Origin of the sequence: Clostridium saccharobutylicum DSM 13864, assembly GCF_000473995.1 — a bacterium.
In the GTDB taxonomy this organism is placed as follows: domain Bacteria; phylum Bacillota; class Clostridia; order Clostridiales; family Clostridiaceae; genus Clostridium; species Clostridium saccharobutylicum.
Genome location: NC_022571.1, coordinates 2,207,844 through 2,669,216, shown reverse-complemented (window position 1 = coordinate 2,669,216; position 461,373 = coordinate 2,207,844). Strand labels below are relative to the sequence as shown.

General features: G+C 28.6%; 396 protein-coding genes, 19 pseudogenes, 1 CRISPR repeat array, 2 riboswitches and 1 other annotated feature (1 of these 419 cut by a window edge). Of the genes and pseudogenes, 154 read left to right on the top strand and 261 right to left on the bottom strand.

Features of this window, described 5'->3' with window-relative positions; all coding sequences use genetic code 11:
• The 9 genes from trpE to CLSA_RS11385 all read left to right on the top strand — a co-directional run.
• A protein-coding gene (trpE, locus tag CLSA_RS11420; RefSeq protein WP_041716250.1) for an anthranilate synthase component I crosses the window boundary here: on the top strand, positions 1-1,321 show its 3' portion. 71 nt of this gene lie to the left of the window's left edge; the window shows 1,321 of its 1,392 coding nt (coding positions 72-1,392); the start codon falls outside the window, past its left edge; the stop codon is at positions 1,319-1,321.
• The gene (locus CLSA_RS11415; protein ID WP_022746486.1) at positions 1,318-1,905 is read left to right on the top strand and encodes an anthranilate synthase component II; all 588 of its coding nucleotides are present in this window, start codon (positions 1,318-1,320) and stop codon (positions 1,903-1,905) included. Before trpE ends, CLSA_RS11415 begins: the two co-directional genes overlap by 4 nt.
• 43 nt (positions 1,906-1,948) lie before the next feature.
• Positions 1,949-2,962 carry an anthranilate phosphoribosyltransferase gene (trpD, locus tag CLSA_RS11410; RefSeq protein ID WP_022746485.1) on the top strand — a complete coding sequence of 338 codons (1,014 nt, stop codon included), beginning with the start codon at positions 1,949-1,951 and terminating at the stop codon, positions 2,960-2,962.
• Positions 2,963-3,064: 102 nt separating this feature from the next.
• Entirely contained in the window at positions 3,065-3,880 is an 816-nt protein-coding gene (trpC, locus tag CLSA_RS11405) for an indole-3-glycerol phosphate synthase TrpC (protein ID WP_022746484.1), read from the top strand.
• Between the two features lie 39 nt (positions 3,881-3,919).
• Entirely contained in the window at positions 3,920-4,609 is a 690-nt protein-coding gene (locus CLSA_RS11400; protein ID WP_041716249.1) for a phosphoribosylanthranilate isomerase, read from the top strand.
• An 89-nt stretch (positions 4,610-4,698) separates the two neighbouring features.
• The gene (trpB, locus tag CLSA_RS11395; protein ID WP_022746482.1) at positions 4,699-5,874 is read left to right on the top strand and encodes a tryptophan synthase subunit beta; all 1,176 of its coding nucleotides are present in this window, start codon (positions 4,699-4,701) and stop codon (positions 5,872-5,874) included.
• Positions 5,874-6,650: a tryptophan synthase subunit alpha gene (gene trpA / locus CLSA_RS11390; protein WP_022746481.1), complete on the top strand. Its 777-nt coding sequence runs from the start codon at positions 5,874-5,876 to the stop codon at positions 6,648-6,650. The genes trpB and trpA overlap by 1 nt, the downstream gene beginning before the upstream one ends.
• A 495-nt stretch (positions 6,651-7,145) precedes the next feature.
• Positions 7,146-7,271 (top strand): hypothetical protein, encoded by a 126-nt coding sequence (locus tag CLSA_RS24315; RefSeq protein ID WP_022746480.1) that lies wholly within the window; start codon positions 7,146-7,148, stop codon positions 7,269-7,271.
• Positions 7,271-7,954, top strand: coding sequence for a hypothetical protein (locus tag CLSA_RS11385; protein ID WP_022746479.1), 684 nt, complete (start codon positions 7,271-7,273; stop codon positions 7,952-7,954). Before CLSA_RS24315 ends, CLSA_RS11385 begins: the two co-directional genes overlap by 1 nt.
• Before the next feature lie 359 nt (positions 7,955-8,313).
• On the opposite strand, the gene CLSA_RS11380 is transcribed toward CLSA_RS11385, so the two are convergent.
• Both CLSA_RS11380 and CLSA_RS11375 read right to left on the bottom strand, forming a co-directional pair.
• The gene (locus CLSA_RS11380) at positions 8,314-8,727 is read right to left on the bottom strand and encodes a DUF1284 domain-containing protein (RefSeq protein WP_022746478.1); all 414 of its coding nucleotides are present in this window, start codon (positions 8,725-8,727) and stop codon (positions 8,314-8,316) included.
• Complete coding sequence (locus CLSA_RS11375; protein WP_022746477.1) at positions 8,714-9,268, bottom strand: biotin transporter BioY; 555 nt, start codon at positions 9,266-9,268, stop codon at positions 8,714-8,716. The genes CLSA_RS11380 and CLSA_RS11375 overlap by 14 nt, the downstream gene beginning before the upstream one ends.
• A gap of 209 nt (positions 9,269-9,477) precedes the next feature.
• On the opposite strand from CLSA_RS11375, the gene CLSA_RS11370 reads away from it, so the two are divergent.
• Positions 9,478-9,780 carry a hypothetical protein gene (locus CLSA_RS11370; RefSeq protein WP_022746476.1) on the top strand — a complete coding sequence of 101 codons (303 nt, stop codon included), beginning with the start codon at positions 9,478-9,480 and terminating at the stop codon, positions 9,778-9,780.
• 114 nt (positions 9,781-9,894) lie between these two features.
• Here the strand turns inward: CLSA_RS11370 and fba are convergent, their stop codons facing one another.
• The gene (gene fba, locus CLSA_RS11365) at positions 9,895-10,761 is read right to left on the bottom strand and encodes a class II fructose-1,6-bisphosphate aldolase (RefSeq protein ID WP_022746475.1); all 867 of its coding nucleotides are present in this window, start codon (positions 10,759-10,761) and stop codon (positions 9,895-9,897) included.
• A gap of 345 nt (positions 10,762-11,106) precedes the next feature.
• Between fba and CLSA_RS11360 the strand changes: the two genes are divergently transcribed.
• From CLSA_RS11360 to CLSA_RS11335, 6 genes are all read left to right on the top strand, one after another.
• Complete coding sequence (locus CLSA_RS11360) at positions 11,107-11,691, top strand: GNAT family N-acetyltransferase (RefSeq protein WP_022746474.1); 585 nt, start codon at positions 11,107-11,109, stop codon at positions 11,689-11,691.
• A 68-nt stretch (positions 11,692-11,759) separates the two neighbouring features.
• A complete protein-coding gene (locus CLSA_RS11355; protein ID WP_022746473.1) occupies positions 11,760-12,560 on the top strand; it encodes a tetratricopeptide repeat protein in 801 nt (266 codons plus the stop codon).
• A gap of 384 nt (positions 12,561-12,944) precedes the next feature.
• Complete coding sequence (locus CLSA_RS11350) at positions 12,945-14,882, top strand: ABC-F family ATP-binding cassette domain-containing protein (protein ID WP_022746472.1); 1,938 nt, start codon at positions 12,945-12,947, stop codon at positions 14,880-14,882.
• 95 nt (positions 14,883-14,977) lie between these two features.
• Positions 14,978-15,166, top strand: a complete 189-nt coding sequence (locus CLSA_RS11345; RefSeq protein WP_022746471.1) for a hypothetical protein — start codon at positions 14,978-14,980, stop codon at positions 15,164-15,166.
• Positions 15,167-15,231: 65 nt separating this feature from the next.
• The gene (locus CLSA_RS11340; protein WP_022746470.1) at positions 15,232-18,486 is read left to right on the top strand and encodes a DEAD/DEAH box helicase; all 3,255 of its coding nucleotides are present in this window, start codon (positions 15,232-15,234) and stop codon (positions 18,484-18,486) included.
• A gap of 494 nt (positions 18,487-18,980) precedes the next feature.
• A complete protein-coding gene (locus tag CLSA_RS11335; protein WP_022746469.1) occupies positions 18,981-19,688 on the top strand; it encodes an MgtC/SapB family protein in 708 nt (235 codons plus the stop codon).
• A 435-nt stretch (positions 19,689-20,123) separates the two neighbouring features.
• Here the strand turns inward: CLSA_RS11335 and CLSA_RS11325 are convergent, their stop codons facing one another.
• On the bottom strand, positions 20,124-21,713 hold the full coding sequence (locus CLSA_RS11325; RefSeq protein WP_022746468.1) for a nitrite/sulfite reductase: 1,590 nt from the start codon (positions 21,711-21,713) through the stop codon (positions 20,124-20,126).
• 17 nt (positions 21,714-21,730) lie between these two features.
• Positions 21,731-22,276 carry a flavin reductase family protein gene (locus CLSA_RS11320; RefSeq protein ID WP_022746467.1) on the bottom strand — a complete coding sequence of 182 codons (546 nt, stop codon included), beginning with the start codon at positions 22,274-22,276 and terminating at the stop codon, positions 21,731-21,733.
• Positions 22,277-22,909: 633 nt separating this feature from the next.
• Here CLSA_RS11320 and CLSA_RS11315 point away from each other — a divergent pair.
• From CLSA_RS11315 to CLSA_RS11205, 24 genes and pseudogenes are all read left to right on the top strand, one after another.
• A complete protein-coding gene (locus tag CLSA_RS11315; RefSeq protein ID WP_022746465.1) occupies positions 22,910-23,605 on the top strand; it encodes a response regulator transcription factor in 696 nt (231 codons plus the stop codon).
• Positions 23,589-24,962 (top strand): sensor histidine kinase, encoded by a 1,374-nt coding sequence (locus CLSA_RS11310; RefSeq protein WP_022746464.1) that lies wholly within the window; start codon positions 23,589-23,591, stop codon positions 24,960-24,962. The genes CLSA_RS11315 and CLSA_RS11310 overlap by 17 nt, the downstream gene beginning before the upstream one ends.
• A gap of 196 nt (positions 24,963-25,158) precedes the next feature.
• Positions 25,159-26,985, top strand: a complete 1,827-nt coding sequence (locus CLSA_RS11305; protein ID WP_022746463.1) for an urease accessory protein UreH domain-containing protein — start codon at positions 25,159-25,161, stop codon at positions 26,983-26,985.
• A 133-nt stretch (positions 26,986-27,118) separates the two neighbouring features.
• Entirely contained in the window at positions 27,119-27,259 is a 141-nt protein-coding gene (locus CLSA_RS24000) for a hypothetical protein (protein WP_236903237.1), read from the top strand.
• A 125-nt stretch (positions 27,260-27,384) separates the two neighbouring features.
• Positions 27,385-27,669, top strand: a complete 285-nt coding sequence (locus CLSA_RS11295; RefSeq protein ID WP_022746462.1) for a hypothetical protein — start codon at positions 27,385-27,387, stop codon at positions 27,667-27,669.
• Between the two features lie 46 nt (positions 27,670-27,715).
• Positions 27,716-27,925, top strand: a complete 210-nt coding sequence (locus CLSA_RS11290; protein ID WP_041716580.1) for a heavy-metal-associated domain-containing protein — start codon at positions 27,716-27,718, stop codon at positions 27,923-27,925.
• A 1,126-nt stretch (positions 27,926-29,051) separates the two neighbouring features.
• Complete coding sequence (locus CLSA_RS11285; RefSeq protein WP_022746459.1) at positions 29,052-30,140, top strand: YncE family protein; 1,089 nt, start codon at positions 29,052-29,054, stop codon at positions 30,138-30,140.
• A 352-nt stretch (positions 30,141-30,492) separates the two neighbouring features.
• A complete protein-coding gene (locus CLSA_RS11280) occupies positions 30,493-30,741 on the top strand; it encodes an SHOCT domain-containing protein (protein ID WP_022746458.1) in 249 nt (82 codons plus the stop codon).
• A gap of 105 nt (positions 30,742-30,846) precedes the next feature.
• A complete protein-coding gene (locus CLSA_RS11275; RefSeq protein ID WP_041716579.1) occupies positions 30,847-31,563 on the top strand; it encodes a response regulator transcription factor in 717 nt (238 codons plus the stop codon).
• Positions 31,560-32,957 (top strand): sensor histidine kinase, encoded by a 1,398-nt coding sequence (locus CLSA_RS11270; protein ID WP_022746456.1) that lies wholly within the window; start codon positions 31,560-31,562, stop codon positions 32,955-32,957. The genes CLSA_RS11275 and CLSA_RS11270 overlap by 4 nt, the downstream gene beginning before the upstream one ends.
• A gap of 573 nt (positions 32,958-33,530) precedes the next feature.
• On the top strand, positions 33,531-33,917 hold the full coding sequence (locus tag CLSA_RS11265) for a response regulator (RefSeq protein ID WP_041716247.1): 387 nt from the start codon (positions 33,531-33,533) through the stop codon (positions 33,915-33,917).
• A 23-nt stretch (positions 33,918-33,940) separates the two neighbouring features.
• Positions 33,941-34,366, top strand: coding sequence for a chemotaxis protein CheW (locus CLSA_RS11260; RefSeq protein ID WP_022746454.1), 426 nt, complete (start codon positions 33,941-33,943; stop codon positions 34,364-34,366).
• A 12-nt stretch (positions 34,367-34,378) separates the two neighbouring features.
• Positions 34,379-36,478 (top strand): chemotaxis protein CheA, encoded by a 2,100-nt coding sequence (locus CLSA_RS11255; protein ID WP_022746453.1) that lies wholly within the window; start codon positions 34,379-34,381, stop codon positions 36,476-36,478.
• A 38-nt stretch (positions 36,479-36,516) separates the two neighbouring features.
• Positions 36,517-40,938 carry a methyl-accepting chemotaxis protein gene (locus tag CLSA_RS11250; RefSeq protein ID WP_022746452.1) on the top strand — a complete coding sequence of 1,474 codons (4,422 nt, stop codon included), beginning with the start codon at positions 36,517-36,519 and terminating at the stop codon, positions 40,936-40,938.
• A gap of 35 nt (positions 40,939-40,973) precedes the next feature.
• Positions 40,974-41,786, top strand: coding sequence for a CheR family methyltransferase (locus CLSA_RS11245; protein ID WP_022746451.1), 813 nt, complete (start codon positions 40,974-40,976; stop codon positions 41,784-41,786).
• On the top strand, positions 41,786-42,835 hold the full coding sequence (locus CLSA_RS11240; RefSeq protein WP_022746450.1) for a protein-glutamate methylesterase/protein-glutamine glutaminase: 1,050 nt from the start codon (positions 41,786-41,788) through the stop codon (positions 42,833-42,835). The genes CLSA_RS11245 and CLSA_RS11240 overlap by 1 nt, the downstream gene beginning before the upstream one ends.
• Before the next feature lie 591 nt (positions 42,836-43,426).
• Complete coding sequence (locus tag CLSA_RS11235; RefSeq protein ID WP_022746448.1) at positions 43,427-44,026, top strand: TetR/AcrR family transcriptional regulator; 600 nt, start codon at positions 43,427-43,429, stop codon at positions 44,024-44,026.
• A 346-nt stretch (positions 44,027-44,372) separates the two neighbouring features.
• Positions 44,373-47,840, top strand: coding sequence for a PAS domain-containing hybrid sensor histidine kinase/response regulator (locus tag CLSA_RS22090; protein WP_022746447.1), 3,468 nt, complete (start codon positions 44,373-44,375; stop codon positions 47,838-47,840).
• The gene (locus CLSA_RS11225) at positions 47,837-48,244 is read left to right on the top strand and encodes a response regulator (protein WP_022746446.1); all 408 of its coding nucleotides are present in this window, start codon (positions 47,837-47,839) and stop codon (positions 48,242-48,244) included. Before CLSA_RS22090 ends, CLSA_RS11225 begins: the two co-directional genes overlap by 4 nt.
• Positions 48,241-48,411: a hydrogenase maturation factor gene (locus tag CLSA_RS22855; protein ID WP_022746445.1), complete on the top strand. Its 171-nt coding sequence runs from the start codon at positions 48,241-48,243 to the stop codon at positions 48,409-48,411. The genes CLSA_RS11225 and CLSA_RS22855 overlap by 4 nt, the downstream gene beginning before the upstream one ends.
• Before the next feature lie 153 nt (positions 48,412-48,564).
• Complete coding sequence (locus CLSA_RS11220; RefSeq protein WP_022746444.1) at positions 48,565-48,759, top strand: hypothetical protein; 195 nt, start codon at positions 48,565-48,567, stop codon at positions 48,757-48,759.
• 325 nt (positions 48,760-49,084) lie between these two features.
• Positions 49,085-49,491 (top strand): annotated as a pseudogene (locus CLSA_RS11215) (4Fe-4S binding protein).
• 272 nt (positions 49,492-49,763) lie between these two features.
• On the top strand, positions 49,764-50,108 hold the full coding sequence (locus CLSA_RS11210; RefSeq protein WP_022746443.1) for a rhodanese-like domain-containing protein: 345 nt from the start codon (positions 49,764-49,766) through the stop codon (positions 50,106-50,108).
• A 359-nt stretch (positions 50,109-50,467) separates the two neighbouring features.
• Positions 50,468-51,055, top strand: a pseudogene (locus CLSA_RS11205) (NAD(P)/FAD-dependent oxidoreductase); the annotation flags it as partial.
• 69 nt (positions 51,056-51,124) lie between these two features.
• Here CLSA_RS11205 and CLSA_RS11200 read toward each other — a convergent pair.
• Positions 51,125-52,198, bottom strand: coding sequence for a site-specific integrase (locus CLSA_RS11200; RefSeq protein ID WP_022746441.1), 1,074 nt, complete (start codon positions 52,196-52,198; stop codon positions 51,125-51,127).
• Positions 52,199-52,216: 18 nt separating this feature from the next.
• Positions 52,217-52,486 carry a helix-turn-helix domain-containing protein gene (locus CLSA_RS22525; protein ID WP_257788130.1) on the bottom strand — a complete coding sequence of 90 codons (270 nt, stop codon included), beginning with the start codon at positions 52,484-52,486 and terminating at the stop codon, positions 52,217-52,219.
• A gap of 30 nt (positions 52,487-52,516) precedes the next feature.
• Between CLSA_RS22525 and CLSA_RS11190 the strand changes: the two genes are divergently transcribed.
• The 30 genes from CLSA_RS11190 (at position 52,517) to CLSA_RS11055 (ending at position 73,768) form a co-directional block, all read left to right on the top strand.
• Positions 52,517-52,891: a hypothetical protein gene (locus CLSA_RS11190; RefSeq protein ID WP_022746439.1), complete on the top strand. Its 375-nt coding sequence runs from the start codon at positions 52,517-52,519 to the stop codon at positions 52,889-52,891.
• Positions 52,892-52,907: 16 nt separating this feature from the next.
• A complete protein-coding gene (locus tag CLSA_RS11185) occupies positions 52,908-53,939 on the top strand; it encodes a major capsid protein (protein ID WP_022746438.1) in 1,032 nt (343 codons plus the stop codon).
• A 39-nt stretch (positions 53,940-53,978) separates the two neighbouring features.
• Positions 53,979-54,251: a hypothetical protein gene (locus tag CLSA_RS11180; protein ID WP_022746437.1), complete on the top strand. Its 273-nt coding sequence runs from the start codon at positions 53,979-53,981 to the stop codon at positions 54,249-54,251.
• A 1-nt stretch (position 54,252) separates the two neighbouring features.
• A complete protein-coding gene (locus CLSA_RS11175; RefSeq protein ID WP_022746436.1) occupies positions 54,253-54,579 on the top strand; it encodes a hypothetical protein in 327 nt (108 codons plus the stop codon).
• Positions 54,572-54,967: an HK97 gp10 family phage protein gene (locus CLSA_RS11170; protein WP_022746435.1), complete on the top strand. Its 396-nt coding sequence runs from the start codon at positions 54,572-54,574 to the stop codon at positions 54,965-54,967. The genes CLSA_RS11175 and CLSA_RS11170 overlap by 8 nt, the downstream gene beginning before the upstream one ends.
• A gap of 21 nt (positions 54,968-54,988) precedes the next feature.
• Positions 54,989-55,420 carry a phage tail terminator family protein gene (locus tag CLSA_RS11165; protein WP_022746434.1) on the top strand — a complete coding sequence of 144 codons (432 nt, stop codon included), beginning with the start codon at positions 54,989-54,991 and terminating at the stop codon, positions 55,418-55,420.
• 1 nt (position 55,421) lies between these two features.
• A complete protein-coding gene (locus CLSA_RS11160) occupies positions 55,422-56,495 on the top strand; it encodes a phage tail sheath C-terminal domain-containing protein (protein WP_022746433.1) in 1,074 nt (357 codons plus the stop codon).
• Positions 56,496-56,514: 19 nt separating this feature from the next.
• Positions 56,515-56,892, top strand: a complete 378-nt coding sequence (locus tag CLSA_RS11155) for a phage tail tube protein (protein ID WP_022746432.1) — start codon at positions 56,515-56,517, stop codon at positions 56,890-56,892.
• Between the two features lie 101 nt (positions 56,893-56,993).
• Positions 56,994-57,422: a phage XkdN-like protein gene (locus tag CLSA_RS11150; RefSeq protein ID WP_022746431.1), complete on the top strand. Its 429-nt coding sequence runs from the start codon at positions 56,994-56,996 to the stop codon at positions 57,420-57,422.
• A complete protein-coding gene (locus tag CLSA_RS23120; RefSeq protein WP_022746430.1) occupies positions 57,419-57,574 on the top strand; it encodes a hypothetical protein in 156 nt (51 codons plus the stop codon). Before CLSA_RS11150 ends, CLSA_RS23120 begins: the two co-directional genes overlap by 4 nt.
• Before the next feature lie 4 nt (positions 57,575-57,578).
• Positions 57,579-59,288 (top strand): hypothetical protein, encoded by a 1,710-nt coding sequence (locus CLSA_RS11145; RefSeq protein ID WP_022746429.1) that lies wholly within the window; start codon positions 57,579-57,581, stop codon positions 59,286-59,288.
• 11 nt (positions 59,289-59,299) lie between these two features.
• Positions 59,300-60,007, top strand: coding sequence for a LysM peptidoglycan-binding domain-containing protein (locus tag CLSA_RS11140; RefSeq protein ID WP_022746428.1), 708 nt, complete (start codon positions 59,300-59,302; stop codon positions 60,005-60,007).
• Between the two features lie 11 nt (positions 60,008-60,018).
• Positions 60,019-62,058, top strand: a complete 2,040-nt coding sequence (locus tag CLSA_RS22085; protein WP_022746427.1) for an XkdQ/YqbQ family protein — start codon at positions 60,019-60,021, stop codon at positions 62,056-62,058.
• 14 nt (positions 62,059-62,072) lie between these two features.
• Positions 62,073-62,426: a DUF2577 family protein gene (locus tag CLSA_RS11130; protein ID WP_022746426.1), complete on the top strand. Its 354-nt coding sequence runs from the start codon at positions 62,073-62,075 to the stop codon at positions 62,424-62,426.
• The gene (locus tag CLSA_RS11125) at positions 62,419-62,868 is read left to right on the top strand and encodes a DUF2634 domain-containing protein (RefSeq protein ID WP_052334805.1); all 450 of its coding nucleotides are present in this window, start codon (positions 62,419-62,421) and stop codon (positions 62,866-62,868) included. Before CLSA_RS11130 ends, CLSA_RS11125 begins: the two co-directional genes overlap by 8 nt.
• Positions 62,869-62,872: 4 nt before the next feature.
• Positions 62,873-63,319, top strand: a complete 447-nt coding sequence (locus tag CLSA_RS11120; RefSeq protein ID WP_022746424.1) for a baseplate J/gp47 family protein — start codon at positions 62,873-62,875, stop codon at positions 63,317-63,319.
• A 199-nt stretch (positions 63,320-63,518) separates the two neighbouring features.
• On the top strand, positions 63,519-64,118 hold the full coding sequence (locus CLSA_RS24585) for a baseplate J/gp47 family protein (protein WP_077393844.1): 600 nt from the start codon (positions 63,519-63,521) through the stop codon (positions 64,116-64,118).
• A 1-nt stretch (position 64,119) separates the two neighbouring features.
• Entirely contained in the window at positions 64,120-66,234 is a 2,115-nt protein-coding gene (locus tag CLSA_RS22080; protein ID WP_022746422.1) for a hypothetical protein, read from the top strand.
• A gap of 3 nt (positions 66,235-66,237) precedes the next feature.
• Positions 66,238-66,849 (top strand): YmfQ family protein, encoded by a 612-nt coding sequence (locus tag CLSA_RS11105; RefSeq protein ID WP_022746421.1) that lies wholly within the window; start codon positions 66,238-66,240, stop codon positions 66,847-66,849.
• A 15-nt stretch (positions 66,850-66,864) separates the two neighbouring features.
• Positions 66,865-67,788 (top strand): hypothetical protein, encoded by a 924-nt coding sequence (locus tag CLSA_RS11100; protein ID WP_022746420.1) that lies wholly within the window; start codon positions 66,865-66,867, stop codon positions 67,786-67,788.
• A gap of 18 nt (positions 67,789-67,806) precedes the next feature.
• Positions 67,807-68,244, top strand: coding sequence for a hypothetical protein (locus CLSA_RS22075; RefSeq protein ID WP_022746419.1), 438 nt, complete (start codon positions 67,807-67,809; stop codon positions 68,242-68,244).
• Positions 68,245-68,247: 3 nt separating this feature from the next.
• On the top strand, positions 68,248-68,505 hold the full coding sequence (locus tag CLSA_RS11090; RefSeq protein WP_022746418.1) for a hypothetical protein: 258 nt from the start codon (positions 68,248-68,250) through the stop codon (positions 68,503-68,505).
• Between the two features lie 226 nt (positions 68,506-68,731).
• On the top strand, positions 68,732-69,997 hold the full coding sequence (locus CLSA_RS11085; RefSeq protein WP_022746417.1) for an Ig-like domain-containing protein: 1,266 nt from the start codon (positions 68,732-68,734) through the stop codon (positions 69,995-69,997).
• A 115-nt stretch (positions 69,998-70,112) separates the two neighbouring features.
• Positions 70,113-70,349, top strand: a complete 237-nt coding sequence (locus CLSA_RS11080) for a hemolysin XhlA family protein (RefSeq protein WP_022746416.1) — start codon at positions 70,113-70,115, stop codon at positions 70,347-70,349.
• Between the two features lie 20 nt (positions 70,350-70,369).
• Entirely contained in the window at positions 70,370-70,777 is a 408-nt protein-coding gene (locus tag CLSA_RS11075; protein WP_022746415.1) for a hypothetical protein, read from the top strand.
• A 57-nt stretch (positions 70,778-70,834) separates the two neighbouring features.
• Entirely contained in the window at positions 70,835-71,638 is an 804-nt protein-coding gene (locus CLSA_RS11070) for a lysozyme (RefSeq protein WP_022746414.1), read from the top strand.
• Between the two features lie 99 nt (positions 71,639-71,737).
• Positions 71,738-71,947 carry a hypothetical protein gene (locus tag CLSA_RS11065; RefSeq protein ID WP_022746413.1) on the top strand — a complete coding sequence of 70 codons (210 nt, stop codon included), beginning with the start codon at positions 71,738-71,740 and terminating at the stop codon, positions 71,945-71,947.
• Between the two features lie 163 nt (positions 71,948-72,110).
• Positions 72,111-72,515 (top strand): YmaF family protein, encoded by a 405-nt coding sequence (locus CLSA_RS11060; protein ID WP_022746412.1) that lies wholly within the window; start codon positions 72,111-72,113, stop codon positions 72,513-72,515.
• Positions 72,516-72,661: 146 nt separating this feature from the next.
• Entirely contained in the window at positions 72,662-72,835 is a 174-nt protein-coding gene (locus CLSA_RS23440) for a hypothetical protein (protein ID WP_169729028.1), read from the top strand.
• A gap of 327 nt (positions 72,836-73,162) precedes the next feature.
• The gene (locus CLSA_RS11055) at positions 73,163-73,768 is read left to right on the top strand and encodes an Ltp family lipoprotein (protein ID WP_022746410.1); all 606 of its coding nucleotides are present in this window, start codon (positions 73,163-73,165) and stop codon (positions 73,766-73,768) included.
• A gap of 67 nt (positions 73,769-73,835) precedes the next feature.
• On the opposite strand, the gene CLSA_RS11050 is transcribed toward CLSA_RS11055, so the two are convergent.
• Positions 73,836-75,157 (bottom strand): IS3 family transposase gene (locus CLSA_RS11050; protein ID WP_418235954.1). Its coding sequence is split into 2 segments (ribosomal slippage): positions 73,836-74,776 and positions 74,776-75,157, totalling 1,323 coding nucleotides; the frame shifts between segments, so codons are not numbered across the junction.
• Between the two features lie 299 nt (positions 75,158-75,456).
• Between CLSA_RS11050 and CLSA_RS11040 the strand changes: the two genes are divergently transcribed.
• A complete protein-coding gene (locus CLSA_RS11040; RefSeq protein WP_052334804.1) occupies positions 75,457-76,086 on the top strand; it encodes a DUF4352 domain-containing protein in 630 nt (209 codons plus the stop codon).
• 35 nt (positions 76,087-76,121) lie between these two features.
• Here CLSA_RS11040 and CLSA_RS11035 read toward each other — a convergent pair whose 3' ends face one another.
• Positions 76,122-76,376 carry a helix-turn-helix domain-containing protein gene (locus tag CLSA_RS11035; RefSeq protein WP_022746408.1) on the bottom strand — a complete coding sequence of 85 codons (255 nt, stop codon included), beginning with the start codon at positions 76,374-76,376 and terminating at the stop codon, positions 76,122-76,124.
• A gap of 566 nt (positions 76,377-76,942) precedes the next feature.
• Positions 76,943-77,164: a helix-turn-helix domain-containing protein gene (locus CLSA_RS11030; RefSeq protein WP_041716245.1), complete on the bottom strand. Its 222-nt coding sequence runs from the start codon at positions 77,162-77,164 to the stop codon at positions 76,943-76,945.
• Between the two features lie 187 nt (positions 77,165-77,351).
• On the opposite strand from CLSA_RS11030, the gene CLSA_RS11025 reads away from it, so the two are divergent.
• From CLSA_RS11025 to panD, 10 genes and pseudogenes are all read left to right on the top strand, one after another.
• Positions 77,352-77,552 carry a hypothetical protein gene (locus tag CLSA_RS11025; protein WP_022746407.1) on the top strand — a complete coding sequence of 67 codons (201 nt, stop codon included), beginning with the start codon at positions 77,352-77,354 and terminating at the stop codon, positions 77,550-77,552.
• A 158-nt stretch (positions 77,553-77,710) separates the two neighbouring features.
• A pseudogene (locus CLSA_RS11020) lies at positions 77,711-78,169 on the top strand (rhodanese-like domain-containing protein); the annotation flags it as partial.
• A gap of 365 nt (positions 78,170-78,534) precedes the next feature.
• Positions 78,535-79,353 carry a sulfite exporter TauE/SafE family protein gene (locus CLSA_RS11015; RefSeq protein ID WP_022746405.1) on the top strand — a complete coding sequence of 273 codons (819 nt, stop codon included), beginning with the start codon at positions 78,535-78,537 and terminating at the stop codon, positions 79,351-79,353.
• Between the two features lie 129 nt (positions 79,354-79,482).
• Positions 79,483-79,953 (top strand): spore coat protein, encoded by a 471-nt coding sequence (locus CLSA_RS11010; protein WP_022746404.1) that lies wholly within the window; start codon positions 79,483-79,485, stop codon positions 79,951-79,953.
• A 654-nt stretch (positions 79,954-80,607) separates the two neighbouring features.
• The gene (locus tag CLSA_RS11005; RefSeq protein WP_022746403.1) at positions 80,608-82,281 is read left to right on the top strand and encodes a ribonuclease J; all 1,674 of its coding nucleotides are present in this window, start codon (positions 80,608-80,610) and stop codon (positions 82,279-82,281) included.
• A gap of 563 nt (positions 82,282-82,844) precedes the next feature.
• On the top strand, positions 82,845-84,206 hold the full coding sequence (locus CLSA_RS11000; protein WP_022746402.1) for an aldehyde dehydrogenase family protein: 1,362 nt from the start codon (positions 82,845-82,847) through the stop codon (positions 84,204-84,206).
• A gap of 416 nt (positions 84,207-84,622) precedes the next feature.
• Entirely contained in the window at positions 84,623-85,693 is a 1,071-nt protein-coding gene (locus tag CLSA_RS10995) for a Rossmann-like and DUF2520 domain-containing protein (protein ID WP_022746401.1), read from the top strand.
• Positions 85,693-86,520, top strand: coding sequence for a 3-methyl-2-oxobutanoate hydroxymethyltransferase (panB, locus tag CLSA_RS10990; RefSeq protein ID WP_022746400.1), 828 nt, complete (start codon positions 85,693-85,695; stop codon positions 86,518-86,520). The genes CLSA_RS10995 and panB overlap by 1 nt, the downstream gene beginning before the upstream one ends.
• A gap of 80 nt (positions 86,521-86,600) precedes the next feature.
• Positions 86,601-87,446 carry a pantoate--beta-alanine ligase gene (gene panC / locus CLSA_RS10985; protein WP_022746399.1) on the top strand — a complete coding sequence of 282 codons (846 nt, stop codon included), beginning with the start codon at positions 86,601-86,603 and terminating at the stop codon, positions 87,444-87,446.
• Between the two features lie 270 nt (positions 87,447-87,716).
• The gene (panD, locus tag CLSA_RS10980) at positions 87,717-88,091 is read left to right on the top strand and encodes an aspartate 1-decarboxylase (protein ID WP_022746398.1); all 375 of its coding nucleotides are present in this window, start codon (positions 87,717-87,719) and stop codon (positions 88,089-88,091) included.
• A 233-nt stretch (positions 88,092-88,324) separates the two neighbouring features.
• Here panD and CLSA_RS24580 read toward each other — a convergent pair.
• The 3 genes and pseudogenes from CLSA_RS24580 to CLSA_RS10970 form a co-directional block, all read right to left on the bottom strand.
• Positions 88,325-88,879, bottom strand: a pseudogene (locus CLSA_RS24580) (transposase); the annotation flags it as partial.
• 326 nt (positions 88,880-89,205) lie between these two features.
• Positions 89,206-90,210, bottom strand: coding sequence for a hypothetical protein (locus CLSA_RS10975; RefSeq protein WP_022746396.1), 1,005 nt, complete (start codon positions 90,208-90,210; stop codon positions 89,206-89,208).
• Between the two features lie 270 nt (positions 90,211-90,480).
• Entirely contained in the window at positions 90,481-91,152 is a 672-nt protein-coding gene (locus CLSA_RS10970) for a protein CryBP1 (protein WP_022746395.1), read from the bottom strand.
• A gap of 112 nt (positions 91,153-91,264) precedes the next feature.
• Between CLSA_RS10970 and CLSA_RS22515 the strand changes: the two are divergent.
• Positions 91,265-91,405 (top strand): annotated as a pseudogene (locus CLSA_RS22515) (dTDP-4-dehydrorhamnose 3,5-epimerase family protein); the annotation flags it as partial.
• Between the two features lie 368 nt (positions 91,406-91,773).
• A complete protein-coding gene (locus CLSA_RS23990) occupies positions 91,774-91,899 on the top strand; it encodes a hypothetical protein (protein ID WP_207714510.1) in 126 nt (41 codons plus the stop codon).
• Positions 91,900-92,768: 869 nt separating this feature from the next.
• On the opposite strand, the gene CLSA_RS10965 is transcribed toward CLSA_RS23990, so the two are convergent.
• Complete coding sequence (locus CLSA_RS10965) at positions 92,769-93,368, bottom strand: 5' nucleotidase, NT5C type (protein WP_022746393.1); 600 nt, start codon at positions 93,366-93,368, stop codon at positions 92,769-92,771.
• Between the two features lie 303 nt (positions 93,369-93,671).
• Here CLSA_RS10965 and mutS point away from each other — a divergent pair.
• From mutS to CLSA_RS10910, 12 genes and pseudogenes are all read left to right on the top strand, one after another.
• Positions 93,672-96,188, top strand: a pseudogene (gene mutS / locus CLSA_RS10960) (DNA mismatch repair protein MutS); the annotation flags it as partial.
• 396 nt (positions 96,189-96,584) lie between these two features.
• Positions 96,585-96,843, top strand: a binding site (T-box leader).
• Between the two features lie 64 nt (positions 96,844-96,907).
• A complete protein-coding gene (locus CLSA_RS10955; protein ID WP_022746391.1) occupies positions 96,908-97,981 on the top strand; it encodes an iron-containing alcohol dehydrogenase family protein in 1,074 nt (357 codons plus the stop codon).
• A gap of 806 nt (positions 97,982-98,787) precedes the next feature.
• A riboswitch (purine riboswitch) is annotated at positions 98,788-98,889 on the top strand.
• A 219-nt stretch (positions 98,890-99,108) separates the two neighbouring features.
• Positions 99,109-100,398: an NCS2 family permease gene (locus CLSA_RS10950; protein ID WP_022746390.1), complete on the top strand. Its 1,290-nt coding sequence runs from the start codon at positions 99,109-99,111 to the stop codon at positions 100,396-100,398.
• Positions 100,399-100,689: 291 nt separating this feature from the next.
• Positions 100,690-100,789, top strand: a riboswitch (purine riboswitch).
• Between the two features lie 78 nt (positions 100,790-100,867).
• Positions 100,868-101,860, top strand: a complete 993-nt coding sequence (add, locus tag CLSA_RS10945; RefSeq protein WP_022746389.1) for an adenosine deaminase — start codon at positions 100,868-100,870, stop codon at positions 101,858-101,860.
• A gap of 401 nt (positions 101,861-102,261) precedes the next feature.
• Complete coding sequence (locus CLSA_RS10940) at positions 102,262-103,428, top strand: acyl-CoA dehydrogenase family protein (RefSeq protein WP_022746388.1); 1,167 nt, start codon at positions 102,262-102,264, stop codon at positions 103,426-103,428.
• Between the two features lie 91 nt (positions 103,429-103,519).
• Entirely contained in the window at positions 103,520-104,740 is a 1,221-nt protein-coding gene (locus CLSA_RS10935; RefSeq protein ID WP_022746387.1) for a CaiB/BaiF CoA transferase family protein, read from the top strand.
• Positions 104,741-104,807: 67 nt separating this feature from the next.
• A complete protein-coding gene (locus tag CLSA_RS10930; protein WP_022746386.1) occupies positions 104,808-105,950 on the top strand; it encodes an acyl-CoA dehydrogenase family protein in 1,143 nt (380 codons plus the stop codon).
• Positions 105,951-105,962: 12 nt separating this feature from the next.
• Complete coding sequence (locus CLSA_RS10925; RefSeq protein ID WP_022746385.1) at positions 105,963-106,751, top strand: electron transfer flavoprotein subunit beta/FixA family protein; 789 nt, start codon at positions 105,963-105,965, stop codon at positions 106,749-106,751.
• 15 nt (positions 106,752-106,766) lie between these two features.
• Positions 106,767-107,783: an electron transfer flavoprotein subunit alpha/FixB family protein gene (locus tag CLSA_RS10920; protein WP_022746384.1), complete on the top strand. Its 1,017-nt coding sequence runs from the start codon at positions 106,767-106,769 to the stop codon at positions 107,781-107,783.
• Between the two features lie 38 nt (positions 107,784-107,821).
• Complete coding sequence (locus CLSA_RS23985; protein ID WP_022746383.1) at positions 107,822-108,331, top strand: AMP-binding protein; 510 nt, start codon at positions 107,822-107,824, stop codon at positions 108,329-108,331.
• Between the two features lie 44 nt (positions 108,332-108,375).
• On the top strand, positions 108,376-109,464 hold the full coding sequence (locus CLSA_RS10915; protein ID WP_022746382.1) for an AMP-binding protein: 1,089 nt from the start codon (positions 108,376-108,378) through the stop codon (positions 109,462-109,464).
• Positions 109,461-109,988: a hypothetical protein gene (locus CLSA_RS10910; RefSeq protein WP_022746381.1), complete on the top strand. Its 528-nt coding sequence runs from the start codon at positions 109,461-109,463 to the stop codon at positions 109,986-109,988. Before CLSA_RS10915 ends, CLSA_RS10910 begins: the two co-directional genes overlap by 4 nt.
• Here the strand turns inward: CLSA_RS10910 and CLSA_RS23980 are convergent.
• Both CLSA_RS23980 and CLSA_RS23975 read right to left on the bottom strand, forming a co-directional pair.
• Positions 109,972-110,541, bottom strand: a complete 570-nt coding sequence (locus CLSA_RS23980) for a LysR substrate-binding domain-containing protein (protein WP_236907516.1) — start codon at positions 110,539-110,541, stop codon at positions 109,972-109,974. The genes CLSA_RS10910 and CLSA_RS23980 overlap by 17 nt on opposite strands.
• The gene (locus tag CLSA_RS23975) at positions 110,492-110,863 is read right to left on the bottom strand and encodes a LysR family transcriptional regulator (protein ID WP_236903232.1); all 372 of its coding nucleotides are present in this window, start codon (positions 110,861-110,863) and stop codon (positions 110,492-110,494) included. The genes CLSA_RS23980 and CLSA_RS23975 overlap by 50 nt, the downstream gene beginning before the upstream one ends.
• 98 nt (positions 110,864-110,961) lie before the next feature.
• On the opposite strand from CLSA_RS23975, the gene CLSA_RS10900 reads away from it, so the two are divergent.
• The 6 genes from CLSA_RS10900 (at position 110,962) to CLSA_RS10875 (ending at position 117,483) form a co-directional block, all read left to right on the top strand.
• A complete protein-coding gene (locus tag CLSA_RS10900; RefSeq protein WP_041716242.1) occupies positions 110,962-111,822 on the top strand; it encodes an MFS transporter in 861 nt (286 codons plus the stop codon).
• Positions 111,758-112,243, top strand: a complete 486-nt coding sequence (locus tag CLSA_RS10895; RefSeq protein WP_041716241.1) for an MFS transporter — start codon at positions 111,758-111,760, stop codon at positions 112,241-112,243. Before CLSA_RS10900 ends, CLSA_RS10895 begins: the two co-directional genes overlap by 65 nt.
• Positions 112,244-112,542: 299 nt before the next feature.
• A complete protein-coding gene (mutL, locus tag CLSA_RS10890; protein ID WP_041716240.1) occupies positions 112,543-114,723 on the top strand; it encodes a DNA mismatch repair endonuclease MutL in 2,181 nt (726 codons plus the stop codon).
• 18 nt (positions 114,724-114,741) lie between these two features.
• Positions 114,742-115,671 carry a tRNA (adenosine(37)-N6)-dimethylallyltransferase MiaA gene (miaA, locus tag CLSA_RS10885; RefSeq protein ID WP_022746379.1) on the top strand — a complete coding sequence of 310 codons (930 nt, stop codon included), beginning with the start codon at positions 114,742-114,744 and terminating at the stop codon, positions 115,669-115,671.
• A 205-nt stretch (positions 115,672-115,876) separates the two neighbouring features.
• Positions 115,877-116,122 (top strand): RNA chaperone Hfq, encoded by a 246-nt coding sequence (gene hfq, locus CLSA_RS10880; protein ID WP_022746378.1) that lies wholly within the window; start codon positions 115,877-115,879, stop codon positions 116,120-116,122.
• 74 nt (positions 116,123-116,196) lie between these two features.
• Positions 116,197-117,483 (top strand): methionine gamma-lyase family protein, encoded by a 1,287-nt coding sequence (locus CLSA_RS10875; RefSeq protein ID WP_022746377.1) that lies wholly within the window; start codon positions 116,197-116,199, stop codon positions 117,481-117,483.
• 114 nt (positions 117,484-117,597) lie between these two features.
• Here CLSA_RS10875 and lexA read toward each other — a convergent pair whose 3' ends face one another.
• Positions 117,598-118,203: a transcriptional repressor LexA gene (gene lexA, locus CLSA_RS10870; RefSeq protein WP_022746376.1), complete on the bottom strand. Its 606-nt coding sequence runs from the start codon at positions 118,201-118,203 to the stop codon at positions 117,598-117,600.
• A 170-nt stretch (positions 118,204-118,373) separates the two neighbouring features.
• On the opposite strand from lexA, the gene CLSA_RS10865 reads away from it, so the two are divergent.
• Positions 118,374-118,808, top strand: a complete 435-nt coding sequence (locus CLSA_RS10865; protein ID WP_022746375.1) for a hypothetical protein — start codon at positions 118,374-118,376, stop codon at positions 118,806-118,808.
• Positions 118,809-118,922: 114 nt separating this feature from the next.
• Positions 118,923-119,444 carry a hypothetical protein gene (locus CLSA_RS10860; protein WP_022746374.1) on the top strand — a complete coding sequence of 174 codons (522 nt, stop codon included), beginning with the start codon at positions 118,923-118,925 and terminating at the stop codon, positions 119,442-119,444.
• 212 nt (positions 119,445-119,656) lie between these two features.
• On the opposite strand, the gene CLSA_RS10855 is transcribed toward CLSA_RS10860, so the two are convergent.
• Complete coding sequence (locus CLSA_RS10855) at positions 119,657-120,649, bottom strand: tyrosine recombinase XerC (RefSeq protein WP_022746373.1); 993 nt, start codon at positions 120,647-120,649, stop codon at positions 119,657-119,659.
• Positions 120,650-121,346: 697 nt separating this feature from the next.
• On the opposite strand from CLSA_RS10855, the gene ybaK reads away from it, so the two are divergent.
• Complete coding sequence (ybaK, locus tag CLSA_RS10850; protein ID WP_022746372.1) at positions 121,347-121,826, top strand: Cys-tRNA(Pro) deacylase; 480 nt, start codon at positions 121,347-121,349, stop codon at positions 121,824-121,826.
• A gap of 200 nt (positions 121,827-122,026) precedes the next feature.
• Here ybaK and CLSA_RS22070 read toward each other — a convergent pair whose 3' ends face one another.
• The gene (locus CLSA_RS22070; RefSeq protein ID WP_140395232.1) at positions 122,027-122,308 is read right to left on the bottom strand and encodes a hypothetical protein; all 282 of its coding nucleotides are present in this window, start codon (positions 122,306-122,308) and stop codon (positions 122,027-122,029) included.
• Positions 122,309-122,671: 363 nt separating this feature from the next.
• Between CLSA_RS22070 and CLSA_RS22065 the strand changes: the two genes are divergently transcribed.
• Positions 122,672-123,028: a right-handed parallel beta-helix repeat-containing protein gene (locus CLSA_RS22065; RefSeq protein WP_052334803.1), complete on the top strand. Its 357-nt coding sequence runs from the start codon at positions 122,672-122,674 to the stop codon at positions 123,026-123,028.
• 35 nt (positions 123,029-123,063) lie between these two features.
• A complete protein-coding gene (locus CLSA_RS10840) occupies positions 123,064-125,715 on the top strand; it encodes a hypothetical protein (protein ID WP_022746369.1) in 2,652 nt (883 codons plus the stop codon).
• Here the strand turns inward: CLSA_RS10840 and CLSA_RS22060 are convergent.
• The 13 genes from CLSA_RS22060 to CLSA_RS10780 form a co-directional block, all read right to left on the bottom strand.
• On the bottom strand, positions 125,712-125,951 hold the full coding sequence (locus CLSA_RS22060) for a hypothetical protein (RefSeq protein WP_022746368.1): 240 nt from the start codon (positions 125,949-125,951) through the stop codon (positions 125,712-125,714). The two genes, CLSA_RS10840 and CLSA_RS22060, sit on opposite strands and share 4 nt — an antisense overlap.
• A gap of 206 nt (positions 125,952-126,157) precedes the next feature.
• The gene (gene miaB, locus CLSA_RS10835; RefSeq protein ID WP_022746367.1) at positions 126,158-127,516 is read right to left on the bottom strand and encodes a tRNA (N6-isopentenyl adenosine(37)-C2)-methylthiotransferase MiaB; all 1,359 of its coding nucleotides are present in this window, start codon (positions 127,514-127,516) and stop codon (positions 126,158-126,160) included.
• Between the two features lie 247 nt (positions 127,517-127,763).
• Positions 127,764-128,135 (bottom strand): phage holin family protein, encoded by a 372-nt coding sequence (locus tag CLSA_RS10830; RefSeq protein WP_022746366.1) that lies wholly within the window; start codon positions 128,133-128,135, stop codon positions 127,764-127,766.
• Between the two features lie 120 nt (positions 128,136-128,255).
• Positions 128,256-128,462 (bottom strand): hypothetical protein, encoded by a 207-nt coding sequence (locus CLSA_RS10825; protein WP_022746365.1) that lies wholly within the window; start codon positions 128,460-128,462, stop codon positions 128,256-128,258.
• 30 nt (positions 128,463-128,492) lie between these two features.
• Complete coding sequence (locus CLSA_RS10820; protein WP_022746364.1) at positions 128,493-129,362, bottom strand: GNAT family N-acetyltransferase; 870 nt, start codon at positions 129,360-129,362, stop codon at positions 128,493-128,495.
• A 160-nt stretch (positions 129,363-129,522) separates the two neighbouring features.
• Entirely contained in the window at positions 129,523-131,424 is a 1,902-nt protein-coding gene (locus CLSA_RS10815) for a bifunctional 4-hydroxy-3-methylbut-2-enyl diphosphate reductase/30S ribosomal protein S1 (protein WP_022746363.1), read from the bottom strand.
• Between the two features lie 15 nt (positions 131,425-131,439).
• Positions 131,440-132,096, bottom strand: a complete 657-nt coding sequence (cmk, locus tag CLSA_RS10810) for a (d)CMP kinase (RefSeq protein ID WP_041716239.1) — start codon at positions 132,094-132,096, stop codon at positions 131,440-131,442.
• Positions 132,097-132,174: 78 nt separating this feature from the next.
• Complete coding sequence (locus tag CLSA_RS10805; protein WP_022746361.1) at positions 132,175-133,392, bottom strand: BaiN/RdsA family NAD(P)/FAD-dependent oxidoreductase; 1,218 nt, start codon at positions 133,390-133,392, stop codon at positions 132,175-132,177.
• A 317-nt stretch (positions 133,393-133,709) separates the two neighbouring features.
• Positions 133,710-134,168, bottom strand: a complete 459-nt coding sequence (locus CLSA_RS10800; RefSeq protein ID WP_022746360.1) for a PadR family transcriptional regulator — start codon at positions 134,166-134,168, stop codon at positions 133,710-133,712.
• Between the two features lie 2 nt (positions 134,169-134,170).
• Positions 134,171-135,019: a DegV family protein gene (locus tag CLSA_RS10795; protein WP_022746359.1), complete on the bottom strand. Its 849-nt coding sequence runs from the start codon at positions 135,017-135,019 to the stop codon at positions 134,171-134,173.
• Between the two features lie 240 nt (positions 135,020-135,259).
• Positions 135,260-135,904 (bottom strand): pentapeptide repeat-containing protein, encoded by a 645-nt coding sequence (locus CLSA_RS10790; RefSeq protein WP_041716238.1) that lies wholly within the window; start codon positions 135,902-135,904, stop codon positions 135,260-135,262.
• A gap of 212 nt (positions 135,905-136,116) precedes the next feature.
• Positions 136,117-137,751, bottom strand: a complete 1,635-nt coding sequence (locus CLSA_RS10785) for a putative ABC transporter permease subunit (RefSeq protein WP_022746357.1) — start codon at positions 137,749-137,751, stop codon at positions 136,117-136,119.
• A complete protein-coding gene (locus CLSA_RS10780; RefSeq protein WP_022746356.1) occupies positions 137,738-138,469 on the bottom strand; it encodes an ABC transporter ATP-binding protein in 732 nt (243 codons plus the stop codon). Before CLSA_RS10780 ends, CLSA_RS10785 begins: the two co-directional genes overlap by 14 nt.
• Before the next feature lie 597 nt (positions 138,470-139,066).
• Between CLSA_RS10780 and CLSA_RS10775 the strand changes: the two genes are divergently transcribed.
• Together CLSA_RS10775 and CLSA_RS10770 are read left to right on the top strand one after the other, a co-directional pair.
• Positions 139,067-139,777: a DUF434 domain-containing protein gene (locus CLSA_RS10775; protein WP_022746355.1), complete on the top strand. Its 711-nt coding sequence runs from the start codon at positions 139,067-139,069 to the stop codon at positions 139,775-139,777.
• Positions 139,778-139,940: 163 nt separating this feature from the next.
• Positions 139,941-140,936 (top strand): hypothetical protein, encoded by a 996-nt coding sequence (locus tag CLSA_RS10770; protein WP_022746354.1) that lies wholly within the window; start codon positions 139,941-139,943, stop codon positions 140,934-140,936.
• A 103-nt stretch (positions 140,937-141,039) separates the two neighbouring features.
• Here CLSA_RS10770 and CLSA_RS10765 read toward each other — a convergent pair whose 3' ends face one another.
• The 3 genes from CLSA_RS10765 to nifJ all read right to left on the bottom strand — a co-directional run bounded on the left by CLSA_RS10765 (position 141,040) and on the right by nifJ (position 147,426).
• A complete protein-coding gene (locus tag CLSA_RS10765) occupies positions 141,040-141,645 on the bottom strand; it encodes a superoxide dismutase (protein ID WP_022746353.1) in 606 nt (201 codons plus the stop codon).
• 117 nt (positions 141,646-141,762) lie between these two features.
• The gene (locus CLSA_RS10760; RefSeq protein ID WP_022746352.1) at positions 141,763-143,613 is read right to left on the bottom strand and encodes a DUF342 domain-containing protein; all 1,851 of its coding nucleotides are present in this window, start codon (positions 143,611-143,613) and stop codon (positions 141,763-141,765) included.
• 303 nt (positions 143,614-143,916) lie between these two features.
• The gene (nifJ, locus tag CLSA_RS10755; RefSeq protein ID WP_022746351.1) at positions 143,917-147,426 is read right to left on the bottom strand and encodes a pyruvate:ferredoxin (flavodoxin) oxidoreductase; all 3,510 of its coding nucleotides are present in this window, start codon (positions 147,424-147,426) and stop codon (positions 143,917-143,919) included.
• Between the two features lie 240 nt (positions 147,427-147,666).
• Between nifJ and CLSA_RS10745 the strand changes: the two genes are divergently transcribed.
• Positions 147,667-148,988 (top strand): IS3 family transposase gene (locus tag CLSA_RS10745; RefSeq protein ID WP_418235954.1). Its coding sequence is split into 2 segments (ribosomal slippage): positions 147,667-148,048 and positions 148,048-148,988, totalling 1,323 coding nucleotides; the frame shifts between segments, so codons are not numbered across the junction.
• An 89-nt stretch (positions 148,989-149,077) separates the two neighbouring features.
• Here CLSA_RS10745 and CLSA_RS10740 read toward each other — a convergent pair.
• The 24 genes and pseudogenes from CLSA_RS10740 to CLSA_RS10630 form a co-directional block, all read right to left on the bottom strand.
• Positions 149,078-149,626 (bottom strand): hemerythrin domain-containing protein, encoded by a 549-nt coding sequence (locus CLSA_RS10740; protein ID WP_022746350.1) that lies wholly within the window; start codon positions 149,624-149,626, stop codon positions 149,078-149,080.
• A gap of 108 nt (positions 149,627-149,734) precedes the next feature.
• Positions 149,735-150,373 carry a hypothetical protein gene (locus CLSA_RS10735; RefSeq protein ID WP_022746349.1) on the bottom strand — a complete coding sequence of 213 codons (639 nt, stop codon included), beginning with the start codon at positions 150,371-150,373 and terminating at the stop codon, positions 149,735-149,737.
• A 495-nt stretch (positions 150,374-150,868) separates the two neighbouring features.
• Positions 150,869-152,812, bottom strand: a complete 1,944-nt coding sequence (locus CLSA_RS10730; protein ID WP_022746348.1) for a PTS fructose transporter subunit IIABC — start codon at positions 152,810-152,812, stop codon at positions 150,869-150,871.
• Positions 152,813-152,883: 71 nt separating this feature from the next.
• Positions 152,884-153,789, bottom strand: a complete 906-nt coding sequence (gene pfkB, locus CLSA_RS10725; RefSeq protein WP_022746347.1) for a 1-phosphofructokinase — start codon at positions 153,787-153,789, stop codon at positions 152,884-152,886.
• Positions 153,782-154,537: a DeoR/GlpR family DNA-binding transcription regulator gene (locus tag CLSA_RS10720; RefSeq protein ID WP_022746346.1), complete on the bottom strand. Its 756-nt coding sequence runs from the start codon at positions 154,535-154,537 to the stop codon at positions 153,782-153,784. The genes pfkB and CLSA_RS10720 overlap by 8 nt, the downstream gene beginning before the upstream one ends.
• 558 nt (positions 154,538-155,095) lie before the next feature.
• Positions 155,096-155,917: a PTS mannose transporter subunit IID gene (gene manZ, locus CLSA_RS10715; protein ID WP_022746345.1), complete on the bottom strand. Its 822-nt coding sequence runs from the start codon at positions 155,915-155,917 to the stop codon at positions 155,096-155,098.
• A 23-nt stretch (positions 155,918-155,940) separates the two neighbouring features.
• On the bottom strand, positions 155,941-156,735 hold the full coding sequence (locus tag CLSA_RS10710; RefSeq protein WP_022746344.1) for a PTS mannose/fructose/sorbose transporter subunit IIC: 795 nt from the start codon (positions 156,733-156,735) through the stop codon (positions 155,941-155,943).
• A gap of 154 nt (positions 156,736-156,889) precedes the next feature.
• Positions 156,890-157,381, bottom strand: a complete 492-nt coding sequence (locus CLSA_RS10705; RefSeq protein ID WP_022746343.1) for a PTS sugar transporter subunit IIB — start codon at positions 157,379-157,381, stop codon at positions 156,890-156,892.
• A gap of 859 nt (positions 157,382-158,240) precedes the next feature.
• Positions 158,241-158,963: pseudogene (locus CLSA_RS10700) on the bottom strand (nucleoside/nucleotide kinase family protein); the annotation flags it as partial.
• 221 nt (positions 158,964-159,184) lie between these two features.
• On the bottom strand, positions 159,185-159,781 hold the full coding sequence (locus CLSA_RS10695; RefSeq protein WP_022746341.1) for a DUF2238 domain-containing protein: 597 nt from the start codon (positions 159,779-159,781) through the stop codon (positions 159,185-159,187).
• A gap of 341 nt (positions 159,782-160,122) precedes the next feature.
• Complete coding sequence (locus CLSA_RS10690) at positions 160,123-160,980, bottom strand: 4Fe-4S binding protein (RefSeq protein ID WP_022746340.1); 858 nt, start codon at positions 160,978-160,980, stop codon at positions 160,123-160,125.
• Positions 160,981-161,623: 643 nt separating this feature from the next.
• Positions 161,624-162,415 (bottom strand): pseudouridine synthase, encoded by a 792-nt coding sequence (locus CLSA_RS10685; RefSeq protein WP_022746339.1) that lies wholly within the window; start codon positions 162,413-162,415, stop codon positions 161,624-161,626.
• A gap of 230 nt (positions 162,416-162,645) precedes the next feature.
• Positions 162,646-164,115, bottom strand: a complete 1,470-nt coding sequence (locus CLSA_RS10680; protein ID WP_022746338.1) for a GH25 family lysozyme — start codon at positions 164,113-164,115, stop codon at positions 162,646-162,648.
• Positions 164,116-164,678: 563 nt separating this feature from the next.
• Positions 164,679-165,041 (bottom strand): response regulator, encoded by a 363-nt coding sequence (locus tag CLSA_RS10675; RefSeq protein ID WP_022746337.1) that lies wholly within the window; start codon positions 165,039-165,041, stop codon positions 164,679-164,681.
• 35 nt (positions 165,042-165,076) lie between these two features.
• Positions 165,077-167,926, bottom strand: coding sequence for a response regulator (locus CLSA_RS10670; RefSeq protein ID WP_022746336.1), 2,850 nt, complete (start codon positions 167,924-167,926; stop codon positions 165,077-165,079).
• Between the two features lie 17 nt (positions 167,927-167,943).
• Entirely contained in the window at positions 167,944-169,014 is a 1,071-nt protein-coding gene (locus CLSA_RS10665) for an HD-GYP domain-containing protein (RefSeq protein WP_022746335.1), read from the bottom strand.
• Positions 169,015-169,356: 342 nt separating this feature from the next.
• The gene (locus CLSA_RS10660; RefSeq protein WP_022746334.1) at positions 169,357-170,229 is read right to left on the bottom strand and encodes a cysteine ABC transporter substrate-binding protein; all 873 of its coding nucleotides are present in this window, start codon (positions 170,227-170,229) and stop codon (positions 169,357-169,359) included.
• Positions 170,230-170,279: 50 nt separating this feature from the next.
• Positions 170,280-171,029, bottom strand: coding sequence for an amino acid ABC transporter ATP-binding protein (locus CLSA_RS10655; RefSeq protein ID WP_022746333.1), 750 nt, complete (start codon positions 171,027-171,029; stop codon positions 170,280-170,282).
• Positions 171,030-171,039: 10 nt separating this feature from the next.
• Positions 171,040-171,717 carry an amino acid ABC transporter permease gene (locus CLSA_RS10650; RefSeq protein ID WP_022746332.1) on the bottom strand — a complete coding sequence of 226 codons (678 nt, stop codon included), beginning with the start codon at positions 171,715-171,717 and terminating at the stop codon, positions 171,040-171,042.
• A complete protein-coding gene (locus tag CLSA_RS10645) occupies positions 171,698-172,363 on the bottom strand; it encodes an amino acid ABC transporter permease (RefSeq protein WP_022746331.1) in 666 nt (221 codons plus the stop codon). Before CLSA_RS10645 ends, CLSA_RS10650 begins: the two co-directional genes overlap by 20 nt.
• 618 nt (positions 172,364-172,981) lie before the next feature.
• Positions 172,982-173,404 (bottom strand): 3D domain-containing protein, encoded by a 423-nt coding sequence (locus CLSA_RS10640; protein ID WP_022746330.1) that lies wholly within the window; start codon positions 173,402-173,404, stop codon positions 172,982-172,984.
• A 369-nt stretch (positions 173,405-173,773) separates the two neighbouring features.
• Positions 173,774-173,953: pseudogene (locus CLSA_RS22505) on the bottom strand (hypothetical protein); the annotation flags it as partial.
• Positions 173,954-173,992: 39 nt separating this feature from the next.
• Positions 173,993-174,918: pseudogene (locus CLSA_RS10635) on the bottom strand (exonuclease domain-containing protein).
• 273 nt (positions 174,919-175,191) lie between these two features.
• Entirely contained in the window at positions 175,192-176,652 is a 1,461-nt protein-coding gene (locus tag CLSA_RS10630) for a protein adenylyltransferase SelO (RefSeq protein ID WP_022746326.1), read from the bottom strand.
• Between the two features lie 382 nt (positions 176,653-177,034).
• Between CLSA_RS10630 and CLSA_RS10625 the strand changes: the two genes are divergently transcribed.
• On the top strand, positions 177,035-177,280 hold the full coding sequence (locus CLSA_RS10625) for a hypothetical protein (RefSeq protein WP_041716236.1): 246 nt from the start codon (positions 177,035-177,037) through the stop codon (positions 177,278-177,280).
• A gap of 106 nt (positions 177,281-177,386) precedes the next feature.
• Here the strand turns inward: CLSA_RS10625 and CLSA_RS10620 are convergent, their stop codons facing one another.
• The 11 genes and pseudogenes from CLSA_RS10620 to CLSA_RS10570 all read right to left on the bottom strand — a co-directional run bounded on the left by CLSA_RS10620 (position 177,387) and on the right by CLSA_RS10570 (position 195,307).
• Positions 177,387-178,529 (bottom strand): CheR family methyltransferase, encoded by a 1,143-nt coding sequence (locus CLSA_RS10620; RefSeq protein ID WP_022746324.1) that lies wholly within the window; start codon positions 178,527-178,529, stop codon positions 177,387-177,389.
• 18 nt (positions 178,530-178,547) lie between these two features.
• Entirely contained in the window at positions 178,548-181,766 is a 3,219-nt protein-coding gene (locus tag CLSA_RS10615; protein WP_022746323.1) for a response regulator, read from the bottom strand.
• A 21-nt stretch (positions 181,767-181,787) separates the two neighbouring features.
• Positions 181,788-182,750 carry a sugar ABC transporter substrate-binding protein gene (locus CLSA_RS10610; protein WP_022746322.1) on the bottom strand — a complete coding sequence of 321 codons (963 nt, stop codon included), beginning with the start codon at positions 182,748-182,750 and terminating at the stop codon, positions 181,788-181,790.
• A gap of 16 nt (positions 182,751-182,766) precedes the next feature.
• Positions 182,767-184,029, bottom strand: a complete 1,263-nt coding sequence (locus CLSA_RS10605) for a hybrid sensor histidine kinase/response regulator (protein WP_022746321.1) — start codon at positions 184,027-184,029, stop codon at positions 182,767-182,769.
• 254 nt (positions 184,030-184,283) lie between these two features.
• Entirely contained in the window at positions 184,284-185,339 is a 1,056-nt protein-coding gene (locus tag CLSA_RS10600) for a galactose ABC transporter substrate-binding protein (RefSeq protein WP_022746320.1), read from the bottom strand.
• A gap of 321 nt (positions 185,340-185,660) precedes the next feature.
• On the bottom strand, positions 185,661-187,595 hold the full coding sequence (locus tag CLSA_RS10595) for a diguanylate cyclase (RefSeq protein ID WP_022746319.1): 1,935 nt from the start codon (positions 187,593-187,595) through the stop codon (positions 185,661-185,663).
• A 301-nt stretch (positions 187,596-187,896) separates the two neighbouring features.
• Positions 187,897-189,135 carry a GNAT family N-acetyltransferase gene (locus CLSA_RS10590; RefSeq protein WP_041716235.1) on the bottom strand — a complete coding sequence of 413 codons (1,239 nt, stop codon included), beginning with the start codon at positions 189,133-189,135 and terminating at the stop codon, positions 187,897-187,899.
• Between the two features lie 321 nt (positions 189,136-189,456).
• Positions 189,457-190,070: pseudogene (locus CLSA_RS10585) on the bottom strand (ribonuclease H family protein).
• Positions 190,071-190,350: 280 nt separating this feature from the next.
• Positions 190,351-192,777, bottom strand: a complete 2,427-nt coding sequence (locus CLSA_RS10580) for a histidine kinase N-terminal 7TM domain-containing protein (protein WP_041716565.1) — start codon at positions 192,775-192,777, stop codon at positions 190,351-190,353.
• Positions 192,778-192,917: 140 nt separating this feature from the next.
• Complete coding sequence (locus CLSA_RS10575; RefSeq protein ID WP_022746314.1) at positions 192,918-193,886, bottom strand: tRNA dihydrouridine synthase; 969 nt, start codon at positions 193,884-193,886, stop codon at positions 192,918-192,920.
• 233 nt (positions 193,887-194,119) lie between these two features.
• Positions 194,120-195,307 carry a hypothetical protein gene (locus CLSA_RS10570; protein WP_022746313.1) on the bottom strand — a complete coding sequence of 396 codons (1,188 nt, stop codon included), beginning with the start codon at positions 195,305-195,307 and terminating at the stop codon, positions 194,120-194,122.
• 783 nt (positions 195,308-196,090) lie between these two features.
• On the opposite strand from CLSA_RS10570, the gene CLSA_RS23970 reads away from it, so the two are divergent.
• The 3 genes and pseudogenes from CLSA_RS23970 to CLSA_RS24575 all read left to right on the top strand — a co-directional run bounded on the left by CLSA_RS23970 (position 196,091) and on the right by CLSA_RS24575 (position 197,087).
• Complete coding sequence (locus CLSA_RS23970) at positions 196,091-196,423, top strand: hypothetical protein (protein WP_052334802.1); 333 nt, start codon at positions 196,091-196,093, stop codon at positions 196,421-196,423.
• A pseudogene (locus tag CLSA_RS24465) lies at positions 196,407-196,937 on the top strand (N-acetylmuramoyl-L-alanine amidase family protein); the annotation flags it as partial. The gene CLSA_RS23970 and the pseudogene CLSA_RS24465, both read left to right, overlap by 17 nt.
• A gap of 18 nt (positions 196,938-196,955) precedes the next feature.
• A complete protein-coding gene (locus CLSA_RS24575; RefSeq protein WP_236903340.1) occupies positions 196,956-197,087 on the top strand; it encodes a hypothetical protein in 132 nt (43 codons plus the stop codon).
• A 92-nt stretch (positions 197,088-197,179) separates the two neighbouring features.
• On the opposite strand, the gene CLSA_RS10560 is transcribed toward CLSA_RS24575, so the two are convergent.
• The 4 genes from CLSA_RS10560 to CLSA_RS10545 form a co-directional block, all read right to left on the bottom strand.
• Complete coding sequence (locus CLSA_RS10560; protein ID WP_022746312.1) at positions 197,180-198,757, bottom strand: [FeFe] hydrogenase, group A; 1,578 nt, start codon at positions 198,755-198,757, stop codon at positions 197,180-197,182.
• A 127-nt stretch (positions 198,758-198,884) separates the two neighbouring features.
• Positions 198,885-199,088 carry a DUF4177 domain-containing protein gene (locus CLSA_RS10555; RefSeq protein ID WP_022746311.1) on the bottom strand — a complete coding sequence of 68 codons (204 nt, stop codon included), beginning with the start codon at positions 199,086-199,088 and terminating at the stop codon, positions 198,885-198,887.
• Positions 199,089-199,155: 67 nt separating this feature from the next.
• Complete coding sequence (locus CLSA_RS10550; protein ID WP_022746310.1) at positions 199,156-199,569, bottom strand: arsenate reductase ArsC; 414 nt, start codon at positions 199,567-199,569, stop codon at positions 199,156-199,158.
• Between the two features lie 127 nt (positions 199,570-199,696).
• Complete coding sequence (locus tag CLSA_RS10545; protein WP_041716233.1) at positions 199,697-200,020, bottom strand: ArsR/SmtB family transcription factor; 324 nt, start codon at positions 200,018-200,020, stop codon at positions 199,697-199,699.
• 559 nt (positions 200,021-200,579) lie between these two features.
• Between CLSA_RS10545 and CLSA_RS10540 the strand changes: the two genes are divergently transcribed.
• From CLSA_RS10540 to CLSA_RS23950, 3 genes and pseudogenes are all read left to right on the top strand, one after another.
• Positions 200,580-201,128, top strand: coding sequence for a MarR family winged helix-turn-helix transcriptional regulator (locus tag CLSA_RS10540; protein WP_022746308.1), 549 nt, complete (start codon positions 200,580-200,582; stop codon positions 201,126-201,128).
• A gap of 39 nt (positions 201,129-201,167) precedes the next feature.
• Positions 201,168-202,160 (top strand): annotated as a pseudogene (locus CLSA_RS23955) (serine hydrolase domain-containing protein); the annotation flags it as partial.
• 27 nt (positions 202,161-202,187) lie between these two features.
• Positions 202,188-202,610 carry a DUF3471 domain-containing protein gene (locus CLSA_RS23950; RefSeq protein ID WP_335618176.1) on the top strand — a complete coding sequence of 141 codons (423 nt, stop codon included), beginning with the start codon at positions 202,188-202,190 and terminating at the stop codon, positions 202,608-202,610.
• Positions 202,611-202,752: 142 nt separating this feature from the next.
• Here the strand turns inward: CLSA_RS23950 and CLSA_RS10530 are convergent, their stop codons facing one another.
• Together CLSA_RS10530 and CLSA_RS10525 are read right to left on the bottom strand one after the other, a co-directional pair.
• Positions 202,753-204,138 carry an MATE family efflux transporter gene (locus CLSA_RS10530; RefSeq protein WP_022746307.1) on the bottom strand — a complete coding sequence of 462 codons (1,386 nt, stop codon included), beginning with the start codon at positions 204,136-204,138 and terminating at the stop codon, positions 202,753-202,755.
• Between the two features lie 100 nt (positions 204,139-204,238).
• Positions 204,239-205,111 carry an AraC family transcriptional regulator gene (locus CLSA_RS10525; protein ID WP_022746306.1) on the bottom strand — a complete coding sequence of 291 codons (873 nt, stop codon included), beginning with the start codon at positions 205,109-205,111 and terminating at the stop codon, positions 204,239-204,241.
• Positions 205,112-205,251: 140 nt separating this feature from the next.
• Here CLSA_RS10525 and CLSA_RS10520 point away from each other — a divergent pair, with 140 nt between their 5' ends.
• Entirely contained in the window at positions 205,252-206,667 is a 1,416-nt protein-coding gene (locus tag CLSA_RS10520) for an MFS transporter (RefSeq protein ID WP_022746305.1), read from the top strand.
• Between the two features lie 284 nt (positions 206,668-206,951).
• Here CLSA_RS10520 and CLSA_RS22050 read toward each other — a convergent pair whose 3' ends face one another.
• From CLSA_RS22050 to CLSA_RS10495, 6 genes are all read right to left on the bottom strand, one after another.
• The gene (locus tag CLSA_RS22050) at positions 206,952-207,686 is read right to left on the bottom strand and encodes a sensor histidine kinase (protein ID WP_022746304.1); all 735 of its coding nucleotides are present in this window, start codon (positions 207,684-207,686) and stop codon (positions 206,952-206,954) included.
• A 45-nt stretch (positions 207,687-207,731) separates the two neighbouring features.
• Positions 207,732-208,004, bottom strand: a complete 273-nt coding sequence (locus tag CLSA_RS22045) for a hypothetical protein (protein WP_052334800.1) — start codon at positions 208,002-208,004, stop codon at positions 207,732-207,734.
• Complete coding sequence (locus tag CLSA_RS10510) at positions 207,988-208,674, bottom strand: response regulator transcription factor (protein ID WP_022746302.1); 687 nt, start codon at positions 208,672-208,674, stop codon at positions 207,988-207,990. Before CLSA_RS10510 ends, CLSA_RS22045 begins: the two co-directional genes overlap by 17 nt.
• Before the next feature lie 515 nt (positions 208,675-209,189).
• Entirely contained in the window at positions 209,190-209,969 is a 780-nt protein-coding gene (locus tag CLSA_RS10505; protein WP_022746301.1) for a PD-(D/E)XK nuclease family protein, read from the bottom strand.
• Between the two features lies 1 nt (position 209,970).
• Complete coding sequence (locus CLSA_RS10500; RefSeq protein ID WP_022746300.1) at positions 209,971-212,547, bottom strand: UvrD-helicase domain-containing protein; 2,577 nt, start codon at positions 212,545-212,547, stop codon at positions 209,971-209,973.
• A gap of 301 nt (positions 212,548-212,848) precedes the next feature.
• A complete protein-coding gene (locus CLSA_RS10495; RefSeq protein ID WP_022746299.1) occupies positions 212,849-214,249 on the bottom strand; it encodes an MATE family efflux transporter in 1,401 nt (466 codons plus the stop codon).
• Positions 214,250-214,851: 602 nt separating this feature from the next.
• Here CLSA_RS10495 and CLSA_RS10490 point away from each other — a divergent pair.
• Positions 214,852-216,123: a cation:dicarboxylate symporter family transporter gene (locus tag CLSA_RS10490; RefSeq protein ID WP_022746298.1), complete on the top strand. Its 1,272-nt coding sequence runs from the start codon at positions 214,852-214,854 to the stop codon at positions 216,121-216,123.
• A gap of 91 nt (positions 216,124-216,214) precedes the next feature.
• On the opposite strand, the gene CLSA_RS22040 is transcribed toward CLSA_RS10490, so the two are convergent.
• The 6 genes from CLSA_RS22040 to CLSA_RS10460 all read right to left on the bottom strand — a co-directional run bounded on the left by CLSA_RS22040 (position 216,215) and on the right by CLSA_RS10460 (position 221,829).
• A complete protein-coding gene (locus CLSA_RS22040; RefSeq protein ID WP_022746297.1) occupies positions 216,215-217,096 on the bottom strand; it encodes a GGDEF domain-containing protein in 882 nt (293 codons plus the stop codon).
• Positions 217,097-217,264: 168 nt separating this feature from the next.
• On the bottom strand, positions 217,265-218,071 hold the full coding sequence (locus CLSA_RS10480) for an energy-coupling factor ABC transporter ATP-binding protein (RefSeq protein ID WP_022746296.1): 807 nt from the start codon (positions 218,069-218,071) through the stop codon (positions 217,265-217,267).
• Positions 218,064-218,927, bottom strand: a complete 864-nt coding sequence (locus CLSA_RS10475) for an energy-coupling factor ABC transporter ATP-binding protein (RefSeq protein ID WP_022746295.1) — start codon at positions 218,925-218,927, stop codon at positions 218,064-218,066. The genes CLSA_RS10480 and CLSA_RS10475 overlap by 8 nt, the downstream gene beginning before the upstream one ends.
• Positions 218,915-219,691 carry an energy-coupling factor transporter transmembrane component T family protein gene (locus CLSA_RS10470; RefSeq protein WP_022746294.1) on the bottom strand — a complete coding sequence of 259 codons (777 nt, stop codon included), beginning with the start codon at positions 219,689-219,691 and terminating at the stop codon, positions 218,915-218,917. Before CLSA_RS10470 ends, CLSA_RS10475 begins: the two co-directional genes overlap by 13 nt.
• A 252-nt stretch (positions 219,692-219,943) precedes the next feature.
• Positions 219,944-220,549: an ECF transporter S component gene (locus CLSA_RS10465; RefSeq protein ID WP_022746293.1), complete on the bottom strand. Its 606-nt coding sequence runs from the start codon at positions 220,547-220,549 to the stop codon at positions 219,944-219,946.
• Positions 220,550-221,085: 536 nt separating this feature from the next.
• Entirely contained in the window at positions 221,086-221,829 is a 744-nt protein-coding gene (locus CLSA_RS10460; RefSeq protein WP_022746292.1) for a nucleoside phosphorylase, read from the bottom strand.
• Positions 221,830-222,290: 461 nt separating this feature from the next.
• On the opposite strand from CLSA_RS10460, the gene yaaA reads away from it, so the two are divergent.
• Positions 222,291-222,539, top strand: a complete 249-nt coding sequence (gene yaaA / locus CLSA_RS22495; protein WP_077393784.1) for a peroxide stress protein YaaA — start codon at positions 222,291-222,293, stop codon at positions 222,537-222,539.
• A 97-nt stretch (positions 222,540-222,636) separates the two neighbouring features.
• Here yaaA and CLSA_RS10455 read toward each other — a convergent pair whose 3' ends face one another.
• The 4 genes from CLSA_RS10455 to CLSA_RS10440 form a co-directional block, all read right to left on the bottom strand.
• Entirely contained in the window at positions 222,637-224,043 is a 1,407-nt protein-coding gene (locus CLSA_RS10455; protein ID WP_022746291.1) for an MFS transporter, read from the bottom strand.
• A gap of 263 nt (positions 224,044-224,306) precedes the next feature.
• On the bottom strand, positions 224,307-224,834 hold the full coding sequence (locus CLSA_RS10450; protein WP_041716230.1) for a PadR family transcriptional regulator: 528 nt from the start codon (positions 224,832-224,834) through the stop codon (positions 224,307-224,309).
• Between the two features lie 649 nt (positions 224,835-225,483).
• A complete protein-coding gene (locus CLSA_RS10445; RefSeq protein ID WP_022746289.1) occupies positions 225,484-227,115 on the bottom strand; it encodes a tetratricopeptide repeat protein in 1,632 nt (543 codons plus the stop codon).
• Between the two features lie 204 nt (positions 227,116-227,319).
• Positions 227,320-228,075 (bottom strand): DnaJ domain-containing protein, encoded by a 756-nt coding sequence (locus CLSA_RS10440; RefSeq protein WP_022746288.1) that lies wholly within the window; start codon positions 228,073-228,075, stop codon positions 227,320-227,322.
• A 267-nt stretch (positions 228,076-228,342) separates the two neighbouring features.
• On the opposite strand from CLSA_RS10440, the gene CLSA_RS10430 reads away from it, so the two are divergent.
• A protein-coding gene (locus CLSA_RS10430) for an IS3 family transposase (RefSeq protein WP_418235954.1) occupies positions 228,343-229,664 on the top strand; the annotation gives its coding sequence in 2 pieces (ribosomal slippage) (positions 228,343-228,724 and positions 228,724-229,664; 1,323 coding nt in all).
• A 189-nt stretch (positions 229,665-229,853) separates the two neighbouring features.
• Here CLSA_RS10430 and CLSA_RS10425 read toward each other — a convergent pair.
• The 3 genes from CLSA_RS10425 to CLSA_RS10415 all read right to left on the bottom strand — a co-directional run bounded on the left by CLSA_RS10425 (position 229,854) and on the right by CLSA_RS10415 (position 233,391).
• Positions 229,854-230,477, bottom strand: coding sequence for a GyrI-like domain-containing protein (locus tag CLSA_RS10425; RefSeq protein WP_022746287.1), 624 nt, complete (start codon positions 230,475-230,477; stop codon positions 229,854-229,856).
• A gap of 577 nt (positions 230,478-231,054) precedes the next feature.
• The gene (locus CLSA_RS10420) at positions 231,055-232,344 is read right to left on the bottom strand and encodes a lactate racemase domain-containing protein (protein ID WP_022746286.1); all 1,290 of its coding nucleotides are present in this window, start codon (positions 232,342-232,344) and stop codon (positions 231,055-231,057) included.
• A gap of 408 nt (positions 232,345-232,752) precedes the next feature.
• Positions 232,753-233,391, bottom strand: a complete 639-nt coding sequence (locus CLSA_RS10415) for an ankyrin repeat domain-containing protein (RefSeq protein ID WP_022746285.1) — start codon at positions 233,389-233,391, stop codon at positions 232,753-232,755.
• Between the two features lie 257 nt (positions 233,392-233,648).
• Between CLSA_RS10415 and CLSA_RS10410 the strand changes: the two genes are divergently transcribed.
• Positions 233,649-234,236, top strand: a complete 588-nt coding sequence (locus tag CLSA_RS10410; RefSeq protein WP_022746284.1) for a YARHG domain-containing protein — start codon at positions 233,649-233,651, stop codon at positions 234,234-234,236.
• 240 nt (positions 234,237-234,476) lie between these two features.
• Here CLSA_RS10410 and CLSA_RS23945 read toward each other — a convergent pair whose 3' ends face one another.
• Entirely contained in the window at positions 234,477-235,601 is a 1,125-nt protein-coding gene (locus tag CLSA_RS23945; RefSeq protein ID WP_022746283.1) for a putative cell wall binding repeat protein, read from the bottom strand.
• A 267-nt stretch (positions 235,602-235,868) separates the two neighbouring features.
• On the opposite strand from CLSA_RS23945, the gene CLSA_RS10395 reads away from it, so the two are divergent.
• Positions 235,869-236,474, top strand: a complete 606-nt coding sequence (locus CLSA_RS10395) for a metal-dependent hydrolase (RefSeq protein ID WP_022746282.1) — start codon at positions 235,869-235,871, stop codon at positions 236,472-236,474.
• Between the two features lie 367 nt (positions 236,475-236,841).
• Here CLSA_RS10395 and CLSA_RS10390 read toward each other — a convergent pair whose 3' ends face one another.
• The 7 genes from CLSA_RS10390 to CLSA_RS10365 all read right to left on the bottom strand — a co-directional run bounded on the left by CLSA_RS10390 (position 236,842) and on the right by CLSA_RS10365 (position 245,197).
• Complete coding sequence (locus CLSA_RS10390; protein ID WP_022746281.1) at positions 236,842-238,893, bottom strand: HD domain-containing phosphohydrolase; 2,052 nt, start codon at positions 238,891-238,893, stop codon at positions 236,842-236,844.
• Positions 238,894-239,261: 368 nt separating this feature from the next.
• Positions 239,262-239,690: a beta/alpha barrel domain-containing protein gene (locus CLSA_RS24460; protein ID WP_335618174.1), complete on the bottom strand. Its 429-nt coding sequence runs from the start codon at positions 239,688-239,690 to the stop codon at positions 239,262-239,264.
• On the bottom strand, positions 239,691-240,146 hold the full coding sequence (locus CLSA_RS24455) for a beta/alpha barrel domain-containing protein (protein WP_335618173.1): 456 nt from the start codon (positions 240,144-240,146) through the stop codon (positions 239,691-239,693).
• A 232-nt stretch (positions 240,147-240,378) separates the two neighbouring features.
• Positions 240,379-241,479, bottom strand: coding sequence for a substrate-binding domain-containing protein (locus tag CLSA_RS10380; protein ID WP_022746280.1), 1,101 nt, complete (start codon positions 241,477-241,479; stop codon positions 240,379-240,381).
• Between the two features lie 96 nt (positions 241,480-241,575).
• Positions 241,576-242,625 carry an ABC transporter permease gene (locus tag CLSA_RS10375; RefSeq protein ID WP_022746279.1) on the bottom strand — a complete coding sequence of 350 codons (1,050 nt, stop codon included), beginning with the start codon at positions 242,623-242,625 and terminating at the stop codon, positions 241,576-241,578.
• Positions 242,625-243,644: an ABC transporter permease gene (locus tag CLSA_RS10370; protein WP_022746278.1), complete on the bottom strand. Its 1,020-nt coding sequence runs from the start codon at positions 243,642-243,644 to the stop codon at positions 242,625-242,627. Before CLSA_RS10370 ends, CLSA_RS10375 begins: the two co-directional genes overlap by 1 nt.
• A complete protein-coding gene (locus CLSA_RS10365) occupies positions 243,641-245,197 on the bottom strand; it encodes a sugar ABC transporter ATP-binding protein (protein ID WP_236903338.1) in 1,557 nt (518 codons plus the stop codon). The genes CLSA_RS10370 and CLSA_RS10365 overlap by 4 nt, the downstream gene beginning before the upstream one ends.
• 329 nt (positions 245,198-245,526) lie before the next feature.
• On the opposite strand from CLSA_RS10365, the gene CLSA_RS10360 reads away from it, so the two are divergent.
• The 3 genes from CLSA_RS10360 (at position 245,527) to CLSA_RS10350 (ending at position 248,636) form a co-directional block, all read left to right on the top strand.
• Positions 245,527-246,474: a sugar-binding transcriptional regulator gene (locus CLSA_RS10360; protein WP_022746276.1), complete on the top strand. Its 948-nt coding sequence runs from the start codon at positions 245,527-245,529 to the stop codon at positions 246,472-246,474.
• Positions 246,475-246,682: 208 nt separating this feature from the next.
• Entirely contained in the window at positions 246,683-248,245 is a 1,563-nt protein-coding gene (gene lsrK / locus CLSA_RS10355; protein ID WP_022746275.1) for an autoinducer-2 kinase, read from the top strand.
• A 40-nt stretch (positions 248,246-248,285) separates the two neighbouring features.
• On the top strand, positions 248,286-248,636 hold the full coding sequence (locus CLSA_RS10350) for a cupin domain-containing protein (protein WP_022746274.1): 351 nt from the start codon (positions 248,286-248,288) through the stop codon (positions 248,634-248,636).
• A gap of 250 nt (positions 248,637-248,886) precedes the next feature.
• On the opposite strand, the gene CLSA_RS10345 is transcribed toward CLSA_RS10350, so the two are convergent.
• From CLSA_RS10345 to CLSA_RS10330, 5 genes are all read right to left on the bottom strand, one after another.
• Complete coding sequence (locus CLSA_RS10345) at positions 248,887-251,124, bottom strand: DnaJ-like cysteine-rich domain-containing protein (RefSeq protein WP_022746273.1); 2,238 nt, start codon at positions 251,122-251,124, stop codon at positions 248,887-248,889.
• A 69-nt stretch (positions 251,125-251,193) separates the two neighbouring features.
• Positions 251,194-253,338, bottom strand: coding sequence for an McrB family protein (locus CLSA_RS10340; protein ID WP_022746272.1), 2,145 nt, complete (start codon positions 253,336-253,338; stop codon positions 251,194-251,196).
• Between the two features lie 93 nt (positions 253,339-253,431).
• Entirely contained in the window at positions 253,432-255,657 is a 2,226-nt protein-coding gene (locus CLSA_RS10335) for a UvrD-helicase domain-containing protein (protein ID WP_022746271.1), read from the bottom strand.
• 638 nt (positions 255,658-256,295) lie between these two features.
• The gene (locus CLSA_RS23435) at positions 256,296-256,457 is read right to left on the bottom strand and encodes a hypothetical protein (RefSeq protein ID WP_022746270.1); all 162 of its coding nucleotides are present in this window, start codon (positions 256,455-256,457) and stop codon (positions 256,296-256,298) included.
• Between the two features lie 83 nt (positions 256,458-256,540).
• Positions 256,541-256,825 (bottom strand): bacteriocin immunity protein, encoded by a 285-nt coding sequence (locus tag CLSA_RS10330; protein ID WP_041716558.1) that lies wholly within the window; start codon positions 256,823-256,825, stop codon positions 256,541-256,543.
• A gap of 274 nt (positions 256,826-257,099) precedes the next feature.
• On the opposite strand from CLSA_RS10330, the gene plsY reads away from it, so the two are divergent.
• Positions 257,100-257,693 carry a glycerol-3-phosphate 1-O-acyltransferase PlsY gene (plsY, locus tag CLSA_RS10325; RefSeq protein ID WP_022746268.1) on the top strand — a complete coding sequence of 198 codons (594 nt, stop codon included), beginning with the start codon at positions 257,100-257,102 and terminating at the stop codon, positions 257,691-257,693.
• A 74-nt stretch (positions 257,694-257,767) separates the two neighbouring features.
• On the opposite strand, the gene CLSA_RS10320 is transcribed toward plsY, so the two are convergent.
• Both CLSA_RS10320 and CLSA_RS10315 read right to left on the bottom strand, forming a co-directional pair.
• The gene (locus CLSA_RS10320; RefSeq protein WP_022746267.1) at positions 257,768-258,703 is read right to left on the bottom strand and encodes a ketopantoate reductase family protein; all 936 of its coding nucleotides are present in this window, start codon (positions 258,701-258,703) and stop codon (positions 257,768-257,770) included.
• Between the two features lie 159 nt (positions 258,704-258,862).
• Positions 258,863-260,659, bottom strand: coding sequence for a hypothetical protein (locus tag CLSA_RS10315; protein WP_022746266.1), 1,797 nt, complete (start codon positions 260,657-260,659; stop codon positions 258,863-258,865).
• 211 nt (positions 260,660-260,870) lie between these two features.
• Here CLSA_RS10315 and CLSA_RS10310 point away from each other — a divergent pair, with 211 nt between their 5' ends.
• Complete coding sequence (locus tag CLSA_RS10310) at positions 260,871-261,608, top strand: TraX family protein (protein WP_022746265.1); 738 nt, start codon at positions 260,871-260,873, stop codon at positions 261,606-261,608.
• A gap of 149 nt (positions 261,609-261,757) precedes the next feature.
• Here the strand turns inward: CLSA_RS10310 and CLSA_RS10305 are convergent, their stop codons facing one another.
• Complete coding sequence (locus CLSA_RS10305) at positions 261,758-263,107, bottom strand: sensor histidine kinase (RefSeq protein WP_022746264.1); 1,350 nt, start codon at positions 263,105-263,107, stop codon at positions 261,758-261,760.
• A 2-nt stretch (positions 263,108-263,109) separates the two neighbouring features.
• On the bottom strand, positions 263,110-263,823 hold the full coding sequence (locus tag CLSA_RS10300; protein WP_022746263.1) for a response regulator transcription factor: 714 nt from the start codon (positions 263,821-263,823) through the stop codon (positions 263,110-263,112).
• Between the two features lie 449 nt (positions 263,824-264,272).
• On the opposite strand from CLSA_RS10300, the gene CLSA_RS10295 reads away from it, so the two are divergent.
• From CLSA_RS10295 to CLSA_RS10285, 3 genes are read left to right on the top strand one after another with little or no spacing between them, the layout of a single operon-like run.
• The gene (locus tag CLSA_RS10295) at positions 264,273-265,187 is read left to right on the top strand and encodes an ABC transporter ATP-binding protein (RefSeq protein ID WP_022746262.1); all 915 of its coding nucleotides are present in this window, start codon (positions 264,273-264,275) and stop codon (positions 265,185-265,187) included.
• Positions 265,184-265,933 (top strand): ABC transporter permease, encoded by a 750-nt coding sequence (locus CLSA_RS10290; protein ID WP_022746261.1) that lies wholly within the window; start codon positions 265,184-265,186, stop codon positions 265,931-265,933. Before CLSA_RS10295 ends, CLSA_RS10290 begins: the two co-directional genes overlap by 4 nt.
• Before the next feature lie 3 nt (positions 265,934-265,936).
• Entirely contained in the window at positions 265,937-266,656 is a 720-nt protein-coding gene (locus CLSA_RS10285; RefSeq protein ID WP_022746260.1) for an ABC transporter permease, read from the top strand.
• A gap of 406 nt (positions 266,657-267,062) precedes the next feature.
• Here the strand turns inward: CLSA_RS10285 and CLSA_RS10280 are convergent, their stop codons facing one another.
• From CLSA_RS10280 to nikB, 16 genes and pseudogenes are all read right to left on the bottom strand, one after another.
• Positions 267,063-267,827: a DODA-type extradiol aromatic ring-opening family dioxygenase gene (locus tag CLSA_RS10280; protein WP_022746259.1), complete on the bottom strand. Its 765-nt coding sequence runs from the start codon at positions 267,825-267,827 to the stop codon at positions 267,063-267,065.
• Positions 267,828-267,919: 92 nt separating this feature from the next.
• Positions 267,920-268,333 carry a (2Fe-2S)-binding protein gene (locus CLSA_RS10275; RefSeq protein WP_022746258.1) on the bottom strand — a complete coding sequence of 138 codons (414 nt, stop codon included), beginning with the start codon at positions 268,331-268,333 and terminating at the stop codon, positions 267,920-267,922.
• A gap of 201 nt (positions 268,334-268,534) precedes the next feature.
• Positions 268,535-268,963: a hypothetical protein gene (locus CLSA_RS10270; RefSeq protein WP_022746257.1), complete on the bottom strand. Its 429-nt coding sequence runs from the start codon at positions 268,961-268,963 to the stop codon at positions 268,535-268,537.
• Positions 268,964-269,075: 112 nt separating this feature from the next.
• Positions 269,076-269,522: a MarR family winged helix-turn-helix transcriptional regulator gene (locus tag CLSA_RS10265; RefSeq protein WP_022746256.1), complete on the bottom strand. Its 447-nt coding sequence runs from the start codon at positions 269,520-269,522 to the stop codon at positions 269,076-269,078.
• A 140-nt stretch (positions 269,523-269,662) separates the two neighbouring features.
• Positions 269,663-269,743 (bottom strand): annotated as a pseudogene (locus tag CLSA_RS24640) (DUF1259 domain-containing protein); the annotation flags it as partial.
• Between the two features lie 76 nt (positions 269,744-269,819).
• Positions 269,820-270,839: a hypothetical protein gene (locus tag CLSA_RS10260; RefSeq protein WP_022746255.1), complete on the bottom strand. Its 1,020-nt coding sequence runs from the start codon at positions 270,837-270,839 to the stop codon at positions 269,820-269,822.
• 43 nt (positions 270,840-270,882) lie between these two features.
• Complete coding sequence (locus CLSA_RS23940; RefSeq protein ID WP_236903336.1) at positions 270,883-271,767, bottom strand: FTR1 family iron permease; 885 nt, start codon at positions 271,765-271,767, stop codon at positions 270,883-270,885.
• Positions 271,768-271,797: 30 nt separating this feature from the next.
• Positions 271,798-272,337 carry a hypothetical protein gene (locus CLSA_RS23935; protein ID WP_236903334.1) on the bottom strand — a complete coding sequence of 180 codons (540 nt, stop codon included), beginning with the start codon at positions 272,335-272,337 and terminating at the stop codon, positions 271,798-271,800.
• A gap of 438 nt (positions 272,338-272,775) precedes the next feature.
• Positions 272,776-273,726 carry a DUF2935 domain-containing protein gene (locus CLSA_RS10250; protein ID WP_022746254.1) on the bottom strand — a complete coding sequence of 317 codons (951 nt, stop codon included), beginning with the start codon at positions 273,724-273,726 and terminating at the stop codon, positions 272,776-272,778.
• A 407-nt stretch (positions 273,727-274,133) separates the two neighbouring features.
• The gene (locus tag CLSA_RS10245; RefSeq protein ID WP_022746253.1) at positions 274,134-275,387 is read right to left on the bottom strand and encodes a DUF2334 domain-containing protein; all 1,254 of its coding nucleotides are present in this window, start codon (positions 275,385-275,387) and stop codon (positions 274,134-274,136) included.
• A 944-nt stretch (positions 275,388-276,331) separates the two neighbouring features.
• Positions 276,332-277,270 (bottom strand): DMT family transporter, encoded by a 939-nt coding sequence (locus CLSA_RS10240; protein WP_241393246.1) that lies wholly within the window; start codon positions 277,268-277,270, stop codon positions 276,332-276,334.
• A 144-nt stretch (positions 277,271-277,414) separates the two neighbouring features.
• On the bottom strand, positions 277,415-278,377 hold the full coding sequence (locus tag CLSA_RS10235) for an ABC transporter ATP-binding protein (RefSeq protein WP_022746251.1): 963 nt from the start codon (positions 278,375-278,377) through the stop codon (positions 277,415-277,417).
• Positions 278,349-279,170 (bottom strand): ABC transporter ATP-binding protein, encoded by an 822-nt coding sequence (locus CLSA_RS10230; RefSeq protein ID WP_022746250.1) that lies wholly within the window; start codon positions 279,168-279,170, stop codon positions 278,349-278,351. Before CLSA_RS10230 ends, CLSA_RS10235 begins: the two co-directional genes overlap by 29 nt.
• Entirely contained in the window at positions 279,167-280,711 is a 1,545-nt protein-coding gene (locus CLSA_RS10225; protein WP_022746249.1) for an ABC transporter substrate-binding protein, read from the bottom strand. Before CLSA_RS10225 ends, CLSA_RS10230 begins: the two co-directional genes overlap by 4 nt.
• Before the next feature lie 84 nt (positions 280,712-280,795).
• On the bottom strand, positions 280,796-281,635 hold the full coding sequence (gene nikC / locus CLSA_RS10220) for a nickel transporter permease (RefSeq protein ID WP_022746248.1): 840 nt from the start codon (positions 281,633-281,635) through the stop codon (positions 280,796-280,798).
• 1 nt (position 281,636) lies between these two features.
• Positions 281,637-282,575 carry a nickel ABC transporter permease gene (nikB, locus tag CLSA_RS10215; protein WP_022746247.1) on the bottom strand — a complete coding sequence of 313 codons (939 nt, stop codon included), beginning with the start codon at positions 282,573-282,575 and terminating at the stop codon, positions 281,637-281,639.
• Positions 282,576-283,119: 544 nt separating this feature from the next.
• Between nikB and CLSA_RS10210 the strand changes: the two genes are divergently transcribed.
• Together CLSA_RS10210 and CLSA_RS10205 are read left to right on the top strand one after the other, a co-directional pair.
• Complete coding sequence (locus CLSA_RS10210) at positions 283,120-283,395, top strand: metal-sensing transcriptional repressor (protein ID WP_022746246.1); 276 nt, start codon at positions 283,120-283,122, stop codon at positions 283,393-283,395.
• Positions 283,396-283,403: 8 nt separating this feature from the next.
• The gene (locus CLSA_RS10205) at positions 283,404-285,269 is read left to right on the top strand and encodes a heavy metal translocating P-type ATPase (RefSeq protein WP_022746245.1); all 1,866 of its coding nucleotides are present in this window, start codon (positions 283,404-283,406) and stop codon (positions 285,267-285,269) included.
• Positions 285,270-285,352: 83 nt separating this feature from the next.
• On the opposite strand, the gene CLSA_RS22485 is transcribed toward CLSA_RS10205, so the two are convergent.
• The 13 genes and pseudogenes from CLSA_RS22485 to CLSA_RS10145 all read right to left on the bottom strand — a co-directional run bounded on the left by CLSA_RS22485 (position 285,353) and on the right by CLSA_RS10145 (position 299,979).
• Entirely contained in the window at positions 285,353-285,523 is a 171-nt protein-coding gene (locus CLSA_RS22485; RefSeq protein WP_022746244.1) for a DUF1540 domain-containing protein, read from the bottom strand.
• Between the two features lie 190 nt (positions 285,524-285,713).
• Positions 285,714-287,816 (bottom strand): cellulose biosynthesis cyclic di-GMP-binding regulatory protein BcsB, encoded by a 2,103-nt coding sequence (locus CLSA_RS10200; protein WP_022746243.1) that lies wholly within the window; start codon positions 287,814-287,816, stop codon positions 285,714-285,716.
• Between the two features lie 12 nt (positions 287,817-287,828).
• Positions 287,829-289,082, bottom strand: coding sequence for a glycosyltransferase family 2 protein (locus CLSA_RS10195; RefSeq protein WP_022746242.1), 1,254 nt, complete (start codon positions 289,080-289,082; stop codon positions 287,829-287,831).
• A 5-nt stretch (positions 289,083-289,087) separates the two neighbouring features.
• Positions 289,088-290,188 (bottom strand): polysaccharide deacetylase family protein, encoded by a 1,101-nt coding sequence (locus tag CLSA_RS10190; protein ID WP_022746241.1) that lies wholly within the window; start codon positions 290,186-290,188, stop codon positions 289,088-289,090.
• A complete protein-coding gene (locus CLSA_RS10185; RefSeq protein WP_022746240.1) occupies positions 290,172-291,026 on the bottom strand; it encodes a diguanylate cyclase domain-containing protein in 855 nt (284 codons plus the stop codon). The genes CLSA_RS10190 and CLSA_RS10185 overlap by 17 nt, the downstream gene beginning before the upstream one ends.
• Positions 291,027-291,134: 108 nt before the next feature.
• Positions 291,135-292,595: a glycan biosynthesis hexose transferase WsfD gene (gene wsfD / locus CLSA_RS10180; RefSeq protein ID WP_022746239.1), complete on the bottom strand. Its 1,461-nt coding sequence runs from the start codon at positions 292,593-292,595 to the stop codon at positions 291,135-291,137.
• Between the two features lie 641 nt (positions 292,596-293,236).
• Entirely contained in the window at positions 293,237-295,825 is a 2,589-nt protein-coding gene (locus CLSA_RS10175; protein WP_022746238.1) for an ABC transporter permease, read from the bottom strand.
• Entirely contained in the window at positions 295,822-296,511 is a 690-nt protein-coding gene (locus CLSA_RS10170) for an ABC transporter ATP-binding protein (protein WP_022746237.1), read from the bottom strand. The genes CLSA_RS10175 and CLSA_RS10170 overlap by 4 nt, the downstream gene beginning before the upstream one ends.
• A gap of 82 nt (positions 296,512-296,593) precedes the next feature.
• Positions 296,594-297,346 (bottom strand): annotated as a pseudogene (locus CLSA_RS10165) (sensor histidine kinase); the annotation flags it as partial.
• A 142-nt stretch (positions 297,347-297,488) separates the two neighbouring features.
• Positions 297,489-298,757, bottom strand: coding sequence for an IS4 family transposase (locus CLSA_RS10160; protein ID WP_022744203.1), 1,269 nt, complete (start codon positions 298,755-298,757; stop codon positions 297,489-297,491).
• A 112-nt stretch (positions 298,758-298,869) separates the two neighbouring features.
• Positions 298,870-299,115, bottom strand: a pseudogene (locus tag CLSA_RS10155) (sensor histidine kinase); the annotation flags it as partial.
• Positions 299,102-299,788 carry a response regulator transcription factor gene (locus CLSA_RS10150; RefSeq protein WP_022746235.1) on the bottom strand — a complete coding sequence of 229 codons (687 nt, stop codon included), beginning with the start codon at positions 299,786-299,788 and terminating at the stop codon, positions 299,102-299,104. The gene CLSA_RS10150 and the pseudogene CLSA_RS10155, both read right to left, overlap by 14 nt.
• Entirely contained in the window at positions 299,785-299,979 is a 195-nt protein-coding gene (locus CLSA_RS10145; protein ID WP_022746234.1) for a MerR family transcriptional regulator, read from the bottom strand. The genes CLSA_RS10150 and CLSA_RS10145 overlap by 4 nt, the downstream gene beginning before the upstream one ends.
• Before the next feature lie 87 nt (positions 299,980-300,066).
• Here CLSA_RS10145 and CLSA_RS24570 point away from each other — a divergent pair, with 87 nt between their 5' ends.
• A complete protein-coding gene (locus CLSA_RS24570; RefSeq protein ID WP_418235966.1) occupies positions 300,067-300,837 on the top strand; it encodes a right-handed parallel beta-helix repeat-containing protein in 771 nt (256 codons plus the stop codon).
• A gap of 600 nt (positions 300,838-301,437) precedes the next feature.
• Here the strand turns inward: CLSA_RS24570 and CLSA_RS10135 are convergent.
• The 4 genes from CLSA_RS10135 to CLSA_RS10120 all read right to left on the bottom strand — a co-directional run bounded on the left by CLSA_RS10135 (position 301,438) and on the right by CLSA_RS10120 (position 308,240).
• A complete protein-coding gene (locus CLSA_RS10135; RefSeq protein WP_022746231.1) occupies positions 301,438-304,005 on the bottom strand; it encodes a UvrD-helicase domain-containing protein in 2,568 nt (855 codons plus the stop codon).
• 285 nt (positions 304,006-304,290) lie between these two features.
• A complete protein-coding gene (locus CLSA_RS10130; protein ID WP_022746227.1) occupies positions 304,291-305,298 on the bottom strand; it encodes a hypothetical protein in 1,008 nt (335 codons plus the stop codon).
• Positions 305,299-305,509: 211 nt separating this feature from the next.
• On the bottom strand, positions 305,510-306,634 hold the full coding sequence (locus CLSA_RS10125) for a reverse transcriptase family protein (RefSeq protein WP_022746223.1): 1,125 nt from the start codon (positions 306,632-306,634) through the stop codon (positions 305,510-305,512).
• A gap of 301 nt (positions 306,635-306,935) precedes the next feature.
• Positions 306,936-308,240 (bottom strand): alkaline phosphatase family protein, encoded by a 1,305-nt coding sequence (locus tag CLSA_RS10120; protein ID WP_022746220.1) that lies wholly within the window; start codon positions 308,238-308,240, stop codon positions 306,936-306,938.
• 570 nt (positions 308,241-308,810) lie between these two features.
• Here CLSA_RS10120 and CLSA_RS10115 point away from each other — a divergent pair.
• Positions 308,811-309,347 carry a DUF5662 family protein gene (locus CLSA_RS10115; protein ID WP_022746217.1) on the top strand — a complete coding sequence of 179 codons (537 nt, stop codon included), beginning with the start codon at positions 308,811-308,813 and terminating at the stop codon, positions 309,345-309,347.
• 727 nt (positions 309,348-310,074) lie between these two features.
• Here the strand turns inward: CLSA_RS10115 and CLSA_RS10105 are convergent.
• The 5 genes from CLSA_RS10105 to CLSA_RS10085 form a co-directional block, all read right to left on the bottom strand.
• A complete protein-coding gene (locus CLSA_RS10105) occupies positions 310,075-310,866 on the bottom strand; it encodes a sensor histidine kinase (protein ID WP_022746215.1) in 792 nt (263 codons plus the stop codon).
• 185 nt (positions 310,867-311,051) lie between these two features.
• The gene (locus CLSA_RS10100; protein WP_022746212.1) at positions 311,052-311,834 is read right to left on the bottom strand and encodes an ABC transporter permease; all 783 of its coding nucleotides are present in this window, start codon (positions 311,832-311,834) and stop codon (positions 311,052-311,054) included.
• On the bottom strand, positions 311,834-312,787 hold the full coding sequence (locus CLSA_RS10095; protein WP_022746209.1) for an ABC transporter ATP-binding protein: 954 nt from the start codon (positions 312,785-312,787) through the stop codon (positions 311,834-311,836). Before CLSA_RS10095 ends, CLSA_RS10100 begins: the two co-directional genes overlap by 1 nt.
• A gap of 200 nt (positions 312,788-312,987) precedes the next feature.
• Positions 312,988-313,665, bottom strand: a complete 678-nt coding sequence (locus CLSA_RS10090) for a response regulator transcription factor (RefSeq protein WP_022746207.1) — start codon at positions 313,663-313,665, stop codon at positions 312,988-312,990.
• Between the two features lie 570 nt (positions 313,666-314,235).
• Entirely contained in the window at positions 314,236-315,405 is a 1,170-nt protein-coding gene (locus CLSA_RS10085) for an aminotransferase class I/II-fold pyridoxal phosphate-dependent enzyme (RefSeq protein WP_022746204.1), read from the bottom strand.
• Between the two features lie 526 nt (positions 315,406-315,931).
• Here CLSA_RS10085 and CLSA_RS23925 point away from each other — a divergent pair.
• A complete protein-coding gene (locus CLSA_RS23925) occupies positions 315,932-316,474 on the top strand; it encodes a hypothetical protein (protein ID WP_236903332.1) in 543 nt (180 codons plus the stop codon).
• A 120-nt stretch (positions 316,475-316,594) separates the two neighbouring features.
• Entirely contained in the window at positions 316,595-316,873 is a 279-nt protein-coding gene (locus tag CLSA_RS23920) for a hypothetical protein (RefSeq protein WP_236903329.1), read from the top strand.
• Positions 316,874-317,229: 356 nt separating this feature from the next.
• Here the strand turns inward: CLSA_RS23920 and CLSA_RS24295 are convergent, their stop codons facing one another.
• A complete protein-coding gene (locus tag CLSA_RS24295) occupies positions 317,230-317,352 on the bottom strand; it encodes a hypothetical protein (protein WP_257788116.1) in 123 nt (40 codons plus the stop codon).
• Between the two features lie 163 nt (positions 317,353-317,515).
• Here CLSA_RS24295 and CLSA_RS23915 point away from each other — a divergent pair, with 163 nt between their 5' ends.
• Entirely contained in the window at positions 317,516-317,794 is a 279-nt protein-coding gene (locus CLSA_RS23915; RefSeq protein ID WP_236903655.1) for a hypothetical protein, read from the top strand.
• Between the two features lie 125 nt (positions 317,795-317,919).
• Here CLSA_RS23915 and CLSA_RS10075 read toward each other — a convergent pair whose 3' ends face one another.
• From CLSA_RS10075 to CLSA_RS10055, 5 genes are all read right to left on the bottom strand, one after another.
• Positions 317,920-319,395, bottom strand: a complete 1,476-nt coding sequence (locus tag CLSA_RS10075) for a SpoIIE family protein phosphatase (protein WP_022746201.1) — start codon at positions 319,393-319,395, stop codon at positions 317,920-317,922.
• Positions 319,396-319,749: 354 nt separating this feature from the next.
• Entirely contained in the window at positions 319,750-320,034 is a 285-nt protein-coding gene (locus CLSA_RS10070) for an STAS domain-containing protein (protein ID WP_022746198.1), read from the bottom strand.
• Between the two features lie 11 nt (positions 320,035-320,045).
• Complete coding sequence (locus tag CLSA_RS10065; protein WP_022746195.1) at positions 320,046-322,043, bottom strand: methyl-accepting chemotaxis protein; 1,998 nt, start codon at positions 322,041-322,043, stop codon at positions 320,046-320,048.
• Between the two features lie 50 nt (positions 322,044-322,093).
• Positions 322,094-322,480 carry an ATP-binding protein gene (locus CLSA_RS10060; RefSeq protein ID WP_022746192.1) on the bottom strand — a complete coding sequence of 129 codons (387 nt, stop codon included), beginning with the start codon at positions 322,478-322,480 and terminating at the stop codon, positions 322,094-322,096.
• A 453-nt stretch (positions 322,481-322,933) separates the two neighbouring features.
• Positions 322,934-323,884, bottom strand: a complete 951-nt coding sequence (locus CLSA_RS10055; protein ID WP_022746190.1) for a hypothetical protein — start codon at positions 323,882-323,884, stop codon at positions 322,934-322,936.
• Positions 323,885-324,299: 415 nt separating this feature from the next.
• On the opposite strand from CLSA_RS10055, the gene CLSA_RS10050 reads away from it, so the two are divergent.
• Both CLSA_RS10050 and CLSA_RS10045 read left to right on the top strand, forming a co-directional pair.
• Positions 324,300-324,758, top strand: coding sequence for a hypothetical protein (locus tag CLSA_RS10050; protein WP_022746187.1), 459 nt, complete (start codon positions 324,300-324,302; stop codon positions 324,756-324,758).
• Between the two features lie 343 nt (positions 324,759-325,101).
• Entirely contained in the window at positions 325,102-325,368 is a 267-nt protein-coding gene (locus CLSA_RS10045) for a hypothetical protein (RefSeq protein WP_022746184.1), read from the top strand.
• Positions 325,369-325,485: 117 nt separating this feature from the next.
• On the opposite strand, the gene CLSA_RS10040 is transcribed toward CLSA_RS10045, so the two are convergent.
• The 14 genes and pseudogenes from CLSA_RS10040 to CLSA_RS09985 form a co-directional block, all read right to left on the bottom strand.
• Positions 325,486-326,136, bottom strand: coding sequence for an FMN-dependent NADH-azoreductase (locus CLSA_RS10040; RefSeq protein ID WP_022746181.1), 651 nt, complete (start codon positions 326,134-326,136; stop codon positions 325,486-325,488).
• 207 nt (positions 326,137-326,343) lie between these two features.
• On the bottom strand, positions 326,344-328,245 hold the full coding sequence (locus CLSA_RS10035; RefSeq protein ID WP_022746179.1) for an FUSC family protein: 1,902 nt from the start codon (positions 328,243-328,245) through the stop codon (positions 326,344-326,346).
• A gap of 53 nt (positions 328,246-328,298) precedes the next feature.
• Complete coding sequence (locus CLSA_RS10030; protein WP_022746178.1) at positions 328,299-328,706, bottom strand: MarR family winged helix-turn-helix transcriptional regulator; 408 nt, start codon at positions 328,704-328,706, stop codon at positions 328,299-328,301.
• Between the two features lie 516 nt (positions 328,707-329,222).
• On the bottom strand, positions 329,223-329,393 hold the full coding sequence (locus CLSA_RS23115; RefSeq protein WP_022746177.1) for a hypothetical protein: 171 nt from the start codon (positions 329,391-329,393) through the stop codon (positions 329,223-329,225).
• Positions 329,394-329,754: 361 nt separating this feature from the next.
• Positions 329,755-330,168: a GH32 C-terminal domain-containing protein gene (locus tag CLSA_RS23910; RefSeq protein WP_236903654.1), complete on the bottom strand. Its 414-nt coding sequence runs from the start codon at positions 330,166-330,168 to the stop codon at positions 329,755-329,757.
• Positions 330,158-330,886 carry a glycoside hydrolase family 32 protein gene (locus CLSA_RS23905; protein ID WP_052334796.1) on the bottom strand — a complete coding sequence of 243 codons (729 nt, stop codon included), beginning with the start codon at positions 330,884-330,886 and terminating at the stop codon, positions 330,158-330,160. Before CLSA_RS23905 ends, CLSA_RS23910 begins: the two co-directional genes overlap by 11 nt.
• A 602-nt stretch (positions 330,887-331,488) precedes the next feature.
• The gene (locus CLSA_RS10020) at positions 331,489-332,466 is read right to left on the bottom strand and encodes a LacI family DNA-binding transcriptional regulator (RefSeq protein ID WP_022746176.1); all 978 of its coding nucleotides are present in this window, start codon (positions 332,464-332,466) and stop codon (positions 331,489-331,491) included.
• Between the two features lie 439 nt (positions 332,467-332,905).
• Positions 332,906-333,058 (bottom strand): annotated as a pseudogene (locus CLSA_RS24565) (N-acetylmuramoyl-L-alanine amidase family protein); the annotation flags it as partial.
• Positions 333,059-333,400: 342 nt separating this feature from the next.
• A complete protein-coding gene (locus CLSA_RS10010; RefSeq protein ID WP_022746173.1) occupies positions 333,401-337,564 on the bottom strand; it encodes a glycoside hydrolase family 32 protein in 4,164 nt (1,387 codons plus the stop codon).
• 247 nt (positions 337,565-337,811) lie between these two features.
• Positions 337,812-338,633 carry a PTS mannose transporter subunit IID gene (gene manZ / locus CLSA_RS10005; RefSeq protein ID WP_022746170.1) on the bottom strand — a complete coding sequence of 274 codons (822 nt, stop codon included), beginning with the start codon at positions 338,631-338,633 and terminating at the stop codon, positions 337,812-337,814.
• Between the two features lie 24 nt (positions 338,634-338,657).
• Entirely contained in the window at positions 338,658-339,443 is a 786-nt protein-coding gene (locus tag CLSA_RS10000; protein ID WP_022746168.1) for a PTS mannose/fructose/sorbose transporter subunit IIC, read from the bottom strand.
• A gap of 47 nt (positions 339,444-339,490) precedes the next feature.
• Positions 339,491-339,982, bottom strand: a complete 492-nt coding sequence (locus CLSA_RS09995; RefSeq protein WP_022746165.1) for a mannose/fructose/sorbose PTS transporter subunit IIB — start codon at positions 339,980-339,982, stop codon at positions 339,491-339,493.
• A gap of 80 nt (positions 339,983-340,062) precedes the next feature.
• Positions 340,063-340,485, bottom strand: coding sequence for a PTS sugar transporter subunit IIA (locus tag CLSA_RS09990; protein WP_022746162.1), 423 nt, complete (start codon positions 340,483-340,485; stop codon positions 340,063-340,065).
• A gap of 500 nt (positions 340,486-340,985) precedes the next feature.
• Positions 340,986-343,781: a sigma-54-dependent transcriptional regulator gene (locus CLSA_RS09985; RefSeq protein ID WP_022746159.1), complete on the bottom strand. Its 2,796-nt coding sequence runs from the start codon at positions 343,779-343,781 to the stop codon at positions 340,986-340,988.
• A gap of 858 nt (positions 343,782-344,639) precedes the next feature.
• Between CLSA_RS09985 and CLSA_RS09980 the strand changes: the two genes are divergently transcribed.
• The 4 genes and pseudogenes from CLSA_RS09980 (at position 344,640) to CLSA_RS24555 (ending at position 345,384) form a co-directional block, all read left to right on the top strand.
• Positions 344,640-344,942, top strand: coding sequence for a hypothetical protein (locus CLSA_RS09980; RefSeq protein ID WP_022746156.1), 303 nt, complete (start codon positions 344,640-344,642; stop codon positions 344,940-344,942).
• Positions 344,936-345,058 (top strand): IS66 Orf2 like protein, encoded by a 123-nt coding sequence (locus tag CLSA_RS24290; protein ID WP_022746153.1) that lies wholly within the window; start codon positions 344,936-344,938, stop codon positions 345,056-345,058. Before CLSA_RS09980 ends, CLSA_RS24290 begins: the two co-directional genes overlap by 7 nt.
• A 50-nt stretch (positions 345,059-345,108) precedes the next feature.
• Positions 345,109-345,159 (top strand): annotated as a pseudogene (locus CLSA_RS24560) (hypothetical protein); the annotation flags it as partial.
• 30 nt (positions 345,160-345,189) lie between these two features.
• A complete protein-coding gene (locus CLSA_RS24555; protein WP_022746149.1) occupies positions 345,190-345,384 on the top strand; it encodes a hypothetical protein in 195 nt (64 codons plus the stop codon).
• 290 nt (positions 345,385-345,674) lie between these two features.
• On the opposite strand, the gene CLSA_RS09970 is transcribed toward CLSA_RS24555, so the two are convergent.
• The 59 genes from CLSA_RS09970 to CLSA_RS09685 form a co-directional block, all read right to left on the bottom strand.
• Positions 345,675-346,901 (bottom strand): IS256 family transposase, encoded by a 1,227-nt coding sequence (locus tag CLSA_RS09970; RefSeq protein WP_022746146.1) that lies wholly within the window; start codon positions 346,899-346,901, stop codon positions 345,675-345,677.
• A gap of 418 nt (positions 346,902-347,319) precedes the next feature.
• Positions 347,320-347,673, bottom strand: coding sequence for a response regulator (locus tag CLSA_RS09965; protein WP_022746143.1), 354 nt, complete (start codon positions 347,671-347,673; stop codon positions 347,320-347,322).
• A 247-nt stretch (positions 347,674-347,920) separates the two neighbouring features.
• Positions 347,921-349,726 (bottom strand): chemotaxis protein CheW, encoded by a 1,806-nt coding sequence (locus CLSA_RS09960; protein WP_022746140.1) that lies wholly within the window; start codon positions 349,724-349,726, stop codon positions 347,921-347,923.
• Positions 349,719-350,483: a ParA family protein gene (locus tag CLSA_RS09955; RefSeq protein WP_022746137.1), complete on the bottom strand. Its 765-nt coding sequence runs from the start codon at positions 350,481-350,483 to the stop codon at positions 349,719-349,721. The genes CLSA_RS09960 and CLSA_RS09955 overlap by 8 nt, the downstream gene beginning before the upstream one ends.
• 200 nt (positions 350,484-350,683) lie before the next feature.
• Complete coding sequence (locus CLSA_RS09950; RefSeq protein ID WP_022746134.1) at positions 350,684-350,911, bottom strand: hypothetical protein; 228 nt, start codon at positions 350,909-350,911, stop codon at positions 350,684-350,686.
• A gap of 49 nt (positions 350,912-350,960) precedes the next feature.
• The gene (locus tag CLSA_RS09945; RefSeq protein WP_022746132.1) at positions 350,961-351,374 is read right to left on the bottom strand and encodes a response regulator; all 414 of its coding nucleotides are present in this window, start codon (positions 351,372-351,374) and stop codon (positions 350,961-350,963) included.
• A complete protein-coding gene (locus CLSA_RS09940) occupies positions 351,371-352,795 on the bottom strand; it encodes an Hpt domain-containing protein (RefSeq protein WP_022746129.1) in 1,425 nt (474 codons plus the stop codon). The genes CLSA_RS09945 and CLSA_RS09940 overlap by 4 nt, the downstream gene beginning before the upstream one ends.
• Before the next feature lie 6 nt (positions 352,796-352,801).
• A complete protein-coding gene (locus CLSA_RS09935) occupies positions 352,802-353,773 on the bottom strand; it encodes a sensor histidine kinase (protein WP_022746126.1) in 972 nt (323 codons plus the stop codon).
• 10 nt (positions 353,774-353,783) lie between these two features.
• A complete protein-coding gene (locus CLSA_RS22020) occupies positions 353,784-354,830 on the bottom strand; it encodes an ATP-binding SpoIIE family protein phosphatase (RefSeq protein ID WP_022746123.1) in 1,047 nt (348 codons plus the stop codon).
• Between the two features lie 33 nt (positions 354,831-354,863).
• Positions 354,864-355,262 (bottom strand): anti-sigma regulatory factor, encoded by a 399-nt coding sequence (locus CLSA_RS09925; protein ID WP_041716226.1) that lies wholly within the window; start codon positions 355,260-355,262, stop codon positions 354,864-354,866.
• A complete protein-coding gene (locus tag CLSA_RS09920) occupies positions 355,249-355,665 on the bottom strand; it encodes an STAS domain-containing protein (protein ID WP_022746117.1) in 417 nt (138 codons plus the stop codon). Before CLSA_RS09920 ends, CLSA_RS09925 begins: the two co-directional genes overlap by 14 nt.
• A gap of 13 nt (positions 355,666-355,678) precedes the next feature.
• A complete protein-coding gene (locus CLSA_RS09915) occupies positions 355,679-356,539 on the bottom strand; it encodes an STAS domain-containing protein (RefSeq protein WP_022746114.1) in 861 nt (286 codons plus the stop codon).
• 99 nt (positions 356,540-356,638) lie between these two features.
• A complete protein-coding gene (locus tag CLSA_RS09910; RefSeq protein WP_022746111.1) occupies positions 356,639-357,100 on the bottom strand; it encodes a chemotaxis protein CheX in 462 nt (153 codons plus the stop codon).
• Positions 357,090-357,575, bottom strand: coding sequence for a chemotaxis protein CheX (locus CLSA_RS09905; RefSeq protein WP_022746108.1), 486 nt, complete (start codon positions 357,573-357,575; stop codon positions 357,090-357,092). Before CLSA_RS09905 ends, CLSA_RS09910 begins: the two co-directional genes overlap by 11 nt.
• 37 nt (positions 357,576-357,612) lie before the next feature.
• A complete protein-coding gene (locus CLSA_RS09900; protein WP_022746105.1) occupies positions 357,613-357,984 on the bottom strand; it encodes a response regulator in 372 nt (123 codons plus the stop codon).
• A gap of 18 nt (positions 357,985-358,002) precedes the next feature.
• Positions 358,003-360,240, bottom strand: a complete 2,238-nt coding sequence (locus CLSA_RS09895; protein ID WP_022746102.1) for a chemotaxis protein CheA — start codon at positions 360,238-360,240, stop codon at positions 358,003-358,005.
• Positions 360,241-360,242: 2 nt separating this feature from the next.
• Entirely contained in the window at positions 360,243-360,611 is a 369-nt protein-coding gene (locus CLSA_RS09890) for a response regulator (RefSeq protein ID WP_022746101.1), read from the bottom strand.
• Positions 360,612-360,613: 2 nt separating this feature from the next.
• Complete coding sequence (locus tag CLSA_RS09885) at positions 360,614-361,456, bottom strand: CheR family methyltransferase (protein ID WP_022746100.1); 843 nt, start codon at positions 361,454-361,456, stop codon at positions 360,614-360,616.
• Positions 361,453-363,306 (bottom strand): HEAT repeat domain-containing protein, encoded by a 1,854-nt coding sequence (locus tag CLSA_RS09880; RefSeq protein WP_041716225.1) that lies wholly within the window; start codon positions 363,304-363,306, stop codon positions 361,453-361,455. The genes CLSA_RS09885 and CLSA_RS09880 overlap by 4 nt, the downstream gene beginning before the upstream one ends.
• 62 nt (positions 363,307-363,368) lie before the next feature.
• Positions 363,369-364,478, bottom strand: coding sequence for a protein-glutamate methylesterase/protein-glutamine glutaminase (locus CLSA_RS09875; protein ID WP_022746097.1), 1,110 nt, complete (start codon positions 364,476-364,478; stop codon positions 363,369-363,371).
• Between the two features lie 98 nt (positions 364,479-364,576).
• Positions 364,577-366,046 carry a chemotaxis protein CheW gene (locus tag CLSA_RS09870; protein WP_022746096.1) on the bottom strand — a complete coding sequence of 490 codons (1,470 nt, stop codon included), beginning with the start codon at positions 366,044-366,046 and terminating at the stop codon, positions 364,577-364,579.
• An 18-nt stretch (positions 366,047-366,064) separates the two neighbouring features.
• Positions 366,065-368,053 (bottom strand): methyl-accepting chemotaxis protein, encoded by a 1,989-nt coding sequence (locus tag CLSA_RS09865; RefSeq protein WP_022746095.1) that lies wholly within the window; start codon positions 368,051-368,053, stop codon positions 366,065-366,067.
• Between the two features lie 524 nt (positions 368,054-368,577).
• Entirely contained in the window at positions 368,578-369,675 is a 1,098-nt protein-coding gene (locus CLSA_RS09860; RefSeq protein WP_022746094.1) for a GGDEF domain-containing protein, read from the bottom strand.
• 232 nt (positions 369,676-369,907) lie between these two features.
• Entirely contained in the window at positions 369,908-370,939 is a 1,032-nt protein-coding gene (locus CLSA_RS09855; protein ID WP_022746093.1) for an epoxyqueuosine reductase, read from the bottom strand.
• A gap of 142 nt (positions 370,940-371,081) precedes the next feature.
• The gene (locus CLSA_RS09850; protein WP_022746092.1) at positions 371,082-371,519 is read right to left on the bottom strand and encodes a MarR family winged helix-turn-helix transcriptional regulator; all 438 of its coding nucleotides are present in this window, start codon (positions 371,517-371,519) and stop codon (positions 371,082-371,084) included.
• Positions 371,520-371,752: 233 nt separating this feature from the next.
• Positions 371,753-373,231: an Lsa family ABC-F type ribosomal protection protein gene (locus tag CLSA_RS09845; RefSeq protein WP_022746091.1), complete on the bottom strand. Its 1,479-nt coding sequence runs from the start codon at positions 373,229-373,231 to the stop codon at positions 371,753-371,755.
• A gap of 861 nt (positions 373,232-374,092) precedes the next feature.
• Positions 374,093-374,515 carry a DUF2000 domain-containing protein gene (locus CLSA_RS09840; protein WP_041716548.1) on the bottom strand — a complete coding sequence of 141 codons (423 nt, stop codon included), beginning with the start codon at positions 374,513-374,515 and terminating at the stop codon, positions 374,093-374,095.
• The gene (locus tag CLSA_RS09835) at positions 374,475-375,422 is read right to left on the bottom strand and encodes a DMT family transporter (RefSeq protein WP_022746084.1); all 948 of its coding nucleotides are present in this window, start codon (positions 375,420-375,422) and stop codon (positions 374,475-374,477) included. Before CLSA_RS09835 ends, CLSA_RS09840 begins: the two co-directional genes overlap by 41 nt.
• A complete protein-coding gene (locus CLSA_RS09830; protein WP_022746081.1) occupies positions 375,415-376,254 on the bottom strand; it encodes an AraC family ligand binding domain-containing protein in 840 nt (279 codons plus the stop codon). The genes CLSA_RS09835 and CLSA_RS09830 overlap by 8 nt, the downstream gene beginning before the upstream one ends.
• Positions 376,255-376,816: 562 nt before the next feature.
• Complete coding sequence (locus tag CLSA_RS09825) at positions 376,817-377,338, bottom strand: PadR family transcriptional regulator (protein ID WP_022746078.1); 522 nt, start codon at positions 377,336-377,338, stop codon at positions 376,817-376,819.
• 63 nt (positions 377,339-377,401) lie between these two features.
• Positions 377,402-378,250: a sialate O-acetylesterase gene (locus tag CLSA_RS09820; protein ID WP_022746075.1), complete on the bottom strand. Its 849-nt coding sequence runs from the start codon at positions 378,248-378,250 to the stop codon at positions 377,402-377,404.
• 617 nt (positions 378,251-378,867) lie between these two features.
• Positions 378,868-379,749: a sensor histidine kinase gene (locus CLSA_RS09815; protein WP_022746072.1), complete on the bottom strand. Its 882-nt coding sequence runs from the start codon at positions 379,747-379,749 to the stop codon at positions 378,868-378,870.
• Between the two features lie 23 nt (positions 379,750-379,772).
• The gene (locus tag CLSA_RS09810) at positions 379,773-380,507 is read right to left on the bottom strand and encodes an ABC-2 family transporter protein (protein ID WP_022746069.1); all 735 of its coding nucleotides are present in this window, start codon (positions 380,505-380,507) and stop codon (positions 379,773-379,775) included.
• Between the two features lie 15 nt (positions 380,508-380,522).
• Positions 380,523-381,248, bottom strand: coding sequence for an ABC transporter permease (locus tag CLSA_RS09805; RefSeq protein WP_022746066.1), 726 nt, complete (start codon positions 381,246-381,248; stop codon positions 380,523-380,525).
• Positions 381,232-382,161, bottom strand: coding sequence for an ABC transporter ATP-binding protein (locus CLSA_RS09800; protein ID WP_022746063.1), 930 nt, complete (start codon positions 382,159-382,161; stop codon positions 381,232-381,234). Before CLSA_RS09800 ends, CLSA_RS09805 begins: the two co-directional genes overlap by 17 nt.
• Positions 382,162-382,422: 261 nt before the next feature.
• The gene (locus tag CLSA_RS09795; protein ID WP_022746060.1) at positions 382,423-383,106 is read right to left on the bottom strand and encodes a response regulator transcription factor; all 684 of its coding nucleotides are present in this window, start codon (positions 383,104-383,106) and stop codon (positions 382,423-382,425) included.
• 135 nt (positions 383,107-383,241) lie between these two features.
• Positions 383,242-384,213, bottom strand: a complete 972-nt coding sequence (locus CLSA_RS09790; protein WP_022746057.1) for a CPBP family intramembrane glutamic endopeptidase — start codon at positions 384,211-384,213, stop codon at positions 383,242-383,244.
• 368 nt (positions 384,214-384,581) lie between these two features.
• On the bottom strand, positions 384,582-384,764 hold the full coding sequence (locus CLSA_RS23890) for a hypothetical protein (protein ID WP_236903327.1): 183 nt from the start codon (positions 384,762-384,764) through the stop codon (positions 384,582-384,584).
• Positions 384,761-385,342: a hypothetical protein gene (locus CLSA_RS09780; RefSeq protein ID WP_236903326.1), complete on the bottom strand. Its 582-nt coding sequence runs from the start codon at positions 385,340-385,342 to the stop codon at positions 384,761-384,763. The genes CLSA_RS23890 and CLSA_RS09780 overlap by 4 nt, the downstream gene beginning before the upstream one ends.
• Before the next feature lie 127 nt (positions 385,343-385,469).
• Positions 385,470-385,862, bottom strand: coding sequence for a hypothetical protein (locus CLSA_RS09775; RefSeq protein ID WP_022746051.1), 393 nt, complete (start codon positions 385,860-385,862; stop codon positions 385,470-385,472).
• Positions 385,863-386,314: 452 nt separating this feature from the next.
• Positions 386,315-387,433 (bottom strand): DUF4179 domain-containing protein, encoded by a 1,119-nt coding sequence (locus CLSA_RS09770; protein WP_022746048.1) that lies wholly within the window; start codon positions 387,431-387,433, stop codon positions 386,315-386,317.
• 1 nt (position 387,434) lies between these two features.
• Positions 387,435-387,995: a sigma-70 family RNA polymerase sigma factor gene (locus CLSA_RS09765; protein ID WP_022746045.1), complete on the bottom strand. Its 561-nt coding sequence runs from the start codon at positions 387,993-387,995 to the stop codon at positions 387,435-387,437.
• A gap of 359 nt (positions 387,996-388,354) precedes the next feature.
• On the bottom strand, positions 388,355-389,164 hold the full coding sequence (locus tag CLSA_RS09760; protein ID WP_041716224.1) for a leucine-rich repeat protein: 810 nt from the start codon (positions 389,162-389,164) through the stop codon (positions 388,355-388,357).
• Between the two features lie 338 nt (positions 389,165-389,502).
• Positions 389,503-390,372, bottom strand: coding sequence for a sensor histidine kinase (locus CLSA_RS09755; protein ID WP_207713837.1), 870 nt, complete (start codon positions 390,370-390,372; stop codon positions 389,503-389,505).
• Between the two features lie 155 nt (positions 390,373-390,527).
• A complete protein-coding gene (locus tag CLSA_RS09750; protein ID WP_022746039.1) occupies positions 390,528-391,208 on the bottom strand; it encodes a response regulator transcription factor in 681 nt (226 codons plus the stop codon).
• A gap of 131 nt (positions 391,209-391,339) precedes the next feature.
• Positions 391,340-393,832, bottom strand: a complete 2,493-nt coding sequence (locus tag CLSA_RS09745) for an FtsX-like permease family protein (RefSeq protein WP_022746037.1) — start codon at positions 393,830-393,832, stop codon at positions 391,340-391,342.
• A gap of 2 nt (positions 393,833-393,834) precedes the next feature.
• Complete coding sequence (locus tag CLSA_RS09740) at positions 393,835-394,506, bottom strand: ABC transporter ATP-binding protein (RefSeq protein WP_022746035.1); 672 nt, start codon at positions 394,504-394,506, stop codon at positions 393,835-393,837.
• Positions 394,507-394,608: 102 nt separating this feature from the next.
• Positions 394,609-395,235, bottom strand: a complete 627-nt coding sequence (locus CLSA_RS09735; protein WP_335618172.1) for a 4Fe-4S binding protein — start codon at positions 395,233-395,235, stop codon at positions 394,609-394,611.
• A 612-nt stretch (positions 395,236-395,847) separates the two neighbouring features.
• The gene (locus CLSA_RS09730; protein ID WP_022746029.1) at positions 395,848-398,340 is read right to left on the bottom strand and encodes an ABC transporter permease; all 2,493 of its coding nucleotides are present in this window, start codon (positions 398,338-398,340) and stop codon (positions 395,848-395,850) included.
• A 2-nt stretch (positions 398,341-398,342) separates the two neighbouring features.
• Entirely contained in the window at positions 398,343-399,014 is a 672-nt protein-coding gene (locus CLSA_RS09725) for an ABC transporter ATP-binding protein (RefSeq protein ID WP_022746026.1), read from the bottom strand.
• Between the two features lie 507 nt (positions 399,015-399,521).
• Positions 399,522-401,135, bottom strand: coding sequence for a HAMP domain-containing methyl-accepting chemotaxis protein (locus CLSA_RS22015; RefSeq protein WP_022746023.1), 1,614 nt, complete (start codon positions 401,133-401,135; stop codon positions 399,522-399,524).
• A gap of 25 nt (positions 401,136-401,160) precedes the next feature.
• A complete protein-coding gene (locus CLSA_RS09715; RefSeq protein WP_022746019.1) occupies positions 401,161-401,619 on the bottom strand; it encodes a chemotaxis protein CheW in 459 nt (152 codons plus the stop codon).
• Between the two features lie 180 nt (positions 401,620-401,799).
• Positions 401,800-402,846, bottom strand: coding sequence for a protein-glutamate methylesterase/protein-glutamine glutaminase (locus CLSA_RS09710; protein WP_022746016.1), 1,047 nt, complete (start codon positions 402,844-402,846; stop codon positions 401,800-401,802).
• Positions 402,847-402,880: 34 nt separating this feature from the next.
• A complete protein-coding gene (locus CLSA_RS09705; protein WP_022746013.1) occupies positions 402,881-404,932 on the bottom strand; it encodes a chemotaxis protein CheA in 2,052 nt (683 codons plus the stop codon).
• Positions 404,933-404,951: 19 nt separating this feature from the next.
• The gene (locus CLSA_RS09700) at positions 404,952-405,758 is read right to left on the bottom strand and encodes a CheR family methyltransferase (protein WP_022746010.1); all 807 of its coding nucleotides are present in this window, start codon (positions 405,756-405,758) and stop codon (positions 404,952-404,954) included.
• Between the two features lie 575 nt (positions 405,759-406,333).
• The gene (locus tag CLSA_RS09695; protein ID WP_022746007.1) at positions 406,334-407,695 is read right to left on the bottom strand and encodes an MATE family efflux transporter; all 1,362 of its coding nucleotides are present in this window, start codon (positions 407,693-407,695) and stop codon (positions 406,334-406,336) included.
• Between the two features lie 84 nt (positions 407,696-407,779).
• Positions 407,780-408,217 carry a MarR family winged helix-turn-helix transcriptional regulator gene (locus CLSA_RS09690; RefSeq protein WP_022746004.1) on the bottom strand — a complete coding sequence of 146 codons (438 nt, stop codon included), beginning with the start codon at positions 408,215-408,217 and terminating at the stop codon, positions 407,780-407,782.
• A gap of 120 nt (positions 408,218-408,337) precedes the next feature.
• Entirely contained in the window at positions 408,338-408,469 is a 132-nt protein-coding gene (locus tag CLSA_RS24285; RefSeq protein WP_022746003.1) for a hypothetical protein, read from the bottom strand.
• A gap of 83 nt (positions 408,470-408,552) precedes the next feature.
• Positions 408,553-409,125 (bottom strand): TetR/AcrR family transcriptional regulator, encoded by a 573-nt coding sequence (locus tag CLSA_RS09685; protein WP_022746002.1) that lies wholly within the window; start codon positions 409,123-409,125, stop codon positions 408,553-408,555.
• 288 nt (positions 409,126-409,413) lie between these two features.
• Between CLSA_RS09685 and CLSA_RS24450 the strand changes: the two genes are divergently transcribed.
• Complete coding sequence (locus CLSA_RS24450) at positions 409,414-409,665, top strand: HXXEE domain-containing protein (protein ID WP_335618175.1); 252 nt, start codon at positions 409,414-409,416, stop codon at positions 409,663-409,665.
• Positions 409,602-409,799 (top strand): annotated as a pseudogene (locus CLSA_RS24445) (HXXEE domain-containing protein); the annotation flags it as partial. The gene CLSA_RS24450 and the pseudogene CLSA_RS24445, both read left to right, overlap by 64 nt.
• A 5-nt stretch (positions 409,800-409,804) precedes the next feature.
• Here CLSA_RS24445 and CLSA_RS23875 read toward each other — a convergent pair.
• From CLSA_RS23875 to CLSA_RS09605, 16 genes and pseudogenes are all read right to left on the bottom strand, one after another.
• Positions 409,805-410,005, bottom strand: a complete 201-nt coding sequence (locus tag CLSA_RS23875) for a hypothetical protein (RefSeq protein ID WP_236903417.1) — start codon at positions 410,003-410,005, stop codon at positions 409,805-409,807.
• Positions 410,006-410,488: 483 nt separating this feature from the next.
• On the bottom strand, positions 410,489-411,073 hold the full coding sequence (locus CLSA_RS09675; RefSeq protein ID WP_022745999.1) for a flavodoxin family protein: 585 nt from the start codon (positions 411,071-411,073) through the stop codon (positions 410,489-410,491).
• 92 nt (positions 411,074-411,165) lie between these two features.
• Positions 411,166-411,714, bottom strand: coding sequence for a DUF6144 family protein (locus CLSA_RS09670; protein WP_022745997.1), 549 nt, complete (start codon positions 411,712-411,714; stop codon positions 411,166-411,168).
• A gap of 285 nt (positions 411,715-411,999) precedes the next feature.
• The gene (locus tag CLSA_RS09665) at positions 412,000-412,836 is read right to left on the bottom strand and encodes an AraC family transcriptional regulator (RefSeq protein WP_022745996.1); all 837 of its coding nucleotides are present in this window, start codon (positions 412,834-412,836) and stop codon (positions 412,000-412,002) included.
• Positions 412,837-412,996: 160 nt separating this feature from the next.
• On the bottom strand, positions 412,997-415,573 hold the full coding sequence (locus CLSA_RS09660) for a CRISPR-associated helicase/endonuclease Cas3 (protein ID WP_022745994.1): 2,577 nt from the start codon (positions 415,571-415,573) through the stop codon (positions 412,997-412,999).
• 52 nt (positions 415,574-415,625) lie between these two features.
• A CRISPR array of direct repeats spans positions 415,626-416,767; the repeat unit is 30 nt; unit sequence ATTTCAAAACATATAATGTTAATCTTCAAC.
• 198 nt (positions 416,768-416,965) lie between these two features.
• Complete coding sequence (gene cas5b, locus CLSA_RS09655; protein WP_022745992.1) at positions 416,966-417,748, bottom strand: type I-B CRISPR-associated protein Cas5b; 783 nt, start codon at positions 417,746-417,748, stop codon at positions 416,966-416,968.
• 2 nt (positions 417,749-417,750) lie between these two features.
• Positions 417,751-418,734 carry a type I CRISPR-associated protein Cas7 gene (locus CLSA_RS09650; RefSeq protein WP_022745991.1) on the bottom strand — a complete coding sequence of 328 codons (984 nt, stop codon included), beginning with the start codon at positions 418,732-418,734 and terminating at the stop codon, positions 417,751-417,753.
• Positions 418,727-420,505 (bottom strand): hypothetical protein, encoded by a 1,779-nt coding sequence (locus CLSA_RS09645; RefSeq protein WP_022745989.1) that lies wholly within the window; start codon positions 420,503-420,505, stop codon positions 418,727-418,729. The genes CLSA_RS09650 and CLSA_RS09645 overlap by 8 nt, the downstream gene beginning before the upstream one ends.
• A 14-nt stretch (positions 420,506-420,519) precedes the next feature.
• Positions 420,520-421,215, bottom strand: a complete 696-nt coding sequence (locus CLSA_RS09640; protein WP_022745986.1) for a CRISPR-associated endoribonuclease Cas6 — start codon at positions 421,213-421,215, stop codon at positions 420,520-420,522.
• Between the two features lie 374 nt (positions 421,216-421,589).
• Positions 421,590-422,198, bottom strand: a pseudogene (locus tag CLSA_RS09635) (glycoside hydrolase family 11 protein); the annotation flags it as partial.
• Between the two features lie 453 nt (positions 422,199-422,651).
• Positions 422,652-423,677 (bottom strand): DUF4179 domain-containing protein, encoded by a 1,026-nt coding sequence (locus CLSA_RS09630; protein WP_022745977.1) that lies wholly within the window; start codon positions 423,675-423,677, stop codon positions 422,652-422,654.
• Positions 423,667-424,194, bottom strand: coding sequence for a sigma-70 family RNA polymerase sigma factor (locus CLSA_RS09625; protein ID WP_022745975.1), 528 nt, complete (start codon positions 424,192-424,194; stop codon positions 423,667-423,669). The genes CLSA_RS09630 and CLSA_RS09625 overlap by 11 nt, the downstream gene beginning before the upstream one ends.
• A gap of 218 nt (positions 424,195-424,412) precedes the next feature.
• Positions 424,413-425,438, bottom strand: a complete 1,026-nt coding sequence (locus CLSA_RS09620; RefSeq protein WP_022745972.1) for a DUF3658 domain-containing protein — start codon at positions 425,436-425,438, stop codon at positions 424,413-424,415.
• 587 nt (positions 425,439-426,025) lie between these two features.
• On the bottom strand, positions 426,026-427,531 hold the full coding sequence (locus CLSA_RS09615) for a reverse transcriptase family protein (protein ID WP_022745969.1): 1,506 nt from the start codon (positions 427,529-427,531) through the stop codon (positions 426,026-426,028).
• Positions 427,528-429,336: a hypothetical protein gene (locus tag CLSA_RS09610; RefSeq protein WP_022745966.1), complete on the bottom strand. Its 1,809-nt coding sequence runs from the start codon at positions 429,334-429,336 to the stop codon at positions 427,528-427,530. The genes CLSA_RS09615 and CLSA_RS09610 overlap by 4 nt, the downstream gene beginning before the upstream one ends.
• 1 nt (position 429,337) lies before the next feature.
• Positions 429,338-432,385 (bottom strand): hypothetical protein, encoded by a 3,048-nt coding sequence (locus CLSA_RS09605; protein WP_022745963.1) that lies wholly within the window; start codon positions 432,383-432,385, stop codon positions 429,338-429,340.
• Positions 432,386-433,012: 627 nt separating this feature from the next.
• On the opposite strand from CLSA_RS09605, the gene CLSA_RS09600 reads away from it, so the two are divergent.
• From CLSA_RS09600 to CLSA_RS09590, 3 genes are all read left to right on the top strand, one after another.
• Positions 433,013-433,603 carry a DJ-1/PfpI family protein gene (locus CLSA_RS09600; protein ID WP_022745960.1) on the top strand — a complete coding sequence of 197 codons (591 nt, stop codon included), beginning with the start codon at positions 433,013-433,015 and terminating at the stop codon, positions 433,601-433,603.
• Between the two features lie 58 nt (positions 433,604-433,661).
• Positions 433,662-434,228 (top strand): DUF3885 domain-containing protein, encoded by a 567-nt coding sequence (locus CLSA_RS09595; protein ID WP_022745958.1) that lies wholly within the window; start codon positions 433,662-433,664, stop codon positions 434,226-434,228.
• 134 nt (positions 434,229-434,362) lie between these two features.
• Positions 434,363-434,866, top strand: coding sequence for a hypothetical protein (locus CLSA_RS09590; RefSeq protein ID WP_022745956.1), 504 nt, complete (start codon positions 434,363-434,365; stop codon positions 434,864-434,866).
• A gap of 170 nt (positions 434,867-435,036) precedes the next feature.
• Here the strand turns inward: CLSA_RS09590 and CLSA_RS09585 are convergent, their stop codons facing one another.
• The 6 genes from CLSA_RS09585 to CLSA_RS09560 all read right to left on the bottom strand — a co-directional run bounded on the left by CLSA_RS09585 (position 435,037) and on the right by CLSA_RS09560 (position 442,538).
• On the bottom strand, positions 435,037-436,407 hold the full coding sequence (locus CLSA_RS09585) for an MATE family efflux transporter (protein WP_022745954.1): 1,371 nt from the start codon (positions 436,405-436,407) through the stop codon (positions 435,037-435,039).
• A 222-nt stretch (positions 436,408-436,629) separates the two neighbouring features.
• The gene (locus tag CLSA_RS09580) at positions 436,630-437,106 is read right to left on the bottom strand and encodes a MarR family winged helix-turn-helix transcriptional regulator (RefSeq protein WP_022745952.1); all 477 of its coding nucleotides are present in this window, start codon (positions 437,104-437,106) and stop codon (positions 436,630-436,632) included.
• 144 nt (positions 437,107-437,250) lie between these two features.
• Complete coding sequence (locus CLSA_RS09575) at positions 437,251-438,483, bottom strand: right-handed parallel beta-helix repeat-containing protein (protein ID WP_022745950.1); 1,233 nt, start codon at positions 438,481-438,483, stop codon at positions 437,251-437,253.
• Positions 438,484-438,896: 413 nt separating this feature from the next.
• The gene (locus CLSA_RS09570; RefSeq protein ID WP_022745948.1) at positions 438,897-440,165 is read right to left on the bottom strand and encodes a hypothetical protein; all 1,269 of its coding nucleotides are present in this window, start codon (positions 440,163-440,165) and stop codon (positions 438,897-438,899) included.
• A gap of 63 nt (positions 440,166-440,228) precedes the next feature.
• On the bottom strand, positions 440,229-441,554 hold the full coding sequence (locus tag CLSA_RS09565; RefSeq protein ID WP_022745945.1) for a DUF4179 domain-containing protein: 1,326 nt from the start codon (positions 441,552-441,554) through the stop codon (positions 440,229-440,231).
• A 303-nt stretch (positions 441,555-441,857) separates the two neighbouring features.
• The gene (locus CLSA_RS09560) at positions 441,858-442,538 is read right to left on the bottom strand and encodes a DUF4097 family beta strand repeat-containing protein (protein ID WP_022745942.1); all 681 of its coding nucleotides are present in this window, start codon (positions 442,536-442,538) and stop codon (positions 441,858-441,860) included.
• A gap of 256 nt (positions 442,539-442,794) precedes the next feature.
• Here CLSA_RS09560 and CLSA_RS09555 point away from each other — a divergent pair, with 256 nt between their 5' ends.
• The 5 genes from CLSA_RS09555 (at position 442,795) to CLSA_RS09535 (ending at position 448,922) form a co-directional block, all read left to right on the top strand.
• Positions 442,795-443,496, top strand: coding sequence for a response regulator transcription factor (locus CLSA_RS09555; protein WP_335618171.1), 702 nt, complete (start codon positions 442,795-442,797; stop codon positions 443,494-443,496).
• Between the two features lie 4 nt (positions 443,497-443,500).
• Positions 443,501-444,940, top strand: a complete 1,440-nt coding sequence (locus CLSA_RS09550; RefSeq protein ID WP_022745936.1) for a HAMP domain-containing sensor histidine kinase — start codon at positions 443,501-443,503, stop codon at positions 444,938-444,940.
• 199 nt (positions 444,941-445,139) lie between these two features.
• Positions 445,140-446,795 (top strand): sensor histidine kinase, encoded by a 1,656-nt coding sequence (locus tag CLSA_RS09545; protein ID WP_022745933.1) that lies wholly within the window; start codon positions 445,140-445,142, stop codon positions 446,793-446,795.
• Positions 446,796-446,808: 13 nt separating this feature from the next.
• Positions 446,809-447,531: a LytR/AlgR family response regulator transcription factor gene (locus tag CLSA_RS09540; RefSeq protein WP_022745932.1), complete on the top strand. Its 723-nt coding sequence runs from the start codon at positions 446,809-446,811 to the stop codon at positions 447,529-447,531.
• A gap of 173 nt (positions 447,532-447,704) precedes the next feature.
• Positions 447,705-448,922, top strand: a complete 1,218-nt coding sequence (locus CLSA_RS09535; protein ID WP_022745930.1) for an L-lactate MFS transporter — start codon at positions 447,705-447,707, stop codon at positions 448,920-448,922.
• A 271-nt stretch (positions 448,923-449,193) separates the two neighbouring features.
• On the opposite strand, the gene CLSA_RS23105 is transcribed toward CLSA_RS09535, so the two are convergent.
• The 3 genes from CLSA_RS23105 to CLSA_RS09525 all read right to left on the bottom strand — a co-directional run bounded on the left by CLSA_RS23105 (position 449,194) and on the right by CLSA_RS09525 (position 452,910).
• On the bottom strand, positions 449,194-449,370 hold the full coding sequence (locus tag CLSA_RS23105) for a hypothetical protein (protein WP_155738358.1): 177 nt from the start codon (positions 449,368-449,370) through the stop codon (positions 449,194-449,196).
• 279 nt (positions 449,371-449,649) lie between these two features.
• Positions 449,650-450,597, bottom strand: coding sequence for an ABC transporter substrate-binding protein (locus CLSA_RS09530; RefSeq protein WP_022745926.1), 948 nt, complete (start codon positions 450,595-450,597; stop codon positions 449,650-449,652).
• A gap of 318 nt (positions 450,598-450,915) precedes the next feature.
• Positions 450,916-452,910 carry a methyl-accepting chemotaxis protein gene (locus tag CLSA_RS09525; protein ID WP_022745925.1) on the bottom strand — a complete coding sequence of 665 codons (1,995 nt, stop codon included), beginning with the start codon at positions 452,908-452,910 and terminating at the stop codon, positions 450,916-450,918.
• A gap of 694 nt (positions 452,911-453,604) precedes the next feature.
• Between CLSA_RS09525 and CLSA_RS09520 the strand changes: the two genes are divergently transcribed.
• The gene (locus CLSA_RS09520) at positions 453,605-454,921 is read left to right on the top strand and encodes an APC family permease (RefSeq protein ID WP_022745922.1); all 1,317 of its coding nucleotides are present in this window, start codon (positions 453,605-453,607) and stop codon (positions 454,919-454,921) included.
• A gap of 303 nt (positions 454,922-455,224) precedes the next feature.
• Here CLSA_RS09520 and CLSA_RS09515 read toward each other — a convergent pair whose 3' ends face one another.
• The 7 genes from CLSA_RS09515 to CLSA_RS09485 form a co-directional block, all read right to left on the bottom strand.
• On the bottom strand, positions 455,225-456,286 hold the full coding sequence (locus CLSA_RS09515; RefSeq protein ID WP_022745921.1) for a DUF4179 domain-containing protein: 1,062 nt from the start codon (positions 456,284-456,286) through the stop codon (positions 455,225-455,227).
• Entirely contained in the window at positions 456,276-456,842 is a 567-nt protein-coding gene (locus CLSA_RS09510; RefSeq protein WP_022745920.1) for a sigma-70 family RNA polymerase sigma factor, read from the bottom strand. The genes CLSA_RS09515 and CLSA_RS09510 overlap by 11 nt, the downstream gene beginning before the upstream one ends.
• Positions 456,843-457,007: 165 nt before the next feature.
• Entirely contained in the window at positions 457,008-457,970 is a 963-nt protein-coding gene (locus CLSA_RS09505) for a WG repeat-containing protein (RefSeq protein WP_022745919.1), read from the bottom strand.
• 82 nt (positions 457,971-458,052) lie between these two features.
• Complete coding sequence (locus CLSA_RS09500) at positions 458,053-459,069, bottom strand: phosphotransferase (protein WP_022745918.1); 1,017 nt, start codon at positions 459,067-459,069, stop codon at positions 458,053-458,055.
• Between the two features lie 36 nt (positions 459,070-459,105).
• A complete protein-coding gene (locus CLSA_RS09495) occupies positions 459,106-459,876 on the bottom strand; it encodes a DUF2087 domain-containing protein (RefSeq protein WP_022745915.1) in 771 nt (256 codons plus the stop codon).
• A gap of 474 nt (positions 459,877-460,350) precedes the next feature.
• The gene (locus CLSA_RS09490; protein WP_022745912.1) at positions 460,351-461,034 is read right to left on the bottom strand and encodes a hypothetical protein; all 684 of its coding nucleotides are present in this window, start codon (positions 461,032-461,034) and stop codon (positions 460,351-460,353) included.
• Entirely contained in the window at positions 461,027-461,359 is a 333-nt protein-coding gene (locus CLSA_RS09485) for a PadR family transcriptional regulator (protein ID WP_022745909.1), read from the bottom strand. Before CLSA_RS09485 ends, CLSA_RS09490 begins: the two co-directional genes overlap by 8 nt.
• Positions 461,360-461,373: the final 14 nt, after the last annotated feature.

Genomic DNA, 461,373 nt, shown 5'->3' with positions numbered 1-461,373 from the left:
ATTTAGAGGAGATGAAATCACACCTATAAGGCTATTTGACGGCTTTAAAGGAAAGAGAAAATTTATCTTCGAAAGTGGAACCAAAGAAAATTATTTTGGCAGATATTCATTTATGGGAGAAAATCCTTATAAAGAAATTGATGGAAATGGCCAAGAAGAGCTTGATGAAGTTAAAAAGGAAATTAGAATAGAATTTGATAAGAATACCAATCCTTTTTCATTTAAAGGTGGTGCAATTGGATACATGGGATATGAGTCTATAGGATTATATGAAAAAAAATTAAATTTTAAAAATCCAGATGAATTAAATTTTCCAATAATAAGATTCAATTTTTACAATAGATATATTTGTTATGATCATTTTACTCATAAGGTATATGTTATAGATAATATTTTAAAAGATGATGATAGAAAATATGATGAAGTAATTAGTTCTCAAAAAGAATATATTAATTCCTTATTGTATAAGGTAACTTTAACAGAAGAAAGTGAAGAAAAAAGTGATGTTAGCTTTAAATTTCACACTTCTAGAGAAAATTTTATAGAAAATGTAAAGAAGGCAAGAGAGCATATATTAGCTGGAGATATTTTTCAAATAGTATTATCTCAAAGAATGACTTGTGAAACTAATAAATCTTATTTGGAGATTTATAGAAGACTTAGAGAAGAAAATCCATCACCATATATGTACCTTATTGACTATGATACCTATCAAATTATTGGTTCATCACCAGAAAGTTTGGTATCAGTAAGAAATGGTAAAGTTATTACAAATCCTATAGCTGGTACAAGAAAAAGAGGTGAAACTCCAGAAATTGATAGTGATTTAGAAAAAGAATTAATGGAAGATAAAAAAGAGCTTGCTGAACATGTTATGCTTGTGGATCTTGGAAGAAATGATATTGGTAAGGTTAGTAAAATTGGAACTGTAAATGTTAATGAGTTTATGAAAGTTGAAAAATTCTCTCATGTAATGCATATTACTACAAAAGTTGTTGGAGATATTGAAGATGACAAGGACGGTTTTGATGCATTAGCTGCTTGTTTACCTGCTGGAACAGTATCGGGTGCTCCTAAAATAAGAGCAATGGAAATAATTGAAGAATTGGAAGATTGTAAAAGAGGAATCTATTCTGGTGCTGTTGGATATTTTTCATATGGAGGGGACATGGATATGGCTATTGCTATAAGAACTCTTTTATTAAAAGATAAAACAGCAATATTGCAAGCTGGTGCAGGAATTGTATATGATTCAGTACCTGAAAAAGAATTTGATGAAATACAAAATAAGCTAATGGTATTGAAGGAGGTACTAAGATGATAGTTTTAATTGATAATTATGATTCATTTACTTTTAATTTATATCAATATTTAAGTGAATTTGCAGAAACAAGAGTATATAGAAATGATGAAATAAGTGTAGAAGAATTAGAAAAATTAAATCCTAAAGGTATAGTTATATCACCTGGTCCAGGAATTCCTGAAGATGCTGGAATATCTATAGATGTTATAAAGAAATTAGGACATAAAATACCTATCTTAGGTATTTGTCTTGGCCATCAAAGCATAGCAGTAGCTTATGGTGGAAAGGTAGTAAGAGCAAATGAAATATTCCATGGTAAGACATCAAAGATTCAAGTTAAAGGTAAAGACATTTTTGAAGGAATTCCTAGAAAATTAGATGTTATGAGATATCATTCATTGATCGTCGAAAATGCTTCAGTACCAAATTGCTTGGAGGTAATAGGAGCAACTGTAGAGGATAATGATATTATGGCAATTAAGCATAAAGAATATAACGTTTTTGGATTTCAATTTCATCCAGAATCTATATATACACCTAAGGGAAAGCATATGATAGGAAACTTTGTAATTAACATTTGTGATGATAGCACAAGCAATTAATTTAAAAATAAATAAGCAATTAAAGTTTAAGGGGGAGTTTATCATGAAAATAGAGGAAGCAATAAAGAAAATAACATTAAAAGAAGATTTAACAGAAGGCGAAATAAGAGATGTTATAAATCAAATTATGAGAAACGAAGCTACTTCTTCTCAAATTGGAGGATTTTTAATCGGACTAAGAGTAAAAGGGGAAACAAGTGAAGAAATGTTAGGTGCGGTTAAAGCACTTAGAGACAACTTAATACCTGTTAAAATAGAAAATTCAAAGAATTTAATAGATACTTGTGGTACTGGTGGAGATGGAGGAAAAACATTTAATATTTCTACAGCAGTAGCAATTGTTGCAGCGAGCGGTGGAGCTAAAGTTGCAAAACACGGAAATCGTGCAGTTTCAAGTAAAAGCGGAAGTGCTGATGTTTTAAGTGAACTAAAAATAAAGGTAGATTATGATAAAAATGAGAGTAAGAGAATAATAGAAGAAAAAGGAATGGCATTTTTATTTGCACCTAAATATAATGGGGCAATGAAAAATGTAGCTATTGAAAGAAAAGAATTAGCTACAAGAACAATTTTCAATTTAATAGGACCACTTTCAAATCCAGCACCACTTACAGGACAACTTATGGGAATCTATGATGGCAATATTATTGAAAATGTAGGAAAAGTATTATTAAATCTAGGGCTTGAAAGAGCAATGGTAGTTCATGGTGATGATGGATTAGATGAGATAACAACAACAACTAGCACAAGTGTATGTGAAATTAATGATGGAAAAGTTAAATTATATAAATTGAATCCAGAAGAGTTGGGGATTGAAAAAGCAAAATTAGAAGACATACAAGGTGGAACACCTAAAGAAAATGCAGAAATTATAGTAGACGTGCTAAAAGGTAAAAAAGGTCCTAAGCGAGATATAGTTATTTTGAATAGTGGAGCAGCACTTTATGTTGCTAAAATAAGTGATACATTGCAAGAAGGAATTAATAAAGCCAAGGAACTAATCGATAGTGGAATTGCTTATAGAAAATATGAAGAGTTAGTTGAAGCAGAAATTTAAAATTTTATAACTTGTAAGGCATATTCAAATAAATAGCAAGTCCATTTGATATTTTCGCGTACCTAAATATACAGAAAGAACAAATATAAAAGAGGTGATACTATGATTCTAGATCAGATTTTAGAAATAAAAAAAGAAAAAGTTAATTTAAGAAAAAAAGAAATTCCTATAGAAGAATTAAGAAAGCAAGCTATGCAGAAGGTAAAATACGATAGGGAAATTAAAGGCGAAAATTTTGAAAATCCGTTTAAAGCTGCATTAAAAAAAGAAGGATTATCTGTGATAGGAGAATTCAAGAAAGCTTCTCCTTCAAAAGGGATAATTGTACAAGATTTTAATTTAAAAGAAATTTTTCATTATTATAATTTTTTAGGTGTAGATGCATTTTCAATTTTAACTGAAGAAGATTTCTTTTTAGGATGTGATGATTATCTTAAGCAAATTAGGAAGATTTCACACACACCAATACTTAGAAAAGATTTTGTTTTAGATTTTTATCAAATTTATGAAGCTAAACTTTTAGGAGCTGATGGAATATTATTAATTGCAAGTGTCTTAAAAGATTCTCTTGGTAAGTTTTATGAAGAAGCAAAAAAATATGATTTGCAGCCTTTGGTTGAAATTCATAATAAGGAAGAACTTGAATTAGCTTTAAAATATGATTGTGAGATAATAGGAATTAATAATAGGAATTTAAAAACTTTTAAAGTTTCTTTGGAAACTACTAAAGAACTTATAGATTTGATTCCAAATGATAAGATTTCTATAGCTGAAAGTGGAATAATGAGCATAACAGATTTTGAAAAAATGAAAGAACTTGGAGCCGATGGCGTTCTAGTTGGTGAGTTATTCATGAGAAATATTGATAATAAGGAATTTAAAGAAGCATATAAACAATTTAGAAATCAATCGATATAAAAAGGAATATATTTGAGTGAAATTTATGGAGTAATAGATATGATTAAAATCAAAATTTGTGGGATAACTAATAAAAAAGAAATTGAATATGTAAATATATTAAAGCCTGATTATATTGGATTGGTGTTTACACAAAGCAAAAGAAAAGTTAATAATGAAATGGCAGTTGGATTATTAAATGAATTAAATTCAGATATTAAAAGTGTTGGAGTATTTAGGGATAATTCAATAAAAGAAATATTGAAAGTTATTTCTGAAGTTAGATTAGATATTATTCAATTACATGGGAAAGAAGATTTGGCGTTTATAAGAGAACTAAGAAAAAATCTAAAGCAAGAGGTAAAAATATGGAAAGCATTATCAATCACTAATAATGATGAGATCGAAAAATATGTTAATAAAGACAAAATAAATGAAGATTATATAGAAAGTTTTTTGATTGATGGAGCTAATCCAGGAAGTGGAGAAAGTTATTCATTAGAAGATTTTAAATTAAGTATTAATAACAAAAGCAATGAAATGACTTTAAATTTAGATTCAAAAAGAAATAAATTTTTCTTAGCAGGTGGAATAAACGAGAAAAATGTTTTAGAGAGAATAGAAGAAGTAAATCCTATGGGCATTGATGTTTCATCTGGAGTTGAAATTATAGATGAAGATGGACAGCGTATTAAGTCCTTTGAAAAAATGAAAATATTAATTGACAAAGTAAGGAATATTCAAGAATAAGTGTTTAGAAATACTGAAAATAATAGTTAGAATTGCTATAAAAAAATTATTTTATAACATTAAGATATAACAGAAAGGTTGATAAAACAATGAATGGTAGATTTAATGAATTTGGGGGACAATATGTTCCTGAAACTGTAATGAATGCTTTGATTGAGCTTGAAGAAGCTTATGAAAGAGTTAAAGATGATAAAGAATTTATGGAAGAATATATGTATTATTTAAAGTATTATACAGGAAGACCAAGTCCACTTTATTACGCTGAAAATATGACTAAGGATTTAGGCGGAGCAAAGATCTATTTGAAGAGAGAAGATTTAAATCATACAGGTGCTCATAAGATTAACAATGCTTTGGGTCAAATCCTTTTAGCTAAAAGGATGGGGAAAAAGAAAGTAATAGCTGAAACAGGTGCAGGACAACATGGTGTGGCAACTGCTACAATAGCAGCAAAGTTTGGAATGGAATGTAAAGTATTCATGGGTGAGGAAGATATAAAAAGACAAGCTATGAACGTTAAGAAGATGGAACTTCTTGGAACAGAAGTAGTTCCTGTCTTAAATGGAGTAAGAACTTTAAATGATGCTGTAACTGAAGCAATAAGATACTGGGCTGCAAATGTAGAAGATACATTTTACGTTTTAGGAACAGCAGCTGGTCCCCATCCATATCCAACTATGGTTAGAAATTTTCAAAGAGTTATAGGAGATGAAGCAAAAAAACAAATCTTAGAACTTGAAGGTAGACTTCCAGATTATATTTTAGCGCCAGTTGGTGGTGGTAGTAATGCAATCGGAATATTTTATCCATTTATTAAGGATAAGGAAGTTGCTCTTATTGGAGTTGAAGCAGCAGGTAAAGGTATTGAAACAGGTGAACATGCAGCAACTATTACAAAAAGAGAAAAAGGAATTTTACATGGAATGTTAAGTTATGTACTTCAAGATAATGATGGAGGAGTACTTGAAGCTTATTCTATATCAGCAGGTCTTGATTATCCAGGAGTTGGACCTGAACATGCATATTTAGCAAATACTAATAGAGCTCAGTATGTAGGCATAACAGATGATGAAGCTGTAATGGATGGATTTATGTATCTAACAAAAATTGAAGGAATAGTACCAGCACTTGAATCATCACATGCAGTAGCTCAAGCTAAAAAGTTAGCACCAACATTAGGAAGCGATAAAATTATAATTGTAAATATTTCAGGGAGAGGAGATAAAGATATGGATGCTGTGCTTACATATCTAGGTGAAAAATAATGAATAGAATAGATTTATCATTTAATAAAGTAAAAGAAAGTAATGGGAAAGCTCTTATACCTTTTGTAACATGTGGAGCAGATTTTACAATTGAAGAAACTGCTGATTTAGTAATTGAATTAGAAAAGAACAATGCAACTGTAGTTGAAATTGGTGTACCTTTTAGAGATCCTCTTGCAGATGGTCCAGTAATACAAAATGCATATACAAAAGCTCTTATTAATGGAACAAAGGTAAAAGATGTATTTAGATGTGTAGAATTAATAAGAGAAAAGTCAGAAATTCCTATTGTACTAATGGTTTATTTTAATGTTATATACTTTAAGGGATTAGAAAACTTTATAAAAGATGCAGCAAAAAGTGGAGTTGATGGTCTTATAGTTCCAGATGTTCCCCTTGAAGAAAGAGGAGAAATTGATAAAGTTTGCGAAGCTAATGGAATTTATTTAATTCCATTAGTTGCTAGAACATCAAGAGATAGAATAGCAGCTATAACTAAAGATGCAAAAGGTTTTGTATATTGTGTATCTACAAATGGAACAACAGGTGAAAGAAATACTTTAGATAGTGGAACTCATGAATACTTAAATGAAGTTAGAAAAATTGTAAATATACCAATGTGCATTGGCTTTGGAATATCATCAAAAGAAGTTGTAAAAGAAGTAAAAGACTACTGTGATGGGGTTATTGTAGGTAGTGCAATAGTTAAAAGAATGGCAGAAGGTAAACAGGCTGTAATTGATTTTGTTAAAGATTTAAAAGAGGGATTTAAATAGAATTTATTAGTAAATAGCAATAAGCAATAAATTTTAAGGGGAAGATTAATATTTAAACTATTATGCAGATAGGCCAAGCTCAATATATTTTGTTGAAAATATGATAAGAAGCTTAGGTGAAGCTGAGATTTATTTAAAGAGGGAAGAGCTAAATAACAATAATAAAATATATTAAAACCTGTGATGAGAATAGTAGATAATAAAACGTAGTATAAAGGGAGTTCGAAAGTATAGTGAGATTCGAATACTATAGATATTATTGAATGGGTGTTTGAGGTGATATTTTGAAATGTTTAAGAGTAGAAATGTACGGGAAGTCAGCCGTTAAAATGACAGATATTAAAGTGCAAAATAAAAAGTATTTTTATTTTGCAAAGTTTATATTAAAATTTGGGTGGTAGAACGAGTCACTTCGTCTCAAAATTTGAGGATGAAGTGGCTTGTTTTATTTAATCTATTATATAAGTTTAAAATCAAAGAAAGAAGTGGAGTTATATGAAATGTGAAAATTTAGAAGAGGTAAGGGAAAGTATAGATAGGATTGATGGAGAGATAGTTAAGTCATTTATAAATTTTGAGTTGTCTGAATATGAAGAACTAAGACAAAAGGAGGAAGTCTAATGGCATTTGAATTATCAACAGTAGTTCCTTGGGGAAGAACTTTAGACGAATATAAAATGATGTTTGTATTAAGTGATGAAGATTTAAAAAAATCAATTGCAAGTTTTGGTGATGGGCCTGCAAGTTTTAATTTTGAAATGAAAAGATTAAATAATAATGTAGTATCCTTTGATCCAATTTATGCATTTACCAAAGAAGAATTAATAAATAGAATACGAGAAACCAAAGATATTGTAATGGAACAAACTAAACAAAATAAGGATAATTTTTGCTGGACAAGTATAAAAAATCTAGATGACTTAGAAAAAATCAGAATGAATGCAATGAATAATTTTATATTAGACTTTGAACAAGGCAAAAAAGAAAAGAGATATATACCACATGAACTTCCTAACAGAACTAGTTTTTCAGAAAAATGCTTTGATATTGGATTAAGTTCACATTTTTTATTGCTATATTCCAAATTAGGCCTAAATTTTCATATAAAAGCTATTGATGAAATGCTTAGAATTTGCAAAGAAATTCGTATTTTTCCGATATTAGATTTAGATGCAAAGAAATCTAATCTTTTAGAACAAATAATTGAACATTATAATAATAAGTATGACATTTCAATAATGCAAACAAATTATGAATTTCAAAGGAATGGAAATAAGTTGCTTGTTATAAAGCATAATAACTAAACATTATTCATTAATTTTTAGGATCTACATCAAAACGTGTGTTGATATTACCTTAATAAGGCATTTGAAAATTAGTTGTGAAGTTTGTTAATTAGAGATTGTTCCATTCTTGCGTGTCTTTAACTTGTTTAAGGAACATGTAGGAATGGGGCAATCTCTCATTTAGAAATTTCAAACTAATTTTAATAGTCCTGTGGAACAAAAATGTATTTGATTTCGGTAAAGTCACCATATTATATAGATAAACAATTTATAAATAACACTCATGCTTTGAGTATATATCTATTTCGGTTAGTTACTACATAAGTTTAAATCTTGATTTTGATATCTATATGTGAAATTTAAATATCGTACTAAAATCATAAATTCCAATTTTTTAATTGATCTATAATGGCATTATCACTGCAAATACCTTGCTTGTACCAATTACAAGTGCTGCATATTGCATGAAAATTATTTTTATTAAAGTTTTTATAAATATTATCTATAATTCCCCTGAATTTATATTCTTTATTCAGTTTAAGATTGTATATTTTTAAGGTATTATAATCTAAATTATCTACTTTCTCTTTTGTTATGCAAATATTATTTAATTGTTTATTAGGACAATAAAAACATACATTATCACATCCTGTGACAAGTTTAAGTGTAGTATTTGGATCTTTTTTAAGTAAAATTGGAATTTCATTCATTCCTTTTATAAATTCTTTACTATAGCCTAACCCTTTATAAAAAAATAAACAATTTATATGATGTGGTCTAAGCAATAACATTTTTCTTCACTATATTTTGAACACTTTTTTTTACTTTAAATCCTATTATAATTGCAACTGCAGTTGCAATGAAATCTTTAATTATAAATGGATAAACACCAGCAGCAAGTGATGCTTGTATATTCATACCTGTTACCATTTTAAGTTGAAGTGCTCCGATGAAAAAATCAATTGATACACCAAAGTATGATGCTATAAATAATAAAATTTTATTCTCTTTATATGACGCATATCCTATTAAAAATGCCATAATAATATATCCTATAAGATAACCACCTGTCGGTCCAACTATTACACCAAATCCACCTTTCAAATTTGCAAAAACAGGTAAACCAATAGCACCAAGAAGTTCAAAAATTATAAGTGAAAGTGTTCCTATTTTGGCACCTGCTATAACTGATATGATTACCACTGCGAAAATTTGCAAAGTTACTGGTACTGTAGTAAAAGGCAGCGGTAATGAAAGCTGAGAAAAAATAGCCATTAAAGCAGCACACATTCCAATTAGTGTTATTTCTCTTGTTGATAAATTAAATTTCATTTATTTATTCCTCCTTTAATATATTTTAAATAGAATTAGTTAAAGTATTATTTATATTAATTTGATTAATTCTAATATTTAGTATACATTTCTATAAATTAAATGTCAACTAATTAATGAACAAGGTTAACAATTCGAAGTTGTTATATTTAATCTGGAAAAGTATACATTACAATGATATAATTTTATGGAAATGAGGTGCATTAATTATGGCAAAGAAAACTAGTAGAAATACAGATATATTAAAAGATACTAAAAATACAACTTCGCCTAAGATTTACTCATTGCTAGTTGAATTAGTAAATAAAGATAGAGAAGATTTGGCGGAAGATGTTTTAAAAATAGACTATTTTTTAACGTATACTAGCAATTGTATAAAAGATAAAGATTTTAGGGAAGCAAGAGAGACAATAGAAAGAGCCAAAGCAAGAATTGATAAACTGTTAGATAACAATTTTAATGTGGATTATTTACTTTATCTTTATAATGGAATCAATTCTAAGATAAAGTAATATATTTATATGAAAATTAATTATTAGTTATATCTTAAGTTTTATTTATTATTAATTGAATGAATGTGAAAAAAGAACTGTCCCAATTTGAGACAGTTCTTAATTTTTGGATAATTAAGCTCTGTTAACAGAACCGAATAATTCCATTTTTTCTTTAACTGTAGCCTTAATTGCTTCGAATCCAGGATTTAATAATTTTCTTGGGTCAAATCCTTTTCCTTCTAAATCTTTTCCAGCTTCAATATATTTTCTTGTAGCTTCTTGGAATGATAATTGACATTCAGTGTTAACGTTGATTTTAGCAACTCCTAATGAGATAGCTTTCTTTATCATATCTTCAGGAATTCCAGTACCACCATGTAATACTAAAGGCATAGTAGTTCCAACTGCTTCTTCGATTTTAGCTAATGCATCAAAATCTAATCCAGACCAGTTAGCAGGATATTTTCCGTGTATGTTTCCGATTCCAGCAGCTAACATAGTAACTCCTAAATCAGCGATTTGCTTACATTCATTTGGGTCAGCAACTTCACCTTTTCCTACAACTCCATCTTCTTCTCCACCGATTGAACCAACTTCTGCTTCTAAAGAAAGTCCTTTTGCATTAGCAACAGCAACTAATTCTTTAGTTTTTTCTATATTTTCAGCTATTGGATAGTGAGATCCATCAAACATGATTGATGAGAATCCTGCTTCTATACAAGCTTTAGCTCCTTCATAACTACCGTGATCTAAGTGTAAAGCAACTGGAACAGTGATGTTTAATTCTTCAATCATTGCTTTAACCATAGCACTTACAGTCTTATATCCAGTCATGTATTTTCCAGCACCTTCAGATACTCCTAAGATAACTGGTGAATTATTTTCTTGTGCAGTTAATAATACAGCTTTAGTCCATTCTAAGTTGTTAATGTTGAATTGACCTACTGCGTATTTTCCTGCTCTTGCTTTGTTTAACATTTCTTTAGCTGATGTTAACATTGTACGACCTCCGTATACTTGTATATTTATTATAACTATAATATATTGGGAAATTAATTAGTAATACTTTACATATTAATTTCTCTTCACAGATTATTATACTCTAAAATTGTATATATGAAAACAAAAAAATTTAAATGATGTATGGAATGTTTGTCAAAATATATATTTTTAAGTAAAAGCAAAGTAAATATCTAATAAAAAATAATTTCATTTGAGAAAATTATAAATTTATAGTGTCATATGATATAATTACTATAATTGTATTTTTGTAAGAATGAAAATATAGTTTTTTATGCTAAGGATATAAATAACTTAAATATAAGATATATTGGGAGGACTATAATGCTAAATCATAAAGGGACATGCATTTTAGAGACTGCAAGACTGATATTGAGACCTTTTACGGTAAACGATATTGAAGATATGTATTATAATTGGGCATGTGATGAGGAAGTTACTCGATATTTAACTTGGAAAGAGCACAAAGATATAAATAGAACTAGTTTGGCAGTAGCTCTTTGGGTTAAATCTTATAATGAGAAGGAATTCTATAATTGGGTCATACAAGATAAGAAGAATAAAAAAATTATGGGAAGTATCTGTTTATTTAGTGTAGATAATTATAATGGGAATTGTGAAGTGGGATATTGTTTAGGAAAAGAATTTTGGAATAAAGGAATAATGTATGAAGCATTAATTAGAGTTATTGACTTTGCATTTTGTGAAATAGGATTTGAGAGAATTTCAGCTCGACGTCACTTGGGAAATTTAGCATCAGGAAGAGTGATGAAAAAATGTAAGTTTATTTATGAAGGTACATTGAGAAATGTAATAAAGGATAAAGAAGGAAATTTAGTAGACTGTAAATATTATTCTATTCTAAAATCTGACTATATAAAAGATAAACTTTTATTGCATAACAAATAATAAGTAATATTTTAAACATTTATCATCGATAAAATTTAAAAGTAATATATAAGATGGGAGAATATTAGATGATGGAAGAAAAAAGAGATAAAAAAGAGACAAACAAACCTATAAAAAGAAATATTACAGTTTATGAAATGGATTTGTCTCAATGTGCTAAGTATCAAGATATGGAAGGCAGCTGGGTAATTTGGATGTTAATATCGGGTATAATACTTTGTTCTAAAAATTTATATGGCGGAATTTTTCTTATTTTAATATCAGTTATAATATTTATATTATATAAAAATTGTTCTAAGAATGTATCAGCAACACATTATAATCTTGCCTTAGAATATATGGAAAAAAATGATATGATTAAAGCAAAAGAAGAACTTTATGACTCAATAAAATCCAACCCAAACAACAAAGTATCTTATGTTTTACTTTCATCTATATTTTATAAAGAAAGCAATTTTAAAAAAACAATAGAAAATTTATTAAATAGTGGAGTTCTTGAAGTTAAAAATAGTAAATATAATTATCTTATTGCTGCATGTTATTTTAATATGAATGAATATTCAAATTCTATTAAGCATTTAAAATTAGTTAAATATGAAGAACAAGATCCTATGCGAACTATAAGAGATATTCTTCTTGGAAAAGCATATTATTTGAAGGGAGAATATAAACAAGCTCTTAAAGTTTTTAATGAGGTAAAAGACAATAACAAACAAATTAATGAGCATTTAATTGAATTTAATTATTTTTTAGGTATGACGTATTTAAAACTTAATGATTATGATAAAGCAAAAGCAATATTATTAAAAGTATACGAAGAAGATAAAAATTACAAAGAGATAGAAGATTTAATTAGTGGAATAAAGTAATCTATAGACGGGGTAAGATGTAAGAAAGTATCTTATCTCTTTTTTTATATTAAGTATACTTTAAAAGAAATTTAAATTTAATTTATATGATTTTATTTATTGTATGGTACATAATATATAAAATCATATACATAGTAATTACAACCAAAGAATATGCAGTAGTTTACATTTTAATTTTAATCAATATAATAATTATTATGTAAAGTAAAGTATGAAAAAAACTTAATTCAGAGTCTAGTGATAAAAAACAAAAATAAACTAATAATATAAAAAATACAAAACAAGTACAATGATACATTAAAATAAAAAGGTTAAATTTTGGATTATTGCAGTAACTGTGTTAAAATAAATTAATATACACTATTAAGAAGGAGTTTAAAACTAATGAATATAATTACTTTAGAAAATATAAGAAAAACCTATAGTGAGAAAGTTTTATTAAATGATGTTTCACTCGGTATTAATGATGGAGATAAAATAGGTTTAATAGGACTAAATGGTGCGGGTAAATCTACCTTTTTAAAAATTGTTGGTGGTAAAGAAGAATTTTTTGAAGGCACAATAACTAAAGGTAAAAATATTAGAATAGAATTTCTAGAACAAGATCCACCTTTTGACACAAATGCAACAGTTTTAGAACAAGTTTTTAAAGGTGATACTAGAGAAATGAAGCTCCTTAAAGAATACGAAGAGCTATTAGATAAAATTAATTCTTCAAGTCCTGAAGAGTTTGATTCTTTAAATAATAAATTAATCAAGGTTCAAGAACAAATCGATTCATTGAATCTTTGGGATTTAGAAAGTGATGCTAAAACAATTCTTAATAAGCTTGGTATAAAAAATTATACTGAAAAAGTAGGAAATTTATCTGGTGGGCAAAAGAAAAGAATTGCATTAGCAGGAGCTCTTATTACTCCATGTGATCTTCTTATTTTAGATGAGCCTACTAATCATTTAGATTCTGATTCAATAGAATGGCTAGAGGAATTTTTAAATGCTAGAAAAGGTGCTCTTTTGATGATAACTCATGATAGATATTTTCTTGATAGAGTTACTAATAGAATAATAGAATTAGACAGGGGTAATCTTTATTCTTATCCTGGAAATTATACAGCTTTCTTAGAGAAGAAAATTGAAAGACTTGAGACTGAGTCTGTTCAGGAGGAGAAAAGAAATGCACTTATTAGGAATGAATTAAAATGGGTTCGTCGTGGAGCTAAAGCTAGGAGTACAAAACAAAAAGCTCGACTTCAAAGATTTGACGAATTAAAGAGTATAGAAACAGTGAAAAGGCAAGAAGATGTAGATATTTCATTTGTAGGAACTAGACTTGGTAAGAAAACTGTAGAGTTATATGATATATGTAAATCTTTTGGAAATAGAACTTTAATTAAAGACTTTAATTATATGTTTTTAAGAGATGATAGGGTTGGAATAATAGGAGAAAATGGTGTTGGAAAAACAACATTAGTTAATTTAATTAGAGGTAAATTATCTTTAGATAGTGGTACTATTGAAATTGGAGATACTGTGAAGATTGGATGCTTTGCTCAAGATAATACCAATATGGAGCCAAAACTTAGAGTGATTGATTATGTTAGAGAAGGTGGAGAATATATTCCAGTAGAAGACGGAACTAAAATAACTGCATCAACTATGTGTGAAAGATTTTTGTTTGATAGTAATATGCAATATACTCCAATTGAAAAGTTATCTGGTGGAGAAAAGCGACGTCTTCATTTACTTAGAGTGTTGATGGAATCGCCTAATTTCTTAATCTTAGATGAGCCTACTAATGATTTGGACATTGAAACTTTAAAGATTCTAGAAGATTTCTTGGATAAGTTTATTGGAATAGTAATTGTAGTTTCTCATGATAGATACTTCTTAGATAGAATCTGTAATAAGATATTTTCTTATGAAGGTAATGGGCTTATAAAAGAATATAACGGTAACTATAGCGATTTTTTAATTGCTAAAGAAATAGAAAAAGCTAGTTTTGTAAGCAATGAAAAATCTCAAGAAAAAACTAAGGAAGAAAAAAATAAAGTAACTAAGGAAAAGATAAAAGATAATAAGCCTAAATTCACATTTAAGGAACAAAAGGAATTTGAAACAATTGATGAGACAATCGCTAAGCTTGAAAATAAAATTGAAACTCTTGAAACTGATATGGCTAAGAATTCAACAAACTATGGTAAACTTAATGAACTTATGAAAGAGAAAGAAGAAGTTCAAACTTTATTAGATGAAAAATATGTGAGATGGGAATACTTAAATGAGATAGCTGAAAATATAGAAGCTTATAAAGCTAAATGTTAATAGAGATAAACTTATGCGAATTTTAGTTAGAAAGTGAGGAATTACAATGAGATTAATTCATAAAAATAGTGCAATAATCTCATTGTAAAACATATATGGAATTACATATTTATTTAAAAGGCAAGCAAGAACCAACTATATTCACAGGTGAAAGAATAGATGTACTAGATATGGAACTTCAAGGAAATAAATATAAACAGATAAGATACTTTCGAAAAGGAGTTTCAAAATCTCAATACATTAGTGTGGATTTAATTAAAAGCATTAAAGAAGTTAATAAATAGATAGTTAAAGTCAGAAAATATTATCTATAATAAATGCTATTATTGAAAAACGTAGGTGATTAATATTGATAAAACAAATTTTACTAGAGGGGTTTAATAAATGCTTAACCAACGCAATTAGAATTAAAGGAGAACGTGTCTTAAAAAATGATTTAATTAGCGAATTAAATGTTGATGTAGATAATGATAGTATTAATATAAATTCTTCTGTAGTATCTGAAAGCCTTCTTAGTGAATACTCATGTAAAATAGAAATTGATAGCGTAACAAAAGAGATAATTGGAACTCATTGTAGTTGCATGGATTTTGAAAAAAATGAGTTTAAAAAAGATAATTATTGTTGTAAGCATATTGCAGCAGCATTTTATACGTTTTTAAAAAAAATTGATGACGATGATGAGTTAAGAAATAAAATAACCCGTTCCCTTGAAGTGAAAAAGAATATATCTAAATTAAAGAAAGATAAAGATGATGACTTATTGTCATTACTTATTGATGATAATGACAAAGAAGAGCTGAAATTTGAAGTTACCATTAATAAAAATAATTGGTCTTCGAAGCTTCAAGCTGAATTTAAAGTAGGATTAAAAAGTATAAGTAATAAAATGTATATGATTAGAGACGTTAATGGTTTTTTAGTATCTCTTTATAATAAAGTTCCAATTAAATATGGAAAAAGTTTTGTTTTGGATATAAAAAAACAAAGATTATCATATGAAGATAGAAGACTAATTAAATTTATCAATAATATTAAATACTTGGCAGAACATGATAGAAATTTTAGACGATATCAGGATAAACTAATAGATGGTAAGCTATTAACAATTCCAGATATTATGTTTAAAGAATTTTTACATATTATAAAAAATAAAAGAATTTATTTAGGGGATGGTTTTTTTTATAGAATTTTAGAATCTGAAATTATAGAAGGAGATATGCCAATTCCATTTTCTTTAGTAAATAAGAAAGAACAAATTTTCTTAGAAGCTGTCAATGGTATGCCAGAAGCTTTAACTGAAAATGAGGATGTGTTTTTATATGGAACATCAATTTATATACCTTCTATAGAACAATGTGAACGACTTTCTCCCTACTTAAAGATTTTTAATGCAACATCTAGAATTAGTTTCAAAAAAAATCAAGAAGAAAGAATCCTAAAGGAATTAATTCCATCTGTTCAAAAGATAACAAACGATTTGACTTTATCTAAAGAAATGAGAAATAAAGTTGTAACAGGGCCAGTTAGTTTTAAGTTTTATTTTGATAGAGATAAAGAAATTTCGCTACTATATAAGGTATCTTATGAAGGACATGAATTTAATTATTTTGAAGAATATAATGGTAAAGTCATATACAGAGATGTTGAAAAAGAAAGAGAAGTATTTGGTATTTTAAGAAGTCTTGGGTTTGAAGAAATCAATGGAAAGCTATACTTTCTTAGAAACGATGATGATGCTTTTAGATTTTTTAAATATGAACTTGAAAAACTTCAAAGATATGGAGAAGTTTATTATTCTGAAAGATTTAATGGAATAAAATCCATAACAAAATCAGATTTTAAAGGAGAAGTTAGAAAAGGTAAATTTAATTACTTTGAATTTAAATTTGAGATTTCTAACATTTCAGAAGAGGAGACAGCAAAAATACTTCGAAGCTTTAGAAATAATTTAAGATATTATAAGCTTGAAAATGGTGAATTTTTAGATTTAGAAGATGATTCAATGAAGGATGCATTAACTTTACTAGATAATTTACTTTTACAAGAAGAACTGAATAATAATTTAATAGAAGTTCCTATGAATAAAGGTGCATATCTTGAGGATTATCTTGAAGAAAAGGAATTAAGATATATTGAAGGCTGTGATGAAATTAAAGAACTTAAAAATAGACTGCATAATATTAAAGGTAAAATATTCCAACCTCCATATGGTCTTCAAGCTAAACTACGAGAATATCAAAAGGATGGATATAATTGGTTTAGAACTTTAGATTATTTAGGTTTTGGTGGAATACTTGGAGATGAAATGGGACTTGGTAAAACGCTTCAAACTATAACAATGTTGCTTTCCAAGCCAGGTTCAAAAACTCTTATAGTAGCTCCAACTTCACTAATATATAATTGGAGTAATGAATTTAAAAAATTTGCACCATCTATAAAAGTTTTAATATGTAATGGAGTCAAGGAAGAAAGAGAAGAATTAATTAAAAACTACAGCGAATATGATGTAATATTAACAACTTATAATTTGTTAAGAAGAGATTTAAATCATTACACTATGGAATTTGATTATTGTATTTTAGATGAAGCTCAAAATATTAAAAATCCAAGTTCTTTAAGTGCAAAATCAGTAAAAGAAATAAAATCCAAGGTGAGATTTGCATTAACTGGAACTCCTATAGAAAATTCATTAATGGAACTTTGGTCTATTTTTGATTTTATAATGCCAGGTTATTTGTTTACTGAAAAAAAGTTTATAACTAGATATCATAGAAGACTTGAAGAAAGTCCAGAAATTTTAGAAGAATTAAATAGGTTGGTTAAACCTTTTATTTTAAGACGATATAAGAAAAATGTAATTAAAGAATTACCAGATAAAATTGAAAAGAGATTACTTGTACCACTAAGCGATGAACAAAAAATTGTTTATGAGACATATGCTAATTATGCTAAAGATTTAATTGAAAAAAAAGTTAAAGATGATGAATTTAATAAGAGCAAAATTGAAATATTATCTTATATAACAAAACTTCGTCAAATATGTTTAGATCCATCTGTTACAATGGATAATTATGTTGGTGGAAGTGGTAAAATTGATGCACTTATTGAACTCTTAGAACAAAGTGTAGATGAAGGTCATAAGGTGCTTGTATTCTCTCAATTTACATCAGTTCTTAAAAATATAGGAAATATTCTTAGAGAAAAACAATTTCTTTTTTCTTATTTAGATGGATCAGTTTCTTCACTAAATAGAATGAAAATGGTAGATGAATTTAATAATGGAGAAAATACTGTATTTTTAGTATCTTTAAAAGCTGGAGGCACAGGTTTGAATTTAACCAGTGCAGATATTGTAATACATTTTGATCCGTGGTGGAATCCAGCTGTTGAAGATCAAGCTACAGATAGAGCTCATAGAATTGGTCAAAAGCATATAGTTGAAGTTATTAAATTAATTTCTAGTGGAACAATTGAGGAAAAAATAGTAAATCTTCAAGATTCGAAAAGAGAACTAATAAATCAAATTTTAGGAGATGATTTAGCTGTGGGTTCATTTATTAGTAATCTAAAAGAAGATGAGATATTAGATTTATTTAATTAAGTAAGTTAAAAGCGGATTAGCATTTTAATGTTGCTATTATGTATTTTTAAATATTGTGGTTTAATAAATTTTGACTAAATAAGTATATATTGATATAATATCTTAAAACGTAGATGCTTAATTAAGCAAACAATAAATAATAACTAATGTAATATTATTATTACATTAACATTAATTAAATTTAGAAATGTGATAATTAAATACACTAGAGATAAAATATGAGACAATGGGGTCGAATGTACAATTTGCACACATTGTCTATTTTTTTTATATAATACTGATACATAAGAATAAAAATAACTGATTAATAGATTATAGAATTCTATATTTACAATAAAACATGTGAATTATTCTGATTTAAGAAATATCAATAATTGATAAATTGTATAAGTTTGAATCTAAATAAGTAATTCTATATACGAATTTTAATAATAACATTATATTATGTTAATCAGTTATTTATTTAATAACATGAAAAGGGAGGCGTAAAGTTTATGCAGAATACGTTACACAATCTTTCGATATATTTAAGAGAAGTTAATACTGCCTCAATAATCTTAAGACTTGCACTTGCTACTATTTGTGCTGGAATTATTGGTGCAGAGAGAGGACGAAAGAAAAGACCAGCAGGATTTAGAACACATATTTTAGTATGCATTGGAGCGACCATGGTTATGATAACTAGCCAATATATGACAGATGTACTTGGTATGCCAGGGGATCCTGGTAGAATGGGGGCTCAAGTTATAAGTGGTATTGGATTTTTAGGAGCAGGAACAATTATGGTTGTAGGAAGAAATCAAGTTAAAGGTCTTACAACTGCTGCAGGTTTATGGTCATGTGCATGTATGGGACTAGCAATAGGAATTGGTTTTTATGAAGGAGCAATAATATCATGTATCTTTTTACTTGGAGTAGTAACAGTACTTCATAAGTTGGATTTATATTCAAGGACTCATTCTAAAGTTTTAGATATATACGTTGAACTCCAGGATATTGCTGGGGTTACAAACTTTATAAATGTTGTAAAATCAGATGGAACTAAAATATCTAATCTAGAAGTTAAAAGATCTTCAGATATGGACGAACATACTATTGGGTTAATGATGACGTTAACTTTAGCCACAAAATGTGATCATGGGGATTACTTATTGCAGCTTCATAATATAGAAGGAGTTTGTAGTGCTGAAGAAGCTATGTAGTTTTTTTATGGAAGAAAATACAAGAGAAAATCTAGTTATTTTTAAGTTTTCCCTTGTATTTACCCTTGTTAAAAATAAAAAAAATAATAACTCGTCATGTGAGATATATTTTGAGTCAGATATTAATATATGTTTGGTTAATAATTGGCAGTTAATTAAAAATGTGCAATGCAAATGGTATTTGAATTGCACATTTTTTGTGATTGTAGAATAGATTTGTGCAATCAACTTTGCTACATTCTTTTTGTGTAATAAGGATAGAATTAACGAGGCATTAGCAATTTAGCTTGTACTAATTCCATGTTTGTAGTATATAAACTGCTTTTTTGCACATTATAGTAATATAATACTGCTTACTTTTAGTATTTATAGAAAGTTTTAAAATATTCAGTTTCTACAAATTTTTTCATGTAATAAGTTGTTTTAATTAAGTGTTCATATATTTTTGGTAATCTCATTAATTCCGACTCGTCTAATAAATTGATTAAAAGCTTCATTTTCCAGCCTATTTTTTTTATAGAAAAGTATTATTTTTTCAAGAATTATATGAACATCAGCAGATTTTACACGTAAGTTTAGATTTTCAGCAAACTTTCCGTTATTGTTTAATGTGCCGCCAAGCCAAATGGTAAAGGCTTCATCATAGCTATTTTCATTTTTTATAAGTGCACCTTGAAGGCTAATATCGGCTATGTGCTTTTGTCCACAAGAATTAGGGCAGCCAGTAAAATGAATACGAAGCAGTGTATCTAATTTGATTTTGGAATCAAGATATTCAATTATCTTTTTAGCGCGTTCCTTTGTTTCAACAATTGCTAAATTACAAAATTCTTTACCAGTACATGAAACTGTATAGCCAATAAAGGTACTTGGGGTTGGTGATAAATGCTTAAAGACATCTTTATTTAGTAAAGATGGTACATCTTCATTATTTATACCAGTGATAATTAAATTTTGAGATAAAGTAGTTCTAATTTTGCTATCACCATATTTTTCAGAAATCTCAGAAAGCTCAAAAAGTTCATCAGCTGAGATTTCACCAAGTGGCAAGTTAATTCCAATATAGCTTTTTCCCTTTTGTTTTTGGGAATGTACCCCAAAGTAATAACATGCATTCCAAGAAGTTAACTTATCTTCACCTTTACCTGGTATAACTCCGATTAATTCTAATAATTTATCTTTAAATTTTTCTACGCCCCAATCTGCCACTAAGAATTTTAAACGAGCACGAGTACGTTTTTCTCTATAACCATAATCTCTAAAAATAGTACATACACCGATGGCAACTTTAAGTACATCCTCAGGTTTTACAAAGATATCAAGCTTTTGTGCTAGATGGGGAGTAGCTGAAAGTCCTCCGCCAACCCATACGTGAAAACCAATTACTTCATTTCCATCAATATTTTGTATTGCTGGGGTGAAGGAAATATCATTAATTTGAGCATGAGCAGCATTATGAACGCTGGCAGAAATTGATATCTTAAATTTTCTAGGTAAATTAGAAAAGTCTTTATTTAACAAGAAGAAATTATTAACTTGTTCTATTATTTCAGTTGTATCAATAAGCTCATCTTTATCAATTCCAGCAAGTGGATTTCCAACTATTGTTCTAGGGCAGTCTCCACACGCTTCAAAAGAACTTAAACCACATTCTTCTAGTCTTTTAAATATTACAGGTAAATCTTTAACTTGAACCCAGTGAAATTGAATAGCACCTCTTGTGGTTACATTTGCAATTCCACGTCCATAATCTTTAGAAATTTCAGCTAAAGTCTTTGCCTGTACGGAACTCATAATTCCAGAATTTATACGTACTCTCATCATAAAATATCCTTCTTTTGGCTTTTGTTCGTAAACCCCAGCCCATTTAAATCTATTCATATCGTCGGAAGTTATAGAATTATAACCTTCCTTTGAATATTTCTCTACAATGGTTTCAATCACATCCAAACCATCTTTTTCAAGCTTTATATGTTCGACTTCATTTAATTTTTGATCTTTGGTCCAAATTCGTTCATAAGACATTTTATGTCCTCCTTATCTTATAGTTCATTTTTCATATATCTGTAGCCTTTGTTGACTCCATCTCCAAAATATAAAAGATTATCAAATTTTGAAAGGTTTAATGTATCATCAGTGTTTAAATATTCATTTGAAATAAGTCTGCCTTTAATAGTTCCTAAAATATTAGTGACACCTTTATAAGCATCTTTTTCGATAATATCAGTTAAAGTACATTCTATAGAAATTGGACACTCTTCAATTATAGGTGCATTTATAATTGAAGATTTAACTGGTGTTAAGTTAACAGCATCAAACTTTTGGATTTCATGGCCAGATTTAGTGCCACAAAAACTAACTTCTTTTCTAAGGGAACTGTCAGGAATATTAATTACGAAATCATGAACTTCTTTAATTTGATTTATTGCATATCCCTTACTGCTAAAGCCAAGAACCACCATATCTTTAAGGGTATAAGAAGATGAAAGGGTAGTTACATTTGGAACACCATTTTTATCGTAAAAACTTATAAGAATTATAGGAAATCCGTAATACATTTTTTCATAGTTAACATTTATTTTTTTCATTTTCAGATTCCTCCTAAAAATTTTGAATTTAAAGTAAATCGATTTATTTAACTTTATAATATAAAAGGTTGTATTGCTGTGATATAAATCACTTAATTATTAAATTAAGAGCTTGCTTTAAATCATTAAGAACATCTTTAACGTCTTCAAGACAACGGCTAATCTTGAAAAGTAATGACTAATTTATGCAGATAATCTTTCTTGTAATATAAGAATTAATAAATATTTTATTTGGAGATAATCATTATCTTCATAATTTCTACATAATTATTATTTATAATAAGAATCATTTGCAAGTGTTAAAAGAAAGGAAGAAGAAAATGGTTGCTACAATATTAATAATTGCTGTTATTGCATTTATAGTTTTTAGAGTATTTAAAGGTGGTGGTGGATGCTGCCATTAATGAGATACTTCAAAATGTTTGAAAAAATCATTTTGAAGTATCTTCTTTTATTAAGGAATAATCAAAAAATAATAGACGCGCTACTGAACTATTATTTTTTGATTGTTCCTAAGTGTAACAGAATTTGAAATTCAGTATAATAAGAGAACTTCTTTAAAGAATAATTTTATGTTAAGTTATTAAATATATGATAAAGTAATACTAATATTAGCTATATGGAGGGGATGTTATGAACAACATTTTAATAATTGAAGATGAAAAAAGTGTATCAGATGTTATAAAGGCATATTTAGAAAAAGAAGGATATGGGGTATATTCTATTGAAAATGGATTAGATGGAATTGAGATTTTCAGAAAAGAAAGAATTAATCTTGTAATTTTAGATTTAATGCTGCCAGATATTGATGGTGAAGAAGTGTGCAAAATATTAAGAAAAATATCAGATGTATATATTTTTATGCTAACTGCTAAAAGCACATTAAGTGATAAAATAGAAGGATTAAATATTGGAGCTGATGAATATTTAACCAAACCTTTAAGTCCAAGAGAACTTACTGCGCGTGTGAATGCATTATTTAGAAGAGTTGAGGGTAGCAAAGAAAATATACTTTTTTTCAATGATAACAAATTAATAATTGATATTGATAAGAGATTAGTTAAATTAAATGGTGAAGAAGTAAGTTTGACTCCCAATGAATTTGATATACTATATGTTTTAGCTTCAAATAAAGGAAAAGCATTTACAAGGGAAGCAATAATAGAAAGAGTGTTTGGTATTGATTTTGATGGATCAGATAGAAGTGTAGATGTTCATATCAAGAATTTACGTAAAAAAATTGAGGAAGATACTAAATCCCCAAGATATATACTTACTGTTACAAAAATCGGGTATAAGTTTGGTGACAATTATGAAGCAAAGCATTAGAGGAAGATTGAGCTTTATTATAATATTTTGTGCTGTAGTTGCAGTACTACTGTCAGCCTTAATTGTAAATAAAACTATAACTGATACATTCAATAAGTATATGGAAAATATACAAACTCAAAGAAATGAAAGGTTAGTACAGTACTTTCAACAAGTTTACAAAAGTGATGGAGGATGGAATTTAACTTCAGGTGAAGAAATGATGCATGAAGCATACATGAGTAATTATTGTTTAAGTCTTTTAGATGAGAATAAAAAAGTTGTATGGGAAATGAATCATGAAGATATAAAATCCAAAAATTATATGACAATGAACGGTACACAAGAAACAGGAGTTTATATGACTAGTACTTTTGATATAAATGTAAATAATAAAACAGTAGGATATATTATAATAGGTCAATATTCACCTATTTTACTATCACAGGAAGATATAAGTTTTAAGACACAAATTAATAAAAGTATCGTGTTTAGTGGAGTATTAACACTATTAATAGTATCTGTAATAAGTTTAATTCTATCAAAGCAATTTTCTGAACCAATAAAAGAAGTTTCAAAAACTTCTGTAAGTTTATCAAAGGGAAATTATAATTCTAGATCTAATATCAAAAGCAACATTGAAGAGATTACGAATTTAACTGAAAGTATAAATGATTTAGGTGAGAAATTAAATAGTCAGGATTTACTTCGAAAAAGACTTATTTCAGACATTTCTCATGAAATAAGAACTCCATTAAATATACTTCAGAATAATTTAGAAGCAATGATAGATGGAATTATACCTGTAACAACGGATAAACTCAATAATCTAAATGACGAAGTAATAAGATTTGGTAAGCTTTTGAATAATTTAAATGTGTTAAAACAAATAGAGTCTAATGAAATAGCGCTTAAATTAGGATTAGTTAATATAGAAGAACTTCTTTCAAATATAATTAATGACTTTTATATTGCTGCTGATGAAAAAAATATAAAGTTAATCATGAATAAACAAGAAAACAAAAGTTTTATAGTGTTAGGTGATTATGATAAGCTGAAACAAGTATTTATAAATCTTATATCTAATTCAATTAAATTTAATAATATAAACGGAACTGTTTGGATCAATATTAGTAGTGATATAAAGTCAGTTAAAATTAAAATTAAAGATAATGGAATTGGTATAAAGAAGGAAGATCTACCTTATATTTTTGAAAGAATGTACCGTGGAGATAAAAGCAGGCAAAAAATTGAAGGAAGCGGAATCGGCCTTACTCTTGTAAAGAAGATATTAACTCTGCATTCTGGAACAATAGATGTCGAAAGTAAGGAAAACAAAGGAACTGTATTTACAGTATGCATAAATAAAAAGGATTAATGCATAAAAAAAGAAGGTATTCATAAACAATTGGAAAATGATTTTATGGTGCCTTTTTTGTTTTTAATAAAAATTTCATATACTATCCTCATAAAATCTTCATAATTTTTTATTATAATTAATTCATATATTTAAAGATTAGTTATAAATAAAATTTATTATTGGAATAAATTGCAGTAATTTTATGGAGGATAGTATGAGTATTAAGAGAGAAAGTATTAAAGTGTATGATATGACATGCACATCTTGTGAAAACAGAGTGGAAAAAGCATTGAATAAGGTTGATGGAGTTGTAAACGCAATGGCTAGCTACAGTGCGCAGCAAGTTACTGTTGAGTATGATAGTAAACTTTGTACTAGGGAACAATTAAAGGATACTATCAATAAAGCAGGTTACAGCACAAAAAATTCAAATGGAATTAAATTTGCAGGATTTTTAGTTATAGCTGCAGCTGTATTGCTTCTTGGTAATTCAACATCAGGTTTTGATATGAGTGCTAAATTAAATAATGCATCTTATGCAGTATTATTTGTTGTTGGTATGCTCACATCAATACATTGTGTTGGTATGTGTGGTGGAATAATGCTTACTCAAAGCTTATCAAAAAATAGTATAGCAAATGAAAAACAAAACAAATTCAAGGCTTTAATGCCTGCAATTTTATATAATGCTGGAAGAATAACTTCTTACACAATGATAGGTGGTATTGTAGGAGCATTAGGATCTGTCCTATCATTATCACTTAATGTAAAAGCAGGGCTTCAAATATTTGCTGGAGTATTTATGGTGATAATGGGATTAAATATGACTGGTTTCTCTTTATTTAGAAAGTTTAATATTAAATTACCATGGTCAGCATGTAAATTTAAGAATAAGCCAAAGACTCCTTTTTTAGTTGGATTTCTAAATGGATTAATGCCTTGTGGCCCATTACAAACAATGCAGCTATACGCGTTAGGTACAGGTAGTGCAGCAGCTGGTGCTTTATCAATGTTTTTGTTCTCATTAGGAACAGTTCCTTTAATGATAGTATTTGGAGCAATATCAGGTTTTTTAAGTAAAGGTTATACGAAACAACTTTTAAAGTTTAGTGGGATTTTAGTAATAATACTTGGAATAATAATGGGTAACAGAGGTCTTGCTCTTGCAGGAGTTGGGGTTCCAAATGCTAGCACATTAGCACAAAGTCTTTCAAGTTCTGAAGCAAATGCATCTCAAGCAAATATAAGTAAAGCAACTATTGAAAAGGGAGTTCAAGTAATTAGGATGACTGCAGATAATAACGGTTATACCCCTAATGCATTTTATGTACAAAAAGGCATACCGGTTAAATGGATTATCACAGGAAGTCAAATAAATTCATGTAATAATGAGGTGGGAGTTGCATCACTTAATATACAAAAAACTTTGAAATCTGGTGAAAACACAATAGAATTTACACCAAAGGATGGAGATATAAATTTTAGCTGCTGGATGGGAATGATAAGAGGAGTAATTAAAGTAACTGATAATCTTGATTCTGTAGATACATCTAAAGCAGATTCATCCATTCCAACTCCAAGTAGTGGAATGAGCTGTTGTACAGGCGGGACTGGTGCCCCAAGTGCTGCACCACAAGCTCCAAGCATATATGGTAATGATTTAAGTAAAGTTTCTACTGATAGACTAATTAAAAAAGCTAATACATCAGGAAGTACTCAAAGCTTAAATATAAAGGGAACTGGTTACGAGTTTGAACCACTTGTAGTAGTTTTAGAAAATGGAATAAAAACAAATTTAGTTATTGACCTTAATAACTTTGATAATCCTAATGGTGAATTTACTATAGTAAATTCAGATAGTGGTGAGAAGGTAAGTTCATTTACAGGTAAAAAAGGCTTAGTTAATGTTGAATTTAAGATAGATATAGCTGGAACTTATCTTATTATTAAAGACAATGTAGTAGCAGTTGGTCTTGAAGTTACAGACTCATTAAAGACAGCGAACTTAGAGGATATTCGTAAAAAATTAATAAATGAATAAAATTCATTATAAAAAAGAATTTGGTGTATATTGAATAAAATAAATTGATATCAACTTATTTTTTAGAATATTTAAAATTAATTTTTATCTTCATAATATTTATTTATAATGTATTTACAAGGAGGCGATATTGATGGAAAGCTATAGTTTAAGTTTCAAACAAGAGAAGATGTTTTGTCATAGATTTCTAATGAATATTGTAAAAACGTTAAGCTTTCTTCAATGTTTAGCATGGATTGATGTTATTAATTTAGAATCAAAAAAATTAAAGTGATCCTATAAGGGGAAAGAGAGATAAAGAGACGATATTGAAGAAATTGTAAATAAATCAATTTTAAGTGTAAGAGGTGTTAAAACTCGCTAGTTAAATATAACAACATAATTAAGGAGAAATTTATTATGAATTGTTATGGAAATAATAAAAATAGAGAAAATGAAAAACATAATCCAATGAAGCATATGTTAATGATGGTGTTTTGCTGTGGATTACCTTTTATAATTGTTGGAGCACTTTCTTTTATAAATGTAGGAACAGGATTTAAAGCAGCTATAAGTGGAATAGCGCCTTTCATATGTCCTATAATGATGGTGCTTATGATGGGGATGATGTTTAAGGGTAATAAGCATGGAAATTGTTGTAGTAAAAAGAAAGGAGTGAATGAAAGTCAAAACAAAATTGAATAGCAATTTAAGAAAAGGCATTGATATAAATTTGAAAGGAGACATAGAAATGAAAAAGAAAATATTAATTGAAGGTATGAGCTGTGAACATTGTGTGAATCATGTTTATGAAGCATTAGATGAAATTAGAGCAACAGATATAAAAGTCAATCTAAAAGAGGGAAATGCTATTGCTGAAGTTGGAGATATTACTGATGAAGCAATTAAAGCAGCTCTTGAAGATGCAGGATATGATGTTTTAGGTATCGAAGAGGTTTAAATAATAAAAATATTTAAACGAAAATATGCTAAAGGCTCAAGTGTTTGTTTAATACAAGACTTGAGTCTTTTATTTCACGTGTTTTATGTTAATATTATAAAAGTGTAATTAAATGAATATTTTAAGTTAAAATATTAATAAAGGAGAAATCCATGTTTAATGTAGTTAATCTGCTGAAAAAGCTACTAAAATTGATATATCTTTCAAAAATAAATCACCTCAAATTTCAAATTAAAAAATTTAGTAAAAACTATTCAATACTCTAAGTATGTCACAAAGCTTCAATGAAAGATAATAAATAATAAAACCTCCTTCATGAAATAATAATCACAATTAGTAAAATTATATAAAAAAGATGTGATGATTTTATGTGTTTTTGATAATTATTATCATTTCCATTGAAGTTGTTTTATAATATTTAGATATCATTAAGTATACTATAAATAATGTCCTTTAAAATTTGAAGAATAGATATTAAAAATGTATTATAACATCAAAAACGCCATTTGTTATATAAAAGTAATGCATACATTTGGAAATGCATGCATTACTAAGAAATATTTTACTCTTCTAATGTAATTAATTATCCTACCGCTTAATGTGGTGACTCTATTCTTAATATAGAAATAGCGTACGTAATTATAATTCCAAGAACAATGTGTGAGAAGATATGTTAATAGCAACTGCAATTTGATCAATTACTAGCTTCACAAAGCCTGCTATCCACCCGCCCAAAAAACCTGATGTTCCTCTATTCATAAATAATACCTCTTTATTAGCTGCAGCACATAAATTTAATAATATTTTGCTTAATTTATTGTGTATTATACTACAATGCAAAGTATATTTTTATTATGTTAGAGAACAATATATTCTATATTGATAAAAGAATGATTTTATAAATTGTTAAAATAAGAAATACATTTATTTCTATGAGAGTCAAGTTAATAAGGAATTAAGTTAAGTAAATATATTTTAGGACCATTAAGTAAATTAATTTATGTATAAAATTTCAAAATATAATAATTTTTATTATTGAACAATTTTTCTTTATAATTTCTACATAATAAACTTTTATAATAATCATATAAAATAAATTTATAACATAACAGAAAGGATGAAAATAATGAGAAGTAAATATATAAAAGCTATAACAGCTTTTGCAATACTAACAATATTACTAACTGGTTGTGGTAATGCTACAAAAGGCAATAAATCTGCAGATCAAACCTCAAGCCAAAATCAGGCTCAAGGTAATATAGAAGAGAAAACACATTTCTACTATACTGCTAATGAAAGTGGCAGTGTTTCTAAAGTAGATGCTACAACAAATGAAGTTGTAGATATAATTACAGAAGCTGATGGAGCTCCTCATAATGTTCAGGTTTCACCAGATGGAAAAGTGGTTGCCTATACATTACCACCGAAAATGACTGAAAATCAATCTAAAGATAAAAATATGGATATGAATATGAACATGAATGGTTTCGCAGTGTTTTATGATACAGATACAGGAAAACTTATTAAAAAAGTTGAAGTGGGTAAACATCCAGCTCATATAGTATTCACAGAGGATGGAAAATATGTACTTGTTACTAATAATGAAGATAATAATGTATCAGTAATTGATGCAAAAACTTATAATGTAAATGGTACTATAGCAGTTGGTAAAGGACCTCATGGATTCCGTATTTCAAAGGATAATAAATATGCTTACGTAGCAAATATGGGTGAAGATACTATAAGCGTTGTTGATATAAATAACAATAAAGAAGTTAGAAAAATTACAGTAGGTAAAACACCTGTTACAACCGGAATAACAAGTGATGGTAAAACTTTGGTGGCAACTATAAATGGTGAAAATGCCCTTGCTATAATTGATTTATCTACAGATAAAGTTGAGAAAGTAGCTGTAGGAAAAGGGCCCGCTCAAGTTTACATTGAACCTGATGATAAATATGCATTTGTGGCAAATCAAGGGACAGAAGATGCACCATCCAATACTGTTTCAAAGATAGATATGTCAACTAAGAAAGTAGTTACAACAATAGAAACTGGAAAAGGAGCTCACGGAGTAGTAGTTAGCCCTGATAATAAATATGTTTATACTACTAATATGTATGATGGAACTGTAAGTGTTATTGACAATAGTACCGATAAGGTTATTAAAACTACAAAAGTAGAAGGAGAGCCAAATGGAATAAGCTACAGGTAATTTATATTATAATAAAAATGAGTTAAATTTTATTATAATCAGATTCTTGAGTTAGTTGAGTAACCGGTATATCACAAACTACATATTAAAAATCTCAACATACAAGAAAAGTGTATTGAATTCTATAAGAATTAGTTTTCAATACACTTTTTTAATTATACATAAAATTTTATTAGTAATTATTCATATGTTCTACATAGAAAATCTTAATTTATTCATAATTCCTCCACAATTAATATATATAATTAATTTATATAATTAATTTATAGAAAAGGCATATTCAAAAATAATAAGTCAGTAGCTAATATTTTGTTGTATATGTCTAAATTTTAAATACAAGGAGGAATTATTTATGTTTTGTGGTTTTGGAGGATATGGTTATAGTTCTTTAAGTTCTATAGGATTAGGAGGAATGTTTTTAGCTATGGGATTTAGAATGTTAATATTTATTGTATTAATAATTCTAGCTGTTAAATTATTTAGAAACTATACAAATAAATCTAATGATCCAATGAGAATCCTTAATGAAAAATTTGCAAGTGGAGAAATGAATCAAGAAGAATATTTGAAGAGAAAAGCTATACTTTCAGAAAAAAATTAAAGGATTTTGAATATTTATTAAGATTAGAGTAAGATATATAATAAATCTTACTCTAATTTTTATAATAATATAATTAATAAATCAACTTTGGAGATGAGAATGCAGATGAGTAATAAATTTAAAATATTAGTTGTAGATGATGAACAGAATATATTGGATGTAGTTAAAGCATATCTTGAAAAAGAAGATTTTGAAGTAATTACAGCAATGGATGGTGAGATGGCATTAAATATATTTAATGAACAAAATATTAATCTTATAGTTTTGGATTTAATGCTTCCTAAAATAACTGGTGAAGAAGTATGCAAAAGAATTAGAATGAGTTCTAGTATGCCTATAATTATGCTTACTGCAAAGGCAGAGGAAGATGAAAAAATAGAGGGGATATCTATAGGAGCTGATGATTATTTAACTAAGCCTTTTAGTGTGCGAGAGCTTGTAGTAAGAGTTAGGGCACTGCTTAGAAGAGCATATAGAGACTTTATGCCTATGGCGGATATATTAAGCTTCAATAATGGAGATTTAGAAGTTGATAGTAAAAAGATGATTGTGAAAAAGCAAAGTAAGATTGTAAATTTGATAACAAATGAATTTAAGATTTTAAAAATTTTACTTACTAATCCAGAACAAGTATTTTCTAGAGAAAAATTAGTAGAAAAAGCTTTCGGTGTTAATTATGAAGGTTTTGATAGAACAGTCGATACTTATATAAAAAATATTCGTCAAAAAATAGAAAATAATCATAAGGAACCTTTATATATAGTAACTGTATATGGAATGGGCTATAAATTTATTCCGAATGCATATGAGGTAAAAAAATGAAAATGTCTTTAGTAAAAAAATTATCTATGGGATTTATTTTAGTAATTTTAGGTTCGATCATTTTAGCAAGTACTATTTCTAATTATACAGTAGGGAATAAATTTAAAAATTATTTAGTTGACGAGCAAAAAACAAAAATAGATAATGTATTAAAAATTATTGATGATTTATATAGTGGTCAAAAAGAATCTTCAGAAATAAATACAGATGAAATTCAAAGATATGCAGAACTGCAGGACTTGTATATAGAAATTAAAGATATACATGATAATACATTATACTCTTCTGGCAAATCCTATTTACAGAAGAATGGCATGATGGGAAATATGATGGGATCTATGATGAACAATTCTTATGGAATTAATATGGGTGAGTATACTGAAAACAAATATCCCTTAGTTAGTAACAATAAAGAGGAAGTGGGTACCATAATAATTGGTTACTTTGGAACCTCATATTTATCTTCTGCATCAGTATCATTTATAAGTACTTTAAATCATTCATTTATAGTGTCAGCTTTAGTGGCTTTAATATTTGGAATTATTATAAGTATAGTTATGTCAAAACAAATATCAAAACCATTAGCTCAAATAACTGAGACTGCAAATAAAATGAGGAATGGTGATTTAAATGTAAGAGCAAAGGTTAACTCAAATACGAAAGAAATAGTTGAACTTTCTAATTCAATAAATTATCTTTCACAAACTTTAAGCAACCAAGAAATGCTTAGAAAAAGATTAACTTCAGACATGGCTCATGAATTAAGGACACCTTTAACTACATTGAAAACTCATGTAGAGGCATTTATAGATGGTATTTGGGAACCTACTAATGAGAGATTTGAAACTTTTTATAATGAAATTGATAGACTAACCAAAATGGTGAATAATCTCCGTGATTTGGCAAAATTTGAACAAATCAACATTAATTTGAACAAAAGTAAAGTTAACCTTTCCAATGAATTAGGAAAAGTTGTGGATACTTATGAACCACTTTATATTAAAAAAAACTATGAGTTAACTAGCATTATAACTCCAGAGATCAAGGCAAACATTGATATAGATAAGTTTAAGCAGATTATGAATAATTTACTCTCAAATTCTTATAAACATTTAAGGTCAAATGGTAAAGTTAAAGTAGTGCTAAAGAAAGAAAATAATAGTATTATAATTAAAATTATTGATAATGGTATTGGCATACCAGATAAAGATATCCCATATATTTTTGAAAGATTTTATAGAAGTGATCTATCAAGAAATAAAAATACAGGGGGTTCTGGTATAGGGCTTACAATTACAAAGGCTTTTGTAGAAGCTCATGGAGGAAAAATATATTTAGAAAGCACGGTTAATAAGGGAACTACATTTACTTTAGAGTTTCCCAATATATTTTAAGTTATAATTTAATATAAACGAGCAGATATATTAAATTATAACTTAAAATTTCAATTTTATTATAAAATTCAATAAAAATAAAAAATCAATTAAGATTATATTTAAATTAATAAATAATTTCATAAAAGAATAATTTTAGAACCTGTAGTTATACAACTATGGGTTTTAAAGTTATGTCTAAAAACGGATGAATTTCAATTTGTAATTTATTAAAGAAAAGATATATAAGGTTACACATTGATAGTAAAATATATAAATTGCTACCAATTAATAACTCTATAATTAGAAAAAATAAAAAATAGACATTTATATTATTATATTGACATTATTAGACAATATGGTATAATTTCAGCATGAGTAAGTATTCACTCCTCTATCAGGAATTATATGGATTACAATATGAGCGACTAATAAATTTTAGAATTATTTAGAGAATGGATTAAAGTTGATAAAGTTAAAATGCAATTTTTTAGATAATCCAATAAGAGAGTTATAGCATATAGGGGAACTTTTCAGTTTAGTTGTAATAGTATTCAGATTAATATAATCTAGATTTTTAATACTAAAGTAACTATTAATTTTAGGAGGGCATATGAAAAAAAAGTTCTTATTGTGGATGATGCGGTTTTTATGAGGGAAGAACTTAGAGCCATGTTAGAGAAAAATGGCTTTGAAGTAATTGGAGAAGCTGGTAATGGGTTAGAAGCAATTGAAAGTTATACTAATCTAAAACCTGATATTGTTACAATGGATATAACTATGCCAGAAATGAGTGGCGTAGATGCAGTTAGAGAAATTAAAAAAAATAATCCAAATGCAAATATTGTAATGATTTCTGCTATGGGTCAGGAATATCTTGTGAAGGAAGCTATATTGAATGGGGCTAATGGGTTTATTATAAAACCTTTCAAGGAAGAGCATTTAATAAAGACATTGGGAAAAATGTACAATTTACTTTGATAGTATGATAGGAGGAAGGTTAAATGGATGAATTAAAGGATATTCAATATATTGCTTTTGAGTTATCAAATGAAAAATATGCCCTGAAAATTAGTGATGTTTATGAAATTATTAGAATGCAGCAAATATCTCAAACTCATAACAGTAAATTTTTTTTAGAAGGAGTTATAAATTTAAGGGGAAAAGTGATTCCAGTAGTAAATTTACATAAAAGATTTAATCTAACAGAAGAGATGGTTACTAAAGAAACTAGAATTATAGTAGTAAAAAGCAGAGAAGAGATGATTGGAATAATTGTGGACAAGGTTGAACAGGTAATTAAACTTAATGATATTCAGCCTACACCTAATGTTGTTTCAGGTATTGATGGAGAGTATTTTGAAGGAATAGGGATTACAAAAAATGGAGTTATAAGTTTATTAAAAATGGATACAGTTCTTTATGACTAATGGAGGGGTAGTATGTCTGAAATATATGAAAGACCTGAAATGATTAAAGCATTTCTAGATGAACTGGAAGAAGAAATACAGTTTTTAGAAAAATGCATTTTAGAATTGGAAACAAATGAGACAACAGAAAATGTGATACAAGATATTTTTAGAGCAGCGCATACACTTAAAGGATCATCTTCAGCTATGGGATATGAAAAAATGAAACTACTCACTCATGAGATGGAAAACGTTTTTGATAAGATTAGAAATAATTTATTAAAAGTAACAAAACCAATGATTAATCTTCTTTTTAAATGCATAGATTGTTTAACCTTATTAAAGGAAGATTTTTTAGCTCATAAAAATGAAACCCAAATTGAAATTAAGCACCTTGTACACCATCTTAAAGAAATACAGGAAAACAGTTTAAGTAAAAAAGAAGAACATTTGATTAGAATGGATATTAAAAAAGAAGATATTATATTTGATTTAGATATTGAACAGAAAAATATGTTAAAAGCTGCAAATTCAAAAGGTTATTTTAGTATGGTTTGTGAAATTAAGATATTAGAAGATAGTTTGATGAAATCAATTAGAGCTTTACTTATACTTAATTGGTTAAATGAAATTGGAAATGTAATTGCATCACTTCCAAATGTATTAGAATTATCACCTGATGACAATGTAGATACTATAAAGTATCTACTGACTACTGAATTAGATAATGAGGTTATGTTACAGAAAATTAAAGAAAATTTGATGGATATTGATGATGTAAAGGTATTTAGTTATAAAATTCAGGAATTAAATAAAAATGAAACAAATGAAACAATTGTACAGAGTAGAAAAAATAATGAACTAGAAGAAAACAAAGACAAATTTAATCCTAAAAAAAATGATAATAAGATTTCTAAGACTATAAGAGTAGATGTAGATCGTCTTGAACATATGATGAATTTAGTTGGAGAAATGGTTATCGAACAAACCAGAATTGCTCAGGTGAGTAGTAGTTTACATAATAGATATATAGCAGATGATTCTGTGGAAGACTTAATTGGAATATCGGGTCGTATTTCAAGAGTTGTTAGTGAACTTCAAGAAAGTATAATGAAGGCTCGTATGCTGCCAGTTCAACAGTTGTTTAGCAGATTTCCAAGACTAGTAAGGGATCTTGCTAATTCATTAGAAAAGGATATAGATTTAATTCTTGAAGGTGGAGAAACAGAAATGGATAGAACAATAATCGAGGATATAACAGATCCGTTAATACATCTTGTAAGAAATTCCTTAGATCATGGTATAGAAAAACCTAGTATTCGTATAGACAAAGGTAAACCTTCGAAAGGCACTCTTAGAATTAAAGCATTTCATCAAGAAAATCATGTAATTGTGACAGTCGAAGATGATGGTGCAGGTTTGAATATAGAAAAGATAAAACAATCAGCAATAAAGAAAGAAGTAGTTTCAGCTCAAGAAGCAGAAATATTATCAGAACAAGAAATAATAAATCTTATTTTCAAAACAGGGTTGTCGACAGCTAATAATGTAAGTGACGTCTCAGGCAGAGGCGTAGGAATGGATATTGTAAGAAATCATATAGATAAACTTAATGGAATAATTGATGTTGAAACAAAAGAAGGGGAAGGTAGCAAATTTACTATTAAATTGCCGTTAACTCTAGCGATACTCGCAGGCCTTTTAGTGAAAATTCATAATGAAACGTATGCACTGCCAATGAGTAATATTATTGAAATAGTGAGAAAACCTAAAGGTGAAATTGAATACGTTAAAAACCAATCAGTTGTTGTTATTAGAGATAAGGTTCTCCCTATAATTTGGTTGCATGATTATTTTAAATTGCCTAAAGAAAACAAAAAGAAAAATGTATTCATTATAGTTCTAGGAATTGCAGAAAAAAGGTTTGGCATTGTAGTTGACGAATTAGTTGGAAATCAGGAAATAGTAGTTAAGCCACTGGGGGCATATATAGGCAAAATTGAAGGGATATCTGGTGCGACGATATTAGGTGATGGAAGTGTTGCCCACATATTTGATGTTGTAGGGATATCAAGAATGATAAATAATAAAGGTATAAAAGATAACAATAATTTTAATAATAATGAAATTTAATAATAAGCAAAAGTTTATATAATATGGAGGCGTGTGTAATGGGTAGTTTTAAAAGAAATATTGGAATTAAGCTTATAGGAGGTTCAAGAAATGTAGAGAATGCAATTTTTTCATCAAAAAAACTTGATGAAAAGTTAAAAGAGTTATCTCATATAACTGAAGAAGTTACAAAGGGGACAAGTAATCAGGCAGAAGCTATAAAAGCTGCAAATACTTTGACAAATGAAATGTCTAAGTCAATTAATGGAGTCGTAATAAATGCAGAACAATTAACAAACGTTGCTCAAAAGTCGCAAGACTCACTAGAAGAAATAGCTGTATCTGTTAAACAAGTTGCAGCTAATAGCGAAAATGTTTCAAGCTCAGTAGAGGAAATGTCAAGTTCTATAGAACAAATGGGCAAGTCAATTAAAGGTGTGGCTGATAATTCAGAGAAAATGAACGAATCTGCAAAGGAAGTTTCTGAAGCAATTCAAGAAATGGTTGCTTCAATTGAGCAGGTAGCAGGAAATGGGGGCAGTACATCAAAATCTGTAGAAGAAATATCTTCGTCAGTTGAGCAAATGGGAAAATCAGTTAAAGGTGTAGCTGGAAATGCAGAAAGTTTAACAGCATCAGCCAAAGAGTCTACGGCTGCAATTCAAGAAGTAGTAGCGTCAATACAGCAAGTAGCCGGAAACAGTGAAAGTACAGCAAGCTCAGTAGAGCAAATATCTGCATCCATTGAAGAAATGGGAAAATCAATACAAGGTGTGGCAAAAAATGCAGAAAGCTTAAAAAATACAACTGAAAGTGCAGAAGTTTCTATACAATCAATGGTAGCATCAATAGAGCAGGTTGCAAAAAATAGTGAAAGTACAACAAGTTCAGTAGAGCAAATATCTGGATCAATTGAACAAATGGGAAAATCAATCAAGGGTGTTGCAGGAAATGCTGAAAGTTTAAAAGGATCAGCAGAAGAATCCACAATGGCAGTGCAAGAAGTTGTAGCATCAATACAGCAGGTGGCAGGTAATAGTGAAAGTACAGCAAGCTCAGTTGAACAGATATCATCATCAATTGCGCAAATGGGAATATCAATAAAAGGTGTTGCAGGAAATGCTGAAAGTTTAAAAGGATCAGCAGAAGAAGCTACAGCAGCAGTACAAGAAGTAGTAGCATCGATTCAGCAAATAGCAGGAAATAGTGAAAGCACAGCAAGTTCAGTAGAGCAAATATCAATTTCAATTGAACAAATGGGAAAATCAATCAAGGGTGTTGCAGGAAATGCTGAAAGTCTAAAAGAATCAGCAGAAGAATCTACAGCAGCTGTTCAGGAAATGGTAGTATCAATTGAGCAAGTAGCAGGTAATAGTGAAAGTACAGCGAGTTCTGTTGAAGAAATTTCATCATCAATAGAAGAAATGGGTGCATCAATAAAAGGTGTAGCTGTAAATGCAGAAAGTTTAAAAAGTTCTACAGATCAATCTGCGGCAGCAGTACAAGAAATGGTTGCTTCAATTCAGCAGGTAGCTGGAAATAGTGAGAGTACAGCAAGTTCTGTGGAACAAATATCATCATCAATTGAAGAAATGGGAATATCTATAAAAGGAGTAGCTGCAAACACAGAAAGTTTAAAGAATTCAACAGATGAATCAGCAGCAGCTATTCAAGAGATGGTAGCATCAATTCAGCAAGTAGCAGGAAATAGCGAAAGTACAGCAAGTTCAGTAGAACAAATATCATCGTCAGTTGAACAAATGGGTAAATCAGTTAGAGGTGTAGCAGGAAATGCAGAAATTTTAAGAGGTTCTGCTAATGAAGCAGCTGCAGCAGTACAAGAAATAGTAGCATCAATTCAGCAAGTAGCAGGTAATAGTGAAAGTACTACAAGATCGGTAGAAGAAATATCAGGATCTATAGAAGAAATGGGTAAGTCAATTCAAGGAGTAGCTGGTAATGCTGAAGAATTACAAAAAGCTTCAAATGAAACATATAGAACAGTTGAGGATATGGCAGTATCTATAAGTCAAGTAGCTCAAAATGCTAAAAATGTTAATTCTTTAAGTGATATGGTAAGAGGAGATGTAAAAGATGGGCAAGTCGCAGTAGCTAACACTTTAGTGGCTATAGGTGAAATATCTGAAGTTATTCACAAAGCAGAAAGTGTAATAACTAACTTGGGTAAAAGCTCTGATAAAATTGGAAGCATAATTGATGTTATTGATGATATAGCAGATCAAACAAATTTACTTGCATTAAATGCTGCAATTGAAGCTGCAAGAGCGGGAGAACATGGAAAAGGTTTTGCAGTAGTAGCTGATGAAGTAAGAAAACTAGCAGAGAGAACAGCTACAGCTACAAAAGAAATATCCCAACTTATAAAGGGAATACAAGGTGAGACTACTAATGCTATTAAGGCAATAGAGGTTGGAACTGAAAAAGTTGAGTATGGATCAAAATTAAGTAATGAAGTTGGAACAGTCATAGAAAAAATAGTTGTTGGAATAGAAAATGTTACTTCTGAAATTAAAGAAATAACTTTAGCAACAGATAATCAAAATAAAGGAAGCAGTGAAATACTTGAATCAATGAAAAATGTTACAAGTCAAGCAACTATGGTTACACAAGCAACAAAAGAGCAAGCTATAAGTGTGGAAAATGTAATTAAAGGTGTAGCAAATGCAAAAGAACAGGTACTACAAATTAATATAGCAATGAATGAACAATCTAAACAAGGCCAAAATATTGTCGAGGCTGTCGATAATGTAACAAATCAGGCAGATCAAGTTGCAACAGCAGTAAGAGAACAAGTTATTGGAGTAGATGAAATTATAAAAGGTGTTGAAAACTCAAGAGAGCAAGTAAGGCAAATAAGTGTTGCTGTAAAAGAACAAGCAAGCCAAGGTCAAAATATTTCTAAAGCTATCAATAGTGTAGTTAATCAAACAAATGAAGTTACAATAGCTGTAAAAGAACAAGCGGCAGGTGTAGATGAAGTTATTAAAGGTGTAGCAAATGCACGAGAACAAGTAAGACAAATAACTGTAGCGGTAAAAGAGCAGGCTATACAAGGTAAGAATATTACATCTTCAATTGAAAATGTAGTTAATCAAACAAATGAAGTTGCAGTGGCAGTAAAGGAGCAGGCAGCTGGAATTGACGAAGTTATAAAAGGTGTAGCAAATGCACGAGAACAAGTAAGACAAATAACTGTAGCAGTTAAAGAACAAGCAAAACAAGGTAGTGATATTATAGCTTCAGTAGAAAATGTAACTAACCAAGCAGCACAGGTAACTCAAGCAGCCAAAGAACAGGCAAGTGGTGTTGACGAAGTTATTAAAGGTGTAGTAAATGCAAGAGGACAGGTAAGACAAGTAACAGTAGCAGTAAAAGAGCAGGCCAAGCAAGGAGAAGATATAGTAATTGCAGTAGAAAATGTAACTAATCAGGCGGCTCAAATTGCTACAGTAACTAATGAACAAACAATAGGTGTTGAAGAAATAGTAAAAGGAATAGTAAATGCACGAGAACAGGTAAGACAAATAACTGTGGCTGTTAAAGAACAAGCAAAACAAGGGCAAAATATTGTAGTTTCGGTAGAAAATGTAACTAATCAAGCAGCACAGGTAACTACAGCAGTTAAGGAACAAGCTACTGGAGTAGATGAAGTAATTAAAGGTGTAGTAAATGCAAGGGAACAAGTTAAGCAAATAACTGATGCTATGATATCACAAACAGAACAAGGAAAATCAATAACAAGATTGGTTGGAGATGTTACAAGCCAAACAGCAGAAGTAACACGAGCTATGAAAGAACAAGCAGCCGGAGTTGTAGAAATAATAACTGGTATTGAAAATGCAAGAGAACAAGTGAGACAAATCACTGTAGCAGTTAAAGAACAAGCAAAACAAGGTAATGACATTGTAGAGTCAGTAGAAAATGTAACAAACCAAGCAGAACAGGTAACTAGAGCTGTTAAGGAACAAGTAATAGGCGTTGAAGAAATTGTTAAAGGGGTTAACAATTCAAGAGAACAAATAAGACAAATAGCTGTAGCAGTAAAAGAACAAGCAAAACAAGGTAGGAATATAGTGAGTTCAACTGAAAATGTAACAAAGTTAGCTGGGCAAGTAGCACAGGCAGCTAGAGAGCAGGCATCGGGAGTAGAAAACATTATAAAAGGTGTAAGTAATTCACGAGAAGACATGAAACAAATTACTTGGGCTATGAAGGAACAAACAAAATCTACTGATAGAATCACAGATAACTTTAGAAATGTTACAGATCAGTCAAATGAAGTTACATCGGCTACTAAGGTACAAGCAAGGGAAGTGGAACAATTAAAAAGGTATATTGATGATATAAATAATGTAGTGAACTTAAATGTGAGAGATGTACAAAAAACAGTAAATGTAACTAAAGAAATTTCTGAATATACAACAGAAATAAAAAAATCATTAGAAGAATTAATTCAGTAATTAAATGTTATAAACTAAGGAGGAAATTTTAAGTTATGAGTATTATGGCATTAGAACAACTAGCACAATATATATATGAATTCTGTGGTATTGATTACTTGAAAAACCTTCCTTCACTTGAAAGCAAGATAGCATATAGACTTAAAGAGTTAGGACTTAGTGTTTGGGAATATTCTGGATATGTTAAGATAGAAGAAAAAGAAAGAGATATCTTAATTGAATTAATAACAGTAAATGAAACTTATTTTTTTAGAGAAGAAAATCTATTAAATGAATTAAAAAATAATATTTTTCCACTATATAAAGAACATTATAAGGAAAAAACTTTACGTATTTGGTGTGCAGCATGTTCAAGTGGGGAAGAACCATATACATTAGCAATGCTAATAAAAGAAACAATGCTTTTTGAAAAAGGTTCTGTGGAAATAATAGCATCAGATATTAATAAAAAAGTTTTGGATAAAGCAGAAAAAGGTATGTATAATAGTAAATCCTTATCTTTCAGAAAAATGCCTTATGGGATGTTAGATAAGTACTTTGACCTAATTGGTGATGACTATAAGGTAAAGGACGAAATAAGAGAAATTGTGAAATTTAAAAATTTAAATATGTTCGATAACAATATTGAACATAAAATTGGAATGGCAGATATTATTCTTTGTAGAAATGTTTTAATATATTTCGATACAGAATTTATTAAAAAGGCTGCTTTGTCATTTTACAATATTCTTAATGAAAATGGATACTTATTCCTAGGTCATGCAGAAACTGTTACAAGTGTTAATCCTGGTTTTGACACTATTTACACTCCCTCGATTTTTTATTATAAGAAAGGAGAGAATGAATAATGAAACAATATGGTGTTTTGGTTGTAGATGATTCCTCATTTATGAGAAGAAGTATAAGTCTTATTATAGAAAAAGATCCTCAGTTTTTTATAATAGGAATTGCGAGAAATGGCTTAGATGCAATTGAAAAGATACAAAGATTAAAACCTGATGTAGTAACAATGGATGTAGAAATGCCAGAAATGGATGGAACAAGTGCGCTTAAAGAAATTATGAAAATTACTCCTGTACCAGTTGTAATGCTAAGTAATCATACTGAAGATGGTACTAGTACTGCAATAGAAGCTTTAGAATTGGGAGCAGTAGATTTCTTTTTAAAAAGTTCATTAGTAGGCGAAGAAGCGAAAGATGAAACAATCAAAGATTTTCTTAGTAAACTAAAAGTAATTGCCAATAGTTGTAAAGTACAAAAAAATGAAGAAGATGCAGAAGCTATTGTAGATTTAGAGTATATTGAATGTGATAAAAAGCTAATGAAGAGAGAACTACTTGTTATTGGTTGTTCAACAGGTGGACCATCTGCACTTCAATCAATACTGCCAAGATTTCCCAAGGATTTATGCAGACCTATTATTGTAATTCAGCATATGCCTCCAGGATTCACTAAACCGTTAGCTGAAAGATTTGATACAATATGTAATCTTCGTGTCAGGGAAGTTGAAAATGGAGATATCTTGGAACCTGGGAATATATATATTGCACCAGCAGGATTCCAAACTGTATTAGAAAGCGGAAAGAATGATAGTATAATTTTTAAAGTGGAAGATATGAAAAATATTGATAGTTTATATAAACCATCAATTAATGTCACCTTAAACTCAGTAGCACCTATATTTAAAGATAAATTACTTTCTGTAATATTAACAGGAATGGGAAACGACGGATTAATAGGCTGTCAAAAGGTAAAAGATAATAATGGTTTTGTCTTAGTAGAAGCAGAAGAATCATGTATAGTATATGGTATGCCTAAAGTAGTTTTCGAGGCAGGTATTGCTGACGATCAAGTCCCGCTTAGTAATATTTATGAAAGAATAATGTTAAATTTATAATTTAATTGAAAGATATGCTGTTCCTTTAGTAAGGCGATGCCACTAAGTTTTTTACTTAGTGGCATCTTTTTTAAAAGAAATGGAATAATTAAAAGTTATGTAAGAGACTAATTGCATAGTTTCTTTGATAAATTTTTTATGGTATTATTAATATTATTATTTGACTAATTTAGATATTTATATACAGGATATAACTCGAAAGATGAATTTATTAGAGGTGAAATCATATAGATAACAGACGAGAAAGTGTAAAATCAAATCCCCTGAAAGCTTGACTATTCATGATCATGTGTGTTTTATTTGCTCAAGCATTGAAGAAAAAAATAAGATGATGGAGACTCAAGTAAGAGCAGGTATTATTAATAGTGAATTAGGCCTGTGCTTAGTTGAAGAAACTAGGAAAGAAGAAGTTTTCAATTGCTTGAAATTTGTGGTATATATATAAAAGATGCAAAATAAACTAGTAAGTCATTGGTATAATTCAATAAGTGATAATTTAGAGAGTAAGTATACATTATAATTGACATAATTGTTTGTGATGATACAATTATCGACATATGAGTAAGCATTTGCTCAATTCGGAGGTGGAAGATGGGAATATCATTGTTACATAGAAAAGAACGTATAATAATTTCTACAATAGAGGTTATAAATGAGGTTGGACTTCAGAATCTATCAACTAAATTAATTGCTGCACGTGAAGGCGTCTCTGAAGGAACTTTATTTCGACACTATAAGAATAAGGCTGAAATTATGTCTGCAGTAATTGATCACTTTAGCCAGTTTGATAACGCTATTATAGAAACTACTATGGTAAGAGAGCTTAGCCCGATTGAAACTATCAGGCATTTTGTATGTTCTTATGCTGAATATTATGAAAATTATCCAGCAATTACAGCATTAGTCCAAGCTACTGATAGCTTAATGTGCGATCATGAATTGTCAGCAAAGGTAAAAATAATTATAGATAAGCGTTCAGATTTTCTTCGGAGAGCAATCCAAGACGGTCAGAATGGTGGAACAATAAAATCGAATATTAGCAGTGAATTACTTGAAGATTTAATAACTGGTGGAAGTCGAGAAATCTGCTTAAAATGGAGAATTGCAAAATTTAAATTTTCTATTAGGGATAAGACATCAGAAATGCTTGATATATTATTAGATGCTTTTACAGAAAAGAATAATAAATAAAAAAAGTGACACTTAGTTAAGAGTTCGTTTGTAGATATAAAAAATAGAGAGAGTCTTTTAGGTTCTCTCATAATTTTTTTGTTTGCTAATATAATACAAGAGGGCAAACTTTTGAAATTATATAATTAGTGAAGTATATATTGAATAGTTATAACGCACTTAAACAAAGTAATAATACTTTTAGTAAAAAGATTGATACGAAAAAATTTAGAAGGATATAAATTCCTAATTTGAATATATATAAGCTCAAAAAGTATTACTAATACAAATTAATTTTATGTATTGCTAAGGCAAAGTGTGAGTTCATATTATCTATCAGGTTAGATTTAGAAGTGGAGAACGTATTATGATAGAAAAAAAAATCATAGATAGAAAAAATTATTTCTTGTCAGCAACATTATCAAGTATAGGAGATGGAGTATTAGCAACAAACTTAAGTGGAAATATAACATTCTTTAATAAGGCGGCAGAAGAAATAACAGGCTGGGCTATAGAAGAAGTTATAGGCAAAAGTTTTCAAAATATATTTACACTTGTTGACATAAATACTAAAAAAGCATTGGAAGATCCTATCAACAATGTACTTGAATTTTATATATCAACTGGATTAGATGAAAATTCAGCTTTAATTACAAAAAATAAAGAGATAAAGTATATATCTGCAACTATTTCCCCAATAAAAGACGATAACGGGATTGTATTAGGAAGTGTGACAGTCTTTAAGGATATAACTAAAATTAGATCAATGGTACTAAAAAACAAAGAAGAGCAAAGTGATTTTATACGGTTATTTAATTCTGCACCTGTTGGTGCTATAGTTCTCGATGAAAATAGCGTAATTAGTAAAATTAATGAAGTGGCGAGTGAATTTTTAGATAGTAATAACATATTAAGAATAGGTAAAAAATTTGGAGATGCTTTGGGGTGTGAAGAAAGTTTCACAAATGAGCAAGGATGTAGATATGGAAGTCAATGCAATAATTGTGATATAAAAAAAGCCACCTATTTGGCGTTGAATGCTGGTTTATCAACTAACAATATCGAATTTAGCAGAGTCTTTAATATAAATGGAATGAAAAAGAAACTATGGTTTAAAGCGAGTGTTACTCCAGTGATTCAAGAAAATAAAAAAAATGTTGCTATAGCCTTTATAGATATAACAGATAGGAAAAAAGCAGAAAATGAAATAGCAAAATCTAGAGATTATTATTTAGGAATGTTTGAGAATTTTCCGTCTATGGTTTGGAAAACTGATTCTAGTGGAAAAAATGAGTTTGTAAACAAGAAATGTTGCGATTTTACAGGAAAGCCTAGAGAAGAGTGCTTTGGGGATAATTGGATAAGCATTATTCACCCAGAAGATAGAAAAAGATGTTATGAAATAAAAACAAAGTCACTTCAAGAAAGGAAATCATATGAAATAAAATATAGAGCAATGAATAGCAGTGGAATCTATAGAGTGATTAAAAGTATTTATAGGCCATTTTACAATTTAGAAGGTAAATTTGATGGTTTAATTGGTACAGGCATAGATGTAACAGATAAAAAAAATGCTGAAGAATGGCTTAATCGATATAAAATACTTTCAGAAAGTGTAAGAGATATAATACATTTTATAGATATTGAAGGTAATATTATTGATGCTAACCAATCAGCCTTAAGAGCTTATGGTTATACTTATGAGGAAATTCTAAAATTAAATATAAGAGATTTAAGGGCAGAAGGAATTATAACACGTGAATTAATGGATAAATGTTATAAGTATGGGATATTTTACGAAACACTTCATAAATATAGAGATGGAAATACGTTCCCAGTAGAAATAAGTGCTAAAGGAGCTAATATAGCAGGAAAAAGAGTTATAATAAGTATTATAAGAGATATAACTGAAAGGAAACAAATAGAAACTACTATAAGAGAAAGAGAAGAAAAATATAGAAATATTTTTAATAATGCAAATGATGCTATTTATGTTTATGAAATTAATAATGATTTTAAGTACGAAAAGTTCATTGAAGTTAATGATGTTGCCTGCACTTATCTTGGTTACACAAAAGATGAACTACTTAACATGTCTTTCTACGATATAAATGGTGAAAAGACAAAGGAAATAATAGATGAAAAGGTGGATATTGTACGAAGAAATGGAAAAGGTATATTTGAAACTTGCCATAGGACAAAAGAGAATAGGATAATTCCTGTTGAAGTAAATGTTCATACTTTTAATCAAAATGGTAAAAGAGTTGCATTGGCAATAGTTAGGGATATAACGCAAAGAAAAATGGTAGAAAGCAGCCTTAAATTAGCTAAGAAATCAGCTGAAATTGCTAATAAAACAAAAAGTGAATTTTTAGCAAATATGAGTCATGAAATAAGAACACCTATAAATGGAATAATTGGAATGGTAGATTTAACACTAGCTACAGAATTAGGTAATGAGCAAAAAGAAAATCTTATGATTGTTAAGTCGTGTGCTAATTCTTTACTAAGAGTAATAAATGATATATTAGATTTTTCAAAAATTGAAGCGAGAAAGCTTGTTATTGAAAACATCAATTTTGATATAAAATCTTTGATAGCGGAAACAATTAAGGTACATTCACCAGGTGCTATTGCAAAAGATATAGAGCTTAATTATGCATTTTCATCAATTACACCTCAATATGTGATTGGGGATCCAAGTAGACTTCAACAAATATTAAATAACCTTATAAGTAATGCTATTAAATTTACTGATAGAGGGGAAGTTTGGGTAAAAGTTAAGCAAATAAAAAGTAAGAATGATGAGGTTTATCTTAAATTTTCAGTTGAAGATACAGGAATAGGAATTTCAGAAGACAATATAGGAATGTTATTTAAAAGCTTTAGTCAGCTAGATGGTTCTATAACTAGAAAATTTGGAGGAACAGGACTTGGTCTTGCAATATCAAAACAATTGTCAGAAATGATGGGCGGAAAGTTATGGGTGGAAAGTAAAAAAGGATTAGGAAGTAATTTTTATTTTACTCTTAAGTTTGATATAGGAGAAAAAATTAAGCCACAATCAAAAGAAAAAATTCAATTTCAACCAACAAATATTCATACATTACATAATATATTACTAACTGAAGATGATGAGGTAAATCAGATGGTTATTACTCGTATGTTAAGAGAACGTGGATATTTTGTAGATATTGCCAATAATGGTCTGGAAGCATTAGAAATGTGTAAGAAAAAATTATATGATGTTATTTTAATGGACATTCAAATGCCAGTAATGGATGGTATTGAGGCTACTAAAATTATAAAAGAAATTAATAAATCAATTCCTATTATAGCAATAACAGCATATGCACTTAAAGGAGACGGAAAAAAATTCTTATCACAAGGAATGGATGGATATATATCTAAGCCTATAAATGCTGAGGAATTATATAGTACAATAGAAGAAACTTTGTTTTTAAACAAATATAACGAAAATTTGTCTGGAGTCGGGATATGTTTAGATGAAAATGGAGATATTGTTTTAAAACAAAAAGAAGCACCAATTTTTGATAAAAAGAATTCTGAGAAGTTAAATCGGTTATCAAAGGAAATAAAAGCTATAAACAATACATTAGATAAAAAAGAGTTTTTTTTGATTGAATCCTTAGCGAATAAAATAAAAAATTTATCTAATGAAATTGGTATTGAAGAACTAAAAACAACTGCATTTAAAATAGAATTAGATGCAAGGCGTGGAAATTTTGAACAGTTAACTAACAAAGTTCAAAGAGCTAACAGTATATTTCAAGCATTTAAAAAATCAGTATTACAGGAGGAAGAAAGTATATGAGAATATTAATTGCAGAAGATGATATGGTAAGTAGAAGATTTTTATCTAAGTTTTTATCTCAATATGGGGAGTGCGACATAGTTGTGGATGGCATGGAAGCATTAGATGCCTACTTAATATCTATAAAGGAAAGTGAACCGTACGATTTAATATGTCTAGATATTATGATGCCAAAGGTTGATGGCATAAAGGTATTAAAAGCTATAAGAGATTTTGAAAGGCAAAGAGGGGTAATTCCTGATAATAAAGTAAAGATTATAATGATAACAGCTCTTGTTGACACTGAACATATTCACAAGGCATTTGAATTAGGATGCGATGATTATGCAGAAAAACCTATTGATATTAATAAATTAATTGAAGTAATCAATAAGCTAGATATATTAAAAAATGATAAAACTTGAGAGAGATATATAAGAAGTATGATGCTGCTCAAAAATTTGAAATAACTTTAAAAGAAACTTTAGAAAAAACTAAAATTAGAACTTGCATATGTAGTGAAATTTTATTGGGAAAGAAATTGCTTGGCAAATGTGATTTTTTTGAAAGAACAGGACTCAACAACATTTAAAGAACCATAAGGAAAAATGGCTTTTACCGCATATTCTTTTGTGGTAAAGCTACTTTTTTAAGAGTGAATATATAGAAGCTTGCAACTTGTGGAACTGTTACTGATTTAGCCGCATCTGGAGCAAAACCGCTTTATTTAAGTGCGAGTTTTATAATGGCTCTAGTTGTTAAAAAGAATCAAGCAAAAAAAGTATTGGAGATAATTCAATCAATTAATCAAGAAAAATGGGCAAGAATAATAAGTGAATTTGTTAAGGAACTCAATCAGAATATATTTATAAGAACCGGTTTTGGCTCCAAAAGAATATTATCATCTTTAGGGTGGAGTATGTTGCCTAGAATATGTTGAGATAAAATCTATAAATCATCAAATTGAAAAATAAAATTGGATAAAGTAGATTGTGAATTAAATAGAATAGTAGGAAATTATCCATTAATATTACAAATTCTCTATTTTGATAGTCTATATAAAGGCTTATATAATAGGGAATTTTTATTATATAGTGGTTGAAAGTTTTATACTATAGAAAAACAAAAATATAATTCAAGAGTGTGATAAAGTTACAGAGAATTATCCAGATATTTAATAGAATAAAGAAGAACCAAATAATTAAAGCTAAAAATTAATTATAAAGCACTTATTTATTATAATATAACAAATCGGGGGTATTTTGATGAAAAAATTCTTAAAGTTATGGAAGAAGTATTCATTTACACTATTAATCGCGTTTATCGTATTATGTATATTTGATTTAAGGTTTGCAGTAGTAGCTGCAATTTGCATGATAGCACCAGTAATTGTATCTATTTTTAAAGGAAGGTTTTGGTGCGGAAATTTATGTCCAAGAGGAAGCTTTTATGATAATGTGGTTTTAAAATTTAGTAATAAGAGAAAGTCACCTACGTTTTTTAAATCATATTACTTTAGAGCAGTAAATGTGAAAAAAAGTGTTCTATGGGGCTAGTTCCTTATGATTATAAAGGTGATATATTAAGTCATCCAGATTGTATTCAATGTGGTCAATGTGTAACTGCATGTCCTAAAAAAGCAATAGGATATGATAAGATTACTATAAAATAAATTTAATTTATTTATTTAGCAGGTAGCTTGTGTTAGGTTATCTGTTTTTTTATACATATGAACAATTTATGTTAGTTATTAAACTTGTTTTATGAATGTATTTTAAGTGTGTGACTAAATCACATATATTTATGAAAAATTTATATATAATAAAGTCATGAAGGGAAGTAAATGAGAATTAATGATATGACATTAAATTAAGCTTCTTTTTAGTAAGAATATGAAAATATTAATCAAATATAAGGCACTAAGAATAATAATTAAGATGAATTTTGAGGAGGAATAAAAATGTTTGGATTATTCAAAAAAATGAAGGAAAAATTATTAATGTAAATGATATTGATGAGTTAATTGGAAAGGTTGATCTAATTGATATAAGAGAAAAATACGAATATGCAGGTGGAAGTATAAAAAGTGCAGTAAATATACCTATGGGGGAGCTTCTAAATGAGCCAGAAAAATATTTAGATAGAAATAAGGAATACTACATAATGTGTCAATCTGGTGGAAGAAGTTCAAGAACTTGCAATGTACTTGCAGGTGAAGGTTTTAATGTTGTTAATGTTGCTGGAGGAATGGGATCATATTTAGGAACTAAGGCACAATCAAATAAATAACAATTCCATTTGCCAGCCTATTTCCAATCAGAGGAAGCTCGACTCGCATACGCTCACTGAGTAAGCAATTCACACCAAATCTATTTGGAAAGGATGCTGACTCATGAATGAGTTAGCTAAGTTCAAGAAATCAAATCATAGATTTGTACTTTCACTTATCTGTTCATAGGTAAATTGACCTAATAGGCCCACTATGATGGCAATTTGCCTTCTTGCCCGATGAAAAATATCCATGGCAACTTTGAACTTGTTATTTATTTTCATGTGCCTAAAAGAATATAGTATACATAAATTTATGATTTAAATATTGAAACAAAATGATAATAAACATTTAACTATTAGAGTAGGAGGTATAATTTATGAAGAAAAAAATACTAATAGTTGGTGGAGTTGCTGGAGGCGCATCAGCTGCAGCGAGACTTAGAAGACTTAGTGAGGAAGATGAAATAATAATGTTTGAAAGAGGACCTCATGTATCTTTTTCAAATTATGCACTTCCATATCATTTAAGTGGAATAATAGATGAAGCTGATAGATTAGTCTTAATGAGCCCAGAAAAATTCCTAGTTCAATATAATATTAAAGCAAGAGTAAATAATGAAGTTTTATCAATAAACAAGGAAGATAAGTATGTAACAGTTAAGAATTTATTAACTGATGAAACATATAAAGAAAGTTATGATAAGTTAGTATTATCTCCAGGAGCCAAACCAATTGTACCTAATATTCCAGGAATTGAAGAAGTAAATATTTTCACAATAAGAAATGTTGTGGATATAGATAAATTAAATAAATATGTTAAGTCAGTTGATACTAAGGATGTAGCAGTTATTGGTGGTGGATATATAGGAGTTGAAGCTGCAGAAAATTTAAGAGAAGCAGGATATAATGTAGCACTTATTGAAGCAACTAACCAAATATTAAGAACTTTTGATTATGATATGGTTATATGTTAAATATTTGGCTTATTTACATAGGTTTTAGATTTTCGTCAAAAATTACGTCAAAAAAATTTTTTAAAAAATTTTTGATATAGTATCAGTTGCTTTTTTTATCATATCATCTGTAACGTGACTATATGTTTTTATCGTTTGTTGCACACCGTGACCTAAAAATTTTGCAGCAGTCTTAAAATCAATATTGCTTGCGATTAAAAACGTCGCATAGGTATGTCTTAGTTCATGGATAGATATGCCACAAATATTTTTTAAAACTGGATTTAGATATTTTTTTATTTCAGTATGACTATAAGGAGCAATTCTTTGGTTAGTATCGATAACATTCTTTTTCTTATAAGTCTTTAAAATACTTATAGTAACAGGAGGAATAGGTATGCTTCTATAAGATTTTTTACCTTTAACTTCACCAAATGTACTTTTTCTTGTCTTTTTATCAATTTTCCATTGTTTGTTTACTGTTAGAAGACAATTATCAAAATCAATATCTTTCCATGTAAGCCCAAGGATTTCACTGCACCTTAACCCACAAGTTCCAGCTATTAATGCAACAAGATAATATTTTGTCCCTTTAAGTTTTAATAGTAATTCATCAAACTCACTTTTTGTTAAAGCTTTTTTATTAGTATCTTTTTTGTCGCGTGGTATTTTAATATCATTAAAAACTATATATAAAGTATCGAAATTTTCTTTATAATATTCTAATAATATTTTCATTTTATTTGTATAGGTGTATATTGTTTTGGTACATAATCCTTCTTTTATTATACTGTCTACGCATTTTTGTATGTGAGCTTTTTTTATATCATTAACTTTTAATTCATATAAATTAGAAAATTTAGAAAAAGCATATTTGTAACCTTGGATAGTATTGTATTCTTTGTACAAAGCTATATGTTCTAAATAGATATGCATTAAATCTTGTAGAATAATATTGTTATAGCTTTGGTCTGAGATCATACCAGTTTTGAATTCCTTGATTAATTCCAAAACCATTTTTTCAGCTACAGGTTTAGCATCCTTTTTAGCTTTAAATCCTTGCTTGGATTTTTGCTTCCATTTCCCATTAATTTTATAACTGATAATAAATTGCCATCCCTTATCTTTTTGCCTATAAGTTATGTTGTAATCCATACTCATCATCCTTTCTAATTATTTTTCTTCGGAAAATATATCAAGCATTTTCAAAGCTTTTTGTTTATTCTCTTTAGAAAGCTTATTAATTTTCAATATTATATCTTTTATATCATCGTCTAAATTATTAAATGCATCATCAGTAGGGAATGAATCTAAATTGTTATTAAATGTATTCTCTTCGCCTAATAACTCACTTGCAGGAATGCTAAAAGCATTTGCCAATAGCTTTAATGTATCCATACTTGGTTTTCTTCTTTTGTTTTCAATATCAGATATAAAGGATATTGAAATGCTTTTAAGCTTACCTCTTTTAATATGAATTTTACAAGAACAACTTATGACAATGATATGGAAATATTGTATAGGAATGCAAATTTAGTTACTTTTAGTGGAACTGTTTTAGCTGCAAATGTTACTGATGCTGATGAACATGGAAAGAAATATGTTACATCAGGAAGTCTAATTGATAAGGATGGTAATGTTGTAAAACAAACTGGTGCAACAGGCTCAGAAACACTTTCAACAGCACCTATAGGAATTTTGTATAAAACAGTAGATGTCACTAATGGTGATGAAGCATGTTCTTTAATTGTAGAAGGTTATTTAAGAGCAGATAGAGTTTTAGATGGTTTTGCTGATAAAGTAGTAGCTACAATTAAAATTGCATTACCAAATATTAAATTTATATAATGAGGAGGATTAAGTAATGCCAAGAATAGAAGAAGTTTTTAATACAGAGGAATTAATAAATTATTTTAAGGAAAGACAAGTTACTCCAATGCTTGGAGAAAGTTTATTTCCAGAAAGAAAAATTCAAGATATTGAATTTGATATGATTTTAGGAACTGGAGGACTTCCAGTAAGTGCAGAAGTACATGCTTATGATACTAAAACTCAATTAGCATCTAGAGAAGCTATAGAAAAAGGTGTTGCAAGTTTAGCGCTTATTAAAAGACAAATAAAGATTTCAGAAAAGGAAATTATAAAGATACAAAATCCAAGAACTAATGCTGAATTAGCTTTTGTTTTATCTCAAATTTATAATGATGCTGAAAAAATGACTGATTCAGTAAAGGTTAGAGTTGAAGCGATGAGAATGGAATTACTTTCTAGTGGGAAGATTGCTATTAATGAAAATGGAATAAAGGTAACAATTGATTATAAAGTTCCATCTAACAATCAAAAATCATTCACTTGGAAGACACCAACTACCGATACACCTTTAGATGATTTAGCAATTTTAGCTGATGCTATTGAAACTACTTCAGGATATAGACCAACAAGAGCTTTAACTTCAAGAAAAATTGTAAAGACTATTTGTTCATGTGATTCTGTAAGAAAAGCAATATATGGAGTTAATTCAGATAAAATTGTAACTTTAGCAGCATTAAATGAATTATTAGCACAATTAGAATTACCAGCCTTTGTAGTTTATGAAGGTAAATATAAGAAGGAAGGGGCTAAAGGATTTACAACTAATAGGTACTTCCCAGAAAATAAAATTGCTATGTTTGGTGATGATGCTTTAGGTGAAACAATTTATGGTTTAACAGCTGAAGAAGTAAAACTTATTGGAGATGGTAATATGGATGAAGCTTCAATGTTAGATAATAAAATTTTTGTTGGAACTTATACTTCTATTGATCCAGTAGGTGAATTTACTAAGGCGGTTGCTACAGCATTGCCAACATTACCACATGGTGAAGAATTAGGAATAGGAACTGTTACACTAAGTTAATAAAATAGTTTATGGCTATTTTTGTTAGGAGTGATTAGATTGATTACTTATACTGATGAACAATATGAACAAATCGCAATTAAGGCTATTATTGAATATAAAAATAAAAACTATTCAGATAATGAAGTTAGAAAACTATATTCTTTAGCAATACCGCTTGTTATTGAGAACATTAAAAAATCTCTAAATGTAGATAAAAATGTAGCTTCTATGACTCAAGGATCAAGAAGTGTTTCCTATAAAGATACATATTCAATAATTGATGATTCTGTAAAAATGTTAGTTGGATTACCTTATGTGAGGATGTATTAATATGAGTTGGTTTTACGATAAAGAAATAAGTTTATGTTCTTATTCTTCATATGAAGATGACCATGGAATAAAAAGAAATGGTTGGACGTTAACAGAGGATGCAATTCTATGTGATGTTCAGCCTTATTCTTTGGAGAAATGTGAAAAAGAGTATGGATATTCTATTGAATGTACTAAAAGAGCTTTTGTAGATTATAACCCGAATATTATTGAAAGTTCAGTTATTGAATATCAAGATAAATTCTATGAAGTCAAAAAAATTCCGTGGTGTGAAGATTATATGGAATTATTGCTTTTAGAGAGAAAAGATGTGGTTATAAATGCTTAGTTTTGAAGAAATGATAAAAGAAGCACAAAAAGCAATTGAACAAGTAAATAATATTATAGTTGAAGAAATGGAAACTAATGCTACTGAATGTGTAGGGGAAACACAGGCTAGAACGCCAGTTAAAACAGGAAATTTAAGGCGTTCAATGACACATGATGAAGTTCAAAAGAATGGAGATACTTTTAAGGTCAATATAGGAAGTGCTTTAGAATATTCTGAAGCGGTTGAAGATGGTCACAAACAAAAAGTAGGACAATATGTTCCTGCTATAAAGAAGAGACTAGTTAAACCCTTTATACAAGGGAAGCACATGATAAGAGATAGTGTACAGCTTCAACAACCTAAAATGATAGAGGATATAAAGAAAAGAATAGAGGAGGAGGTTTAGATAATTGAATTAATTGACATATTGTATACAGTTACTAAGTTGCTAAAAGATAATTTTCCAACTTATGACCTTATAATAGATGAAGAAGAACAAGGCGAAGAAATCACTAAGCCTACCTTTTTTATTACTGTGAGTAATTTGAGTTCTAATTCATTTAGAGAGTATCAAGAGGAAACAGATAATATTGACATAGCTTATACAGATGCAATAGTAAAACAAGAAGATATATTGATTCTTAAAGACAAATTGAAAAAAATATTCGATTTGTCTTTATTAATTGGTAAAAGGAAACTAGTTTTAGGAACAAAAACATTTAATAAAAAGGATGATTTTTTGACTTTAACAATACCTTTAAATTACTTAAATAATAAAGCAGATGAAAATATTAATCCTAACGATTCTTATACAAAATTAATGGAAATATTAAATTTAAATATAAAGGAGAGTGAATAATTTGAGTGATACAAGAGTTAGTATAACCCTTAAGGCATTAGCAGAAAATGCAAAAAGTAGAAGTTCTAGAGGTATAGTTTGTCTTGTATTAGATGAACCTAACGTAGTAGGCTTACATACTTACTCAAGGCTTAAGGCAGTTAATGATAACTACTCAGACGCAAATAAAGCAATGATAACTAGATGCTTTAGTGGTCATGGGGTAAAGTTATTAAGAGTAGTTTGTTATAATTCCGCAGCTAATACACCTCAAACAATTGAAACAGCATTAACATTGCTTAATAATGTTAAATTTAACTATTTAGCATGTCCTACAGCTAATAGTGATGATAAAAAAATGTTAATTGCTAATTTCATCAAAGATCAAAGAAAAAACAACAACATATTAGTTAAAGCAGTTTTAAATAACTATGTAGGAGATTATGAAGGAATTATAAATTGGATTAATAAGAAAGTTGCCATGTCAGCAGGAACGGTATATACAGGATTAGAATACACAGTAGATGTTGCATGTGATGCTGCTACCTGTAGTTTAGAAAGTTCTCTGACTAATAAAGTATTAGAAGGTGTTGAGTCGGTTGATGATGTTGGTGAAGATCTAGATGTATTGAAAGATTCAGGTAAATTCTTTGCTTATTACGATAATGATTTAGAAGCTGTTGTGTATTATACAGCAGTAAATTCTAAAACAACTGTTGGAGAAAATGAAAAAGCTTCTATGAAAAAGATAAGAGTTATGGATATTTTAGATATGATGAGAGATGACCAAAAGGTAGCATTTAAGACAACTTATCAAGGAAAGGTTGATAATTCTTATTCAAATAAAAAATTATTAATTTCAGCTTATAACACTTATTTAAGGGGACTTATAAAGCAAGGAGCAATAAGTGCAGGAAATGCCCTATTAGATACTGATTCTATAGCTCAATATGTAGAAAAAAATAAATCAATTGATACATCGGGGCTAAAGGATGAGGAAATAAATGCATTAGATACAGATGAAGAAGTATTTGCAACAGAAACTGTTGGTGTACTTGATGCCATGGAGAAATTAAATTTAGCGATAAATTTTTAATAAAGAAGGTGAAAAATAGATGGAAAAGTTTGATGCGAGTCAAGTTCTTAATGGTAAGAATTTAGAGCTGTGGGTAAACTCTGATAAAATGGCTGAAGTTAAATCAGTCAAAACAGATACAGAACTTCAAACAGAAAAAGTTCCTATTGCTGGACAGTTAGGAGAAGATGAAATTACTATAGGTGCTTCTGGTACTGGAACTTTAGTGCTACATAAAACAGTCGATGGATTTGGACCAGATATAAATGCTTCCTTAAAAGCAGGAAAAGCTTATAAATTTGACTTGATTTCAGAATTAACAAATGAAATTGTCGAAAGCGAAAGAGTCATGATAGAAAACTGCAAAGTAAAAAAATATAGTCCAATAAATGCAGATATAGCAAAGGCTGCAACTTAGGATACAATAGAATTTAGTTATAATCCACAAAATGTAACTAATGAGTAGGACAGGCTTTTGAGCTTGTCTTTTTATTTTGATTATGAAAGGAATGATTATTAATGATTACAGCAGAAATGTTATTAGAAAATAAAAAGGTTATAGAAGAAGGAACAGCAGAAAAGGAAGATGTTATAACTTTAAGTAGATTAGAAAAAGTATTAGGCGATGGTGAAATAAAAATAAAATCATTGAGTGTTAATAAGATTCAAAACATTACTAAAATGAACGCAAAGGATGAATATAAAATCACATTAACTATAGTTCAAAATGCGGTTACAAATATACCACTTAAAGATAAGGAATTTCAAAAACAATTAGGCTGTAAAATAAATTCGACTGATATAGTCGAAAAAATATTCTTGCCTAGAGAAGTTAAAGCTATTTCAGAAAAAGTTGCAATTTTAAGTGGAATTTCAGCAGATAAGAATGAAGAAATAATTAAAAAGATAAAAAACTCATCATCCAAGGAGACGAAGATTTCAGAATGATTTCTTATTATTTAGATAAGGGTCATCCTTTGAAAGAATTGCTTTCCTTGGATTATTGTGAGCAAAAAATATATGTAGCATGTATGCTTCAAAACAAAAAAGAAGATATTGAAGAAAAAGTTAGTTTAAATCCTTTTATAGAAAAGAGGTGATTATATGAGTTTATTCGGAAGTACGTTATCTATTTCTGATGGTTTTACTAGCGTATTCCAAAAATTTAGTAGTGGTTTAGCTTCAACTTCTTTACAATTTACAAGCTTTATAAATAGTTTGAATCGAAGTTCAAATGATATTCAAAACTCGGGTTCTAATACTGGCAATAAGTGGACTGATGCCTTTAAAAGTATAAAAGAAAAAGGCGTTAGTGCTTTTAAAGATATTAATAGTAGTGTTAGTACTTTTTCTAATAGTACTACAGGACTCATTACTAAATTAACAGCGGGATTTATATCAGTTGCAGGAACTGTAAAAGGTTTAAAAACTGGATTTAAAACAGCTATGGAGTTGCAAGATGCAAGAATGACACTTGATGCTTTATATAATAGTGAGGCAAAAGGTGGAGAAAAATTCAAAATGGCTACAGACTTTGCCAATAAAACACCTTGGGAAGAAAAAGAAACAGTAGGTTCACTTGTTAAATTAAAAGCTTATGATTTGCCTGATGATGAAAAAATGATGACTATGATGTCAGATTTAGGTGCAACGTTTAAATCTATGGGACAAAACATGGATACTGCAGTTGAAGCAATGGGAGATATGATGAATGGTCAATGGGAACGTATGACAAGTTTCGGTATAAAAAGAGAAACTTTAGATAAATACTTACAAGACAAAGGAATGAAAACTTTTGATAACAAGCAGGGGCAAATAACTGATAAAAATGCTTTGATGAGTGCTTTCACATCTTTTATGAAAGATAAACACTATACAGGAATGACAGATAAATTAGGCGAGACAGCAAGTGGAAAATTATCTACAATGACAGGAAATCTAAAAAAGTCTTTAGCTGAATTGGTTGGAATATCCGAAGACGGAAAAGTTAAGAGTGGTTCTTTATTTGATAACTTTATTAAAGGAATGACCAACTTTATAACTAAGATGAATCAATTTACTACAAGTTCAAATTTTGACAAAATTACAAAGGCTGCATCTGATATAGGCAGTGCTATTTCAAATGATTTAGGTTATTTAGCAGATCATCCCGAAGTTGCATCAACTTTGATGAAGTTTACAGCAGGACTATTAGCTTTCAATGTTATCAGTTCTTTAGTTTCACCTATATTTAGTATAGTTGGAGCAGTAAGCACGTTGTTGCCAATATTAGCACCTATAGTAGGTTTTTTAGCACCAGTCGCGGTAGGGATAGGAATAACTATTGGATTATTTGAAAGCTTAAGCAGTATTCTATCATCAGATGGATTATTACATCAAGGAATCAGTTGGCTTTTAGGCAATATTCCTTTAGTCGGAACGTTTTTGCAGCAATGGTGGGAAGATTCAACAACAACTATAAAAGAATGGTTGAATGATTTATGGAACTGGATAGAAAATAAATTTGGATTTGGTTCTAGCGACAGCAAAGGTGATACAAGTGCTACCAATCCACACATACACCCCAATAATGATACATCAACTTGGTTTACTGGTAATCTAAAAGATAACAAAGTTAATTATCAAACAGCTACAGACTTAAAAAATAATGGTTCTATAGTTAATACTGATGCTAGTAAAAGTACAATTAATAATAAAACAGATGTTAATATACATGTTGATAAGGTGGAGAAAACAGCCGATGTTGATAACTTTATGGATACAGTTGTAAAAAGAATGAACAAATATTCAGCTACAAGAAATAACTTAGGCTAGGAGGTGTTACTTTGGGAAGTTTAAGTGATAATATAGTTGATACTCAAAATCAAGGAGGTTCTATAAGTGGAACTGTAAAGATTGAAGGTATAGCAGGTGGCAACAGAAGAAAATTATGTTTGGTAGAAGAAAATGTATTTCAAATAGTTTTCCGAGTAACTCCAACTTTAGATTGGAATGAATCTTTAAGCACAACTTCACAAGATTTATACGGATATGGTGAAGTAGATACAGGCGAAACAGCTAAATTAACAACCGTAACATTAGAAGGCTTTTTTCCAAACCTTGGGAATGGATATGATTTTCTTATAGAACATAATACACCTGAATTTTATATGAATAAAATTGAAGAATGGATGTTTGATTTCAAAGTATTATTACTAAAATATAAAACAGATTCAACTTTAATGAGGTCTATGTATTGTAAAATAACAGATTTCATACACAAAGAAAAACCCAATAGGGATATGGCTTTCACACTGAAATTAAGGCAACATTTAGATCTAGAAACTTCACTTACTGAATCTAGTGAAAATGATTTAAGTTCAAGTGCAATAAAGTCTTATGGCTCATCTGTTTACTATGTAGGGGACGACGATACGTTAATATCTATAGCAATAAAATTATATGGTGATTCTACAATGTGGTCATATTTGATGCAAAAAAATAATTTAGAAAATCCGCTGTCTATTACACCTGGACAGGCATTAAATATATAGGAAGTGAGTAAATGAAAGATATTCTTTTAAGACGTACAAAGTGGGATACTGGAAGTCAAAGAAATATTACAGATAATTGTATTAGCGTAAAACTTTCTAATTCATTTAAACAAATTTCGGCAGAACTTGAAGTAGACATAATATACAACGAGTACACTATGGGTCAGGGAATGGAACTTGGAGACACAGTTGAATTATTCTATAAAAATGAGTTGATATTTAAAGGCAAAATCGTAGATACTGATGATAAAGTAAAAGGTTCAGTTATGAAATTTACAGCATATGATTATTCATGGTGGATTTGCAAAAGCAATATAACTAAGAATTTTACAAGTGTATCTGTAGATGAAGCTATAAGAGAAATACTTTATGATATAGGAGCTTTTTACGATGTTAGTGATGGACTAGGCGATGGTGGTAAAATAGTTCTTAAAAACCATTTAGTTAAAGATAAACCAGTACATAAAGTTTTATATACTATATTTTCAGAAGCGACTAAAAATACTGGTAAATACTATTATATGCACATGAACCCCGAAGGTTTAATTACTGTGACAGAAGCAGACAAGTATTACTCTAAACGAGCAATTAAATATCATACTTTAAATGCTTACGGTAGGATAGATGGTAATGTAATAGATGCCGAAATCACAGAATCTATGCAGAACATGATAACCCAAATAGCTGTTTTTGATGAAAAAGGTGAAAAGGTCAAAATGTATGCAGATGATGAAAAAGGCGATACAGTAAACATGGTAAGTGGTAATATTGATATTAATAGGTTCGGAATAATCCAAGATACTATGACAATGAGTTCAGATGATACTAATGTTAGTATGATGACGAAAGCACAAAACAAACTAACTGAAAAAGCTACTCCAGAAACAACTGTTACAGTTACTTGTTGGGGTGACATGAATTACAAAGTTGCTTATGGTGTTTTATTAGAAATGCCTAACAGAAAGAAATATGACAATGTATTTATGTACATAATTGATTCAGAATGGACATGGAATAAAGATGATAGTTTTATATCTAAATTAGGATTAGCACCTTCTAATAAGCATGAATTATATGAGTGGTCAGATATTGAAGAAAAACAAGCATCAACATCTAATAATGGTAAAGATGGAACTTCTAGTGATTTATGTAATAGAATAATCGCAGAGTTAAAGAAATGGATAGGAACTCCATATTATTTTAGTTGTAAAGACCCTTACAATTATCCTGGTATGGATTGTAGTGGGTATGTATCTTTTGTTTACAATCAATTTTCTAGTGAATTGGATATAAATTCATCTAATGGTCAACTTGATAGTTACACAGTTACTATGATGGAACAAGGAAAAGATGTAACAAGTGATTTTCCTGATAATCTTAAAGAATGTGATATTATATTTCCGCATTCACAACATGTTATTGCATATATAGGAGATGGACAAACAATTGAAGAACCTAAAACGGGTGATGTATGTAAGATAGCACCATTAAGAGAAAAAGTGTTAAAAGTTATAAGAGTTGTTCCGGATAGTGCATGGACAACTACTACTGATAATGGAAGTGGCGGAGATACTACGGGAACATTTAGTGGCGGAGTAAGTGATCAACTAGTAGAATTTATAAAAGGTTGGGAAGGATATTACAGCACTGCTTATGATGATGGTGGCGGAGTAATGACTATAGGTTATGGTACAACAGATCCTTCAAAAGTTGCACAGGGTACATGTACAGAAAGTGAAGCTACCGAGTGGCTGAAAAATGAAATAAATGATAAAGCAAGTGAACTAAAATCTCATTTGGAAAGTGCAAGCATTTCTCTAACTCAAAATCAATACGATGCATGTGCTGATTTCTGTTATAATGCAGGATTCGGAGGACTTCAGAAGAGTGGTCTTTGGGACTTTGCTATTGGTAAAACTAGTAAGTCATCAAGTGAAGCATGGAATGTATATTTGCATGATGCAAAAGGACATTATTTAGTAGGATTAAAAAAGAGAAGAGATGCAGAACAAGCTATTTGGGATAGCGCAGATTATAGTGGTAGACCATAGGAGGTGATTAGTATTTGCTTAAGTGGGAAGAAGGAATGTTTCAACATATAGAAAAGGCTTCTAATGAGTATATTGATATAAAAGAGGACGAGATAGGCACAATTATTTCAATAAATCCGTTGCAGATTTCAGTTGGTGGCCTACCTTTAACAAAAGATAATATATATATAAATCCAACTTTATTGGAGCATACAATGGGATTTGCTACTTTAACAGGAACTATTGGAGATAGCCAAACAACTATTTCTAATGGTTCTATTTTATTTAAATCAGTTTTAAAAGAAAAAGATTTAGTTGTTTTAAGAGAATTGAAAAACGGAAAATATTTAGTTAGATGCAAGGTGGTTGGAGGTGGTTCTATTGAGTAGTATTTTCCCTATGGATTATGGTTCTGGAAGTAGTAGTTTAACATCTACATCAGCAACTTCAACAGTAAAATTATTAAAAGAATATGCTATAGATTTTGAAACAGGAGCGCCTTTAATTGATGAAACAGGAAAATTTACAATAGTAGAAGGTTTAGAAGCTGTAAAAGTACGATGTTGGTTAGCTTTAAATATTAGACGTGGTAGATGGTTTATATATATGGATGTAGGCAATAAGTTGAAAGATTTAACAGGAAAAGATTATAACTATGTAAGTCTAAATATACAAACTATTTTAGAAGAAGCACTTATTGATGGAATATATATTACTGGTATAGGAGAGATAATAGTAACACAGAAAGATGATGATTTTAATGTTGAATTTACTGTAATAAGTATATATGGATCATATATAACTAACACTGATATTAGGAAAGGCAGGTGAGATAATGTACTTTAAAGCAGCTAATCAATATTATAAAGAAATGACAAGTACTTTGAATGATGTTGATACTAGCAAACATAGTTTAATTTATAATTCACTGATGCCAACTAGTTATGAAATGAGTTATCAAAGTATGATGCTAGATGAAATTGTAAAACAAGTTTTTGCTAAAACAGCTTTAGAAAATGGTTATGGTAAATTTTTTGAAAGAAGATGTTTAGAGCAAGGAATAGAGAGAAAACAGGTAACTATTGCAACAACTGATAGTTTTAAGATTATTGGAATTAAAGGAAGTACACTACCAAAGGGAGCTATTGTTGGCACATCTTTAGGGATAACTTATACTACAGATTCAGCTACAACATTAAATGATAGTGGAGTGGGATATTGTAGCATAACGGCTACAGGACAAGGAAGTAAATATAATTGTAGTGTTGGAGGAGGCCACTGAAAAAGTCCCAATATTTTTTGTACAAATCATTTGGCAAAATAAGTAAGGTGTCAGAAGGCCTTCTAATAGCCTTGTAACAACTTTTTAGATATAAATGACCTGAAAAAATATACATATATATCTAAATTAGTAATATTTTTTAGTTTTTCAGTGACCTCGTGTTGGAGAAGTATGTCTATTATCAGTAAAATATGTTGGAATACTTAGTGTTATAAACGAAAAAGAAATAACTAATGGATATGATCAAGAAAGTGACCAAGCCTTATATGATAGATATTTACTTAAAATACAAACTCCTGCAACATCGGGGAATAAATATCATTATAGAAATTGGGCTTTAGAGGTTACAGGTGTTGGAAGTGCTGAGGTTTATCCTTTATGGGCTGGTAATGGAACTGTAAAAGTAGTAATTACTAATAGTAATAAAAGAGCAGCAAGCACAGATTTAGTACAAGCGGTATATGACCATATTGAAGAAGAAAGACCAATAGGTGCAACTGTTACTGTAGTAAGCGTTAAGGAAAAAGCTATAAATGTAACTGCTAATGTACAAATAAGTTCATCTACTACTTTAAATGATGTTCAGGGAAGATTTATAACTGTTTTAGAAGATTGTTTTAAAAGTACTTTTAACAGTATTAATGTCAGCATAATGAAAGTAGGAAGCTTACTTGTAAATGTTGATGGTGTATTAGATGTAGACTATTCAAGTATTAAACTTAACAATGTGGCTGGTAATGTTACTTTAGGTAATGATGAAATTGCAGTTTTGGGAACTGTCAACTTAGGAGTGATGTGATTTGAATGTAAGTAAATTTAATGATAAATTCAACAAACTAGATGGAAATATCTATACAGTGGAAGAAGAAATTACAGTAATTAATGGAGTATATGAAGCTGAACTTATACATGACAATGTAAATGTTAAGACCATAAATATATATACAGGATCCAAACTTACTGGTGATAAAATCAATACTTATTTAACTTCTACACCAAGTTTAACTCCATGGAAGACTATAATTAAGATTTTTTATACTATGACACCACTTTATATAAGTTATGAAACAACAGGAGATACAGTTGAAGCAGATGATATAAATAATGTACAAGATGCAATTGTTGATACTCAAAATGCATTAAATTCAGAGACTGCAAGAGCAATAGATAGAGAAAATCAAATTGAAAATAATTTGAATTTGTATAAAACCACTAATAATGCAGAAATACAAGGACTAAAAGCTAAAGATATTGATTTAGATAATAAAAAATCCGATTTGTTATATGTAAATGGAGAGTTTAACAATAGATACACAAAAGATCAAGTTTTCACAAAAGATGAAGTGTTACAGAAAATAAAAGATCTAATTGGAAACGCTCCTCAAACTTTAGATACTTTTAAAGAAATTGCAGATGCTTTGGGTGATGATCCTAACTTTGCAACTACTATAATGAATGCTTTAAGTAAAAAGGTAGATAAGATTGATGGAAAACAATTAAGCGCAAACGACTATGATAATACAGAAAAAGCTACACTTGCAGATGTAAATTCAAAAAAGCATACGCATGCCAATAAAAATATAATAGATACAATTACACAAGCTTTATTAGATACTTGGAATAGTGCTTATAGTCATATTAGTGATGTAGTAAAGCATATAACACAATCAGAAAGGGATAAATGGAACAATGGAGTATCTATAGCTAATAATGCTAATAATTCTATAAATAATTTACAAGTTGGTGGCAGGAACTTATGGTTGAGAACTAAAGATTATGATGCAGTTAATGATACAATTTGGATAGATAACAATGATGCTACTAGACCAGATACAAGCTTTTATTCAGTTTCAGGGACATACAATGGATTTGGAGTTATTCGCATATGTCATGCATGGACAGATTTAAGCCAAAACGTTAGTATTGATGCAAATACAAGTTATGTTTTATCGGCATGGATAAAATCAGAAAGTGCTTCAGCTTTAGCTAGTCTGAATTGCTATGTAAATACTGGTTCAACTATTACATCTCAAAACTTTACCCAAAGTCAAAGTATATCTACAGCATGGACTAAATATTATTTTGTGTTTAATTCGGGAAGCTTAACAACATCTACTTGTAGATTTGAAAATGATAATAATAATGCTTATTTGATTTGTGGTTTGAAGCTTGAAAAAGGTAATATTGCAACTGATTGGACACCCGCTCCAGAAGACACAGACTCTCAAATTTCAACTATAAACACAACAGTATCATTTATAAGCAACAGAACAGCATCTTTAGAAACAAGTGTAAGTGGAATAAATGCTAATATAACAACTATAAATAGTAATGTTTCAAGTGTTACAAGCGCTATTAATAGTTTGCAAGTTGGTGGTAGGAATCTAGTAATAAGCAGTCAAGTGAGACAATCTATAGGAAATTCTACTCTTTGGAATACAACTGATAGTTATTTTTCATTAACTGCATTAGGAAATGATTCTTATAAATTACAATGTACAACAAGTAATAAAGATGGTTGCAGAATAGTTTGGCAATCTGTAGTACAAGGAAATACCACTTATACTCTTAAAATAAACAATATTTTATTTAGCAATACAAATGCAAGAGGATTATATGTTAAATTTTTAAATTCATCGAATAATATTATTAATGGTGATGGAAGTTATTACAATATATCTTATGCAGATACATCTTTTGCAAGCAACGGAACGATAACTAAGCAAATTACTACACCAAGTAATGCAACAAATGCTTTGTTTTTTTTAGGAGTTGGTGGGTTAAGTTCGGTTGGGGATAGCTTAACTATATATAATATTAAATTTGAAAAAGGAACTATTGCTACCGACTGGACACCTGCACCAGAAGATATGGTTCAAAAAGGAATGACCTGGAATGATTTAGAGGGGGTATAGCATATGAATTATGCAACAACACAATATGGATTAGCACAGTATGCTGAAAATACTCCAAATTCAACAGACATAGAAAAGTATTTTGTTGATTTAAATAAATATGTACCACCAATTATATATAAAAATATGAAAGCTATCTATGATGCACAAGGTGCTCAATTAGGTAGCATTTATTATTATATGAATGATTTAATAAATCAATGCTTTATTGACACTGCGACATGGGGATTAACCTACTGGGAAGAAGAATATGGAATAGAAACTAATCTGAATTATTCATATGAAGAGCGTAGAGAAATAGTTAAAGCTAAAATGAGAGGGCAAGGAACAACTACTAAAAAGATGCTAAAGATTACAGCAGAAGCTTTTAGTGGTGGTGAAGTAAACATAATAGAAGAGAATGCAAACTATTCTTTTATAGTTCAATTTGTAGGGGTTAAAGGGATTCCATGTAACATGCAAGCGTTTATTAACATGTTGGAAGATATTAAGCCAGCACATCTTGCTTATAGCTTTAAATACACATATACAAACTGGGATTACTTAGATAGTAAAAATTTAGCTTATAATAATGCTGAAAATATTAAATGGGATGACTTAGAAATATACAATTAAAGGAGAGGATTAATAATGCAAAAATCTGCTAACTATGGGCTAAAATTATTCGAAGGAACTGATAATGTAAAAAGACAAGATTTTGTAGATAACTTTCAAACTATAGATACACAGCTTAAGAAAATAAGTGATAACTTAGGAAATTCAGCCCAAAAAGATAGTACGATGCAAAAAGGATTGAATGCTGAAATGGTTGGAGGAAAACATGCTGGTGATTTTACATCTGCTTATGATTCTTTCAATCAAGATTCAACAGATTTAAATTCATATAATTCTAATAAAACATGGACTGCAAGGGCAGGAAGTAACAACCCTAATACACCATCGCCAATATCTAATTATAGTACTGTTTTAAACGTAGGTTCAGATAATAATTCTAATTTTCAAATCGCAGGAGCATATGATGGAAGTAATAAATTAGGTTACAGATGCAGACATGATACCGATGGTGCTTATGGTACATGGAAAAGAATATTAAATGAGGACGATTATAATACATTAAATAATTTAGCGAATTCGGCTTTTCAGTCTGCCAGTAATGGTAAAAATAGCATAGCAAACGCTATTACTGGCAAGGGTGGAAGTGCTAATGGAGGAATGACGTTTGACCAATTAGCTAGTGCTATAACATCGATACCTGGCGTTAAATACTCATCTGGGACTACAACAGAATATGCTTCTAGTGGTGGTAGCATTAGATTCATCTTACCAAATCAATCCTTTACTGTTTTAGCATGGTTTGCTACATGTGGAGTTTATTGGAGATGCGGTTCTATTAGGGATTATAATCTAACTACAGGAGCATGGTTTGAAGTTGCTGATGGGAGCAGTACGCATGGTACTTATGGAGCTACATATAGAACATATGGAGATGTTTATTATGCCGGAAATAGTGGAAGTGAAACTAAAACAGTAACTTGGTATGCTATAGGTTATTAATAGAAGGAGGAATTAAAAATGAATTATTATATTGGAGCAAAAATTTATTATGATATTAAAACTGGTGATGTATTAACCATAACATCAGAAATGCAAGGAAATGTAGAAGAAACTACAAAAGAACAAGATATGGAAATATATCAAGAATTAACAGGAAGAAATATTAATGATGTAGATTTTATAGAATTACAATATGGAACTCTAGCATCTATTTTCACCAATGCAAAATCATATAAAGTAAATTTGGAAACTAAAAAATTAGAAATTGAATATTTAACCCAAGAAGAAATAGATAAGAGAAATACTGAGTATGCAAAGCAAGCTAAAAATGAACAAGCGTTAAATGATAGTATTTCCAATATATCAGAATATTTAAATCAAAATTCAAATAATATTTCAGATATTGAAAATTATATATTACAAAAAGAACAAAATAAAATTTTAGGAGTGATGTAAAAAATGACAAAAATGCAAGAAATAATAGGTAAAATATTAACAAGTAGAATTACAAGAGAGAAAGCTAATAATACTTTAAATGTAGAAGAAGTAACAAATACACTTAATATATTTTTGGCAGGTGAAACTATAACTTCTGAGCAATATGCAGAGTTTACAGAAATGATAACACCAGTAACTACAACTACTCAAACAGCAGAAACTAATACAACTACTACTAGAGCATCAACTATCAACACAGCTGAAGTAACTCAACAATAGAATAAATCAATAAAGTAGCACCAATAGAGGTGTTTTTTTATTGCTCATTTATATGAAAAACAATATATTAAAGAACATTATGCTTTAGTTGTGAAAAAATTACTGAAATTCTTATATTTAATAGAATTTGTATTATGATTTTTCTTGGATTACATTGGAACAGAAGCTATAATAATCATTGAACGCGTTCATTTATTATGAAAATTATATAAGGGAGAAATGATAAATGAAAAATTTAAAATATTATATACATAAAATTGCATTAGTGTTTTTCATGGCCTTGATATTTGGAGTTTCAGGAAATATTAATGCTAAGGCAGAAGACATATCAAATAAGTATATAAACGCAGTGCCTATAATGACAAGTAATACAGGTCCTTCTGGAATAGCAAGTTGTGATGACAACTGGAATAATACACAAGCATATAAAGCTTTTGATGGAGTTAATAGTTATTATTATAATAGTTCTTATCATGCGTGGGGAACTCACAATACTAAAGGGAAACTAAGCTATGAATTTCCACAAAAGAAAGTTATTTCAGCATATGCATTAGACTATAATCATTCATCTTTAACTGAAAGACCAAAAGAATGGACATTTGAAGGTTGGGATGGAAGTAAATGGGTTGTTTTGGATAGTAGAACTGTTACAGATTGGCAAGATATAGATAAAAGAATTTTTGAAATAAACAATACTACTGCATATACAAAATATCAAATTAATATAGCGAGTAATAACGGAGCTACCTCGTATACTGTTAATTTATCTATAGATGAATTAGAATTATTAGAGAAAACAAATAATTCTAGTATTTCATTAGATAAATTATCAATGAATTTAAATGTAGGTGAATCACAACAATTAACAGCAACTACAACTCCAGCATCTGTAGGAGTAACATGGTCTTCAAGTGATACTTCTGTAGCAACAGTAGATTCAACTGGTAAAGTTACAGGAGTAAAAGAAGGACAAGCAATAATTACAGCTACAACTGCTGATGGTTTAACTGCAACATGTACTGCAACAGTAACGAACACATCAGGCACTAGTGGTGGAAATACTACACCAACTAATTCAACAGATAATACTGGTGGAACATCTACAGGAACAGATGAAACAAGCACTATAGTTAATATTGCTCATGCAAAAGGTGATAATACCAATAATGCTGGTGGCGAGGTTTCAATTATATTTCACGGAACAGCTGATACTACATTAAGTGTTGTAAAAACAGCAGATGTGAAAGAAGTATGGGTAGGGGATAAGTTTATTTATACTATAGTAGTTACTAACACTGGTTCAAAAACAGCAAAGGCAGTAGTTGTAAATGATACCGCTCCAAATCATATTCAATTTATACCTAGTGGAATAACAACAACTCAAGGTACAGTTGATTCAACTTCAACACCTTCAAATATTGTAGTTAATGTTGGTGATATTCCACCTTCAGGAACAGTTACAATTAAAGTACCTGTAAATGTAGTTCTTTAGATATAAAATAAATTGGTTTTAAGTAAGATAATACGATATAAATAGTTATTTAGGGCACTTGCAGAAATGTAGGTGTCTTTTGTTATACAAAAATTTGAAATAAGGAAGGTGAAATATGAATGATGAATTAGTAAAGGATAAACTAGATACACATGAAAGAAGACTTAACAATCATAGCGAGAGACTTGATAAACTTGAGCAGGATGGAAGAGAACTAAAGACAGAACTTAAGAACTTATGTGAAAATCTAAAATCATTAACTAGTATGATGAAGTGGTTTATAGCAACATTGGTAGGGGCTTTGATAAGCTTCTTTTTTTATGCAGTTCAAACTGGAATATTCAATAAATAAAATTAAAAGGATGATGTAAAATGATAAAAACAATTTTAGGATTGGTAATAAGAATATTAAAGAATAAAACATATATGGCAGCAGCTAAAGAAGTATGGGGCATAGTAGATGAGAAGTTTAGGATCACAGAGAAAGCTGACGATAAATTAAAGAGTAAAGCTGAAGAATTTAATAAATTATTAATTACTAAGTTTCCGGAGTTAACTGAAGAAGATGTTATGTATTTTAGACAAGCGGTTGCAGGAGCAGTAAACAAAGATAAAGAAGCGCTTATAAGTAATTCAGATTTATTAAAGCAATTACAAGATACTAATGCTAATTTATTAACAGAAAATGCAGAACTTAAAAATAAAATCTCGCAAATTCAAACTACAGTATCAGTAACGCAAGAAGCTGCCAATACAGAAGGAGAAACAGTACAAGCTTAATTTTAGAGTAGCCTATTAGGGTTACTCTTATTTTTTATATTTAAAGGAGTTGATTATATGCCACAATGGAAATGGTGTGTAGAAGGTTTAGATGGAAAAGTAATGAAAGGATGGTACGAAGACAATGGAGCTTGGTATTATCTAAATGATCAAGGAATAATGCAAACAGGGTGGATTCAAGATACAGATAAAAGATGGTATTACTTAGATGAAACTACAGGAGCAATGCAAACAGGATGGATACAATTAAAAGGAATTTGGTATTACTTAGAACCAAATAGTAATGGTTATATGGGGAGTTGCTATATAGATTGTACTTCAATAATAGATGGAAAAACATATGCATTTGATAAAGATGGACATTTAATTGAGAATAAAGCATTGTCTGATAAAGGTGCTGAATTTGTTTCTTCTTGGGAAGGGTTTTCAAGTACTTGGGAAGATGTAGGAGATGGATATTGGACTATAGGTATAGGAACTGCCACTTCTGGAACATTAGGCAAACAATTATACGCTAGTGGAATTACAAGTTGTACGAAAGAACAAGCTTATAAATGGTTAGAGCAAGAATGTTCTTCATGTTATGAAGCTATAAAGGGGAAACTAGATGCTAATAATATAACTTTAGCACAAAATCAAATAGACGCCTTAATTTCAATGGCATATAATATCGGAGCTTGTGGTTTGGTTGACAGTACATTGTTTAAAAATATATTAAATGGCGTAACAGATGAAGCAACTATAAGAAGTAACTTTGAAGCATGGGATAAATGCAATGGGGTAGTTTGGGACGGGTTAAAAAAGAGAAGAGATAGTGAAGCTGATCTTTACTTAAATGCAGACTATATAGGAAATAATTAAGCAAAAATAAAATTAAATATTACAGGAAATTTAATAGTACAACTATAATTGGAAAAATGGTATAATATTGTCGAAAAGGAACTATAAGGGGAGGATACTATGCTTTCAATTATTTTTGGAATAATAATAGTAGGAACAATGTTTGGATTAATTAGTGCAGTTGGGGCAGGAGAAATAATGGAAGGATGTTTGACAGGGATAATTGGAATTGCTGTTGTAATTTTTATTTCTGGACTTTGCTTTAAGATACATCCAATCTTAGGGACAATTGTACTTATAATAGGCCTTAGGCAATTGGGAAGAAATTAGACATAATAAGCATGTTGTAATGTTTAAAGTTAAATTGCACAAATACTAGCCATTAAGAGGTAGATTAGGTAGAAATACTTGGTCTACCTTTATTTTTTTATTCACATAAGTATATGAGTAAACATAATATATACTATATTGAATTACTAAGGGGGAAATTTCGATGGGATGTAATTATAAAAAAGATAATAGTTATTCTAGTGAGAATAATCAATATGCAGAAAATTATTATAGAATAAAAAGGCATAACCATGAATTTGAATCAAGCACAGATTATGAAGAAGATGATGAAGGAGTAGAACACAATCATCGTATTGCTGGCGTAAGTGGTCCTCCAATAAAATATGGCAAATCTCATATTCACAAAATACACGTGTTAACAGATACCTTTGATGATCATTTTCATGAAATTTGTGATACTACTGGTCCAGCTATTTATATTGGAGATGGAAAGCACATTCATGTAATAAAAGGTACAACAGAGGAAGCGGATGGACACACACATGATTACTTTTTTGCTACTTTAATTCAAGATCCTACTAACGTACCAGAAGATAGAAAATGCTAAAAATATAAAAGGTTTTTTATTCTAAGTTATAGAAGTTTGGGTATAGGAGTTAATCCTGTACCCTTTATTTTTTTGCCTAATTTTAGTCACAATAATTTAGATGCAACATATACATGATAGGTATAGGCATAAAAGGAGTGAGAGAATTGGGTAATATAATTAAAATTAATATGTATGTAAAAATGAAAAGAAGAAATAGTGGTGTGCTGAGATTGCAAACTATTGAAGAAACAATTTTTAAATATAAGAGTTGGTTAAAAGAAAACAATATAGATGATAAAATAGAAAACTATGAAGAATTTATACAGGCGATCTTATAAGGTTGTAGACAGTATAAATATTATTTATTACTCGTATTTTTTTATAGAGCAGTAGCCAGGAGGAAAATCCAACTACTGCTTATTTGTGTTCAACATTTTATAATAATTGTGGTTTGAAAGAAAGATAGAGATAGTATTGAACAGTAAAAAGGTGATTTGAAAATTCTATCTCTATTTTTTATGTCTGAATTAGTATACTACATTAGCATTATTGACTATGATTTTTAAGAATATACAATTAGGTAATAATTATTTTTTATATATTTATTTTACAAAAACTCCAAATAATATACAATAATATAGTATAAAATTTAAGGGGGAAAAATAATGTCAAAAATGATTAAATGTAAAACGTGTGGAGCTGATATAGCTTCAAGCGCAAAAACTTGTCCATCGTGTGGGGCAAAAAACAAAAAGCCATTTTATAAAAGATGGTGGTTTATACTTATTGCTTTAATAGTAATAATAGCTGCTTTAAGTTCTGGAGGAAACAATGATAATAATAAAACAGCAACTACTTCAAAAAATGAAAGCGCATCATCAGAGACTGCAGTCAAAGATCAAAGTGTTTCGTCAGCAGATACTTCAAAAAATAGTACAAATTCTAATACAAAAACAGATAGCGTTCCAATTGAATATAAATCTGCATTAAAGAAAGCTCAAACTTATTCAGATGGTATGCATATGTCTAAGGCTGGAGTATATGATCAGTTAACATCTGAATATGGAGAAAAGTTTCCAGCAGAAGCAGCTCAATATGCTATAGATAATGTTAAAGCAGATTGGAAGAAGAATGCATTAGAAAAGGCTAAAACGTATCAGAAATCAATGTCTATGTCACGAAGTGCAATTAAGGATCAATTAACATCTGAACACGGAGAAAAATTTACTGAGGATGAAGCCCAATATGCAATAAGCAATTTAGAAAAATAAATTAAAGCTAGTAGGTTAGATTAGTTTCTATAAAATGGTCCCTATGTCAAGGACATTTTGAAAAAGGCTAGGCAGCTAAAAGCTGGTCCCGATATTGAACAGGAGCCAGCTTTTTAAGTCCCCATTGGTATCTGTAATTATTATAGTAATCCATATAATTATTAATTGTTGATTCTAATTCGTAAAATGTTGTACAAATTTTTAAGTCTATTTCATCTTTCATATGTCCAAAAAATGATTCCTGCGGGGCGTTGTCCCAACAGTTTCCGCGTCTAGACATGGATTGTCCAATTTTATATTTCTTAAGAAGTTTTTGAAATCTAGGACTAGTGTAATGAACGCCTTGATCTGAATGAATAAAAACATCTTTATCAAGTAATTTTTTATGATTCCTCATCAGCTTTTTAACAGTTTCAGTAGCTATATCTAATGTAAGACTTTCTGAAAGATGATACGAGAGAATTTCATTTGTAGAAGCATCTTTAATAGTAGATAAATAGGCTCTATTAGATGCTCCATATGTTAAATAAGTTATATCAGTTAATAATACCTTACCGACCAAACCTTGTTTGAATTCCCTGTTCAAAGTATTAGGTAGAACTGTATGTTCTTTAGTAGCTTTCATCATTCTACGATAAGGGTTTGCCTTTCTAATTGGACACACAATATTATATTTTCTCATAATTCTTTGTATACACTTTCGATTTATTACTCTATTAAATTCATGTTCTAAAACCATTTTTATAGAGCGTGATCCTTTCTTGTAGCCTCTATGATTAAATGCTTTAAGAATTATATGCTTTAATTCTAAATCCTTTTCATCTTTAGAATTACGCTTATTACTTGAATTTAAATAATTATAATATCCTGATCTAGAGACTTCAGCTATTTTGCATAAATGAGAAATTATATTTTTATAACTGTATTTTGAAATTATACTCTGTATGATCTTGAATATTGATGTTGAACTTAATTTATTATTTTTCACCTGCCTTTCTTGCAGCTCGATTTTTTTAATAGTTCTGCCTCCGCTTTCCAATAAGCAATTTCAGCATCTTTTTTAGCTATTATTTCATTCACGGTTAGTTCACGTTTTAGTGGACGACCACTATTTAATTTTCGAGAATCTCTCAATCCAAGCGCTCCTGATTCATTATAAATATTACGCCATCTTTTACTTGCGCACCAAATTCTATTATTTCCAATAACATCTGTATCAAATCCTGCATCCTGAAAAATATGAATAGGTAGTTTACCTTTGCTACGCTCAGCGATAAAAAGTATTTTAAATTCATCTGTATACGTGATTGCTTTATTTGTGACGTTTTTTATATATTTATTCTTTGATAACAATTCAATTTCTTTATTAGTAAATAGTTTTTTACTCATTAGTTCACATCCTGACTGAATTTATACTTGATTTTATTGTACAAAAAAAGAACCTATAAAAATAGTCTTTTTTAAGTGTCTATTTCATAGGTTCCATTTTACTAGCTTACTGGTTTTTTGTTCTAAATCTGAAACTTATAATAAGTTCTATTTATGTAACTTCAAACCTAAAATATTGGTTTGACTTTCAATAATTTATAGTAAATTAAAACAGACTAGGAGAGTAAGTTTGTTATATTTATTTAATAAAATTTCTAAATAATATACAATTAAAATACAAGAATTTAAGGGGATTAATGATGAAAAAAATAATAAGTATTGCGATATGTGGAGCATTAACATTTGGATTAATAGGGTGCGAAAGTATAATACCTAATACTAATTCAACAAAGCAAGATAGTAAGCAACAAGAAGAAACTAGTTCTAATACAAACACTGTAGATGGAATTAAATTTACAGTAAACAGCGTATCAAAAGAACCTGTAAAGGGTGATAGAACAAAAGATAATGTTGCGGCTAAGAATGGGGAATATTTCGCTAAAGGTTCTACAAATGTAAAAGCTTCAGATTACGAATATATAGTGATAGGTTTAAAAATAGAAAATACTACAAACAAAGCGATTGCACTTTCAAAATATGGATGGTCTGCCGAAATGAAAGATGGCTATAAATTAAAGGACAACACAATATCAGATGATCTTAAAGGTCAAATAGCTTCCAATAATTATGTTGAAGGACAAGTTAAAGTTTTAGCAGAGAAAAAATTAAATGTTAAGGAATTTAAATTAAAATATAATATAATTGACTATACCAATTTTGATAAAATGCTTAGTGATGCAGTTTCAGGTAAGAGTGAATCTGAATGCAAATCTAAATATCCAGAATTATTTAAAGAAAATTATGCAAAACTTAATATTGAAGTTAATTAGTAAATGTAAACAGACTAGGAGATAAAGCAGTTTTCCTAGTCTGTTTTGTTTTTCAAATCCTGTTCATTCTCTAGCTCTTCTTTTCTTCTTTCAATATAAAAGTTTACAAAAATTAAAAACAATTCTATTATATCCATTTCTAATTCTTCAGCTAATCGTACTATTGTTTCAACAGTAACTTGCTTTGATTTATTATTTTCTAATCTAGACATAAAACTTTTACTTCGTCCAATTCTTTCTCCTAAAGTTTGTTGAGAAAAGCCTTTATTTTTCCGTAATTCCTCTAACATGTTAATACCTCGACAAAAATAAATATAATAAGCATTAGTTCGATAAAATCTTGATTTTTAAAACGTTGAGAAATTGATTTTATAGTTAACTTTCATTATATATTATTATTTTTGAATAAAATAGAGTACAAAATTTACCATTTAAGATTAATGACAGAATAAAGTGGATATAAATCAATACAATTCTAACTATTTTATAAATGTTAATATTTTGTGAACAGAACTTTTAAGAATAAATATTTATTTAATAATATTTAAGAATTTATTAAAATAAGAATTTCAAAAGGGATTAAACGGTGTTTACTAGGAATAAACAGAAATTTTAATGTCGTTTTATTTTTTTACAATAAAAATGTAAAATGATGGCGAACAGTTGCACCGCATGCAACAACTTTTTTGATATAATAACTTCACAGAGAAGTTGATGCATCGACCTCTTTTTAACAGGAGGTAAACATGAGAAAAAATAAAACGAAATAACTTACTGAATAATTAGATTTATATAGTAGAAGAATTAAAGAAGTGTAAAAATAAAAAAGACCATAAAATTTAACAGTCTTTTGAAATTAGTATTTAGGATAGGGCTTTCTTATAAAAGTTCTACCAAGCAGAAAATCTGTGCTCACATCATAGAAATCAGCTATTAACTCAAGCGTTTGGATAGATGGCTCATATGTCCCATTCTCATAATGAGTATATGCTAAACGAGATATATTTAGTTTTTTAGAAATCTCGTCCTGAGTTAGTTCAGATTCTTTTCTAAGATATGTCAATCTTTTAGAAAACACTAGTATCACCTCAACACAATTTTAACAACAGAATTTACAAATTGTGCTACAATGTTAGCAAAACGAACCAAATTACAAAAAAAAGGAATTAATGATAAGAACACGTGTTTTTATTAACGAAAGATTCTAGGTGAAATTAATATAAATTAAATTATAAAAAACATTGAAAGAAAAGGAGCAAAGAGAAATGTCAAAGAAGTACGTAAATGATGAAGATTACATTTTAGAAATTTTAGAGAAAGAGGAAGATGTGCTATTAGAAAACTTATGTGAAAAGGTTCCAGAAGAACTAAAACATGATTTCTCAAAATTTCTTTCTATTGTTAATACAATAGAAAAAATATATAAAGAAAAATATAATGAAAAATTAAATAAAAATATTATATAAACTATTTTTGACATCAAAAAAACGTCAAAAAACCTTTGTGTTTTACTGTGAAATAGTGAAAAATTAAAAACCGCTAATTTATATGTAAAGTATTTAAAATAGCGGTTTTTAATATATTAATGTGAAGTATTGTTTCAAAATTATCTTTTGATTATGATACTGTAGAAGACTTAAAGGATTTAGAATTATGTTATGCGCCACCATTTTCTACAGCAAAAGATGTTGTTAATTATGCAGGTTATGTTGGCTCAAATCTTTTAAATGGAGATTTTAAGCAAGTAAATGTTGATTTGGTAAGGGGACTTGTAGAGCATAATGCTTACATCATAGATGTAAGAGAAAGAGGAGAATATTCTAATGGTCATATTAAAAATGCACTTAATATTCCATTAAGTGAATTAAGAGAAAGGGTGTCTGAAATTCCAAAAGATAAACCAATATATTTACATTGCAGAACAGGTCAAAGAAGTTATAATGCAACTTTAGCACTTCAAAATTTAGGATTTAGCAATGTTTATAATATCACAGGAAGCTTTTTAGCATTATCCTTTTATGAATACTTTAATGATAAAACTAAGAACAGAGAAAGCATAGTTACTGAATATAATTTTAGATAAACTAAATAAATAATTTGACAGATAGTCTAATTTAAATTTTGACTATCTGTTTTTTTATATATAAATCAAAAATATCTTAGCGATTTTCTATTTTTTGTACATATGCAGTGCTCAGATTTTTAAAAACAAAAATCTTATTTCCAAAACGGTTAAAAGATAGTGTATAATATAAACGAATTATATTAAAATAATTAGTAGTTTATAAAATTGAGAGTTTTATAAATTTAGTTTAATTATACAAGGGTTCCTCATTTAGAATTTAATATAGCACAAACATGTATCCAATTTTGGCTGAGATGCACATAAACTTTATTCTCATTGCGGAATCCTATAGATTATAATTGTTATGAAAGAAGGTTTATAAATTGATACAATTTTTGTGGTTAGTTCCTTTAGGATTTTTAGTTGGATCATTTGGGACGTTAATTGGTGCAGGTGGAGGATTTATACTGGTACCTATTTTATTGCTAATATATCCAAACAAGAGTCCAGATACAATAACTAGCATTTCTCTAACAGTTGTATTTTTTAATGCATTATCTGGTTCTTTTGCTTATTCTAGAATGAAACGTATTGATTATAAATCAGGAATAATTTTTGCAATCGCAACACTTCCTGGATCAATATTAGGATCGGTAATAACATCATATGTACCAAGACACCTTTTTAATGGGATATTTGGTGTAATACTAGTTATAGTATCAGTATTTTTGATTATAAGAACAAAAAAAGAAATAATAAGTAATAATATAACAGCTAAGAAAGGCTATGTTACAAGAACAATTATAGATATTGAAGGTAATGAACATACATTTTCATATAATCCAGTTGTTGGAGTGATTGTAAGCGTTTTGGTAGGATTTATGTCTAGTTTTTTAGGTATAGGAGGAGGAATTATACATGTTCCAGTACTGGTTAACATATTAAATTATCCAGTTCATATTGCAACTGCGACATCACATTTTGTTTTAGCAGCAATGTCATTTTCAGGAACTGTAGTCCATATAGTGAATGGGGTACTTCAATCCAGTATAATACAAACAGTAGCATTATCAATTGGAGCATTATTTGGAGCTCAATTAGGTGCGAAGTTTTCGAAAAAAATTCATGGAGTAGCAATAATTAAAAGCCTTGCAGTTGCATTGGCCATTGTAGGAATAAGAATATTTATTATGGCATTTTAAAGAATAAATATAACAGTTTATTGCTTGGAAAAATATTTAATAAAGATACAACTAATGAAGAAAAATATTAAAATAAGAGATGTATAAAAAAATTAAAGTTACACATTATAAAATTGGAGGTGTTTTATAATGCAAATAACTTTAAGTGAAAAAGAAAGAATGTTGTTAGAAGATCAAAAAAGTCATGAACAAATTTGTATAGAAAAATATTCAAATTATGCAAATCAAGCTCAAGATACTCAATTAAAACAACTATGTAAGAATAATGAACAAATTGAAAGACAGCATCTTGATACCATTAACCAATTGCTTAATGGTACAGTTCCTCAAATGAATGCGCAACAAAATCAAAACCAAAATGCTGGGCAAAATATGAATAATACTCAGATTGCAGGAGTATGTGGTGCATCAGATAAAGATATATGTTCAGATTTATTAATGACAGAAAAATATGTTTCTGGAACTTATGATACTGCTATATTTGAATTCAAAGACACTGAAGTACGTGATGTATTAAACCATATTCAAAAAGAAGAACAAAAACATGGTGAATCTGTATTTAAATATATGGAGAGTAAAGGAATGTATAATGTTCAATAAACTTTAGGCACAATCAAAAAATAACAAGTTGATCTGTCAGCCTATTTTTCATTATCCTGTGTCGACAAAATGCCATAATAGCGAGTTTATTATGGCATTTTTCTTTTTGGCCTAATGAAAAAGGTCTGATTATTATAGTTGAATGTTTACATTTAAGATTAGTAAATATTTTAGAAACAATATTAAAAAGGACATACATGCCCATTTATCACATTATTTTAGGCAGTAATTTAATTGAAGCGGATGAATTAATATTAAATATTATAGGTTAAAATTGACTATATAAGAGTTTTCATGATAATATTTAGTAGAAATTTATTTAATCAAATTAGTAACATATATTATAAGTAATAAAAAAAGATGAATGAATATAAGTTGCTTTATGTTTATAATTACAAATTTGTATTTATTCAAGTTTTTTTATAATAAACATAATATTTATAAAGAAAATAAGGTGCAGATACACTAAGTTTATTTTAAATCTTTCCCAAATTAATGACAAATATTATTATTCGGCTAAGACAAAATGACGTTGAAAAAGTGTACTAGTTCTCTTCGGAATATAAAAAGAATTAAATAAAATTATCGATATAAAAAATTTAGTGGTAGCTAAGTTCTATTTTTTGTGGTCTTAGTTACAGAATAGGAGCCGAAATGATAAATAAGAAAAAAACTAACAAGATAAAAGTCATACCTTTAGGTGGATTGGGTGAAATTGGAAAGAATCTCACTGTATTTGAATATGAAAATGAGATAATAGTTATAGATTGCGGAATGTCATTTCCGAATGAAGAGCTTTTGGGAATTGACTTGATAATTCCGGATATAACATATTTGATAAAAAATAGAGAAAAGATAAAAGGATTCTTTATAACTCATGGACATGAAGATCACATAGGAGGATTACCTTATGTTTTAAAACAAATTAATGCCCCTATATATGCAACAAAATTAACTTTGGGTTTAATTGAAAGTAAATTACAAGAACATAAAATACTTGATGATTGCACACTTAATATTGTTAAACCTAAAGATGTTATAGAAGTAGGCAATTTCAAAGTTGAATTTATTAAAACTAATCATAGTATAGCAGACAGTGTATCAATTGCTTTACATACGCCTGCAGGAATAATTGTTCATACTGGTGATTTTAAAATTGATTTTACTCCAATTGATGGGGAAACTATTGATTTGCAAAGATATGCACAGCTAGGTAAAAGAGGCGTATTACTTTTAATGGCTGATAGTACTAATGCTACTCGTCTAGGATATACAATGTCAGAAAAAACAGTAGGAGAAGCTTTAGAAAATCTATTTATGAATGCAAATGGAAGAGTCATAGTAGCTACATTTGCATCAAATATTCATCGAGTGCAGCAGATTGCAAATGCTTCTGTAAAAAATAATAGGAAAATTGCTTTTAGTGGAAGAAGCATGGAAAGAATATGTGAAGTAGCTATGGAGCTTGGATATTTATTTATCCCAAAAGAAATGATAATAGATTTAAATGAAACAAAAAAATATTCCAATGACAGGGTTACAATAATTACCACTGGAAGTCAAGGTGAGCCAATGGCAGCACTTACAAGAATTGCATCAGGAACGCATAAGAATATTCGAGTAGAAAAAGGAGATATGGTTATTATATCTGCAACTCCTATACCAGGTAATCAAAAAGCTGTTTCCGATGTAATAAATGATTTAATAGAAAAAGGAGCAAATGTAATTTACGAATCAATAAAAGAGATACATGTTTCAGGACATGCATGTGAGGAAGAATTAAAGTTAATTCAAACGTTGATAAAGCCTAAGTTTTTTATGCCTATTCATGGAGAACATATGCACTTAATAAATCATAGTAAGATTGCAGAGAATATGGGAATGAAAAAATCTAATATATTTGTATTAGAGACAGGAGATGTTTTAGAATTATCTAGAAATAAGGCACAAATAGCTGGTAAGGTCCAAGCCGGAAGAGTTTTAATAGATGGAATTGGAGTTGGGGATGTAGGTAATATTGTGCTTAAAGATAGAAAAAATTTAGCCAATGAAGGCATTCTTACAATAGTTATAGCTATAAATAGAGAAAGTAGAACTATAGTGTCTGGTCCAGATATAATTACAAGAGGTTTTGTATATGTGAGAGATTCAGAAGGATTAATTAAAGAAATTAGTGAAGTAGTTATTGAAAGTATAGAAAAATGTTTTGATAATAATGAAACTCAATGGACAAAAATGAAAAACACAATAAGAAGAGAAGTAAATAATTTTATATATAATAAAATTAAAAGAAAACCTATGATTTTACCAACAATTATTGAAATATAAATAATAAACATTAACAGGATTCATGCCACGACAAAATATAATAAATAAAGTAAATGCTCATTTATAAAATAATATAAATTATTTATAGACTTTCAGTCTTTATTATAAGTGATAAACTATGAAATAAATATCAGATCTTAATGATAAAAATAATAATAGTAAAATACTCGTTCAGTTTTTAGCTGAACGAGTATTTTTGTTTAATTAAAAGCTATGCAGCTTTCAGTGAATAAGTATATTAGCTGATAAAGAAATAACCCCTATGAGTCTAGAAGGGAATGAATTTTACTTGTGTTAATTAATCTTATAGTTATTAAGGTTAAATTATTAACAAGAATAATTATAAATTATCAGAAAATTTCAAAAAAACTATTGCTAAAACAATACTATATTTGTTATAATTTATGTAAGGAAATAAATATATTACATGTCTAACTAATTAGGCATTATTATTTTAAAAAACATTGTTAATAAATTAACGTTAAACTTTTAACTAAAGTATATTAGATAGTATAAATAATTTTGAGATTATATAAATAGTACTAATAAAAGGAGTTGTTCTTATGATGATAATAAAAAGACCATTAGAAAGTGTAGTAGTTATAGATAGACAAGGTGATATGGGTGTATTTGATACAATGAATGATGCTATTGAATCTGCACATATTGCTCAAAAGGAATATTCAAAATATAATATATCAAAGAGGGAAGAAATTATTGAATCTTTTAAGAATGAATTAAGAAATCATATAGAAGAGCTTAGTATGATGACTTATAACGAAACTGGAATGGGAAGATATGAAGATAAAATTCTAAAAAATAAACTTGCTCTTGATAAAACACCTGGAGTTGAAGATCTTAATATTATAGATTCAGAAGGTAATAACAATGGTTCATTTTATGAATTAGCTCCATTTGGAGTTATAGGTGCAATTGCGCCTTCAACAAATCCAACTGAAACAATTATAAACAATAGTATCTCAATGCTTGCATCTGGAAATACAGTTGTTTTCTCACCACATCCTGGAGCAAAAAAAGTATCATCATATACAGTACAACTTATTAATAGTGCAATTATTAAAGCTGGAGGGCCTAAAAATCTTGTTGTTACAATAAAAGAGCCAAGCACAAATAACACTAATATAATGTTGAAACATGAAAAGGTTATTATGATATGTGCAACAGGTGGACAAAATATAGTTAAAATAGCATTATCATCAGGTAAAAAGACAATAGGAGCTGGTGCTGGTAATCCGCCTGTAATAGTTGATGAAACTGCTGATATTGAAAAAGCAGCAAAAGATATAATTGACGGATGTAGTTTTGACAATAACTTACCATGTATAGCTGAAAAAGAAATAATTGTTATAAATAAAGTTGCTAATGATCTAAAAAAGCATATGTCAAAAAATTTAGCGTTAGAAATTAAAGATAAGGAAATATTAAAAAGACTTGAAAGACTACTTATCACAAAGAATGGTACTCTAAACAAAAAATACGTAGGAAAAAATGCTGATTATATAATGAATTCTGTAGGTGTAAAAATTGATTCAAATATAAAAGTAATTTTTGTAGAAGTGGACAAGAACCACCTTTTTGCACAAAAAGAACTTATGATGCCAATTCTTCCATTAATACGAGTTTTAAATATAGATGAAGCAATAAAGGTTGCAGTTGAGCTAGAGCATGGTAATAAACATACTGCAATAATGCATTCTAGAAGCTCAGAAAACTTAAATAAATTTACGCAAGCTATAGATACGACAATTTTTGTTAAAAATGCTCCATCTTATGCTGGAATAGGTTATGGTACAAAGTGTACATCAACATTCACTATAGCAGGTCCTACAGGTGAAGGGTTAACAACAGCAAAAACTTTTGCAAGAAAGAAAAAATGCGTATATGCTGATTCTATAGCAAATTAAATCTAATATAATTCTAAGATATTTAAATATCATAAATAGGGAAAATACTTATAAAGTTAAAACTTAAAATTGTACTTAGTACTGTTTTACGGGTTATTAAATTAAGTATTTTCCTTATTTTTTATCTGTTAAAAGTAATTATCTTTGTATAATAACTATACTTAGAGTAATTAATTATTTAATTTAAATAAAAGTTATATTTTGTTTTATTTTTAAAAATATTCAAATTGGTTATATATGCTGTTATTACTTAAATATAGCCATTCTTTTAATTTGTTAAATACATTAAAAGAATATTATTCCAATATATTTTCATTGTAATAAATAAAATAAGATGCTAAAATGTGTTTAGGGTAGTATCAATAGAACTATACCAGACATTTTAGCATAAATTATTTAATACAACTCATATCTATATGAATGAGATTGAAATTAGGTTGTTGTATCACACATTATGGAGGTGGTACTATATAAAAGTTGGATTTATTGGTCCTGGGAAGGTAGGCGTAAATTTAGGACGCTACTTTACTCATAAAGGAATAAAGTTAACTGGTTTCTATGGTGAAACTGAAAAAAGCGCTAGAGATGCAGCTAATATTACTAAATCAAAATTTTATAACAACATAGAAGAAATTATTAAAGAAAGTGATATATTATTTATTACAACACCTGATGATGTCATTTCAATTATAGATAAAAAATTATCAATGTTCGATTTAAAGAACAAATCTGTTTGCCACACAAGTGGTTCTATTCAATCAACTGTATTATATAATGCAAAACATTCTGGAGCATTAATCTATTCTATACACCCAATATGTGCATTTTCCAATAAAAATATGAACTTAAAAGAATTAGAAACTATATATTTTTCTATTGAAGGTGATATTTCTTTAGTTACAGATAACTTTATTAATAGTAGCTTAGAAATTAATAACACAGATAAAACTGGACTTCCTGTGATTAATCTAATGAATAAATTACAGAATAAATATTTTATAAGAAATAGAGAGAACTCTTCAACTTATCACTTAGCTAATGTATTTGTTTCTAATTTATCTCTTTCGTTAATAGAAATTGGAGTAAGTTATCTTAAAAAACTTGGATTAAGTGAAAGTGAATCATTAAAAGCTTTACGTCCATTAGTTTATGGAAATATTAACAGTATTTTTGAAAAAGGATTTGTGAATTCTTTAACAGGACCTGTTGTGAGGGGCGATGTTAATACTGTGAAAAAACATTTAGATTCAGTAAAAAATGATGATATAGAGCTGTATAAAAATTTATCTTTGAATTTATTAAAACTTGTAGCTTTAAAAACTAAGAGCAATTTTAGTAATGAAAATTCAAATGAGATAACAAAAACAAATGAAATTAACAAAGTAGATCATTTAATAGACAATGATAAAGAAAATGCCTTGAATAACTTATTAAATAATTCAAAGAAACACTTGGAAATATATAATCTCTTAGGGGGAATGGAATAGTGAAAAATACTATATTAACATTTAAAAAAGCTAAGGAAGATGGTAAAAAATTAAGTATGCTTACAGCATATGATTATTCTATGGCAAAAATAATTGATGAAAGTGGAATAAATGGAATATTAATTGGAGATTCGCTTGGAATGGTGGTTAAGGGCGATGAAGACACTTTAAGCGTTACATTAGAAGAAATTATTTATCATACTAAAGCAGTTAAAAAAGGTGCAAAAAATGCTCTTATTGTATCAGATATGCCGTTCTTATCTTACCATGTATCTAAAGAACAAGCTGTATTAAATGCAGGAAGACTTATTAAAGAAGGCGGAGCTAATGCAGTAAAGCTTGAAGGCGGAGCTAATGTTATAGGACAAATTAGAGCTATTGTAAATGCTCAAATTCCAGTAATGGGTCATTTAGGATTGACTCCTCAATCTGTTAATGCATTTGGCGGATTTAGAGTACAAGGTAAAAGTGAAGAAACTGCAAAAAAACTTATTGAAGATGCAAAACTTATTGAAGATGCTGGAGCTTTTTCTATCGTCCTTGAGGGAATACCTGCTAAGGTAGCACAATTAATAACAGATTCTGTTTCAATTCCTACAATAGGCATTGGTGCTGGTGCAAATTGCGATGGCCAAATTTTAGTTTACCAAGATATGCTTGGCATGTTTAATGATTTTGTACCAAAGTTTGTTAAACAATATGCTAATATCGGAAGTGTTATGACGGAAGCTATATGCTCTTATATTTCAGAAGTAGAAAACGGTTCATTTCCTGAAGAAAAACATACTTATAAAATTGATGAAAGTGAGCTAAATAAATTGTATTAATATAGTTTATTTAACAATTAGCCTTAATAATTTAAAGAGTTGATTTAATCAAATCATTTATAAAATGAAAGAAGGAAACAATGATGTTATTAAAACAAATTAAAGAAGTTAGAAAGCTTGTTAAGTCATGGAGAAAGGAAGGACTTACAGTAGGTTATGTTCCAACAATGGGAGCACTTCATGAAGGCCATGAAAGTTTAATAAAAAGAGCAGTAGCAGAAAATGATAGAGTAATAGTTTCTGTATTTGTTAATCCAACACAATTTGGGCCAAATGAAGATTATGATGCTTATCCAAGAAATATAGATAAAGATATGCAGCTTTGTATGAATGCTGGTGCTGTAGCTGTATTTAATCCGGAACCAGAAGAAATGTATTTTGATGATAAATCTACAAGTGTAAGTGTTTCAGGACTTACTGATGTTCTTTGTGGAGCTAAAAGACCAGGACATTTTAATGGAGTTTGTTTGATTGTTTCTAAATTCTTAAACATCGTTACTCCAGATAAAGCTTATTTTGGTCAAAAAGATGCTCAGCAAGTTGCAGTTATTAAGAGAATGGTTAGGGATTTAAACATAGATGTAGAAATAATTCCATGTCCAATAATTCGCGAAGAGGATGGACTAGCTAAAAGCTCAAGAAACACTTATCTTTCATACGAGGAAAGAAAAGCTGCTTTAGTATTAAGCAGAATCTTGCAAATGGTAAGGAAAGAATTAGATAATGGGGAAAGAGATGCAAATAAGCTTAGAGAAATGATAGCTGAGGAATTAAATAAAGAACCATTGGCTAAAATTGATTATGTAGAAATTGTAGATAGTGATTCTTTAAAACATGTAGAAGTTATCGAAAGAAGTATACTAGTACCTATTGCAGTATATATAGGAAAAACAAGATTAATAGATAATTTCATTTATGAATTATAGACATCCATTATATTAAGACTTTTATTTATGAGTCAAATGATTTAAATATATATTTATTTTAACAAGATTGCCACAATTCTATTGAACTATTTAATAGCAGGTTGCACTAGGCTTAGCTTGACCAAAGATCAGCTTTAGACAAACTAAACTGAAGCAACCTACTATTAATATATTCTAACACCTTGTTTTTAATAACAATTTTATAAGTTAATATATAATTTTATTTAGAGTAAGGAAATAATAAATATACATATTTTAGGAGGAATGATCATGATATTAACAATGTTAAAAGGAAAAATACACAGAGCTACGGTAACACAAGCTGAATTAAATTATGTAGGAAGCATTACTATAGATAAAACTTTAATGGAAGCGGCAGGGATATTAGAAAATGAAAAAGTTCAAATAGTTGATGTAAATAATGGCGCAAGACTTGAAACATATGTGATTCCAGGAAAAAGAGATTCAGGAGTTATTTGTTTAAATGGTGCTGCAGCAAGATTGGTACAACCTGATGATAAAGTCATAATAATTGCTTATGCACAAATGAACGAAGATGAAGCAAAAACGTATAAACCAAAAGTTGTATTTATGAATGAGGATAATACAATAAAAGAAATCACTAATTATGAATCTAATGAATAGCATTTAGTTAGAAAATGTAATATAATTTTATAAAATAAGGACATAAGACAAGACAATAAGTGGATAATGTAGAATAACTTGTGTAAATTGAATATTTGATATGTTATATAACTGGAAATTCTATTTCCAGTTATATTTTTATCTTTCTTTTGAAATACTAAAACTGGATAATATTATATTTTTAGTTTGTGCAAAAAAAGATAATATATACATAATTTTATAAAACGGACAAACTATATTGCTAACGCTTCGTTGATTCTTTCTTTAAGCATTATTTCAAATTTTAAAAGTGTAACACCCCAGTTTGGAAATGGCGGGGTTCATTTTTTTATAACCTGATCTGTCAATAAATACAATGATTCTCTTAATGAATCATCAGTAGGAAATACTATTCTAATATTAGTGAATTTCGTTAGTCGCCTATTAAAACCTTCAAATGCATTAGTAGTGTAAATAATTTTTCTAATTTCTTTAGTATAAGAAAAGTATGTGGACAACTTATCCCAGTTTTCATGTCATAAATCAATTACAGAATCATAAATATTATGTCATCTTTTCTTCAATTCATCGAGCTGCCCTAGTGAAATTTCTTCTGTATCTGTCTTATAAATTCTATGTTCGCCTCTTACTTTAAAATCAACGGCATCCATATATACTATAGGATATACTGTATCTAACATTCTGTTTTACCATTCTGCAGCTGCATCCATCACTTTATCTGTTATTTTATATAGCATTGATGAAGAGACATCTATTCTATATAGCTCTTTGAGTTGGGCTGGAATATCTATAGGCACCTCCACGTAACTAATTTTCATTATTACGGACAACATCATTCATACTTTTACACTTTTTAATTTCTTCTTAATAATTAATATCTGGTACTTTCATTTGGAATCCTCCCTTATTATTTTCAAGTATATTATTCCAAATATATCATCGAACAACAAAAAAGAATGTAGTAGATTTGTTTTATGAAATCTAGATACATTCCCTAAAATATTGTTAATTGTGCATTAAAAAAACATGGGTCAGCTACGTTTTGTTGATAATTCTATTATATTACTTAGCTTTGATAAAATAAGAACTAAACGTATCTATATTATTAAATATTTTATTGGTGCATATTAAAATTTCGATAAATACTAGTGTACATTCTTCTAATTGCAGTATTTAAATTTCTAACTTTACGCATGAGATATAAAATTTTTATTTCGTCTTGGGAAAGTTCTTCTTTAAGTGACCGTATTTTTATTTCTTTTTCTATATTAAAGTTTTCTAGTAATTTTAATTTTTCTTCTTTATCCTTTAAATTTTCTTGAAGTAGAGTTACATTTTCTTTTAATTCATTCTTTAGAGCCATAAATTTAGTATGTGCTTTATTTATAGCTTTAAACTTTTTTTCGTAGAAAAGATTCTGAGCTTTTTGTTCTTCTAATTCATGCTTCAGTTGAGTAGTTAATTGCTCTTTATCATTTTCATATGATAAAATTACTAAACGCATCTCGTTCATATCGAAAGGATGCTTACTTTTATCTATTGAATTGAAGTTAGACCATTTTTGTAGATTTTTATTAAAGGTTTGATATCCAATTTCATGATTGCCAGCAAATCTTTGATACATAATAATCACATCTTTATTATCTGATGAATAAAGAATAAATGGCACCTCATAATCATATTTAACTATATCAAGCATTTTCGGCTTAGATAATTTATTTTTTTCATCAAGAGCTTGATGGAAAAGTGTTGCAGTAGTATTTTCTTTATTAAAAATACTAAAAATTATTTGGAGCTCATTCTTATTAACAAATGTCTTAAAGTAAATTTTAAATAATTCTTTTTTTTCATTTGTAAGTATTATTTTTTTATTCCATTTTCCTTCAATGTATTCGCTTAGTATTATTTTTCCTTCTAAATCTTGATACAACACATTTATGCTGTTATCTTGAAATAAAGTTACTGAAAAATTCTTTAAAGCCTCCTTAGTAAGTATATGATCTTCCGACCATGAATTTTTTTTAAAGATTTTATATATAATACCCTGATTAGCTCTAAAAGAAAAAATCCATATATCACCTGTAGATTGCTTTATAAAATAAAAATCTCTATTAATCATTATTATTAATTTATCCTCTCAAATCATATTTCCCTATATTAAGATATGATTTGATTAATTAGTTGTGTTTATAAATCTAGCTATATGAAAAAAGAATAAAGTAAAGATATCGTATTACTATTTATCTTAATTATATAAAAGGCATATTCGTAAGATAAAATAAGCCCTTGCAAAATGCAAGGACTTACCACTTTATAGATAAATTGTTAATAGCTTAATTAATCATTTAAACATAGATGCATTATTTTAAAAAGGAACAATTTATAGAAGTTATTCATCAGCTATAGCTGCTGCAGCACTACCCCTTAAAGGCACACAACCTGGTAGAATAAAAGTACCAACTATATTTGCTTCGGTACGGTTTTCGCTAAACGTAATTCTAAAATCTCTTAAACCTATATTGCAAGGATTAGCAGTTATAGTTGCTTCTATAAGTCCACATTCAATAAGAGCTGCTACTCTGTTACATCCAAAGCAAATAGTATTATCTACACATACGGAATCAGAGCAACATAAGAATACAGTACCATCTGGGCGACATTGACCACTTTGTGGTGTAGTAGGTGCATTGATAATAAATTTAATACAACCAACAATTCTTACAGCAAAACTTCTTCCAGTAGCAGCTGAAGGGCAATTGCATGGTTCTACAAAACAGTGTAAGCAACTTACATCGAATGCTATTGGAGCGCTAGTAATGGGCCCGTTTGGAAATCTGAAACCGTTCGGAGCACATATTTTACAAGTAAATGGTACATTTCGTGTTTGGTTAGGGAGTTGACTGCAATTAGTTTCGATTTCACCGCCAGTACCAAAACAGTTATCACTACAGGGAGGGTCTTGAACTGCATTAGCAATTTCAACTGCATCTTCATCTAATGCTACTTCTATTTCATTATTTAAATTGTTCATCTCTTTCATTATATCTTGTATATCTTTCATATAAATTCTCCTTTGAATATATTAAGGTAAATCTTTATAGTAATATATTATGAAAATCAAATAAAATAGTTACAAATATTATTACTTTTAGTAAAACAAAACTAGTGCAGATATAATAGAACCTAAGATTTTTAGAGATGAGTGAGGCTATTTCGTAGAAATATACAATAAAGAACATTTGTCAGTAGCTGGACTTAACATGACTTTTGTTCAAGATAATGAATCTAAGTCTAGTAAGGGTGTATTAAGAGGTCGTGACCCAATGTCGTAAACTAAAAAATTAATATTATTTTATTAGGAATAATACGAAAATTTCTCATGAAATAGTTTAAATGCATATCCTCATTATTTCATATTTCAAATAAAGAAAAAATATTTCGATGTAATTTATAGAATTCAGCGAAATATGAGATAGTTGATAGATTATTGAGTATTTATTAACTATAAGACTTTTTATTATTTACTAGCAAAAGATTTAATATTATACAAGGAAGTGAAAAATAGTTGTTTTAAGTAAAAAAAAATTTAAAGATATATTAGAGATTCATATTCTAAGGATTACTAAGCCTATTACCTAAATTGTAGTTTCTTCATTATAATGGGAAAACAACACTACTTGATATGTTAAATCGTTTAAATGTTGCGGATAAAGGAACAATTCTTTATAATAATCAAGATATTTCTAAAATGGATACTATGAAGTTACGTCGCAATATAGTTATGTTACGACAAAGCCCTGTTATATAGTGGTTCAATAGAAGATAATCTTCAAATAATATAAGTTGTTTCAAAGAGGTGAATAGTGTTTGATTTTATTAAAAGTGAAAATAATGTTTTTGAAAATTTGATAAATGATGAATGAGTTAGTAGTAAAGAAAACAATTATATAGAAATAAACTCTCATATGTTATGTTGTTTTATTGCAATATTAATAATGTTACACCAACAAAAAATAAAAGACTAAATAAGCCTTTTCTTATATGTCTATATATCATAGAATCACCTCATATAATAAATTTAAGAATTCATTATAAATATTGACACATATAACATTAAATATACTAAAATATGATTTGTCTTTGTAATATAGATTATACGTTTGAATATTTACTTAACAAATTATATATACATCCGTTTCTTAAAGGTATGTATGAAAATACACATGAATATCCTGTCTATGGTATGTTTTAAATTACATTTTCAGTTGATAGTACTATTGATGTAATAAATTGAGACATTATACTTGATTGTAAGGACATAAAGGTTGCATAATGGATGGATAATATTGTTCTTACAGGTCAATGGATTAATCCACCTAGTGAATTACTAAGTGCAGCTATTCAGGGAAAGTATTTCATTCAAAGAATTCTTAAAAAAGAAACGAAGTGTTAAAATATAAAAGCAGATTATGAGAGATGCACTTAGGCTAGCAAAATCAACTTAAGATGAGATAATAATATTTATACTCCCGAACAAGCTGACATGCTTTGTTATTCTGCTTGTTATATTAAGAAAAGTTTTTTAGATTATGGCAATTAAATAATGGCTATTATAACTAGTTTTAAAAATTTAAGACAACATAGGATATTCTTGCTTAATTAAATTTATTTAATCAATTAATTTCCAGTAATTAATATGTCAATGATACTTTTTCTTTCTTGTATTTCATTTATAATATTAAAGATTTCATTCCAATTGGATGCTCTAATAATATTATGATTTAGTGGAAATCGATTATAATTTGTATCTATTAATATTACCTTAAAGCCAGCATTTGATAATGAAATTGCATTATCATAACTATCTTCTATAAATACATCACATTGCAGTTCATTTGCACTTGGAACTTTATTATAAGTACCTAATACCAAAACTTTGTCAAAAGAGATTTCATTATTTTTTAAATATTGAAAAGTTAAAAGTTCTAGGGATTTATCTCTAGCAGTTACGAAATAAATATTATTAGATTTATATAATTCATTTAGCACTTTTTTTACATCATCTCTTAATTCTTGCTTGCTATGAATTTCAAATTTGCATTTTTCATAAAATCTTAAATAATCAATATCTTTTACATTAAGTATCTCTGCTATATTATAAGAAGTAATTTGATTTTCAGATACATTAGAATTAAAATAGCTATTTGCGTAGCTTAACCAATAATACGGATCTGTTATAGTTCCATCGATATCAATACAAATATTTAAATTTTTCATTTTTATCACCTTCCTTTATAAAATATTATATATTTTATTTATTAAAACTAAATTAACTTTAGGTTAATAAAGCTTTAATTATAAATAATTTGTTATTTATGTTTTATTAAATACTATTTTTGATTCATCAAAATGTCTGTGGTAAAATAAACTGATATATGAAAAATGAATAATTAATAATGATGAATAATTAAGTAAGAAAAGCCAAAGGCTTTTTAAGACTAAATAAAAGAAATTACAAAGTAATTTCAATCTGAATCATTTATTATTAATTACTTTTACAATTAAAGGAGGAAATTAATTATGGCATTAACGCCAATGATGGTTGAATACATGAAAACTAAGGAAGAATACAGCGATTGTATTCTATTTTATAGATTAGGTGATTTTTATGAAATGTTTTTTGAAGATGCAATTACTGTATCAAGAGAACTTGAATTAGTTCTTACAGGAAAAAATTGTGGACTTGAGGAAAGAGCACCTATGTGTGGGATACCACATCATGCAGCAGCAGCTTATATTCCAAGGCTTATTAATAAAGGATACAAAGTTGCAATTTGTGAGCAGCTTGAAGATCCAAAAGCAGCTAAAGGAATTGTTAAAAGAGGAGTTGTAAAAATTGTTACTCCAGGTACTTATATAGATAGTAATAGCAATTTAGAAAATGACAATACATATTTAATGGCTATATACGAAGTTGATGATAAGATAAGTCTTGCTATATCTGATATTAGTACAGGTGAATTTAAGACTACTTCATTTGATAACATAAAAATTAGTCTTCTTGATGAAATATCAAAAGTTTCACCTAAAGAAATATTACTGGATATAAATATGAGCGATTCCATTATTGAAGATATAAAAGGAGTTAGTTCAGCACTTATATCTAAGAAAGATTTTAATGAATTTTTAGTTTCTAAAGATGAACTTATAAATCAGTTTTCTGACATGGAAGTTGCAGCATTAAATATTCCTCGTGAACTTGCCAGCAGAGTATTACTAAAATACATATATGAAACTCAAAAAATGAGTTTAACCAATATAAATTTATTAGAGCAATATGAAATAATCAATTATATGACTATAGATGGTAATTCAAGAAGAAACTTAGAGCTTACTGAAAGCATAAGAGAAAAGAGTAAAAAAGGATCATTACTTTGGGTTTTGGATAAAAGTGCGACATCTATGGGGGGGAGAACTCTTAGGAAGTGGATAGATGAACCTTTAATTATTAAATCTGAAATTGAAAAAAGATTAAATGGTGTTAATGAAATTTTTAATTCTATAAGCTTTAATGAAGATTTAAGAAGTTCTCTAAAGGAAATCTATGATATAGAAAGAATTGTTGGTAAGATTTCAAATAAAAATGTAAATGCTAAGGATATGTTATCTCTTAAAGCATCTTTAGATAGAATTCCAAATGTTAAAGAGCTTTTAAAATATGCAAATTCAGAACTTTTAAAAGAGTATTATGAAAATTTAGATGAATTAGATGATATAAGAAATCTTTTATCATCATCAATTAAAGAAGATCCATCTTTAAGTATAAAAGAAGGAAATATAATTAAAGATGGCTATAATTCAGATGTTGACGAATTAAGAGAATCTAAAATTCATGGTAAGGAATGGATTGCTGCTTTAGAAAATAAAGAAAGAGAATTTACTGGAATAAAATCATTAAAGGTTGGCTACAATAAAGTATTTGGTTATTATATAGAAATATCAAAATCAAATTATAGTTCTATTCCAGAAGGAAGATATATTAGAAAGCAGACATTAGCTAATGCTGAAAGATATATAACAGAAGAACTTAAAGTTATGGAAGATAAAATTCTAGGTGCAGAAGAAAAGCTTATAAACTTAGAATATTCATTATTTGTTGATATAAGAGATAAAGTCGAAAAAGAAATTTCAAGACTTAAGAAGAGTGCTAGAATAATATCATCTTTAGATGCAATATCAACGTTAGCATCAGTTGCCCTTGAAAATGATTATGTCAAACCACAAATAAATGAAGATGGAATAATAGAAATTAATGAGGGAAGGCATCCAGTTGTTGAAAAAGTAATAGGCAGAGGTGAATTTGTATCAAACAATACAATATTAAATCAAACTGATAAAGAGTTATTACTTATAACAGGCCCTAATATGGCAGGTAAATCTACATATATGAGGCAAGTTGCTTTAATAACATTAATGGCTCAAATAGGTTCATTTGTACCAGCCTCTTCTGCTAATATTTCAATTTGTGATAAAGTTTTTACTAGAATTGGAGCTTCTGATGATTTAGCTGGTGGTAAATCTACATTCATGGTTGAAATGTGGGAAGTTTCTAATATTTTAAAAAATGCTACAAATAAGAGTCTTGTTCTTTTAGATGAAGTAGGTAGAGGAACATCAACTTATGATGGACTTTCAATAGCTTGGTCAGTTATAGAATATATAACTGGAAATGAAAATTTAAAATGTAAGACATTATTTGCAACGCACTATCATGAATTAACAAAGCTCGAAGGTATAATAGACGGAGTTAAGAATTATTCTGTAGCAGTTAAAAAAATGAAAGATTCTGTTATCTTTTTAAGAAAGATAATTGAAGGTGGAGCAGATGAGTCTTATGGTATTGAAGTAGCAAAACTAGCTGGACTTCCACAGGATGTAATAGATAGAGCTAAAGAAATTCTTCTGAGTTTAGAAGGAGAAAATAACTTTGATATACACAAGGTAACAAATACAAATAATAAAGAAATAGCTTGTGATAATATTGAACATGAAGCTGTAAAAGTTGTAAAAAATGAAATTGTATGTGAAGATAAAACTGAATTTATATCCCAAGACAGACATAGTGAAATAGATAACCCTAATGTTTCTCATTCAATTAGCCATATATCAAGTAGTGATTTATTAGAAGAAAATAATTCTTTAAATAAAACTATAAGTAATGATCAAAATCATAAAAAATCTAATAATAAAAAAGAAAAATCTTCAATGGATAATATGCAGCTTGACTTTGCTTTTATGGAAAAGGAATCTTTGATTAAAGAATTAAGTAATGTTGATATATTATCATTAAACCCTATGGAAGCTATGAATACTTTATATAAATTAGTAGCTGAAGCTAAAAAATTGTAATTAGAATGATAAAACAATAATTCCATAATTTGAATTTATTGACAACATGGAAATTGAAGAATATAATTATTAACAAGTTAAACAATAAATACTTTGATTGAGAAAAGTAAATTCTATAACATTTAGTAAGAGAACTTATCATTTGTTGGGAGATAAGATTTGTGAAAGAATTGAAAATCACTCATGAGTAGTTAGCTGAAGGTATTATTATATTGTGTAAGCATGACCGGCCGCAACCGTTATATTGCCGAATATTAAATAGGTTTTCCTAAAGATATTTTGAAGGGTTACTTTTAAGTAACAAGTAGAGTGGTAACGCAGAGTTTTAGACTTTGTCTCTAATTAATTGAGACAAAGTCTTTTTTTATAAAAAATTATATAAACAATCATTATGGGGGGCAAAAAAAATGAGTAATTACAGTGTATTTTTACCAAGTTATAGTATAGGAGAAGATGTTTACAAAGAAATTCCTAATATTTGTGAGCCTTATGGAAAGAAAGCTGTGGTAGTTGGTGGTAAAACAGCAATGCTAAAAGTTAGAGAAGCACTTTTAGAAGGCATTAAAGGTTCAAATATAGAGATAGTAGATTTTGTATGGTTTGGCGGGGACTCATCATATGAAAATGTAGAAATGCTAAAAAAAAATCCAGTAGTTGCAAAAGCTGATATGATCTTTGCAGTTGGCGGTGGAAGAAGCCTTGATACAAGCAAAACAATGTGTGACCAAACTGGACAACCAATATTCGTATTTCCAACAATAGCTTCAAATTGTGCAGCTATAACAGCAACAACAGTGATTTATGATGCTAATCATGTATTTAAAGAATTATATTTTCCTAAAAAACCAGCAACACACTGCTTTATTAATACCAAAATAATAGCAGAAGCACCAAGTAATTTCATTTGGGCTGGTATAGGAGATGCATTATCAAAAGAATATGAATGCACATTCTCATCAAGAGGTGATAAACTAGATCATACTAATCTTTTAGGTGTTGATATAAGTCGTAATTGCGTAGAACCACTTTTAAAATATGGTAAAAAAGCTTATGAAGATTCTAAACTTCACAAAGTATCAGATGAATTAGAACAAGTAATTCTTAACATAATAATTACTACAGGGCTTGTATCAGTTCTTGTAATAAATGATTACAATAGTTGTCTTGCTCATTCAGTATATTATGGATGCACTACATTGGAGAAAATAGAAAAAAATCATCTTCATGGTGAAGTTGTTTCTTATGGTGTTTTAGTTATGCTTACATGTGACAAACAATTTGAAGAACGTGATAGAGTTTATAAATTCAATAAGAGTGTTGGACTTCCAACATGTTTAGCACATATTGAAGTAGAAGAAAAAGATCTTGATAAGATCCTACGTAAAGCAATGGAAACAGGGGATATAAAACATGTACCATATGAGATAACAACAGAAATGATTTATAATGCAATAATGGATTTAGAAAATGTAGCATTATAAATGTAATTATATTGATATTGAAATATAGGATTCCTAAGCACGGAACCCTATATTTTAACACTATTCATACACAATTAGGTTTCCTAGCCAATTTTATCTATTCGGTCTAAATATACAAATAATTCTTCTTACAAACTAATCTGTATATATTTCAAATATCCATATGCGTACAAAAGAAGTTATCAATTAACAAATGATTCTACCACTGAATTATCAGCTATCTATCAACTTGTATGTTATAAATATAACAAAATTTATATATATTGTTATACTTTTTTCAAACCCTCTCCCTCTGTTTTATTAATTCAAATTTAAGTCAGCATTATCTCAAAGTTTTTATCATTTGTAATTAATAAGAATAAATTTAAATTAGTGTAATTAAATTAACAAATAGTAATTTATGTAAATATAATCTTTATATTGAATTATATTGTAATATTTCAATATAATACATTGTTTTTATTTTTATATAAATAAAACAATATACTTACAAATAATCATATTTATTCATAACGATGAATTAATATGCATGGAAAATTATGCTTTTTATTTGTTTAAATTATAAAGTCAAGTTAGATTTATAGTTAATATTATTAAAAATACGAACAATAAAACTATAAAAATCAAAAAAATACACAAAATTATTAAATTACTATTGATTTATAAAACAAAATATTGTAGGATTAAGTATATGAAAAAGAGCTATATTCTATATATTGCACACTTAATATATTACATTGTACAAGCATTATAAGAAGTCCTTAGGGATGTATAATTAGAGAATGTAGTAAATTAGTAGGTTATATATGAATTATGAAAATTTTACCCGTATATGCTTAGAAATAAGGTCTAAGTGTCTCTACCGGACTACCGTAAATTGTCTGACTATGGGTGTTTATAGGTATTTGTTTACTTATAAGCCCCTTTGTAATTACAAAGGGGCTTTTATATTATCAAGTATCTTTAAATTCTTATTGTATTCTTTTATATTTTTTTATATGTTAGTGCAAACTACTATAAAGAAATATTATTTTTGAGTGGCAATTCTTATTTGTGTAGCTCGTAAAATAGGAGGAATTATTTTGGACAATTTATCAAAAAAATCGGTAGAAAGAACGGAGAATAATATGCTAGAAAAATTATTTCACTTATCAAAAAACAAAACAAATGTAAAAACGGAGATGTTAGCTGGGGTAACAACGTTTTTAACTATGGCATACATATTAGTTGTAAATCCAAGCATCCTAAGTCAATCAGGTATGGATGTATCAGCAGTATTTACAGCAACAGCATTAGCTTCTGTTGTTGGTACAGTAATCATGTCACTTGTTGCTAATTATCCATTTGGTATGGCACCAGGTATGGGTTTAAATGCATTTTTCACATTTACAATTTGTTTAACAATGAAATTTTCATGGCAAACAGCTTTAGCAGCTTCATTAATTGAAGGAATTATATTTTTATTACTTAATGTATTTAAAATTAGACAAGTAATTATTGACAGTGTTCCACAAACATTAAAATATGCAATTAGTATCGGTATTGGATTCTTTATATCTTTTATAGGTCTTCAAGATGCTAAAATTATTGTTGGTAGTCAAGCTACTTTAGTTACACTAGGAAATTTAAAAGATATTTCAGTTTTACTAACTTGCTTAGGAGTAGTTATAATTTCGGTTTTATATTATAAAAATATAAAAGGTTCATTTGTTATTGGAATGTTTTCAGTTTATATAATCGGAGTGATATTAGGAGTTGCTAAGTTACCTTCTGGAATAATATCTATGCCTCCATCAATAGCTCCAGTATTCATGCAATTTGATTTTAAAGGTGCAATGGTTGTAGGAATAATTCCAGCTATCGTTTCTATGTTGTTTATAGATGTATTTGATAGTATTGGAACTTTGATTGGTTTAGCTTCAAAGGCAGGTTATTTAGATGAAAAAGGTAATGTTTTAAATGCAGATAAAGTATTAACAGCAGATGCAATTGGATCAGCAGTAGGTGCATGTTTAGGTACTTCTACACCTGTAGCATTTGTAGAATCAGCAGCTGGTATCGCTGAAGGTGGAAGAACAGGATTAGCTGGTTTAACAATAGCTGGATTATTCTTCTTATCATTATTCTTTTCACCAATTTTAACGGCAATACCAATGTTTGCTACAGCTCCAGTTCTAATAGTTTTAGGTGTAGTAATGATGGAACCAATAACAAAAATTGATTTCTCAGATTTTACTGAAGGAATGCCTGTATTTTTAACATTAATATTAACACTTTTAACATATTCAATTACAGATGGTTTAGCATTTGGATTTGTATCGTTTGTATTAATGAAATTATTTACAGGAAAATCAAAAGATATCCCTGTACCAATGTATTTTATTGCAATAGCATTTGTTATATTGTTCGCAATTTAAATATAACAAGTTAAAATAACAAGTCAAGAATGAAATATCTATTTTGTATAATATTATGAATTATTATGCAAAATAGATATGCATGTTGACTTGTTATTTTTTTGTACTAATAATAGATACTCTTACAATTATTATAAGTATAAATGTTATAATAAAGATTGCGATTTCTAATAAATATATAGTTATTTAAACGAAATACCTATTGATTATAAAAATTCAACATTAATTTTTGAATAAATTCAAATACTTGCATTTGTAAAAAAAAATTAAACATGATAGAATATCAATAATTAAAATTTTGAAATAGAATTTCGTATAACTCCAATAATATGGATTGGAGGTCTCTACCAGGAACCATTAATTCCTGATTACGAAGAAGATACAATTATTTGTGTCTTCTTTGTGATTGGGAATTTTTTTATTGAAATTTTAGAGTAAAAGAATATATACCAGTAAACAGGAGGAAATTATGAACTTAAAAACTTTACCTAAGATAGAATTACATTGCCATTTAGATGGAAGTCTTAGACCAGAAACAATAATAGATATAGCAAATAAGGAATGTATTGATATTCCTTCAACAGATGTTAATTATATTCAAAAAGAAATTACAGCTCCATTAGAATGTAGATCCCTTGATGAATATTTAAAAGCATTTGCCATTCCCAATCTAGTAATGCAATCAAAAGAGAGTTTAAGAAGAATCACTTTTGAGCTTTTTGAAGATGCAGCTAAAGAAAATGTGAAATATATGGAGGTAAGATTTGCTCCATTGCTTCATACTATAAAGGGATTAACAGTAGAAGAAATAATCCAAAGTGTAATAGACGGCATTACAGATGCTGAAGAGAAATATGATATTAAAGGAAATGTAATATTATCATGTATGAGAACTATGAGTGCAGATAAAGCTTTTGAAGTAGTAGAAAAGGGAAAAACATTTCTTGGAAAAGGTGTTGTTGCAGTAGATTTATGTGCCTCTGAGGAAGAAGGCTTTTGTAAAAAATTTGTAGAACCTATTAAATTAGCTAAGCAATATGGATATAGAGTTACTATTCATGCAGGTGAAACTGGAATAGGTAAGAATGTATTAGATGCTGTACAGCTTTTAGATGCTGAAAGAATTGGACATGGAGTATTTATAAAAGATTGCGATGAAGCTTATAAAATTGTAAAGGAAAGAAACGTTACACTTGAGATGTGTCCGACAAGTAATGTACAAACTAAAGCAGTTAACAGCTTCTCTGAGCATCCAATATATAATTTTCACAAAGATGAAGTAAAAATAACTTTAAACACTGATAATAGAACTGTATCAAATACAAATATGACAAACGAGATACATATAATAGCTGATACTTTTCATATAGATTTTGAAGATTATAAACAAATTTACTACAATAGTGTAGAAGCAAGTTTTGCTGACTCAAATACAAAAGAAAAGCTGAAAAAATATATATAATTAGTTTTATTTATTATACAAGTAAAGTTAATAATTTATATGGTTCAATATTGATATCAAGACATATAAATTACTGCAAATTCAGAAATATAAGTGATTTTTTAAGTTCATAGGTTTGAATCTCAACGAAGAGCTGATATAAAGAATTGATGATTTATCTAGCAAAATTACAAGGAGTATCTAAATTAAAATGCAACCTACATCAAGGACATTTTAATTTAAGATACTCCTTTTTCTATTGTACATATAAAGAAAATTCACAAAATAGGAAAAGGTATTCATAAGAAAAAACTATGGAAAGTGGGACAAACGTAAAAATATAGCTATTAGTAATATGTTAACGATTTAAATATAATTAAAGTGTAAAAGGAAATAAAACAAAATACCAAGGAGGTAAAGAAATGTCAAAATTAAATGAAACCGAGTTTAAGGCGTATTTAAAACAAATCAGAGAATTAGCAGAAGGTCCTTTTGAAGAGATTCAAAAAGAAGTTGAGGTAACTAACAAGTTTCCAAAGGAATTTTTTAAATTAGCGATTGAGAATAACTTATATAGATGCTGTTTACCAGTTAAATATGGCGGATGGGGATTAAATGAATTAGAAATTTTACAAGTACAAGAAGAGTTTAGTAGAGGTCCAGGAGGAATGCGTATGCATCTTCATTATGCAGCAGACATGAACTGGAGAATACTTGATGATTTTGGAAATAAAGAATTGAAAGATGAATATATGAATAAGTTTGCCGATAAAACAATATTTACTTGTTTCGCATTAACTGAAGAAACAGGTGGCACAGGTGCAGATTTGCATACAATGGCTGTAAAAGATGGCGATGATTATATTCTTAATGGTGAAAAAACATTAATTTCACATACTGATTGTTGTGAATTTGCATATGTAATAGCTGTTACTAATCCAACTGCTCCAAAGGATAAAAGATTATCTGCATTTTTCGTACCAGTTAATACTCCAGGTTATGAAACTGTTCCAATGCCTCATATGATGGGCTGCCGTGGAGCTGGACATGCTGGATTGAGATTTACTAATATGAGACTTAATAAGAAATATTTACTTGGTAAAGAAGGCGATGGCCTTAAAATTGCAATGCACTCTTTATCTGTATCTAGAGCTCATATTGCAGTAAGTAATCTTGGTATGGCTCAAAGAATGTTAGAAATGTCAATTGCAAGAGCAAAAGATAGAGTAACCTTTGGTAAGCCATTAATTAAAAGACAAGCAATTCAACAAACAATTGCTGATATGGGAACTGAGATCTATGCATTAAGAATGATGGTTTATGATTTTGCAAAGGATTACGAAGAAGGTAAAGACATCGAAATGAAAGCTGCTATGTGTAAACTTCATAGCATAAACACTGTTAAATTAGTATCTGATTACTGTTTAGAGATATTTGGTGGTATTGGATACTTTGAAGATAATCCTTATGGACCAGTTGAAAGATTATATCGTGACTGTAGAGCAATGTGGTTAGAAGAAGGACCTAGAACAGTTCAAAGATTAACAGTTTCAAGAAAATTAATCGCAAGTGGCGGAGTTATTGATTAAAACACATAAAATAGTTTAAGCATAATATATAGCCTTTTGAATTTTTTCAAAGGGCTATATGTACAAATAGGCAAAGAACGGGAGGATCAAAATGGAACCTTTAAAAGGAATTAAAGTAGTAGATTTGACTACCTATTTAGCAGCACCTACTACTGTTAGAGTAATGGGTGAATGGGGAGCTGAATTAATTAAAATAGAATCTAAAAAAGGAGATCCAGCAAGAGAACAGGGCTCAGTATTTAACATGCCTTATAGTAATGATGAAAATTTAGCTTTTGATGTAGCTAATATGAATAAGAGATTTATTACTATAAATTTGAAGACAAAACATGGTTTAGAGGTAGCGTATAAGTTATTAGGTCAAGCAGATGTATTTGTTACTAATACAAGAACAAAATCATTAGTTAAGCTTGGTTTGGACTATAATACTTTAAAAGAAAAATTTCCTAAGCTTATTTTCGCCCAAGTATTAGGATATGGGGAAAATGGGCCTGAAAAAGATACCGCTGGCTTTGACGCAACTTGTTATATGGCAAGAGGAGGAGTTCTTGCGACAACTGTAGATAAAGGTGGTTCACCAATGAATCCAAGCAATGGATATGGAGACTTTCAGGTTTCAATGTGCTTATTATCAGGTATTTGTGGTGCACTTTATAACAGAGAAAAGACTGGAAAAGGAGATAAGGTAACAGTTAGTCTTCACCATACAGCAGTATTTATGCAAAGTGTTGCAATGATTTCTGCTCAATATGGAAATAAGTATCCAAAGAGCAGAAAAGAAATTCCAAATCCATTTAATAATTGCTATCGAACAAAAGATAATAAATGGGTTGTAATGTGTTGCCCAGAATATGATAGAGATTTTGATAAAATTATGAGCTTATTAGGAAGAAAAGATATGGTCGGAAACACCAAGTATAATAAGTGTGCTTACGTAAATGCTAATAATTTAAATCATGAAGTAGTAGATATTTTAGACTATGCAATATCTAAAATTAATAGAGATGATTTAATGAAGATACTCAAAGAAAATGACTTAGCATGTGAGGCAGGATATGAGCCATTAGATATATATAAGGATGAACAGGTATGGGCAAATAATATATTGACAAAAGTAGGTTACCCTTCTGGAGAAAGGATGATTCCTACTAATCCAGTTTTATTTGGTTCTTTTCCTAAACCTAAATTAAAAACTTGTAAACCACAAGGCATGCATACTGAAGAAATTATGAAGCAGTTAAATTATAGCGCTGAAGAGATTGAGCTATACATGAAAGAGGGCGCCATAGAGGGATTAAAACTAATTGATTAATTTTAAAAAATAACATATTAGGATTTTATTTTCAATTATTAAAAATTAATGAGAAGGAGGAATTTTAATGAGCTTAATATACACAAACGAGCAAAAGGAACTAATTGCTATGGTAAAAGAAATGGCAGAAAATGAAATTAAGCCATATGTTCAGGAATCAGACGAAAAAGGTGAATGTCCAAGAGAATTATTTAAATGTGCTTTTGATATGGGGCTTCATATGCTTGAAATACCTGAAGAATACGGTGGAACTGGTTTAAGCTATGAAACTACAGCTATGATTTTTGAGGAATTAGCAAAAGTAGATGCTGGTTATGCAATTAGTTTTGTTACCACATTTGTTGCATTAAGAAATGTAATTCTTTCAGGCACTAAAAAACAGGGCAAATATTTTGCAGATGTTATTGGAAAAGGTAATTTTGCAGGTTTTGCTCTTACAGAACCAAATGCAGGATCTGATCCTGCTGCAATGAGAGGTACTGCTGTTAAAGATGGTGAGGATTATATTTTAAATGCAACAAAAACTTTTATTACTAATGGTGCATTAGCTTCTTTAATTGTAGGTTTCTTTAAAACTCAAAAAGAAGCTGGACATAATGGAATTTCTGCATTTATTATAGATGCAAATTCACCTGGAATTACAATTGGAAAACATGAAAATAAAATGGGACTTCGTTTATCTAATACTACAGATGTTACTTTTCAAGATGTAAGAGTTCCAGCATCTAATATGATTGGAGCTGAAGGATCTGGATTTAAGCTAGCTTTAAATGCATTAAATTTATCAAGAGCATTTGTAGCAACTTTGGCAGTAGGTATTATGCAAAGAGCTCTAGATGAATCAGTAAAATATTCAAAAGAAAGAAAACAATTTGATAAGCCTTTGATTAAATTCCAAATGGTACAGCAAATGTTGGCTGATATGGCAATTAAAACAGAGGCTTCAAGGGTTCTTGTAAATAATACAATGAAATTAATGGATAAGGGAGATTTAGTTCGTAAAGAAGGTTCAATAACTAAAGCTTTTGTATCAGACTGTGCGCAAGAAGTAACATCTAATGCAGTTCAGATTTTTGGTGGCTATGGATACAGTAAGGAATATCCAGTTGAAAAACTTATGAGAGACTGCAAGGTATTCCAAATTTTTGAAGGCACTAATCAAATTCAAAGAATGACAATAGCTAGTGTTTTAGAAAAGGAATATAAGTAAGGGGGAGACAAAATGAATATAGTTGTTTGCATAAAACAGGTTCCAGATACAACAGAGATTAAAATTGATCCAGTAAAGAATACATTAATTCGTAATGGAGTTCCAAGTATATTAAATCCATTTGATAAAAATGCTTTAGAACAGGCACTCAGATTAAAAGATCAATATGGTGGTACAGTAACTGCAATTTCCATGGGGCCTAATAATGCAAAAGCAGTCTTAAGAGAAGCTCTTTCTTTAGGAGCAGATAAAGCATATCTAATTACAGATAGAGCTTTTGGTGGATCTGATACTTATGCAACGAGTTACATTTTATCTAAAGCAATTCAAAAGATTGGAACATTCGATTTTATTTTGGTAGGCAAACAAGCAATTGATGGAGATACTAGACAAACTGGTTCAAGTATTGCAGAGCATTTAAATATTAATAGATTAAGCCATGTATTGGATATTAAAATGGAAGGCGATAAATGTATTGTAAAGCGTCAGATTGAGGAAGGTATTGAAGTAGTTGAAGCAAAATTACCTGTTCTTTGCACTATAACTAAAGAAAGTAACAAGCCAAGATATGCGACAATTAAAAGAAAAATTGACTCTTTGAAAGCTGAAATTAAAGAAATTAATTTATCAGATATGCCAGATACCGATATCACAAAGATTGGACTTAAAGGTTCACCAACAAGAGTAAAAGCAACCTTCACTCCAAAACGTCAGGCAAGTGGTGAAATAATAGAAGTTAAAAATCCTAAAGAAACAGCTAAAAACTTAGTTTGCAAACTATTAGAAGCAAAATTGTTATAAGGGAGGCTTTTAATCATGAATTTTGAACAATACAAAGATGTGTGGGTATTTATTGAATGCTTTCAAGGACAGCCAAAAGATGTTGGATTTGAGTTACTTGGTCAAGGAAGAAAATTAGCAGATGGTTTAAATCAAAAATTATGCGCTGTAGTAATTGGAAATAATATAAAAAATGCAGTTAAAGAAGCTAATTATTATGGTGCAGATAAAATTTATGTAGTACAAGGAGAGGAATATTCCAATTATTCTTCAGATGCATATGGTAATGCCTTTTTAAAGTTATGTGAAAAATATAATCCAAATACTATTTTGATAGGTGCTACTATCAAAGGAAGAGAGCTTGGATCTAAAATAGCAGTTAGTCTAAGAACTGGCTTAACAGCAGATTGTACTGCTTTAAGTGTAGAAACAGATACTAAAAATGTTGTATGGGAAAGACCAGCTTTCGGTGGTAATCTTTATGCTCAAATCCTTTGTAGTGATACACGACCACAAATGGGGACTGTAAGACCTGGTGCTTTTAAGAAACCAGAAAAAAATGTAAATAATAATGCTCAAATTATAGAAGAAAACATAAGAATGGACACAAATGATATTCTTACAAAAGTAGTTGATTTTATTAAATCAACAGAAGAATCTGGAATTAAGTTAGAAGAAGCAGAATACATCGTATCTGGCGGAAGAGGAATGAAGAATGCAGAAAACTTTAAAATACTTAATGAACTAGCAGATGTATTAGGTGGAACTGTTGGCGCTTCAAGAGCAGCTGTAGATGCTGGATGGATGCCTCAATCTAAACAAGTAGGACAGACTGGAAAGACTGTTACACCCAAAATATATATTGCCTGTGGAATTTCAGGTGCAGTACAACATCTAGCTGGAATGAGCTCTTCAGATACTATAATTGCAATCAACAAAGACCCATCAGCACCTATTTTTGAAGTTGCAGATTATGGACTAGTAGGAGATATATTTGAAATAATTCCAGAAATTATTAAAGAAATTCGCTCGGCAAAGAATATATATGAATAAATACTCTAGCTATATTCTTTTTATAAGGGAGAAAAAATATGTTAGGTGAAGTAAAAATAAATGATAATCAAAAAAAAATATATGAAGAAATGGGCTATTGGGGAAAGAAAACTCTTATAGATTACTGGAATGAATGTGTAAAAAAGCATGGAAATCGTGAATATATAGTAGATGATATTGGAAACAGGTATACTTATAAAGAAGTGGATGAAAAAGCTGGAGCCATAGCTTCTTATTTTGTGGAAATAGGAATTAAACCATTAGATATAGTATCTTTTCAGCTACCTGTATGGAGCGAATTTATTTTTCTAACTGTTGCATGTATAAAGTTAGGAGCTATAATTAACCCTATTGGTATGTGTTATAATCCAGAAGAAGTTTCTAAGCTTTTAAATCAGACTGAAAGTAAACTTTATATTTGCCCTACATTGTATCATAACACTAATTATGAAGAAGTGATTTCATCAATTAAGAAGAATGTAAAAAAATTAAAAACTATTATATTAGTTGATAAACTTAAAGAAAAAAAGGTAACTATAATGTTTTAAGCGAAATTCTTTTAAAATATTCTCCGCTAAAATATAATACCAATGTGGACAGCAACGATATTGCAGCTGTCCTCTATACTTCTGGAACTTGTGGAGGCACAAAAGGTGTTATGCTTACACATAATAATATAATATTTAGTGAGAGTAATTTTAATAATGAACTAGAACTTACAAAAGAGGATATAATTTTTATGCCAGCTCCATTAAATCATGCTACTGGCTTTCATCATGGAATAATTGCTCCTATGTTTCTGGGTGCAAAAGTCGTTTTACAAAGTAAATTTAAGAGTAAAGAAGCAATTAATCTTATGAATTCAGAAAAATGTACTTATTCAATGGGTTCTACTCCTTTTATTTATGATATCTTAAAAGTCATGGAACAAGAAAACGTGCGTTTGAATTCGTTGAAATTTTATCTTTGTGGTGGAGCTATGATTCTTAGAGATATGATTAGAAAAGCTTATGAATATGGAATTAAATTATGTGAAGTTTATGGAGCTACAGAAAGTGTTCCTCATATATTTGTACGACCAGATGAAGCTGTAGAATTAATTGGATGTACTTCTGGACAAGCAATGAAAGGCGTAGAAGTTCGTATTGTGGATGAGCATAGAAAAAAAGTTCCGCCAGGAACAATTGGAGAAGAAGCATCAAGGGGACCTAACGTATTTGTAGGTTATATAAATGATAAAACCTCTACTTATAAAGCATTAGATGATGAAGGTTGGTTTTATAGTGGAGATTTTTGTGTTATGGATGAAAACGGAAACATAGCTGTTGTTGGACGAAAAAAGGATATAATAATTAGAGGTGGAGAGAATCTAAATTCAAATGATATAAGGAGTTATATTGCTAAATTTCCTGCTATTCAAGATGAAGCTGTAATTGGAATGCCAGACGAACGTCTTGGTGAGCGAATTTGTGCTTATGTTGTATTAAAAGAAGGAATAGAATCTTTAGATTTAAATAAGCTTTTGAAATATATGGAACAAAAAAAAGTTCCTAAACGATATTGGCCTGAACGATTAGAAATTATTAAAGAAATTCCAAGAACTGATAGTGGAAAAGTGAAAAAAAACATATTGTTAGAAGATTTAAAAGTTCGAATGAAAATGCAGGAGGAATTGGTGTGAAACAACAAGAATTTGCTCCAAGAAGATCAAAAGAAACTAAAAAACCCAAGGTTGTATGCCCTAATGTAACATTTTATTATTGCAAGCATTGTAGAAGCGTTTACCAATCTTTAAGCTTAAAAAAAGAAGCTATTCCAATGTGTTGTAATGAAAAAATGAATAAATTACAGGAAAAGACTCCTTCAGAAGTTTCCGATGAAATTTTAATCGATTATAAAATCACAGGAGGATATAATGAAAATGCAGTAGAAGTATTCTGGAAAATAAAAAAAGAAAATGTTTCAGTTGAATGGATTTATCTTAAGACATTTACAGGCGGTCAAATAAAGTATGTAACAAACCCTAAAAAAGCATCCTTTATATTTGCTTTGGCTGATGAAGATGCTTATGTGTACTGCGATGAAAATCCCTGTCTAGAATGTATATTTCTATGTAAAAGGGGATTTGAAATTTATGTACACATAAAAGAAAATGAATTAGTTAAAATTTCACTAGAAAGGATGCATTCTAATTGGAAGTCTTAAGCTTTTGCATTTGCATTATATAGTCTATAAATATTTCCACAGGCCTAGTGTGATAAGTGTTTTTCCTATAACACATATATATAATACGTGAGTTAGACGGTATATCAAGTTTAATAAGCTTTAAATTATTAAACTGACGTAAAAAAGACGTACGAGCAGCAATAGCAACTACGTCCATTGAAGATACCATTCCACCAAGAGTAACTTCGTCATCAAAAGAATAATCTGCATTTAGTCCATCTGCTTTTAGAATTTTCATAATAGTTTTTCCAATAGGTAGTGTTTCTCGATAGGTAATTAGTGAATAACCTTGGATATCTTTAATATGGATAAGTTTTTCTTTTGCTAGCGGATGTTGTTTATTAACGACAAGAACTAATTCCTGAGTCAGAATTGGAATAAATTCGAGATTAGTCTCATTTTCTAAAAGAGAGCAGAAACCGATATCATATTTATCAGATTTTATACCTTCTATAATTTCTAAAGTCATACCAGTAAAAATATTAAATTTGGTTTTGGAATTTACAGTTTTTAAGTATCTCTTGATTACCATAGGTAGAAAATCTCCACAAAAGTGTGGGAACACATCCTATATCAATCACTCCTGCTAAAGCGCCACATTTTTCTTTGGTTACTTCAATTCCTTTTTCAAGTTCATTTATAGCTGTACTGACGTACTTATAGAAGTCTGTTCCGTATTTTGTTAATTTCATGTTTCGTCCATCTTTACGGAATAGTTCAACTCCAAGTTCTTCTTCTAAAGAAGAAATAGAACCACTTAAAGTTGGTTGGGTTATATATAATTCTTTGGCCGCTTGAGTAAAATGCTGTAATTGAGCCAATTTTTTAAAGTAGTACAATTGATTTAAATTCATGGGACACCTCCATGTAAACTATGTTAAACAATATATATTTTAACATTAATTGTATATATTTTCCATAAGTATAAAGAATAATTTTAGGAGGATTTTTTATGACTAATATAAAAAAAACCAATATACGATGGGCAGTAGCTGTTGTATTGGCACTTTCTTATATGGTAATGTTTCTAGGTAGAACCGTATTTTCTGTATCTGGATCTGATATTATGCAGCAATATGGATGGAGCTCTACACAGTTTGGATATGCTTCTACTGCATTTTTTATTGGATATATGATTACTATGATACCATCTGGTGCTATTGCTGATAAGTATGGCGCTACTAAGGTACTTATTGTTAGTTTGTTGCTTTCAGGGTTATTTACATTATTAACACCTATTATTGGGATTTCTATTGGATCTATGATTTTTATTCGTGCTCTTGAAGGTGTTGCACAAGGATGTATTGTTCCTGGTGCAATGTCAAACTTAGGAAGATGGATTCCCAAAAAAGAATCTGGAATTGCATGTGGATTAGTACAAGCAGGATGCCCATTAGGTTCAGCAATTAATATGTATGTAGCAGCAGCTTTATTGCCTATTATTGGGTGGAAAAAGTTATTTTATTTATATGCAGTATTCTTCCCAATATGGTGTATTATTTGGGCATTAGTTGGTAAATCAAATCCTTCGGATCATAAAAAAGTTAATAAAGCAGAACTTGATTATATTGCTCAAAAACAACAAAAGCAGTTATTAATAACAAATTCAAATATCACCAAATCTGATGTTTTGAGAAGTTCTTCTGTATGGTTAATGTGTTTATCTTATGCATGTGCAACTTATATGTATTTCTTCTGTACTACATGGCTTCCAAATTATTTTGCTATTGGACGTGGTATGAAAATAAGTGCAGGAGGCCACTCCTTTTATTGTAGGTTTCTTTACTTATTTTATAGGTGGTTTTGTTTCTGATGCAGCTTCTAATAAATTTGGAGATAAAATAGGACGTAAATTAGTACAGATAGTTGGTATGATTGGAGCTGCAGTTCTTATTTTCCTAGGTGCTAATTTTACTAATCCAACACTTGTTATTGCATCTGTATCATTATCTTATGGATTTCTTTGTTTGACTATGAGTGGATATTTTTCAGTAGCACCATCTATTTGTCCAACACTTGCAGGTGTTTATTCCGGTATTGCGGGAATTTTAGGATCTATTTCAGGAATACTTGCACCAACTATAACTGGCTTTGTCGTTGATGCTGGATTAAAAGCTGGTGCTAGTAATGCAGTTGCATATGGTTATGCACTATGGATATGTGCAGGTATATGTATTTTAGGTTCTATTTTTGCTATATTAGCAAAACTCGATCCAGTAAAACACAAAGAATAATCTAAAAGAAGTTAAAATATTTTAAAGAAGTATAGTATTTATTGTTTTATAGTAAATGTTTAAATAAATACTAAGAATATTAAAAAGAACAGATCAAATTAAGAATTGAATGTGTCTAATTGTAATTTAAATTGTTATTCTCATGTAAATTAGATATAATACATTTGAAAGAATAGCAAAATAAAAATATAGTTGGAGTTATTCAATTCTTTTTTATTACAATACATATAAAAACAACATGTTAATATTCTTTGTAAAATATTTTTATATACCTAAAACGAGAGGAGGAGGACTTGGGTTTGAAAAGAATTAATATTTTAAATGAAGATACAGCTAATAAAATTGCAGCTGGAGAAGTTGTTGAAAGACCATCTTCGGTAGTTAAAGAATTAGTAGAAAATTCAATTGATGCAAATTCAAAGAATATACTGATTGAAATAGAAGAAGGTGGAACATCTCTAATTAGAATTGTTGATGATGGAGATGGAATTTATAAAGATGATATATCCAAAGCGTTTCTTCCTCATGCTACTAGTAAAATTAAGGAATCAGAAGATATTTATAATATAAACACATTAGGATTTAGAGGGGAAGCACTTCCCTCTATAGCATCAGTAGCTAAAGTTAATTTAAAATCAAAACAAGAAGATGAAAAGTATGGATATGAAATTGAAATTGAGGGTGGAAAGTTCTCAGAAGTAACTGAATGTGGTATTAATAAAGGCACTATTATTGAAGTTCATGACTTGTTTTTTAATGTACCAGCAAGAAAGAAATTTTTGAAATCAGTTTCCAAAGAAGGCTCTTTAATTACGGATATAATAACTAGAATTGCACTAGCTAATCCTTCGATAAGTTTTAAATTATATAATAATCACAAAAAAGTTCTTCACACTTTCGGAAATGGAGATCTTAAAGACACTATTAGAACCGTTTATGGCAAAAACATAACTGATAATATAATTTATTATGAGGATACATCGGACTTAGTTACAATTTACGGATATGTAGGAAAAGAAGATATTGCTAGAGGTTCTAGAAATAATCAAAGCATCTTTGTAAATAAGAGATATATAAAAAATCGTAGTCTTGCAGTAGCAGTAGAGCAAGCTTTTAAATCTTTTTCTACTGTTAATAAGTTTCCTTTTTTTGTATTGTTTATAGAGATTTATCCTGAATATGTGGACGTAAACATACATCCAACTAAAGCAGAAGTAAAGTTTAACGATGAAAGAATGATATTTAAAAAGATTTTTGGCGCAGTACATACCTCACTAAAAAATGAAGTTTTTGACACATTTGCTATAAAGGAAGAGGAACAAAACATTAAACAAAGTAATATACCTACTTTTGAAGAAATCACATTTAAAATCAAAGAAGAAGAGGAAAAAGTTAAACTTGCAAATAATGCAGTAAAAGAAGTTATTGAAAGTGGTAAGGTACTTACTATAAACAATGATATAGTTTCTAATAATGTGAAAACATTGCCTATAGACGATACTTCACTAAATGTACACAAGAACGATTCAATTAATTTAGATAATTTAACTGTAACAGAGGTTAGCATCCCTTTAGATTTAAAGTCTAATAGTATAAATGAAGATTTAGTTAACGAATATTCTAATCATAATCATTTAAATATAGATAATAAAAATTCAGAAACCATGACAAAAGAAATTTATAAAAATAGTGACTCGAACAAATGTTCTGACGACAAAAAAAGTTCATTCGATGAGGCTATCACTAATTCTGTTAATTTTTTACAAGATGAAGTCTTTAAAAAAAATCATTATATAGAGCTTAATAATAAAGATGAATTTACTAGTGTAAATAATGGAATAGACGAGGAAATAGCTTTTGATAATCAGAATGAAAAACATACTATAAAACGAACAGCTAAATTCCCTCCAATGACTATAATAGGTCAATATAACAAAACTTATATATTAGGCGAATATGATGGTACTTTATATATGATAGACCAACATGCAGCCCATGAAAAAATTTATTTTGAGAAATATTTAAATGATATTGAAAATGGAGATATTGTAATTCAACCGCTTATGGTTCCAAGTATTATAGATTTAACAATAGATGATTATTCTTACTTTGAAGAAAACAAAGAAGTATTTAAGCAAGCCGGATTTGTTCTTGAAGAATTTGGAGGAACATCTTTGGCATTAAAGGAAGTTCCATATTTTTTAGGAAAGCTTAATCCTAAAAAATTATTTTTAGAAATACTTGATAATCTTAAGAATTTGGGTAATGGTAAGACAACAGAAGTTAAACATAATGCAATAGCAACTAAAGCATGTAAAGCTGCAATAAAAGGGAATGATAAGCTAGAATTAAATGAAATGGTTAAGCTTGTAGAGGAATTACGTTATATTGATGATCCTTTCCATTGCCCACATGGAAGGCCTGTAATAATTAAATTCACAAGTGTAGATATAGATAAAAAGTTTAAAAGAATAATTTAATCAAAAAGGAATGAGACTATGAAACAAAAATTATTAGTACTTGGAGGACCTACTGCAGTAGGGAAAACTGAACTCTCTATAAGAATTGCAAAAGAGCTAAATGGAGAAATTATTTCAGCTGATTCTATGCAAATATATAAATATATGGATATCGGGTCTGCAAAAGTAACAAAAGAGGAGATGAAAGGAATTAAGCATCATTTAATAGATGTTATCTCCCCAGATGTCCCATTTTCAGTAGCTGATTTTAAAGAATATGGAGACAAAGCTTTAAGTGATATCATAAGTAGAAACAAATTTCCTATAATAGCTGGAGGGACAGGACTTTATATTAATTCATTAACTTGTAACATGACTTTTACAGAAGCTGAAAAAGATGATGAATATAGAGATTTATTAGAGCATTTAGCTATAGAAAATGGAAATGACTATATACATGAAATGCTTAAAGAATGTGATCCTATAAGTTATAAGGAAATACATAAAAACAATAGAAAAAGGGTTATTAGAGCTTTAGAAGTGTTTAAACTTACGGGTAAACCATTTAGTTCTTATGATGCAGGAGATGACTTCTATAAAAGCGATTATGATGTATATTATTATGTTCTAACTATGGATAGACAAAGATTGTATGATCGAATTAATAAAAGAGTAGATATTATGTTTAAAAATGGCTTATTAGATGAGTGCATAAAGCTTAAACAAATGGGTTATACTTCAAATATGCAATCTATGCAGGGGATAGGATATAAGGAGATTTTATATTATTTAGAAGACAAAATATCATTAGAAGAAGCAATTGATATGATAAAACAAGGCTCGAGAAATTATGCAAAGCGTCAACTAACATGGTTTAGAAGGGATAAGCGTTGTATATTTTTAGACAAAGATGTAATGAGTGATGAAGATATAGTAAATAAAGTTCTTAATGACATTGGAATAAAGTAGAGTTATAATATGTAATATAAGGCACATTCAAAAAATAACAAGTCCATTTGCTTGCTTATTTTTCATTATACTACGTCGGCAAATTGCCGTAATAGGCCAGCTATGATGGCGATTTACCTCCTTGTCTGATAAAAAATTTCCACGGCAAATTGAACTTTTTATTTATTTTCATATGCCTAATTACTAATTATGGAGGTGTTATATTTTGGTCAATAAGCAACAAAATAATTTACAAGATATTTTTTTAAACAACGGAAGAAAGAATAAGATTCCATTAACAATTCATTTATTAAATGGATTTCAATTGAAGGGTGTTGTAAAGGGATTTGATAGTTTTACTGTTGTTTTAGAATGTGAAAATAAACAAATGCTAATATATAAGCATTCAATCTCAACAATAACACCATCTGAACCAATTTTATTTGTAGATAACGAAAGTACTAATAAATAATAAATAGGCAAATTACTGCCTATTTATTTTTGTGAAGTTTTAATATATCAATACTTAAAGGAGAATAACTAAACATGTTAAGAAAAACAGAAGAATTTTTAAAAGGAAATTATGCTATTAATGAGAAAACATTTGAAATATATAGACAGGCTATCTGTGATATTGAAATGACATTAAAAGAATATGATGAAATAAGAGAATTTAATCAACTTAAGGTTTTAAGAGCTTTTCAAGAAGAAAGAATAAGTGATTCGCATTTTACAAATACAACTGGATATGGTCTTGATGACTTAGGTCGTGATGCGCTTGATAATGTATATGCTCATATATTTAAAACTGAAGCTGGACTTGTTAGACCTCATTTTGTAAGTGGTACACACGCAATTGGAGCAGCCATTGCTGGTAATGTAAGACCTGGAGATAAAATACTTTGTGTTTCAGGACTTCCATATGATACATTACTTGGAGTATTAGGTCTATCAAAAAAGAAGAATCCAGGATCATTAGATGAATATGGAATCAAAACAGATGTTGTAGATTTAGATTCAGAAGGAAAATTTCAGTTTGATGAAATTCAAAAAGCACTTAAGAATGACAAAAGCATAAAACTAATACATATTCAAAGAAGTACAGGATATGCTTCAAGAAAATCGTTCTTAGTATCTCAAATAGCAGAGGTAATAGAATGCATAAGACAAGTTAGAAAAGATGTAATAATCTTTGTTGATAACTGCTATGGAGAATTTATTGAAACTGAAGAACCAACAGAGTTTGGAGCTGATTTGATGGCAGGATCTCTTATGAAAAATATAGGAGGGGGAATTGCACCAGGTGGCGGATATATAGTTGGTAAACAAGAGTATGTAGATGCAGCAGCTAACAGAATGACAGTTCCTGGAGTAGGAGGCGAGTATGGTGCAACTTATGGTCTTATGAGAAGTTTCTATCAAGGATTATTCTCTGCGCCTCATGTAGCTATAGAAGCTGTTAAAACTGCAATCTTTACAGCTAGAGTTATGGAAATTGCAGGATTTAAAGTATTCCCAGCTTCTACAGATAAAAGAACAGATATAATACAAGCTATAGAATTCGGTGATGCTAAAAAATTAGTTAATTTCTGTAGTGGAATTCAAGCCGGTTCACCAATTGATGCTTTTGCAGTTTGTGAGCCATGGGCAATGCCGGGATATGATAGCGAGATAGTAATGGCGGCTGGAGCGTTTATTTCAGGCTCAACAATTGAATTATCAGCAGATGGTCCTGTTAGAGAACCTTATATAGCTTACATGCAAGGCGGTTTAAATTTTGATCACGGAAAAATAGGTGTGCTTATTGGTTTAAGCAAGGTATTAGAAGTTTAATAAAATTTTAATATTAATAAATAAAAGCTTTCTCATTAAATTGTGAGAAAGCTTTTATTTATTAGAATATATCATAATAAAATATAACTATGTAAGTTTATAAGTTGAGATTATTTAATACGATCTAAATATTCCAACTAGTTTTCCTAAAATAGAACAATAATCAACTATAATTGGTTCCATAGTGCTATTTTCTGGCTGAAGTCTAATATGATCTTTTTCTTTGAAGAATCTTTTAATAGTAGCAGAATCTTCAATCAGAGCAACTACTATATCTCCATTCATCGCACTATTAGAACTTTCAATAATAGCTAAATCATTATTATTTATACCAGCTTCAATCATGCTTTCTCCTGATACGCGCAAGATAAAAAGCTCTTTATTATGTTTTACAAAATCTAATGGTAAAGAAAAAGTATCTTCTATATTTTCAGTTGCAAGTATTGGTAGACCTGCAGTTATCTTACCTATAATAGGAATGTTAATCATTTCTCTTTTAGTAGTAGATAATTCTGCTATTTCTAAAGCTCTTGGTTTGGACGGATCTCTTTTAATCAAGCCTTTTCTCTCTAATCTTTTCAAATGACCATGAACAGTTGAAGTTGATCTTAAAGATACTGCTTCACAAATTTCTCTTACAGAAGGAGGGTACCCCTTACTTTCTGTGTAGGTTTTTAAAAACTCATATATTTCTGATTGTTTATCCTTTTCGTCTGCCATTACACACACCTCGCATTCTTATTTGATATTATATCATACCTTATTCTTTATGGCAAACCTATGTTCTTGTGACTATTTCTATATGTTTTACAGAATATAATTTGCTTAATTAAAATACTTTTGATATAATGATAAAATGACTTTATAATAAAGAGATTGAGGTGTTATAAATGAATTATAAATATACTGATGATGATTATTGTGATATATATGAAAATAAAATTTGTGACAATTGCGGTAAGTGCTTAGAAATGGAAGGAATAGATACCAAAGCAATCAAAATAGAAGATATAGCAAAAACACAAGAAGAAAATGCATTATTAGAAGAAGAGTTTTTAAACGACTTAAGATCTTCTTTAGATGAAGACGAACTTAATGAAGTAAATGAAGAAAATCTTGATCTAAAAGAAATATATAATAAATTTGGTAATAATATTAATTCTAATAAAAAAAGCAACTTTGAGTATACAGAAGAAGAGTACGAAGATGCTTTTGATCATATAGAATATATAGATGAGTTAAAAGATATTAATGACGCAGATTTTGAAGAAATGACAGAAGAGGTTTATCCAGGTGTTAGAAGATTTAAAAAGGTTATAGAGTAGAAGCAGAGCTCTGATTAAAGAAGAATAGTTAAGCTTTTAATTTTTGAATAATTTTTCTATTTATTTCGAATACTAATCTCGTAATACATATTTTACTGAGAAAGGATGAGAAATATGAAAAGAAGATTATTTAAAATATTAACTTTTGTTATGATTTTAGGAACTTCAATCCTTACAGTTGGATGTAGCTGGACTAATTCTAATAAAACCGGTAATAATGATAATACATCTAATAATAACAAAATTACCGAAGGCACTAACAAAGCAGGCGAAGCAGCAAAAGAAGGTGCTGATTCTGCTAAATATACTGCTACAAACGTGAAAGATGACATAGCAAAAGCTGGTCATGAACTCAAAGAATCACCCAATAGCAAGAAAAATTATTTCAAAGGAACTGAAACAGATTATACGGCAGGTAATGACTTGGTCAGAGTTTACGAATATGATTCTGCTGATGCAATAAAATCTGATATAGATACAATTTCAAAAGACGGAATGACTGTAAATGGAGTAAAAACTGACTTTAAAAGTAAGCCATATTATTATAAAAGAGGGAATACGTTGATAGTGTATGAAGGTAATGACACCGAATACGTTAATAATTTAGAGAGTTTATATGGCAAACCACTAATTTAAACAAAAGCTACTTTTTATATTTTTTATAGAAAGTAGCTTTATTTTTTGTATTATCGCTAGAATTGACATAAAGTTAGACACAATCAAATAAACGACAAGTCCAAAGTTGTTATTTATTTAATTGTGCCGCAAAACCAATATTAAAATAATTTTTATGTTTTATATAAGTGTAAAAGTTTAACGTAATAGGAGAGTGATTGTATGATTTCAAACTATAATTTAGAAAGTGGATTTGATTTTACTGCATCCCTTAACGCGTCATCATCAACATGTGTATAAATTTGCGTTGTTGATATATTTTCATGACCTAGGATGCTTTGGAGACTTCTTATATCTACATTTCCATACTTGTACATAAGAGTAGCTGCAGTATGTCTCAATTTATGAGGCGTATATTTTTCGTCTGTAAAACCAGCATTAGTAACGTGTTTTTTTATCATGATTTCAACAGTTCTTTGGTTTATAGGACTGTTTCTAGTTGAAAGAAATAAAAAGCTTTTATGTTCTGGCAAAGCTTTTGTATCATCTCTAACAGTTAAATAATTACTAATAGTTTTCAAACAAGCCTCGTTTAAATATACAGTTCTTTCTTTATTACCTTTACCTATGATAGTAAGAGTATCATTTTTGATTTTATTTATTTGAATTCCGCAAAGTTCCGAAAGTCGCATTCCACAATTCAAGAATAGAGTTAAAATACAATAATCTCGAGCATAATTCTTATTGCTTTTATCCAATGAATCTAATAAATGCAAGCTTTGATTTAGTGTAAGATAAATAGGGTGTCTTTTGTTTATTTTTGGGGTTTCTAGCTCCAATGTAGGATTTTCGTCAATGATTTTAGCTTTGCCTTGAAGAAATTTAAAATAAGACTTCAACGTTGCAACTTTTCTAGATCTTGCATAAGAGCTATTATTTCTATATTTTTCTGTAAATGACATAAATGCATAAAGATCTCTAAGTTTAATGCTTTTTAAAACATCATTATTAATAGAACTTATATCAATTTCTTCAAATTCAATTTTTTCATCTTTTACAAGGCCTTTATATATCGTTATAAATCTAAAGAAAATTGTCAAATCCTTTTTGTAAGCTGTAATTGTATTTTCGGATTTATTTTTGATTGTCTCTAAGTAATTAAGAAAATCAATTACTGACTCTGGTAAATTTACAGTATCCTTAAATATATTCATATTATATTTCATTTTTTATATCTCCGTCGTTATTTTTTAATGTTGATATATATATTATACCAAGAAAACAATTTTTAATCAATTATTTCGGGAAATATACATTTCCCGAAATAATTATATGGATTTTTTTAAAACTAAATCAAATTTTACTTTAAATTAATCGCTCTTTTTAACGGTAAATTTTCAAATCTGCGTATTCACATTACTTATTAAGTATATCATTTACAATTTAAATGTATAATTAATATTAACTTATATCAATAATCACATATGAAATTTAATTATTTTTTATTTTTTATTTTTTATCTAATTAGTTTTGTATATTTAAATAATTGCATATCAATTATGATTTTTATTTTAATTAATATTTTATTATTTTATAACATTTATATAAAAATAATACTTAATTTAAATAAAATAACTTCATATTATTAATATTACATTTTTACTTTAATAATCTATATAAGTAATTATATACCAAAAGTTGAATTTTTATACAGAATAGATTTTGACAAATTTTAAAATTTCAAAAAATATTCAAACTATAAAATCTACATTTGAATTTTTTTCGAATTCCGCAAAATAAAACTAAGGTTTTATGAAAAAACAAATAACTTTAAAGAATTTCGAAGCAATATAATTTTATGTTATAATATAAAAAGTATTTTCAAAATTATTTAATAATATATCAAGGAGGAATTTTTTAATAATGGCAAAAGAAAGTAAAACAAATGCTATGAGAATTTTGGATCGCAATAAAATTATGTATACAACTCATAGTTACGAAAATAAAGATGGTAAAATTGATGGTGTTGCAGTTGCTCACAAGATAGATAAGGATGTTAATTCTGTTTTCAAAACACTAGTTACTCAAGGTCATTCAAAAGAATTTTATGTTTTTGTAATTCCAGTTGCTGCCGAATTAGATATGAAGAAATGCAGCAAAGTTGCTGGAGAAAAAAATATCGAAATGATTCATGTAAAAGATATTAACAAAATTACAGGTTATATTAGAGGTGGCTGTTCCCCACTTGGTATGAAAAAAGCTTTTAAAACATTTATTCAAAAAGAAGCCTTATTGTTTGAAACAATAGTTTTTAGCGGCGGTAAAATAGGCGCACAAATAGAAATGAATCCACTCGATCTCGAAAAAGTTATAGATTGCTCATTTATGGATGTAATAAAATAAGCTACAAATACATAGGTTGAACTCCTCTACTAACTCATAAAATAAATTAAAATTTATAACACAACCTCATATTTTTGTTGAATTTAGAATATATTTCATTGAAACAATCTATAAGGCTATGAGTTAAATATGATCAAAACAATTGAGGACTTATTTAAATATATTAACACAGAGGATCAAATAATTCTTATGCAGAAAAATTATAAATTTACCTCTCCCCTTATCATAGGTAATACTTCTAAAATTATAGGTAATAGCTGCGAATTATCTGGTCTCCTACTTATATGCAATGATATCATTATAGAAAATGTTACATTTTCAAATTCAGAAGATATAATTAATATACGAAGTGATTCTAAAATTAAGTTTAATAAATGTACCTTTATTGGAAATAACACAAATACTGCAATAATCTTAGAACCACATTCTAATTCTTCTGTGTCTTTAAAACAGTGTACATTCTCTAGATTTGTCTCTGTCATTTCTGTAAATGAGAACAATTATCTCCCGTTGCTTAAAAATTGTATTTTTCAATTTTGTACTTTAGCTATAGACAAAATTGTTAGCAATTCTTATATTAATGTTAATTAAATTAAAAATAATTTAATGTTTAATTCTAAAGAATCTATCTTTCTTAAATTTTATGAATTATTCAATACTTATGATTATTATAACTTCTGTTTTGAATTATGCAAGAACAATAATTTTGCAAGAATTTTTGGCAAAAATAATTCCATAATTTTGATACTATTTAATTTTATGCAAGAAATATTAAGGAATTAAATCACTTGTTAAATAATTGTTTCTATTGTACTACTATTTTTTTAAATGAAGGTATCTACTATTTGGATTATAATACCGAAATAAATGGTATCCTTATCACTAAACCAGTAAATTTAATTGGTATAAACTCCCGTACTTTAACAAAACTCAACGAAGATTCAACAAAATATGCTATAACAATAAACTCATCTAATGTTAGAATAAGTAATTTTAAAATAGATGGTAGTGAAAATTTTTTATTTAGAGATGCTATACATTTTGAGGAAAACGGTGGCGAAAACATTGTTATAGATAATATAGAAATTACACGAATAACTAGACGTGGAATTTCATTCTTTGGGAAAAATACAAATAACTGCTTAGTTGAAAATTGTAGATTTTCTTATATAAAGGAACAAGTGAATTTACTGCTAAAATAACATCTTCAAAAATTACTAATATTCCTTGTTCTCTTGTGACAAATTCATTATATCCTAATGACCCATTAAAGAAGACGTTAATAATAGGAAAAATTGATCATTTAAATCCTACAGATTCAGATAAGGCTTTAATAAATTTAATAGTTCCAACAAATGAAACTTATACAATAACAATATACAAAAATGACGTAGCTAATATTAGTGCATCAAAAGATATAAAATTAGTTCCATATAGTGCAATATCAGATCCCAAAACTGATATAACTGTAACAACTACAGGAAATAGAATTGCAAAAATTCTTTTCAAATATCCTATTAGAAATGCATTTAGCAGTGTACCTGTAGATGCTAGTGGAAATCCAATAACTACTGGTACTGCTTCTGGTCATATATTATATAATTTTTATGCTTTATATTACAATAGAGATACCAATTCTTCAATAGATCCTACAAAAGGCGAATGGAGCGGTGCCATTAATCTTGATAATCCATCACTTACTGCAACTTTATCTTCAGATGGAAAAGCCTTAATATTACAAGATACGCTTCTTTCAATTCCTTTAACAGAAGATATATCTCACATTTTAGCTGTAAATAAAGGAAAATATTACTTAGATCCAACAGATAAAAATAAAGTTTTAACTGATTATAGTGAAGAACAAAGAATTATTCCATCAATGGAAGTTGGATTTGACGTAAGTATAACATCAACACCTGCTGTTCCTATTAGTGCTGTTGCACCTGTTAGAAATCAAATTACTATAACATTTAGCAATGCCGTGTTAACACCTTATTTTACTAGCACTAACCCTATTTCTAATGCTAAAATATTATTTTTATCCGATGGAAGCATAGTAAAACTTTCTTCAATTAAAAGAGTTCCTGATACTTTTAATTCACTAATTTTTAATATAGATAATAGCAATCCATTACCATCAGGAATTATTACTATTGGAGTTGGTTCACCAAAAACAGATTCTGGTGATTTAATAGATGCATGTGGATATATAGTACCTTTTACAAAATTAGCTGTAAATGTAGGTAGTATTCCTCCTACTTTAGAATCTGCAGTTCAAGATACTGATTCATCTAATAAAGATAATACTGTTATAGATTTAACTTTCTCAACTTCAATGCTTTCTGATGTATCTGGAAAAGGTGCTAACAATCCGGCTAATTATACTTTCTTAGATTCAAGCGGCGTTTCTCAGCCAATACAAGCTACTGAATTTATAACTGGTTCAAATAATTCAAAAATTAAAATGACATTTAAAAATTTATTAGGTGCAGGATTATACACTTTAAAAATACAAGCTAATGCTATAACTGATAGTATTGGAGAAAATATAGCTTATACAACTTATTCTGTAACAATAGAAGATACAACACAACCTTCTGTTATAGAAATCATTGGATTAAACTCTAAAACTGGTGATACTGCAATAACAGATAGCTCTAATGCTCTTATTATTAAATACAAAACACCAATGAATATAATCGGTGGTACTGCAAATAGTACTTGTGCTGCAGATAAAATTGATAATTATAAATTCTATGAATCAACCGTTTCTGCAACTAATGCACCATTACCAATCGGAACTGTAGCCACACCATTAAAAAATAATAACTGGATTAGATTTATATTACCAGTTGGTACGTATCCAACATTTGATACAGCCGCCCATGATGGAACTCCTAACCCAAATTACAGTATTTATATTGGATATACTGGTCTTGATACTATTAATTATGTTTGCAACACATCCGGTAATATATATCCACTTTGCAGCCTTAAGACAATAACTGCAACAGTTCCTTTAATCGATTTAAGTAAAGGTACAGCTGAAATTATTTCTGATTCTGAACTTGTATACACTTATACAGATGGTTCTATAGTTAATGGTCAATTTTATCATAACGAATTCAACAAAATAGATGCTTCGGATTTTGTAATCGGAGTAAGTGACAAGATTATAACCACCCCAACTCCACTATCAATTAAAGACGTTTCTTTATCACAAGATGGTACAAAAATCACTTTCACTTTTGATCCAAAAACTTTTACTTCCGCTTATAAATACGCATATATTGGCGCTAGCGAAAGTAATACAATAATTGATATTTTTGGAAAAGGATTAACTGGATTACCTTACAATAAAGAAATCATAAATAGCGTTCCTTCAACATTAGTTGGTATAAGTTTAACTGATATTAGCCGTACACCAGTAGCTGGATCAATAGCAAATGGATATCCAGTTACAATTGCATTTAAATTCTCAAATGCAATCAAGAATACAAGTGCAAGTGATTTCCTAATAGCATTTAACAATGCTATTAATATCCCTATAGACAGCGCTACAATTAGCACCGTTAATGCAAATACTATAATTCTGAAAGGCACAATTCCTTATATAGCCACTGATGAATTAATAAATTCTATTGCTATAAGAACTAGTGCAGATAGTTCATTCCTTTCAACTAAAGATATAAACGGAAATACAATTAAATCATTTAATTACCTTTTTGTCGATAATCTATCAGTCGAAATTGCTAATATGACATTCTTAGCATCTGACGATTTAAATGGGGCATCATTAACAGCTGTATTTAATAAAGATTTAGATTTTACTACTAACCCATTACTTTCAGTTGCAAATTCTAAAACTGGTATAGACTTTACTAATTAAAACTTTACTGATAATGCCTCAAATTTAGCAATTGCATCTATAAGCTTAGGAACCGGTATTACTAGCTTGGGTACTATTATTTTAACTAAAGTTACTAAAGCAGCAGGTGGAATATTTACTAATGCAGCTTTAGACACATCATTTACTATTAACGTTAAAAAAGGAAATTCAAATTCTGAATTAATTATAACATTTACAACAACTACAAACGTTCCAGCACCTCTTAATATAAGCAATTTAGCTTAATTGAATATACTGGTGCACCATATCTATTCATGGATAAGACTAACGCTATCTACGTTAATACTAGCTCAGATTACAACGCTAATGCGGCCTTAAAATAATTTGTTTTGTTAAGAAAAATTAAATATTTTTAAATAAAGAAAAAATCTAAGGTAATTAGAATCATTCTAATTACCTTAGATTTATATATTTCCTATATTTATTCAACAACTTCGCCAATTAAAGAGAATGAATTTGCCTTAATTATTTTCACATTTACTAATTTACCTATTAATTCTTTGCAACCTTCAAAATTTACAAGTTTTGCATTTCTTGTTCTACCAGTTAATTTAGCTTCATCATTTTTGCTGTATCCTTCTACTAGTACTTCTACTATTTTACCTTCCATAACTTTGTTACCTGAAATAATACCCTCATTCACTGCTTCTACTAATCTATTAAATCTATTATGTTTAATATCATCAGGGATTTGATTTTCCATTTTATCTGCTGGGGTATGATTTCTTCTAGAGTATATAAAAGTAAATGCAGCATCATATCTAACTTGTCTAACTAAATCAAGAGTACCTTCAAAATCCTCCTCAGTTTCTCCAGGGAAACCAACAATTAAATCTGTTGAGAAAGTTACATCTGGAATCTCTTCTCTTATTTTTTTAGCTAAATCTAAATAATAATCTCTAGTATAGTGTCTATTCATCTCTTTTAAAATTCTATCACTTCCACTTTGTACTGGCAAATGAATTTGCTCACATAATTTTTCACAGTCTCTTATAGCACGGATAACATCTAATGTTAAATCCTTAGGATGAGATGTCATAAATCTAATTCTTTCAATACCTTCTATTTCATTTAATCTTCTTAAAAGATCTGCAAAAGTTATTTCTTCTTCTAATCCATTACCATATGAATTAACATTTTGGCCTAAAAGAGTTACTTCTTTATATCCCTTTGCCACTAAATCTTTAATCTCATTTTCTATATCTTGTGGTTTTCTACTTCTTTCTCTTCCTCTAACATAAGGCACTACACAATATGTACAAAAATTATTGCATCCATACATAATAGTTACAAAAGCCTTAATATCACTTTTTCTATCAATTGGAACCCCTTCAACTATTTCTGTTTCTTTATCCATTATTTCCTTAATTTGAACACCCTCAGTTTTAACTCTATTTAAATATTCTGGAAATTTATAAGAATTGTGTGTTCCAAATATTATGTCAACATATGGGAACCTATTAAGTATTTCATCAGCCATTCCCTTTTGTTGCATCATGCAACCACATATAGCTATTATTAAATCTGGATTCTTTTCTTTTTGCTTCTTTAATCTTCCAAGATTTCCGTAAACTTTATTCTCAGCATTTTCTCTAACGCAACATGTATTAAAAATAATAATTGAAGCTTCTTCTCTAACATCGGTATTTTCATAACCTTGTCTTTTAAGCATACCTGAAAGTTTTTCAGAATCCTCTTCATTCATTTGACATCCCCATGTTTCAACATAAAAGAGTTTTTTGCTTTCAACTTTATCTAGTGTTTCTATATCAAAATTCATTATTTGTTCCTCCATTTTTATTTACAATGTCTTTAGTATTATAACAAATAATTTATTATATTAAAAGAGGTCAAGAATTTAGTTGAATAAATTAACACTATACATAGTTTTAAACTTAGATAAGTCATATATAAAAAGATTACCCTAAATATAAAACATATTTAGGGTAATCACAAAAATTTATTTAGTTTATAATCTACTTAAGAATAGGAATAGTAATTTCTCAATTAAATTGATTATGTATAATTTACATTGCCCTTCCAGGTAAAACTGCATCTAATATTCCTATAACTAAAGCAGCTAATAATGATCCTATTATAGACACTCTCATATTAGGAACTATGAATTGTGCTATATATAATATTATCGCAGCAATAACAAATCCTTTAATTCCCTTTCCAAATGGTGATGCATCAACTCCCATAAATGATTCTACTAAATAATCTAATACTGTTATAACAATTGCTGCTAATAAAAATGACCATAGTCCATTAATACTAAAACCAGGTGTTAAAAATGATGTTATTGCTAAAATAACTGCAATCATAACAAACCTGCCTATCCAACCAGATATACTACTTTTATGTACTTGTTGTTCATTATGTTCTTTATGTGCCATTAATATTCCTCCTTTATAAAAAAATTTTATAGGACCATATGTATAGTATGCTCAGATTATAAATAATTATAATAATTTATTAGAAGTTTTATATAAAAAAAATAAAGACTTAAACAATTTTTAATCTAAGTCTTTACTAAATAATTTTATATATTTTTCTATAGGATCTTCAAATAGATTTTCTTTACTTGAGTTCGCATTTTTAATTCTTTCTAAAAAAGCTCTGTTCACACCATGTGTTTTTGCGATTAGTAACACATTTTCCTGTTGTTTTTTAGGTATATTTTTTATTGCTTCTTTAACTTCATCAATTTGTGCTCGATTCATGTGTTTCCTCCTATTGGATTAGCTTATAATTTAACCTATTCCTTTATACCAAGTTGTAAACAAACCACATTCCCTAAAGCCAATTTTATTATATAGAGCTAATGCTATGTAGTTTGTCTTCTCTACTCTAATATACACTCTATCTATAGAATCTTCATAACATAACTTAATTAAATATTTAACTAACGATTCTCCGTATCCTTTATTTCTATACTCGCTTAGAATTCCAAAGTTAACTATCGTATATATACCTTTGTTGTAAATTATTTGACCATAGCCTACTGGATCATCATAATCATTGTATAAAAATACTGAATAATCATCTATATAATACGATTCATCTTCTTCTGCGTAAATATCATTTATTGTTAACGGAGTTCTTCCTTTATCATTGAATATTGAATTTTGTATATCGCATCTTAATTTTTCATCTCTTTTTTTCTTAAAATGCTTAAAACTTAATGATGTATCATAAAGATTATTATAGCAATTTATACTAGCTATTCTCATTAAAATTGTTTCACATTCACTATTAAATTGTAATTTATTCATAATATATCTTGTTTTCAAATTATCTGTAGTATCAAACTTGAGTGCACAACTTTTTAGTGACGCTAATAAAGATATGTCTATTAATTCCAAATACTCATCTTTTACATATAACGCATAGATATTACTTAAACCTCGATTAGATGGATATTCATACCAAATATATCCTATATACTCATCTTTTATTTTAAATAATTTAATTTGCTTTCTAATAATATATTTTAATATAAAACATTCATCATTGTATATTTCAAAAAAATCTTTATCGCATATATAAGCATTTTCATTTGCATTGTACAGTTTTTTAAAAGATTCGATATTAAAAAGTGATAAATTTTCAACCAAAATCATAAAGTTTCTCCGTTTCTTCTTTAATAAGTAAATTATAATTCTTATATGTATTCTAGTCAACCAACAAATCACCAATTATTACCAAAAAATATCGTATATATAGCACATTCTATATATACGATATTCATATAATTTAAATTAATAAATATTTATTTTTAGATTAAATATCTTTTATGCTTAAGCTGATTCTTTTGTTTTCTTCATCAACACTTAGTATTTTAGCTTTAATTTCTTGACCTACCTTTAAAACTTCTGAAGGATGCTCTATTCTATTATGAGATATTTTAGAGATATGAACTAATCCATCTACTCCAGGTTCTAATTCTACAAAAGCGCCAAAATCATTAAGTCTTACTACTTTTCCAAGAACTATTGAATCTTCAGGATATTTTTCTTTAACATTATCCCAAGGCTTTGGCATTAATTCCTTCATACTTAAAGATAATTTCTTAGCTTCTTTATCAAGACCAATAATTTTAACTTCTATTATTTGACCTTCTTTTAAAATGTCTTCAGCTTTCTTAACATGACTCCAAGAAATTTGTGATAAATGTAATAATCCATCGATTCCATTTATTTCAACAAATGCTCCAAAGTTTGTAAATCTCTTAACTTCACCTTTAACTACATCTCCTAAGTTAAAACTTTCCCAAGCTTTAACATCTTGTTCATTTTTCTCAGCTTCAATTAATATTCTTCTTGATGCTACAATTTTTATAGGATTTTTTAAAGAAAAATCAATTAATTTAACTTCTATTGTCTTTCCAACATATGATTCTTTATCTTTAGTAAATTTATTATCGATTTGTGAAGCAGGTACAAAGATTCTAACCCCTTTATAGTTTGCTACTAATCCTTTTTCCTTAGCTTCTCTAATAGTTATTTCAAAAGTTTTTCCTTGAGTAAATAGTTCTTCAAGTTCTTTAAAGGCTTCTTCTCTTTCATATTCTAATCTAGATAAAACTACATATCCATCACTATTTTGAAGCTTTATAACTTTTGCTTTAATAGTATCACCTACATTAAGTTTTTCTGCTAATTCTATTGGATCTTCTTTTGCTGATAACTCAGAAAAAGATATAACACCATCACTCTTATATCCTACTAATGAAACTAATATAGAATCTCTAGTTTTAGAAAGTATTTCTCCTTCAACTTCATCTCCAATAGCAAATCTTTTATCTAGCTCATTCATTAATGATAATTGATCTTCAAAATTATTATTTTCTGCATTCATAGTATTAAGTACCTCCCTAATAATCCAATCTGGTGTTGATGCACCAGCTGTAACTCCTATTTTTTTTATATTATTATTAATAAAATCCTCTGGTAGTTCTGTTAAATTTTCTATATGAATTGTTTGTTCACAATTTTCTTTTGCAATTTGATACAATTTAGTAGTATTAGAACTATTTTTTCCTCCAATGACAATCATCGCATCTACTTCTTGAGAAACTTTTTCTGTACTTCTTTGTCTAACATCAGTAGCTGCACAAATAGTATTAAAAGATATTAGTTCTTTTACTTTTGATAAGTTTTTTAAAGTATTCTCCCAATTTTTTAATTTCTCAGTAGTTTGGGATACTACACAAACCTTCTGTGGAATATCTTCCTCAAAAGTACCATCTTTAGTGATTATAGCTTTATGATTACACCATCCATTTATTCCTATAACTTCTGGATGATTTTTATCACCTAATATTACTATATGATAACCTTCCTTGGAATATTTCTTAACCTTCTTTTGAATATTTGTAACAAAAGGACAGGTTGCATTTACAACTTCAAATTGTTTTTCTTCCAGCATAGTCAAAATTTCTTCAGGAACTCCATGAGATCTTATAACAATTACATCGCCTTTATTTAATTGATCCACTTCATTTAATTCTATAGAAAATATATTATTTTCTTCTAAGAATTTAACTACATCGTTATTATGTATTAAGGGACCTAATGTATAAATTTTTGCATTATGTTCCTTTTGAATTTTAAGAGCTTCTTTAACAGCTCTCTGAACTCCAAAGCAAAACCCAGCATTATTTGCTAAAACTACTTCCCTCATCGCTTTTGTATCTCCTTATTTTTTCCCTTTTCTTATGTACTCATTAATTTTTTCTACAACTCCATTAATATCAAGTTTGGTGCTATCTATTTCTATAGCATCATCAGCTTTTTTTAATGGATCAGTTGGTCTATGAGTATCTTTATAATCTCTATCTATTATATCTTTTAGAATTTGGTCATATGAACATTCTATATTTCTCTTTTGTAATTCTTTAAATCTTCTATTTGCTCTTTCATCAGCACTAGCTGTCAAAAAGAATTTAAAGCTCGCATCTTTAAGTACAACAGTTCCAATGTCCCTACCATCCATAATAACATCAAATTTATTTGACATATCTCTTTGAAGTTTTACAAGTATTGATCTAACTTCTGGAATACTAGCATAATTTGATACTATATTGCTTATTTCTGGCATAGTTATCTTTTCTTGAATATTTTCTCCATCAACTATTAAATCATCATTTTCAAAATGCATTTCCATTTTGCTTATTAATTTACATATTTCATCGACTTTATTTGAAGATAAACCGTTCTCCTTAGCTTTTAAAGCAACTGCCCTATACATTGCTCCTGTATTTATGTACATAAGGTTATATTCCTTACCAACTAGTTTGGCAATTGTGCTTTTACCCGCTCCTGCTGGTCCATCTATTGCTACTGAAATTTTCAAATTATCCGCCTCATTTCTTCGCCTCATAGTTTTCGCTTACAATAAGATTATACAATTTTTAACTCTTTCTAACAAGGATTAAATATTATTTCCAGCTATAAATCCTGTTGCAAAAGCTATTTGAACATTATACCCACCGGTAAAGGCATCTACATCCATTACTTCTCCACAAAAGGAAAGATTGCTAATTATTTTTGATTTCATCGTTGAAGGATCTATTTCTTTTATATCAACTCCACCTGCTGTAACTATTCCTTCTGCAAGTGGTCTTAAACCTTTAATATCATACGTTAAATCTTTAATTACATTAACTAATTTCTTTCTTTCCTCTTTAGTTATTTCATTTACTTTCTTAGTTTCAGAAATACCACTCAGTTCAATAACAGTTGGAATTAATTTTTGAGGTAGTAATTCATCCAACGAATTTTTAAAGTCTTTATTTAAATACTTATTAAAATCTTTTTGAACTCTCTTATCTAATTCTCCTAAATTTAGAGCAGGTTTTAAATCAATATGTAATTTGTATTCTTTATCCTTCTTTATAAATCTACTTCCACTTAATACAAGTGGTCCTGAAACTCCAAAATGCGTAAATAACATTTCTCCAAAATTCTTATATACTACTTTTTTATCATTTTCCTTAATAACAATTTCTACATTTCTTAACGACAATCCCATAAGTTCTCTTGTCTTAGAATCTTTTATTTCAATTGGAACAAGAGCTGGAGTAAGCGGAATTATATTATGCCCTAATTTTTTTGCAAATTCCTGCCCTTCCCCTCTAGAACCAGTAAGAGGATATGATGCTCCTCCTGTTGCCATAATATAATAATCTCCAACTAAACTTTCTTCATTGTTTATCATAAGTTCAGTTATTTTTTTATCTTTAAATTTAATATCTGTTACTTTTGAGTTTAATCTAATTTTAACATTTGTTCTGCTTAATGCATTTGATAATCCACGTATTATATCTGAAGACTTATCTGATTGTGGAAAAACTCTATCTCCTCTTTCAACTTTTAATTTAATTCCTTCTTTCTCAAAGAAATTCATAGTATCATCATTTGTAAAACTATATAATGAACTGTATAGAAAATGAGGATTACCTGGTATGTACTCAAAAAATTCTGATATATCTTTTGCATTAGTAACATTACATCTTCCTTTACCTGTAATAAAAAGCTTTTTCCCAATTCTTTCATTACCATCTAATAATATCACTTCGTGATTTTTTGATGCCTCTATAGCAGCCATCATACCAGCAGGTCCTGCTCCTATAACAATAACTTTACTCAATTTTTAAAATCAGCTCCTTAATTGTATTTCTTTAGGCATAATCATAAAAATAATAAACCAAAGATGCGATGCATATTTCTTGTCATACAAGGAGAGAATTTATGCTCATAGTGGGTCTATTAGCACAATTTGTTGACGTAGTATGACATGGAATATGCAAGCATACTGGTCTATTATTTTTTTGATTGTGCCTTAAATGTCATAACTTTTTCATTATACTAAATATGTCGAATTTAATCCAACTTAATAAGTATATATAATGAAAATTGATTTATAGCCCAGCCATCTATTAACACATTTCAATTTCAAATTAAAATTTATCTATACAGATCATTATATATTACATTAAATACTTCTAGGGATTCCTGTATTTTAGATTTTAAGATCAATTTTTTATTTTCTAATTCCTTGTATCCTTTTTCAGTTAAATAATATGTCTTTTGGAATTTCTTATCAATATCATCCCATTGTCCCTCAATAAGCTCGTCAGTTTCTAACCTTTTCAAAAGCGGATAAATTCCGCCTGTGCTAGGGGTCCATTTTCCTTTTGTTCTAACACCAATTTTATGTGATATTTCATTTCCGTTAGTTGGACCTAAAGATAAAATATATAATACATATATAGGTAACAATCCTTTTGTAAAAATTTGAGTACCTGATTTTTTTTCCTGCTTAGCTTTTTTTAAAGCAGCAACTTTATTTTTATATTCCTCATATAATCTTTTTTCCTCTGCTTTTATATCTTCTATGCTTTGAAAATCCAATTTGCCACTCATATTCAATCTACCTTTTCTATTGCAAGACCCACTAAACCAGGGCCAGTATTTACTCCAAGCGCAGGGCCTATTGTTCCTGCTAAAGTACATTCAACAACATTTGGTAAATCCTTTATTTCTTTATATAATGCTTCAACTTTATCCTCACCATATCCATCTAAAATCCAGGCTTTGTATTTATGTTTTTCTAAATATCCTTTAAATATATTAGTCATTTTTGATACTGCTTGTTTTGAGCCTCTTACTTTTGCAGCAGTTCTATAAGTACCATCATCAGCTACAGTTATTATTGGCTTAACATTTAAAAGGTTTCCAATTGTTCCTGCAACTTTACCAATTCTACCACCCTTTTGAAGATATTCTAAAGTATCTAATGTAAAAAACAAGTCAATTTTTTCTCTAAATGTAGGTAGGATTTTACATATTTCTCTAAATGACTTTCCTTCTTTTATTAGATTTGCAGTTTCTAAAACCATAGCCCCTTGAGCCATAGTCAAAGTTTTTGAGTCAAAGATAAAAGTCTCGAGGTCTGAGAATTCTTGACATACTAACCTCACAGCATTATAAGTTCCTGAAAAAGCTTTTGATATTGTAATTATAATAGCATGAGTATATCCCTCATCCACAACATTCTTAAGAGTAGTATGTATTTTTTCTATACTTGGTAATGATGTTTTAGGAATTTCAGTAGATAAACGCTCATACATCATTTTAGGCGTTATTTCAGTTCTATCTTCATATTCCCCTTCACTATATATAACTTTAAAAGGTAGTAATTTTATATTATTTTCTTTTAAAAGTTCAACACTAATGTCAGAAGCACTATCTGTTATCAATGCTATCTTTTCCATTATCATGCCTCCTTATATTAAAAATTTATAATTTTAATTATATCACTATTGATATAATTAGCAATAATGATATAAGGCACATTCAAAAAAAATAACAAGCCCATCTGCCAAGCCTATTTTGCATCATGCTGCGTTAGTGGATTCCTCTAATAGCCTGCTATGAGACAAATCCACTTCCTTGCCTGATGCAAAATAATCATGACATTTTGGACTTGTTATTTTATTTCATGTGCCTAATTTCTATTTAATTATTACGCCAAGAAGTTTGCAAAGTTCAACCGCTTGAAGAGGCGATATTATTGCATCTTTTAATTCCTTTCCTGTAAGTAATATTTCAGATATATCGCTATCCCTAAAATCTATATTCTTCAAATATGTATTTGTGAATTCTCCGCCACTTATATTGCATTCCTTAAATGCGATTTTATTAAAACTACATTCTAAAAATACAGCTCCTTGAATATTACAAGATTTGAAATTAATTGATTTCATTTTAGAATAACTAAAATTTGAATATCTTCCAAGAACATTTTCAAATAAAATATTCTGTAGGTTACATCCTGAAAAGTTAGTTCCAATAAGTTTGCAGTCTTTAAATTCAATTCTGTGCAGACTTCCATCTGAAAAATCAACATTTGATAAATCACAATTTTCAAATACTACATCTATCATATCTATATTATTAAAAGAACATTCATCAAAAACAACATTTATAAAATGACAGGAGTTTATTTCAACTCTTTCTTGTTCTATATTATTCAATTTATAATTTTCTAAAGAATAATTTGCTAGATATCTCTCTGTTACTAGTTTATGATCTACATTTTTATTTTCATTAAATAAAATTTCTAATTTAGGTTTCAATACTTTGATTAAATCAGACATCTCTTCGCCCACTTTCATATATAATTTCAAAAAATAATGTTATAATTCTTTTTTAATTTGTACTAATTATAAACTAATAATATAAACTATTCCATATAAATGAATATTCACAAATATAATTAAATCTATATATTTTTATAATAAAACAAACTTTAATACAAAAAACAAAACACACGACAAATTTTAATTTTTGTCGTGCGCTTTTCACATTATTAAATTTCACAATAAACTTTATAAGCAAGTTTTACTAACATCTTATATAATATAGAACTTCCTATTAATATTATAGCCATTGCTATAATAAATATTATTATATAATTTTTTAAAAATATAGATGCAAGTACAAGAATAACACCTAATATAAATGCTATAAGCATAATAATTAATGGCATATAATTGCTTTTTAACATAGCCCTTTCATTATCCCAACTTAACTTAGGAGATCTAAAGTCTAAATATAGACCAAAGAAAGTTATTAATACAATCGATCCAATTGCTGAAATAATTCCTAGTAGCAATAATATTGGGCTAGCTTTTACTAATATTAATCCTAAAGCTATTATTATTGCTCCAATTTCATTTATGCAAAGAGATGATAAAATCTTAGAATATAACTGAATTTTATAGTCAATTGGTATATACTTTGATACTATAAAATCTTTTCCTTCTCTGGAAAGTGCTGTTGATGCTGCTCCACCAGTCATTATGCATATGGTTCCACCTATGAATGAAACTGCTATAGTTATTGAATACCAACTTGTTCCTTGATTTAATAGAACTCTATATTTTGATAAATTATCACCAGAGAACATTGTCATGCCAAGTATCGCAGGCATATAAAATATCATTGCAACACAGTTAACAAAAAATTGAGGTGTCCTAAGTAAAACTTTAATATCTCTTTTAATTAACGCTTTTAATGGTGAATTGGTTCGAATTAATTTAGAAGCTTTTCCATTCTTAATAATATCTTCTCTTCTACTATAAGATTCTGAAATTCCTACTATCCCTTTAAGATACAATTTACCCCCAATGTAATAGTATAAAATGAATATTAAAATACTTAAAGCTAAAGATAATAAAATATATAATAAACCTTTCAATTCATTATTGTATACTAATGCATAAGCTGAAAACTTATTTGTTAAAAAGATTCCTATTGTCATATCCATAACACTATTATTGCCTTCTGAAAGTTTTTTTAGAATTTGATCTGAATTCATATTTCTCCCTGAACCTGAAGTAAAGTAATTAAACAAAATAATAATAATCAATGATAAACATCCAGTTAGCATTTTAAAAGCATCCTTATGCTTAGATAAAGTTGTAAACCTCATAAGTATCATACATATAACTGAAGCAAAAATCATTGGAAGTATAGGTGTTACAATAAGCACAATTATTGCATATATATAATACGTCAAATTTGCACTTGATACAATTCCATAAGCTGCAAGTGGCAAAATCATCATTGCATCATAAATATACATATTAATTAATACTGCAGCAAATTTACCAAATACTATTTCACTACTTTTAAAAGGCAGTGGTAATATTACCTCTATATCCTGAGAAAAATAAAATACATTCATTATTGTATATATACCAAAGAAAAAAAAGACAGCTGATCCAAGTGATAATACTGTAGCTAATAATGTTCCTTCTTGTCCCATAGAATGGAATGATTTATATGATTCACCAACCATAATTGTAAACGGCATCGATAGCATACTAACCGTAAAAATCATAAGAATAACTATAAAAACTGGTTTAAGCTTACTACCAGCGAACATTTCATCAAGAGCATTTCTTATAAAATATTTTGTTATTATCTTAAGCCTTTTCATCTTCAGTAATCTCCAAAAACATTTCTTCTAATGATTCATTTTCTTTAAATTCATCTCTCAACTCACTTAAAGTTCCATTAAATATTAATTGCCCTTTATTAATTATAGCTACCTTATCACACACTTTTTCAGCAACCTCTAACACATGAGTAGAAAAAATTACTGTATTACCTGCATCCGCATGCTCTCTCATCATTTCTTTTAGTATAAATGCTGATTTTGGATCTAATCCTGTCATTGGTTCATCAAGAATCCACACTCTTGGATTATGTACCATTACTCCCATTAATATTATCTTTTGCCTCATTCCATGTGAGTAAGTTTGTATTTTATCACCAATTGCAGAATTCATTTCGAATCTTTTTGACATATCTTTTATTCTTGATGTTCTATCTTCTTGTGAAACATTATATACATCTGCCATAAAGTTCAAATATTCTATTCCTGTCAATCTTAAAAACATATCAGGATTATCTGGAACATATCCAAATTGCTCCTTAGCCTTAATTGGTTCCTTGCTAATGTCAATCTTGTTTATTTCTATTTTGCCTTTTGATGGTGCTATTATTCCAGTTATCATTTTAATTGTTGTTGTTTTACCTGCACCATTCGGACCAAGCAACCCATAAATTTCACCTTCTTTAATTTCTAAATTTAAATTATCTACTGCTTTGTATTTTCCATTATAACTTTTTGTTATATTTTCTATATTTATCATTTATTCCCCTCCTATTTGATATATTATATCAGATCTTACTAGTTTAATATCTTAAATAATACTTAAAATTAATAGAACTTTGAGTTTTAGCTTTGATTTATATAATAAATATTTGATAGTGTTGATAAATCAACAGTAAAATTAAAAGGCTGATATGGTTTATGACTTTCTATAGAACAGAGTATTGTAGAGTGGCATCACGGGAAAAGATATATTAAAATTTCTAAAGATAAAGGTGCAACTTTTAATATATCTTTTCTTACAATCACAAAAGCAATTCCTTTGTCGAACAAATGTTCTAAAGACTAAAAAACCTCATTTAATGAGGCCCTCACTAGTTTTATTATTTTTTACAAAAGGTAAAATACATTATAATAAGCCTTAATATATGTTTTATTATTAGTTATTCTTTGCATATTAAAGTATCTTATGCTAATAAAAAGTTTTAATAATTATCAGAATTATTCACATAGTATTACTAAAGGATTATTCTATGTTTATGCTAAAAAATCAAATATATAATAAAGAGAATAATTAAGCTTAGTACTCTTTATATATGTTAAATTATATATAGGATTAGGAGGAAAATAATTTATTATGACACAAATAGTAAAAAGAGGTTTTGTTTCTTCTGATAAAACTGAATTTAATAATACAAATATAGATTTATTGAAGAAAGCACAAAAGGACATTTGTTTTTTATTAAATAGAGGCTATAAGATTGATAAAACTATTGAATTTATAGGTAATCATTTTCTTTTTTCAGCAAGGCAGAGGTTAGCTTTAAAAAGAAGTTTATGCTCTTATGATGATTTTAAAAAAAGAGAGAATCATAAAATAATAAATGGATATAAAAATAATACAATACATATTGATGGATTAAACATAATAATTACACTTGAGGTAGCACTTTCTAACTCTACTTTAATTAGAGGTATGGATGGAACAATTAGAGATTTAGCTGGACTTCGTGGAACATACAAACTAATTGATAAAACAGATATTGCAATAAACTTAATAGGTTTAAAGCTCAATAAAATGAAACCCAGAAAAGTAATATTTTATTTAGATTCACCTGTTTCAAATACTGGAAGATTAAAACAAAAAATTTTAGAAGTTTTATCTATATATAATTTTGAATTAGAAGTTAATCTTGTGCCTAATGCAGATGTTATCTTGAGTAAATTAAGTTACGTTGTAACTAGTGATGGAATTATCTTAAATACATGTGATAGTTGGATTAACTTAGTATATGAGATCATGAATGAAGAATTACCTAATACTTCCTATATAGATTTTAAAATTTAAAATAATAAATTAACTTTATTTAATAATAAAATAATTACTTTAAAATTCTTTATTACTCTTGTATATAATATTATAATTGGTATTTCTTTTGATAAAAAAAATACAACAATTTAGTTTTTTTGAATATATTATTTATAACTAATAAATGAGGAGTAAAATATAAATGTTAGATAGTAACGATACTACTTATGAAGATGATATTAAATTTACAAACTTTGATTCTTTCAATAAAGAAAAATCATTTTTTATATCACCAGATGACGACAGATTCCCTCAAGGTGGTAATCCTTCACCTGGTTTTAATTATCCAGGCGGATCATTCAATCCTCCTGGAATGCCTAAAAGTCCACCACCTAATTATACTCCTAAAAAAAATGATAAAGGAGTTCAAAAATTCACTCAAACTGGAGCTGCTCCTGGAACTAAAGCTGTAAGCCAGAACTCAATAAAGTTCTGTCTATTTAAATACACATACATTTGGGAAACAAGTGGTAGAAGTTATTGGGCATTCTTGCTTAGTGTTGATAAAATTTCTGTATCTGGATTTAGATGGTTTCGTGGACGATGGGTTTATTTCGGTATAGATTTAAGGAGAATTGATTCTTTTGTATGCTATAGATCAACTTCAGAAAATAATTGTGATGATTGTAGCAATTATAGAAGTGCTAATAAATTATTACAAAATACAAATAAAGAATTTTCTTTAAGCGGCACTAAAGATATATATACTCATATTTTAGCATCAATAGATGTTCCAGAAATAAAAGAAGATTTTATAACTCAAACTGTTGGGTATGTAGTTGATGATAAGATAGAAAGCAATATACCTTGCTTAAAGGCCAGAAACATGGGGTATAGAATTATTTTAGAGATAAAATATCCAAGTGATTACAATACAAGTCTAAAAAAACAAATAAATGAACTAGCTAATAAGGCAAGTATTGATGCATATAAGTCAGTTATGAACAATAATAGATATTCACAACTTGAAATTTTTAAATCATCACCAAAACTAATTCCTGAATTGCTTGAAAACTTTTCTAACTTATTTGATTCTAAACTTAAATCATTAGATTCATCTTCAGACAATTATACCGGAATAAGTTATTCAATTAGAGAAGAAAAAATAAATAATAACTGGAAATCTTACTCTGTATAGTAATAGGCAATTAAAATAATAATAATAAATTTATAAATAACAACTCAAAATAAAATCTCGTGTTAATTCAATTGTGAATTAACACGAGACTTTATTTGATTCGTTATTTATATAGTTCTTCAACTTTCTCCCAATTAATTATATTCCATATGTTCTTAACATACTCAGCTCGTAAATTTTTATATTTTAGATAGTACGCATGCTCCCAAATATCGATTGTTAATATAGGTGTAAAGCCACAACTTAATGGAGTATTTTGATTTAGTGTATTTAAAACTTTTAGTTTTCCATGTTTATCCCTAACAAGCCATCCATATCCCGAACCAAATTGATTTATTGATACATTATTAATTTCTTCTTTTAAATTATCTAAAGTTCCAAATGCTTTATTTATTTCCTTCAACAGCTTGCCTTCAGGATATTTTTTGGGGTAAGGTGAAAGAATTGAAAAGTATAAGTTATGATTTGCCACTCCTCCCCCTTGATTTATAACTGTTTGTCTAATGCTTTTAGGAATCTTACTTATATTTGAAAGTATTTCTTCTAAAGTTTTTCCATTTGTGAATTTTTCATAACCTTCTAGCGCCTTGTTTAACTTATCTACATAAGCTTGTAAATGTTTTGTGTAATGTATCCTTATAGTTTCTTCATCAATATACGGTTCAAGGGCATTATACGAGTATGGTAATTCAATTTTGTCATATTTCATATATATCTATCTCCTCTTAAAATACTATAGTATATATATACAAAACTCCATAAGAATAATTACATTGTTATGAAAAAACTATTTTAATTTATCTTTAACTTTACACGTCATATCAATTTATAAAGCAAACTTTTCAATTATAATTTCTCCATCTTCTTTCATATATGCCTTAATATCTTTTCCAGATACATCTAATATTCTTGATTTTTTATCAAAACAAAAAACAGTATTAATATATGCTATATTAGCAGTTATTATACCAGTTTTAGCAACTTCCAATCGTGTTACAACGCCAGCAGGGCTTCCGACTATTCCAAGCTTTATATTTTTTCCAGCAGATATAATACCTCCTCTAGCAACGGAATCTTTTTGAGTAAATTCTATATTTTCTAATGCTGTTAATGTAGAAACGTATTCTCCTTTACCATCTATAATAATATTACCTGTGGATTTTATTACACAATCTTGACAGTATCCTATTTTTATATCTGCTGGAACTATGATACCATCACTAAAAAAATCAATTTCATTCTCCAATAATTCTTTAAGTTGACTGAGCTCCTCTAAAGATTTTATTTTTAATACATTTAATGCCATCATTTTATTTCTTATAAAGTTAACCAATTCGATATTTCCATCATCTTCACAAATACTATGAGTTATTATGTTTAAAGACAACTTTGGTATAGTTTTAAACCTTTTTTCGATAAGAATTTTAACTATTTCTCCAATTTTTTTAAAATTATTATTAGATTCTAATACTTCATTAACTGTATGAATTATTTGTTCTAATATTGAATTATATTCTTTTAAATTATCTAAATATAATTTTTTTTCCATGTCTATTTGTCCTGTGAATAAAGTAGAATTTATGACATTTCCCTTTACATTTATTTCTCCACTAGCTACAACTTTAGCGCTATCTATGTTTTTAACTACATTTACAGCATTTCCTGCTTTAACCTCCATCCCTTCACTAATGCATTCTGAAATGTCAACATTTCCTGAAAAACGTATATTTCCTGACTTTAAATCAACATTATCAATTGAGTATACACTATTTACACTTACAATACCTTTTTTGCAGCATGGTCTTCCTGTTTTAGTGGCAATTATTTTATCATTGTCTATTTTACACCCCTCACCAATTTTGATAGGCTTGTCTTTTATACTTTTTCGTTTCAATATTTCTCCACATATATTTTTACCATCTTTACCTATTTCACTAGGTATTATTTCAGCTAAAAGTTGTCCCGCTTCTATATTAGCAATAGAATATAGATTTTTATAATCTATCTTATCTTCGGATAATTCATTTAATACTTTTTTCTCTTCAAGATCAAATAATATTTTAATCTCAGTTGGCTTATCATCAACTGCTGGAATTCCAGTTGCAATTAACATATTTTCGCACTTTAAAGAAGAACATGCTTCTATAAGATTTCTATAAATAATTCCTTCAATAATATTATTTTTTTTAAGAATTTCTTTAGCTTCTGAAATTGTATATTTATTTGGATAATTACCTTCAACTCTTTTAGTTTTTAGTGCCAGATTCCTATGAATTGACTTATCTACAAGTTCATATGTGTATTCTGGAATGTATTCAACTATTACATAGCATTTCATTTTATCTTCAGAAGTTTCTATATTGAAATTTCTTATAGCTTCAGTTTTTTTGCTTATATATTCAATTTTATCTAATTCTGTAATAGTATATAACGTTTTATTGTCACAAGGTTGTCCATTAATCAACAACTCAATACCATCACAAGATTTTATTGTTACAGTTTCAGAGTCATTATCAGATGGTTTTTTACAAACAATTATCTTTCCATTCTCGACTTTTGCTCCAACCACTGTTTGCATTTTATCACATTTATTAGTTTCTTTTAAGTTATAATTATCGCTATCTTCTGTCTTAGTATTTAAGTTTTTTTGTAAGAACATTGAACTTATTTTTCCCATATTATCAGCCCCTTGACTTCCATTTATTATATTATAACATTAATCGATTACATTATGTATATTTTTATCCACATTATAACAAAATATTTTATAAATTTGCTAGTACTTTAAATTTTACAATATTAAAAAATAAATTTATTAAAATATTGACTTATATTCAATCGTGTTTATATTAAGTTTAGTGTTATTGAAAATCTTATACTTGAGTTAATTAAAACTCTATAAATAATTTTAGATTAAAGAGGGTAGAGTTATAATCAAATATAATAACTCTACCCTCAATTTCAGTTCGTAATTCATTTATTAGTATGTTAATTTTTTATAATTTTCTAATCTTTCTATAGCTTCTCTTTCAGTCTTTTCGAATAATTTTTCTGCTTCTTCTGGAAATGCCTTAGCAAGAGAGGCATATCTTATTTCACCCATTAGAAAATCTCTAAAATTACCTTTAGGTTCTTTTGAATCTAGTGTAAATGGATTTTTTTCTCCTTTTAAAGCTGGATTATATCTATAAAGATCCCAATAACCACAATCAACTGCCTTCTTTTCTTCTTCTTGTGTATTTGACATTCCAATTTTTATACCATGATTTATACATGTAGAATATGCAATAATTAGTGATGGTCCATCATAAGCTTCAGCCTCTGTTATTGCTTTAATAGCCTGATTCTTATCAGCGCCCATTGCAATTTGTGCCACATACACATATCCATAAGTCATTGCTATCATTCCTAAATCTTTTTTCTTAGTCCTCTTTCCACTTGATGCAAATTTAGCTATAGCTGCTGTAGGAGTTGATTTTGATGATTGACCACCAGTATTTGAATATACTTCTGTATCAAATACTAATACATTAACATTTTCATTACTAGCAAGAACATGATCTAATCCACCATATCCAATGTCATAAGCCCATCCATCACCACCAAAAATCCATTGAGATCTCTTAATTAAAAATTCTTTATCTGCTAAAATTATATCCCCTATTTCACTTCTGTCATTTTCAAGAGCTTCAATAACTTTTTCTGATCTTTCTCTTGAACCTTCTCCTACATCTTTGTTGTCTAGCCATTCCTTTAATATTGACTTAGTCTGATCATCTAAATCATTATCAAGAGCCATTTGAACATTGCTAGCAATTCTTTCACGAATAGTTGTAACTCCTAAATACATTCCATATCCAAATTCAGCATTATCTTCAAATAATGAATTAGCCCAAGCTGGTCCATGGCCTTCTTGATTAATTGTATATGCAGTTGCTGGTGCACCAGCTGCCCAAATTGATGAACATCCTGTAGCATTTGCTATCATCATTCGATCTCCAAAAAGTTGAGTTACAAGTTTTGCATATGGAGTTTCACCACAACCTGCACATGCACCGCTGTATTCAAGAAGTGGTCTTTCAAATTGACTTCCCTTAACAGTTTTTTTATCCATTGGATTCCTCTTAGTAACTTTTTCAAGAGTATAATTCCAAACTTCAATTTGTTCATGTTGGCTGTCTTGTGATTTCATTATCAAAGCCTTCCCCGGCGCTGGGCAAACTTGAGCGCAATTTCCACATCCAGTACAATCAAGTGGTGTTACTCCAATTGTATAATATAGCTTTTCTTCACTCTTAATTGCCTTTGGTTCTACTAACTTTATACTTTCAGGTGCTTTTTCTTTTTCACTCTCATTTAATAAAAATGGACGTATACATGCATGTGGACATACATAAGAACATTGATTACATTGTATACATCTTTCAGGTATCCACTCTGGAACGTTTAACGCTATGCCTCTTTTCTCGTAAGATGTAGTTCCATGCATAAATGTACCATCATCAACTTTATTTTTAATAAAAGTCGAAACTGGAATAGCATCACCTTCTAATCTATTCATAGGTCTTACTATTTCTTTGATAAACTTTGGTAAATCTTCTCTAAGTTCATTATTCTCTTCTTTAGCAATTTTCCAATTTTCAGGCACTTTAATTTTAACTAATCCTTTTATTCCTGCATCTATTGCTTCATTGTTCATATTAACTACTTTTTCGCCCTTTTTACCATAAGATGTTACAACTGCTTCTTTTAAATACTTAACAGCATCTTCAATTGGAATTATATTGGCTAGTTTGAAAAATGCTGCTTGCATTATCATGTTAATTCTTCCGCCAAGTCCAATATCTTGAGCTATTTTTACTGCATTTATTGTATAAAATTCTATATTATTTTCTGCAATGAATCGTTTCATAGGTGCTGGTAATCGTTCATCTAATTCTTCACTATTCCAAATTGTATTTAATAAGAATTTAGAATTTTTCTTAAGTCCCCTTAATACATGATATTTATACACGTATGATTGGTTATGGCAAGCAATAAAATCGGCATTATCAATTAAGTAACGTGATTTTATTGGATTTTTTCCAAATCTTAAATGTGATACTGTTATACCACCAGATTTTCGTGAATCATAATCAAAGTATCCTTGAGCATACATATCTGTATGATCTCCAATAATTTTGATTGCACTCTTATTAGCTCCAACAGTACCATCTGAACCTAATCCCCAGAACTTACATGATGTTATTCCTTCTGGTGTAGCATCAATATGTTCAAGTGGTTTTAATGATGTATTTGTAACATCATCAATTATTCCAATAGTAAATCCATTCCTTGGATTTTCTTGAGCTAATTCATCATATACTGCAGCTATATGAGCTGGTGTTGGATCCTTTGACCCAAGTCCAAATCTTCCACCTACAATTACTGGTGCATCTTCCTTACCTAAATAACTACTTATTACATCTAAGTATAAAGGTTCACCAACACAGCCTGGTTCCTTAGTTCTATCTAAAACAGCTATTTTTTTTACGCTTTTTGGTATAGCTTTTAATAACTTCTTTATAGAAAATGGTCTGTATAGTCTGACCTTAATTAATCCTACACTTTGCTTATTAGCATTTAAATAATCAATTGTTTCTTCAATTACATCTGTTACAGATCCCATAGCTATTATTATTCTATCTGCATCCTTAGCTCCATAATAATCAAAACAATGATATTCTCTACCAGTAAGCTTAGTTATTTCACTCATGTATTTTTCAACAATATCAGGAACATTTTCATAATATTGATTTACAGCTTCTCTAGTTTGAAAATATATGTCTGGATTTTGAGCTGTCCCTCGTGTAACTGGATGATTTGGATTCAAACTATTTTCTCTAAATGCTTTAACAACATCATAATCCACTAATCCTGCCAATTCATCTTGATCTATCATTTCGATTTTTTGAATTTCATGCGATGTTCTAAATCCATCAAAAAAATTCATAAATGGTATTCTAGATTTTATAGTAGCTAAATGTGCAACCCCACTTAAATCCATAACTTCTTGAATAGAACCTTCAGCAAGCATTGCAAATCCTGTCTGCCTAGCTGCCATAACATCTTGATGGTCTCCAAAAATATTTAGTGAAGATGTGGCTAATGCCCTAGCTGCAACATGAATAACACATGGTAACATCTCTCCTGCTATTTTATACATATTAGGTATCATAAGTAATAGACCTTGCGATGCTGTATATGTAGTTGAAAGAGCTCCAGCCTGTAAACTTCCATGTAAAGCTCCAGCGGCCCCTGCTTCTGATTGCATTTCAACTACTTTTACAGGCTGACCAAAAATATTTTTTTTACCTTGCGAAACCCATTCATCAACATGTTCAGCCATTGGAGATGAAGGAGTTATAGGGAAAATTACTGCTACTTCTGTAAATGCATAAGATATATATGCTGCAGCTGTATTTCCATCCATAGTTTTCATTTTTCTCATTTTATTTACCTCATTTTCTTAATTTTAAACATAATAAATAAAAAATAATTATTATTTTTATATGATTTATTATTCTCTAATTTAATGTTTGTTATGTATTTATTCTAAGGTAAAATAAAAATAAGCTAAGTATAGTTTCTAAAATGGAACCTATGAAATAGACACTTAAAAAAGACTATTTTTATAGGTTCTTTTTTTGTACAATAAAATCAAGTATAAATTCAGTCAGGATGTGAACTAATGAGTAAAAAACTATTTACTAATAAAGAAATTGAATTGTTATCAAAGAATAAATATATAAAAAACGTCACAAATAAAGCAATCACGTATACAGATGAATTTAAAATACTTTTTATCGCTGAGCGTAGCAAAGGTAAACTACCTATTCATATTTTTCAGGATGCAGGATTTGATACAGATGTTATTGGAAATAATAGAATTTGGTGCGCAAGTAAAAGATGGCGTAATATTTATAATGAATCAGGAGCGCTTGGATTGAGAGATTCTCGAAAATTAAATAGTGGTCGTCCACTAAAACGTGAACTAACCGTGAATGAAATAATAGCTAAAAAAGATGCTGAAATTGCTTATTGGAAAGCGGAGGCAGAACTATTAAAAAAATCGAGCTGCAAGAAAGGCAGGTGAAAAATAATAAATTAAGTTCAACATCAATATTCAAGATCATACAGAGTATAATTTCAAAATACAGTTATAAAAATATAATTTCTCATTTATGCAAAATAGCTGAAGTCTCTAGATCAGGATATTATAATTATTTAAATTCAAGTAATAAGCGTAATTCTAAAGATGAAAAGGATTTAGAATTAAAGCATATAATTCTTAAAGCATTTAATCATAGAGGCTACAAGAAAGGATCACGCTCTATAAAAATGGTTTTAGAACATGAATTTAATAGAGTAATAAATCGAAAGTGTATACAAAGAATTATGAGAAAATATAATATTGTGTGTCCAATTAGAAAGGCAAACCCTTATCGTAGAATGATGAAAGCTACTAAAGAACATACAGTTCTACCTAATACTTTGAACAGGGAATTCAAACAAGGTTTGGTCGGTAAGGTATTATTAACTGATATAACTTATTTAACATATGGAGCATCTAATAGAGCCTATTTATCTACTATTAAAGATGCTTCTACAAATGAAATTCTCTCGTATCATCTTTCAGAAAGTCTTACATTAGATATAGCTACTGAAACTGTTAAAAAGCTGATGAGGAATCATAAAAAATTACTTGATAAAGATGTTTTTATTCATTCAGATCAAGGCGTTCATTACACTAGTCCTAGATTTCAAAAACTTCTTAAGAAATATAAAATTGGACAATCCATGTCTAGACGCGGAAACTGTTGGGACAACGCCCCGCAGGAATCATTTTTTGGACATATGAAAGATGAAATAGACTTAAAAATTTGTACAACATTTTACGAATTAGAATCAACAATTAATAATTATATGGATTACTATAATAATTACAGATACCAATGGGGACTTAAAAAGCTGGCTCCTGTTCAATATCGGGACCAGCTTTTAGCTGCCTAGCCTTTTTCAAAATGTCCTTGACATAGGGACCATTTTATTCTTTTATCTCTATACTTAGCTTACCTTTATTTTTAAAAATATTTTTTACTTCAAAGATATTTTAGTTCTAATTTTTCTAAAATCGAAACATATTTATCTCTTACATGTAAGTTACTGCTTTCAAATTTACAACAATCATCATCTATAGATTTTAATACTTGATCATCAAGCTCTCTTTGTGCAAATTTATATATAACATTATTTTCTTTTTCAATATGTCTTTCTAATAAATCAGCATAACTAATGGCATTTGCAATTACATCTAAAAGTGCTTCTTTGTTTCCGTTTTTTAAATCCTTTAGTGATTTATCAAGAGTCATTATATAGTATCTTCCTAAATCATGTTCCACGAGCATTCCATACTTTACAGTTTTTTCTCCTAATGCCCCAAGATTTTCTACCATCTTATTGAAAAGAAAATTTTCTTCCTTTTTGTGATGATGACAATCTGCATAATTTCTAATAAAATCTATAATTAAGTAAAAGTCATCATAGTTTACCTTATGATTTTCTAAAGATTCAAAGCAGACTTTTCGTACAACCTTAAGCATGCGTTTTATATATGCATGTTCTTCTACCATTAAATCTACTGCATTCATCAGACATTACCTCCCAACATATACTTTATATGTTCAATTTATATGTTTAATAGATTGCATAAATATATTAAATTATTAAAGTTCCATCTTTATTTCGAATATATTTAGTTAGCACTTTTGTATTGCCATTACGCCATTTTCTTTTTCTATATATTCAAATTCCGGACTAACCTCATTTACAAATGCTTTAATCCAAAGATTTCTTAAATAATAGAAGTATTCCACATCTCCATTTGCTTCATTCCATATATCTTTATGAACACAGATTGTTCTTCTCCATTCAACTATATTTTCTTCCGAAGTTATTACTTCATTAACTCTATCACATGGCATTCCATCTAATATATAATCATTTATACTATTAAATATATCTACCGCAGTTGTAAGCTCGCCAGAATTTTCAATAACTTCTCTAGCTGCTTTAGTTCCTTGATAAGTATATATTTCTTCCATTTTAGATTTTGATTTTTCATTGTTTCTAATAATTTCAGTTGTCCATGCTGCCATTCTTCCTTCAGCAGAATGTATTTTTGATTGTAGCCATCCATGAATATTACCTGTATCAATCATATCTTCTAGAGGTTTATTTGGAAGCTTAGCTCCATATTTTTTTTCTATTTCGTTTGATAAAATTTCAATATTTAATCCTTCTTGTTTTGCAAGACTAATTATTTCATCTTCTAGTCTTTCAAACCATAAAATTTTATTAAATAACCAATAATGTATTTTTCCTAAAAATAAACTCATTTCATATCCTCCTAATTTAAAATGTAAAAAAATATTGCAGTTAAGCCATTTTTTAATATTTATCCCTATAAGCATTTTGTAAAGTATAACAAAATATTACAAAAGTTTTTGACGTTTTTTTGACGTCAAATATTATTAATAATATTATGACCTATCTGTGAACTAATGATACTATAATAATTTATGAATTTATGTAACATATGATACAAACTATAATAAAGAATTAAATTTTTTTATTTTAAATATTAATATAGAGTTGTTCGTTTTTTTGATTTTTTAAGTAAAAACAGATAATTAGGGATAATTATAAAAATCTATATTAATAATCTTTTCTGAATTAGTGAATACGATACTTACATATCAATCTCCAGTATAGCATGGCAGGTAGTTTATGTTTTACACGTGCACAGACTCAATAGAATATAATACTTAATAAAAATAAGTTCTAGTTAAACTTATTTTAAGCAAAACTAGAACTTATTATTTATATTATTACTATTTTCTTATAGGTTTCTTTAATATTGCCATTATAATCATACCAACTATCGCACCTATTACAACTGCTGCAATATATCCAAATGGATTTCCTATAACTGGAACAACGAATATTCCACCATGTGGTGCCATTAGTGTACAATTAAATAACATTGAAATTGCACCTGCTGTAGCTGATCCAACTATACAAGAAGGTATTACTCTTATTGGATCTGCTGCTGCAAAAGGTATTGCACCTTCTGTAATGAATGATAATCCCATGATATAATTTGTTATACCTGATTTTCTTTCATTTTCAGTAAATCTATTTCCAAAGAATGTTGTACATAATGCAATTGCAAGTGGTGGAACCATACCACCAGCCATTACAGCTGCCATTATTAAGAAACCGTTTTGGTTTCCAGCAGCCATTGATGCACTAAGAGATGCTGTACCAAATACATATGCTGCTTTGTTGAAAGGGCCACCCATATCTATTGCCATCATACCAGCAACAACTATTCCAAGAAGAACTTTACTTGTTCCACCCATTGAATTAAGGCCATTTGTAAGTCCAGTATTAATTGCACCGAAGAAAGGATTTACAGCAATCATTATTAATCCAACTAATAATATTCCAAATACAGGATATAACAATGTTGGTTTTAATCCTTCTAATGTTTCTGGTAATGCATTAAAGATTTTCTTTAATGCTAACACTAAATAACCTGCAAGAAAACCTGCGAACAATGCGCCTAAGAAACCGCCACTAACTACTGCTACTTTTGGATCAAAAGCACTTGCAAAAGTTATACCTTCCTTAGCTATAAATCCACCAACAAAACCAACTGCTAAACCTGGTCTATCAGCAATACTCATAGCTATATAACCAGCAAGTATAGGTAACATAAATCCAAATGAACTACCACCAACCTTCATGAAAAATGCTGCTAATGGTGTACCTGATCCAAATCCACTAGGATTTGCAGGGTTAAATGTATCGAAAAGGAATGCTAAAGCTATAAGTATACCTCCACCTATAACAAATGGTAACATATGAGATACACCATTCATAAGATGTTTGTAAATTTGACGTCCAATTCCTTCACTTTCAATTTCTGAGTTATCTTCACTTCCACCTTCGTGATGATAAATTGGAGCACTTCCATTTGTAGCTTTTTCAATTAATTCAGTAGCTTTATGAATTCCATCTGCCACCTTAGTTTTTATAACTCTTTTCCCATCGAATCTTGCCATTTCAACGTTTTTATCAGCTGCTATAATTATACATTCAGCATTTTTAATTTCTTCTTTAGTTAAAACATTCTTAGCTCCTCCAGAACCGTTTGTTTCAACTTTTATTGAAACGCCCATTTCTTTACCCTTGTTTTCAAGACTTTCAGCTGCCATATAAGTATGTGCGATTCCAGTAGGGCAAGCAGTTACTGCCAATACTCTATAACCATCATTACTTACACTAGCTTCTTTTCTAGGTTCATCTGGAAATTTTTCAGCTTCTTTTTCATCTATTAATCTTAAGAATTCATCTTTATCAGTACAGTTTATTAAACTTGTTCTAAAACTTTCATCCATCAATATTGTAGATAATCTTGCTAGAACTTCTAAGTGTAAATTGTCACTATTATCTGGCACTGCTATCATGAAGAAAAGGTGTGCTGGCATTCCATCTAATGAATCATAATCTACGCCTTTCTTACTTACTGCAGCTGCAAGTGAAGCTTGTTTAACAGCCTTAGTTTTTCCATGAGGTATTGCTATTCCATCTCCAATACCTGTAGTACTTAATTCTTCTCTAGCTAGTATTGCTTTTTTATATTCTTCTTTATTATTTAAATTCCCTGTTTTATCCATAAGGTCGACTAATTCATTAATACACTCATTTTTAGATGCTGGACTAATATTTAAATTAATACCTTGTTTGTGTAATAGATCAACTATTTTCATAAAATATTCCTCCCTTAATTCCTTTGTTTAATGTAAACCTTTAAATTGATATTTTATAATAAATTATATTATTATTTCATTTGAAGTAATAATTCTTCAACTTGTTCTTTAGTTGCAAGTTCTTCTGAAAAGGCACTTGCACTACCAGTTGCAATTCCCATTTTAAATGCTTCATCTATATTTTTATTTTTAAGATATCCGCATAAGAAACCTGCAACCATAGAATCTCCTGCTCCAACTGAATTTTTTAATACTCCCTTTGGAACTTCTCTTTTTATTGGCTCTCCATTTTCAGGTAGAAGAATAGCGCCATCTCCAGCCATTGATATAAGAACATTCTTTGCTCCCATTTCTTGAAGCTTTTTACCATATGTAATTATATCTTCATCACTCTTTAATTCTATATTGAACATTTCTGCTAATTCGTGGTGATTTGGTTTAATTAAAAATGGTTTATATTTTAATACTTTTAATAATAAGTCCTTTGTTGCATCAACTACGAATTCTATTCCTTTATCTAATAAACTCTTCATTATGTTTTCATAAATATCATCAGGTACACTATTGGGTATGCTTCCTGATAATATAAGGTAATCACCTTTAGTTAATGAATTTAATTTTTCATAAAGATTTTGTAAATCAGTTTCAGTTATTACTGGTCCTGAACCATTGATTTCTGTTTCTCCATCACTTTTAAGTTTTACGTTTATTCTTGATAAACCATTTTTTAATTTGATAAAATCACAGTTAACCCCATGTTCTTTAACCTGTCTCGAAATTTCTTCACCTGTAAATCCAGCTATATATCCCAAAGCTGTATTTTCTACTCCTAAATTCTTTAGAACAATTGATACATTAATTCCCTTACCACCTGCATATACTTGTTCTTCTAAACTTCTATTTAAAGCATCAACTTTAAAAGAATCAACTTTAACTATATAGTCTAAAGAAGGGTTTAGTGTTATAGTATTAATCATTTTTTACCACTCCTATTACATTAGTATCATAACTATTATTATTGCCATTTATTTTAATTGTTATTAGTGTTGAATCTGTTATTGCTCCGAAAGTTATAAAACTTACTTCTTCTAATTTAGATTGATCTGCTAATACAAAGGATTCACTAGATCTTTTCATGGCTTCTGCCTTAACCATTGCTTCATTCATGTCAGGGGTAGTATAGCCATTTTTATTACTTACGCCATTAGTTCCTAAAAATGCCTTTGAAAAATTAAATTTTTTCAAATCATCTACTGCACTACTTCCTACTATCGCTTCTGTAACGGCCTTCAATTCTCCTCCTAATATAAAGGTTTTAATTCCCTTTTCTAAAAGCTTTTTGGCATGACTTATACCATTTGTAACTACAGTTATGTTTTTTGCCTCAATGAAATCAATTAATAGTTCTGTAGTTGTTCCAGCATCTAAGTATATTACATCATTTTCTTTAATTAAACCTGCTGCATATTTTGCTATTAATTTTTTTTCTTCAGAATTTAAAGTTTGTCTAACATTGACTTGGTAATCATGTTTAGAAGTACTTTCTCCTATTAAAATAGCACCTCCATGAATTTTTTTCAAAAGACCTTCACTATCTAAAGAATTTAAATCTCTTCTTACTGTAGACTCCGAAGCATCAAGTATATTGACTAAATCCGTGACTGAAACTATTCCTTTTTGTTTCAGTTCTTGAAGAATGATATTATATCTTTCTTCTGTAAACATTATCACCACTCCTCTTCTTTATAATATACCATCTTATAAAAAAAATCAATCATTTTCATTCAAAATAATTCACTTTTTTTATTTTTAAATGTTTACATTTTGATTTTTTTGACTAATATCCCTCAATATGTAATTATTTTGATTGATTTCAATCTATCATTATCATAAATAATTTATTTTGAATATTTACCTTATATTTTTTCTTTATAAACGAATCATGCTCTAATGTAATCATATAAAACTTAAATTTATTATTTATAATACAATTCTTTATTATAAATACATTCTATAAACAAGTTAATATATTAATTTCCTTAATTATTTGCCATCACTTTCAATATTACATAGGATAAAATATTTCGCTAAAAATTTCATACATATTCTATAAAAATAATATAATTGTTTACTTTTCAGGTAATATTATAACATGTGAATTTCTACTAAAATATAAAATATGATAAAATTTATTGGATTTTATATAAATAATTAAAATTATGAAATCAAAAAATAACATTCAAATCCCTATAAATAGAGATTTGAATGTTATTTTATAAAAATCTATGCTAATACGCCTAAAGCAGTTCCTATAATTCCTACTACAAATAATCCAAATATAATTAGTAATGGATTGACCTTTTTCTTTAATAAATACATGCATAAGAAAGTTAATAGAAGTGGTACTAAACCTGGCATCAAACTATCTAATACACTTTGAATTGTTGTAGTAACTTGCGTTCCATCACTTTTTGTATATTGAGAAAGAACAAACGGAATGTTAACTGTAGTCCATTTTGATACAAGTCCACCTATAACTAATAGACCTAGAACTGAAGATCCTTCTGTAAGATATCTTAATTTATTTCCAGCCATATCAGAAACTAATTGAGTTCCTTTTTCATATCCATAAAACATTCCATACCAATTTGTTGCAAGTCTTATAACATTGAATCCTAAGAAGAATATTAACGGTCCAATAATACTTCCGCTTAATGCAAGTCCGGCTCCTAATGCTGCAAGTACAGGCCTTACAGTTCCCCAAAATATTGGATCTCCAACACCCGCTAAAGGTCCCATTAATCCAACCTTAACACCACTAATTGATGATTCATCAATAGGAGCACCATTAGCTCTTTGTTCTTCCATGGCTGCAGTTATTCCCATAATTGGAGTTGCAACGAAAGGTTGAGTATTAAAGAATTCTAAATGTCTTTTTAACGCAGCACTCAATTCATCACCCTTATATAGCTTCTTTAATGCAGGGATTAATGTTACACAAAATCCTATTGCTTGCATTCTTTCAAAGTTATATGATCCCAATAAAAAATTTGAACGAATAAACATTTTTATTATATCACTTTTATTTAATTTTTTTTCACTCATCGTTAGAACCTCCCTCAACTAAGCTATAGTAATTCTGAATCATCTACATCATCAACGCCGCCAGTTGCAACTGCTGCTACAGCTTGACCTTGATTAGCAATTGATTTGATATGGAATATTGCTGCAATAACACCTACTGCACCGAAACCAATTAAATTGAAGTTAGTAAATGCTGCTAATAAGAATCCTATGAAGAAAAATGGCATTAAAGCTTTACTATTCATCATATTAATTACCATTGCATATCCAACTACAACTATGAATCCTCCTGATACTTGTAACCCCTTTGTTATAACTTCTGGAATAGCTGCAAGCATTGCATTTACAGCATCAGTACCCGCTAATACTCCTACTATTGCAGCTGGCACAGCAACACGAATACCTTGAAGTGCAAGTCCCGCAATATGGCATATTTCTATTCCTGTTGTATTTGCATTTTCTGCACACTTATCAGCCAAATGTTGAAAGAATACTGTTATTGTTCTTACAAATATAGTAAGTACTTGTCCTGCTGCGGCAATTGGAATTGCAACCGCTATACCTGCACCTATTGATTGCTTTCCAACTATTACTAATACTGCTGAAATTACACTTGCAAGTGCTGCATCTGGTGCCATAGCGGCACCAACATTCATCCAACCAAGTGCTAGCATTTCAAGAGTTCCACCTAATATAATTCCGGTTTGAAGATCACCTAATACGAGTCCTACTAGTGTGCACGCAACTAATGGTCTATGGAATTGTGCTTCATCAAGTACACTACCCATACCAGCAATTGCTGCAACTATTATTAATAAAATTAATTGTAAAGTGCTCATTTGTAATTCCCCTCTTTCTTCTTTAACAAAATATATATAATAATAACGTAATATATTATTTGCAATGTAGAATCAACTTATAGTCTATTCTACATTTTTATTAAATAAAAAATTATATTCATATACTTATAATTTAATCTAAACATTAAATAGTTTAGATAAGATTTAAACTTTTAAGTTTATCAATTAAATCAACCTTAGAATCTTGTGCTAATTTTCTTAATTCTAATTCAACACCTTTTTCGCTAATTTTCTTGAATGATTCAATATCCTTATCATCTACACAAACTGCATTAGTAATTTGTGTTTTACCTTCTTTAAAGCACATTCCACCAACATTTACAGACTTAAAATCAACTCCGCCTTCTATCATTCTTAAAACATCAGTAGGATTTGTAAATAAGAATAATGTTTTAAAACTATCATATTTAGGATTTTTATATGCTGCTATTGCCTTTTCAATTGGTAAAACATATGCTTTATATCCTTGTGGACAAACTTGTAATAATAATTGTTTTCTTAAAGGATCATTAGCGACTTCATCGCTGCAAGCCATTATTCTGTTGCATCCGCTAGCTTTAGTCCAAACTGTAGCTACTTGTCCATGTATTAATCTGTCATCAATTCTCACAAAACTTATTTCCATTTTTGTATTCCTCCATTTTTCTTTAATATAATTCTGTTTTTTCATAATCCTCTGGCAATCTTTTGATAAAATTTATAATTACTCATACTGTTGTCGCAATTACATAGTTATTTTACATCCTAAAATATTCATCCCCTCTAAATCGTTTTCAATATACAAAATAATACACTATGACTTATTTGAAATATATTTAGCAGATATAAGTAAAAACTACAATTGTTGAATCCCTTTGTATAAAGCATTTATAAATTTATGTATTTGTTCTCCTTTCTTGATTATATTTAAAGCAACTATTATGCCAACAAAGTGTATTACAAAAGAAAAAAATAATCATGGTGATTCATATTCATTCAATATCAGTCATATACATTCATAAGGAATTATTTAATATATCATAAAATTATTTTTATATTTAATACTATATTTTTTTATATTAATATACTTAATCTAAACTTTAATTATTTTTCTAATATTTTAATACTCTTATATCTTATGTTAATACTCTTTACTGAAGATTTAATACTGAAAAATTAAAAATACAGATTATTAATTATTAATCTATATTTTTAATTATTAATTCATTTAAATTTATCAACATATATAACCCTAGATGTATATTTAATACAAAATTAGTAAATTATATCAAGAAAGACATGAAACTCTAAAAAAATAGAGATAGTATTCATGACTACCCGTACTATCTCTATTTTCGTATTTTATTTAGTTTTTTTGTTTATTTTCTATATTTTCAACTCTAAAAAATAGTAATGAAATAAAAAATCTAAGAATGCATATTCAAAAAAATATTTCAGACATTACAATTATTGTGTTTTTCATTAATTAAAACATTAATAATAACTTAACTAAAGTCTAATCTAACATAATCTCCATTATCATCCATAATCAACTCTAAATCAGCTGAATAATGATTTTTTAGAACTCTTCTAATATTAACTCTATCACTCTTTTTATAAAAACTTACAGCCTCTTCATGACTAAGTCCACCTTTCATCTTTCTTTCAATCAGTCTACTCTTCAGCAAGTTCTCATCTGCATAAACAAAAATACTATAGTCACAAAAATCTTTTAAATTGCTCCACTTTGCTTCATCTGATAATAGCCAATTCCCCTCAATTATAACTATTTTTTTATCAACAAATATATTTTCATCTACAACATCATGAATATTTCTATCATATACTGGCCATTTAATATTTTTCTTTTGTAATTCCTTTAACTTAACTATTAATTTATCTATATCAAATGTTTCTAAACATCCTTTAACTTCACTCATAGGAGTTTCATTACCATTTATATTGATACTATGGCTTTTTATATAATCTGCATAAAAATGAAATCCATCTAATCCTATCGCTTGTATTTCTTCTACTCCTTCTACATTTTTGGATAAGTACTCAAGAAATAGTGATAAAGTTGTTTTTCCAACTGCAGGAGGTGCTGCTAAAAAAATTATAAATCGTTCATCCTTTTTCTTGCTCATTTTTGTCCATTTTTTTAACATTGGAATAAAAATTTTATTAATAGTTTTCTGGGAATAAGATGATTTTATGTCAAAACCATTTACATTAAAATTGAATTAAATAAATAATGGATGATAATTGAAGTGTTATATATTTCTTAATCTAATTAATATAAATTCTATATTAATAATTGAAATATACATTAAATTAATGCGATTTATATAATTACTATTAATCTTAAACATTAGTTTAAAAACATTATATAATTACAATATATTAAATTGAACAGATATTAATATATTGTAATTACGCATAAAGCTAGTCATTTTTTCTTATTAAGCTTATAAAAATACCATATTATCGAAGTTATAAAAGCAAATAAAATTTTTATCATAAGATCTGATGCAGTATCTTCAAGTCCTCCATTTATCATATCTGTTTTAAAAAAATAATCTCCTATAAATTCAAAAATTTCCCATAGAGTTCCTAAAGTAATTGAAAAACAAAATGCAAATATTAAAGTAAAAATAATAAATCGTTTTTCAGTTGTTCCTTTCCCTTTTATAATAATTCCTTGTATTATATTTAACGCTATAATAACAGCATAACAGCCAAACAATCCATGAAGAAACAAGTCCCACCACCAAAACTTAACATAGAATCTTTTGATTTCACCAAAGTACAATGTAAGTATAATAAACAATACTGATATTAATTGAAAATTTGAAGGTAGAAATATTTTCTTTTTATTTGTAACATAAGTAATTATAAAAGGAATAGTAATACACAAACCTGCCAAAATAATCTGGCCTAGATTTTGCTCTTGTCTTAATGTAATACGCAGAATAGTTGTAATTGTTAACATTATCTCAAATATCACTGTAATTCCAATTGCTAAGTTACTATTCTTATTATTCATAAAAATCATCCCTTCCTCTGATACCTTTCATAATTAAATTACATATGTTTTAATAACAAATCTACAATAATTCTAATAATATCTTTTCCTTATTAAATTAAAAATATCAAATTATTATATATAAGAAAAAGCACAACACTAAATAAAATTTTAGTGCAATGCCTCCATTTATAATTTTAGGCACATACAAAAAATAACAAGTCTATTTTCCATCACATTTTGGCTTGTTATTTTCTTTTATGTACCTTACAAAAAGTTCTACAGTTTTTAATTTTTATATTCTTAAAAATATTCTTATATTTATATGTATATTTTCTTAAAATCAAAGTTTTTTATCTATATTAATTAATTTCAAGATCTAAAGCTTTTTTTATGCTATCAATTCCTAATCTATCTATTGTTTTTCCCAGTCTTTCTCCTTTTTTACCACTTTCTTTGTAATAATTTATTACTTTTTCTGAAAGTGATTCTATCTCATCAACATTCACATATCTAATAACGCGATTTCCCAACCTTATATCTCGTCCAAACTTACCACCTATATACATTACTATGCCTTCTTTTTCAAGCTTCATAGCTTTAAAAGGACAATTCTTTATGCATTGTCCACATGAAAGGCATTTACCATAATTTATTACAGCCTTCTTATCTACAATCTCAATAGCTTTTACCTTGCAAGTACGTTCACAAATTTTGCATCCCTTACAAGTATCTATTTCTACTTTTGGTTCATTTTGAGCCATAAATCCTAAATCGCTTATTGGTGCTTTTACGCAATTATTGGGACATGCAGTTATTCCGATTTTAAATTTGCCTGGTAACTCCATTCCTAAAAACTTTTCATCTAACTTTCTAGCAATTTCTTGCGAATCTATTAATCCATATTTGCAAATTGAACCTTTACAACCAGCAACACCTACAACTGTAAATCCTGTACCACCTGTTTTAAGACCTGCTTCTGCAATTTTTCTCTTTACTTGTGGAATTAATTCTTCTTTTATCCAAGGAATTTCTATACATTGTCTAGTAGTAAATCCCATATATCCCTTTCCATACATATCAGCTATATCAGACAAACAACGTACCTGATCAGAGGTTAAATTTCCAGCTGTCGTCATTACTCGAAGTGAAAAATGTTCTTTATCTTCTTGTCGCATATAACCTTCTAATTTTAATAATCTAAGTTCTTCCTTATTCAATTGTCATTCAATCCTTTCTCTAGAAAACAATTCATATATGTTTTAATTAATGGCTAATTACTTCAGACAAATATAATTGCAATTTTACGTTAACTATAAATTGCAAAACTATAACATCGATTCATTATATTATCCATGCTTAATGACCTTCTTGAATTATAAAAATTAGAACAAAATGAAATTTAAAATTAATATTATAAATACACTATATATAATTTAATAAATTTGTCTAATAACTAGGAAACTAATTTGTTAGAGTCATATATTCTCAAAAAGTTACATAAAGCACATGTGATTCAATTAGTAAATGATACTACAAGCAAAAAATCCTACAAAAAGCTAACAGCAATATGCAGGTTTATTTCTATTCCACTCAATTCTAGATTATTAATATTATGACTCCATAAAATACAATATCATTCTTTTTTTTATAAAACCGTGATGTAAATCACGATTTAACATACTTATACAAATTTCATAAAGCATACCATATTAATTTAGTTATTCTAATCCAAAACTAACCTTCTGTAATTAACTATGGACACAACTATCCCATTAAATTTTTTATCCATAATAACTAAAAGTGAAATTTTCTAATTCAAAGAAAATCTCACTTCATTAGGTGTTATTTTTCAATTCATTTTCATTTTTTCAAATTTCCAATCAAACTTTGAATCTCATCTTCATTTAAAACTCTATACTGACCTTTATCTAATGATTCATCTAATTTTAATTCACCAATAGAAACCCTCTTCAAATATACAACATAACAACCTACTGCTTTTAACATACGTTTTACTTGATGCTTACGCCCCTCTGAAATAGTAAGATACCCAGAAACAACAGGCTGATTATAATAATTTGAATCTATATTATATAAATTATTAATATTCATTTCATGTTTATACTCTTTGTACGTTCCACAATTTTGAACTTGAATTTTTGCAGGTCTTGTACGTATTTCACCTTTTTGAATGTAAAGTCCTTCCTTTAATTTTTTAATATCATCTTCATGTAAAGAACCTAAAGCCCAAAAATAGTACGTTTTTTCAACATGCTTTTCTGGATACATTAGTTTATGTTCAAATTCACCATCATTTGTTAATAAAAGTAATCCTTCTGTATCCTTATCCAATCTTCCAACATGAAATATTCCTTCCATATTAACATCATTAAAATAATCAAATACTGTTTTATTAACGTCATCTCTTCTTGCAGTAACACAGCCAGCAGGTTTATTAAACATATAATACACTTTTCCAATATAAGTTACCACTTTATTAAGATATTCAATAACATCAGAATTTTCATCAATTTCAATTGCAGGTTCTGTTATCAAACTTCCATTTACCTTAACCATACCTTCTTTTATATAACTCCTAACATCTTTCCTCCTCCCAATTGAGGATATTGCTAAAAATTTATCTAATCTCATTTTTATTTCCTCTCTCTTCCGGTGTTTAATAAATCTTAATGAACAAAAGCAGATAACTTTTAATTCTATTTTTTCATACGAAACTAATATTATAACATGTCTTATTGATTATATAAATACATTTTCATGAATGATACATAAAAAAGCTATCCCTTTTGAGGATAGCTTTTTAGAACCTAATTATTTTTTAAATAATATCAATGTTTTATCCTTGCATGCATAATAAGATGTTATCTTAAAATACCTTGTGTAAATTCATCTAAATCTACATCGCTATCTATTCCACTAACACTTCCTTTATCAGAATATTGATGACCTACTCTTGAACCTGAAGACCATACATTATTTGATGGTAAGTTATTAAGTGGATTATTGTTATAGTTAGCTTCCCATAAAGTATATCCGGATAATCTACTATCAAGATTACTATTAATAAAGCTACTATATGTATATATACATACATCCATATTACTTAAACTTTTAAACTTATTTATGAATCTTAAAGTATAATCCATAACATTAAATCCACTTGATTCTACATCAAGTGCTGGTTTTAAATCACTTTGCTTATCCTTTATACTATTATAAAAGTTCTCAGCTTGTGATTCTGGAGAGCTTGACCCATCTAAATAATGATAGAATCCAACTTTTAAACCAACACTTTTTGCATTAGTATAATAAGTATCTAAATACTGATCTCTAAATGTTGAACCTTGTGTAGCTTTCATATATACTAATTGTACTCCATCAGCTTTAACGCTTGAGAAATTTACATTTCCATCCCAATTACTAATATCAATTCCCTTATATAAAGTATTTTCTTTAACTGGCACAAATTTAGTTTCAAAGTTTGCACTTAAATCTACCTTTTTTGTACTTTTTCCATCGTCACCCAATGTATAACCATCTATTGTAGTATTAACAAGCATTTTTCCTGTAGCTGTATCTAAATAATATGATTCTCCATTATATGTAACCCAACCTGTTGCCATACTTCCATCGTCTTTAAAGTCATACCATGATTCATCAATTTTAATCCAACCTATTGTCATAGCTCCTGAATTATTTAGATAATAAGATTTATTATTATCTTTAACCCAACCAGTTACCATAGATCCATCAACATTCAAGTAATACCACTGATTATTTAACAATGCCCAACCTGTTGCCATAGCACCACTGCTCTTAAACATATATTTCTTGCCGTTTATTTCTTTTAAGCCAGTTACCATGCTTCCATCATCTTGAAGAAAGTATTTAGAGTTGTTTAATTCTTTCCAGCCCTTTGCCATAGCTCCAGAATAATCCAAGTAATACCAAGTACCATTAGGATTAATCCAGCCAGTTTTCATTTTTCCATCATATCCTAAATAATACCAATTCTTATCTGGCTTAATCCAACCTGTTGCTTTAGTATTATCTGATTTATAATAATACCAATCTCCATTTTCATTTTTCCAGCCAATTGTTGACGTTATATTAGGCTTGTCCACTTCACTATTATTATTTACAGTAGAATCTGTTATGTTAAGTGCATCAGACTTATTTTCAGACGTTGCTACTTTTGCAATTGAACCTGATGATGGTGTTGCATATATTTTTAAATCAGTTGTTGCTGCTTGTACATTTAATTCTGGCATTAAACTAAATAATACCGCAAAAACTAAAATAAAACCAATAATATTCTTTTTAATATTCACAATTATCATTCTCCTTGTTATACTTTCTTATACTTAGCGAATTAGTTTTGCACTTATAATCCATTATAGGACGTATATATTTGTATTATTTTTTATCAATATTTGGATCACCTTCTTTTCTTTAAAAACAATACCATTTAATATTATACACTGGTAATATTAAAATTTCTATCTACATAATCTTAAAAATTCATTTAATTTTCTCTAAACCATAGGCCTATTATGAACAACAATATTACAATTACAAAAATTTCACTTTCAAAATATTAAATTTCTTTCTAATAAAGATGAAAAACAGCTTGCAGCGCACCATGTAAAAAGCTGAGTTTTTTAAATACACGAGAACTTCAGCTTTTTTAGTGTATTTAGATACATGAAAAAAATAACAAGTTCATTTGTTAACTTATTTTCATCATTTTACATAATCAAATTTCTGCAATACCAAGCTTATTACGTAAATTTGATTATGTTAAATGATGAAAAGCATCAACTTTAGACTTGTTATTTATTTTCATTGTGCTATTTCTTAAATTTATAATTCGAACTAAAGAATTTATACAATATTATTTGTATTGTTCCAATGTATTTAATAAAACCTGTGTATCAAATGGTTTCCTAATATAACTCTTAGCACCAAGGGCTATACATTCATCTTTTACTTCTTCATATCCTACTGCTGATATTATAATCACAACTGCTTCAGAATTAATATTCATTATTTCAGTTAATACATCAATACCATCTTTTCTAAACTCAGACATATTCAAATCCAAAATCACAATATCTGGATTTTCAGTCTTATAAATCTCTATTGCTTCTTCTTTCCCTGATGCTTCAAAAGTTGAATATGAGCCACCTTTTTTAATAATCTTTTTTACAAACATACGCATATACGATGAATCATCCACTATTAATACCTTTTTCATGTCAAAAACTCCTTTTACCTACAATTTTTAAGAACTTAACAAAACAAGTCTCTTATTTGAATAAAAAGTCTAGCACATTCATTCATTTCTTGTTTTATAGCTTTTTGTTCGAGATTAACTGCTAATTGATGAATAGAATCCATTCTTAAAGTTCCGGTTGAACCTTTTAATTCATGCGCTAATCCTTCCAATTTTTTAAAATCACTGTTCTGAATAGCATCATTAATACCTGATAATAAATCTGGTAGACATTTTATGTATTCCTCAAATATTTCAATTGCATCTTCTTTTTCAAGTCCTGTAATTTTAACAAAGTTATCAATATAATTATGTATTATATTATTATACTCGGTTGCAACTTTTCGTACTTTAGTATTTGTTTCTATCATATTAAACATTATCTCAAAATTAACAGGTTTACTAATATAATCATCCATACCAGCATCAATACACTTTTGTCTATCCCCTTGCATTGCATTAGCAGTCATTGCAATAATTGTAGTATGCTTTTTGTCTCCTTCCATACGCCTTATCTTAGCTGTGCTTTCATACCCATCCATTATTGGCATCTGACAATCCATAAATACAATATCATAATCCTTTTCTGATATTGCCTTTAATGCCTGACTACCATTTAATGCTACATCACAAGTCATATTATGAGATTTAAGCATACTTATAACGATTTTTCGATTTACTTGATTGTCTTCTACCAATAAAATTCTAGGCTTTGATAGTTCCTTAACTTCTTTAACTATATTTTTTGTTGTAACTTCTTGTTCTTGTTTCTCTTCTTTTTTTAATCCTAATACTGTGGCAATACAGTTAAGTAAATCATCTCTTTTAACAGGTTTAGTTAAATACGATGAAAAACCATGTTCTTTTACATCCTTACCATTTTCTCTTTGCATTGCACGATTTAAAAGTACTAACTTAATATCATTTACAAAAGGTATTGTTTTTAAAGTAGCTACAAGTTGATAACCATTCATATCAGGCATTTGATAATCTATGATAGCAACACTTATTTTGTTTTTTGTATTTACATTTGAGAGAATTGTAGTAAGTGCACTAGTAGAATCTTCAGCTTCAAATATATTCAAACCAGTTCCTTGAAGATACGAACTAACAATTTTTCTATTATTATAGTTATCATCGACAATTAAAATATTTATATCATCAAACATTTCAAACATATTTTTTTGTTCAGAAGCTCTTTTAGCTATTTTTAGTCTAACATTAAATTTAAATATTGAACCTTCACCTAGAGTGCTTTTAACAGAAATTTCTCCACCCATCATTTTTACTAGTTCACTAGAAATTGCAAGTCCAAGACCTGTTCCTCCGTACTTTCTTGTTGTAGAAGCATCTGCTTGAGTAAAAGATTGAAAAAGATTGGTAATTTCTTCCTTGCGAATTCCAATTCCAGTATCCTTTACTTCAAAATTAAGCAATCCAATTTCGTTTTCCTCCTCTAAATAATCAACCGTGACCAAAATCTCACCATTTTCAGTAAACTTAACTGCATTGCTTATTAGGTTATTTAATATTTGTCTAAGCCTTGATGGATCACCAATTACTTCTTCAGGAACATCTGAGACAATCATTGAATGAAGTTCTATTCCTTTTTCCGTTGCTTTTGGAGCGAAAAGTGAAACTGAATTTTCAATGATAGATCTTAAATTGAATTCAATCTTTTCCATAGTTAACTTTTTTGCTTCAATTTTCGAAAAGTCTAATATATCATTAATAATATGTAATAATATCTCTGAAGCAGATTTTGCTTCACATATAAATTCTTTTTGTTCCAATGATAAATTAGTTGATTGCAATAGCTCAAGAAATCCAAATATTCCATTCATTGGTGTTCTTATTTCGTGAGACATATTTGCGAGAAATTGACTCTTAGCAATATTTGCTGATTCTGCCTGTTCTTTTGCCTTATATAACTCAATTTCTGACAATCTCTGTTCTGTAATATCCTCAGCAGTACAGATAAGATATTTTATATTACCTACTTCATCTCTCTGAGGCTTACTTTTTATTTTAAGCAGCCTATTCTCACCTTTCCAATTCTTGATTTCAAGTTCTTTTTCTGATGGTTCATTATTTTGAAATAAATCCCAATTAATTTCAGCAAGTTTATTTGCTGTATCTATATCAAATATATCATACAAATCCTGATACTCTAAATCATCTTTCTTCTTGCCAAAAAATTTTGCATGAGCCTCATTAACAGTTGCATAAGAAGTAATATTGCTTAACGCCCAAATTTGAGATTTTGAATTATTTAGTAAAATTGCTTGTCCATCAATTATGGCTTTATATGTTTTCTCATTTGTAATCCTTATCCTTGCATATGAAAAAGCCCTTGAAATATCAGTTAATATTTTGATTAAGTGTTCTTCCCATGTTATAGGCTTTGACAAACTTTCATAGCCTACAAAACCAATTAATTTGTTTTTATTTTTCAACGGAAGTATAAGTAACGCTTTTATACCCTCTTTTCTAAACGTCTCAGATTCAAATATTGCTTCATTTGGAAGTTCCTCTGTATTATTTATTGCAACAAAATCATTATTCTTAATCTCGCGGATTAACCAAGGAAGAGTATAAACTGCCTCTTCCTCCTGTATTTTTCTTTTGGGATTTACCTCTTTCCTATTCCATTGGCATTCCATTTGCATAAAAGTAGGATCCTTAGAAAAATAATAAATAAAAATTCTATCTAAATTAAAGCAAAATCCAATTTCCTCCAATGTTTTTTCTAATTCAATTTTATAATTGATACTATCCACATCTAAAAATTTCTGAAAAATATTATGAATCAGTTTTATACAGTTATTGAAATACACATCATTTGTGCAATTCTCTCTACCCTTCATAAAGTCACTCCCCAAATTTAAATTTCACAGGTTTTTATAATAAAAACTGTTAGTTCTTTTAATAAATCAATTTCGTAAGATTCTAAAAGTTTATTCCCATCTTTATCATATACAACTTTAACTACTGGTCTCATTGGCATTGAGTTATTTTGCTTTACTACTAATCCCTTTTCATTTGAGTTTAGTAAAACTCCACTACCAGTTGGAAAAGCGGCTATGTTCATTGTAAATTTTCTGACCATTTCTTCATCAAAATATCTGTTGCTCATTCCTAGAAGATATTCGATAACTTCATATACAGTTTTAGATGACTCAACATTTCTACCACATATTAAATTATCAAAAACATCACATATTGAAACTATCTTTGCAATTTGGTTTATTTCATCACCTCGTAATTTTAAAGGATACCCACTACCATCACTTCTTTCATGATGCATTAATGCAGCCACTTTCACTTGTGCATTCCAAACATATTGCTCTCCTAAAACATCATAACCAACCTTTGGATGCATAAGTTCAATATATTTGTCTAATTCTTCTTGTGTTTTAAACTCTGATAAAATGTTTTTATCATTCATAATTTTTATTTTACCAATATCATGCAGCATTGCAGCTGTAGCTATATCTTTAAGCTTTGGCATGCTGAATCCCATATGCGTTCCTATTATTGTAGATAGAACACTTACATTTACTGAATGGGAATATATATTATTATCACTTGAACTTATTTCTGCAACATTTATTAAAACATCTTTATTAGATAATACATCCTCAATTACTGAATTAACTGAGTTCATAATGCTAGTACTATCAGTTTTCCCTTCACGACAATAACCTTCAATCATATTTTTGACTGCATGTTTACTCATTTGCCTTGTCTTTTCACAAATGTTTTCTTCTATAACTACATTTTTTGATATATCATCATCAATATAAACTGAAGTAATTCCAAGTTCTTTAATCCTTTGTATGTAAAAGGGTCTTAACTTTACTCCAACACTAAGCAAAACTCTGCCAGACTCATCAAAAATCTGCTTTCCAAGTATTTCGTCTCCCTTCAGGCTGGATACGCTAACAACTCTCATATGTACCTCCAAATTAAATAATTAATTATTTACCAGGCTTCAATCTTTTGTAAACAAAAATGAAACTAGAAATATAATATTTCTTTACTAAACAAACCCTAAAGGATGGCATCATCAGTAGCGCTTCTTATTTAAATATATTAGCATATTCTTAAACTTTTTACCATGTAAAAAAATATTCAGAAATTAAATGATATAAAAAATCAATTTGTATAAATTTTTATACTTTAAAAACAAAATAAGCAATATAACAACTTACTAATTAAATATTAATTTTACTAATCAAGTTAAAAAAATGAGTTGTACCAAATTGATACAACCCATTTAAAAAATTCATGTTTATTATTCTATTTTTCCACCTTCAACTACAAGACTATCTTCAAATTCTGTACCATATACAGATTTTAATGTTTCATCATAAGCTTTGTGTACAAAATTTTCTTTACCTAAAGTTTCAAGTTCTGTATTGATCCAATCTTTAAGTTCTGTGTTACCTTTAGTTACAGCTGGTGCAATTGTGTCTGGACTTCCAAGTGATGATACACCAACAGTGAATCCTGGATTATCTTTAGCCCATGCAATAACTTCTGTATTATCACTTACTATGGCATCACCACGTTTATCTTTTAATGCTTGGAATATTTCTGAGTATTGTTCATATTTAACTAATTCAACATCTGGATAATTTTTTGTCATATATGTTTCAGCAGTTGTTCCTTTTGCTACTATAACTTTTTTACCTTTAAGCTGATCGACTGAAGTAATTTTATTATCGTCTGGTGAAACTATACCCAGAGATACCTTCATATAAGGATTTGCAAAATCTACTTTTTGTTTTCTTTCATCTGTAACAGTAAAGTTTGCCATTATTATATCAACCTTTTTAGATTCTAAGTATGATACTCTGCTTGCTGCATCAACTAAAACAAATTCAACCTTTGATTCATCCCCTAAAAGATCTTTTGCAAATCTTTTTGCAAGATATACATCAAACCCTTGGTTCTTTCCATCTGAATCTACATAACCAAATGGAGCTTTATCACTAAATACACCAATTTTTATAGTTCCACGATCTTTAATATCTTGAATAGAACTAGCTGCTGTATCATTTGAGTTACTTTTGCTTGTTGATGCTGAATTACCGCAACCAGCAAAGCCTCCAATTACTACAGTACTTAAAAGTAATGTTGCTACGATTTTTTTGATTTTTTTCATAATTCATCATCCTCTCGTTAATAATTATTATTTTTGAATTACCTTATTAATTAATATTGAAATATATTTAGAAAGTGCTTAGCACGTTCAGTCTTTGGATTTGTAAAGAATTCTTTTGGTTTTGATTCTTCACATATTTTTCCTTCATCCATAAATATTATTCTATCTGCTACAGACTCCGCAAAGCCCATTTCATGAGTTACAATTACCATAGTCATACCTTGCTTAGCTAAGCCTAGTATAACATCCAAAACTTCTCTTACCATTTCTGGATCAAGAGAGGCAGTTACTTCATCAAAAAGAATTATTTCTGGATTCATACATAATGCTCTAACAATAGCTATTCTTTGTTTTTGACCTCCTGAAAGCTGACGTGGATATGAGTTCTTTCTATCTAATAACCCTACCCTATCTAAAAGCTGTTCTGCCTGCGCAAGAGCTTCAGCTTTATCTCTTTTTTGAACTTTCAGTGGACCAAGAAGTATGTTTTCTATAATCGTCATATGTGGAAACAATTCATAATTTTGAAATACCATTCCTATTTTTTGGTGAATCTCCTGCCAATTAGCATTTTTATCGCAAAAACTTGTATCTTTAAACTTAATATCTCCACCTTGAATCTTTTCAAGACCATTAAGACATCTTAAGAAAGTACTTTTTCCACAACCTGATGGTCCTAATACAACTAAAACCTCACCCTTATGAATACTTAAATCGATTCCCTTTAATATTTCTTTATCTTCATATTTTTTATGAACATCCTGTATCTGTAATAAAACAGGATTATTATTTTTATCCATTATACTCCTCCTAATTATTCCACTTTGCTTCTAGTTTTTTTGATAGCCTTGATAGTGGATAACATATTATAAAGTATAAGAAGAATATAAAACCATAAATCCAAAAAGATGCAGTAGGAAATTCAAATCTTGAACTTTCAATAATTTGCTGACCTATTTTAACTACATCTATAACACCTATTAAAACTACAAGAGAAGTAGTTTTAACCATTCTAGTAGCTAAATTTATAGTTCCAGGTATCATTCTTCTTATAGCTTGGGGTATCATTATATACCTATATAATTGAAAATAACTTAACCCTAAAGCCTTACCAGACTCAATTTGATGTTTCGGAAGCGATTGAAGTGCTCCTCTAACAATATCCCCCATTTCTGCTGCTCCCCACAGACTAAATACAATAATAGAAACTATTTCTCCATCAAGATTTATATCTAGTGCTGTTGTAACTCCAAAATAGAAAATAAACAGCCAAACTAGTGTTGGTATTATTCTAAAGGCTTCAAGATACACTCTATTAATAAAAAGTACTATCTTGAATTTTGTTGTTCTACTCAATCCTATAAGTATACCTAGTATAGATCCTATAATAATAGATATAAAAGCAATTTCTGCTGTTACAAATAACCCTTCAAATAAACGCTGAATATTTTTTTCTTGAAAAATAACGTTAATTGCCGAATTCTGCATATCGCACCTTCCTTTCTAACCAAGACAGTACAAATGATAAAGGCAGAATCATTATAAGGTAAACTACAACTAACATCGCTAATGATTCAAATGTTCTATAATACATTCCTATTAAATCCTTTGTTAGATTGGTAACATCTAGTATAGAAATAGCTCCTAATATTGAAGTTTCTTTTAATAAAAATATACAGTTTGCACTTAATGCAGGCATACTTATTGAAAAAGCCTGTGGAATTATTACATATCTTACAAGTTGAATTTTTGAAAGACCAAGACTTATTCCAGATTCAATTTGTGTTTTTCCAACAGCCTCAAGTCCACTTCTAAACGCTTCGGCCATGTAGCTTCCACCTAAGAATGCAAGTCCAATTATTGCGCAAGTACTCTCGTTCATTTTTAATCCCAATTTTGGTAATCCAAAATAAAGGAAAAATATCTGTACAAGCAATGGGGTATTTCTTGAAAGTTCTATATAAGCTTGTACAATAGAATCAATGACTTTTACTTTAAAATATAATATTATGCCACATAATAATCCAATTACCAATGATATGATTATTCCAGCAAAGCCAAGCTTCAGTGTGATCCATGCCGCTTTCTCATATAAAGGTAAGTTGGTCACTACAAAATTCCAGTCAATATTCATTTATCTACCACCTTTTTTTATTCCTTCTATCAATTCATACAATTCCGCTAGGAATAAATATATATTAGCAACTTTATCAGAGTTTGTCAATCATATTACCACGAAATGTTGTAGAATTATTAGCTTTTTATCAAGTTTATTCTTTATAGAATTGAAATTAACAATATAATAAAATTATATTCTAATAATGTAGCCTTTGTTTTAATCTATAATACTAGCCAATGTGAAAAATATCACAAGAATTTTTCTATTCTATAATAATAATTTATGCAAAAATAGGATTCTATTGAATCCTATTTTTCATCATAACAAAAAAGGCTGTTGCAAATGCAACAGCCAGCTCTTTTACAGAATATATTTACTGTATCTTATCTTATAATTGTTTAACATTACTATTACCCTAATAAGCTTGTCCAAGTTTATTAACATAGAAAGTTTATCCTTACACTATAAAATTACATATATTATGTAAAGCATTTTATATAATCAAATTAACTTTTTATAATTCTTTAATCATCGATAAACAGGTAATAAACTTTACTTCGTAACAATACAAATTGCAGATAATTTTGTTTTAATACAATGTATAAGTAAACCCTTTTACTTATTTATCTATATCTATGAATTTGTAGAATCCCCTAATACTGTAACTTTAACAGTTTTTACACCCCAATCATCACAGTCGCTCTCACTATCAAAGAATACATCAATCTTGTTTCCTTTTATTGCGCCACCTGTATCTGCTGCTACTGCATATCCATAGCCTTGAATGTATAAAATTGATCCTAGAGGAATTACATCTGGATCGACGGCAACTGTACTTATCCTTCGTGGATTTCTTTCTACTACTCTTCCACTTGCTGTAAGACTTCCAGCATCTGCTGTATAAGCCGTTGATGAACAAATCAAATCATAATTTGCTGTTTGTGCCTTAGCTGCTTTACTTGGAAAAGCAAATTCTGTACCCAAACAAATACTTAGAGCCGTTAAAACAGCAACTGATTTTTTCATCACTTTCGTCCAATTATAACTTTTTATCATTAAATCTCTCCTTTTTCAATGTGTATGCTTTACATTGTACCATAAACTTAGAATTTTTTCAAATGAAAACGTATCCAAGTTATTAAATCTTTATTACTTTTTTAACTTTTTATCTATTTTTTGCAAAGTTATTTATGTTTTAACATAATATCTTTGAATTATACTGTCCTCATAAACTACATGATGTCAATTGGTCATTAGAATACAAGAAATTTTATTTGCTAAGCTGTGTGTTCGTACCACTTTCAAAAGTTATTTTCAAATTTAACTGAATTATATTTTCATAAAAAATAAAATAGTCTGTGTTTATTTTATGTAAAAACAAATTTATACAGACCATTCTTTCAGCTATATGTAAATTATTAAGATTTAATTAATTTTCCCCATTTGACTAACTATCATTTTATAATCTTGCCCTTTTTTCTGCATAAGGCTCTCATGATTTCTACTTTCCAATATTTCTCCATCACTAATTATCATAATATAATCTGCATATCTGATTGTAGATAAACGGTGTGCTACTAAAAAGCTTGTGCGATTTTTCATCAAAAATTATACTAGTTAAATTTCAATTTAAGCAACTTAAGCTTAGTAAAAACATATCTTTAAAAATTCTTCTTCATCTAAAAACTTTATATTTTGTCCTGTTTTCGTTAAATCCACGCTTTTCCTAAGTTTAGTGCTCATTTCATCTCTATGTAATTCTTCTATGTTTTTCATATTAGTGATTATGCATGTTGTCTTTTGGTCACAGAACTTCCAACCATACCATTAAGTTTTCTAACTAATCTTATAGCTTCATCTCTTGTCATAGAAACTAAACCTCCAGTAAATACAACAACCTCATTTTGGAATGCATTAATATTAAGTTTATTCATTTCATTTTCAGTTTTTTCTAATTCTTGTCTATTAGAGTGCTTTAAAATTCTTCCTTTTGTAGAAGATGGCTTGTACCCGCTCTGATTTACGCACCCTAAAGTTACTCCAACTAAATTTGATATCTCATTAATATTGTTGCAATTTAATTCTTCACATATGCTAGTTAATATATTGCTACATGCCATTGCATCTGCTAAAGCATCATGATGTTTAAACTTATATCCTAAAAATTTATTTACTGTATTTAATCTTGCATTATCAAGGCCTATGTAAAAATTTCTAGAAAGTTTCATTGTACATATATATTTAAAACTTGGCATTTCAATATTATAAAGTTCCAGTGTGTTTCTTAACACAGATATATCAAAAGAAGCATTATGCGCTATTACTAAATTATTATTAAAATAATGATTAATCTTTTGCCATACTTTATCAAATTCCAATTCATCTTTAACCATACTAGGTCTTATTCCATGAATACCAATATTTATTGGCATAAATCTCATTTCTTTAGGTTTAATTAGATGATGTACTTTTTCTATAATTTCACCATTCTCCACAACAACAATTCCTATAGAACATGGGCTATTCCTTTTTTCATTGGCAGTTTCAAAATCTATCGCTACAAAATTCATTTATCTTCTCCTAAATCTTTAGTTATGATAAATTATTATACACAATTATTTGATATAATAATATATTCTTTAATTATATAAGTTCTAAAAGAAATATTGTTCATTTACTAATTATTAATTTTATTAAATTAGAACTTATATATTAATCTTTAATTCCTAAAAAGATATAAATTCTATGCAATATAAAAGGGCTATTAGTTATGTATTTTTTGCCCTTTTATATTTTGTTTTGTTTTTAACTTATTATATTATGAGTTAATTTAACACCATATATTATGTACCACAAAAAGTTCTGTAACCACACGTAGATTTTGGAGGTAATTCAGCATATTCATCCTGCTTCTTAGAATGTTCATATGGCTTTGAAAGAACATCAAGAAGTTTTTCCATTATACTATAGTCTCCCTTTTCAGCTGCTTCAAGTGCTTCCTCTACTCTATGATTACGAGGAATTACTGTAGGATTAGAACTTTTCATTAATTCATGAACACGCTCCTTAGACTCCTGCTGACTGCTTAATCTACGTTTCCATAATTCATACCAGTTTTTAAAGTGAATTGTATCAAATAAATCCATATCTGATAGTTTATCCAAAGTTAATGCTCTAAAAGTGTTTGTATAATCTGCATTATATTTATGCATTATACTTAAGAGAACTTGAATAAGAGATTCATCTTGCGGATCTTCATTAAATATTCCTAATTTTGCTCTCATTCCATTTAACCAACTATTATTATATAATCCTTCAAAATTTGAAAGTGCATCTTGTGCCAATTTAACAGCTTTATTATGATCATCGTCTAACAATGGCAATAAAGTTTCTGCAAATCGAGCTAAATTCCATTCTCCAATAGGTGGTTGATTACCATATGCGTATCTTCCTTGTTTATCAATTGAGCTAAACACTGTTGAAGGATCATAAGTATCCATGAATGCACAAGGACCATAATCAATGGTTTCTCCACTAATAGCCATATTATCTGTATTCATGACCCCATGAATAAATCCAACTAACTGCCATTTTGCTATCAATGATGCTTGACGCTTAATAACTTCCTTAAGTAAGAAAAGATATGGCAGTTCTGAACTTTCTCCATCTGAAAAATGTCGTTTTAGTGTATAATCGGCTAATGTACGAAGTTCTTCAACATTTCCATACTTTGATGCATATTGAAATGTAGCAACTCTAATGTGGCTTGCAGCCACACGAGTCAAAATTGCACCCTGTAATTCTTTTTCACGTATTACTGATTCACCAGTTGTAACTACTGCTAAACTACGAGTAGTAGGAATTCCAAGTGCATGCATTGCTTCACTAATTATATATTCACGAAGCATTGGTGCAAGTGCTGCTCTACCATCCCCACCTCTCGAATAAGGTGTTCTACCAGAACCTTTTAATTGAATATCAAGCTTTTTACCTCTTGGTGTAATTTGTTCACCAAGTAATATAGCCCTTCCATCACCTAGCATATTAAAATATCCAAATTGATGTCCTGCATATGCTTGAGCAATAGGTATGCTGCCCTCTGGTATTTCATTTCCAGCAAATATAGATATACCATCATTGCTTCGTAATGATTCACTATTTAACCCTAAATATTCTGCTAGTGGTTCATTAAGGATAACAAGTTCTGGCGAATGTACACGTCTTGGGTTTTGTTTACTAAAAAATGTTTTTGGTAAATTAGCATAACTGTTGTCTAAGTTCCACCCTATCTTTATTGTTGCCATCGTATCTCCTTTCTTATATTACTTTTTATATTCTAATTTTTCTTTTAAAAAATAAAAATGATAGCTTTTTGTGATATTCCTAAATTCTATTTTTTATATCAACATGTTCTATCATTTTTTAGTATCTGCTTTCGAAAATTTATTATACATTTCTCATAATTTGATAAAATACGAACAAACTCTATATCATTATATTTCTAACTTGATTTCATTGAGATATTCTAAACTTTATAGATTATAATAAGATCAAATTTTATATTAAATAAAGTTAAATCTATTAAAAATAGTTTGATACAATGTTTTTAATAAATTTATAAATCGAATGTAAAAAAATATATTATTATTTTATAAATCAATATATAATAGTGAAAGAGGTGATATTATGGGACGTAAAGAAAGAAGATTTAAATTTAAAAATGATAAAATAAAAAAACACACCAATAGTAAATACACGATACACTTAAAATTTATGTATATTGGAATTGCATTTTTTATTTTTGGATTTAAATTCCCAAAACTATTTCAATTGACAATATTTTTTGAACTAATTGGTTTAGCTTTCATGTTTAAGAATTGGAAAAGAATAAATAATGAATATGAACAAAGTAAACTAGATAAGAAAAAATAAAAAGAGCTTGTCGCAAAATGAATTTTTAGTACAATATATTGATTGGGTTTATTAAATAGTAAATCAAATCAATATATTGTATTTTATCTTTTCTGCAGCATCTCTTTTATGAATATATTCTAGTATATACTTTTAATTTTTCATCATACTTACAAAAATATTTTTCTCCATTATTTCTTTGAATTCCTTCACTTTTTCCTAGTACTAAGAATCCATTGTTATCTAATGAATTATAAAAATTTCTTAATATTTTCTCCTGCAAACCATCATTAAAATAAATAAATACATTTCTGCAAAGTATGAGATTAAATTCATTTAATGTCCCATTACTAAGTAAACTATGATGAAAAAACAATATATTTTTCATAAGCTCAGATTTAACTTTTATATAACCTTTAGTAATGTCAAAATATTGAATAAAACTTTTTTCTCCTTGTGCATTTCTATAATTATTTATATCTTTATCTAAAGTGCCTGTAGAATACATGCCATTTTTACCCTCTTCTATTACATAAGGGTTAAGGTCTGTAGCATAGATCTGAGTTTTACCAAGCATTCCTGCTTCCTCAAGCATTATTGCTAATGAATAAACTTCTTTTCCAGTAGAGCACCCTGCACACCAAATTTTAATATGATTGTATGAATCTAAATACGGAAGTATTTTATTTTTAATTAATGCAAACACCTCAGGATCCCTAAAAAATTCTGTAGTATTTATTGAAAAATCAAGAAATAAATTATGAAATAATTTCTGATTATTTAAAACTTTATGTTTAAACAAAGCAAAATCACAGATTCCCTCTTTTATCATGGCTACATTTATACGCCTTGATATACTGTCAATTTGATAATCTGTATAATCATAACCATAAACATTATTTAATTCATTTAAAAAAATATAGACATCTTCCTTATTTAAAGTTTGTTTTTCATTAGGCAGTTTATTTTCTAATTTGTTAAAACACCAGTGTGCTTCAGTATATTTGCATTTTATTCCTAAATTTTGCAAGTATGAATATAAGTATCTTTCTAAAACAAAAATTGTACACCTGCCATCCTCTTGTAAAGTAAAAAGTTTTTCTACTATATTACGAGGAACTATATTAGCTTCTAAAAAAGTTATATAAAAGTTTTGCTTTTGTAGCAAATTTAAAAATTCCATAAGTTGTTCTTCGTGCTTGTACTCTTCGAATTCTCCTACAACAACTATATTATCTTCTGTTTGATTATAAATTATTCTAAAGTTCAAAATTATCCTCCATTATTTTTACGCTTTATTAATCCAAGCTTTTACTAGTGTTATAAGTACATCGTAGTCAATTGGCTTAGAAATATAATCATTTGCACCAGCTTCCATACATTTTTCTCTATCACCTTTTAGGGATTTTGCTGTAGTTGCTATAATTGGTATGTCTTTCATTGAATCATTATTTCTTATAGCTTTAATGGTATCATATCCATTCATAACTGGCATCATTATATCCATCAGGATTAAATCACAAGTTTCATTTTGAAGCTCATCAAGTGCAATTTTTCCGTTTTCTGCTTCAATAATTTCTGCACCATATTCTTCTAAAGCCGCTGCTAGTACAAATATATTTCTTGAATCATCATCTACAATTAGTATTTTTTTATTTTCTAAATTCAGCGCTCTATCTTTATTAATCTTAGATGTAATTATGTTCTTATATTCTTTTTCTCCATTAAATTTATGAAGTATTAGAGTCAATTCATCTAGCAGTCTTTCAAAAGAATTCGTAGTCTTGATTATTATGCTGTCTGCATATAGTTTTATTTCTTTTTCTTGCTCTTTATTTATCTGCATTCCCGTATAAATAACAACAGGTATGCTCAATTTTCTTTGTTTTAATTCTAAATTAATCTTTTTTAATAATTCAATTCCCCCTACATCTGGCAATCCTAAATCAAGTACAATGCCATCAACATCATTTTCTTTTAAAAGTTTAAACCCTTCATTTCCATTATTTGATGTTACTGTTTGAAATCCTATCCCTTCAGATATTGCTTTAATAGAATCAATTAAAGTTTTATCATCTTCAATGATCAGTAATTGTTTATTTTTTTCTTTCTTTATCTCATTTTCTTGAACATTTATTATATGCTGAACTTCATTATTCATAATAGTTGATGTTGCTGCTACTTCTTCAAGACTAGAAATAGAATGTTCTTGAACTATAATAGGTAAATGTAATGAGAATGTACTTCCCATGTCAACTTCACTTATTACATTTATTTTTCCCTTCATAAGATCACAGAGCTTAGTACTTATAGACAGGCCAAGTCCTGTACCACCATATTTTCTTGAAATTGAACCATCTGCTTGATGGAACTCATCAAAAATTGTATCTAAATGCTCTTTAGATATACCAATTCCAGTATCTATTACAGAAAATACTATGCTGTTATCCCCTTTAGTATTTTCTTCGATTTTTAATTTTACAGAACCATTTTCTGTAAACTTAAATGAGTTAGATAAGAAATTCTTTAACACTTGAGATATTTTTTCTTTATCTCCATAGATAGTATCTTTAAATTTATCTTCACATATAAATTGAATATTTTTTTCTACCGCATTCTCATTAAATAGACTATTAAGTTCTTCTGTAATCTCACTGGAATTAAAGTATGTATAGTTTAATTCTATTTTTCCAGCCTCTATCTTAGATAAATCTAAAATATCGTTTATCAAATTAAGTAAATCTTGACCGGCATTAAATATAACTTTTATCTTTTCCTGTGAATCATGTAGTGTAACGTCTTTGCAGCCTTTTATTAAGAGTTTTGATAATAATATAATGGAATTAAGTGGTGTTCTAAGTTCATGAGATACGTTCGCCAAGAATTGAGTTTTATATTTATTAGCCATTTCTAGATCCTTAGAACGCTCTAAAATTTCTATTCTTGATTTTTCCAATTCATCATTTTTAGCATTTAAAAGTTTTGACTGTTCTTCCATATATGATTGATTTTCTTCAAGTTGAGCGTTTGTCTGTTGCAATTCTTCACTTTGCTGTTGAAGTATTTGTTGCTGTTCTTCAAGCTGAGAATTTGTTTGTTGCAATTCTTCAGTTTGAGCCTGAAGTTGCCTTTGTTGTTCTTCTAATACACTATTAGCACTTATTAACTGAGCTGATACTTCTTGAGCTTCTTTTGTTGCTTTTTCACTTACTTTTAATAATTGTTTAATTTTTTCATTTTGAACTGCAGAATATAGATTAACAGCAATAACACTGCTTATCCTTTCTATAAATTTCTGCTTTAATTCATTGATTGCTTCAAAAGATGATAACTCAATTACACCATAAAGCTGGTCATTATAAATTAATGGGAAAGCATAAACATTTAGCGGAGTTCCATTTATGGTACCACTACAAATTACTGCATCTGATTTTCTTACATTTGTTAAAAGTATAGGTTTTTTTTCTAAAGCTACTTGACCAATTATTCCTTGACCAATTTCATATGTATTAGATAACACTTCTCTTTCTGTAAATGCAAATGAAGAATTTAGTGTAAGCACATTTTTTTCACTATTATATATATAAAATGTTCCAGTTCCGGAATCTAATGATCTAGATAAGAAATTTATTGTCTTTTGAGTTAATTCTTTTACAGATATATTACCCACCATTTGTTCATTTAAAGAATTTCTATTATCATTTATCCAGAATTCATGCTTCAATTTGTTTATCAATTCATTATAATTTTTAGCCATTTCTGTAATTTCATTTTTATGATCTATTATTTTATATTCTTCTAAATCTCCTGACTTTGATATTTTAGCCATGTGTTCTTTTAATTTATTAATAGGGTTTAAAATGCTTAATGCCATCAAAATAAAAGTCAATGTTAGTATACTAATTAAAACTGTTAAAGTTATAATTAATGTTGTTCTCTCTGAATTCTGCATTTCATTCGATTGTTGGATTAAACTAATTTGATTGTCTGACGAAGTTGAATATATATTATCAAGATCAAGTTCAAGTTGGTCAACAAAATCCGAACTGATTCCTTTAGATATATCTATTGCTTCATTTTTTTTCCCATTCTTCACATCTTCAATAATTTTATCTCTTTGTGGCTTCCACCATTTTGAAAGGAGATCATTTGAATCCTGTAAATTTCTTTTTGTATTAGAATCAACAGAATTTTGATCCATTATATCTAAATTTTTTTGAATATCAGTTTCATATTCTGAAACCTTATTAATCTGACTTTCAATCTCATTGGTATTTGATAACAAAATTACATCTTTAATTGAGCTATTAATCTTAATCAAATCTAATTTTGCTTTTACTGCCGCTTCTGAAACTTTTGACGATTGAGTATACAATTTTTGAGTTACTTCTGCCAAATTATCCATTTGAATTAAGGCAAAAACGCCAAAACTAACAAAGGTTATAATACATATAAAAAATAATATTAAAAATCTTTTCTTTATGCTAAAATTTCTAAAATTCTTCATAAATTCCTCCTTAAAGTAGTGTTATTTATTTTGCCATTTAGCTATATATTGGTCCACATTTTCCAAAGTGATTAATTCATTTGGAAAGCTTACATCTTTCTCTACTTTTTCTCCATTAGCTACTTTAATTGCATTATCTAAAACAGCTTTACTTTGATCGCTTACATTAGGAAATACTGTAACAGATAATTTACCATTTTTTAAGTAATAAAGACCATCAGGAGTAGCATCAATCCCTCCTACAGTTATCTTATCAAGTTTTCCAGATTGCTCTATAGCCTCTAATGCACCTATTGCCATTTCATCGTCTTCACAAGCTACAACATCAATATCTTTGCCTGATTCAATCCAGCCTTCCATTAGAGCCATACCTTTAGCTCTATTCCATCCAGCTGTTTGCTCAGCAACAATTTTCATATCTGGATACTTTGATACTACTTCACGAATCGCTTGTGTTCTAAGTCTTTGACCTTGCTGCCCCATAGTGCCCATGATAATTGCAACATTGCCTTTGTAATTAACTTTTTTTGCCAAATTCTCCATCTCTAATAAACCAGATTGTTTTAAATCCGAGTCTACCGAACATATTACATCACTAGAATCTTCAAAGTTATTATTAAAACTAACTATTGGAATTCCAGCTGCATTAGCTTTGTCACTTATTACCTTAGTCGAATTACTATCCACTGGATTAACAGCTAAAACATCTACCTTCTCTGATATGAAATTTTCAACCTGCGACAACTGTGTATTAGAATCTATTTTAGCATCAACATATTCTATTTCAACATTATTTAAAGATTGTGCATAATCTTTCATTTCTTTAATCAAATAAGACATAAATTTATCATTGAGATTAGAAACACAAACACCAATTTTAATTTTCTTATTAATATCTGTCCTATGATTTGTTCTATCAGTGCATCCAGCAAACAAATACATAATCATAATACTAGCAAGTATCATTGTTAAAATTCTTTTCATTGTTTTGTTTACCTCCCTAGAAATATATATCAGAAAATTCAACGTCAATTTTTGAAATTACATTGCTAAAAATATTGTTGGCACCCTTTTCATGTGATTCATTATTATTAATTTTTGTTATGGGAATTTCAATGACAAATTCGCTCCCTTTTTTATATTCACTATTAACTTTTATAGTTCCACCATGCATTTCAACAAGAGACTTTACCAGATTAAGTCCAATTCCACTACCCTCATTTGTTCTTGTAAGAAGGTTGTCCACTTGTTTGAATCTTTCGAATATCATATTCTGTTCGTCTTCAGGAATCCCTATACCTGAATCCTTAACTTTAATTTGAACTAAGTTATCATTAGTACTTATATTTACAAAAACATGTCCATCCTTAGGAGTAAACTTTATAGCATTAGATAAAAGATTTAAAATAATTCTTTCAATGGAATCTAGGTCACATGCAAGTATTACTTCTTCAACATCTGTATCAAATATTATTTTAATATTTTTTAATTGTGCATATTCAACTACTGATGTTACAATAGCCTCTACTATCTCAACAATGTTACAATTTGATAAGTTAAGAGCAAAGTTACTAGAATCAATTTTTGTAATGTCAATAAGATTGTTTACTAATCTTATAAGCCTATAACAATTTTGAGTTTGTGTTTTTAATTTAGTCTTTAATTCTCTTATATCTAAAATTTCATCATTATCAAGATGAAATTTTATTATTTGAGTTGTTCCAAACAAAATATTCAAAGGAGTTCTAAGTTCATGTGATATATTGGCAAGAAATACATCTTTAGCTCTATTTGCAGCTTCTGCTACATTCCTTGCCCTTTTTAGTTCCTCAGCCTGCTCTTGTAAAATTATGTTCATCTTTCTTTCTTTTTCAATCAGCTTTAAATAAACATTTATTCTATTTATCATTAAAAAGTCATCAATAGGTTTAGTAAGATAATCTACTGCTCCTATTTCAAAACCTTTTCTTTTAAACTCTTCGTTTATGCACGCTGCAGTCAAAAATACAATAGGAATATGTTCTGTTTTTTTTCTGCTTTTTATAATTTTTGCTAGCTCAAATCCATCCATTCCCTTCTCCATGTGTACATCTAAAATAATTAAATCCACTTGATGCTTTATAAGTTCATGTAACGCCTTTGTCGAAGTATCTGCAAGAATAACCTGAGCATCTATATATTCTTCAATAAGTGATCTGACAGTAAATAAATTATTGCGATTATCATCTACGACTAAAATTGTATACAAATTACTTGTTCCCATATTTCAATACCTCACTTAAATAACTAATATAACTTAGCTAAATTTCTAAAAAAACAGCAATTAATTCCATTTTGTAATTTTTTTGCTTTTTTATTGTTGATTATATCACAATTTTTACTTTTTTACCAATTATATATATAACAAAATCTTACAATAATGATTGTTTTTCATTGGTATTCATATTATAATATCAGCTCAATATCCATTATTCCATTTTTTGACTTCATTTACTTTTTTGCTCCTACATTTAAGAATTATTTTATGTATTCAGTATAATTTAGATGAACTGTATATCCTGTATCATCAAACTTATAATTTGTATTTTCAAGAGGATTTCTATTGCATACTAAATTAATTCCTATAGTATAAAGGACTTCAGCAAGATCATGAGGCTCTACAATAACTGTACCTGTCATATAACCTTTTTGTATAAATTCTTTAGCTTGTGGCATTCCATCAATACCTACAACTGGAATTGTCATTGATTTATCACCTTTATTGTATCCATATTCTTTCAAAGCTTTCACTGCACCTACTGCCATAGCATCATTATTAGAAATTATTGCTTCAATTTTGTTTCCGTATCTAAGAAATAGAGATTCAATAGAACTCTTAGCACAATCTTCTAACCATTCACAATTATTTGAATCAATTTCTTCTGTTTTTATTCCAGACTGATTGAGAGCTAAAACAGAATATTTTGTTCTTAAATAAGTTAATGGGCTTCCGATTCTACCTTTTAAAATAACATACTGCAATATATCATCATGATTTCTATCTATAACCTGTTTATTAGAATTCCATTCATCTGCTAAAATTTTACCCTCCATAGTACCTGATTGCTCAAAATCCGCTCCAATAACAACAAATTTTTTATAAGGTTTAACAAAGTCTATTATCTCTTTAGTTGGATCTGGATTTAAAATTATAGGAATGTTTTTTTCCATAATTCTACGAAAAGTGTCTTCCACATCCTTTAAATTAGGACTAATTGTATTTATAATAAAAAGATCATAATTATCCTCAAGAGCTTTATCAATGCTTTCATTTTGTATACTTTGATTATCTTTTGCATTAAAGAAAGTAAATTTAACTTTATCCTTATTTTCTTTTTCAATACTTTCTAGGTTTTGTTTAAGAAGAGAAATATACATAGCGTCAGCATTATCTAAAAATACAGCTATCTTAATCGGAGTTTCTCTGCAAACCTTTGGACCAGCATATACATTATTTCTATAACTCCCAGTAATTAGGATAATCATCATAACTGGAATCATAATAGATACTAATATTTTTTTTAAATTTCTCATTGTGCTCCTCCATAATATCTATTTAGTTATATTATTAATCTTAGGTTGCGTTTTAATAAAAAAAATATTCTAATTTTATATATATTAAATAACATAATTCTTTTCAATCTAATAAACTTCTTCAAATTAATTACATTGAAAAGAATAATTTTCAACACTAAAAAAGCACAGTACTAAAATATATTTAGTACTATGCTTATATTTTATAAGTTTCAGTAGTATTACTACTCTCTTGTAATTTTTGTATTTAAGAAAGTTTCCTTGCTTTTGTATATTTCTTACTATTTTTAGTGAACATTTATATAGTTTTATTTCCAAATATTAATTCAATTCAGGCATACATATACTTACTTGATTCTTTCCTTTTCGTTTTGATTCTAAAGATGATTTATCAGCATTCTTTATCAACATTTCTTTATCGTAATTAGTATGCATCAAAGAACTTATTCCTACACTAATTGTAACATTGAAAGATTGAGAAGTACGATTAAATTGATTTAATCCCACTTTTTCAATAATCCAATTTTTAAAATTATTATTAAATAAATTCTCACCTTTGAACATATTACCCTTTTTACCTTCTACTTCTATAACTTCTTTTAACTCTGCAACTTTCTCTTCTTCTACTTCTTTCTTTTCATCATCAATTTCAAATTTATAAGAAGAGATTGAATCTCGTATATTTTCCATAATAATTTTTGCTTCTTCAATCTTAGTATTAGGTAAAATAATAATAAATTCATCACCACCATATCTGGATATTATATCATCATGTCTTAAAGAGTTCTCCATAATGTTTGCAATCTTTTTTAAGATAAAATCTCCTACTATATGTCCATAAGTATCATTATATTTTTTAAAATTATCTACATCTAACATTACTAACGATAAATCTTCATTATTTATTTGAGCTTTCTTAGTATATTCATCAATTACATCTTGAAAATAACGGCGATTATACGTACTCGTTAATCCATCTCTTATGGCTAAAGTCTCTACACTTTTATATAAAAAAGCATTCTCTAACGCACTAGATAAAGAAGTTACTGCACTATTAATAAGTTCAATTTCTTCTATAGTTAATATATTTTCTGTATTTATATGTAAAATCCCTATGCAGTTTTCTTTAGACAATATTGGAATGGAATATACATATCCAGTATCTATTTTTTGTTCAACAGATCGTTTTTCAGTAAATGCCTCTCTTATAGTTTCTTTCAATTCTAAAAATTGTGATTTTTCTTTATCTGTTCCATATGATGAAATAATCTTTAAAACATCTTCGTTGCCTTCTTCTAATATTGCTAAAACACAAGATTTAACGTTTATAACACCTATTATTGTTTTAACACCAATTTCAGCTACTTTATTTAATTCTACAGAAGATGTTATTTTTTTGGTTAATTTAAAAAGCATTTGATTATTTTCATTTTCTTTTTTAAGATGTTCTGTTAATTGAGCATTATTTATTGCAAGTCCAATTTCACCTGATATTGTATTAATTAGTTTAAAATCTGACTCATTAAAATCAGAAGATTTTTTACTTCCTAAAACCAGAACCCCAAGTATTCTTTCGTACATTTTTATAGGAATGGTAATTTGAGCTTTTGTATAGTTAATACAACGTATATAACGATAATCATTTTGCACATCTCGAGTTAGTATTCCTTCGCCTTTATGAACAGACCATCCTACAAGCCCTTCTCCTATTCTAAAGCTTGTTTTTTCTATATCTTGATCAAAAATATTAGAATATGCTTTTAGCCTAAGTTCATCATTTTCTAATAAAAATATTAAACCAAAATCTGCATTTATATGAGTTGTAAGCCTAGCCAATATTGTATCTAATAACTCTTGAAAAGAGGCTGTACTGTGTATTGCCAACGCTGTATCATACAAAATTCTATTTTCAAACTGCAGTATCCGTGCTTCTCTACTTATTTTATCTATTTCTTCAAAGAAAAAATCAATGTTTTTTAATTTAAATTTATTTAATTTTTTTTCATTTTTCATATTTAAATTATTTTTTATTTCTTTAATTTTTACATATATTCTTGTTATTTTATTAACTAAAAATAAAGTAGGAATAATAGAAATAGATAATGTAACTAGCAAAAAGAAAGTAAAATTGTTAATTCTCCACCTATCAAAAGAAGGAATTATTTTTTGCTGAGCCAAAATAATTGATGATGTGGGGATTAATACAGTAAAAATACTAAGAATTAAGTATATTTTAACTATGAATCTTTTTTTCACATTTAGACTCCTTTTCCTTACAATATATTTTACAACTGTTCAAAAACATATATTGTTATAAATGTATAATAGACATTATTATACCTCTTTTTCTATATTTCTGCAATTAAATTTTATTTAAGAAAATTTAATTGCAAAATTATGGCTTATTACATAATTTAAGATAATTATAAATCTCTTCACTAATTTTATGCTAACCTTTATTTTAAGTATTCATTAATTTTGAGGGTAATCTAATAGAAATTTTGAACTATAATATTGATGTATCTATACTAGCCCAAACGATTAAAATGTATTTAAATTAAAAATAATCTGAAAAGTAAGGTTTTTCTACTGGTATCAATTGTTCTAAAATTCTTAGCATATAATATTCTGTCTGTATCCTTCCACATTCATATAAAAATGTAGGACGCTTATATCCCATAAGCATAGTTGTAAATGTCTGAATATCCATTTCTACCAAATTAGCTGCACGAATGTCATTAGTTTTTTGACAAATTGTTTCTTCTCCATTCCAATAAACATTAAAAACTCCATTATTCCATTTAGCTATAGAATCATTTATTTTAAAATTAAGATTTAATTTTTGTAATTTGACTAAAAAAGGATATCTTAAAATAAATTCTTGTACGTCTATAATTCTTGCCATGAAATATGGCTCGATTTTTTCAACGATTTCACTATCTTCAAATAAAAAAGCCATTGGTTCTCCAGAGTAATTATTACCTTTTACTTCCTTTACCATAGAATAATGTGCACTTATATAATTCCAAATTCCATGATGTGCTTCAGTATTTAGATAAATCAATTCCTTAATATAAAATATATCATTTCTTATATAGTAAATTAGATATCCAAGGGGCTTATGATTTTTGTTATAATAAACAGCAGCAATAATATCATCACTATCCCAGCGCCAATATTCATCCCAAGCCAGTTTATCACGAATCATCGCCCCATGACGCTGCATAGAAAAATAATCATGTACATTTAAAAGATCTTCACATTCTAAATCTACACGTTCCATCATACCTTCTACTGGCTCTTTTTTAGGAAGCTGAGTATCTTTTATTGTAAAAGTAATCTTATCAGAAATGATTTCCCAGCCATGTTTTCTATAAAGAGGAATTGAATACGGATATAAAAAAGAAATAGATTGTCCTTCTTGATACATATGCATGATAGCGTGTTTAATCAATGAATGAATTAATCCTTTACCTGTATACTCAGGATAAGTAGCAACTCCTGTAACTCCACCCATCTTACAAATATTATCATGAATGTTCACTTTCATAGAGTAAACTACAATCATTGAAGCTAATTTATCATGATAGAACCACCCTATTACATAACCATTTTTAAGAATAGGCATTTTTGCTTGCATAATTTGATTCTCTGTCCAACCAGTATGCAAAAGATCTTCCATTGTTATTTGAAAAGCATATCTCAAAAGTCCATTAAATTGTTCTAAATCATCTTCTGTTAATTTCCGCATTTTAAAATCGCCATATACTTCAATAAATTTTTCTATATCTTTCACCATAAATCCTCCTTGATTCTATCTGCAAAGAATCGTTATTAATAAATATAATATGCATAATTAATTTTGCTTTTTATTCCTTACCAATAACAAATCCATACCTTATTTCTTATAAATTCACTTAAAGCAACATAAAAAATATTATAGATAAACAGTCTATAAATTATTCCTATATTCTCAAATATATTCAATTTAATAAAATTCAAGTACTTTTCTTTATATTTTGTATAAGTATCTTCCATATCCAAATACATTATCTAAACGGTAAATTAAAACTCTATTATAACTTAAAAAATATTAACTTGAATTAAAACAAAAATATTACTTTACTACCTTTAAATTTTTAGCTGCTTCCCTTGCATACATATCGCAGAGAGAGTTCTCAAAATGGTTAGAATGTCCTTGTACCCATTGAAATTCAATATTTTTTTATCACATGATTTATCAAAGTTAATCCATTTATCCATATTCTTGGGAATTTCTCCATTTACGGTTTTAAACCCATTTAATTTCCAAATTGGTAACCATTCTGTTAGTCCTTTTCTCACATACTGGCTATCAGTTATTATTCTTATCTTTTCTATATCTTTTAATAATTTAAGGGCCTCTATAGCTGCTTCAAGTTCTGCCTGACTGCTACCCATTTCTTCAACTTTTTCTGTATATAAACTATAATTTCCTTTTAAGTCTTCTATTATAAAAGCAATTCCACCATATCTTTGCTTTTCAAAATAGCTAGCATCTGTAAAAATTTTATAAGTTTTTTCTTCAGCATTATTTTCATCTATTACATAACTATCACATTTATTGTTACGTTTATCTAAAACTACAATCTTGCTTCTATCATTAAAAGCTGCTACATCTTTGCCATCAGTTAAAACAAATTTTACATAAAATCCAACATAGTATGTATCTATTCTTTTATTATGCAACATCTTTCTAAGTTGATATTCGTTAATTTTAAGATAAATCGTCAAAGCATTATCACTTATAAAATATAATTCTTTTTTTAAAGGGTCAAATTCTATTAAAGAGCATTCAGTATCATTGGTTATTTTAATTTTATATTTACTATTTTCAACATCTATTATTTCCATTGTAAAAAGTATCATTTTCATAAAAGTTACTCCTTATTTAAATTTTCTACACTTCTTGCTCAAACATTTCATACAGATATCTTTAATTTGAAACCTGTTTATGTATAGACACATTTTTTTATTTAGTTTTATTTTTACTTTTCACTATTTTTTTATATTCATACATGCGTTTATCAGCAATTTTTATTAGTTTGTTAAATTCTGTTCCATCTCGTGGGAAGCTAACAATACCATAACTATAGCTACAAACAATGTTGTTTCCTTCATATATTATTGGATTACTTTTGAAGTATTCAATCAATTCTTGCAATTTATTAACCAATCTTTGTAAATGTATATTAAAGAAAGCTCCAACAAATTCATCCCCACCAAATCTCCCTATAATGTCAAACTCTTTAGCTAAACCGCTTAAACCTCTCGAAAATGTTTTAATTAATTCATCACCAGCTAAATGACCATAATTATCATTAACAAATTTCAAATCATTTAAATCAAAAACTATTAAAAAAAATTCTCTTTTATATTCATTATTCTTATTAATCTCAGTATAAAGTAATTGTTCAAAATAACTTCTATTATATACATTAGTTAATTTATCATATCTAGATAAATATACTGTTTCTTCGTAAAGTCTATGATTTTTAATTACAATTGAAACTTGATTTCTCATGTATTCCATTAATTCCAAATCGCCTTCGTTAAACATATTATTATAAATACTATCAATATTTAAAAATCCATATAACTTACCATCTATAATAATTGGCGAACTAATAGCTGATTTTATTTTTATTCCTTCATCCGTATTTAACATTTTTACATTTTTCATTTTATCTATATCATTAAGAATAACTGTTTTCTCTATGGCTATTTTTTCATTAAACCATCCAAAATGTTGTCCTAATTTAAATTTAAATATTTTAATCTCTTCTGAGTTATAACCTTTTGCTACAGCTATTTTCAAATTATCATTCTTATCTAAAAGCAATACTGAACCGCAACTTCTATCATCAATACAATTAATAACCTCATTAAGCATTAATTGCAATAAATTATTAATATTAGATATTTCATTAATTGAATAACTCATCTTTAACATTGATCCTTTTAACTTCAATAACTTATTTATTTTCTCTATATTCTTTTTTTGTTCAGTAATATCTATTATTACGCCAACCAATCCTTTAACATTATCATCTTCATTTACAACAACTGATTTGTTAAAAATAACATCATGATGCATACAATCTCTATGAATAAGCTTTTCTTCATAAACTTGTGTTCCTTTTTTATTCATTAATTTCTTATCTAACTCATCATAAGTTTTTGCTGATTTTTCTTCAAATACATCATAAGCAGTGTTTCCTATAAATTCTTCTTTATTCATCCCTAAAAATTCTGTAAACGCAATATTGCAATGATTATAAACTCCATGTTTATTTTTTGAATATATAGGATTCGGAATAGCATCCATAAGCGTTTGAAGGAAATTAAAATTATCAGTTAATTCTCTCTTCTGAATTTCAATTTCAGTAACATCGTGTAAAATTAAAACTTTTCCAATAATTTTATCACTTTTCTCACATACATTGTTAACATTAATCTTATAATATCTTAACTGTTCTTTATCTTTTATACTTAATAAACCTTCATTGCACGAAACATCATTTACTATGTTCAACAACATTTCATATTCTTTTAATACTTCATCAATTTTTTTATCGCCAGCTTGTATGTATTTTAATTCTGAAATAATATTTTTTGATACATTATTGAAATTTACTATATTATTTTCAGAATCTATTATTATAATACCTTCTGATACGCTAAAAAAAACTTTTTCAAGTGCTATTGGTGTGAGTTTTAAAAATTTAAATTTTAATATTGCAAAACTATACATTACTCCTGAAAAAGCTAATGCAAGTGGGCCTATATCTAGATTAAACGGTAGTAATTTTAACAAATAAATAGTATTTGAAATCCAAGGAATTACCCACGCCATTATTAAAAGTAATATCTGTTTTCTTACAATTGATACTGATTTTAAATATGTTAGTATAAAAATTATTAGACCTATCATCATCAAAGCATATGTATATTCAATATTTACCCAATACCAAGGACCTTGTGTTATTTCTACAATTGGGAAAATCCCATCATAATTCATATATAATTTTTTATAAAATAAATGATGAAAATCATTTGTATAATTCAATATTACTATAATAATGGGTATAATATATGATAATGCTAGAATATTCTTTTTAATTTTTTCCTTATATCCAGTAAAATCAAGTGCAAGCATTAACCAAACCACAGCTAAAAATGGTATTCCAAGATATTCTATTTTAATCCAAAACTTCACGCATTGAATGCTTGTACATGATATTTCAAATGCATATCCAAATGCATAAATTGAAACAGGAAGTAAAGATATTGAAACATATATCTTATTCCTTTTCCATGAATAATAACCTATATAGATTAACGTTAATGCAGATAATAATAATACAAAACTCAAAAAATTATTTACGCCCAAAAATATCACCTCATCTATCTATTATACTAAATATTTCATACAAAACTCTTGCCTTTTATCATATTTTTTATTTTAATATCGTGCAAAAATAAATTTAAGCATTATAAATGGAACGATCCACCTATAATGCTTAATAGCTTCTTCATTTAATTGACTATATTAAATCCTTGTATAAGTGTTTCATCTATATCAAGTTCTTCAAACAACATCGATATAATTACTTCATACTCGCATAATCTATCTGTCTTCCTTATTTTTTTAGCATATTTATCACTCTCATCAAACAAACGTATCATATAAAACCATATTTCTTTCATTTTAAATAATACATTTCTATCTCCAGAAAGTATTTCTTTATATCCTGCGTAAACTGCATCATGAAATGATTTTATTGTATATTTATCTATGACATTATCATTCTTAATTTTTCGGATTAGTCCTGGATTCGCAATTAAACCCCGACCTAACATTACTGCATCCAAACTAGGATACATTTCTGTCAATTCTACATAATCCTTCACATTAAAAATGTCACCATTATAACAAACAGGATTCTTGCTTAATTCTAATGCATCCTTAAATACTTTCATATTTGGCTTGTTCTTATAAAAGTCTGTTTGTATTCTTGGATGAATTATAAGTTCTTCTAAAGGATACTTGTTAAAGATTTCTATTAATTCATAAAATTCATCTGATGAATCCTTTCCGATTCTTGTTTTTATAGAAATCTTCATTGATGATTTTGAAAAGATATCTTCTAAAAATTCATCCAGCTGTTTTCTTTGTGAAAGAAATCCTGAACCTTTATGTTTTGCAACAACTGTCCCAGATGGACAGCCTAAATTTAAATTAAATTCATTATAACCAAACTTAGTTAGCTCATTCATCGTACCAATGAAATATTCTGAATTATTCGTAAGTATCTGAGGTACTACAGTAAGTCCTTGATTATGTTCTGGTAATACATCATTTAATTCTCTTGAAGTAAACCCCTTATTTTTAGTTGGCGATATAAAAGGCATAAAGTATTTATCAATTTGTCCAAAAAAAGCTTGATATGCATTTCTATATATATATCCAGTAATACCTTCTAGCGGTGCAAAATAGTATTTCATGTTATAAGACTCCTTATCGTAAGTAATTTTATATCTATTGTATCTAACAAATATATTTTTGTATAGTTAATGTATTAATTAGAATAGAAATTTATTTAATCGTTATGGAAACTGTGGTAGGATGCAGTAATTAAAATGCTCCCATTATAGTAGGCAGTTAAAATAATAAAACTGTTCTTATAAAGGGAGCATATAAAATTTGATTTGATAGTTATAGACCAATATACAAAATATTAATTGGAAGAATTTTTATTTGTTCCACTTGTTGATGTTTTTGTATCTGCGGTATTTCCTGTTGTTCCAGTTGTCGATGTCTTTGCATCCATATTTCCGCTTGTTCCACTTACTGGTGTCTTCATATCTGTACTTGCGCTTGTTCCACTTACTGATGTCTTTGCATCTGTGTTTTTAGTTGTTCCGCTTCCTGATGTTTTTGTATCTGTACTTTCATTTGTTCCATTTGTTGATGATTTTGAATTTACATTTTTACCTGTTCCATCTGTCGATGCTTTCAAATCTGTATTTTCGTTTGTTCCACTTGTTGATGATTTTGCACCTGAATTTTTAGTTGTTTCATTTGCTGATGATTTTGTGCCTGAATTTTTAGTTGTTCCACCTGTTAATGATTTTGTATCTGTATTTTTAGTTGTTCCATTTGTTGATTCTGTTGTATCATTGGATTGTTTTTGAACGTTAGTTTTTGTATCAGGAGTTTGTGTACTAGCAGCTATCTGTTTGTAGTAAAATGCTCCTACCCCTCCAATACTTATAACTAAAATAAGTGATGCAATTGCTATCATTGCCTTTTTATTCTTACTAAGTTTACCATTTCCTGTTTTCTTATTACCTCGTTCATTGCTCATGTAAGTTCTAGAATCATGTTTTTTATTATGAGCTTTTGCTTCATTGTCTTTCACTGTGTTTGAAAATACATTACTTATACTTTTAGGTATATTAAACAATCCCGATAGAATTCCAATTTGTTTTACAGAGTTTATCTCCTTAAAATTTTCGGGTGATCGAATTGTAGCAACAGGCTTATTATACACCCCATATTGATTTTCCACATATAAAGTGACTGAAAATTCATCATTCTTACTTAAAAAAGGTATAGATACATCTAAAACATTATTTTTTTCTGAAGAATCAAATTTTAAACCTTTTGTTATTTTGGCATCTCCACTTCTTAAGTTATTCTGTGAACCTTGTACATTTAGGCTTATATTATGGATTGTTTTATTTGATATGTTCCTAACAGTAAGAATATAAGCACAAATTTTTTTGTTATTCATTACTAGCGGTACGCCTTTTCCTATGTTACATAATATTCTAGGTGCTAACCCTTTATAATAGTCTAAAAGCAACCCAGATATAAATGATATTATTATAGTTATAATTGCAGTTTTAATAACACTTATCATACTAATTTTCGCTTCCTTATTTTTTCAATATTGTGTAATTAAATTATAAGTTAGACGGATATTCATGTCAATTTGAAAATTAATTATATTTAAATCCAAAATACGGATATGATGAATATAATGCAATTTATTAATCTATGTTTGTATTTTAATTTATTTTCTTTTTAATAATCATATGTTTTTGTAGAATAATTTTTCTTATTTTTTCATTTCTTCATTTAATTTTAAGTTTTTGTCACACTTTACTTTACATAATAATTATTTAGTAGTCTACTTTCAAGTTTTAAACTATTGGTAAGCTTTATCCTCTTGCTGTCTAAGGAGAGTAAACTTAACTACTTCTGAACCATTATAAGCTTCAATATCGTCTCCAAAATAATTAGCTTTAAATTAACCTTACAAATTTCGCTAAATCTTCAACATTTGTTCTTTCACCTATGTTGGATCAAGGTTTGATGTATATCATCTATTTAAATAAATTTTCACGTTATATACTTAAATTTATTTTCTATTATAACTCTAAATTCGACTTTTTTTAAAAGGCACCAAAATAACCAATATTAATCTGTATAATATAGTGTCAAAAACAAAAATCACCTTTATTTAAAATTAAATATTCACTAATATTAAATCTTATACAAATACGGAGGAAAAAATTATGTTAAAAAGAATGAGTAAAGCGACATCATTATTATTAGCTACTGCTGCTATTATTTCAATAATACCTGCAAATGCAGCTGATTACAAAAAATAGATTCTCAAGAAGGTACTATCTATAATGCCATGGCATACAAAGATGGAAAATTCTATATTGATGGAGAAGTTAATAATAAAGATGAATCAGCTTACTATTTATCAAACGGTAAATATAACAATTTATCAAATGTCGACAGTGGATCATCTATCAAAACTTATGGTTCTAAGTACTTAGATATACAAAGTGGAGATCATTTTATTAATTTAAATAACGGTTCAGTTACTGATGATTCAATAAAAGAGAATTCACAAGATGATGCTTCTTCAACTTTAAGAAAAAATCTTAAAAAGGATACAGATGAAAGATACGACGTTACTGATGCCGGAACAGTTAAAAGTTTAAATAATTTCTCAAGATAATGGTAATGCTTTAGATTCAAATCATACTTTACTTAGCAACTATACTATTTCTAACGGAAAGTTAATTAATTACACTATTAGTGGAAATTCAATAAAAACTCAAACAATAACATTAGTCTCAAAGAGCTCATATTATTACACTGATGTCAACAACCAATCAAATGATTCTGCAGAAATTATTGATAGTACATTAGCAGTAGACACAGATGTAAACGGAAGCCTATGGAGATTATCATCTGGATATATCTATAAATGGGACAATGACAAAACTTGGATAAAAGTATATAAAGTAGATGGATCTTTCAATAAAATATCTGTTTATGATGACAACAATATTGTTGCATGGAATCAAAGCCATGAAGTTTATTCAGTAATTGGAGGACAAACTTTAACACAAGCTCAAACTCCAGTTGAAACAACTCCAATTGCAAACAAAGGATGGGTTACATTCTATAATGCTTCAGGAAATCAATTAAAAGGACAACGGGTTAATGATGGAGGCGTTTGGTATTATATAAAAGCGGATGGTATTATGTCTACAGGTTGGATTAAAGATGGCAGAAACTGGTACTACTTAAATGGATCAGCTGCTATGAAGACTGGTTGGTTAAATGACAATGGTACTTGGTATTTCCTTCAACCATCAGGAGCATGGATTAGATAATTTACTATATTTTTTAAAAGCATTGCTGAAAACTTAAACTTTCAGCAATGCTTTTATTACATTATTTTTTATTATAAGGCACGTGAAAATAATTAATGTTTTTTCCTTTTTGTTCTAAAATTATTCTGAAGTTCAGATGATTTATCTAAATAATTAGTGTGAAGTAAAGCATTTGCTTTTCCTCCGTCAGCTTCACCCATGTAATTCTTATACATATTCTGAAGATTTTCATTTTCATCTGAAATTCTTATTTTTGATTCTTTATCAATATTTTTTAAGACATCTGTTCTTAATTTTATATAATTTTCTTCTAAAGGTTTATTTGTCGCTTTATCATAATACTGCATTTTTATTGCCTCAGATCTGCAAATATTGCTACATAATTTACATCCAACGCATTTGTCTTTTTGAGCTTCTGCACGTCCTTGTGCATTATATTGTATAGCTCCAACAGGACAATTTTCTATACACGTTCCACATGCTATACATAACTTTTCATTAATTTTAGATTTCATTTCTATTCTTGGAGTTCCCCCTCCATTTATACATCCGCCTGGGCATGCCATAACTTCAACAAATAAATACTCCTTCCATTTTCTACCACTTAAAAATTTTTCAATTTCTTTTAGTCCATTTACAATTGCAACTTTGTAATTTTGTCCTCCCAAACTAATAATTGATTCCTTTATATCCTCATATCCATCTATTTTATTAAATTTAATATTATTAACTTCTGCCACATCACCTTTTAAGTAATTTGCTACTGTTCTAAGAGTTGCTTGCATAACGCCTCCGCTTGCCCCAAAAATAACTGCTGCTCCAGTATATTCTCCCATAAATGGATCTGAACTTTCATCGGGTATTGCAGTTATATTTATTCCTTTTTCTTTTAAAAGCTGTGCATATTCTCTTATAGTCAAAACTATATCAATATCTTTATATCCATTTCTGCCCATCTCATCTCTTTGTGCTTCGTATTTTTTAGCAGTACATGGTTTTACAGATACTGTAACTATATTAGTAGGTAAAACATTATATGTATCTGCAAAATATGTTTTTATACTTGCTCCCATCATTTGCTGGGGAGACTTTGAAGTTGAAACATTCTTTAATATTTCTGGATGAAAAAGTTCAACATAGCGTACCCATGCAGGACAACAAGAAGTAAACATGGGTAAATTTTCTTTACTAACAATTCTTTTTATAAGTTCAGTCCCCTCTTCTATAACTGTCATATCTGCACCAAAATCAGTATCAAATACATTTTGAAATCCCATTTTTTTAGCAGATGGTGCAATCTTTCCTCCTACATTTGTACCTATTGGAAGACTAAATTCTTCTCCAAGTGTTGCTTTTACTGCTGGAGCTGCTGTTAATATTAAATATTTACCACTATTTAATGCTTCTTTTACTAAAGATACATCATTTCTAACATTAATTGCTGTTGTTGGACAAGCAAGTGTACATTGTCCACAATATATACATCCACTAGCTCCAAAAGTAACTTGCTTCGGATCTACTGTCCTCCTTCCATTATCAACTGCTTTTAATACAGATATCTTAGTTTCCTTTGCACATGTAAATGCACAAGCTGTACATCCAATACATTTCTTTTTATTCATTTGTATAATATTATCTTCTTGAACTCTATGTTTTTTTGATTTACTCATAGACATCTCCATATTTTAAATAGATTATATATTTAAGTCTATGATTTTTAAATGATAGTTTATTCTAAATACAAAAAGTTATATCAGTGCAATTTATTTTGCACTGGTATAACTTTTAATGAATTTTTCAACTCTTTATGGCTTTTTTAAACACTATTGATTCACGATCTAAAGCTTCAGGAGGATTTCCAAGTCCTGTAGATGGCTTTTCCAATACTCCAACAAGTTCCCAGCCATCTGCTCCATATTTATTTAATTTTTCTTCCATTGTTAGATCTTTATCTGAATTTAAAAAATGTTCAACTGAAAATACTTTATATTGCCATATCATAATAATTAATCACTCCTTAATTTTTATAGGTATGTTAATATTATTGACAAAAAACATTTAAAATAAATCAATCTACATTAATTTCATTATTCTCAATTCGCTTTGCTAAATCTTTTATTTTACCTTCTATTTTTTTAGCTGTTACTATAAATTCTTCATCACTTTTTCCTGTCGGATCATCTAATCCCCAATCTTCTATATGCTTAGCTGACAAATAAGGACATGCAACATTGCATCCCATTTTTATAACAATATCCATATTGGGTATTTCTGATAAAAGCTTAGATTTTTGTGTTTCATTCATATCAATACTATACAATTTTTTTATAATTCTTACCGCATCTTCATTTATTTTAGGCTTAGTTTCTGTTCCTGCAGAATAACTTTCAAATACTGAATCTCCATAAAGTTTTCCAAGTGCTTCCGCCATTTGTGATCTACATGAATTATGAACACATATAAATGCTACTTTTGTTTTCATTTTTCGAATCTCTCCTTGAAACAAGTTTATTGAATTAAGTTAATTAAATTATTTCTTCTTACGTCTTCACATCTAAATTCTATTACTGTAAAATTTCATTTACTTTGTTTATCATCAAACTAATCCCTTATTTACAATTACATTTAGTCTTATCTTTACAAATGCAATTATCTGTTTCTGTTACAAGATTCATTAAATATAAAGTTAACTTGTTACAATTATTCATATTTAATTCATAGTAATTCCAAAGTCCTTCTTTTCTTACCTCTACAAGTCCACAATCACTTAATACTTTCATATGATGTGAAAGCGTTGGTTGAGTAAATTCAAAATACTCTAAAATATTACATGCACACTTCTCACCACAAGATAATATGTCCAATATCTTTAACCTACTTGGGTCAGATAGTGCTTTAAAAATTTTTGCATTATCTTCATAACTCATTTTCATTAACACCTCTCCATATAGATATATATATCTATAAAATATAGAATACTATTTATATAACGTCAATACTTTTTCTATTTTAACTTAGTTTATATATTTTATAAATATATAATAGTCTATATATTTATTTTATGTAGCAATGAAATCATTGTTACAAAATTGTATTCTTAGGATTTTTAACAGATATACAAAGCAAAGCAACTGCCCTAATCCCACTTAGTGATAACATATTTTTCACATTTGGTACTGTTGAATCCATTTATTTCACTTAGTTCTAAAACTGGATATTTTTATATTTTTCTCATATTAGACATTATTGTAATAATAGATATCTTTCCAATCCAAAACATTAATGATGGTAATATAAGCAAATCATCCTTTCTGCAAACAAGATTTAATAATATTACAGCTGTACTACCTAATACTATTAATTAATAACCATCTTCAATAAATTTAACTAATAAATCACATCAAAACTAATAGACAGTATATTGACTATATTAGAATAATATGCCATCGTAATTTTAGACAATATATTGTCTATTTAAAAAGGAGGTATCTTATGAATAATTACAAAGCATTATTTCTAATGCAACAAATATACGCAACACTATTTTCTCTCACTAATAAAATTCAGATTAAAGGTGATGAATATTGCGAACCTTTAACCAGCAGACAGCTTATGGCAATGGTTTCTATCATGCATTTACCTGAAAATGAAACAACTTTAAACAATATTGCAAAAAAACTAGGTACAACAAAACAAAGTATAAAGCAATTGATTACTAATCTAGAAAACAAAGGATATGTCATTACTTTACCAAGTCAATATGATAAGCGTGCAGTTAATGTGAAAATTACTGAAGCTGGAACAGATGCCATGAAAATATGTGCTGAAAAATCAATTGGGTTCTTTGGTAAGCTTTCTAAAGATTTTTCTATTGAAGAAATGGAAATATTATGGACACTATTAAAGAAATTATATAGATTTGATGGCGAAGAACAGGATGGTTTTGAAGAAGAAGCTGAATTTGACATGGGTGAAGATGCAGATGAGATACAAGAAAGAGCATTAAACGAATTTGAAAGAATGAGAAATTATAAAAAATAAAAAATTTAATTCAATAAACAAAGGTGGTGCAACAATATTATGAAGAATAACATATCTAATAACTTTGAATATCTTAATGACTTCTTATCTGGAAAGATGCAAGAATCCAAAATTCCTGGAATGACTGTAGGTATAATCAGAAATGATGAAATAATATACTATGGTGAATTTGGTCTGCGTGATATTAATAAAAATTCAAATGTTACAAAAGACACTTTATTTGCTATAGGTTCTGCCAGTAAAGCTTTTACTTCACTATCAATAGGCATATTGGTAGATGAAGGTAAACTTGATCTCGATACTCCTATAAAAAAGTACATGCCAAACTTTGAAATGCACAATAAATATGCTGAAGAACACCTTACATTAAGAGACATGCTTTGCCATCGTTCTTGACTACCTAGACATGATGCATTATGGTATAACTCTTCTTTAAGCAGAAAAGAACTAGTAGATAGAATTAAATACTTGGAATTTAGTAAAGATTTCAGAGAAACATGGCAGTACAATAATTTAATGTATGCTACTGCTGGCTATATTATTGAGCTGGTTACAGGAATGACTTGGGAAGAATTTGTAAAATCAAGAATTCTTGAACCTCCTGGTATGAACAGCACAAATTTCTCAGTGGATGTTTCAAAAAAATCTACAAATTACAGCCAGCCATACGTACAAAAAGGAGATGAAATTACCAAAATAAACTTTAGAAAAATAGATTCTATGGGGCCTGCTGGTTGTATAAATTCAAATTTAACTGATATGTTAAAATGGCTTAGCCTTCATTTAAATAAAGGTAAAGTAAATGGAAATCAGATTATATCAGAGAAAACTATAAATGAGTTGCATTCGCCTCAAATCCCTTGTCAACTATTTCCTCTAAATCTTGATGAATTACAATTTTCATCTTATGGATTAGGCTGGTTTATTGAATCCTATAGAGGACGAAAACATGTTAATCATGGTGGAAATATAGATGGGTTTTGTTCCTATACAAGCTTTCTTCCAGATGAAAATATTGGTATAGTTATTCTTACTAATTTAAGTAATGCTTTTTGCACTATGCCTATAGCTTACTATATATATGACAAGCTTTTAGGCTATGATTATACTGCTTTTAATAAAAAACTTCAAAATGAAGTTGAAAATATGTTGAAAACAATGGAATCTGCTAATGAAGCAGAAAGAAACTCTAAAAAGGAATCTCTGACTCCTTCCCACTCCCTTGAAGAATATGTAGGCATATATGAAAATCCAGGATATGGATCTGTAAAAATCCAAATAAAAGATAATAGCTTGAAATTAACTTATAATAATATAGAATACACACTTGATCATAAATGCTATGATATTTTTACCATGAGCGTTATGGATTATTATGTAATATCAGTTAAATTCAATTATGATAATGATGGAAATATTAAAAGCGTTTCAATACCTTTTGAACCCAATATAAAAGAAATTTTATTTAAAAAAGAGAAATAAAAAACACTATAAAATAAAAGTAATATTCTATTTGTAGTAAATTTTATAGGATATATATTTTTTACAAAAGGAAAACTGTATTATAAACTTGTGTACCATCTATTGCAATCTATAATACAGTTTAAATTTATGAAATTTTGCTTCAAATATAATCTTTGGACATGATGTTTAAATTCATTCTTTCATATTGAAGATTTTTTAGCTTTTTAACCAAGTCAAATGCAAAAATGATTGTTAATATTGTAGTTAACAAATCTGCAATAGCTTGAGAATATATAACTCCATTAAATCCAATTAAACTAGGTAAAATAAGTATTACAGGTATAAACATAATTCCTTGTCTACAAATACTAAGAATGCCTCCTTCTCTGCCTTTACCAAGTGATAAGAAAAATGTTGCAAATACCATTTGAATTCCAAAAGTTAAAAATGCAATTCCATTAACTTTTAATGCTAGATTACCTGTATTTTTCACTAAATAATCGTTGCTGAATATAGACATTATTTGATTTGAACATATAATCATTAATGTTGTTGCAATAAAGCAAAATACTGTTGCCTGAATTAGAGATACCTTCATTATTTCATTCAAGCGTTTATAGTTTTTTGCACCATAGTTATAACCTACAATTGGTTGCAAGCCTTTTGAATAACCAAAAACAATATGGGTAGCTATTGCAAATACACGTGTTACAATTCCCATGGCAGCCACCTGCTCACTTCCATACATACTAGCTTTTATATTAATTAACCCTACTGAAGTACTTGAAAGTAAGGTAAATAGTATAGTTGGAACTCCAACCTTAAGTGTTTCTATACAAATTTCTTTTTGAAAACTTATATTATGAATGGATATTCTTAAATAACTCTTGGAAACTGCATACCAAACATAAAAACTTGATGTTATTCCTTGCGCAATTACAGTCGCTATTGCTGCTCCCTTTATCCCTAAATTTAACTCAAATATAAATATTGGTGCAAGTATTGTATTGGCAATTGCTCCAATTATCATTGCTGTCATGGATATTTTTCCTTCACCTTGTGCTGCCATAATATTATTCATAGTTATATTAAGAATTGACAATACGCTAAAAGAAATATAAATTGAACCATACTCTTTTGCAAAGGGAAGAATAGTTTCTGTTGCACCTATTGCTAATAATATTTTATCTAAAAATGCAATTGTAAAAATAGTAATAACTATTCCTGCTATTATGCTGCTACATACAGCTGTAGATGCAGTAATGTTTGCCTTATAGTCATCTTTCTTTCCTAAAAGGCGTGAAATATATGATCCTGCACCTGCTCCAATTCCAATACCAATTCCGCTAATTGCCATGATAAGAGGAAATATAACAGATATAGCTCCTACTTGATTTATTCCAAGTGTACTAGTAAAATATGCATCTATCACATTATATGAACAATTTATAAGCATCCCTATAATAATTGGTATACCAAGTGTTAATAATGCTTTAGATACTTTTCCTTTCTTCATAATTCTTATGTTTTTGCTATTTGATTGCATGAAAATACCTCCTGATTGATATTCTATCTTAAATTAATTTTAAGATTATAATTTAAACAGAACTTAAATAAAATAGTATTTTCTACAAATAATCAATATATTACTTTTTACCTGATAATTTTTTTGCTTCACTTGGCGACATTTTATTATATTTTTTAAATAATCTACTAAAGTAATTAACATCATTAAAACCGCAATCTAAGGCAGCTTCAGTTACATTGAACTTACCTCCTTTTAAAAGAGAAAAAGCCTTATCAATCCTTAATTTATTTATATAATCTATTGGCGATCTGCCAGTAATTTGTTTAAAAGACCGAACAAAATAATAAGTACTCATATTAGCCATCTTAGCAAGCTCCTCTAATTTTATTTTTTCATAATAATTATTTTCAATATATTTAATTATGTCATCAAAACGAGCCAAATTATTTATTCTATCATCAAACTGTTTTTGAGTTAGAATTTCTTCAACATAATTTCTCATTAAATTAACTATTAAATCGTAAAAATATCCTTTTATAGCTAACTCATAGCCTAGCTTTCTCTCAAAGTACTCAACAATTATTTTTTCAATGCAACTATTAATATTCTTATCATCTCTAACTAAATTTTTAAATAAAATTAGGTTTTGTGCTAGGGGTATTAAGAACTTAGTTTGTAGGGTATCTACTTGATTACTAAAAAGAAATTCTAAGTCTACCCTTATAATATAATATTTAAGATTACAACATAGATTTGTGCAGTCATGTAGTTCATTGCTATTTATTATTACTAAATCTCCTGTATGCACTTTTATTTGGATGTGGCTACAATTCAAAATAGCCTCTCCAATAGTAAAATAAAAAAATTGAAGATGTTCATGCCAATGTCTCTCAAAAGTTGAACCTAATTCCTTATGGCAATTTTCAAAAATATCTACAAAAAAGTTTTCATTTGGCATTTCCTTATAATAGTAATTAGATAAATCTTTCATATATACCTCCATCAATAGCAAAATCATGCTAATATTTAGCAAGATAATTCATGATAAATATAATTAATACTGATAATATAAATATAACAATTTAAATTGAAATTAACAATATAGTGCTATATAAAAAAGGATTGATGAAAATGAAAAAAAATAACGGAATAATTTTATTTGTAATTGTATTAATGTCTTTTGTAGCCTGCTTAGATATGAGCATTGTAAATATCGCACTGCCTGTAATGGCTAAATCTCTTTCTGTCAGCATGTCTATTATTGAATTAGTAGTATTAAGCTATATAACGATTATCTGTTCAATAATAATGGTTTTTGGAAAGCTGGGTGACTTAGTTGGTAAGGTTACTATTTTTAAGATAGGCATAATAATATTTACGACCGCTTCATTTATGTGTGGAATGGTTAATAACATTATTTTCCTCATAGTCGCTAGAATGATTCAAGCTATTGGTGCTGCAGCTTTTATGGCAAATAATCAAGGGATAATAACGGAAGTATTTGATCAAAAAGAAAGAGGAAAAGCATTAGGTGTATTAGCCTCCATGGTAGCACTTGGAACAATGTTAGGACCGGCAGTAGGTGGTGTAATACTAGGTTCATTAAATTGGACTTATATATTTTGGGTAAATGTACCCATTGGTATAGCAGCATTGATATTAGGTATGAAGTTTCTACCAAAAGATAATAAAGCAAAAGGGAAACTAGATATTACAGGAGCCATCACTTTCTTTATTTTCAGCACATCATTAATATGTACTCTTATTGGAGAACAGAATTTAGGTTTGTTTAATCCATTAATTGTGGGAGGGCTAATTTTAACTTTATTTAGTTTTGCAATATTTATTAGGGTTCAAAAAGTTAAAGCAAATCCATTGCTAAACCTTGACATATTTAAAAACAAATTATTTTCAGTTAGCTTACTTTGTGCATTCATTTCTTTTGTTTGCATAAGTGCTTCAGGCATAATAGTACCATTTTACTTACAATATACTTTAAAAATTAATACCTATGAATCAGGATTAATTTTAATGATATCACCATTAGTTATTACTTTAATTTCTCCTATAAGTGGAGCAATCTCAGATAAAATTGGTGCAAATTCAATTACAGTTTTAGGTTTAATTTTTACTGGCTTAGGCTTTTTACTTATGTCTTTTTGGGACTGTAACTCAAGTGTATTTATTGTAATAACCTTTCAAATAGTCATGGCTATAGGAAATGGATTTTTCCAGCCATCTAATAATTATTTGATTATGTCTGCAGCACCAAAAAATAAACTTGGCATTGCTGGCAGTGTTAATTCGTTAGTAAGGAACTTCGGACAAGTAATAGGGGTAACCTTTGGAACTACTATTTTGTATAGTCTTATGAGTTACAAAATAGGCTACCATATTACAACATATCTATCTGAAAGAGACGATATATTCGTATTTGGAATGAAAGGGGTATATATAATATTAGCAATATTATGTTTGTTTGGTGTTTTAGTAACAATTAACAGAGCTATGAAGAAAGATAAGTATGAAACTATAAATGAATTTTAATAATTAAAATTAAATAACTATATATTTGCATTAATTTTATCATTTTATACTTAGTTGTTATTTAATATAAATTTTTAAAATAAAAACTGTGCTATAGGTTACATATTACTAGTTGCAATCTATAGCACAGTTTTAATATAAATTAATACTATTCATTATATACCATAATCAAAAACTTCTGAACTTCCTTCTATGCTTTTTACTTAAACAAATTTAAATAAAAATATAATTTTGATGAAATAATTTAGAATATATTATAATTATTATATTTTTTATAAACCTAATTACATTTCTGCTAATAGGCATACAATAAATGTAGCTCCTCTATTTATTTCACTTTCAACCCTAATACTTCCTACATGCAAATCAATTATTTTTTTAACAATAGAAAGACCTAACCCATTTCCTCCAAGTTCTCTTTTCCTTGATTTATCAGCCATATAAAAACGTTCAAAGATACGCTTTGGTTCTTGTTCCTTTATGCCAATACCACTATCTCTAATTGTTACTTGAATATTTTCAGATTCTCTTTTAACTGATACATACATTTTACTATCATTAGGTGTAAATTTAATTCCATTACTTAATAAATTAATCCAGACCTCACTCATAAGTTCTTCATCAGCATTTACATTTGTCTTTGGACACTCTATTTCAAATTCAATATTCTTCTTTGACCATTGAGGCTCCAAAGATAAAATTACATTTCTAAGCTGATTTCCTAGATCATATCTTTTAATTTGTAATTCCTTTGCTCCAGAATCTAATGCTGATAATTTTAATAAATTATTACTTAGCTTAGATAACCTTTTAGTTTCAGTATCAATAATTTCTAAATAAGCTTTCTTATCTTCTTTAGATAAATTGTCATTTTTAAGTAAAACAGCAAAGCCTTGAATTGATGTAAGCGGAGATTGTATTTCATGAGATACATTAGACACGAAATCCTGGCGCATCATCTCCATAGTGCTTAATTGTTTTGCCATATCGTTTACTTTTTGAGCTAATACATTCATCATATGATTATGACGATTATGTTTATATTTACTACTGTCTACAAAAACTTAAAAATCTCCATCAGATATTTTATCAATTGCATCAAATACAATTTTAAAATTATCTGCAAAATGTTCCCCTTTACTATAAATAATGAAAATTATACTTAAATATATTCCTATTCCTAAAAAACAGCTAATTATATTTAATATCATAGAATAAAAGTTAATTTGCAAGTTAAAAACTTTGTATACTATAAAAAATCCTACAAAAATAGATGTAATCATTCCCAATAGATTTCTGATATGATGGCCTAATCTTTTGCTATTTAGTTTTCTCACTTGTTTCCTCCAATCTATAACTCAAACCTCTTATAGTTGTTATTTTTATTCCAAATTGTTCTTGAGGAAATCTATCACGAATTCTGCCAATATGCACATCTAAAGTTCTTTCATTTCCATCAAAATCATAGCCCCAGATATCTTCAATTAATGAATCTCTAGAAAAAGTTTTACTGGGTGTACTTGCTAGGGCAAATAGCAATTCAAATTCTTTGGGAGGTAATGTAAAATTTTCTGAATTTGTTTTTACAATATAACTATTTTTATCAATAACAAGATTTCCAACAGTGATTGACATAGAATCATTTATATTAGCTCTTCTAAATAATGCTTTTACTCTGGCAATAAGCTCTATTGGTTCAAACGGTTTAGTTAAATAATCATCAGCTCCAATTACAAACCCCTTTACTTTTTGAGTTGTTTCCCCTAAAACAGTTAACATTAAAATTGGCATATTACTAAATAAACGTACCTCTCTGCAAAGTTCCCATCCATCCATGTTAGGCATCATAACATCTGTAATTAGCATGTCTACTTTTTCATTGTCTAGTTTTTCTAAAGCATCTTTACCATCAAATGATACTATCACTTCATAATTTTCATTTTCCAGTAATGACTGAATTAATTTATTTATATTTTTATCATCATCTACAACTAATATTTTACTCAAAACAAACACCTCTTAAATTTATTATACCATTCCTTTTTAAACAGAATTTAAATGAATTTCTTTAATACTATCAGAAAACCAGAGATTATGAATTTAAGTTTCAGGTTTTACTTTAAATTCTGTTAATCTAAATGAATGACTAGACAAATATAGAAAATAACTTTATTCCGTTGCTCATTCTCTGTTAGAATAGCAATTTCTAATTAATTTATTATTTGTATTCCTTCTTTAAAATGAAAAAGGAATACTAAAAACTATTTTTGTTCTAAGTATTTCTTTTGATTTTTTGTTGCACTTAAACTTATGTTTTTATATACTTTACTTTACATAATAATTATTCAGTATCTATATTATTTAAAAAATTATCCACTTTAGCGTGTAGCACTTAATAGTTGGAACATACTAAAGTGGATAATGTCATCTATTTAGAACCTTCCAGATAAATCACAATCAAATAAATTTGCATAGTCTACGTAATAAAATTATTTTTAATTTCGGTTAATGATCAAATAGAATTATTCATAGGATTTCATCCATTGTTCCCTCTCAATCTCATCTTCTATTGCTATATCTTTTTTTATTTCTTCATCTAATTCTATTTTATTAATATATTGATTATATGAATCACATGAATGTCTTACATCACAATGCCTGCATACTGCTGTTCCAAATGGAGCTCTTTGTCCTTTTTGAACTGTTTTGAGATATTTTAAAGATGGAGAATTAAATTTTCCTTCTTGTATATTATCTACGAATTCTCCAAACTTTCTTATTTGATTATCTATATCTAATTGTTCTAATGAAACTTTAACAAGTGGATTCCAATTTTTTAATTGTTTCTCGACTTCTTCTTTATCATTGTTATTCAGTGCATTTCTTAATTCTTTTGGTGGTGCTGTTGCTATTATAGCCATATCATCAATATTTGAATTCTTTAATTTTTTCCATATATGAGCGTATACATTTAGTTGTCCTTTATAATATTCTTTATTAGCTTGTACATCTTTTGCTTCATTTGTTTTTACATCACATATTGTAATTTTATCTTTTTCTTTTATAATATTAACGCTTCCTTCAATAGTATATTTTTTACCTTTAGGAGTCACTTGCTCTGGCAAAATAAGCTTAACTTCTGTTTCTTTAACCTTTTTTGCAATATTCCCTAGTCTTTCATAATATAATTTTACTTGCTGCCACGCATATTCCTTCATATTTAGCGTTATAGAACGTCCATATTCATATTTAAGTTGTTCAAAATTTTCTTCAAATAATTCTCTTAACTCATTAACATCCATTTCATTCAGCCTCATTTCCTAAACTTATATAATAATTATGAATATCTTCTAGCGTTTTATTAACAAGATTTCCAAAGAAAGATATAGTAGTTCTTGCAGGAACAAAACCATATTTTTTATAAATCATATACTTTCTTGGACATTCATTATAAAATAAGAAATCTGATGTATATGAATACACTTTAGTTGCAAAACTTTCCTTAATAACTTTTTTAGGAATTGAATCAATATCTAAATTATCTAACAATGGTATAGCTCCGCATTTCAAATCATCCTTAAAATATGGGTGTATAGCTGTTCCTTTAAAATGAGGTAATATTAAAAGATTTTCAGCTCTAGATAAAGCAACATAATAACTTCTCATTCTGTCAAACTCTAATACTTTTTCTAATGGCTCATATTCTCCTTTCAAATAAGGCCTAATTATTTCTTCAATTCTATTTTTACCATTTCTGTTTTTGCATGGAGGAATGGCTCCTAAAATAACTACTGGGAATTCAAGTCCTTTAGATTGGTGGATAGTTAAAAATGATATTCTACCTTTAGGTATTGGTTCATCTTTTATTTCATAATTTCCTTCTTCTCTTCTAAATATTGCTCCTAAATAAGAAGTAAAAAACGTTCTCATAAATCTATCTTCATATAAGTTTTTTCCTGTTATTAATGATATTTTGTTCTCTATAAAAAATTGAATATAAGTAGTTACATTTGATAAATTGTACATTGGCCCTTCATCACACATATTCTCTGCTTCATCAAAAATACATTTTAAATACTCAAATTTACACAACTTATAAAATAAATCTAGTAGATTCCAGTTTACCGAATTTATTCTTGTTACTAACCATCTATAATTAATTTTTTTATCTTCCTTTATCTTTTTCTCTATAATTATACGAACAGATTTTTTCTGAATTTTATATTTGCCTAAATTAGATAATAAACTCATAGTTCCTCTTTTAAACTTATCAAATTTATATATATCATCAATATTATCATCAATATTTATATTGTTTTCAGACATATATTCTTTAATAACACCATAATCATTTTTTAATTTGGTTAATTGTTCTTTTATCTTTTCTATAAAATTTTTTAAATCAAAATCATCTTCTATAAGTTCTATACCAAATTGATAACATTTTTCCATCCAATCATTAAACTTTTTATTCCTTCCATAATTATAGCGTTCATCAATATATGGAATCCCAAATACATTTAAATATAAACCAAATACAGCCATAGGTTCTTCATTTTCTAAAAACTTTCCTGCACGAGGTGCATATACCTTTAAATCAAATCTTTCAAAAGCTTCTTTTAATCTTTGAACATTTTGATTTCCCTTTAAGTAAGTAAATAAAACAGCGATCTCACTAGGATCAGATATTATTTTTTTATCAATCATTTCTTTAATTTTTTTTGCAATTTCATTATATACATTAACAGCTTTATCACATATTGTAGTAACCACTGATATTCCATCATCTTTACTAAATGCTTTTATATTCTTATCTACATTTCTGTAATACATGCCTTTTTGAGATTGACTTTCCCAAATCTCCTTTTCCATAAAATTCTTATAAAAATCAACAATTCTCTTTCTAGATCTATAATTTATGTTAAGTTTTATTTTTTGTGGTTTTATACCTAAAATACTCTCGCACTTTTTATCAAATTGAACAAAGTTTTCAACAGTTGCCCCTCTGAATCTATATAACGATTGATCATCATCACCTACAACACAAATGTTCTTATACTTGCCAGATAATTTAAAGAAAATTTTTTCTTGAATATTGTTTGTATCCTGATATTCATCAATAATTACATGTTTAAATATTTCCCCACTATTTTCACTTTTTAAAAGAACCTTATATCCATATTGCTGTAATAATGAAAGATCTATTTTTTTTCTTCCTGAATTTAAACTTTCCAAATAAAACTTATATAAATTACCTAACATTATCATTACATCATTATCTGCATTATAAATTACTTCATCTGCAGATAAGCTTTCTTCCGAAAACCTATTAAATACTGAAATAAGACAAGAAACTATTTCATGTTTGCTTGAAGATTTTAAACACATATATTCTTTAAGACATTCATTATAATCCTCTGGAAGATTCAATTCTTTTTTAGCTTTATTCAAACTATCATATATATGAAAATATTGATCTAATTCTTGCAATATTACAGGCAGCTTTTTTTTAAAATTATTTTTAAATCTATTATCTAAAATAAACTTTTGACATAATGAATGAACTGTCCCCACATACATATCTGAAATATCATAATGTATTTTATTTTCTTGAGTAGCTAATCCAAGTAACCACATTAATCCTTCTTTTAGCTGCATAGCTGCTTTTTCTGTAAATGTACTTAAAAATATCTCTTCTATTTTTACATTATGAAAAACAATTAAATTAACAACTCTCCATAAAAGCACTCTTGTCTTTCCTGAACCTGGTCCTGCAACTAAATATAATGGCTGATTAACATCTACAATTGCTTTGTATTGTGCATCATTTGGTTTAAAATTAACTTTCTTAAACAAATCTTGTATATTAATTGTACTCACCTCGCTTAATATGAAAATATATAGATATACAACTTAAATTTATGTGGTAACTAACCAAAATCATATACATATTTGTTCCATCGGACTCATGAAATTTTTGCTGGAAGATTCTAAATGTCTCTTTCACGAATATGTATATGATTTCTATTATAGATACCACTTTAAGTTAGTAAACATGTATATATTCTAACTATAATTCCAGTTCTTAATTTTTTTATCTATATTAAGTTAATTATAAACCATTTTACATTTTTTTCCAAATAAAAAAGATGGTGCGAAAACCATCTTTTTTATTATATTATTACTTATTCACACAGCTACATGTACCTGTTTCATTATCATTTTCATAATGTTCTTTTTCCAAATGTTCATTACTTACCTTCTTTATAGTAATATAGTATGCACTAATAAGTGGAATACATGCTCCAAACCATGCTAGCGGATTTGATAATGATACACCTAAAAAACCTAATGGCTTAGATAACTCTATTGCAGCAAATGTTCTCATCAACAGCTCCATAATACCTGCGACAGTTGGAATAAAGCTTTGGCCTAAGCCTTGAAGCGTATACCTATATATAAAAAGCAGTGAAAGTATAAAATAACAAAGTCCATTAGACGTTAAATATAATTGTGATAATGAAATAACTTCTTTTTGGTCATATCCAACAAAAATTGCTGTAAAGAAATGTCCTCCAAGTGTATTAGTAAGTCCTACAATAATGCTGAAGGACATTGATATAAGAATGCATTTTCTTACACCTTCTTTTATTCTTTCAATTTTTCCAGCACCATAATTTTGAGCTGTATAGGTAGCCATTGTAATTCCAAAAGACATCATAGGCTGAATTGCAATAGTATCAATTTTTTGAGCTGCTGTATATGCAGCAACAGAAACAGCACCAAGACTATTAAGTGCAAATTGTACTATAATAGCTCCAATTGCAATTATAGATGCTTGGAATCCCATTGGTAAAGCCATCCTTACATGTTCAATAAAAACATCCTTTGATATTTTTAAATCACTCTTTGTAAGCTTAAGTACTGGTAAGTTCCTTTTTATGTACCATATACATAATAAAGCTGAAACACCTTGTGCTATAACAGTTGCAAGTGCTGCTCCTCTTACTCCCATTTTAAATATTAAAATAAAGCCAAACTCTAATATTATATTTAAAATACAAGCTACTACTAAATATACTAATGGTGTTCTACTATCTCCTAAAGCACGAATAATGTTTGAGAAGAAATTAAAAAACATTGATGCTATTATTCCAAGAAATATGATAAACACAAAATTATATGCATCATCTATAATTTCTGCTGGTGTATTCATTAATTCTAATATAGGTCTAGCAAAAATTGTACTTATAGTTGTAAGAATTATAGTTAATATCAAACTAATTAGTATACCTACAAAATAACTTTCTTTAACTCCCTGTTTATCATCTGCACCAAATTTTTGAGCTGTAATAATTGTAAGTCCAGCTGTTAAACCTTGAGCAAATCCTACTATCAAAAACATTATACTACCTGTACAGCCAACAGCTGCTAAAGCATTAATGCCTATAGTACGACCAACAATAAATGTATCAGCTATATTATAAAATTGTTGAAATATATTTCCTATTAACAAAGGAACAGTAAATAATAATATTAATTTAGCAGGATTACCTTCTGTTAGATTTCTAGTTCCAGCCAATATTCTACCCCCTTAAAACATTCGTGATATCTCACTTATATTGTCACTATCATATAAATCATAATATTAATGGTAAACAAGTCCAAAACATATTTTACCAGCAAATCAAATGATACACAACACTACAAAGTATATTCTAAATATTTTAAAATGCTACTATTATCTCAGTATCAATATTCTTTAAGAAATGAATTGACATAGCAAAAGAATTGCATAAAATTAGTATCTTTTATTCATTTTAATATTTAAATTCAACTACAAATTAACCTTAATATACAATATTATTTCTAGTCCAATATATCATAATATAAATTATAACTATGTATTAAAGCCATTATTATTGTTGTAACGCGCAATATTCAGCTTGCAAAAATAATAATAGCCAGACAGTAATGTTTTTAATTAATTGACCACCAGAAAAAAATCGTATTCTTTATTTTAAAAAATGAATAATTTATAGAGACATTATTCATTTTTTGTGTTATAATTCAAAATGTTGGTATGATTTTTATGTAAATTTGCAACACAATGCAAATCAAGTGTCATATTCAATCTTATTTTTTGTTTATTTTAATTTTTTTACTTAAAAAGGGGGAATAAGTATGAAGAAAATTAAATTAAGTCTGGCATTACAAATTCTTGTTGGACTTATACTTGGAATTATAGTAGGCGGATTATTTTATGGTAATCCAGCTGTTGAATGGTATTTAAAACCTATTGGAGACATTTTTATTAGGCTAATTAAAATGATAGTGGTTCCAATTGTGTTTTCATCACTTGTTGTTGGTATTGCTGGAACAGGAGATATTAAACAAGTTGGAAGACTTGGAGGAAAGACTCTTCTTTATTTTGAAGTTGTAACTACTATTGCTATTGTAATAGGACTTTTAATAGCTAACGTTGTGCATCCAGGTACAGGGATAAATATGCAAAGTCTTACTACATCTAGTATTGATAGTTATGTAAACACTGCAGAAACTGTATCTCATCATAGTTTTGCAGATACATTTATAAATATTGTACCTACTAATATTTTTGAATCACTTGCAAAAGGAGATATGCTTTCAGTTATTTTCTTTTCAGTTATGTTTGGTTTAGGAATTGCTGCAATTGGTGAAAAAGGAAAGCCTGTTATAAAGATTGCTCAAGGTACAGCTGATGCAATGTTTTGGGTAACAAATCAAATAATGAAAACAGCACCTTTTGGAGTATTTGCTTTAATTGGTGTAACAGTTTCTAAGTTTGGACTTTCATCTTTAATTCCACTTGGAAAATTAGTAATTACTACTTACGGTTCAATGATTATTTTTATACTAGTAGTATTAGGATTAATTGCAAAGTTAGTTGGGACAAGTATATTTTCAATCATGAAAATTTTAAAGAACGAACTTATACTTGCTTATAGTACTGCAAGTTCAGAGACAGTTCTACCTAAAATCATGGAGAAGATGGAGAAATTCGGATGTCCTAAAGCTATTGCAACATTTGTAGTCCCAACAGGTTATTCATTTAATTTAGATGGTTCTACACTTTACCAAGCTATTGCTGCTCTATTTATAGCACAATTATATGGTATTAATTTATCTATATCTGCTCAAATCAATTTAGTTATTGTATTGATGCTTACTTCAAAAGGCATAGCAGGAGTGCCGGGCGTATCTTTTGTAGTTCTTCTAGCTACACTTGGTTCAGTTGGAATTCCTGTTGAAGGTTTAGCTTTCATAGCAGGAATAGATCGTATACTTGATATGGCTAGAACTGCTGTAAATGTATTAGGTAATTCTCTAGCAGTTGTTGTTATATCAAAGTGGGAAGGAAAATATAATTCCATAAAAGCTAAAGAGTATCTAGAATCTATTGAGAAAGCCGCATAATAACTTAAAATTTATATTATAACTAACCGAAAATAAAAGTACTCTTATTGCAATGTAGCAATAAGAGTACTTTTATTTTCTAAAATATATTTTAAATTTTAAAGAACCTGCTTTGATTACGGCCATTTTTTTTAGCTAAATATAGTGCTTTATCTGCACCATTTAGCAAGTTCAATGCATTTTCTTCTTCAAAGTTAGTCAGTGTTGTAACACCGATACTGACTGTTATATAACTGCAATTTTTTGATGCACAATGGGGTATTTTATAAGAAAAAACTGATTCAACTATTTTCTCAGCCAAGATTATTGCTCCTTTATCATCTGTATTGGGAAGTAAAACTACAAATTCTTCTCCACCATATCGTGCAATAAAATTCTCTGGATGATAAAGCTCTTTAGATATTGCCTGTATAACTAATTTTAAGCACTCATCTCCTAGAACATGACCATAATTATCATTATAATTTTTAAAAAAATCTACATCTATCATTAATAAAGAAAGAAAACTTCGTTGACGAATAGCACTATTATATTCATTTAATAAAACTTCATCAAAATAACGTCTATTTGCAACACCAGTTAAAGAATCTATTCTTGCTATTCTTTTTAATTCTTTATTCGCTAATTGCAATTCTTTAGTTTTCAAAACATACTGCTTTTTTAAAGTTCCAACTATTAAAATTAATACAGGAACAACTAGCATAATTATAATAACCTTTTTAAAATTTTCAATAGAAAAACTTATAAAGTTATGCTGTATTGAAAAAAAGTATATAGAATAACTTATAACAGTAAACCCACTTAAAATTCCACATCTAAACCCTCCAAGGAAAGTCAAATATACCATAACTGCAAGTAAAACAACATTAGGATTTGGAATTTTCAAAAAATCTACCACAAAAAGCATAAATATTGCTAATATAAAACTAAACAATAAAATATGTTTTTTAATAAATTTCTCTTTCAATAACATTAAATTCACCTTCATTTACATACTAATATTAATGTATATATGTTGCACTATGATTTAGTTATATAGTACATAGTTTTAATTTAGATTTCAATTTTCAACATATATATTATATAATTTATACTTCAAACACTAATATCAGCGTAATTATTCTTTTGCTTAATCACTTTTTTATAAGTGATTATTTTTTCTAAATTCAACAAATTCATTTACTGTCAAAAATGTTTCATCATACCCTAAAGCTCTGCATAGTTTTGTAACATTAGGCTCTTCAAGATATGCTTTTTTAAGTATTTCACCTTTAGAAAAAACATCTCTTGTATCGCAGTCAAGTAGCACATTTCCCTTTGCAAAAACAACGGTTCTTTCAAAAGTTTCTGCCACAAAATCCATATCATGAATAATTGTAAGGACAATCTTTCCTTCATCTTTTAATTGTCTTATTATCGATTTAATTAACTCTTTTCCAGAAAAATCTTGCGCTATTGTTGGTTCATCAAAAATAACTACATCTGTATTCATTGCAAGAACAGATGCAATTGTAATTAATTTTCTCTCGGAAAGCCCTAAATCATATGGATTATTGTCTATTTTACTGCTTAATCCAACCATTTCTAGTGCTTTCTTAGAATTTCTAATTGCATCTTCCTTAGTCATTCCAATATTTAATGGTCCAAACATAACTTCATCAATTACTTTGTTTTTGAAAATTTGATCATTTGGATTTTGAAAAACTAAACCAATGCGCTTTGCTAGTTTTGCTACTGTCATGGACTTTATGCTCACATCATTTAACAAAATGTCCCCTTCATCTGGTTTTAATAACCCCTTTAGTAATTTTACAAAAGTTGTTTTTCCTGCTCCATTTTGACCCACTATTGCTGTTGATCTTTCGTCGATTACTAAATTAATATTTTCTAAAATAGGTTCATTTTCAATATAAGAAAATGATAAATTTTTTATTTCAATTTTACTCATTTAACATTCCTCCAATCTGCTTTGATGAAAGAATATTTTGTGCTTCATCTAAAGTTACTGGATACAATCCAATTTCTTTATTATAAATTTTTAATCCTCTACAAATTTGTGTAAATGCTGGTGGTGCTATTCCGTATTCTAAAATATTATCCATTGAGAATATTTGTTGTGGTGTATCAAAGTGTATTAACTTTCCATCATTAAGCAGCATAACTTTGTCGCTATACTGTGCAATCTTCTCTATTTTATGTTCAACCATAATAATTGTTATGCCTTTTTTACTCAAAGCTTGCACCGCTTGAAACACTTCTTCACTTCCTTGTGGATCTAATTGAGAAGTTGGTTCATCAAGAATAATTACCTCTGGGCGCATTGCAATAATACTGGCAATTGCCATTCTCTGCATTTGGCCTCCTGATAGATCAAAAGAATTTCTATCTTTATATTTACTAATATCTAATAATTCCATTGCTTCATCTATACGTTCTATCATTTCTCCACGTGGAATCCCCATATTTTCTAGTCCAAATGCAATCTCCTCATATACACTCATTTTAGAACCTGTTACTTGATTAAATGGATTTTGAAATACGATTCCAACCTTTTTACATACCTCTGAAATATCACTTTTGGAAACTTCCATATCATCAATAAATACTTTTCCACCATATGCCCCTTTATAAAATGTAGGTACAAGTCCTACGAAAGCTTGACATAAAGTGCTCTTTCCAGAATTATTTTTTCCAACAATCCCTATGAATTCACCTGGTTCTATTGTAAATGAAATATCATTTAGGACTAGTTTATCTGTCTGGGGATATCTATATTTTAAATGTTCTACCATTATCTTAGCCATATAATCACCTTCCCAATAATTGAAATTACAATAGCAAATACTAAAATAATTCTAATCACTATATCCATTCTTGTTTTATGTTCTTCATTTAAAAAAGTTTTTTTCTCTTTAGAATTAAACCCTCTTACTTCTAATGCAATAGCACGTTCCCTTGTATTTACAAGTGAACTCATTACTACTGGAGAGATAAGTGGAAAAAATGCTCTAATACGAGTAATAAGATTACCTTCAGTTTCCATTCCCCTGCTTCGTTGTGCATCTGTAATAGTTGCCATTGTTTCTGTCATCTGAGGAATAATTTGAAACACTGATATAAGCACATAACCAAAACGTGGTGAAAGTCCAATTCTTACAAAATCTTCAACTAAGTCTGATGGCTTTGTAGTGAGAACCAACACAGAAAAGCTTAGTAAAATATTTAATATATTTATCCCAATATCTAATGCAAATAGCAATCCTTCTTTATAAAATATTGCTGGACCTATTGAAAATAAAGGTGTAACATTACCAGCACGAAATAAACCTTGAATAATGATTACTGATAAAACTATAATAGCTGAAAATCCTACAATTGGAACTATCTTTTTTAGCACCTTTCCTATAATTAATATTAATATGCTGATTCCAATAAAAGCCAGACTAATTATCCTAGAACTAAGTATAAATGGAACTATAAGTGCTGTAATTATATATATAACTTTTGTCATAGGAGCTAACATATTTATAACTGAATTTTTATCTTCATATAAGCTAATGCTCTTCACTTAATTGTACTCTCCTCTCATAATTGATTAGGCATATAAAAAAATAATAGATCAAAATGATATACTTACTTTGTATAACTTACATGAAAATAAATAACAAGAAAATAAATTCTCCTCATAATAAATTTTCTTATGCAATGTAATACAAAGCAGGTAAGATACAGATCTATTATTTTCTTTAATTGTACCTAAATCACATTCAAAAATTACAGATTAATATTCTAACCTATTTTATATAATTTGTCTTATTTTTTAGTCTAAACTTTCAATCTCTTCATCATTCTTATAAAGTCCAGTCAAAGTCTTTGGAAGTCCTTTATAAATAGCGAATACTACTAATAGTGTAACAATTTTATCTGGTAAATCTACAATAACTTCATCTAATCCAGAAGCTAAAAATGCTGGAATATTATTTGCAATTGCCCAAGCATAAACAGCATCTCCCCAAACATTACCTGTTGTTCCTCCCCAGAATATCATGTTTAATGGAGTAGAAATTACTACAGCTACAAGTCCAGCTATAATACCTGTAATAATTGCACCTTTAATATTTTTCATTTCTCCTTTATAAGCACATATACCTACAGCAATCCCTATAAAACCACTAGTTAATGCATATACAGTAGAAATTGGATCCATGGTTAATCCATAGATAATATTGTTAACAGCGCCACAAATAGCACCTACAATAGGACCTCCTAAAGCTGCTGCAAGGCATGTACCAATTGAATCTAACCAAAGTGGTAATTTTAATAGTCCTGCAAATAATTTTCCTAAATAATTAATACCTACAGCTGCTGGAATAAGTACTAATGATGCTGTATTAAGTCTCAATGACCACATACTGTTTTTTTTCATAATATTATACCTCCAAGTATTTTTTATATATAAACAACTTATGATTTAAACTTATGTGATGATTAACCGAAATTCCATACATTCTAGTTATAAGTCTAATTCTTAAATTGTTTATCTATATAGATATCCAATTTATAAATCACACTTATGCTTTGAATATATATTCAAAAGTAGAAATAGAGGTGATGCATTTGTGTAGTGTTACCTCAAAAATTTTGATAGCTATACTTCTTAGATTGTAAGTTGTTCCGTATATGCTTGTTCACAGCGTGTCTGTGAACAAGCATTGCGGGTACAACTTGCAGTCTTAGAAGCATCTATCAAAATTTTCAGTAACCGAAACAAATGCATCACTTCTATTTTGGTTAGCTACTACATAAGTTTAAGTCTTGATTTGTATATCTATATGCTTAACGCATTGTGAAAATAAACATATATACTAAAGAAACCCGTCGTATTTCATGTGTATATACATAACATTTTAGCATAATTTGCCTAAATAACACAACGTATAATGTTATTAATTCATCACTTATTTACTTTTTATCCATTTTTACAATTGCTTCTAAGGCTGTTATAATCTCATTTTTTTCGCCTTCTATCATTGCATTTTCTCCATCAACATAATTATTAATTTGACTGCTTAGATCATCCTTATAAGTTACAACAGTATTAAGTATTGATGCGGTTTTTACACCACGAAGACCTCCTATTGTAAATAATGCTGCTGTCTCCATATCAGCACCTAAAATTCCTTTTGATGCCCAATATTTATCAATCTCATCTTCTCTATCTGTATAAAAACTATCATGACTTCTTGCTTTTCCAATATGAATTGTATATCCCTTCTCTTTTGCACATAAAACTGTGTTTAGTAATAATTCAAAGTCTGGAATTGCAGGATAAATTTCTTCAATATAAGCTTTAGAAGCTCCATCATCTCTAACTGCACCATTTACAAGAATTAAATCGCCTAATTGAATTTTACTATCTAATGCTCCACAACTTCCTATTCTTATCATTGCTTCAACACCTATTCTATGCAATTCCTCTACTGCAATTCCAGTAGAAGCTCCACCCATTCCTGTAGAAACTGCCATTACTTTAACACCTTTATAATATCCAGAAATACTTTTATGTTCACGATTAAAAGCAATTTCATGAACGTTAGTCAAAAATTCTTTAATCTTATCAACGCGTTTTGGATCTCCAGGTAAAATAGCATATTTTGCAGCATCCTTTATTCCACATCTTATATGTGGTTGTAATAAATCATTCATTTGCTCACTTCCTTATAATTTATTAAGTATATATAGATAAAAAACTTAGATTTTAAGTTTATGTGGTAACTTACCGAAAGAAAGAGTGCTCTGTTGTTCTGGTTACTAGAGAAAAGGACTATGGATTTCTAGCAGCAGAAGTTGTTGCATTCCTACATGCTCCTTAAGCAAGTTAATGACAAGCAATAATGGAACAACTTCTGCTGAAGAAATCCTACAGTTCTTTTCTCAATGTAACACTTCACAAAAGAGCACCCTTTCTTTCTGGTTTAGAATATATTTCAAAGTATAAGTCTAATTCATAATGAGACTACTGAAAAACTAAAAAACATTACCAATATTGTAATTACATTATCGCTTAATACTTACCTATAATATACAATTAATATTTACTATTGTAATTGTAACATATTATTTAATCATATGTAATATTTTATGATATTGCTAAGATACATTAAAATATATATTCCAAGTCATTATATATTTCACTTTCTAAATTTTCTTCTTTCATTTCATGTACGTTTGCTGAATATAAAGAAGATAAAATTATAACCAAAGGTACCTTTGCAAAAATGGCCAGAGGTGAGATGATTCGTTATATGACTGAGGAAACGATAGAGAATATATCAGCAATAAAAAACTTTAACAGGCTTGGTTATAAATATAGCGAAGAAAAATCAAACGATAAAAATATCGTCTTTATTCGATAGTTAGCATCAGTAATACTCCAATTATACAAGTTGGGGTATTACTGATACACACCTCTGGAAGAGGTGCCTATTGATGATATTTTTATCATTAGTTTACTTATACATTATCTATGTTTTCAACAAACCTCTTATTTTTCATATCATGACTTCTCTTTTTATCACTGAATAATGCAAAAAGTATACCTGGCAAAAGAATTACAGCGCTCACTTTAAATGTAAAACTAAAAGCTTTAACATCAGACATCTGGGCAGTCATATTTGATGTAAATATAGTTAAAAATAAGGCAACTCCAAGTACAGTTCCAAGTGTTCTTGTCATGTTATTTATTCCAGAAGCTATTCCTATTTTTTCTACAGGAACGTTAGCCATTATAGAACCTATTAGTGTTGCCATACTTAAGCCCGTACCAGAACCAGCAACAATTAATCTTAAAATAATATCTGTATTTGAAGAATTTTGAGTAAGAGAACTATTTAAATAACAAGAAACACTAAGTAAAAGAATACCCAATGCACTAGTTAATCTGCTGCTTAATTTTTTTGTCAAAATAGTAGATAATATTGAAAAAATCATTGAAGTTAAGGACATAGTTGAAATAATAAGTCCTGCTGACAGTTGATTCAATCCTTTAACCTGAATTAAGAAAAAGGATAGCAAATATGTACCCGACATCATGCCAAGTCCGAGTAAAAATAGAGTAATCGAGCCGTTTGTGAATGGTAAAGATTTAAATAAACTAAGAGGAACCATTGGCTCCTTAACTTTTAGTTCAATGATAACAAATAGTATAAGGGCTATAGCAGAAACTGCAAAGAAAGAAAGGATGAAGCTTGAAGCCCAGCCTTTTTCATTAGACTTCATTAATGCGAATGTTAAGCAAAACATAGCAATTGATATTGTTACAATTCCCCAAAAATCTATATTTTTACTTGCAGTTGGGTCATAGGATTCCTTTATGAATTTCATAGTTAATATTATACAAATACAACCTATAGGTATATTGATAAAGAAAATGCATCTCCAATTAAAAAATTGAGTTACTATGCCGCCAATCGATGGTCCACTTGCAGCAGCAAGGCCTGAAAAGGCTCCCCAAAGTGCCATTATGGTTCTTCTCTTTTCTGGTGGGAATATTTCAGTAGAAAGAGGCATTGCAATAGTCACAACAAAAGCCGCTGCTATCCCTTGAAGTGTTCTAAATATTATAAGTGCTTGAAGAGAATTTGAAATACCACATAATAGTGAAGATATAGTAAATAAAACTACTCCTGCAATAAATAGTTTTTTTCTGCCAAATTGATCTGAAAGTCTCGAAGCAGTTACTAGAATAACTGCAGTAGCTAGATTATAGGCATTTACCACCCAAGAAATATGATTCATAGTAGTATTAAAGTATTCAGTCATTTTAGGCAAAGTGATATTTACCACAGTTGTATCTAATAATGCCATAAAAAATCCTAAAATAATAGCTGCAAAAGAAATGATTTGATATTTTTTGTTCATAAAACAAACCTCCAAAATTATAATGTGTTTTATACTGATATATAATAAACTACTATAAAGTATAGTGGTAGGACGAAAAAAATGTCTCACAATATAAAGATTTAGAGACTAGAAAGAAAATAACACTTAAAAGATGCGATGTATATTTTGTGCCAGACAAAGAAGTAATATTAGCTAATATTACTAACGCAGTATGACACAAAATAGACTAGCATACTGACTTGTTATTTTTTTGATAATGTCTTATTAGAGACATCAACTTATTAATTATAATAATCAAAAACTTTTTCAGACCATTTTTGCAAAACACTATAAAATTCGTTATATAAATCTAATATAAGAAATTCAGAACCAGATCTTTCATTGCGCTGTTTTTCATTACTATAAACTGAGTCCACAAAAGCTCTACGTTCTTCTGCCTTTTCCTTGAAATTTTTAAGGTACTCTTTTCTTTTTTCTTCTGGCAAATTCTCTATATTAACTAAAAATGCATTAAACTCTAAATAAATATTTCCTATATGTTTTGAACTTTCCTCCATTAGTTCATTAAAATATAAATTTCCTTTTTCATTCAGTGAATATAGTGTTTTTTCTGGCATTTCACCTTCTTTAACAGTTCTTGAATTTAAATATCCATTATCGCATAATTTAATTATATTTTTATAAATTGACGGGTTACTAATTTTTAGCCATTTAGTAAGATTCCAGATATCAAATTCTTTAACCATTTCATAGGCACTTTTTTCTTTGTTATGCAAATAGCCAAGTATTATTAAATTTATTGAAGACAATTTAATCACCACCATTTATTATACTACTATAAAATATAGTAGTATATTCTATATTTGTCAATATAAAATTTGGTAAAATTATTTTAAATTGAAGATTACAATTATAATTTTAGAATACATTTAGACTTAAATATATTAATCTTGTAGCAAATTCACTAATACTTAAAGCAATAGATACAAATATTTCTATACTTCTGAAACAAGAAAAAGCCACATAATTGTTATCAATTCCAATATGTAGCCACTTCTTATAGATATGTCAACTGTATGCCAAAAAGGGCGTGTCAAGATTATCTGCATAATCTCGATACACCCTCTTCTTTTGAAACAAGTGCGCTTATGGTGACTTTAAAACTATTTTCGGAGTAAACCTAAAATATTATTGTTAAAATCGATTTCCATGAGAACCACCTCTTTCAGTAATTATTATGTGCAGCATTGTAATTTATATACACATTAAAAATCTTTTTTGTAATCAAATATTTTCTTTCATATGCCTAATTTAATAATATTTTTTAACAACTATAAAAATGTCGTAGTTAAAATTTAAATAACTATAACCTATTAATCAAAATTTTACTTTGTGTATTCCAATACTTTTGCATTTAATTCAACACGTTTTTCTCGTTATTAATTGTGTTTCTCCTCTTTAAGATAAAGATATATCCTCAATCATGGATTTTAAGTTTTTACCTTCTTCAAAATCCGGATCTAAGCTTAAAGATTTCTCTGCATACTCTAGTGCTCTATCAATTTGGCCAAGATTATAATAGCAAAGTGCAATTTCATAATTTGTTTCTGGACACTCACCATAAAATTCTAATGAAGTTTCAAAGAATTTCAAAGCATCGTTATCATGACCAAGATAACCTAATATTGATCCAAAATAATATCCTAAATCTCCCTCTTCTCCAATAGGGAAATAATATTCCCAAACTCTATTGATTGCATCAACTAGTTCCTCTTTAGGGAAATTTTCTTCATTTTGTATTCTTTCAAGCAATATATTATATAATTCTAGTAAAGTTCTTGAATCCCATACTGTAAATCGTAGGAATGTCAAAAGTTCTTTTGTTGTTAAAGACTGACTTAAAGGCATAATTGCTTTTTTCATATTATAGAAGTCATCTGGTCCTATAGTTTCAATAACTTCGTTATAAGCCATTGAAGTTTCTATAAAATCATTATTCTCCTTACTTAACATAAATAAAGATACATTTATATTTTCGTGATCATATATACTATGTATTGCTTTTCCTCCAAGCTCTTTAAAATATAGCTCTATAGCATGGAAGTTGACTGTCATAGAAATACATCCATGTTTAGACAAGAATGGATGATAGTTTTTAAACATAGCTTCTTCATTTTTATATCCCTTATCCGCGGATATTAAAATTACATCATCATTAAATAGCTTTCTTAATCTTGAAATACATCTTAATCCAATTATAGGCATGTAAAACGCTGTATCTTCTAAAGAATTTTTATAATGCAACAACACATCATTAAAATTCTTATCTTCATAATAATCATTACCATCAATTTTTTTATCTGTATAATAATAATCCAACCCTGCTAGAATTGATTTATCATTAGGATCGCCTTTTTCCTCTGGAGAAGTTATCGTAATTACCCCTTCAAATAGTTCTCCTTCGTTAACATAAAAAGTATCTTGAGGAAGACTATCAAAAGTATAATTTGCAAATAAAATTAAAGGATTCTTCAGTTTACCGCTGCATAAAACTTCCCCACTATGTCTAAGTCTAATCTCATCATCTTTAGCTATATCAAAAGTTGCACAATCAAGTACTCCAGATTCAAAATATGGTTTTAAAAAGCTATGATTTTGCCAATATTCAATATTTCTCTGTGCAAAATCCGTTACTATGTATTTAAATTTTATATCTTTTAGCGAAGAATTTTCAATCATATGTAAAAATCTTTTTAGGAAAGTATATGTAAATCGTCCTACTCCAGCAGCAAGCTCCATTATATAAATAACGGTATTTTTATCTATATCCTCTCTTGCTACATAATCTCGTACGTATCCAAAAACAGTTTTAGCATACTGATTTGCAATATAAGGATTTGTTGTTATATATTGAGGAACAATACCTTTAATCCATGCTTCCGGTCCTTGATTTGCAAAGAAATCAGATTGTAATTTCCAAAGCATTGACTTAGATAATGGCTTTTCAGCCTCAACTATAGCTCCTGAACTCTCATTAACTTTTAAATTAGAAAGTTTAGTAATATTATATTTTTTATTTTTTTCTGACAAAATAATTCCTCCCTAAGATAAGACATATTCAATAAAATAACAAGTCATTATAATAGCCTGTTTTCTCTCATATGCCCAAATATCAATTTCAATAAAAATATCCTTAATAGAATGATTATACTATTAGCATTGAATTATGTATAGAATTAGTAATATGTTTTTAAAAATTTAAAAGGCATCGTAATTTACGACACCTTTATAATCCTAAAAAACAATACCTTTTAATATATCATTTAATGATTTTAAGACCTTTAACACAAATTTTAATATGTATGGTAAAAAGAATGATGCTACTAACACTGAAGCTGATAAAATCAATATATTATAATTCATAGGCTGGCCTAATTTAACCTGATATAAATGTATTGCCCCTAAAGATATAGAACCAACGATTAATACTTTAGTTACTATCCATGAAATTATATTTATAATCTGTAATATCAATATTATTACTGACAATATAGCTATTATTGGTAATAACATTATCTTAATTGGCAACATAATAAGCTGTAATACTGTGTTAATATTGCTTTTAGTCTTTTTTTCAACTGCTTTTTGTTTTCTGCCCTTTTCTTCTTTCTTATCATTTAATTTATTTTTCTTATCTTTGTTCTTTGAACTTCCTTTTTCGATGAAGTCATCTTTTTTCCTGTTAGTACTTCTTCTTTTTCTTTTAGAATTATTTGTATTCAGATAATCGTCACTGCTGTTATCATCCTCTAGTTCTCTTTGAACTTCTTGTGGATTCCTAATTAATGTTGGATTTTGATCTTTTAATTTATTTTCTTCTAAATTATTTAAAGCTTCATAAGCCTCATCAAAGATCTTCAAAAACTGATTAAGTCTTTTCTCATTAACTACTTCCTTTTTTATTTTCTCTACTTGCTTTTCATAAGCTTCTCTTATTTCTTCTTTTGATGCATTTTCTTCTACACCTAATAACTTATAATAATCTGTCATTTCTTCTCTCCGTTTTAAAAAATTAGGTAATACTCTTTAGTTTTTCAGTGCCCTCACTGTTGGTTTTGCATTATTACTTCTTAAAGTATTATACTGAAAATTAAGCTTAATTTAAAGATTAATTATTTAACAATTTTTGAAATAAAAAAAGGTTGCTTAGGTACACTAAAATGGAACCTATGAAATAGACACTTAAAAAAGACTATTTTTATAGGTTCTTTTTTTGTACAATAAAATCAAGTATAAATTCAGTCAGGATGTGAACTAATGAGTAAAAAACTATTTACTAATAAAGAAATTGAATTGTTATCAAAGAATAAATATATAAAAAACGTCACAAATAAAGCAATCACGTATACAGATGAATTTAAAATACTTTTTATCGCTGAGCGTAGCAAAGGTAAACTACCTATTCATATTTTTCAGGATGCAGGATTTGATACAGATGTTATTGGAAATAATAGAATTTGGTGCGCAAGTAAAAGATGGCGTAATATTTATAATGAATCAGGAGCGCTTGGATTGAGAGATTCTCGAAAATTAAATAGTGGTCGTCCACTAAAACGTGAACTAACCGTGAATGAAATAATAGCTAAAAAAGATGCTGAAATTGCTTATTGGAAAGCGGAGGCAGAACTATTAAAAAAATCGAGCTGCAAGAAAGGCAGGTGAAAAATAATAAATTAAGTTCAACATCAATATTCAAGATCATACAGAGTATAATTTCAAAATACAGTTATAAAAATATAATTTCTCATTTATGCAAAATAGCTGAAGTCTCTAGATCAGGATATTATAATTATTTAAATTCAAGTAATAAGCGTAATTCTAAAGATGAAAAGGATTTAGAATTAAAGCATATAATTCTTAAAGCATTTAATCATAGAGGCTACAAGAAAGGATCACGCTCTATAAAAATGGTTTTAGAACATGAATTTAATAGAGTAATAAATCGAAAGTGTATACAAAGAATTATGAGAAAATATAATATTGTGTGTCCAATTAGAAAGGCAAACCCTTATCGTAGAATGATGAAAGCTACTAAAGAACATACAGTTCTACCTAATACTTTGAACAGGGAATTCAAACAAGGTTTGGTCGGTAAGGTATTATTAACTGATATAACTTATTTAACATATGGAGCATCTAATAGAGCCTATTTATCTACTATTAAAGATGCTTCTACAAATGAAATTCTCTCGTATCATCTTTCAGAAAGTCTTACATTAGATATAGCTACTGAAACTGTTAAAAAGCTGATGAGGAATCATAAAAAATTACTTGATAAAGATGTTTTTATTCATTCAGATCAAGGCGTTCATTACACTAGTCCTAGATTTCAAAAACTTCTTAAGAAATATAAAATTGGACAATCCATGTCTAGACGCGGAAACTGTTGGGACAACGCCCCGCAGGAATCATTTTTTGGACATATGAAAGATGAAATAGACTTAAAAATTTGTACAACATTTTACGAATTAGAATCAACAATTAATAATTATATGGATTACTATAATAATTACAGATACCAATGGGGACTTAAAAAGCTGGCTCCTGTTCAATATCGGGACCAGCTTTTAGCTGCCTAGCCTTTTTCAAAATTTCCTTGACATAGGGACCATTTTACACTATTAAATTGTTATTTTATATTAAAATATGGCTATGTTAAAGAATAGTGCTGATAATATAGTATATATAAATGGAGCCACTTTACATAATTTATATTTATTCTTACATTAAGAATATTCACAAGCATATATAACTAAATTTTATACTCATTATCTATGGGAAACCATATATCTTAAAACTGTTTTTAATTTTGATTTTTCAGTTTTTCGTGCATCTGAAATATAAATTTCTCTATGTTTTAGAGTTGTTATTTCAAGATTATTTTCTTTTATAAATTTTTTCATTTGTTCAAAACTTTGTGGTTCATCATCATATGAACCAATGTGCATCATTTGAACAGATAGTCCATCTTCCATAGTTTCAAAAGTCACATCATCTAATAAAGGATGTGTTTTTTTCTTCCTAACATTTTCAAAAGCTTTATTAACCACTTCTTGCGTTACAAAATCAGGCTGTCTAATCATTATGTTATACAACAATTCATCCTTATTTAAGATATTAGATTGTTTTCCTTCTTCTGTTAAATCCCATATTCCCTCAAGTGGATAAACCGTATATTCAAAATAACCATCTGGTGTATACCCTTGTTTGGGCATCATTCTAACTGCATATGCTAAAGAATATAAAACACCTATTTTTTCAGAGAATTCTTCATCATTTGGATTTCCTTTTCCACTTAGCATAAAAAATTTTTGTTGTGGTACTGTTATTAAATCTGGTTTTTCTTTCGGTAAATATAAATTCTTTTCTTGCTTTCTCCATTCAAATTTCATAATTTTCCTACTTTCTATTTAATTTATAATTAAAATATATCACCCTTAATATGACATCATGTTGTCATATTACAATAAAGATTATATAAACATTCAAATTTTTAGCATAATTATATATAAATTGGTTATCTAAATCTAAAGTTCTTTAGTTTTGTTCCAGATTAACAAGTATGAGATTGTACTAATAAGTTTTTACTCTTAATAGTATCATTCTCTGTGTTAAATACTATAAATTATAAAGTCATTTATGATTTAAATTTAATAATTTTTATCAGCTAATTGGATTATAATAAATGCAAAACCATGAACTAGATTTAAACTTTGAAATATATTCTATACTAGAAAGAAGCTGTATTCTTTTTGGGAGTGTTGCATTTATAATTGAGCTTTAGGTATTTCTTCAGTAGAAGTTGTTCTATTTTTGCTTGTCCTTAACTTGTTTGAGGAACATGCATAAATGGTGACAACTTCTACTGGTAGAAATCCACAGATCAATTATATAGCAACCGAGAAAAAGAATACAGCTTCTTTCGGTAAATTACATCCTAAGTCTAAATTCCAAGTTGTTTATCTATAATTAAATTAGTTTTGGAAGTGTAGTAGCTCCATGAGGCATAAGGTTGACTGTAAGGTTTTTATTTTCACCGTCATAAGCAATTTTAAGTGCATCTTCCAATGTTTTAGTCAAAATGATTTTTGTATTTTTAAGTAAAACTGGATTAATTTCTGAAACTAAAATTAATTTATATTTTTCCGCAGTCTCACAAAAAAAGTATCCAACATATTTTGAAATAGTATAATTTTCTCTAAGATCTTTTTCCCTGTCAAGCATATTGTCAAAATTCAATATCATATCCTTAATATCTTTAATTTCTCCAATACCTTCACTACACTGAGCAAGGACTATGATATATCCTCCATCTACTACTGCCTCTTTTGCATTTATTAAAGTCTTTATGGATTGATAAAGATTTATATCTTTTGGCGCACCTCCTGCACTTGCAATCACTATATCTGATTTCTTTTTTATATTAACGCCATCAATACTGTCTACTAATTTTCTTCCTGCTTCATGAGCTGTTATATAATTTCCAGAAACTGCACCTGATATATTGCCATCTGGCCCCATTATTACATTAAACATGAAAGAAGGCTTTACCATAGCAGCTGCCTGCATCATATCATCATGCACAGGATTTTCTATAATATTTCCTGAACATACAACATCTCTTGTCCCACTTCCAAGTCCTTCATTTAAAGAAAGTGAATGATTATGTGATATGGATTTAAAGGACGAAATACCAGGAAGTATTGACTTTTTTCCTCCTGACCAGCCTACAAGAAAATGATAAATAATAGCTCCTGTAATAACTATATGATCACATTCAATAGCTTTTTTGTTTACAATAACAGGTGTTCCATAAGTTGTTTCACCTAGATATTCCATACCTTCTTCATCAAAACAATCATGATCATAAACTTCAAACCTTTTTGCTAGCTGCTTACCAAGAAGTATTTCATGTTCTTCCCTGGTCTGTTTTCTATGAGTGCCCTGAGCCGATAGGAATATAATATCTTCATCTTTGACTCCTCCTGCATTCAATTCCTCTACAATTTTATATAAAAATTTATGTGGCTTTTGCCAGCTTCTTGTAATATCAGAAATTACTATACAAACTGTTTCCCCTTCATGCACTATATCTTTAAGTCTCTCGCTGTCAATAGGATTATACAATGCTTCTGATATAATTTCATCCTCTGTTTTATCCTGCTTGAAAGCATTACTTTCAATTATTTTAAGAAGATTCTTTTCTTCAATAAAAGCTGTCATTTTACCTTGCCCATATTTCATATTAATTTCTTTCATTTGTAGCCCCCCTAAACAATCAAATCATCAACGTTTTCATGTATATATTGATAATTTATCAAAAAATTTTGCTTATTTTTAATATAATACAAATTATAGCCATAGTCAACAAATATATCCAAATGAACACTTTTATTGGACAATTTAATTTCCAGAATCTTAACCCCAATAACCCTCTGTGAAAAAACAGAGGGTTGTCAAAAATCTTAAACATTGTATCTTATAACATGATTTTTGTGTTAATCATATAAAAATAAATAACAAGTCCAAGGTTATCATGAATATTTTTCATAAAGCAAGAAAGTAAATTCACCTCTTAGTAGGGCCTAGGGCCATTAGATGAATTTACCTCATTAGCATAAATGGAAAATAAACTAACAAATTGACTTGTTAGTTTTTTCATGCACCTTAATTAATAATTGTCTTTGCACCATATTGTATTAATATATTTTCAATCTTTCTATCCTTGCATAAATTCAATGGTGTTTTTCCTTCATTATTCTTTGAATTTATATCTACGCCAAGAGAAAGAATGACTTTTAAATATTCTTCAAAGTCATATGGATCACCACACATTATATAATCATCATGTAAAATAGTATTATCATACTTGTCAGTGTGTTTGATATCTGCACCATACTTAAGAAGAAGATTCAAAAGCTCCACCGAAAAACTAAAGTTACAATTAAAAATAGGTGTTTTACCTGTTATATTTTCAATATTTACTTTAGATCCTCTTTCTAATAATAATTTAATAACATCCATTTGAGGTCTTATTCTTGCGCAGGCTCTATGTAACGGTAATTCTTTATAATAACTTTGAGTACTGTTTATATCAGCACCATTATTTATTAAAAGTTCTATAACTTGAAAATAATTCTCTCCACAATTATCTATCGCATAATGAAGCAGGCTCTTATCATCATATATTTTATTAACGTCTCCACCATTTGTTATGAAATTATTAAGTTCATCTAAATTCCCCTTTTCTATTATTCTTGAAATAGATTTTGTTTTTGGACCAAACAAAATTTCACTAATTTTCATGATAATTACCTCCAAATAAATCACTATTAAGCACAATCAAAAAATAATAACCCAAACATGTTAACCTACTCTTTTCTTGATTTTGCCTTATGTCTTAGTTTACCATCTATTCCATTGATATTTCAATATCAAGTATTAGTTATTAATGTGCTACAAAACAAGGCGTATTGTAATAAATTTTAAAATAATTGAGTCAAAAAGTAATACTAATGCATATTATAGCTACAGTGTTAATGAAAAATTAATAAGGATTATTAATGAAGAAGTCAATAATAAGTTGTATCCTTTGCAGTTTAATAGCTTTTACTCTTATAGGCTGCGGCGGTATCAATATCAGTTTTGATTCAGACGACAAATCAGCTCCAAAAGAAACTAATCAAGATCAAAACACTGACAATAAACAAGATGTTTCAAATGAAACATCTGAAAATAAAGATAAAACAACTCAGGGTGAAACTAAACAAAATCAAGATACTGATAATAATCCAAATGTAACAGTTAATATAAATAGCGATGCAAATTCTGAAAAAAAAGATGTAATAGTAATAAGAGACCCTATACCAACAAATGTAGCTCATGGAAGCTTTATATTTTATAATAGTGATTGTTCTTATTTGAGTAAAAATCAAATTTCGAATTTAAATAATTTTGAATTAGGCATTGCTAGAAATGAAATTTTCGCTAGACATGGTTATATATTTAGTTCACAACAATTTCGAACATATTTTAATGCACAAAGCTGGTATCGCCCTATTACTAAAAATGTTACTCTAAATAAAATAGAAACTTATAATGTTGACCTCATAAGAGCAGAAGAAAATAGAAGAGGAATCACATGGAACTAATTTTGAAATTAGGCACATGAAAATAAATAACAGGTCCAAAACTACCATGACTATTTTTCATCAGGCTATGATGTTGAAATATAGTCTAAAAAAATTATAGGTGGATTGGTCCACCTATAATACTCAATATAAGAACATAACGATTAATTCCTTCTAGGCTATGTTAATTAATAATGCTTATAATTAATAATGTTTATAGTTAATTACATTATAATGGAAATGCAAAAAAGAGTTAATTAGTTATAAACCAGCCCTTATATCATATGAATTGTCAATTGATTTTAGAAAATCCTCAATCTTTTTAGCATCTAACCCTCCTTGTATAATATTGTAATAATTTCTATTAATAATAAGTGGATCAACAAAGGTTACACTCATTACATCTGTTTCATTGATATAGAAATCTGCAGAATGTATCCATCCTGTTGATTCAGGATTTTTTCCTTCCGTAATAACATAACCATCAAGATATTTTATAAATTCTTTAACTTTTTGTTCATCTTCAACTGTTATTTGTTTATATCCTCTTCCATCACCAAATACTATTTTTGTAATATCATCAAGGTTTATACCAGTTATATCGCTTATCTTTTTATATTCGGAATTAACTTTTTTTATAGAAATGTTTTTTATATACCCTATAAACTGTTCTCCAAAAATATCATTTAAATCATAAAAAATATTTTCTTTTGTACCACCATACTGAACAATTATATTTCCTTTCTTATAAAAGTGATGAAACTTATTCCAACCATTTCCAACAGATGTTGTTCCAGCATTAGCTGAGGTACATGTATATTCATATCCATTACTATAAATACTTGATGCTGCTTTCTCCATTTCTTGGTTGCTACTATATATATATACGTTTAAATACTCGCCATCAATATCTACTATTTTTCTTGTCGCATCAGGTAAAAAATCACTGAAGGGCTTCTCAGCTTTCACTTCTAGATTATCTACTTTTGTTTTCATAGTATTAATAAATTGATCAATATTAAAATTGCTATTCTCATTAATTGTGACTTTTTCACATTTTTTTTGTGCAGATTGAATCCATGCTCCATCATAAGCTAATTCATATCCATTAATAACAGTGTTTTTAGCCATAGCACCACTACCATATAAATAGTACCATTTACCTCCATCCTGTATCCATCCTGTTTTCATGTAACCACTACTATCAAAATAATACCACTTTCCATCAATTAACTTCCAACCTATAGAATATGAACTACCTTCTGTATTCCACCATCCATTGGAATCCTGTTTCCATTCAGCACTTGCTCCTATTGGATTAATTGCTAATACTGATGTAGCAACTATTCCTAAAGCTATAATTTTATTAAAATGTTTCTTAATCATTATCATATCCCCCATAAACTTTTAGATACTATAATTGTATGTCACTTGTCACTTTTGTCAAATTATTATTTTTAATGCAAATATTACCATACGGAGCTATAGGCGGATAAAGTTTTGCATAGAAATATTATTAAATTATTATAGCAAAGTCTTAGTGATTTTTTGTTGACAAGCGAACAAGCATTCTGTATCATGTGTATGTAATAAGTTCGTCGTTTACGAACTATAGTTAATTCTACATATACTTACATATTGGGAGGAATAAATATGACTGGAAAAACTCATATGGCAATTGGGGCATGTGCAGCTACTTTAATGCTTCCATCTAATGATATAAAGATCATCTTGGGAGGAACAGCTCTATCAGTTGTTGGTTCGTTAATAGTAGACATAGACACTCCTAAATCGAAAGGAGCTACTTTTTTTAAAAATTTATTTGGATGTACAATAATTCTTTTAATTTTAGGATTAGTAGTAAAAGAAAAGTTTAACATTAATATTTTTAATTACATAACTCAAAATACGGAATTTTCTAAAATTATTCCTGCTTTATGTATATTGTTAATTTTAATAGTTTTAGGTTTAAAATCTCCACATAGAAGCTTCACCCATAGCATAATTGGATTTATATTATTTGCTATTCCAATATATATAATGACAGGAGAATTATATAAATGGTTTGCCATTGGGTATATAGCTCATATATTAGCTGATATGTTAAATAAAAAAGAAATCAAAATACTATATCCATTAAAAAAAGGCATAGCTTTAAGTTTTTGTAGTGCAGATGGAATAGTAGACAAGCTATTATTTATTGGCTCTGTAGGAATAATTGTTTTAGCGTATGCATCTTGCATTAGCTCATTATGGTAAAAAAGAAAATTTTAATATAATTCAAAAAAGGGTGTGTCAAGATTATATATGTAATCTCGATACACCCTTCTTCTTTTGAAATAAGTGTGCTTATGGTGACTTTAAAACTATTTTCGGAGTAAACCTAAAATATTATTGTTAAAATCTATTCCCATGAGAATCACCTCTTTCAGTAATTATTATGTACAGTACTAAAATTTATATACGCTTTAACTTAAAATATTATTAGAAAAAGCCAGTAAATTTCCTTCACAAATTCACTGCCTAAAATCATATTTTATTTTTATTTCACCAACAAATTTTTTCCCTATATTAATTAAATTATAATTAGTTCTAAAATTATAAAACCTATTATTATCTCCGCTTATTATTCATGCTCTAATTCATCCACAAATATTTTTACTATATCTGGATCAAATTGAGTTCCTGCATTTTTTAAAAGTTCCAAAATGGCATCATCCTTTGATATTGCCTTTTTATATCCCCTATCCTGAGTCATTGCATCATATGAATCAACGATTGCTAATATACGTGATAAAAGAGGGATATTGGTTCCTGATAAACCTTGAGGATATCCCTTCCCATCCCACCGTTCATGATGACAGAGAATATATTCTGATATATGCATAAGCTCCTGGGATGCATTAGTTATACGGTATCCTACTTCCGGATGTTTTCTTATCTCATACCATTCATCTTCAGTAAGTTGGCTAATCTTTTTTAAAATACTTCCATCAACACTAATTTTTCCAATATCATGAAGCATTGCTACTAATTCAAGATCATTTAATTCCTCATTATTCAGTCCAATATTCTCTCCAAGTTTCCTTGACAGCTTAGCAATTCTTTCTGCATGTTCCTCTGTCTCATTACTTTTTTCGAACATCGTTGTTTTTATTGAGGAAATTATTGAGCTATGTATACTTTTATGTTCAAGAAGTTTAATTCTATACATAAGTTCTTCTGCATTCTTAAATACTTTTTCAAAAGGTTCTTCAATTTTAATTTTAGTTGACTGTCCCAAAGCAATGCTTATATAATATGTTTCTTTATCTTTTTCATCACTATATTCCTTGCATTTCTTTATTATTCTATCAACAATTAGTTTAGCACCTTGATTATTGGTTTTAGGAAGTAAAATATAAAATTCATCTCCTCCTGTTCGACATACAACACTTTCTTCTTCACAACAATTTTTAAGTATTTTAGCTGCTTCAGTAAGAAGCTTATCCCCTTCATTATGTCCCAAAGTATCATTAATAAGCTTAAGTCCATTGATATCTCCTACAATTACAGAAAGAGGCATCTGCTGCTTCGTATTAAGAATTTCTATTTGTTCTTCAAAAAATCTCCTATTATATAATCCAGTTAAAACATCATGATAAGTAAGATAAAGATTTTCTTCCTCTCTTTTTTTACGTTCAGTTATGTCTCTACTTATACCAATAACGCCCAAAGCGGTGCCATCAGAATTTGAATATGAGGTTTTAAGAGTTTCCAAAAATACTTTTGTACCATCAGGATAAGTTACTATTTCATCATTTATTATGGACTTATTTTGTATAAGTGTCTGTTTATCAATATCTGTGAAAAGTGTTGCCATTTCTTTATCAAATAGGTTGAAATCATTAAAGCCTATTATATCTTTTTCTTTTTTTCCTGCTAATTTTTCAAAAGCACTATTGCATCCTACAAATGCACCATTTACATCCTTATAAAAAATCAAATCAGGAACAGAATTTATAAGAGTTTTAAGTAATGTTAGCTGATTTTGATATTCGTAGTAAAGTTTCTTATATTTTACCTCACTTTCTTCTAGCTCTAACCTTGTTTGATTCTTTTTATATGCATCTAAAAGTACTAAAGAAAGTATCAGGGATACTATTGGATATATTAATAAAATTGATGGAGCAATTTGTTTAAGCACAATTAAAATCATGTTCTTTGGTAATGCTAATGTACACATAAGCATTGCCAAATGAGAAATAAAACTAACTAAATGGAATTCAATAAATACATTACTTTTTTGGGAGAGTATCTCTTTAAAACGAATTTTATTCCACGTAAGTCCTATTCCAAAAGTTGCTAGTGTAACAATAACCCCCATTATAGTACCACTTCCACCTATGATTATTCTCCATATTATTATAATTACAGCTGCAACAAAGGCTGGTATAAATCCAAAAAACATTGCTGTTACGCTAACAAGAACTGATCTTGTATCAAAAATAATTCCTTGAACAAGTTGAATCCTATTCTCCATTAACAGAATTCCAATAAATCCAATTGCAACACCTGCAATAATTTTTCTCCATATATTCTTTTTATCATATTTTAAAAAGAATAATATATAAATAAGACTTATGGATAATAGCAATGATGCATTATATACAAGCCCACTTATTATTTCTTTATTCATATAATCCCCTAATTGTATAATGAACATCTGGTTAATTCATTATAATTTTCCTTTCTCTCAAAATAATTCATTATAATAACATAAGACAATATAGATATCCGATTTAAGAATTTGATTTAAACTTACAATTAATATCTATTAGTTGTAAGTTTTAATGTATCACTATACTAGAAATGAGTAATATATTGTTTGCAGTGTTTTATTTGAATCTCGGCTAACAATATATATTATAAATACATTTTATCACAAAAAATAAGAGTTTACCTTATAAACTCTTATTTTTCGACTTTTATTATTTTATAATTGCCCCTTTTAAATAAGCTTTTTTAATGAACTCTCAAAAATTTGCCCTTTCTACTAATTGTCACTTATTTATGAATTGCATCCTGATAGAATTCATAAGCTTCTTTATCAGTTGCTTTCTCATGGACAATTTTACGTATAGCTTCTGCCATTTCCACTGGATATTTACTTTGGAATATATTTCTTCCCATATCAAGTCCATGTGCACCTTCACTTATTGCATGGTATGCCATTTTTAGAGCTTCATTTTCAGGAAGTTTCTTTCCTCCTGCTACAACTATAGGAACTGGGCATGCAGCTGCTACTTCTTCAAAATTTTCACAGTAATAACTCTTAACTATGTTCACACCAATTTCTGCAAGCATACGAGTAGCAAGTTTGAAATAACGGTCTGTACGTTCCATATCCTTGCCAACTGCTACAACACCCATTGTAGGAATACTGTAACGAATACCTGCATTGATTACTTTTGATAAGTTATCAATACTCTGCAACTAGCCATCTGCACCTATAAATCCTTGTACAGCCATACAGTCTGCATTACATCTTATTGCATCTTCAATATTCACAGCAACTACTTCATGAGATAAATCGTCATTTAACATAGAAGAACCAGATGAAACACGAAGAGCAATTGCTTTATTTCCAACCGGAGGTACACAAGTACGAAGAGCGCCCCTTGTACACATCAATACATCAACGCTAGGAATTAGTTTAGGAATCAGCAAATCAAGTCTTTCAAGACCTGATACAGAGCCCATGAAATAACCATGATCAAATGCAAACATTACAGTGTTACCACTATTTTTGTCAAAAATATTTGCAAGATGTTTATTCATTCCCCAATCTAAACTATTTGCTCCCTTTACATAAAAACCTTCACTGTTATTTGCAAATGGTACTTCTGTATGATAATCCTTTGCAACTTTATACCCTTCTTTATCTGCCATAATTAAAATCCTCCATTTTTATATCTAGTACATATATCATCGCACTAGCTTATTTTTTATTAAAAATATATTTGCTGGTAAAGGTGACTCAAAATAAATTTTAGATTTAATATACTTGCATTTTAAAATATAAAACAGTAAATATATTGTACTAATTTTATATTTTGAGACACAATATTAATTTGTCATTGAAAATCTTTATAAATTAATTATTATATTTATAAAGATTTTATTAGAAATCATAATTGTTCATATTATCTTTTGTAAATATAGTTCTTTCTGGAAGTAATACAACTCCTGAAGAAGTATCTGAATCATCTGCTTTAGGATCAAGTACACTATTTGGCATAACTTCTACAGTTCCTACAGTAGGAATTTCAATCTTATCTCCAACTTTTACTGAGTTACCAGAAGCAATATAGTATGCCATATAACATCCCATAGCACCTTGAATACCACAATCCCATAGACCCCAGCGAGTTAAGATTCCATCATTGCAGTATTGTTTCATTGAATTAGGTGACGCAAAACCAGTGATAGTAACATTTTTAGCTGTTAATCCTTTATTTTGAGCTGCTTGAGCTTGTCCAGGAAGTGCTGTAGAATCATTACATATAATTAAGTCAATATCAGAATGTGCAGACAATATAGATTCACCAACAGAAATAGCTTGTTCAGCATCTTGATTTGAATAATAGTTATCTGGTGCAACATTTTGCCAATTAGGATATTTTGATTTTATATATTTTTCCCCTTCTACCTGCCATGAATTTTGATCAGTAACTGTTGCATTTGAATAATGCCAGCAATATTTGATAGCATCTTTTTCAGGATCTTTGCCACGTTCTTTTAATGAATCGTAGCCCATTTGAACTAACATCTGACCTAATTGTTCAGGAGTTCCTTGAGAAACCATAACTTTACGAACTGATGGATCTACGTCAGAATCCCATGTAGTAACTGTAACACCTGCATCAGCTGCTGCTTTAAGTGCATCTTTAACACCAGCAGCATCAACAGATGATAAACAAATAGCATTAGTACCTTGTTGAACTGCTTTATTAATTACAGAAACCTGTGAAGCTGCAGATGCATTAGCATCACCTTCATAATCAACTTTGAATCCCCATTGTTCAGAATACTTTTGAGCTCCTTTATTAGCAGATTCAAAAAATGCATTACCTGTAAGTTTGGGAATAAATGTTACAGTAACATTTCCTTTTTTAGAACTGTTAGTTGATGTATCTGTTGTAGTATTGCTTGAACCACAACCAACAAGTGTAGTGAATATCATTGCACCAATAAGTGCTAATGCAACAGCTTTTTTCTTCATAATAAATCCCCCTCATTTTATACTAATTTTTTTATTTTATGCAGATGTAGATACATCCACATTTATACACACTAATATTATTAAACGTATACATGATTATTTATTTGATTGTGCCTTATTATTTAATTTTTGTTTAAAATTAAAATGCTGCTGTATGAATGAATTAATCTTTTGATTTTTAGAAGCAGTACTTGCTGCAACTACAACAACTAGCATTATACCTACTGGAATATCTAGATATTGATTTGATAGTCCATTCATAGAAAGTCCAAATCTCATAATTCCAATTACAACAGCTGCTAGTGCAGTACCTAAAACTCCTCCTTTGCCTCCTAAGGTAGAAGTACCACCTAATATTACTGCTGTAATAATTGGCATTGTTAAATCACTACCGAAATCAGCTTTTGAAGAACCAAGATAGCTTGTCATAATGATTCCTGCAAAAGATGCTGCCATACCTGAAAAAATATAAGTACTCATGATAATCGCTTTTGCATTTATACCAGAAAATTCTGCTGCGCGCTTATTAATACCACAAAGGAATATTTGTCTTCCGTATTTTGTGCCATGAAGAATAATATAAGCAATAACAGCAAGTGCAATAAAAATTAAAACTTGTGAAGGTATTATTCCTAAGAATCGTTTTTGTGTAAAAGCTGTAAATGATTCTGGAAATCCACTTATACCGAGATAAGCAGCTGTATTTGACATATTTGATACTGCAATAGCAAGTCCAGAATATAAAAACGATCCTCCAAGTGTTATTACCATTGGCTGTACATTAGTAAATGCTACAAAGAATCCACTTAATGCACCACATAAACAACCAATGAATACAGCAATTGCACAAGCTGTGACTATACTTATCCCCATGTTCTTCCACGTAACACCAATTATGATAGAACTTAAACCTACAATAGAACCAGCCTGTAAATCTATACCGCCAGTAATAAATACAAAGCACATAAATATTGAAATGATGCAAATAGAAATAAAATCATTAAAACTCCCAAATAAAACACGTGGCATTAAGAACTTAGGGTTCATGGAGCCAAATATAAATACTTCTGCAATAATGAATAGTATTAGGAAATACTCCCAACGAAATTTAAATTTCAAATGATCTTTTTTAAATTTTTCTTTCATTATATATTTCCTCCTATTGCTTTATTTTCATCAGTTGCTTCAGTTCTAGCGCATAATCGTTCTCTTCTTGCTTTTTCAGTGTTACGATGCTGTATTATTGCATCTAAAACAACTATAGCAATTAACAAAATGCCAGTAATTGTATTATCATAGTCAGATGAAAATCCTAAGAATACTAATATACGGCTGATAGATGCCATAATCAATGCACCAAATGTGGCACCAACCATATTTCCAATACCACCTGAAAGACTAATGCCACCAATAACACAAGCTGCAATAGCTTTCATCTCGTAACCATTACCAGATGTTGGTGTAACGAATCCAATACGGCTGACAAATACAACAGATGCTAAAGATGCACAAACTGCACAAATTACAAAGCTGATCAAACGTGTTTTTGTAACAGGAAGACCAAGATGAATTGCACCATCTTCATTATCACCAACTGCGTGGAAGTAACGTCCACGCTTTGTCCTTGTCAAAAACATATATATAGAAATCATTACAACAATTGTACCGATGTACATCCATGACAATCCTGCAATCCCCTTCTGTGAAAGTCCCTTAAAATCTTTAGGAACATTTTCTACCCAGGCACCACCAGTGTACACATATGAAAACCCTCTTATTACACTATTAATACCAATGGTCATGATAATGGATGGCACTTTAAGAACTGCAACACCAACTCCATTAATCAATCCTATAATCAAACCTATACATACAGCTGCTAACACTGCAATGATAAAAGGTTCACCATCTCTTACCATAGTAGCCACAACTGCAGCGGACAAACCTAAAGTAGCACCGATGGATGCATCAATCTCACCAGTAAATATAACAAATGCCATACCGATGGCACAGATTGTATAAATTGTAGCACCATTTAAACAAAGCATAATATTATCTGACTGCATAAATGTAGGATTTATAATTCCAACAATTACGTATAAAGCAATTAAAAAAATAATCGAAGTGGACTCTCTTCTATTTATAAATTTCTTTATAACATTCATATTTTTTCACCTTCCTCCTTGTCCTCATAGACTCCAAAGGCTGCACTCATAAGATTCTTTTCATTGATGTCAGCCTTCTGAAATGTATGATTTATGCAGCCCTGAAACATAGTGATTACACGATCTGAAAGCTGAATGATTTCTTCCATATCAGATGAAATAAGTAAAACTGAAAATCCCTGATTCTTTAGTTCATTTATAATCATATACACATCACTACGAGCTGACGCATCAATACCACGGGTAGGCTCATCTAATATAATCAACTTTGGATGAGTTGCAAGAATTCTAGCTATTACCACCTTCTGTTGATTACCTCCTGAAAGGCTTCCAATCAGCTGGTCCTGTCCAGTTACTTTAATATGCAAATCATCTATATACTTACCAGTAATTTGTTCTTCTACTTTAAAATTCATAAAGAACTTGCTAAGCTTTTTTAAAGCCCCACATGAAGTATTTAATGCTATATCACCAATTTTGAAAATGCCATCCTGTCGTCTATCTTCAGGTACATAATTGATACCGTTTTCAATAACCTTAGCAGTAGGCATTCCTGTGATATCTTTTCCACCAAGATAAGCCTTTCCTCCAAGTACTGAATCTTTACCAAAAATCGTTATTGCAAGTTCGGTACGACCAGCTCCTACTACTCCTGCTAAGCCTAATATTTCGCCAGGATATACATCAAAAGATATATTTTTAAATCCATATCCACTAAAGTCCCTTAAACTGAAAATTGGTTTAAGATTTTTATAATCTGGTAATTTACTGTTAAAAAATTGTTTGTTCTCTTTTACATCCGAAGGAAGCAGACCCTGCACAAGCATCTCACGAGTGAAATCTTTGACTGGTCCGCTAAGTGTAATAATACCATCTCTCATTATCGCAACATTAGTTGCAATCTTAAATACTTCTTCAAGACGATGAGTAATATATATGATACCAATATTTTTCTTCTTAAGATCATTAATAATCTTGAAAAGAGATTCTACTTCATTGAATGTCAATGCACTAGTAGGTTCGTCCAAAATTAATAATTTTGCATTTCGTAAAAGTCCACGAAGAAGTTCTACCAGTTGCTGCTCTGCAATAGATAAAGTCAGAGCCTTTCTGCTTAAATCCATTTCCCACCCAAGCTGTTTCTGCAAATCTATAAGACGTTTGTGTAACTCCCCAGGTTTCTCATTAAAACCTACTATTATATTCTCTTCCACACTCATATTGGGGAAAAGCATAGGTTCCTGAGGTACAAGATACATTCCAAGTTCCATTGCATCCAATGGTTTAGAACTTGTAACCTTTTTGCCATCAACATAAATATCACCTTTATCCTGTCTATAAATACACATAATTATTTTCATTAATGTACTCTTACCTGCACCATTCCCTCCAACCAGTGCTAATACTTCACCTTCACACACATCAAGAGTTATACCTTTCAATACCTGATTTCTAGCAAATGATTTATAAATATCGTATACAGAAAGGAGCGTGCTCTTGGAATTAATTTTTTTACCACTTAAAATATTTTCTGACATAATCCTTTCCCCCATAATCTATTTGATTGCCCTTAATAACATTTGTTATATGTTTAACTTTTTGTTTGAAACACTGCGATTTAATATATCATATGTTTTGTTAATAAAATTATGATAACGTTTTAATCAAAATTAATATTTTATATTTACTATCAAATTTATTGTTATCCCAAAGCCTCATATTTAAATGAATTTAAGCAGTTATATTTATGTTTTTAAACTTCTATTACAAATAGTTCTATTATTATCATAATAAAACAGCATTAATAATATAGTTATAATATAAACAAATGTTTTTAAACTAAACAAATGTATTAATGCAACAGCATCGGAGGTAGATAAATATGGATAATAATTATGAAGAAGTCCTTATGTATAAAGCAGCATGGTATTACTATTTTCATAATATGACGCAGCAACAAATTTCAGAGTTTCTAGGAATCTCACGTATGCGTGTTGTAAAATTATTAAATAAAGCACGTGCCACTGGAACTATTCAATTTAAAATGAAAGATGATTCCGCTAATCGCATGCAGTTAGAAGAAAAACTAACCAAAGCTTATGATCTTAAAGATACTTTCATTGTATCTTCACCACCTAGTCAAGTTAATACAAATGAGAATGTTGCACGAGCAGCTGCCATGTATATAAATAATCGTTTGGAAGATAACGCATTGATTAATATGGGATATGGAGATACACAAAGCCGCATTTTAAACAATCTAGCAGCTATAGTAGAACAGCCTATTTCTATAGTTTCACTTACTGGAGGAGTTAATTTTTATCTGCCAAATAATATGTCCTCAATCTTTAATGCGAAACTATATTTAATTCCATCACCTATTTTAGTGTCTTCCAAAGAAGTTGCAGATGCAATCAAGAATGAATCGTCCATTAATGATATCTCCCGTATGGCACAACTTTCTTCTTTATCTGTTGTAGGTATTGGTTCTATGAGTGAAAATGCCACTACTCTAAAAAGCGGCATTTTAAGCAAGAATGATCTACTCTACCTAAAATTAAAAGGTGCCATAGGCGACGTATTATGTCACTTTGTAGATAAAGATGGAAAATTAGTAGATTCAAATATTGAATCTCGTCTCATTACAACTTCACTTGATACACTCCATAGATTAAAAAATGTAATTGGAGTTGCTGCAGGTGATGAAAAAGTAGATGCAATTAAGGCTGTCCTAAATGGAGGTTATATTGATATTCTTGTTACTGATGAATCAACAGCACTAAAATTACTCGAAAATAAGTCAAAATCCTTAGATAATTTAAATGATTAGATTTTATTTAAATATTCAATTTCATTTTTTCACTACAGCTAGCACACTAAAAAAATAATCAGGCAAGGAAGTTGATTTGTCTCATAGCGGGTTATTAGAGGAATCAACTGACGCAGCATAATGCCAAAACAGACTTGGCAGATGGATTTGTTATTTTTTTGAATGTGCTTTGTCAATATTTTATTTATTATAAAGGGGTGGGATTTATATGAAAAAATATTTAATGGCCGTTGATGCTGGTACAGGCAGCGTACGTGCTCTTTTATTCGATTTAAAAGGTAATCAGGTTGGTTGTGTGCACAAGGAATGGACACATAATGAAGATCCAAGATGGCCAGGAAGTATGGACTTTGATTGGACTCATAATTGGAATTTAGCATGTAGCTGCATCCGTGGAGTTATAGATGAAACGAAAATAGATCCGAAAGAGATTGCTGCTGTATCCACAACTTGTATGCGTGAAGGAATTGTACTGTATGATAAAGATGGAAAAGAAATATGGGCATGTGCTAATGTAGATGCCCGTGCTAATGATGAGGTTGAAGAACTAATTAGAATGGATCCAGAACTAGAAAAAGAAGTATATCTTGAATCTGGACAAACTTTTGCTCTCGATGCTATTCCACGAATTCTATGGGTAAAGAATAAAATGCCTGATGTTTATGAAAGGGTTTTCTTGGTAAGCATGTTTAATGACTGGCTGATTTATAAAATGACAGGAAAGCTTGCCGTTGAACCAAGCAATGGCTCAACCACTGGTATCATTAATCTTAAGAAGCGTACATGGAATCCTTCCATTATGAAAAAATGCGGTCTTAAAGATAATATCTTTCCACCAATTGCAGAATGTGGTTCAATAATTGGCAAAGTAAATTCAAAAGGTGCTGAAGATACTGGTCTTGCTGAAGGTACTACTGTTGTAGTTGGCGGAGGTGATGCACAGCTTGGTTGCATTGGTGTAGGAGTTGTAAACCCAAATGAAGGTGCTGTTTTTGGAGGAAGTTTCTGGCAATATGAACTTAATACAGATACTGTTAAAACTGATTCAGATTGTCGTGTTCGTGTAAACTGTCATGCTGTACCAGGTATATGGCAATATGAAGCACTAGCATTCAAACCTGGACTTGTTATGCGCTGGTATCGAGATAGTTTCTGCCAGCTTGAAAAACAGGAAGCTGAAAAAACAGGTAGAGATGTTTATGATCTCATGAATGAGAAAGCTGCAGAAATTCCCGCTGGAAGCTATGACATGATGTGTGCTTTTTCTGATGTAATGAATTTTATTTCATGGAAACATGCTGCTCCTACTTTCACAAATTTTGAACTGGATTCTAAGAAATTTAACCGCTACACCTTCTATCGCGCAATACTGGAAAATGCAGCTATGATTACCAAAGGTAACATTGATACAGTAAAAGAATTTACTGGCAATATGCCAGAAAGCATTGTATTTGCAGGTGGTGCTTCTAAGAGTTCGTTATGGTGCCAGATTTTATCTGATGTTACAGGTTTGACAATTCGTGTTCCAGTAGTAAAAGAAGCAACTGGTCTCGGTGCTGCAATTCTGGCTGGTTATGGTGCAGGAATTTATACTGATATATCAAAAACAGCTAATGAATTGGTATCTTGGGATAAAACTTATCAGCCTAATGAGAAAAATCATGGTCTATATGAAAATCTTTACAATAAATGGAGAAAGGTATATGCTGCACAATTAGAATTTTGTAACAAGAAAATCGCAAAAAATATGTGGATTGCACCTGGCCTTTAGAATTTATAATAAAAATTTAAAATAATTGGAGGAATTAATTATGTATATTATCGATGAAAAAGATAAAGATTATCGTTTTGGTGACAATGGTCCAAAATATCTAATGAAAGGTCCTCGTATGAATTTTGCATTAGTGCAATTTCAACCAGGACAAGATTTTAAAGCTCATTATCACAATATTATGGAAGAAAATTTCTATATTATAGATGGAGAAATTGACATTGTTGTCGATGGTAAAGTAAATCATATGACAAAGGGGCAATTTATCCATATAGAACCTGGTGAAGTTCACTATTGTATAAACAATTATAATGCTCCTATAAAAATAGCCTCAACACTTGCGCCTTATCAAAAATTAGATAAAGTTGATGTTGATGATTATAAATACTAATTTATTTTCAAAATATATAGATGAACAACTTTGGATTTAGACCTATGTGGTAACTTACCGAAAGAAGCTGTATTCTTTTTCTAGGTTTCTATATAATTAGGCTGTGGATTTCTCTCAGCAAAGGCTATCCCATTTTTGCATACTCCTCAAGCAAGTGAGGACAAGCAAAAATAGGATGACTTTTACTGAAGAAATGATTACAACCTAATTATAAATATAACCTTAAGTTTTACAGACATGAATATATATTCTAACTATAAATATATCCTGCGCCATCACATAAAAAACATCTCCCACGTTCTGTGTGTTTATATTGTGGTATACGACCTCTACCATGACATCTAGGGCATTTTTCTTCTACTCGTTTCTCCATATATGTTATTTTAGGCTTAGTACCTCCTGATTCTCCACACTTTGGACATTCCATCATCCATTTTTCATTTGTTTGAATATGATATTGTTTTTGTGGTAAATCATGCTTAATTATTTTATTACAATCACATGTTCCGCAATGATTTTTAACCCAAAAACTACCACAATCATAACAAGTATAATGATACTTTATTTTACCTCCAAATGTTGAAAGTTGTTTTTCTTCGGGTTTTGTATTTCCACAATTCCAACAAACATTATATTCATCATAAAACCATTCCATTATTAAACTTATCCATGTAATAAAATTAATTGAATTATCAGGTATTAATGAAAAACTCCCACATCTATGCATAGGACTAGTATTGATATTCTTTTTTGAAGCTTTCCCTCCAAAATTCTCAAAATTATTATTACAATGAACAATAAAAGACCCCACTGCTCTATCTTCTGTATTTAATAATTTTAAATAATATTTTTCAATTGCTACATTTTTTATATCATCCAAGAAAGCATGTTTATTATTTGTATAATTATGATATTTAGCATCTAGGTAAAATCTTTTTTCTACATTTCTACAATTAAATATAAATGTAAAATCTGGCCTTAAGTTACCTGTTTCTAGCTTTATTGTTTTATTATAAACTAATTTCATATTAACTCTATTTTCTTCAATAGTATTTACCTGTCTGTGTGCAAGTTTATGAATAAATTCTATTGAAAATCCATATAATGTTTTATTTTTAATCAAGTATTTATTTACATTTTTAATTATGTTTCTATTATCTTCAATCTTCCATCCTTGTTCTTGAATTAATATTTTAGCCATATAGAAGAATAACCAAATTTCAAAAACATCATAAACTTCTTTTATATTCAATTGTTCTTCCTCTAGATCTGATAAGTTATAGTTACTATCTTCACAAAAGTTTTTTAGCTTACGATATAATTTTCCGTATGTTAAATCATGTAAAAACACTTGTGTTGTTCTCCATTTTTCTCTTCTTTTTTGTGTCATTTTTAATTCTTTAAAAATCTCAAGTTTTAAGTATGCATCTATTTTATTATTGCTGCTTGTCCAATTAGCTTTGCAATCTTTCAACAACTTAATAGTATTATTCAACCTTTCTAACTTTCTTTCTAAATCATTAAAATATTCCAAGTTGCCATGCGGTCTCATAGGCAAGGGTAATCTATCACTGGAATTATTTCTTCCCAAATTTAATATTGCTCTTTCCTCTGCATTACTTGCTGACATTTTTTGTGTAGCTATTGGCGTATTACACATGCTATTTATTTGTGCTGTTGTTATTTTTATATCTTTATTTATTTTATTAATATAATTTAAGTTCATGTTTAGATTAGTTTCGATCAAATTCTTGATATCTAAAAGAGCAGAACAAATCATTCTGTTTTCATAAGTGTCCTTACTTTCCCTTGCCACCTCTGACATAAATTTATTTTTAAAAGGATACAATTCTTTTTCTATGATTACTTTACTAGAAATCTTCTTAATTTTTTTATAGCTAACCTTTGCATCCTCTTTTACTAATTCGACATAAGGATTTTTATTTATGTTATATATTAAATTTTCAATATTGTTTAAAAAATTCAATACTGTTTCCGATAAATCTTCTTTTTTCCCCTCAATATTTAAATATATATTGGAAAAGTCTTGCATAACCAAATCTTTATTTATATTTAATAACATATCCACCATTTGTTTATACATTTCTACTGATATTATTGATGGTTTTACGAGTATTTGCTCAGATGTATATACTATTTTTCTTTCACTGTTGCGTATCTCTACTTTGAAAAATCCTGCTTTACTTATGCCTATTTGGTCAGCATCCTCTCCAATAGTTTCTTGATAAAAACATTCTACATCATTATTAAATTTCAAGTTATTATAATTCTCATTTCCAATGCTTACAATATAATCCTTAGGATTATAAACATCAATTAACTTTACACCCAAGTGTAAAAAATTATTATTTCTCTTATTTTTCTCATATTGAGTAATGCATAAATTATTCTCACAGTACTCATTAATTTCTTTGTATATCTCAAATTTACCATTATTAATATCTAATAAAACTAGTTTAATCTCCATAAGTATCACCTTACTTTCAATATTTATATTGTTTTAGAATTTCAATATAAAATAAATTGCTCTGGTAAATTAATATACACCCCAAAAACTCAAAATATTGTCTTCTTCCAAACCTTTATCCATTTTACTTATCTTAAATTTAACATCATCAGAATATTTTTTATAACCTTCAGTTTTAAATTCAATCCATTTTTTATATTTTTCATCAGCCTTATTCTTAATTGAAATATTCATTCTAGGTAAAATCTTCATTGCAATTAAATCGCTTAGCACTTCATTCTTATCAAATTTTATTTCCCATTGTTCTAAATTACAAAGATATTTACTAATATGACTATATGTTCTACTGTTATAATCGCAATCTAATAATTCTAAAACTTGATTGGTTAAATCTAATTCTTTTATTATTTCTTTGGACTGTTTAGACAACTCTTCTTTATTATTTAATTTTAAAATATCCGCTGGTATAAATTTGCTTTCTACTTTTTCTCCTTTTATATCATCTACTTTAGCTCTAAACTTTAATAACTCTATTATAAAACTTCTATCTATGACCTTTGGACTAATTAATTTTGTAGTTTGATCAATATTCATAGTTCCTACAAATCTTACATTATTAGGAATATCAAATATTGCAGGATATTTTTCAATAAATCTTATCTTTTTCTTTAACTCTATTATTAATTCTGTATATTCTTTTGAATTATCGGCACACCATTTTTTAATTGAATCTATTGAAATCTCAACTGATTCGCCACTCATTAATTGAATTGTATCCTCTATACTTTCACACACTTCATCTAAAATTTCCTTACTATATAATTCAATTGATGGATTCTCCTTATTAACTTCAAGCTTGCTCAAAAATTCTGCAAAGTAATATTCTACATGAGATAAATTCATTTCATCTAAACAAATAAGATAAAGTTTATCTTTATTTTCATTCTTTTTTGCTTCAACAAGTGCATCTAGAAAAGGTGTTGATACATAACTTTTCTCTATTGGATTATAGAAGCCAATCAAATCTTCTGATTCAGTCCAACTTGGTTTAACTGGTATTATTTTAGCTACACCACCAATAGCTTCAGCAACTGCTGTAACTATACTTGATTTTCCTGTTCCTGATGGCCCTGATAAAATTACTAACTCATTAGATTGTAAAGCAACTAAAAATCTTCTTATTGTATCATCACTATATATTAATTTTTTATTGTATTTTAAATAATTTTTTATATAATCGAATAATTCATTAAATGTGCTATCTAATAAATTATCTTTTAGTAAACTCTCTTGTTCTTCATTATCTTTGAAACCCTTAAACCCAAAATATTCAAGTTTTCTCACTAAATTTTCTATTTCCTTTTTTTTCTTGTTTAGCATATCCTCTTTATTTTTTATTTCTTGATCTGCCTTCTTTTTATTTCTTTCTAGCTCTTTTTCTAAATCCTTTTTCTTTTTATCAGCTTTATCTCTTTCATCTTGAATTGATTTGTATAATTTTTCTTTCTCTTTCATAATACTCTCTATTTTTTTCTGCTCTTCTTCTACATTCGCTAATAAGTCATCATGTAATTGACCAAAATTTCTATAAAATTCTTCTGTTGCCCATACTCTAATATCTTCTTCTCTTTCCAATGCAACTAGTCCACCTATTTTTACATCTTTAAGTTCTATATTTTCCTTTTTTAAAAATTCTTTATAGCTTGTCAGCTTTTTTACGGTTATTCCATTTACTCTAATAATATCATGTGGATTTATACTATTTAACTCCGGCCTAAAGTATATTAAGTCTCCTTGGTTTAAAGTCTGTTTGACATCATTTGGCACGTAGTTAAAATCACAAAATGCTCTCCAATTTGTGCCATTAATTTTATAATTAGTGTTTATATCATATGGTAAAACTAAGTCTACAAATGTATATTTCCCATTCTTGCCATCTCTAATCTTGTTTAATCTTCCTAAAACAAATTTGCTTTTAAAAACATTTTTTTCAAGATACTCTATCTTATTCTCATTACTCATTTTAATTATTTCATCACTATTAACTTCAGTTATCATAATATCTTTATTATTGTTTAAATTTACTTCTTCATTACGCAGTTCATCTGAAATTATTATTTCGTTTTCCTTATTAAAACCGCTTTCTGTAGAAATTACTTGAGCTTCAAGTATAGTTGCTTCTTCTTGATTTAGATTTATTTTTTCATTTTTCATCTGATTTACTCCTTTATTACATATATTATTGCTTTTGCTTGATGAACAGTAATTATAGAACTTCTTATTTTTTATGTATATAAGTTACTCCTACTAATTCTGTATATTCACTTCATAACTTAGCTTTACTTCATGTTCTCTTACACACCTTTTTGCATCAGCTTGTCTTCCAGCTTTTTTATATGCATAAGCTGCCTGATAATAATTTCCCGTCCTTTCAAGTTTTTCTGCCTCTTGGCTCCATTCATCCACTTTTTCAATTCCAAGTATTCCTCCAATTAACCCTCCTGATATTAGAGCTCCAATGAAACCTCCTATACCAGCAGCTGCACTTTCCTTAAAACTTTCAGTTTCTGGTACTTTACTTGTATCTTCATCGAATTCATTTTCTTGTACTGAATTCTTAGTCTCTAACATGAAACCTTTATACCATGGTTTAATATTCATTTTATTAGTATTCATAGCTATTTCACTTTCATAATCAATTTTATCCCAATGTTTTTGTAGTACACTATCTAGTACCGGAATAGTTTTTTCAATAAAAACGACTTTATTTTTTGCTCTAGTTACAGCTATATAAACCATATTAAAATATATTCTATATATATCCTCTAACTTTGAATTATTAGATAATACCTTTTCCCATATGTAATTGAACTTAGATAAAATATTATAACAATAGATATTATCATATTCTAATCCTCTTACATCTTCTACAGAAAATACTCTTCCTAATGTATAACCCATATCTTCCAATTCTTTTTTATCGCTTTCATCTGGAACTATTATTATACTATTAACGTCCTCATCCACATTACTTAGAATTTTAATTTGATTTTTAACATTATATATTATTTTAGGTTTAGTTCCTTCCTTAATATACTCTTCTTCTTGTTCGAAGTTTTTTCCCATACTTTTAAATTTACTAAATTTAATTTGTTTAAAAGCATTAATCCAATTTATAGTTTCAGATCCATTTCTATAATTTTTAATTATAAATTTTTCACTAAGTTTCGAATTACTCTCATAGGTCATATTTTTTAGGAAATCTAAGTTTAATTTACTTATATTGATGCTTTGATCTATATCTCCAATCAACATTATATTATTTACATTTCTGGCAATCGAATATATAAAATTTAATTGTAGTTCAGTTAAATCTTGAATTTCATCATAAATCACATAATCATATTTGTATTTTGATGTTATTTTTTTTAAAGATAACATTGCCAAATCATTATCGTCATAATATTTATTGTTTTTTAACCAATATTGATATATTCTTGCTATCCTATATATTATCTTTCTAGTCTTTAAGTCATGATGAGATTCTTCAGAATTATAATACTCATCTTCACTTATAATACCTTCTAATTCTTTAGAATCCTGCTTTTTACCTGCAGTTCCTTTAATAAGAGAGCATATTTCTATCCAAATTTCTTTCACATCAACTTTATTTATATATTCCTTTACTAAAGCATAATTAAAAAACCACTCATAAAAATCTTTATATTCAATTATTATTGGATTTTTGAGTCCTATAATTTCAAAGCACAAATTTCTTAAGGTATAAAAAGATGTCATATTATCTTTTTCAATAAATCTATAATATATATCTTTCGCCCTATCAACTATCATATTAGAACAGGTTATATAAATTGATTTTAAATTTTCTTCCTTGTTTAAAATCAATTTTCTTATTGCAACAACAGTTTTACCACTGCCTGCACATCCTAATATTAAATCTGATTGCTTATTTCTATTTGATATGCATTCATATTGTTCAAAACTTAAAAATTCCATATCTCCTTCATCAATTGACACACAAATATATTCGTCTTCAATAACTGAATTTTGCTTGAGTGTTTCAAGTCTTCCATATATATCATTGTTAATTTCTTCATCAATTTCTTTATCAAAATCATCTTCTTTATATTCATATTTATCATTAATTTCAAGTCCAACAGTAGACATACACAACACTTGATTTTTAGCTGTACGGATTTGACTATCATGATTACAAAAATCTAAAAAAAGGATCCTATTTTCATCTTCGTCTTCTATATACTGAAATAGAATTCTATCACCACTATTAACTCTAAATTTATATATATTTGTTCCAACTATTCTTCTTATCCAAATAGCTTTTGGTATATCTGATTTTGATTTACTTTTCAGCAAAATAATTTCAAAACTTTTCATTTTGTTTAATATAAGCTCTCTTTTTCTTTTATCCCTTTCATTAGCTAGTTTTTTGTAAAACTTTTTGCTAAGTATAAGCTCCTTGTTTTCTAGTTCCATGTTTTGTGAAACATTCATTTGTAAAAACTCCTTTAATCTAATCGTATATTTTATCATATCCTCAATTAAATTCAAAACTAGGCTATGTTTTTTATATAATTGATAACATATTTGTTGTTATAATTCTCACTTTATAATAATTGATTATCCTAATATTTTGCTTATAACTATTACTAATTTAAGTTAAATCTGTATCAATATTAAATTAACATCTTTAAAACATGATATTCCAAAATATTCAATTTTAGAATATTAGCTTCTCTTATATATAGATATTATCATCTTTTTCAAAATATTTTTGTTGAAATTTGAAGATTATAGTAAAAAATCTTTAGACTTTTCATAGATATGTGGTATCTTTTTAAATATTTTCCTCATAGGGTAATCGAACTGCTATTCCTGTATCATTAAACTTATATTATGTACCAGAAAGTGGCTCCTTACCTTCAAAAATTTATTTCTATTGTATAAATAGCTTTTCCTAATTCAAAAGGATCTTGAAAAACTGAACCTACCATAAATTCTACTTTTGTCTATATAAAAAAATATCACATTATTCACAAAACGCACTACATTCCATCAACTAAACAGAATGTAGTTTATTTTATAAATAATGTGATATTTCGATTTTTTTGATTGTGCCTAAGTATTTAAAACTAAATTACTTTTAAATTAGTTACTCTTGCTAAAGTTGGGACATCATCTTCCTCACCATCTATTACAACAACTGCACTATGATCTCCCATAAGCTTTATTACAGTACCTTGCTTACCTTTATTGTCGTGTTCTAAAAATTCAACTCTATCATTTATTTTCATTAATAGTTCCTCCATATTTCTTAGAAAATAATTTTCTATAATATATTAATTATATCATACTTTTAAAATATCGCATTACTCAATTAGAACCATGTAATAAATGAACATAATCCTCTGTATTTAGATGCAACATTTGCTAAATCATTATATAATTTTAAAACTGACTCTGGAGCTTTAAAATGATTATGTCGCACGTATGCTGCGATATCACCAGTCAATTTTGTACAAACAAACTTATACTCTCCTCCATTTTCTAATTTATCTTTATATGATGTTAAAATATCAGTTAATTCTTGATTACTTTTAACTTTCGGATCATCTAATGTTTTTTGTAATTCATTTATTAAATCATAATATTTTTTGTTCAATTTGATTATTACCTTTCTAGATAAATTATTTTTATTTATGAGCTCAATGTCCATTTTCTATCCAACTATTCGTAACAATTTTGCCCACCATAATACAATTATATCATAAATTACAAATCTAATATCATTAAATTGATTTATAATTTATAATAATGTATATATAATGCATTGCACATATTGTAGATTATGTTATACTAAGCATGGTTTAAATGTATAACTAGTTACAATATGTACATTAAACAAATCAAAATAAAATAAATTTTAGGTGGAAAAAATGATTATTTTAATAACAATTATTATATCTTTTTTATGTGGTTCAATCCCAACAGGATACCTACTTACTAAAAAGTTTTGTAAAATTGATATAAGAACCAAAGGTAGTGGAAATATAGGCTCAACAAATGTTAAAAGAATTGCAGGAACTAAAATATCTATTATAACTCAGATAATTGACATTTTAAAAGGAATAGTTCCTGTAGCTTTAGGACTGTATTTGATCAGAACAATAAACTTACCAATATCAGCTAATGCTTTCATTGGTATAATTGCAATAACAGTAATTTTAGGACATAACTACACTCCATTTCTTAAATTTAATGGAGGTAAAGGAGTAAATACAACCCTTGGTGCCTTTGTTTTGATTGCACCCATTCCAACATTAACTGGAGTTGCAGTTCACTTTATATTGCGTTTATTTACAAGTATAGTTTCTATTAGATCAATTGCAATAGGTGTAACAATACCTGTTATGTGTATTATTATGAAATCTCACGTTGCAATAGTTATTTCCGCTACAGTAGCCTGCATTTTGATGATAGTTAGGCATAAAGATAACTTAATAAGGATTATAAATAACGAAGAAAAATAATAAAAAAATCGACCCCAGTCGAAAGCTACTATGCTTACTACTGGGGTTATTATTTTTTTACTTATGCCTAAACTTTAAATTTGAGACTTCTTTTTTAATTCATTATAAAAAAAAGTAGTCATAGGAACTTTTACATTACAGCTTAATGCTAACTCAATTAGTTTTCCCGAAAACACATCTAATTCGTTTTTTCTTCCTGCTTCAATGTCTCTTTTTAAAGAACTTGTAGATGAGTCAGACTGTTTGTATAACATATGATTCAAATGTACTTCTTCTAAGTTATCATCAATGTTTACATTTAACTTACGTGCCACTGAACAAGCTTCTTCATATAGCAATTTTAATTGCTTGACAGCAACTTCATTTTTTCTTATATCTGATGTTGTTGCATTATAATAAGCTGTTATAATATTATATCCACAATTCAATATATACTTTTTCCAAATAGCAGCTTGTATATCATTTTCTATTATGCATGTGATACCTACACTCTGTAACATTTTCTGAACTTCAGATAATATACTATTATCAAATTCACTGTTCATTCCATAACCTATGTGAATATTACAATATGAGCTATCATGATGTATAGCAAATTCTTCATCTGCCCCAGATACAATATAAATCAAGCTGTCAATAACACAGCCTTTATCAATCAATCCACGTATTTTATCCGAAACACCAACACCATTAATTAGCGGAATTATTATAGTATGTTCATCAATCATTGGTGATATTTGAGCACAAACCTGCTCTAATGAAAACTGTTTTACACAAATGAAAATATAATCCATTACACCTATTTCCTCAGCATTATCACTCGCCATTTTGGGATGCACTGTCATTTTCCCATGAGCAGCACTATATAATTTTAATCCATTTTCCCTTATTGATTCCAACCGTTTGCCTCTTGCCAAAAAGTATACATTATCAAAATGTTTAGCAAACATGCAACCAATATATCCTCCAACTCCACCTAAACCAACAACACAAACTTTCTTCTCTTTCATAGATAATTCCCTCCCCTATGTATTTTTTATTATATCATTATGCCTAAAATTTTCCCGCATTATATTTCCTATATATGACAACGTAAGAATATAAACTACGAAAAAGTAATTGTTAAAGTAGATTTAGATAGAAGTGATTAAAATTATACTAATATGTACTTATTGGAGAAACTTTTCGTTATGCTTATAAACTTTCTCTATTTGTACTTGTTTATCAGAATTAGAAAGAATTTTATATAATATCCTAGTTGGAAATCCACATGGTAGTGAGAACCCAATATGCTCGTATTCTTGATTATTATATTTCACTTTACCTCTGCTTACAGATTTATAATCTTTAAGTGAATGTAACTCCATCAATGCTCTCTCAATTTCCCATACTTCCTTTTTAGAAAATTTAGTAGCAGTTCTTATAGCCATATTAGTTATTTGAAAAGCTGGATAATAAACCTTCCACTTTTCTTCTATTTCTTTTCTTCTTATTTCTTCTGTTTTCTGTATTCTATTATCCTTATCTTCCATCTTAATTTTTAATAACTCATTTTCTTTTTGTAACTCTACATTTTTTAATTCAGTTTCTTTGATTTTTAATGTTTTATCATCAATTTCCTTTGATGCGTTCTCTATAATTTGTTCTTGATATTCTATAGAATCATTTAAATCTATAAATTCTTTTTTATAATTTGCATTTAATACTTTTAAGTCTTCTATTTCTCTATTTATCCTGTCACCATTTTCCAAGTTGATTTCCTGTTTTAAATTAGATACATTTGTTTCTAATTCTCTTAATTTTTCAATTACTTCTTCTTTTTCTGATTTTAATTTTAATATTTTCTTTTTGGATTCACTTCTTCTATAACTTTCTTTATTTATTATATTCTTGTATACTCCAATATCTGTCATCAATTCAGAACACTCATACTCTAAATTACTAACTTCACCTTGTAATTTATTGTTATCTTCTACAAGTTTTTTATATTCTTTATCTCTTTTTCTTATTTCTTCTAAAAGTTCTTCATTAGTTTCATAACTAGGTAACTCTTCATCTTTAGGAACAAAACTTCCCCCATAAACATTTATAGATGCAAATATTAATTGAGCCAATATTTCATTTTTAAGCTTTTTATTTCCTTTTGTAAATTGCCATACTGTGGTTCCTGCAATAAACGCTATTCCGGCAGGACCTAATATAAACGATAAAGCACTAGTTGCACCAGTATAAACAGCAAAAGGAATCGTTATTCCCATAATTGTAGTAAAAACTGCATGAATAATTGTTGTCAATGCCATAAATGCTCCAAATCCAGATGCTGACATTGCTCCAATTATAAGCGCTGGTGTTCCTGCTTTCATTAATACATTTCTTATTTCATTACCTGTAAGGTTTTCAATTTCAAGAACTTCTTTTAATTTCTCTTTGTCACTTTCACTGATATTTTTTACATTCTTTTCTATCTCTTTTATGGTTTTCTCAGCTTCTTCTTCATTTTGGCTACCAAGCTCCTTTTGAATGCTTGATAATAACTTTTCTAAATATCTTCTATAAATTCCATCCGCCTTTTGTGCAACTGTAAGATTTTCACTTATATTTAAATAATCAGCCACTAAATTAATAATATATGCTGATATAGCATCATTGGATTGTACTCCATCCATATTAACTTTTTCTTTTAATGCATCGATTAATTTATGGTCTAACTGACTTCTATTTAAATTTACAATTTTATTTTTTTCTTCAAGAATATAATCCTCTATTTTCTTTTCTTCAACTACCTTAACATTAGGATTTTTACCAAAAAATCCACCAATGCTATTAATAACCTTAGCACCTTTATTAGCAACTGTAGTTCCATATCCTTTAATAACATTCCCCATATTTACAGCTTCCAACATTGCAATGTTATCTATTATTACATTATCATCTAACTTTTGTAATCCATCAAAAATATTTGGCATATTTTATTTTCTCCCCTAAATGCATACTATAATTAAATATAGCTAATTCATTTTCATGTTTTTTATATATTTATACCATTATTTCACTGCTCTTTCAACTTAATTTTGTACAATTGATATTTATCCATAAATATTATTCCTTATAAAATCCTTATAATTAAAGTTTACACTTTTATTATACAAATTTATAAAAAGAAGGAGTAAATTAAGTATGAATTCAAGTCAATTAAAAATCCTAGCAATTATATCAATGGTATTAGATCATGTATCATGGATACTACTTCCAAACATTGAGATATTTCATTTTATAGGAAAGATAGCATTTCCTATATTTTGTTTTATGATTGCAGAAGGTTATATAAAAACACGAAATAAAAAGAAGTATTTATTAAGGCTGCTTGGAATAGCAGTACTATCAGAAATCCCATTCATTATGACATTTAGATTAGTATTTGGTCCTAGCTGGATAGCACTTGATACTATCTTTGATTTAGTTTTAGGACTTATAGCTATATTGAGTTACGACTCATGTAAGTTTAAAGGAAAATTCATTATAATATTAATTTTAGGAGCATTAGCGCTATTATTTCAGATAGATGGAGATTTTTTCGGAGTTCTTGTTATTTATATTTTCTATAAGTATCATGATAACTTTAAAAAACAGGCAAAATATTATACACTTGTAAGTCTGATTGAAATTTTGATTTTACCGATATATGGAATCATAGAATCATTAATTATGAACATGCCCATAAGTGAAATTATCCAAACTGTAAGTAGCACTAACTATTGGCTATATTTTCTCATAGAAATAACAGGTTTAATAGTGGCTCTTATACCCTTGAAATTCTTTAATGGGGAAAAAGGAAAAAATATAAAACTTTTCTTTTATTCATTTTATCCACTTCATCTAATTACCTTATATCTTATAAAAGTGTATTTATTTTAGCCTGCTGAAGAACTAATTATATATCATAAGTGTTAATTAATCCAAAAATAAAAATATATAAAAACTAAGGCTATTCTATAGTAATATTAAAGTGCCAACCTAAATAATATCAAGATTAAAGTAAAAAATCAGTTAATTAACACGTGTGATTATATATATATAACTATGTCACTTCCATTTTCCCAATTTCTAAATTGAATTGTTCCACCATGTACTGTAATAATTTGTTTTACAATAAAAAGTCCAAGGCCATGCGAAACACCATTAGGCATTTCAGTTGAGAAATTCAACTTTTCTAAAACATTATTATCAAAACCACTTCCATTATCTTTAATTTCAATTTGGCAGCCATTAAATTTTCTGGTCATATCAATGAAGATGTCACAACCTTCATTATTATGTTTAATACTATTTCCTATAATATTGTTTAGAGCACGTTCAAATAGTCTTATGTCACCATTTAATTTGAAACCTTGTGCTTCATCAGAAATTGATAAGTTAATAGTATATTTGTCATTACACAAATTATTTAAATATTCTACGACTACTTTCCTCAAAACTTCTGCAATATAGAAATTCTTCATATTTAAAGGCTGCATTTCATATTCAAGCTTCACTGCCAAATTTAAATCATTAACTAACTGCTTAATTTTTTCACTTTGAAATCTTATAACACTAAATTGTTTTCTGTCTTCTTCTGAAAATTTAGAATTATCTTCCAAATCACTAGAATACCCCATAATCATAGAAAGTGGTGTACGTATATCATGTGATACTGCTGTTATCCAATTGTTTCTTGCCGTATCTCTTTTTTCAATTAGTTTTTGCTGTCTTATAAGTTCCTTTGAAGTAATATTTATATTGTTTGCCAAATCTTTAAAAGTTCCTTTTATACTAAGAGAAACTGGCTTTTTCTCTGACATGTTTTCTATTCCATTTACAACCTTTCGTAAATAAAGAAAAAAACGAATTCCAAACAAAAATGCTAAAAATATAGCAGTTATAAAATTTATTATGAGTACAGCAGCTAACCACTTTGGTGAGTTTTCCATAACCTTTTGAGGAATTTCAATCACAAATTTCCAAGTACTATTTTTCTTATCACCAAGAACAAATAAGCCATCTGGATGTTTCCATACTTTTATTGGATAATCATTTAAATACCATCTGCTAAATGATGCAATATCTGAAACCTTATAACTTAAAGGAACATCTTCTGGCAGATTCTCACTCCAAATAACTTTTCCATCATCACTTAAAAGCATAGCCCATTCAAATTTGTCTTTTATTAATGAAGATACATCATCTGATAAAATAAAGTTATTTCCATCCCTTTTTAATTTATCACTAATTTCAGATATACTATATTTTTCATTTGAATCTTTACTTGAATATGCAATCCAAGATATTAACAAAATAAAATTAATTAATAAAATTATTATAGCAATTCCTCCAGCTGAAAGAACATAGCGCATAATTATTTTGATAAAACCTTTCAACTCTATCCCTCCAATACAAGTTTATATCCAAGACCTCTTACAGTTAAAAGATGCTTTGGATGGGAAGGATCCTGTTCTATTTTTCCCCTAAGCCTTCTAATATGTACCATTAGTGTATTTTCATATCCAAACAAATTATCATTCCATGCAGCTCTACACAAAGCATCAATAGTAACAATATTTCCTTTGTTAGAATAAAGTTTGTCCAGCAATGCATATTCCTTAGCAGTTAACGTTAACTCTTTCTCTTGCTTTTTTACAATACCGCTATTCATATCTACAAATACGCTTCCCAAATTAAATGTTGGTTTCCCTTTTGGTTCTAAAACTGGTGGAAAATAAGTTCTTCTAAGTATAATGCTAAGTCTTAAAATTAATTCTCTAGGAAGAAAAGGCTTTGTCATATAATCATCGGCTCCAAGACCAAGTCCTAAAAGCCTATTTTCATCTTCATCTCTAGCAGATAAAAAAAGTACTGGAACCATAGATATTCCTCTAAGCTGCTGCATAAGAGAAAAACCATCTCCATCAGGCAGCATTACATCTAAAATAACAACATGAGGCTTTATTTCTCTAAATTTATCTATGGCCATATGGCAATTACAAGCAGTAAATACCTCATGAAACCCTTCCTTAACCATAATATTTTTAACCATCTCTAAAAGAGATTGTTCATCATCAATAATCAATATTTTACAATCTTTAATATTTTCCATTTTATATGCCTTTCTATATGTATTTAATTCCACATTTTATAATTATCAATATATGTTTACATATAACAAGAAATTATATGAGAAGTTGTCCACCTATAATTTCAATATAAGACTATTATTAATAGTCTTATGCCCATATTTATCCATATCTTCTTATCTATTTTATCACTTTTAAAATGACCTATAATCATGCTTAATTCTTTATAATTCTACCATTATTTACATAACTAATCAAATCATGGATTAAATCTAAACTGATTTATAGTATACTCTCAGAATCACCTTACTTGTTATGTAAGCACATATCTATGTACTTTTATATTCGTAAGGTAAATGTAAGGTAACGTTCATTAAGATGTAATGTTGATATTTTATATTTAATTTAGACGCAAGAGAAAAATTTCTATTTATTATTTTAATAATGTGACGAATTGAAAGGAGTTATAAACTTGGAAAATATAATTACAACTAATAATTTAAGCAAAAAATATGGAAATATTTATAGAGTTAAAGATTTAAATTTAAAAATACCAACAAACAGCATTTATGGCTTTTTAGGACCTAATGGTGCTGGAAAATCTACTACATTAAAAATGATTTTAGGTTTAGTTAAACAAACAGATGGAAATATAGATGTATTCGATAAACATGTTAATGATAAAAATAGATTAGAAATATTAAAAAATGTAGGAAGCCTTATTGAATCACCTAGTTATTATGGGCATTTAACAGGAAAAGAAAATTTAAAAATAATTCAAACTCTTCGTAATGTACCTGAAAAAAATATAAATAAAGTATTAGAAATTGTTAGGTTAAAAAAAGAACAAGATAAAAAAGTAAATCAATACTCACTTGGTATGAAACAAAGATTAGGACTTGCAGCCGCACTTATTAATTTTCCCAAACTTCTTATTTTAGATGAACCTACCAACGGCCTTGATCCTGCAGGAATACAAGAAATGAGAGAATTAATATGCTCACTTCCCGAAAAATATGATATGACAGTTGTAGTATCAAGCCATTTATTAAGTGAGATTGATCAAATGGCTAATACTGTTGGAATCATTAATCATGGCCAGCTCATATTTCAGGATAGTCTTGAAACACTTCATCAAAAAAGTCAACATAAAATTGCAATCAAGACAATTGATAATGTGAAGGCTTGCAATTTGCTAAAAAGCCAAAATATCTCTTGTGAAACTGATAGTGAATATATATTACTACCTGAAATTTCCGATTCTTTTATAGTAAAATGTACTAAATTATTTTATGAAAATGAAATTATACTTCTTCGTATAGAAGAACGTCAAAAAAGTTTGGAAGATATATTCTTAAAATTGACAGGAAAGGATATGAGTTTATGATAAAAGCGCTTTCTATGGAATTTTATAAAATCCGACATCGTAAAATAGGATTAACTGTATTAGTTATTGTTATGGTTCAATTTATTATAGCTTCATATTCAATAAATAAAATGAAATCATATGAATTAGAACAGGGATGGATGTATTTAATATTATTATTTTCAGAAATAAATTGCTTTTTTATGCCAATAACAGTTGCGGTTATAAGTTCACGTCTAAGTGATATTGAACATAAAGGAAATACCTTCAAATTATTAAATGCTGTTATGCCAGCTAGTCAGTTATTTGTAGGAAAATTTTTATGTGGTGCAGTATATATCGGAATTATAAATATCTTCCAAGTTGGATTTATGATTTTGTCCGGAAATTTAAAAGGATTTACTGAAGAATTTTCAATAGATTACTTTTTCTATTATATATTAATTACATTTATAGTAAACTTAACTTTATTATTGCTACAACTAATTATTTCACTAATATTTTCAAATCAAATAATTTCATTTGTTGTAGCAATTACAGGAACGCTTTTAGGTGCATTTTCAATGCTCATTGGAAGTATAGCTAAATTTGTGCCTTGGGGGTACTACTGTGAGTTAGCACCTGTAAGAATGAATTGGGATAAAGATACTAGAATCATTGATTTATATTGGACTAATATTCCTTATGGCGAAGTTATAGCATTGCTTATAATTTTTATATTACTATATACTTTTGGGAAACAACTTTTTGTAAGAAAGGAGATTTAAAAAATGTTTTTTAATGTATTAAAAGCTGAACACATAAAACTTCATAAATGTCCTATATGGATAGCATTTTTCATTATTCCATGTCTTTCTGCCATTCTAGGAACATTCAATTATGTAAATAATACAGATGTATTAAGTAATGGCTGGTATAGCCTTTGGACACAACATAATTTGTTTTTTTGTTACTTATGCTTCCCAGCACTAATAGGCGTCTACTGTTCTTACATTTGTAGATTAGAACATATGAATAGCAATTGGAATACCATTTTGACTGCACCAATTAGTTTTAGCAGCATATACTTTTCAAAGTTTATTACAATTATAAAAATGCTTCTATTAACACAAATTTTTGTAGGAATACTATTCTATGTTTCAGGAAAAGTGGTAGGAATAACAAGTCCTCTTCCACTAAAAATGTTTTTGTGGCTTTTATATGGTTTTTTCGGTGGTTGTGCTATTGCTTCTGTTCAGCTTGCTCTTTCACTTATAATAAAAAGTTTCGCTGTTCCAATAGGTATTTCATTACTTGGCGGAATTATAGAAATTGCATTTCGTGCAAAAGGTCTTGGACTTTTCTTCCCTTATGCATTATTTTCAATTGGAATGTGTGCAAACAATCCAGACAGTAATTTAGAGTACAGTGCAATTTCATTTATTATTTCATGTCTTTTATTTGTGATTATATTTAGTTTAATTGGCATTTCTAAGATACGTAGAAGATAATAAATATTGATTTATGAACTTATTAGATAACTTTAATGTATGATTTAGTTAGTTGCATAATTTAATTATAAAATCAATGTGAGTTCTTCGGAATTCACATTTTTTTATATCTAAAAAATGAGCTGCTACAAAACTAAACTCTGTTAGTTTTGCAACAGCCCCTATTCTTTAGCTTATAAAATACTATACAGCTTCTTATTCTTAGGTACGATGAATAAATTCCAGCTAAAAATATTATATTTTACTGTTTTTTATTATGCTAAGATTATTTCTATTAATATTCTTTAGTTTCACCATTTATATTGTTACTATGCATGTTCTTTAAACTATTATCTTGCTAGTAATTGTTTTACTAATTCTTTATTGCTTTCTACACAATTTCCACAAACAATCAAATTTTTCAATATTAAAACTCAAAGCATATATAGCTCAAAGTCCCATATGCATAGCCTTGGTGTAAAAGCTTTGCCTTATCTTTATTTCCGCTTCCCATAGCTATAAACATAGGAACTATATGTTCCTGCCGTGGTACAGCACGTTTTGCATTTGGTGCTAGCTGTTTGTATCTAAAGAGCGTCTCTGTATCATTATTTTCCATACTTTCTATGAGCCAATTGTCAAACTCTACTGCCCATTCTTCAGCTTTATCTGAATTCCAGTCAACTGTAGAAAGATTATGCACAGTTGAACCGCTTCCTATTACTAAGATATCTTCTTTTCCTAAATCCCTAATAGCTCTTCCTATCTCATATTGTTTTTCCATTGCTATTTCAGGATTTACTGATACTTGAACAATGGGTAAATTTGCCTTTGGATACATTAAATAAAGTACATCCCATGCACCGTGATCCAAGCCTCTGTTTTCATCCAGCTTACTTTCAATACCATTGCTCCTTAACATGGATTGTAACTTTGAAGCTACTTCTACAGAACACTTAGCAGGATATTTTACAGAATATAATTCTTTTGGAAATCCATAAAAATCATACATCATATCATAAGTATCATCAATTGCCGAAATTGTTGTAATTTCGCTTTCCCAATGGGCTGTAAATATGACTATAGCTTTAGGGGCTAGTTTTTTGCCTAAGTCTTTAAGAAAATCAGTATATTCGTTTTTTTCCACTATAAGTGTGGGTCCTCCATGACATAAAGATACTGAAGAAATCATTTTCTCACTCCCTTTTGTCTCTCATCATTTAATCATATTATGTCCATTTTTTATTTAATCTAATAATCTGGATAACTTTTGCTTTTGAAGTATTATCTTACTAATAATTGTTTAACTAATTCCTTATTGCTTTCTATACAATGCCCACAACCAGTACCTACCTTTGTAATTGCTTGTACTTCCTCGAATGATTTTGCACCATTTTTAATTGCATTATTTATGTCTTGAACTGTAACTTTAAAACATCCGCATACTATTTGATTTTCATTAATTTTCTTATCTAATAATAATTTATTAACTAAATCTTTGTTACCATTTACACATTTGCCACAGCCTGTACCAACTTTGGTAACAGCTTGTACCTCTTCAAATGAATTACCTCCGTTCTTAATAGCATTTTTTAAATCTTGTTCTGTTATTTTAAAACATCCACAAACAATTTTATTGTCCTCCATTTTAACTTCTTCCTTAATTCTAAATAATTTTGATAATATTGCTTTAATCATCTTTTGCTTCTCTCCTCGTTAATTTTTATTTATGTAAAAGGCATTTTATAATATAATCACCTTTATTAACTATTCTTTAAAATTTTATATATACTTTGAAATCTTGCTTATTATTGCCACATTTTTTAATAGCTATTACTCCTGTTGTGTTTTTCATATTTTTATCGGTAAAAGCATCCTAATTGTGCTGCTGCACACTCTTTAAAGGTGAGCATATTCATTTTTTATAGACTGTGCAAGTTCTATATTTTGTTTTGAGACATTCATTAAGTACATTAATATATTTCCAGGATAATCTATTTTATCTTTTAACTGAGTATATTCTAGAGATCTTCTGGTTAAGGCTATAACGCAATTTTCACTATGATTTGTATTGCACTCTTTACATAATTTACATATGTTGGCTATACCTCTGGCTATTATTTTATCCTCATAGTATTTTAAATCATCCTTTGGAATTAAATTTTCCCCATCCTCTATAGATTTTATAGCTTTATTTTTTATATTCTCTACTACATATTTTGAAAATCCAATATTGCACTTTCTATAATTACAATTATCTGAACCCTTCTGGCAACAGTCATCGCATATTTCTTTCATATCGTTCTCTAAATTACTTAAATAATCCACTTAAACTCTTCCTTTCTTATCTAAATCCATATTCTCTAAATAAAATCAATTAATTATTACTAACTAGTTAATTACTAATTAGTACTATTTGTTTAAAAATTAAGGTGTAAGTCTATACACCTGATAATTTCTTTAACATATTTATTAAATTTTTCTTCTCCTCAGCACTTAATACGCTGAATATTTCACTTAAATTATCTACATGCTTAGGGAAAAGTTCGCTCATAAGCTTTCTTCCCTTTTCAGAGATGCTTATCAAACTTGCACGTCTATCCTTAGGATCTGGACGTCTCTCAATTAAATCATCCTTAGCTAAGTTGTCTATAACAACAGTCATATTACCACCAGTTGAAAGAGTCTTTTCTAATATTTCACTAACTCTTAAGTCTCCCTTATGATACAGTACTTCAAGTACTCCAAATTGTGAAAAAGTTAATCCTCCTTCTTTGATAATTTTAAGTTCTCTTTTGTTAACGCTTTGTATGCATCGACTTAATGCTATTATTGATTTTAAATTTAAATCATTTAATTCTCCGTAAGTAATTTTATTCTTATCCATGGGTATAATATTATTACTAATTAGTAATAATGTCAAGGGAATTATATCAAAATAGTTTTTTTAAAACATATAAAAGCCGCATTGGTCTTACCCAATGCGGATAGTAATATTTAAAATTACCACTTTATTGTTTTTTTATTCTAACATTTTCTTAATACTTTAAGTGCTTCAGCAACTTTTCTAGCAAAATCTAGTGGCTCATCTATAGATTCAAAATGAATTTGGTTTTCCTTTAATACTAAAGCACATAATAAAAATCAGGTTGCTAATAATTTATATCAGCAACCTGATTGAAACTTATTTTAAGTTTTGCATTTCAGTTAATAATTTATCTAATTCTTCTATTGCTGATGTTATTGTATTTGTATCTACTGGATTTGCCTTTGCAGCTGATTGTATTGCTCCCATAGGTACTTCAATTTTTTCATAAAGTTCAGCATCTTTTTGTTTTACAGTATCTTCACTAGTACTCCAGTACTTTTCTAGCCTTGCAGCATATTTTGTAACTTTTTCTTCATTAACAGGTGATGTAAATTTCTTAATTTTAGCTAAAGCTGTCTTCATATCTTGAGGAGCTGTTGAGAAAGCAATAGATTTTTGTAATTGCTCTATTGTTTTATCTAACTCATCAATTGAAGCAGTTAATGATTTCGTATCAAGTGGATTTACTTTTACTCCTGCATTAATAGCTCCTAATGGTGATTCAACTTTTTCATAAAGGTCCTTATAGCCATCTTTTATTCCATCTTCAATTGATTTCCAATTTTCTTCTAATTTTTCAGATGTCTTAATAGCTTTATCCTCTTCTTTGTTATTTAACTCTGAATTCATTTCTTTTAATGCATTTCTCATATTATCAAGACCAGTTGTAGTTGCATCGCTCTTTTGTAACTTCACTAATTCTGCATCTAGTTTGTCTATTGATTCATTTAAAACTTTTGCATCTAGAGGTTTTACTTTAGATGCTGCTTCAATAACTTCTAGTGGATCTTCAATCTTAACATATAAATCTAAATATTTGTCCTTTAAATCATCCTCAAATTTATCTTCAAATCCCTTCCAAGAATCTTCTAACTTTGTGCCACCTTCACTAACTTTATCTTCTTCGTTATTCAACACTTGAGTTTTCATATCCTTAAGAATATTTCTCATATTGTTACTTGCATCGTTCATAGTAAATGCCTTTGTTTCCTGAGATGCTGTTTGTGCTGTATTATCTGTTGATTTAGTTTGCTCAGTTTTTTGTACTCCACAACCTGTTACTGTAATTGCTGTTCCTAATACTGCTGCTAATAATAAGTTTCTTACTGATTTCATAAATAAATCCTCCTATAGTTTTTTTTCATATTTTTCCTTTGTTTTAATTTCTTTTTAATTTATTATGTAATATTACAAGTATTGCTATAACAACCAATACTGCTTGAGGTATCACACCTTGCCAAGTTGGATATACTGCGAGTGCAGATATTGTTGGCAATAAATCACTTGATGTTGCTGGTAATACTCCAGATAATTGAAGACCGTTAATTCCCATACCTGTAAATTTCAATCCTAAATAAAATACTAATAAACTAGATACAAGGAAAAATGGTTTCATTGGAATACGTAATCCAATCTTTAGCATCAACACTGCTATAATTATAAGTATTGCAAAGCCTAATGCTATTCCTAAAAATAAATCTGTTAACTTAATTGAAGATGCCATCCCAATATAGAAAAGTACTACTTCGGTTCCCTCCCTAAAGACTGCTAGAAATGCTAAAAATCCTAAGGAAAACAAGCTGCCATTAGCTAATGATTTACAACTTTTATCTTGTATACCATGGTTACGTGAATCTACACTTGATTTACTATGTAACCAGTAACTTACATAAATAAGCATTACAGCTGCAAAGACACCTGTCCAACCTGATATTAAGAAATTATTATTTCCAAAAGTTCCTGATGTAAATAGGAGCTTAACTAAAACAGCTAGTACAATACTTACTATGCTTCCAATTATTACTCCACCATATATCCAAGATTTCTTATCTTCTTGGTCTGATTTCTTTAGAAAACCTAGTAATGCAATTACAACTAAAAGTGCTTCTAAACCTTCACGAAGTATTATTGTAATTACATCTACTATACCGTATGATGTATTCCCATCTAATAAAGATAAGTATCCATGCATTCTATCAATAACCTTTACTGCCTTGTCTTTTTGAATTGGATCTACTGTAAGATAAGCTTTTGCACTAACCATATCTCTTTCAGCATCATCATATACAGTTTTTCATTTTGTTAAAACTACACCTTCTACATCAAGCCAGGATGAACTGAAAGTGTCCATAGTTTTAACTGCTTCATCATCATTTCCACTTTCAATCTGACTCTTTGCTTTTTCCAAAAGCTCTACTAAATCCTTTATCGTTGTGTTTTCCCCTTTTGTTTTTGTTTCCTGGCTACTACTTCTTCCTTCTATAAATTCTTTATTAGTCTTTTCTAAATCCTCTAAAGCATTTATAACTTTATCTTTTTGAACAGGGTCTTGAGAAAATAAAAATTTAACCATTCCCATTTTCCCTTCAATATCTCCATAAGCTTGTTTCGATTGTTCCTTTACTCCATCTTCAAGTTCAATCCAAGCTTGATTATATTCCTCATAAAAATCCTTCCCTTTAGAAAAATCATCTACTTTTACAGCTTCTAATGATTTTTCAATAAACTCATTGCTTTTAGACAACTCTGCCTTTGCATCTGCTGCTAATACTTTAACTGTCAACATCGGTAACATCAAAAATACTACTAATAATAATGTAAATAACTTACGCAACAATTATCACTCCTTCTCTTTTGTAATTTTAAATTTTAGTATAGATTAAATATTTCAAGGGGAATCTTCTATAAATTTTTATTTTTGATATAATTCTAGAAAAGATATTTACTATTAAAATTAAACTTGATTCAACTTTGTTGATATCTTTTCTCAATTACTTTCGATTATCATTATAAATTATGTCGAAAAATAATGCAAGATATTTATATAATTTCGTAACAAACGAAAACTTGGAAGTCACCTTAATATTGATGGTAGAAAGTTAGGACGTGATCAGCTAAGAATATTTTTACGACGGTAACATATACTTTAATTAATCTTAACTTTAAAAAACTTGTTAATTTAAACATACACATTACCTATATTCTAAATACAATAGCACCTACTATATTTACTATAGTAAGTGCTATTATTCTCAAAATATATACTTAAAGATTAATCTTGTTCATAATACATGTCTGGCATTTTTCTAAATATTTTTAATAAACGTAAATAATGATTTGCTTCACGTAAAACATGATCTCCTAATAATGGCATTATTATAGATTTTATTTTGCACTCCAATAATCCTTGTGTACCTTGTGCTTTAAACTTCTTTATTTCTACAGTTGCTTTATAACTATCATCTGTAACTTCAAATATTGGCATAGATTTACTCATCGATTCTCTTGCTTCTCTTGTTAACTCATCAAACTGATGCCCAAAATTATTTGCTGTATTTATTAGCTGATCTTCAGTTGGATCAAGAAGTCCACGAATAAATTTCGAATGTTCCGCCATAATTCTGTTCCAGAAAGTTTCTTGCTCATATGCTTCTCTTTCTAAATCAATATCTTCACGATTTTGAAGTCTTCTAACTAACGTAGAATAAAGCTTTGCCTCTCTTAAAATATGATCTATAAGCAAAGGATAATTAACTGTAAATAACTTACATGATAAAACATCCGATAATAACATTGTCTTATATTCTATTAAGCCTCTAACTAATCGCAAAGCTCTGTTGTTAATATCAAATACTTTTCGTTCAAGATCTTCATGATTATTCCTGTTTAGAGAACCTCTCATTAATTCTGCCTCTACTTTAGTAATATTAGTTGCAATTTTTACTCCTGTAAAATATGCTGATGCCTGTTCAGCTGCTATTGTGAATGGAGTTATTGCTTCACCAGATTCTAATATGTCATTGCTCACAATACCATCAGAAATGGCAATTACATCAGCTAAAAGCTTGTCAAACTCCATTCTAAAGTTATCTGCTGCTTCTATATAATTTGAATCTTTTGGTGTAAAACCTACTTCTAAAAAGAAGGAATGCTCTTTCATTATTCTTGCAAAGAAAAGATGAAGTTCTAAAGATTGTTGTATAAAATTTTTATTTGATAACACGTTAATTTCTCCAATAAAATAATTAATTACTACTTTTAATGTATTGGCTAAATATATTAATTGTTACCTTAAACAAGAACTTTTTCTCTAAAGAATAAGTTCCCTTATCTATTAAAGTTTAAGACATGTCCATGTCCTACAGCCATAAATTTATGAAATAGCATTATTTAATGAATACAGCTTATTTAAAATTTCCTTATTGGTATTGGTTATAAATTAAAGCTAGTAACTTCCATAAATAAAAAAGAATGATCTAATAGGTTATAATACACCATTACAAATATTGATTAATACTTATTTAATAAGGTGTAGAAAATAAAATAATTCCTCCATACAAATCAACTTGCATTCTCAATGTAAGCAAAGTTTCTATATAAAATCCCAATTACAGTTCCTACTCATCCATATTATTTCATGACTTTAATTCTAGATATAAAATATCTAAACAATCTAGATAATTTAATAAATATATTTCTCCCATTATTGGAGCATAAATCCGTAATCTTTGCAAAGCTACACCTTTTATCATATAACGCTTTTACAATTTGATGAAGCGGAGAATTTTCTAAATAATTGCTTATTGGGTATCCACTAGTATAATTTTGAAGAATTATATATTCAAAATCAATATCTGGATGGTAAAATAAACTAGCTAATGTAGCTTGACTTAAATGACTTATTCTATCAAGCATTTTTTTCGTACCATCTTCACCTTCTACATAACCTAAAGGTGTTGGAATATATAATGTTCTATGATTCCTAGGACTTTTAACTATTTTTCTTCCCCATATACCTACATAGCCTTCATAAATTACGTCAAAATATTGTTCAAATATACTTTGCTGAAACTGAGTAGCTGCATAATGAGGACTCTCAAAAAACTTAACAGGAAGTTCTAATCTCTTTGCTATATTAATAGCTGCTTCCACCCTTTTTCTTATACTCTTTTCATCATTATTTCGCTTTTCATTAAACTCAATGCCATCTGCACTTACCTCTTTCCCATACTGATGAGTATAGCCGTGCAAACCAATTACACCATTTCTATTTAATAAATACTCAATTGTGAAAAGAAAGTTGGAATTAGGCATACTATAATCTTTAGATATATCATTATCAATACCGTTTGGAGGATCGACAAACCTTGGTATCCATGCTATATGAAATGGAACACCAGTTGAAAACATATAATCTGCAACTATTCTAAATTTCTCCAGATTGTCAGAATCCAAATACCCATCGCCTGCAGTTACATCTTCAAATCGAATTAAAGCGATTCTTCCAGGACGTCTTGCATAACTCTTATGTTTATTCCTATCCCAATAAAGTAAAATAGAATTGCTATCATAATCCCATTTAGATTTAGCATTCAACATTCTGCATATATCAAATAACGATAAGTATAATACACTATCAACTACAGTAAATTTATAATCGTCAGTCTCATAGTTTATAAATATTTGAGATTTCCCTTTAAATAGTATATCTATTTTACTTTTCGCGATATTAAACTCGCCTCCTATTAATCTAACAAATTCTAACATTGGTATAAAATAACGATTAATATCTCGGTATATAGGACTTATAAACTTTAATAAATTTCCTTCAAAACTTATTTTTAAATTGGGTTCTACTAAAAATAATTGTTTGTCATAAATCATCTATCTCTTCTGCTCGCTTAATATTACTCTATGCTTCTAAAGTATGTTTATAAATTTATAATGTTTACCATATACAATCGTTAAAAAACATATAAAATTTAATAGCTATAAGTAAAAAACTACAGATTATAATAAATTTCAAATTATTTAATTTTCAAAAAACATTTTAATTAATTAGCACACCAAATATACACACTACGCAGCAATATATTGCTATTGTTAATCATTCAACATTAAATTATCATATAAATTTTCTTCTTTTGAAACTTAATATTAATATAAAAAACACCGGTAGTCGGGAGCGTTCTCGTAGAAGATGGACCTGCCGTCTTGATGGCAAGCGCAACCGCCCATATCCACAAACCGTCCGTTGAAAGCCACCAAACCAATCACAAAATTATTACGAGTGATAACGAGCGAACCGCTACAATACTAAGTTCACTCCCCACAATTAATCCAAACAAAGGATTAGTCTAATGCATAATAGCTCTTAGTATATAAGAGGTTGAAGCTTAGCAGAAAACTCCAATATACTTAGAGCTATATGCTAATTACCTGTTCTTTTTTGGTTAGTGGATTAAGGCACTCAAATATCTGTTTACCATTAAAGATTACCCTTCAAAAAATGCGTATATAGTAACAGCCCATAATCTAAATAAGATTATAGATATAAATAAAGGAAAAAATTCCTCAATTCAATCTCTAACAATTTTTTAGATAAAAAAAGATTGATAGCGCCAGCTAAAGCTTTGTTCGAGCGCAGCGAGTTGTAAGTCGTAATAGGTTCAGCCTATTATTTCTTTGCTGCTAGCAGGCTACAACAATCTTGATAAACTAGCCTTCCTTATTGAATATATAAACATTAACTTCTTTTATTATTCTCTAAAATTTAAATAACCAATCTATCTGTTATATACTGCAAGTTCTTTTATAAAAATTAATCTTTACTTGTAGTTAACAATCCATATACCCGTACAAGCTAAAGCTAAAGCTATCAAGCTTTTAACTTCAAGTATTGATTCTCCAAGTAAAAAAGCAGATAATATCGTACCGAATATTGGTGTCAAGAGGTTATACATAGTAATATTTCCAACTTTATTATATTTATATAACATAGACCATATTACTAATGCGACTGATGATAAAAGTGCCATATATAATAATAGTATTCCAGATTCTGCAGATAAAACAGATAGATTTCCACCAGCGGATTTTCCTATTATAATAAGCATTAAGCTTCCAAATATAAGCTGATATCCTGTTGTAACAAAAACATCATTATTCTTTACTAAATTTTTATTATATATACTTCCAATAGAACCCATTAATGCTGATAGAATTAGCAGTCCATCACCCATTAACTTAAATGCTCCATTTATTGTTCCTGCTTGAAAGTTAAGTACTATTATCGATAAAAAACCAATCATACAACCTGTAACCTTTTTTACAGATAGCTTGTCATCTTTATAAATAAAGTGAACAAGAAAAATATTTATAAATGAACTTAACGAACCAAGTATAGAGCTCTTAACTCCTGTTGTATTTGCCATACCTATATAAAGAAAGACATATTGCATTAGAGTATATACAAATCCTAACAACATAAACCCTTTAAAATCCCCTATAGATTTAGGCATTATACTCTTTCCCATTAACTTCTGTATAGTGATTAAAATTATTCCAGCTATTAAAAATCTGTATCCAGCGAATATTAATTTTAAGTAACTATCATCTGAATGTATCCCCAAAACGTCATACCCAAGCTTAATTGCTGGATATGCACTTCCCCATAAAAATGTACATAAAATTGCTAATATAATTATATATTTTTTGTTAGTAAATATTTTTTCTGCATCAAATTTGAACATCTTTAATTTAGTCAACTCCTATCTTCTCATATCATTTGTTTGCTTTTGCACCCCATAATTAGCGATTATTTTTTCTTCTACTATATTAAAATTAAAAGCACTACTTACAACTTTTCTATATCATAAGTAGTGCTCTTATTAAAAGTCAAAATAACTTTTCTATTCTTTGAATAAATGACAAGCAATAAAATGATTTGCTTCTATTTCTTTCAGTTCAGGTTTTTCTTTTAAGCATTTATCAGTGCATTTTGTACACCTTGAACTAAAGGCGCATCCTGGCTGTATATCAGAAGGGCTTGGTGGCTCTCCCGATATGCTTTCTATTTCAGTTTTATTTTTCATCTTAACAGAGAATACTGAATTCAATAATGCTTTAGTATATGGATGAGCAGCATCTGTAACAAGCTTATCACTATCAATTACTTCAACTATTCGTCCAAGATACATTACTATGATTCTATGACTTATATTTCTAACTACCGCCAAATCATGGCCTATAAAAATATATGACATCCCCTTCTCTTTCTGCAAATTCATAAGCAGTTTAATTACCTGATCCTGTATAGAAACATCTAATGCTGATGTGGCTTCGTCACATACTATAATTTCAGGCTGCACAGATAATGCTCTTGCTATTGCAACTCTCTGCTTTTGCCCTCCACTCAATTGATGGGGATATCTTTTCATAAACTCCTCGGATATCCCAACCATTGTAAGTAGTTTTTTACCTTCTGTTTCAGCTTCACGTTTCTTCATAAGCTTGAAGTTTAGCAAAGGCTCGCTTACAATATCATCAATTTTCATACGAGGATTAAAGGACTCAGCAGCATCTTGAAATATCATTTGAAGGTTCCTTCGATTTTGTCTAAGCTCTTCACCCTTTAAATTCGTAATATCTTTAGTTTTATAAATTATATTCCCTGCGGTAACACTTTCCAATTGGGTCAGAATTTTTGCTATAGTACTTTTGCCGCAACCACTCTCACCAACAATTCCTAAACATTCACCTAAATATAATTCAAAACTTACATTATCAACTGCAGTCAATTTCTTACCACTTTGTAGATTAAACTTTTTTGTAAGATTTTCAATTTTAAGTATTGTTGCTTTTTCTTCCCTCAATGTTGTATCCTCCTAGTTCAGGTACTACTGATAACAGACTTCTAGTGTATTCGCTCTTTGGGTTATTTATAACCTGGTCCTTAATTTCCCACTCAACTAATTCACCTTGTTTCATTACTCCAATTTTATCACACATGTAAGATGCTACACCCATATTATGAGTAACAATTATTATACTCGTATTAAAATTATCTCTGAGTTCCATCATTTCTCTTACAACCTGCGCCTGGATAGTTACATCAAGAGAACTTGTAGGCTCATCAGCTAAGAGAAGTTCAGGTTCCATGGTCATTGCCATAGCTATAGCCACTCTTTGCTTCATACCGCCGCTCAATTCAAATGGATATGAATTCATTATACGATCTGCATCAGGCAGCCTCATTTTTCCAAGCATATCAATAGCTTTATCATGTGCATCAAGCTTTGAAATATCAAAGTGACTCCTTATAGTTTCAATAAATTGGTCTCCAATTTTTAAGATAGGAGTTAATGAACGCCCTGCATCTTGAAATATGATTGCTATCCTGTTTCCTCGTATTTCTCTCCATTCCTTCTTAGAATATTCAAGAAGATTTTTATCCTTATAAATAATGTTTCCAGAATAAATACTGCTTCCTGTAGGGAGTATGCCTAGTATTGAGCGTATAATTGTTGATTTTCCGCTTCCGCTTTCACCTACTATCCCAACTATCTCTTTATGGTTAATTGACATAGTTACATTTTTCACTACAGGATCTTGCTTCCCATATTTTACATACAAATTATTTATATCTAAGATTTTTTTATCTATCATTTTATATCTACTTTGTTATCCAACATATAGAAATCAATTGGATAAACTTCCATTCCACTAACTGTATTTTTGCTTACTCTATTACTCATTGGCGTAACAAGGAATAAACCTGCATTATCATCAATTAAAGTTTGTTGTACTTTTGTAGCAATTTCATATCTTTTTTCAGTATCATATTCGCTTTTATATTGATCGATTAAGGCATCCACATTTGCATTACTGTATTTTCCAAAGTTTGTGCTTCCACCAGTTCTAAAATATGACTCCAAAAATGACTGTGGATCTCCTGTAGTTGCTGTATTTACATTATATAAGCAAAGATCAAAATCTCCACTCTTCAAAATTGGATTTACAGTTTCATAAGATTTTAAATTAGCATCTATACCAATCTCTTTAAGCTGTGCTTGCATTGCTTCTCCGATCACAGGAATCTCTGCACGTGTTGGGAATACTGCGATATTTAATGATAATTTTTTACCATTCTTATCTAAAATTCCATCACCATCAGTATCTTTATATCCTGCATCACTTAATATTTTAGTTGCTTCTGCTTGATTATACTTATACCCAGTAAGGTTCTTATCTCCAAAATGCAATGATCCTGGAAAAGGTCCTGTAGCTGGCACAGCAGTACCTTTTAGCAACGTATTAGCATAAGATTCCCTATCCACACCTAAAGCAATAGCCTTACGAATTGCCGAATCTTTTAGAAACTCATTATTGAAATTAAAATATGACATTACTATTCTAAGACTTGTTGTTGTGCTTATTGTATATTTAGACTTATCTTCAAATAGTGATAAATTGTTAATTGAAACATTGTTTGCTACATCTATTTCTCCTGATTGTAATGCCATTGAACGTGTATTATCATCTTTAATATATTTGAAAGTCGCTTGATTTATAAGTGCTTTTCCACCCCAATAATCGTCATATCTTTTTACTACTACTTCAGAACCATCAGTATATGATTTAATTTTGAATGGACCTGTACCTACTGGAGCTTTAGCGACAGTATCTTCTCCCGAGCTCGTATCTATTATTGAATTAATAGGATCAGCAAGATTTCCTAAAAGTGTTGTATGAGGTGCTTTTGTAGTTATAGTAAGCTCTTGACCATCTGCTTTTATAGAATCAACATTTAGCATTTCCTGTGTTCTAGGGTTTGCTTTAAGTGCTCTTTCCATTGATGACTTTACAGCACTTGCTGTAAGAGGAGTACCATTTTGGAATTTAACCCCGTCCCTAATATGGAACTTCCAAGTTAAATCATCTACTTTTTCCCACGTATCTGAAAGCATAGGTTCTACCTCCATATTTTTATTAAACTTAACTAAAGTTTCACCTATACCATACATGGAAACATACCATCCATTCCATTCAAGAGCTGGGTCTAAGTTTGTTTGATATAGATTTAATCCTACCACAATGTTTTTAGATTCATTGTTAGCAGCATTGTTCTGAGAATTGGTATTTGTACAAGCAACAAGACTTGTAAACAACATAATTATTAAACTAAAAATTGCTAATTTCTTTTTCATTTGTTAAATCTCTCCTTAATATTGTTTAAGCATATTTACAAAATAATAAATCATTATTCTAGTCTATTTCACATCATAGACTTATTATTTTCTTTCATACTCCTTATTGGGATCTAATATATCCCTAATGTTTTCTCCAAGTAAATTGAATATAGTTACAGTTATAAACATTGCAATACCTGGATATATCATAAGCCAGGGTGCAGTTTGTATATAGGCTCTACCTTCATTAATCATATATCCCCATTCTGGAGTAGGCGGCTGAGCGCCAAGACCTAAAAACGAAAGAGATGAGATTTCGAGTAACATGGTTCCTATATCCATAGCAACTGTTACAATAAGGGATGGTATAATATTAGGCAATACATACCTCATAATTATCTGATACTCATTAGCTCCTCCCATTTTAGCAGCTTTAATGTAATCTTTTTTTCTTATAGACATGGCTAATCCACGACTCAAGCGTGCATACTTAGGCCAATTTACTACTGCTAAGACTATAACAGTATTTATTGAACTAGGTCCAAGAACTCCTGCAACTGCAATAGCAAAAATAATTCCAGGAAATGCGAGGAAAATGTCACAAAATCGCATTACTATTGTATCAATCATGCCACCAAAATACCCCGCTAATGTACCTAATGCTGTTCCAATTATAAATACTAGTATAACTAGACTAAATGTCATTTTTAAAGAATTCAATGCACCATGCAAAATTCTTGAAAACAAATCCCTACCTAATTGATCTGTGCCTAATGGAAACATAGAATTTGGTCCCTTTAGTGAATTTATCATGTCTGTCTTAAGTGGATCATGTGGGGCTATATATGGTGCAAGTATACCTATTGTTACTAAAACAAGTGCTAACATACAGATAAACGTAAATGATTTATTTTTTCTTAGAACTAAGATTGTGCCTTCCAAGTTAAGCCCCCTTTTCTAAACGCATGCGTGGATCTAAAATATAATATGAAATGTCTACTAACATATTAATCAACATATAAATAATAGTCATCCATACAACATAACCTTGTATTAGAGGATAATCTCTGGTAAATATAGCCTCTATAGCTAATTTTCCTACTCCTGGCCATGAGAAGATAGTTTCTATAATAACTGCCCCTCCAAGTAACACTCCAAAAGATAATCCCAATTGAGTAATAATTGGTACTAAAGTACTCCTTAGAACATGTTTTAATAATACTGCTCTATATTTAATTCCTCTAGCTCTTGCACCAATTACATAATCTTGAGATATTTCTTCAAGTATATATGTCCTTACCTGCCTTATATATCTAGATGATAATAAAATTGTCATTGAACTTGAAGGCAATATAATACTTGTCCAGTTCGTATTTCCCATTACTGGAAGCAGTTTAAGTTTGAGTGCAAATATGTACATTAGTATTATTGCAATCCAAGGTGCCGGGAGCGATATTCCAAGGAATGATATCACTCTTATTATGTTATCTGATAACTTATTCCTATGTATTGCTGACAATATTCCAAGCGGAAGTGCTATAATCATCGTCATTAATATTGTCATTCCTGCAAGCTTAAAAGTAGCAGGCAAAGCTCCTAATAATAAATCCAATACTGGCTTGCTATATTTATAAGAAACACCAAAGTCCCCTCCAAACACACTTGTAAGCCAATTTAAATATTGAATTAAAAATGGTTTATTTAATCCTAACTCTGCCCTAACGTGCTGTATAAGTTCGGGCGATGGAGTAATTCCAGTGGCACTAAGCATTAATTCTGCTGGATCACCCGGAGAAAGATATGTAAGCGCAAATGTTAAAAATGTTATTCCAAATAAAACAGGCATTAAATGGATTAATCTATGTATTATGTACTTTCTCAAATTGTTTTTATCACCCTCTCTATTTATTCTTTAAAGTCTCTTCCCAAGTGTGTTATAAAACGGCTTTTAATTCATTTTATAAATTTTAGGCATAACTTAAGATACTTAATAAATTTCAACCAGAACAAAATGATACTCCATCTCATTTATTATTGATATTTATTATCAATTGTTTACCAACATGATTATATACTATTCTTCATTAAATGACAATATAATTTATTTTTCTTACAGAGTTGTTTTGATTCATCTATATACATTCAATAAGTAGAAACATTTATATAATTTCCCCGACTGAAGATTATATACAATCAGAAAAATATATATGATTTTGATTTGCATACGTTTAAGTATAGATATTAACTTGGTTATATATATTTTATTGTTTTCTACCTTAGTATTTGTACTATCAGATTAAGTTTATGCATTGTAATCAATGATGAGTCGAATTTTATTTGGTATTCTTGACAAAAATAATTTCAGTATGTAATATATACCCATACCCCCTATGGGTATATATAAAAATAACAAGGAGGATGCTAATATGCGTCAATGTATGGATGTTCCAAAAATACAAACTAGAATAAAAAAGATTGAAGGTCAGCTTAGGGCTATTTCGGAAATGATAAATAAAGATGTTCCTTGTGAAGATATTTTAATACAAATTAATGCTGCCAAAAGTGCACTACATAAAGTTGGTCAGGTAGTTTTAGAAGGACATTTACAACACTGTGTGCGTGATGGTATAGAACATGGTGATGCTGACAAAACAATAGCTGACTTTGCTAAAGCAGTTGAACTTTTTTCAAGGATGGGATAGGTGGTAAGATGAATAAAATAAAAGAATTTTTTGAAGATGAGGATAAGCGTACAGTACTATTTTTAGTACTATCTCTCTTCTCATTACTTATTAGTTTTTTACATATTGAGATTTTTAAAATTGATATAGCTTGGGTGGCTATAGTTCTATGTGGATTACCTATTGTAAAAGGTGCCATCGAAGGGCTTATAACTAAATTTGATATTAAGGCAGACGTTTTAGTTGCCATTGCACTTGTTGCATCTGTTTTGATTGGAGAAACTTTTGCAGCTGGTGAAGTTGCATTTATTATGACATTAGGTGCATTACTAGAGGAACGTACTGTTGCAAAAGCCCGTGCTGGTATTGAAAAATTGATAAATCTTACTCCAAGAACAGCTAGAGTTGTTCGTAATGGAATAGAAGATATAATAGCAGCTGAAAAAGTTAAAATTTCTGATATACTTCGTGTACTTCCTGGTGAGACTATTGCCGTTGATGGTTTTATTATTTCTGGCCAAACATCTATTAATCAATCTGTAATGACAGGTGAATCTCTACCAGTTGATAAGGGTGTAGGCAATGAAGTATTTAGTGGAACTGTTAACCAATTTGGTGCATTTGATATGAAAGCCACAAAAATTGATGAAGATAGTTCTCTTAAGAGAATGATTAAACTTGTTGAATCTGCTGATGCAAGCAAAGCTAAGATTGTTGGTATGGCAGACAACTGGGCTACTTGGATAGTTGTTGTTGCTCTTGTATCTGCAGCTGGCACTTGGTTTGTTACGGGTGAAATTATTCGTGCAGTTACAATACTTGTTGTATTTTGTCCTTGTTCATTGGTACTTGCAACCCCTACTGCTATTATGGCAGGTATTGGTAATGCCACAAAACATGGTATCCTGGTTCGTGAAGGTGATGCCCTAGAAAGATTAGCAAAAGTAAATAGAATTGCCTTCGATAAAACTGGTACTTTAACATATGGAAAGCCTGATGTAGTTGCAATTGAAAGTTTTAATAAAGATATAAGTTCTGAAAAACTACTAGAGATAACAGCTTCTGCAGAACTTCGTTCTGAACATCCATTAGGTAAGTCTGTTGTTTCACATTTTAAAGCTAAATCAAACTATACTCTTGAAGATCCTCAAAAATTTGAACTTATAGCAGGCCGTGGTGTTAAATCTGTAGTTAAAGGTGATACAATTCTTGCAGGAAATTCTGAACTATTAACTGAAAATTGTATAGAAATATCTAAAGAAATATTGGGCAAGGCTTCAACTTTTATAAAAGAAGGCTCTACTGTTATTTATGTAGCTATTAACTCTTTAGCATCTGGATTTATAGTTTTATCTGATACATTACGTAATGATTCTAAATCAATGATTAATAAGCTTCATTCAATTAATGTAGAAAGCATCTTATTAACAGGAGATAATCCTCAAGCTGCTTCCCATATTGCAAAAAGTGTTGGTATTACTAATGTTCACTATGAATGTTTACCAGAAGATAAAATGTCTGCAATTGAAGAGTATCAAAACAAAAATGAAATGGTCTGTATGATCGGAGATGGAATTAATGACGCCCCAGCTCTAAAGAAAGCATATGTAGGTATTGCAATGGGTGGTATCGGAAGTGATATTGCTGTTGATGCAGCAGATATTGCTCTTGTTAGTGATGATATAAAATCCATTCCACATTTGCTTAGTCTTTCGCAAAAAGCCATGAATACAATTAAATGGAACTTATCTCTTTCTATGATATTAAACTTTGTAGCTATAATACTTGCAATGACTGGAATTTTAACTCCAATAGTTGGTGCCTTGGTTCATAATTTAGGCTCTGTTGCAGTTATTATAAATTCAGCATTACTATTAAATTTTAAAAGTGAATAAATCTTAGTTGTATTGAGTATATTGAAACAAGGTGGAAAAAATTCTCTTCACCTTGTTTTTTTAATAATTAGCGGATATTTATGCTAAGCTTCAGGCATAAATGTAGCACAATCTGTTTCTTGAGTATCACTTGCATTTCTAGGTTGTACTTCTATTTGTTGTGCAGCACAGTGATCCCCTGACATATAGTAATGACAAGTGTTAACAACGCACTTAATTCCTTGATTTGGTGAGCTCATTTTTTCTGGTTTCATAATTGTTTCCTCCTTAAATTAAAATGTTATTCAACGATATTATTATTACTCATAATAATTTTTCTATACTTCAATTTTAAAAATTTCAATTTGCTTTTTTAAATAATAATGTAACTCTTTAAGAAATGACATCTATCCTTCTGTTGTTTCTTTTTTTATCATATTTTTTTCTTAGTTGAACTAAAATCTCTTATAACTTCCTATTTTTCTTATTCTTCAAAAAATATAATACTACGGCAATTACTATGAATATTCCAAATAAAACTATAATCATAATCATTGCTTTAGCATTTCCATTTAAAGCTTGAACTTTCTCATAAACAGGTTTTACAGTTTCTTTTTTCATTTTATATGTTTTAATATCACCATTTTTATCTATTATTGCACAATCTCCATTAAGCTTTGAAAACATATTTGAAGAGCTTAAATAAACCAATGAATCTTTTAATATTTCGCTATTTGGTGATGTTAATACAAGCATGGCTTTTTGATTATTGAATTTTGATATATCAAATTGGAAATTAGCAATGTTTGAACTGAAAGGCTCTGTTAATTCCAACTTTTCATTTGATAAAAACTTAGTATAATCCTTATCATATTTAAACCATAATTGATCATTTATATTTGAAATTAAATTGTTTGTGTTTGGTGATCCATAAATAATTAGATTTTTGTTCTTATCACTATCAGTTACATTTGAACTTCTAACAATTTTAAAGTCTCCATTGTTATATGAAACATCTTTTCCCAAATATCCAATTACTTTTCCTAATGAATTTATTTCGTCTGAACTTAATTTATCTGGCACAATCATTGCAACATCATTATACATTTCATCCTTTACAAAAGGTGCGCTGTAACTTGAAAAATAATATCCCTCTACATTATTATTTCCAACATACAAATATGAATCTCCTGTTACTAATGCCCATGGTATTTCTTCCTGTCTCTCCTCACAATAACTATTTGCTTGCTCTAAATCAAAGGCAATTTTTATATCTAAATAATTTGTATTACTAACATCACTAGGTAAGTTTAATTCCACTTCATCGTTAGAACCTTTTTCCTTCTCCAACTTTTTACTGCCTATTGGTGTATTATTCATATAAACTGTAACCAAAGATTTATCAAAATCTATATTTTCAGAATATCTCATAAAAAGCTTAATCTTATCACTTTGAGAAAAAACTCTGTTTTTAGGAATTCTGTAACTTATAGTTGATTCTCTTCTAAATGGTCCTTTTAATTGTATTTCATTAATACCCATTTCCTTAAATGTTATTTTTCCATTTACATTGTCAGGTTCAGTTTGCTCTTTTAAATCACTTTTTACATTAAATGTATCACTATCTAATTGAAATACTAAATCTTTATTCTGTAGTGCTTTAACTCCTTTAATTAAGTTATCATTATCATTACATAAAATCATCATGTTTTTATTATTATCTGAATAAGATGAATTTAGCACTTTTATCACACAATCAGCATTTTGGCTACTTTCTTCATTATATTCATTTGGAAAACTATTATCTCTACCAATAAAAATATTATTTGTATGTTCTTCCTTTGGCAAATCACTATATTTTAATATAGCAATCTTATTTTTATAATTATTATTTAGCTTTTCTAAATATGAGTTTAAAATAAATGCAGCACTGAGTTCTGAATCGTTATAGTCCTGTGGAATCACAATTAACAGGTTATCTATGTTCTCATTATTATCTAATTTTTTTAAAAATGGATATGGAAAATCTGATATTTTATTATTAGAAACAATATTATTGAAAGTAGCTTTTATATTAGTACTCTTTTTTATTACAAACCAATTAGCAAGATTAACATCATCTACACAAGGAAGGTTTGAAGGTCTTAGATATGTTTCTATTTTTAATTCATTGGAACCATCCTTTAAAGCATCATTAGGGATGGAAGTTTTTATTAGCTGCTGCTCTAAATCCTCTTTATAAGCAATTTTTTGAGAATAAAATGATGTTCCATTAACAGATAATTTTATATATGCTTTTTCATCATTTTCAATCAATTGATTTATACAAAAATCAATTTCTGCTTCTAACTTAGTATTTTTCCACCACTTATCAACATCAAAATAAATACTATGACTTGAAAATGCTCCATTAAAAGATACATCATTATTTAATCCATATGTCTTTGTGCTCTCATTTTGTTCTACAATATCTCCTTTAGGTGCAGCATAAACCTCTATTCCAATATTTAAAAAGAATATTATTGCTAAAATCAAAATATCAATAGTATTTATAATATTTTTTTTCATCTTGCTGCCCTCCTAAGAAAACCTCTCTGTCTTATACCATTTTACTTCTCGTTTAAAAACAATATCTCGTATATAATTATAAAATCCAGCAACTGATACAATAGACCACATCTTACAATAAGTAAAATAACTTAATAATATAATCAATACGTTTTTGAAGTTTAATTCTCCTTTTTCAGTTGAAATCGCTACCATTACTGATAAAACAAAAACTAATAACGCCATAATCCACAAAATAACCTCATATCCACCTATATGTAATTGAATTAAATCTACTGTACAAAGTAAAAATATACAATCTGATATTACACTTGCAGATAAAAAGAAAAAATAAACTAAAGTGTAATATAAAATATCAAATCTAGTGGTACTAGCTTTTGAATCAAACAAATATTTTAAGTTTTTTATTACTACGTATATATTCCCCTTTGCCCATCTATTTCTTTGTTTAAACCATACCTTGACAGTTTGTGGTTCTTGTTCATAAGTAACAGCAAGAGGCATAAATTTTATTTTATATCCCATTCTATAAATTCGAAAGCTCACTTCTGTATCTTCTGTTATAGCTTTTGTATCCCAGCCTCCCATTTTATTCATTATCTCTCTTCTTACAACAAAATTAGTACCTGGAATAGTACAAAGTTTAAATAAATTCCATCGTCCTGCTTGTGCCATCCATTGATATGTAAGTGTTTCTATGTTTATAAAGTTAGTTAATAAATTTATATCTTTATTTCTGCATCTAAACTTTCCTATTACTGCTCCTAATTTTTTATCCTTTATCAAAGTCTGTACTAAATATTTTAATGATTTTCTATCAGGGGTATTATCTGCATCATAAACTGCTAAGATTTCACCTTTGCTTTTTTCAAGCCCAATATTTAAGGCATTAGATTTTCCTTTTCCTCCTATTATATTATCTGTATTTATCACTATTAAATTTCTTTTTTCATAGTTTCTTTGCATTCCCTCCAGCAATTGTGCTGAATTATCACTTGAATTATCATTAATTATTATCACTTCATATTTTTCTTTTGGATAATCTAATTCTAATAACGACATTACCGTTTTTCTTATAACTATAGCTTCATTATGTGCTGGAACTAATATTGATACAAAAGGATAGTCTTTTAATTCTTCATCAATTTGTTCTTTACTAATTTTTTCATAATATATATATCCTGATATTATTAATACTACATTCATAAAAATTGTTATCCATATTATTATTAATGAATATATAACTAAATAATCTGCAATTCCCATATATCTTATTTAAAAAACCTTTTTCTTTCTATATTTTTACTCAAAATTAACATTATTAAAAATATTATTAACGATACTAGACTTAATATTTCTAGAACTTTATTAGACTCTTTTAAATCTGTTGCTTCTTGATTTTCTTCTCTATTGTTATTATTTGTATCAAAAGCACTTTTGTATTCATCTTCGCTAATAAATCTTTGTGGTGTTACATTTTTATTATTAAAAAAAATTCCACTTACACTACTCTTAACTTCATTATTAAACTTTATATAAGAACTTAAGTCACTATTAGACGTAAAACTAATTTCCTTATTAATAATTTTCTCTACATTTTTCTTGAACTCTTCAAAATCGCAATTACTTTCTATACATATTGCTCTTTTACCATATAAATTATTTTTATTATTCTTAATATAATTATCTAAATCAATTTTTTGAATAACATTGTCATAAGACCTAATAGTAGAATCATATATATCATAATTAGAGTTTAAGAATAATGTATTTGTACATTCTAAAATATTTTTTAATTCTTTTTTATAAATTAAAGACTCATCAACACTCATTCCTACTGGATATACCCAATAGTTAGTGTAATTATCAAAAGCTAATTTAACGCTATTATAAATCAGGTCAGAATTTATTGAATCTCCATTTGCTTTTTTGCTGTTCATTATAGGAAAACTCATTATTACCCTGCCTCCATTAGATTGTGCATATCTCAAACATTCTGCAAATCTTCCCATTGCTTTTAAATTTGTATTCACAAAGACCGGAGATGCTTCTATAAAGAATTTAATTCCATTTTGTTTTAAATAATCTATCTCATCTATTAAATTGCTTAAATCATTAAAGGGAGTTACATTATTAAGATAAAAATAAGTTGTGCCTTTTAATTGTAAGTTGTTCTTATCTGTCTTGTTTAATATATCAAAATCATTCAACTCATTTTTTTCTTGTTCATACTCTTTACTTTCCTCACATAAAATAAGTATTTTATTATTATTTGCTTTATATTCATTCTTTTTTGTAAAGAAGTTAATAGTTATAATACAAATTAAAATCATTACTATTTTAACTATAATAATTTTATTCTTGTATATCATATTCCAATTCCTTCTCCGCTAATTTAATAAATTCTAAAGGGTCATTTACTGAATTATCAAATGTATAACTTCCTATTTGAACATCTAATTTCACATTTTTGTAATAGGATTCTTTAGTAAAATCAAATTTACTTATATTTTCCTTAAACCTGTCTTTTATAACCCTAGCTCCATCTTCACCAGTAATCGTCAATATAGCAAATGTTCTGTAATCTAGTATATATTTTATATCCTCTTCTCTTAATGTTTTTTCTAAAACCTCACTTGATTGAATTAGCAACGCCTTATATTGCTTTTTTCCTATAATATTTCTAAGCTTTTCAGCAAATTTAATTTTTACAATAAACAATGTTAACGGAATCTTATGTCTCGTGCTTATTTTCATATATATTGGCAATTCAAACAAAAGAGCTCTTTCATTTCTGATATTTGTCTCTTCATCAATCATAACTAATTTGGAGTTTTCATTTGTTAAGTTTTCATTTTCTTTTTGTAACATAACAATATTATGTGATACTAATGATACTAAAATTGCTGTAATAGGAAGTAGTATTATCCAATAATATGATTGGATATCTATATTTAAATTATTAATAAAGTTTAAATACAGTTTGTAACTCATATATACAAAGTCGGTTACCAGAGTAACTATAAGTGCTAATGTAATATTGCTGTAATAGCTTACTAATGCTATTATCATAACAAGTTCAAGCATTATATAATTTTCAAAGGAATTGTCTATTCCTAACACTTTACTGCTTAAACACAAAGCAAAAAAATATGCAATAAGCAGCGTTATTAGTATGTCAACTTTTTTCCTTATATCATTTGACTCCACTTCTCATTCCTCCTATTAAGCAAGCATGTTTATAGATATCCAAATTATAATCTAGATATGTGGTGAATCGCCGAAATCAGAAATATTAACCACAAATAAATGCAACTCTTAAATTGGATATCTATAAGATGTAAGTTTATTTTTCTTCTGTTCATGTTTTGCCAGCTCTATACTTACAAAATATATTAAAATCAAATCAAAACTAATATTGTACATAAATACATGCTTTGCTAAATCTGCATCTCCTGCACCTATAACTGATATTATAATTTGAGATAATCCAACTAAGAATATGTAAAAATACGCTTCTTCCTTGAAAATAATTTTATAATCTTTGGTTTTATATGCCTTTATATATCTGCGGATAAATATATATACATACATTGTTATTGTAATAATTGAAAATATAAGATTTCCTGTGAACACCTTTTGTTTCACAGTACTATATAAAGCAAAAAAATAAGATTTTGCACCAAATTGCTTATTAGCACTTTTTTCATAGTTCCCTATAGCATTAGGTCTTATAGAATATGCATTATCAAAAGATATTTTCATCATTTTAAAAAAAGCCCTTGGATGGGTAATATAATAAGATAATATTTTTCCTGTAGTAAATTTTTTATAATAATTTTCTATAAGTTTATTATCATATAAATCAACTAATGTTACATCATCATAGAAAGTTGTTTCCTTTAACAAGGAATACTGTTCATCTATGTTGAAATATTTCATGACTTCATCAGGATTATCCTCATACAATAAAATTCCTCTATTCATAGAATGATACCTATTTATATATTCAAAATCCCCACTTATTGCATTATAAAATAATATTGAACTTATAATAAATCCAATTGACAAACTTAAAGTTAGGACTTTAAATAAATTTCCCTTTATTTTAAATCCTAATCTTAAAACTACTGCCGCAAGTAAAATTCCAACTGGTGCAAGCTGTTGCTTTGATCCTAAAAATATAAACGATGTAATTCCAAACATTAAAATATTAAGTTTATTAAATTTATTAAACTCTATCATATATAATAAAATTCCTATGCTTAATAAAAAGAAGCTTATATTTAGCGCTTCCCCATAGAAAGAATTGTAATATGCTAAATATCCTGTGTCACAAAATATTAAAATTGTTACTAATGTTATTATCATCTTATATTTATCTTTAGTGAGTTCAGTTGTTAATACTTTTACAATCAAATAAATTCCAAGAGCTTCTGCAATTAAAAACATCCAAGACATAAGCCTTATATCAAAAATATAATTTTTATTAAATATTTCATTTATATAAACAGCTAATTTAATAAATATACCTTGAGTTGAAGTGAAGTTCTTTTCGTTGTCATTGTTATACTTATAAATTCCATAGTCTTTATTAAAATATCCAAAATATAAATTCTGATCCTTTGGATTTAATTCATACACTCCATTAGTACTTATTACTCTATAAAAATCACCATTATCAGCCATTCCAATAACCGGCTTACAAAACAAAGTGACTGTTCCTATTATAATAACTAACCAAAATGCTACTATAGGATAATTTATATTTCGTAGCATTCGATTTTTTCCCTTTAAAATATACTGCATCATTTCCTATTCATTCCTCTTTTCATGATATTTAATTTATGAATATATCGGAAATAAACATATTATTTTCTTTGATGTGCCTTATTAATAATTTCACATATAGGATTCCGCAATAAGAATAGATCTTATGTGAATCCCAGTCGAAATTAGATACATATTTGTTCCATATGACTATGAAAATTTCTCTGTTTATGATATATTAAATTCTCAATGATGAACCCTATATTTAAAAATACTTTAGATTTAATTTGTACTTTTCATGTTAAATATATTCAAACTTTCGTGCCTATTTCTTTGATAATTTTATTTGTATAGATATGCAGCTTGGAATTTAGAGTTATGTGGTAACTTACTAAAAGTAATGTTTTTTCCTCGTATGCAGCTCCTGCCTTAGCTAAGATTTCAAATAATTCTTCTACTTCATCGAGTGCTTCTAAAAATGTGTCTTTTGTGTAATATGGATAATAATCTTTTAAATTGATTGTTTTGATGATTTCACCATTCTTTCGATTTTTGAGTTGGTTAAATCAAAAATATACAGCAAGGCTCTATAAACGCAAAAAAGCCCAGCTGCATAGAACAACCGGGCATAAATTAATATCATTTTTGAATTAAGTCATGTCATCTCGAAGCGCATCAATGATATTTTCTTTTTTTATCTTGCGAGTGGCATACAACATTGTAATGAACACTATAAAGAGAACGCTGAACACGCTGATTACCATACTGACCCACGGAAATACAAAATCGATATTGTCAGCCCCACCAACGAACATTCCTTTGTAAATCAGCCAAGAAGAGATTGCCGCTATGGGAAGCCCGAAGAGCAACGCCCTCATGCCATAAAAGGCACACTCGAAATTCATCATCTTTTGAAAATCGCGTTCAGACATCCCCACAGAGCGTAGCATGGCAAGCTCTCGCCTACGTAACTTGATATTTGTTGAAATTGTGTTGAACACATTGGCAATTGAAATCAGCGAAATCATAATGACAAAAGTATAATCGAACACATTGGCAATGAATATCATATTACGGTTCTGATCAAGTGTTTCAGAGAAATTGATTAGATTGTACTTGGCTGTAATTCCAGCACTCTCAATCATTGTTTTCATTTCAGCCGCCGAATGTGTGGGATTCTTTGACCGAAATGTCAAGCCCTTATTAGCCACATGGGTATCTTGGGTTTCAAACTTTTCTTTGAGCGAATATGGGCCTATCACCCTAAAAATAAACGGATTCTTCGATTTAGGGTTTCCTATGACCGGAAGTGTATCAGGTGGCACGGTATTGACAAACTTAATGCTTACGTTTCGCCCCTGTTCAGTCTTAGGTTTGCCATTTGCTTCGGGAGTGATGGTAAAATTCATGGAATAACTCTTGAACATATCAGTAAATTCGTCAACCTCATGAACTCGATTGTCTTTCATGCCACTTGTCACTTTGGCAACCGCAATCATTTTTGCATTTTGCCCAGTATACTCCTCTGAGGACAACCCCAAGTTTTTGATGATATTCAGATAGGTACTATCATCAAGAAACTGGATTTCCATTGGCAGATTAACCGTTTCATCTGGCGAATGTGAACCCGCATCTTCCCAGTAATAGTCTGAAAGATCGCTTGCTTTAGCAGTGCATGAATACTTAATAATTGCTTGATACGAGCTTTCGTAAACACCGTCGGCGGTTTTTAGCTTGTCGTAAAGCGGCAACATTTCTCTATCGTCCATATCCTTTCCTACAAAACCGATGTCATAGGTAGTAAACACTACTGCCCGCTCTGACGCCTGTTTCATATCTGTTATAAAAGCACTGGCCGATATAAATAGTACCACACTTAAAACAAGTGATAGCACAATGCTGAGATAGCGTTTCTTGTTTCTTTTAAAATTCTTTAGTGCAAGGGTTCCCTCCAAACCGTAAATACTATATGCCAGTTTTGACGTTTTCACAGCTTTGGATTCAACTTTGACATCATTGCTCTGGCGAATACTCTCCATAACAGGAGTGTTTGCGGCCTTCCTGGCTGGGATATAGGCCGAAATCAGAATCGTAACCATGCTGATCGCTGCTGCACCGACAATTGCGGGAATTGACACCGTCAAGGTTAAAGGGACGTTGCTGTAGAGAATGTTCCCAAAATTCTTGGCGACAACTGAAATTACAAGTCCAATGCTGCCTATGCCGACAATAACTCCAATTGGTATACCGATTGCGCCAATGCAAATCCCCTCAAATACCACCGAATTTCGCAGCTGCTTTGTGGTGGCTCCTATAGACGATAGAATTCCAAATTGGTGTGTGCGTTCATTCAGTGATATGTTGAACGAATTATAAATCAGAAAAATCGAGCCTATCATTATGATGGCGATAACAATGCCACCAATCGCGTACAAAATCATATTTATCACGTTATTGTCGGAAAGACCCATGAAGCGCAATACATCATCGTTAAAGATATAAGCTTTAATTCCAGCTGTTCTGCTTGCGTAAGCGTGAACACTACGAGGGTTTGTAAGCTTGACAAATATGTTAAAGCTGTCCGCTTTGTCTTGAGCATCTGATTTCGTTATCAAGGTATACCCCGGTGCAGAAGATTCCTCAAAATTGGCTTTTTGGTAGATACCGACAACCGTGTATGTCCTCTCTGCCTTTGGTACAAGAGTTTCTTTCCCAGAAATGTAAGAATCGTGTTGACCGAGACTCTCATTGCCATTCATGCGAGTTCCAACAGCAAGTGAAAGCTTGTCATCTACCTCGAATTTAACCCCTCCGTGTACTTCGACACTCATGGGAACAAGGATCTCGTTATTGTTTTCAGGCAACCTGCCGGAAATCAGGTTGACAGGCAAGGTATCAAAGGCTTGCTTGCTAAATCCGGCTATAAAAAGATACGGTTTGTTTGGGGTCTTCCCGTTATTAAGTGTTGCATAACCGATATTTTCAAATGTTGCAGTATTAGCGACTCCCTTGTCATGGGTTCTCTCCTGTACGAAAGAAGAAGGGACGTCCAAAAACTCAACGTGCCAATCGCCGTATTTTTGGGCCGCGCCCTTTGCCATATAGTTCAATAGTGAAACGCCAAAGGTAACAACTGCCGTGATCATGGCAGCGGAGAGGATAACTCCGATAACCGTTACAATTGTTCGAGTACGACTCTTTTTCATGCCTTGCAGAGTAACTTTGTTTAAAATATTCATGACCGTGCCACCTGCCTTTCATCCCTCACTACTTTTCCGTCTGCGATGCAAATAATGCGATCTGCCTGCAGGGCAATGTTTTCATCATGCGTAACTATGATAAGGGTCTGATGATATTTGTTATGGCTTTCTTTAAGTAGCTTAATAATCTCATGACCATTGTGACTGTCTAAACTACCTGTAGGTTCGTCGGCTAGCATGACCGCTGGTGCGTTCATTAATGCACGACCGATTGCAACACGTTGCTGCTGACCGCCCGAAAGCTGATTCGGCAAATGTGTTTTTCGTTCTTTTAAGCCAAGAAGCTCCAACAGATCATTTAGTCGTTCATTATTAACCTTTCGCTTGTCCATAAGTATAGGTAAAGTAATATTTTCCACCACATTCAATGTTGGAATCAGATTGTGAAACTGATAAATAAGTCCAACCTGCCGTCTGCGGAAAATTGCTAATTTTTCATTATTTTGGGCATAAACATCCTGCCCGTCCAAATACACCTTTCCCCTTGTCGGTATGTCCACGCCACCGATGATATGAAGCAATGTGGATTTGCCGGATCCGGACGATCCAATGATTGCGGTAAACTCTCCCTTTTCAATTGTAAGCGAAACATGGTCAAGTGCGGTAACCTGATTTTCGCCTTTACCGTAGACCTTGCATAAATTTTCAATTTTTAAAAACTCCATTATATGAGTCTCCTTTCTCATGTTTTACCTATATAATAGAACCTTAAACTTACATCTCTGTGACTTTTAGGTGACAGATTAGTCACTTTGGGAAACGAATGGAAAATATCGCACCACCGTACGTATGATTTTTAGCAGTAATCGTTCCTCCCTGCCGTGTTATAATCATCTTGCAAAGAGCAAGTCCTATCCCATATCCTGTCGCACCTGAATTTTTTCCACGATAGAACCTATCAAACAGACAAGGTAAATCTTCTTTTCCAAAGCCCGCGCCACTATCATGGATATCAATCTCAGTAAACAATGTGTTGTCTTTGCAAGTGATCTCAATCTTTCCATTGTCTCCTACGCTTTCTAGGCAATTTTTTAGGATGTTTTGAATTGCTTCCGAAAGCCAACCACAATCGCCCTGAATAATCATGCCTTTTGGCACATCTATTTGAGAATCAATATTATGGAGTTCCATTTGAATTAGGAAAGGACGAAGCGCGGCACATATCAAGTTGTTGACATCTATCTGCTCGCTTTTGAACACCACAATGCCTGCATCCAGGCGAGATAATTTCAACAGAGAAATAAGCAGCCAATCCATCTGTACAAACAATTCCTTTGTTTCCCGTATCAATGCTTTTCGTTCATTTTCGTCAGAATTATTCTCTAACAATGACAGAATAAGGTTCACAGATGTGAGAGGAGTACGGAGTTGGTGAGCTATGTCAGCCATCGAATCAGCAAGATGTTCTTTTTCTTTTTTCAGTGCATCGTTTTGCTCCCGAATACGCAGCGTCATCTTCGTTATCTCGCTTTGCAAAATAGAAAGTTCGCCCTCGTCCGATCAATGTCGTCAACTTAGTAAAATAGTAATGAAAAAATTACTACAAATTTCGAATAGCGTATGCTATATTTCTTAAAAAATGGTATAATTAATAAACCTACTGGCAAAAGTAGAATTTTGGAAATATTTAGTTTTTACAAACTTATATGCAAGATTTCCTTTGAGAATGATGCTTTTTCCTTGGGTGCTTGTTTTTTCGCTCACAATTACGGTTTGGACGTATTTGTGAGCGTATTTTTTTAGCTTTTTCTAATATATGTTCTAATATTCTTTTTCCTGAAATAGGCTTTACCATCATAACTATTATCTTCTTCAAAACGTCACATAATATAAAATTTCTATTTGCTTGATATTCTGATTTTAAATTTTTATCTTTATTTTTATTTGCTATTGCAGCGTCGGCATCTTTCTTTATAAGTGCTGCAACCATAGATATATAAATAGATGCATAAAAATCTTGTTCAATTGCAATTGGCTTAGTTCCAGAAAATTCTTCTATTTCAATACTACTTTTAAGTTCTTTATATTTGCATTCAACTCCCCATCTAAGAAAATACAATTCTTTAAATTGATTAGGAGTAATAATTTCATCAAATATATTAGTTACTAATATTTCTGTGGTGTCAGCAGAAAGTTTTATTTTTATAACTCTTACTTTTTTCAATTCTCCTTTTGATTTATATTCAAAAATACAATCTTCAGAAGAAATAGATTGTATTATCTTAAATGAAGATGATATTCTCATTAAGAAAAATAAATTTCTATCGTTTAAATAATCAAACATATCATAAGAAGGATAGCCCCTATCAAAAATTACAATGCTATTATTGAGTAATTTTTCATTATTAAGTGTATTTATATGTTGTTTGGCCATTTCTCTTTCGCTAGTTCTAAATTTAGTTACAGACGCATCAATTATTATATCATTTAATACATCATATAAGGCTGACGCCGACGCAATAGCAGTTTGTACTTTATTTTGATTTTTACTTAATCCAAAATATTCACCACATTCAATTGTATCAGGAACTTGCAAAGAGGTTCCATCGACAGCAAGAACATTAAATCCATTCCACTTTTTTAAATTGTTTGTTGAGCTATAAAAAGAATCAACAAATAATCTGCATAATTCTTTAAATGCTTCAGGGGAAATATTTTGTCTTGCTTTAGAAAATGCTTGTTTTGATATACAAGGAAAATCTAAATATGTATGCTCTTCAATGAAATTACTTATTTCTGTAGCCATAGATTTTCGTAATGCGGAGCAAATAAAATGTACTGCATTAGAAAAAGATAATTTTCTTTTTCTTGAAAATGAATTACCTAAGCTATACGCTTCTTTAAACTCATTGGAAATAATTAATTTATTTGTTTTCTTTAAAATTTGGGATAATAATTTAATATTTTTCATAAAATCAAACCTCGCTATAAATTTAATATCTATAACGAGGCTTCATTTTTTCTAATTATTGTCAAGTGTTTTTTTTATTAATTTTATATATTTCTTTAAGTTGACGACATTGCTCGTCCGATTCACCAATATACAGATGATCAGCGTTATGAAGCACAAGATCGATTTGATCTGAAATCTGCGCAATGCTTTTATATCGGGCTTTAGTAAATGTAAAAAACGCTGTTCCAAAGGCGCTGGCAGAAACAATAGCAAGAATTCCAGCCAACCTATTGATTGCAAATCCCAGCGCTATAGTTACGGCAGCTATTAATGAGAATAAAATCGCAAACTGCCGAAACTCTCTATTCCGAAGCATACCCGTCCCCCAATCTATATCCTGTCCCACGAACAGTCATAATAATTTGCGGACTTGCGGGATTATTCTCTATCTTTTCCCGCAGGCGTTTTATGTACACGGTCAATGTATTGTCATTGACAAACTCTCCCGCAGCGTCCCACAATTCGTCAAGCAATTTACTCCTTGTGATGATACTTTTGGGGTTGCTAATAAACACTAACAGCAAGCGGTATTCTAGGGGTGAAAGGAAAACCTCGTTGCCGTCCTTTTTCACGACGCCGCTTGCCATATCGACATGAAGCCCGCAGATTTCAAAAGCAGATGGAGCACATCCGCTTTTTCTCAGGGCGGTTCTGATTCTTGCAATCAGTTCACGCGGACGAAAAGGCTTGGTTATATAGTCGTCCGCGCCCATGTTAAGCCCGGTAACAACACTCGCCTCATCGCCAGAAGCTGTCAAAAAAATAACGGGAACATCTTGCATTTCCTTGATTTCCGTGCAAACCGTGAAGCCATTTCCGTCAGGTAAAGAAATATCAATCAACGCCAAATCAAATTTATTTCCAGCAAATGTAGCAATGGCTTCACTCCGTGTAGAGACATGAGTGACTGTAAATCCCTCCGAGCGAAGCAAAAGCGCAAGGTTTCTTGCGATTGCCTTATCGTCCTCAACCAAAAATATCCGTTTCATTTATTTTCACCATCCTTTACTTTATTGCTCCTATATCGTCCATCAGCCGGTTTTTCAGCGTTAACCGGGACAAGCCATGTATTTCCCATTTTTTTAGCTCCCTTAATCCGTCCAGCAGAGCAATGGTACACTACCATTCTGTCTGTGATTCCCCAATTTTTCGCTACTTCTTTTGTCGTTATATAATCCATACTCAACCCCTCCAATTCTCTTATTATATTTCTTTTGTCAGAAATATACAACTAATTATTATGACTTAAAGCTTTTAAACACCTAGAATTGAAGGAGATGCAACTTTTAATCAGGTTACTTGTTCTGATAATCAAGCAATAGGCTTTTATTTTGTAGGTCATGGAACTGGATCATGCATTAGATGTGATTCCTACAACAACATTGGAGTTGGTCAATCAATAGGAAATACAGATTGTTTTGGAGCTCATGGAGATGGAGTTACATTTAAAGAATGTCGTACATGGAACTGTAGCGATGATGGTTTTGACTGCATTAATTCAAAAGGTGCTAATACTTTTGATACATGTTGGGCATTTAATATGAATGCAGGTGGTGATTCTAATGGATTTAAGATTGGTGGATTTGGAAAAAAAGTAATAAACTATGACCCTCCAGTTCATACAATCAAGAATTGTCTTGGTGTAAACAATGGTGCACATGGATTTTATTCTAATCATCAGCCTGGACAATCTGCTACTTGGACTCATAATACATCATACAATAATAAAAAAGGAAACTTTACTATGGTTGAGTGTGCAAGTATAAGTAATCCTACTGATATCCCAGGTACAAGAGAAATTCTGCATTATAATCTTTCTTATAAAAATAATGTATTAGATGAAGCTAATCTTCCATCAGAAAACAATACTGATAATTCTTGGAATGAAGATACAGAAAATATTTCAGCAGATAATTTTCAAAGTCTTGACGCTAGTCAGCTTACTAAAGATAGAGGACCAGATGGTGCTTTACCCGATATAACCTTTATGAAATTGACTAACAAGAGTAGATTTAATATGTTAGGATGCTTTAATTAATCACATAAAAGAAAATCAGAACTAAATGTACTCGCCAAAATTTATTTAATTATTTATATATACTAAATACATATAAATAATTAAATAAAGTACTAAATTACTATTAAAGATTTCACTTTCTATTTCTAGCATATTAGTCCCATCACTTTTGATAATACAGCTCTTAGTTTTAAACTATAGATATCTGAATCAAGACTTACACTTATGTAATAACTAACCGAAATAGAGGTCATGTATTTGTTTCGATTAACTATCACATAATTATGATTTATAGCTAGTCTATACAGGGGTTCCTCATTCAGAATTTAATATATTACAAACAGAGGAATTGGATACATGTTTGTGTAATAGGCCTTTGAAAATAAGCTGTTTAGGTTCTTAATGTGAGGTTGTTCCATTTACTGCTTGTCACAAAAGTGAGAATCGAAATTTTATATTTCGTTATTCGAACTTTCTCTGTGAGCTTTTATATTGGGAGCATGCAGAAATGGGGCAAACTCACATTTAGAACCTTTCAGTGAAATTTTCATAGTCCTATGGAACAAATATGTATCTAATTTCTGCTGCCATTCACATAGACTCTATTCTTATCGCGGAACCCTATAAAAACTGTTTATCTATACTATCTATAGCATTCTTTATATTTTTTACTGTTTTTCTAGAGTCACTTTTTAATTTAGATAACAAAACCTTAATCTCATTTTCTTTATCACCAATTCTTCTATATAATTTTAAGCTTTCTTCATATTTTTCTGCTTTATAATAATAGTCAGCTGCCTCATTATATATTTCCATTTCTTCATAGCATTCTGCTGTTAAAGTAAATTCTTTAGCATTTATGAAATGCTTTATAGCTTCAGTAATTTTTCCGCTTTCTCTAAGCTGTTTACCTCTACATCTTTCTACTCCTAAGTTTCCAAGTTTACTTTTTGAAAGCATGTAATTTTTAATAGCACTATCATATAGCATATTATTTTCATCTTCTATTGCTATATTAAAAAATTCTTTTCTATCTGATTCTTTTTCTAAATGCAACTCAAGCAAATCGAACTCATTTACAACATCAATTGAATAATCAGCAGCTCCATAAAGGTTAACATCTTTTTCTTCATAGAAACAAATATTATCTCTGGCTCTTGTTATTGCTACATAGAACATATTAAAGTAATATCTATATCTAGAAGCTGTGGTCTTATCTTTACTATGAGATAAATCATTTATCATATAATCCCATTTGTCACTATACTTCGATATTATATTGTAACAAATAATGTATTTTCTTTCTAAACCCTTGATTTCATTTAAAGTAAAGATTATCCCCTTTAATTCATCTTCAGAATAATCACTCTTAAAATAATTGATTAATTCTCTTTTATCATCTTCATCTGATACTATAATAGCCACATATGCTCTTTTAAGTGCTGCTTTTATAAGTTCAGTTTTATTTAAATAATTTCCTTTAAGCAAGACAAGATTTTCACCGCATTGCCTTAATCCATTTATTAATTCATCATTTTCATCAAAAATATCATTTCTAAGACTGATAATGCTATTAGTAAAGCCAACAATATTTTTAGAATTTCTATAATTCATTGTTATCTTTTTGTTTGTAAAATTCACATTTTTATTGAAGGATCTAAATAAACTTTCTATTCTATTTAATCTAAACAATGTTGGATTTATAGTTTGATTAAAATCTCCATTCATGTAGAAATTTTTGATGTCTTTACTTAAATTATATAAAGTATAAATTTGAACTTCTGTTAAATCTTGAATTTCATCAATTAAGACATAATCAAACTTATAAATATCCTCTTTAGAAATTTTCTCAAGAGTTTTTCTTGCAAGATCATTATCATCTATATATTTATTAGATGATAAATAGGATTGATACTTTATAGCTATTTCATAAATTATATTTCTTTGCTCATGATTATATATGCTAAAATCTGAGCTTAATTCTAAGTATTCGTCCTTTGTAATCATACTTGAAACTGATATTTTTTCCATAATTATATTTTCTAATCTGAATATATCTTTTTTAATTAAAGGTTTATCATAAGACTTATTTACTGCTCGTAAAATCTTAATATAATTAGTTTTAAATATATAAATATCCTTTTTCTTTTCTTCTATCAATCCTTCATCAAGTAAAAAATCTACGGTTTCTTCATTAAGATACTTTTTTAATTCAAATTCTCCACCGCTCCAATTTTTCCCTGATACACCTTTTATAACGCCTCTAATTTCCTTCCAAATATCACTTAAGTCCATATTTAATTTTGAATACTTACTACTTAGAAATAACCCATTATAATACCATGTCCTAAATTTAGGGAATGTAATTATATCCTTTTGTTTAATAGTATTATCATATCCATATTTCAAAAAGAAATTATTAATTGAATAAAACTTAACATTATTTATATATTCCTCTGGAGTTTCTAAATGCGCACATAATTTACTGAAATGCTCTCTCATTTCATTATTTAACTTATCTGAATATGTTAAATATATTATATTATTATAAACTGTACATAAGCTATGTAATCTGTATAATCCTATAGTACTTTTCCCGGTTCCAGCACCCCCGCTTAGAAATAATGGATCCAGCCTATTATCTAAACATGAATATTGCTCATCATTTAAATAGTACATAACATTATCATCTTCATTAGATAAGTTTGTAATCTCATCAATTTTTACTATTCTTGAAATATACTGACTTAAATCTATATCATAATTTTGAAACTTATAATCTATTTCATCATCAAAATCATCATCCTGCCATTCATCTTTACCATAGTTTTCATCAATATTGATATTTTCTAATGATACCCTTCTGCCCTTAACTATCTGCTCATCATGATTTACATATTCAAGCAAAACAAACTTTCCATCTATTTCTCTCATATGCTCTCCACATTCATTCCTATATGTAAACAGCACTCTATCCCCATTATTAATTCTAAACTTAAATACTTTTCCTTTTTTCTTTCTCCCCTTAACTTGTCTAATATAATATCCATTGGCAACCTTAGAATGATCATAATTATCTTCTTCTAAGTTCTTAAACAAGCTATTTGTTATTTCTAAAACCTTTTGCAGCTTATCTCTTGGAATTGTGCTTATAAAATTCTGCTTAACCAAGATATTATTATCTATCATAATTAAATTCCCCTTTTGTATTTCATATAAAAAAAAGATACTAGCTTGATTACTAGTATCTGCTCAGACTTATGCTTAATCACCACATGTTTATTTCATCTTCATACCACGGTTGAATTAGTGTGCTGTGTGCTGCATGCTATGTGCTTTAGCTATTCATAATTCGGTTGTGGTAGTGTAGTTTATATATTTCAAACATTTCAAGTACCTAAAATATAGATACCAATAGCTAATTGCTATTTTACCATAAATCTATGTATTATTATATAACATATTTTCGAAAATTTAAAGTATATTTATTAATTTTAAAGTCTTTACATCTACTATAAAATTGTACTCATTAAAATTAATAAATATGTTATTGTTTATTACACTTAAAGAACCTTTACTTTCTGTAATCTCTTCATCATGCAGCAGCTGAGTATAACTATTTACTTCAGGATTAATTTGAATTATACCTATATTATTATGAACTAAAACATATACATATCCATTAAAGTATTCAAAATCAATACAATATCTAGCAAGTTTTTTATACTTTGAAGTTTCAAAATTTATACAATATAAGCTTCTATCCCTTTTATCTATTCCCAATAAATATGATTCATTATTGTTCATATATGCATAAGAGATTTTTATACTCTTAGGTGGTTTTATAGATATTTGTTGTCCATTTACTACTGATGTAATATCAACTATAGATTCCATTTTGTTATTTATATTATATTTATGAATCCTATTTCCATTAGTTTTACTTATATAATATATTGAATCATCCTTATAAAATGCTTCTCCGTATGTATTTGAGGACACTACATTATCAGGTACTATTGTATTAATATTTTCATTCAATATGTTTTTGTATTCATTTTTTATGTCTCTTATAATCTCTTTTTTAAATTCTTCTAATTGCTTTGTAGTATGATTATTAATTTCTTTCGAAAAATCATCTAATTTATTATCTTTTAAAATACTTTTATTTTGAATTATATCCACTTTTCTATTTATAGAAGAAAGTGAATTTTTCATTATTTCTAAGCTATTATTCAAGTTCTCTGTTATATTATTTTCTTTTAAAAACTCTCTATATCTTTCATTAATATCTAATAATGCATCATTCACATCTTTTGCGGCAATTGCAATGTCCTCCTGCATATCTACATTCATTAGAATTTTTAAATTTTCACTTAACTTATATATAGTTTCATTAAATTCTTCTATTTTATAATTTACATTCGATAATTCTTTAATTGCTGATGTTAATAAATCTAAATTATTATCTCCACTCTTCAATTTTATATTTCCTCCAGCTGCTTACTATTTAGTTTGTAAATATATTATTTTAAATACCATTCTTCCGGTGAATTATCACCTCATTTATATATAAGTTCTAAAAAATATTGTTCATCAAACCTGAATTTCTGCTTTTATAAATATTCAATTAGTACTATTACTAATTATGAATTTTATTAATTAGAACTATATATAACACTTGCTTTATAATCTAAATATAAATATCATCTAATTCTTCAAATCCTATTTCAATTGGTTTTTCTTCCAACTTAAGTTTCGCCTCTTCTTCTGCAAAAACCTCTAAATATCTTTTTTCAACATTTCCTCCATTTAAGGGTTCCACCATCTTTATAAAGTTTATTTTTCCCCTAATATAATTTATGAAATGTCTTTTTATTTTTATTTGCTCTATAGAATTTTTTAGAATATATTCCTTATCATATCTGCTCAAATGATTTTCAAATCCAAATTTTTCACAATAATATATATGAGTTAAAACTTCTTTTTTTATTTTTGATTTTACTTTAACCGTGTTATTTACAATTAATCCTGTTACTTCTTGCTTTCCACACTTAGGATATATCTTCGTCTTTTCAGCATTTATTGAAAAATTAAAATTATTAACGCATTTCTCTACTTCTTCAATTAATTGATTATAATTAGCATTCTTTTTATTTGTAGAAAAAACCATATCATCTGCATATCTAGAATAAATAAATTTATATTTTATTGAAATATCATTAATAATTTCATCCAATTTACTAAACACTAAATTAGATAAAGCTGGACTTGATGGTGATCCAGCTACTAAAGCCCCTTTAAAAGAACACCACATTCCAAGTGCATTTGATATTTCTTTATTATATCCCATATTCGAGAATACACTTATAATATCTTCAATTTTAATACTTTTAAAAAAATCTTTTATATCCATACATATTACTAGTTCCTTATTACAATGATTTAAAGCATTAGTAACAATTGATCTTTCTTTTACAAAACCATGACAATAATCACTTACATCTCCATATAATAATATATTTTCATTAATAAATTCTTGAATGGACTTCAACTCTAAACTTGGAGATGCAATCTCTCTGTATCCCCCACGTTTTTTAGGAATCTTGTATACATCATAATAATAATCCACTTGATAAACGCCTATCTGCGTATTTGATTCTACAATTTTATCAAAATGATTTTCATCAAAAAATACATATCCTTTTTTATTATACTTTTCTGAATGTTTCTTATAACTTTTAAGTTGCTCTTTAGCTTTTTGTATACCAAAATATGATATATAATCTTCTAAAGCTTTTTGTACCTCTTTTCTCATAATTACCTCTACTTTTATATTTACTTAATTAAAATAATATTTATCAATTTGTATATTCTTCCTAAAATCTAAATTTCATATGTTAAAATAATTGTTATATTGTAATTTTCTCAACTTATATAATTAACATTTATTCCAATAAAACTGATTATATCTATATTTTAGCATGAAAATAGGAGTTTATCATACACAAACTCCTATTAAATAACAATATTTTTTTAATTTCTAGTAACTGAAACAACAGAGCACCCTTTCTTTTGGTTATTCACCACATAAGTTTAAGTTATAAGTTTCTTATGACTTATTCCAAAAATTCTTCAACAATTCTTCCATCCACATTTTTAAGTTCTAATCCTAATATCTTTGCCATAGTTGGTGCTTCATCTATAAGATTCATTTTATCAATTACAACACCTTTTTTTATTCCACATCCTGATGCAATAAAAACAGTTGTGTAGTCCTTCTTAAATGGAGAATATCCGTGAGTTGAGCGTGTAACACCATGTAACTCCCAAACTTCATGTGGTTGAATTTTCTTTATAATCTCACCTTCTATATTATCTAAAAAATAATATCCTTTGTTTGCTTCAAACATTAATGCACAATTCATATCTGCTCCTAAGTTCTTTGCTTCCTCACTTGTATAAATTGCTTCTATACACTTATATTTATTGTTAAAATCCTCTATTAAATCGCGAACTTCATCAATAAGTTTTTGATTTTGCTTATCATTCACATACAAATAAGCTGAACCATCACAATGCTTAGCAATTACTTTATAATCTATTATTTTCCCATTATTATCAACCTGTATATAACCATTTTCTTTAAGTAATATATTTAAATTTATGATTTTTTCCTCATCAAGACTGCTATGATCCCCTAACACTATAATTGTACTATCCTCATACATATCATTTGCTTTTAAAGTTTTTATTATATCTCCAAGCCTTCTATCATGCCTTTTAATTGCTTCATTTGCCTCTTTTGAATTAAAACCATAATTATGACGTGTAGTATCTAAATCTGTATAGTGCACAAAAGTTATATTCGGCTTTTTATCTTCTATTGTATATAAAAGAGAACTATGTATAAAGTTATCAAGATTTGGCTGCTTTATTCCATCCCTTAATGATCCAAACTTATTATTAAGTTTAAGTTGAAATAATGGACTTCCATTTAAAAGAGAAACCATTATCTGATTCTGCCAAGGTCTGTTTGCAAATATCTCAGGCATATTATATTGTATCCTTGACTTACCTGTTACCGGCCAAAGTAATGCAGCCACAGTCATTCCATTATCTATTGCAATATCATAAATAGTTTCTCCATTAATATATTTTCTCTGCCAATACCAGTCTGGAGATATTCTGCCTGGCTGTAGCAATGTATTATTTATTATCCCATGATTTTTAGGATATTTTCCAGTAACTATTGTTGCATGAGCTGGATATGTAAGTGTTGGATAAACACTATAAACTTTTTTACAATATGACGATTCATCTATAAAATTTTTAAAGTTCGGCAAAGAGTTTATGTGCTCAAAATCCAAAGTGGATAATCCATCAAAGGATATTACAATTAAATGTTTTGTTTTTCTTTTCATCAATAACTATCTCCCCCTATAATTCGTTTAACAACTTGTAACTTAGAGTTATGTGGTAACTTACCGAAAGAAAGGGTGTTCTGTTGTTCCGGTTACCAGAGAAAATGATTGTGGATTTCTAGCAGCAGAAGTTGTTCCATTCCAGCATGCTCCTTAATCAAGTTAAGGACATGCAAGAATGGGACAACTTCTACTGAAGAAATCCTACAGTCCTTTTCTCAATGTAACACTACACAAAAGAACACCCTTTCTTTCTGGTTTATACTATATTTTAAAGTATAAGTCTAATTCATAGTTTATTTATCTATATATATCTTAGTTTTTACTTAACTATTATAACACGCAAGCTCAATCATTTTATCTAAAATTAATCTCATCATTTTGAATACCTCCTTATAAATATACACTCATTTTGCTTCAAATTTCCTGGTTTTATAGTAACGAAAATTGAATTGTCTACTAGTAACTACCTTTACCTCTTTATATTTAAGCATAAAAAATATATAATATTATTAAACTTGTACAATTTTAACAATATAAATTTTAGATTAATAGGAGAAAATTAAAATTATGAATATTATTAATCATTTCAAAACTATAACTAATCATAAATTGTTAGTCATGAAGTATTGTTTTAAAGTAGGTTTATACAAACAAGGATTACTTCATGATCTGTCTAAATATTCATTTGTGGAATTTTCAGCTGGAATTAAGTATTATCGAGGATATGCAAGTCCTAATGGTGTTCAAAAAGCCGAGGAAGGATATTCAGCAGCCTGGTTACATCATAAAGGCAGAAATAAACATCATTTTGAATATTGGATAGACTATGGAATAATCGAAGAAGATGGCCTACAAGGAATGAAAATGCCTATTAATTATGTTGTAGAAATGTTTATAGATAGAGTATGTGCTTCGAAAAATTATTTAAAAGAAAAGTATAATGATAAAAGTCCTTTAGAATATTATGAAAAGAGAAAACATTATTATGTTTTACATAATGAAGTAAGATCTCTTTTAGAAGATTTACTTCACAAACTAGCTCATGATGGAGAAGACAAAACTTTTGCATACATTAAAAATAACATTGTAAAAGGCTATAGATAAACAACTTTGAATTTATATGGTGACTTGCCGAAATCATATAAATATTTGTTCCATCGGACTTATGAAATTTTCGATGGAAGATTCTAAATGGGAACTTGTGCCCATTTCTGCATGTTCTAAATATTCATTTTGACTAGCAGTAAACGGAACAAGCTTCCATTTAGAATTCTCAGCAGTAATATTTCCCAGCAGCTTATCTATGGGAGTATGATTCAAATGTATTCCAAACCAGAAAATAATGGTACTCTTTTGCGGTCATTGCATACCGAACTTGATAGCATTGATAATATGCCTGTTAAATGGTAAATCCTTATCAACCTAGTACAACAAGCTATTTTGAATATGCAAGATTTCAACTCTATTTTCATATGATGAGAACTATCCTTATATAAGAACTTCTATTCTTTTAATATACTCAAAAGCCTTTAAAATAGACAATTTGTTCATTTCTTCTTTAACAGCAACTGTGAATCCTATCTCCTAAGTTGTTATCCCATGACCATAAGGCCCATAATTTCAACGTAATCAGCAGCTGATGATGATCCAACGAATTGTGCATCTTAAGTACATTCTTCCCATAGTATCAGTCATACAGTAAGAAGCTGAAACTACAGACATTAACTTTAGGTGAAGAGTCCTTCATGTACCACTACCTAATTCTACTTAAGAAGTATTCCCTCATAAATTAGTATATTTAGCTTAGAACTTCTTAATTTGCTAAAGTACTTCATTTATCTGATTTTAATAATATAACTTTGATATCCAATATACTTCCATTAAGTATAGCTTTAACACTACCATTCATTTTCTCACAAAGTTTTTTTACTATAGACAATCCAAGTCCAGTTGTTGTTTTATTTCTAGACTTATCAGCCACATAAAATTTATCAAATAAATTATCCGTATCTATTTTTTCTGTTTCTTTCACTTTATTTGCAAATGATAATACTATATTTTCATCTTCTTCACTAATATTAACTTTTACATTTCCATATGAATGAACTAAGCAGTTCTTTATAAGATTTTCAATTATACGTTTTATCATTTCTTCATTCCCAACAACATAAAGAGGCTGTTCAGTATTTATTTCAACCTTTATATCTCTCTTTTCAAATTCATATATATAATTCACAATACTATTACATAAAGTATTGGTTAAATTAACTTTAGAAAGTTCAATATTATCATCAGACATTTCAAGGTATGAAAGTTCGAAAAAACAATTTATAAGCTTGTCCAATTGATCTATATGTTTTATTATAGTTCCAGCAGTTTTCTTTTGTTTTTCTTCTTGTAAATTCCTAGCTAAGAGTTCCATATATCCCTTGACAGCAGTAAGTGGAGTTCTTAAATCATGAGATATATTAGTAATCATTTCTTTAATCTTTTTTTCCTGACAAGCACTCTGACTTCTTGATTTTTCTTCAAAAATTAGTAGCTTATTTAAATTTCCAGTAAGATCAGTTAAATTTTTATTGAACATAGATATGCTAATTAATGATTCTATTTTTTTATTCATTCTAAAAGCAATCTGCTTATTAATATCTTTTATTGTTCTATTTAAAAAATAAATATATAAAATTAATATTAATATTATTATAGAACTTATAACTATAATTAATGTAATAATTTTATGAATACCTCCTTTCTAATACCTGAGCTTCCTAAATTATATTTATCAGAATTATATATATTGTAAATAAATTATTTTAACTCTTCTCTTTTAAAAAGCATATAAGCTATACCAACAAAAACGATTATATATATTAAACTAATCCCAACAACTCTAAATACACTTAAATATGTCATATTTAGCTCTATACATTTATTAATTTGCCAAATTGTGTTACCATATATTGGGTCTACTATTACATCAAATAATTCATCGATTCCCTCCCAGAATTTCTTAACCGCTATATAAACTATTCCCCATAATATTATTGTAGGGCCTGTTTTTCTCATAAAATATGCTACTAAAATTATAGGTGATAACCGAGCAAAATGATATATAATACTTACAAAATATATTCTTATCATTTGTAAAATCAAACTACTATTATATTTAACATAATCAGAGAAGACAATGCTTGGAATTAATGTAGAAATAACTGAATATATTAATAATAATACCGCTGATATAATAAAATATATAATCATCTTGCTAAAAAATATATCAAATTTCTTACATCCTGCATAAACAGCACTTTGACATAACTTTCTTTCAAAATCATAACATATATATATTCCCCCAAACACACTAAGAAGTATACTAATATTTTCAAAATTATGCCCCATTGCTATAGCATCACAAAATTGGCTTGCTCCTGAATAACTTTCAATTTGAGATAACTCTGCATAACATACTTTTATTCCATAAATATTATTTATCGCTAATGAAACGCTTATACCACATATTCCTATAACTAACATTTTTAGAGCAACATTCTTTTTAATTTTCATACATTCTGCAATTAATAAATTATACATTACGCCCTCCTTACAACACTAAGAAAATAATCTTCTAAAGTAGCACACTCACATGATAAATTTGTAACTAAAATCTTCTTATCTAAAAAAGTTCTTGCTAACAATTTAACATCATCAATATAATCATATAATCTAATTGACTTATCTGGCATGACTCTATAATTTGTTGTTTTTAAAACATCCTCTAAAATACAAGCCATTCTTTCTGGTTCATCTGTATGCAATAATATATGTTGTTTACACTTTTCCTTTAATTGTTCTAAAGTAATTTCATCCTTTATATGTCCTTTATCTATGATAATATAATCTGTTGCTAACAAATACAAATTATTTAAATCATGTTCAGTTACAAGCATAGTAATATTTCTTTCTGAACATATTTTTTTTAGAATATTTCTTATTTCTACAACTCCATAAGGATCAATACTATTCATAGGTTCATCTAATATTAAAATTTCAGGATTACCTATAAGTGCTAATGCAACTCCCAATCTTTGCTTCATTCCTAATGAAAAATTACGTACTTTCTTTTTATTACAATCATGTAAATTTACCATTTTTAATATTTCATCAATACTGCTATTGTCAGATATACCTTTTATCTTTTGAAATAATTGCATATTTTCTTTCGCTGTCATTCCGAAATGTAACGCTGGTTCTTCAACTAAAAATCCTATAGCTTTTCTTGCTTGTCTTAAATTCTCTTCATCGTCCTCTCCAAAGATTCTTATTTTTCCTTGTGTAGCATTAGATAGACCAGCTATTATTTTAATAAGAGTACTTTTTCCAGATCCATTTCTTCCAATAAGCCCATAAATTTTTCCCTTCTCTAAAGAAAAGTTCACATTTTCTAAAACAATTCCATTGCTATTTTTATTTGTTATTTTTCTTATGATACTATTAGTTTTATATACTTTTGTTACTTTGCAAATTTCTAAAATTTTATTATTCATTTTTCTTCTCCTTTCATCATAATAAATTATGAACTTAAAAGGTTACATAAAAGTAACAATTAAGTAATAAAGTGTTACAAAAGAGATAAAAACTAGACCTAAGTATCATGAATTACATGTATACTAATAAGGCACAATCAAAAAAATAAGCTGAGATAATAAAAATACTTATCCATCTCAGCTATAAAAATTATACTTTATTATTTAATCAACCTATATCCTATTCCCCATACAGTTTCAATATACTCTTCATCTTTATTTGCTTCTTTTAATTTATTTCTCAATCTACTTATATGGGTTTTAATAGTTTTATCATCACCTAAAAACTCACTTTCCCATATAATTTCATATAAATTTGCTTTTGAATATACTCTCTCCTGATTTTTCATCAATAATTCAAGAATGTGATATTCTTTAACTGTAAGATTAACTTCATTCTTATCAACTATTACTCTTTTTAATTTGGTATCAAGTTTTATATCTTTATAATATAACATTTCATTTACTGTTTTACTATTTTTATATCTTCTAAGATTTGTCTCTATTCTTGCGATAACTTCATCAATATCAAATGGCTTAGTAATATAATCATCAGCACCATTCTTTAACATATATACTTTTGTCCCTGTCAAATCTTTAGCTGAAATAATAATAACAGGAACATCGTAATCTTTTCTAATTTCTTTTAAAATCATATCTCCACTTTTATATGGAAGCATTATATCCAAAATAACCATATCATATTTATTTTCTTTGAATTCTTTAATTACATCTAATCCATCATATAACGATTTGGTAAGATATCCTGCTTCTTTTATTATATTTGAAAGTAATATGTTTAAATCTTTATTATCCTCAACTATTAATATCTTCTTCATTCTTACACCTCTTTACCATTAAGCATGTGTTAATTTATTTTATTCAATTAAACAACTTTATACTGATTTATACATAAATAAATCACACTTAATACGACAATGTCTTATAAGCCACCTGAAAGAAAATAACAAGTCCAAATTTGCCGAGTCTATTTTTCATCAGACAAGGAAGTATATTGCCCTCATAGTAGGTCTATTGCGGATTGACTTGTTACTTTTTGATAGTGCCTAAGGTCGGTATCATACTTTGACAACGCAATTCCTTATGACAATCTATAAAGTTCTCTAAAAAGAAATATATCAATCTCCTATGTACGTCAAAAACTATAATATCTATTATGTATTCTTTAATTCCTAGTTATATCCTTTTTTACATAAATTAAAATCTTATTTATTCTTTATATCACATCAAAAATGTTACTGAAAATCATTATTTCCAGTAACATTAAAAGAAATTGAGTAAATCTTACTGTTAGAAATCCATTACCCAATTATATAGCAACCGAGAAAAAGAATATAGCTGCTTTCGGTAAGTCACCTCAAATTCTAAATTACAAGTTTTTTTATCTATTAAGACAATATCCCACTATCTTTTATTCGGTTTATAGCTTCATTAATAACTGGAACTGGTAAAACTAAAGCAAATCTTACATAACCTTCACCAAGAGTACCAAAAGCATTTCCAGGAGTGCATATTACTCCAGTTTTCTCTATAAGCTCCATACAGAATTTATAAGAACTAGCATATTTAGATGGAATAGGCGCCCAAACAAACATGGTCCCTTGACTATCTGGTACATTCCACCCTATGCTTGTAAGACCTCTACATAATGCATTTCTTCTTTCTTCATATTCCTTACAATGCTTTTTAACACTGTCTTGTGGCCCAGTTAAGGCAGCAATTGCAGCATTTTGAATTGGTGTAAAAATACCATAATCTATTTGAGAACGAAGCATTTTGAAATGTTTAATAATTTCAGAATTTCCTATTACAAATGAAACTCTAGCTCCTGTTATGTTAAATGATTTAGAAAGAGAGTAAAATTCAACTCCAACGTCTTTAGCGCCTTCATGAGCTAAAAATGAGCCTCCTATTTTCTCATCATAAACAATATCAGAATAAGCATTATCATGTACTATAATAATGTTATATTTTTTTGCAAATGATATTAATTCATCATAGAATTCTGGTGTTGCACACGCACAAACAGGATTTAGCGGATATGATACAAGCATAAATTTAGTTTTATGTAAGATATCTTCAGGAATAGATTTTAAATCTGGAAGATAGTTATTTTCTGGTAATAAGGAATAATAAACTATATCTGCTCCAGAAAGATAAGGTCCAATTTCAAAGATAGGATATCCTGGATTAGGAACAAGAACAACATCCCCTTTATCGCATAATGAAAGTCCAATATGCGTTAAGCCCTCTTGAGATCCATAAATAGACATGATTTCATTGTTAGTTATTTCAACATTAAATCTTTTCTTATAATATGTACAAACAGCCTTTAATAATTCTTCTGAATCAACTAAGGAATATTTCCAATTATCAGTGTTTTGTGCAGATGCTATTAATGCATTAATAACGTGCTTGTCCGGTTTAAAATCAGGTGTTCCAACCGATAAATTAAACACCTTTTGGTTATTTCTTATAAGTTCATCCTTTTTATCATTTAATACATTAAAGATTCCAGTTTGAAAATAATTTAGATTATCCGAAAATTTAAAATTCATTTATAAAGCCCCCCAAGTATTTTGAATAATAATTCTAATATGTTTTACCTTAATATTATATCATTGTAAAATTTGGGAGTATATATAAAATTATATCTGCCATAGTAAAAATTAATGATGACAAGCTTGATACACGAATAAATATGGACATTAACCAAATTGAAATTAAAAGCCTAATCACAGAAGTGAACTTAATATTTATGTATAAGATGTATGGTTAATTTCAAATTCCTATCAAATCAAACACATTTTTATCAATCTTGTAAATAATGCTTCTCAGCATACAGATGAATATAATGATAAAATTGAAGTAGATAGCAAAGTCAACCAAGATTCAAAATTTACAATATATTTAAAAGCCGTTTATTTTCATAACAATAATTCTTCTAATAAAACTCTAAGATAAATTCAATGTTATTCTAAGTTTCATTTTTATAATAATCTCAAGAAATACAAAATAAAAAATACATTTATTATACATAGATATATTTTTATAGAAAATACTTGAGAATAAAGGAGAGAAATCATGATTTTAAGAAAAACAACTATTTCTTCATTATTAGCTGCTGAACTAACTATGACACTGTATATATGTAACAAAACTGCAAAAAAAATATCCACAGATAATAAGAGTACAAGTACCTACCAACAGGATAATCAAGCTTTGAAGTTTGATACAACAAAGTGGAACTATGACTCCACAAATGATGTGTATTGGAGAATCGGTGTACCATATTGCTCCACTCCTGGAACAGCTCAAAATGAAACTATGGGAATTTACGTTCCAGGTAAGTATATGACCGGAATAAAAAATAGTGAGGGAACATACATCTGTAAAATAAATACATCTGGTGAGTTAAATGGATATACATCAGAAACAGCTCCTATTATATTGCCAATAAACACACCAGGCTATATGAATCAAGCTGCTCCAACTTCATATAACTATAATTCTATAGCAAGTTATCTGAAAGCAGGATATGTATATATTCTTCCTGGTATTAGAGGTAGAGATAATATTATGAGAACTACTAATACTGACCAAAGCTACAGTGGAGGTGCTCCTTGAGGAATAACTGACATAAAAGCTGCAGTACGTTATTATCGTTTCAATGAATCTCTTTTACCGAGAGATACAGATAGATTCTTTACCTATGTTATGAGCGGAGGCGGAGCTCAAAGTGCTCTAATGGGCGCAACAGGAGATAGTAAAGATTACTATCCATACTTAGAATGTATTGGGGCTGCTATGACTGATGAAAGCGGAAATAGCATTAGCGATGCAATAGAAGGTTCCATGGCTTGGTGCCCAGTTACTAGTCTCGATTATGCTGATGAAGCATATGAATGGAATATGGGACAATATTTTTCTACAAATACAAGAGATAGTTCTAAATTTACTTCAGCATTATCTAAAGATATGGCAAATGAATTCGCATCTTATCTTAACAAACTCGGTTTAAAATGAGAAGATGGAATTGCTCTTACACTTTCACAATCAAATTCTGGAATATATAATTCAGGAACATATTACGATTATATACTAAGCCAAATCGAAACCTCATTAAACAATTTCCTAAGTGATACGACTTTCCCATATACACCAAAAGCCGCTACTATTCAAATTAGAAATACTGGTCCATCTGGAGGGGGTATAGGAAATTTAGCAGGCAGACGTGGTGAAGGTAGAGCTCCTGGCCAAGACATTGCTCAAAATCAAGACGATGCTCCTGGTGCAAATAACAATACAATATCAGATACAAAAATATATCACACAGCACAAGATTATATTAATTCTTTAAATACTGACGAGAATTGGGTTACTTACGATGTAAGAACTAATACTGCAAAGATTACAAGCATTGAATCTTTTGTAAAGCATTGTAAGAATGCAACTAAACCTGTTGGAGCTTTTGATAATGTAGGTTTTGGTCGTGTAGAAAACAATTTATTTGGAAATGGGCTGTCTCCGATATCACATTTTGATTCTGTTGAATCAAATTTATTATCCCAAAATGCTTCTACTTATTCAAAGTATAACAATTGGGACTCTTCATATGTAACAGCATTTGCAGATGCTTTAAAATCAAAGGATAGTATTGGAACTGATATGGTAACCCGCGTTAATATGTACAGTCCAATGTATTATCTAACAAACAAGAATTCCACAGTTGCAAAATACTGGAGAATCCGTACTGGAATAAATCAAACAGACACAACCTTAACTGTTGAAACAAACTTAAAACTTGCACTACAAAATTATGACGGTGTAAAAAATGTTGATTTTGCTGCTGTTTGGGGCCAACCTCATACTATGGCAGAACGCACAGGTAATAGTGTAGATAACTTCATTAGCTGGGTAAATAATTGTTTAGCAAATGAAAACTGACATGAATATTTCGTAGCTTTTACACTCTCAATAAATACAAAAAGGGCAATTTGGATATATCTCTAAATTGCTCTTAATTAATATTGTTTGAAATGTACTTCAACCCAGAAAGTAAGTATTTTAGATTAAAGTATTTCTATTCCAAGCATAGTGCAATCATCTTTTAATTTACCTTTTTCCAGTATTGTATCGTTTAAGAATGCATCAAGATAATTCTTAAATTGCAATGTGCTTACGTCTTCCATATATGTTTGTATAATTTTATCTTCATCTAATATAAACTCCAAACCGTCAGTAAAAAAGAAAAATTTATCACCTTTTTGAAATGAAATAACTTGTTCAGAAAATTCACTGTCTTTAAACATTCCCAAAAAGGCTCCTTCAACAATTTTCTCCTGAACACTTTCTCTTTGGAAAATAAATTGATTTATCCCTGCTCCAACTGCCTTAAGTTCCTTTTTATTGAAATCCATACTAAAACAACATGCTGCAATGTAATTTTCTTCATAATAATCTACTAATTTTTTATTTAAATTATTAATTATTTCAATAGGTTCATGTGTATTTTGCAATTCCTGAAAACATAAAACATCAAATGCTGATATGCTAAGTGCAGCTGAGATACCTTTTCCTCTAACATCTGTAATCATACCTATAATTAGCTCATCATTAATTTTATATATACGATAGAAATCACCACTAACTATATTAGCTGGTACATACACCAAATTTATATCAATAAATTCTTTAGCAGGGAAGTCATTTTGCAGAGTTTTTCTTTGTAATTCAGCTGCTTTATTTAATTCATTCCTAATTTCAGTTATATCTCTTATAACTGCTATAATGGCTGGTTTTCCATCATATAATATGTAGCTGTGAGAGATTTGCAAATTAGCTGTTTTATTATTAGGATGATTAAAATCATACTCTACAATATCTTTCATCTTCTTATATGCTAATATCCTTTTATATCTCGCATGCACAGATCTTACATATTTCTTTGGAAAATGCTTAAATATATTAGTTCCAATAAGCTTATCATAATCTAAATTAACTAAACTACATGCTTCTCTGTTTGCCAAAACAATTATATTATCTAATATTACTACTACAGGATCTGGTATACTATTAATAGCTGCTTTATATCTTTCTTCACGTTCCTCTAGGCTCTTCTGAAGAACCTTTTTTTCTGTGACATCACTAAGTCTCTCAACAATATATATTATTTCTCCATTTTCATCAAGAATTGGATTATAACAGATATCCATAAATTTATTTAATTCCTGAACATATCTTTCTTTGTATATCATTTTTTTCTTTTGAACAGCTTCTTCACATGAACAATCAATACATTTTTCTGTTCTTCCTAGAATTTCATAACACCTTTTCCCTTTTATATCTTCTGCATCAATATTATAAAATTTATATCCAGCATCATTAAAAAAAGATATTGTATAATCAGGATTATATACTTTTACTACATCAGGAATTCCATTTAATATTTCATTCAATTCTTTTTCTATTAGCTCATGTTCTGTTCTAGCCTTTGTAAGCTGATTTATTCTTATATTAGTCTTCGATACTTTTTCTTTTCTACACATAGACTAAAAGTCCTTTCAATTTTAATTACTCATACTCTTAAGACACAATCAAATAAATAACAAGTCCATTTGCCAGCTTATTTCTCATCATATTTCTTCGAAAAATTGACCTACTATCCCACTATGAGCACAATTTTCCTCCTTGCCTGATTGAAAATATTAATGTCAGCTTTTGACTTTTTTCTTATTTCCATGTACCTAAAACTTTTAAAAATAGAGCTGTCGCATTAAAAAATTCAACCGCAATATATTACTTTAAATTTCAAAAATTTCATACAATATATTGCAGTTTTTATTCTTTGTGCGATAGCTCGATTTTCCTTCCTATACCTAAAAAACTATTTCATATATTTCTTATGGATATATTTCAAATACCTTATCTAATCTTGTCAACTTAAATAATTTTTCCACATCTGCTTTTAATGATTTTAGCTTAACACTTCCGCCCTTTTCTGAACACTTTTTATAAATAAACACTAACGCTCCAAGACCTGTACTATCTATAAAATCGCATTTACTAAAATCAAAAGTGAAATTTTTTTGACCTTCATCTATTAACTTATTTATTTCAACTCTAAACGCTGCCACTTCATCTACAATAAAATCCTTCGGTATATATATATTATTGTTATTTTCCATCACTTATCACCTCATATTTTAAACTTTTCTACAAGTTTGGTCAATTCTTCTGCCATGGCACTCGTTTCTTGTGCTGTTGCTGTAAAATTATTTAATGAACTTGCCTGCTCTTCTGCTGCTGCAGATACATTTTCACTACTTGCAGTATTGCTTTCTGTTATTGTAGCTACTTGATTAATTAATTTGACAACTTTATCTGAAGATGCAACTTCCTCTCCAGTAATGTCAAGTATTTCATTAACATGACTAACGATATCTTCTATAGCCTTCATTATATCAATGAATGCTTTATCTGTTTCTGATACTCTTTTTACACCATTATCAACTTCAACTTTTGCTCTTTCCATTGAACCTACAGCATTTTGTGTCTGTTCAATCATTTGGCTAACTAATAGTGCTATTTCTTTAGCTCTACCATTAGTCTCTTCAGATAATTTTTTTACTTCATCAGCTACAATACTAAAGCCTTTTCCATGTTCTCCAGCCCTAGCCGCTTCTATTGATGCATTTAATGCAAGAAGATTTGTTTGCTCTGCAATAGCATTTATAGTATTTACTATTCCATCTACTTTAGTAGATATCTTATCTAATGATTTAAGTGCATTTGCTGTTTCATTACTACCTGCGCTAATAACATTCATTGCATTAACAGTTTCTTTTACTTTTGTCCTTCCAAACTCTGCCACACTCATAGTAGTAGATGCATTTGTACTTGCTGCCTTAGCCCTGTTTTGTGCAAGCTGTACAAGACTTGACAGTTGAACCAATACTTCTGAAATTCCTACTACTGACTCATTTTGTTTTTCAGCATCTAAAGCCACTTGATTCATACTTGCACTAATCTCTTCAGTTGTAGCACTTATTTCTTCAGATGAAGCTGCCATTTCTTCTGAAGCTGCAGTCAGTTGTTCTGAAGCACTTAATACCCTTCGTACAATTTCATCTTGATGTTCTATCATATTGTTGAATGAACTTTCTAACTCTCCAATTTCATCATTTCTATTTACAATCATCTTTACAGTTAAATCTCCATCACCAGCACGCTTCATCAGTTTTTCCAGCTTATTAATAGGATTGGTTATTCCCTTTGATGAATATGAATATGCACCTATCATTGCAATAACTATAGCTATAATACTAATACTTATTGTATAATTTCTAATACTTATAGCTGATGACATATAATCATTATACTCTGCTGTAGATGCAATTACCCAATTATCAACTGGTTCAAAAACAACATATTTTTTCACATTGTTGTAAGTGTATAATGCTTCCGAAGATTGTCCTTCTTTCATTTGATTAATGATAACTTTTAAATCATCATTTGCATTATCACTTGCATTTTCTTTTAAAATCTTGTCTTTATCTGGATGATACACAAACAATCCATTTCTATCAATCATATATGCATAACCAGTTTTCCCAGTTTTTACTTTTGCTGCATACTCTGAAATCTTGTTAAAATTTATACTTCCAACTAATGTCCCAATAATCTTATCTCCCTCTTTAATGGGATAAACTATAAAAATAGCTGGATTCCCTGTAAATCTAGATGTTAATACCTCACTGACAGCCATTTTTCCCAAAAGTGCCTTCTTCATATAATCTCTATCACTCAAATCTATATTAGGAGATTGAGTCTGGTTATCAATAATTGCTTTACCCGTGGCATCTGTTATAATTAAAGATTCTATATAATCCTTATTATTTTCTTGAATATATTTAATATATTTATAAGCTTTATCTACATTATCTGAACTAACATCTTTAATTACATTACCAATATCTTCATTTAAACTTCCAGTTTCTAAAATTTTATCTACTGAATCAATTCTATTATGAATCAATTCTCCTGTACTCGCTGTATCTTTCTTTAATTGCTGCTGTATAGATGATTGTATTGATTTACTAGACATTTGATATGATATGCATCCTAAGATTGCAATTGGTATAGAGATTACAATAAAAAATGTAATCATCAATTTTACTTTTATAGAAATTTTCATTAATTTACCCCCTAAGTTATATAAAAATGATCAATAAATTCTTTTAATCTCTACATTATGTATTTTTTTACAATTATAGAATTATCAACACATTTAACTTCATCAGCATAGCAATTTATAAGAAACAATCCTCTTCCAGACTCATCCAAGATATTTTTTTCATCAATTTCTCTAGTAATGTTCAAGTCATTGATACCAGTTCCACAATCTGTTACTTTAAGTATGAAATTATTTTCTTCCATTTCCCACTTAACATGTATAGGTTTATTTTTATCACTTTTATTTCCATGAACAAATGCATTATTAACAGCTTCTGATATAACTAATTTTATTTCAAAATGCTGATCTTTTAAATTTAAAGTTTCTATTATATTATCCATCTTACTATTTATGCTATCGATTCCATAAAGCACCAATTCTCCTTTTTTACCTTTCATACTGAAACTATTCCCCCCTTTCTATGAGGCACATTCAAAAATAACAAGTCCATTTGCTAGACTATTTTCCCTCATCCTGCATGTGCAAGTTATCCCAATAGACCTACTCTGAGGGCAATTCTCCTCTTTGGTTGATGAAAAATACCCATTGGTAACTTTGGACCTGCTATTTTTTTATGTGACTAAAAATTAATTACATTTTAACTGCAAGCAATATTCCTATATATTACTTTATTTTATATTATTACATTTTTTCAATATCCTTTCAACAATTTTGTAAATAATTCTACAAAATTGATATTTTTAACATAGTTTTTTACATCTTACTATATATTCTCAACGAAAAAAGCTATCTACTAATTGTTTAGTGAGATAGCTAAGTAACATTTATAATATTATCCAAAAAACTAAATATATAATTCCTGTATTAATATCCTTACTAAGAATTTAATTCTAAGCATATTTTTGTTTACCTTTTCTAATCTTTACAAATATATTATGAGTAAAATCTGTGAAATAACTTAAAACTAATTCAAAATCAATTTCTCTTGGTTCTTTTATATCATCCTCTAAATCTTTTAAATTATTAAATGAATATTCTTCAATTAATACATTAGATTCAATTAAAGACTTCGCATCACTAGCTGTAGGAATAAATTCATCATTACCATATTTTTGATTAGTAGTACCTAAATTACCCTTATAAGTTAAAATACGATATCTTTCTGATATAAGCTTTAATTCCATTGCAATATTGTGTATTAATTTTTCACGTGAAATTCCCCTGTCTGAAGGCCTAAGTCTATATAATTCTTCCATATTTCCTTCTTTAATTAGTTTCAACCATTCAACATCTTCACTAATTATTTCATCAAATTTACTATTATGTCGTGTAGTTTCTTCAACTAAATCTTTGAATTTAAAATAAATAAATCTAGCAAAGCACTCATTACCATTTTTATCTCTATACTTCACATACTTATATTTATAGTCTAAACTTTTGAAATAAACATTATCATAATTACTATTGCCAGAATTGTGCATTAAATCACATATCCATTTATTCTCCATATGTGTTAATTCTGTTTCATGCAACATATCACAATCATAAATTACTCTATTTTTGTAGGAACTGCCGAGAGGAAATTCTGCACTAATATCAGCTCCTTCAGCAAGCTTGTCAACATAATTAACATAGGATTGATTATAGAAATTTTTGTTACTAGACTTACAGCTATTATAATCTGCAATTTTATCTCTTATTTCAATTATTTGCTTTCCATTTCCTAAATATTTAACTGTACTCAATGCACTAGTTTTAGAATCTTTGCTTTTACCATAATCTAATTCTCTCTCATCTATCATTTTAAAAATGTACATTTTGTCTTCTTTCAATGTGCTCATCACTTACCTCCTAATTTTTATATAATCAAAATTCTAAATTATCCTATTTATCTCTTTTATTTCATTGCATTTTATTACAATTTCTACTCCACCGTCGCTTAATAATTACCTCTAGGTTATAATATTTCATAATTTTCAAATTCATTTTTCTCAACTCCCTATATATCGATTTTATCATTTCATTAGAAATAATCTTGCTGAAATTTAGATGTAAAAATATATTTCTTTATTGGTTATTTTGTCTTATCATTTAATTTGTTGTAAAAAGCAGGAGATTCTTTTTAAATTGTAGAATCTATTTTATATCAAGAATATTGTTATGAAATGGAAAACTAGTATTAGAAATCTAAGTTATGCAAAGTAAATAGAGGAAATGTTAGAAAATATAATATATAAAGTTAGGAAGGTGAAGTTTATGGAAAATACAATAACAAATGAATATATAGAGTTAGAAGTAGCAAATGAAGCATATATTAGCGCAACTATATTAAAAAATCAAATAAAAACTAAAGAAACTGCTTTCTATTTTTTTGCATGTATGAACTTAATTAATGCTTATATAAAAAAGGATTATGCTGAGGATGTTTATAAAAAAAGATATATAATAAAAGATTATGTTGCTTTGGCCATTACACAAATAATTGATAATAATATTGACAAAATAGATATATATTTAGATGAAAATATTGCATACATAACTATTGGAGAAAGACAGTTTAGTTTTCATAATGTTAAAAGAGATAAAACAATGAATGCTTATAAAAATAGTAAAAAGAATAAAAAACAAGACTGGTGTGGATTAAGATTACAACCAATATGTGTTTCAGTATATAAAGAAGCAAAATATATTATTAAGGCACATGAAAGAAAATAACATTCCAAGCTGTATACATTGAGATGTTTCATCAAAATACTAAGTATGCATATTTTTTAGATAATCAATCTCTGAACTAGATTTAAACTTTAAAATGTAAGGGTGATCTTTTGTTGAGTATTAGATTGAGCAAAGACCTATAGTATTTTAAATGCAATACTACGCAAAAAAGTGCACTTACTTTCTAGTATTGATAAACTCTTAAGTTTAGTAAACATTGTATATCTATTCTACTTATTGTAACCTTCCTTGTACATTTTAACATTATGTTACATATAATAATGTTAAGAACCATTAATATGAAATAACTTCTATTAAAATAATTATAAAGAAGGTGAAATGCATGTTAGAAAATTTTAACGAAATAGCACTTCTAACTGCAATAGTTTATGCTTTCGTTGAGAGTTTAGAGAAGTTTGGTATAAACAAAAAATATGCTCATTTATTAGCAATACCAGCTGGAATAGGTATAAGTCTTCTTGGATTTTCAGCAAGTAATATTCCTAATAAAATTGTTTATGGGGTAATTATCGGTATACTTTCTGTTGGAACATGTGATACTACATGTAATATAGTTGATACTTTTAAGAATAAAATTAAGAAACAATAACATTACCATGTACTATATTTAAAGACTGCTCACGTATTGTCAGCAGTCTGAATGTCATGCTTAGCCCCCCTTATAAATTAATTTCACATATAATTATTGGAGATATAAACATATTTTTTATTCTCTCCAAACTTCATCTATAACATTATCAATTTTAGATATAGCTTGATTTATAGCTTGCTTTTTTTCCTCTTCTGTAAAACCAGTACCATCAACTAGCAATTCTTCAAATCGTTTTATACCAATTGTTTTCATAATATCATGTACATAGTTTAAACCTTTATTCATTACCAGTCTTAATATCCAAGGTATTTTCCCTCCAGAAGATTGAATATATACCATTCCCCTTGGCTTATCATTTAATAATCCCTCTACATTATTTTCTTTTATACTTATTGTCTTTCCATCCATAACAACACAATCTATATATTCCTTCAATGGTGCTGGAAATGATAAACTCCACATGGGAGCTGCAATAACATACATATCAGCCTCTTTAAATTGATCAGTTAGTTTAACTATTTTATGTACCTCTTCTTGCCCATGTATATCTAGTTTATTAAAATCCTCTTCCTTTATCATTGCATTTCTTTTTTCAAAATATTGATATTGCAAACGTGGTATATAACAATTATAAAGGTCTAATTCCTCTAATTTAAAATCATTATGTAACTCTAAAAATCTATTTACAAAAGCTCTTCCTACTTTTTTACTTGATGACATTTCTTCTGGTTTTGAGTTTACTGTTATATACAATAATTTCTTCATTTTTTTCACCTCATACTAGTTATTATATTTATTAGTATTTACTTTCTTTTTAAAAAAATTCTTTATAATATAATCTTATTAGCAATTGTAATATAACAATATTCTCTTTATATTAAAATCATAGTTCTTATTTTATTGAATTAAAGCACGACCTTTAAAACCTGCTATTTTCATAACAAATCATTTCGATTTAAGCATTAAACTTTTTTACCACGCACTATTCATAGTCAGTGCTTCTTGAACTGCATTAATTTCTTCACAAATTTGAGGTATTTCGTCTATAATAGAAATTTGTTTAGGTTTTATTGTTTTCTTCTGTTCAATAGATGTTGCCATTGTTTCTAATACAAGAAGAAGTTGGGCTAAATCTTCATCAGATAAAATTAAATATCCCTTTGTTGTGCAGTATTGATCAAGCAAGTAGCTAATATGTTCTAAGGAGAAAAATGCTGGCCACATCATTTCAAGCATTTCCTCATTATGAGGAATCTCACCTAATGCTGTATTATAGGCAGTTTTAAAGTTCATAAGGTTTATTCCCATTTTTTCTTTTATCCATTTTGTACTATCACTATTATTTTCTTTATTGTTAGTTGCCAATCGAACTAATACTCTAGCCTGACTACGTATTAATTTCACTATTAAATCTGGTAATCGACTAGAGGCTGAACGACGTCCAATAATGTATGTGCCAATTAATCCAATGGCAGATCCAATCAATATATCCGTAATACGTGCTGTTGCAAAATAAGTAACATTATGTATTTGAGTTGATGCTTCTGCTATAAGTAAGGCATTTGGCGTTATAAATACCGCTGCTACAGCATAATTTTTCATAATAAAAAGTTCTGTTATTGCTGTTAAAAGCATATTAATTATAACTATCATGAAGCCTTCTGGCTGGAATTTCAAAATAATAATAGCTATCATTAATCCAATAATTGTGCCACAAGAACGCTGAATTGCTCTATGAAATGTTGCCATAACAGTTGAACCTGACATGACCGCACAACATGATAGAGGAATCCAGTATGGTCTGGCAAATGGAAAACTAAAAGATATTATAGCTGATATTGAAAGAACAATTCCATATCTAACTGCATTAATAAACACTATTGAATCTTTATTGCAGGCTCTAGTAAATTTCATCATAAGCGAAGGTTTTGAAATTTTGATTCCCTTCCCAATGTATGTTAATGGTATGTTTATAATCGCCTCAGCATCATAAATTATTTCTAAAAAATTATCATAATCCTCATCTAGCTTTTGAGATGGTGGATCTATTTTAATTGTTTCTCCATCCTTTAGTTCAATTGCCATGGATAATTTTCTTATCGTGTCACTAAGTTCTTTTGGCACTTTAATGTTTTTATTAGCATGCAACTCAAGCATTTCTAAAAACAATTTATTAGCTTCTTCATTTAAAAGTGATAAACGATTAAACAAGAATGAATTCTTCCATGGAATGTAACCTGTTAAAAGAGTTTCCTCAGCTTCTCTTAAGGCATTAACTGTACGATTTCGTACATTCTTAATATTTTCATCACCAATAGCTTCGCTAAATTCTGCTAAAGCTAAATAAAGTTTCTTAAGAGTTTTTATTTCAGGACCATGTGGATTAAAAAAATACCCTGCCATACTAATTATCCATGAAAAAATCCCAGCCATAAGTACTACAGAAGTTCGTATAAAAACTTCTGTAGTATTAACAGGCATTCCTGCTGTCATTACAAAACTTAATACAAAAAAAATTGCAGATGGACCTTGTATTTTAAGTATGCCAAATATAAAAGTTACAATTGCTCCAATCAAACCAACTATTAAAATAATAAGTACTGGATATGGTGCTGATAACGTACCAAGTGCAACTGAAAGACTAATACCAATAGTAGTAAAAAATATTTTTTTTGCACGCTGAGCATACGGTTGATGTAAAACATATAGATATGAAAAGCTCCCCATCCCCGCCAATAACCCTAAATGTAGTTGATTTACTAAGATACCGATAATTACTGGAACCCCTGCACAAATTGCAGCATTTATTGCTTTTTGCCAAGGAAAAGGAGTTTTATTAATCTTAAATGCTTGTTTTATTATAGTTGTATCCATGTGTGCTCCTTTTTTATTGATTTATATTTTCTTGTCAAACTTATATTTCTACTCTATTCTAAGTTCTTCATCATTTTTGCTAAAACATTATTAAAAATCTCTAGTTCATCTTCATTAATATTATTTATAGCTTCTATTTCTAAGCTTTGAGCAGCTTCATGCCATTTAGAGAACATTTCATACGCTTTTTCTGTAAGCTTTATAAGTCTTTCGCGCTTATCCTTTCCCTCATTTCGGATTACCAATCCCATTTCTTCCATCCTAGTTAATGTCCTAGTAATTGTAGGTGCTTCTACGCCAAGATATTGACACAATTCAATTTGTGTACATTGCTTTTTTTCATATAAGTATAATGCAATACCCCATTGTGAAGAATATAAACCAAGGGGAGAAATTTTCTCATTTAATTTCTTTGTAAAATTTCTAGCCAGCTGATTCACTTTATGACCATATAAATTCAATTTTATTTCACCTCCTATTTAATTACCTAAGTAATAATTACCTAGGTAATTATATCATCTAAATTAATAATAATCAAATTCTGGACATATCAGTTCTATCAAAAGACATTTTTGCGACTAATGCTGACAGCTTTGTTAATAAGTCTGATGCTAAGCTTACTGCTAAGAACGTTACTGATTTTTAATGAAAATAGAGGATACACTCACAAAATAAGCCTATCCTCTATTTCTAAAATTCATAATAAAAACTTATATAATATTGTTTGTGATGCTAATTCAGATGATATAGTAACGTGAATAATTAGTATTATTAATGTTTGACTCAATTTAATTGATTATCAACAAAGAAGTAATTAAAAATTATTTCTAATCACTTCTAAAATAGTTTCATGTTTCTTAACATTAATTATAGCCTCTTTGCCTGTATAAAATAAAATATCTGCTCCATCTAGAGTAGCGTAAAAAAGAGCTCTACCATTTCATTACTTTAATAGTTTCAAATTTATAACTCCAAACTTATTTGTTAAGACTCTTGATATGTTTAACTATAGCCTCATCAAGTTCCCTACTCTTAGTTAATAAATCTTTATATTCTTCTTTACTTCCATGCTCTATGTATTTAACAACATCCTTGTTAAGTTTTTCTCTTAAATCTTCTAATTCTTTTTCATATTTAGCGTTATTCAAAATACACCTCCCCATATTATTTTTGATCAGTATATTTTATAATCTCATCTTTATTATCACTATCATATATACTTATTTAATAAATTGAAATTGCAACAGTTAGTTTATTCAATAACCTAAACAATAGTAATACTATATTTCCTAACGATATAAAATTCCCTGTAATGTTGTCTCAATGACAAACCACATAAATACTTTTGCATAATTTAAATTTAGATATCAATAGTTAAATTTAAATGCATATGTTAACACATTAACATATGCATTTACTTTACTAAAGACCAATGTTTATTTTTTAATAAACATTAAGGTTATCTTTAAATCATACATATTAACACAAAATATATTAGAGCTTCCATATTTATATATTCCAAATATTCGCTTTTAGATTTGTGCTTCCATTAGCAAAAAAGCTAATTCCATTACTATCTCTTTTGGTAAATATTCTGCTTGTAAATACTTCTTCTCCATCATTAACGAATATTTCAATTGATGATGTATCAACAAATATCTGCAGTTTTAATCTCTTGCAATCCATGGCACATTTCCTAACGACCCCATATTCCTCAGTACACAACTTTCCTGATTTACTACGATCTAAAACAAGTTTTTTATCTTCTAAATCATAATAAAATACTGTTTCTTCGTCTTTACCTGTTCTAAGCTTTAGGCCTATTCTTTCACCGCTGAAATTATCAAAATCACAAATAATTTCATATGTTGTTTCATTAAAGTTATCTAATGTCATTTCTTCATCTTTTAATTTAAATGACATTTCTCTCTTTTCTTTTCTGAAACGTTTTAATTCTTCCATTCTCATCTTCCATTGTTTGAGGTGCATAAAAATCAAAGCCTCTATCTAATTCAGTAAATTCTGTATGATTAAATACTCCATCTTCAAAATTAATTTTATCTCCCACTAAATATCCAGATTGAAATATATTTAAATATTTGTCGCCATCTGGTTCAATTCCTTGTGGTGAAAACATTAATATTCCTTTATCTTCAAATTCAAAATAATCTGGACACTCCCACATAAATCCACTATTACCTTTGAACTTAGTAATTATTTCTCCTCTAAATTTCCAAGACAGTACATCATCTGATTCATAATAAACTATTGTTCCTTGATTATCTTTAATCTCTGCCCCTATTAAGCAATAGTATTTATCTTTCTTTTTGAATACCTTCGGATCTCTAAAATTATCTGTATATCCATCTGGCTGCCTATCTATTATTGGCTTATCCATTTTTTTAATTTGACTATCTTTATCCATTATTGCTAAACATTGATATGGATGTCTAATCCAATCTTTATCTCTTGTATTTCCTGTATAAAATAAATACAATTTATTATCCTTGACTAAACCTGTACCTGAAAACACTCCATAACTATCAAAATATCTATCTGGTTCTAATGCAATGCCACAATCTTTCCAATTTACTAAGTCCTTAGATGAAAGATGGTGCCAATACTTTATCGTAATTTGCATTCTAATTTTGCTAATACAAATGATGATACTATTACAGGTAAAACTGTACCTCGCTACCCAACTTTAGCAATATTTATAGCTAATACATTTCAAAATTTTCCATTCACACTCCCTTTTATAAAATTGAAACGTTTCATTTTTATATGTTAAATATATTACGAAAATTAATCCTAGTCAAGCATTATTTACACCATTTTCATTTTTTATTTATCATTTTTATTTATTAATTTCTACTTAAAATATTCGTTATTAAAATTAAATGATTGTTTATAAAAAATTTCACATTATTTGTCCATTCAGTACATATTTTCATTTATGTTTAATTTTAAATCTCCTAGTCTGAATCAAATTAAGTTTACATTATAATTAAGTCAAGTAAAAAACCTGAAATAGAATTTAATTATTAAATTCTTACTTCAACTTAAGGCACAATCAAAAAAATAACAAGTACATCTGCCAAGTCTATTTTCCATCATGCTTCGTTAGCAGATTACCCTAATAAGCCAGCTATGAGACCAATCTGCTTCCTTGCCTGATTGAAGAATAATCATGGCATTTTGGACTTGTTATTTTCTTTCATGAGCCTAGAATAATATATAATTTTATTTAGTTGTGAACCCTTTTATGAACCTTACTGGTAGTATTATTTCCTTTTCTATTTCTTTATTATTAATTATATTAATTAATGCTTTTACAGACTCATTAGCTATGCTTTCAATAGGTTGCCTTATAGTCGATATTTTAATTGTATCGTTATTATGTGATTTAATTCCATCATATCCTATTATTTGTACATCCTCAGGTACATCAACATTCAACTTGTTTAATTTTCCAATTACTTTAAATGCATGTTCATCAGTTACTGTAAATATTCCATCAATTTTTTTAACATTTTTCAAATTATCATATAGAAATTTATCTAATTTTTTTTTGAAATTTTGTGATTCTCCCAATGAATCACAAATTTCATAATGTATGTGATTTTCTTCACAATAATTTACGAAACCTTTTTTTCTGTTTCTTGTAGCATTATCTATTTTTGACCCTCGCCCTATAAATGCTATACTTTTACAACCACTTTTCATCAACTCTTCAGCTGCCATTCTCCCTCCTTCAAAATTATCACTAGTTACATATGTTATATCTTCGGAAAAATACCTATCAATACTTATTATTGGCATATTTGAATGTACATATTTATCTACATCACTATAAGTTATTGAAATAATTCCATCAACTTTATTCTGTTTTGCCATAGTTATATACTGTAATTCAATTTCATAATCATTTCCTGAATTACACAATATCATCTTCATACCATAATCTCTTAAACTTTTTTCTATATTAAAAGCTAATTCTCCAAAAAATGGATTCCATACTGTTGGAATTATAAGAGCAATTGTATTGGTTTTATTAACTTTAAATCCTCTAGCATAAATATTTGGTTCATAATCAAGTTCCTTTATAGCTTTTTCTATTGCAAGTCTTGTTTTAGGTTTCACTTCAAAATTGTTTATAAATCTTGATACAGATCCAACAGACACACCTGCTTTTTTTGCAACATCTTTAATGGTGGCCATTTTTCTTTCTCCTTACATTTTTAATATACTTTGATTAAATTATACAACATAATGTTTATTTTAGTATAATTTATCATCAAATTTAGGCACATGAAAGATATTCTGGCTATAAAATCAAACGTTTTTTTCTACAGTTGTGCAAATAAAGATAATGATATCTTGCTAATTAACAATCAATTGAGAAACCTATTTGATGCATAGGTATAATATCTTTGTTTTTCATATAAATATTATGCGCAAAAAAATGGATTCAAATTAATGAATCCATTTTTTATCGGCTAGTATCAAATTTATTTTGATAAAGCCCTTTTTCTCTTACATGATTGAGTGCTGCTGCTTTTTTGTAATATGCAAATTAAGCTTAATCAGTTACTTTTACATCCTCACTTTCATCTGTTGTTATTGTTACTCCTGCACCTGTTGTTGTGACTACACTTGTAAATGAATAATTCTTACCATCAACTTGAACTATACCAGTTTGCATTACTCCTGAAGCATTTGCAAAATACCATACACCATTGTCATTAATCCAACCTGTCTTCATTGCTCCTGAATTATCTAAATAGTACCAATTTCCTTGATTTTGTTTCCAAGCTGCTGAAGTTCCTATTGAATGTACTATTGTTGCTATTGTCGTAGTTGCAACTATAACTTTGACTTTAATTTTTTCATTTCTTTTCCTCTTCTCTCATTACTTTTGAATAATATTAACAGCTATACGAATTTCATCTACTTTGGAGTAAAATACATTATATTAACCCCGTTAAATTTAAGCTATCGCCATATGATTCTTTAATTCATCATAATATAGTTATTTATGCTATTTTATTAATAACTAGTATTTTAAAATTTTTAGAATTTCTTAATTAATTATAGTAAAATTAGCTATATAATTTTCTTATATACCTAATTCTTGACCACTTTTTGCTTAGAATTAATTTGTTGCCGGGAATACTGCTGTTATAACTCCCGAATTAGCATCATTTGTTACTGATGTTGCTCCTTCTACTGTAAAGAAGTCTTTTGGCACACCTATTAATGTATAACCTGCTTTTGGCCTGATTGTTATTTTCGCTGTGTATACTTTGTTTGATTCAAATATTACTGGAGCTTCACTCCATGTAATTGTTGCTGTATATTCTGTAGTATCAGCTATTGTTGATACTGGAACTTCTCCGGTTACTGGCTCTGCAACTGTAACAGCTGCTCCTGTAGTAACGGTAATATCACCTTCTATAGTATCAGCTACTTTTGATACTGGAACTTCTTCCTTTACTGGTGCTGTAGCTGTAACAGCTGCATCACTAGTAAGAGTTATATTTCTAAATTCCGATGCTCCATTCCATACATTTAATCCAAATTTCCCAGTTGTATAATAATCCTGAGTTATATCACATACCTTTTTATTATTTATCCAATAAATAATATGATTTCCATTTAGCTCTACTTTTAAATGGTATCTATTATATTGTGCTTCTGGAACATCACCCTCTGCAAATGTAACCTCTTTCATACCGCCATTCCCATCTGGAACTTGTCCAAACAATTTATAATGACCCCATTTTCCAACATTAGCTATAATTCCTCCATCTCCAAAGTAATTATCGCCTTGAGCAAATAATACAACTCCTGCTACATCACCATTTGCTGGATTTTGATTATGCCAATCACCTAACATTTTAGAGTCCACATCTAAAGTATAAGTTCCTTGACCTGTATCTATATTCTGGTCTGAAATTGCAAAACCATTGTTGTTCTTGCCACCATCTACTACATAACTATCATCAGAAACATGTAAGTCTTTTGGTGTATTATCAAAAGTCAAACCCGAACCTGAAATGCTTGTTTCAGTACTTAGAACATCATTACTAAGATTTACATTTTTAAATGATGTTGCTCCTCCATAAACATTTAATCCAAATCTTCCTGTTTCATAATAGCGTTGTTTAGTGTCACAAACTAATTCATCATTAATCCAATACTTAATGTGACCATCGCCAACTTCTGCTCTTAGCTTATATATATTGTCATCTGTCTTTGGAACTATACCACTATTTAAATCAGCAATTGTGGCATTTCCACTATCATCAATACCTGTAAACACAAAAACTCTGTACTCACCATTTTTATTTATATTAGCTATTATAGAACCTTCCTTTGGATTTGCACTTTTTGATAATAATACAAGGCCTGCGGTACTTCCATCTGACACATCTGCATCTGCTTTCAAAGTAGAAACCTTTCCACTTACATTAGTTTCTTGTGCCACAGCAAAGCCATCATCCGAACTACTTCCTGTATAACTGTTATCTTTTACATACCAATCTCCAGTAGTTTCAAAATTAGTTAAGTCTTTTATTATACTGCTTGGATTGCTGTCATACACACTTACATTAATTGTTTTGCTTGATTTTTGATCTTTTGATGTAGCTGTTAAGTTTGTATTTCCAACGCCTTTTGTTTTAAAAGTAGTTTTTTTATCATCTTGATTTACAATTTCTAAAATATTAGAATCAAATTTCCAAGTAACACCTTGCTCTGCTGTTTCTGGAACTGTAGCTGTATAAATAGTAAATTCATCACCTACTTTTTTGCCTAGATCACCTTCACTCAATGATACTAATGCAGACTCTTTACCAGCAACCTCATTATTCCAAATACCACTTAATGGATAATATTGAATTGTAGCTGTTGAATTTCCACCAACTGAATATACTTCAACGCCATCACTAGAACGATTAGAAAAAATTTGAGCTGAACCAGTTACTTCACCATTATTTCCATACACTTCTACTGAAGCTGCATCTACAAAAATGTGTAATTGAATCTTACCATCAGATGTTTTACCCATTTTTTGACTATAAGCTTGTAAAAATTTATCTGCACTTGGTGACTTTCCTGATTTTGAACGGTCAAGTGTTACTTCTTCAGTTTGAGTATTATATTTAACTATAGTTTCCTGATCTGCAGATTTTCCAACTCTTAATTTGAATCCAACTTCTGTTGTAGATGCATCAGGTGTGAACTCTGCTACAATTTCGTATTGGCTTCCTGATAAACCACTCATAATATTAGGCTGATCTGGAGAAATTGTAACATTATTAAAAATCGTAGGTGATTTACGTAAAGTTTTATATTCGTCTATTGGTTGTTGTATTAAACGAATTCCTGCATCTGTGTTAACTAATTTTAACTCAGTTTGTAAATCAAAAGATCCATTAAAAGTCTTTGTTATAGGAGCAACATTATTGCAGTAATCCCAGTTATTCATCCAATTAATCATAATTCTTCTTCCATCTGGTGTACCGTTTTCACCTGTACCATAATAAGTTTGTGCTGCATATGCGTCTTTAGCAAAATTCATAGGTAAATGGTCATCACTATCAGAAATAAATTTCCAGACTCCATCTACTTGTTTAAAATCTCCAACTCTATAATATCTTCCACCTTCACTTAATACCCACTTATATGTTCCAGTATCTCCAACTTCTAGCTTATAGAAATCTGGGCACTCAGTAGTAATACTTGAATCCATACCTTCTGGTTTCCAATCTTTTAAATTATCTGATGAGAAAAATCTTAGTGGCCCTCCTGCTACTGCCATAAACCATTTTCCAGCTTCTTCATTATAGAATACTTTAGGGTCTCTAAATGCTGAATTGTTTAATGGATCAGCATCTGCTGCTATTACAGGATTACCAGCATATTTTGTCCATGTTCTTCCATTATCTGTACTATAGGCAATGCTTTGTTTTTGTTTTTCATTTCCATTTTCATCTTTATAATCTTGTGTATAAATTGCAACCAATCCACCACCTTCTATCCCATCAAAGAAACCACTGGTATTATCTTTATCTACAACCGCTGATCCTGAATAAATAGTTCCACCATCGTCTGGTGTTAAAGCAATAGGTAACTCTGTCCAATGAATCAAATCTTTACTAACAGCATGTCCCCAATGCATTGGTCCCCATACTGAGGCATCTGGATTATACTGATAGAATAAATGATATTCTCCATCAAAGTAAACCATTCCATTTGGATCATTTGTCCAAGCTTTAGCCGGAGAATAGTGATATTGTTCACGATAATTTTCTAAATAATTAGTTGCAACACTTGAATTAACATCTTTATTAATACTATTATCAAATATAGTAGTAGCAGATGCAAGTGCTGTTACTGCTGAATCTATATCTTTTTGCATAGAACCTGTATTATCTACAACCGTTTGTGCTGCATCAATAGCTATTTTAAATGTGGCCTTTGCCCCAACTTTATACTGTCCATTTTCTGTTCCTTCTACTGCAGCTGTATATTTTGTTTTTGCTGCCGTTATTGCATCTGTTAATCCTACTTTAGAAACTTTACTGCTATTATTACTATGATGACTACTACTACTGCTTGAACTATTTTGTTGACTTGATGCTGATGTATTTGAAGCATCTGATGCATTAGTATCATTCCCTGAAGTATTAGTAGCAGTCAATTGAACTCCATTTGAATTAAATATTTTAGATGGTACTACATCTTTTCCTATTGCTTCTCCACTTTGTGCAAAAGTATAGACGTTTCCATTGATTGTTACATTTCCTACTTGCATGGCTCCCGTAGCAACATCTAATGAATAAGTCTTGCCATCAACTTGAACTATACCAGTTTGCATTACTCCTGAAGCATTTGCAAAATACCATACACCATTGTCATTAATCCAACCTGTCTTCATTGCTCCTGAATTATCTAAATAGTACCATGTACCATTATCGTTAACCCACTCTTTCTTCATTTCTCCTGAATTATTTGCATAGTACCATGCACCATTATCATTGATCCAACATGTCTTCATTCTTCCTGAATTATCTAAATAGTACCATGCACCGTTATCATTAACCCAACCTGTCTTCATTCCTCCTGAATTGTCTAGATAGTACCATGCGCCGTTATCATTAACCCAACCTGTCTTCATTTCTCCTAAATCACTTAAATAGTTCCAATTTCCTTCATTTTGCATCCAAGCTGCTGACGCACTTACCGAAGGCAACGTTGCTACTGTCATAGTTGCTACTGTTATTGCTATTAACTTTAATTTTAACTTTTTCATTTTTTACCCCTTTTCTACTAAATATTAATAAAATTTCATTTGTATTTCTCTAAAACTTTCATAAATTTGTAGTAATATAAAAACTTTCTTTCCAGTAAACATTTACACAAAGGATTTTTAAAGCATAGATCACCCACTAATATAACTACTGTAGAACCTAAATCTACTGTATTTATTAGGTAATCTATGCTAATTTACAAATTTTAATTTTAAATAACATTTCTATAATAATTTTTAAATCAAAAAATTATTGTAATACTCCGCAAGCAACTCCTAAAATACCTACTGCAAATAATCCAAATATAATTAATAATGGATTAACCTTTTTCTTTAATAAGTACATGCATAAGAAAGTTAATAAAAGAGGTACTAAACCTGGCATTAAACTATCTAATACACTTTGAATTGTTGTAGTAACTTGTGTTCCATCACTCTTTGTATATTGAGAAAGAACAAATGGAATGTTAACTGTAGTCCATTTTGATACAAGTCCACCGATAACTAATAGACCTAGAACTGAAGCCCCTTCTGTAAGATATCTAAGTTTATTTCCAGCCATATCAGAAACTAATTGAGTTCCTTTTTCATATCCATAAAATATTCCATACCAATTTGTTGCAAGCCTTATAACATTAAAACCTAAGAAGAATATTAATGGTCCAATAATACTTCCACTTAATGCAAGTCCAGCTCCTAATGCTGCAAGTACAGGCCTTAAAGTTCCCCAGAATATCGGATCTCCAACTCCAGCTAAAGGTCCCATTAAACCAACCTTAACACCACTAATTGATGATTCATCAATAGGAGCACCATTAGCTCTTTGCTCTTCCATGGCTGCAGTTATTCCCATAATTGGAGTTGCAACGAAAGGTTGAGTGTTAAAGAATTCTAAGTGTCTTTTTAACGCAGCACTTAATTCATCACCCTTATATAACTTCTTTAATGCAGGGATTAATGTTACACAAAATCCTATGGCTTGCATTCTTTCAAAGTTATATGATCCTAATAGGAAATTTGAACGAATAAACATTTTTATTATATCGCTTCTATTTAATTTTTTTTCACTCATTGTTTTAATCCTCCCTCATGTAAGCTATAGTAAATCTGAATCATCAACACCACCATTTGCAACAGCTGCTACAGCTTGACCTTGATTGGCTATTGATTTAATATGGAATATTGCTGCAATAACACCTACTGCACCAAAACCAATTAAATTGAAATTAGTAAATGCTGCTAATAAGAATCCTATGAAGAAAAATGGCATTAAAGCTTTACTATTCATCATATTAATTACCATTGCATATCCAACAACAACTATAAATCCGCCTGATACTTGTAATCCTCTTGTAATTACATCTGGAATAGCTGCAAGCATTGCATTTACAGCATCAGTACCTGCTAAAACCCCTACTATTGCAGCTGGTACAGCTACACGAATTGCTTGAAGTGCAAGACCCATAACATGACACATTTCTATTCCTCTTGTATTTGCCTTTTCTGCATACTTATCAGCCAAATGTTGGAAAAACACTGTTATTGTTCTTACAAATATAGTAAGTACTTGTCCAGCCGCAGCAATTGGAATTGCTACTGCTATACCTGCTCCAATTGATTGTTTACCTACTATTACTAATACTGCTGAAATTACACTTGCAAGTGCTGCATCTGGTGCCATAGCTGCACCAACATTCATCCATCCAAGTGCTAGCATTTCAAGTGTTCCACCTAATATAATTCCTGTTTGAAGATCTCCTAATACAAGTCCAACTAGTGTACATGCAACTAATGGTCTGTGGAATTGTGCTTCATCAAGTACACTACCCATACCAGCAATTGCTGCAACTATTACTAATAAAATTAATTGTAAAGTGCTCATTTGTAATTCCCCTCTCTGGTTTTTATTCTATATAAAAAATTTATATACTATATAAGTTTTAGTTCCTTTAATTTATCCATCATATCAATCCTAGTATCTTTTGCTAATTTTCTTATTTCTAGTTCGATACCTTTTTCATGAAGTTTTTTAAATGCTTCAATATCAGCTTCACTTACACATAATGCATTCGTGATTTGCGTTGTTCCATCTTTATAGCACATACCGCCAACATTTACAGATTTAATATCTACTCCACCTTCAACCATTCTTAGAACATCTTTAGGATTTGTGAATAAGAATAGTGTTTTGAAACTATCAAATTTAGGATTTTTATATGCTGCAATTGCCTTTTCAATTGGTAATACATAAGCCTTATATCCTGTTGGACACACTTGAATTAATAATTGTTTTCTTAAATCATCTGCTGCAACTTCATCGCTACAAGCCATGATTCTATTACATCCACTAGCCTTTGTCCAAACTGTTGCAACTTGTCCATGTATTAATCTATCGTCTATTCTTACAAAACTTATTTCCATTTTTTATTCCTCACTTTTTTAAATTTATATTTGTTTTTTATGTTAAATTACATGTGATTTTTCTCATAAAATCTAAATACTTATATAAGATCATCTTCCATGTCTACATTGATATTTTTAGCTAAGACCTTTATAGCTTCTTTTCCTGAATTCTGTGCAATTTCCAATAATTCTGGTAAACTTGATACATCTCTATTTCCTAAAACTTCTAAAATCATTGGAAGGTTAACTCCTGTGACAATTTCCATATTTTCATGTTTCATTGCAATCATACTAGCTGCATTAAATGGACTTCCTCCAAAAAGGTCCACCATAAATAATACTCCACCTGTACAATCTAATTTTTCAATAAGAGTGTTATATTTTTCTATTAGGTTTTCTACCCCCTCTCCTGGTTTAAAAGTAATGCTGCCTACATTTTCTTGAGTTCCAAAAATCATTTCTGCTGATTTTAGAATTTCTTCTGAAAACATACCATGGGTACCTATTATTACTGAGATCATTGTTTTATCATCCTTTCATCACTAAATAAATTATTTGTATACTAAATATATATAGCAATTGTCATGCCAACTAATAGTGTAAATAAGAGTTTATGCGTAGACTTCGCATTATTAAAGGTTTTCCTAATAATCAAATATTTAAAATTACACTGTTGTTTTTAAATTTACACACTTAGTAATTACATTTCACACTATTTTCTTAATAGTCTCATATAATTAATACACATATATACAAAAGCTAACTGATATTAATGGATAGTCTTCTTTAGATCTACCCATTAATATCAGTTAGCTTTTAAAACTTATGACACTTTTAAGTATAAATTCACCTAATATTTAATTTTAAATTAACTCTACTTAAGACACAATTAAACTTCACTTTATCTTATGTCTAGTCACTGTAACACTTTCTCTTCTTTAAGGGTGAGATAACAGTGGTACAATCCTAGATAAAGTTCAACTAAGATTCAGATCAGGATCAAAAGCACCTGAATCAAGTTTCACTTGATAATATCAGCAATATAATATATTTCATCATCTGTTAAATTTATCGATAATGCATTTTTAAAAATCAAACTAGCTTTTTTTAATGATTCTATAGTTTTCTTATCAAAATCTAAGTCATCCTCATCATATGCTAAACCATTATTTAATATCATTCTTTCTAGTGCGCATGCAACATGGAACATAATTCTTAACTTAACTGGATTTTCAAAACTTACGTCTAAGTACTTTCCAGTTAAATTCACAAATTCATCTAGCAGAGGATATATTTTTTTAGGATTAAGGAATGTTATAAACTCAGTAATTGTTTGTGTACAAAGACTTTTAAATATTACTTGCTTATCGCCTTTATTATTAATAACATTAATCTTTTTACCTTTTATAATACTTACTAAAATATTCTCCCCTACTCCATCAATTAATTGTTCTATAGATATAAAAGGAACTCCAAGGTTAGGGTTTGTTATACCTATAATAGCTAAAATATTACTTTCTTTTGAAATACTGCTAACAGAATCAGCTAAATTTTTTAACCCAAGTGAAATAATATTAATTTTTTCAGCTCCAATATTACTTATAACAGTTTCTACTAATCCCTTAAGTTTAATTGCAGCTCCTTTTCCAGTAGAACAAACAGTAATTATGACTTTTTCTTTTTCTTTCTTCTCTTTTGAAAGTTGCGTAGTAATGTTGTTAGTGTAACCTCTAAAATCGGTAAGTAAATAAGAATGTACTGAATTTAAATCTGCATCGCAAACAGAACATTTTCTAACTGCTTCTAATACTAGTGGCGTAGAAACCATATCAATACTTTTTATATTTATTCCAGTTCTTTCTGTAATAACATCAGCAAAGCTATTTAAAGATCCCATGTCTACTAAAAATAATACTCCTTTTCCTTCATCCACTTGCTTGACTTTTTCTATAACAGTATCCAAAATATCTACTGGTGCTCTTTCAAGAGGCATATCGACAGCAAGAATATTATCTGCTTCAAAAAGTTTTTTAGCAACACTAACCATACTAGTTGCAATACCTGCTCCATGTGACGCTACTACAATCCCAACTCTTTCCTGACGAAATGATTCTTGTATTGAATTTAAAAGTAATGCTAAATACTCAATTTCTACATTAGGTATACTAATGTTAAATTTTTTTTCTATAAGGGCATGAATTTCTTTAGCCACTTCGTATTCCTTACTTTCAACTGATATTGATAAATCGATTTTTGATTCAAATGAAACATTATTCTTTTTAATACGATTAAATAATGCACTAAAATGGAGACTTGTTGCATAAATAAATCTTTCATTAAGTTTTTTATTTAATTTATTTTCAGCTAATATTTTTGCTTTTTCTGCAAAATCAACAATATCTTTATCAACAATTTTTAATAATCCTTCTCTACGATTTATATCATTTTTAAATCTATCAAAAAACTGTTTTAAATGTATATTTATATCTGTACTTATAAATCTCTTTATTTCTTCATCGTTCATACCTTCTTCTTGAAGGAGAAAAGTCTTATTCTCTATTATTCTGTAAATATTAAATGGAGTTTCATAATCTTCTGTTTCTAAAAATGTTTTATCGCCATCTGGATGAATGGTAATACTACTTGGTATAGCATTCCACATAGTTGTTTTATCTTTAGTTTGATTTCCAAAAACCATTATTCCACTTTTTATATTTGTAGGTAATATTCCTAAACTTATATCAATATCCTTATTTGTGTTAATACAATCAAAAAATCCTTTTGCACAAACTAATTGTATATTAGATTTTAACTGCCCAACATTTCCATAGGTTGTACTACCTATTAAAGCTTTAATAGCTTCTGACGAAATCTTAATAGTTTTATTTACTCTCTGTGCTTCTTTTGAAAGTAAATATTGTACTAGTTCTAATTTTTCATTAATTGGTCTTTGATCAAAAGGTGGCATAGTTATAGTTATAGGAATTCTTCTTATAAAAGTATTTAGTAATGTAGAATTCGGATCTTCTGTTGTAGCTCCAATTAGTAATACACTTGCTTTACGATGCCTATCTGTTTCTCCTAGTTTATTATAACTTCCTGTATCCATAAAATAAAAAACCATCTCTTGACCTTCTGGTGGCAATCTATGTATTTCATCTAGGAATAATATACCACCATCAGCTTTTTCAACTATACCATCCTTTTCTTTTTCAGCCCCTGTAAATGCACCTTTAACATGTCCAAATATATGTGATAAAAGAAGTTGTGGATTATTCGAATAATCAGCACAGTTAAATATAATAAATGGAGGATCTTCAGGTAGTTTTTTTATGTTTTTATAATATTTGTACATCATATTAGCGAACAGACTTTTACCAACACCTGTACCACCAATTATTAATGTGTGTAGTCCATTTGGTGGATATAGTAAAGCTGCTTTAGCTTGTTCTATTTGATTTTTCAAGCTACTATTAAATCCTATTAACGAATTGAAAGGTGATTTATCTTCTTTATTCTCCAATAAATTAATAAAGTGATTAATTTCTATACCTTCTTCACAGTTATCACTTAAATTTGCATTAAATAGTTTAATAAATAGTCCTCTATCAAAATAAAGAACTGGTCTATTTTTAATTTTAATTATTTTTTTATTCCTACAGAGAGTATTAAGTTCCCTAGATGCGTTGCTTCTTAATATTCGTAAATGTTCTGCAACTTGCTGTGCACTAACCCCCTTATTTTTTAGTAATTCTTCTTTAGTAAATTCTCTAGAACTTGATAATATATACTCATAAATCTTATCAATTTGCTTCATCGAATTATTACCTTCCTTTAATGTGTAGTTTTAATATATTACATTTTATCTAACATCATAAGTTTCAAAAAACTGCATGTTAACTCAACTTGAGAAATCCTTACATGTATACAATTACACAGCGTAGTTTAACAAAACTTTATAAAAAAATAGCGATTAACTCAAACTAAAGATTGGAGGAGATACAATATCTTACTTCCGTAACTACCATTTGATACAAATAGTTAGTTTTTCACATACCTGTACATGGAAACTATTTGCATTGATACTGATACACTTTTTTAAATTACACACTGATAATTCTTATTGACACACCTTTTATCTAATTTCTCAATATATTTACATACTTTAAAAATGACTAAATTATTCTGCGAAGTTTATCCATTTCCTTAAATACATTTGAATGTTAATTCTAACTTACAGCAATACAATATTTATTTATATCAATGAAAATCCATTTGAATAACTAATCAATCCTATTAGTGCGGATAAATGAACTGCTATTTTTAGTAAATTTAAAAATTGAAACGTTTCATATTTTCTTATATATTAAGAATATTACCAAAACTTGCATTAGTCAAGTATTGTTTTAACGTTTTCACGATGATTTATTGAAAGCTAAAAATACACTAGATGACCTACACATTAAAATTGAATTTTCACCTATAACGCTTCTGTTTATTTTTACTCTCATAAAATCCTCTTTATTATTTTGATATATATTGTTCTATACTGTAGATGTTTTGTAAGCGTCAAAAATTCAGTAAATAGAATATAAGCACTTCCTTTGATAAAATATAGAAAAATTCTATTCTTAAAGGAAGTGTTTTTTATGGGAAAAGAATCGAACCATAACTTATGAAAAAAACTATAAACGAATTTTATGCCTATAATGGAAATATGGGATTAAGTAATTTTTGCAAAGGAAAAAATATGACTAAAAGTCAATTTCATTATTTCAAGAAAAAGCTAAACATAAATAAAGAAACTGTAATTTTTCATGCTGTATCTTTAAATGAAGATGCAAACATTATAAAAAGTACTGAGACATCAGCCGCAAACGAAGTTATAATATCAATTAGAAAAGCCAAAATACATATCCCTTCAAGTGAAATATTATTGATATCTTCAATAATAAAGGAGCTGATGGCAAAATGTTAAATATAGATAAAGTAGAAAAAGTTTATCTTGCCTGCGGCTACACAGATTTAAGAAAAAGCAGTGATGGATTAATTATGATTGTTATAATCGCTGATTTAGATAAAGAAGCCCTTTAGGTAAGGCACTTGATTATGCTAAAAAGCATTTACCAGGATTAAAAAATGTATTATTAGATGGGTGTTTAGAAGTTGATAATAATGCGGCTGAAAGAGCGATTAAACCTTTTGTTATAGGAAGAAAAAATTTCTTGTTTGCAAATACTGCTAAAGGTGCAACTTCAAGTGCTAATATTTATAGCATTGTTGAAAGTGCCAAAGCTAATAATCTAGTTGTAGAAAGGTATTTAGTCTATCTATTTGATAATCTATCAAAGATAGATTTATCCTATAGCGATAGCTTGGAAAATCTTATGCCTTCCTCTAATAAGATTCCTAAAATATGAAAATTAAAGATAGGGAATAAATTAATCCTAGTAAAGCGTATTCGTGCCTTACTAGGATATTTTACTGCTTCTTTTAAAAATATTAAAGGTGCCAAAATTTTGACGCTTACGTTACTACCGAGAATGTAGAATAACTTGTGTAAATTGAATATTTGATATGTTATATAACTGGAAATTTTATTTCCAGTTATATTTTTATCTTTCTTTTGAAATACTAAAACTGGATATTATTATATTTTTAGTTTGTGCCAAAAAAGATAATATATGCATAATTTCATAAAATGGACAAACTATACAGCTAACGCTTCGTTGATTCTTTCTTTAAACATTATTTCAAATTTTAAAAGTGTAACACCCCAGTTTGGAAGTGGTGAAGTCCATTTTTTCATAACTTGATCTGTTGCTAAATACAATGACTTTCGTAATGAATCATCAGTTGGAAATACAGTTCTAATCTTAGTGAATTTTCTTAGTTGCCTATTAAAACCTTCAAGTGTATTGGTAGTATAAATCATCTTTCTAATTTCTTTAGTATAAGAAAAATATGTAGATAATTTATCCCAGTTTTCATACCATGAATCCACTACAGAATCATAAAGATTATCCCATTTTTTCTTCAACTCATCGAGCTGCGCTAGCGCAATTTCCTCTGTATCTGCTTTATAAACAAGCTTCAAATCTTTCATAAATTCTTTTCTGTTTTTATAAGAGACATATTTTATCGAATTTCTTATTTGATGTATTATACAATTTTGAATACATACCTTTGGAAAAACAGCTCTAATTGCGTCTGGTAAGCCTCTTAATCCATCCATACATGCAATTAAGATGTCTTTAACGCCACGATTATTTAAATCATTGCATACACTTAACCAAAATTTTGCACCTTCAGCTTCGCCTATCCAAATTCCTAAAATATCTTTATAGCCATTCATATCAACTCCCATACAAATATATGCTGCTTTAGAAACAATTCTATGTTCATCTCTTACCTTAAAATGAACCGCATCCATATATACTATAGGATATACTGGGTCTAACATTCTGTTTTGCCATTCTGCTGCTGCGTCCATCACTTTATCTGTTATTTTCGATATCATTGATGGAGAGACATCTATACCATAGAGCTCTTCGAGTTCGGATTGAATATCTCTTGTAGACATTCCACGTGCATACAAACCAATTATTTTTTTATCCAGTTCACTACATTCTGTTTCATACTTTCGAATTGCTCTTGGCTCAAACTCTGATTTTCTGTCTCGTGGAATATCTAAAGGTACCTCCCCGTAACTACTTCTAACATCTTTTTTAGAATAACCATTTCGATAATTCTTTTCACTTTCGTTATCGGCTCTTTCATACTTCTCTCTGCCTAAATGTTCATCCATTTCCGCTTCAAGCAATTGTTGCATAACATCTTTTAATAGCTTTTGCATCAATCCATTCTTACCTACAACATCATCCATGCTTTTACACTTTTTAATTTCTTCTTGATAATTAATATCTGGTACTTTCATTTGGAATCCTCCCTTATTATTTTCAAGTATATTATTCCAAATCTACCATCAAACAATACAAAAAAAGAATGTAGTAGATTTGTTTTACACAAATCTAGCTACATCCCCTTACTACCAAATAATTATTTCTATATAAAATTGTACCCAACAGAGAATATGAATTTTTCTGTTGGGTTTATTTTATCACTTAAATTATACTCCCGCTACGCGTCGATTCTTTGACGCGTACAATAAAAGTATCATCTTCATAAAGTTTTTTCATTGAAAATATAAAATTATTCCTACACCTCAATATAAGCTTATTAGGAGATATTTTTTATAAAAATCAATGAATTACAACGGTTTTCCAATCTTATAAGTAAGTTATTACTTATAAGATTGGAAAAGTAAATACTTAGTTTAACATCATCAATTAATGCTATATCTTACTTAATGACTGAATAACTTTTTCTTCTTTAAAAGGTTTTATTATAAATCCTTTAGCACCATTCATTATTGCTTCTCTAACAATAGATTCTTGACCCATTGCAGATATTATTACTACCTTAGCATTTGGATCTAACTTTTTTATTTCCTGTAATGCTTTAACTCCATCCATTTCTGGCATTGTTATATCCATAGTTACAATGTCTGGGATTAACATTTTATATTTATTAATAGCATCTATTCCATTTACCGCATCCCCTATAACTTCAAATCCATTTCTTTCTAATATGTCCCTTAAAGAAAGTCTCATATAAACTGCATCATCAACAATCAAAACTTTTTTCATTTAATTTTCTCCTCGTATAAAAATTTTTTTTAATTTTAAACTAGGACGTGTCTAAAAACTTAACAAATAAAATTAAGAAAGAACCAGAAAACAAGAGATTCATACTCTAATTAATGGTTGTTTTCTATTAGTAAATCACATTAATTTGACTATTTATATAGTAATAAATAGTTCTCAGACACGCCCTAATTATCATACTATTTTCTTTGATTATATTTAAATTAATTTTCACCAAATGAATAGAATTTTATATAAAATCTAAAATTTCATTTATGTTAAGATAAAGAATAATTCGTTTACCATCATTCGGCTTTATAATTCCCTCTACATATCTTCTATTATTATCTGCATTTAAATCTTCAAAATAATCTTGAAATATATCCTCTGAAAGGTTTAGAACTTCTGATGCTGAATCAATGCGAATTCCTACTTTCTTATTATTTATTTTTACAATTAAAGTTTTGAAATAAGAATCTTTACTCTGAATTTCTAAACCAAACAATGTTCGTAAATTAATTAATGGAATCATATCTCCTCTTAAATTTATTAATCCTTCAACAGCATTTTGTCTATTAGGGAAGCTTGTAATTTTATTAATTGTATTAATTTCTTGAACAAAATCAATACTAATTCCATATTCTTCATTTTCTATTTTAAAAATCACAATACTTTTTATTATTTTTTTTAAATCTAATGTAGATTTATTATAATTATTTGAAACAATTTCAGTGATTTCATTAACCTTAAAATTCCATTGTATTTCCTCAAGATTTAAAATATTATATGGATCCAATATTGTAACTACTCTTTTACCATTATCCATATTAGCAAATTCTTTCACTATTTTAACATCAATATTTCCAACAACTTGCCATGGCTTTAATAAATCTTTTTTTGAAACCAATTTTACTTCTGAAACTTTATCAACAATTACTCCATATATTAAATTTCCTGTATTAACTATGAGTATGCTTCGGTCTTTGCTGATACTTTCACTATCTATATTTATAATTTTAGCAAGGTTTACTACTCCAATGAGTTCATTTCTTAATGAAATAATACCTTCTATAAAATCCGAAGAATTTGGTACCTTTACAACATTTGGAATTCTAATAACTTCCTTTATTTCGGATATATGAAATGCATACTCAACATCATTTATACTAAAAATTATTAGCTGCTCATTTTCTTCAATATCCTTAATAAAAGCTGATACTTTTTCATTTGATTTTTTATATGCATTGACTAAAATACTTCCAAGACCATTTATATTTATGATACTTTGTGCATCCATAATCATAATTAATCTTTTTCCATTTTCAATCATTATAATGCCATCAATATAGCCTTCCTTCGTATCATCAGTATTTTCACATATTAATTTTATATATGATTTATGAACAGCTAACACCTGTAAAACTTTATCAACAATAATGCCTACAATACAGCCGCCAAATTCCATAACTATGACTCTGCTATTATCTTTATATTCACTTTTAGATATGTTATATCTCTTATGAATATCAATTATAGTAACAAGTTCCCCTCTTAAATTAAATACTCCTTCAACATAAACAGAATTAGGTACTTTCTTAATTTTTGGTATCCTAATTATCTCTTTTACATTAACTAATTCTATTGCATATTCTTCATTGTTCACCACAAAAATTACATACTTGGTTTCATCGCCTTGCCTTTTATCTGCATTTTCACTACTATTTTTATTTTTTTCATCTACACTTTCACACTTTTTTGCCACACTTTTAGTTCTTTTACTAGCACTTTTAGTTTCTTTATTGGCAGCTTTATGTACTTTCTTTGTACTTTTGATTGCTTTATTGATGTCTTTTTTTCCTTCACCAATATTAATATTGACTTTATCAATACTTTTATTATTGGACAACTCTAAATTATCATTACTTAACTTATCTTTTTCAAGTATAAATTCATTGGAATTATGTGATTCTATAGCCTTTTGTTTCTTTTTATTAATTTCCTGTTTTATCTTATCAATACTGTTTAATACCTCTTTATTTACCTTACTTCTAGGCATTTGTGCTTACCAGCCTCTCAACTATTTTAAAAAACTGTTTAGCAGAATCTTTATCATATTCATATACGGTTTTCCCTAATTTCCCTGCTTCTGTAATCTTTACTCTTCTATTGATTGGTTCAGCCAAAAAATTACTTTCTGAAAATAATTCTTTAAGCAGCTGCATGTTCTCCCTAGATTCACTTGTTCTTTGATCATACATATTAGGTATTATTAACTCTATCATCTCTGGATTCAATCTTAAGTCAGATAGATACTCATATATATTTCCAATAGCTCTAACGGATGCTGATTCTACCTGAACTGGAACTATTATGTTATCAACAAAGCATAAAACTGCATCATTAACTTTACTTCGTTGAGGTCCACAGTCAATAATAAGATAGTTATACTCCATGGTATTTATGCCTTGTAATTTTTCTTTTAGTATTAAATCAATTCTTGATTCTCTATAAAACTCTGTATTTATAATGTCTATGTGCTTAGATGGGAGTAAGTCCAAATTATCCCTTACATTAATTATGCACTCTGAAAGTTCAACATCCTCTCTTTTGTTAATCAAATCGTAAAATGTCTTTTTATAATCTTGATCAGAAATGCCAAGAAATAAACTTGCATCATTTTGTCCATCCATATCAATCAACAATACTTTATTCCCTAGAAGGGCAAGTCCATGTGCAATATGTACAGAAATTGTACTTTTTCCCACACCACCTTTATTATTAAGTACTGCATATTTCAAAGGTTCATTAATCATACTAACCTCCTATCTTGTAAAAATATACTTATTTAGGCACATGAAAATAAATAACAGGTCCAAAGTTACCATAGATAATTTTTCATCAACCAAAGAGGCAAATCGCCCTCATAGCGGATCTATTAGGTCAATTTACCAATGCAGTATGATGGAAAATAGTCTGGTAAATGGACTTGTTATTTTTTTGAATGTGCCTTAAATTAATATTCAGGAGAAAAAATTACGAAATACATTTTAATTCCATCACTTATTAACTCAAAACCCAAGTAACCATCGCACAATAAAATATGAATTTTTTTTCTAATTTCTTCTATACTGCATTTAATATCATTTTGTAATATTATCTTATGAATTTCTGCTAATGTGTACATTTCTGTATCATTAGTTTTTAATACTTTTAATAATATTTCATCATCAAACTGAGTCATATTTTTTTCTCCTTTATGCCCTGCAATTGATTTTTATTTACTTATAATTTTATTTTGATACAAGTCCCCTTATGGACTCTCTCCATCTCTCTAACTTCTGTATAGAGTAATCTATAATTTCAATAATATATTCAATACTTTTAAAAGGTTTAAGAATATAATCATTTGCTCCGAATTCTAAAGATTGTATTGTTATTTCCATTGTTGAATATCCAGTCATCATTATTACTTGTGTCAATGCATCATAAGCTTTAGCTGCTTTCAAAAGATCTATACCATTCATATTAGGCATTACAATATCAGTTATTACAATATGAAACTTATTGTTTTTTATCATTTCCAGTGCTTCTACTGAATCATTGCATGTCTCTACATTATATCCTTCAAGTATAAGATTCTTTTTTAATGATAATAAAATCTCTTCTTCATCATCGATTATCAGTATTTTATATTCCTTTTTCATAATTCCTCATACCTTTCTTTATTATTTTTTATAAGTAAAACTGCATTTATTTCACTATTGCACTGCCTAATATTATCAAAGTCTCCTATGGCTTCAAATATATTGTATAATCTCTTTTTATATTTTCCTCCATTTATAATAACCAGTTCAATACCTTCTTCTTCCAATGAATTATTAACTTTAATTAATTTCTTAATCTCATCACTTTCAAGTATTTCTACTTCACTTACATCAAGAAGCACATATTTAAATATTTTTTTATTAAGCTTACTAGATATATTATCTAATCTTTCGATATTTTGCTTGTCCAGTTTAAGTTCAACGTATTTAAAAATTATTTTATTCTTAAAAGTATTATATATTTTATAAATCAAGCATTCATATAAACTATTTGTACTGTTAAATAACTCCTTGCAAGAGTTGTTATCAATCATGTATATTGGTATATCTAGAAATGATTTCAATTCTTTAATTAGCATTACTATCTCTTCGCTAAACTCATTCGATTCTAAAATTTTTTCACAGTTTTCATATAAATTATTTATATCCTTCTTTGCTTTTTTACTAAAAGAAACATTGTTATAGTATTTTCCTATAGATAGAAAATTATTTAATAAAGCAAATAAAATACATACCTTTTCAGTATAATCTGTTAATTCTTCTCTTGATGAGATTGCATTAGTAACATCAATAATCTTAATTTTTTTTATAAATGGAATATCTAATTTATTAAATAATTGTTCACTATCAAGATTTGTTTTAAATAGACATTCGTAATGACTAACTGGTTCATTAATTTGCATTGATATCATAAAATCAACTTCTGGATATGAATAGCATATCTTCCCATTTTCATTCATTGAATTAATAATCATAAAACTTGTTATTGATTGCATCATATCTTCAACATCAAATAGTATATGAACGAAATATGTCTGATAAAACTTTTCATTATAATTATCTTCCTTTTGAGAATTTGTTATAATAATCGGTTGTTTATCTTCTATATCTCCTGTATCTTCACTTACACTACTTATTAGCTGATCCATACGTTCTTCAATATCTAAAGTATTTTTTATTATGTCATAATCAATATCATCATTTCTATACTGTCTACGAAAATTAAATAATTCCAAAAGCTTATCTATGGAACTAATGCAAAGATTAGAATTATCTGAATTAAACTCTAAATCCCCATCACGCACATGGTTTAATATATCTTCTAATTTATGCGCTAAGCTTGAAATTTCATTAAAGTCTACAGCTGCTGAGCTACCTTTAATTGTATGAATACACCTAAAAAGACTGTTGAGCTCTTCCATACAAAATGACTTTTCCAAACCTATCATACATCTTTCTGCTTCATCTAAATTTTCACAAGTCTCTTCAAAGTAAACTTCTAAAAGCTCGTTTTGATTCATATTTTATCACCTACCCTTAGGAAATATAAGAGTGAACTCTGTACCTTCATTTATTTTGCTCTGTACCTTAATACTTCCCCCGTGTTCCTTCATAATTCCGTGTACTATAGATAATCCGAGTCCAGTTCCACCATCCTCTTGGTGAGTAGTGAAAAATGGATTAAAAATCATATCTAAATGCTCTTTATTTATTCCGCAACCATTATCCTTTATAGAAATATTAAGAATATCCTTATCTTCTGATGCAAATATAATAATTTGACCATTTTCTTCTTTTTTATGTTTTATTGCTTTAATCGAATTTAAAAATAGGTTAATTAGAACTTGTTCTATTTTCTGCTTAGATGCATTTATTTCATATCCGTCTTGATTAACTTTATTAATCAAGATTACCTTATTTTTTGTTAATTCAACCTTAATTAATTTGTACGCTTCCTCTATAAATTGATTTATATTTATTTTTTCATAAAATAACTTTTCTTCTTTCGAAAAAGCTTTAAGTGCACTTATTATTTCCATTATTCTCTCTGTTCCTTTATACATGGAAGTCATAATGTTTGGAACATCGCTTACAATTGATGTACAGAAATCCCCTTCATCTACACTTATTTTTTTTTCTAACAGCTTCCAATATTTTTGCAAAAGTTCTATATTTGCTCTTATATACGTATTTGGATTATTGATTTCATGAGCTATTCCAGCAATAAGCTGCCCTAAGGAAGCTAACTTATCAGCCTGGATTAAAGCATTTTCCTGCATTTTAATTTTTTCTAACTGTTCTTTGTTAGAAATCTTAAGTTTAGTCAGAAACTCATTTTTTTCTTTATCGTTACTCAACATATCTTTATTCAAATCCTCAAAAGCTTGTAAAATATTAAGTACTTCGTGATTAGTTTGAATAAGTTCCTTTGTTAGATCTCCAACTTGTTCTTCTAATTCAATATTTCTTCTAATCAGGTATTCCCTATCTTTGCTCATAAATTATCCTCTAAATAACTGCCACTAAAACAGTCGCATCATCATTATCTCTTGCAAAATCTCTAAATATCATGTTAGAAAGCACCGCAGGATTATGTACTGGTATATCCAAATATTCATCATACTCCCATTTATCTGATATGCCATCTGTGTTCATCGCTATAATTCCTCCATTTTCATATGAGCTTTGCTGTACATTGACTCTCGTATTAAGAGAAACACCCAAAGTACCATTAGTAGCTATAAATTTTTTAGTTTTGTTATTTAAGATGTACCTTAGCTGAACATTTCCAATACTTCCATATTGAAATCTCTTTGTCTCCTTATCAATTATACATACACCAATTACGGCACCTCTTGTATTTTTCATACCATTATCAATACTATAAAGCAATTCCTTTAATGACTTATAATTATTTTCCTCTAGCAATTCTTTTGCTCTAATTGCAGCTTTGTTAGCCTCTATTCCATGACCTAAACCATCTATAAGTGCAAAAATTACTTTATTATTAAATTCTTTAATGTAATATACATCTCCGTTTATTTTACATCCCATATAAGGTCTACTCATTACACTTATCTTAACTTCTTTTGTTCCTATATATAAGCTATTTTTAAGCCATTTCTGAGTTATAACAATAGTTCCAATTCTATTATTCCCCCCCAAGTGTCCATATCCAATATACTTTCCTCGATTAGTACTTGTTCTAGAATAAAGTTCAAAGCTGTCCATTAATCTTTTAGTTGCTCCAAGTCCCCCACCCATTGTCCCCTTTGTAGATATTCCATCTTTTATAACCTCATCCACATTAAGAATTCCAGGGCCTTTATCCTCAGCTATAATTTCAATTCCAACTCTTCCGTTCATTTCTAATTTTTTAAATATTAGTTTACCTTCAACTGAATGATGCTTTATTAAATTTGAACAAAGTTCATTAACTACAATGGATATTTCTCCTATTTCTATACTAGAAAATCCTGTTTCTTTGCTCTTTTCTGCTATATATCTTCTAACTTTTCCTATATCCCAATCGTTACTTATTTCAAATATTTCCATATAAATGTATCACCATCAAAAATCAAATAAATATCACAACCATTTCTTTATTATGATCTCTGTTCCCTTCCCTAATAATGAAGTTACGTAAAATTCATCCATCAATCTCTTACTTCCAGACATTCCAAGCCCCATACTGCGGCCTTTAGAATATCCACCCTGCATTGCAAATTCTACATCTTCAATTCCAGGCCCATCATCCATAAAAGAAATTTGCAATCCGTGCTTTCTATCTTCAAAAACTTCTTGAAATTTGACCGTTCCTTTTTGTGCATATAGAAATATATTCCTTGCCAGTTCACTAACAGCAGTAATAATTCTTGTTTGATCTACAATTCCAAACTCTAGAATTTTGGATACTTCTCTTGCCTTTTGCCTTGCAACAACTATATCCTTTTCATACTCAATAGAAATTTCATTACATATCATCATTTCTCACTTTCAACAATTCATTAAAAAAAACTTCTTGAATTGCATTTGATTTTATTATATTCTCTAACATTTCTATTCCAGTTTCAACATTCATTGAAGTAGCAATTCCGTCTATATTAAATCCCATCTCTACAAGTGTTATAGCTACATTGGGCTTCATGCCTACAAGAACTGTTTCTGCTCCTAATAATTTAATCATTGCTGACATATCAGCTATAATTTTACCTAGATATGAATCCACCATATCCAAAATTGATATATCTATTAAAACGCCCTTCACTGTATTTTCATAAACCTTATTAAGTATATCAGATTGCAGCTTAATAGCTGATTTATCTGTTAAATCACCATCAAGTGATACAATCAAAAAGTTTCTTATTTTTATAATTGGAATTTTTCCCATGACTACTCTCCATTTAAATATTATTTATTGCTTTAACTACTTTGTAACTACACATTTCCATTGCTAATTTTATTCCATCCTCCATAATTGCCCTTGTTATCATTCCTGATAAGTCAACACCCAAATGAACTATAGTTTGAGCTATTACAGGACTAATTCCTGTAATTATTATCTCGGCACCAATAAGCTTTGTAGCTGTCGCCGTTTTTATTAGATGATTTGCAACTAAAGTATCTACAGTTCCAACTCCTGTGATATCTACTATAGCAACTTTTGAAGATGTATTAACTATCATTTCTAGCAATTTTTCCATTATCAACTGGGTCCTCTTACTATCTAGTGTCCCTATAAGTGGCACTGCTAATATCCCATCCCATATTTTTATTACTGGTGTAGATAATTCCATCATATCTTCTTGTTGCACTTTAATAATTTCTTCTCTTTCTTGTACAAAATAATCAAAAGAACGTAAACCAATTTTATCCAAAACATCCGATATTCTAATAATTTCCTTATTTAATAGTTCTTGAGAATCACTATAATAATCTTGAAGAGATTCAAATACAATACTCTTTAAAGAATAAATAAAATTAGTTGCTACAGTTGGAGTCTGCCCTCTTGTAGCCATCTTTTTAGAAAATTCTGCAACTATCTGGCCTATTTCTACAAGATCATTACTCCCCCAATTTATTTCATCATTTAACTTAAGCATAGTCAGAAAAGCATTGAAAATTTTTCTTCCCATTTCTTCTACTTCTCTTTCTTGAAAAACTCCACTACCTATAAGTTTGTGTGAGTTTAATTCAAGTAACCATTTTTCTAAAATTGTTTCTCTGTTTTTAATAATTTTAGCGTTCTCATTAGTATTGCTCATTATTTTCCGTCCTTCCAAATCATTTTAATTTATTATGTAATTTCTAGTAGATCACATCTGATTCTCTAATTAAATTATTTATATATTTTGCTTTTGTTTTTATACTTCTAATCCTATGTTTACTTCTATTCTTCCTATAGAAGTATCAATTTCTATAGTTATTGTTTCTACAGTACTAATAATGAAATACATATCCTTTCCCAAAATAGTTGATGGTGGTGTAATATCAGTTAAATACCCATTGCTATAAAGGAGTGTAGATGCATTACCTGTTATCATATTAGTAAGCTCCCCTATTGCACTTCTACCAACTTCATCTATCTTGTCAATACTCATTCCCATCATCATTATAGAAATAACCTTTTTAGCGCTCTCCTCTGACATTGAATATGATATATTTCCTCTTATATCTCCAACAATACCTATCATAGATGTTATTTCTAAGTCAACAAACATCTTTTCTTTTTTGTTTAAACCAGACATCTTTATATCAGTAATTCCCAGCTGTTCTAAAACACTCTTTACAGAATCTAGAAATGGATTTATACATTTAACATCCATCAAAACTACCTCCTTCAAAAGCTATATTCATTTTTAAATTTCCATACTCAGTTGTATAAATTCTAGATATAGAGTTTATTTTAGGTATGGCGATAACTACATCCTTTCCTGTAAATACTATTGGTGGAGAAAGTCTTAAACTTACTGAAAAAGAATTATTAATATCTGTAATAGCTGCACCTGTTATAGTGTTATTTAATTCTCCTATTGTAGCAAGCAGCATATCATCCCTTGGATTATCATAATCTTCCCCCATTATGTTTTTGGCTATTTTCATAGCTAAATTAGTTTCTATATCTAATAGTAATCTACCCTTGCCTTTTCCTGCAAAAGATATAATAGACGTAATACCAAATGAAGTTATATCACTATTATCTTTATACGCTTCACCATCTGAAGTTAATTTTATATCTGCCATTTTTATAAATGTTGTAATAATATTATCAGTAAATGCTGTCACGAAACTTGTATTCATAAATATCTCCTTATAATAAATAAATTTATCTAGTTATTTAGTCTTCAAGTACTTTTTTTAATACATCGAGAAGTTCTTCTTTGTTAAAAGGTTTTTTTATTATATAATTTATGCCTATTTGGTTAGCAGTCTCAATTATTTCTTCATCTCCCATTGCGCTCAGCATAACAATCTTTGCTTTTGGATTTATGCTCATTATCTCTTTTGAAGCTTCTAAACCATCCATAACTGGCATCGTTATATCCATTGTTACAATATCAGGTGATAATTCTTTGTATTTTTCTACTCCATCCTTGCCGTTTTTACCAGAACCACAAATTGTAAATTCATCATTTTCTAGAGCCCTTTTTATTAAAGCATGAATCATTGGCGAATCATCTACTATCAAAATTTTACATTTATTATCCATATATAAACCCTCTACTTTCTATTTTCTTGCCATTTTTATTATATCTCCAGAGTTCAATATCAAGACTACCTTTCCATCTCCAAGTAAAGTGGAACCAGATATTCCCGGTATCTCTCCAAGGCAATCACTTAATGCTTTAATTACAAATTCTTGTTCATTTAATAACTTGTCCACTACCAATCCTAACTTCTCAATTCCGTTAGTAATTAAAATTATGCTTAACTCTTCTACTTCTTCAATGTTATTTTTAAGTCCACCTATTAATAGAAGTTTGCTTAACCATTCTATTCCTATTATTTCTCCTCTCATGTGAGCAAAATGTTTATTATTAAATTCATAAATATTATCTTTATGAATTTTTACAGTCTCAATTATATTATCTATTGGTATAATATAATTTTCTGCAACACTTTGTATTAGTAAACCTCTTGATACAGCTAAAGTAAGAGGTAATTGAATTGTCATCTTTGTACCTTCATTAACCTCACTATCAATATTAACAATTCCATTTATTTTTGTTATATTGCTTTTAACTATATCCATGCCTACACCTCGGCCTGATACTTCGGTTATCTTCTTAGCTGTACTAAAACCAGGTAGAAAGATTAAATTTAATATCTGTTTCTTATTCATATTATTTAATACACTGGGTTCTATAAAACCTTTATCTATAACTTTTTTTGTTATTTCTTCACTATCAATACCTTTTCCGTCATCCTGAACCTCAATATATACATTCTTGTTCTTATTATAAGCACGTAAATATATTGTACCTATTTCATTTTTGCCTTTTTCAGCTCTAATTTTAGGGTCTTCAATACCATGATCTACTGCATTTCTAATTATATGTACCAACGGATCACTAATCCGTTCCACTATGGTTTTATCTATTTCAGTACTTTCTCCCTCAATAATTAAATTGACCTTTTTATTAGTAACTTGAGATACATCCCTTATAATTCTTGGCATTTTTTGAAATACTGTTTTTACTTCTATCATTCGCATAGACATCATAGAATTTTGCAATTCATCTGAAATTCTATTTACAGATGCGCCAATTTCCTTTACTTCCTTTGCAAGATCCGGAATATTATATTCTAAATTTAATCTCCTAGAAACATGCATAAAAGCATTCTTTGTTACCATAAGTTCAGCAATAGTATTCATCATTTTATCTAGCTTTTCTTGATTAACACGTATGCTTTGCAACTGAGTTTCTTTTTTTAGTGCTTCTTTTATCACTTCATCATTAGTATTAGAATTACTTTCATTTTTTATTTTTTTATTTTCCTGTTCTGAATGTTCCTTTAAATCCTTTGATAAATTTTCAATTTGTTTATTAATTTTATCAAGAATTATCTGCGCAGGTATATAAACTTCGCTAACTCCGCTGATTACACTTACACATAATTTTATATAATCTATAATTTCATAACTTAAATTAATATCTTCCCTTTTGAAACTAAAATTTTTATCTCTAAAAATTGACAATAAAGTCTCAAAAGAATGAGACACTAACGATATACCCTTAACACAAGCAAAACAATTATTATCTTCTTTTAGTATTCCTAACAATACACCAGTAATACCTTTTATACTATGAATACTTCTAAAAAGATCATTTATTGTGATTGCATCATTTTCGTTTTTATCTAGCTTAACCAAGTAGTCATTCTCTACTTTTTCTATATGTTCTAAAGCTTCTGTTATAAATTGTTCTTTAAATTCATCTAAATCTTTAGGATCAATTTCAAAAAAGAACGCCTCTTCGCTTTTATCATCTTTTACTTCTTCTTTGACTTTTTCTTGTTCATTATCTAAGATATTCTCAACTTTAACAAGAATCTCTGCAATTTTATCTTCGTTTTTTAATTCTATTTCAAATTTTCCTTCTATTCCTTCAGAATTTATAATATTAACTTTATCTTGGATATCATATATAAAACTGCTTAGCAAATCTAATCCTTCTATAAAACAATCCACAAATTCAGTACTTATCTCTATCTTTTTTTTCCTTAAATAATCTAATGCAGTCTCCATCCTATGACTTAATTTTGTAATTCCTACAAGACCTAAAAATGATGAGCCGCCTTTTATACTGTGAATAGCTCTAAAAACATCATTAATCAACTCATCCTTCTCTGCATTTGTTTCAAGTTTTAATATTTCTTTTTCAACTTGATTTGAAGACTCTACAGCTTCTTCTATAAATAAATTTAATATTTCTAAATCTGTACTTTCAAACGTATAGCTCATACCTACACACTCTCTTTTCTAAGGATTTCTTTAACTGTATGTATAAATTTATCAGGTTCTGTAGGTTTAATAAGAAATATATTCGCGCCAGCTTTCATGCTTTTTAATATTTCTTTTTGCTCATCCTGAGTAGATACTACTATTATAGGAGTCTTTATTTCTAATCTTCTTATTTCTTCTACTAATTCATACCCATTCATTTTTGGCATATTTATATCAGTAATAATAACACTGAATTCACTCTCTAATATTTTTTCATAAGCAACTAAGCCATTTTCTGCCGTATCTGATTCCATGGAAAACACTTTTAAAATATAGCTGTAAAAATTTCTAACCATTTCTGAATCATCAACAATCAATATCTTTTTCATACTTACAAATCCTCTCTGAAAGGTTTTGAATAAACTATTCCACTTCCAATTCTTTTAGCTTGGAAAGCAGAACTTATTCTTCCTATAGACTCTGAATGACCGAGGAATATAAAACCTCCTGGATTTAAACTGTAATAAAAACTATCTATTACTGTTTTTCTTGATTGGTCATTAAAATAAATCAGAGCATTTCTACAAAAAATAACATCATAATTTATCATTTTTTTCATTTCACTAAAATCAAAAAAATTTAACCTTTTAAATTCCAATGGTTTCCTAATCTTCAAATTAACTAAATATTTTTCATTTCTTTTTACAAAGTATTTATTAAGATACTCCGGTGGTACATCTTTTATTGATCTATTATCATATGCACCTATTTTTGCAAATTTAAGAACTTCATCATTAATATCCGATGCCGTTATCTTAATATCCCATTTTTCTGGTTTATCTAACATCTCATTTAGTATTATAGCTAAAGTATATGGTTCATCACCTCTAGAACAAGCCGCGCTCCATATATTGAGGGTGTAATCATTATTTTTTTCCTTTTCTTTTACTATAATTGGAAGCACCTTTTCTGCAAAATTCTGAAGTTGTGGAAAATCGCGAAAAAAATAAGTTTCATTAACTGTTAAATCATTAACAAGTTTATAAAATTCGGTTTCATCAACAGAGAATTTTATAAGATTATAATATTCTTTGTAATCTGAAAAACCTAATTCAATAGTGCGATTTTCAATTCTTTTTTCTACAAAATATTTTTTATTAGTCTCGTAGTATAATCCTGTTTTTCTATAAATGAACTCTGTAAACTTCTCATATAAAATCTCCGATAATATCACTTAACCACTTCCAATCTATAAAGCGCCTCTTGTACACACTCTCTGATATCAGGATTTATATCTTTAATTAGTTCACTTAAATATTCTATTGCTCGTTTATCTCCATATGCTCCTAAGCTTGTAATGGCTGCAATTTTCAAGAGAAGATTACTGTTCTCTAAATTTTGAACTATTAGTTTGTAACAATCCTCAAATTTATACTTATAAAGATTACATATAATTTCATATTTATTTTGCACGTCGTTTTCGCTTTCCAAAAGCCCCTTAAGAAAAACAAATGCTCTATGCTTACTTTCTTTGCTTATCTCCCTTATGACTACTCTTCTTACTTCTGCTTCACAATCTTGAGCCATAATGTACATGTATTTATAGAAATCATCATCAGTTCCAATTAACTTCATTATTCTAACTATTTTTTTTCTTATCTCTTTATCTTCATTATCTAAAGTTTCATCAATAACTTCTCCAGCCCTTTTACTATCTATGTAAAACAAAATTTCTAACGCCTCTACTATGGCAGAATCTTTCGCTTCTCTAATTATTTCTATAATTTTATCAATATCTATAAATTTACTATTTTCTATAAACCTTTTTACTATAATTTTTCTTAAATCAGTATTAGAACCAATAAATATCTTCATTAAAGTGTCTCTATCACTTACTGATTCAAGCTTTATCCCTTGTATTGCAATCTTACTCAATTCATGATTATTGCAATTAACAAATCGATTTAAAATCTCCTTATCATAATAGCTTTCAATTCTTGTAACAACATTTAAAGCCTCAACGCACATATTAGTATCTATTCCACTAATCAGAAAACTTTTTACAAATTCATTAAATCCTAAAATTCGCCTTCTTCTAATAAGCCTTAAAGTAAACACGTTTATTTGGGAATCATTATGCTTTATAAGCTCTGAGATAATATCTTTAGATAAATCTTTTTGATTCGCTACTATTTCAAATAAACCTTCAAAATAATCTTCGCTCGGAGAATTTATTAGCAATTCTTTTAAAAGTTCTATACTATCTATAGAAAATATAAATCCTAATTTTACTGCTGTTCTAATATTATCCAAGGTTAACTTCGGATTTTTAGAATTAATTTTATCTTCATAATATTCTTGGATCAAACTTATGACATCTAAGCTTAAGGTATCAACTTCATTTCTAGTAACTATTCCATTAATGCAGTAATCTAAATTATCATCATCAATTTGAAACATATTCTTGTATATAGTCATAGTCTTCTCTAAGTGCCTAATTGAACCTATATCACCTAGGGCCTTAACATAATAATTAATAATAATATTTTTTTCTAAAGTTGATAAACTAATTTCATCTAATCTCTCTTCTATATGCTGTGCAGCAGATTTTTCTCCTAGTGTAGAAAAGGCATTGATTAAAGCAACAATTATCCATATATTATTAGTTACTTTTAAAATATCTAATAACTTAGGAATAGCAGGAATGTATCTATTATAATTTACTATTTCTACAGCTGTTTGAACTATGTTGTCGTCATTGTCATTTAATGCAGCCAACGCAACTAAACTGCTTTTCTCAGTTTTTATTTCTTTTATTATATCTAATATGAATTTTCTTACATTTTTATCATTATGATAAACCATTTTGCTTATAGTATTAATACACATTTCGCCCATATCCTGTAATATTTCTATAGCTGTATTTCGAATACGGGTATCTTCTATTTCAAGCATTTTTCCAACTAAATTTGCAGTGTATTCAGATTTAAATTGTCCAATTCTATTCGCAATTATTTCTTGAGTATATTTATCTTTTTCATTTTTAAGTTCATTTATAAGATATTCAATATTACTTTCATTCATTTCTTGAAGCTCATAAAAATCTATCTCAATCAGCACCTTTCCAGTTGAATAGAATTGAATTATTATTTCATATTTACTGCTTTTATTATTTCCCTTGCTATTTTATATGAAGGCACTACTATATCAGCTCCGCCTCTTTTTATTGCTTCCCTTGGCATCCCATATACAACTGCAGTAGATTCATCTTCTGCTATAGTTATGCCGCCTGCTCTTTTTATTTTAACCATTGCATCTGCGCCATCGTCACCCATTCCAGTCATTAAAACTCCTATAGTTTTTTTAGGACCGAAACATTCAAGCACTGATTCCATAGTTATATTAACAGAAGGCATAAAAAGAGTTTGAGGCTGCTTGGTCAACCTTATCAGATTACCACCTTTTAGACTGCTACTTCTTACTAAAAGCTGATATCCCCCTGGTGCTAAAAATCCTCTTCCATTAGTAATAATATCTCCTGCCTCAGCTTCCTTAAAATCAATTTCAGTTGCTGAATCAATTCGCTTAGCAAATTGACCTGTAAATGATGGCGGCATATGCTGCACTACTATTATAGATGCTTTTAAATCACCTGGCAGCTGTGGAAGTACCTCCATAAGCGTGCTTGGTCCTCCTGTTGATATACCAATTACTACAACTTTTGAAAGATTGTCACTTATTGAAACCTTTCTTTCACCAATGATAGGTTGCTTATGATTCTTATTACTTCTAATTCCAATAAGTGTAGACTTCCCCCCCATAATTCTTTGATGCCTATTTCTTTTTTGGATATACTTGTAAGCAGCTTTAACTTTTTCTATTATTTCTTTTCCAACTATATATAAGTTTGAAGATACCGTTCCTGAAGGCTTACTAACATAATCAAATGCTCCTAACTCAAGCGCCTCAAATGTCTTCAATGCACCTTCTTGTGTAAGGGAACTTAAAATAAGAACAGCTACTTCTGAAAACTCTTCAAGAATATACTGCATAGAAGTTAATCCATCCATAACAGGCATGTTAATGTCCATTGTTACTACATCTGGATTTAGTAATCTCACTTTTTCTATGGCATCTTCTCCATCCTTGGCTATCCCAACAATTTCTAATTTGTCATCTGTAAGCAAAATCTCTTTTATTACTCTTCTCATTAACGCAGAATCATCTACTATTAATACTCTTATCTTATGTACCATTATAACCACCTTCTTAAATATTAAATTAACTACGTATTACTTATAAAATTCCATTTAGATTTTCAATTATGAATAACCTAAATGGAACTATTTATAATTTAAATATTATTATTGAAATTTAGTATTTGATTTAATTCCAGTATTATAACCATTCTATTTCCATTATCTATCTTACCAACTCCATCAATATATTTATTACTTTTACTTTTACTTAAGATACCTGGTGAACTTTCTATAAGATTTTTTTCAAATCTTAAAACTTCAGAAACTTCATCAACTATTATTCCTGTTTTCTTATTATCTAAATCAACAATGATAATTCGAGTTGAATCTGTTACTTCTTTTTCCTCCATTTCAAATAGTTTTCTTAAGTCAAGTGCCGGTATAATATTTCCTCTAAGATTTACAATACCATCAATAAAATATGGAGCTCTTGGAATTCTTGTTATTTCTGTCATTCTTGTTATTTCTTGAACAGAATTTATTTTTATAGCATATTCTTCACGATCTATCTTAAAAGTCACTAATTGCTCTTCAGCTAGCAATTGTTTTTCGATAGTTTTAAAATTTTCTTCTTTATTTTCTTCAAGCCCTGCAATTTTTTCTAATCTTTCTAGGGATATTAACTTTGTCGGTTCTAAAATCATAATAAGTCTTTTTCCACCATCTAATTTAGCTACCCCCTTAAGAGGCTCTTCTTCATTAGAAAAAATACTTGGTGGTGGCTGTATAATACTTTCTTGAACTCTTTTCACCTCTGAAACCTTGTCCACCATTATTCCACAGGTTATTTTTCCCATATCAACTATCAAAATTCTAGTATGATCATTGATTTGTGAAATCTCTAAACCAAAATATTTTCGCAAATTAATAATTGGCAACAGATTATTTCTTATTGATACTACACCTTCAATATAATCTTCAGTACTCGGAACTTTCACTATATCAATAACTCTTATTATTTCTTTTACCTGCATTATATTTATTGCATATTCTTCTTTATCAACCATAAAAGAAACTAACTGTTCTTCATTTATTTTTTCTTTTTCTATGAAATTATCTATTTTTTCTAAATCAGTACTAAAATCTTTTAAATCAATATTTTGAACTTCCTCAACATTTAAAACTTTTAATAAATCTAAAAGCAATATAATCCGGTTACCATTATCAAGTTTCAATACTCCACTTAAATAGTCCATATTTTCTGTTCTCATTATACTTGGAGTAGCTTCAATTTCTGAAGAATTTATTCTCATTACTTCTGAAACTCTATCTACTATTACACCCGTAGCCCTGCCATTTATATCAATTACAAGTACTCTACTGTTCTCATCTTTATCCTTTTTTTCCATGTTAAATCTTGTCCTACCATCTATGATAGGAAGTACATTTCCCCTAAGATTGCAGACACCCTCCACATAGAATGGCACATTGGGTACTTTTGTAATTTCGGAAACTCTTACTATTTCTTTTACATTCATTATATCTGCACCAAATTCATCGTTTCCAAGATGGAAAGTTACCAACTGTCTTTCTGTTAAACTCAAATTGTTTTCTATAGAAGCCATTTGTCACCCCTCCATTAATTACATATTTTGTAACTCATCTGCAAGCCCTGCTATCTCCTCTATAGCCTCTGCAAGTTCTTGCATTCCTTTAGATTGCTCTGTTGCCACATTGCTCGCTTCTTCTGTAGCTGCAGATGTTTCTGTAGCTGCTGATGAAATTTGTTCAACTCCCTTTTTAGCTTGTTCAAGTGCTACCATAGTTTCTTCAGAGCCTTTAGAAATTTCGTTTGTTCCAATTAAAATAACATTCATGCCATCTTGAATCAAATTTAAATTATCCGTTATTGTTTTTGCCTTTTCAACCTCAGCGAAAGAAGTCTTGCTAGATAATTCTATATCCATAGCAACTCTTGTAATCTGACTTTGAATTCCTCTAACTAAATCTTTTATCTTATCTGTATTCTCAGCTGATTCATTTGCTAATGTTCTTATATCTCCTGCTACTACTGAGAAACCTCTTCCAAATTCACCTGCTCTAGCTGCTTCTATAGATCCATTAACTGCTAACATATTAGTTTGAATTGTTACATTTACAATTGCATCTACAATTTTATCAATTTTTCTAGTAGTTTCCTCTAGATTCTTGATATTCTTTGCAGCCACATTACTAGCCTCTGCAGATGAACTAATTCCATCTATCATTACATCTACTCCTTGTTTGTTCTCATCAAGTAATTGCTGAAGCTCTGTAACTTTTTCTCCGGATTCAATTGATGTTGAATTCATTTGTGTTGCTCCAGCAGCTAATCTTTCACTAATTAATGCTGCTTTTTCTGTCAAGTTTGCTTGAGTTTCAGCTCCTATTGCAACTTGTTCAATAGCTCTCATTATCTCTGTTGCAACTGAATTTGCCTCTTCGACATTTGAAGAAAGTTCTTCAGCTGTAGATGCAAGTATTTCAGATGATTTTTGTGTATCTGTTGATACTTTTAATTCTTCTGATAACTGTGATAGTTCAGAAGATGCTATATTTAATTCTTCAAATGCTTTATTTTGCTCTTCTATTGATCTCTCTACTTCTTCTGCTGCACTGGTTTGCTCTTCTGCTGCTGCTGCTATTTGTTCAGATATTTCTAAAAATTCAGAAGCCCCATTATTTGCATCTGTTGAGTTTTCTTCAATTTCATTTATACCACGTTGCACTATGATAACATCTTCTTCAACTTTTACTAAATCCTCTGTAATTTTTTTAGCTTTTTCAATTTCTTCGTTTGCGGCTTTTCCTGAAGCTTCTATATCAGTAACAACAATTTTAACATTTTTTTGTATTTCATCTACTAAGTCTGTTATATTACGAGCAGATTTCTCAGATATCTCTGCTAAATTTCTCACTTCATCTGCCACTACAGCAAAACCTCTTCCATGTTCCCCTGCCCTAGCAGCTTCAATAGCAGCATTAAGAGCAAGCAAATTAGTTTGATCAGCTATTCGTACCACTGCTTGTACAATGTCACCTATTTCATCAGACTGTTTTTCAAGTTCATTTATTAACTTAACTGATTCAAGATTCGTTTTTGCTGCTTCTCCAATTCCTAATATAAGCTGCTCTGTATCTCTTGCTGTTGTTCTTATTAGTGCTTGAGCCTCAGTCATTCTATCTAATGATTCCTTTGCCCTTTGCATTCCTACAATAGAAGCTTTATCTATCTGATTTACTGCTGCTCTTGATTCTTCTGCTGCGGATGATGCTTGTACTGCTCCAGTAGCTATTTGAGTCATTGTAGCACCAAGCTCTCTTGAAGCTGCGCTTGCTTCTTCAATCCCAGCTGCTAATTGTTCTGTTGCTGTTGATATTCTTTCGGCCATTTGTTGTTGCTTAGCTAAAGTTCTTGATTTCATCTTTTCTTGTGCTTGCTTTCTTGCTATTTCTCTTTTCTTTTCCATAGCATCAGCACTATATTCTAACGAAGCACTTTTTGCACTAGTCCTTGTAGCTATTGAGCTAATCCTTTCACTCTTAACTTCCTTATTAAGTGCTGTAGCTGGTTTAGCAAGTTTCTTCTCCATTAATAATCTCCTCCTAAAATGTACCTGAAAATATAAAAACCTTTTTACCAAATATAACTAATCAAAATCATCTAAAAATATACAAATAAGATTTACTATTTTATAAAAATATACGATTAATTCAAATATTATATTTATTTGTAATCATTTAAACTTTATTTATCGCAAAAATAGCTTTTATTTTTTATTAATATGTTAAATTATACCTTAATATTAACATAAACTATATGCTATATCAACAAAGAAAAACGAAATTTTGAGTTTTTTGTTAATAATATTGCATATATCGAGTTTTTTCCAAAATTATAATAACTCGGTACCTAATATCTTTTATGATTATTTGCGATTTTTATACCTAATTTTATAACACTCTAAAATATTTGAATATTTTTACATGCGAATGAGATAAAAGTCTTCATTTCTTTGGTCAAATCATATTTTATGCAAATAATAAAATAGAGGATATACTCACAAAATAAGCATATCCTCTATTTATAAAATTTAAATTACCATTATATAAACATTTATACATTATGTTTTTCATTGTTAAATAACACCACTTTATTTCTTCCAGTGTTTTTTGCTTCATATAATGCAATATCAGCATTTTCAAGCAAATCATCAATTTGACTTGTCAGTCTAGGATATGATGATATTCCAATTGAAATTGTAATTTTTATAGTTTTATCATCTGAAATATAGAAATCATTATTTTCAACATTCTTTCTTAATCTTTCAGCAATTTTTACAGCTTTAGACTCTGAACAATCTAATAATATTATAGAAAACTCTTCCCCACCCATTCTAGATACGACATCATAAGTTCTACATGTATTAAGAAAGATTGGAGCTAAGCCCTTTAAAATAGCATCTCCTGCATCATGACCATAAGTGTCATTTATTTTCTTAAAAAAATCAACATCTATAAATAACATAGATAATTCTTTTTCTTTTCGTATAATCATCTGAGAAATATCATTAAAACTATTGTCAAATTGCCTTACATTATTCAAACCCGTCAAATAATCTTTTGTTGCTTCATTTTTTAATCTTTGATAAATTTTAACAGTTTCCAATATATATTCTGCATATTTAATTGAAAGATAAGATACTATTAAATATCCAGAATAGTATACAATCACTGCTTTAACAATTAATGGTTGATTTCTTGCTAATATAAACGGTACAATAACTGATATCATAATAAAAAGAAGCATAGAATAAATATATTTACTTTTTTTTGATAACTTTAATAAAGCAATAATTCCAAATCCAATCCCCATTAATAAAGCATCTATTAATCCAATTAGCGATATGTTAGAAATCCCTAAATATAAAAACCTAAAAATACCTATAAAAATAGAAGAAATAATTGAAGATAGAATACCACCATAAATAGAGGACAATAAAATTGCTATGTATCTAAAATCAATAAATGTGTCCGCTGTGATCGGCACACTATTTATCATCAATATTATACCTAATATCGCGTTATAAACTCCCCATAAAATCTTACTTTTAAGCAACATATCTGGGTAAACTTTCTTATTTCTAATAAAATGTTGAACAGCACTCATAGATGCTATTAAAATGCATGCATTCTGAAAAAAACTAAGAATCATAATTTGTCAGTTCCCCCTCATAAACCCAAAATTATTCGCCACTAAATTATAACATATTTAAAAATGCAACATTATTAAATTTTAAAAAAATCACTTTTTTACAAAACATAATATTTTTTCTTTTTTATTCATATATCCACTCTTATTTCACTTTTATTATTTATCAAGTAATTAATTATACTAATCCACATAATGTAAACTTGAATATTTTTTAAATGATAATATCAAGAAATTATTGTAAACAAAGTTCCTTACAAATTGAGCAAGCCATTTCGCTTACTTTATCATTTTCATTATTGCATGCATTTATAATAAGTGTTTTATAACTTTCTTTATAATTATTACGCATATAACACAATACATTTACCTTCCATTTCCAAAGATCTTCTGCTGATAAATAAAAGAACTTTGGCTGCACATTGTCACGATAAAAATCTTCTTCCATATTTAAAATATTCTCTGGTGTTAATGAAGAAGATAATTCTGAAAGACCAGGAAATTCTTCTTCTCCCTTCCATTTCCCTTTATTCATAGGGCATACATCTTGGCAAATCTCACATCCATAAATACAGTTTCCAAATGTTTTGCTTAACGGTTCCTTTGGCAAATCACGCCCACCAAAAGTTGTAAGAAATGAAATACATTCCGTAGGTGACATAGTATATGGTGCACAAAGAGATTTTGTAGGACAAGATTCCCTGCAGCGATTACACGACTTTGGACATGGTACAACATTATTTGTTTCCTTTAATTCCATTTCTCTGTCAGTTACCCACGCTTCAAGATGAACCCATGAACCAGACTCTGTGTATAAAAAATTATTTCTACGAATGATACCAGCTCCGGATTGCAAAGCTGCCCAGCGCATTCCAACCACTCCAAATTTTTGATTTGTCTCTACTCTTAAACCAAGTTCTTGCATATATTTTTCCAATACACGATTGTTCTGATATTCTTTTGTATTTTCATCAACACGTGTATCAAATAAATATGCCTTAGCTATACGTCCATTTAATATCTCTGGAACCTTGTATTTTCCGTATGGTACTGTAAGTACCACTACAGACTTTGCCCATGGATATATTTGTTTAGGATTAGCCAAACGCTGCTGACTCTGATAAAACATCTTTGATTTTGGAATTTTTTCAATACGTTCATTAAACTTTTCAGCATATTCATCCATTAAATTAATTGGAATAATACCACACTTTTCATAACCTAATTCGTAAGCCTTTTTTTGAATCATTTGCTCAATTGTACCCATATTGAGACCCTCCCTAAATAAATTTAATTAAATTTTTAGTTATATTCATAATATTTTCTTTAGGAAATACTGCTAAAACAATACTGCAAGCATCCTCATCTTTATCACTTTTCGTGTATGTACACGATAAATAGTAAAAAAATTAAGGCACTAAAGCCTCAATTTTAGAGAGCAATGTTGTAAAAACATCTATATTGTCTTTGCCTAAATATTCTTCTAAAAAATTTTGTGCTTTTTCCCAAAGTTCTTCTGCGTATTTATAGGTTTCAATTCCTTTATCTGTTAACTTAAGCTGCCTATTTCTAGTTCCTTCTGTTGACATATCTTCTATAAATCCACTTTGTTCTAAAGGTTTAAGATTTCTCACAAGAGTAGTTCTATCTAACCTTATGGCTGAAGCTAAATCACTTACACTTACTGGTCCTAATTGGTTTATATGTTTAAGTAATGAGAACTGACCTAACTTTAAATTACTTGGTGAAATAAATTCATCATAAACTTCAGTAAGGGCTTGTGAAGCTCTTCTAATATTAAGACAATTACAAGGAGATGGTTTTTTATCATAAACTTTTCTATCCATAATTATCACCTTTTTATTTTTCGTGTATCTACACTATTTAATATACTTTCTAAATTCTTTTTTGTCAATATATTTATACATATCTGTTAGGTTTATATATGTATATTAAGACAAACATATATATATCCCTGATTTTTAAGATGTTTAATCTTTTAAAGTACATTTAGACTAAACACTTTCTATGTGTTTAGTCTATAATGCCCTTTTACTTTAACATACTATGATTCATTTACCTAAAGCTCAAAAAACTTTGTTGCAACATTTTTGCAAAATTCACTGTCATGCTCTACAAATAATAATGTTGGTGAATATTCAAGCAGTAATTGTTCTATCTGCATACGCGATATAACATCAATAAAATTAAGCGGTTCATCCCAAATATGCAAATGAACTTTCTCGCAGAGACTTTTTGCAATTAATACTTTTTTCTTCTGCCCTCCGCTAAAAGATGACATATCCTTTTCAAATTGAATTCTTGAAAAATCAAGTTTTCTTAATATTAATTTAAAAAGACTTTCATCAATATTGTTTTCAAGAGCGTAATCAGTTAAGTTACCCTTAAGATGCGAGGTATCCTGTGATACATATGATATTTTAAGCTCACTTCCTTTTCTGAAAGTACCTGTATATTTTATATTCTCACCACAAATAAGCTTGATAATACTTGATTTTCCTGAACCATTTTTGCCTTTAAGTGAAATTCGGTCACCTTGTTCAATACTAAAACCAACATCTTCGCAAACTATGGTATCACCATAAAAAATTGAAACATTCTCAAGTTCCACAAGCTTATTTTTATGATAAACAAGCTGGGAAATCTTCAATCTATCAGAGCTTTCAATATTTTTGAGAAGCTTAGACTTTTCATCAATAGCACCTTGCTGTCTGTTTTCGATTGACTTGGAACGTTTCATCATCTTAGCAGCCTTATGGCCAACATAACCCTTATCAAGTTTAGAGCCAGAGTTTGTTGTTCCTTTTTTTGATTTTTCCACTTCATTTGACCAATTGCTTGATCGCTTGGCAGACTTCGATAGACGATTAATATCTTTCTTAAGCTTTTCGTTTTCTGCTAACTCAAAGCTATCCTGCCTTTTTTTATTTTCCCACCAGCTAGAAAAATCACCTTTCTGTATTTCTATATTTGTCTTATTTATTGAAAGGATATGATCAATACAATTATCCAAAAAAGATCTATCATGTGAAATTAGAATAAATCCATTCTTTCTTTTCAAGTAATTGCTAAGCTTTTTTCTAGATTCAGCATCCAAATGATTGGTTGGTTCATCAATAAGCAAAAATGAATTTTCTTTCAAAAACATAGCAACTAGCAGTGCTTTGGTCTGTTCTCCTTTTGATAGTGTATAAAATTGTCTATACAAAATATCTTCTTCTACATCGAGCAGCGATAATTCTTTCATTATTTCCCAATCCATTGAATTTGGACTAATTTCCTTTATTACATCTATGGTGAAATTTTCTTGTTCCTTCACCTCATATGGAAAATATTCAAAAGTTACATTGGCAGAAATATTTCCAACATATTTGTACTTCCCTAATAAAAGATTCAAAAATGTAGTTTTTCCTCGTCCATTTCTTCCCGTAAAGCCCAATTTCCAATCAGTATCAATTTGAAAGCTAATATTTTCAAAAACAGTATCATAACTGCCTTCATAAGCGAAGGTCAGATTTGTAACATTTATTAAAGACATATTTTTGTCCCCCTTTGTAATTATTAATTATACAAATAACAAAGTCGGAACAATAGGCGACTGGTCTTACTCCATATAAATGTCGCCTGAAGTTTCCGGCTTTATATGGAGATTATCATGCGTTAGCATAGTATCTTTATTTTCCATAATATTGTTTATCCTCCTTATTCTCATTATTTATAAAAAATAAAAGCCATAAGAAATTATTATTCTTACAGCTCACAAATATACATAGTTAAACTAATCATTATAACATTAGAATATATATTTAAGAGAAAAAATAACAACTTTCTTGCTTATGTACAACAAAATAAATAAAACATATTCGTTTATATTCCTGTTATATCACACTTTAATAATTAGCAAGAAATTTTAATCATTTTTCCAACTCCAATCAATATATTTGTTTAAATAATATCATACTTATTTTCACAATACAACAAATAAATTGACTTTTTAAATTAATTCTCGATTATTTATTTTAGTAAATTCAAAAAGCTGATCTATAGAGCTTTTTAATTTTTTATTATAGTTTTCATTTTGTTTAAATAAAAAATTAATGTTGAGTCCTCTTATAAACCAAAACAAACTCATTAAAATCCAATTTTTCAATATTTTATTAGGTTTCATAGTGGAGGCGAGGCATACATGCCCTCCATTTTTCTATCCAATTATAGTAGATTTCACATTCATCTATATGAAATGATTTAATATCTCTTATTCTAAAAAAGCTACGTTATTTGTGATACTACTCACCGTATAAATAGAAAGTTATATAATTTTTTCTTCATTAACATTTATTTTAGTTATTTTTTACTACCATATAATTCAAAACAGTTACCAACTTAATCCAATTACGTATTATCTCAACAACGGCATACTCCCTGTTAATTTATTGACTTTTTTCTTATTACCACAGATAGCAATACCAAAATAAGTATGCTCTTCCTCTGGCGTAATTGCTGATTTCTGTATATATTCACTATAAATATTACAACCTTGTGCAACATCAGAAAAGTCAGCTACAATCATATCGTCGTAATATTGAGCATATAATTCCTCTCTTAATTTTCTTAGAATTTCTTGATTTCCTTTAAGGATGGGAACTGGAATTTTAATTATTCCCAGATGACATTTTCCTGAAGCATCAAATGTATCTTCTCCTACAAATTCTGGAATACACTTTCCTAATGTAATACCTAATATTGTAGAAGTATTTGCAATAACTCCTAAAGGAAGATCTTCATTTATCACTATAACGCATTTTGTATCTTGTTCTTTCATCATTCATTTCTCTCCTCAATTTTATAATTTGTTTTCCATCAGAAATAAAAAGTCCTGTTAATGTCAAAGCAATTCCTATAATTGAAATGGCAGTTATGTTTTCATGTAAAATAACAACAGATGAGCCAGCTGTTATTACAGGCACCATATAAATATATACACTTGTTTTTACTACTCCCAAAACCTTTACTGACCAATTCCAGGTTACAAAACATAATGCAGATGCTCCAAAACCTAAATATAAAATATTCATTAGGTTTAATGCACTAGTGAATCTATATAATTGGAACTTAAAATCAAAAATAAATATGGCCGGAATCATAAAAATTAATCCGTAGAAAAACACTTTACGCGTGGAAATAATAGTATTATATTGAAATGAACTAATTTTCTTCATAATAACAGAGTAAACAGCCCATAAAATAGCAGCAAGTATTGCTAATATATCACCAAACGGATTTAATTTTAAAACAAACTTTCCATTAAATTCTATAAGAAGTATTCCTATTATAGCTACCATAAGTCCAATGAAAAAGCGTAATGTTAACTTTTCATTATCTAAAAACAGATGCGCAAAAATAGCAGTAAAAAATGGGGCAATTGAAATAATCACACCTACATTAGTTGCAAGTGTATAAATTAATGAAATATTTTCTAAAAGAAAATACAAAGTTACTCCCGATAATCCAGCTATCACAAAATAAAGTTCTTGTTTCAATTCAACCTTTTTTACATGATGTGGATATATAAACAACAATGTAATATAGCCAATTGCAAATCTAAAGACTAAAATCTCAATGGGTGTAAAGTCTTTTAATAATACTTTAGTTGAAATGAAAGTTGTTCCCCAAATTAAGATTGTAATAACTGCTGATAAATGTCCTAATTTCACTTTATTACTATTCATTTTCTTTACTCCTGCATCTATTAATAAAAATATTCATATATTGTTTTGGCGTTAACCCAATTAGTTTCTTAAAAAAGTTTGTAAAATGACTTTGATCTGTAAATCCTGTTTTGAATGCCACATCCATTGGAACAACCCCCTGTTCCAACAGTTTCTTTGCTTTACTAATACGAATCGTTTGAAGATAATTGTATGGTGATATTCCTTTTTGTTTAGTAAAGGAGTGTAATAAATAATATTTACTTAATCCAGTTAAATCACTCAATTGATTCAATGTAACATTTTCCATATAATTATTTTCTAAATAATCGCATACTGTCTTAATTTCCGTACTAGCTTCCTGCATAGTTGTGTCAGAAAATAGATTTGAATATTCTCTTATCAATTGTTCTATTATAAACAAAAACAACTCTTCTTTTTTTAAATTCTTCTCCTCTTCCATTATCATAAGATGCAACTCCCTTAAAGAAGATACAAGCTCATTATGGAATAAAACAACTTCTTTAAAATTTGGAAGATACTCCTTCCCTATTATTTCAAATGTAATTTTTTTCATTACATCCTCTTTAATATTAATACATCGATAATCAAGTGCTCTATCATCAATTTGTTGGCATGTATGAATATCACCAGGATTAAATAATATTAAATCACCTGTTTCTATGATAAATTGCTTATTTTTACAAGATAAATGCCTTTTACCCTTTTCAATAAACCCAATAACATAATAGTCGTGAAAGTGATTTGGAAACTTCTGCATGACACCTTTAAAATTATAAGCCTCTATACTCAACTCTGCGTCAAAACAAACAGTTCTAATTTCATTTAACATTTATTTTTCCACCTTTCTTTATATCTTTTTTTAGAATATCATAAAAATTTAAATAGTTCTTGTATGATGTTGTTCATCCCTCATTATCCTAATGCCTTAATTCTTCTATTTATTTATGCAAAAAACAATGAACCCAATGTATTTCTTAACTCATTGCACTTACTCATCTGTAGATACTGAGTTTCTATCCAATTATAATGATTTATTTGGTTAATATTTTATTTAAACAATAAAAAATTACTGAACTACACTCCCTTAGAGGGATTTTTCTAATATATATAATTTCAATTCAATACATAAATACTTCTAAAGCTAGATTTATTCAGCATTTTAAGCTTATATATTCTATAATTTTCTTGTACAATAAAAATAGAGGATATGCTCACAAAATAAGCGTATCCTCTATTTCTAAAATTTAATTGCCTTTAAGTTCTTCTTTACATAATCGACTCAATTCATATAGTGCTTTTAATCCAACTGATAGAACATATTCACAATACAACAAATAAATCGACTTTTCTGATTTAAAGATTTATTAAAATATAATGCGATTACACATTCATTAATTTTTATTTTTTATATCTTTTAGCAGTCCCTCAAACCATTTAACATTTACTAAATGATGAGAAAGTGAATTTTCCAACATTTTTCCAAAATAAGTAAGAGGAGTTTCATAACTCTCAATAGATTGTTGCAATAAAGAAATTTTCTTTTTAGTTTGTTCGATTTGTATTTCTATTAGTTTTGTTAGCTCCTCGCTTTTATATTCATTACCAAATAGCAATGCTGCATAAAAAGATAAATTTATATAATCTGTCTTAGAGCCATACTTGTACATTAAATTTTCAAATTCTTTATCTCCTAGTTCAGTGATGATATAATTACGCGTCTCTCTAGTATTATCTAATTGGTCAACTTTTTTAATATATTGTTTTTCTTCTAATTGTTGAAGATTATAATAGAATGACCCCTTAGTGAAATTTACTATATATTTATAGTGTCTCTCTTCCATTAAGGCTAATAATTCATATCCATAAGAACCTGGGTTTTCTTTTAATAAACCTAGAATTAATAATGGTATCAAAAAAACATCTCCTTTACGTTCTTCATCAAAATTATATTGATAGTTATTTCATAATTATAAGATTTAATCATTGTTAATTTGCATAACTTGAGATACAAATTTATCATATGATATTTTTCCTAATGCAAAGTCCATGCTTTTCATATATATCTTTTCTGCTTTAGTATGTGTTCTAGCATTATTAATATTTATTAACTCATTTTCATCAATTAATGGTTTCAAAACATGTTGCTTATTAGAAAAGGCTTCAAAATATCGTAAACCAAATTTTCTTTGAGAAATTGCATCAATATGAATACCATCAGGGTTAGAAGTTAAACCTGAGGCGGTGACAAAGTAACAATTATCTTGTTCAAAAGCAAATTTTTGCAACTCTTGATTAATAAAGTTATATTCAGTACAGCTTTTTCCAAATCCTTCTTTGCCTAAAAAATCTCCTAAACCGCCAATAATGAGAGGAATATCTGGAGCATTCAACTCCTTTCTAAGAGATTCAATAATTAAAAGTAATTTTTTATAATAAACTTTATAATTACCATTGATACTATCATTTTCTCCTTGATGCCATAGAATTCCTGTTAACTCACTGCTTTGCATAGCAAATTTAGCTTCAGTTATTGCATGTCTAAAGAGTACTTCGTCTACAGCCCATTCATCCAGTGAGCTTCCACCTTCAGCACAAGGAATTAAGCCAATAGTATCTTCTTGATTTTGACTACACCATGCATCTGCAAATGAACCGGCCAGACTTATTCCTGAAACAGGACGGTCATAATTGATAGGCTCAGTCATCATTTGCCATCTACCATTACGCAACATTTGTATTCTTTCATTATAAATCGGAGGTACTTCATGAATAAACCCTCGTCCAGCCATATTCGATTGTCCTAACATTAAAAACGACTTAATCATTTTTTTCATCCTTTCTTTTTTAATATTTATGAAGAAATGTTTTCAATTCTCAATAAATATTAAGTAGTTACTTATTTAATATTTTACCCATTACAAACAATACATTTAGGCATATTAAAGTAAATAACAAGTCCAAAATTGCCATGGATATTTTTTATCAGGCAAGGAGGTGAATTGCCATCATAGCGGGCCTATTAGGTCAATTTGCCGACGCAGCATGATGGAAAATAGGCTGACAAATAGACTTATTATTTATTTGAATATGCCTTCTATTCATCTTCTGACCAACTCTTTAATAATACGTTATTATTAATTCATTGCTTCAGTAGATTTTCAGATATCAAAAACCACTGCATTTATTACTAGTCTAATTAGACTAGTAACACTTAAATATTATAGTCTAATTAGACTAATTGTCAATTATGTTTTTTCAAAAGTAAAGATAAGATATATTTTAGATTATCCATAGAAATATTAATTAACTCACAAAAATATTTTTTGTGAGTTAATACTTATCTTATATCAATATCGCAGAAATACTCATCATCAATGTTTTTACGCATTTTTCTATATGAACTATTCCTCCTAATTTATAAAAATTACATAATCCTATTTCGTTAAAATACAATTTTTAATATTAAAATATTTTCTTCAATTTCTGCTACAACTTTAGCATTTATCTTCTCTGCCAATAATTTTACAATATAAAGACCTAAACCTGTGCTGCCTGAACTTCTTGATCTATCAGCTGTATAAAACTTTTCAAATAATAAGTTTACATCTATTTTTCTAGAATCTTGAATCTTGTTTGCAAAGCTAAGTTCAACATGATCTTTTTGAGTAAGTGATATCTTTGCATAGCTCGAAGTATATTTAAGCATATTGGATATTAAGTTTTGTATAATACGCTGCAAAATCATTTTATCTGCCTGAGCAAAAATTGTAGTATTAGGTAAATCAAAAATCGGCTCAATCCCGGCTTCTTTAAATGAAATTATATTTTGGAGCAATGCATCTGAAAGAAAATTATTCATATTAATTTTTTCTAACTTTATGTGCATTCTATCATTTTCAATAATTGTTATTTCAAAAAAACTAGTAATGAGATTATGCAAAATTTCAGATTTCTTTTTTATAATATTTATTTTTTCTCTTTGATTTTCTGATAATTCACTTTTTTCAAGCAACTGTAGATAACCCATTATAGAAGTAAGAGGCGTTCTTAAATCATGTGATATACTTGCAATAGAATCCTTAAGTTTTTGCTCATTTCTCAAAACCTCTATTCTTAGCTGGTTTTGAAAATTTATATTTCTATTAATGCTTCCTGCAAGATATTCAATATCTTTATCAAGCAGTGATATATCTATCTTCTTTTCTGTTTTTCCTTCTGAAATATTTTCTAATTGTTTCCCAATACTTTTTATTTGAGTTTTTAAATAATACACATATAAAATTAGTAAAATAATTAAAAGACTTAATATTAATATAACAAGCATTATGTTCATCCTTATAAAAAATTTTATTTTAATTCACAATTACGAAATATATTATAGCTTAAAGTTAGTATAATACCTAATAAAATTATAGCTTCTAAAGAAAATGATATAAATTGAAATATTGAATTATGGGTTAAAATAACTCTAAGTAAATTCATTGGATGCATATATAATGGTAAATTCATAGTTCTAGCAACAAATAAATATATTGCATTCATAAGAATTGTAATAACTGATACTATAACAGTTTTTAAGTTATCCCTAAATATTACTCCAAAGAATATTATTATAGAAAAAATAGCTAGATATAATAATGTTGTACAAATTAAAATTTTCATTAATATAATTATATTCACTTCAGCGGGTGCATTCCACCCATACTTTATTGTAACAGCAAATGCACCAGAAAAAGAATAAATAAGCATTACTGCAGTTGTAATAATAAGTATTGAAATAGCTTTGCTAAAAAATACAATGCCTCTACTATTTCCATATGAAATTTTAGATATTAAGGTCCTATTTGAAAAACTTTTTCCTATTAGTAATGCTGGAAAAGCTGAAATTAATATACAAGTTCCTGGAGCATCATATAACATTGCTAGTAACGCTTCATACCCTCCTATAGGTAAATTATAACAATTCATTTCTAAATCTCCATAACCTGAATATGCTCCATAAACAATCGCAATTCCTATCATAAGCAAATAAATATAATTATGGCTAATCTCATACATCTCCATTTTTAATAACTTTTTCATTTATTACACTCCCTTTTATCGTAACTCTGTTTTTTTAAAGCAAAAATATGATATGCTTAAGAAAAATAATATTGTAATAATTCCAATTAGTCCTGCTTCTTTAAATTGATTGCGTATTAAAGGCCTATATAAAATAAGGCGTGCTTGTGCTAATGGCAAAAATCTAAATATAGTTGTTCTTATATCATTTGTAGAATTTAAAAGAGAAATATTTATAAAGTATATAACAACCGAAATTCCAACTGTTTTACCAATATCTCTAAATATAAAAGCAGCAAATATACTTATACTTGACATAGCCATTCCTAATAAAGATGTTGTTATTATTGTTTTAGCTAAAATATTTCCCTCATTTATAAAATATACTGTAGTATATCTGTGTAAAATAATATTAAGAATTACATTTACAATTGGGCTAAATAAAATAACTAAATTAACTCCAATGAAATATGCTGACACCTTGCAAACAAATATTTGAAATCTGCTATGACCTGCACATACTGTATTATTTATAGTTCTATCTAAAAAATCATTTCCAAAAGAAATTGCTCCAAGTAGTATTGGAAACACCATTAATAAACATGCATAATAAAAGCTTACCCCTATATTTTCATATCCAGTTATGAATGTATGACTATCTGGAGTCATGGTAATTCCAAAAAGTGTACTCATGATAAACACAATCCAAAAACTTTTACTCAAAAATAATTTGTAAACCTCGGTTCTAAACAGATTGATCACATTTATCCCCTCCAATTCTTCGGATAAAGTAATCTTCAAGGCTATCTCCTGACAAAGAGATTCCAGTTATTATTAAATTATTTCTTGATAATGCTACTGAAACAGATTTAATATCATCTAGATAATCATATAAGCGAATTGTTTTATCTGGCATTATTTTATAGTTATTTGTATGAAGCTCTTTTTCTAATATAGTATCTGCAATAGATACATCATCTACGTTAATTGCAATATGCTTTTTGCATTTTTCATTAAGTTCTTCCTGGGTTAAAGTTTCTAATATACTTCCATGAGAAATAATAATATAATGATCAGCAGTATGATAAAGCTCATCCAAAATATGACTTGATATTAAAATTGTCATTCCCTTTTCTTTGTTTAATCTTTTAATCAGCTTTCTTACTTCAACAATTCCAATAGGGTCAAGTCCATTTACAGGTTCATCTAAAATTAAAAACTCTGGGTCATTAATTAATGCAAGTGCAATTCCTAAACGCTGTTTCATTCCTAATGAGAAATCTTTTGCTTTCTTTTTTCCTGTATCCATTAATCCTACTAACTCTAAAGTATCTTCAATAACTCTTTTATCAGGAATACCTCTTTGAATACGTTGAATTTCTAAATTCTGATAAGCTGTCATATTAGGATATAATGCAGGGGTTTCAACCATGCAGCCTAATCGCTTTCTCTGATCTTGCAAATTCTTTTCTCCAGTTTGTCCAAACAAATAAAGTTCACCAGAAGTAGGAAAAGATAAGCCAGTAATAAGTCTTATTAATGTTGTTTTTCCTGCACCATTTTGCCCAACAAAACCATATATATTACCTTTTTCTAGTTTTATATTTATACATTCTAAGGCGTGTGTATTTTTATATTTCTTTGTTAAATTTTTAGTTTCTAAAACGTAAGTCATAATTACATCTCCTCTGCTTTTCTATATTTTCATTTTAAAAATCATACTTAAAGAAAACCTTAAATCAATTCTAAAGAAAACCTTAAATCATATGGATATACAACTTCATTCAGGACTTATGTATGTGTATACATCTTTCTTTCTATGCTTAACCAATCAAATCAATATTTTTTGCAGCAAAACACTTATGCATGTGTATATAGAATTCTTTTCATGCATGAATAAATTAAAAAAAGCAGGCTTTAACCTGCTTTTTTCAATTTATTCATGCAATTTATAACCCATTCCCCAAATTGTTTCTATATATTCTTCATTTGGATTTGCACTTTTAAGCTTGTTTCTAATATTGCTTATATGTACATTTAGTGTATTATCTTCGCTGAAATATTCTTCATTCCAAATACTTTCAAATAAATTAGCCTTTGAGAATACTTTTTGTGGATGACTTAACAATAGCAATAAAATCCCATATTCTTTTGAAGTTAAAACCAGTGTATTTCCATTTACTATTACTTTCTTTTCTTCTTGATTTAAAGTAATGTCTTTATAAGTTAAATTTAGTTTTTCTATATTTGTATCTGAACTACAACGTCTTAAATTACTTTCTATTCTTGCTAATACTTCGTTTAAATCAAAGGGCTTGGTCACATAATCATCTGCACCTAAACGCAATAAATCCACCTTTGTATGTATCATATCTTTCGCAGATAATATTATTACAGGAATATTAGAAAAGCTACGCAGTTCTCTTAAAATTTCATCTCCACTTTTAAATGGCAGCATTAAATCTAAAATAACTAAATTATAAGCTGCGTTCTTTAACTCCCTCATGCCATTTATTCCAGTATTAGCTGTTTTTATGTCATACTCGTTTTCTTCTAAAAACTCTTTAAGTAAATTACATATTTCTATATCATCTTCTATAATTAAAATTTTCTCTCTCATTATCATCACCAACCAAATCATCATGCATTTTACTTACATTTACTTATTATCCTTTATTTATTATACCATTCTCTGTATCAGTAGCAAAAACAAATTTTTTCTTACCCTAATTCAGTTCCTAGTGCCACTTCTAAATTAAAATTTACCAATATCACTTGCTACCATAAGCAAATCAAAAGCAACCACCAAAATTATTGTAATAGATGTAAAAAATCTTAATATCATTCTCTTTTCCATTTTATTATTTTTTAGCCACTCTTTAATATGATTTTTATAATAAATAAAAGCCATCGCTAGTGCGATTGTAGAAACAGTAAGAATAATTATATTAAAAATATTTCCCGTACTTTCACTCGCATGAGAACTAATATCAGAAATTATTTGAACACACGTATTATTTAACATGTGCAACAGAATGGTTAGCTTTATTGAATATTCTGTTGCTAAGTAGCCTAATATAATACCAACTACTGCACCCATAAATATTTGATAAAAATTACCATGCATTAGTCCAAATAGTATTCCTGAAACTAATATAGCAAACCATCCTCCATATTTCTCAAGACTTCTAAGAACTGCTCCCCTATAAATACATTCTTCAATAATCGGTGCTACTATACAGGCATAAATAATCATTGATGTTACTGGTTGATTCATGTCATCCAAACTATCTAAAGCAGACTTTGCGCTAAAACCAATTGTATTTAATCCAAATTCTAACCCATCCGTAAATAATCCTAATAAATTATTTGCTGATAATAAAATAATAAAGCCTATAATTACAGTCTTTAATGTGAATTTTCTATTTACTATCTTAAGATCATATTGAAAAAATTTCTCTCCCCTATAAATTAAAATTGGAATAAATGCAATTAAAACTCCAATAATACTAATTGTTCCAATAAAACTAGGCTGATTAAATATATTATCAATTTGTCCATCACTTATATCCCGATTCTTTACTATTTGAATTATTGCAACCCCTATACCTAATACAATCATAACTCCATTTAAAAGTAATTCTTGCAAAATCAGAGTAATTCCAAGCTTATTAAAATCCTTCCTCATTAACTTTTTAAAATCTTTAGCTTCATTATTATCGCTCATTTAATTCACTCCTATTTTCCTTGTTTAGTTTTCCTTTACTTCTCTAGTTCCATATTATACAAACATTGTGCAAACATACAATCTAACTTATTTAAAATAATATTTAGGAATTACATTAAATGCTACAAATATAATCATCAATATGCCAAACGAAATTGAAAGTATTTTTAGGTATTTATCTTTTGATATTAGTCCATTAAATAATTGCTGACACCCAATACATGTAAACATTATTGGAAACGCAACTTTATCAGTAATAAAACCCACCAAAAAACCTATGGGAAATATAAGCCCTATAGCTAAAAATAATGCTTGTACCAATTTTATTTTTTTATTATTAATCTAAATCACCGCCTGTAATTAATCATTTAATCTAATTTGTTATATGCTTCTTCATATAGATTTTCTAAATAGTAATGATCTTCTAACTTTCTTGTTAAGTTATTCCATGAATATATTCTTCTTTGTAGTTCTATACCAAACTCTCTTTTCATTTTAATTTTTAATTCATCTAGATGAGGCTCCTTTTCAAATTCCTCAAAACTCTTCATTTTTTTGTCTTATGATCTGTAAGCATAGAAATAACATATCTCCCATGTTCCTGTAATTGTTCTTCTAATTCAAATTTTATGATATTAATAAGACCACATGTTACAAACTGCTCTTCATAAATTCCCTTACTGCTATATGACCTTAATTGCTTATAAAATTCAGCTTTTAACTCTGTAAGATACTGGACCTTATTAACATCTTTAGATAGACCATAGTTTTTCATTAGCCTATAACCTCGTGCAATTCCCCCTATGCTTCTTATAGATGTGTTAGTTAACTCAATTGCATGTGAAATGTAATATTTATTATTAATTTCACTTATAAATTCATCAAATACTTTAATAAAATGTTCTATTAGTAATCCTTCAATCAATGATTTTTGTTTCATTGATTCATTTCTGAATTCTTCTCTAGTTATAAGAAAGTTACACAATGATTCTAATTCGCTATCGCATATATTATCATCATTCATCTTTAAAATCAGTTCATTAACTTTTCTTGTTAAGATTGGTTTTAACTCCTCAATATTTTCACTATTTAATCTATTCAATAAATCTTTTATTTCTTTATAAGACATAATTTTCTCCTTAAATTCATTATAATTAGCTTTCAACATTTCTAATGTGAAACATATTTCTTATTGTTTCTCAATAATCTACTGTTCGTTACTGTTAATTATTTGTTAATTGACTTAAAGAATATAACTATGATGGGGTAATTTCGTTACAATTAACATAAAGAACTTTTTTCTCTTCTTGAATTTGTATTATAATTTTATTCATTATGCCACTATCTATAGTTATGTCATTTATAATTTCTTTATCTAATATATGTACTTTTTTTGGAGTTATATTTTTATGTTTTGAAATTTGTATTCCTAAATCAAGTATATAAATATTTAACTTTCCAAACCCCAAAACATAGCAATGTTCTAACAAATTACCTCCAGTTCCATCAGATAAGATTACACCTACTAATAAGTTTATTAAGGTAATTGGTATAAACTGTGTCTTGCTTAATTCTCCAAATGCATTAACTTCAAACAATAATATATCATTATCCTTTAAATACTTTTTACAAACTTGTTCTTTAATCATCTTGGTACTCCTTAATGGAATATTTTTCATACCAATTATAACATATTTTTGATGTATAAATTATAATCTACAATTAATACTTTTGAGCTTCCATACCACTTTCTACTACCTCATTGCAATATTCGATTCTTCCATCGTCAAATTCAACAATTACACATCTCGCCCTTATAATACAATCTATATCTTCTGGAGCATTATCATCTAAATTAACTTATACTAATATTTTTATATTCACAGGATTTATCATCAAAATTTTTCTTAAAACAAAATAAGAAAGAGAACCTCCTTCATCTGAACTTGGTTCTCCTCTATCACTTAGACATATTAGATGATGTAAACCTAATAATTTAATATAAAATCGGCAGCTTTAGCCGCACCACCGTAGCTTTTTATTTTAAGTATATTTATACAATACACTATTACGTTAAAGTTAATAGGTATAAAAATATATATTATTTACTTTTTAGTTCAATAACAATATCATCCAATGTAATCTCGTCATTTTTAGGATGATTTTTATCTATAATAGGACTTGTATCAACTACCTTTCCATCTGCATTCCCTGATTCCTTATGAACATTATTTGATAAATGTACCTTAGGAGTTATTATCAATTTAGTGGCATTTGGATTTAGCTCCCCAAAATTTGATATGGATTTGCCAGCATATCTACCTTCACTACCTTCATTTGTTGAAATACTTGTTGCTTTATAAACATTTCCCAAGTCATCCCTTACTTCTTCTATTGGAATATCAACAACAAAATATTTTTCCTGTAATTCTTTAGAAACTTCTTGAGAATAGTTTAAAGTAAATGTTACTGGAGTTCTTGAGATGTTTTCCATATTTAATCTAACGCCATCTTTTTCAGTTGTCTTATTTATCAATTGTTTAACATTATCTAATGCTTTTAGATTGATTTTAAACTTCCAGTTTCCCTTTATTTCTTTAGAATTCTCCGAACTCATATCTCCTATATCTGTAAAGTTTAGTTCAAAACTTATAGCTTTTCTTTCTTCATTAAGAATAACAGTCTCTTGACCTACATAAGTATTCTGTGCAACTTTTTTCACTCCAGAATTTCCACCACTTCCACCATTATAATCTGTTATAGTAATTCTTGGTCCATTCATGTTGAAGAATGGATTATCACCTAAATCCCTATCACTTATTATTTCATAAGTATAAGTCAAAGTTATTCCATCAAATATTGCTTCTTTTATAGTAACTTTAATCCCATTACTTTCTTGTGTAGTTCCTACCACTTCTGCATATTCCTTATATTTATCATATGCACCTGTTCTGCCATTATCTATAAACCTAAATATATCTCCAACTATAGGAATTTCTGCTGCATATGATGGATACACAACTCCAAGAGCTGCTGCGCTGCCAATTAATGAACAACATAAAACTGCTGCTATCCCCCTCTTTTTCCACACTCTATTTTTATTTATAGATTCCCTTAAATATTTTTTCACCTTTGCTTTTTCAATATCCGATACATTCATCACTTCTATTTCATCATCCTCTATATCTACATCATTTAATATTTCATAAATGTCTTTCATCTTACACTACCTCCAAATTTAATCTACTTATTTTTTCACTAAGCTTCTTCTTTCCTCTATAAATTCTGTTGTCTATTGCTGCTCTGGTAAGCCCAAATTTTCTCGCAATATCATCAGACTTTACTCCTAGAAAAAACTTCATAATAAATATGTCCCTATCCATAGGCTGTAGAGTGTTGATTAAATTTATAAGTTCACTTCTTTCTTCTGCCTTAATAATTTCTTCTTCAACTAATCCATTTGTACTTATTTCTCTATCTTCTATACTTAAATCTAAATTCTTAACTTCTTTTCTGTAATAATCAATAGCCTTAAATCTTGCTATTTTAAATATCCATTTCTTAAAATCAACCTCTTCACCAGTAAATTTATCTGAATTATTCCATATTGAAAGAAAAACATCATTTATGCATTCCTCAATGATCCCATTCTTATCACTAGTCGATAACACTTTATATACAGTGCATTTAACTAATCCTAAATATTTATCCACTATAAATTCTAGTGCATCTTCTTTTCCTTTTTTCAGTCTGCTAATATAATTTTTTTCGGTACACCTCATTAAAATTTCTCCAATCAATTAGTTTCGTAAAAGCTCTTACACATTATATAACGTAAATAAAAATATTTCCTCTCATATAATTTTTATTTTCTATCTATATTTTTACAAAAAATAAGATAGACTTTGACAAAGCCTACCTATATTTTAAAGTGATTCAATTTTCTATTTGTGCAACACGTACAAACTCCAATTGTCACACCTTTTAAGAACATTATGTATTTACTATTTTCATTTAATCTAAATGTCCCTCTCTACAAACGGATCTCCTAAAATTTCCTTTTAAATAGAATATTTCGATATTTTATCAAAGGAAGTGCTTGTATTCTATTTACTAAATTTTTGACGCTTACCTTTAATTATTATATTATTTGTGATTTTATTATTATTTTATTACTATCTATCTTTGAATTTGAATTAAGAATAAGTTGTTTTGTTTTCTCATTTCCAACATAAAAAATAGCATTATTGCAGTCCGAAAATGCATAATCTCCTATACTTGTTACACTATCTGGTATTGTTATGCTTGTTAATTTATTACATTCCCGAAATGCAGAATCTCCTATACTTGTTACACTAGTAGGTATTGTTATACTTTTTAAATTAACGCACTTAACAAATGCATATTCTCCTATATTTGTTACACTATCTGGTATTGTTATACTTTCTAATTTATAACAATCGCTAAATGTCCAATCCTCTATATTTGTTACACTATCTGGTATTGTTATACTTTTTATGTTAGTACAAATCTTAAAAGCCTTACCTCCTATACCTTTTATCTCAACACCACCAATTTCTCTTGGTATAACTACTGAAATACCTGGTTCGCCTGGCCTCACCCGAGCATCTTGTCTACTAAATTTTATTATTGTACCAGTTAATTTATCAACTGCAAATCCGTCAGCACATATATATTCTGTCCTTGCTCCATTACTGTCAAAATACAAGTTATCAACAATTTTATCCTCGACCATGTATCCTGTTTTGTCAAAATAGTACTGCTTTCCGTTAATCTCTCTCAAACCTGTAGCCCACGAATCACCTTCTGTATACCACCACCCCTTACTATCTTTTTTCCATTCTGCACTTGCTCCTATTGGATTTAATGCAAATACTGAAGCTAGTATTAATGAACTTGCCATTACTTTTGTTAATTTCAATTTTATCATCATTCATTCCCCTTATTCTCGTTTTTACCCAATAGCACTGTAACATAACTTTCAGAATATATTATTCAAATTTTATAAGAACTCTTTTATTAATTATCATGTCAAAATTTACTATAGAGAATCAATTATACCATATTTTTCATATATTTACTAACAAACTGACATCAATACTTTTAACTTTGTTACTTTTCAATTTTTCATGTTACGTATATTAATAAGTTCCCTATAAATAGATTTAATTTACTTATACAAGATAACTTTTTTACTGGCTTAAAATAGTTACCTATAATAACTACCCTTTCTCTATTCATATACTAAATAAGAATTCATGTGCCTTACTACATTTTTGTAACTAATGGTAACAGCACAGAAACGCTACTTCCTTTATTTCTCTCAGATTTTACTTTAATAAATCCATTTTGCTTTGAAATTATTTTTCTTGATAAATAAAGACCTATTCCAGCCCCTTCATCTGTACTCACATTATTTCCTCTATAAAATCGTTTGAAAATATTATTTATTTCTTCTTTTTCAATCCCAATACCATTATCTTTTATTTCTATCATTGCAAACATTTCAAAACAATTAGTTTTAATTATGATCTTTCCATTAGAATTAGTATATTTGACTGCATTATCAATAATATTAACAATTGCCTCACATGTCCATTTTTTATCAATAAAAATGCTTATATCTTCTTTAGAAATAAATTCAATTTCAATATTTTTATTCTTTGCTTTTTCATAGACTTGTTTTATTGATGCTAAACAAATATCATCTAGACTGTTCTGATTAAGTTTAAGTGTAATAATATCACTTTCCAAACGTGATATCTTAATCATACTTTCCATTAAAAACTCGAATTTTTCAAGTTGATTATTTATTATTGAAACAAATTCTTTTCGTTCTTCAACAGATATATTCTTGTCTTTTATAAGTTCACAGTATAATTTTAAATTAGAAAATGGATTTTTCAACTGATGAACCATATCTGTGACTAAAGACTGAATTTTATTTTTTTCTTCCTGTAATGCTTTGTTTTGCGATTTTAAAATGCTTGTTAATTTAACAGTTTGATTTTGAAGTTTTGATAATAAATCATCATTTAAAGCTGAAAATATCTCTTCTTCATTTCCATCCATAATTCCATTTATTAGATCTGTGAGTTTTTCTAAAATAGAACACATATATCTATTTATATAAAACATAAATCCGTTCAAAATTAAAATTACTATTATGGAAAAAATAATACTTAATTTAATAATATTATATTGTTTAATCACGAATATACAATATAATATAAATCCTAAGCAAGCCGTATATAATAAAATCGAAAAATAAATCACTTGCTTTTGTAAATTATTCACTTTTCATCACTCCACATATATCCTATACCAAAGACAGTAATTATATATTTAGGATTTTTAACATCATCTTCAATTTTTTTACGCAGACGTTTAACTGTTACACTTAAAGAATTTGCATCCACAAATTGTCCATTGATATCCCATAACTTTGCTAAAATAGTCTCTCGTTTTAAAACTTTACCTCTATTTTTACATAGTAATTCTAAAAGCTTGTACTCTTTTGGTGTTAAATTAATAGCTTCATCATCTTTGAATACTTCTATTTTGTCAAAATTTATTTTAATAGCTCCGCATATATAAATATTTTTTTCTTTCACATAACTTCTTTTTAATACTGCACCAATTCTTTGTCTTAACACCTCAATAGAAAATGGTTTAGAAATATAATCATCACAACCTGCTTTAAATCCATTTATTATGTCCTGTTCAGTATCATTAGCTGTTAAAAATATAATTGGTTTATCTGAATTTTTTCGTATATCATAGCATAAATCTAATCCACTTTTATCTGGTAAATTAATATCTAATATTATTAAGTCAATTGTATTTTCTAATAAAGCTATACTACCTTCTCTACTATTAAAAACTGATATTATATTATATCCACTTTGCTTGATTGAAAATGCAAGACCTCTATTTAATGCTATATCATCTTCAACAATTAATATTGTTGCCATTTAATCACCAACATTTCCATAAATAATATTGAAAAAATAACAAGAAAATATGTAGCATTTATATTGTATAACACAAAATAAATGTTATATATTTAACTTGTTACTCTACTCACGATCTTAATTATACCATATTATTCTAATTTTCTAAGTCTTTCTACAATACTTTTTCTGCTTGTTGCTTTATATGAAATACTAGGCACCATAACTCCTAATATGAGTAATATTGGTACTGTAATTAATATCGGTAAAATTGTAAAATTATATTTGCAAAACCATGAATCACTTATGATATGATGTACAATTGTTATAGATACAATAGAACTGATAGCAAGACTTACTAAAATCGTGGCTACTGCATAAAATATTCCTTCAAACTTAAGCATATTCTTTAATTGTTTAGTAGTCATTCCAATACTTTGTAATATTGCAAATTCTATTTGCCTTGAAATGATGCTGGTAAGAATTGCATTTATGAAATTAAGTATACCTATAAATCCAATTATGATTGAAAGAATTCCTCCTACAAGCAAAATCATATTTTGAACACCTTTAAATTCATTTATATAAACTTTTTTTGATTCATAATTCATGTTACATTCTATATTATTTATATAGTTTTTTATAAATTTTTCAGTTTCATCTAAATTATTTTTGTTCACATTAAACATATAAATCATTGGTAATGGTTTTTTTACTATATTACAGAATTCATTTGAAGGCAAAATCATTCGAGTTGCATATCCTTCTTCCGTATCAAAGGCAGCATATCTAACCGTCATATTATCTTTCATTTCTACCTTTGCCATAATTTCGTATTCCTTATTAGTGGAATTCTCCAAGTTTAAAGTAACCTTTTGTCCAACATCAAATGGTGCACTTTTCATTTCATAATTCCCAAAATCATCTGTATAAACATTCTCTAGTATATACTTTCCACTTTTCAATTTTTCCAAATCTATGTTTCCTTCTACTACTTTTAATTGTGACATTGGAAAATCATCTAAACCATATACCTGTGCAGTTCTCTGATAATAATTAAAAAGAACTTTATCATCCCCCAAATTAAAATATACTTTGCCTCCATCTTTAATATAATCAAGGTTATTAATAGCATTTATTAGATCTTCAGATACTATATCACTTTCATTTTTAAATACCTTTTGATCATTAAAATAATTTGAATTACCTACTATAAAATCTGAAATTATAAATCTAGATAAGTATTTGTCCATATCAAAGCTTTTTATAAATGTATATACCGAATTAAGTAAAACAAGGCTTAAGGACATAGAAATAATAACAATAATTGTTTTTTTCTTATTTCTTAAAATATTGCAAAATGCCATATTATAAACATTAATACCTTGACTTGATTTTTTAATTTTCTTTTTACTTTTAACTTTAACTTCATTATATCTTGCAGCTTCTACTGGTGAAACTGATGCAGCAATTTCCCCTGGTATTTTGCAGCTTATGTAAACTGTAATTAATGAAAATATAGATGCACCAATAAAAATAATTGAATAAAAAGAAATATAATACTTTTTAATGCTCATTGCACTCATAATTATAGGTAAAAGTATATTTCCAATTAAGAAGCCCAATATCAATCCAATTGGTATCCCAATAAAAGAAAATAAGAAAGCTTGATTTATAATAATTTTTCTAATTTGCTTTGGAGTTGTACCTATTGTTTTTAAAAGACCATACAATCTGATATCCTTAACAACAGATATTTGAAAAATATTGTATATAATAAGATATCCTGTTAAAATAATCAGCAAGATAGCTTCAATCATAGGTACAGTTAGATCTTTATTAAAATTAGTAGACATATATGCCAAGTTTATATGTGCTTCTATATTATTTTCTGCACCTTGATTAATACTATATACGCAATCATTTAGAATTGTATCCAAATGTTCTTGAATGCTAAAATTACTTTCAAACATAACATCTAGATCTATAACTCCAGTATCTTGTGACGTAAATTTTGAATTCTTAAGGTCTATGTTAGCAAGTTCTTTATCAACAAAAGATTTAGATACCAATATCATGCTCAAATTAGATGCTTCCTCACTTTCATAGAATCCAGAAAGTACAAATTCCTTTGAACGTTTTTCACCTTGGATATTATATTCAATTTTTAATTTTTGCCCTATTTCATGTAAAACTCCTAAAAGGTCAAGAACTTTAGTACTTGTGACTATTTCATTTTCTTCTTGTGGCATTTTACCAGTAGTAGGATAGCAAAATGTCATTTGTGCCATTTTATCTGTTTCATAACGAATTTCTGCATTATGTTTCAAAAGCTTCGAATTTTCTTCATTTCCTACCATAATAGAGTATCCAAACTCTTTAATAAGTGGATGCACTTTTATTCTGTCCAGATCATCTTCATTAAGATATTTAAATATTGCATGAGCAGAACTACCACTTTGACGCATATTTTCATGCTCTAAAGAATTAATTATGCCAGTGCCTATGGTAAAAATCGATATAAAAAGCAGTGTTGTAAGTGCAATTGCAATAAAAGCAAAGATATTACGCAATTTATTTGCTTTTAGTGTTTTAATTGTAAGTTTGCGAATGATAGCACTATTATTATTTTTTAAAAACCCCATTCCTATTCCCTTCTCACAATTTGTCCATCTTCAATATGAATAATTCTATCGGTCATTTGTGCAATTTCTTCATTGTGAGTAATCATAACTATTGTTTGATGAAATTCTTTACTAGTTACTTTTAAAAGTCCCATTACTTCCAAACTTGTTTTACTATCTAAGTTTCCAGTAGGTTCATCCGCTAAAACAATAGCTGGTTTAGTTGCGAGTGCCCTTGCTATAGCCACCCTTTGCTGTTGTCCTCCAGAAAGGTTGCTTGGCAAGTTATTTAACTTCTCTGATAAACCTAAAGTCTTTATAATATTATTTACAAATTTCTCATCTACTTTATTCCCATCTAGTTCAATGGGCAATATAATATTTTCATAGACATTTAAAACAGGCACTAAATTATAATTTTGAAATATAAATCCAATATTTCTTCTTCTAAAAATTGTTAATTCATCATCATTCATTGAAAATATATCTTTATTCCTAACAAAGACTTTACCATCAGTTGCCCTATCAAGACCACCAAGCATATGAAGCAATGTGCTCTTCCAACTTCCTGAAGTACCAACAATTCCAATAAATTCACCTTCATTAATCTCAATATTAATATTATCAAGGGCTTTTACAAGATTTATCTCAGTACCATAATGTTTTTTTAGTCCTTTTGCTTGTAATATACTCATAAATTTATTCCTCCATAAAAATAAGACTGTAAAATAAATTACAATCTTATAATATCATTTACTTCTTTCATTCTAGTGACAGAAAATATAAATACTGTATAATTAGATATACAATGCCTTTTGAGGACATTCCACTATGCAATTGGTACATAAAATACATTCTGTTCCGTTTATTCTCTTCCTATCATTATTAATCATATCCACGTTCATAGGACAAATTCTTTTGCATTTACCACAATTAATACATTTTTCCTTGTCACACTTTACTCTTAACATTGAAAAATAACTTGCTGGTTTTAAAAAAACCGTTATTGGGCAAATGTATTTACAGAATGCTCGATTATCCTTAAATAAAAATGCCAAGATAATTCCTACGGTATAATACAAAAGATTACCAATAACAAAACTCCAAAACATAACCTTTTCTAAATTTGGTATCCTCAAAAAAAACACTGTTCCCACAAAAGTTAATGAAAGTATAAATAAAACATACTTTATAAACCCAAGTTTTTTACGTGAATATTGCGGTATTTTGTACGGAAGTAAATCAAGTATCATTGCGGTCCAGCAAGCATATCCACACCAACCTCGCCCAAATATAAAGGGACCACATATTTTTGCTACAATATAATGTATAACTGCTGATTGAAATACTCCTAGAAATAAATAATACCAAAATCCTTCAATCATCATATTTTCATGACAGATCACCCCTAAATATACTAACATATATAGTCCAACACCAAGTTGCACTACAAGTCGAGCATATCTAAACCTTTTGATATTGAGAAATAAGCCCATGGTAATACAAATTCCAATATATGAAAAATTAAAAAGATAAAACAAATTGTCTAATTCCAACCATAATGTTATTGCAATTATTTCAAATACAAGAAACATTATGATTGGAAATTTGTATTTTATAATCATTTTATTCCCCATTGTACAAATAATTTTTGTGTGAAAATATCCTTCTATTGTTCATTAGATTATAGTTTTTTATAATGCTTATTATAACATAATTTACAAAATATCACACATGTTATACATACATTGACTCCCTATTCTTTAGATATTTACTTTTATATAATAAACATCCACTTTTAATACTAATTTAAAACATAGCCTATGAATAACATCTTTTAGAACTTATATATTTAACTTACTATCTTTAATTATCTATATTAATCACATTTTAAAGATAACAAGTCCATGTACCAAGGCTATTTTCAACCATACTCCCTATATCAGCAGATTGCCTTAATAGACTTACTATGATACTAATCTGCTTACTGAAAAATAATTACTACATTTTGGACATGTTGTTTTCTTTTATCTTCGTTATTCTAATTTTCTAAGTCTTTCTACAATACTTTTTCTGCTCGTTGCTTTATATGAAATGCTAGGCACGAGAACTCCTAATATGAGTAATATTGGTACTATAATTAATAGTGGTAAAATTGTAAATTCATATTTACAGAACCATATCTCTCTTGAAATTGGGGCTACAATTGTTATAGATACAATCGAACCAATAATAACACTTACTAAAATCGTAGATACTGCATAAAATACGCCTTCAAACTTAAGCATATTTTTTAATTGCTTAGTAGTCATTCCAATACTTTGTAATATTGCAAATTCCATTTGTCTTGAAATAATACTAGTAAGAATTGCATTTATAAAATTAAGTATACCTATAACTCCAATTATGATTGAAAGTGTTGCGCCTACAATCAAAAACATATTTTGAACACTTTTAAATCCATTTATGTAAACTTGCTTTGATTCATAATTCATATTATATTCTATATTATTTGTATAGTTTTCTATAAATCTTTCTGCTTCATCTAGATTATTTTTGTGCACATTGAACATATAAATCATTGTTAATGGTTTTTCTACTATATTACAGAATTCACTTGAAGGCAAAATCATTCGAACTGGATATCCTTCTCCAGCCTCATAGGAATAGTATCTAGCTGTCATATTATTTTTCATTTCTATCTTTGCCATAACTTCATATTCCTTATCACCATAATTTCCTAAGCTCAAAGTAATCCTTTGTCCAACATCAAATGGTGCACTTTTTGTTTCATAATTTCCATAATCATTTGTTTGAACATTCTCAAGTATATACTTTCCACTTTTCAATTTTTCCAAATCTATATTTCCTTCTACTACTTTTAATTGTGACATAGGAAAATCATCTAAACCATATACTTGTGCAGTTCTCTTAACATCATTAAAAGAAACCTTATCCTTCCCTAAATTAAAGTATACTCTGCCTCCACTTTTAATATAATCAAGGTTATTAATAGTATTTATTGTTTCTTCAGATACTATATCACTTTCACTTTTAAATAACTTTTGATTATTAAAATAATTTGCACTACCTACTATAAAATCCGAAACTATATATTTTGATAAGTATTTATCCATATCAAAGCCTTTTATAAATGTATATACTGAATTAAGTAAAATAAGGCTTAAGGACATAGAAATAATAACAATAATTGTTTTTTTCTTATTTCTTAAGACATTGCAAAATGCCATATTATAAACACTAATACCTTGACTAAATTTTTTAATTTTCTTTTTGCTTTTAATTTTAACTTCATTATATTTTGTAGCTTCTACTGGTGAAACTGATGCAGCAATTTTCCCTGGTCTTTTGCAGCTTATATAAACTGTAATTAATGAAAATAGTGATGCTCCAATAAAAATAATTGGATTAAAAGGAATATAAGCTTTTTTAATGGTCGTTGTACTCATAATTATAGGTAAGAGTATATTTCCAATTAAGAATCCCAATATTAAGCCAATTGGTATTCCAATAAATGAAAGTAAAAAAGCTTGATTTGTAATAAGTTTTTTAATTTGCTTTGGCGTTGTACCTATCGTTTTTAAAAGACCATATGATCGAATATCCTTAATAACAGATATTTGAAAAATATTATATATAATGAGATATCCAGTTAAAATGATTAGTAGTATAGCTCCTAATATAGGTATAATTATTTCACTATTAAAATTACTAGACATATATGCCCAATTTACACCTGTTGCTATATAATTTTCTGCACCTTTATTATTGCTATATCCACACTCATTTAGAATCGTATCTAAATCTTCTTGAATACTAAGACTATTTTTTAACATAACATCCAGATTTATAAATCCAGTATCTTGTGACGTAAATTTTGTATTCTTAAAATCTATATTAACAAGTTCTTTGTCAATAAAAGATTTAGATACCAATATCATGCTAAAATTAGATGCATCATCACTTTCATAGAATCCAGAAAGTACAAATTCCTGTGAACGTTTTTCACCTTGGATATTATATTCAATTTTTAATTTTTGCCCTATTTCGTGAGAAACTCCTAAAAGATCAAGAACTTTAGTACTTGTGACTATTTCATTTTCCTTTTGTGGCATTTTACCAGCAGTAGGATAACAAAAACTCATTTGTGCCATTTTATCTGTTTCATAACGAATTTCTGTATGATGTTTCAAAAGCTCTGAATTTTCTCCCTTGCTTACCATAATAGAGTATCCAAACTCTTTAATAAGTGGATGCACTTTTATCTTGTCCAGCTCATTCTCATTAAGGTATTTAAAGGTTGCATGAGCAGAACCACCACTTTGACGCATAGTTTCTTGCTCAAACGATTTAGTTATTCCAATGCCTATAGTAAAAATTGATGTAAAAAGTAATGTGGTAAGTGCAATTGCAATAATAGCAAATATATTACGTAATTTATTTGCTTTTAGTGTTTTAATTGTAAGTTTACGAATAATAGCACTATTATTATTTTTTAAAAAACTCATTCCTATTCCCTCCTCACAATTTGTCCATCTTCAATATGAATAATTCTATCTGTCATTTGTGCAATTTCTTCATTGTGAGTAATCATAACTATTGTTTGATGAAATTCTTTACTAGTTACTTTTAAAAGTCCCATTACTTCTAAGCTTGTTTTACTATCTAAGTTTCCAGTAGGTTCATCCGCTAAGACAATAGCTGGTTTAGTTGCGAGCGCTCTTGCTATAGCCACCCTTTGCTGTTGTCCTCCTGAAAGGTTACTTGGCAAGTTATTTAACTTTTCTGATAATCCTAAAGTTTTTATAACATTATTTACAAATTTCTCATCTACTTTATTCCCATCTAGTTCAATCGGCAATATAATATTTTCATAGACATTTAAAACAGGCACTAAATTATAATTTTGAAATATAAATCCAATATTTCTTCTTCGAAAAATTGTTAATTCATCATCATTCATTGAAAATATATCTTTATTCCTAACAAAAACTTTACCATCAGTTGCCCTATCAAGACCACCAAGCATATGAAGCAATGTGCTCTTCCCACTTCCTGAAGTACCAACAATTCCAATAAATTCACCTTCATTAATCTCAATATTAATATTATCAAGGGCTTTTACAAGATTTATCTCAGTACCATAATGTTTTTTTAGTCCTTTTGCTTGTAATATACTCATAAATTTATTCCTCCATAAAAATAAGACTGTAAAATAAATTACAATCTTATAATATCATTTACTTCTTTCATTCTAGTGACAAAAATCATAAATATTGGTATATATAGTTACATGTCATTTGATATTATTATTAAAACTCGTATTAATTTACATTAATACAACACGTACAAACTCCAATTGTCACACCATTTGAGTTAACTTGATTATGATATTGAGATCTAAAAATAGCACATATTTAAGATATAACTTTATTTTTAGCATAATATCTATCTTAAATATGTGCATCTCAATATTGCAATCTTAGAAAATTGTGAATTTCTAAGCTATATTTTTTTCAAAACAAACTTCTTCAGGATTATGAGTATAAAACAATAATTATTATCTCATTGTATATTGTTTGAAATTCCAGTCAACAATGTTAATGTAGTATAGTAATTCAAGCATAACTATAAAAATAAAGATAGCGTTTTTAAAGTCCCCCACGCTATCTTTATTTTTATTTCTTATTTAAAAATCATCATCTTCATTTAAAGGTATTATATCTTCTGGATTTGTCATAGTTTTAGTATATCTTACTTTCTTGTTCTCTAAAGAAGATTTTGTATTATAGTACGAAGTCGCTTTACTTTTCTTCTTTCCCATATAATTTTTAATATTCATATTAAATCCTTCTTCATCAATCTCAACAACCCCCTTAACCATTAAAGAAAGGCTTTCTACTATCCTTTGTAATGTACGTGCTTGAGATTTCATTTCTTCTGCAGCAGAAGCACTTTCTTCTGCTCCAGCAGCATTTTGCTGTGTTACAGATTCCATCTGACTTATAGCTCTATTCACCTGTTCTATTCCTTGAGCTTGTTCCTGACTTGCAGCGCTAATTTCTGAAATAAGGTTATTTAACTTATCAACCTTAGAAGAAATATCATCTAATGCAGTATTTACCTTTCCAGCAGCATCACTTCCACGGCCAGAAAGTTGTATATTTTTTTCAATAATTACTGCTGTATCTTTAGCAGCCTCTGCACTTCTTTGAGCTAAATTTCGTACTTCTTCTGCAACTACAGCAAAGCCTTTTCCTGCATCTCCAGCTCTTGCTGCTTCAACTGCTGCGTTTAGTGCTAATATATTTGTTTGAAATGCTATTTCATCAATAACTTTAATTATCTTTCCTATTTCTGAACTAGACTGCTGGATTTCCTCCATAGAAACCATCATATCCTTCATTTCCAAGCTAGCTAAATTTGAAGATTCATTAGCCTCATTTGCAAGTGTTGAAGCTTGTCTTGTATTTTCTGTGCTCTGAATTACCATAGAAGATGATTCATCCATTGTTGCAGAAACCTCTTCAATAGAAGCTGCTTGTTCAGAACTTGCTTCTGCTAATTGCTGACTTGACGCTGCCAATTGACTTGACGCTCCAGCAATAGACCTCGCAACTTCTCCTAATTTGTTAGAATTCTTTGTTAGGGGCTTAGTAATAGATAAAAGTATTAAAGTATTTACTGCTATAGATGCTATTGTACCAATACATAAAAATATTATAGTTCCTATTTTTGTAGCGCTATATGTGGAACTTAGGTTGTCAGTATTTTCCTTTGAGAGTTTTTGATTAAGTGCTACTAAATCATCAAGAATATTACCGGCATCGTTAAAACTTGGAACGCCTTGAGTTTCCATTAATTTTATTGCATCTTCAGTTTTCATATCTCTGCTAAGTGATGTTACTTTAGAGCTTACCTCCATATAGCTATCCCATTTTTGTTTAACAGAATCTATTAATTTCTTGTCTTCATCGCTAGAAATTAACTCTTTACTATATGTTTGTATTAGCTGTTGTATCTGTGAATTTTTATCCACCATGTTTTTTTCTAAGTTTGCCATTACACCTTTATCTTCTGAAATTACATGCTGATACTGCAATAATAAATAATCACTAGCTGCTGTATTTATAGCATTGGCTGTCTCAACACTAGGCATACTATTTGTAGCTATATAAATTCCATCATCATATACTTTCCCAGTTGCGAGTATTGCAACAACACCCATTGTAACAAACATTATAAACGACATTATAATACTTAAAATGATTTTGTTCTTTACTTTCCAATTATTAAAATTCATCTTTCCTGCCTCCAATTTCTAGTTTCTAGATTGTATCTTTTTCATATGTTGACATAATATTTATAGGTTCAAGCAACATAATAACTTTATCTTTTATCTTTCCTATTCCTGTAAGATACTCCTTATTTACTTCTCCAAAACATGCTAAAGGTGATTCTATAGTTTCCTTATTTATATCTAAAACTTCAGAAACTGTATCAACTACCATTCCAGTTAGCCGAGTTTGATTTAATACTTCTGTTTCAATAACAATAATGCAAGTTCTAGCATCATACTCTCTACTTGGAATTCCAAATTTAATTCTTAAATCCATTACAGGAATAATCTTACCCCTTAAATTTATAATTCCTTTTATATATTCCGGCATTTTAGGTACAGAAGTAATATCCAGCATACCAATTATCTCCTTAACATTTAAAACTGGTATTCCATAAAACTCTTCTCCAATATTAAATGTAAGAAATTTATTTAATTCTACTGCCATTTAGTGACCTCCACTCTCATTTAATTATTTAAGACACATTCAAAAAATATCAAGTCCATTTTCCGGATTATTTTCCATCATGTTATGGCAACAAATTAGCCTAATAGGCCCACTATTAGACCAATTTATCTTTTTACCTTGCGAAAAATATCCACAGCAAATTGGACTTGTTATTTATTCTCATGTACCTAAATATTCAATTATGTCATCTACAATATAATTTAGCGAAACTATTTTGTTAGCTGCTCCCATTTCGATTGCCTCCTTAGGCATTCCAAAAACCACACAACTTTTTTCATCTTGGGCAATTGTATATGCGCCCTCATTTTTCATATTCAAAAGACCAGCTGCACCATCTTTTCCCATACCAGTAAGTATAACTCCTATCGCATTCCTGCCTGCATACTTTGCAACTGAATTAAAAAGAATATCCACTGAAGGACGTTGATGATAAACCATAGGTCCATTATGAAGCTGTACATAATATACTGCTCCGCTTCTTCTGAGTTCCATGTGCATATTACCAGGCGCTATCAAAGCTTTACCTGGAGAAAGTATTTCCTTATCTTCTGCTTCCTTTACTTCTATTGCACATATTTGATTCAACCTTTGTGCAAAAGATTTAGTAAAATGCTGTGGCATATGTTGCACTATTATTATCGGAGGTGCAGAAGGAGGCATTTTTTGTAGTATTTCTCTCAACGCTTCTGTGCCTCCTGTTGATGCACCAATAGCAATAATTTTATTTGTAGTTTTAATAAGAGACAATTTCTTTTTCTGACTATAAGAATCAACCTCTTTTTTATTTTCTTTAATTCCTACTTTCCAATTTGGAATTTTTGAAACTGCTAGTATCTTTTCTATGAGTTGTTCAATCATATCATTTACTGAATATGAAACTGATGGTTTTGCCACTACTTCTAATGCGCCATATTCCAATGATTTCAAAGCTGTTTCACTGCCATTTTCCGCTACAGAACTAACTATGATAACTCTTATTGGATAATACTTCATTAACTTGCGTAAAAAAGTAAGTCCATCCATTCGAGGCATTTCTATATCTAATAGAACAATATCAGGTTTTAATTTTACGATTTTATCCCTTGCAATATACGGATCTGGTGCTGTATCAATAACCTGAATTTCTTTTGTTTTTGACAGCTCACTACTTAATATTTTCCTTACCATAGCGGAGTCATCCACTACAAGTACCTTTATCTTCTCCATATTAATTTCCATCCTTTAAAACATGTTTTAATTGCTACATTTTAAATATTTCCTCAACATCTAATATAAGAGATACTCTTCCATCGCCGAGTATAGCTGCCCCTGATGCATAAGAAATTGAAGAAAATTCACTTTCTAAAGGTTTCGATACAATTTCCTGCCTCGCAACAATTCCATCAACTGGAAATGCCAATAATCTTTGATCCATTTCCAATATAACAACTTCTCTTAAATTAAGTAATTTGTCGTTTTCTGAAATATTAAACATATTAGAAACATTTACAATCGGAATAATATTATTTCTTATGCGTAAAGCTTGGGTTTTATTTTGCATACTAATTAAATTACTCTTATCCACTATAAAAAATTCTTTAATAAATAAAGTAGGTATAATATATCTTCCTCCTGCTACTTCAATTATTGTTCCATTCATTACAGCAAGATTCATAGGAATTTTAATGGTAAAAGCACAGCCTTGCCCTAAAACATTTACCACTTCAATTTTGCCACCCAAATTTGAAATAACTTCTTCTACAACATTCATTCCTACACCTCTGCCAGAGATATTATTAACTACTTCTTGTGTAGAGAAACCAGGCTTAAAAATAAATTTTACAATTTCTTCTTCACTATATACTTTATTTTCTTCAGCCATATTTAAATTTAAAGCTTTTTTAAGAATTTTTTGTGTATCAATACCTTTTCCATCATCAGATATCTCTACATAAACACTGTCTCTTTTACTATAAGCTTTTATATGTATTGTGCCTTCTGCCTTTTTGCCTGCTTTTATTCTTTCTTCTTCCTCTTCTATACCATGGGAAACAGCATTTCTAACCAGATGCATTAATGGATCAAATATTTTTTCTGCTGCACTTCTGTCAATTTCTGTTTCTTCACCTTCAATTATTATGAATATTTTCTTATTAAGTTCAGCGGCTGTATCCCTTGCAACTCTATGAAGTCTATGTAATGTTGGTTTAATTTCTATCATTCTAAGAGACATAGATGAGGCTTGTATTTCCTTAATTAGCTTTGATGACCTTGACAAATTATTCATCATTGCAGAATTCCTTCCAAAAGCTTCACTTATCTGCTGCTCAAATTGAGAATTTAAAATAAGAAGTTCTCCAAGCATGTCCATCAAGCCATCCACTTTCAATACTGGTATCCTGATAAAATTATCTGCCATCTTTTCATTTCCTGAACTTTGTTTTAGATTTTGTGACTTTGATGAACCTATATTTTTATCCTTAACAATTTTATTTTCTTTTTTGCTATCTTCTATCTTTTGTCTAATTGACTCAATATCTATTTCCTGTTTTTTTACATTAGTGATTTCCGATGTATTAAATAATTCACTAACTAGTAGATCTACATCTTTATCTATAACAATTAGAAATCTAACACAATTATTCTGAATTATGAATTCTTTATTACTTCCTAATTCCTCTTCAGTTGGGCATTCAGGTATCGATGAAATTATTGAACCATACGCACTAGCTGTCTCAAAAACAAGCCAAGTTCTTAAAGATTTCATTACACATCTTTCATTTATAGTTACATCAATCCAATATGGCATAAAACCTCTATTAAAATTTTCTAATATCTTATTGCATAATTCTGTATCACATTTAACTTCTTTTAATATTCTTAATTCTTCATCATGTTTTTTATTGCTTTCAGATGATTCATTTATATCTGGTGCATTTCCTGTTAAAATTTTTAACAATTCTTGAATTATTTCTGTAATAACAATATTCTTATCACATTTATCTTGGTTAATAAATGTAATACAATCCTCCATAAAATCATGGAAAGAATATAAACTATTTATAATTTCACCTGTCAAAATTCTTTTGCCGCTACGTACCTCTTGAAGAATATCTTCCATTTTATGTGTTACTTTTTCTATATTATAAAATTCCATAGCTGCTGAATTACCCTTTATTGTATGAGCTACTCGAAAAACTGTATTTATAACATTGTCATTAGTATTTCCATTTTCCATTTCCATTAAGGCTTCATTTAAATTTATTAAATTGTATTTTAAATCTTCAATATACCCCACAAGTATTTCATTCATATTTTTGTTTCACTTCCAATCACTTCATATATATCGCAGGTCCAATATATTGATATTTATGAGATTTACTAACTAAACTTTCAGAATGGCCAATAAATAACAGTCCCCCCTGCACAATATTGTTATAGAATTTATTTATTAACCTTTCCTGAATAGGATTACTAAAATAAATCATTACATTTCTGCAGAAAATAATATCAAATCCTTTTTTAAAATTATAATCTTGCATTAAATTAAAATGCCTATATTGAATCATTGATCTAATTTCTCCTTTTATAGAAAAACCATTGCTGACTTTATCAAAATATTTATAAAGAAGTTCTTGAGGTATATCTTTACATTCAGAGTGAGAATATATACCCTTTACTGCTTTTGATAATATCTCACTATCTATATCTGTTGCTAGAATTTTAATGTTTATACGGTTATCTAAACATTCCTTCAAAAGTATTGCTAGTGATACAGCTTCCTGTCCTGAAGATGAAGCTGCACTCCATATTCTAATTTCATTTTTTCTTGCAATTCTAGGGTTGTTTTTCATTATAAATTGTATATTATTTTCTATAAAATCAAAGTGCTGCTTCTCTCGAAAGAATTCAGTTGTATTTGTAGTCATATCATTTATAAATTGTTGAAAATGTTCTTTACAATCATATTTTTGCAGATATTGCAAGTATTCATCATGATTGTATATATTTAATTTTCTCATTGACTTTTCAATTTTCAATTTGAATGTTTCTTTTTTGTTTTCTCTGACAAATATACCAGTCCTTTTATATAGCAGATCACAATATTTCTTAAAATATATATCTGTAAATTCATCCATTATACAATATCAACCTCCAAATTATAATTGCTATCGCCTTCGACTTTTTTTTTACGTTATTTATATATTCGACCATGTTTTTTCAACCTTTATAGAATAATACCAATATATTCATAAAAAATAAATATAAATAATAATATTCAATAACTAATTTAGTCGAATATCCACTTATGATTACTATAATGCTGGACAACAACAGTTGTAATAGTCTTGACGGATATAGTAAGGATTTACTTTGACTAATATCCAGCAAATATAGTAATAAACATTGCCAAAAATAAGCTGACTAATCCCCCGCATAGAAAATGTTTTTAGATTTCCACAATCAATAAGACCTTAATACACATTCAAAAAAATAGCCTGCTGATTTTATTTAGAATCAGCAGACTATTCTTTTAGGCACTTTTTAAGTTATATATAATTATTATTTTTAAAATATTTACTCCTAATTCAATAATTTAATCATATCTCTTTTTCAGAAACATTCTTATATTTTTCTCTTACTACAAAACAGTCTTGTAATTTAAGTACTTTATTAAAACTAAGTAGTTATATAGACACAATATTTATTAATGCTAGTTTGCTACTACTTTATTCTTTTTTATTTTATTATTAAAAATAATATATAGTATTACTCCAGTTAAAAAGGTAATTATTTCTGTAATGGTCATAGACCATATAACACCATGTAATCCAAAGAAATTATTCAACACTATTATGACGGGAATAAAAAGAATTCCTTGTGTAATTGCCATAATTGTTGATGGTAGTCCTTGACCTGATGCTTGAAAAATCCCTGTAAATAATGTTGTAAATCCATTGAAAAATGCGGAAATAAGCATAGCAGCCATAATATAAACGCCAACACTTAATACTGCTGAATCATTAGAAAACAGATGAATAATTACATTTCTAAAAATATAAACTAAAGTAACAACTCCACCTGATAATCCCAAAATCCATAAAGCTGATTGTTTTATACTGTCTTCTAATCTCTTAAAGTTTTCATTAGAAAAATTATATGCAATTAAAGGAATAATTCCTAGTGCAAGCCCCATTGCAAGAAATTCTGGTACTTGTACAATTCTCAACGCAATGCCAAAACTAGCTACTACACCTTCTCCATATCTAATTGAATAATTATTCAAAAGAAGAGTTGTAATAATTAGAAAACCAGCTAGGAACAATTCAGAGACCCCAATTTTATATATCTCTATTTTATCTTTAAGAGAAATATTAAAATTCTTAATAAATCCTTTTAAATTCTCACTTTTTGTTTCCAAGTAGTAAACATAGTAAATAGATGAAGCTATATTAGCTAAAATCATTGATAATGCTACCCCTACAACATTAAATTTAAATACTAGTATAAATAATGTATCAAAGATAAGACTAAAAATTGTACTTACAACCATTCCGAACATTGATTCTTTTGATGCCCCTTCTGCTCTCACAACTTGCTCCAATGCAAAGTTCATTACAATTGCAAAACCACCAATAAACATAGTTAAAGAATAACTTTTTGTATAATTAATAATAGCAGAAGTATCTGCCCCCATAATGTTAACAATAGGATTAAGTGCTATCATAGCAATTATTCCAAGCAAAATTCCTATGATAATACTACTATAAAAAGTATATCCAGCTATCTTCTTAGCTTTCTCTATATTTTGTTTTGCAACAAGACGAGTTATAAATGTTCCGCCTCCAGCTCCTAACATATTTCCAAAAGCCATTAATATAGTAAAGATTGGTAGTCCTAAAGTAATAGCAGTTAACATATCTGTATTGTTTAATAGTCCAATAAAAAAAGCATTAATAACGTTATATATTGTACCTACTGACATACCAATCATCATAGGAATAGATAAATGTGCAATTGCCTTAGTAATCGGTGCACTTTCTAAATAATATTTGTTTGACAATTTTTGTTTCATAATTTCATCCTCCATAATAAGTATTATTAGAAATCATATTCTTAGAATTCTAAGTTTTTAGGTATAAGTTATTATATTAATAACTTATAGATTTCTATCTACTTTCAATAACACAGCTAACAAAGTTTCCTTCTCTTGTTCCGTCAAGTTTGCAATAATATTTTCCTCTTCCTCAACTACCAATTTATTGAAATCTTCTATCAATTCAGCACCTTTAGGCAATACATATATATATTTTTGTCTCTCATTTTCTTTAGGAATTCTTCTTTCAATATACCCTTTTTTCTCTAATCCTTGCAGCATGCTTGTAATGCTTGCTTCTGTACGTTGAAAAACTCGTGCCAAATCTTTTTGAATAATCCCACTGTCTTGATGTTCATAAATATAACCTATCATGCGTCCTTGTTGAGAATTTAATCCTAACTTTTTTACTTTTTCATCAGAACTGAGTTTCATTTTTATCGCAATACTTCTTATTAATTGTGAATATGGTGTTTCTATAGAGTATCTAGACTTAGTCATTCAAATTCCTCCTAAACTTCACTTAGAATTCTAACTATTTACAGTTTAACAATTAGATTTTCAAGTGTCAATATTTATTTTTTATAATTATTTGTATATTTATAATATTTCTTTCATTAATTATATACAAATTTTTATATTTACAGGATTTATCATCAGCCTTCTTCTTGCAAAAAGATAAGAGGGATAACCTCCTCCAGTTCCATCTGGGTTTGGTTCTCCTCCAACGTTTATTACAAAATTTCTGATCATCGTAGGTATTATAAATTTTCAACTTCATAACAGCTTCGCTGGTACTGCCCCTAAATTGGTATATTATTTTATTTGAAGATGCCTTAAATACCAGCGCTTTCAAATAAAACTGAATGCATTCTATTAGCTAATTGCAAGTTATTTTCATCTTCTCCAAGTTCAAGCCACAATTGAAAGGATGTTAATACAAATGATGCATAATGACCACATATGTATTCATTTGAAATATTATATTTACTTACAAAGTTGCTTTTATTTAAATAATAAGAGCAGCCTTCTATTAATAGTTTTTTTAATTCATAATATAAATCAGCAGATTCAGTATGTACATTAATCAGTGCTTTTATAATATTTTTTTTCTTTGAAAAAAGCTTAAGCATATCAGAACCTAATTTAGTAAAGTCATCTAAACTATTTAAATTGAATCTACTCTTAAGATAGGGTTTAAATTGGTTTATAATTTCTTCAACCATTTTATTAAGTAAATCGTATTTGTCACAGTAATGATCATAAAAAGTTGAGCGACCAATTAATGCTCTATCGCAAATATCCTGAACTGTTATATTTTTAAAATCCTTTTCCAATAACAGATTAGAAAAAGTATTTTTTATATTTTCACGAGTTTTTAACACTCTTAAATCAATTTTATTACCCATCTACATAACCTCCATTAATATGCATTATTACATAATTAATTTTACTACAGATGTTAATGCATTTAATATGAAATATAAATAAAAATTATAATATATAAGTTCTAAAAAATTTTATTCATAAATTCTAAGTCTCAGTAAAAGAATTACAGGGCACTATTTATTATTTATGAATTTTATTAATTACAACTTATATATAACAATTAATTTAAGTGAAAAGTGTACAATAACATACATTATTATGTATTTGTGTATGATAAGTTACAAAAGTTATGCAGATTAGTTCTGTTAATGATAGTTAATATCATTTATACTAGCCTTAACGACAGCAAGTTCGTTAAAAATAAAAAGGAGTTGATTTATATGAATAATATAAATACTATTGTATGGTTATTACCAATAATTTTTATGATACATGATTTTGAAGAAATTATATTTATTAAAGTTTGGAGAAAAAGATATCAACATTATCTTGACAATTGTACAATGAAAAAAAGCCATATGCAGATTTTCGAAGCCCAGATGAGTTCTCAATTGGAGTAGAAATACTATTTGTTATTCTTTCAATCACAAGTTTGTTTTCTATACTTTTAAATAATTATTATATTTGGTATGGACTTTTATTTACGGTTACAGCACACTTTATTACACTTCATTTTAAGAGTTGTTTATATTTTAAACACTATGTTCCAGGTATTGTAACATCAATATTATTTTTACCTATAAACATATATATTATATGTATTTCAACAATACTGTTGAAATTTACAGTGATTGAAATAATTTTATCTTGTGCTTGTGGTGCTGCATTTATATTTGTAATTTTTGGTATTCTTAAGAAGTCAGAAAAATATTTTGAAAACTTTTTAATTAAGTATTCCAATAGCCAGAAATAAGGTCTCTGGATTTTCATTAACTACTTACTATAACTTTTGGCACATATTCCTGTTGCACGTAGGATTATGTCATTCTTTAATTTCAATAGTATTGTGGCAAAGCTGCTAAAGGTCTCGAAAATATTTTTCAGCATGATGAAGAACTCTGCACAAATAGATTTGAGAATTAAGAAATTGCATTTTTATCTATGCACTTATTACAAAATTATCTTGTATACATTAATGCATTAAGCTTACTTATTATCCTTTATCCGGAATATAGTTCACAATATCATTAGTAAGTGATAACTCGTTTTATCTAAAAAGGAGTTATCACTTAACTATTAACTAATCATTTTATCGCTCATTATAGATGCAAATATTAATGTATTAAATTGTTTTAGCATATTTATTACCTATTTGAAATAGAAAAAAGAAGATCAAAAACTCTTGTTACCTGATGAAAAATAATCATAATCACTTTGGACTTGTTATTTATTTTCATGTGCCCTACTTAACTTTTCCATTAACCATGCCATATTTTCTCCTAAGTTTTTCATATTCCGCATTCCTTCACCATCATTAATAACATCACCTATATCTTTTCCATAAACCATGTTCCAATATGTTGAGCCAACCACAAAAACCTCTTTATTTAATAGAAAGTGATTTAAAATATCAACTGCTGTCATGCCCCCTCCACGGCGTACAGCCGCAACAGAAGCACCCACTTTATGTTTTAACATACCTGGATTAGTTGCAACAACTACCCCTGCACGTTCAAGAAATGCTTTCATTTTAGATGTTATATCTGCTGAATATACTGGAGACCCAAGTATAATTCCATCTGCATTAACCATTTTATCAAAACAATCATTAAAAAAATCATCTTTTATTACGCATTGCTTTCTTCCCTTACAACCAAAACACCCCATGCAGCCTTTTACTGTTTTATCTGCTAATTGTATTAATTCTGTTTCGATTCCTTTCTTTTCTAATTCCATGAATATACTTTTAATAATAATAGACGTATTACCATTCTTACGTGCACTACCATTTATTCCTATGACTTTCATATAGAACCCCCTTCACACATTATTAAATATTTTCTTTCATGTGCCTTAATTAATGCTTAAATTTGATACCATTTCCCTAATCAACTATTTATTTATTTCCATATAATACCTTGAGGCACTATTTTCATAAGGCATCTTTCATCACCCACCTTTATACTTTTTAATAGCTCCACATCAACTTTACACTGAAAAGCTTTTTCAAATAGTACTTTACTATATCCAGTAGTACATTGACACCATGCATAAGAATCTAGCTTGTCTACATTTGTAAGCATTGGACATGGACAAAAATTAAATTGTAAATAAAGGTCTCCATTCTCATAAAATAATCCTGAATCTTTTGCTTTCTGTAAATTTCCAAGCTCCTCTAAACTTGATGATAATTCCATTAGTTCTTTTACTAGTTCTAACTTTTTATCCATTCCATATCCACACTGACACTTCATTCTGATCTTCTTAGTAGTTTCCTTATCAAATTTGCTTTCCAATCTCTTCATTGTAGACTTTACCCATATACCGTTATTCTCTGATTTACAACTTTCATCTTTTCCATATACAACTTCCCTTGCAATATCTTCATTTCTCTCATCTTTTACAGCTTCATAAATAACATGCTCTTGTATTTTCCTTATATCAAACATAAAATTCCCCTTTTCTTGACTTTATCTAGTGATAACTTTAAGCACAAGAAAGAAAATAGCTAATACAAAAATGTCATGATTATTTTTCATCAAGCAAGGAAGCAGATTTCCATCATAACTGGCTATTAAAATAATCTGCTGAATTGCTTACTTAGTGACGTATACTAATCCAGCTTCGTCTAATGAAAAATAGGCTTGGCATGTTGATTATTATTTTTTTGAATATGCCTTATCACTATTTTTATAATAAAGGAAACCTTACTTTTTTACTTCTGAATTCTTGCTCTATTTAATAGGAATACATAAATCCATAGTAACATGATTATTTTTTCTATCAATATTGCGGTAGATACCTAATACATATCTTTTATCCCTTTTATATCCACTACGTGGAAGCCAAATATTAAAAATTCCTAAGAATGTTACAAAAATATCATATATAGATCCATCAAATTGATAAACCGCAAATTTACCACCTTTTATCATTGTAACATTTTCTAACTCTACATGTTCATCAACAGTAATACATAAATCACATATGCATTTATCTAATTGTGTAATTGATGGATCATCATAAGATTTTTCAATTAAAAGTGTATCTAATTTAATATAAGTTTTGTACCGTTCCATAAAACTATACCAATTACTACCTATCTCATTATAATTTCCAATATATCTTTCATATATCACTTTAAAATTACCTAAATCTTGTATTATAATCTTCGCATCATAATGCTCAAAAGACTTAAAAGTATTATATTCATTTGGATAAAATGGATTAGCAACCTCTGTTGAATTCATAGTCTTTCTAAATTCTACTGGACAAATACTATATTGCTTGCTAAAGGCTGAACTATAATTCGAAGAACTGTATCCATAATCAACCCCAATTTCAGTAATAGTTTTATCTTTTTCAACCTTAAGACTTACTACACTTTGATCCATTTTTACACGTTTTATAAAAGAATAAATACTTGATCCTGTTTCTTCTTTAAACATTCTGCTAAAATAATATTTTGAAAAATTACAGTGATTAGTAACATCTTCAATGGAAATATCCTCATCTATATGCTGTAAAATGTACTCAATACTTTTATTTATTAAAGATTTTTTAATTATCATTTTAATCCTACTCTCCAAAATACTTTTTAAATAGCTTTGAATATGCCTTAAGTATAATAATAATTCAAACACATAGTGTTAAACATCAACCAAACTGGATAAAATATAAGCATTTCAAAACATTCTATGTTACACATCAACAGCCGTAATTAGTAAAATCTTAAGAAAATAAATCATTAATGAGCTTATCTCTATCAAATTTACCATTAGTTATATAATCATCACCATTATTAATATAAAAAGTGTTACCTATGGATTTATCTATGTCATATGAAAATTTACCTTTGTACTTATCATTTATCTCATAGGTAAAATATTGAACTTTTTCTCTAATTTTTGAGAGTTCGACTTGTTTTTCCTGATAAGTTATATCAAAATTTTTAAGTAAAGATAAATACTTATTCCACACATTCTCTCCAATAAATATATTACCATTCTCATCTTCAACATTTATATTAAGAAAAATAGTAATTTTTGATTGATCATCAATGAGCTTCATTCTTTTCTTAATATTGTAAAACTCCAGATCAGTCAGGGTATTTTTTCTAAAAAAATCTATATTTTTTGCATTTTTAGAGTCGGCAGCTTCATTTAACTCATTTATTATATAATCATAATAAATATCAAATTTTTTCAATTCAAAAAGCTCTCTCATCTTAGTGCTTAGCAAGCTATAATCTGCACTATTTCTAATATCATTTTTATAAATTTTAGTAACATCATCATAATTAAAGAAATACACTTTGCAATTTTCCTTTTTACAATTTCTATTTATTCTTCCTACAAATTGCTCATCAGAATCTAGCATTGATATATCTTTAAATCCTATATCCATATCTATATCCACGCCAGCTTCTATTACTTGAGTAGATATGAGAATAATGTTTTTACTGCTTTTTATATGATTTATGATTTTCTTTCGCTCTATACTGCTATCATCACCTGTAAACAATATAATTTCCTCATTACTATGAATATCCTTTACTTTAGTGCTTAAATTTTCATAGAAATCTTTTGCAGCACTTTTTGTTATAAATTCTACAAGTATTTTATTATCAAATTTATCAGCTTGCTTCTTTAATAATTTAGAGACTTCAATAACTTTCAAAATTAAAGCTTTAAATAAATTCTCCTTATCTATATTTAACATTTTATAATCTATATCAACTCTATCTTTAAATAATGGATTAGTAAAATACTTGCTATTATCTTCAATTAAAGATATAAAACCATCATTTGTATTGCATAGCTTAGTTAAATCAGGTAATGTTGCAGACATTATTATAAACTTTATGTTTAATAATTTAGCATATGTCTTTAAGAATATTATAATCTCTTTCCAAATGGAATTTTTATAAGCTTGAATTTCATCTAAAATAATAACACTATTGCATAAATGAACTAATGGAAATAAATTTTCTTTATTTATACCAAATAAAATATCAAATAATCCCACATGGGTACTTACAATCACAGGATAATGTAAAAACTGTCGTGATAATAAAGACTTATTAAAATCAACTTCATCATTATCATTAGTTGATGAAAATTCTTTTATTGGTGTAATAGAGTTTATAACAGATATAGATTCTTTTATTTTCTTATTTTCATTAAACGTTTCATACAAAGAGTTTTTAGTTTGTTCAACTAAATTATTAAAGGGAAAATTATACGATATCTTATTTAATAAAGGATTGTTTTCTATTAATTTTAAAGCTAGATTGATAGAAATATTAGTTTTACCAGCACCTGTTGGAGCAGGCAGGAAAAAAATATCTGCATTTATGTTATTATCAATATTAAAATCTGCTTCTAAATATATTTCAGTTCTAAGCTGATTCAGCATATCACCTTTACATATTCCATATGGATTAGTACATAAACCACTTTTGAAATCTTTGTATTTACCTATGCATTTGCCAACAGCACTATTATCTAAACAAGTTCTATAATCTTTTGTATCATCAATTATCCCAAAATGTTCTATTTTTGCACCTGTCATGTATTCAGATGTGGCGTAGAAATCACTTGCAACTAAAAGGCTGTATAAGAATCTAGTATATATGTACATATCGAGAGATATCCACTCTGTATTACTTTCTAATTCGTGTCTAAATGCATAATGTAGTTCATTTATATCGCTTATTTCATCAAAATTATTTAGATCTTTTATAATATTAGCAAACATATTTTTTTCAGGTGTTTTCAAGTCTTTGTTTATGCTTTGAAGATTTTTTGCTAAATCCTCTAAACTAGAATGATGCTTATTTATTACATACATACTTAAACATAGGAAAACAAATAACACCTTAGCTTCATCATTATTAACAGCAAATACTTCATTATAATAATGATTAAAGAAAACTATACCTGATGCACGGGAATGATTAGAATTATTTACTTTTATATTTTTATACTTTTCATTTTTCATTTTTTCTTTTTGAAAACCAGGATTACTCTTACCTACATCGTGGAAAAATACAGTATTTAATACAATTTCCTTCCACAAATTAATGCATTTACTTGAGCAGCCTTTTAATAGTCTTTGTTCAAAATTATTAAATACACTATCTAGATTTTTTACATCTACTATCTTATAAAAATATTTTATGCACCGCTCATTATGCTCAGCTAGAGTTTCATATTCTAAAATGTCACTCTTAGTATGAGAATATATATCAGATGGCTCTTTTAATAACGTAGATATATCTATAATTTTTATATTTTCAAAATACATAAATTCTCTTCTTCCTTTTTTATTTTTATTAAATTAGTTGGACTGTATCTATATTTCAAAACATATAATGTTAATCTTCAACAGGAAAAACAAATACACTTGTATATGCTTATAATTTATTTCAAAACATATAATGTTAATCTTCAACAATAACTGAAATACCAGGAATAAAAAAATTAGACAAATTTCAAAACATATAATGTTAATCTTCAACATTCTTTTAGTAATTGGGGAAATGTCTACAGCACTATTTCAAAACATATAATGTTAGTCTTCAACATCATGGTGGGGAGTCATGAAAACGTAGTAGGTCAATTTCAAAACATATAATGTTAATCTTCGACAAAAATGCTATACAAATGGTTTTGAATAAATGTGCATTTCAAAACATATAATGTTAATCTTCAACTCATATTCTTCATCAAGTACATCTGTTCCATTTGCATTTCAAAACATATAATGTTAATCTTCAACCAACTAGTAGTATATCTAATTCTAATAATTATTTAAATTTCAAAACATATAATGTTAATCTTCAACGAATTCAATGTAAGTATTGATGGCAGTTTCACTAGTATTTCAAAACATATAATGTTAATCTTCAACTAATACAGAAAGTTCATCTAAATTTCCATTAAATCATTTCAAAACATATAATGTTAATCTTCAACATTTGAAGTGAATGAACTTATGTGTATAAAATTTCTATTTCAAAACATATAATGTTAATCTTCAACAGCGTTAAATCTAAAAATAAAAAAGAAAAAGTTTCATTTCAAAACATATAATGTTAATCTTCAACTAAATTCGAATGAGTACGAAATGGATGGAAAACAATTTCAAAACATATAATGTTAATCTTCAACCCAACTGCTAGAAATAGAATAATCCTTATCACCTATATTTCAAAACATATAATGTTAATCTTCAACTTAGTAGTGTCTACATCATCATCTTCATTACTAGCATTTCAAAACATATAATGTTAATCTTCAACTTTAGTCAGTTGAGTGAAATGCTTTCATTACCTTCATTTCAAAACATATAATGTTAATCTTCAACCAACTTCTTTTTCTTCTATTCTTTCATCACTTAATTATTTCAAAACATATAATGTTAATCTTCAACCTTTTAGCAACTCCTAACCTTTTAGCAAGTTCTATTATTTCAAAACATATAATGTTAATCTTCAACCAAAGTAAATAAGTCATTTCTATATATATTAATATCTTTTAATCCAGCCATTCACCTACATTTGCATATTATTTTACCAGCTATTTTATAAAATTAAATACAATAATACTTAAAATAGTAAAAGCTCATAAAATAGATATTTCGCTACAAATTACTTATTAAAATCGCCTGGTAAATTATTTGTATACTTGTTACTTTTTAATAGAAAAATAGATTTTTATCATTAATACTATAGATAATAGATTCTTTATCATTAACCTCTATAGACTTATTAGTACAAATAAATTTTCTAGTATCATATGTATTAAACTTAGGTTCCAAAGCATATGGTAAAAACTCTTGGTATACATATTCTCGCATTTTTTCTAAACCACAGCTTGGTGCTGCTTTAACAGGTCTAAATCCATTAGGTTTGATTAATTTTTTTATATTAACACAATCTTTTAAGAACAAGCTATCCAAAGTAGATATATAGGAAACATCTTGTGTTTCAACACCCTTATATACTTCTATTGAACTAATATTAGCAACATGATCGTTTTTACCTAAGTAAGGTATATAAACAGTATTTTTACCTAGTAATGCATCTTTTAGTTTATTAGAAATATCATTATTGCACAGTATATATACTTCCCAAGATACATTTTCAAGCCATTGCTCTGTTACTATAAGGTTGCCTCCTTCTTCTTTTGAAGCATAACCAACGCTATTATTAAATTGTTGTATCTTTTTACTAAAACCACCTGTTTTAGCAGGAGATATAGGAACTATAGATACCTTAATGTCCTTTAATTTCTCATAAAATTCAGGATATACTTTATCTCCTTGCTGTCCATATCCATTTAGTCCAAGTATGCAGCCGAATATCCCCATTAGAGCAACCTTATGCAACTGCCCATAAGTTAAATATCTATAGGTATTAACTTCTGGTTTTTTAAAGAATGCTGTTTTTCCATATATATTTATTTTTACAACATCCATAATTAAACGTCCTTTCTAGTAAATATATTAATATATCTAGCCTTAGCTATATCCCCTTCTAAAACTGTTGTGTAAGGGTTGTAATATATCTCAACAGATTGAATTCTATCCATGCAGTCATTTAATAACTTAGATAATTCTACTAAGTTTATTACCTCTTTTCCTTCTTGAGATTTTGAAAAGGTAACATATTGAGCTAAATCGCTTAGAAATAAATCTCCATCTGTTTCAACAAACAATCCGAATTCATTTTCACATCCAGATTTAGCATTAGTATCATATGCACTAGCTGCTATTAAAGCAGTTTTCTTAAACTCCTCATAATCTTCTCTTGTATAACCATCTGTTACTCCTAATTTTACAAATTTATCATATACAGAAGGATTTATAGAGAATGAGTAAAAATAATGTGCTTCATTGCTAAAAATCTTGTTTCCTAGTGTAGATTGCATAACTTCTTTAGCTTCTTCACCTTTCTTTAAAGGTTTCTCAGATCCATCTCTAAATGGTGAAAGTATTTGCTCATAATCAGCTACATGACCATCATACTTATTTAAGCCTTGAGTTATTTGAACTGCTCCTATTATAGATAAATTGTTACCCGACTCTGCAAAAGTTGCTCCAAAGTTCTTAACATCTATGGCTTGAAATAGATTCTTTAAAACAGTTATATTATCATTTTCTTTTTTTAAATCCTCTATGCCATATATTTCTTCATATCGCTCTTTAAGACTTCTTGGTTGTAATAACTTGTCATTACCTTTTTCTAATACCTTATATGATTTTATATACATAACCCTTTTAATTGGGTCAGAATCCCACATAACTTTCATAGGATATTTGTAAGCTTTATCAGACCCGTAAACTGTTCCATCTCCTAAAGATTTAGGATACCCTGTAAAATCTGCATTCCAGTTAGCCATAGTAGACTTAATGCCTAACACTCCATATACTCTTTCTAATTTATTTTTTATATTATTACTCATCTACACTCACCTCTAAATTTTGATTATTGCTTGACTTTATAAATAACACGTTTGAAAATAAATATCCTGCAAGAACCATTTTGTCATCAACTTGTTCATTAATTGGTGTATATGCATTTATAATTGAATATAGTTGTCTAAACTTATTTGCATTAGCAGGAATATTATGGCTATACTTCTTAAATAATCTTTCTAAACGTTGTATTAATGTTTCGTTCTTTTTGCAATTTATTATGAAATCTATCTCAGACATATTCCGTTTACTACTATTTGATTGATATAATAAGTAATAGCTAATTTGCCCTATTGCAAAATAATATTCTGCATCAGTTTCACATGAAATAAATTCTTTACATAAAAGCTTACGAGATAACTCTTCATAAGATTTTAGAACTACATTTGACATATCTACTACACTTCCTTTTAAATATACATTTATGCAGTTTCTTAAATTAAACTGCTCCCTAGCTCTACTCTCATATCCATTAACAACGCTATTCTTTATTAACCTTAAAGAGCTATCTTCAAAGTCATTTATTATTCTATTCTTATCATTCTTATAGAACCAATTAAAGTATGCTGCTCTAGTTTTAATTAACTCGTCTTTAATTACCATATCAGCTAGTCTAATATTCTTAGCAGGTGTAAAGAAATTAGTTGCTAAGAATTTATTAAAGAAAATATTACTAATGATAGTTCTTAATTCATCTAGTTTTGTTACTTCTTTATAAACTAAACTATTGTCATTCTCTTTTATTTTAGTTTTTGCACTTGATATAATTTCTTTTATAAAAAAGTCTTTTAAAATAGGTGTATAGTTAGAGATAACATCATAGTCAACTATCTCAACTTCATTTTTTTCTTTAGCTAATCTAAGATATATACCATTAAAATTACTATCTTTTAAAGCAGAATCAGCTATAGGATCCAATCCATTGCTATCTCCTATATACAAATTAAGTCTCTTATCTTCACCATCTACTAAACATGAAAGGTAATCAAAAAATTTCTTCATTATCATAGCTCTTTCCAAGCTCACAAGAAATGGTACCTTTATATTTCTATCTATTCTCTTTAAATAAGGTTTCTTAGAATTCATGCCCATATTATTATTAGGCAATCCATATATAAGGCCATCCTCATACTCATTATAATCATTAGAATTAAATAAGTTAGGATATATATATCGATTAGCTTCACTCTTATACAGCTCTATATCAGCTTTAAAAAACACTTTTACATACTTATATTTTTTATCTACAGAATAGTTATTTAAAATATTAAAAATATTTTTTTTAATCCAAGCTCTGCAATTTTCAAGTTTCTTTAAATCAATATCGCCAACATCTTTTAATATCGTTTGATATAACTTAGTGCTATTTTTATCTTTATATTTTTTATCTATAGAAGCTAATGTATCAAAATATCTATCTATACATTCTTCATCTACTTTAATCTTTTTTGTTTTTGTGTCTTCCATCAAGTCTGTTATCTTAACCCAAAAAGATAGATAATTATTGCTTTTAACAGTTTTCTTATTATCAATTGGCTTATTCATTTCTAGCAGACGACTTAAATAATCTATTTCTATAAAGTCCTTATATAGATGCCTGTTTGTACCTCTATTGTCAATCTCAGCAGTTTTGATTACATCTCCAAAGCTATCTACCAATAAATATAAACCACTGTCTGGTGTGTATTTGTCTAATATAATAGAATCACCAGTAATCTTATATTCTCTTTCAAAAATATCTAAACAATCATCCAGCACTAATACTTCACCTCCTATTTTTTATATTGATATTGCATAAATGCAAAACCTCTTGGACACATTTCTGCAACTCCAGAGCCTAATGCAAAATATCCAATGTCCTGAGATAATTCATCATCTTTTAAATAAAATACATACCTATCTCCAAATAAAGTAATGTTTTTATATCTTCTTTTTATATGGCTTTTCTTTAATGTGATCTTATTAAATAGCTCTATATCTGCAAGCGGTATATTCTTCCCTGTAAAAGCGTTATACTTCTTTATGAGATTAGCTGTAATCCTATCAATAAAAAATTCATCATCATAATTATTTCTCCAATATCCAACCTCAGTTTTTATTATAATTGGTGTCACACTTTCTATTTGACTTAACTCACCTTTAGGTATTACTTTATCAGTAACATACAAAACCAATAGACTATCAGTAGATAATTCCAACAGATTTGTCATTAAATAATTTTTTAATTTAGAATCAACTGTCCTTATTTTAAAAGAACGTATCTCTCCAACAGAAACACCACTAGGAGTCCATGGATCAAATGTATCATGTGAATAAAACTTATATTCTCTTGAATTGTGATATTTACACATATCCTCACTATTTAGAAAGGCTTTATCTATTAAAGAACTAATCTTCTCCAAAGCTTTACTATCTGATATAGACTTTAAACAATATGTCTTAACAATAAGCTCATATACTTTTATCATTTCTCATAATCACCCCTTTAAGCTCTTAAAATTAATTTATTATTTTCTTTCACGAACATTATTTATAAAAATGTCAGCTTATATTTTTTCCAATATTTATCTTTAAATTAATATTATCACTTATTTGTTAATTTGTATACATACCCAATTAATGTTAAATAATAATTTTAGTTGGCAAAGACAATAAAATGGAACCGACGTAAATATATAAATGTGGTGAACCTCCTCAGTTTCCATTTTAATGTTGATATTTCAAGGTGAATTATTTTTAATATTTCTATTAACATTAATAGTGATTATTCTAGAAAAACCTCAAAAAAGTAGCCTCCAACTCAATTTGAAAGCTACTTTTTTAGTATTTATGGTATTTATTTTCCAATGTTAATTGACATACTATTCACATCAGCTTTGCCACTGCTTTGGTACCCCTCTATGTTAAATGCAGTTTCATGCATTTTTCCAAGTGGCATTCCTTTACTTTCCCAAGCGGCAAAGTGTTTGCTGACAGATATTGTTCCGCTAGTTCGTTTAGTTCTGCGGACACTCCAATACTGCTTAAAAGTTGTATTGCCTTGAATTGAAGGCTGGTTGATTCGAGTGGTCTCATATATGTCATAGATACCACCATCGACTGTAATTGTACCCTTTGATGTTCCGCCAGGTGGTCTCCAGCTGCCCCAGCTATCAACTATATAATATTCTACAAGAGGACTACTCGTCCATCCATATACACACAAATAGGAATTGCCATATGGCTGATAATTGCAATCATAGTTTACTGATATATTTCCAAGCTGTTTGTATGTCTGGGTATCATTGAATTTCTTGCCTTTACGGAATAATGCATTTCCGATATTACTCCATTGACAACTAAACGCGCCACCATTCTTCAACGTCATACTGGTGTTTCCATAGTCCTTCCAAAGTTCATAGTCGTAGCCGCCATTAACACCAATTTCATTTGAGGTAATCGTTTTTGGTGCTGCCTGTGTGTTAAATGCTGAATAAGTTTTTTGCGTACTTAAAACTTCTTTACTAAAAGTACTTTCTGTTGTGTTTAAATTTGTTGCTGCAAAAGCAGTATTGTCAACTATAGTTAAACTTGTCATAACTAATGTTGCTAAAACAGTAAAAATTACTTTTCTTCTCAACATATTTAATTCCCCTCCTAGTTTACTAAAATTTAGATTAATCGTTTATGGAGTTATACCCTCCAAATTCTAACAGAAAACGATTAACATCATTTCTCTTACATATTACCATATATAAACATTAAATAGTATTATTTATCCCGAAACGTCCAAAATAACGCATAAAAAGCAAATAATAACATCAGTGATTTAATCCCCCACTCTATCTTTGTTCTTATGTTTTTTAATATTTAACCTTAACTATACACTTTAAATTCTAATGATTTTTATTTAGTATCTCTTTATTTATTTTTCAAGTTCTGCTTCTCCCATTGATGGTACAACTAATTTTAATTTATCAAAATCCTCATAAGAGCTTAAAGAAAAATTTGTCGATATTATTGTCTTATTATTTTTTAATTCACTACTATAGCCATTTGATTGATACTCCTTTCCATTTCCATCCACTAACTTAATATCCTTTGGCATAAATTCCTTTTCATTTATACATTCTCCATCTACAGAAAAAGTTATATTAAAAGATGTTGGACTTGACTTAGCTGATATTATTTCTATTTTAGATGTATTATTTACTGCTTTATATTCAACTGCATTAATATCATTGGATTTTCCTCCATTAAGTTTTAAATTCCATATTCCATCGATATCTTTAACCTTTTTATTATTTTTAAAGAATTTAATACTTTCTACTTCTACTACTGCATTTTCTAGCTTAGGTATAGCTCCTTCTTCAGATTCAAGAATTACATCATACTGAACTTCATTATTTTCTAAATCTATTTTAGAATTTCTATCATTTACGTTAGATATATATTGTTTTTTTCCTTTTAATGGCTTTGTATCAGGAATAAATTCTTCTATATACTCACCATCGCCATTTTTTATTCTATAATCTAATGATACCTTGTCTATTCCCTTTAGTATTTTTGAATCATTGAATTTTAACATAATAGATAAACCTATTTTATTACAATCTGCAAAATAGCTATCTAATGTAACCTCTACACCATTATCACAAGCAGAACTACTATTTTCACTGATCCACCCTTCATTTATTGCTTTTTCAACTCCTTTATCATTAAAATCGAAAAATGTTTTTATTCCTGCTCTTACAGATTCATTAGTAACCATTGAACCTAAAATAACAACACAACAAACTGCTGCTGCTATTTTTCCAACTACTCTATTTTTCTTTTTAGGCATGGCTCGTATTCTATCATAAGTGCTATCTAAAGATATTCTAACTACACTAGGTATTTCTTTTTCCTCATTTATAATCTTATTCAATTGCTTTTCAAAATTATCTTCCATATTCATTCCCCCCTTGATTTTTAAAATAACTTTCTCTTAATATTGTTTTTGCCCTAGAAAGCCTAGATTTAATAGTTCCTTCTGGTTCATTTACCAATTTACTTATTTCTTTAGTACTCAATCCCACAACATAATATAAACTCATTGCTAATTTATAGTCTTTATTTAAGCTATTAAGGGCATCTTCTAATTCGATTTTGATAAAATCATTATTGTTAAGTTTTTGTGGTAATATTTCACCTACTAATATTACATTCTTATTTTTATTTAATATGCAGTTACACTTATTTATCAAAATTCTACATATCCAAGTATTAAAGTACGCTTCATTTTTAAGTGTATGTATTTTTTCATAGCCTAGCATTATTGTTTCCTGTAATGCATCTGCGATATCTTGATCATTAGACAACATTCTGCTAGCAACCTTATACAGCACTTGTTCATATTGTTTAATAATGCTTATAAAAGCTTCTCCATCTCCCCGTTTAGCCTTCTTTACTAAATTATTAATTTCCATATATCCCCCACCTTCATTTTGAATATTTAAATATACGTATATCCTTCTTTCACCATATTAGATAAATTAATTATACATTTAGTTGCATTATTTTTAATATTTCTATTAACATTAATAGTGATTATTCTAGAAAAATCTCAAAAAAATAGTAGCCTCCAATTCAATTTGAAAGCCACTATTTTTGAAATTATAATGGTAAAAATTGCTTAAGTGCTACTTTAATTTATTAAATTTTTAACCTGCATTGCAGTTAATCCTGTTTTTTCTGCTATAACTTCTACATCTAAAATATCCATAAGCTTTTTAGCTATATCTATTTTTTCTTCCATTCTTCCCTGTTTTTTAGCTTCATTTATTTTTTCTCTTTCAAATTGCTCTTCAGTTTCTCTATTTTTCCAAAAGGATATTGCTTCTGGATCAGTACTCATATATTCAATTCCTTTTTGTGTGATTTTAATTTCCATCTCCCTCATAATCCCAAATTTCCCCTTGTATTCTAACATTCCCGATTTAGTAAGTTCTCCTATGCGCCAGAAGATGTACTCATCAGAAATTTTCATTTCACTATATGCTATTACTCTTCCAACAGTTCTTGCACTCTTTCTAAATTCATTTTCTGTATGTTTTAATATGCATATATCAAAATAATCTTCACTTAAGCTTTGCACCTTGCCATCCTTAAAAATACGAAGTATTGAGTTATCCTTTTTTAATAAATTCCATTGGCTAACTAAATCATGGTATTCTTGATGCCCAATTTTCCTTTTTATTGGGATAAATTCTTTTAACTTCTCAGTAATAATTTCTGATACTGACTTATATGCATATATAATGTTGTCATTTGCATAAATCTTCTCTGATACATTTACAAAATAAATATTATCTATTTTATCTTTTAATAGCTCTAACGTATTCATCATTCCACACATATCATTACTACATTCGCCATACCATAAATAAATTATGTCTGCATCATTAATGTTTGAAATTTCTTTATAAAATTTCTTGTAAGATCTTTTGAGATAATTAATTTCTTCCGAGTGAATTGTTGCCTCCTCTTTATTAATGATATCCCACCACTCTAATCTCTCATCTAAATTCATGTCATTTCCTATTTTTCCAATAGAAATATCATCAGGAAATACTATAATCTTTTTTCCTTCAAATAATTTTTTCTTTTTAATAGCATGCTTTAAATTTCCCCCTGCTGATTGCGAAAAGCATATATGTATAATATTACTCATATTCTCCTCCTAACAACTTATTCAAAGTATATTATTCTTAATATAAATGTTAACATTATCACTATGTATAAGTTCCCGTAGACAAATCATAAATTTTGACTATCACTTATAGTCATTCTCATAGAAAAAATCTCAAAAAAAATAATAGCACTATCATTGAAAATGGATAGATACTATTTTTTTAACTATCAATAAATTTTTTAAACACTGTATACTAGAAAATAAAAAGTGATTTTTGTATATAAGATAGATTTCTTGCTAACTATTCTCCTATTTGGTTGGGACACTTCAGCGTAGCACCACTACTATCACATAACCGAAGGCTCGGTTTTAAATGTGCATAGTAGTGGTAGCGTAGCGAATTGCGCACAACCTAATGATGTGTATTTGACAAATCTCCACCATGGCGCAACACCACAGCATAAAGGCCAAGAAATCTATCTATAAATTCAATTTTTAATTTACTTAAGTATACGATATTAGTTAAATTTATTCAATATATAATTTAAATTATAATTTAAACTTATGTGGTGACTAACCGAAATAAGGGGAATTCTTTCGGCAAGTCATCACATAACTCTAAGCCACTATGTGTTTATTAAATTCATGCCTGATTCAATAATATTTGCATACCTTTTTTCATTTACACTTCTAATCCATGAGATCATACCACTTATTTCATTTATAGTTTTTTGTGATATTTTTTCTCCACTGTTTTTAAGTTTGTTAGCATTATAAATTGCAGCTCTTAGTGTTTTTATCCATTTCTTTGAAACTCCAATTTCATCATTATTTATAACAACACCTGTTATGGATTGTCTATTATTTTTCCTTAAAAAACGCGTCTTGTTTTTATTTATATTAAAGCCTTCTTCATTTACTATCTTTGAAATGAACCCCATGAATTTTCCAAGATTTAAGGCACTGCCTTCTTCCATAAAACTAAAGCTCATATCATCTGCATATCTTGTATAGACACAATTATATTTAGATGATAATCCACTTAGTCTTTTATCTAATTTTACACATATAATATTTGTAATCATAGGACTTGCTGGTGATCCTTGAGGTAGAATTTTATCTGAAGTTTTAACATATTTTACTTTTCCCTTAACTTCTATTGGCATTCGTTCACAATAAGTACATAACATAGCAAGTAAAGATGAGATATAACCGCTATACCCAAAAGCTTTAAACATTCCTCTTACTCTTTCAAAGGTTATAGTTGGAAAGAAATCTTCAAGATCCATATTAATTAATAATGCAGTATTTTCACCAGAAGCTTTATCTGCAATATGAGATTTTGCTCCTGAAACCACTGATTTTCCTTTTAAAAAGCCATGAGTATAATCCGATACTTGAATCTTTGATAAAATCTCTTCTAAAATTTTTCTTTGGACATTTTTTAGTATTAACTTTGGAGCTGCAATATTACGCTCTCCCCCTTTTTTCTTAGGAATAGTATATCTATTATAGTGGTCAACTAAAACAACATCCCTGTGGTACACTAAAAATCTTAACTTTTTATATTCAATTCCAAGAAAATCTGCTAAAGCTTTATCATCTTTTATTACAGGCAGACCTTGATTTAAAAGCTTCTCTTCGTTATTTTCCTTATCATATAATAAACCTGAATAACCTCTTCCAATAAAAACAATTCTATCAGCTTTTTCTTTTTGCCAAGCTTCATTCTTCTGCTTTTTCTCAAGTTCTCTTTTTTCTTTTCTCTCTTTACGTCTTGCTATGGATTCCTCCATAATAGCTTTAGATACATCTTGTCTTATTTTTTCATAATCCCAAGTTTCATTGTATTTTTTATTAAGATCACGAAGTTTTGCATTTATTTCATCTTTTTCATCATATAAATCAGTAATTGCCTTAATTATCTTTTCATATTCCTTTGTTAAATTCTTTCTTTCTAAATATTGTTCCTTTGTTTCATTTTCCTGCTTTTCATAAGGTGTAGGTAAGTTTTTAGGCCAAAATCCATATTCCTGCATTTTTATTAATGTAAATTCTTTTTTACCTAATTCATCTACTTGTTTTCTATATTCTTGTCTGTTATTTTTTGAATTTTCCTGACTCTCTATCATAATATTTTCTCCATAATATCATTTATTTTGTATTCTTTATCCACTTCTAATTTCAATCTTGTGAACTTTGAAGAAATCAAGTATAAAGCAAGAATATGTTCACAAGGTGCTGAAATATTTCTTGGTCCTTTATTAAACTCTCTACATTTGCATTTCACCTTACAAATTTGGCCATCTTCATCTATTATTAATTCTGTTTCACTTAAATCATGCTCTCTATTATAGTCCTCTGTACCATGATACTTCCAACTTTTATATTTACTATTTGGAATTTTAAAACAATGTTTAAAAATAAATTCATTGCTGCTTGTAAATCTCACAGAGAAGTTATCCATGCTCTCTTTCATATGATCTTTAACACTATATTCCATCTCAGTTGTTTCATATAATTCTTTAGGAATAGGTGTATTACATAGTTTTCTAAACCTTATGGTATCATTTATTGGATCAAAATAACTTTCTCCACGTTTTAAGAGCATACCTATTCCTGATTTACTTACCGCCCTTAAATCATCTTTTAAATTATCATAAATACTCTCCATTGATAAACAGCGTTTTTCTTTCATTAATTCATAAACTTTATCATAGTTACCGTCACCAATAAATCCACCTAAAATATTAAAAGCAGTACCTTTAACCCAGTCGTTTGAAGACCATGATGAAAAACCAATTGTCATCTTCATTGTTCCCATGTCTGCAATTATAAATTGTGGCATTCCAAAACCAAGTAGTCTCACTTTAAAAGATTTTGCTAAAGGAATTATTTTTTCTACAACTAGCCAGCGTCTTCTTCCCCATATTTTTTCTTCTCTATATTTTTCTCCATTATAAACAGCCTTTAGAGTAATCTCACTTCCAAATGGTTCAAATACTATTCTCACTGGCTTTTCAGGCTCTAATATCCACTTCATATATCTTGGACTTTTTTGTGCCTTATGTCTTCTTAAAAATGCACATATATCATAAATATCTACTGGTGATAATTCAATATCCATGCCACCTAAACTTGCTGCAGATGAAACCTGGTTAAAACCTTTAATCCAAGTTTCAGGCAAATCTATTTTCTTTTCCATATGCTCTGGTATTACTCCTGTATCCACTGTAAAGCCTTCTGGATTAACAGATAATTTCACATCATTATAAGTACGGAATCTCTCTATTTCCTTAGCCAATTTAGCAGAAAAATCTATGTTAGTCGTACCTAAAACTGGTTTCTGAAGGAGTTCAAATTCTTCCATATTAATTGATAAACATCCATAAGTAGACTCATCTAAAGAAAAAGCTTCAAAAGAAACCTGATCTGGATGTACTGTGATTACTGGATCTAATACATACCAAAGAGAATAATCCCTATCTCTTATAAACTTCCAAAAATCTCTTTCAAGTTTATAATAATCCTTCCATATATCATGATTATCAATTTCTTTTTTTAAATTGTTTTTAATATCAACCAATTTAGATATTTCCATGCTTTTTTCATCTAATTTATTTAGTAATTCATTCATATCCTTATTTAACTTTTCTCTTACATCTGGCAGATACTTTTCATGTCTTAAAATTTGTCTTTCAATTTCACCATCAAGCCATTCAAAAAACTCTACTCTTTCCTTTTTCTTATTGCTCGTATCTGAAACAACAATTTCACGAAGCATAAGCATTGCATCTCTAAAAATAAGAGGATGCTTTAATTTACCCAAAAAAGATACCTTTTCATCTCTCGAAAGATCTGGACTTAATCCTAGAACTGTGTCTGTGCCTTGGCTTAAACACATTGATGGACTTGCGTAACTATAATCGACTTTCAAATTACACAGCCTCCTTTCTTATAATAGCTAATGTAGTTAATGCACGTTCTAAATCCAAAATTATATTTGAGCTTCCAATATCCAGTAATATATTTTCAACTTCTTCAAGCTTATCCTTATGTTTTATCACAAACTTTGGAATAACTTCATAAAGATTATCTTTACTTTTAGATACTTTATTAGGTAAGAATAATAAAGTCCTCATATAATACATAAAAAGTTCTTTATCTCCATTTCCTAAATTGTTTAATATATCTTTTGTCTTATCCGAAATATAACTTTTAACCTCACTTGAAGTATGTTCCAACATCTGAATTACAAATTCCTTAGGAATTAAATCTTTATAAATTTCATCTAATTTCCTAAGACCAAAAGAATAAACTTTCTTTACAGGTGAATCTATTATGATTCCATGTAATTTCTTTCTCTTTTCTTCATCCATATTTTCAAAAATCTCTTCTGCTTTTTGGTTAAGCAGTGTTATATCAGATTCCAGCATGATAAGTAAAGTTGAAAATCTTTCAGATAACTCTTTACTATTTTCTTCAATATTATTAAATAACATGTTTATCATCTTAGAAGTACCGCTTTCTAAGATACCTGTGATTTCAGAATCTGATGGCAGCTTTTTATTTTGTATTGCTTGTAATAAACTCAAAATTTGCTTAGCCTTTTGAGAAATTAATTTATCTGTTTGCTTTATTGTAATTTTCTTAAGTAAATTCTCTAAATCTTCATAAGAAGCTGAGAAAATCACTTCTTCTATAAATTCTTCAATCCAATTTATCATTTTATCTGTATTTAAAATCTCTACAATCATCCTTGATATTAAATCTGCTCTTTCATCTTCAGACATATCTTGAATTTTTCCTGCTGAAAGTGAAAATGCATCTTTAATTTCCTTAGACACGCCAATATTTGTGCTTATAAATTTATTGCTATTGTTTATAATAGATTGTATAAAATCACAATATTCTCTATTTCCCAAAGCAAGTAATCTTTCCTTAAATAAATCTGTCCATACATCTATATTCTTGAGCATCATTATATCTATTAAATCATGAGATGAAAATTCCCCATTAGTTTCATTCATAAATTCTTTAGCTAAATTTTGAATATCTTCTTTTGGACTGCTCATTAATACAATCATTATTTCAAAATTAAAAGTATTAACAGAATTTAATTTATTGTGAAGTAAATCTTTAAACATATTTGCAAGTGGTTCATAAGATCCTTCTGTTAAGCCGATAAGCTCTTTATAAGACATATTATCTATAAAATTTTGAGTATTTTTAGAATCTTTCAAAATGTAATAACATGCTTTTAATACTGGATTTATCTTTGATTTACTTGCAATCTCCAACACATCTTTTAAATGATTATCCCAAATTTCCTTCTTAAATTCATATCGCCCTTGAAGATTCATTAACTGGTCATTTTCCATCCATATACTTCTAGCTCGCCAATTATCCCATCCAACAGGAGGCTTTTCATTAAAATCATAATATAGATAACTCTTTAAAAATTCATTAAATTGAAAATTTCCTTTAAACTTACACACATAATCATGTTCAGTATAACTTGTTAAAAGTGCCTTCATGGCTTGTACAAATTTTTCTGAATCATTTTCTCCATATGAATCTATAATTTTTCTAACATATCTTTTATAATATTTTAATTCTCTTGTCTTCCCATTTCCTCTAAAATAATAATTAAGTCTTGGTGCATCTAAATAGTAAGCTATTTTTCCAATAACATCTGCAAGACCATAAGCTTCTGATTCCTGTATTGTATTTTTAAATTCAATAGATTTTAATATTACTCCATCGCAATAATCACTTATTTTATAACGCTGAGAACATCTATGCTCTACCCATTTACGCTCACCATAATCATATGTTCCCTGATATTCTCTAAGTAATCCCTGATTTGCATATTTTCTATATGCTGCACCTTCAAGTATTTTTCCTTCTGGAATATCCCTATCATTAATTTTAATAAGATGTAAATCCATATATGGCAATGATTCATATATATGTTTTGCTCTATCCATTCTTGCTTCTTCACATAAAGCTGTGCAGTATATATGAGCACATCTTTTTACACCTTTTACATAGCTTTCTGCACCCCAAGTTATATTGGCTTCTAAAATATTTGCTGCTTCTTTAATCAATATTGGATTTTTTCTCTTTGCAAGCTCTAAAAACAACCCACTTATAAGCTCGGTACTTCCTATCTTCATTAACAAATCAAATATATTTTGAGGAATCTCCATTTCAAGCAGCTCATTTAAAGATTTCTTTCTTATATAAAGATTTTCACTACTTACCATATCGCAAATAGTTTCATAATATTTGTAGCATTCTTCATTTAACTTTAAAATTTCATTAGGATGCTTAACTAACTTAAAATCTTGAAAACTAATATTTTTCTCTTCTATTATTTTTACATAATCCTCATAAGAATCATCTGTAAAATAAGGCAACACAATCTGATCTTCTACATTTAAATTTACAAATTCCTTTACTCTATAATTTTCATCTCTTCTCCAATAAGATTTTAAACCTGTTTTATAATACATCCTAGGAGCAGTATCCATATTTCGCCTGCTATAATATGAAGTATCATTAATAATTTTTACAGTTTGAAAGGCTGGCAAATGTCCTTCTTTTCCTTTAAACAATGCATAGCTTGTATACTTAACATCATCCTCAAGAATATTATTAATACCTTCTCCATTATCATCAAAAGTGTTATCAATAACTTCCGCATTATTTTCGGTGTTCTTAAATTTATGCTCCCCATAAAGAATAAGAAAGCTTGGATTATCTTCATTATCATATCCCCATAAAATTACACTTCTTATTGGATCACAATCCCTTTTCCATATTCTCTTTTTAACTTTACACTTTTTCACTAAATTATTCTTCCTTGGTTCATTTTGCTCAACTTTTGTTTTTGTTTCTTTAGTTTTTTCTTCATTTTGCTCTTTAGCTTTTGATAAAGAGCAAATTGATTTAAAAAAGCCCTTTTCTTTAAAATTTGACATAATAATAAACCACCTTTAGATATAGATATCCAAACTATAAATCATACTTGTGTGGTAAATAACCGAAATCAGAAATATTTTTGTTACGTAGGACTATGAAAATGTCGTTGAAGGTTCTAAGTTATAGGTTGTGCTAACTTTAGCATGTTCCCATTTTCAATGTGACAAGCTAAAGTGAGACAACCTACAACTAAGAAGCCTTACCAACTCATTTTCAAAGGCCTACTACACAAAAAAATTTCCGATTTCTAGTGGGAATATTAACCACAAATAAATTTACTTCTAAAATTGGATATTTATTTGTTATTTATTTCATGTGCTTTATTGCACTTTAACTTATTCCATTTTAATCTCCATTAGTAAATTTTACACTATAATTACATATTATTTCAACAATATTACATTACTATTTTTGTGAGAAGCTATAAATAAACAACTTTTAACTTAAACTTATGTGGTAACTAACCTTAATAAAGGCAATATTATATATGCCTTTATTAAGGTTAATGAATAATAAGTATAATATGTGCTATATTTGTCAAACAATGCTATAATAGTTATTATATACAACATGACATAATGTACAACCTTGAAGTAATAGACTAATAGTAATTTAGATGAGGACATATGAAAGAAATTTTAATATTTATATCAAATGAATATGCTGATTGGGAAATTGGATATATTGGTGCGGAAATAAGGAAAACAAATAAATATAAAATAAGTACTGTTGCAATTAATAAAGAAGTTATTATTTCAATGGGAGGACTAAATGTAAATCCAACTTATTGCATAGATGAAGTTTTAAATAAGAATATTGAAAATTTTCAAATGCTAATATTGTGTGGCGGTGAAAGCTGGAAAAAAGAAAAATATGAAAATCAATCAGTTAAAAAACTTGTTGATATGTTTAAAGAAAATAATAAACCTATATCTACGATATGTGATGCAACTACCTTCTTAGCATTTAATGGATATTTAAATCAAATTGAGCATACAGGTAATTCTGTGGAATACATGATTTCCACTTGTCCAAATTATACTGGAAAAAATAATTATATTGAACAACAATGTGTAAGAACAGATTACTTTATAACTGCAAATGGAACAGCAACATTAGAATTTAGTCGTGAGATTATGAAAAGTTTAGAATTAAAAACTGAAGAAGAAATATATAATTGGTACAAATTTAATAAGAATGGATTCTATTCAGAGTAATATACAATTGTAATTTGAAATTAAGACTATTAATATAATATGAAATGGAGTATATTGAATGGATTTATATATGAATAGTTTAATAAATCAATATTGTAATAAAACTAAAAAATGTGTTGCATTTGAGTTATTACCAGGTGAATGGCCTTATTATGACGTTGATGACATAGAAAATGAAAAGTTGCAATTAAGACAAGAATATGTAGATTCATGTCTTAAATCAGCACAGACGATTTGGAAAAGATGTAATTTTTCAAGCGAATTAATTGTCTTATATGAGGATAAATATAGTTGTAGTCATAAAAAAGAAAAGGAATTTATAGAGAAATGTTTAGAATCGTTAAAATGTCTTGTTTTCCATTTTGAGTGGAATGACGATGAAGAGAAGCTTAACGGAACACGATATATTTGGAATACTGATAGAATAAATAGTAAACGACTCTTTAGAAAAATTATTCTTTCTGATATACGAGAATGTACCGAGTTAGATTGTGCAGTATATATTATAGATAACAAAACAAAAAATGTATTCTTTTTATATGATGACAGAGGTGTTGATGTTTATTCTGATAATGAAGATTTTATACAAAGAATGAAATCATATAACGATTTGTGTCAGTTTTAATAAAAGTATTAAAACTATGCAAATCAGTATATTTTTATTTGTAATTAATTTCACAATAACCATAATCATACTATTAAAGTATTTCTTTTACATATCGATAATTTATTGACATATATTTTATTAGGAGGTTTATTATGAATCTGATAACAAGAAATCCAGTTAATTTCAATAGGTACAAAAATAATAGAAGCTTTGCTAAATTTGCTTTAAGTAGTGCTTCTAATTCAAAAATTACTACTAAAAGTAATACTTCTAGTTTGAAGACCAATACAAAAAACAACACTTCTAATTCAAAAGCAACTACTAAAAGCATTGCTAATACTAAAAATCATGCAGTTAAACTTTCACCTAAAGATGCTAGAAGTAGCGCTTTTATTAAGGTTCTTAATGAAGTTAGTTCGAAAAGTAAATCTGTTAAATACGGTAAGGGGAATATTTCTGCTGGATCAGCATTTATGCTTTCTTATAAAAAGATGACTAATCAGCCATGGTATAGCAATTCATCTTCTGGTTATTTCTCTAATTACTCAGATTTGATTGATAATGTACATAATTTTCATTCAAGTAATAATGGTAGTTCCCTTTCTAAATTCTGCAATGCACTTAAAGAGCGTATAACTCAATATGGAATTAGTTAATGAACATATATAATTTTTGTGGCTATGTTTTCAACACTATGTTAAAGCATAGCCCTTTATTGAGGCATAATCAAAAAAATAATAGACCAGTATACTTGCCTATTTGGGTCATACTGCGTAAGTAAAATCAACTAATAGACCCATCATGAGCTTATTTTACATTCTATTCTCTATCCTCGAATAATTTCCAATTCATTGCTAACACAATTTATTTTTCTTTGTATTTTAAGCGCAAATATGGTAGTAAGTATTGTAGTCATCACATCAACTACAGGTTGTGTAAATATGATTCCATTTAGCCCTAAAATGTTTGGTAAAATGAGAATTGCTGGAATAAAGAAGATACCTTGCCTTGCAATACTTAATATTGTGCCTTTGAATGCTTTTCCTAAAGATAAAAATAATGTTGTGTATATATATTGAAAACCAAATAAAATAAAAGTAACACTGTTTGCTCTTAAAGCATTACTGCCTATTGCAATAACAGATGTATCTTTACTAAAGAAACTTATAATTTGTGTTGAAAAAATGAATAGTATAATTTCAGTTATTGCACAAAAAATTGTAGCCCATTTCAGTGAGATTAAAATAGATTCTCCCAACCTTTTATAATTTCTTGCACCAAAATTAAACCCTGCAACAGGTTCGAATCCTTTTGCATATCCAAATATAATATATGAACCGATAGCTAAAACTCTTGTAACAATTCCCATTGCTGCAACAGTTGAATCACCATAATGGCTTGCTGCAGTGTTCGTAAGCCCCATTGAAGCACTTGATAATATCTGAAAGAGTAAGGTAGGCACTCCAATCTTTAATATTTGAATATATATTATCTTATCTGTAGAAAAATGCTTAATCGAAATATGCAAGTTGCTTTTTCCACTAAATATATACCACACATACATAAAGGTGGTAACTCCTTGTGCAATCACAGTTGCAATTGCTGAACCCTTAATTCCTAAATGAAGGGTATATATAAAAATTGGTTCAAGAATAATATTTAATAAAGCGCCCATCAGCATCGATGTCATGCTGATTTTTGTATTGCCCTCTGATGCAGAAATGTTATTCATTGTTACATTAATAACATTTAATATTGACCCTGGTATATAAATAATTGCAAACTCTCTTGCATAAGGCAAAATCGTTACAGTTGCACCTAAAAAAGTTAACACTTTATCAATAAAACACATTATTAAAACAATAGTTATAAATCCTACAATAATACTAGTAAACAACGCTGTTGAAGCAGTATTATCAGCTTGTTTATTATTCTTTTCACCCAAAAGTCTTGATATATAAGATGCAGAGCCACTTCCAAACGTTAATCCTAATCCAATAATCACTTGTCCTATCGGATATGCAATTGAGACAGCTCCCATTTGACTTGTTCCTAATCCTCCAACAAAAATAGCATCTACAATATTATAAAGCGAAGTCACAAGCATTCCTATAATAATTGGCATTCCGAGCTGAAATAATAATTTTGTAATATTACCTTCACTCATCATTTTTAATTTATTTTCCTTTTTATTCATTGATATAAACCTCCTGTAATTTATCTTAGCAAAAGAGTATAGTATCTATACACTTTTGCTAAAAAAAATATATTTTAAAATTCATCCCAAACAACAAAATTCTGCCATAAAAATTTGTTGCCAAAAATATATCTACTATAGACTTAAGACATATTCAAAAAATAGCATATCCATAACTTTAGACCTGTTATTTATTTTCATATATCTTAAGCAAAAAGACATTTATTCCGTAAGCTTTTCTTCAAAATCTTCAATTTCATCTTTAACTTTATCTAAAAAATTCTTTAGGAATTTAATTTCTTCATTTGACGCCTCTTTTAATATATTATTAATTAATGCATCAAATTTTTTATGCAACTTAACATGATTTGCATCTGCAATTTCACCTTTTGGAGTTAATTTTATAGTAAGCTTTGACTTATTATTCAAATCAGTTTCTTTTATTATAAATCCCTTTTTATCCAGCTTGTTAACAATTTGTGATACAGCGCCTTTTGTTACACCTAATTTGTTTGCCAATCCTGTAATATGAATACCCTCCTCTTCTTTAATTGCTCTTATCATATGTATTTCTGAGCTGAATAAAGGTGTATCAGTACCATAATAACGAGTTTGTTTATCATTCTCGCTAAATTTATAAATTACTGTCAACAAAGAATAACTTATTCTATTTTTTCGTTCATCATTTAAATTCATCATACAAAAAGCATATAGCTGCTATACTCTTTTGTCAAGTAATATATTGAATAATTCACCAAAATTTATAATAAAATATAGCCAACCACAAAAGTGATTGGCTATGTATGAAGAATTATCATTTTAATTTTTTTATTTGAATGTGTCTTAATTCCAGAAACTAAAATTCATATGTGAAGGAATCTTTTTATTAGCAAGCTGTGATCTCATGTTTTTTATTGCTGTATTAACTTCTAATCTTATAGCAGCTTGTTTTGCTGATGATACAGTTGTTATAGATCCTTTCTTTGGTGCCTTATTAGCTGATGCAGCAGAAAATGCTTGAGCGTTTGTAAATGTCTTTGCAGTACAATCTGCAAGAGCATAATCAGCTTTTCCATTTCCAAATGCCATACCGTTAGTTAAATTAATTGTACATTTAGAGTTATTTTCATCAAAACCTTTTGATGTATTATCAACAGCTAAACAATCAGTCATAGTTCTTAAACCATTTGATGCAGCACCATATTTTGATGCTCCTGATCCAATCTTAAATCCATTACCATTTCCTGTTGAAACGCCTTTTGTTAAATCACTGTCAGTGCCAAGACCATTTGCTTTATCATATGTTCCATTAAATATTGTTGAATCACCATTATGGTAAGCTACACAATGATCATATGTTACATTACTAGCTAATGAACCAAAACTGTCCCAAGCATCATCTGAATTTTCAGCTGATACACAATATGAGAATGTGTTACCATTTCCAATATAAAGCTTTGGTGAGAATCCATCAGCATTTCCACCACTTGTAAGTGGATCAAAATTTCTGTAAGCTACACAACCTGTTACTTTGTTATTACTTGGGTATACTCCATAATCTTTGCTACCTGTAATTTGAAGACCTGCATCACCATTATAACTAAGTACACAGTCAGTAATATTGTTACCATTAGGCGTTGATGATGATGAAGTAGGTTTTATAAGCAGACCATTATCATAAGCCTTTTCAATTGTAAGACCTTGGATTGTATTATCACCTCCGCTTATTTTTACACCTACATACTTATCACCAGTTGCATTAGGACTTTCACTTTTAGCGGTTGTTCTAAATGAAGAAAAATCTAGTACCGGTGAGTATCCAGGTGCCGCCTTAATTGTAATACCTGATTTATTAATTGCAAGTTGGCTTGTACAATTAAGAGAATTTGATGCAATTTGAATTATATCCCCACTACTTGCATTAGCAACAGCTGTTTTTAAGTCACTAAAAGTTGTAACCGTTTTTGTACTAGCTGCAAAAGCAGTTGTTGCAGATGTTCCAGCAACTAAGAAAAGAGACATACACATAGATGATACAACAAATTTTGACACAAACATTTTCAATTTTTTAGACATAAATATAACCTTCTTTCTATTTCCAATCTTATAATTTTTTATTAAATAAATTAGACTCAAATCTTAAAAAATCTGAATCCCCTTATTTTTACACAGTGAGTCATAAATATCTCTTATGCAAAAAAATCATTTATAAAATAATGCTTTTTCATATTAGATATTGTCTTAATAATGACATAATTCGCATTAAAAATAAATATAGTTTTCTTTAAACGCATAAAATTCGGAATAAAAAGTAACTAGGTTATATTTTTCTAAAAATCTCTATTCAAAATGTGTTTTTATTTCATAATTCATTATATCTCATAGAATATCCCAATTAAAACTTAAACTTATGTAATAGCTAACCGAAATAGGGTTTACACATTTGTTTCGGTTAGTCACCACATAAGTCTAAGTTAAAAGTTATTTATCTATAATTGAATTTCATCATCTATTTTATATTTATCAATTTCTTTTATTGCATAATCAAAATTCAATTCCATTTTTTTATCTTTTTCTAAATTGTCAAATTCTACAATATATCCAAGAGAGTTATCTTGATCCTTATAAAAACTCATATTCTTTTCACTTTCATATCCATAATAAACTGTTTTTTCCTTTTCCATTTTAGGATATATACACATAGTACTTGCCATCAACAGACTTTCTTTTTCTGTATCACCTTTACAATATACTTTTAAGTTATTATCGCTTCTTTCAATTTTATATATTTCTCCTTTACTTCCATCAGAAAAGTCAAATCCCTTAGTGTAACTTATATCACTAGTTGTATCCTTATTAACATCATCTTTTTTATAATCTAAATTTTTATAAATATCCTCATAGATTTTACTTCTATCTTCATTGGTCATACTACAAGCTATAGGTATTATACTTATGGTATTTTGACCTTTTACTTTATCATAGGTCGCCACTCCTGCATTATAAGATCCTATCACAGTCCTAGTATCACCTTTATCATCTTCTGATGTATAGTTCCTTTCACCCATTGTCCTATACATCTTATCTCCAATTTTTAATATCAATGGAGTAGAGAAATCAATATCTTCATCTTCATCTGAATCACGTTTTTCTTCTTTACTGTAAGTAACTTCTGTCCCCATCGCATTAGACTCTATTTTTTTTACTGTAAAATTAAATTCTGGTATATTAACTGAAACATTCTTTTCAATGGTATTTTTAAATGATTCTGAAAAATCCACATTAGCATCCATTCCAACATTAATTTTATATTTAGGAATTACTAAATCCACCCTTAAGTTTCCTTTTTCAGGTATTTCTTCATCATTAACTTCTCTATTAAGTGTTATTTGCATAGTTTTATCATTAATAAGTTCATGTGACATCTCATAATTATAATCTTTACCATCACCATATGTTAATAGTACTTGTACATCGTCTCCCTTAGTTTCTTCAAGTGGTTTTTGACTTTCCACTTTTACTGTAACTTCCAATTTATGCTTTGTTGCAACTATCTTATCTATTGATATTTTTAAACCATTTTGTTCAATATCATTGTCTTTACTAACAATATTATTATTTGTAGAATTATCACTTGTGGTATAAGACGGTGCTGCTTTTACACTACTATCAGCTAAAACAGGTGCCTCCATAATCCCAAAAGTTAAAGATATTCCGAGTACAGAGCTTAATAGCATATTTATCTTTTTATTCATCATAAAATTTCCTCACTTCTCTAATTTAATATCACTATATACATGTTTTAATATTAATTTACTCCCCTATAGTTGCACTTCATCTTCTAAATCATACTTATCAGCCTGCTTTATTATTGTGTTAATATCTGCATCCACCGCTTTATCTTTTTGAACATTATCAAACTCTACAATATATCCAAGTGATTCTTTAGGATCTTTGTAAAAACTTACATTACTGTTGTTGTAATACACCATATCATCATTTTCGTTTGACATTTGATAATGTATATTCATATTACTTGCCATTAAAAGACTTTCTTTTTCTGATTCTCCCTTGCAGTATACTTTTATAGTATTATCTAATCTTTCTATATTATATATTTCTCCTTTTGTTCCATCCGAAAAATCAAATTCTTTTTCATAACTTATATTATTAATGTTATCTTTATTAGCATTATCCTTATCATTTTTATGTCGTTGATCATAAATTTCATCTATTTCACCATCTGTCATATTACAAATTACAGGTATTAAGCTAACATTCTTTTCGCTTTTAACAATATCATATGTTGCTGATTTTGATTCATAATTTCCTGTTTTCACACTATGATCTTCTGAATATTCATTTACAGAATGTGTTTTATACATCTTATCTCCAACTTTTAATATTACTTGTGAATTCCATGAAGATTTTCTATTTTTATAGTCATCTTTATTTCTATAGCCATCATTATTTCTAGGTGCAGTATAGCTAATTCTTGTTCCTAACTCATCAGATTCCAATTTGTTAAAAGTATAATCTAACCCTGATATTTTTGCACATATATCTTTATCCATTATATTATTGAATGATTCTGTAAAATCTACAGGCATTTCAATTCCTATATTAACTTTATATTTTGAAAGCACTACATCAGCCCTCATTGTTCCTTTTGCACTGTATTCTCCATCATGATTATATTTTTCTAGAGTTACAATCATAGTTTTATTATCTACATAAGTTTCATTTGAAGATGTTCCACTAAATCCTTTATCATCATTTCCATATGTTAATTCAAAAATAGAATTGCTATATGACACTTTATCAAATGGCTTGTCACTTTCAACCTTAAGTATTACTTTCAAATCCTTCTTGGTTCCAATTGCTTTTTCTACAGTTACTTTAATTCCATTTTGAACTTCACTTTTATTTATATTCACAAAGTGCTCTTTATTTGCCATAGATATTGCATCATCAGTATATGCAACTTCTGCTTGTGTAGTTGTATTAACTGTTTGTGCTGCTACTATATTCACATTGCTATCTGAGCTATCTGCAAAAGCTGGAGATGTCATCGCACCTGTAATCAAAGCAAATGCAACAATACCTAGAGTCAGTCCTAATTTCCCATTTATCTTTTTTACTATCATTATTATCCCCCTTGGATTATTATTCTTCTATTTACTTTAAAATGTTATTTATACTTATACTGGTTATTATATCTTACTAATTGTAACATTTCATCTTAATTTCACCTTAATTTCATCTTAATTTTATAGAGAATAAATTTATCTACATAGGGGCCTCATTGAGAATTTAATATATCACAAACATGTATCTAATTTCGGCTAGGATTCACATAATCTCTATTCTTATTGAGAACTCTATAATATATAACAACTTAATATTTAGGCTTATGTGATAATTTTCCGAAATACAATCGTCTAATATAATCAATTCCCATTTATAGTTATATTCCCATCTGAAGATAATAAATTAATATTCTTTTCGCTTATAGAAGAATCTACATTTAAATCAAGATTATTAGTTACTTTTCCTAAGCGTGATTTAGCTGATAGATTAAATTTTTCATCTTTAGGTAATTTTAAATCTATATCGCCTAAATGCGTATTTACAGTGATATTACCGCATATTTTATCTAATGAAATTTTAGTTTCACCATCTGTTGTACTACACTCTATATCTTCAGAATTTGAATTTAATATGTTTATTTTGCTTAGTTTAGATTTTATAGACAATTTATTTTTATAGCTTTTGGGAATATCTATATTTACACTTAAAGTCTCACCACCTAAAACAAAATTCATCTTATTTTCGATATTTGTCGTAACATATAAAACATTATTTTCAATTCTACTTTCTAATTCATATTCATTATATATATATCCCGTCTTAGTTTTAGAAAAACTACATTTTAGATCCTTTGAATCAGAAGTTGTAACATTAACATCGAAATTCCCATCTAATGATATTTCCTGTAAATTTGATATTTCTTTCGAAGTAAAAATCCTTTGCTCATTAGTTGTTTTAGCTGGTAAAGAAAATATAATTTTCCCTACTAACAAACCCAATATTAAAACAGCTACTAAAACTTGAAATATTCTTTTTATCATAACTTTGTCTCCTTAATTTTAAATATTTATCATAACCTTGATGCGCCACGTCTCATATTCTGTCAAATTTCTTTATGATCATAAGTATATACCTCTAAAATTAATGTCTTATTAATCTAAGCTTAATGAAGTATAAAATTAGCATCTTTACTTGTAAATAAAAACATTACTACTTTATAATTAAATTGGATATTAAATTATAGTAACTTAATTATTAATTGGAACTGTAATAAAATATAAGTATCAAAAATAAGAGGTGAAAAAATTGAATTCAGTTTTAGTTGTAGATGATGAAAAAGAAATTGTAGAACTAATAGATTTTTATTTAAGAAACAATGGATATAATACATTCAGAGCACTAAATGGTAAAGAGGCTCTGGACATTTTTAAAAAAGAGCAAGTAGACATAATAATACTAGATATAATGATGCCTGAGCTTGATGGTAAAGAAGTTTTAAGAAAGGTTAGAGAAAAAAGTAACACACCTATAATATTTTTATCCGCCAAAGGTGAAGATATTGATAAAATTGATGGATTATTCCTTGGAGCAGATGATTATCTTGCCAAGCCCTTTAATCCTATAGAACTAATTGCAAGAATCAAAGCACTTTTAAGGAGGAGTATTGTATTTAATAATCAGACTGAAGAAAATACAAGTCTTATAATAAATGAACATTTAAAGTTAGATGAAAAAGCCTGCAAAATATATAAAGATAATAAAGAACTCCAACTAACATCATTTGAATACAAGCTTATATGTTTTCTTATGAAAAACAAAAATAAAGTTTTCACTAAAGGTCAATTGTATGAACATGTATGGGATCAATCCTATCTTGGAGATGAAAAAATTATAATGGTTTATATAAGTAAGCTGAGAGATAAAATAGAGGATAACCAAAAAGAGCCTAAATATATTAAGACTATAAGAGGTCTTGGTTATATGTTTGAAGGTAAATAAAGTTATGAAGATAAATTTTAAGATCAGTAATAAAAAATTAAATGTAAAAAGCTTTCTTATTATAAATTACCTAATAACTTTCTTAATATTATATATAATTGTACAGTTATCATATAAATCCTCAACCTTTATATTAGAAACGTTTATTTTTAAAAATCAAGAAATAAGTATTACTTCATTTGTTTCCTATTATAATAAAGATTTTGATAAAATTAAACTTGGTTTTCTATCAGAAATGGGTGCTTGGGAAGAAGTTCTAGATGAAAACAAAAAAGTGATTTATATAAAAGGTGATAAAAAAGATAATATAATGCAATACACTGAAGATCAACTCTTTGAACTAAACTATTCCAAAGAAGATTCCACTAATTCCCCTTACATCGGACAAGTGTTCCCTGTAGAGGGTGAAAACGAAGAACACTATCTTTTCCTTTATAAGATTGATAAAAGAAAAGTTGAACATTCGTTTATTTACAAGCCTAATTTTTCTAGTAAGTCAGATAGTATTCTTTCTTTAAAAGCTTATGGTACGCTATATTTTATTCAAGCAATTTTTTTATTGATAGGATTATATATTTACAGCATTATAAGTTCAAAATTTATAACAACTCCTCTTAAAGCCTTTGTAAATAATATTAAAAACTTCAAAAAACTTAATTATGATACTAGGGCTAAGATAAAAGGTTTAAAGGAACTTCAAGAAGTTCAGAACGAATTTAATGAAATGGTAATTAAACTTGAAAAAGTTAAGGAAGAAAATAAAAGAATAGACGAAAGTAAAAAAAGATTATTAGTAGATATATCACATGATTTAAAAACTCCAATCACTTCTATTCAAGGTTTTTCAAAGCTTTTATTAGAAGAAAGTATAACCCCTGAAGAAAGAGATAATTTTTTAAAAATAATTTATAATAAATCAGTATATTCAGCAGTACTTATTGAAGATTTATTTGCACTTTCTAAACTTGAAGATTCTGAATATAACCTTTCCTTAATAGAAGTTAACTTTAGTGAATGGCTTAGACGCCTTATTGTGGAATATTATGAAGAATTTCAAAATAAGCATTTTAACTTAGAAATTAATATTAGCGAGTATTCTGTAATATTTAAATTTGATCAAAAATTAATGAAAAGAGCACTCTCTAATATTTTTAATAATGCTCTAAGTCATAATGAAAATTACACAAGTTTAAAAATAGAATCTTATCAAAAAGAAAATACTGTAACTTTAAAAATTGGCAGTAATGGAACAAGTATTGATAAATCAATAAGTGAAACAATATTTGATCCATTTGTAAAAGCAGAAAATAATACATCTAATGGAAGTGGCCTCGGCTTAGCTATAACAAAAAAAATCATTGAAAAACATGGTGGAACTATAAAACTAACCTCTACCGAATTTGAAAGAATTTTATTTGTTATTTCTATGCCAATTAGAATTTAAATCTAATTAATGCTTAAACACATAACGTAAAAAACGCGACTAGAAATTACATAGGTTTCATGTTGGAGACAATACACCGCCTTTGAAATCCGCCATAAATTCTATTTTTCGACTGATTTCTTATTTTATATTATAATTAAAGCAACATCAAAATAATATTGATGTTCTATACTAACTAAAGATTGGAGATGAATTCTAGTTGAATTACGTATATAACATATTAGGTCAATTTGTAGATAGAGTCGCACTACTGCTTATGTGTTTATTTGTTATAACAAGGCTTAGAGGTTTTAGAGAGATATTTCGTAGTGACAATTATAGCAAGAAAGGATACTTAATTGCATCTATAGTCTTTTCCATATTTGCTATAATGGCTAACTATACAGGACTTAATGTTGAAGGCTCTCTGGTAAATGTTCGAACAATAACTATAGTATCTGGAGGGATAATATTTGGTCCAGTTGTTGGAATTGTAGCTGGAGTAATATCTGGTATACATAGATATTTAATAGACATAGGCGGTATAACTTCAATCCCATGTCTTATAAGCAGTATAACCGCAGGAATAATCTCTGGATATATTAATAAAAAGATTCAACGAAACTATAGATGGATATTTGGAATAATAGCCGGGGTATTTTCTGAAACAATTACAATGATTCTTATACTTTTATTAAGTAGACCTCTTTCTTTAGGCCTTGATATAGTATCTAAAATAGCTTTACCAATGATACTAGGCCAAATTAGTGTAGGCTTTATTGTTCAATTAATTCAGAGTATAGAGGATGATAAGGATAAAATAGCTGCAAAACAAGCAAAGTTGTCACTTGATATAGCTAATAAGACACTCCCCTACTTTAGAAATATAAATAGTGATTCTCTAAATAAGATATGCACTATAATAAGAGATGATATTAAGGTTGATGCAGTATCAATAACTGATACAAAAAATATATTAGCTTATATTGGGGTTGGAAAAGAGTACTATAACATTGGACACGAAATAATAACTGAAGTAACCAAAGAAGCCATAAATAACGACAAAATAATTATAAGAAATAATGGTTTACAAGATAAAAGCTTAATGTTAAAATCTGCAATCATAATACCTCTTAAAGTGAAGAATGAAGTTATAGGAGCTCTAAAAATATATTATAAAACCTCTCATAGGATAACTTATTCTCTACAAGCTCTTGCTGTTGGACTTTCTCAAATTATATCAACTTTAATGGAGGTATCAAAAGTTGAACAAATGAAAACAATGGCTAATAAAGCAGAACTTAAAGCTCTTCAGACGCAGATAAATCCACACTTTTTATTTAATGCTCTAAATGCTATAACTTCTTTTATTAGAATAGATCCAAATAAAGCAAGAGAACTTATAATAAACCTAGCCAGCTACTTAAGATATAATTTGGAGTTAAACAGTGAATTTATAGATATAAGAAAAGAATTAAAACAAGTTAAAGATTATATAGAAATTGAGAAAGCTAGATTTGGAAATAAATTGAATATAGTTTATGATATAGATGACATAGATATAGAAATACCAAGTCTTACAATACAGCCCCTGGTGGAAAATGCCATAATTCATGGTATTTTAAAAGATAAGGGAGCAGGTACAGTAAAAATTATTGTAAAGGATAAGGGCGAAAAAGTTAAAATTTCTATAATAGATAGTGGTATAGGCATAAGTGAAGAGGTAATTAGAAATATCTATAACGATGCAGTGCCTAAAAACAAAATAGGACTTTACAATGTACATTTAAGAATTAAACTTATTTACGGAGAAGGACTTATTATAAAAAGATTGGAAAAAGGAACTAAAATAGAATTTTACATAAAGAAAAAATAAAAGAGGTGACCATATGAAAGCTATAATAGTTGAAGATGAATTTTTAGCACGAGAAGAGCTTAAATATTTTATTACAAACTATAGCAAAATAGAAATAATAGATGAATTTGAAGATGGAATAGAAGTACTTAAATTTATTCAAAATAACGAAGTTGATATTATATTCATGGATATAAATATACCATCTTTGGATGGTGTGCTACTTGCTAAAAGCATAAGCAAGTTTTCTAAAAAACCATACATAGTTTTTATAACAGCCTATAAGGAACATGCTGCGGAAGCTTTCGAAATAGAAGCTTTTGATTATATATTGAAACCTTATTCAGAATCTAGAATTGTATCTATGTTAAAAAAATTGGAGAGCATTAATAATCATAAAGAAAATAGCTTATGCAAAACTAATATACAAAGTAAAATAAATTTATGGAAAAATGAAAAGATAATAGTGGTAAATATGGATGATATATATTACTGCGTTGCTGAGGAAAGAATAACTCATGTTTTTACGAAGAAAGACGAGTATTCAGTAAACTTAGGTATAGCTGAATTTTATGACAGCCTGCCAAAGGATACTTTCTTTAGATGTCATAGATCTTATATTGTTAATATAAATAAGATAAGAGAAATCATACCTTGGTTTAATAACACTTATAATTTAAAACTTCAAGATATAGATTATCAAATACCAGTAAGCAGAAGTAACATAAAAGAATTTAAACAGCTTATGAATATATAAATGTATTCTGTGTAGTTTTTTGTGCATTTCGTTCAATAAAGAATAATTTTATATTACACCGATTTATAATAATGGTAATAAAACAAACAACATAAAAAGTTGAATTTCAATAGTGTTGTAAATACCTTATTAGATCAATTTGTCAATATATTAATTAAGGAGTGATGAACGAGATGAAAAAAACACATGAAAACCGTTGGTTAATAGTATTAGGTACAGTAATTGCCCAATTAGGACTCGGAACAATTTATACTTGGAGTTTATTTAATCAGCCTCTAGTAGATAAATTTGGATGGCAGTTAAGTAAGGTGACTATTACTTTCTCTATAACTAGTTTTGCTTTAGCATTCGCTACATTAGCTGGAGGTAAACTTCAGGAAAAACTAGGAATTAGAAAACTTATATCAATTTCAGGTTTAATCTTAGGAATTGGTCTAATACTAACATCTAGAGTAACTTCACTAGCCATGTTATATATTACAGCTGGCATAATAGTTGGAGCCGCAGATGGTATTGCATATCTTACATCACTTTCAAATTGTATTAAGTGGTTTCCAGAAAAAAAGGGACTTATTTCAGGTATATCAGTTGGAGCCTATGGAACAGGAAGTTTGATTTTTAAATATATTAATGGAAGTTTAATCAATAGTAATGGTGTTTCAGAAGCATTTTTATACTGGGGAATTATAGCTATGATATTGGTTGTTATTGGCGCTCAGCTATTAAAAGATGCTCCAATACTAAGTTCTATTACTACTAATAATTCAAATGAAAAAGATTTTTCTGTAACAGAAATGCTTAGAACTAAAGAAGCATACTTTTTATTTTTAATATTCTTCACAGCTTGTATGAGTGGTCTTTATTTAATAGGAATTGTCAAAGATATAGGTGTTCAATTAGCTGGTCTTACACCTGCTGTAGCAGCAAATGCAGTAGCTATGGTTGCAATATTTAATACAGCTGGACGAATTATATTAGGAGCTTTATCAGATAAACTTGGCAGATTAAACATAATAATTTTCACTCTCGCTGTTATAACTGTTTCAGTATTTGTTTTAAGCTTTGTGCATTTAAATTTTGTAATTTTCTTTGCGTGTGTTGCTTCAATTGCATTTTGTTTCGGTGGAAATATCACAGTATTCCCCACTATTGTAGGTGATTTCTTCGGTTCTAAAAATCAAACTAAAAATTATGGAATTATATATCAAGGCTTTGGTTTAGGCGCTCTTTCAGGTTCATTCATTGCAACATTAGCAGGAGGCTTTATACCTACATTTATAATTGTCGGAAACTTATGTATAGTATCAATAATTTTAACTTCTATGATGAACTCAACAAAACTTAATACTTGCTTTGAACAAACTAATAAGCTATTAAAAAAAGTCTCGTAAATAAAGTTTACTTAACATATATATCGCGTGTCCTCAACAACGAATAAATTTGTTAACAACTATTTCTTAAAAATTAAATATATTAGCGATATCTTGTAATTATTTTCTTTTTACTTCTAACTTCCACTTTTCATTCACTTATAGAATATCTTTACCCACTAAAATCCAAGTTTTAGATTTTAGTGGGTTTCATGGTGAATACGAATCTTCACCTTTGAACTCCACTATGCTTTACCCAAATACACACTTTCTATTTTCCAAGTGTAATTTTTCATTTGTTAACCTTATTTATATATTTTTCTGGATTTTGTAAACTTATAATTACACCATCTTCAACTTTTAAATTTGTATTTTCTATGAGATTTACATTATTAATTAGATTTATTCCAACAGCATAGAATGCCTCAGATAACTCTTTTATATCTTCAATAACAGTACCCGACATCATAATTCCTTTATCAATTAATTGGTGCTTTACTATTAGGATTAGGGAATGCCTTGCTTTGAGTATTAATCATTAATGCAAAAATTATTAATATAATTAAAATTGATTTAATTGTTTGTCTTAATATTTTCATTTTAATCCCCAACTTTACTTTAAATAATATATACTAGTATTAGGTTGCATATAAATACAAAATTTATTCTCTTAACAGCTCACTTTTTCTAGTCTATCTCATATATATTTGGGCAGGTAATTGTGAACTTTGCAGTTAATATACTATTATTAATTTTTCAAAGATCCAAATGCACTAAATTTCCAACATGATATAATTAATAGAGTTTTATCGATATCACTGGCTTCACTTGATGTAACTGAGGGTGGAATAATATAACTATCATCTAATCCATATTTTTTCAAGATTTTAGAAAATGTTTTATCTTTTTTTAGTTCATCAATTTTTTCATTCACTGCATTTAACAAATTTGTATCACTACGTCTAACTGCTGCTGCTGTTTCACCAGGAAGATCTGGTTTTGATGGGTCTTCATATATTGCTTTTAGGTATAGATTTTTATTTTGTTGTAGTAGATATGGAAAAATAATAGCATCACTTATGCCTGCAGCCACTTTTCCATAATTTACTGCTGATAATAATTCTAATTGATTAGGAAATAGTATATAATCTTTTATTGCCCCTTCTTGCTTTAACTTTTCAGCAAAAGGCACATCAATAGTTCCTTCCTGTACTCCTATCACCTCATTCTTCAAGTCTTCTTTAAACGATATTTTTGAGATTTTAGGTGTAACAAAAATATCGTAATCTTTATACCATGGGTTAGTAAACGATACAAGTTTTTTACGTTCATCAGTAATATAGGTCGCATCAACTATCATATCGATATCATCATCTTCTTGTATTTGAGTAAATAATTTATCAAATGGAACATATTTCATTTCTACTTTATTAATACCAAGGAGTTTTGCAACTTCATTTATAATATCTCCATCTATGCCTGTAAGTTCTCCTGTCTTAGGGTCTATAAAACTATATGGTGGATTATTAGATGAAGCGATTGTTAGTACTCCCTTCTTTTTAATTCTTTCTAATCTATCAGTAACATTTGTATTGTTAGTAGTTTCATCATTAACTACTTTACATATACAAGACATTCCAGTACAATCACCAACAAGTAGGCTTAAAATTAATAAAAATATATGAAGCTTTTTCATATTATATTTCCTTCCTCACTATACTTTAATTTGCGCTTATTGGCGCTACTATTGAGCTAATCATTTTAAATTTTAAGCATTCTCATTACATAGAAAAATTTATAGTATGAATTCAAATGCTTTTAGTTAAAATACATACATTTTGCTCTAGCTCAAAATTATATATAGTTATTGTTTCTAACTTTATTCTAAACTATTCAAAGTTTTAAGTGTATGTGTTATAACTACTAAGTATAATAAAATCAATCAACACTAAAATGTTGTAAAAAAATAGAACCCACAATTCAGGTTCTATTTTCTTATTCAAATTATTTGCTTTTAAACTCTAAACTTATCTACTTCCTCATTCATTTCACTAGTCATACTGTTAAGCATTTGTGCTGTTGCTGCTATTTCTTCTGTGGAAGCATTCATTTCTTCTGATGATGCTGAAATTTCCTCTGAAGATGCTGAAATTTCAACTGAAACTGAAGATACTTTATCTATTCTAGTCAAAATAACATTCTTGTCATTATCGATATCCTCAGCAGAATTTTTAACTGTTTCAATTTTAGGAATAACTTCATTCACTGCTTCTATAATTTTTTTAAAAGATGCTATTGAACTATTTATAATCTTAACTTGTTTTATTAATTCATCATCCATAGTAACAGAATCTTGAACTATTATATCAGTATCTTTAGACATACCATTAATTAGTTTACTAATGCTTTCTGACGATATTTGAGATTGCTCAGCAAGTTGTCTTATTTCATCTGCTACTACTGAAAATCCTTTTCCTGATTCTCCTGCTCTGGCTGCTTCAATAGCAGCATTTAATGCTAACAAATTTGTTTGCTCTGCAACACCATTTATTATATTCGTAATTTCATTTATTTCGTTTATATCTTTTCCAAGTCCAATAATTTTACCACTGAATGTTTTAAATGAACTACTAACTTTTGTCACAGATTGATTTAATGCATTCATTTCAATACTACTCTCATTTGCCATTAAATTAATTTTCCTAGAATTTGAATCTACAACTTGTATCCCTCTAACCATTTCAGATAACTTATAGCTAAATTCATTAAGAATCTCTGTTATGTGTATTAGCTCCTCAGATTGAGTACTTGTATCTTTTGCGATTTCAGAAATTGCTTCTGTAACATTTTGTGATACACTTGCTATCTCTTCCGAAACAAATGATAAATTTTCTGATTGTGCATTAATATTTGAAGCATTATCTTTTATTTTTTTAATCATTGTTCCTAATGATTCCTGCATTACTTTAATTGAATTAGTCATATCTCCAACTTCATCTTTTAACTTTAAGTACTTATGAGAGACTTCTTCACATAGGTTACCTTCTGCCAATAATTCAAAATGCTTGGAAGTTGACTTTATTCCTCTAGATATACTATTAGCAATTATATAAATTATAATAAACCCAACTACTATAAATACTACAGATGATAATGTGACAAAAATCACCAAGCTATCTAGTTCTGATAATATTTCCTTGTGTATTGCTACAACTCCCACTGACCATTCAGTTCCATTAACTGGAGCATAACCTACAAATTCATCTACACCATTATAAGTGTACTCACCTAATCCTGTTTCTCCTGCTCCCATTTTGCTTTCAACATTTGCTAAAGCCTGTAATTTAGGATCCTTTTTTGCTTCTTCAATTGGATTATACATTTGAAGAACTAAATCTTTGTTATTACTAGCAATATTAGTTCCATCCTTTTTAATCATAAAAGCATAACCTGTTTGTCCGACTTTAATCTGATTAGTTAATTCACTTAATCTATTACCATCTGTTATTTCAAGTAATACTCCTACAATTTCATTATTGTATTTAATAGGAACTGCATATGTAACTATTAAACTTCCATTTATTTTGCTTACAAGAGGGTCTGATACATTACTTTTCCCAGATAATGCTTTTTTAACATGGTCTCTATCGCTCACATTAGAACTCTCTCCATTTGTATATATAGAGTTGCCATCTTTATCTGCAATACCTATTTTAATACTTCCAATTCTATCATTTTCTTTTGAAAGAATTTTCAATTTATTTTCTATTGAAATATTGGGATCACACACATCTTCTCTTGCTGCAATAGTTTCTAATTGCTTTAAGTCACCTTGAATTCTTCCCTCGATATTACCCGCTGTTTGTTCTGCAATATTAGGAAGAGTCTTTCCTAAGTTCGATGTTAGTGCCTTTGATGAATTTATAAATGAAATTACACCTAACCCTATACATATAATCCCTATTAAAACCCCTAAACTTAATATCAATTTTCCTTTTATACTTTTCATAATATCCTCCTTGTATGAAATTAATGCATTGTTAAATATTATTACCTAATCTTATATTTTTCCCATCTATTTCTCATGATTTTCTACAATAATTATTCAAGTTATATGTATTATACCATATTTCTACAAATAGTGCATTTTTTCACTTAATCACATTCAAAATTAAGTAAACTATTTCATTAAGTTTTTGAGCAAGTTCAGTCTGACTTTGAGCAGTTAATGCTACTTGTTCTAGTTCTTGAGTCGTTTGATTCATACTTTCCTTTATCGTTTCTGCTTTTCTATTTCTTCAAATCGCTCTCATAATTCTTTAAATTATTCTGGGGTTGCTAATTCATCAAGTTGTGGAAAAAAACTGTATCTTAACAAACAGAATGAGGTTCATACATGCGTATATAAAATGTTTTTTATTAGTTTCAGTATTTCACAACCTTTTAATTGTTATAGCACAATTAAAAATATGCTTGAATAATATTTGAAATTACAGTAGGATTAATTGGTGGTAAAAATGTATAAATTTGAGTTGTTTTTTGTAAAAAAATTATCTTTTTGTGTAATTTTATACTTTAAGAGTTATAAGACAACGCAGTCATTTACAAAAGCAGCTCTTTTTTTGTGTTTTTCTAAATGCAATATCTGTTTAAAATTCAAAAGCTTAATATGTAAGTAATTTAAAAAGACGAGGAGAGAAATAATGGATAAGAAAAAGTTTGGCTTGATTAGTATTATTTTATTAGGAATAAACGGCGTTATAGGTTCAGGTATCTTTTTACTACCTGGAGATGCCTATAAATTGTTTGGACCTCAAAGTATAGGCATGTATTTTATTGTAACATTATTAGTTTTATCACTAGCTCTATGTTTTGCAGAAGTAAGTGGAATGTTTGATAAAACAGGAGGTGACTACATATATGCAAGAGCAGCTTATGGAGAATTTATAGGTTTTGAAGTTGGAATAATGAAATGGATTATATGCATTATAGGCTGGGCAACAATGGCAGTAGGATTTGCCACAGCTTTAGGATTTTTTTGGCCACAAGCAGCAAATGGAGTAACCAAAAACATTATAGCTGTTAGTCTTTTAGTAGTTCTTGGAATAATTAATTTATTTGGTATAGAAATCGCAAAATATTTAAATAATGTAATGACTATTGCAAAATTAATCCCGTTGGTACTTTTTATTGTTGTTGGTCTATTCTTTTTAAAAGGTGGGAATTTCATATCAGCTCAACCAATTAATATGGGCAACTTTGGACAGGCTATAATTGTAGTTTTTTATGCCTTTTCTGGATTTGAATCGGTAGTAATAGCAGCAGGTGATATGGATAACCCAAAGAAAAACGTACCTATTGCTATATTAGCTACAATATTAATAACTTCCTTTATCTACATATTGATACAAACAGTTTGTATTGGAACTTTAGGCTCTGAATTATCTGGAAGTATTTCTCCAGTTGCAGATTCTGCGAAAGTATTTTTAGGAGACTTTGGTAAAATCTTAGTTGCAGTTGGAACCCTTATTTCAATTACTGGAATTAATATAGCCACAGCTTTTAATACCCCAAGAAGTGGAGAAGCCCTAGCTGAAGGCGGTGTTTTACCTTCTTTTATAAGCAAAAAAAATCGATATGGTCAACCTTACGCAGCAATCATAATATCAGTTGCAGTAGCAATACCTCTTGTTTTATCTGGTAGTTTTGCACAGCTGGTAGGAGTAAGTGTTATTTCAAAATTTGGTCAATATATTCCAACCTGCTTTTCTGTTATTGTATTTAGAAGAAGAAATTCAAAATCTTCATTTAGAGTACCTTTTGGATACTTTATTCCTATAGTATCTGTTTGCCTTAGTTTATGGTTATTATATAGTGCTTGGGCAGATGACATGGGTAAACCAATAATTCAAAATAGAGTTATTATTGGGCTTGGTGGATTTATAATAGGAATTCCATTATATTTTTTATTCAAACGTATAAACAAAGTGAATTCTTCATCTTCATCTGTAAATGAATAAATATCCACTTTTGTAATTTGGAATAATTCTGCCAGAAATTACACACCTATAACTTAATTTCAAAATCAATACAAGCATCCACAAATTTGCATAAGACAAATCTGTGGATGTTTCTAATCATTAACTTGTTTTACATACACCTCATTCTTTATACTTACCAAATTAAAGGAATTAAACGATAATGTGTTTTTAAGCAATACTCTTTGTATCCATTAAGTTGTCTTAAAAGTGTTTCTTCTTCATTATTATAATATATACTTATATATTAGTTTGATACTTTTTAAGTTATACAAAAATCATATTTTATTTAATATTTATTGTAAATTCATCTCCAGCTTTTTTATACTCATCAATACTTGGAGCTTTACCACTTTGTTCTGGCATTCTTACTGCATACGGTGTTAGCATTAATTTACTTGCCTTTTCATTAAGATTTCCAACTAATACATTTTCATATTTTAGCATAAAATCATCTTTTCTCTCTCTTGATAAATCAAATATCACCTTATTTCCTAAATCATCATGTCCTTTTAATAAAATCGAGTATATTTCTTTATTATCTGAATTGTCAATGATTTTACCATATACCTTTTGTCCTAAATCATTATCTGTGTATTTTTCTAAGATATATTTATTTCCATTTTCAATATCAAATCCATAATCAAGATTTACGGTTTTAGTATCTAATTTAAGTTTATCTCCATTGGTTTTAAATTCAAATTTCCAAGTTCCATTTATACCATCAGCATGATTTACCATCATTTTAGAATATACAATTTTTATATTTAAATCTCCACTTAAATCCATATTTTTTATTGAATCTAAATCATATTCTGTAACTTCTTGTGTAGTATTATCATCTATTTTTTCAATACCACCACTTGCTCCTGTAAATTTAACTTTTTTATTATTTATATAAAGAGTCATTTCGCTATCCCAAGTTTCGTAATCTTTTAAAATCCTATCTGAGCTTATATTAGTAGATATAAGCAATTCATTATCATCTAATATTACCTCATTTAGTTTAACTGTTACTCCCTTATCAATAACAGCTTTATCAATTACAGTATTATAATCTTCTAGGTTTTTCTCTATTCCTAAGAAACTTGAAATACTTTCACTGACTAAATTTATTTTTGATATGGCGTAAGCTCCTGTATTTCCAAAAGACATCCCTGCTAATATTGCCATAATTGCAGCTGCAGCTATTACTTTTCTTCTAACTCTTTGTTTACTACCTTTCTTAATAGATTTTCTAATATTCTTTTTAATTAATTTTTTTTCAATATCATTAAAATCATCTTTTTTATATTCATCCAAATTAATATTTATATCATTAAGCAGAGTATATATGTTATTTTTCATACTTAACACCTCTTCTATTATTAATATTAAAAATATCTTTTATTTTCTTTTTTGCCCTAGATAACCTATTGTATATAACTTCTTTTTTCATTCCACATTCTGTACTTATTTCATCAATATCCATTCCGTCAACATATAACTTATAAAGTAAATCTCTATCTTTTTCCTTTAAGCATTTAAGTAGCGATTCCATTTCATTACTTAATTCATTTTCTAAATTCTTCATTTCAGTGCCATCATCACTAATATTTAAATCATCTATGTTTTCATGTTGTAAATCTTTTAAATACTTTCGTTTATAATCAATGCATTTGAATTTACATATACCAGCTACCCAATTTTTAAAGTCACTTTTGCTTTCATCAAAGCTATTTATGTTATTCCAAATCCCTAAAAGAACATCATTTATACATTCTCCTTGGACACTCTGAATACCATATAAATGCTTTCCTACAACAGATTTTATAATCCAGCCATAATTATCAATAACATAATCTAAAGCTTTTTCATTCCTATTCCTTAGTTCTTTAATATAATTATATTCATTCACCTTCATTTTCTACCTCTTCCCATAAAGTAAGCTTGCATTTAATAAGTTTACACTTACATATATTAATTCGTACCAAAAAAGGAAAACCTATCAAAATTATAAAATAATTCTGATAGATTTTTTTACTTATTTAATATTCATACTATAGTTACCTTATCTAATTTCAGTCTATTAAAATTTTTTAGGCGTCCATACCTTATTCCCATCTCGATCTATATATATTTTTATAAATGGATCTACAAGTGCTGCTGCCAGTCCATTTTTAAAATAATGGGCAATTACAAATTGTGGCTCAACAATTATATCTCCACGTTTATTTATATAACCATATTTATCATTTATTTGTACAGGCGCTCTTCCTTCCCTAAAACTATATGCAAAATTAAATTTAGGTTCTATAACAATCTCATTTTTCTTATTTATATATCCCCATTTACCATTTAACTTTATACTTGCTAAACCTTCCGAAAAATTTTGTGCATCATCATATTTAGGATCAATCATTAAACTTCCTGACTTATCCATAAAACCTAATTTTCCATTAACCTTTACTGCCGCTAAACCTTCATTAAAATCATAAGCACCTTCAAAATTCGAATCAAATATATGTTTCCCTAACTTATCTATGTAATTCCATCCATCTTTCGTATGAACCCTAGCTAACCCTTCAGAAAAACTAGAAGCATAATCATATATAAAACCAGTGATAAATTCACCCTTAGAATTTATAAAAGCATTTATTCTACTGTCTTTGTCTTTTACGCAAGCATGTCCTTCTGAAAAATGGATTGGAAAATCAAACTGTGGTTTTACTATGATTTCACCACTTTTATTAATATATCCCCATTTACCATTAATTTGCACTGGGGCCAAACCTTCTGAAAAAGAATATGCCCAATCAAATTTATAATCAATAACTAATTCTCCGTCTATATTTATAAATCCAAATTTGCCCTCAGATTCTAATGATACTTCAGCAACCCCTTCATTAAAATCCCCTCCATGACAAAATTTTGGTTCAATCACAACTTCCCCATGCTGGTTTATGTAACCAATTTTATTATTTCCACCTAGTTTGGTATACCCTACTTCATTATCTATATAAATCATAAATAAATTACTAATCTCTGACACTCCATTTTCCTCCAATGTTTAAAACTTAAATTTGTACTTTATAATATAGAGGTTAAATATAATTATTCCTACCTTATTTAAATTAACAGAATTCTTTTTCTAGCTTATCCGTTAACTCTTCAATATTTTCTTCGAACCATCTACAAAGCTTAGTTGACCAATGAGCATAATGGCACAGTACATTTTTATTTGAATTATTAGATTCATAATACTGACTAAAATAATCACATACTGCAAGTTGATAATAGTACAAATATGCCATCATTTTTATATCATAAGTACTCAGCTTACTAAATTTCATATAACTCCTTACATATTTCACCAAGTTATCATAATCTATTTTTCCATCAATGCACTTAGGATCTGCATAAGAATACGATCTTATTAATTCCCAACAAGCAGGATGAACACAAGCTGAAGTAAAATCAATTATTGCATTAATGCAGTTCTCACCGCATATGATCTGACTTATAAAATAATCACCATGAGTATTTCTATAAGTAAATCTATCCATTTCAAATTTAATATTTTTTATTTTATCTAACAAACTAATTCTATACTTCAAATCAATTACATTCTGCTTTTCCCCATGTCTTAACGCTATATCTACGGATTTTTCATAAGATATTTTAGCTGCTTCAGGGGTTATAAATTCAAAAAATTCTTTACCTATTCCACTAGTTAATGAAGAAAAGCCTTCTAATACTTTGTGAATTTTCCCCAACATTTCAGCACTTTCTTTCATAAACCATTTAGGAGCTGTATTTACTTCTAATATTTTACCTTTTATAAAACTTTGTAAATGAAAAATATGTCCAGCGTACTCTAATAAGTATTCACCATTCTTTGTTTTATAAAATACTGATACAGGAATCCCATTTTGTGATAGCAGATTATTTATTAAAGGTTCTTTATCAGGATGATTCATAAATATCATTTCGATATCCTTAAATAGATATTCTCCCTCTTCTGTAATTATATGAAAACATTCTGATGAAGCACCTTCTAAAATTCGATTTATCTCTTTAATAATTCCAATGTCATAATTTCTTTCTATTATTTCTCTTATATCTGATATTATAAAATTCTTCTTATACATTTGAATACTCCCCTTTATCTATGATATCTCCCCAAATTATTCTTTTACCCAGTAACTACTACAATCATTAGAACGTTCAATAAACCCATACTCTATTAAGGCTCTCCTAATAGTGGCATAGTCCTCATATATTCTTTCTAAAATTCTATTTACTTCTTTTTCAGAGTACTTCTTTCCTTTTGAAAAATGCTTAACTATTTCAGATAAAACTATTATTTTCTTCTTTTCCTTAGCAGGAAAAGTTTTTATCGCTCCACTTTCATCCATATAATTTTTAATTGTACTTTCTCTTTCCTTATCAGTAATGTTATATCTATCATCTATGGTCGTTGCTATTTTATGGGCATCACATAGATTATCCTTATCTAATATACTTACCTTCTTCTTTGTGTTTGATGATATTAATTCCATCATTGCTAAAAATAATCTTGATTGCTTCTCTTTTTCACGTAATTTATAACGATGATTTCTTATAGTAGATTGTGCTACCCCTAGCTTTATGGCAATTTCTTTATCAGTTAATCCTGATGCTATTAATACTAACAACTCTCTTTGAACCTGTGATACCCCTATAAATGCTGGGTTCATTCTTAATAAATATTCTAATGTAGAGCCATGCTTCTCTAATATATGAAGTTGAGTGGCCTTTCTTGAATCATAAAGCATAGAATCTATTTCATATATTCTTCCCTTTGTAAATTCCTCCTCACAAATTATACATTTATAACTCTCTTCCAGCTCAACATATCCTCTTTTTACCTCTTCAATAGTTGCATCCCAAAATACTTCTTTATTATTTTCGTTCATATTATTCAACACCCCTTCGCATCTATTTATGCGTTAATTATATGCCTTTTTATACTTATGTCTATATATATATAAACTTTTTAGCATTTAGTCTATATTTTATTCAATATTATTACCAACAAAAAAGTAACCCTATATAAGAGCTACTATTTTTATTATCTGTATTTATTATTTACGCTAATCAGTGATAGTTTGATTTACTATATTAAAAATTTAAAAGAAACCGCATTTACCTATGATGCGGTTTACAGTATCAATATCAAGTGCTAGCACTTTTTCATCACTAATTATGCATGAAATACCTTTTTATATATTCTTATTTTTTACTTTCAACTTGCTATATCATAATAAATTTCATTAATTTTCACTTAAGTGGTCAAAAATAAATACTAAGATTCATTGTAATGTTGTATACATGAAAGGGTAACTTTATATCCGCAAACTGCCTCTACATATTGTTCATAAATACTTCTTTTACTTTTCTGTAAAATAATTACCAATAAAATATATAACACTTCCAATACTAAGAACTATGAATATATTTAAGCTAAAGATTACAGTTTCATCTACAAACTTGAATATAGCAATCCATGTACAAATCAATAATACACATATCATCCAATATGTAAAGTATTCTTTAACTTTACTAAACTTAGAAGTTCCCTTAAAACAAGTTTTTTTGAGCGAAGCAAGTATTATAACGCTAAAAGGAATTACAATCAAACATTGAATAATTAATTGAAGGTTGAAGTCTAGATAAAATGTAAAATTATTAAGTTCATGAGTTTTAAATAGAATGGGGGTTAATTTTTGTAGAATATATTTAGTAAATGATAATATTACTATAAATATTCCTGTATACATAATATATTGGCTACTACGCGATAAGAAATTATAGCTTGATTTATAAGTATTTACTATTTCTTCGCAGTAATGCCTAATGTCAGTTGTTCCTATCATGGATTCAATACTCACTCCTTGTTGCTGAGCATTCAAAAAGCTATCTAATATCTGTTGAAGAAATTCTTCTGCATCTCTTTCTTTTAAATTTGATGTTCTTATATAGATTATAATATCATCAAATATTTTTCTGTTTTCTACAGATAAATTTTCTGCTGCTTTATTTAATTGTTTGGCTAATAAACTTACGCTACTCATTTAAATCACTCCTTAATATTTTTTCAACAGATTTGGAAACTTTACTCCATGAACTACAAAAATCCAATAATTCTTCTTGTCCCAGTTTTGTAAGAGAGTAATACTTCCTTTTTGGTCCCAGTGGCGAATTACGACTAACCGACGACAAAAAACCATTTTTCTCCAAGCGAATCAATAATGGATATAAGGTTCCTTCGGATAAATCATCAAAACCACTCTCTTTTAATGAACTATATAATTCATATCCATAAGTTTCATTTTTAGAAATTATTTTAAGAATACAACCTTCCAAAATTCCTTTTAATAATTGAGAAGAATTTGCCATTTAGTATCAGCTCC

Excerpts from the sequence above, each read along its gene's own strand:
- CLSA_RS09525 (WP_022745925.1), bottom strand. The coding sequence starts at position 452,910 with ATGAAAAGTATAAAAGGAAAATTGATATTAAGTTTAGGGGTTTTAATA.
- CLSA_RS10695 (WP_022746341.1), bottom strand. The coding sequence starts at position 159,781 with ATGAATAATAAGAATAGTAACTTAGCAATTGGAATTACAGTGATATTT.
- CLSA_RS10420 (WP_022746286.1), bottom strand. The coding sequence starts at position 232,344 with ATGAAAGAAATTAATATGAAATATGGGCAAGGTAAAATGACAGCTTTT.
- CLSA_RS10735 (WP_022746349.1), bottom strand. The coding sequence starts at position 150,373 with ATGAGTTTATTTTTAGGAAAAATACATTATTGGTTATTTAATAAAATT.
- CLSA_RS11170 (WP_022746435.1), top strand. The coding sequence starts at position 54,572 with ATGCTTAGTTTTGAAGAAATGATAAAAGAAGCACAAAAAGCAATTGAA.
- CLSA_RS11295 (WP_022746462.1), top strand. The coding sequence starts at position 27,385 with ATGAATTGTTATGGAAATAATAAAAATAGAGAAAATGAAAAACATAAT.
- CLSA_RS10875 (WP_022746377.1), top strand. The coding sequence starts at position 116,197 with ATGTTAAGAAAAACAGAAGAATTTTTAAAAGGAAATTATGCTATTAAT.
- CLSA_RS10665 (WP_022746335.1), bottom strand. The coding sequence starts at position 169,014 with ATGAGAGTTGTTAGCGTATCCAGCCTGAAGGGAGACGAAATACTTGGA.
- CLSA_RS11375 (WP_022746477.1), bottom strand. The coding sequence starts at position 9,268 with ATGAAATTTAATTTATCAACAAGAGAAATAACACTAATTGGAATGTGT.
- CLSA_RS10375 (WP_022746279.1), bottom strand. The coding sequence starts at position 242,625 with ATGAAAGAAAAATTTAAAAAAGATCATTTGAAATTTAAATTTCGTTGG.
- CLSA_RS10070 (WP_022746198.1), bottom strand. The coding sequence starts at position 320,034 with ATGGAAAATAACAATAATATATATATACCGAAGGATTTTATTGTAGAT.
- CLSA_RS10410 (WP_022746284.1), top strand. The coding sequence starts at position 233,649 with ATGAAGAAGTCAATAATAAGTTGTATCCTTTGCAGTTTAATAGCTTTT.
- CLSA_RS10730 (WP_022746348.1), bottom strand. The coding sequence starts at position 152,812 with ATGAAAATAGTTGATCTATTACACAAACAAGGTATTAATTTAAATATT.
- CLSA_RS10300 (WP_022746263.1), bottom strand. The coding sequence starts at position 263,823 with ATGGAAAATATTAAAGATTGTAAAATATTGATTATTGATGATGAACAA.
- CLSA_RS10090 (WP_022746207.1), bottom strand. The coding sequence starts at position 313,665 with ATGAAGAAGATATTAATAGTTGAGGATAATAAAGATTTAAACATATTA.
- CLSA_RS09955 (WP_022746137.1), bottom strand. The coding sequence starts at position 350,483 with ATGATTAATGAACCTTTGAAATATGCAGTACTTAATAATAAAGGTGGT.
- CLSA_RS10520 (WP_022746305.1), top strand. The coding sequence starts at position 205,252 with ATGAAAAAAAATAACGGAATAATTTTATTTGTAATTGTATTAATGTCT.
- CLSA_RS10120 (WP_022746220.1), bottom strand. The coding sequence starts at position 308,240 with ATGAAAAGAAAAACAAAACATTTAATTGTAATATCCTTTGATGGATTA.
- CLSA_RS10320 (WP_022746267.1), bottom strand. The coding sequence starts at position 258,703 with ATGAAAGAGAAGAAAGTTTGTGTTGTTGGTTTAGGTGGAGTTGGAGGA.
- CLSA_RS09685 (WP_022746002.1), bottom strand. The coding sequence starts at position 409,125 with ATGGGTAATAAAATTGATTTAAGAGTGTTAAAAACTCGTGAAAATATA.
- CLSA_RS10100 (WP_022746212.1), bottom strand. The coding sequence starts at position 311,834 with ATGTATAATTTATTAATTGCAGAATGTATGAAAATTAAAAAGAATGTT.
- CLSA_RS11290 (WP_041716580.1), top strand. The coding sequence starts at position 27,716 with ATGAAAAAGAAAATATTAATTGAAGGTATGAGCTGTGAACATTGTGTG.
- CLSA_RS09900 (WP_022746105.1), bottom strand. The coding sequence starts at position 357,984 with ATGGATAATAAATGTAAAATTTTGATAGTAGATGATTCGCCAATGATT.
- CLSA_RS11190 (WP_022746439.1), top strand. The coding sequence starts at position 52,517 with ATGAATTTTACAAGAACAACTTATGACAATGATATGGAAATATTGTAT.
- CLSA_RS11270 (WP_022746456.1), top strand. The coding sequence starts at position 31,560 with ATGAAAATGTCTTTAGTAAAAAAATTATCTATGGGATTTATTTTAGTA.
- CLSA_RS11370 (WP_022746476.1), top strand. The coding sequence starts at position 9,478 with ATGGCAAAGAAAACTAGTAGAAATACAGATATATTAAAAGATACTAAA.
- CLSA_RS10490 (WP_022746298.1), top strand. The coding sequence starts at position 214,852 with ATGAAGAAAATTAAATTAAGTCTGGCATTACAAATTCTTGTTGGACTT.
- CLSA_RS11055 (WP_022746410.1), top strand. The coding sequence starts at position 73,163 with ATGTCAAAAATGATTAAATGTAAAACGTGTGGAGCTGATATAGCTTCA.
- CLSA_RS11010 (WP_022746404.1), top strand. The coding sequence starts at position 79,483 with ATGCAAATAACTTTAAGTGAAAAAGAAAGAATGTTGTTAGAAGATCAA.
- CLSA_RS11080 (WP_022746416.1), top strand. The coding sequence starts at position 70,113 with ATGAATGATGAATTAGTAAAGGATAAACTAGATACACATGAAAGAAGA.
- CLSA_RS10815 (WP_022746363.1), bottom strand. The coding sequence starts at position 131,424 with ATGAGGGAAGTAGTTTTAGCAAATAATGCTGGGTTTTGCTTTGGAGTT.
- CLSA_RS23990 (WP_207714510.1), top strand. The coding sequence starts at position 91,774 with ATGTTAAATCGTTTAAATGTTGCGGATAAAGGAACAATTCTTTATAAT.
- CLSA_RS11285 (WP_022746459.1), top strand. The coding sequence starts at position 29,052 with ATGAGAAGTAAATATATAAAAGCTATAACAGCTTTTGCAATACTAACA.
- CLSA_RS09830 (WP_022746081.1), bottom strand. The coding sequence starts at position 376,254 with ATGTTAAATGAAATTAGAACTGTTTGTTTTGACGCAGAGTTGAGTATA.
- CLSA_RS10940 (WP_022746388.1), top strand. The coding sequence starts at position 102,262 with ATGTCAAAATTAAATGAAACCGAGTTTAAGGCGTATTTAAAACAAATC.
- CLSA_RS10955 (WP_022746391.1), top strand. The coding sequence starts at position 96,908 with ATGAGTAATTACAGTGTATTTTTACCAAGTTATAGTATAGGAGAAGAT.
- CLSA_RS09485 (WP_022745909.1), bottom strand. The coding sequence starts at position 461,359 with ATGGCAAATTCTTCTCAATTATTAAAAGGAATTTTGGAAGGTTGTATT.
- CLSA_RS09490 (WP_022745912.1), bottom strand. The coding sequence starts at position 461,034 with ATGAGTAGCGTAAGTTTATTAGCCAAACAATTAAATAAAGCAGCAGAA.
- CLSA_RS10705 (WP_022746343.1), bottom strand. The coding sequence starts at position 157,381 with ATGGAAATAAGTTTTGTGAGAATTGATGACAGATTAATACATGGACAA.
- CLSA_RS23120 (WP_022746430.1), top strand. The coding sequence starts at position 57,419 with ATGATTTCTTATTATTTAGATAAGGGTCATCCTTTGAAAGAATTGCTT.
- CLSA_RS09755 (WP_207713837.1), bottom strand. The coding sequence starts at position 390,372 with ATGTTTTATATAAATAGATATATGTGTTCTATTTTAGAAAAACTCACA.
- CLSA_RS09735 (WP_335618172.1), bottom strand. The coding sequence starts at position 395,235 with ATGTTAGTATATTTAGGGGTGATCTGTCATGAAAATATGATGATTGAA.
- CLSA_RS09985 (WP_022746159.1), bottom strand. The coding sequence starts at position 343,781 with ATGAAGCAAATTGATAAGATTTATGAGTATATATTATCAAGTTCTAGA.
- CLSA_RS11240 (WP_022746450.1), top strand. The coding sequence starts at position 41,786 with ATGAAACAATATGGTGTTTTGGTTGTAGATGATTCCTCATTTATGAGA.
- CLSA_RS09770 (WP_022746048.1), bottom strand. The coding sequence starts at position 387,433 with ATGAAAGACATTTATGAAATATTAAATGATGTAGATATAGAGGATGAT.
- CLSA_RS10135 (WP_022746231.1), bottom strand. The coding sequence starts at position 304,005 with ATGATAGATAATAATATCTTGGTTAAGCAGAATTTTATAAGCACAATT.
- CLSA_RS10675 (WP_022746337.1), bottom strand. The coding sequence starts at position 165,041 with ATGAAAAAGGTATTAATAGTGGATGATTCATCGTATATGCGTATGTTT.
- CLSA_RS11200 (WP_022746441.1), bottom strand. The coding sequence starts at position 52,198 with ATGGATTACAACATAACTTATAGGCAAAAAGATAAGGGATGGCAATTT.
- CLSA_RS24000 (WP_236903237.1), top strand. The coding sequence starts at position 27,119 with ATGGAAAGCTATAGTTTAAGTTTCAAACAAGAGAAGATGTTTTGTCAT.
- CLSA_RS10335 (WP_022746271.1), bottom strand. The coding sequence starts at position 255,657 with ATGAATGTTTCACAAAACATGGAACTAGAAAACAAGGAGCTTATACTT.
- add (WP_022746389.1), top strand. The coding sequence starts at position 100,868 with ATGAACTTAAAAACTTTACCTAAGATAGAATTACATTGCCATTTAGAT.
- CLSA_RS09530 (WP_022745926.1), bottom strand. The coding sequence starts at position 450,597 with ATGAAAAAGCTTCATATATTTTTATTAATTTTAAGCCTACTTGTTGGT.
- CLSA_RS10310 (WP_022746265.1), top strand. The coding sequence starts at position 260,871 with ATGAATTCAAGTCAATTAAAAATCCTAGCAATTATATCAATGGTATTA.
- CLSA_RS10830 (WP_022746366.1), bottom strand. The coding sequence starts at position 128,135 with ATGGCACATAAAGAACATAATGAACAACAAGTACATAAAAGTAGTATA.
- CLSA_RS09970 (WP_022746146.1), bottom strand. The coding sequence starts at position 346,901 with ATGAAAGTACCAGATATTAATTATCAAGAAGAAATTAAAAAGTGTAAA.
- CLSA_RS10540 (WP_022746308.1), top strand. The coding sequence starts at position 200,580 with ATGAATAATTACAAAGCATTATTTCTAATGCAACAAATATACGCAACA.
- CLSA_RS22015 (WP_022746023.1), bottom strand. The coding sequence starts at position 401,135 with ATGAATTTTAATAATTGGAAAGTAAAGAACAAAATCATTTTAAGTATT.
- CLSA_RS11075 (WP_022746415.1), top strand. The coding sequence starts at position 70,370 with ATGATAAAAACAATTTTAGGATTGGTAATAAGAATATTAAAGAATAAA.
- CLSA_RS10000 (WP_022746168.1), bottom strand. The coding sequence starts at position 339,443 with ATGAGCACTTTACAATTAATTTTATTAGTAATAGTTGCAGCAATTGCT.
- CLSA_RS10150 (WP_022746235.1), bottom strand. The coding sequence starts at position 299,788 with ATGAAACGGATATTTTTGGTTGAGGACGATAAGGCAATCGCAAGAAAC.
- CLSA_RS09575 (WP_022745950.1), bottom strand. The coding sequence starts at position 438,483 with ATGTCTAAAAAATTGAAAATGTTTGTGTCAAAATTTGTTGTATCATCT.
- CLSA_RS10045 (WP_022746184.1), top strand. The coding sequence starts at position 325,102 with ATGTTAGAAAATTTTAACGAAATAGCACTTCTAACTGCAATAGTTTAT.
- CLSA_RS11185 (WP_022746438.1), top strand. The coding sequence starts at position 52,908 with ATGCCAAGAATAGAAGAAGTTTTTAATACAGAGGAATTAATAAATTAT.
- CLSA_RS22085 (WP_022746427.1), top strand. The coding sequence starts at position 60,019 with ATGAAAGATATTCTTTTAAGACGTACAAAGTGGGATACTGGAAGTCAA.
- CLSA_RS11005 (WP_022746403.1), top strand. The coding sequence starts at position 80,608 with ATGATAAATAAGAAAAAAACTAACAAGATAAAAGTCATACCTTTAGGT.
- trpA (WP_022746481.1), top strand. The coding sequence starts at position 5,874 with ATGAATAGAATAGATTTATCATTTAATAAAGTAAAAGAAAGTAATGGG.
- CLSA_RS11105 (WP_022746421.1), top strand. The coding sequence starts at position 66,238 with ATGAATTATGCAACAACACAATATGGATTAGCACAGTATGCTGAAAAT.
- CLSA_RS10370 (WP_022746278.1), bottom strand. The coding sequence starts at position 243,644 with ATGAATGTTATAAAGAAATTTATAAATAGAAGAGAGTCCACTTCGATT.
- CLSA_RS09630 (WP_022745977.1), bottom strand. The coding sequence starts at position 423,677 with ATGGAAGATAATTTTGAAAAGCAATTGAATAAGATTATAAATGAGGAA.
- trpC (WP_022746484.1), top strand. The coding sequence starts at position 3,065 with ATGATTCTAGATCAGATTTTAGAAATAAAAAAAGAAAAAGTTAATTTA.
- CLSA_RS09675 (WP_022745999.1), bottom strand. The coding sequence starts at position 411,073 with ATGAAAGTCATAGGAATAAATGGTAGTGCACGTAAGAATGGTAATACG.
- CLSA_RS10760 (WP_022746352.1), bottom strand. The coding sequence starts at position 143,613 with ATGGGAAAAATAAGTTCAATGTTCTTACAAAAAAACTTAAATACTAAG.
- CLSA_RS09875 (WP_022746097.1), bottom strand. The coding sequence starts at position 364,478 with ATGGTACATAAGATAAGAGTATTAATAGTAGATGATTCTGCGTTAATG.
- pfkB (WP_022746347.1), bottom strand. The coding sequence starts at position 153,789 with ATGATTAATACTATAACACTAAACCCTTCTTTAGACTATATAGTTAAA.
- CLSA_RS10770 (WP_022746354.1), top strand. The coding sequence starts at position 139,941 with ATGTTAGATAGTAACGATACTACTTATGAAGATGATATTAAATTTACA.
- CLSA_RS23910 (WP_236903654.1), bottom strand. The coding sequence starts at position 330,168 with ATGTCATTTAAATTAAAAGATGAAGAAATGACATTAGATAACTTTAAT.
- CLSA_RS10205 (WP_022746245.1), top strand. The coding sequence starts at position 283,404 with ATGAATAAAATAAAAGAATTTTTTGAAGATGAGGATAAGCGTACAGTA.
- CLSA_RS10085 (WP_022746204.1), bottom strand. The coding sequence starts at position 315,405 with ATGAATTTTAAATTTTCGGATAATCTAAATTATTTTCAAACTGGAATC.
- CLSA_RS09920 (WP_022746117.1), bottom strand. The coding sequence starts at position 355,665 with ATGGGAAAAATTCCAATTATAAAAATAAGAAACTTTTTGATTGTATCA.
- CLSA_RS10170 (WP_022746237.1), bottom strand. The coding sequence starts at position 296,511 with ATGGAGTTTTTAAAAATTGAAAATTTATGCAAGGTCTACGGTAAAGGC.
- trpB (WP_022746482.1), top strand. The coding sequence starts at position 4,699 with ATGAATGGTAGATTTAATGAATTTGGGGGACAATATGTTCCTGAAACT.
- CLSA_RS10395 (WP_022746282.1), top strand. The coding sequence starts at position 235,869 with ATGACTGGAAAAACTCATATGGCAATTGGGGCATGTGCAGCTACTTTA.
- CLSA_RS11070 (WP_022746414.1), top strand. The coding sequence starts at position 70,835 with ATGCCACAATGGAAATGGTGTGTAGAAGGTTTAGATGGAAAAGTAATG.
- CLSA_RS11400 (WP_041716249.1), top strand. The coding sequence starts at position 3,920 with ATGATTAAAATCAAAATTTGTGGGATAACTAATAAAAAAGAAATTGAA.
- CLSA_RS10195 (WP_022746242.1), bottom strand. The coding sequence starts at position 289,082 with ATGGGAATTGCAGATTATTTAGTTATATATTCATTAATAATAATATGG.
- CLSA_RS10075 (WP_022746201.1), bottom strand. The coding sequence starts at position 319,395 with ATGTGTAGAAAAGAAAAAGTATCGAAGACTAATATAAGAATAAATCAG.
- CLSA_RS10645 (WP_022746331.1), bottom strand. The coding sequence starts at position 172,363 with ATGAATATTGACTGGAATTTTGTAGTGACCAACTTACCTTTATATGAG.
- CLSA_RS09700 (WP_022746010.1), bottom strand. The coding sequence starts at position 405,758 with ATGGATGAATTTACAGATATATATTTTAAGAAATATTGTGATCTGCTA.
- CLSA_RS11175 (WP_022746436.1), top strand. The coding sequence starts at position 54,253 with ATGAGTTGGTTTTACGATAAAGAAATAAGTTTATGTTCTTATTCTTCA.
- CLSA_RS11025 (WP_022746407.1), top strand. The coding sequence starts at position 77,352 with ATGTCAAAGAAGTACGTAAATGATGAAGATTACATTTTAGAAATTTTA.
- CLSA_RS10710 (WP_022746344.1), bottom strand. The coding sequence starts at position 156,735 with ATGAGCACTTTACAATTAATTTTATTAATAATAGTTGCAGCAATTGCT.
- CLSA_RS23970 (WP_052334802.1), top strand. The coding sequence starts at position 196,091 with ATGGCATACAAAGATGGAAAATTCTATATTGATGGAGAAGTTAATAAT.
- CLSA_RS09775 (WP_022746051.1), bottom strand. The coding sequence starts at position 385,862 with ATGATTAAAGAACAAGTTTGTAAAAAGTATTTAAAGGATAATGATATA.
- CLSA_RS10865 (WP_022746375.1), top strand. The coding sequence starts at position 118,374 with ATGAATTATAAATATACTGATGATGATTATTGTGATATATATGAAAAT.
- CLSA_RS09605 (WP_022745963.1), bottom strand. The coding sequence starts at position 432,385 with ATGTCAAATTTTAAAGAAAAGGGCTTTTTTAAATCAATTTGCTCTTTA.
- CLSA_RS10655 (WP_022746333.1), bottom strand. The coding sequence starts at position 171,029 with ATGGATAAAAATAATAATCCTGTTTTATTACAGATACAGGATGTTCAT.
- CLSA_RS11235 (WP_022746448.1), top strand. The coding sequence starts at position 43,427 with ATGGGAATATCATTGTTACATAGAAAAGAACGTATAATAATTTCTACA.
- CLSA_RS10855 (WP_022746373.1), bottom strand. The coding sequence starts at position 120,649 with ATGAAATATAATATGAATATATTTAAGGATACTGTAAATTTACCAGAG.
- CLSA_RS10575 (WP_022746314.1), bottom strand. The coding sequence starts at position 193,886 with ATGAAATACTATTTTGCACCGCTAGAAGGTATTACTGGATATATATAT.
- CLSA_RS11275 (WP_041716579.1), top strand. The coding sequence starts at position 30,847 with ATGAGTAATAAATTTAAAATATTAGTTGTAGATGATGAACAGAATATA.
- CLSA_RS10315 (WP_022746266.1), bottom strand. The coding sequence starts at position 260,659 with ATGCCAAATATTTTTGATGGATTACAAAAGTTAGATGATAATGTAATA.
- CLSA_RS11260 (WP_022746454.1), top strand. The coding sequence starts at position 33,941 with ATGGATGAATTAAAGGATATTCAATATATTGCTTTTGAGTTATCAAAT.
- CLSA_RS09745 (WP_022746037.1), bottom strand. The coding sequence starts at position 393,832 with ATGGGGTTTTTAAAAAATAATAATAGTGCTATCATTCGCAAACTTACA.
- CLSA_RS10740 (WP_022746350.1), bottom strand. The coding sequence starts at position 149,626 with ATGAATGCAGTAGATTTAATGGTAGAAGAACATGCATATATAAAACGC.
- CLSA_RS10145 (WP_022746234.1), bottom strand. The coding sequence starts at position 299,979 with ATGGATTATATAACGACAAAAGAAGTAGCGAAAAATTGGGGAATCACA.
- CLSA_RS09495 (WP_022745915.1), bottom strand. The coding sequence starts at position 459,876 with ATGAACGAAAATAATAAAGAAGTATTTTGGGATGCAACTATTGAAGAG.
- CLSA_RS10200 (WP_022746243.1), bottom strand. The coding sequence starts at position 287,816 with ATGAAAAAAAATATTATAAATACTATTGATATTTTGATTTTAGCAATA.
- CLSA_RS11380 (WP_022746478.1), bottom strand. The coding sequence starts at position 8,727 with ATGTTATTGCTTAGACCACATCATATAAATTGTTTATTTTTTTATAAA.
- trpD (WP_022746485.1), top strand. The coding sequence starts at position 1,949 with ATGAAAATAGAGGAAGCAATAAAGAAAATAACATTAAAAGAAGATTTA.
- CLSA_RS10720 (WP_022746346.1), bottom strand. The coding sequence starts at position 154,537 with ATGTTTACAGAAGAAAGATATAATATCATTCTTCAAGAACTGAAACAA.
- manZ (WP_022746345.1), bottom strand. The coding sequence starts at position 155,917 with ATGAGTGAAAAAAAATTAAATAAAAGTGATATAATAAAAATGTTTATT.
- CLSA_RS09945 (WP_022746132.1), bottom strand. The coding sequence starts at position 351,374 with ATGAAAAAGGAATATAAAATACTGATAATCGATGATGAAGAAGAGATT.
- CLSA_RS09815 (WP_022746072.1), bottom strand. The coding sequence starts at position 379,749 with ATGCTTGTTATATTAATATTAAGTCTTTTAATTATTTTACTAATTTTA.
- CLSA_RS10800 (WP_022746360.1), bottom strand. The coding sequence starts at position 134,168 with ATGAGTGGCAAATTGGATTTTCAAAGCATAGAAGATATAAAAGCAGAG.
- CLSA_RS09935 (WP_022746126.1), bottom strand. The coding sequence starts at position 353,773 with ATGAGCAAAGATAGGGAATACCTGATTAGAAGAAATATTGAATTAGAA.
- CLSA_RS11090 (WP_022746418.1), top strand. The coding sequence starts at position 68,248 with ATGACAAAAATGCAAGAAATAATAGGTAAAATATTAACAAGTAGAATT.
- CLSA_RS10425 (WP_022746287.1), bottom strand. The coding sequence starts at position 230,477 with ATGAAATTTGAATGGAGAAAGCAAGAAAAGAATTTATATTTACCGAAA.
- CLSA_RS09590 (WP_022745956.1), top strand. The coding sequence starts at position 434,363 with ATGAATCTGATAACAAGAAATCCAGTTAATTTCAATAGGTACAAAAAT.
- CLSA_RS10175 (WP_022746238.1), bottom strand. The coding sequence starts at position 295,825 with ATGAATATTTTAAACAAAGTTACTCTGCAAGGCATGAAAAAGAGTCGT.
- CLSA_RS09730 (WP_022746029.1), bottom strand. The coding sequence starts at position 398,340 with ATGAGTTTTTTAAAAAATAATAATAGTGCTATTATTCGTAAACTTACA.
- CLSA_RS10440 (WP_022746288.1), bottom strand. The coding sequence starts at position 228,075 with ATGACAGATTATTATAAGTTATTAGGTGTAGAAGAAAATGCATCAAAA.
- CLSA_RS10115 (WP_022746217.1), top strand. The coding sequence starts at position 308,811 with ATGAATATTATTAATCATTTCAAAACTATAACTAATCATAAATTGTTA.
- CLSA_RS10365 (WP_236903338.1), bottom strand. The coding sequence starts at position 245,197 with ATGGGGGAAAGGATTATGTCAGAAAATATTTTAAGTGGTAAAAAAATT.
- CLSA_RS10925 (WP_022746385.1), top strand. The coding sequence starts at position 105,963 with ATGAATATAGTTGTTTGCATAAAACAGGTTCCAGATACAACAGAGATT.
- CLSA_RS10920 (WP_022746384.1), top strand. The coding sequence starts at position 106,767 with ATGAATTTTGAACAATACAAAGATGTGTGGGTATTTATTGAATGCTTT.
- CLSA_RS23925 (WP_236903332.1), top strand. The coding sequence starts at position 315,932 with ATGATTTTAAGAAAAACAACTATTTCTTCATTATTAGCTGCTGAACTA.
- CLSA_RS10285 (WP_022746260.1), top strand. The coding sequence starts at position 265,937 with ATGTTTTTTAATGTATTAAAAGCTGAACACATAAAACTTCATAAATGT.
- CLSA_RS09510 (WP_022745920.1), bottom strand. The coding sequence starts at position 456,842 with ATGAAGGTGAATGAATATAATTATATTAAAGAACTAAGGAATAGGAAT.
- CLSA_RS10010 (WP_022746173.1), bottom strand. The coding sequence starts at position 337,564 with ATGAAAAAGTTAAAATTAAAGTTAATAGCAATAACAGTAGCAACTATG.
- CLSA_RS10860 (WP_022746374.1), top strand. The coding sequence starts at position 118,923 with ATGAAAAGAAGATTATTTAAAATATTAACTTTTGTTATGATTTTAGGA.
- CLSA_RS09615 (WP_022745969.1), bottom strand. The coding sequence starts at position 427,531 with ATGATAGAGAGTCAGGAAAATTCAAAAAATAACAGACAAGAATATAGA.
- CLSA_RS09860 (WP_022746094.1), bottom strand. The coding sequence starts at position 369,675 with ATGATTCTTAGTTTTTTTCAGAATGCATGCATTTTAATAGCATCTATG.
- CLSA_RS11065 (WP_022746413.1), top strand. The coding sequence starts at position 71,738 with ATGCTTTCAATTATTTTTGGAATAATAATAGTAGGAACAATGTTTGGA.
- CLSA_RS09710 (WP_022746016.1), bottom strand. The coding sequence starts at position 402,846 with ATGGAGAAGATAAAGGTACTTGTAGTGGATGACTCCGCTATGGTAAGG.
- CLSA_RS10480 (WP_022746296.1), bottom strand. The coding sequence starts at position 218,071 with ATGAGTAAAATTGAAATAAAAAATTTATCATTTTCTTATATTGAAAAT.
- CLSA_RS11305 (WP_022746463.1), top strand. The coding sequence starts at position 25,159 with ATGAGTATTAAGAGAGAAAGTATTAAAGTGTATGATATGACATGCACA.
- CLSA_RS10660 (WP_022746334.1), bottom strand. The coding sequence starts at position 170,229 with ATGAAAAAAATCAAAAAAATCGTAGCAACATTACTTTTAAGTACTGTA.
- CLSA_RS09765 (WP_022746045.1), bottom strand. The coding sequence starts at position 387,995 with ATGAGGTGTACCGAAAAAAATTATATTAGCAGACTGAAAAAAGGAAAA.
- CLSA_RS11415 (WP_022746486.1), top strand. The coding sequence starts at position 1,318 with ATGATAGTTTTAATTGATAATTATGATTCATTTACTTTTAATTTATAT.
- CLSA_RS11250 (WP_022746452.1), top strand. The coding sequence starts at position 36,517 with ATGGGTAGTTTTAAAAGAAATATTGGAATTAAGCTTATAGGAGGTTCA.
- CLSA_RS11325 (WP_022746468.1), bottom strand. The coding sequence starts at position 21,713 with ATGTCTTATGAACGAATTTGGACCAAAGATCAAAAATTAAATGAAGTC.
- CLSA_RS24575 (WP_236903340.1), top strand. The coding sequence starts at position 196,956 with ATGTCTACAGGTTGGATTAAAGATGGCAGAAACTGGTACTACTTAAAT.
- CLSA_RS22090 (WP_022746447.1), top strand. The coding sequence starts at position 44,373 with ATGATAGAAAAAAAAATCATAGATAGAAAAAATTATTTCTTGTCAGCA.
- CLSA_RS10210 (WP_022746246.1), top strand. The coding sequence starts at position 283,120 with ATGCGTCAATGTATGGATGTTCCAAAAATACAAACTAGAATAAAAAAG.
- CLSA_RS10825 (WP_022746365.1), bottom strand. The coding sequence starts at position 128,462 with ATGAATCGAGCACAAATTGATGAAGTTAAAGAAGCAATAAAAAATATA.
- CLSA_RS10230 (WP_022746250.1), bottom strand. The coding sequence starts at position 279,170 with ATGATAGATAAAAAAATCTTAGATATAAATAATTTGTATGTAAAATAT.
- CLSA_RS10260 (WP_022746255.1), bottom strand. The coding sequence starts at position 270,839 with ATGAAATCAGTAAGAAACTTATTATTAGCAGCAGTATTAGGAACAGCA.
- CLSA_RS09905 (WP_022746108.1), bottom strand. The coding sequence starts at position 357,575 with ATGAATACAAGTTTCGTGACAGCATTTACTGATAATATTATTACAACA.
- CLSA_RS23905 (WP_052334796.1), bottom strand. The coding sequence starts at position 330,886 with ATGCAAATTACGATAAAGTATTGGCACCATCTTTCATCTAAGGACTTA.
- CLSA_RS10530 (WP_022746307.1), bottom strand. The coding sequence starts at position 204,138 with ATGCAATCAAATAGCAAAAACATAAGAATTATGAAGAAAGGAAAAGTA.
- CLSA_RS10765 (WP_022746353.1), bottom strand. The coding sequence starts at position 141,645 with ATGAAATATGACAAAATTGAATTACCATACTCGTATAATGCCCTTGAA.
- CLSA_RS09515 (WP_022745921.1), bottom strand. The coding sequence starts at position 456,286 with ATGAAAAATAACATATATACTCTGCTTAATGATATAAATATTAATTTG.
- CLSA_RS10820 (WP_022746364.1), bottom strand. The coding sequence starts at position 129,362 with ATGATTTTGGTTGAAAATTTATCACTTTTTAATATCGAATCTTTTAAA.
- CLSA_RS22040 (WP_022746297.1), bottom strand. The coding sequence starts at position 217,096 with ATGTTATTGAAAGAGAAATTTATTAAAAAACATATTTTATTGTTTAGT.
- CLSA_RS11320 (WP_022746467.1), bottom strand. The coding sequence starts at position 22,276 with ATGAAAAAAATAAATGTTAACTATGAAAAAATGTATTACGGATTTCCT.
- CLSA_RS10280 (WP_022746259.1), bottom strand. The coding sequence starts at position 267,827 with ATGATTTCTTCAGTATCTTTATGTCATGGAGGACCCACACTTATAGTG.
- CLSA_RS10105 (WP_022746215.1), bottom strand. The coding sequence starts at position 310,866 with ATGAATAAAAAAATAGAATCATTAATTAGCATATCTATGTTCAATAAA.
- CLSA_RS11085 (WP_022746417.1), top strand. The coding sequence starts at position 68,732 with ATGAAAAATTTAAAATATTATATACATAAAATTGCATTAGTGTTTTTC.
- CLSA_RS09560 (WP_022745942.1), bottom strand. The coding sequence starts at position 442,538 with ATGATAAAAAGAATATTTCAAGTTTTAGTAGCTGTTTTAATATTGGGT.
- CLSA_RS10390 (WP_022746281.1), bottom strand. The coding sequence starts at position 238,893 with ATGAATAAAGAAATAATAAGTGGGCTTGTATATAATGCATCATTGCTA.
- lexA (WP_022746376.1), bottom strand. The coding sequence starts at position 118,203 with ATGGCAGACGAAAAGGATAAACAATCAGAAATATATGAGTTTTTAAAA.
- CLSA_RS10265 (WP_022746256.1), bottom strand. The coding sequence starts at position 269,522 with ATGGATAAGAATAAAATTACTTACGGAGAATTAAATGATTTAAATTTA.
- CLSA_RS10475 (WP_022746295.1), bottom strand. The coding sequence starts at position 218,927 with ATGGCTAAGATAATGGTAGAACATTTAAAATATAGATATCCCCAGACA.
- CLSA_RS09570 (WP_022745948.1), bottom strand. The coding sequence starts at position 440,165 with ATGATGAATAAAAAGATAAATATGCTATTAAGCTCTGTACTCGGAATA.
- CLSA_RS09870 (WP_022746096.1), bottom strand. The coding sequence starts at position 366,046 with ATGGCTTCTATAGAAAACAATTTGAGTTTAACAGAAAGACAGTTGGTA.
- CLSA_RS09940 (WP_022746129.1), bottom strand. The coding sequence starts at position 352,795 with ATGAATCAAAACGAGCTTTTAGAAGTTTACTTTGAAGAGACTTGTGAA.
- CLSA_RS23920 (WP_236903329.1), top strand. The coding sequence starts at position 316,595 with ATGGGCGCAACAGGAGATAGTAAAGATTACTATCCATACTTAGAATGT.
- CLSA_RS10790 (WP_041716238.1), bottom strand. The coding sequence starts at position 135,904 with ATGTCTGATTTAATCAAAGTATTGAAACCTAAATTAGAAATTTTATTT.
- CLSA_RS09620 (WP_022745972.1), bottom strand. The coding sequence starts at position 425,438 with ATGAGTAATATTATACATATATGCTTTTCGCAATCAGCAGGGGGAAAT.
- CLSA_RS09760 (WP_041716224.1), bottom strand. The coding sequence starts at position 389,164 with ATGATAAAATTGAAATTAACAAAAGTAATGGCAAGTTCATTAATACTA.
- CLSA_RS11280 (WP_022746458.1), top strand. The coding sequence starts at position 30,493 with ATGTTTTGTGGTTTTGGAGGATATGGTTATAGTTCTTTAAGTTCTATA.
- CLSA_RS22020 (WP_022746123.1), bottom strand. The coding sequence starts at position 354,830 with ATGGAAATATTTGAAATAAGTAACGATTGGGATATAGGAAAAGTTAGA.
- CLSA_RS10125 (WP_022746223.1), bottom strand. The coding sequence starts at position 306,634 with ATGAGAAAAGAGGTACAAAAAGCTTTAGAAGATTATATATCATATTTT.
- CLSA_RS10245 (WP_022746253.1), bottom strand. The coding sequence starts at position 275,387 with ATGATTTATGACAAACAATTATTTTTAGTAGAACCCAATTTAAAAATA.
- CLSA_RS23975 (WP_236903232.1), bottom strand. The coding sequence starts at position 110,863 with ATGAATTTAAATCAATTGTACTACTTTAAAAAATTGGCTCAATTACAG.
- CLSA_RS24285 (WP_022746003.1), bottom strand. The coding sequence starts at position 408,469 with ATGATCAGAAATTTTGTAATAAACGTTGGAGGAGAACCAAACCCAGAT.
- CLSA_RS10570 (WP_022746313.1), bottom strand. The coding sequence starts at position 195,307 with ATGATAAGTGTTATTAAAACTGCAATTATAACTATAATAATATCATTT.
- CLSA_RS24450 (WP_335618175.1), top strand. The coding sequence starts at position 409,414 with ATGATAGTTAATATCATTTATACTAGCCTTAACGACAGCAAGTTCGTT.
- CLSA_RS09670 (WP_022745997.1), bottom strand. The coding sequence starts at position 411,714 with ATGTTTGATATAAGGAAAATACAAGAGCATGTTATTTATGAAGCTGTA.
- CLSA_RS09980 (WP_022746156.1), top strand. The coding sequence starts at position 344,640 with ATGAAAAAAACTATAAACGAATTTTATGCCTATAATGGAAATATGGGA.
- CLSA_RS10065 (WP_022746195.1), bottom strand. The coding sequence starts at position 322,043 with ATGAAAATTTCTATAAAAGTAAAATTGATGATTACATTTTTTATTGTA.
- CLSA_RS09600 (WP_022745960.1), top strand. The coding sequence starts at position 433,013 with ATGAAAGAAATTTTAATATTTATATCAAATGAATATGCTGATTGGGAA.
- CLSA_RS10035 (WP_022746179.1), bottom strand. The coding sequence starts at position 328,245 with ATGGATACAACTATAATAAAACAAGCATTTAAGATTAATAAAACTCCT.
- CLSA_RS23985 (WP_022746383.1), top strand. The coding sequence starts at position 107,822 with ATGTTAGGTGAAGTAAAAATAAATGATAATCAAAAAAAAATATATGAA.
- CLSA_RS10560 (WP_022746312.1), bottom strand. The coding sequence starts at position 198,757 with ATGAGTAAATCAAAAAAACATAGAGTTCAAGAAGATAATATTATACAA.
- CLSA_RS09565 (WP_022745945.1), bottom strand. The coding sequence starts at position 441,554 with ATGATAGTAAAAAAGATAAATGGGAAATTAGGACTGACTCTAGGTATT.
- CLSA_RS11345 (WP_022746471.1), top strand. The coding sequence starts at position 14,978 with ATGGAATTACATATTTATTTAAAAGGCAAGCAAGAACCAACTATATTC.
- CLSA_RS22070 (WP_140395232.1), bottom strand. The coding sequence starts at position 122,308 with ATGACAGAGACAAATCTAGAGAATGTACACTGTTTTAAAGACACAGAA.
- CLSA_RS11150 (WP_022746431.1), top strand. The coding sequence starts at position 56,994 with ATGATTACAGCAGAAATGTTATTAGAAAATAAAAAGGTTATAGAAGAA.
- panD (WP_022746398.1), top strand. The coding sequence starts at position 87,717 with ATGATATTAACAATGTTAAAAGGAAAAATACACAGAGCTACGGTAACA.
- CLSA_RS22075 (WP_022746419.1), top strand. The coding sequence starts at position 67,807 with ATGAATTATTATATTGGAGCAAAAATTTATTATGATATTAAAACTGGT.
- CLSA_RS10160 (WP_022744203.1), bottom strand. The coding sequence starts at position 298,757 with ATGAAAAATATTAAATTATTATCCCAAATTTTAAAGAAAACAAATAAA.
- CLSA_RS10650 (WP_022746332.1), bottom strand. The coding sequence starts at position 171,717 with ATGCAGAATTCGGCAATTAACGTTATTTTTCAAGAAAAAAATATTCAG.
- CLSA_RS09725 (WP_022746026.1), bottom strand. The coding sequence starts at position 399,014 with ATGAGTATATTACAAGCAAAAGGACTAAAAAAACATTATGGTACTGAG.
- CLSA_RS09925 (WP_041716226.1), bottom strand. The coding sequence starts at position 355,262 with ATGATGATATGTAATGAAATTTCTATTGAGTATGAAAAGGATATAGTT.
- CLSA_RS10060 (WP_022746192.1), bottom strand. The coding sequence starts at position 322,480 with ATGAAAGGTAAAAAAGGAGAATTGGTGCTTTATGGAATCGATAGCATA.
- CLSA_RS10465 (WP_022746293.1), bottom strand. The coding sequence starts at position 220,549 with ATGAAAAAAAACAGTATGTGGTCATTGAGACTTAATACAGCATCATTA.
- CLSA_RS09790 (WP_022746057.1), bottom strand. The coding sequence starts at position 384,213 with ATGAGCGATAATAATGAAGCTAAAGATTTTAAAAAGTTAATGAGGAAG.
- CLSA_RS10970 (WP_022746395.1), bottom strand. The coding sequence starts at position 91,152 with ATGAAAGATATACAAGATATAATGAAAGAGATGAACAATTTAAATAAT.
- CLSA_RS11100 (WP_022746420.1), top strand. The coding sequence starts at position 66,865 with ATGCAAAAATCTGCTAACTATGGGCTAAAATTATTCGAAGGAACTGAT.
- CLSA_RS10965 (WP_022746393.1), bottom strand. The coding sequence starts at position 93,368 with ATGAAAAATTTAAATATTTGTATTGATATCGATGGAACTATAACAGAT.
- CLSA_RS10930 (WP_022746386.1), top strand. The coding sequence starts at position 104,808 with ATGAGCTTAATATACACAAACGAGCAAAAGGAACTAATTGCTATGGTA.
- CLSA_RS09890 (WP_022746101.1), bottom strand. The coding sequence starts at position 360,611 with ATGAAAAAGATATTGATTGTTGATGATTCAGAAATGGTTAGAAATTTT.
- CLSA_RS10290 (WP_022746261.1), top strand. The coding sequence starts at position 265,184 with ATGATAAAAGCGCTTTCTATGGAATTTTATAAAATCCGACATCGTAAA.
- CLSA_RS09835 (WP_022746084.1), bottom strand. The coding sequence starts at position 375,422 with ATGAATAGTAATAAAGTGAAATTAGGACATTTATCAGCAGTTATTACA.
- CLSA_RS10995 (WP_022746401.1), top strand. The coding sequence starts at position 84,623 with ATGAATGAGATTGAAATTAGGTTGTTGTATCACACATTATGGAGGTGG.
- CLSA_RS09910 (WP_022746111.1), bottom strand. The coding sequence starts at position 357,100 with ATGGATGTTAAATGTATAAATCCATTTCTAGATTCTGTAAAGAGTGTT.
- CLSA_RS09840 (WP_041716548.1), bottom strand. The coding sequence starts at position 374,515 with ATGAAAGAACAAGATACAAAATGCGTTATAGTGATAAATGAAGATCTT.
- CLSA_RS09740 (WP_022746035.1), bottom strand. The coding sequence starts at position 394,506 with ATGAGTATATTACAAGCAAAAGGACTAAAAAAACATTATGGTACTGAG.
- CLSA_RS24315 (WP_022746480.1), top strand. The coding sequence starts at position 7,146 with ATGAAATGTGAAAATTTAGAAGAGGTAAGGGAAAGTATAGATAGGATT.
- CLSA_RS23940 (WP_236903336.1), bottom strand. The coding sequence starts at position 271,767 with ATGGTTAGTGCAAAAGCTTATCTTACAGTAGATCCAATTCAAAAAGAC.
- CLSA_RS10360 (WP_022746276.1), top strand. The coding sequence starts at position 245,527 with ATGGATAATAATTATGAAGAAGTCCTTATGTATAAAGCAGCATGGTAT.
- CLSA_RS23915 (WP_236903655.1), top strand. The coding sequence starts at position 317,516 with ATGGTAACCCGCGTTAATATGTACAGTCCAATGTATTATCTAACAAAC.
- CLSA_RS11245 (WP_022746451.1), top strand. The coding sequence starts at position 40,974 with ATGAGTATTATGGCATTAGAACAACTAGCACAATATATATATGAATTC.
- CLSA_RS10795 (WP_022746359.1), bottom strand. The coding sequence starts at position 135,019 with ATGGAAAAGATAGCATTGATAACAGATAGTGCTTCTGACATTAGTGTT.
- CLSA_RS11225 (WP_022746446.1), top strand. The coding sequence starts at position 47,837 with ATGAGAATATTAATTGCAGAAGATGATATGGTAAGTAGAAGATTTTTA.
- CLSA_RS09500 (WP_022745918.1), bottom strand. The coding sequence starts at position 459,069 with ATGTATAAGAAGAATTTTATAATATCAGATATAAGAGAAATAATAGAA.
- CLSA_RS23105 (WP_155738358.1), bottom strand. The coding sequence starts at position 449,370 with ATGATGTCGGGTACTGTTATTGAAGATATAAAAGAGTTATCTGAGGCA.
- manZ (WP_022746170.1), bottom strand. The coding sequence starts at position 338,633 with ATGAGTGAAAAAAAATTAAATAGAAGCGATATAATAAAAATGTTTATT.
- CLSA_RS10605 (WP_022746321.1), bottom strand. The coding sequence starts at position 184,029 with ATGGGAACAAGTAATTTGTATACAATTTTAGTCGTAGATGATAATCGC.
- CLSA_RS23980 (WP_236907516.1), bottom strand. The coding sequence starts at position 110,541 with ATGGTAATCAAGAGATACTTAAAAACTGTAAATTCCAAAACCAAATTT.
- miaA (WP_022746379.1), top strand. The coding sequence starts at position 114,742 with ATGAAACAAAAATTATTAGTACTTGGAGGACCTACTGCAGTAGGGAAA.
- CLSA_RS10040 (WP_022746181.1), bottom strand. The coding sequence starts at position 326,136 with ATGAAGAAATTATTGTATATAACAGTAAACTCAAAACCAGAAGAAATG.
- CLSA_RS09535 (WP_022745930.1), top strand. The coding sequence starts at position 447,705 with ATGAAAAAAACACATGAAAACCGTTGGTTAATAGTATTAGGTACAGTA.
- CLSA_RS11035 (WP_022746408.1), bottom strand. The coding sequence starts at position 76,376 with ATGTTAGAGGAATTACGGAAAAATAAAGGCTTTTCTCAACAAACTTTA.
- CLSA_RS09695 (WP_022746007.1), bottom strand. The coding sequence starts at position 407,695 with ATGAAACAAAAATTGTCAAACAAATATTATTTAGAAAGTGCACCGATT.
- CLSA_RS11315 (WP_022746465.1), top strand. The coding sequence starts at position 22,910 with ATGAACAACATTTTAATAATTGAAGATGAAAAAAGTGTATCAGATGTT.
- CLSA_RS09950 (WP_022746134.1), bottom strand. The coding sequence starts at position 350,911 with ATGACTCAGTTTGATGATGAAATATTATTAAAAGTATTAAAAACTAAT.
- CLSA_RS09820 (WP_022746075.1), bottom strand. The coding sequence starts at position 378,250 with ATGATTAAGTCGTTTTTAATGTTAGGACAATCGAATATGGCTGGACGA.
- CLSA_RS09665 (WP_022745996.1), bottom strand. The coding sequence starts at position 412,836 with ATGATAATTAAAAAATCTTTAATAAATAAAAGTATTGAGTACATTTTA.
- CLSA_RS11040 (WP_052334804.1), top strand. The coding sequence starts at position 75,457 with ATGAAAAAAATAATAAGTATTGCGATATGTGGAGCATTAACATTTGGA.
- CLSA_RS23945 (WP_022746283.1), bottom strand. The coding sequence starts at position 235,601 with ATGATTAAGAAACATTTTAATAAAATTATAGCTTTAGGAATAGTTGCT.
- CLSA_RS11310 (WP_022746464.1), top strand. The coding sequence starts at position 23,589 with ATGAAGCAAAGCATTAGAGGAAGATTGAGCTTTATTATAATATTTTGT.
- CLSA_RS10190 (WP_022746241.1), bottom strand. The coding sequence starts at position 290,188 with ATGATATACAAGAATAAAATTATTATAGTTAAAATAGTAATGATTTTA.
- CLSA_RS11060 (WP_022746412.1), top strand. The coding sequence starts at position 72,111 with ATGGGATGTAATTATAAAAAAGATAATAGTTATTCTAGTGAGAATAAT.
- CLSA_RS10340 (WP_022746272.1), bottom strand. The coding sequence starts at position 253,338 with ATGAAAAATGAAAAAATAAATCTAAATCAAGAAGAAGCAACTATACTT.
- CLSA_RS11355 (WP_022746473.1), top strand. The coding sequence starts at position 11,760 with ATGATGGAAGAAAAAAGAGATAAAAAAGAGACAAACAAACCTATAAAA.
- CLSA_RS09540 (WP_022745932.1), top strand. The coding sequence starts at position 446,809 with ATGAAAGCTATAATAGTTGAAGATGAATTTTTAGCACGAGAAGAGCTT.
- CLSA_RS09780 (WP_236903326.1), bottom strand. The coding sequence starts at position 385,342 with ATGTCTTATAAAGAAATAAAAGATTTATTGAATAGATTAAATAGTGAA.
- CLSA_RS10095 (WP_022746209.1), bottom strand. The coding sequence starts at position 312,787 with ATGAATAATAAAATTTTAGAAATTTGCAAAGTAACAAAAGTATATAAA.
- CLSA_RS11000 (WP_022746402.1), top strand. The coding sequence starts at position 82,845 with ATGATGATAATAAAAAGACCATTAGAAAGTGTAGTAGTTATAGATAGA.
- CLSA_RS10525 (WP_022746306.1), bottom strand. The coding sequence starts at position 205,111 with ATGAAAGATTTATCTAATTACTATTATAAGGAAATGCCAAATGAAAAC.
- CLSA_RS10550 (WP_022746310.1), bottom strand. The coding sequence starts at position 199,569 with ATGAAAACAAAAGTAGCATTTATATGTGTTCATAATTCATGTAGATCA.
- CLSA_RS10455 (WP_022746291.1), bottom strand. The coding sequence starts at position 224,043 with ATGAACAAAAAATATCAAATCATTTCTTTTGCAGCTATTATTTTAGGA.
- CLSA_RS09640 (WP_022745986.1), bottom strand. The coding sequence starts at position 421,215 with ATGATAAAAGTATATGAGCTTATTGTTAAGACATATTGTTTAAAGTCT.
- nifJ (WP_022746351.1), bottom strand. The coding sequence starts at position 147,426 with ATGAGAAAAATGAAAACTATGGATGGAAATACAGCTGCAGCATATATA.
- CLSA_RS10775 (WP_022746355.1), top strand. The coding sequence starts at position 139,067 with ATGACACAAATAGTAAAAAGAGGTTTTGTTTCTTCTGATAAAACTGAA.
- CLSA_RS09965 (WP_022746143.1), bottom strand. The coding sequence starts at position 347,673 with ATGAAAAAAGTTTTGATTGTTGATGATGCAGTTTATATGAGACTTTCT.
- CLSA_RS09550 (WP_022745936.1), top strand. The coding sequence starts at position 443,501 with ATGAAGATAAATTTTAAGATCAGTAATAAAAAATTAAATGTAAAAAGC.
- CLSA_RS10670 (WP_022746336.1), bottom strand. The coding sequence starts at position 167,926 with ATGAAGGGTAGAGAGAATTGCACAAATGATGTGTATTTCAATAACTGT.
- CLSA_RS22050 (WP_022746304.1), bottom strand. The coding sequence starts at position 207,686 with ATGATGAATGTATTAGCTCAAAAAGTAAACGATATGGCAAAACAATTA.
- CLSA_RS09960 (WP_022746140.1), bottom strand. The coding sequence starts at position 349,726 with ATGCCTAGAAGTAAGGTAAATAAAGAGGTATTAAACAGTATTGATAAG.
- CLSA_RS09895 (WP_022746102.1), bottom strand. The coding sequence starts at position 360,240 with ATGAGCTATACGTTTGAAAGTACAGATTTAGAAATATTAAATTTATTT.
- CLSA_RS10380 (WP_022746280.1), bottom strand. The coding sequence starts at position 241,479 with ATGAAGAAAAAAGCTGTTGCATTAGCACTTATTGGTGCAATGATATTC.
- CLSA_RS09750 (WP_022746039.1), bottom strand. The coding sequence starts at position 391,208 with ATGGCAACAATATTAATTGTTGAAGATGATATAGCATTAAATAGAGGT.
- CLSA_RS11120 (WP_022746424.1), top strand. The coding sequence starts at position 62,873 with ATGTACTTTAAAGCAGCTAATCAATATTATAAAGAAATGACAAGTACT.
- CLSA_RS09660 (WP_022745994.1), bottom strand. The coding sequence starts at position 415,573 with ATGTATTTTGAAAATATAAAAATTATAGATATATCTACGTTATTAAAA.
- CLSA_RS10640 (WP_022746330.1), bottom strand. The coding sequence starts at position 173,404 with ATGATAAAAAGTTATAATTGGACGAAAGTGATGAAAAAATCAGTTGCT.
- CLSA_RS09880 (WP_041716225.1), bottom strand. The coding sequence starts at position 363,306 with ATGAATGAAAGTAATATTGAATATCTTATAAATGAACTTAAAAATGAA.
- CLSA_RS10555 (WP_022746311.1), bottom strand. The coding sequence starts at position 199,088 with ATGATATGGCAATATAAAGTATTTTCAGTTGAACATTTTTTAAATTCA.
- CLSA_RS10610 (WP_022746322.1), bottom strand. The coding sequence starts at position 182,750 with ATGAAAAGAATTTTAACAATGATACTTGCTAGTATTATGATTATGTAT.
- CLSA_RS10225 (WP_022746249.1), bottom strand. The coding sequence starts at position 280,711 with ATGAAAAAGAAATTAGCAATTTTTAGTTTAATAATTATGTTGTTTACA.
- CLSA_RS09850 (WP_022746092.1), bottom strand. The coding sequence starts at position 371,519 with ATGGATAGAAAAGTTTATGATAAAAAACCATCTCCTTGTAATTGTCTT.
- CLSA_RS23950 (WP_335618176.1), top strand. The coding sequence starts at position 202,188 with ATGCCTATAGCTTACTATATATATGACAAGCTTTTAGGCTATGATTAT.
- CLSA_RS10615 (WP_022746323.1), bottom strand. The coding sequence starts at position 181,766 with ATGAAGAATTTTAGAAATTTTAGCATAAAGAAAAGATTTTTAATATTA.
- CLSA_RS23435 (WP_022746270.1), bottom strand. The coding sequence starts at position 256,457 with ATGAAAATAAATGATAGAGTTGAATTTTTAGAACACGACAATAAAGGT.
- CLSA_RS10900 (WP_041716242.1), top strand. The coding sequence starts at position 110,962 with ATGACTAATATAAAAAAAACCAATATACGATGGGCAGTAGCTGTTGTA.
- CLSA_RS10505 (WP_022746301.1), bottom strand. The coding sequence starts at position 209,969 with ATGGATGTTAATGAGTTAAGAGAATTATTTGAAGAAAATTTTGAACAA.
- CLSA_RS10050 (WP_022746187.1), top strand. The coding sequence starts at position 324,300 with ATGGAAAATACAATAACAAATGAATATATAGAGTTAGAAGTAGCAAAT.
- CLSA_RS11145 (WP_022746429.1), top strand. The coding sequence starts at position 57,579 with ATGAGTTTATTCGGAAGTACGTTATCTATTTCTGATGGTTTTACTAGC.
- CLSA_RS10630 (WP_022746326.1), bottom strand. The coding sequence starts at position 176,652 with ATGGCAACAATAAAGATAGGGTGGAACTTAGACAACAGTTATGCTAAT.
- CLSA_RS10350 (WP_022746274.1), top strand. The coding sequence starts at position 248,286 with ATGTATATTATCGATGAAAAAGATAAAGATTATCGTTTTGGTGACAAT.
- CLSA_RS09845 (WP_022746091.1), bottom strand. The coding sequence starts at position 373,231 with ATGTCTTTAATAAATGTTACAAATCTGACCTTCGCTTATGAAGGCAGT.
- CLSA_RS11385 (WP_022746479.1), top strand. The coding sequence starts at position 7,271 with ATGGCATTTGAATTATCAACAGTAGTTCCTTGGGGAAGAACTTTAGAC.
- CLSA_RS09810 (WP_022746069.1), bottom strand. The coding sequence starts at position 380,507 with ATGAAAAAGTTATTAAAAATGGAGATGTATGAGATTAGCCATAATTAT.
- CLSA_RS24455 (WP_335618173.1), bottom strand. The coding sequence starts at position 240,146 with ATGGCAGATAAAGAAGGGTATAAAGTTGCAAAGGATTATCATACAGAA.
- CLSA_RS10685 (WP_022746339.1), bottom strand. The coding sequence starts at position 162,415 with ATGAGATTAGATAAATTTTTAGCAATATCCTCAATTGGGAGGAGGAAA.
- cas5b (WP_022745992.1), bottom strand. The coding sequence starts at position 417,748 with ATGGATGTTGTAAAAATAAATATATATGGAAAAACAGCATTCTTTAAA.
- miaB (WP_022746367.1), bottom strand. The coding sequence starts at position 127,516 with ATGAATTTTGATATAGAAACACTAGATAAAGTTGAAAGCAAAAAACTC.
- CLSA_RS10780 (WP_022746356.1), bottom strand. The coding sequence starts at position 138,469 with ATGATAAATATAGAAAATATAACAAAAAGTTATAATGGAAAATACAAA.
- CLSA_RS11220 (WP_022746444.1), top strand. The coding sequence starts at position 48,565 with ATGGCTCTAGTTGTTAAAAAGAATCAAGCAAAAAAAGTATTGGAGATA.
- CLSA_RS09995 (WP_022746165.1), bottom strand. The coding sequence starts at position 339,982 with ATGGAAATAAGTTTTGTAAGAATAGACGATAGATTAATACATGGACAA.
- CLSA_RS23890 (WP_236903327.1), bottom strand. The coding sequence starts at position 384,764 with ATGAAGAGTTTTGAGGAATTTGAAAAGGAGCCTCATCTAGATGAATTA.
- CLSA_RS10415 (WP_022746285.1), bottom strand. The coding sequence starts at position 233,391 with ATGAAAATTAGTGAAATTTTGTTTGGTCCAAAAACAAAATCTATTTCA.
- CLSA_RS22485 (WP_022746244.1), bottom strand. The coding sequence starts at position 285,523 with ATGAAACCAGAAAAAATGAGCTCACCAAATCAAGGAATTAAGTGCGTT.
- ybaK (WP_022746372.1), top strand. The coding sequence starts at position 121,347 with ATGGCAAAAGAAAGTAAAACAAATGCTATGAGAATTTTGGATCGCAAT.
- CLSA_RS09650 (WP_022745991.1), bottom strand. The coding sequence starts at position 418,734 with ATGAGTAATAATATAAAAAATAAATTAGAAAGAGTATATGGAGTGTTA.
- CLSA_RS11360 (WP_022746474.1), top strand. The coding sequence starts at position 11,107 with ATGCTAAATCATAAAGGGACATGCATTTTAGAGACTGCAAGACTGATA.
- CLSA_RS10935 (WP_022746387.1), top strand. The coding sequence starts at position 103,520 with ATGGAACCTTTAAAAGGAATTAAAGTAGTAGATTTGACTACCTATTTA.
- CLSA_RS11350 (WP_022746472.1), top strand. The coding sequence starts at position 12,945 with ATGAATATAATTACTTTAGAAAATATAAGAAAAACCTATAGTGAGAAA.
- CLSA_RS11335 (WP_022746469.1), top strand. The coding sequence starts at position 18,981 with ATGCAGAATACGTTACACAATCTTTCGATATATTTAAGAGAAGTTAAT.
- CLSA_RS09795 (WP_022746060.1), bottom strand. The coding sequence starts at position 383,106 with ATGAGAGAGAAAATTTTAATTATAGAAGATGATATAGAAATATGTAAT.
- CLSA_RS10785 (WP_022746357.1), bottom strand. The coding sequence starts at position 137,751 with ATGAAAAGGCTTAAGATAATAACAAAATATTTTATAAGAAATGCTCTT.
- lsrK (WP_022746275.1), top strand. The coding sequence starts at position 246,683 with ATGAAAAAATATTTAATGGCCGTTGATGCTGGTACAGGCAGCGTACGT.
- CLSA_RS09915 (WP_022746114.1), bottom strand. The coding sequence starts at position 356,539 with ATGAGCAATACTAATGAGAACGCTAAAATTATTAAAAACAGAGAAACA.
- CLSA_RS09715 (WP_022746019.1), bottom strand. The coding sequence starts at position 401,619 with ATGGCAGTAGAATTAAATAAATTTCTTACATTTAATATTGGAGAAGAG.
- wsfD (WP_022746239.1), bottom strand. The coding sequence starts at position 292,595 with ATGCTACGAAATATAAATTATCCTATAGTAGCATTTTGGTTAGTTATT.
- CLSA_RS09690 (WP_022746004.1), bottom strand. The coding sequence starts at position 408,217 with ATGACTAAGTCTAGATACTCTATAGAAACACCATATTCACAATTAATA.
- CLSA_RS09990 (WP_022746162.1), bottom strand. The coding sequence starts at position 340,485 with ATGATCTCAGTAATAATAGGTACCCATGGTATGTTTTCAGAAGAAATT.
- CLSA_RS11255 (WP_022746453.1), top strand. The coding sequence starts at position 34,379 with ATGTCTGAAATATATGAAAGACCTGAAATGATTAAAGCATTTCTAGAT.
- CLSA_RS10975 (WP_022746396.1), bottom strand. The coding sequence starts at position 90,210 with ATGATTAATAGAGATTTTTATTTTATAAAGCAATCTACAGGTGATATA.
- plsY (WP_022746268.1), top strand. The coding sequence starts at position 257,100 with ATGATTATTTTAATAACAATTATTATATCTTTTTTATGTGGTTCAATC.
- CLSA_RS09705 (WP_022746013.1), bottom strand. The coding sequence starts at position 404,932 with ATGAATGAAATACTTGTGGGGTATATTGAAGATTTAAAATACAATTTA.
- CLSA_RS10345 (WP_022746273.1), bottom strand. The coding sequence starts at position 251,124 with ATGGAGATTAAACTAGTTTTATTAGATATTAATAATGGTAAATTTGAG.
- CLSA_RS09855 (WP_022746093.1), bottom strand. The coding sequence starts at position 370,939 with ATGGGTACAATTGAGCAAATGATTCAAAAAAAGGCTTACGAATTAGGT.
- CLSA_RS10020 (WP_022746176.1), bottom strand. The coding sequence starts at position 332,466 with ATGGCCACCATTAAAGATGTTGCAAAAAAAGCAGGTGTGTCTGTTGGA.
- CLSA_RS10275 (WP_022746258.1), bottom strand. The coding sequence starts at position 268,333 with ATGATTAAAGCAATATTATCAAAATTATTTAGAATTAAGGAAGAAGTT.
- CLSA_RS10055 (WP_022746190.1), bottom strand. The coding sequence starts at position 323,884 with ATGAGCACATTGAAAGAAGACAAAATGTACATTTTTAAAATGATAGAT.
- CLSA_RS10545 (WP_041716233.1), bottom strand. The coding sequence starts at position 200,020 with ATGAAAATGAGTTATGAAGATAATGCAAAAATTTTTAAAGCACTATCT.
- CLSA_RS09585 (WP_022745954.1), bottom strand. The coding sequence starts at position 436,407 with ATGAATAAAAAGGAAAATAAATTAAAAATGATGAGTGAAGGTAATATT.
- CLSA_RS09800 (WP_022746063.1), bottom strand. The coding sequence starts at position 382,161 with ATGACTTACGTTTTAGAAACTAAAAATTTAACAAAGAAATATAAAAAT.
- CLSA_RS09580 (WP_022745952.1), bottom strand. The coding sequence starts at position 437,106 with ATGATGAATTTAAATGATGAACGAAAAAATAGAATAAGTTATTCTTTG.
- CLSA_RS11155 (WP_022746432.1), top strand. The coding sequence starts at position 56,515 with ATGGAAAAGTTTGATGCGAGTCAAGTTCTTAATGGTAAGAATTTAGAG.
- CLSA_RS09865 (WP_022746095.1), bottom strand. The coding sequence starts at position 368,053 with ATGGAGAAGAAACTTGCTAAACCAGCTACAGCACTTAATAAGGAAGTT.
- CLSA_RS10625 (WP_041716236.1), top strand. The coding sequence starts at position 177,035 with ATGGGACGTAAAGAAAGAAGATTTAAATTTAAAAATGATAAAATAAAA.
- CLSA_RS24290 (WP_022746153.1), top strand. The coding sequence starts at position 344,936 with ATGTTAAATATAGATAAAGTAGAAAAAGTTTATCTTGCCTGCGGCTAC.
- fba (WP_022746475.1), bottom strand. The coding sequence starts at position 10,761 with ATGTTAACATCAGCTAAAGAAATGTTAAACAAAGCAAGAGCAGGAAAA.
- CLSA_RS09625 (WP_022745975.1), bottom strand. The coding sequence starts at position 424,194 with ATGGAAATTAATAATTTAGTAAAGAAGGCTAAACGGGGAGATGGAGAA.
- CLSA_RS09520 (WP_022745922.1), top strand. The coding sequence starts at position 453,605 with ATGGATAAGAAAAAGTTTGGCTTGATTAGTATTATTTTATTAGGAATA.
- panC (WP_022746399.1), top strand. The coding sequence starts at position 86,601 with ATGATGTTATTAAAACAAATTAAAGAAGTTAGAAAGCTTGTTAAGTCA.
- CLSA_RS10460 (WP_022746292.1), bottom strand. The coding sequence starts at position 221,829 with ATGAATGATTTATTACAACCACATATAAGATGTGGAATAAAGGATGCT.
- CLSA_RS10600 (WP_022746320.1), bottom strand. The coding sequence starts at position 185,339 with ATGAGAAATTTAAAAAAAATATTAGTATCTATTATGATTCCAGTTATG.
- CLSA_RS10950 (WP_022746390.1), top strand. The coding sequence starts at position 99,109 with ATGCTAGAAAAATTATTTCACTTATCAAAAAACAAAACAAATGTAAAA.
- CLSA_RS09595 (WP_022745958.1), top strand. The coding sequence starts at position 433,662 with ATGGATTTATATATGAATAGTTTAATAAATCAATATTGTAATAAAACT.